The 454,254-nt window shown below is 71.2% G+C and carries 405 protein-coding genes, 1 tRNA gene, 8 pseudogenes and 2 CRISPR repeat arrays (2 of these 416 running past the window's edge); of the genes and pseudogenes, 165 read left to right on the forward strand and 249 right to left on the reverse strand.

Going from position 1 to position 454,254, the window contains the following annotated elements; genetic code table 11:
* A protein-coding gene (locus tag AB0E67_RS03210; protein WP_362020198.1) for a hypothetical protein crosses the window boundary here: on the forward strand, positions 1 to 37 show its final stretch. It extends 1,133 nt beyond the left edge of the window; only the last 37 of its 1,170 coding nucleotides appear in the window; its start codon lies off the left edge, out of view; its stop codon occupies positions 35 to 37.
* 859 nt (positions 38 to 896) lie between these two features.
* Here AB0E67_RS03210 and AB0E67_RS03215 read toward each other — a convergent pair.
* The 7 genes from AB0E67_RS03215 to ychF all read right to left on the reverse strand — a co-directional run bounded on the left by AB0E67_RS03215 (position 897) and on the right by ychF (position 12,563).
* Entirely contained in the window at positions 897 to 2,375 is a 1,479-nt protein-coding gene (locus AB0E67_RS03215; RefSeq protein ID WP_362020201.1) for an AAA family ATPase, read from the reverse strand.
* Positions 2,372 to 3,610 (reverse strand): DUF262 domain-containing protein, encoded by a 1,239-nt coding sequence (locus AB0E67_RS03220; RefSeq protein ID WP_362020204.1) that lies wholly within the window; start codon positions 3,608 to 3,610, stop codon positions 2,372 to 2,374. The genes AB0E67_RS03215 and AB0E67_RS03220 overlap by 4 nt, the downstream gene beginning before the upstream one ends.
* A 122-nt stretch (positions 3,611 to 3,732) precedes the next feature.
* Positions 3,733 to 6,684 carry an HsdR family type I site-specific deoxyribonuclease gene (locus AB0E67_RS03225; RefSeq protein WP_362020207.1) on the reverse strand — a complete coding sequence of 984 codons (2,952 nt, stop codon included), beginning with the start codon at positions 6,682 to 6,684 and terminating at the stop codon, positions 3,733 to 3,735.
* Positions 6,685 to 6,727: 43 nt separating this feature from the next.
* Positions 6,728 to 7,933, reverse strand: a complete 1,206-nt coding sequence (locus AB0E67_RS03230) for a restriction endonuclease subunit S (protein WP_362020210.1) — start codon at positions 7,931 to 7,933, stop codon at positions 6,728 to 6,730.
* The gene (locus AB0E67_RS03235) at positions 7,930 to 9,468 is read right to left on the reverse strand and encodes a class I SAM-dependent DNA methyltransferase (protein WP_362020213.1); all 1,539 of its coding nucleotides are present in this window, start codon (positions 9,466 to 9,468) and stop codon (positions 7,930 to 7,932) included. Before AB0E67_RS03235 ends, AB0E67_RS03230 begins: the two co-directional genes overlap by 4 nt.
* Positions 9,465 to 11,012 (reverse strand): class I SAM-dependent DNA methyltransferase, encoded by a 1,548-nt coding sequence (locus AB0E67_RS03240; RefSeq protein ID WP_362020216.1) that lies wholly within the window; start codon positions 11,010 to 11,012, stop codon positions 9,465 to 9,467. The genes AB0E67_RS03235 and AB0E67_RS03240 overlap by 4 nt, the downstream gene beginning before the upstream one ends.
* A 462-nt stretch (positions 11,013 to 11,474) precedes the next feature.
* Positions 11,475 to 12,563 (reverse strand): redox-regulated ATPase YchF, encoded by a 1,089-nt coding sequence (gene ychF, locus AB0E67_RS03245; RefSeq protein ID WP_362020219.1) that lies wholly within the window; start codon positions 12,561 to 12,563, stop codon positions 11,475 to 11,477.
* Between the two features lie 597 nt (positions 12,564 to 13,160).
* Between ychF and AB0E67_RS03250 the strand changes: the two genes are divergently transcribed.
* A complete protein-coding gene (locus tag AB0E67_RS03250; RefSeq protein ID WP_362020222.1) occupies positions 13,161 to 13,775 on the forward strand; it encodes a DUF6542 domain-containing protein in 615 nt (204 codons plus the stop codon).
* 331 nt (positions 13,776 to 14,106) lie between these two features.
* Here AB0E67_RS03250 and ppgK read toward each other — a convergent pair whose 3' ends face one another.
* Together ppgK and AB0E67_RS03260 are read right to left on the reverse strand one after the other, a co-directional pair.
* Positions 14,107 to 14,847 carry a polyphosphate--glucose phosphotransferase gene (gene ppgK / locus AB0E67_RS03255; protein WP_362020225.1) on the reverse strand — a complete coding sequence of 247 codons (741 nt, stop codon included), beginning with the start codon at positions 14,845 to 14,847 and terminating at the stop codon, positions 14,107 to 14,109.
* Positions 14,848 to 15,103: 256 nt separating this feature from the next.
* Complete coding sequence (locus AB0E67_RS03260) at positions 15,104 to 16,096, reverse strand: 4-hydroxy-3-methylbut-2-enyl diphosphate reductase (protein WP_362020228.1); 993 nt, start codon at positions 16,094 to 16,096, stop codon at positions 15,104 to 15,106.
* A gap of 90 nt (positions 16,097 to 16,186) precedes the next feature.
* Between AB0E67_RS03260 and AB0E67_RS03265 the strand changes: the two genes are divergently transcribed.
* The 4 genes from AB0E67_RS03265 to AB0E67_RS03280 all read left to right on the forward strand — a co-directional run bounded on the left by AB0E67_RS03265 (position 16,187) and on the right by AB0E67_RS03280 (position 20,266).
* Positions 16,187 to 17,590 (forward strand): APC family permease, encoded by a 1,404-nt coding sequence (locus AB0E67_RS03265; protein WP_362020231.1) that lies wholly within the window; start codon positions 16,187 to 16,189, stop codon positions 17,588 to 17,590.
* Between the two features lie 182 nt (positions 17,591 to 17,772).
* The gene (xseA, locus tag AB0E67_RS03270) at positions 17,773 to 18,984 is read left to right on the forward strand and encodes an exodeoxyribonuclease VII large subunit (RefSeq protein WP_362020234.1); all 1,212 of its coding nucleotides are present in this window, start codon (positions 17,773 to 17,775) and stop codon (positions 18,982 to 18,984) included.
* Positions 18,985 to 19,141: 157 nt separating this feature from the next.
* Positions 19,142 to 19,423, forward strand: a complete 282-nt coding sequence (locus tag AB0E67_RS03275) for an exodeoxyribonuclease VII small subunit (protein WP_362020237.1) — start codon at positions 19,142 to 19,144, stop codon at positions 19,421 to 19,423.
* A 252-nt stretch (positions 19,424 to 19,675) separates the two neighbouring features.
* The gene (locus tag AB0E67_RS03280) at positions 19,676 to 20,266 is read left to right on the forward strand and encodes a malonic semialdehyde reductase (RefSeq protein WP_362020240.1); all 591 of its coding nucleotides are present in this window, start codon (positions 19,676 to 19,678) and stop codon (positions 20,264 to 20,266) included.
* Positions 20,267 to 20,523: 257 nt separating this feature from the next.
* Here the strand turns inward: AB0E67_RS03280 and AB0E67_RS03285 are convergent, their stop codons facing one another.
* A complete protein-coding gene (locus AB0E67_RS03285; protein ID WP_362020243.1) occupies positions 20,524 to 21,042 on the reverse strand; it encodes a DUF4245 domain-containing protein in 519 nt (172 codons plus the stop codon).
* Between the two features lie 142 nt (positions 21,043 to 21,184).
* Here AB0E67_RS03285 and glpX point away from each other — a divergent pair, with 142 nt between their 5' ends.
* Positions 21,185 to 22,216, forward strand: coding sequence for a class II fructose-bisphosphatase (gene glpX / locus AB0E67_RS03290; protein ID WP_351518387.1), 1,032 nt, complete (start codon positions 21,185 to 21,187; stop codon positions 22,214 to 22,216).
* A gap of 184 nt (positions 22,217 to 22,400) precedes the next feature.
* Here glpX and AB0E67_RS03295 read toward each other — a convergent pair whose 3' ends face one another.
* Entirely contained in the window at positions 22,401 to 22,784 is a 384-nt protein-coding gene (locus tag AB0E67_RS03295) for a WhiB family transcriptional regulator (RefSeq protein WP_362020246.1), read from the reverse strand.
* Positions 22,785 to 23,185: 401 nt separating this feature from the next.
* Entirely contained in the window at positions 23,186 to 23,866 is a 681-nt protein-coding gene (locus tag AB0E67_RS03300) for a DUF1707 domain-containing protein (protein WP_073781738.1), read from the reverse strand.
* Positions 23,867 to 24,202: 336 nt separating this feature from the next.
* Here AB0E67_RS03300 and AB0E67_RS03305 point away from each other — a divergent pair, with 336 nt between their 5' ends.
* Positions 24,203 to 25,879 carry a fumarate hydratase gene (locus AB0E67_RS03305; protein ID WP_362020249.1) on the forward strand — a complete coding sequence of 559 codons (1,677 nt, stop codon included), beginning with the start codon at positions 24,203 to 24,205 and terminating at the stop codon, positions 25,877 to 25,879.
* Positions 25,880 to 26,781: 902 nt separating this feature from the next.
* Positions 26,782 to 28,083, forward strand: a complete 1,302-nt coding sequence (locus tag AB0E67_RS03310; RefSeq protein WP_362020252.1) for a M18 family aminopeptidase — start codon at positions 26,782 to 26,784, stop codon at positions 28,081 to 28,083.
* A gap of 145 nt (positions 28,084 to 28,228) precedes the next feature.
* Here AB0E67_RS03310 and AB0E67_RS03315 read toward each other — a convergent pair whose 3' ends face one another.
* Positions 28,229 to 29,728, reverse strand: a complete 1,500-nt coding sequence (locus tag AB0E67_RS03315; RefSeq protein WP_362020255.1) for a ricin-type beta-trefoil lectin domain protein — start codon at positions 29,726 to 29,728, stop codon at positions 28,229 to 28,231.
* A 136-nt stretch (positions 29,729 to 29,864) separates the two neighbouring features.
* Here AB0E67_RS03315 and AB0E67_RS03320 point away from each other — a divergent pair, with 136 nt between their 5' ends.
* The 4 genes from AB0E67_RS03320 (at position 29,865) to AB0E67_RS03335 (ending at position 36,050) form a co-directional block, all read left to right on the forward strand.
* Positions 29,865 to 31,337, forward strand: a complete 1,473-nt coding sequence (locus tag AB0E67_RS03320; protein WP_362020258.1) for a class II fumarate hydratase — start codon at positions 29,865 to 29,867, stop codon at positions 31,335 to 31,337.
* 71 nt (positions 31,338 to 31,408) lie between these two features.
* The gene (locus AB0E67_RS03325) at positions 31,409 to 32,119 is read left to right on the forward strand and encodes a DUF402 domain-containing protein (RefSeq protein ID WP_362020261.1); all 711 of its coding nucleotides are present in this window, start codon (positions 31,409 to 31,411) and stop codon (positions 32,117 to 32,119) included.
* Positions 32,120 to 32,490: 371 nt separating this feature from the next.
* Positions 32,491 to 34,410, forward strand: coding sequence for a SpoIIE family protein phosphatase (locus tag AB0E67_RS03330; RefSeq protein ID WP_362020264.1), 1,920 nt, complete (start codon positions 32,491 to 32,493; stop codon positions 34,408 to 34,410).
* 170 nt (positions 34,411 to 34,580) lie between these two features.
* On the forward strand, positions 34,581 to 36,050 hold the full coding sequence (locus AB0E67_RS03335; RefSeq protein WP_362020267.1) for a catalase: 1,470 nt from the start codon (positions 34,581 to 34,583) through the stop codon (positions 36,048 to 36,050).
* Between the two features lie 107 nt (positions 36,051 to 36,157).
* On the opposite strand, the gene AB0E67_RS03340 is transcribed toward AB0E67_RS03335, so the two are convergent.
* Positions 36,158 to 38,407: a transglycosylase domain-containing protein gene (locus AB0E67_RS03340; protein WP_362020269.1), complete on the reverse strand. Its 2,250-nt coding sequence runs from the start codon at positions 38,405 to 38,407 to the stop codon at positions 36,158 to 36,160.
* A gap of 220 nt (positions 38,408 to 38,627) precedes the next feature.
* Here AB0E67_RS03340 and AB0E67_RS03345 point away from each other — a divergent pair, with 220 nt between their 5' ends.
* The 5 genes from AB0E67_RS03345 (at position 38,628) to AB0E67_RS03365 (ending at position 43,703) form a co-directional block, all read left to right on the forward strand.
* Positions 38,628 to 39,599 (forward strand): SPFH domain-containing protein, encoded by a 972-nt coding sequence (locus tag AB0E67_RS03345; RefSeq protein WP_362020272.1) that lies wholly within the window; start codon positions 38,628 to 38,630, stop codon positions 39,597 to 39,599.
* Positions 39,596 to 39,940: a hypothetical protein gene (locus AB0E67_RS03350; RefSeq protein WP_362020274.1), complete on the forward strand. Its 345-nt coding sequence runs from the start codon at positions 39,596 to 39,598 to the stop codon at positions 39,938 to 39,940. Before AB0E67_RS03345 ends, AB0E67_RS03350 begins: the two co-directional genes overlap by 4 nt.
* 153 nt (positions 39,941 to 40,093) lie before the next feature.
* Positions 40,094 to 40,618, forward strand: coding sequence for a PadR family transcriptional regulator (locus tag AB0E67_RS03355; RefSeq protein ID WP_351517502.1), 525 nt, complete (start codon positions 40,094 to 40,096; stop codon positions 40,616 to 40,618).
* Positions 40,615 to 41,301: an ABC transporter ATP-binding protein gene (locus AB0E67_RS03360; RefSeq protein ID WP_362020277.1), complete on the forward strand. Its 687-nt coding sequence runs from the start codon at positions 40,615 to 40,617 to the stop codon at positions 41,299 to 41,301. The genes AB0E67_RS03355 and AB0E67_RS03360 overlap by 4 nt, the downstream gene beginning before the upstream one ends.
* Positions 41,298 to 43,703, forward strand: a complete 2,406-nt coding sequence (locus tag AB0E67_RS03365) for an FtsX-like permease family protein (RefSeq protein WP_362020280.1) — start codon at positions 41,298 to 41,300, stop codon at positions 43,701 to 43,703. The genes AB0E67_RS03360 and AB0E67_RS03365 overlap by 4 nt, the downstream gene beginning before the upstream one ends.
* 183 nt (positions 43,704 to 43,886) lie before the next feature.
* Here the strand turns inward: AB0E67_RS03365 and AB0E67_RS03370 are convergent, their stop codons facing one another.
* Positions 43,887 to 44,855 carry a hydrogen peroxide-inducible genes activator gene (locus AB0E67_RS03370; protein WP_362020283.1) on the reverse strand — a complete coding sequence of 323 codons (969 nt, stop codon included), beginning with the start codon at positions 44,853 to 44,855 and terminating at the stop codon, positions 43,887 to 43,889.
* A gap of 131 nt (positions 44,856 to 44,986) precedes the next feature.
* On the opposite strand from AB0E67_RS03370, the gene AB0E67_RS03375 reads away from it, so the two are divergent.
* Both AB0E67_RS03375 and AB0E67_RS03380 read left to right on the forward strand, forming a co-directional pair.
* Entirely contained in the window at positions 44,987 to 45,541 is a 555-nt protein-coding gene (locus AB0E67_RS03375) for a peroxiredoxin (protein ID WP_073781724.1), read from the forward strand.
* Positions 45,542 to 45,553: 12 nt separating this feature from the next.
* Positions 45,554 to 46,087 carry an alkyl hydroperoxide reductase gene (locus AB0E67_RS03380; protein ID WP_351517498.1) on the forward strand — a complete coding sequence of 178 codons (534 nt, stop codon included), beginning with the start codon at positions 45,554 to 45,556 and terminating at the stop codon, positions 46,085 to 46,087.
* Between the two features lie 149 nt (positions 46,088 to 46,236).
* Here AB0E67_RS03380 and AB0E67_RS03385 read toward each other — a convergent pair whose 3' ends face one another.
* From AB0E67_RS03385 to AB0E67_RS03400, 4 genes are all read right to left on the reverse strand, one after another.
* Positions 46,237 to 47,664 carry an AI-2E family transporter gene (locus tag AB0E67_RS03385; protein WP_362020286.1) on the reverse strand — a complete coding sequence of 476 codons (1,428 nt, stop codon included), beginning with the start codon at positions 47,662 to 47,664 and terminating at the stop codon, positions 46,237 to 46,239.
* 148 nt (positions 47,665 to 47,812) lie between these two features.
* A complete protein-coding gene (locus AB0E67_RS03390) occupies positions 47,813 to 48,520 on the reverse strand; it encodes a lytic transglycosylase domain-containing protein (protein WP_351517494.1) in 708 nt (235 codons plus the stop codon).
* A gap of 389 nt (positions 48,521 to 48,909) precedes the next feature.
* Positions 48,910 to 50,232, reverse strand: coding sequence for a PhoH family protein (locus AB0E67_RS03395; RefSeq protein WP_362020289.1), 1,323 nt, complete (start codon positions 50,230 to 50,232; stop codon positions 48,910 to 48,912).
* A 476-nt stretch (positions 50,233 to 50,708) separates the two neighbouring features.
* Complete coding sequence (locus AB0E67_RS03400) at positions 50,709 to 51,470, reverse strand: isoprenyl transferase (RefSeq protein ID WP_351517511.1); 762 nt, start codon at positions 51,468 to 51,470, stop codon at positions 50,709 to 50,711.
* 201 nt (positions 51,471 to 51,671) lie between these two features.
* Between AB0E67_RS03400 and mgrA the strand changes: the two genes are divergently transcribed.
* Positions 51,672 to 52,712, forward strand: a complete 1,041-nt coding sequence (gene mgrA / locus AB0E67_RS03405) for an L-glyceraldehyde 3-phosphate reductase (RefSeq protein WP_362020292.1) — start codon at positions 51,672 to 51,674, stop codon at positions 52,710 to 52,712.
* Between the two features lie 459 nt (positions 52,713 to 53,171).
* On the opposite strand, the gene AB0E67_RS03410 is transcribed toward mgrA, so the two are convergent.
* The 3 genes from AB0E67_RS03410 to AB0E67_RS03420 all read right to left on the reverse strand — a co-directional run bounded on the left by AB0E67_RS03410 (position 53,172) and on the right by AB0E67_RS03420 (position 55,528).
* The gene (locus AB0E67_RS03410; protein WP_362020295.1) at positions 53,172 to 53,630 is read right to left on the reverse strand and encodes a hypothetical protein; all 459 of its coding nucleotides are present in this window, start codon (positions 53,628 to 53,630) and stop codon (positions 53,172 to 53,174) included.
* 66 nt (positions 53,631 to 53,696) lie between these two features.
* Positions 53,697 to 54,482 (reverse strand): class I SAM-dependent methyltransferase, encoded by a 786-nt coding sequence (locus AB0E67_RS03415; protein WP_362020298.1) that lies wholly within the window; start codon positions 54,480 to 54,482, stop codon positions 53,697 to 53,699.
* A gap of 140 nt (positions 54,483 to 54,622) precedes the next feature.
* Positions 54,623 to 55,528, reverse strand: coding sequence for an A24 family peptidase (locus AB0E67_RS03420; RefSeq protein ID WP_362020301.1), 906 nt, complete (start codon positions 55,526 to 55,528; stop codon positions 54,623 to 54,625).
* A gap of 103 nt (positions 55,529 to 55,631) precedes the next feature.
* Between AB0E67_RS03420 and AB0E67_RS03425 the strand changes: the two genes are divergently transcribed.
* Entirely contained in the window at positions 55,632 to 56,045 is a 414-nt protein-coding gene (locus tag AB0E67_RS03425) for a DUF192 domain-containing protein (RefSeq protein WP_362020304.1), read from the forward strand.
* Between the two features lie 82 nt (positions 56,046 to 56,127).
* Here the strand turns inward: AB0E67_RS03425 and AB0E67_RS03430 are convergent, their stop codons facing one another.
* Positions 56,128 to 56,712 (reverse strand): XRE family transcriptional regulator, encoded by a 585-nt coding sequence (locus tag AB0E67_RS03430; protein WP_351517484.1) that lies wholly within the window; start codon positions 56,710 to 56,712, stop codon positions 56,128 to 56,130.
* A 219-nt stretch (positions 56,713 to 56,931) separates the two neighbouring features.
* On the opposite strand from AB0E67_RS03430, the gene AB0E67_RS03435 reads away from it, so the two are divergent.
* The 4 genes from AB0E67_RS03435 to AB0E67_RS03450 all read left to right on the forward strand — a co-directional run bounded on the left by AB0E67_RS03435 (position 56,932) and on the right by AB0E67_RS03450 (position 62,576).
* Complete coding sequence (locus AB0E67_RS03435; RefSeq protein ID WP_362020308.1) at positions 56,932 to 58,095, forward strand: Zn-dependent alcohol dehydrogenase; 1,164 nt, start codon at positions 56,932 to 56,934, stop codon at positions 58,093 to 58,095.
* Positions 58,092 to 59,558 carry an APC family permease gene (locus tag AB0E67_RS03440; RefSeq protein WP_362020311.1) on the forward strand — a complete coding sequence of 489 codons (1,467 nt, stop codon included), beginning with the start codon at positions 58,092 to 58,094 and terminating at the stop codon, positions 59,556 to 59,558. The genes AB0E67_RS03435 and AB0E67_RS03440 overlap by 4 nt, the downstream gene beginning before the upstream one ends.
* Positions 59,559 to 59,779: 221 nt before the next feature.
* The gene (locus AB0E67_RS03445; RefSeq protein WP_362020314.1) at positions 59,780 to 61,780 is read left to right on the forward strand and encodes a hypothetical protein; all 2,001 of its coding nucleotides are present in this window, start codon (positions 59,780 to 59,782) and stop codon (positions 61,778 to 61,780) included.
* A gap of 211 nt (positions 61,781 to 61,991) precedes the next feature.
* A complete protein-coding gene (locus AB0E67_RS03450) occupies positions 61,992 to 62,576 on the forward strand; it encodes a hypothetical protein (RefSeq protein WP_362020317.1) in 585 nt (194 codons plus the stop codon).
* Positions 62,577 to 62,615: 39 nt separating this feature from the next.
* On the opposite strand, the pseudogene AB0E67_RS03455 reads toward AB0E67_RS03450, so the two are convergent.
* Positions 62,616 to 62,922, reverse strand: a pseudogene (locus tag AB0E67_RS03455) (transposase); the annotation flags it as partial.
* Here AB0E67_RS03455 and AB0E67_RS03460 point away from each other — a divergent pair.
* Together AB0E67_RS03460 and AB0E67_RS03465 are read left to right on the forward strand one after the other, a co-directional pair.
* Positions 62,860 to 63,201: a transposase gene (locus AB0E67_RS03460; RefSeq protein WP_362021425.1), complete on the forward strand. Its 342-nt coding sequence runs from the start codon at positions 62,860 to 62,862 to the stop codon at positions 63,199 to 63,201. The pseudogene AB0E67_RS03455 and the gene AB0E67_RS03460 overlap by 63 nt on opposite strands.
* A 183-nt stretch (positions 63,202 to 63,384) precedes the next feature.
* Positions 63,385 to 63,834, forward strand: coding sequence for a DUF3592 domain-containing protein (locus AB0E67_RS03465; RefSeq protein WP_362020319.1), 450 nt, complete (start codon positions 63,385 to 63,387; stop codon positions 63,832 to 63,834).
* Positions 63,835 to 63,849: 15 nt separating this feature from the next.
* On the opposite strand, the gene AB0E67_RS03470 is transcribed toward AB0E67_RS03465, so the two are convergent.
* Positions 63,850 to 64,443: a hypothetical protein gene (locus AB0E67_RS03470; protein WP_362020321.1), complete on the reverse strand. Its 594-nt coding sequence runs from the start codon at positions 64,441 to 64,443 to the stop codon at positions 63,850 to 63,852.
* A gap of 224 nt (positions 64,444 to 64,667) precedes the next feature.
* Between AB0E67_RS03470 and AB0E67_RS03475 the strand changes: the two genes are divergently transcribed.
* On the forward strand, positions 64,668 to 65,171 hold the full coding sequence (locus AB0E67_RS03475) for a DinB family protein (RefSeq protein ID WP_362020324.1): 504 nt from the start codon (positions 64,668 to 64,670) through the stop codon (positions 65,169 to 65,171).
* 254 nt (positions 65,172 to 65,425) lie between these two features.
* Here AB0E67_RS03475 and AB0E67_RS03480 read toward each other — a convergent pair whose 3' ends face one another.
* The 3 genes from AB0E67_RS03480 to AB0E67_RS03490 all read right to left on the reverse strand — a co-directional run bounded on the left by AB0E67_RS03480 (position 65,426) and on the right by AB0E67_RS03490 (position 67,487).
* Complete coding sequence (locus AB0E67_RS03480) at positions 65,426 to 66,292, reverse strand: LLM class F420-dependent oxidoreductase (protein WP_362020327.1); 867 nt, start codon at positions 66,290 to 66,292, stop codon at positions 65,426 to 65,428.
* A 228-nt stretch (positions 66,293 to 66,520) separates the two neighbouring features.
* Positions 66,521 to 66,814 carry a sulfurtransferase TusA family protein gene (locus AB0E67_RS03485; protein WP_362020330.1) on the reverse strand — a complete coding sequence of 98 codons (294 nt, stop codon included), beginning with the start codon at positions 66,812 to 66,814 and terminating at the stop codon, positions 66,521 to 66,523.
* Between the two features lie 7 nt (positions 66,815 to 66,821).
* Positions 66,822 to 67,487: a class I SAM-dependent methyltransferase gene (locus tag AB0E67_RS03490; RefSeq protein WP_362020333.1), complete on the reverse strand. Its 666-nt coding sequence runs from the start codon at positions 67,485 to 67,487 to the stop codon at positions 66,822 to 66,824.
* A gap of 536 nt (positions 67,488 to 68,023) precedes the next feature.
* Here AB0E67_RS03490 and AB0E67_RS03495 point away from each other — a divergent pair.
* Positions 68,024 to 68,590, forward strand: coding sequence for a dihydrofolate reductase family protein (locus AB0E67_RS03495; protein WP_362020336.1), 567 nt, complete (start codon positions 68,024 to 68,026; stop codon positions 68,588 to 68,590).
* A 400-nt stretch (positions 68,591 to 68,990) separates the two neighbouring features.
* Here the strand turns inward: AB0E67_RS03495 and AB0E67_RS03500 are convergent, their stop codons facing one another.
* From AB0E67_RS03500 to AB0E67_RS03565, 14 genes are all read right to left on the reverse strand, one after another.
* A complete protein-coding gene (locus tag AB0E67_RS03500; RefSeq protein WP_362020339.1) occupies positions 68,991 to 69,641 on the reverse strand; it encodes an OmpA family protein in 651 nt (216 codons plus the stop codon).
* 8 nt (positions 69,642 to 69,649) lie between these two features.
* Positions 69,650 to 70,273 carry a hypothetical protein gene (locus AB0E67_RS03505; RefSeq protein ID WP_362020342.1) on the reverse strand — a complete coding sequence of 208 codons (624 nt, stop codon included), beginning with the start codon at positions 70,271 to 70,273 and terminating at the stop codon, positions 69,650 to 69,652.
* 31 nt (positions 70,274 to 70,304) lie between these two features.
* Complete coding sequence (locus tag AB0E67_RS03510; RefSeq protein WP_362020345.1) at positions 70,305 to 70,913, reverse strand: pilus assembly protein TadG-related protein; 609 nt, start codon at positions 70,911 to 70,913, stop codon at positions 70,305 to 70,307.
* Positions 70,910 to 71,143, reverse strand: coding sequence for a hypothetical protein (locus AB0E67_RS03515; protein WP_362020348.1), 234 nt, complete (start codon positions 71,141 to 71,143; stop codon positions 70,910 to 70,912). The genes AB0E67_RS03510 and AB0E67_RS03515 overlap by 4 nt, the downstream gene beginning before the upstream one ends.
* A gap of 254 nt (positions 71,144 to 71,397) precedes the next feature.
* Complete coding sequence (locus tag AB0E67_RS03520; RefSeq protein ID WP_362020351.1) at positions 71,398 to 72,507, reverse strand: response regulator transcription factor; 1,110 nt, start codon at positions 72,505 to 72,507, stop codon at positions 71,398 to 71,400.
* Positions 72,508 to 72,603: 96 nt separating this feature from the next.
* Complete coding sequence (locus tag AB0E67_RS03525) at positions 72,604 to 73,920, reverse strand: histidine kinase (RefSeq protein WP_362020354.1); 1,317 nt, start codon at positions 73,918 to 73,920, stop codon at positions 72,604 to 72,606.
* Positions 73,921 to 73,968: 48 nt separating this feature from the next.
* Complete coding sequence (locus tag AB0E67_RS03530) at positions 73,969 to 74,859, reverse strand: DUF5936 domain-containing protein (RefSeq protein ID WP_362021428.1); 891 nt, start codon at positions 74,857 to 74,859, stop codon at positions 73,969 to 73,971.
* 14 nt (positions 74,860 to 74,873) lie between these two features.
* A complete protein-coding gene (locus tag AB0E67_RS03535) occupies positions 74,874 to 75,812 on the reverse strand; it encodes a type II secretion system F family protein (protein ID WP_362020357.1) in 939 nt (312 codons plus the stop codon).
* A gap of 10 nt (positions 75,813 to 75,822) precedes the next feature.
* Positions 75,823 to 77,160, reverse strand: coding sequence for a CpaF family protein (locus AB0E67_RS03540; RefSeq protein WP_362020360.1), 1,338 nt, complete (start codon positions 77,158 to 77,160; stop codon positions 75,823 to 75,825).
* A 68-nt stretch (positions 77,161 to 77,228) separates the two neighbouring features.
* Positions 77,229 to 77,627, reverse strand: a complete 399-nt coding sequence (locus AB0E67_RS03545; protein ID WP_362020363.1) for a TadE/TadG family type IV pilus assembly protein — start codon at positions 77,625 to 77,627, stop codon at positions 77,229 to 77,231.
* A gap of 3 nt (positions 77,628 to 77,630) precedes the next feature.
* Positions 77,631 to 78,005, reverse strand: a complete 375-nt coding sequence (locus AB0E67_RS03550; RefSeq protein WP_362020365.1) for a pilus assembly protein — start codon at positions 78,003 to 78,005, stop codon at positions 77,631 to 77,633.
* A gap of 162 nt (positions 78,006 to 78,167) precedes the next feature.
* Positions 78,168 to 79,472 carry an AAA family ATPase gene (locus tag AB0E67_RS03555; protein WP_351517456.1) on the reverse strand — a complete coding sequence of 435 codons (1,305 nt, stop codon included), beginning with the start codon at positions 79,470 to 79,472 and terminating at the stop codon, positions 78,168 to 78,170.
* Between the two features lie 7 nt (positions 79,473 to 79,479).
* A complete protein-coding gene (cpaB, locus tag AB0E67_RS03560; protein ID WP_073781699.1) occupies positions 79,480 to 80,187 on the reverse strand; it encodes a Flp pilus assembly protein CpaB in 708 nt (235 codons plus the stop codon).
* A gap of 75 nt (positions 80,188 to 80,262) precedes the next feature.
* Positions 80,263 to 81,129, reverse strand: coding sequence for a hypothetical protein (locus AB0E67_RS03565; RefSeq protein ID WP_362020369.1), 867 nt, complete (start codon positions 81,127 to 81,129; stop codon positions 80,263 to 80,265).
* 973 nt (positions 81,130 to 82,102) lie between these two features.
* Between AB0E67_RS03565 and AB0E67_RS03570 the strand changes: the two genes are divergently transcribed.
* Positions 82,103 to 83,767 carry a glycosyl hydrolase family 18 protein gene (locus tag AB0E67_RS03570; RefSeq protein WP_362021431.1) on the forward strand — a complete coding sequence of 555 codons (1,665 nt, stop codon included), beginning with the start codon at positions 82,103 to 82,105 and terminating at the stop codon, positions 83,765 to 83,767.
* Positions 83,768 to 83,773: 6 nt separating this feature from the next.
* On the opposite strand, the pseudogene AB0E67_RS03575 reads toward AB0E67_RS03570, so the two are convergent.
* Positions 83,774 to 85,403: pseudogene (locus AB0E67_RS03575) on the reverse strand (IS200/IS605 family accessory protein TnpB-related protein).
* Positions 85,404 to 85,795: 392 nt separating this feature from the next.
* Between AB0E67_RS03575 and AB0E67_RS03580 the strand changes: the two are divergent.
* The gene (locus AB0E67_RS03580; RefSeq protein ID WP_362020372.1) at positions 85,796 to 87,907 is read left to right on the forward strand and encodes a serine/threonine-protein kinase; all 2,112 of its coding nucleotides are present in this window, start codon (positions 85,796 to 85,798) and stop codon (positions 87,905 to 87,907) included.
* A 106-nt stretch (positions 87,908 to 88,013) separates the two neighbouring features.
* Here the strand turns inward: AB0E67_RS03580 and AB0E67_RS03585 are convergent, their stop codons facing one another.
* The 3 genes from AB0E67_RS03585 to AB0E67_RS03595 form a co-directional block, all read right to left on the reverse strand.
* Positions 88,014 to 88,424: a RidA family protein gene (locus AB0E67_RS03585; RefSeq protein WP_362020375.1), complete on the reverse strand. Its 411-nt coding sequence runs from the start codon at positions 88,422 to 88,424 to the stop codon at positions 88,014 to 88,016.
* Positions 88,425 to 88,430: 6 nt separating this feature from the next.
* Positions 88,431 to 89,189 carry an IclR family transcriptional regulator gene (locus AB0E67_RS03590; protein WP_362020377.1) on the reverse strand — a complete coding sequence of 253 codons (759 nt, stop codon included), beginning with the start codon at positions 89,187 to 89,189 and terminating at the stop codon, positions 88,431 to 88,433.
* 166 nt (positions 89,190 to 89,355) lie between these two features.
* Positions 89,356 to 90,432: a sugar kinase gene (locus AB0E67_RS03595; RefSeq protein ID WP_362021434.1), complete on the reverse strand. Its 1,077-nt coding sequence runs from the start codon at positions 90,430 to 90,432 to the stop codon at positions 89,356 to 89,358.
* A gap of 426 nt (positions 90,433 to 90,858) precedes the next feature.
* Here AB0E67_RS03595 and AB0E67_RS03600 point away from each other — a divergent pair, with 426 nt between their 5' ends.
* Both AB0E67_RS03600 and AB0E67_RS03605 read left to right on the forward strand, forming a co-directional pair.
* Positions 90,859 to 92,316 carry an alanine racemase gene (locus AB0E67_RS03600; RefSeq protein ID WP_362020379.1) on the forward strand — a complete coding sequence of 486 codons (1,458 nt, stop codon included), beginning with the start codon at positions 90,859 to 90,861 and terminating at the stop codon, positions 92,314 to 92,316.
* A 72-nt stretch (positions 92,317 to 92,388) separates the two neighbouring features.
* On the forward strand, positions 92,389 to 94,026 hold the full coding sequence (locus AB0E67_RS03605) for a D-aminoacylase (RefSeq protein ID WP_362020382.1): 1,638 nt from the start codon (positions 92,389 to 92,391) through the stop codon (positions 94,024 to 94,026).
* 108 nt (positions 94,027 to 94,134) lie between these two features.
* Here AB0E67_RS03605 and AB0E67_RS03610 read toward each other — a convergent pair whose 3' ends face one another.
* Positions 94,135 to 95,031 (reverse strand): siderophore-interacting protein, encoded by an 897-nt coding sequence (locus AB0E67_RS03610; protein WP_362020385.1) that lies wholly within the window; start codon positions 95,029 to 95,031, stop codon positions 94,135 to 94,137.
* A gap of 86 nt (positions 95,032 to 95,117) precedes the next feature.
* Here AB0E67_RS03610 and AB0E67_RS03615 point away from each other — a divergent pair, with 86 nt between their 5' ends.
* The gene (locus tag AB0E67_RS03615; RefSeq protein WP_362020388.1) at positions 95,118 to 96,089 is read left to right on the forward strand and encodes a TetR/AcrR family transcriptional regulator; all 972 of its coding nucleotides are present in this window, start codon (positions 95,118 to 95,120) and stop codon (positions 96,087 to 96,089) included.
* Positions 96,090 to 96,189: 100 nt separating this feature from the next.
* Here the strand turns inward: AB0E67_RS03615 and AB0E67_RS03620 are convergent, their stop codons facing one another.
* Complete coding sequence (locus AB0E67_RS03620) at positions 96,190 to 97,080, reverse strand: serine protease (protein ID WP_362020391.1); 891 nt, start codon at positions 97,078 to 97,080, stop codon at positions 96,190 to 96,192.
* 195 nt (positions 97,081 to 97,275) lie between these two features.
* Positions 97,276 to 98,142 carry an AraC family transcriptional regulator gene (locus AB0E67_RS03625; RefSeq protein ID WP_362020394.1) on the reverse strand — a complete coding sequence of 289 codons (867 nt, stop codon included), beginning with the start codon at positions 98,140 to 98,142 and terminating at the stop codon, positions 97,276 to 97,278.
* 479 nt (positions 98,143 to 98,621) lie between these two features.
* Here AB0E67_RS03625 and AB0E67_RS03630 point away from each other — a divergent pair, with 479 nt between their 5' ends.
* The 3 genes from AB0E67_RS03630 (at position 98,622) to AB0E67_RS03640 (ending at position 102,130) form a co-directional block, all read left to right on the forward strand.
* Positions 98,622 to 99,833 (forward strand): pyridoxal phosphate-dependent aminotransferase, encoded by a 1,212-nt coding sequence (locus AB0E67_RS03630; RefSeq protein ID WP_362020397.1) that lies wholly within the window; start codon positions 98,622 to 98,624, stop codon positions 99,831 to 99,833.
* Positions 99,834 to 99,994: 161 nt separating this feature from the next.
* Positions 99,995 to 100,405, forward strand: coding sequence for a hypothetical protein (locus AB0E67_RS03635; RefSeq protein WP_362020400.1), 411 nt, complete (start codon positions 99,995 to 99,997; stop codon positions 100,403 to 100,405).
* Between the two features lie 234 nt (positions 100,406 to 100,639).
* The gene (locus AB0E67_RS03640) at positions 100,640 to 102,130 is read left to right on the forward strand and encodes a glycosyltransferase (protein WP_362020403.1); all 1,491 of its coding nucleotides are present in this window, start codon (positions 100,640 to 100,642) and stop codon (positions 102,128 to 102,130) included.
* 136 nt (positions 102,131 to 102,266) lie between these two features.
* Here the strand turns inward: AB0E67_RS03640 and AB0E67_RS03645 are convergent, their stop codons facing one another.
* Together AB0E67_RS03645 and AB0E67_RS03650 are read right to left on the reverse strand one after the other, a co-directional pair.
* On the reverse strand, positions 102,267 to 102,410 hold the full coding sequence (locus AB0E67_RS03645) for a hypothetical protein (protein WP_362020406.1): 144 nt from the start codon (positions 102,408 to 102,410) through the stop codon (positions 102,267 to 102,269).
* A 385-nt stretch (positions 102,411 to 102,795) separates the two neighbouring features.
* Positions 102,796 to 104,646: a phosphoenolpyruvate carboxykinase (GTP) gene (locus tag AB0E67_RS03650; RefSeq protein ID WP_362020409.1), complete on the reverse strand. Its 1,851-nt coding sequence runs from the start codon at positions 104,644 to 104,646 to the stop codon at positions 102,796 to 102,798.
* 208 nt (positions 104,647 to 104,854) lie between these two features.
* On the opposite strand from AB0E67_RS03650, the gene AB0E67_RS03655 reads away from it, so the two are divergent.
* Both AB0E67_RS03655 and AB0E67_RS03660 read left to right on the forward strand, forming a co-directional pair.
* Complete coding sequence (locus AB0E67_RS03655; RefSeq protein WP_362020411.1) at positions 104,855 to 105,580, forward strand: hemolysin III family protein; 726 nt, start codon at positions 104,855 to 104,857, stop codon at positions 105,578 to 105,580.
* A gap of 259 nt (positions 105,581 to 105,839) precedes the next feature.
* Entirely contained in the window at positions 105,840 to 106,514 is a 675-nt protein-coding gene (locus tag AB0E67_RS03660; RefSeq protein ID WP_362020413.1) for a TetR family transcriptional regulator, read from the forward strand.
* Positions 106,515 to 106,628: 114 nt separating this feature from the next.
* On the opposite strand, the gene AB0E67_RS03665 is transcribed toward AB0E67_RS03660, so the two are convergent.
* The 4 genes from AB0E67_RS03665 to mca all read right to left on the reverse strand — a co-directional run bounded on the left by AB0E67_RS03665 (position 106,629) and on the right by mca (position 112,075).
* Complete coding sequence (locus AB0E67_RS03665; protein WP_362020416.1) at positions 106,629 to 108,737, reverse strand: thioredoxin domain-containing protein; 2,109 nt, start codon at positions 108,735 to 108,737, stop codon at positions 106,629 to 106,631.
* Positions 108,738 to 108,874: 137 nt separating this feature from the next.
* Positions 108,875 to 110,131: a mannosyltransferase family protein gene (locus AB0E67_RS03670; protein ID WP_362020419.1), complete on the reverse strand. Its 1,257-nt coding sequence runs from the start codon at positions 110,129 to 110,131 to the stop codon at positions 108,875 to 108,877.
* Positions 110,132 to 110,958: 827 nt separating this feature from the next.
* Complete coding sequence (locus AB0E67_RS03675) at positions 110,959 to 111,192, reverse strand: hypothetical protein (protein ID WP_362020422.1); 234 nt, start codon at positions 111,190 to 111,192, stop codon at positions 110,959 to 110,961.
* A gap of 1 nt (position 111,193) precedes the next feature.
* Positions 111,194 to 112,075 (reverse strand): mycothiol conjugate amidase Mca, encoded by an 882-nt coding sequence (gene mca / locus AB0E67_RS03680; protein ID WP_362020425.1) that lies wholly within the window; start codon positions 112,073 to 112,075, stop codon positions 111,194 to 111,196.
* Between the two features lie 205 nt (positions 112,076 to 112,280).
* Between mca and AB0E67_RS03685 the strand changes: the two genes are divergently transcribed.
* Positions 112,281 to 112,697, forward strand: a complete 417-nt coding sequence (locus tag AB0E67_RS03685; protein ID WP_362020428.1) for a DUF4307 domain-containing protein — start codon at positions 112,281 to 112,283, stop codon at positions 112,695 to 112,697.
* A gap of 184 nt (positions 112,698 to 112,881) precedes the next feature.
* Entirely contained in the window at positions 112,882 to 113,379 is a 498-nt protein-coding gene (gene greA / locus AB0E67_RS03690; RefSeq protein ID WP_362020431.1) for a transcription elongation factor GreA, read from the forward strand.
* A 177-nt stretch (positions 113,380 to 113,556) separates the two neighbouring features.
* Here the strand turns inward: greA and ilvA are convergent, their stop codons facing one another.
* Positions 113,557 to 114,786, reverse strand: coding sequence for a threonine ammonia-lyase (gene ilvA, locus AB0E67_RS03695; RefSeq protein ID WP_362020433.1), 1,230 nt, complete (start codon positions 114,784 to 114,786; stop codon positions 113,557 to 113,559).
* Between the two features lie 157 nt (positions 114,787 to 114,943).
* On the opposite strand from ilvA, the gene AB0E67_RS03700 reads away from it, so the two are divergent.
* The 3 genes from AB0E67_RS03700 to AB0E67_RS03710 all read left to right on the forward strand — a co-directional run bounded on the left by AB0E67_RS03700 (position 114,944) and on the right by AB0E67_RS03710 (position 116,362).
* The gene (locus AB0E67_RS03700; protein WP_351517417.1) at positions 114,944 to 115,474 is read left to right on the forward strand and encodes a MarR family transcriptional regulator; all 531 of its coding nucleotides are present in this window, start codon (positions 114,944 to 114,946) and stop codon (positions 115,472 to 115,474) included.
* Between the two features lie 109 nt (positions 115,475 to 115,583).
* Complete coding sequence (locus tag AB0E67_RS03705; protein ID WP_362020436.1) at positions 115,584 to 116,117, forward strand: RNA polymerase; 534 nt, start codon at positions 115,584 to 115,586, stop codon at positions 116,115 to 116,117.
* The gene (locus AB0E67_RS03710; protein WP_362020439.1) at positions 116,114 to 116,362 is read left to right on the forward strand and encodes a hypothetical protein; all 249 of its coding nucleotides are present in this window, start codon (positions 116,114 to 116,116) and stop codon (positions 116,360 to 116,362) included. Before AB0E67_RS03705 ends, AB0E67_RS03710 begins: the two co-directional genes overlap by 4 nt.
* Before the next feature lie 294 nt (positions 116,363 to 116,656).
* On the opposite strand, the gene AB0E67_RS03715 is transcribed toward AB0E67_RS03710, so the two are convergent.
* Positions 116,657 to 117,802 (reverse strand): cystathionine gamma-synthase, encoded by a 1,146-nt coding sequence (locus AB0E67_RS03715; protein WP_362020441.1) that lies wholly within the window; start codon positions 117,800 to 117,802, stop codon positions 116,657 to 116,659.
* Between the two features lie 68 nt (positions 117,803 to 117,870).
* On the opposite strand from AB0E67_RS03715, the gene AB0E67_RS03720 reads away from it, so the two are divergent.
* The 3 genes from AB0E67_RS03720 to msrA all read left to right on the forward strand — a co-directional run bounded on the left by AB0E67_RS03720 (position 117,871) and on the right by msrA (position 122,776).
* Complete coding sequence (locus tag AB0E67_RS03720) at positions 117,871 to 118,974, forward strand: hypothetical protein (RefSeq protein ID WP_362020443.1); 1,104 nt, start codon at positions 117,871 to 117,873, stop codon at positions 118,972 to 118,974.
* 258 nt (positions 118,975 to 119,232) lie between these two features.
* Complete coding sequence (locus tag AB0E67_RS03725) at positions 119,233 to 121,968, forward strand: M48 family metallopeptidase (protein ID WP_362020446.1); 2,736 nt, start codon at positions 119,233 to 119,235, stop codon at positions 121,966 to 121,968.
* A gap of 142 nt (positions 121,969 to 122,110) precedes the next feature.
* Positions 122,111 to 122,776 carry a peptide-methionine (S)-S-oxide reductase MsrA gene (msrA, locus tag AB0E67_RS03730; protein ID WP_362020449.1) on the forward strand — a complete coding sequence of 222 codons (666 nt, stop codon included), beginning with the start codon at positions 122,111 to 122,113 and terminating at the stop codon, positions 122,774 to 122,776.
* Between the two features lie 67 nt (positions 122,777 to 122,843).
* Here msrA and gdhA read toward each other — a convergent pair whose 3' ends face one another.
* The 6 genes from gdhA to AB0E67_RS03760 all read right to left on the reverse strand — a co-directional run bounded on the left by gdhA (position 122,844) and on the right by AB0E67_RS03760 (position 130,621).
* Complete coding sequence (gene gdhA / locus AB0E67_RS03735; RefSeq protein ID WP_362020451.1) at positions 122,844 to 124,223, reverse strand: NADP-specific glutamate dehydrogenase; 1,380 nt, start codon at positions 124,221 to 124,223, stop codon at positions 122,844 to 122,846.
* Between the two features lie 265 nt (positions 124,224 to 124,488).
* Positions 124,489 to 124,659: a hypothetical protein gene (locus AB0E67_RS03740; protein WP_362020454.1), complete on the reverse strand. Its 171-nt coding sequence runs from the start codon at positions 124,657 to 124,659 to the stop codon at positions 124,489 to 124,491.
* Between the two features lie 312 nt (positions 124,660 to 124,971).
* The gene (locus AB0E67_RS03745) at positions 124,972 to 126,504 is read right to left on the reverse strand and encodes a hypothetical protein (protein WP_362021437.1); all 1,533 of its coding nucleotides are present in this window, start codon (positions 126,502 to 126,504) and stop codon (positions 124,972 to 124,974) included.
* Positions 126,505 to 126,911: 407 nt separating this feature from the next.
* Positions 126,912 to 127,595, reverse strand: a complete 684-nt coding sequence (locus tag AB0E67_RS03750; RefSeq protein ID WP_362020457.1) for an ABC transporter ATP-binding protein — start codon at positions 127,593 to 127,595, stop codon at positions 126,912 to 126,914.
* 60 nt (positions 127,596 to 127,655) lie between these two features.
* Positions 127,656 to 129,134 (reverse strand): ABC transporter permease, encoded by a 1,479-nt coding sequence (locus AB0E67_RS03755; RefSeq protein WP_362020459.1) that lies wholly within the window; start codon positions 129,132 to 129,134, stop codon positions 127,656 to 127,658.
* 251 nt (positions 129,135 to 129,385) lie between these two features.
* Positions 129,386 to 130,621: an Ig-like domain-containing protein gene (locus AB0E67_RS03760; protein ID WP_360106251.1), complete on the reverse strand. Its 1,236-nt coding sequence runs from the start codon at positions 130,619 to 130,621 to the stop codon at positions 129,386 to 129,388.
* 666 nt (positions 130,622 to 131,287) lie between these two features.
* Here AB0E67_RS03760 and AB0E67_RS03765 point away from each other — a divergent pair.
* Complete coding sequence (locus AB0E67_RS03765) at positions 131,288 to 131,770, forward strand: hypothetical protein (protein ID WP_362020461.1); 483 nt, start codon at positions 131,288 to 131,290, stop codon at positions 131,768 to 131,770.
* Positions 131,771 to 131,868: 98 nt separating this feature from the next.
* Here the strand turns inward: AB0E67_RS03765 and hutH are convergent, their stop codons facing one another.
* The 5 genes from hutH to AB0E67_RS03790 all read right to left on the reverse strand — a co-directional run bounded on the left by hutH (position 131,869) and on the right by AB0E67_RS03790 (position 138,542).
* A complete protein-coding gene (gene hutH, locus AB0E67_RS03770; RefSeq protein ID WP_362020464.1) occupies positions 131,869 to 133,419 on the reverse strand; it encodes a histidine ammonia-lyase in 1,551 nt (516 codons plus the stop codon).
* Positions 133,420 to 133,678: 259 nt separating this feature from the next.
* A complete protein-coding gene (locus AB0E67_RS03775) occupies positions 133,679 to 134,842 on the reverse strand; it encodes a GGDEF domain-containing protein (RefSeq protein ID WP_362020467.1) in 1,164 nt (387 codons plus the stop codon).
* 196 nt (positions 134,843 to 135,038) lie between these two features.
* Positions 135,039 to 135,860, reverse strand: coding sequence for an enoyl-CoA hydratase-related protein (locus AB0E67_RS03780; RefSeq protein WP_362020470.1), 822 nt, complete (start codon positions 135,858 to 135,860; stop codon positions 135,039 to 135,041).
* Positions 135,861 to 136,139: 279 nt separating this feature from the next.
* Complete coding sequence (locus AB0E67_RS03785; RefSeq protein ID WP_362020473.1) at positions 136,140 to 137,312, reverse strand: adenylate/guanylate cyclase domain-containing protein; 1,173 nt, start codon at positions 137,310 to 137,312, stop codon at positions 136,140 to 136,142.
* 363 nt (positions 137,313 to 137,675) lie between these two features.
* Positions 137,676 to 138,542 (reverse strand): biotin--[acetyl-CoA-carboxylase] ligase, encoded by an 867-nt coding sequence (locus AB0E67_RS03790; protein WP_362020476.1) that lies wholly within the window; start codon positions 138,540 to 138,542, stop codon positions 137,676 to 137,678.
* Between the two features lie 172 nt (positions 138,543 to 138,714).
* Between AB0E67_RS03790 and AB0E67_RS03795 the strand changes: the two genes are divergently transcribed.
* The 4 genes from AB0E67_RS03795 to AB0E67_RS03810 all read left to right on the forward strand — a co-directional run bounded on the left by AB0E67_RS03795 (position 138,715) and on the right by AB0E67_RS03810 (position 141,672).
* On the forward strand, positions 138,715 to 140,307 hold the full coding sequence (locus AB0E67_RS03795) for an acyl-CoA carboxylase subunit beta (RefSeq protein ID WP_362020479.1): 1,593 nt from the start codon (positions 138,715 to 138,717) through the stop codon (positions 140,305 to 140,307).
* Between the two features lie 212 nt (positions 140,308 to 140,519).
* On the forward strand, positions 140,520 to 140,738 hold the full coding sequence (locus AB0E67_RS03800) for an acyl-CoA carboxylase epsilon subunit (RefSeq protein WP_362020482.1): 219 nt from the start codon (positions 140,520 to 140,522) through the stop codon (positions 140,736 to 140,738).
* 90 nt (positions 140,739 to 140,828) lie between these two features.
* Positions 140,829 to 140,957 (forward strand): hypothetical protein, encoded by a 129-nt coding sequence (locus tag AB0E67_RS03805; protein WP_274535408.1) that lies wholly within the window; start codon positions 140,829 to 140,831, stop codon positions 140,955 to 140,957.
* 103 nt (positions 140,958 to 141,060) lie between these two features.
* Positions 141,061 to 141,672 carry a nucleoside triphosphate pyrophosphatase gene (locus AB0E67_RS03810; RefSeq protein WP_073781661.1) on the forward strand — a complete coding sequence of 204 codons (612 nt, stop codon included), beginning with the start codon at positions 141,061 to 141,063 and terminating at the stop codon, positions 141,670 to 141,672.
* Positions 141,673 to 141,839: 167 nt separating this feature from the next.
* Here the strand turns inward: AB0E67_RS03810 and AB0E67_RS03815 are convergent, their stop codons facing one another.
* Positions 141,840 to 142,325, reverse strand: coding sequence for a hypothetical protein (locus tag AB0E67_RS03815; protein ID WP_362021440.1), 486 nt, complete (start codon positions 142,323 to 142,325; stop codon positions 141,840 to 141,842).
* A gap of 440 nt (positions 142,326 to 142,765) precedes the next feature.
* Here AB0E67_RS03815 and AB0E67_RS03820 point away from each other — a divergent pair, with 440 nt between their 5' ends.
* Both AB0E67_RS03820 and AB0E67_RS03825 read left to right on the forward strand, forming a co-directional pair.
* Positions 142,766 to 144,529 carry a biotin carboxylase N-terminal domain-containing protein gene (locus AB0E67_RS03820; protein WP_351518491.1) on the forward strand — a complete coding sequence of 588 codons (1,764 nt, stop codon included), beginning with the start codon at positions 142,766 to 142,768 and terminating at the stop codon, positions 144,527 to 144,529.
* Positions 144,530 to 144,757: 228 nt separating this feature from the next.
* A complete protein-coding gene (locus AB0E67_RS03825; RefSeq protein WP_362020487.1) occupies positions 144,758 to 145,369 on the forward strand; it encodes a helix-turn-helix domain-containing protein in 612 nt (203 codons plus the stop codon).
* A 223-nt stretch (positions 145,370 to 145,592) separates the two neighbouring features.
* On the opposite strand, the gene AB0E67_RS03830 is transcribed toward AB0E67_RS03825, so the two are convergent.
* Entirely contained in the window at positions 145,593 to 146,579 is a 987-nt protein-coding gene (locus tag AB0E67_RS03830) for a DeoR/GlpR family DNA-binding transcription regulator (RefSeq protein WP_362020489.1), read from the reverse strand.
* A 195-nt stretch (positions 146,580 to 146,774) separates the two neighbouring features.
* Positions 146,775 to 148,214 carry an NAD(P)H-quinone dehydrogenase gene (locus tag AB0E67_RS03835; RefSeq protein ID WP_362020491.1) on the reverse strand — a complete coding sequence of 480 codons (1,440 nt, stop codon included), beginning with the start codon at positions 148,212 to 148,214 and terminating at the stop codon, positions 146,775 to 146,777.
* A gap of 274 nt (positions 148,215 to 148,488) precedes the next feature.
* On the opposite strand from AB0E67_RS03835, the gene AB0E67_RS03840 reads away from it, so the two are divergent.
* From AB0E67_RS03840 to AB0E67_RS03880, 9 genes and pseudogenes are all read left to right on the forward strand, one after another.
* Complete coding sequence (locus tag AB0E67_RS03840; RefSeq protein WP_362020493.1) at positions 148,489 to 148,926, forward strand: gamma-glutamylcyclotransferase; 438 nt, start codon at positions 148,489 to 148,491, stop codon at positions 148,924 to 148,926.
* Positions 148,927 to 149,211: 285 nt separating this feature from the next.
* Positions 149,212 to 150,036 carry a purine-nucleoside phosphorylase gene (locus AB0E67_RS03845; protein WP_362020495.1) on the forward strand — a complete coding sequence of 275 codons (825 nt, stop codon included), beginning with the start codon at positions 149,212 to 149,214 and terminating at the stop codon, positions 150,034 to 150,036.
* 130 nt (positions 150,037 to 150,166) lie between these two features.
* Positions 150,167 to 151,816, forward strand: coding sequence for a phospho-sugar mutase (locus tag AB0E67_RS03850; RefSeq protein ID WP_362020497.1), 1,650 nt, complete (start codon positions 150,167 to 150,169; stop codon positions 151,814 to 151,816).
* Positions 151,817 to 152,169: 353 nt separating this feature from the next.
* Positions 152,170 to 152,916, forward strand: a complete 747-nt coding sequence (locus AB0E67_RS03855; protein WP_362020500.1) for a hypothetical protein — start codon at positions 152,170 to 152,172, stop codon at positions 152,914 to 152,916.
* A gap of 134 nt (positions 152,917 to 153,050) precedes the next feature.
* Positions 153,051 to 153,662 (forward strand): TetR/AcrR family transcriptional regulator, encoded by a 612-nt coding sequence (locus AB0E67_RS03860; RefSeq protein ID WP_362020503.1) that lies wholly within the window; start codon positions 153,051 to 153,053, stop codon positions 153,660 to 153,662.
* 59 nt (positions 153,663 to 153,721) lie between these two features.
* Positions 153,722 to 154,705 (forward strand): DMT family transporter, encoded by a 984-nt coding sequence (locus AB0E67_RS03865; protein WP_362021443.1) that lies wholly within the window; start codon positions 153,722 to 153,724, stop codon positions 154,703 to 154,705.
* Positions 154,706 to 154,744: 39 nt separating this feature from the next.
* Positions 154,745 to 154,951: pseudogene (locus tag AB0E67_RS03870) on the forward strand (transcriptional regulator); the annotation flags it as partial.
* A gap of 143 nt (positions 154,952 to 155,094) precedes the next feature.
* A complete protein-coding gene (locus AB0E67_RS03875; RefSeq protein WP_362020506.1) occupies positions 155,095 to 155,697 on the forward strand; it encodes a dihydrofolate reductase family protein in 603 nt (200 codons plus the stop codon).
* Between the two features lie 116 nt (positions 155,698 to 155,813).
* Positions 155,814 to 156,587 carry a GNAT family N-acetyltransferase gene (locus AB0E67_RS03880; RefSeq protein WP_362020509.1) on the forward strand — a complete coding sequence of 258 codons (774 nt, stop codon included), beginning with the start codon at positions 155,814 to 155,816 and terminating at the stop codon, positions 156,585 to 156,587.
* 94 nt (positions 156,588 to 156,681) lie between these two features.
* Here the strand turns inward: AB0E67_RS03880 and AB0E67_RS03885 are convergent, their stop codons facing one another.
* Positions 156,682 to 157,335, reverse strand: a complete 654-nt coding sequence (locus tag AB0E67_RS03885) for a PH domain-containing protein (protein ID WP_362020512.1) — start codon at positions 157,333 to 157,335, stop codon at positions 156,682 to 156,684.
* A gap of 209 nt (positions 157,336 to 157,544) precedes the next feature.
* Between AB0E67_RS03885 and deoC the strand changes: the two genes are divergently transcribed.
* Genes deoC through AB0E67_RS03900 form a run of 3 tightly spaced genes read left to right on the forward strand, consistent with a single transcriptional unit; the run spans position 157,545 to position 160,925 of the window.
* A complete protein-coding gene (gene deoC / locus AB0E67_RS03890) occupies positions 157,545 to 158,546 on the forward strand; it encodes a deoxyribose-phosphate aldolase (RefSeq protein WP_362021446.1) in 1,002 nt (333 codons plus the stop codon).
* A 5-nt stretch (positions 158,547 to 158,551) separates the two neighbouring features.
* Positions 158,552 to 160,021, forward strand: a complete 1,470-nt coding sequence (locus tag AB0E67_RS03895) for an aldehyde dehydrogenase family protein (protein ID WP_362020514.1) — start codon at positions 158,552 to 158,554, stop codon at positions 160,019 to 160,021.
* Entirely contained in the window at positions 160,011 to 160,925 is a 915-nt protein-coding gene (locus AB0E67_RS03900; protein ID WP_362020516.1) for an aldehyde dehydrogenase family protein, read from the forward strand. The genes AB0E67_RS03895 and AB0E67_RS03900 overlap by 11 nt, the downstream gene beginning before the upstream one ends.
* Before the next feature lie 108 nt (positions 160,926 to 161,033).
* On the opposite strand, the gene AB0E67_RS03905 is transcribed toward AB0E67_RS03900, so the two are convergent.
* The gene (locus AB0E67_RS03905) at positions 161,034 to 161,438 is read right to left on the reverse strand and encodes a hypothetical protein (RefSeq protein WP_362020519.1); all 405 of its coding nucleotides are present in this window, start codon (positions 161,436 to 161,438) and stop codon (positions 161,034 to 161,036) included.
* A 62-nt stretch (positions 161,439 to 161,500) separates the two neighbouring features.
* Between AB0E67_RS03905 and AB0E67_RS03910 the strand changes: the two genes are divergently transcribed.
* Complete coding sequence (locus AB0E67_RS03910; protein ID WP_362020522.1) at positions 161,501 to 162,208, forward strand: uridine kinase; 708 nt, start codon at positions 161,501 to 161,503, stop codon at positions 162,206 to 162,208.
* A 225-nt stretch (positions 162,209 to 162,433) separates the two neighbouring features.
* On the opposite strand, the gene AB0E67_RS03915 is transcribed toward AB0E67_RS03910, so the two are convergent.
* Positions 162,434 to 163,258 (reverse strand): SigE family RNA polymerase sigma factor, encoded by an 825-nt coding sequence (locus AB0E67_RS03915; protein ID WP_362020525.1) that lies wholly within the window; start codon positions 163,256 to 163,258, stop codon positions 162,434 to 162,436.
* Between the two features lie 192 nt (positions 163,259 to 163,450).
* Between AB0E67_RS03915 and afsQ1 the strand changes: the two genes are divergently transcribed.
* The 5 genes from afsQ1 (at position 163,451) to AB0E67_RS03940 (ending at position 167,270) form a co-directional block, all read left to right on the forward strand.
* A complete protein-coding gene (gene afsQ1 / locus AB0E67_RS03920; RefSeq protein ID WP_199883123.1) occupies positions 163,451 to 164,128 on the forward strand; it encodes a two-component system response regulator AfsQ1 in 678 nt (225 codons plus the stop codon).
* A complete protein-coding gene (locus tag AB0E67_RS03925) occupies positions 164,125 to 165,681 on the forward strand; it encodes a HAMP domain-containing sensor histidine kinase (RefSeq protein ID WP_362020528.1) in 1,557 nt (518 codons plus the stop codon). Before afsQ1 ends, AB0E67_RS03925 begins: the two co-directional genes overlap by 4 nt.
* Entirely contained in the window at positions 165,681 to 166,379 is a 699-nt protein-coding gene (locus AB0E67_RS03930; RefSeq protein ID WP_362020531.1) for a GerMN domain-containing protein, read from the forward strand. Before AB0E67_RS03925 ends, AB0E67_RS03930 begins: the two co-directional genes overlap by 1 nt.
* 46 nt (positions 166,380 to 166,425) lie before the next feature.
* Complete coding sequence (locus AB0E67_RS03935) at positions 166,426 to 166,974, forward strand: VanZ family protein (RefSeq protein WP_362020534.1); 549 nt, start codon at positions 166,426 to 166,428, stop codon at positions 166,972 to 166,974.
* 92 nt (positions 166,975 to 167,066) lie between these two features.
* Positions 167,067 to 167,270, forward strand: a complete 204-nt coding sequence (locus AB0E67_RS03940) for a PspC domain-containing protein (protein ID WP_073781639.1) — start codon at positions 167,067 to 167,069, stop codon at positions 167,268 to 167,270.
* Positions 167,271 to 167,419: 149 nt separating this feature from the next.
* Here the strand turns inward: AB0E67_RS03940 and AB0E67_RS03945 are convergent, their stop codons facing one another.
* Both AB0E67_RS03945 and AB0E67_RS03950 read right to left on the reverse strand, forming a co-directional pair.
* Complete coding sequence (locus AB0E67_RS03945) at positions 167,420 to 167,734, reverse strand: hypothetical protein (protein WP_362020537.1); 315 nt, start codon at positions 167,732 to 167,734, stop codon at positions 167,420 to 167,422.
* Positions 167,735 to 167,893: 159 nt separating this feature from the next.
* A complete protein-coding gene (locus AB0E67_RS03950) occupies positions 167,894 to 169,048 on the reverse strand; it encodes an adenosine deaminase (RefSeq protein ID WP_362020540.1) in 1,155 nt (384 codons plus the stop codon).
* Positions 169,049 to 169,151: 103 nt separating this feature from the next.
* Here AB0E67_RS03950 and AB0E67_RS03955 point away from each other — a divergent pair, with 103 nt between their 5' ends.
* From AB0E67_RS03955 to AB0E67_RS03965, 3 genes are all read left to right on the forward strand, one after another.
* Complete coding sequence (locus tag AB0E67_RS03955; protein ID WP_362020543.1) at positions 169,152 to 169,925, forward strand: alpha/beta hydrolase; 774 nt, start codon at positions 169,152 to 169,154, stop codon at positions 169,923 to 169,925.
* 233 nt (positions 169,926 to 170,158) lie between these two features.
* A complete protein-coding gene (locus AB0E67_RS03960) occupies positions 170,159 to 170,656 on the forward strand; it encodes a hypothetical protein (RefSeq protein ID WP_362020546.1) in 498 nt (165 codons plus the stop codon).
* A gap of 11 nt (positions 170,657 to 170,667) precedes the next feature.
* Positions 170,668 to 171,153: a hypothetical protein gene (locus AB0E67_RS03965; RefSeq protein ID WP_362020548.1), complete on the forward strand. Its 486-nt coding sequence runs from the start codon at positions 170,668 to 170,670 to the stop codon at positions 171,151 to 171,153.
* A 41-nt stretch (positions 171,154 to 171,194) separates the two neighbouring features.
* Positions 171,195 to 172,321: a CRISPR direct-repeat array (repeat unit 29 nt; unit sequence GGGACCACCCCCGCACGCGCGGGGAGCAC).
* Positions 172,322 to 173,279: 958 nt separating this feature from the next.
* On the opposite strand, the gene AB0E67_RS03970 is transcribed toward AB0E67_RS03965, so the two are convergent.
* Complete coding sequence (locus tag AB0E67_RS03970) at positions 173,280 to 173,672, reverse strand: hypothetical protein (RefSeq protein WP_362020551.1); 393 nt, start codon at positions 173,670 to 173,672, stop codon at positions 173,280 to 173,282.
* Positions 173,669 to 173,959, reverse strand: coding sequence for a hypothetical protein (locus AB0E67_RS03975; protein ID WP_362021448.1), 291 nt, complete (start codon positions 173,957 to 173,959; stop codon positions 173,669 to 173,671). Before AB0E67_RS03975 ends, AB0E67_RS03970 begins: the two co-directional genes overlap by 4 nt.
* Positions 173,960 to 174,024: 65 nt before the next feature.
* Between AB0E67_RS03975 and AB0E67_RS03980 the strand changes: the two are divergent.
* Both AB0E67_RS03980 and AB0E67_RS03985 read left to right on the forward strand, forming a co-directional pair.
* Positions 174,025 to 174,863, forward strand: a pseudogene (locus AB0E67_RS03980) (helix-turn-helix transcriptional regulator).
* Positions 174,860 to 175,075, forward strand: coding sequence for a DUF397 domain-containing protein (locus tag AB0E67_RS03985; protein WP_362020553.1), 216 nt, complete (start codon positions 174,860 to 174,862; stop codon positions 175,073 to 175,075). The pseudogene AB0E67_RS03980 and the gene AB0E67_RS03985 overlap by 4 nt, the downstream one beginning before the upstream one ends.
* 89 nt (positions 175,076 to 175,164) lie before the next feature.
* Here the strand turns inward: AB0E67_RS03985 and AB0E67_RS03990 are convergent, their stop codons facing one another.
* Positions 175,165 to 176,118 carry a LysR family transcriptional regulator gene (locus AB0E67_RS03990; RefSeq protein ID WP_362020555.1) on the reverse strand — a complete coding sequence of 318 codons (954 nt, stop codon included), beginning with the start codon at positions 176,116 to 176,118 and terminating at the stop codon, positions 175,165 to 175,167.
* 62 nt (positions 176,119 to 176,180) lie between these two features.
* Between AB0E67_RS03990 and AB0E67_RS03995 the strand changes: the two genes are divergently transcribed.
* The 3 genes from AB0E67_RS03995 (at position 176,181) to AB0E67_RS04005 (ending at position 179,964) form a co-directional block, all read left to right on the forward strand.
* Complete coding sequence (locus tag AB0E67_RS03995; protein ID WP_362020557.1) at positions 176,181 to 177,515, forward strand: MFS transporter; 1,335 nt, start codon at positions 176,181 to 176,183, stop codon at positions 177,513 to 177,515.
* A 454-nt stretch (positions 177,516 to 177,969) separates the two neighbouring features.
* On the forward strand, positions 177,970 to 178,686 hold the full coding sequence (locus AB0E67_RS04000) for a L,D-transpeptidase family protein (RefSeq protein ID WP_362020559.1): 717 nt from the start codon (positions 177,970 to 177,972) through the stop codon (positions 178,684 to 178,686).
* Between the two features lie 279 nt (positions 178,687 to 178,965).
* Positions 178,966 to 179,964: a sigma-70 family RNA polymerase sigma factor gene (locus tag AB0E67_RS04005; RefSeq protein ID WP_362020562.1), complete on the forward strand. Its 999-nt coding sequence runs from the start codon at positions 178,966 to 178,968 to the stop codon at positions 179,962 to 179,964.
* 348 nt (positions 179,965 to 180,312) lie between these two features.
* On the opposite strand, the gene AB0E67_RS04010 is transcribed toward AB0E67_RS04005, so the two are convergent.
* Positions 180,313 to 180,714 (reverse strand): STAS domain-containing protein, encoded by a 402-nt coding sequence (locus AB0E67_RS04010; protein ID WP_362020565.1) that lies wholly within the window; start codon positions 180,712 to 180,714, stop codon positions 180,313 to 180,315.
* A 445-nt stretch (positions 180,715 to 181,159) separates the two neighbouring features.
* On the opposite strand from AB0E67_RS04010, the gene AB0E67_RS04015 reads away from it, so the two are divergent.
* Positions 181,160 to 184,435 (forward strand): S8 family serine peptidase, encoded by a 3,276-nt coding sequence (locus AB0E67_RS04015; protein WP_362021451.1) that lies wholly within the window; start codon positions 181,160 to 181,162, stop codon positions 184,433 to 184,435.
* Between the two features lie 137 nt (positions 184,436 to 184,572).
* On the opposite strand, the gene AB0E67_RS04020 is transcribed toward AB0E67_RS04015, so the two are convergent.
* The 6 genes from AB0E67_RS04020 to AB0E67_RS04045 all read right to left on the reverse strand — a co-directional run bounded on the left by AB0E67_RS04020 (position 184,573) and on the right by AB0E67_RS04045 (position 191,895).
* The gene (locus AB0E67_RS04020) at positions 184,573 to 185,850 is read right to left on the reverse strand and encodes a thymidine phosphorylase (protein ID WP_362020567.1); all 1,278 of its coding nucleotides are present in this window, start codon (positions 185,848 to 185,850) and stop codon (positions 184,573 to 184,575) included.
* Positions 185,851 to 186,055: 205 nt separating this feature from the next.
* A complete protein-coding gene (locus AB0E67_RS04025) occupies positions 186,056 to 186,457 on the reverse strand; it encodes a cytidine deaminase (RefSeq protein ID WP_073781624.1) in 402 nt (133 codons plus the stop codon).
* Positions 186,454 to 187,743 carry an ABC transporter permease gene (locus tag AB0E67_RS04030; RefSeq protein WP_362020570.1) on the reverse strand — a complete coding sequence of 430 codons (1,290 nt, stop codon included), beginning with the start codon at positions 187,741 to 187,743 and terminating at the stop codon, positions 186,454 to 186,456. Before AB0E67_RS04030 ends, AB0E67_RS04025 begins: the two co-directional genes overlap by 4 nt.
* Positions 187,740 to 188,879 carry an ABC transporter permease gene (locus AB0E67_RS04035; protein WP_362020572.1) on the reverse strand — a complete coding sequence of 380 codons (1,140 nt, stop codon included), beginning with the start codon at positions 188,877 to 188,879 and terminating at the stop codon, positions 187,740 to 187,742. The genes AB0E67_RS04030 and AB0E67_RS04035 overlap by 4 nt, the downstream gene beginning before the upstream one ends.
* On the reverse strand, positions 188,876 to 190,483 hold the full coding sequence (locus tag AB0E67_RS04040) for an ABC transporter ATP-binding protein (protein WP_362020575.1): 1,608 nt from the start codon (positions 190,481 to 190,483) through the stop codon (positions 188,876 to 188,878). The genes AB0E67_RS04035 and AB0E67_RS04040 overlap by 4 nt, the downstream gene beginning before the upstream one ends.
* A gap of 371 nt (positions 190,484 to 190,854) precedes the next feature.
* The gene (locus AB0E67_RS04045) at positions 190,855 to 191,895 is read right to left on the reverse strand and encodes a BMP family ABC transporter substrate-binding protein (RefSeq protein ID WP_362020578.1); all 1,041 of its coding nucleotides are present in this window, start codon (positions 191,893 to 191,895) and stop codon (positions 190,855 to 190,857) included.
* 597 nt (positions 191,896 to 192,492) lie between these two features.
* Here AB0E67_RS04045 and AB0E67_RS04050 point away from each other — a divergent pair.
* Positions 192,493 to 192,660 carry a hypothetical protein gene (locus tag AB0E67_RS04050; RefSeq protein WP_362020580.1) on the forward strand — a complete coding sequence of 56 codons (168 nt, stop codon included), beginning with the start codon at positions 192,493 to 192,495 and terminating at the stop codon, positions 192,658 to 192,660.
* 131 nt (positions 192,661 to 192,791) lie between these two features.
* Positions 192,792 to 193,094 carry a hypothetical protein gene (locus AB0E67_RS04055; protein WP_362020583.1) on the forward strand — a complete coding sequence of 101 codons (303 nt, stop codon included), beginning with the start codon at positions 192,792 to 192,794 and terminating at the stop codon, positions 193,092 to 193,094.
* 504 nt (positions 193,095 to 193,598) lie between these two features.
* On the opposite strand, the gene AB0E67_RS04060 is transcribed toward AB0E67_RS04055, so the two are convergent.
* Positions 193,599 to 194,825 carry an amidohydrolase gene (locus AB0E67_RS04060; RefSeq protein ID WP_362021453.1) on the reverse strand — a complete coding sequence of 409 codons (1,227 nt, stop codon included), beginning with the start codon at positions 194,823 to 194,825 and terminating at the stop codon, positions 193,599 to 193,601.
* 215 nt (positions 194,826 to 195,040) lie between these two features.
* Positions 195,041 to 195,685: a hypothetical protein gene (locus AB0E67_RS04065; RefSeq protein ID WP_362020586.1), complete on the reverse strand. Its 645-nt coding sequence runs from the start codon at positions 195,683 to 195,685 to the stop codon at positions 195,041 to 195,043.
* Positions 195,686 to 196,300: 615 nt separating this feature from the next.
* On the opposite strand from AB0E67_RS04065, the gene AB0E67_RS04070 reads away from it, so the two are divergent.
* Positions 196,301 to 197,680, forward strand: coding sequence for a N,N-dimethylformamidase beta subunit family domain-containing protein (locus AB0E67_RS04070; protein WP_362020589.1), 1,380 nt, complete (start codon positions 196,301 to 196,303; stop codon positions 197,678 to 197,680).
* 126 nt (positions 197,681 to 197,806) lie between these two features.
* Here the strand turns inward: AB0E67_RS04070 and AB0E67_RS04075 are convergent, their stop codons facing one another.
* The 4 genes from AB0E67_RS04075 to AB0E67_RS04090 form a co-directional block, all read right to left on the reverse strand.
* Positions 197,807 to 198,862 (reverse strand): hypothetical protein, encoded by a 1,056-nt coding sequence (locus tag AB0E67_RS04075; RefSeq protein WP_362020592.1) that lies wholly within the window; start codon positions 198,860 to 198,862, stop codon positions 197,807 to 197,809.
* Positions 198,863 to 198,873: 11 nt separating this feature from the next.
* A complete protein-coding gene (locus AB0E67_RS04080) occupies positions 198,874 to 199,806 on the reverse strand; it encodes an N-acetylneuraminate synthase family protein (RefSeq protein WP_362020595.1) in 933 nt (310 codons plus the stop codon).
* Positions 199,807 to 199,853: 47 nt separating this feature from the next.
* A complete protein-coding gene (locus AB0E67_RS04085; protein ID WP_362020598.1) occupies positions 199,854 to 201,080 on the reverse strand; it encodes an acylneuraminate cytidylyltransferase in 1,227 nt (408 codons plus the stop codon).
* A 142-nt stretch (positions 201,081 to 201,222) separates the two neighbouring features.
* A complete protein-coding gene (locus AB0E67_RS04090; protein ID WP_362020601.1) occupies positions 201,223 to 202,572 on the reverse strand; it encodes a DUF6716 putative glycosyltransferase in 1,350 nt (449 codons plus the stop codon).
* Positions 202,573 to 202,781: 209 nt separating this feature from the next.
* Between AB0E67_RS04090 and AB0E67_RS04095 the strand changes: the two genes are divergently transcribed.
* A complete protein-coding gene (locus AB0E67_RS04095; RefSeq protein WP_362020603.1) occupies positions 202,782 to 203,759 on the forward strand; it encodes a glycosyltransferase family 2 protein in 978 nt (325 codons plus the stop codon).
* On the forward strand, positions 203,759 to 205,180 hold the full coding sequence (locus AB0E67_RS04100; protein WP_362020606.1) for a polysialyltransferase family glycosyltransferase: 1,422 nt from the start codon (positions 203,759 to 203,761) through the stop codon (positions 205,178 to 205,180). Before AB0E67_RS04095 ends, AB0E67_RS04100 begins: the two co-directional genes overlap by 1 nt.
* A 146-nt stretch (positions 205,181 to 205,326) precedes the next feature.
* On the opposite strand, the gene AB0E67_RS04105 is transcribed toward AB0E67_RS04100, so the two are convergent.
* Both AB0E67_RS04105 and AB0E67_RS04110 read right to left on the reverse strand, forming a co-directional pair.
* Entirely contained in the window at positions 205,327 to 205,668 is a 342-nt protein-coding gene (locus tag AB0E67_RS04105) for a DUF397 domain-containing protein (RefSeq protein ID WP_362020609.1), read from the reverse strand.
* Positions 205,649 to 206,500 (reverse strand): helix-turn-helix transcriptional regulator, encoded by an 852-nt coding sequence (locus tag AB0E67_RS04110; protein ID WP_362020612.1) that lies wholly within the window; start codon positions 206,498 to 206,500, stop codon positions 205,649 to 205,651. The genes AB0E67_RS04105 and AB0E67_RS04110 overlap by 20 nt, the downstream gene beginning before the upstream one ends.
* A 942-nt stretch (positions 206,501 to 207,442) precedes the next feature.
* Between AB0E67_RS04110 and AB0E67_RS04115 the strand changes: the two genes are divergently transcribed.
* Positions 207,443 to 207,910, forward strand: a complete 468-nt coding sequence (locus AB0E67_RS04115) for a hypothetical protein (protein ID WP_362020615.1) — start codon at positions 207,443 to 207,445, stop codon at positions 207,908 to 207,910.
* 108 nt (positions 207,911 to 208,018) lie between these two features.
* Here the strand turns inward: AB0E67_RS04115 and leuE are convergent, their stop codons facing one another.
* Entirely contained in the window at positions 208,019 to 208,684 is a 666-nt protein-coding gene (leuE, locus tag AB0E67_RS04120; RefSeq protein WP_362020617.1) for a leucine efflux protein LeuE, read from the reverse strand.
* An 89-nt stretch (positions 208,685 to 208,773) separates the two neighbouring features.
* Positions 208,774 to 210,354 carry a methylmalonyl-CoA mutase family protein gene (locus tag AB0E67_RS04125; RefSeq protein WP_362021456.1) on the reverse strand — a complete coding sequence of 527 codons (1,581 nt, stop codon included), beginning with the start codon at positions 210,352 to 210,354 and terminating at the stop codon, positions 208,774 to 208,776.
* Between the two features lie 286 nt (positions 210,355 to 210,640).
* Here AB0E67_RS04125 and AB0E67_RS04130 point away from each other — a divergent pair, with 286 nt between their 5' ends.
* Positions 210,641 to 211,663, forward strand: coding sequence for a L,D-transpeptidase family protein (locus AB0E67_RS04130; RefSeq protein ID WP_362020620.1), 1,023 nt, complete (start codon positions 210,641 to 210,643; stop codon positions 211,661 to 211,663).
* Between the two features lie 422 nt (positions 211,664 to 212,085).
* Here AB0E67_RS04130 and AB0E67_RS04135 read toward each other — a convergent pair whose 3' ends face one another.
* The 3 genes from AB0E67_RS04135 to AB0E67_RS04145 all read right to left on the reverse strand — a co-directional run bounded on the left by AB0E67_RS04135 (position 212,086) and on the right by AB0E67_RS04145 (position 216,064).
* Positions 212,086 to 213,378: a hypothetical protein gene (locus AB0E67_RS04135; protein WP_362020623.1), complete on the reverse strand. Its 1,293-nt coding sequence runs from the start codon at positions 213,376 to 213,378 to the stop codon at positions 212,086 to 212,088.
* Complete coding sequence (locus AB0E67_RS04140; protein ID WP_362020626.1) at positions 213,378 to 214,154, reverse strand: RNA polymerase sigma factor; 777 nt, start codon at positions 214,152 to 214,154, stop codon at positions 213,378 to 213,380. Before AB0E67_RS04140 ends, AB0E67_RS04135 begins: the two co-directional genes overlap by 1 nt.
* Positions 214,155 to 214,462: 308 nt before the next feature.
* On the reverse strand, positions 214,463 to 216,064 hold the full coding sequence (locus AB0E67_RS04145) for a glycoside hydrolase family 20 protein (protein WP_362020629.1): 1,602 nt from the start codon (positions 216,062 to 216,064) through the stop codon (positions 214,463 to 214,465).
* A gap of 474 nt (positions 216,065 to 216,538) precedes the next feature.
* Here AB0E67_RS04145 and AB0E67_RS04150 point away from each other — a divergent pair, with 474 nt between their 5' ends.
* The 10 genes from AB0E67_RS04150 to AB0E67_RS04195 all read left to right on the forward strand — a co-directional run bounded on the left by AB0E67_RS04150 (position 216,539) and on the right by AB0E67_RS04195 (position 224,348).
* Positions 216,539 to 217,069: a 2-oxo-4-hydroxy-4-carboxy-5-ureidoimidazoline decarboxylase gene (locus AB0E67_RS04150; protein WP_362021459.1), complete on the forward strand. Its 531-nt coding sequence runs from the start codon at positions 216,539 to 216,541 to the stop codon at positions 217,067 to 217,069.
* Positions 217,070 to 217,277: 208 nt separating this feature from the next.
* Entirely contained in the window at positions 217,278 to 217,658 is a 381-nt protein-coding gene (gene sdhC / locus AB0E67_RS04155; RefSeq protein WP_073781590.1) for a succinate dehydrogenase, cytochrome b556 subunit, read from the forward strand.
* Positions 217,659 to 217,663: 5 nt separating this feature from the next.
* Entirely contained in the window at positions 217,664 to 218,140 is a 477-nt protein-coding gene (locus tag AB0E67_RS04160) for a succinate dehydrogenase hydrophobic membrane anchor subunit (protein WP_351524346.1), read from the forward strand.
* A gap of 31 nt (positions 218,141 to 218,171) precedes the next feature.
* Positions 218,172 to 219,926, forward strand: a complete 1,755-nt coding sequence (sdhA, locus tag AB0E67_RS04165; RefSeq protein ID WP_362020632.1) for a succinate dehydrogenase flavoprotein subunit — start codon at positions 218,172 to 218,174, stop codon at positions 219,924 to 219,926.
* Positions 219,926 to 220,684: a succinate dehydrogenase iron-sulfur subunit gene (locus AB0E67_RS04170; protein ID WP_362020635.1), complete on the forward strand. Its 759-nt coding sequence runs from the start codon at positions 219,926 to 219,928 to the stop codon at positions 220,682 to 220,684. The genes sdhA and AB0E67_RS04170 overlap by 1 nt, the downstream gene beginning before the upstream one ends.
* Before the next feature lie 283 nt (positions 220,685 to 220,967).
* Positions 220,968 to 221,636 carry an FxLYD domain-containing protein gene (locus AB0E67_RS04175; protein WP_362020638.1) on the forward strand — a complete coding sequence of 223 codons (669 nt, stop codon included), beginning with the start codon at positions 220,968 to 220,970 and terminating at the stop codon, positions 221,634 to 221,636.
* Between the two features lie 190 nt (positions 221,637 to 221,826).
* Positions 221,827 to 222,399 (forward strand): hypothetical protein, encoded by a 573-nt coding sequence (locus AB0E67_RS04180; RefSeq protein WP_362020641.1) that lies wholly within the window; start codon positions 221,827 to 221,829, stop codon positions 222,397 to 222,399.
* 302 nt (positions 222,400 to 222,701) lie between these two features.
* Positions 222,702 to 223,133 carry a hypothetical protein gene (locus AB0E67_RS04185; protein ID WP_362020644.1) on the forward strand — a complete coding sequence of 144 codons (432 nt, stop codon included), beginning with the start codon at positions 222,702 to 222,704 and terminating at the stop codon, positions 223,131 to 223,133.
* A 7-nt stretch (positions 223,134 to 223,140) separates the two neighbouring features.
* Complete coding sequence (locus AB0E67_RS04190) at positions 223,141 to 223,620, forward strand: DCC1-like thiol-disulfide oxidoreductase family protein (RefSeq protein WP_362020647.1); 480 nt, start codon at positions 223,141 to 223,143, stop codon at positions 223,618 to 223,620.
* Positions 223,614 to 224,348, forward strand: a complete 735-nt coding sequence (locus AB0E67_RS04195) for a TetR family transcriptional regulator (protein ID WP_362020650.1) — start codon at positions 223,614 to 223,616, stop codon at positions 224,346 to 224,348. Before AB0E67_RS04190 ends, AB0E67_RS04195 begins: the two co-directional genes overlap by 7 nt.
* 82 nt (positions 224,349 to 224,430) lie before the next feature.
* Here AB0E67_RS04195 and AB0E67_RS04200 read toward each other — a convergent pair whose 3' ends face one another.
* Positions 224,431 to 225,012 carry a hypothetical protein gene (locus AB0E67_RS04200; RefSeq protein ID WP_362020652.1) on the reverse strand — a complete coding sequence of 194 codons (582 nt, stop codon included), beginning with the start codon at positions 225,010 to 225,012 and terminating at the stop codon, positions 224,431 to 224,433.
* On the opposite strand from AB0E67_RS04200, the gene AB0E67_RS04205 reads away from it, so the two are divergent.
* Positions 225,002 to 225,172, forward strand: coding sequence for a hypothetical protein (locus AB0E67_RS04205; protein WP_362020654.1), 171 nt, complete (start codon positions 225,002 to 225,004; stop codon positions 225,170 to 225,172). The two genes, AB0E67_RS04200 and AB0E67_RS04205, sit on opposite strands and share 11 nt — an antisense overlap.
* Positions 225,173 to 225,202: 30 nt before the next feature.
* On the opposite strand, the gene AB0E67_RS04210 is transcribed toward AB0E67_RS04205, so the two are convergent.
* The 4 genes from AB0E67_RS04210 to AB0E67_RS04225 form a co-directional block, all read right to left on the reverse strand.
* The gene (locus tag AB0E67_RS04210) at positions 225,203 to 227,794 is read right to left on the reverse strand and encodes an MFS transporter (RefSeq protein WP_362020656.1); all 2,592 of its coding nucleotides are present in this window, start codon (positions 227,792 to 227,794) and stop codon (positions 225,203 to 225,205) included.
* 136 nt (positions 227,795 to 227,930) lie between these two features.
* Entirely contained in the window at positions 227,931 to 229,487 is a 1,557-nt protein-coding gene (locus tag AB0E67_RS04215; RefSeq protein ID WP_362020659.1) for an ABC transporter substrate-binding protein, read from the reverse strand.
* Between the two features lie 190 nt (positions 229,488 to 229,677).
* Positions 229,678 to 231,138 (reverse strand): metallophosphoesterase, encoded by a 1,461-nt coding sequence (locus tag AB0E67_RS04220; RefSeq protein ID WP_362020662.1) that lies wholly within the window; start codon positions 231,136 to 231,138, stop codon positions 229,678 to 229,680.
* Positions 231,139 to 231,168: 30 nt separating this feature from the next.
* Positions 231,169 to 231,414, reverse strand: a complete 246-nt coding sequence (locus tag AB0E67_RS04225) for an SCO4848 family membrane protein (protein ID WP_079185888.1) — start codon at positions 231,412 to 231,414, stop codon at positions 231,169 to 231,171.
* A 121-nt stretch (positions 231,415 to 231,535) separates the two neighbouring features.
* On the opposite strand from AB0E67_RS04225, the gene AB0E67_RS04230 reads away from it, so the two are divergent.
* Positions 231,536 to 232,810 carry a D-alanyl-D-alanine carboxypeptidase gene (locus AB0E67_RS04230; RefSeq protein ID WP_362020664.1) on the forward strand — a complete coding sequence of 425 codons (1,275 nt, stop codon included), beginning with the start codon at positions 231,536 to 231,538 and terminating at the stop codon, positions 232,808 to 232,810.
* Here the strand turns inward: AB0E67_RS04230 and AB0E67_RS04235 are convergent.
* Complete coding sequence (locus AB0E67_RS04235) at positions 232,758 to 233,726, reverse strand: YihY/virulence factor BrkB family protein (RefSeq protein ID WP_362020667.1); 969 nt, start codon at positions 233,724 to 233,726, stop codon at positions 232,758 to 232,760. The two genes, AB0E67_RS04230 and AB0E67_RS04235, sit on opposite strands and share 53 nt — an antisense overlap.
* Positions 233,727 to 233,877: 151 nt before the next feature.
* On the opposite strand from AB0E67_RS04235, the gene AB0E67_RS04240 reads away from it, so the two are divergent.
* Entirely contained in the window at positions 233,878 to 235,326 is a 1,449-nt protein-coding gene (locus AB0E67_RS04240; protein WP_362020670.1) for an FAD-binding oxidoreductase, read from the forward strand.
* A 143-nt stretch (positions 235,327 to 235,469) separates the two neighbouring features.
* Positions 235,470 to 236,396 carry an SDR family NAD(P)-dependent oxidoreductase gene (locus AB0E67_RS04245; protein ID WP_362020673.1) on the forward strand — a complete coding sequence of 309 codons (927 nt, stop codon included), beginning with the start codon at positions 235,470 to 235,472 and terminating at the stop codon, positions 236,394 to 236,396.
* A 75-nt stretch (positions 236,397 to 236,471) separates the two neighbouring features.
* Here the strand turns inward: AB0E67_RS04245 and AB0E67_RS04250 are convergent, their stop codons facing one another.
* A complete protein-coding gene (locus AB0E67_RS04250; protein WP_362020676.1) occupies positions 236,472 to 237,062 on the reverse strand; it encodes a 2'-5' RNA ligase family protein in 591 nt (196 codons plus the stop codon).
* Between the two features lie 129 nt (positions 237,063 to 237,191).
* Positions 237,192 to 238,205 (reverse strand): tryptophan--tRNA ligase, encoded by a 1,014-nt coding sequence (trpS, locus tag AB0E67_RS04255; protein WP_360106512.1) that lies wholly within the window; start codon positions 238,203 to 238,205, stop codon positions 237,192 to 237,194.
* 419 nt (positions 238,206 to 238,624) lie between these two features.
* Between trpS and rocD the strand changes: the two genes are divergently transcribed.
* Positions 238,625 to 239,830 (forward strand): ornithine--oxo-acid transaminase, encoded by a 1,206-nt coding sequence (gene rocD / locus AB0E67_RS04260; protein ID WP_362020679.1) that lies wholly within the window; start codon positions 238,625 to 238,627, stop codon positions 239,828 to 239,830.
* Positions 239,831 to 240,009: 179 nt separating this feature from the next.
* Here the strand turns inward: rocD and AB0E67_RS04265 are convergent, their stop codons facing one another.
* The 5 genes from AB0E67_RS04265 to AB0E67_RS04285 all read right to left on the reverse strand — a co-directional run bounded on the left by AB0E67_RS04265 (position 240,010) and on the right by AB0E67_RS04285 (position 244,578).
* Positions 240,010 to 241,206 (reverse strand): glutathionylspermidine synthase family protein, encoded by a 1,197-nt coding sequence (locus tag AB0E67_RS04265; RefSeq protein ID WP_362020682.1) that lies wholly within the window; start codon positions 241,204 to 241,206, stop codon positions 240,010 to 240,012.
* 6 nt (positions 241,207 to 241,212) lie between these two features.
* Positions 241,213 to 241,530: a hypothetical protein gene (locus AB0E67_RS04270; protein WP_362020685.1), complete on the reverse strand. Its 318-nt coding sequence runs from the start codon at positions 241,528 to 241,530 to the stop codon at positions 241,213 to 241,215.
* 446 nt (positions 241,531 to 241,976) lie between these two features.
* A CRISPR array of direct repeats spans positions 241,977 to 243,103; the repeat unit is 29 nt; unit sequence CTGGTCCCCGCGCACGCGGGGGTGGTCCC.
* 69 nt (positions 243,104 to 243,172) lie between these two features.
* Positions 243,173 to 243,382, reverse strand: coding sequence for a DUF397 domain-containing protein (locus AB0E67_RS04275; protein ID WP_362020687.1), 210 nt, complete (start codon positions 243,380 to 243,382; stop codon positions 243,173 to 243,175).
* Positions 243,383 to 243,532: 150 nt separating this feature from the next.
* Positions 243,533 to 243,742, reverse strand: coding sequence for a DUF397 domain-containing protein (locus tag AB0E67_RS04280; protein WP_362020690.1), 210 nt, complete (start codon positions 243,740 to 243,742; stop codon positions 243,533 to 243,535).
* Entirely contained in the window at positions 243,739 to 244,578 is an 840-nt protein-coding gene (locus tag AB0E67_RS04285; protein WP_362020693.1) for a helix-turn-helix transcriptional regulator, read from the reverse strand. Before AB0E67_RS04285 ends, AB0E67_RS04280 begins: the two co-directional genes overlap by 4 nt.
* Before the next feature lie 194 nt (positions 244,579 to 244,772).
* On the opposite strand from AB0E67_RS04285, the gene AB0E67_RS04290 reads away from it, so the two are divergent.
* From AB0E67_RS04290 to AB0E67_RS04305, 4 genes are all read left to right on the forward strand, one after another.
* Positions 244,773 to 244,964, forward strand: coding sequence for a hypothetical protein (locus AB0E67_RS04290; protein WP_362021462.1), 192 nt, complete (start codon positions 244,773 to 244,775; stop codon positions 244,962 to 244,964).
* Positions 244,961 to 245,437: a hypothetical protein gene (locus tag AB0E67_RS04295; RefSeq protein ID WP_362020696.1), complete on the forward strand. Its 477-nt coding sequence runs from the start codon at positions 244,961 to 244,963 to the stop codon at positions 245,435 to 245,437. Before AB0E67_RS04290 ends, AB0E67_RS04295 begins: the two co-directional genes overlap by 4 nt.
* A gap of 100 nt (positions 245,438 to 245,537) precedes the next feature.
* The gene (locus AB0E67_RS04300; RefSeq protein ID WP_362020699.1) at positions 245,538 to 246,143 is read left to right on the forward strand and encodes a hypothetical protein; all 606 of its coding nucleotides are present in this window, start codon (positions 245,538 to 245,540) and stop codon (positions 246,141 to 246,143) included.
* 99 nt (positions 246,144 to 246,242) lie between these two features.
* Entirely contained in the window at positions 246,243 to 246,749 is a 507-nt protein-coding gene (locus AB0E67_RS04305; RefSeq protein WP_362020701.1) for a hypothetical protein, read from the forward strand.
* Between the two features lie 248 nt (positions 246,750 to 246,997).
* On the opposite strand, the gene AB0E67_RS04310 is transcribed toward AB0E67_RS04305, so the two are convergent.
* Positions 246,998 to 247,798, reverse strand: a complete 801-nt coding sequence (locus AB0E67_RS04310) for a DUF6585 family protein (RefSeq protein ID WP_362020704.1) — start codon at positions 247,796 to 247,798, stop codon at positions 246,998 to 247,000.
* Positions 247,799 to 248,177: 379 nt separating this feature from the next.
* On the opposite strand from AB0E67_RS04310, the gene AB0E67_RS04315 reads away from it, so the two are divergent.
* On the forward strand, positions 248,178 to 248,741 hold the full coding sequence (locus AB0E67_RS04315) for a hypothetical protein (protein ID WP_362020707.1): 564 nt from the start codon (positions 248,178 to 248,180) through the stop codon (positions 248,739 to 248,741).
* Here the strand turns inward: AB0E67_RS04315 and AB0E67_RS04320 are convergent.
* Entirely contained in the window at positions 248,675 to 250,078 is a 1,404-nt protein-coding gene (locus tag AB0E67_RS04320; protein ID WP_362020710.1) for a PLP-dependent aminotransferase family protein, read from the reverse strand. The genes AB0E67_RS04315 and AB0E67_RS04320 overlap by 67 nt on opposite strands.
* 46 nt (positions 250,079 to 250,124) lie before the next feature.
* Here AB0E67_RS04320 and AB0E67_RS04325 point away from each other — a divergent pair, with 46 nt between their 5' ends.
* A complete protein-coding gene (locus tag AB0E67_RS04325; protein ID WP_362020713.1) occupies positions 250,125 to 250,637 on the forward strand; it encodes a carboxymuconolactone decarboxylase family protein in 513 nt (170 codons plus the stop codon).
* 594 nt (positions 250,638 to 251,231) lie between these two features.
* Entirely contained in the window at positions 251,232 to 251,966 is a 735-nt protein-coding gene (locus AB0E67_RS04330; RefSeq protein WP_362020716.1) for an isocitrate lyase/phosphoenolpyruvate mutase family protein, read from the forward strand.
* A 165-nt stretch (positions 251,967 to 252,131) separates the two neighbouring features.
* On the opposite strand, the gene AB0E67_RS04335 is transcribed toward AB0E67_RS04330, so the two are convergent.
* The 3 genes from AB0E67_RS04335 to AB0E67_RS04345 all read right to left on the reverse strand — a co-directional run bounded on the left by AB0E67_RS04335 (position 252,132) and on the right by AB0E67_RS04345 (position 255,284).
* The gene (locus AB0E67_RS04335) at positions 252,132 to 253,121 is read right to left on the reverse strand and encodes a malate dehydrogenase (RefSeq protein WP_362020718.1); all 990 of its coding nucleotides are present in this window, start codon (positions 253,119 to 253,121) and stop codon (positions 252,132 to 252,134) included.
* 657 nt (positions 253,122 to 253,778) lie between these two features.
* The gene (locus tag AB0E67_RS04340) at positions 253,779 to 254,393 is read right to left on the reverse strand and encodes a DUF3017 domain-containing protein (RefSeq protein ID WP_362020720.1); all 615 of its coding nucleotides are present in this window, start codon (positions 254,391 to 254,393) and stop codon (positions 253,779 to 253,781) included.
* Between the two features lie 30 nt (positions 254,394 to 254,423).
* Positions 254,424 to 255,284, reverse strand: coding sequence for a bifunctional methylenetetrahydrofolate dehydrogenase/methenyltetrahydrofolate cyclohydrolase (locus AB0E67_RS04345; RefSeq protein WP_362020723.1), 861 nt, complete (start codon positions 255,282 to 255,284; stop codon positions 254,424 to 254,426).
* A 229-nt stretch (positions 255,285 to 255,513) separates the two neighbouring features.
* On the opposite strand from AB0E67_RS04345, the gene AB0E67_RS04350 reads away from it, so the two are divergent.
* The gene (locus AB0E67_RS04350) at positions 255,514 to 256,239 is read left to right on the forward strand and encodes an RDD family protein (RefSeq protein WP_362020725.1); all 726 of its coding nucleotides are present in this window, start codon (positions 255,514 to 255,516) and stop codon (positions 256,237 to 256,239) included.
* Positions 256,240 to 256,316: 77 nt separating this feature from the next.
* Here the strand turns inward: AB0E67_RS04350 and purH are convergent, their stop codons facing one another.
* Together purH and purN are read right to left on the reverse strand one after the other, a co-directional pair.
* On the reverse strand, positions 256,317 to 257,870 hold the full coding sequence (purH, locus tag AB0E67_RS04355; protein ID WP_362020728.1) for a bifunctional phosphoribosylaminoimidazolecarboxamide formyltransferase/IMP cyclohydrolase: 1,554 nt from the start codon (positions 257,868 to 257,870) through the stop codon (positions 256,317 to 256,319).
* Positions 257,857 to 258,513, reverse strand: coding sequence for a phosphoribosylglycinamide formyltransferase (gene purN / locus AB0E67_RS04360; RefSeq protein WP_362020730.1), 657 nt, complete (start codon positions 258,511 to 258,513; stop codon positions 257,857 to 257,859). Before purN ends, purH begins: the two co-directional genes overlap by 14 nt.
* A 371-nt stretch (positions 258,514 to 258,884) precedes the next feature.
* Between purN and AB0E67_RS04365 the strand changes: the two genes are divergently transcribed.
* The gene (locus AB0E67_RS04365; protein ID WP_362020732.1) at positions 258,885 to 259,931 is read left to right on the forward strand and encodes a hypothetical protein; all 1,047 of its coding nucleotides are present in this window, start codon (positions 258,885 to 258,887) and stop codon (positions 259,929 to 259,931) included.
* 69 nt (positions 259,932 to 260,000) lie between these two features.
* Here the strand turns inward: AB0E67_RS04365 and AB0E67_RS04370 are convergent, their stop codons facing one another.
* Positions 260,001 to 261,797, reverse strand: coding sequence for a DUF6350 family protein (locus tag AB0E67_RS04370; RefSeq protein ID WP_362020734.1), 1,797 nt, complete (start codon positions 261,795 to 261,797; stop codon positions 260,001 to 260,003).
* Between the two features lie 116 nt (positions 261,798 to 261,913).
* On the opposite strand from AB0E67_RS04370, the gene AB0E67_RS04375 reads away from it, so the two are divergent.
* A complete protein-coding gene (locus AB0E67_RS04375) occupies positions 261,914 to 262,960 on the forward strand; it encodes a sigma factor-like helix-turn-helix DNA-binding protein (RefSeq protein WP_362020737.1) in 1,047 nt (348 codons plus the stop codon).
* A 197-nt stretch (positions 262,961 to 263,157) separates the two neighbouring features.
* Here the strand turns inward: AB0E67_RS04375 and sucD are convergent, their stop codons facing one another.
* The 6 genes and pseudogenes from sucD to AB0E67_RS04405 form a co-directional block, all read right to left on the reverse strand.
* Positions 263,158 to 264,042 (reverse strand): succinate--CoA ligase subunit alpha, encoded by an 885-nt coding sequence (gene sucD / locus AB0E67_RS04380; RefSeq protein WP_351524964.1) that lies wholly within the window; start codon positions 264,040 to 264,042, stop codon positions 263,158 to 263,160.
* A 21-nt stretch (positions 264,043 to 264,063) separates the two neighbouring features.
* Positions 264,064 to 265,248, reverse strand: a complete 1,185-nt coding sequence (sucC, locus tag AB0E67_RS04385) for an ADP-forming succinate--CoA ligase subunit beta (RefSeq protein WP_362020740.1) — start codon at positions 265,246 to 265,248, stop codon at positions 264,064 to 264,066.
* 266 nt (positions 265,249 to 265,514) lie between these two features.
* Positions 265,515 to 266,780, reverse strand: coding sequence for a VWA domain-containing protein (locus tag AB0E67_RS04390; RefSeq protein WP_362020743.1), 1,266 nt, complete (start codon positions 266,778 to 266,780; stop codon positions 265,515 to 265,517).
* Entirely contained in the window at positions 266,777 to 269,377 is a 2,601-nt protein-coding gene (locus tag AB0E67_RS04395) for a DUF5682 family protein (protein ID WP_362020746.1), read from the reverse strand. The genes AB0E67_RS04390 and AB0E67_RS04395 overlap by 4 nt, the downstream gene beginning before the upstream one ends.
* The gene (locus tag AB0E67_RS04400) at positions 269,374 to 270,510 is read right to left on the reverse strand and encodes an AAA family ATPase (RefSeq protein ID WP_362020749.1); all 1,137 of its coding nucleotides are present in this window, start codon (positions 270,508 to 270,510) and stop codon (positions 269,374 to 269,376) included. The genes AB0E67_RS04395 and AB0E67_RS04400 overlap by 4 nt, the downstream gene beginning before the upstream one ends.
* A gap of 297 nt (positions 270,511 to 270,807) precedes the next feature.
* Positions 270,808 to 271,083 (reverse strand): annotated as a pseudogene (locus tag AB0E67_RS04405) (hypothetical protein); the annotation flags it as partial.
* Positions 271,084 to 271,192: 109 nt separating this feature from the next.
* Between AB0E67_RS04405 and AB0E67_RS04410 the strand changes: the two are divergent.
* On the forward strand, positions 271,193 to 272,731 hold the full coding sequence (locus AB0E67_RS04410; protein WP_362020751.1) for an SWIM zinc finger family protein: 1,539 nt from the start codon (positions 271,193 to 271,195) through the stop codon (positions 272,729 to 272,731).
* Positions 272,732 to 272,799: 68 nt separating this feature from the next.
* Positions 272,800 to 274,413 carry a DUF5691 domain-containing protein gene (locus AB0E67_RS04415; RefSeq protein ID WP_362020754.1) on the forward strand — a complete coding sequence of 538 codons (1,614 nt, stop codon included), beginning with the start codon at positions 272,800 to 272,802 and terminating at the stop codon, positions 274,411 to 274,413.
* A gap of 446 nt (positions 274,414 to 274,859) precedes the next feature.
* On the opposite strand, the gene AB0E67_RS04420 is transcribed toward AB0E67_RS04415, so the two are convergent.
* Positions 274,860 to 275,273, reverse strand: coding sequence for a cobalamin B12-binding domain-containing protein (locus AB0E67_RS04420; protein WP_073786948.1), 414 nt, complete (start codon positions 275,271 to 275,273; stop codon positions 274,860 to 274,862).
* 352 nt (positions 275,274 to 275,625) lie between these two features.
* Between AB0E67_RS04420 and AB0E67_RS04425 the strand changes: the two genes are divergently transcribed.
* A complete protein-coding gene (locus AB0E67_RS04425; RefSeq protein WP_362020757.1) occupies positions 275,626 to 276,447 on the forward strand; it encodes an alpha/beta fold hydrolase in 822 nt (273 codons plus the stop codon).
* 242 nt (positions 276,448 to 276,689) lie between these two features.
* The gene (locus AB0E67_RS04430; RefSeq protein WP_362020760.1) at positions 276,690 to 278,243 is read left to right on the forward strand and encodes a M23 family metallopeptidase; all 1,554 of its coding nucleotides are present in this window, start codon (positions 276,690 to 276,692) and stop codon (positions 278,241 to 278,243) included.
* Positions 278,244 to 278,330: 87 nt separating this feature from the next.
* Here the strand turns inward: AB0E67_RS04430 and pcrA are convergent, their stop codons facing one another.
* Positions 278,331 to 280,787: a DNA helicase PcrA gene (gene pcrA, locus AB0E67_RS04435; RefSeq protein ID WP_362020763.1), complete on the reverse strand. Its 2,457-nt coding sequence runs from the start codon at positions 280,785 to 280,787 to the stop codon at positions 278,331 to 278,333.
* A gap of 583 nt (positions 280,788 to 281,370) precedes the next feature.
* Here pcrA and AB0E67_RS04440 point away from each other — a divergent pair.
* Positions 281,371 to 282,540 carry an NlpC/P60 family protein gene (locus AB0E67_RS04440; protein WP_362020766.1) on the forward strand — a complete coding sequence of 390 codons (1,170 nt, stop codon included), beginning with the start codon at positions 281,371 to 281,373 and terminating at the stop codon, positions 282,538 to 282,540.
* A gap of 144 nt (positions 282,541 to 282,684) precedes the next feature.
* On the opposite strand, the gene AB0E67_RS04445 is transcribed toward AB0E67_RS04440, so the two are convergent.
* Positions 282,685 to 283,038: a hypothetical protein gene (locus AB0E67_RS04445; protein ID WP_362020769.1), complete on the reverse strand. Its 354-nt coding sequence runs from the start codon at positions 283,036 to 283,038 to the stop codon at positions 282,685 to 282,687.
* Between the two features lie 355 nt (positions 283,039 to 283,393).
* Between AB0E67_RS04445 and AB0E67_RS04450 the strand changes: the two genes are divergently transcribed.
* Together AB0E67_RS04450 and AB0E67_RS04455 are read left to right on the forward strand one after the other, a co-directional pair.
* On the forward strand, positions 283,394 to 284,434 hold the full coding sequence (locus AB0E67_RS04450; protein ID WP_362020772.1) for an NlpC/P60 family protein: 1,041 nt from the start codon (positions 283,394 to 283,396) through the stop codon (positions 284,432 to 284,434).
* A 93-nt stretch (positions 284,435 to 284,527) separates the two neighbouring features.
* Positions 284,528 to 285,343, forward strand: a complete 816-nt coding sequence (locus AB0E67_RS04455; RefSeq protein WP_362020775.1) for a GNAT family N-acetyltransferase — start codon at positions 284,528 to 284,530, stop codon at positions 285,341 to 285,343.
* Between the two features lie 164 nt (positions 285,344 to 285,507).
* Here AB0E67_RS04455 and AB0E67_RS04460 read toward each other — a convergent pair whose 3' ends face one another.
* Both AB0E67_RS04460 and AB0E67_RS04465 read right to left on the reverse strand, forming a co-directional pair.
* A complete protein-coding gene (locus AB0E67_RS04460) occupies positions 285,508 to 286,209 on the reverse strand; it encodes a response regulator transcription factor (RefSeq protein WP_362020777.1) in 702 nt (233 codons plus the stop codon).
* Positions 286,193 to 287,491 carry a PspC domain-containing protein gene (locus AB0E67_RS04465; RefSeq protein ID WP_362020780.1) on the reverse strand — a complete coding sequence of 433 codons (1,299 nt, stop codon included), beginning with the start codon at positions 287,489 to 287,491 and terminating at the stop codon, positions 286,193 to 286,195. The genes AB0E67_RS04460 and AB0E67_RS04465 overlap by 17 nt, the downstream gene beginning before the upstream one ends.
* Positions 287,492 to 287,881: 390 nt before the next feature.
* Between AB0E67_RS04465 and AB0E67_RS04470 the strand changes: the two genes are divergently transcribed.
* Together AB0E67_RS04470 and AB0E67_RS04475 are read left to right on the forward strand one after the other, a co-directional pair.
* On the forward strand, positions 287,882 to 289,219 hold the full coding sequence (locus AB0E67_RS04470; RefSeq protein WP_362020783.1) for a PspC domain-containing protein: 1,338 nt from the start codon (positions 287,882 to 287,884) through the stop codon (positions 289,217 to 289,219).
* Positions 289,206 to 289,469, forward strand: coding sequence for a hypothetical protein (locus AB0E67_RS04475; RefSeq protein ID WP_362020786.1), 264 nt, complete (start codon positions 289,206 to 289,208; stop codon positions 289,467 to 289,469). Before AB0E67_RS04470 ends, AB0E67_RS04475 begins: the two co-directional genes overlap by 14 nt.
* Here the strand turns inward: AB0E67_RS04475 and AB0E67_RS04480 are convergent.
* The 5 genes from AB0E67_RS04480 to guaA all read right to left on the reverse strand — a co-directional run bounded on the left by AB0E67_RS04480 (position 289,376) and on the right by guaA (position 294,812).
* Positions 289,376 to 289,864: a DoxX family protein gene (locus AB0E67_RS04480; protein WP_362021465.1), complete on the reverse strand. Its 489-nt coding sequence runs from the start codon at positions 289,862 to 289,864 to the stop codon at positions 289,376 to 289,378. The genes AB0E67_RS04475 and AB0E67_RS04480 overlap by 94 nt on opposite strands.
* Before the next feature lie 224 nt (positions 289,865 to 290,088).
* Positions 290,089 to 291,357, reverse strand: coding sequence for a hypothetical protein (locus tag AB0E67_RS04485; protein WP_362021466.1), 1,269 nt, complete (start codon positions 291,355 to 291,357; stop codon positions 290,089 to 290,091).
* Positions 291,358 to 291,551: 194 nt separating this feature from the next.
* The gene (locus AB0E67_RS04490; protein ID WP_362021469.1) at positions 291,552 to 292,322 is read right to left on the reverse strand and encodes a class II aldolase/adducin family protein; all 771 of its coding nucleotides are present in this window, start codon (positions 292,320 to 292,322) and stop codon (positions 291,552 to 291,554) included.
* 142 nt (positions 292,323 to 292,464) lie between these two features.
* Complete coding sequence (locus AB0E67_RS04495) at positions 292,465 to 293,079, reverse strand: Uma2 family endonuclease (protein WP_362021471.1); 615 nt, start codon at positions 293,077 to 293,079, stop codon at positions 292,465 to 292,467.
* 137 nt (positions 293,080 to 293,216) lie between these two features.
* A complete protein-coding gene (gene guaA / locus AB0E67_RS04500; protein ID WP_362020789.1) occupies positions 293,217 to 294,812 on the reverse strand; it encodes a glutamine-hydrolyzing GMP synthase in 1,596 nt (531 codons plus the stop codon).
* 451 nt (positions 294,813 to 295,263) lie between these two features.
* Here guaA and AB0E67_RS04505 point away from each other — a divergent pair, with 451 nt between their 5' ends.
* Positions 295,264 to 295,611: a chorismate mutase gene (locus AB0E67_RS04505; protein ID WP_362020792.1), complete on the forward strand. Its 348-nt coding sequence runs from the start codon at positions 295,264 to 295,266 to the stop codon at positions 295,609 to 295,611.
* 783 nt (positions 295,612 to 296,394) lie between these two features.
* Here the strand turns inward: AB0E67_RS04505 and AB0E67_RS04510 are convergent.
* The 5 genes from AB0E67_RS04510 to AB0E67_RS04530 form a co-directional block, all read right to left on the reverse strand.
* The gene (locus tag AB0E67_RS04510) at positions 296,395 to 298,209 is read right to left on the reverse strand and encodes a GMC family oxidoreductase (RefSeq protein ID WP_362020793.1); all 1,815 of its coding nucleotides are present in this window, start codon (positions 298,207 to 298,209) and stop codon (positions 296,395 to 296,397) included.
* A 162-nt stretch (positions 298,210 to 298,371) separates the two neighbouring features.
* Positions 298,372 to 300,024, reverse strand: coding sequence for a succinic semialdehyde dehydrogenase (locus tag AB0E67_RS04515; RefSeq protein WP_362020796.1), 1,653 nt, complete (start codon positions 300,022 to 300,024; stop codon positions 298,372 to 298,374).
* Between the two features lie 203 nt (positions 300,025 to 300,227).
* A complete protein-coding gene (locus tag AB0E67_RS04520) occupies positions 300,228 to 301,943 on the reverse strand; it encodes a serine/threonine-protein kinase (RefSeq protein ID WP_362020799.1) in 1,716 nt (571 codons plus the stop codon).
* Positions 301,944 to 302,078: 135 nt separating this feature from the next.
* Positions 302,079 to 305,075 (reverse strand): serine/threonine protein kinase, encoded by a 2,997-nt coding sequence (locus AB0E67_RS04525; RefSeq protein WP_362020802.1) that lies wholly within the window; start codon positions 305,073 to 305,075, stop codon positions 302,079 to 302,081.
* Between the two features lie 179 nt (positions 305,076 to 305,254).
* Positions 305,255 to 307,270, reverse strand: coding sequence for a serine/threonine-protein kinase (locus AB0E67_RS04530; protein ID WP_362020804.1), 2,016 nt, complete (start codon positions 307,268 to 307,270; stop codon positions 305,255 to 305,257).
* Between the two features lie 219 nt (positions 307,271 to 307,489).
* On the opposite strand from AB0E67_RS04530, the gene AB0E67_RS04535 reads away from it, so the two are divergent.
* On the forward strand, positions 307,490 to 308,596 hold the full coding sequence (locus AB0E67_RS04535; protein WP_362020807.1) for a serine hydrolase domain-containing protein: 1,107 nt from the start codon (positions 307,490 to 307,492) through the stop codon (positions 308,594 to 308,596).
* Positions 308,597 to 308,863: 267 nt separating this feature from the next.
* Here the strand turns inward: AB0E67_RS04535 and AB0E67_RS04540 are convergent, their stop codons facing one another.
* A complete protein-coding gene (locus tag AB0E67_RS04540) occupies positions 308,864 to 310,570 on the reverse strand; it encodes a glycerol-3-phosphate dehydrogenase/oxidase (protein ID WP_362020810.1) in 1,707 nt (568 codons plus the stop codon).
* A gap of 319 nt (positions 310,571 to 310,889) precedes the next feature.
* Here AB0E67_RS04540 and AB0E67_RS04545 point away from each other — a divergent pair, with 319 nt between their 5' ends.
* Positions 310,890 to 312,152 carry a nucleotide sugar dehydrogenase gene (locus AB0E67_RS04545; protein ID WP_362020813.1) on the forward strand — a complete coding sequence of 421 codons (1,263 nt, stop codon included), beginning with the start codon at positions 310,890 to 310,892 and terminating at the stop codon, positions 312,150 to 312,152.
* 132 nt (positions 312,153 to 312,284) lie between these two features.
* Positions 312,285 to 312,917, forward strand: coding sequence for a hypothetical protein (locus AB0E67_RS04550; protein ID WP_362020816.1), 633 nt, complete (start codon positions 312,285 to 312,287; stop codon positions 312,915 to 312,917).
* Positions 312,918 to 313,066: 149 nt separating this feature from the next.
* On the opposite strand, the gene AB0E67_RS04555 is transcribed toward AB0E67_RS04550, so the two are convergent.
* From AB0E67_RS04555 to AB0E67_RS04570, 4 genes are all read right to left on the reverse strand, one after another.
* Complete coding sequence (locus AB0E67_RS04555; protein WP_360116307.1) at positions 313,067 to 314,191, reverse strand: GuaB3 family IMP dehydrogenase-related protein; 1,125 nt, start codon at positions 314,189 to 314,191, stop codon at positions 313,067 to 313,069.
* A gap of 145 nt (positions 314,192 to 314,336) precedes the next feature.
* Positions 314,337 to 315,842: an IMP dehydrogenase gene (gene guaB / locus AB0E67_RS04560; protein ID WP_362020819.1), complete on the reverse strand. Its 1,506-nt coding sequence runs from the start codon at positions 315,840 to 315,842 to the stop codon at positions 314,337 to 314,339.
* A 224-nt stretch (positions 315,843 to 316,066) separates the two neighbouring features.
* On the reverse strand, positions 316,067 to 316,642 hold the full coding sequence (locus tag AB0E67_RS04565; RefSeq protein WP_073786900.1) for a sigma-70 family RNA polymerase sigma factor: 576 nt from the start codon (positions 316,640 to 316,642) through the stop codon (positions 316,067 to 316,069).
* Positions 316,643 to 316,957: 315 nt separating this feature from the next.
* Positions 316,958 to 317,569, reverse strand: coding sequence for a response regulator transcription factor (locus AB0E67_RS04570; protein ID WP_003948568.1), 612 nt, complete (start codon positions 317,567 to 317,569; stop codon positions 316,958 to 316,960).
* 422 nt (positions 317,570 to 317,991) lie between these two features.
* Between AB0E67_RS04570 and AB0E67_RS04575 the strand changes: the two genes are divergently transcribed.
* Positions 317,992 to 318,330 carry a WhiB family transcriptional regulator gene (locus AB0E67_RS04575; RefSeq protein WP_073786897.1) on the forward strand — a complete coding sequence of 113 codons (339 nt, stop codon included), beginning with the start codon at positions 317,992 to 317,994 and terminating at the stop codon, positions 318,328 to 318,330.
* Positions 318,331 to 318,536: 206 nt separating this feature from the next.
* Here the strand turns inward: AB0E67_RS04575 and AB0E67_RS04580 are convergent, their stop codons facing one another.
* Positions 318,537 to 319,427, reverse strand: coding sequence for a LysR family transcriptional regulator (locus AB0E67_RS04580; RefSeq protein ID WP_362020823.1), 891 nt, complete (start codon positions 319,425 to 319,427; stop codon positions 318,537 to 318,539).
* A gap of 219 nt (positions 319,428 to 319,646) precedes the next feature.
* Between AB0E67_RS04580 and AB0E67_RS04585 the strand changes: the two genes are divergently transcribed.
* On the forward strand, positions 319,647 to 320,336 hold the full coding sequence (locus AB0E67_RS04585) for an MOSC domain-containing protein (RefSeq protein ID WP_362020826.1): 690 nt from the start codon (positions 319,647 to 319,649) through the stop codon (positions 320,334 to 320,336).
* 142 nt (positions 320,337 to 320,478) lie between these two features.
* Positions 320,479 to 321,252: an SDR family oxidoreductase gene (locus AB0E67_RS04590; protein WP_362020829.1), complete on the forward strand. Its 774-nt coding sequence runs from the start codon at positions 320,479 to 320,481 to the stop codon at positions 321,250 to 321,252.
* Between the two features lie 279 nt (positions 321,253 to 321,531).
* Here the strand turns inward: AB0E67_RS04590 and AB0E67_RS04595 are convergent, their stop codons facing one another.
* Positions 321,532 to 323,058: a right-handed parallel beta-helix repeat-containing protein gene (locus AB0E67_RS04595; RefSeq protein WP_362020832.1), complete on the reverse strand. Its 1,527-nt coding sequence runs from the start codon at positions 323,056 to 323,058 to the stop codon at positions 321,532 to 321,534.
* Positions 323,059 to 323,505: 447 nt separating this feature from the next.
* On the opposite strand from AB0E67_RS04595, the gene AB0E67_RS04600 reads away from it, so the two are divergent.
* The 5 genes from AB0E67_RS04600 (at position 323,506) to AB0E67_RS04620 (ending at position 329,019) form a co-directional block, all read left to right on the forward strand.
* Positions 323,506 to 324,597: a substrate-binding domain-containing protein gene (locus tag AB0E67_RS04600; RefSeq protein ID WP_362020835.1), complete on the forward strand. Its 1,092-nt coding sequence runs from the start codon at positions 323,506 to 323,508 to the stop codon at positions 324,595 to 324,597.
* Positions 324,598 to 324,870: 273 nt separating this feature from the next.
* Complete coding sequence (locus AB0E67_RS04605) at positions 324,871 to 326,199, forward strand: sugar ABC transporter substrate-binding protein (RefSeq protein ID WP_362020838.1); 1,329 nt, start codon at positions 324,871 to 324,873, stop codon at positions 326,197 to 326,199.
* Positions 326,199 to 327,092 carry a sugar ABC transporter permease gene (locus AB0E67_RS04610; protein WP_351519243.1) on the forward strand — a complete coding sequence of 298 codons (894 nt, stop codon included), beginning with the start codon at positions 326,199 to 326,201 and terminating at the stop codon, positions 327,090 to 327,092. Before AB0E67_RS04605 ends, AB0E67_RS04610 begins: the two co-directional genes overlap by 1 nt.
* Positions 327,089 to 327,943 carry a carbohydrate ABC transporter permease gene (locus AB0E67_RS04615; RefSeq protein WP_362020841.1) on the forward strand — a complete coding sequence of 285 codons (855 nt, stop codon included), beginning with the start codon at positions 327,089 to 327,091 and terminating at the stop codon, positions 327,941 to 327,943. Before AB0E67_RS04610 ends, AB0E67_RS04615 begins: the two co-directional genes overlap by 4 nt.
* Before the next feature lie 47 nt (positions 327,944 to 327,990).
* The gene (locus tag AB0E67_RS04620; RefSeq protein WP_362020843.1) at positions 327,991 to 329,019 is read left to right on the forward strand and encodes a hydroxyacid dehydrogenase; all 1,029 of its coding nucleotides are present in this window, start codon (positions 327,991 to 327,993) and stop codon (positions 329,017 to 329,019) included.
* Positions 329,020 to 329,256: 237 nt separating this feature from the next.
* Here AB0E67_RS04620 and groL read toward each other — a convergent pair whose 3' ends face one another.
* The 3 genes from groL to AB0E67_RS04635 form a co-directional block, all read right to left on the reverse strand.
* Positions 329,257 to 330,882, reverse strand: a complete 1,626-nt coding sequence (gene groL, locus AB0E67_RS04625) for a chaperonin GroEL (RefSeq protein WP_073786879.1) — start codon at positions 330,880 to 330,882, stop codon at positions 329,257 to 329,259.
* Between the two features lie 100 nt (positions 330,883 to 330,982).
* Complete coding sequence (groES, locus tag AB0E67_RS04630; RefSeq protein WP_073786877.1) at positions 330,983 to 331,291, reverse strand: co-chaperone GroES; 309 nt, start codon at positions 331,289 to 331,291, stop codon at positions 330,983 to 330,985.
* Between the two features lie 530 nt (positions 331,292 to 331,821).
* Positions 331,822 to 332,838, reverse strand: coding sequence for a polysaccharide deacetylase family protein (locus tag AB0E67_RS04635; RefSeq protein ID WP_362020846.1), 1,017 nt, complete (start codon positions 332,836 to 332,838; stop codon positions 331,822 to 331,824).
* A gap of 366 nt (positions 332,839 to 333,204) precedes the next feature.
* Here AB0E67_RS04635 and AB0E67_RS04640 point away from each other — a divergent pair, with 366 nt between their 5' ends.
* Entirely contained in the window at positions 333,205 to 334,362 is a 1,158-nt protein-coding gene (locus AB0E67_RS04640) for a methyltransferase domain-containing protein (protein ID WP_362021474.1), read from the forward strand.
* 165 nt (positions 334,363 to 334,527) lie between these two features.
* Here the strand turns inward: AB0E67_RS04640 and AB0E67_RS04645 are convergent, their stop codons facing one another.
* Positions 334,528 to 335,193, reverse strand: a complete 666-nt coding sequence (locus AB0E67_RS04645) for a hypothetical protein (RefSeq protein ID WP_362020849.1) — start codon at positions 335,191 to 335,193, stop codon at positions 334,528 to 334,530.
* Between the two features lie 71 nt (positions 335,194 to 335,264).
* Here AB0E67_RS04645 and AB0E67_RS04650 point away from each other — a divergent pair, with 71 nt between their 5' ends.
* Complete coding sequence (locus tag AB0E67_RS04650; RefSeq protein ID WP_362020851.1) at positions 335,265 to 335,915, forward strand: class I SAM-dependent methyltransferase; 651 nt, start codon at positions 335,265 to 335,267, stop codon at positions 335,913 to 335,915.
* Between the two features lie 133 nt (positions 335,916 to 336,048).
* Here the strand turns inward: AB0E67_RS04650 and AB0E67_RS04655 are convergent, their stop codons facing one another.
* The 3 genes from AB0E67_RS04655 to AB0E67_RS04665 all read right to left on the reverse strand — a co-directional run bounded on the left by AB0E67_RS04655 (position 336,049) and on the right by AB0E67_RS04665 (position 339,334).
* On the reverse strand, positions 336,049 to 337,308 hold the full coding sequence (locus tag AB0E67_RS04655; protein ID WP_362020854.1) for a sigma-70 family RNA polymerase sigma factor: 1,260 nt from the start codon (positions 337,306 to 337,308) through the stop codon (positions 336,049 to 336,051).
* A 145-nt stretch (positions 337,309 to 337,453) separates the two neighbouring features.
* Positions 337,454 to 337,819 (reverse strand): YciI family protein, encoded by a 366-nt coding sequence (locus AB0E67_RS04660; RefSeq protein ID WP_362020856.1) that lies wholly within the window; start codon positions 337,817 to 337,819, stop codon positions 337,454 to 337,456.
* Between the two features lie 42 nt (positions 337,820 to 337,861).
* Positions 337,862 to 339,334 carry an MFS transporter gene (locus AB0E67_RS04665; RefSeq protein WP_362020859.1) on the reverse strand — a complete coding sequence of 491 codons (1,473 nt, stop codon included), beginning with the start codon at positions 339,332 to 339,334 and terminating at the stop codon, positions 337,862 to 337,864.
* A gap of 153 nt (positions 339,335 to 339,487) precedes the next feature.
* On the opposite strand from AB0E67_RS04665, the gene AB0E67_RS04670 reads away from it, so the two are divergent.
* Together AB0E67_RS04670 and AB0E67_RS04675 are read left to right on the forward strand one after the other, a co-directional pair.
* The gene (locus AB0E67_RS04670) at positions 339,488 to 340,369 is read left to right on the forward strand and encodes a TetR/AcrR family transcriptional regulator (RefSeq protein WP_362020862.1); all 882 of its coding nucleotides are present in this window, start codon (positions 339,488 to 339,490) and stop codon (positions 340,367 to 340,369) included.
* 134 nt (positions 340,370 to 340,503) lie between these two features.
* A pseudogene (locus AB0E67_RS04675) lies at positions 340,504 to 341,021 on the forward strand (DUF1203 domain-containing protein).
* Between the two features lie 29 nt (positions 341,022 to 341,050).
* On the opposite strand, the gene AB0E67_RS04680 reads toward AB0E67_RS04675, so the two are convergent.
* Genes AB0E67_RS04680 through tsaB form a run of 4 tightly spaced genes read right to left on the reverse strand, consistent with a single transcriptional unit; the run spans position 341,051 to position 343,657 of the window.
* Positions 341,051 to 341,350 carry a hypothetical protein gene (locus AB0E67_RS04680; RefSeq protein ID WP_362020865.1) on the reverse strand — a complete coding sequence of 100 codons (300 nt, stop codon included), beginning with the start codon at positions 341,348 to 341,350 and terminating at the stop codon, positions 341,051 to 341,053.
* Entirely contained in the window at positions 341,347 to 342,453 is a 1,107-nt protein-coding gene (gene tsaD, locus AB0E67_RS04685; RefSeq protein ID WP_362020867.1) for a tRNA (adenosine(37)-N6)-threonylcarbamoyltransferase complex transferase subunit TsaD, read from the reverse strand. The genes AB0E67_RS04680 and tsaD overlap by 4 nt, the downstream gene beginning before the upstream one ends.
* Positions 342,453 to 342,962, reverse strand: a complete 510-nt coding sequence (rimI, locus tag AB0E67_RS04690) for a ribosomal protein S18-alanine N-acetyltransferase (RefSeq protein WP_362021477.1) — start codon at positions 342,960 to 342,962, stop codon at positions 342,453 to 342,455. The genes tsaD and rimI overlap by 1 nt, the downstream gene beginning before the upstream one ends.
* Positions 342,963 to 342,994: 32 nt before the next feature.
* On the reverse strand, positions 342,995 to 343,657 hold the full coding sequence (gene tsaB / locus AB0E67_RS04695; RefSeq protein ID WP_362020869.1) for a tRNA (adenosine(37)-N6)-threonylcarbamoyltransferase complex dimerization subunit type 1 TsaB: 663 nt from the start codon (positions 343,655 to 343,657) through the stop codon (positions 342,995 to 342,997).
* Positions 343,658 to 343,836: 179 nt separating this feature from the next.
* Between tsaB and AB0E67_RS04700 the strand changes: the two genes are divergently transcribed.
* The gene (locus AB0E67_RS04700; RefSeq protein WP_362020872.1) at positions 343,837 to 344,397 is read left to right on the forward strand and encodes a hypothetical protein; all 561 of its coding nucleotides are present in this window, start codon (positions 343,837 to 343,839) and stop codon (positions 344,395 to 344,397) included.
* 99 nt (positions 344,398 to 344,496) lie between these two features.
* Here the strand turns inward: AB0E67_RS04700 and AB0E67_RS04705 are convergent, their stop codons facing one another.
* The 13 genes and pseudogenes from AB0E67_RS04705 to AB0E67_RS04765 all read right to left on the reverse strand — a co-directional run bounded on the left by AB0E67_RS04705 (position 344,497) and on the right by AB0E67_RS04765 (position 357,281).
* Positions 344,497 to 345,237 carry a hypothetical protein gene (locus AB0E67_RS04705; protein WP_362020875.1) on the reverse strand — a complete coding sequence of 247 codons (741 nt, stop codon included), beginning with the start codon at positions 345,235 to 345,237 and terminating at the stop codon, positions 344,497 to 344,499.
* 120 nt (positions 345,238 to 345,357) lie between these two features.
* Complete coding sequence (locus AB0E67_RS04710) at positions 345,358 to 345,609, reverse strand: hypothetical protein (RefSeq protein WP_362020878.1); 252 nt, start codon at positions 345,607 to 345,609, stop codon at positions 345,358 to 345,360.
* Positions 345,610 to 345,832: 223 nt separating this feature from the next.
* On the reverse strand, positions 345,833 to 346,450 hold the full coding sequence (gene tsaE, locus AB0E67_RS04715) for a tRNA (adenosine(37)-N6)-threonylcarbamoyltransferase complex ATPase subunit type 1 TsaE (RefSeq protein ID WP_362020881.1): 618 nt from the start codon (positions 346,448 to 346,450) through the stop codon (positions 345,833 to 345,835).
* A pseudogene (locus AB0E67_RS04720) lies at positions 346,416 to 347,754 on the reverse strand (alpha/beta hydrolase); the annotation flags it as partial. The pseudogene AB0E67_RS04720 and the gene tsaE, both read right to left, overlap by 35 nt.
* A gap of 145 nt (positions 347,755 to 347,899) precedes the next feature.
* On the reverse strand, positions 347,900 to 349,054 hold the full coding sequence (gene alr, locus AB0E67_RS04725; RefSeq protein ID WP_362020884.1) for an alanine racemase: 1,155 nt from the start codon (positions 349,052 to 349,054) through the stop codon (positions 347,900 to 347,902).
* 106 nt (positions 349,055 to 349,160) lie between these two features.
* Complete coding sequence (locus tag AB0E67_RS04730; protein WP_362020887.1) at positions 349,161 to 349,559, reverse strand: DUF488 family protein; 399 nt, start codon at positions 349,557 to 349,559, stop codon at positions 349,161 to 349,163.
* A 113-nt stretch (positions 349,560 to 349,672) separates the two neighbouring features.
* The gene (locus AB0E67_RS04735; RefSeq protein WP_362020890.1) at positions 349,673 to 351,169 is read right to left on the reverse strand and encodes an NAD(P)H-hydrate dehydratase; all 1,497 of its coding nucleotides are present in this window, start codon (positions 351,167 to 351,169) and stop codon (positions 349,673 to 349,675) included.
* 3 nt (positions 351,170 to 351,172) lie between these two features.
* A complete protein-coding gene (locus AB0E67_RS04740) occupies positions 351,173 to 351,541 on the reverse strand; it encodes a holo-ACP synthase (RefSeq protein WP_073786857.1) in 369 nt (122 codons plus the stop codon).
* A 56-nt stretch (positions 351,542 to 351,597) separates the two neighbouring features.
* A complete protein-coding gene (gene glmS, locus AB0E67_RS04745; RefSeq protein WP_362020893.1) occupies positions 351,598 to 353,445 on the reverse strand; it encodes a glutamine--fructose-6-phosphate transaminase (isomerizing) in 1,848 nt (615 codons plus the stop codon).
* A 297-nt stretch (positions 353,446 to 353,742) separates the two neighbouring features.
* Positions 353,743 to 354,570, reverse strand: coding sequence for an alpha/beta hydrolase (locus tag AB0E67_RS04750; protein ID WP_362020895.1), 828 nt, complete (start codon positions 354,568 to 354,570; stop codon positions 353,743 to 353,745).
* 223 nt (positions 354,571 to 354,793) lie between these two features.
* Positions 354,794 to 356,062 carry a GDSL-type esterase/lipase family protein gene (locus tag AB0E67_RS04755; RefSeq protein ID WP_362020897.1) on the reverse strand — a complete coding sequence of 423 codons (1,269 nt, stop codon included), beginning with the start codon at positions 356,060 to 356,062 and terminating at the stop codon, positions 354,794 to 354,796.
* Between the two features lie 158 nt (positions 356,063 to 356,220).
* Positions 356,221 to 356,427 carry a DUF397 domain-containing protein gene (locus AB0E67_RS04760; protein ID WP_362020900.1) on the reverse strand — a complete coding sequence of 69 codons (207 nt, stop codon included), beginning with the start codon at positions 356,425 to 356,427 and terminating at the stop codon, positions 356,221 to 356,223.
* Positions 356,424 to 357,281, reverse strand: a complete 858-nt coding sequence (locus AB0E67_RS04765) for a helix-turn-helix transcriptional regulator (protein WP_362021479.1) — start codon at positions 357,279 to 357,281, stop codon at positions 356,424 to 356,426. The genes AB0E67_RS04760 and AB0E67_RS04765 overlap by 4 nt, the downstream gene beginning before the upstream one ends.
* A gap of 185 nt (positions 357,282 to 357,466) precedes the next feature.
* On the opposite strand from AB0E67_RS04765, the gene AB0E67_RS04770 reads away from it, so the two are divergent.
* Positions 357,467 to 357,895, forward strand: coding sequence for an ATP-binding protein (locus tag AB0E67_RS04770; RefSeq protein WP_362020903.1), 429 nt, complete (start codon positions 357,467 to 357,469; stop codon positions 357,893 to 357,895).
* Here the strand turns inward: AB0E67_RS04770 and hemC are convergent.
* The 8 genes from hemC to AB0E67_RS04810 all read right to left on the reverse strand — a co-directional run bounded on the left by hemC (position 357,892) and on the right by AB0E67_RS04810 (position 365,581).
* Positions 357,892 to 358,824 (reverse strand): hydroxymethylbilane synthase, encoded by a 933-nt coding sequence (hemC, locus tag AB0E67_RS04775; protein WP_362020906.1) that lies wholly within the window; start codon positions 358,822 to 358,824, stop codon positions 357,892 to 357,894. The two genes, AB0E67_RS04770 and hemC, sit on opposite strands and share 4 nt — an antisense overlap.
* A 17-nt stretch (positions 358,825 to 358,841) precedes the next feature.
* On the reverse strand, positions 358,842 to 359,420 hold the full coding sequence (locus tag AB0E67_RS04780; protein WP_362020909.1) for a class I SAM-dependent methyltransferase: 579 nt from the start codon (positions 359,418 to 359,420) through the stop codon (positions 358,842 to 358,844).
* Positions 359,413 to 360,387 (reverse strand): hypothetical protein, encoded by a 975-nt coding sequence (locus AB0E67_RS04785; protein WP_362020912.1) that lies wholly within the window; start codon positions 360,385 to 360,387, stop codon positions 359,413 to 359,415. Before AB0E67_RS04785 ends, AB0E67_RS04780 begins: the two co-directional genes overlap by 8 nt.
* A 364-nt stretch (positions 360,388 to 360,751) precedes the next feature.
* Positions 360,752 to 362,089, reverse strand: coding sequence for a UDP-glucose/GDP-mannose dehydrogenase family protein (locus AB0E67_RS04790; RefSeq protein ID WP_362020914.1), 1,338 nt, complete (start codon positions 362,087 to 362,089; stop codon positions 360,752 to 360,754).
* A 37-nt stretch (positions 362,090 to 362,126) separates the two neighbouring features.
* On the reverse strand, positions 362,127 to 362,357 hold the full coding sequence (locus AB0E67_RS04795) for a hypothetical protein (protein ID WP_073786841.1): 231 nt from the start codon (positions 362,355 to 362,357) through the stop codon (positions 362,127 to 362,129).
* A 292-nt stretch (positions 362,358 to 362,649) separates the two neighbouring features.
* Positions 362,650 to 364,764, reverse strand: coding sequence for a BTAD domain-containing putative transcriptional regulator (locus AB0E67_RS04800; RefSeq protein WP_362020916.1), 2,115 nt, complete (start codon positions 364,762 to 364,764; stop codon positions 362,650 to 362,652).
* Positions 364,765 to 364,768: 4 nt separating this feature from the next.
* Positions 364,769 to 364,903, reverse strand: coding sequence for a hypothetical protein (locus tag AB0E67_RS04805; RefSeq protein WP_362020919.1), 135 nt, complete (start codon positions 364,901 to 364,903; stop codon positions 364,769 to 364,771).
* Between the two features lie 330 nt (positions 364,904 to 365,233).
* Positions 365,234 to 365,581: a hypothetical protein gene (locus tag AB0E67_RS04810; RefSeq protein WP_362020922.1), complete on the reverse strand. Its 348-nt coding sequence runs from the start codon at positions 365,579 to 365,581 to the stop codon at positions 365,234 to 365,236.
* 92 nt (positions 365,582 to 365,673) lie between these two features.
* On the opposite strand from AB0E67_RS04810, the gene AB0E67_RS04815 reads away from it, so the two are divergent.
* Complete coding sequence (locus AB0E67_RS04815; protein WP_362020925.1) at positions 365,674 to 366,660, forward strand: LuxR C-terminal-related transcriptional regulator; 987 nt, start codon at positions 365,674 to 365,676, stop codon at positions 366,658 to 366,660.
* 345 nt (positions 366,661 to 367,005) lie between these two features.
* Here the strand turns inward: AB0E67_RS04815 and AB0E67_RS04820 are convergent, their stop codons facing one another.
* Positions 367,006 to 367,989, reverse strand: coding sequence for a UDP-glucuronic acid decarboxylase family protein (locus tag AB0E67_RS04820; protein ID WP_362020928.1), 984 nt, complete (start codon positions 367,987 to 367,989; stop codon positions 367,006 to 367,008).
* A gap of 375 nt (positions 367,990 to 368,364) precedes the next feature.
* Between AB0E67_RS04820 and AB0E67_RS04825 the strand changes: the two genes are divergently transcribed.
* From AB0E67_RS04825 to AB0E67_RS04860, 8 genes are all read left to right on the forward strand, one after another.
* On the forward strand, positions 368,365 to 369,120 hold the full coding sequence (locus AB0E67_RS04825; protein ID WP_351519282.1) for an ArpA protein: 756 nt from the start codon (positions 368,365 to 368,367) through the stop codon (positions 369,118 to 369,120).
* Between the two features lie 44 nt (positions 369,121 to 369,164).
* Positions 369,165 to 370,163 carry a glycosyltransferase family 2 protein gene (locus AB0E67_RS04830; RefSeq protein ID WP_362020931.1) on the forward strand — a complete coding sequence of 333 codons (999 nt, stop codon included), beginning with the start codon at positions 369,165 to 369,167 and terminating at the stop codon, positions 370,161 to 370,163.
* A complete protein-coding gene (locus tag AB0E67_RS04835) occupies positions 370,160 to 371,449 on the forward strand; it encodes an ATP-grasp domain-containing protein (protein ID WP_362020934.1) in 1,290 nt (429 codons plus the stop codon). Before AB0E67_RS04830 ends, AB0E67_RS04835 begins: the two co-directional genes overlap by 4 nt.
* The gene (locus AB0E67_RS04840) at positions 371,446 to 372,198 is read left to right on the forward strand and encodes a hypothetical protein (protein WP_362020937.1); all 753 of its coding nucleotides are present in this window, start codon (positions 371,446 to 371,448) and stop codon (positions 372,196 to 372,198) included. Before AB0E67_RS04835 ends, AB0E67_RS04840 begins: the two co-directional genes overlap by 4 nt.
* A gap of 40 nt (positions 372,199 to 372,238) precedes the next feature.
* Complete coding sequence (locus AB0E67_RS04845) at positions 372,239 to 373,546, forward strand: phenylacetate--CoA ligase family protein (protein ID WP_362020938.1); 1,308 nt, start codon at positions 372,239 to 372,241, stop codon at positions 373,544 to 373,546.
* Complete coding sequence (locus AB0E67_RS04850) at positions 373,543 to 374,904, forward strand: hypothetical protein (RefSeq protein ID WP_362020940.1); 1,362 nt, start codon at positions 373,543 to 373,545, stop codon at positions 374,902 to 374,904. Before AB0E67_RS04845 ends, AB0E67_RS04850 begins: the two co-directional genes overlap by 4 nt.
* Before the next feature lie 87 nt (positions 374,905 to 374,991).
* On the forward strand, positions 374,992 to 376,509 hold the full coding sequence (locus AB0E67_RS04855) for a cation:proton antiporter (RefSeq protein WP_362020943.1): 1,518 nt from the start codon (positions 374,992 to 374,994) through the stop codon (positions 376,507 to 376,509).
* Positions 376,506 to 377,561, forward strand: a complete 1,056-nt coding sequence (locus tag AB0E67_RS04860) for an NAD-dependent epimerase/dehydratase family protein (protein WP_362020946.1) — start codon at positions 376,506 to 376,508, stop codon at positions 377,559 to 377,561. The genes AB0E67_RS04855 and AB0E67_RS04860 overlap by 4 nt, the downstream gene beginning before the upstream one ends.
* A 251-nt stretch (positions 377,562 to 377,812) precedes the next feature.
* Here the strand turns inward: AB0E67_RS04860 and AB0E67_RS04865 are convergent, their stop codons facing one another.
* The 6 genes from AB0E67_RS04865 to AB0E67_RS04890 form a co-directional block, all read right to left on the reverse strand.
* Entirely contained in the window at positions 377,813 to 379,123 is a 1,311-nt protein-coding gene (locus AB0E67_RS04865; protein WP_362020949.1) for a phenylacetate--CoA ligase family protein, read from the reverse strand.
* Entirely contained in the window at positions 379,120 to 379,899 is a 780-nt protein-coding gene (locus AB0E67_RS04870) for a hypothetical protein (RefSeq protein WP_362020952.1), read from the reverse strand. Before AB0E67_RS04870 ends, AB0E67_RS04865 begins: the two co-directional genes overlap by 4 nt.
* A gap of 1 nt (position 379,900) precedes the next feature.
* On the reverse strand, positions 379,901 to 380,263 hold the full coding sequence (locus AB0E67_RS04875; RefSeq protein ID WP_362020955.1) for a nuclear transport factor 2 family protein: 363 nt from the start codon (positions 380,261 to 380,263) through the stop codon (positions 379,901 to 379,903).
* Between the two features lie 105 nt (positions 380,264 to 380,368).
* Entirely contained in the window at positions 380,369 to 381,358 is a 990-nt protein-coding gene (locus AB0E67_RS04880) for a hypothetical protein (RefSeq protein ID WP_362020957.1), read from the reverse strand.
* Positions 381,348 to 383,027: a lysine--tRNA ligase gene (locus AB0E67_RS04885; RefSeq protein WP_362020960.1), complete on the reverse strand. Its 1,680-nt coding sequence runs from the start codon at positions 383,025 to 383,027 to the stop codon at positions 381,348 to 381,350. Before AB0E67_RS04885 ends, AB0E67_RS04880 begins: the two co-directional genes overlap by 11 nt.
* 128 nt (positions 383,028 to 383,155) lie before the next feature.
* Positions 383,156 to 383,764: a response regulator transcription factor gene (locus tag AB0E67_RS04890; protein ID WP_362020962.1), complete on the reverse strand. Its 609-nt coding sequence runs from the start codon at positions 383,762 to 383,764 to the stop codon at positions 383,156 to 383,158.
* Between the two features lie 154 nt (positions 383,765 to 383,918).
* Here AB0E67_RS04890 and AB0E67_RS04895 point away from each other — a divergent pair, with 154 nt between their 5' ends.
* The 3 genes from AB0E67_RS04895 to AB0E67_RS04905 are packed head-to-tail and all read left to right on the forward strand — an operon-like array spanning position 383,919 to position 386,736.
* On the forward strand, positions 383,919 to 384,662 hold the full coding sequence (locus tag AB0E67_RS04895) for a histidine kinase (RefSeq protein WP_362020965.1): 744 nt from the start codon (positions 383,919 to 383,921) through the stop codon (positions 384,660 to 384,662).
* A gap of 46 nt (positions 384,663 to 384,708) precedes the next feature.
* Entirely contained in the window at positions 384,709 to 385,704 is a 996-nt protein-coding gene (gene coaA, locus AB0E67_RS04900) for a type I pantothenate kinase (RefSeq protein ID WP_362020968.1), read from the forward strand.
* A 60-nt stretch (positions 385,705 to 385,764) separates the two neighbouring features.
* Positions 385,765 to 386,736, forward strand: coding sequence for a DUF389 domain-containing protein (locus AB0E67_RS04905; RefSeq protein WP_362020971.1), 972 nt, complete (start codon positions 385,765 to 385,767; stop codon positions 386,734 to 386,736).
* Between the two features lie 205 nt (positions 386,737 to 386,941).
* On the opposite strand, the gene glmM is transcribed toward AB0E67_RS04905, so the two are convergent.
* From glmM to AB0E67_RS04925, 4 genes are all read right to left on the reverse strand, one after another.
* A complete protein-coding gene (gene glmM, locus AB0E67_RS04910; RefSeq protein WP_362020974.1) occupies positions 386,942 to 388,300 on the reverse strand; it encodes a phosphoglucosamine mutase in 1,359 nt (452 codons plus the stop codon).
* A gap of 303 nt (positions 388,301 to 388,603) precedes the next feature.
* The gene (gene rpsI, locus AB0E67_RS04915) at positions 388,604 to 389,122 is read right to left on the reverse strand and encodes a 30S ribosomal protein S9 (RefSeq protein ID WP_073786812.1); all 519 of its coding nucleotides are present in this window, start codon (positions 389,120 to 389,122) and stop codon (positions 388,604 to 388,606) included.
* Positions 389,123 to 389,166: 44 nt separating this feature from the next.
* Complete coding sequence (rplM, locus tag AB0E67_RS04920) at positions 389,167 to 389,610, reverse strand: 50S ribosomal protein L13 (RefSeq protein WP_073786810.1); 444 nt, start codon at positions 389,608 to 389,610, stop codon at positions 389,167 to 389,169.
* A gap of 272 nt (positions 389,611 to 389,882) precedes the next feature.
* Entirely contained in the window at positions 389,883 to 390,521 is a 639-nt protein-coding gene (locus AB0E67_RS04925; RefSeq protein WP_362020977.1) for a TetR family transcriptional regulator, read from the reverse strand.
* A gap of 118 nt (positions 390,522 to 390,639) precedes the next feature.
* Here AB0E67_RS04925 and AB0E67_RS04930 point away from each other — a divergent pair, with 118 nt between their 5' ends.
* Positions 390,640 to 393,885, forward strand: a complete 3,246-nt coding sequence (locus AB0E67_RS04930) for a cytochrome P450 (protein ID WP_362020979.1) — start codon at positions 390,640 to 390,642, stop codon at positions 393,883 to 393,885.
* Between the two features lie 154 nt (positions 393,886 to 394,039).
* Here the strand turns inward: AB0E67_RS04930 and AB0E67_RS04935 are convergent, their stop codons facing one another.
* Positions 394,040 to 395,659 (reverse strand): ATP-binding cassette domain-containing protein, encoded by a 1,620-nt coding sequence (locus AB0E67_RS04935; protein ID WP_362020981.1) that lies wholly within the window; start codon positions 395,657 to 395,659, stop codon positions 394,040 to 394,042.
* 89 nt (positions 395,660 to 395,748) lie between these two features.
* Here AB0E67_RS04935 and AB0E67_RS04940 point away from each other — a divergent pair, with 89 nt between their 5' ends.
* Complete coding sequence (locus AB0E67_RS04940; protein WP_362020983.1) at positions 395,749 to 396,603, forward strand: hypothetical protein; 855 nt, start codon at positions 395,749 to 395,751, stop codon at positions 396,601 to 396,603.
* A gap of 95 nt (positions 396,604 to 396,698) precedes the next feature.
* On the opposite strand, the gene truA is transcribed toward AB0E67_RS04940, so the two are convergent.
* The 31 genes from truA to rpsJ all read right to left on the reverse strand — a co-directional run bounded on the left by truA (position 396,699) and on the right by rpsJ (position 414,300).
* Positions 396,699 to 397,589 (reverse strand): tRNA pseudouridine(38-40) synthase TruA, encoded by an 891-nt coding sequence (truA, locus tag AB0E67_RS04945; protein ID WP_362020986.1) that lies wholly within the window; start codon positions 397,587 to 397,589, stop codon positions 396,699 to 396,701.
* Between the two features lie 297 nt (positions 397,590 to 397,886).
* Positions 397,887 to 398,384 carry a 50S ribosomal protein L17 gene (gene rplQ, locus AB0E67_RS04950; protein ID WP_362020989.1) on the reverse strand — a complete coding sequence of 166 codons (498 nt, stop codon included), beginning with the start codon at positions 398,382 to 398,384 and terminating at the stop codon, positions 397,887 to 397,889.
* A gap of 167 nt (positions 398,385 to 398,551) precedes the next feature.
* Positions 398,552 to 399,574: a DNA-directed RNA polymerase subunit alpha gene (locus tag AB0E67_RS04955; protein WP_073786804.1), complete on the reverse strand. Its 1,023-nt coding sequence runs from the start codon at positions 399,572 to 399,574 to the stop codon at positions 398,552 to 398,554.
* A 124-nt stretch (positions 399,575 to 399,698) separates the two neighbouring features.
* Complete coding sequence (gene rpsK / locus AB0E67_RS04960) at positions 399,699 to 400,103, reverse strand: 30S ribosomal protein S11 (protein WP_125496499.1); 405 nt, start codon at positions 400,101 to 400,103, stop codon at positions 399,699 to 399,701.
* Positions 400,104 to 400,207: 104 nt separating this feature from the next.
* Positions 400,208 to 400,588, reverse strand: a complete 381-nt coding sequence (gene rpsM / locus AB0E67_RS04965) for a 30S ribosomal protein S13 (protein WP_148838713.1) — start codon at positions 400,586 to 400,588, stop codon at positions 400,208 to 400,210.
* Positions 400,589 to 400,782: 194 nt separating this feature from the next.
* Entirely contained in the window at positions 400,783 to 400,896 is a 114-nt protein-coding gene (gene rpmJ / locus AB0E67_RS04970; RefSeq protein ID WP_003956441.1) for a 50S ribosomal protein L36, read from the reverse strand.
* Positions 400,897 to 400,956: 60 nt separating this feature from the next.
* A complete protein-coding gene (gene infA, locus AB0E67_RS04975) occupies positions 400,957 to 401,178 on the reverse strand; it encodes a translation initiation factor IF-1 (RefSeq protein WP_003956442.1) in 222 nt (73 codons plus the stop codon).
* Between the two features lie 287 nt (positions 401,179 to 401,465).
* Entirely contained in the window at positions 401,466 to 402,302 is an 837-nt protein-coding gene (gene map, locus AB0E67_RS04980) for a type I methionyl aminopeptidase (protein WP_362020993.1), read from the reverse strand.
* A 123-nt stretch (positions 402,303 to 402,425) separates the two neighbouring features.
* On the reverse strand, positions 402,426 to 403,082 hold the full coding sequence (locus AB0E67_RS04985; protein ID WP_362020996.1) for an adenylate kinase: 657 nt from the start codon (positions 403,080 to 403,082) through the stop codon (positions 402,426 to 402,428).
* Positions 403,082 to 404,401 carry a preprotein translocase subunit SecY gene (gene secY, locus AB0E67_RS04990; protein WP_351525706.1) on the reverse strand — a complete coding sequence of 440 codons (1,320 nt, stop codon included), beginning with the start codon at positions 404,399 to 404,401 and terminating at the stop codon, positions 403,082 to 403,084. Before secY ends, AB0E67_RS04985 begins: the two co-directional genes overlap by 1 nt.
* Before the next feature lie 215 nt (positions 404,402 to 404,616).
* The gene (gene rplO, locus AB0E67_RS04995; protein WP_073786794.1) at positions 404,617 to 405,072 is read right to left on the reverse strand and encodes a 50S ribosomal protein L15; all 456 of its coding nucleotides are present in this window, start codon (positions 405,070 to 405,072) and stop codon (positions 404,617 to 404,619) included.
* Between the two features lies 1 nt (position 405,073).
* On the reverse strand, positions 405,074 to 405,256 hold the full coding sequence (gene rpmD / locus AB0E67_RS05000) for a 50S ribosomal protein L30 (protein WP_005313525.1): 183 nt from the start codon (positions 405,254 to 405,256) through the stop codon (positions 405,074 to 405,076).
* Positions 405,256 to 405,861: a 30S ribosomal protein S5 gene (rpsE, locus tag AB0E67_RS05005; protein ID WP_335934427.1), complete on the reverse strand. Its 606-nt coding sequence runs from the start codon at positions 405,859 to 405,861 to the stop codon at positions 405,256 to 405,258. Before rpsE ends, rpmD begins: the two co-directional genes overlap by 1 nt.
* A gap of 47 nt (positions 405,862 to 405,908) precedes the next feature.
* Entirely contained in the window at positions 405,909 to 406,292 is a 384-nt protein-coding gene (rplR, locus tag AB0E67_RS05010; RefSeq protein ID WP_335934428.1) for a 50S ribosomal protein L18, read from the reverse strand.
* A gap of 2 nt (positions 406,293 to 406,294) precedes the next feature.
* Entirely contained in the window at positions 406,295 to 406,834 is a 540-nt protein-coding gene (gene rplF, locus AB0E67_RS05015; protein WP_362020999.1) for a 50S ribosomal protein L6, read from the reverse strand.
* Positions 406,835 to 406,855: 21 nt separating this feature from the next.
* Positions 406,856 to 407,254 carry a 30S ribosomal protein S8 gene (gene rpsH / locus AB0E67_RS05020; protein WP_019888762.1) on the reverse strand — a complete coding sequence of 133 codons (399 nt, stop codon included), beginning with the start codon at positions 407,252 to 407,254 and terminating at the stop codon, positions 406,856 to 406,858.
* Positions 407,255 to 407,478: 224 nt separating this feature from the next.
* On the reverse strand, positions 407,479 to 407,664 hold the full coding sequence (locus AB0E67_RS05025) for a type Z 30S ribosomal protein S14 (RefSeq protein ID WP_003956452.1): 186 nt from the start codon (positions 407,662 to 407,664) through the stop codon (positions 407,479 to 407,481).
* Positions 407,665 to 407,666: 2 nt separating this feature from the next.
* Positions 407,667 to 408,224, reverse strand: coding sequence for a 50S ribosomal protein L5 (gene rplE, locus AB0E67_RS05030; RefSeq protein ID WP_362021003.1), 558 nt, complete (start codon positions 408,222 to 408,224; stop codon positions 407,667 to 407,669).
* Positions 408,224 to 408,547, reverse strand: a complete 324-nt coding sequence (gene rplX / locus AB0E67_RS05035; protein WP_073786786.1) for a 50S ribosomal protein L24 — start codon at positions 408,545 to 408,547, stop codon at positions 408,224 to 408,226. The genes rplE and rplX overlap by 1 nt, the downstream gene beginning before the upstream one ends.
* Positions 408,548 to 408,549: 2 nt before the next feature.
* Positions 408,550 to 408,918, reverse strand: coding sequence for a 50S ribosomal protein L14 (gene rplN, locus AB0E67_RS05040; protein WP_003966950.1), 369 nt, complete (start codon positions 408,916 to 408,918; stop codon positions 408,550 to 408,552).
* A 106-nt stretch (positions 408,919 to 409,024) separates the two neighbouring features.
* Positions 409,025 to 409,309 carry a 30S ribosomal protein S17 gene (rpsQ, locus tag AB0E67_RS05045; RefSeq protein WP_030977953.1) on the reverse strand — a complete coding sequence of 95 codons (285 nt, stop codon included), beginning with the start codon at positions 409,307 to 409,309 and terminating at the stop codon, positions 409,025 to 409,027.
* Positions 409,309 to 409,533, reverse strand: a complete 225-nt coding sequence (gene rpmC, locus AB0E67_RS05050) for a 50S ribosomal protein L29 (RefSeq protein ID WP_015035581.1) — start codon at positions 409,531 to 409,533, stop codon at positions 409,309 to 409,311. The genes rpsQ and rpmC overlap by 1 nt, the downstream gene beginning before the upstream one ends.
* Positions 409,533 to 409,952 (reverse strand): 50S ribosomal protein L16, encoded by a 420-nt coding sequence (gene rplP, locus AB0E67_RS05055; protein ID WP_072485538.1) that lies wholly within the window; start codon positions 409,950 to 409,952, stop codon positions 409,533 to 409,535. Before rplP ends, rpmC begins: the two co-directional genes overlap by 1 nt.
* 5 nt (positions 409,953 to 409,957) lie before the next feature.
* On the reverse strand, positions 409,958 to 410,794 hold the full coding sequence (gene rpsC, locus AB0E67_RS05060) for a 30S ribosomal protein S3 (RefSeq protein WP_073786782.1): 837 nt from the start codon (positions 410,792 to 410,794) through the stop codon (positions 409,958 to 409,960).
* Positions 410,794 to 411,141 (reverse strand): 50S ribosomal protein L22, encoded by a 348-nt coding sequence (rplV, locus tag AB0E67_RS05065; RefSeq protein ID WP_009997296.1) that lies wholly within the window; start codon positions 411,139 to 411,141, stop codon positions 410,794 to 410,796. The genes rpsC and rplV overlap by 1 nt, the downstream gene beginning before the upstream one ends.
* A gap of 41 nt (positions 411,142 to 411,182) precedes the next feature.
* A complete protein-coding gene (gene rpsS, locus AB0E67_RS05070; RefSeq protein ID WP_283853425.1) occupies positions 411,183 to 411,464 on the reverse strand; it encodes a 30S ribosomal protein S19 in 282 nt (93 codons plus the stop codon).
* Between the two features lie 12 nt (positions 411,465 to 411,476).
* A complete protein-coding gene (gene rplB, locus AB0E67_RS05075) occupies positions 411,477 to 412,313 on the reverse strand; it encodes a 50S ribosomal protein L2 (protein WP_362021008.1) in 837 nt (278 codons plus the stop codon).
* Positions 412,314 to 412,352: 39 nt separating this feature from the next.
* Entirely contained in the window at positions 412,353 to 412,676 is a 324-nt protein-coding gene (gene rplW, locus AB0E67_RS05080) for a 50S ribosomal protein L23 (protein WP_073786776.1), read from the reverse strand.
* A complete protein-coding gene (gene rplD / locus AB0E67_RS05085; protein ID WP_335934457.1) occupies positions 412,676 to 413,326 on the reverse strand; it encodes a 50S ribosomal protein L4 in 651 nt (216 codons plus the stop codon). The genes rplW and rplD overlap by 1 nt, the downstream gene beginning before the upstream one ends.
* A 7-nt stretch (positions 413,327 to 413,333) precedes the next feature.
* The gene (rplC, locus tag AB0E67_RS05090; protein WP_362021011.1) at positions 413,334 to 413,978 is read right to left on the reverse strand and encodes a 50S ribosomal protein L3; all 645 of its coding nucleotides are present in this window, start codon (positions 413,976 to 413,978) and stop codon (positions 413,334 to 413,336) included.
* Between the two features lie 13 nt (positions 413,979 to 413,991).
* Positions 413,992 to 414,300 carry a 30S ribosomal protein S10 gene (rpsJ, locus tag AB0E67_RS05095; protein ID WP_003948644.1) on the reverse strand — a complete coding sequence of 103 codons (309 nt, stop codon included), beginning with the start codon at positions 414,298 to 414,300 and terminating at the stop codon, positions 413,992 to 413,994.
* A gap of 618 nt (positions 414,301 to 414,918) precedes the next feature.
* Between rpsJ and AB0E67_RS05100 the strand changes: the two genes are divergently transcribed.
* The 3 genes from AB0E67_RS05100 (at position 414,919) to AB0E67_RS05110 (ending at position 420,523) form a co-directional block, all read left to right on the forward strand.
* Positions 414,919 to 416,589, forward strand: coding sequence for an RNA ligase family protein (locus AB0E67_RS05100; RefSeq protein ID WP_362021014.1), 1,671 nt, complete (start codon positions 414,919 to 414,921; stop codon positions 416,587 to 416,589).
* A 54-nt stretch (positions 416,590 to 416,643) separates the two neighbouring features.
* Entirely contained in the window at positions 416,644 to 419,073 is a 2,430-nt protein-coding gene (locus tag AB0E67_RS05105) for a poly(A) polymerase (RefSeq protein WP_362021017.1), read from the forward strand.
* Between the two features lie 244 nt (positions 419,074 to 419,317).
* Complete coding sequence (locus AB0E67_RS05110; RefSeq protein ID WP_362021019.1) at positions 419,318 to 420,523, forward strand: hypothetical protein; 1,206 nt, start codon at positions 419,318 to 419,320, stop codon at positions 420,521 to 420,523.
* Between the two features lie 53 nt (positions 420,524 to 420,576).
* On the opposite strand, the gene AB0E67_RS05115 is transcribed toward AB0E67_RS05110, so the two are convergent.
* The 4 genes from AB0E67_RS05115 to AB0E67_RS05130 form a co-directional block, all read right to left on the reverse strand.
* Positions 420,577 to 420,867, reverse strand: a complete 291-nt coding sequence (locus tag AB0E67_RS05115) for a hypothetical protein (RefSeq protein WP_362021022.1) — start codon at positions 420,865 to 420,867, stop codon at positions 420,577 to 420,579.
* 261 nt (positions 420,868 to 421,128) lie between these two features.
* Positions 421,129 to 421,590 (reverse strand): hypothetical protein, encoded by a 462-nt coding sequence (locus tag AB0E67_RS05120; RefSeq protein ID WP_362021024.1) that lies wholly within the window; start codon positions 421,588 to 421,590, stop codon positions 421,129 to 421,131.
* Positions 421,591 to 421,772: 182 nt separating this feature from the next.
* Complete coding sequence (locus AB0E67_RS05125; RefSeq protein WP_362021026.1) at positions 421,773 to 421,982, reverse strand: DUF397 domain-containing protein; 210 nt, start codon at positions 421,980 to 421,982, stop codon at positions 421,773 to 421,775.
* Positions 421,979 to 422,857, reverse strand: a complete 879-nt coding sequence (locus AB0E67_RS05130) for a helix-turn-helix transcriptional regulator (protein WP_362021028.1) — start codon at positions 422,855 to 422,857, stop codon at positions 421,979 to 421,981. The genes AB0E67_RS05125 and AB0E67_RS05130 overlap by 4 nt, the downstream gene beginning before the upstream one ends.
* A gap of 657 nt (positions 422,858 to 423,514) precedes the next feature.
* Between AB0E67_RS05130 and AB0E67_RS05135 the strand changes: the two genes are divergently transcribed.
* Positions 423,515 to 425,473, forward strand: a complete 1,959-nt coding sequence (locus tag AB0E67_RS05135) for a PIG-L family deacetylase (protein WP_362021482.1) — start codon at positions 423,515 to 423,517, stop codon at positions 425,471 to 425,473.
* A 62-nt stretch (positions 425,474 to 425,535) separates the two neighbouring features.
* The gene (locus AB0E67_RS05140) at positions 425,536 to 426,141 is read left to right on the forward strand and encodes a response regulator transcription factor (RefSeq protein ID WP_362021030.1); all 606 of its coding nucleotides are present in this window, start codon (positions 425,536 to 425,538) and stop codon (positions 426,139 to 426,141) included.
* Between the two features lie 194 nt (positions 426,142 to 426,335).
* Here AB0E67_RS05140 and AB0E67_RS05145 read toward each other — a convergent pair whose 3' ends face one another.
* Both AB0E67_RS05145 and AB0E67_RS05150 read right to left on the reverse strand, forming a co-directional pair.
* Complete coding sequence (locus AB0E67_RS05145) at positions 426,336 to 426,545, reverse strand: hypothetical protein (protein WP_362021032.1); 210 nt, start codon at positions 426,543 to 426,545, stop codon at positions 426,336 to 426,338.
* Between the two features lie 31 nt (positions 426,546 to 426,576).
* Positions 426,577 to 427,476 (reverse strand): annotated as a pseudogene (locus AB0E67_RS05150) (RHS repeat-associated core domain-containing protein); the annotation flags it as partial.
* Here AB0E67_RS05150 and AB0E67_RS05155 point away from each other — a divergent pair.
* Positions 427,405 to 427,665 carry a helix-turn-helix transcriptional regulator gene (locus tag AB0E67_RS05155; RefSeq protein ID WP_362021485.1) on the forward strand — a complete coding sequence of 87 codons (261 nt, stop codon included), beginning with the start codon at positions 427,405 to 427,407 and terminating at the stop codon, positions 427,663 to 427,665. The pseudogene AB0E67_RS05150 and the gene AB0E67_RS05155 overlap by 72 nt on opposite strands.
* Before the next feature lie 191 nt (positions 427,666 to 427,856).
* Here AB0E67_RS05155 and AB0E67_RS05160 read toward each other — a convergent pair whose 3' ends face one another.
* From AB0E67_RS05160 to AB0E67_RS05175, 4 genes are all read right to left on the reverse strand, one after another.
* Positions 427,857 to 428,297, reverse strand: coding sequence for a hypothetical protein (locus AB0E67_RS05160; RefSeq protein ID WP_362021035.1), 441 nt, complete (start codon positions 428,295 to 428,297; stop codon positions 427,857 to 427,859).
* 386 nt (positions 428,298 to 428,683) lie between these two features.
* A complete protein-coding gene (locus AB0E67_RS05165) occupies positions 428,684 to 429,199 on the reverse strand; it encodes a hypothetical protein (protein WP_362021038.1) in 516 nt (171 codons plus the stop codon).
* Entirely contained in the window at positions 429,193 to 429,978 is a 786-nt protein-coding gene (locus tag AB0E67_RS05170; protein WP_362021040.1) for an RHS repeat-associated core domain-containing protein, read from the reverse strand. The genes AB0E67_RS05165 and AB0E67_RS05170 overlap by 7 nt, the downstream gene beginning before the upstream one ends.
* Positions 429,979 to 430,010: 32 nt before the next feature.
* Entirely contained in the window at positions 430,011 to 431,069 is a 1,059-nt protein-coding gene (locus AB0E67_RS05175; RefSeq protein ID WP_362021043.1) for a DNRLRE domain-containing protein, read from the reverse strand.
* A gap of 1 nt (position 431,070) precedes the next feature.
* On the opposite strand from AB0E67_RS05175, the gene AB0E67_RS05180 reads away from it, so the two are divergent.
* Positions 431,071 to 431,922: a histidine kinase gene (locus AB0E67_RS05180; RefSeq protein ID WP_362021046.1), complete on the forward strand. Its 852-nt coding sequence runs from the start codon at positions 431,071 to 431,073 to the stop codon at positions 431,920 to 431,922.
* Between the two features lie 197 nt (positions 431,923 to 432,119).
* Here the strand turns inward: AB0E67_RS05180 and tuf are convergent, their stop codons facing one another.
* The 16 genes from tuf to AB0E67_RS05260 all read right to left on the reverse strand — a co-directional run bounded on the left by tuf (position 432,120) and on the right by AB0E67_RS05260 (position 451,461).
* Positions 432,120 to 433,313 carry an elongation factor Tu gene (gene tuf / locus AB0E67_RS05185; RefSeq protein ID WP_362021049.1) on the reverse strand — a complete coding sequence of 398 codons (1,194 nt, stop codon included), beginning with the start codon at positions 433,311 to 433,313 and terminating at the stop codon, positions 432,120 to 432,122.
* 161 nt (positions 433,314 to 433,474) lie between these two features.
* Positions 433,475 to 435,601, reverse strand: coding sequence for an elongation factor G (gene fusA, locus AB0E67_RS05190; protein ID WP_362021051.1), 2,127 nt, complete (start codon positions 435,599 to 435,601; stop codon positions 433,475 to 433,477).
* 38 nt (positions 435,602 to 435,639) lie between these two features.
* A complete protein-coding gene (gene rpsG, locus AB0E67_RS05195; protein WP_072485550.1) occupies positions 435,640 to 436,110 on the reverse strand; it encodes a 30S ribosomal protein S7 in 471 nt (156 codons plus the stop codon).
* A 2-nt stretch (positions 436,111 to 436,112) separates the two neighbouring features.
* The gene (gene rpsL, locus AB0E67_RS05200) at positions 436,113 to 436,484 is read right to left on the reverse strand and encodes a 30S ribosomal protein S12 (protein ID WP_003948652.1); all 372 of its coding nucleotides are present in this window, start codon (positions 436,482 to 436,484) and stop codon (positions 436,113 to 436,115) included.
* Between the two features lie 301 nt (positions 436,485 to 436,785).
* Positions 436,786 to 437,235: a hypothetical protein gene (locus tag AB0E67_RS05205; RefSeq protein WP_362021055.1), complete on the reverse strand. Its 450-nt coding sequence runs from the start codon at positions 437,233 to 437,235 to the stop codon at positions 436,786 to 436,788.
* Positions 437,236 to 437,247: 12 nt separating this feature from the next.
* On the reverse strand, positions 437,248 to 437,961 hold the full coding sequence (locus AB0E67_RS05210; protein WP_362021058.1) for a hypothetical protein: 714 nt from the start codon (positions 437,959 to 437,961) through the stop codon (positions 437,248 to 437,250).
* 212 nt (positions 437,962 to 438,173) lie between these two features.
* Positions 438,174 to 442,088: a DNA-directed RNA polymerase subunit beta' gene (locus AB0E67_RS05215; RefSeq protein WP_362021061.1), complete on the reverse strand. Its 3,915-nt coding sequence runs from the start codon at positions 442,086 to 442,088 to the stop codon at positions 438,174 to 438,176.
* Between the two features lie 130 nt (positions 442,089 to 442,218).
* Positions 442,219 to 445,704, reverse strand: a complete 3,486-nt coding sequence (rpoB, locus tag AB0E67_RS05220; RefSeq protein WP_362021064.1) for a DNA-directed RNA polymerase subunit beta — start codon at positions 445,702 to 445,704, stop codon at positions 442,219 to 442,221.
* A 602-nt stretch (positions 445,705 to 446,306) separates the two neighbouring features.
* Positions 446,307 to 446,693, reverse strand: a complete 387-nt coding sequence (gene rplL / locus AB0E67_RS05225) for a 50S ribosomal protein L7/L12 (protein WP_073786756.1) — start codon at positions 446,691 to 446,693, stop codon at positions 446,307 to 446,309.
* Positions 446,694 to 446,803: 110 nt separating this feature from the next.
* On the reverse strand, positions 446,804 to 447,334 hold the full coding sequence (rplJ, locus tag AB0E67_RS05230) for a 50S ribosomal protein L10 (RefSeq protein ID WP_360112075.1): 531 nt from the start codon (positions 447,332 to 447,334) through the stop codon (positions 446,804 to 446,806).
* 274 nt (positions 447,335 to 447,608) lie between these two features.
* Positions 447,609 to 448,475: a hypothetical protein gene (locus tag AB0E67_RS05235; RefSeq protein WP_362021067.1), complete on the reverse strand. Its 867-nt coding sequence runs from the start codon at positions 448,473 to 448,475 to the stop codon at positions 447,609 to 447,611.
* A gap of 179 nt (positions 448,476 to 448,654) precedes the next feature.
* Positions 448,655 to 449,377 carry a 50S ribosomal protein L1 gene (gene rplA / locus AB0E67_RS05240; protein ID WP_351521130.1) on the reverse strand — a complete coding sequence of 241 codons (723 nt, stop codon included), beginning with the start codon at positions 449,375 to 449,377 and terminating at the stop codon, positions 448,655 to 448,657.
* Positions 449,378 to 449,458: 81 nt separating this feature from the next.
* Entirely contained in the window at positions 449,459 to 449,893 is a 435-nt protein-coding gene (gene rplK, locus AB0E67_RS05245; protein ID WP_073786749.1) for a 50S ribosomal protein L11, read from the reverse strand.
* 176 nt (positions 449,894 to 450,069) lie between these two features.
* Positions 450,070 to 450,921, reverse strand: a complete 852-nt coding sequence (gene nusG, locus AB0E67_RS05250; RefSeq protein ID WP_073786748.1) for a transcription termination/antitermination protein NusG — start codon at positions 450,919 to 450,921, stop codon at positions 450,070 to 450,072.
* A gap of 73 nt (positions 450,922 to 450,994) precedes the next feature.
* Complete coding sequence (secE, locus tag AB0E67_RS05255; RefSeq protein WP_073786747.1) at positions 450,995 to 451,282, reverse strand: preprotein translocase subunit SecE; 288 nt, start codon at positions 451,280 to 451,282, stop codon at positions 450,995 to 450,997.
* A gap of 106 nt (positions 451,283 to 451,388) precedes the next feature.
* A tRNA-Trp gene (locus AB0E67_RS05260) sits at positions 451,389 to 451,461 on the reverse strand.
* Between the two features lie 235 nt (positions 451,462 to 451,696).
* Here AB0E67_RS05260 and AB0E67_RS05265 point away from each other — a divergent pair.
* The 3 genes from AB0E67_RS05265 to AB0E67_RS05275 all read left to right on the forward strand — a co-directional run.
* Positions 451,697 to 452,923, forward strand: a complete 1,227-nt coding sequence (locus AB0E67_RS05265; RefSeq protein WP_362021072.1) for a pyridoxal phosphate-dependent aminotransferase — start codon at positions 451,697 to 451,699, stop codon at positions 452,921 to 452,923.
* Between the two features lie 121 nt (positions 452,924 to 453,044).
* Positions 453,045 to 454,067, forward strand: a complete 1,023-nt coding sequence (locus AB0E67_RS05270; protein WP_362021074.1) for an adenosine deaminase — start codon at positions 453,045 to 453,047, stop codon at positions 454,065 to 454,067.
* Between the two features lie 87 nt (positions 454,068 to 454,154).
* Positions 454,155 to 454,254, forward strand: partial view of an NAD(P)H-binding protein gene (locus AB0E67_RS05275; RefSeq protein ID WP_362021076.1) — the beginning only. Its footprint extends 536 nt past the window's final position; the window shows 100 of its 636 coding nt (coding positions 1-100); it begins with the start codon at positions 454,155 to 454,157; its stop codon lies beyond the right edge, outside the window.

Genomic DNA, 454,254 nt, shown 5'->3' on the forward strand with positions numbered 1-454,254 from the left:
CTCCTTCCAACCGATGCTCGAACCACTTGCCGACTAGGGTCTCGGAGACCTTACGACCTGGGGACCGATAGGGAGCGGGCTCGCGCCGCCCTGCGACTCCGCTTGCGGCGTTGTCGTCGGTTGTCGATGCGCCGCATCGACCCCCTCCTCCGCCTTGCGATCGAAGCCGCATGACGACGCTCCCTGATCCACTCCCCATCGCTCCCCAGGTCGTCATGGAGAGCGCCGACACACCGGAGCGGTTCCGCGTACGCGTCCCGTCAGCCGCCAACGCCTCTCGGCGCCGCCTTCCAGCCCATGCCCAGGTGACCAGGCGTCATGGAAATCCAGCACCCGCCCGGCACGCAAACCGGCGAGGGGCCGGCTCCCTAAAGAGTCGACCCCTATCTGACCTGCATGTTTGCCAGGCCAGCCCATGTGGTGTCACTTCATCCGCTCATACGTTGAAGCGGAACTCCACGACAAGGCTCTGACCTGCGGGTATGTGGGCGCATCCCAGCACCATCCCAGCACGGGATTCACGACAACGCACGAGAGGGCCCAGAATCGCCAACGCTACATGCCAGCGGCAGCGATGTGCGATGTCCGAGGACTTCTCCGCGACGTCTGGGCAGCCTGATCGCTCTCCTCAATTCCCCTGCTGTGCCTGCCATCCGCACTCCTAACCAGAGATGTCAAGGCTTGCCTCACTGCGCAGCAACATGGGCCGGCCGGACGAACTCCACACCACTCACCGGAGAGTAAGGGGGAGATCCGGTGTTGCTACCTCAGTTGGCCGAAGTGCAGGCCGACGAGGGTCGTGGGCGCAACATACTGTGCTGCCAGTGCGTGCCTGAAAGTCCTGTACGCCATACGTCTGGGCCTTCGTGGTCCGTGCTGCTCATGGCTGGCCGGGCTCAAGGTGAAGGCGTCAAGAGAGTGCGAATGCGTTCTATGAGCCGGTCAGTATCCTTGCGGAAGGCTGGCACAGAGCGGATCCTCCGCACCGCGAAGGAAATCAGCCGTACCTCGTCCACACCTGTGTGTTCGCTCACGACTGCAGGTTGGTCGTGAATGTTGGAGACGTGTGCTTCTTCCAGGGCGTACTTCAGGGTGTTCTCTGTCACGCCCAGCTCTTTCGCCGCTGCCCCCGTACGTGTCTGGAGCAACTGGATGACGACCGCCTCGGGATCGTGATGGCCCGGCAGGTACTCCAACCACTCTCCCTGACGGCCTGGTTCGGAACGTGTGTCTCCGTCCAGCACGCCGAGAAAGGCCACGGCCGGTCTGGTCGGTCCGAGGACGCGAGCGACGGTTGCGACGGTGTCGGCGCCGCGCACGTCCTGCACGCACAGATGCGGGGCCAGCTCCGGTAGGTGGCATCGGAGCAGTTCCTCCAGCATCAGCCGGGCGAAACGGTCCTCGACCAGCAGCACTGCCTCGGTCCGCGGAGCCATGCCCAGCTTCCGGCTGACCTGAGCAGGAATGGCGCCAGCGGAGATGGTCGCCTGAGCCGCGGCGCCCGCACCGCGCTCGAGTGTGCGGAGGGAAGTGCTGGGCAGGCGGTAGGCGAACTCCGGAGAGTGCGAGGCGAGGACGACCGACAGCTCCATTTTGACCGCACGAGCGACGATGATGTCGAGCAGCCGTTCGCGAGCGCGGGGCGAGAGAAAGTTCTCGGGCTCGTCGAGCAGCACGATGCTGCCCCGCCCCACCCCACGCAAGGCACGCAGGATGACGCAGGAAGCGAGCTCCCCGAGGCTCATCTGTTCAGGCCCGTAGGTGCCCCCGTGACGGCCGAGCTCGTAGTAGAACCACGTGGGTGACTCGCCGGAGGCAGGGGAGCGGCGATCCAGCTCCTGGTGGGTGACCAGGTCGTAGGGGCGTCCCATGATGGTGCCCAGTGCATGGTCGAACCAGGCGCTGCGGGGGGCCTTCTCGGCCGTGGCGCGCTCGCTTTCGAGCTCGTGTGCCGGAACTCGGCTCACTTGGGTCAGCACATCGAAGCACTCCCGTGCAGTGTCGATGTACACACACGGGGCTTTGGCGTCGGCGAGTTCCACGTCGCCCGTCGCCGGTTCGTTGCGGTCGCTCTTCTGGTGCCGTGACTGGCCTGTCAGCCGTACGGCAGTGGGGTGCGGCGCGCTGTCCGACGGGGCTTGCGGCCGCAGATGGCGTGCAAGCGTTCGCAGGAACTGCGTCTTGCCGGCGCCACTCACCCCGCACAGGAGGGTGATGCCCGGCGCCATCTCAGCAGTGAGCGAGCCGAGGTGCGCGTGCCCGTCGATCTCGACCCTGCGCAGGGGTGAACGCACCTGGCCACTGGCCAGTTTGCGGTAGTGGTTGTTGATCTGGGCCCGGCGGAGGACCTCCTCATCCTCTGCGTCCCGGCTCAACTCCACTCCCCCCAGGACTTCAGCACCCCGTCTTCCCACAGCACTTGATCGATCCTGTCTTCTGTGAACGGTGCGTCATCTGCGCCGGTCAGCGCCGCGTACATGCGCAGCACGTCCGGCACGGGGGAAGTCCGGCGCGACGGGGCGCCGCCTGTCGCTACAAGAAACAGCCAGCCGATGGCATCCCGCAACACCGTCGACTCGGGTGTGTGCGCGCCCACCGCGGCCACTTCGTTGAACCGCTCTAGCAAGGCATCGTACGGCAGTTCACGGAAGTCGGTCCTGAGTGGTGGAGTAGCTCCTGGCCCGAGCTCCGCGGCTCGCCTCCGACGTTCCGGCTCCAGCCATTCGAGGAGAAACCCGAGGTGATGTTCGGCGCCAGGGCCGAACGCACGCCGGGCCCGGACCATCACCAGCATCCAGCTCAGTAGAGTCGGTTTGGTGAACCGAACGGCCGGCATGTCGAGTGCGGGCAGAGACAACAGTCCCTTGAGTGCGTCAGCCACCGCGTCTCGGGTGCGGTCGGCCACCGCGTCACCGGAGCGCAGCCGGTGATTCAGTTGTTCGCTGCCGACTGCCGCAGCCCGGATGCTGCCTGCCTCTACGGCGACCAGCACTCTGCTGATCACGTCCTCGTAGGCCAGGCCAACGTTCCCGAAGCCGATGCGTTCTTCCCCCAGGCCCCAGTCAGCCGCCGAGGCCACGAGGACCCGGACTTGCTCGCCGAACGAACCCGATTCGACGAGTTTGCGTCCTGCTGCGGTCAGTCCGGCTTCGGAATTGAGCCGCAGCACCGCGGTTCGCAACTCGGCAGGTGGCAGTTCGTCGAGCTCCAGGAGCACCAAGGGGTAGTCGTCGATGGCAGTGCGCAGCCCCTGCGGCAGAGCGTTGTATGTCTTTCCGTCGGATTCCCGCAAGGCACGAGCCGGAGGGGTGAGTCGGCCGTCGACCAGTAGGTCACCGCGTACGAATTCCTCTAGCGCTGCCAGGCGTCGCTGACCGTCGAGCAGGACTCGTGATCCGTCCGCTTCACGCGCGACGAGTAGCGTGCCGATGGGCCAGCCGCGCAGCACGGAGTCGAGGAGCACGTGCTTACGGTGGTCAGACCACTCTGCGCTACTGGACGGCTCGGAGGGCTGGCGCAGACTTCCGTCGCGGAGCTGGGCGAGCGCCTCGCGCACAGTCACGACGGTTGGCCGGGTTGCCGACACGCGCAGGTCGTGAGCTGGGGTCATGACGGTCGCCTCCTCTCGCGTCTGGGCTGGGTGCCGGCCTGGAAGGCGCGGGTGAAGTCCATGCCTGATGGCACGATACGGCCGAGCACTGACATCCGGTGGGTCATGATCCGAGGGCCGCCTCAGTAGTACTGCCGGATGTAGTCGTACGCCTTCTGGAACAGCTCTTCGTCCCGTTGCAGCTGGTAGCGGACCAGTGTGCGGCGCAGAGCTTTCTTCACCTCGCGCTCACCGCCCGCAGTGTGCTGCCACCCCGGGAACCTCACCGCGTCGACGATGCTGTCGATCTCCTCCACGAGCTTCGCCACCGCCACAGGTGTGCCCTCCGGACGGGACGATTCAAACAGCCGAGTGAGAGCGTGCTTGCCCTGTTCCCTAGGATTCTGCTCCTTCTCATCAGCCTCTGTCTGAGCCTCTGCCCGCGCGGTCTGTTCCGCCAGGCCCAGCAACTGATAGAGATACTCACGGCTCACAAGCTGACCCGCCTCGTACTGCTGACGCAGTCGCTCCAGCTTCTGCGCCAGGGAGTCGAAGCGCGGTTCACCACGGCGACGGCCAAGCCTGTCCTGAAGCTGGGGCTCAAGCTGCCGGATCCCCCGGTCGGGGACGCGCTGCAGGTACTCGGCCATTTTGGCGTCGATGACGAGCGTCTCGAGCCGTTGGGGTGGCACGTCCGCGTGGATGTGGGCGTTGACCAGCTCGCGCGTTTTAGGGCCGAGCACCCGCCACAGCAGAGGGCTCGTGGCGTTGCTGGGCCGTACGGAGTGGTGCACCTTCGCAAGCCAGCGGTAGTCAGCGACGTGCTCGCTCAGCCGCTCATCCGGGGCTAGCGCCTCCCACAGCCGGGACAATCGGGCGAACGCCTCTGCGAACGCCTGTCGTGTCCCGTCGTCGGGCAGCTTGTCCTGAGCCGCGAAGAGGGCCTCGTAACCGTCCTCGGCACGGTCAACGCCAGGGAAGAAGTCCAGGCACTTACGAAGGGCACCGGGGAACTGATCCCACAGCTCCTTGATGCTGGTAACCGCACGCTCGACAGCCCGCTCATCGAATCGCATTGCCTGCCCGAGGCGGGCGAAGACACCGAGGTAGTCCACGATCAGACCGTGCGACTTCGCCTGATCGCTCCCCGGCCGACGGTACGGGCGGTTCACCCGGCAGACGGCCTGGAGCAACGTGTGGTCATGCATGACCTTGTCCAGGTACATCGTCTGGGCGATTGGGGCGTCGAAACCGGTGAGGAGTTTCGCCGTCACGATGAGGATCTTCAGCGGATCGTCCGGGGCGCGAAAGCGATCCAGCAGCGCCGCCTCCTCGTCCTTGTCCCGCCCGAAGCGCTCCTGGGTCTCCTCAGGTTGCCCCTGGGTGGACATCACGACCTCGCTGGTCTCCGGTCCCAGCAGCGCGTCCAGTTCCTTCTTGTACAGGACGCACGCTTCCTGGTCGAAGACGACAACCTGCGCCTTGAAGCCCTCGGGCTCCACCTTCTCCCTGAAGTGACGTGCGATGTCCTCGCACACCATGCGAATGCGCCCGTCGGCCTTGATCAACCACCCCATACGAGCGGCCCGATGGGTCACAGCGGCCTTCTCGCGTGGGGACAGACGCTCGGCGAGCTTCTTGAACTCGGCATCAATGACATCGCCGTCGATCTGGAAGCGCGCGTCACGCGGCTCGAAATGCAGCGGGAGCGTCGTCCCGTCACGCAGTGAATCTGCCTGAGTGTACTGCGAGAGATAGCGGCCCTCGTCCTCCTCGTTACCGAACGTCTTGAAGGTGTTGACGTCGGTTCGGTTGATTGGGGTGCCGGTCAGACCGAAGAAGACCGCGTTGGGCAGGGCTTCGCGCATTCGCTGCCCCAGATCCCGGTCCTGGGTGCGATGCGCTTCATCGACGAGGCAGACGATGTCACGTCGTGCGGACAGGACGCGGTCCAGGTTCTTGAACTTCTGGACCGTGGTGACAATGATCTTCCGCTGGCCCGTCGCGAGCATCTCCCCGAGATTGTCACCGGAGCCCGCCGTGACCACGTTCGGGATGTCCGAGGCACCGAAGGTGGAAGTGATCTGGGTGTCGAGGTCCAGCCGGTCCACCACTATCAGCACCGTGGGCGCACCAGTGCGCGGATCGGTGCGCAGCGCCTGAGCTGTGAACACCATCAGCAGAGACTTGCCAGAACCCTGGAAGTGCCACACGAGTCCCTGCCGGGGCGCGTCCGGGTCGTGCGCCGCGGCGGCGGCACGGTCGGCCATCCGCCTGCCGGCCTCGTACTGCTGATAGCGGCAGATGTTCTTGATCTTCCGGTGACGGTCGTCAGTGCTGTAGACCGTGAAGTTCCGGATGATGTCCAGAACCGTCGACGGACTCAGCAGACCGTCCACGGCCTGACGGAGGTAGTCGGGGCCGGGCTCGGGATGCTGCTTCCGCAACCCCGGGGACCACCACGGGCTCCACAGGTGAAGGGGTAGCCGGAGGCTGCCGTAGCGCAGATCGCGTCCGTCGATGGCGAAACACAGGGCGTTGGGGACGAAGAACTCCGGTACATCGTCCTGGTAACCGTCGAGTTGGAGCGCCCCGTCGGCCCAGGTTATGCCAGCACGTGTGGCGGACTTCGCCTCACCCACGACCAGGGGAATCCCGTTGACCCACAGCACATGATCGAAACGGCGCCGGGTGGCACCTCGGCAGAAGGCAACCTCTGTGCTGAGGTGGTAGCGGTTGCGGGTGGGGTCATCGAAGTCGACTAGCTGGACGGATACATACTCGTGGTCCGGCCCGAAGGGCATCGACTTCTCGCCGAGCAACCAGGAGCGGAAGTTCTCGTTGGCCTTGACCACGCCTTCACCACGCGCCGACCGGATCAGCGCGGTGAGCTGGTACAGCACCTCGTCGGCGAGCTCGGGATCGGCCGAAATGGCCGGGTTGAGACGGACCAGGGCGTCGCGCAGCTCGGACTCGACGAGGACATCCTGCTCGACCCGGTCCGGCTGAGTGTCCTGCTGAACCCACGCGAGCTCCGGCAGGGCAGTGAGCCGGTCGGTTACGAATGCCTGAGCCGTGGCCTTCTCGCTGAACATCCCCCGCCCCTCGCTCACCCTCAGTCGTCCCTCACTCCACATCTCACGCGCTGCAGCCGAGCGCCGCCGCCGTCGTTGTTTCCGCCGACGCGCCAGGGCCCTGCAACAGCACGTTCAAGGTGCGTTGCATCAGATTACGCGTCTGTGTCAGGTCCTCGGCGAGGGTGGTGCGCAGTGCGCGGGCGGCTTCGAGCCGCTCGACCACACGTTGTTGGATGGAGAGAGGGGGGACGGGGATCGGCTGGGCCGAGAGAAGGCCGGCAGGGAGGTGGGCCATCGACGTGGTGCGCTTAGCCACCCGGGCAAATGCCCCCAGGCGCTGGCAGCGGCGGAACCAGCCGAGAGCGAACTCTGGTAGCACATCAACGCCCGCACGAAAACGCAGCAGCGTCATCTGGAAACAGCAGTCCTCGATCTCCCCGCGGTACATCGCTGCGCGGCCTACATACTCAAGGCTTTGCCCTTCGTTGAGCAGCACGTCCTTCGGCCGGAGCGCATACTTGGCGAAAGCGGGGGGGGCGAAGTTCATCTCCAGCACGTCATCCAGGAACAGCTCATCGTCCCCGACGTTTGCGACACGGAGGTAGGGACGCAGATCCGTACCCTGGTGCACCTTGGGCTCACGCTTCATGCCCAGCTGTACTTCCCCCGCCTCGCCAACTCGGCGCACCGGCCACCCCGGCTCGTCGTACAGCTCCGCCAGTGCCGTGAGCTCAGCCTGCCGTGCGGCCTCCAGCGCGGTGGCCTTCGCCTGCGCGGTGCGCTCGAACGACCAGATGAGATCAGCGATTTTTCGTTGCTCCGAGAGCGGCGGGAGGGAGAATTCCTGCCGCGCGAGAGTTTTCCAGTTGATCGTCGGTGACAAAGAGCCGACAGAGATTGCCACGGCTCGGTCGACGAACGTGTCCGAGTGCAGGAAGGCTGGCAAAAACTCCGGGGCCACATACTCCCTCCGTGCTCGCAGGACCAACGCGTGCGCGGAGCAAATCCCGTCGAACTCGGCCACTGCCGCCTTACGCTGATACACGCGACGTCTGCCGAAGATGACGTCTCCCGCCAGGAACCGCAGCTTCGTGGCCGTCACCACACTGGGATCAGACCACCTAGTCACCGTCAATTCACCACTATCCACGTGTTCCAAGCCCACATAGCGGGATGCGCCGGACGTACTAGGGTCATCTACCCTTTCACCTGAATTGTCTGCAATGTCAGAAAATCTGACGGTCTGCCAATCGCTGTGTGTAGTCACGGCGTTCCCCCAAGGATCTTGAGCAGAGCGGCGGCACGTACCCTTGCCTCCTGGGAGCGGGATCCCCAGCTTTCAAGATCGATGGCAAGCTCCTCCCGGGTCTCCCGGCCTTCGCCCCTCGCTTCCCGGCCGAAGTAGAGGCCCAGGGACAGGCTGGTCCTGTGTTGCTCAATCTCGTCCGCTGTCACCCAGCGCGAGAGCCCGTCGATCGCTTCGTCGCTCGTGTAGGCCCGGAGAATCTGCGCGATGTGCTCCTCGCTCAGGAATGACTGACCTCGCACCCGGTCCAGCAGGTGCGCCGCGTTGACGAAGAGGACCTTCCCCTCACGCTCAGGCCGCTTCCGGGTGCGCAGCACCACCACGCACGCCTCCATCGGCGAGTTATAGAAGAGCCCCGGCCCGAGTCCCAGCACACACTCCAGGAGATCGGACTCGATCAGTTTCTCCCGCATAGCCCGCTCGTCCTCCCGGAAGAGCACGCCGTGAGGGAACAAGATGGCGCACCGGCCCGTGTCGGAGTTCAGCGAGGCGGCGATGTGCTGGAAGAACGCGTAGTCCGCTCTCCCCTGGGGAGGCACACCCCACATATTGCGCTGGTAGGGGTCCTTGGCAAAGAGCGGGCGGTTCCACTGCTTGATCGAATACGGGGGGTTGGCGAGCACCACGTCGAAGCGTTTCAGCTGGTCGCCTTCGAAGAACAAGGGTACGGCGAGTGTGTCACCGCGCTCGATGCGGAAGTTCTCAATGCCATGCAGATAGAGGTTCATGCGGGCGATCGAGGAGGTCATCACGTTGAACTCCTGCCCGTACAGGGTGAGCTGGCGATGGTCCTTCCCCTGGCGCTTCAACTCAGCCGCCGCAGTGACCAGCATGCCGCCCGTGCCGCACGTAGGATCGTAGACCGTCTCCCCGGGCTCTGGTTCGAGCATCCGGGTCATGAGCCGGACCAGCGTCCGGTTCGTGTAGAACTCTTGAGCCGTATGCCCGGAGTCGTCCGCAAACTTCTTGATTAGGTACTCATACCCTCGGCCGAGTTCGTCCTCCGGGACCCGGGCCAGGGAGAGCACCTGGGTGGAGAAGTGTTCCAGAAGGTCACGAAGTGTGGCGTCCGAGAGTCGTTCAGTGTTCGTCCACTGAGCATCCCCAAAGACTCCCCAGAGCTGCTCCGGGTTGGCCTTCTCGATGGCCTTCATGGCCTGAGCGAGCGCCGAGCCGAGCCCGGAACGGGCCTCCCGGACGTCTGCCCAGTGGTGACCGTCAGGAATCTGGAACTGGTAGTTCTCCTCCTTCGCCACCAGCTCCGCGTCCCCGTCGTAATCGCCGAGGGCCTGCTCGCGCTCCTCGTCGTGCACGTCACAGATCCGCTTGAAGAAGAGCAGCGGGAAGATGAACTGCTTGTAGTCACCCGCGTCGATGAGTCCCCGCAGCCGGACCGCCGCTCCCCACAGATAGTTCTCCAGCTCCCGCTGGTCCAACTGCCCCGCTGCTACATCCGTACCGTGCAGCACATCCGCAGCACCTCTGACGCCGCTCATCCGAGGAGCCTCCATTCCTTGAGCCGGCTACGCAGTTCGTTCTCCGCCACCGCAGCGTCCATCAGGGCGCTTTCCAGGGCGGTGACGGCCTCGCTCAACGGGGGCAATTCGGCCGCGCGGTCCTTTCCGACGTAGAGCGGGATGTTGAGGCTGCCGTCGTTCCTCTCGATCTCCGGGAGGTCGACCAGGCGGCTGCGCTCCTTGATGTCCGCGAAGGCGCGATACCAGCCCAGGATGCGGGAGACGTGCTCGGCCTCCAGCACGTTCTGGTTGCGCCCCTTGCGCAGCTGGTCGGAAGCGTCGATGAAGAGGATCTTCCCTCGTCGCTCCTTCGGCTTCTGCGCGCGCAGCACGAGGACACAGGCGGCCAGGGGCGCGCCGTAGAAGAGGCGTTCCCCCAGTCCAATGACTGCCTCGATCGCATCCGACTCGATGATCTTCCTGCGGATACGGGCTTCGGTGCCATCCCGGAAGAGGATGCCCTGCGGCAGGACGACAACCGCCCGGCCGGTGTCGGGCTGGATTGAGGCGAGCATGTGCTGGACCCAGGCCCAGTCGGCCGTGCTGCGCGGGGGCACTCCAGTCGCACCGCGCCCGTAGGGGTCCCTAGCCCATCCCGTCTCGCCCCACGCGGCCAGCGAGAACGGCGGGTTCGCGATCACGCAGTCAAAAGTCCGCAGACCTCCATCCGAGGCAAAGAAGCGGGGCTCGCGCAAGGTGTCCCCGCGCTCCACCCGGAAATCATCGATCCCGTGCAGGATGAGGTTCATGCGGGCAATGCCCGAAGTCGTGAGGTTCTTCTCCTGGCCGAAGATCTTGCCCCACAGCAGCTGGGGAGCCACTCCCTTTCGAGCGAAGTGGTGGGTGACCTCGATCAACATCCCCCCGGTGCCGCATGCCGGGTCGTACACGGTCTCGCCCGGTTCCGGGGCGAGGATGTTGACCAGCAGCTCGACCACGGCGCGAGGCGTATAGAACTCGCCGGCCTTCTTGTTAGACAGATCCGCGAACTTCTTGATCAGGTACTCGTACGCCTGCCCAAGAAGATCCGCGTCTGCATGCGCGTCGCCGAGGAAACGTGCGGAGAAGTGGTTGAGGAGCGCCCGCAGTACGTGGGGCGGGATGCGGTCACGATTGGTCCACGGTGTGTCACCGAAGATTCCATCGAGTGTGTCCGGGTTGGCCTTCTCGATCGCGCGGAGCGCGTCAAGCAGCGCACAGCCGAGCTTCGTATCAGGTGCCGCTACGACATCGTCCCAGCGATGCCCCTCCGGGATGACGAAACGGTGCTGATCCGCCTTGGCCGCGAAGTCACGGTCGCCATCGGAATGCGCGAGAGCGTCGTCGAACTCCTCGCCATATACATCGCACAGACGCTTATAGAAGAGCAGCGGGAAGATGTAGCTCTTGAAATCTGCCTGATCGACCAGCCCCCGCAAGAGATGGGCAGCGCCAAGCAAATGCGACTCCAGCTCACTGAGCGTGAGCCCTCCGGCCGCATCCGGCAGCAGTTCCAGCTGCTCAGACGCTTCCTGCTGGGCCACAGTGAGACTCCATTCTGCACGTATCGGGCGAAGATGCCCGAAGCGTAGCGCTTGACTACCGCAAGTCCGACCGCCCGTCAGGGTATCCCGGGAGCTTCAGCGGTAACTGGCTTTCAAGATCAGGGCCTACCAGAGCCGCACAGACTCACCGTCCGGACTCGGACGCCACCCGTTGCCCTTGCCTCTGCCCTTGCCTGAGGTAAGACCCAGGGCAAGGGCCCACGTGGTGGACGAGTCGGGTCGGGCGGAGGGATATGGATGCAGTCCCAGCACCGTAGTCGACCCGTGTCCCAGCACGATCCCAGCACAGTAAGGATGACCAGGGATGACGACAGGTGACGAGGGGTTAGCTATCCCAGCACCATCCCAGCACGGGAAGAAACGAAGGGCCCGACTCCGGAGAACCGAACCCTCCATGACCTGCATGTTTGCCAGATCAGCGACGTGGTGTTATGTCAGCCGCTACACGTTGAAGCGGAACTCCACCACATCGCCGTCCTGCATCACGTAGTCCTTGCCCTCCATGCGGGCCTTGCCCTTGGCGCGGGCCTCGGCGACCGAGCCGGTTTCGACGAGGTCCTCGAAGGAGACGATCTCCGCCTTGATGAAGCCCTTCTGGAAGTCGGTGTGGATCACACCGGCCGCCTCGGGGGCGGTGGCGCCCTTCTTGATCGTCCAGGCCCTGGCCTCCTTGGGGCCCGCCGTCAGGTAGGTCTGGAGCCCCAGGGTGTCGAAGCCGACGCGGCCGAGGGTGGCGAGGCCGGGCTCGTCCTGGCCCATGGACTGGAGGAGTTCCAGGGCCTCGTCGTCGTCGAGCTCGATCAGCTCGGACTCGATCTTGGCGTTGAGGAAGATCGCCTCGGCGGGGGCGACCAGGGCGCGCTGCTCGTTCTTGAAGTCCTCGTCGACCAGCTCCTCCTCGTCGACGTTGAAGACGTAGAGGAAGGGCTTGGTCGTGAGCAGGTGCAGCTCGTGGAGGAGCCTGCCCTTCTCGGTGCCCGCCGTGATGCCCTCGGCGAACAGGGTCTGGCCGGACTCCAGGATCTTCTGGGCCTCCTCGACCGCGGCGAGGACCGCGACCTTGTCCTTCTGGAGGCGGGACTCCTTCGTGAGGCGCGGCACGGCCTTCTCGATGGACTGGAGGTCGGCGAGGATCAGCTCGGTGTTGATCGTCTCGATGTCGTCCTTCGGCGAGACCTTGCCGTCGACGTGGACGACGTTCTCGTCCTTGAAGGCGCGGATGACCTGGCAGATCGCGTCAGACTCACGGATGTTCGCGAGGAACTTGTTGCCCAGGCCCTCGCCCTCCGAGGCGCCGCGGACGATGCCGGCGATGTCGACGAAGTCGACCGTCGCGGGCAGCAGCCGCTGGGAGCCGAAGATCTCCGCCAGCTTGTTCAGACGCGCGTCGGGGACGCCGACGACACCGACGTTGGGCTCGATCGTGGCGAACGGGTAGTTGGCCGCCAGCACGTCGTTCTTGGTCAGGGCGTTGAACAGGGTCGACTTGCCGACATTCGGCAGACCGACGATTCCGATCGTGAGCGACACGTTGGCGACTTCCTGAAGGATGGGAGGGCGGGGTGGCCTCGGCCCGGGTGGGCCGATTCTCCAGTTTACGGGCGGGGGCGAGCGGCCGGTCCGGCAACCGGGCTCCGGCAGGCACGGCCCGAGGCTCCTGCGGGCCCAGCCCGGTCTCCGGGGCCCGTCGGTCACGGGTCGGCGTCTCGGCGGGTACGGACGGCCGGGCGGCCCCGGGGGCCCTGCGGGCACAGACGGCCGGGCTCCGACGGGCACAACCCAAGGGTCCCGGCGGGTACGGACGGCCGGGCGGCGCCGGGGCCCTGCGGGCACAGACGGCCGGGCTCCGGTGGGCACGGTCCAGGGGCCCCGGCAGCGGTCCCCCGCAGGCACCGACCGCCCAGGACCTCCCGTAGGCGCGGCCCCGCGTTCCGAGGGCCGTGGAATCCGATGCGAAACCGGCGGGAAGCCGGCGCGAAGCCGGCCGTTCGGGCCGGGAGCGGGCCCGGTTCGGTCAAGAGCGGCCCGGTTCCCGTTCGGCCGTGTGGCATCGAACTCACCCCCGACGTCACCCAAAGCGCGTGTCCCGCACCCGCTTCCTGCCGTCCGGCGACCTACGTTGTCACGGTGGAGCAGCCCAGAACACGTCCCCCGCAGCGCCCGCAGCGCGGCCGGTCCCAGCAGGCCCCGCTGTCCCCGCAGGGCACCATCGACGAAGCCGAATCCGTCTACCGGGTGGTGGACGCGAAGCCGGGTGGCCGGTCCCGGCCGGTGCCGCCCGTCGTTCTCGCGCTCCGCAGGCTGCCCAATCCCCGGCTGACCGGCATCGGCGCGGGTCTCTTCGCCGCCGCCGTCATGTTCGTGCTGGCGTGCCTCGACTCGCTGCTGTTCGACGGCTCGGCGACCGTGTACGGCGTGCTGTTCCTGCCGGTCAGCGCGCTGACCGCGCTGTGGGTGCGGCCCGCCGACCTGGTGACCGCCCCGATCATCGTGCCGATCGCGTTCGCCGTCGGGATCATCCCGATCTCCGGCGGTGACGGAGGTTTCGCCGGTCAGACCATGGCGCTCGTCACCGCCCTCGCCGTGCACGCGGGCTGGTTGTACGGCGGCACGCTCGTCGCCGGGCTCATCGCGACCGTGCGGAAGGTACGGATGATGCGCCTGCGGCAACGGCAGCGCCGGGAGATGTCCGCCGCGCAGGCGCCCCGCGACCCGAGGGAGACGCGCCGCCCCCGGCGCTGACCACGCCCCTGGCCGGTGCGGAGTCCCTCAGGCCGTTGCCGGGGCCGGGACCTCGGGCCCCCGAGGCCGGGGCGGAGCTCCCGAGCCGGGCTCGGGGGGCGCGCTCGGAGGTCGGTGCGCGCTCCTCGCCGGGGCGTATGCACACAGGGTGTACGCCTGCGGGGGCGCTTGCGTACGGCTCACGGCTCGTGCACGGCCGCCCGGCGGGCGGGCACCGTACGCCCGGCCCCTCGCCCGCCCCCCGCTGCCCTTCCGGCTTCCGCGCCTCTACGCCCTGTCCGACATATGCCCTGTCCGATCTACGCCCAGCCCGATCTACGCCCAGCCCAATCTACGTCCTGTCCGACGCCGCCATCGCCGCGCCCACGATGCCCGCGTTGTTCTGCAGCTCCGCCGGCACCATCTCGGCCCGGACGTGTTCGACCAGCGGCAGGAACTTGTCGGCCTTGCGGCTGACCCCGCCGCCGATGATGAAGAGCTCGGGCGAGAACAGCATCTCCACGTGCATCAGGTACTTCTGCACCCTGCGCGCCCAGTGGTGCCAGCCGAGGTCCTCGTCCTCCTTGGCCTTGGTGGAGGCGTGCGTCTCCGCGTCGCGGCCCTCCAGCTCCAAGTGGCCCAGCTCCGTGTTGGGGACGAGCCTGCCGTCGGTGAACAGGGCGCTGCCGATCCCCGTACCGAACGTCAGCATGATCACGGTTCCCCTGCGGCCCCGCCCCGCGCCGAACGCCATCTCCGCGATGCCCGCGGCGTCGGCGTCGTTCAGGAGGGTGACGGGCAGGCCGAGCCGGTCGCTCAGGATCCGGCGGGCCTCCGCGTCGATCCAGCTCTTGTCGACGTTGGCCGCAGAGCGGGTGCACCCGTCGGTGACGACGCCGGGGAACGTGATGCCCACCGGCCCCGACCAGTCGAAGTGGCCGACCACCTCGGCCACGTGGTCGGCCACGTCCTTGGGCGTGGCCGGGTGCGGTGTGAGTACTTTGTAGCGCTCCTGCGCCAGGTCTCCGCGCTCCAGGTCAACGGGAGCGCCCTTGATCCCGGATCCGCCGATGTCCACGCCGAAGATCTCCATGGAATCCACGGTACGGGCAGGCGGCCCGGCCCACTTCCCGGAGCGCGGAACCGCCGGAGCCGCTACAGACGCAGGGCGGCTGTAGCGGCTCCGGCGGTTCCGGCGGTTCCGAGCGCTTCTGCGAACCCGTCCTCGTCGGTGGCTCCAGCGCTTCGGTGGCTCCAGCGCTTCGGTGGCTCCAGCGCTTCGGCGGGTCCGACCGCATCGGTCGTTCCGCCGCTTCGGTGGCTTCGCCGGCTCCCGGCTCCGGTCGGAGCTACTTCCCCTCGACCAGCTCGGCGGCCTCGGCCCGCAGGTCGCGGCGGAGTTCCTTCGGCAGCGAGAACGTGATGGACTCCTCGGCCGCCTTCACGATCTCCACGTCCTCGAAGCCGCGCCGCGACAGCCACTCCAGGACGCCGTCGACCAGCACCTCGGGAACGGACGCGCCCGAGGTGACGCCGACCGTGGAGACGCCCTCCAGCCACGCCTCGTCGATCTCGTCGGCGAAGTCGACCAGGTGGGCGTCGCCGGCACCGGCGCCGAGGGCGACCTCGACTAGGCGGACCGAGTTCGAGGAGTTCTTGGAGCCGACGACGATCACGAGGTCGGCGTCCGCGCCCATCTGCTTCACCGCGGTCTGCCGGTTCTGCGTGGCGTAGCAGATGTCGTCGCTGGGCGGCGAGATCAGGAGCGGGAACTTCTCCTTGAGCGCGCCGACCGTCTCCATCGTCTCGTCGACGGACAGCGTGGTCTGGGAGAGCCACACGACCTTCGACGGGTCGCGCACCTCGACGTTCGCGACGTCCTCGGGGCCGTCGACCAGCGTGATGTGGTCGGGGGCCTCGCCGGAGGTGCCGATGACCTCCTCGTGGCCCTCGTGGCCGATCAGGAGGATGTCGAAGTCCTGCTGCGCGAAGCGGACGGCCTCCTTGTGGACCTTGGTGACCAGGGGGCAGGTCGCGTCGATCGTGGCGAGCTTCCGCTCGGCCGCCTCCTGGTGCACGGTCGGCGCGACACCGTGCGCGGAGAACATCACGATCGAGCCCTCGGGGACCTCCGCCGTCTCCTCGACGAAGATCGCGCCCTTCTTCTCCAGGGTCTGTACGACGTACTTGTTGTGGACGATCTCGTGGCGTACGTAGACCGGGGAGCCGTACTGCTCCAGGGCCTTCTCCACGGCGATCACGGCACGGTCCACGCCCGCGCAGTAGCCACGGGGAGCGGCGAGCAGGACGCGGCGGGGTGTCGGAGCAGTCATGGGCCCCATCGTAAGGCCGCGCCGGACGGGCGGAAGATCGACGGGGTCGCCAGACTGATGCGTACGCGATCTGGTGCGTACGCGATCGACGGAGGGCTCATGTCGGGGACCGGAGGCGGCAGCGGCGACGGCGGGGGCAGCGGCGGCGTCGGCACTGAGGTGAAGGGCGCGCACCAGGAGCCGGGCCGACTGCGGCGGACGCTCGGATTCCGGGATCTGGTGGTCTACGGGCTCCTCTTCATCGCGCCGATGGCGCCCGTCGGGGTGTTCGGGACGCTCGACGCGAAATCGGGCGGCGCGGTCGCGCTGGTCTACGTCGCGGCGACGGTCGTGATGGCGTTCACGGCCTTCAGCTACGCCCAGATGGTGCGCGTCGCCCCGCTGGCGGGTTCGGTCTTCGCCTACGCGCGCAAGGGGCTCGGGGAGGGAGCGGGGTTCGTCGCGGGGTGGATGGCGATGCTCGACTACCTCCTGATCCCGGCCGTCGCCTACCTCTTCTCCGGGATCGCGCTGAACGCGCTCGTGCCGTCGGTGTCGCGATGGGTGTGGACGGCGCTCGCCGTCGTCGTGACCACGCTGCTCAATCTGTGGGGCGTACGGGCCGCCGCCCGGGTCGGGTTCGCGGTCCTGATGATGGAGATCTCGGTACTGCTGGTGTTCCTGGTGTCGGCGGTGGCGGTGCTCCTGCGGAGCGGGGCGCAGCGCGGGTGGCTGACCCCGTTCACGGGCGACTCCGGTTTCGCCCTGTCGGCGGTGCTGGGCGCGGTGTCGGTCGCGGTGCTGTCGTACCTGGGCTTCGACGCGATCGCCTCGTTCGCCGAGGAGGTGACGGGCGGCTCGGCGAAGGTGGCGCGGGCGGTGCTGTTCTGCCTGGTGCTCGCGGGCACGCTGTTCGTGGCGCAGGGGTACCTGGCGGCGCTGCTGGAGCCGATGACGTCGGCGGAACTGGCCAGCGATCCGGCCGCGCAGGGATCGGCGTTCTACGACACGGTGGACGCGTCGGTCGGGACCTGGCTGCACGATCTGGTGGCGATCAGCAAGGCGGTCGGAGCGGCCTTCGCGGCGCTGGCGGGGCAGGCGGCCGCGGGACGTCTGGTGTTCGCGATGGCCAGGGAGCGGCGGCTGCCGTCGCTGCTGTCCAGGGTCGATCCGCGGTCGGGAGTACCGCGGTTCGCGATCCTGCTGGCGGCTGCGATCACGCTGGTGGCCGCCGTGTGGGCGGCCCGGCGCCCCGACGGTCTCGACCATCTGGTGTCGGTCGTCGACATCGGGGCGCTGACGGCGTTCGTCCTGCTGCACGCGTCGGTGGTCGGCTGGTTCGCCGTACGCCGGATGGCGGGGCCGCCGAGCTGGTGGCGGCATGTGCTGGTGCCGGTGGTGGGTGCGGGGGTGCTGCTCGCGGTGATCAGGGCGGCGACCGCGAGCGCCCAGGTGGTGGGGGTGTGCTGGCTGGGAGTGGGGTTGGTGGTGCTGGCGGTGCAGTGGGGGCGGCGACCGGCGTGACGGAGCCGTACGCCCCGCTCCCAACGCCTGTACGTCCCGGCGGATGTGCGCCCCCACGGCTGTGCGTTCCGGCGGACGCGCGGTGCGGCACCCGGGCGGAGCGGGGGCGAGGTGGGGGACGGTGACGGCGTGGCCGGTTCGCGGGCGGCCGATTGTCGGCGCCGGCGGATACGCTCACTCGCATGGCTCTCCAAACGTCCGCCGAAGCTCCGCTGCCCGTCGGCGAGGTGTCGCGGCTCATCGGTGGCTGGATCGACCGGCTCGGGGCGGTCTGGGTCGAAGGACAGATCACCCAGCTGTCACGGCGGCCCGGCGCCGGTGTGGTCTTCCTGACGCTGCGCGACCCCTCGCGGGACGTCTCGGTGGGCGTGACGTGCTTCCGCCAGGTCTTCGACCGGATCGCCGACGTGGTGACGGAGGGGGCGCGGGTCGTCGTCCTCGCGAAGCCCGAGTGGTACGCGCCCCGTGGGCAGCTGTCGCTGCGGGCCACGGAGATACGGCCGGTCGGCGTCGGTGAGCTGCTGGTCAGGCTCGAACAGCTGAGGAAGTCGCTGGCCGCCGAGGGGATCTTCGCGCTCGACCGGAAGAAGCCGCTGCCGTTCCTGCCCCAGCTGATCGGGCTGGTCTGCGGGCGGGCCTCCGCTGCCGAGCGCGATGTGCTGGAGAACGCCCGCCGTCGTTGGCCCGCTGTGCGGTTCGAGGTACGGAACACGGCGGTGCAGGGGGTGCACGCGGTCAATCAGGTGGTCCAGGCCGTGAAGGAGCTGGACGACCTCCCGGATGTCGACGTGATCGTCGTGGCCCGGGGCGGCGGCAGCGTGGAGGACCTGTTGCCGTTCTCGGACGAGCAGCTGATCCGTACGGTCGCCGCGTGCCGTACGCCGGTGGTGTCCGCGATCGGTCATGAGCCGGATTCCCCGCTGCTCGACCTGGTCGCGGACCTGCGCGCCTCGACGCCGACGGACGCGGCGAAGAAGATCGTGCCCGATGTGGGCGAGGAGCTGGACCGGGTGCGGCAGCTGCGGGACCGGGCGTTGCGGTCGGTCCGGGGGCTGCTGGACCGGGAGGAGCGGGGGCTGGCGTACGCGCTGGCCAGACCGTCGATGGAGCACCCGCAGCGGATGGTGGACGAACGGGAGTCGGAGATCGACGCCCTGGCCGGACGGAGCCGACGGGTGCTGGGGCATCTGCTGGACCGGGCGGACTCGGAGCTCGCCCACACCCGGGCGCGTGTGGTCGCGCTGTCCCCCGCGGCGACCCTGGAGCGCGGATACGCGGTGCTGCAGCGTGCGGACGGCCACGTGGTGCGGGCCCCCGAGGACGCGGGACCGGTGGGTGAGGTGCTCCGGGCGCGGGTGTCGGGAGGCGAGTTCGCGGTGCGGGTGGCCGAGTGAGCCCCGGCCGTGCCACGCCACGAGGGACCACGCCACGCGGGCCCGCACCACGACGGGCGGGAGAGCGCCGCACGCCCTCGGCACGGTGCGCGGACGGCGGCGATGACGGACGACGAGGTCGAAGGCCCGAGGCGGGCCGGAACGTAGGGTGGGGCATATGACGGACGACGGGGCCGCGACGGCCGGTGCCACGGGCACGCTCGGATACGAGCAGGCCCGTGACGAGCTGATCGAGGTGGTACGCCGCCTGGAGGCGGGCGGTACGACGCTGGAGGAGTCCCTCGCTCTCTGGGAGCGGGGCGAGGAGCTGGCGAAGGTGTGCCGGCACTGGCTGGAGGGCGCACGCGCGCGACTGGACGCGGCCCTGGCCGGGCCGACCGGCCCTCAGCAGACCGACGACACGCCCCTACGGGACGGCGCGGCGGGCGACGACGACTGAGCTCCGGTGTCCGACGACGGCCGAGGACATCCGGGGCCGACCGAGGATGTCCGGGCCGCCACGGACCCCCGGATGCCCGCACCGACGCCGCCCTGCCCGGCCCGGACACCGTGACCCGTCCCACGGACGTTGCCTGTGTCCTGTGGAACGGATCACTCCCCTCCGGGTTTAGTTGAAAGTTAATGCACTTCTGCCCTACGGTGTTCCGCGTTGCACGAACCACGCGCACAACCCGGAAGGCATTACCGCACCATGTCCCTCGTTCTCGACCCCGCCGCGCAGGACCTCCTCTTCCGTGAGGCCCGTACCGCCAACACCTTCACCGACGAGCCGGTCACCGATGAGCAGGTCCAGGCGATCTACGACCTGGTCAAGTACGGCCCCACCGCGTTCAACCAGTCGCCGCTGCGCGTCGTCCTGGTCCGCTCCGACGACGCCCGCGCGCGCCTCGTGAAGCACATGGCCGAGGGCAACCAGCCGAAGACCTCCACCGCCCCGCTGGTCGCGATCCTGGCCACGGACAACGAGTTCCACGAGGAGCTTCCGGCCCTGCTGCCGCACTTCCCGCAGGCCAAGGACGCCTTCTTCTCCGAGCGCCCAGTCCGCGAGTCGTCCGCCGCGCTCAACGGCTCGCTGCAGGCCGCGTACTTCATCCTGGGCGTCCGCGCCGCCGGTCTGGCCGCCGGCCCGATGACCGGCTACGACGCCGCGGGCATCGAGAAGGAGTTCCTGGACGGCGACCACAACGTGCTGATGGTCGTCAACATCGGCAAGCCGGGCGAGGACGCCTGGTTCCCGCGTCTGCCGCGCCTCTCCTACGACGAGGTCGTCACGACCGTCTGATCGCGCGACGCGGACAGGAAGAAGGCCCCGGAGCAGCGCCGCTCGCTGCCGATCCGGGGCCTCTTCCATGCGCCGCAACGCGCCCCGGGGCCCCCTGAGCGCCCCGTGGGCCGGGAGCGCGGCCCGGGCGCGCCCCGAGCACTCCGTGCGCCGGGATGCCCGGGGGCGACGCGCCGGAAATCCCGGCAGGTGCGAAATCCTGACCGATCAGGGAGCCGGCGGGTCGGGAATCCGGCGGGTCAGGGGATCGCGGCGAGTCAGGACTCCTTGAGCGCGGCGGCCATCTCCGCCAGCCGCTCCGTCGGGGCGGACCCCGTCACCACCGTGGTCGCGTCCTTGCCCCGGAGCACGAGGGCGTCGTACTTGTCGCCCTTCCAGTGCTGCCACGTCTCACCGGCGACCTGCCGGGTGCGTCCGGTGTTCCTGGCGTTCTGGCTGACCTCGGTCACGTACTTCTCCGCCAGGGAGGTGGACTGCTCCACCGCGACGTACTTACCGTCCGGGTCGAGGAAACCCAGGTGCCAGCTGTCGCCGTTCTCGCGGTCGTAGCTGACCGAGGTCGGCTTCCAGTCCTTGGCGAGCCCGTCCGGGGCGGCCACCGGGTACGGCGCCGCACGCCGCGCCGTCACCAGCTCCACCCGGTAGTCGATCGCCTTGACCGGGTTGGCGTTCTCGTCATGCGGAACGAAGATGTAAACGAGCGCTGCCGTGCCGGTGGCCACCGCCATCGACAGGAACATCCCCCGCACCGTCTGCTTGCCTCGCTTGCTAGCCACGGGTCCATGGTCGCATCAGAGACGACGGGCTCGTCGCTCGGGTCGAGCGCTCAAAAGTGACCCGGTCTGCTCATTTTATCGACCTGACGATAGAGTCATTGCACCCTCTTCCGGTCGTCGCCGTACAGAAAGGTGCGCTCCGATGTCCGAGCATCATCTGCCGTCCCAGCTCGAGGTCTCCCCGGAGGCCCCCGACCGCAACCTCGCCCTGGAGCTGGTCCGGGTCACCGAGGCCGCCGCCATGGCGGCGGGGCGCTGGGTCGGCCGCGGGGACAAGATCGGCGCCGACGGGGCCGCCGTGAAGGCCATGCGAACCCTCGTTTCCACCGTGTCGATGAACGGCGTCGTCGTCATCGGCGAGGGCGAGAAGGACGAAGCCCCCATGCTGTTCAACGGGGAGCGCGTCGGTGACGGCACGGGCCCCGAGGTCGACATCGCGGTGGACCCGATCGACGGCACGACGCTCAACGCCAAGGGCATGCCGAACGCGATCGCCGTGCTGGCCGCCGCCGACCGCGGCACCATGTTCGACCCGTCCGCGGTCTTCTACATGGACAAGCTGGTCACGGGACCCGAGGCCGCCGACTTCGTCGACATCAACGCGCCCGTCTCGGTGAACATCCGCCGTGTCGCGAAGGCGAAGAACTCCTCCCCCGAGGACGTCACCGTCGTCGTTCTCGACCGCCCGCGCCACGAGGGCATCGTCAAGGAGATCCGGGAGACCGGCGCCCGCATCAAGTTCATCTCCGACGGCGACGTCGCGGGCTCGATCATGGCCGCCCGCGAGGGGACCGGCGTGGACCTGCTGATGGGCATCGGCGGCACGCCGGAGGGCATCATCTCGGCGTGCGCCATAAAGTGCCTCGGCGGTGTCATCCAGGGCAAGCTCTGGCCGAAGGACGAGGCCGAGCGGCAGCGCGCCCTGGACGCCGGGCACGACCTGGACCGGGTGCTGTCCACCGACGACCTGGTCAGCGGCGACAACGTGTTCTTCGTCGCGACCGGCATCACGGACGGCGAGCTGATGCGCGGCGTGCGGTACCGCGCGGAGACGGCGACCACCGAGTCGATCGTCATGCGGTCCAAGTCCGGCACCATCCGGAAGATCGACTCGACGCACCGGCTCTCGAAGCTCCGCGCCTACAGCGCGATCGACTTCGACCGCGCGAAGTAACCCCCTTCCCCGCGGACCCGGTGGGTCCGGCCCGTGGGCTCGTTCCCGAACGCAGGGGACGTACGCGAAGAGGCGCCCCTACTGTGCGGTGGGGCGCCTCTTCGCGTGCACGAGGGTGCCCGCGCGCGTGGACGGGCTCGCTCCCCGGCCGTCCGCTCGCCGGCGTTGCACGGCCGTGTGCCCGTCAGCCCGCCGCGGCGACGCGGTTCGGCGTCCCGGTGGACGCCGCCGACGCCTTCAGCTCCATCTCGCGCCGCCTGCGCCGGGCGAGCACCACGCGGCGCTCGGCGGCGGTGAGACCGCCCCACACGCCGTACGGCTCCGGCTGTATCAGCGCGTGCTCCTGGCACTCGACCATCACCGGGCAGCGCGCGCAGACCCGCTTCGCGGACTCCTCCCGCGCGAGTCTGGCGGCGGTCGGCTCCTTCGACGGAGCGAAGAACAGCCCGGCCTCGTCGCGGCGGCACACCGCCTCCGAGTGCCAGGGGCCGGCCTGGTCCTCCCGAGCGGGAATGCGCTGGGGAGGAACGGCGGCGACCTGCAGGGGCTGATGCGGCAGTTGCAGCACGGTCTACTCCTGACGACGGCTTCGGAGCGAGAAGACGATGCAGCAGTCCCTACCCGCTGTGCGTGCGCCTATGCACTGAGTGGCCCTCGGTTCCGGGCCTCACAAGTGCCTCTGGTCAGGGATTTGGCTGAATCTCGAAGGCGATTCCAAGGCGATAGGAAGGCGATTCCGAGGCGCTTCGAGGACGATCCGAACCTCGGTTCCGGAGCGCCGCCGAAACGGCCCGGAAGCGGCTCGAAGGCGACCCGGAACCGGTTCGGAGGCGCCTTGGAAACGCCTTGCGAGCCGCTCGGATGCGCCTTGGAGGCAGCCTGCGGTGGTTCGGAGGCGGCCGCACCGGGGCCCGGGAGGAGTTCCGGGCATTCCGAACGGGCCCCTCCCGCACGGCCCACGCCGCCGCCTCAGCCCAGGTGTTTGCGCATCTGCTTGCGCAGCCGGTCCTGGAGGTCCTCGATGAACTTCCCGCGCTTGGGCTTGGCGTCGACGCTGCCGAACACCGAATATCCGTTGACGACGACCACGGGCGCCTCGGGATCGGCGGATTCCAGCGTGGAGACCTCGAAACTGCCGAAGACACCGGTGCCGCCGCCGCGCAGCGAGATGTTCTCGGGGACCCTGATGTCGACGCTGCCGAAGACGGAGGTCGCGTTGATCACCGTGAGCCTCTGGCCGAAAAGCGCCTCCGTCAGATCGATCTCCACACTGCCGAAGAAGGCGAAGGCGTTCGTACGGCCGCCGACCCGCCAGCGCCCCCTGCGGGTGGAACTGCTGAAGATCGCCACGAGGCTCTCCGCCGGGCCGCCCGGACCCGCCGCGTCCTCCTGGCCCTGGACGCCGGGGGCGACGGTCGGGCGGGCACCGCCGGGCGCGGGCAGATCCCGCACCAGCGGTTCGAGTTCACCCACGGTCTTGGCGCGGTACACCGCGTCGACCCGCTCGGAGTGTTCCTCGGCGGTGAGCCGGCCCTCGGCCATGGCCTCGCGCAGGATGTCCGCGATCCGGTCACGGTCCGCGTCGGAGGCGCGGATACCGGCCGGCTCGGCCGGGGCTACGGGCTTCTGGGGGTGCTTTTCGAGGTCCACCGCCCCAGCGTACCGAAACGCGATAGATCGCGACTACCCCTTGCTCCGCCCCGCCGTGTCGCGTCCATGCCCACATCCATGAAACCCCTGGTCGGCCACAGCGCGTGCGCGCCGTCCGCGACGTCCCCGCCGACAGCCGTTTCACCCACGCCGCGTCCGCGCCGGCCCCCTCCCGGACGGACACCCGCACGAGCCCTCTCGGGCAGGCGTCCGGACGAACCCCCTCGGGCGGATGCCCGGACTGAGCCTTACCTCACAGCTTCGGTGCCCGTACGGGGTTCTACCCTGGTGGATGCGCTGCCCGAGGGAGGCCAGCCGCCGTCTGCCGAGTGAGGAATGGCCGTAATGCCAGAGTTCGCGTACTCCGATCTGCTCCCCCTGGGAGAGGACACCACGCCCTATCGTCTGGTGACCTCCGAGGGTGTCTCCACCTTCGAGGCCGACGGCCGTACGTTCCTCAAGGTCTCCCCGGAGGCGCTGCGCACCCTGGCCGCCGAGGCCATGCACGACATCTCGCACTACCTGCGCCCCGCCCACCTCGCGCAGCTGCGGCGGATCGTGGACGACCCCGAGGCGTCGTCGAACGACAAGTTCGTCGCGCTCGACCTGCTGAAGAACGCGAACATCGCCGCCGCGGGCGTCCTGCCGATGTGCCAGGACACCGGCACCGCGATCGTCATGGGCAAGCGCGGGCAGAACGTGCTCACCGAGGGCGGTGACGAGGAGGCGCTGTCGCGCGGCGTCTTCGACGCCTACACCAAGCTCAACCTCCGCTATTCGCAGATGGCTCCGCTCACCATGTGGGAGGAGAAGAACACCGGCTCCAACCTGCCCGCGCAGATCGAGCTGTACGCCACCGACGGCGGCGCGTACAAGTTCCTCTTCATGGCGAAGGGCGGCGGCTCGGCCAACAAGTCGTTCCTGTTCCAGGAGACGAAGGCCGTACTGAACGAGACCTCCATGATGAAGTTCCTGGAGGAGAAGATCCGTTCACTGGGCACGGCCGCCTGCCCGCCCTACCACCTGGCGATCGTCGTCGGCGGCACGTCGGCCGAGTTCGCGCTGAAGACCGCGAAGTACGCCTCCGCGCACTACCTGGACGAGCTGCCCACCGAGGGCTCCCCCACCGGCCACGGCTTCCGGGACAAGGAGCTGGAGGAGAAGGTCTTCGAGCTGACGCAGAAGATCGGCATCGGCGCCCAGTTCGGCGGCAAGTACTTCTGCCACGACGTACGCGTCGTCCGCCTCCCCCGCCACGGCGCGTCGCTGCCGGTCGCGATCGCCGTGTCCTGCTCGGCGGACCGCCAGGCCGTCGCGAAGATCACCGCCGAGGGGGTCTTCCTGGAGCAGCTGGAGAAGGACCCGGCGCGCTTCCTGCCGGACACCACCGACGAGCACCTGGAAGAGTCCGGGGACGTCGTGAAGATCGACCTCAACCGGCCGATGGACGAGGTCCTCGCCGAGCTGACCAAGTACCCGGTCAAGACCCGGCTTTCGCTGACCGGTCCGCTGGTCGTGGCCCGCGACATCGCGCACGCCAAGATCAAGGAGCGGCTGGACGCGGGCGAGGAGATGCCGCAGTACCTGAAGGACCACCCGGTCTACTACGCGGGCCCGGCGAAGACCCCCGAGGGGTACGCGTCCGGCTCCTTCGGCCCGACCACGGCCGGCCGCATGGACAGCTACGTCGCGCAGTTCCAGGCGGCGGGCGGCTCCAAGGTGATGCTCGCCAAGGGCAACCGCTCCAAGCAGGTCACCGACGCCTGCGAGGCGCACGGCGGCTTCTACCTCGGCTCGATCGGCGGCCCGGCGGCACGCCTCGCGCAGGACTGCATCAAGAAGGTCGAGGTCGTCGAGTACGAGGAACTCGGCATGGAGGCGGTGTGGCGGATCGAGGTCGAGGACTTCCCCGCGTTCATCGTCGTCGACGACAAGGGCAACGACTTCTTCACCGAGCCGGCCGCCGCGCCGACGTTCACCAGCATTCCGGTGCGAGGCCCCGGCCTCGCCTGACGCCCCGGGAAGAACACGCGCCCGGACGCGGAGGAGCACGCCCCTGTCGCGCGAACGCGACACCACGAGCCCGAGTGCCACGTTCGCGCGACAGGGGCCGTCCCCACGTGCGGGCACGGAACCACGAAGGTACGGAAGTACGGCAGCACGACCGCCGCGTACCCCGGTCATGAGCGCGCACGCCCCCACGACCGGGGGCGCGGCGGCGCGCTTTCCGGGGTGCGCGGCTGCATGCGTTCCGGCATGCGCGTTCCGGCGTACGCGTTCGGCGTGCGTACGGCCCTCCGCGGGCCCGGAGGATCCCGGGGCCGACCCGTGGGCCCCGGTCGCGGCCGGAACACGGCCCATGTGACGAGGGCCCGACGGCGGGACGCCGTCCCGTGCCACCCCCCGAACCGGCCATGACGGGTGGGCGTCACCAGCGATTACGTACGGCAAGTTTCAGCCAATTTCGCGGCGGTCCACGCGGGACCGGTCCCCCGGCCCGGCACCGGGGCGCGCGTCCGGTACGCGCGCCCCCCGCCGACCTTCGGGACCCCCCTCGAACCCCCTCCGTACGGGCGCCGCGCGCCCTCGCACGCCCCGGTCCCGGGCTCCCCTGCGGCCGGTCCGGCACCGCCGCTTTCACGCAGCGGGGCGTGCCGGGGACTTGCGCCGTACCGGGCCCCTGCGGTGGGTTGTCGAGGGCCCCGACGTGCTCGGCGCTCCGCGGTCGCGGGGAACCGGGAGCCCTCGCCGGGAACCCGTAGCCGGAAGAAGTCCCGGAAACGGAAGAAGTCCCGGAAAACAGCAGCCCAGCCGCCACCCCCCACACCCCGGACCGCACCCGACCCGCACCGAGCGGCCGGACGCGGCCCGGGCACTGTCACCTCACCGTCGAACACCGGAAAGGCGGACGCCGTATGACGCCGCTTCCCCACCGCAGCCACGCCGACGACCTGCTGTCCTTCATCAAGGCCAGCCCCTCCCCGTATCACGCGGTGGCCTGCGCCGCCCAGCGCCTGGAGAAGGCCGGCTTCCGAGAGCTGCGCGGCACGGACGACTGGACGGGCACGACCGGCGGCTGCTTCGTCACCCGCGGCGGTGCCCTGATCGCGTGGTACGTCCCCGAGGGCGCCCCCGCCCACACCCCCTTCCGGATCGTCGGCACGCACACCGACTCGCCCAACCTGCGGGTCAAGCCCACTCCCGACACCGGGACGGCGGGCTGGCGGCAGGTCGCCGTGGAGGTGTACGGCGGCGTCCCGTTGAACACCTGGCTCGACCGCGATCTCGGCATCTCGGGGCGGCTGGCGCTGCGCGGGCCCGGCGGCACGGTCGAGTCCCGGCTCGTCCAGATCGACGAACCGCTGCTGCGGGTGCCCCAGCTGGCCATCCACCTGGACCGCACGGTCAACGAGGGTCTGGCCCTCGACCGGCAGCGCCATCTCGCCCCGCTGTGGGCGCTCGGGGCGCCCGAGGAGGGTGCGCTGCTGCGCCGGGTCGCGCGGACCGTGGAGGCGGACCGGGAGGACGTGCTCGGCTGGGACCTGATGCTCCACGACGTCCAGCCGCCCGGATACCTGGGCGCGGACCGGGAGTTCGTGGTGTCGGCGCGGCTGGACAACCTGGTGTCCGTGCACGCCGGTGTGACGGCGCTGGCGGCCGCGGCGACCGCGCCCGACGAGCCCGTGTACATCCCCGTCCTGGCCGCGTTCGACCACGAGGAGGTCGGCAGCGGTTCGGAGACGGGCGCGCAGAGCCCGCTTCTGGAGCGGGTGCTCAACCGTTCGGTCACCGCGCGCGGCGGCGGCTCGGAGGACTGGGCCAGGGCCCTGTCCGGCGCGTTCTGCGTGTCCTCCGACATGGCGCACGCCGTACACCCCAACTACGCGGAACGGCACGATCCGGGTCATCAGCCGCTGCCCAACGGCGGCCCGACGGTGAAGGTCAACGTCAACCAGCGGTACGCGACCGACAGCACGGGCATGGCGGTGTTCGCGGCGGCGTGCGAGCGGGCGGGCGCGCCGTGGCAGCCGTTCGTCTCCAACAACGCGATGCCGTGCGGTACGTCCATCGGCCCGCTCACCGCGGCCCGGCTGGGCGTCACGACGGTCGACGTCGGAGTACCCGGGCTGTCCATGCATTCGGCGCGCGAACTGTGCGGGGCCGCCGATCCCGGTCATCTGGCCGCCGTCCTGGGCGCGTTCATGGCATCCGACTGACATCCGGCGGTCGACCGCGCGGCCCCCGGCCGGCGCGGAGGCCCGGGACGGGCCCGAAGGGCCTGCGGCGCCCGGTCGGCACACGGGAGGGGTGGGACGGTCCGGACCGCCCCACCCCTCCCGCCGCTGTCATCGCGTCACGGCGTCACGCGAACCGCTGGTTCGCGCTCCCGTCGCAGTTCTGCAGCCGCAGCGTGTCCCTGGCCGACGCGAGCGTCAGGCAGAGCCCCGTCGCGGCGGCCGGGCGCAGGGTGCCCGCCTCCTCGACGAACCGCTGGTTGGCCGTGCCCGAGCAGTTCCACAGGATGAGCCGGGCGCCCGCCTTGTAGTCGGCGGCCGGCACGTCCAGGCAGCGGTCGTGGCTCAGCTCCGTGCGCAGGGTCTTCGTGCCGGAGTCGTACCACCAGCCCTGGTTGCGGCCGCCGTGGCACTCCCAGCCCGCGATCGTGGTGTCGTTGCGGGTCACCGAGGCGGGGACGTCCACGCAGGTCCCCGTGGCCCGGTTCTTGAGGGGCTCGAAGGCGTCGTCCCACGCCACCGGCTGGAGCGCCGGCTTCCCGGTGCTGGCCGGATCGGCGCAGCTCGCCTCGCGCAGGCCCGAGTCGTAGAGCTGGGTCAGGCAGGAGGCGAAGGCGGCGTGGCCGCGCGCGTTCGGGTGGAAGGACTGCCGGACGGAGTTGGCGTCCGGCGGGAAGTGCCCCAGGTCGATGTACAGACCGCGGGCCCAGGTGTCCTCGCTGCACACCTCGTGGCCGTGGAACAGCCGCGAGTTGTCGAGGTAGACGGCCCCGGTGTCGGCCGCGACCTTCCGCATGCCGCGCTCGAAGGCGGGCACGGCGACGTTGCGGCCCCAGGCGGCGTCGGAGTCGTAACCCGCGCAGCCGCCGGGCAGCTTGCCGGGGAAGTTCGGGTTGTCGTAGAAGTCGGGACCGATCGGGCTCGGGTATCCCATGACCACGAGCTTGTAGTCGTTGTCGCGGTACCCGGCACCGGACATGACGGTCCGCAGGTCGCGCACCGTCTTCTCGACCTTGGGGACGAGTCCGTCGACGCGCTGCTGCCAGCCGCCCTCGTACGTCGGCTGGCAGGTGCCCTTGGAGAGGATCCAGCGCTCGACGCAGTCGGTCATGACCGGGCCGAACTGGAGGTCGTCGTTGGCCCCGGCGACCAGCAGGATCATCTTGATACGGGTGTTGCGGGCCTTGACGGCGAGGTTGTCGCTCTGCACGAGTTCGTCGGCGTACTGCTTCGACCCGCCGATGACGATGTTGCCCGTGTACGCGCCCGAGCAGGCGACGTTGTAGGTGACGTCGGCCGCGATGCCGGTGCGGTGGATGGCGGAGTCGGGCGAGCGGTGACACCAGTTGTCGGGGCCGTTGGTGCCCGACTCGTACGTGCCGACGCCCTCGCCGGAGATCTCGCTGTCGCCGAGCGAGATCAGTCCGGTCTTGCGCTCGGCGAGGGGGCGCTCGGCCGGGTCGCCGTACAGCTTGACGGCCTCGGCGGCCCGGACGGCCTCCAGTTCCGGGGAGAGGGGGGTGGATGCGGTGGTGCCGGCGGCGGACCGGTCCGCCGCGCCCGCCGGCCCCGCCGCGACGGCCAGGCCGCCGAAAGCCGCCGCCATGGCCGCGGCGGTCGCGACCATGCGGCGGAGTGTGTGTCTGGTGCGCTGCACTGCGCCTCCCGGGGGTTGTTGTTACCCCGGGTATTTACTGGTCGGTAGCCGTCTTGGGAATAGACGGAACAAGATAAGTGCTCACCTTCTTCAGGAGGTTGCATTCATGGACGACGCACAGACCCCGGCACCGGACCCCGCGCGGGCGCCCGCGCAAAGCCCCTCGGGGAGGGCCGCGCAGGCCCCCGCCGACGGCACCGACTTCCGCGTCGAGCACGACTCGATGGGCGAGGTGAGGGTGCCCGCGGACGCCAAGTGGCGGGCCCAGACGCAGCGCGCGGTGGAGAACTTCCCGGTCTCCGGGCAACGCCTGGAACGGGCCCACATCGAGGCCCTGGCCCGGATCAAGGCGGCCGCCGCCGAGGTCAACGCCGAGCTGGGCGTGCTCGACCCGGACATCGCCCGGGCCGTCCGGGAGGCCGCCGAGGAGGTCGCCGAGGGGCGCTGGGACGCGCATTTCCCGGTCGACGTCTTCCAGACCGGGTCCGGCACCTCGTCCAACATGAACACCAACGAGGTCGTGGCCACCCTCGCCACCGAGCGCCTGGGCCGCCCGGTCCATCCGAACGACCACGTCAACGCCTCGCAGTCGTCCAACGACGTCTTCCCCTCCTCCATCCACATCGCCGCGACCGCCGCCGTCACGCACGACCTCGTCCCGGCCCTGGACCACCTCGCCACCGCGCTGGAGCGCAAGGCCGCCGAGTTCGCGACGGTCGTGAAGTCGGGGCGCACCCATCTCATGGACGCCACGCCCGTCACCCTGGGACAGGAGTTCGGCGGCTACGCGGCACAGATCCGGTACGGGATCGAACGGCTGCGCGCCTCCCTTCCCCGCCTCGCCGAGCTGCCGCTGGGTGGCACGGCCGTCGGCACCGGCATCAACACCCCGCCCGGCTTCTCCGCCGCCGTCATCGCCGAGGTCGCCCGTGTCACCGGGCTGCCGCTCACCGAGGCCCGCAACCACTTCGAGGCGCAGGGGGCGCGGGACGCCCTCGTGGAGACCTCGGGCCAGCTGCGCACCATCGCCGTCTCGCTCACCAAGATCTCCAACGACCTGCGCTGGATGTCCTCCGGGCCGCGCACCGGCCTCGCCGAGATCGCCCTGCCCGATCTCCAGCCGGGTTCGTCGATCATGCCGGGGAAGGTGAATCCGGTCGTCCCCGAGGCCGTCCTGATGGTCGCCGCCCAGGTGACGGGGAACGACACGACGGTCGCCGTCGCGGGCGCGGCGGGCAACTTCGAGCTGAACGTCATGCTCCCGGTCATCGCGAAGAACCTGCTGGAATCGGTCCGGCTGCTGGCCAACGCCTCGCGGCTGCTCGCGGACCGCACGGTCGACGGGATCACCGCGAACGTGGAGCGGGCCAGGGAGTACGCCGAGTCCTCGCCGTCCGTCGTCACCCCGCTCAACAAGTACATCGGCTACGAGGAGGCGGCGAAGGTCGCCAAGAAGTCCCTGGCCGAGCGCCGGACGATCCGCGAGGTGGTGCTGGAGTCGGGCTACGTCGAGCGGGGCGACCTGACGGTGGAGCAGCTCGACGAGGCCCTGGACGTACTGCGCATGACCCGTCCGTGAGGTCCGCGGCAAAGGGGTCCGTCGCGTCTTCGAGAAGGGCCGGCGACGGGCGGCACCTCTAAGATCTGCCCATGGCAGGCACCGGATACAACGAGCACTGGGCGCCGGGGGACCAGATCCTGTGGCGCTACCGCGGCAACGTCCCACCGCCGCGGGACGGGAACGGGGACGGCGCAACGGACCGCGTTCCCGGGCCGGTCCACATCTGCCGCCCCGTCACCGTCGTGCAGGACACCGACGAACTGCTGGCGGTGTGGGTGGCACCCGGCACCGAGTGCGTGAAGCCGGTCCTGACGGACGGCACCGACGTGCACGACGAACCGCTCGCCACCCGCTACACCGCCCCGCGCACCACCGCGCGCTCGCCCTGGCTCGGCAATGGTGTGCTGAAACTCGCCCGTCCGGGTGAACCCTGGTCGATCTGGCTGTTCTGGGAGGGCGGCTGGCAGTTCCGCAGCTGGTACGTGAACCTGGAGGAGCCGCGCACCCGCTGGGCGGGCGGCATCGACTCCGAGGACCACTTTCTCGACATCTCCGTCTACCCGGACCGCAGCTGGGTCTGGCGCGACGAGGACGAGTTCGCCCAGGCGCAGCGGGTCGGGCTGCTGGCCCCCGGGACCGCGCGACGGGTGCGGGAGGCGGGTCTGGCCGCCGTCGAGGTGATCCGGGACTGGGGCACGCCGTTCCGTGACGGCTGGGAACACTGGCGGCCGGATCCGGGCTGGCGGGTTCCGGCCCTCCCGGATGACTGGGACCGTACCCCCACGCACATGGCGTCATGAGACCCTTGTCGCACCCCAGGGGGGCAACCGTAGGATCGTCCTCCGAAGTGCCGCACGGCTCCAACCGGAGCGCGCGGCACCGGACCTGACCACAAGTCACCGCACGGGCATCACGCACTGCATGAGCTGTATGGGCCACATCAGTCGTATGAATCGTATGAGCCACTACGAGGGGGTGGAGACGTGCCCGGTGTCGCCCGCCCCGTCGCCGGAAACGTTGTCACCGGACCACTCCACGGGTATCCGGTTTCGGCCCCTCGTTCGGGGGCATCCGGTGACAGCCGTTGTTTTCGCCGCTCTTGCCGGGGCAAAGTAGCGCCCCACGAGGTGATTGCCTCATACAACCGGCCCGGACGGACGGAATCCCACGCGTGACGGAGCATCCCACCTCCCACGAAGGCCGGCAGCCTCTCGCCGCGCGGCCGCAGGAACGCACCCGGCCGCGGCAGCAGGACGCCGCGCCGGCCGCCTCCCATGCCTCCGCCGCGATCCCCGGCCCGGCCGCCGCACCGGGCTCGGCCGGGAATCCGGTGGCCGCCGCGGCGGCCGGACCCGACCCGCAGGCCGCCGCCCGCCGCGAGGGCGACCGGCTGCGTTTCGTCGGGGCCGCCACCCGGCGGATCGCCCGCGGCATCGACCTCGACGAGATCGTGCTGGGGCTGTGCCGGGCCAGCGTGCCGACGTTCTCCGACGCCATACTGGTCTATCTCCGCGACCCGCTGCCGGTCGGTGACGAGCGGCCGGTCTCCCCGTTCGTGCTGCGGCTGCGCCGCTCGGACCGGCTGCGGCTGCACGAGGACGAGACCGACACCCCGTCCGAGATCGAGCGGCTGCGCCTGCCGGTCGTCGACCCGCACGGCGATCTGCCGCCCGCGGCCGAGCTGTGCGAGGTCCGCTCGGGCGGCGCGCTGGCCGAGGTGCTGCGCGGGGTGCGGCCGGTCTTCGGGGACTCCGCGGCGGCCCGCGCGGCGCTTCCCGAGCTGCTGGGCGCCGACCGGTCCGTTCCCACCGGGCATCGTGCGATCCTGGCCCCGCTGCGCGGCCGACGGCGGGTGATCGGCGCCGCCGTCTTCCTGCGCGGCGCGGAACGGCCGGCCTTCGAGTCCAACGACCTGCTGGTCGCGGCCCAGCTCGCCACGCACACCGCGCTCGGCATCGACAAGGCCGTGCTGTACGGGCGCGAGGCGTACATCGCCGACGAGCTCCAGCGCACCATGCTGCCCGACTCGCTGCCGCAGCCGACCGGCGTCCGCCTCGCCTCCCGCTATCTCCCGGCCGCCGAGACGGCCCGGGTCGGCGGCGACTGGTACGACGCGATCCCGCTGCCCGGCAGCAGGGTCGCCCTGGTCGTCGGCGACGTCATGGGCCATTCCATGACCTCCGCGGCGATCATGGGGCAGCTGCGCACCACCGCGCAGACCCTGGCCCAGCTCGACCTGCCGCCGCAGGAGGTGCTGCACCACCTCGACGAACAGGCGCAGCGCCTCGGCAGCGACCGCATGGCCACCTGCATGTACGCGGTGTACGACCCCGTCGCGCACCGCATCACCATCGCCAACGCCGGGCATCCGCCGCCCGTCCTGCTGCACCTGGGCGGCCGCGCCGAGGTGCTGAAGGTGCCGCCCGGCGCCCCGATCGGCGTCGGAGGGGTGGACTTCGAGGCGGTCGAACTGGACGCGCCGGCGGGTGCCACCTTGCTCCTGTACACGGACGGTCTGGTGGAGTCCCGGCTGCGGGACGTCTGGACCGGCATCGAGATGCTGCGCGAACGGCTCGCCGCCACCGCCCGGCTGACCGGCCCGGACCACTCGCCGCCGCTGGAGGCGCTGTGCGACGACGTCCTGGACATGCTCGGTCCAGGTGACCGGGACGACGACATCGCGCTGCTCGCCGCCCGGTTCGACGGCATCGCGCCCAGCGACGTCGCCTACTGGCACCTGGAACCGGAGGAGACCGCCCCGGGACGGGCCCGCAGGCTGGCCCGGCGGGCGCTGAGCCGGTGGGGGCTCGATGAGCTGTCCGAGTCGGTGGAGCTGCTGGTCAGCGAGGTGGTCACCAACGCGGTCCGTTACGCGGAGCGACCGGTGACGCTGCGGCTGCTGCGCACCGACTTCCTGCGCTGCGAGGTCGGGGACGACGCCCCGCAGTTGCCCCGGCAGCGCCGGGCCCGGGACATGGACGAGGGCGGGCGCGGCCTGTTCCTGGTGAACCGACTGGCCAGACGGTGGGGAGCGACACGGCTGTCGACCGGCAAGGTGGTCTGGTTCGAGATGCCGGCCCGGAACCCGTAGGACGCGATCCGGAACTGCGGGCCGCGCGGCCCGCGGTTCCGGGCGGACGGCCGGGCGCGGAGAGCCCTGCACGGACGGTAGCGAAATGTTGCCGACCTCCTGTCGGCAGAGTTGACTTCAGTCGTGGACAAGGCGACCTGAACGAAGCCCCCACCGACGGGAGGACGCTCGTGTCCGACGAAACGAAGACCAGGAACACCCCCTACACCACGAACAACGCCGGAATCCCGGTGGAGAGCGACGAGCATTCGCTCACCGTGGGCTCCGACGGTCCGATCCTGCTGCAGGACCACTACCTCATCGAGAAGATGGCCCAGTTCAACCGGGAACGGGTCCCCGAGCGGGTGGTCCACGCCAAGGGCTCGGGCGCCTACGGCTTCTTCGAGGTGACCAACGACATCAGCCAGTTCACCAAGGCCGACCTCTTCCAACCGGGCAAGCGGACCGCGATGCTCGCCCGCTTCTCCACGGTCGCCGGTGAGCAGGGCTCCCCCGACACCTGGCGAGACCCGCGCGGGTTCGCCCTGAAGTTCTACACGGAGCATGGCAACTACGACATGGTCGGCAACAACACGCCGATCTTCTTCGTACGCGATCCGATGAAGTTCCAGGACTTCATCCGCTCGCAGAAGCGCCGCCCGGACAGCGCGGTGCGCGACCACGACATGCAGTGGGACTTCTGGACGCTCTCCCCCGAGTCCGCGCACATGGTGACGTGGCTGATGGGCGACCGGGGCATCCCGAAGACCTACCGCCAGATGAACGGCTACAGCTCGCACACCTATATGTGGGTGAACGCGGGCGGCGAGCGGTTCTGGGTCAAGTACCGCTTCAAGACCGACCAGGGCATCGACTTCTACACGCAGGACGAGGCCGACCGGATGGCCGGGGTCGACGGCGACGTCCACCGCCGCGACCTGTACGAGTCGATCAAGCGCGGTGACCACCCGAGCTGGACGCTGTACGTCCAGATCATGCCGTTCGACGACGCCCCGGACTACCGGTTCAACCCGTTCGACCTCACGAAGGTCTGGCCGCACGCCGACTACCCGGAGATCGAGGTCGGCCGGATGACGCTGAACGAGAACCCGGAGGATTTCTTCGTCCACATCGAGCAGGCGTCCTTCGAGCCGTCGAACCTGGTGCCGGGCATCGGTCCGTCGCCCGACAAGATGCTGCTCGGCCGGCTGTTCTCGTACCCGGACACGCACCGCTACCGGATCGGCCCGAACTACGCGCAACTGCCCCCGAACCGCCCCCGGTTCGGCCGCAACTCCTACGCGAAGGACGGCCCCATGCGGTACGAGCCCGCGCGCACCGGAGCGGTCTACGCGCCGAACTCGTACGGCGGTCCGGCCGCGGACACCGAGCGCTTCGGCGACCCGGCGGGCTGGGCCACGGCGGGCGAGATGGTGCACGAGGCGTACAAGCTGCACAGCGAGGACGACGACTGGGGCCAGGCGGGCACGATGGTGCGCAAGGTCCTGGACGACGCCGCCCGCGACCGGCTGGTGTCCAACATCTCCGGCCATCTGCTGGAGGGCGTGAGCGCCCCGGTCCTGGAGCGCGCGCTCCAGTACTGGCGCAACGTGGACAAGGACCTCGGCGACCGGGTCGCCAAGAAGGTCGACGACGGCTGATTCCCCCGTCCGCCGGACGAAGGAGCACGGCACGAGAAAGGCATGGGGCGGGGGCGGCACCCGATGGCGCCGCCCCCGCCCCGTGCCGTCACGGCCGGTTCACCCGCTCATCGGGCGGGCGGGTTGTTGCCGACGACGTTGTTGGCGCCGTTGTCACCCGGCCGGCCCGGGTCCGGGCCCTCACCGCCCGGCAGGCCCGGGGTCTCGCTCGGCGGCACCTCCGGCGACTGGCTCGGCGGCGGCACGTCGGGCGTCTCGGCCGGCGGCGGCTCCGTGGTGCGGCTCGGGTCCTGCTCCGGCGGGTTCGGATCCCGGGTCGGCGACTGTGTCGGACTCTCCGGCGCCGACGGCGTGTTCGACGGGGTCTGCCGCACGGTCGACTCGCCGCGTTCGACGTCCTCCAGGTCGAACTTCGCGTCGGAGCCGCCGTTCAGCGCGGCCAGCGTGTAGTCCGCCCAGATCTGCGCCGGGAAGCCGCCACCGTTGGCCCGGCCGGCGTTGGCGGTGCCGGTGAGGCTGACCTGGGCACCGCCCTGCGGGTTCTCGCCGAACAGCGCGACGACCGTGGTGAGCTCGGGGGTGTAGCCCGCGAACAGGGCGGCCTTGTTCTCCTCCGCGGTACCCGTCTTGCCCGCCGCGTCGTAGGCCGTGGTGTTGGCCTCGTGACCGGAGCCCTCGTCCACGACGCCCCGCAGGACCGAGGTCACGGTGTCGGCGGACTTGCGGCTGATCGCCTGCTCGCCGATGCCCTGGACCGGCTCGTACGTCCGGCTGCTGTGCTTGGCGGACTTCACGATGAAGGGGTTGACCTTCTTGCCGTGGTTGTCGAGCGTGGCGTAGACGCCCGCCATGTCCCAGGTGGAGGCGTTCATCGTGCCGAGCGTGATGGCGGGGCGCTCGGGGAAGTTCTTGTCGGGCACACCGAGCGCCAGCGCGGTCTTCTTCGCCTCCGCCGGGCCGACGTCCACGACCATCTGCGCGAAGACCGAGTTGATCGACTTGTTCATGGCCTTCTGCACGGTGACGTCGCCGTAGCTGACGTCGTCCTCGTTCTGCGGGGCGAACGGGGTGCTGCTGCCCACGACGGGCCGCTTGCTGGTGCCGTCGTACCGGGTGTTGACGCCGATCAGGTCGCCGTTCTGGGTCTTCGCCCCGTTCTCCAGCGCGGAGGCGAACACCAGCGGCTTGAACGTGGAGGCGGGCTGGTAGTCCTGGCGGGTGGCGTTGGACCGGTAGTGCTTGACGTAGTCCACCCCACCGTAGAGGGCGACGACCGCGCCGGACTTCGGGTCGACGGAGGTCGCGCCCGCCTGGACGGTCGCGTCGACCTTGTTGCCCTTGCGGTCGAGCTTGGACTCCAGCCGCTGGTCGACGGCCTTCTCCAGCTCCTTCTGACGCTTCTTGTCGATGCTGAGGGTGAACGTCCAGCCGCCGGCCTGCCGCACCTCCTCCGTGATGCCCTGCTTGTCGAGCTCCTGGTTGGCGGCCTCGACCAGGTAACCGGTCTGGCCCTCCATGCCGGGGGCGGGCTTGGGCTTCATCGGGACGGGGAACTTCAGGGTGTCGCGCTTCGCCTTGTCGAGCCAGTGCATCTCGACCATGTTGTCGAGCGTGTAGTCCCAGCGCTCCCGGACGAGCTTCTTGCCGGTCGGCGTGGCGGTCGCCCAGTCGTACTGGCTGGGGGCCTGGAGCAGCGAGGCCAGATAGGCACCCTGGGCGACGTTCAGGTCCTTGGCGTCGACCCCGTAGTACGCCTGGGCCGCGGCCTGGATGCCGCTGGCGCCGCGCCCGTAGAAGGCGGTGTTGATGTACCCGGCGAGGATGTCCTTCTTGTCCATCTTCTGGTCGATCTTGAGAGCGATCACCAGTTCCTGGAGCTTGCGGCTGACCGTCGGCTCCTGCGACAGGTAGTAGTTCTTCACGTACTGCTGGGTGATGGTCGAGCCGCCCTGCTTGCCCTTGCCCATGAGCGTGTTCAGGATGCCGCGCGTGGTGCCCTTCAGGTCGATGCCCTGGTCGTCGTAGAACGTCTTGTTCTCGGCGGCGACGAAGGTGTACTGCACGTCCTTGGGGACCTCGGAGAGGTCCACGTTCTGACGGTTGACCCCGTCGCCGGTACGGGTCAGCAGGCTGCCGTCGCTGTAGCGGTAGACGTTGCTCTGCCGCTCCGCCAGCGCGTTGGCCTTGGGTATGTCCACGTACAGGTAGAGCCCCACGCAGGCGCCCATGACCAGCAGGCAGAGCCCGAAGAAGGCGCCCAGCATCTTCCGCCAGGTGAAGAGTCCGCGTATGCCGCTCCTCTTCGGCGCCCGCCGCGCTCCGCGCCGCTGGGCTCGTCGCGCATCCGCTCGACCCATCGCTGTTCCGCTCCTGTTTCTCCGCTCGACCGGACGGTCGGCTCGACTCAGCTAACACCGTCCACACGGACGGAAAGCAAGCGATGCGGACTTTTCCGGACGTGACAATCAGCACGCGCTCTCTAGGGAACCGACTCACGAGAGGCTCCCAGGGTTGCGAAAGCAGAAAATGTGTTATCACATTGATCACACATTGAATGCCTAGACACGGGGGGATCCCATGACCGACCGAAGCACCGGACACACGGTGTCCGCGCCGGCCACCGACCTCGCGCCGGACGCTCCGCAGCTGCCCGATCCGCAGGTGAGGGAGGTGACGGCGCACAGCATCCCCGGTGGACTCGGTCTGCTGCTGACCGTGCTGGGGGTGTTCGCCGGTATCGCCCTCGTGATCGTCGGCGTCGTCGTCGGCTCGAACGGGAGCGACGCCGCGGGGGCCCTGATCATCGTCCTCGGACTCCTGCTCGCCATCGCCTCGTTCTTCTGCATGACGGGCGTGAAGATGGTCGCACCGGGCGAGGCAAGGGTCATCCAGCTGTTCGGCCGGTACGTCGGCACGATCCGCACCGACGGACTGCGCTGGATCAACCCGCTCACCAGCAGCCAGAAGATCTCCACCCGAGTGCGCAACCACGAGACCGCGGTCCTGAAGGTCAACGACGCCTACGGCAATCCGATCGAGCTCGCCGCGATCGTCGTCTGGAAGGTCGAGGACACCGCGCAGGCGCTGTTCGAGGTCGACGACTTCCTGGAGTTCGTCGCCACCCAGACCGAGGCGGCCGTGCGGCACATCGCGATCGAGTACCCGTACGACGCGCACGAGGAGGACGGCCTCTCGCTGCGGGGCAACGCCGAGGAGATCACCGAGAAGCTGGCCGCGGAGCTCACCGCCCGGGTGCGGGCCGCCGGCGTGCGGATCATCGAGTCGCGCTTCAGCCATCTCGCGTACGCACCCGAGATCGCCTCCGCGATGCTCCAGCGCCAGCAGGCGGGCGCGGTCGTCGCGGCCCGGCAGCAGATCGTGGAGGGCGCCGTCGGCATGGTCGAGATGGCGCTGACCCGCATCGCCGAACAGGACATCGTCGAGCTGGACTCGGAGCGGAATGCGGCCATGGTCAGCAATCTGATGGTGGTGCTGTGCGGCGACCGGGCCGCACAGCCGGTCCTCAACACGGGCACCCTCTACCAGTGACGGACGAGACCCCCGGACCTCCGGAGCCCTCGGAGCCGCCCGGCCCCCCGGGACCGGCCGGCTCCCCCGGGCCTCCGGAGCGGTCTTCGAACCCGTCCGGGCCCTCCGGCTCCCCGGCACGCCGGACACCGCCGCGGCGCAAGCAGACGCTGCTGCGGCTGGACCCCGCGGTGCACGACGCGCTGGCCCGCTGGGCCTCCGACGAACTGCGCAGCGCCAACGCCCAGATCGAGTTCCTGCTGCGCAAGGCGCTGGCGGAGGCGGGCCGTTTGCCGGGCACGGCCCGCCCGATCCCGCGCCGGGGACGCCCGCCCAAGCCCCCGGAGCGGGAGCGGGAGTAGGGAGTAGGGGCATCGCACCCCATCGACGGCGGGGCCCGGAGCGGACGGAACCCGCTCCGGGCCCCGCCGTCGGCCGTCCCCCGTCTTCGCCCTCCGCCCTCGCCTCCACCCGCATATAAACCCGATGTATACACAGCGTGTACAGTGCTCCGCATGTCTATCGGCCACACCCTGCTCGGACTCCTGGAGTCCGGCCCCCGCCACGGCTACGACCTCAAGCGCACGTTCGACGAGAAGTTCGGCCACGACCGGCCCCTGCACTACGGCCAGGTCTACTCGACCATGTCCCGGCTGCTGAAGAACGGCCTCGTGGAGGTCGACGGCATCGAGAGCGGCAGCGGACCCGAGCGCAAGCGCTACGCCATCACCGAGGCCGGGATCACCGACGTCGACGCCTGGCTCGCCCGGCCGGAGCAGCCCGAGCCGTACCTCCAGTCGACGCTCTACACCAAGGTCGTCCTGGCCCTGCTCACCGGCCGCAGCGCCGAGGCCCTGCTGGACACCCAGCGGACCGAGCACCTGCGGCTCATGCGCGCCCTCACCGACCGCAAGCGCCGCGGCGACCTCGCCGACCAGCTGATCTGCGACCACGCACTCTTCCACCTGGAAGCCGATCTGCGCTGGCTCGAACTGACCGCCGTCCGGCTGGACCGGCTGGCCGAGGAGGTCCGGCCATGACCCCCGACGGTTCCCTGCTCGCCGCCGACGGCCTGTACAAGTCCTACGGCTCCACCCCGGCGCTCGACGGCGCCTCGTTCTCCATCCACCCCGGCGAGGTCGTCGCCGTGATGGGCCCCTCCGGCTCCGGCAAGTCCACCCTGCTGCACTGCCTCGCCGGCATCGTCACCCCCGACCGGGGCACGATCACCTACGCGGGCCGCGCGCTCACCGCGATGTCCGACGCCGAACGCAGCGCCCTGCGCCGCACCGAGTTCGGCTTCGTCTTCCAGTTCGGCCAGCTCGTCCCGGAGCTGACCTGTGTGGAGAACGTCGCCCTGCCGCTCCGGCTGGCCGGCGCCGGGCGCAAGGAGGCCGAGCGCACCGCCCTCCACTGGCTGGAACGCCTGGAGGTGGACACGGTCGGCGCCAAGCGCCCCGGCGAGGTCTCCGGCGGTCAGGGCCAACGCGTCGCCGTGGCCCGCGCACTGGCCGCCTCCCCCAAGGTGATCTTCGCCGACGAGCCGACCGGCGCCCTGGACTCGCTCAACGGCGAACGGGTCATGGAACTGCTCACCGAGGCCGCCCGGTCCACCAATGCCGCCGTGGTCCTGGTGACCCACGAGGCCCGCGTCGCCGCGTACTCCGACCGCGACGTCACCGTGCGCGACGGGCGGACCCGCGATCTGGAGCACGCCGCATGACCCTGCCCGACCGCGGGAAGGCACCGGCCGCGGCCCCGCCCCGGCCCGCCACGACCGCGCCCACCGGCATCGCCGCACTGCTGCGCGACCTCGGCCTCGGCATCCGGTTCGCCGTCGGCGGCGGGCGGGAGGGCTGGGCCCGCACCGTACTGACCGCGGTCGGCGTCGGTCTCGGGGTGGCCCTGCTCCTGACCGCCGCCTCCGCACCGCACCTGCTCCAGGAACGCCACACGCGCAGCGCCGCCCGCGCCGAGAGCGTCGCCGCCGGCGGCCCCGGCGTCCCGGCCGAGAAGTCGGACACCTCGGTCCTGCGGATCGGCACGGAGACCGAGTTCCGCGGCCACGTCGTCGAGGGCTACCTGATGCGCGCGGACGGCGCGCACCCGGTGCTCCCGCCGGGCGTCGCGCGCTTCCCCGGCGCGGACGAGATGGTGGCCTCCCCCGCGCTGAAGAAACTGCTGGACTCCCCGGAGGGCGCCCTCCTCAAGGAACGGCTGCCGTACCGGATCACCGGCACGATCGCCGACCCCGGCCTGGTCTCGCCGGGAGACCTGTTCTACTACGCGGGCAGCGACACCCTGACCGCCGCCGACGGCGGTCACCGGATCGCCGGTTACGGCGACCCGGGGCTGGGCGAGAACATGCCGCCCGTCCTCATCGTGCTGGTCGTCATGATCTACGTGGTGCTGCTGGTGCCGGTCGCGATCTTCATCGCGACGGCGGTGCGGTTCGGCGGCGACCGCCGCGACCGCCGGCTCGCCGCGCTCCGCCTGGTCGGCACGGACATCCGGATGACCCGCCGGATCGCGGCCGGCGAGGCCCTGTTCGGGGCGCTGCTCGGCCTGTTGACCGGTGCGGCGATCTTCCTGACGGGGCGCCGGCTCGCCGGGCACGTGGAAGTGTGGGACGTCAGCGCCTTCCCGGCCGACCTGGTGCCCGATCCGTTGCTGACGGCGCTGGTCGTCGTCGCCGTTCCGGTGGCGGCCGTACTGGTCACGCTGGCCGCCCTGCGCTCGGTGGTGATCGAACCGCTCGGTGTCGTGCGCAACGGCCGCGGCCGCGGGCGCCGGCTCTGGTGGCGGCTGCTGGTGCCGGTCGCGGGTCTGGCGGTGCTCGGGCTGACCGGCAAGGTCGACCCGTACTCCCCGGTCGATCCGTACCCGATCGCGGGCGGTGCCGTGCTGGTCCTGGTCGGGCTCGCGCTGCTGCTGCCCTGGCTGGTCGGGGCGTGCGTGAACCGGTTGCACGGCGGCCCGGTGCCCTGGCAGCTCGCCACCCGCAGGCTCCAGCTGAGCAGCGGGGCCGCCGCCCGCGCGGTCAGCGGCATCACGGTCGCGGTCGCGGGCGCGGTGGCGCTGCAGATGCTGTTCGCCGCGGTGGGCGACGAGTTCACCAGGATGACCGGACAGGACCCGTCACGGGCCCAGTTCTACACGTTCTCCGAGAAGGTCGGTCCTCAGGCGGCCACCCGGACCATCGAGGAGTTCAGGGCCACCAAGGGAGTCGAGGCCGTCATCGGCAAGGTCGAGGTGTACGTCACCCGGCCCGGCAGGTACGCCGACGACGACGTCCAGCCGACCACCGGTCTCGTCGTCGGCGACTGCGGGACCCTGCGCGAACTGGCCCGGATCGACTCCTGCGAGGACGGCGACACCTTCGTGGTCCACCCCCGGAACGACAAGAAGATGTCCGACTGGGTCGACCGGACGGCCCGCAAGGGCAAGGAGGTCGAGATCGGCACGGAGCTCGGCCGGAAGGCGACGCGGTGGACCCTGCCCGCCGACTCCCGGACGGTCGTCGCCCGCCGCAGCCCGCTGGGGGAGGACTCCACGGGCATCATGGCCACCACCGGCGCGCTCGACCCGAGCAAGCTGCCGGGCGCGACGACCACCGCGCAGATCCGGGTGGACGAGAGCGTCGAGGACGTCGCGGAGCACGTACGGAACACGGCGGCCAGGATCGACCCCGCGATGAGGGTCACGACCCTGACGTCGGTGGCCCGCGACAAGAAGTACGCCAGTGTGCAGCGCGGTCTCCAGGTCGGCGCGACCGTGACCCTGCTGCTGATCGCCGCCGCGATGCTGGTCTCGCAGCTGGAGCAGCTGCGGGAGCGCAAGCGCCTGCTGTCGGTGCTGGTCGCCTTCGGCACCCGCCGCACGACGCTCGCCTGGTCGGTCCTCTGGCAGACGGCCGTTCCCGTGCTCATCGGCGTCACGGTCGCGGTCGCGGGCGGCGTCGGCCTGGGCGCCGTGCTGGTCCGCATGATCGGCATGCGAGTGACCGACTGGTGGCTGTTCCTGCCGCTGGCGGGGGCGGGCGCGGGACTCGTCCTGCTCGTCACCCTGCTGTCGCTGCCGCCACTGTGGCGCATGATGCGGCCGGACGGCCTGCGTACGGAGTGACGGCGTCCGCGCGGCGCCGTGAAGGGTGCGGCCGCCCGGCCGCCGGGGCGCGGTTCCCGGTCCGCCGGGGAGCCGCGCCCCTTCTCCGTACGGCCGTCCCCGCACGACAGCTCCGCCGTACACTGCTCTCCCGCACGACCGCCCCGTACGGCAGCTCTCTCGTGACGACCGCTCTCCGTACGGCTACGTCCCCGCCGTCACCCGCACCGGAAGCGTCCGCATCGCCTCGCGCAGCGCGACCGCGAACTCCTCGAACTCCTCGTGCCGCGCGGCGCCCGTACGCATCCCCAGCGCCACCCGGCGCGAGGGCGCGGGCTCCGCGAAGTACCCGGTGGCCAGCGCGTCGTTGCGGCCGGTCTCGACCGTCACCGCGGTACGCGGCAGCAGCGTCACCCCGAGGCCGCCGGCCACCAGCTGCACCAGCGTGGAGAGCCCGGCCGCGGACGTGGTGACCGCCGCGCCCTCCGCGCGCCCCGCCTCCCGGCATATGTCGAGCGCCTGGTCACGCAGGCAGTGCCCCTCGTCGAGCAGCAGCAGCGGCAGCTCGCGCAGTGCCTCGCGCGGAATGTCGGCGCGTCCGCCCAGCGAGTGGTCCCGCTCCGTGACCAGCACGAAGTCCTCGTCGAAGAGCGGGAGTTCGCTCACCCCCGGCACCCCGAGCGGCACGGCGAGCAGCAGCAGATCCAGCCGTCCGGCGGCCAGCCCCTCCAACAGCGAGGAGGTCTGCTCCTCGTGCACCTGGAGGTCGAGCTCTGGATAGCGGTCGTGGACCAGGCGCAGCACGGTCGGCAGCAGATACGGGGCGACGGTGGGGATCACGCCGAGTCTGAGCACTCCGGTGAAGGGGGCCCGGACCGCCTCGGCCTCCTCCATCAGTTCGCCGACCGCGTCCAGCACCGCCCGCGCCCGGACCGCGAGCCGCTCCCCCGCCGACGAGAGCAGTACCTTGCGCGTCGTACGCTCGATGAGCTGCACGCCCAGCGCGTCCTCCAGCGCCGACACGGCCCCGGAGAGGGCCGGCTGGCTCATCCCGATGGCCGCCGCGGCGTCCCTGAAGTGCAGATGCTCCGCGACGGCCGCGAAGGCCCGCAGCTGCGACAGGCTGGGCTGTTTCGTCCGGTGCCCCTGGCCGCCGTGATTACTTCGCGCCACTGATAGGCACCTCCGATCATCACGACCGATTGTAGCTATTTCCACTATCAATGCACTCTGTGCCAAGGTGGTGATCGTCCAACCCTCAGGAACTCCCCTGACCCGGGAGTTCCACGCTGCAAGGAGAGCGCGTGCTCACTGTCGGTGACAAGTTCCCCGAGTTCGACCTGACCGCCTGTGTCTCGCTGGAGAAGGGCAAGGAGTTCGAGCAGATCAACCACAAGACCTACGAGGGCAAGTGGAAGATCGTCTTCGCGTGGCCGAAGGACTTCACCTTCGTGTGCCCCACCGAGATCGCCGCCTTCGGCAAGCTGAACGACGAGTTCGCCGACCGTGACGCCCAGGTCCTCGGCTTCTCCGGTGACTCCGAGTTCGTGCACCACGCCTGGCGCAAGGACCACCCGGACCTGACCGACCTGCCCTTCCCGATGCTGGCCGACTCGAAGCACGAGCTCATGCGCGCGCTCGGCATCGAGGGCGAGGACGGCTTCGCCCAGCGCGCCGTCTTCATCGTCGACCAGAACAACGAGATCCAGTTCACGATGGTGACCGCCGGTTCCGTGGGCCGTAACCCCAAGGAGGTCCTGCGGGTCCTCGACGCCCTGCAGACCGACGAGCTGTGCCCGTGCAACTGGTCCAAGGGCGACGACACCCTCGACCCGGTCGCGCTCCTCGCGGGCGAGTGAGCTGACAGCGCCATGGCACTCGACGAACTGAAGGCCGCCGTCCCTGACTTCGCCAAGGACCTGAAGCTGAACCTCGGTTCGGTCATCGGGAACAGCGGTCTCCCGCAGCAGCAGCTGTGGGGCACCGTCCTCGCCTGCGCGATCGCCTCGCGCTCGCCGAGGGTGCTGCGCGAGCTGGAGCCGGAGGCGAAGGCCAACCTCTCCGCGGAGGCGTACTCCGCCGCGAAGTCGGCCGCCGCCATCATGGCGATGAACAACGTCTTCTACCGGACCCGGCACCTGCTGTCGGACCCCGAGTACGGGACGCTGCGCGCGGGTCTGCGGATGAACGTCATCGGCAACCCCGGTGTGGAGAAGACCGACTTCGAACTGTGGTCGCTCGCCGTCTCCGCGATCAACGGCTGTGGCCAGTGCCTGGACTCCCACGAGCAGGTGCTGCGCAAGGCCGGCGTGGACCGTGAGACGATCCAGGAAGCCTTCAAGATCGCTGCGGTGATCCAGGCGGTCGGCGTGACCCTCGATGCCGAGGCCGTGCTCGCCGAGTAGGACCGGCACCGCCCCTGGCACGGGAAGAGCCCCGAGGACGACCGACCGTCCCCGGGGCTCTTCCCGTGCGTCCCGCGCCGCTCCTCCTGCTGCCTCGCTTCCCGCTTCGCATTTCCCGCAGGAGGTTCCCCGGCACCGGTCGCCGCCGCTCACGGCCCGTCGGCGCCGTGCTTCCCGCCACCGCCGTTCCCGGCGTCGCCGTCCCGGCCCTCGGGCGGTGGGCCCGGCGCGGGTGTGGGAGCGATGTCCAGCGCGGTCGCCCCGCGCGGCGGCGGGGAGTGCCGCAGTGCCTCCTCCTGCCCGTAGGCGCGCAGATAGCCGACCACCGTGTTGGTGACCGCGACCAGCGGCACCGCGACGACCGCTCCCCCGATGCCCGCGACCATGCCGCCGGCCGCGACGGACAGGACGACGGCGAGCGGATGCACGCGCACCGCGCGCCCCAGGATGAACGGCTGCAGTACGTGGCCCTCGATCTGTTGCACCGCGAGCACCACGGCCAGCACCATCAGCGCCGTGAACACGCCCTCGGTGACCAGCGCCACGACCACCGCGAGCGCCCCGGAGATCACCGCGCCGACCAGCGGGATGAAGGCGAAGAGGAAGATGAACACGGCGATCGGCACAGCCATCGGCACATTGAGGAACCAGATCCCCAGCCCGATGAAGATCGCGTCGATCATCGCCACTATGACCGTGCCCCGCACATAGGCGGTCAGCGTCCGCCAGGCCCGCGGCCCGGCCCCGGCGAAGCCCGGACGGGCCTGGGCGGGCACCAGCTTGAGCACCCACTGCCAGATGCGCTTCCCGTCGTACAGCAGGAAGAGCGTCGAGAACATCGCCAGCAGCGTCCCGGTCAGGAACTCCACCATCACGGTGACGCCCTGCAGCCCGGCGGAGGTGATCTCCTCGGTGTTGGTGCCGATGGTGTCGCTGAGGTTCTTCGCGACATCGTTGATCTGCTGCTCGGTGACGTGGAACGGACTGTCGAGCAGCCAGTGCTTCAGTTCCTCGATCCCCGCCCGCACCTTGTCGGAGAGGGTGTCGAGGTTGTCCATCACCTGCCAGACCACGAACCAGCCGACCAGGCCGATGATGACGAAGCCCAGGACCGCGGTGACCGCGGTGGCGAGACCACGCGGCAGCCCGCGCCGCTTCAGCCAGGCGACGGTGGGCTGGAGCATCGCGGTGACGAGCAGTGCGGCGACGAACGCCAGCACCACCAGCTGCACGGTGCTGATGACCTTCGCCAGCACCCAGAGTGTGCCCGCCAGGACGAGCAGCCGCCAGCCCGCCTCGGCGGCGACCCGCATGCTCCAGGGGATCGCCGCGACCGGATCGGGCCGGGCGGCGACCGACGGGGCGTACGTGGGCGGGGGCGGCACATGGTCGGCGGGTTCACGCCGGACCGCGTCGTCCGGTACGAACGCACTCGTCATCGGCGGCCCGACCGGCGCGCCCTCGTCAGCCATGGCGACCTCGCCCCCCTCGGCCCCGGCCGTGCGCCGTTCCAGCCGCTCGCCCAGTGCGGTCAGTTCCGTGCCAAGGCGGCCGAGCCACCCCGGAAGTCTCGACATGATCGTTTCTCTTCCCCCCGCTCCCTCTCCCCGCCACGCGCCGCGCTCCCGCGCCCGCCCGGCCGTCCGGACCCGACCGTACACGCGCGAAGCCCCTCACCGTAGGACGGTGAGGGGCTTCGGAAGGTTGAGATCCCGGTACCGGAACTCAGTACCAGTGGTTGGCCTGCCAGAACGACCAGGCGCCGCAGGGACTGCCGTAACGGCCGTCCATGTAGCTGAGACCCCACTTGATCTGGGTGGCCGGGTTGGTCTGCCAGTCGGCGCCGGCGGAGGACATCTTCGAGCCGGGCAGCGCCTGCACGAGACCGTAGGCACCGGAGGACGGGTTGCTCGCCCGGTAGTTCCAGGTGGACTCGTGGTTCACGATGTTGCTGAAGCACTGGAACTGGTCGGCGGGCACGATCTGCCGCGCGATCGCCTGGACCTGGGCCACGGTGTACGAGCTCTGCTGGGCGAACGTGGCCGTGCTGCGCACCTCGGAACGGCTGGCGCGCTCGGCTTCCTTCGCCTTCTTCGCCTGGCGTTCCTGCTCCAGCTTCGCCTCGGCCGCCTGCTTCTTCGTCTTGGCGTCCTTGGCGGCCTGGATACGGGCCGCTTCCTCTGCGGACTTCTTCGCCGCCGCGTCGGCCGCGGACGCCTGGGCGTCGGCCTGCTGCGTGAGCGAGGCGGTCTGCACCTGGGCCTGCTGACCGGCGGGGATGTCTGCGAGCAGCGTGGTGTCGGCTGCGGTCGCCTCGAAGTTGTTGTCGTCGGCAGCGGGAGTGCTGCCCGAGGCAACGCCTACGACGGCGCCGACGGTGGTGACCGCGGTGGCCGATGCCACTGCGAACCCCCGGACCGAGATCCGGCTCACACGGTTTCCTTCCAGCATCGCCCGCTTAGGTGACCTCGCGGGCGCAATCGTGCCCCTGGCACTGGCCTCCCTACTGCTTGGGTCACGGGAGGCACGGGCCCGGTGGGCGCCCCGGAGCGGGAGCGCCGCGTGGTACTCGCGGGCGGCATACGGCTGACGGTTGTTGAGTTGTGTGGTGCATGGCACCTCTGGAGGTGCGGGTGTGCCGTATGCGGGGCCTGACGGAAGCAAGACTTTGCCGGAACGTCACGCCAGGAAGCAATTCTCCGTTGCGTGGGAAAGCTCACACCTCGTTTGGAGCAAGTGATTTACGGAAAAGCCACCGCAGCACGATGCCGCCCGGCTAAGCTGCTGCGCTCGCCGGGCGGCACCAACTGTTGTATCCCGTATCAGATCTGGCCTTCCTCCAGCATTTCGGTCACCAGTGCGGCGATCGGGGAACGCTCGGAACGGCTGAGCGTGACATGCGCGAAGAGCGGATGTCCCTTCAGCTTCTCGACCACGGCGACGACTCCGTCGTACCGGCCGACCCTCAGGTTGTCCCGCTGGGCCACGTCATGTGTGAGGACCACGCGGGAATTAGCCCCGATCCGCGACAACACGGTCAGAAGGACGTTTCGTTCCAGGGACTGCGCCTCGTCGACGATCACGAAGGAGTCGTGCAGCGAGCGGCCCCGGATGTGGGTGAGCGGCAGGATCTCCAGCATCCCCCGCCCCAGCACCTCCTCGATCACCTCGCGCCCGGCGACCGCGGACAGGGTGTCGAAGACGGCCTGCGCCCAGGGACTCATCTTCTCGGCCTCGGTGCCGGGGAGATAGCCCAGCTCCTGCCCGCCGACCGCGTACAGCGGGCGGAAGACCATCACCTTCTGGTGCTGCCTGCGTTCCAGCACGGCTTCGAGACCGGCGCAGAGCGCCAGCGCCGACTTGCCGGTGCCGGCCCGGCCACCCAGCGACACGATGCCGACGTCCTGGTCGAGGAGGAGGTCGAGCGCGATGCGCTGCTCGGCGCTGCGGCCGTGGATGCCGAAGACCTCGCGGTCGCCGCGCACCAGGCGGATGTTCCCGTCGGCGGTGACCCGGCCGAGGGCCTTGCCGCGCTCGGACTGGAGAACCAGCCCGGTGTGCACCGGCAGGTCCGCCACCTCGGGGACGTACAGCGTCTCCTCCCCGTAGAGCAGGTCCACCTGGTCGGCGGCCAGGGGCAGTTCCGACATGCCCGTCCAGCCCGAGTCGGTGATGGCCAGCTCGGCACGGTACTCCTCGGCGAGGAGCCCGACCGAGGACGCCTTGATGCGCAGCGGCAGGTCCTTCGACACGACCGTGACGTCGTATCCCTCGGCCTGGAGGTTGCGCGCGACCGCCAGGATCCGTGAGTCGTTGTCACCCAACCGGTAGCCGGCGGGCAGCACGCCGGGGTCGGAGTGGTTGAGCTCGACGCGCAGCGTCCCGCCCAGGTCCCCCAGCGGGATGGGGTCGTCCAGGCGGCCGTACCTGGTCCGCAGGTCGTCCAGCCGGCGCAGGGCCTGCCGGGCGAAGTACCCCAGCTCCGGGTGGTGCCTCTTGGCCTCCAGTTCCGTGACCACCACGATCGGGAGCACGACCTCGTGCTCGTCGAACCGGGCCATGGCGTTGGGATCGGCCAGCAGGACGCTGGTGTCGAGAACGTAGGTGCGCCTGTCGGACATGCGGCGCTTTGTGCTGGTCACCACGGAAGGACGTACCCCCTCGGACGAGGTTGGGGTGGACGGCGTCGCGGAACATCCCTATGGGAGAGGACGGACCGGGCTGCGGCCCCGATGCACGGGCCGAGCACCGGCCCTCCGCGTCGGACGCACTGTGTACGGTCCTTCGTGTGCAAAGGGCCTCCCGGGCGAGCGGACTCCATGCCGCTCACTTGGACACGACGTCCGCCTTGCCTGCGACCGGACGTCGACCTGCCAGAGGTATTCCCTCGAACACGCGAAGCCATGCCGCGCCGTGGGCGCGGGCGGGCCGGGTGAGGTGTCCCGGGCATGTGACGGCCCGGCTGTGCGGTGCCGCTGTCCGGGGCATATGACATCCCGGCAGGTGGTGTCTCGGCGAATGCCGTCCCCGCAGATGGCGTCCCCCGCGGGTGACGTCTTTGCGGGGTGCCGTCCCCCGCTGGCGGTGTTCCGGGCGCGGCGGTGCCCCGCGCCGTGCGGGGTCAGCCGCCGAAGCGGCGGTGGCGGGCCGCGTAGTCGCGCAGGGCGCGCAGGAAGTCGACGCGGCGGAAGGCCGGCCAGAAGACCTCGCAGAAGTAGTACTCGGAGTGGGCGCTCTGCCAGAGCATGAAGCCGGACAGCCGCTGCTCGCCGCTGGTGCGGATGACCAGGTCGGGGTCGGGCTGGCCCCGGGTGTAGAGGTGCTCGGAGATCAGGTCGGTGGAGACGATCTCCGCGAGCTCCTCGAAGGAGGTGCCCTTGTCCGAGTGCTCCAGCAGCAGCGAGCGGACCGCGTCCGCGATCTCCTGGCGCCCGCCGTAGCCGACGGCGACGTTGACCAGTATTCCGTCGACGCCGAGGGTGGCCTGTTCGGCCTCCTTGAGGACGGTCTGGGTGTGCGCGGGCAGCAGGTCGAGCGTGCCGACGTGGTGGACGCGCCAGCGGCCGTCCGCGGCGAGGTCGCGCACGGTGTTCTCGATGATGCGAAGGAGCGGGGTCAGCTCGGACTCGGGCCGGTCGAAGTTGTCCGTGGACAGGAGCCAGAGAGTGACGACCTCCACATCGGTCTCGCTGCACCAGCCGAGCAGTTCCTGGATCTTGTCGGCCCCGGCCTGGTGCCCCTGCGCGGCCGTGCCGCCGGACGCCTTCGCCCAGCGCCGGTTGCCGTCGAGGATGACGCCGATGTGCTTGGGCACCTGGGTGTGGTCGAGGCGGGCCTCCACCCGGCGCGCATAGAGCCTGTACACCAGGTCGCGCAAGTTCACTGAGTTCACCTCTCGGTTCCATGCGGGCCCGCCCGCCCCGTCGACCGGGGTCCGGGGTCGCCTCTCTGGGGATCGCCGCACCGCCCCGCAAAGTCCATCGCTCCGCGCGTGCCCTCGCTGTCCCCGGGACCGCAACATTACTGCGCGGGCGGCAGACCGGCCCAACCCGGCCTGTCACAAGTCCGTGATAAGGAGGGAAACGTGACTGATTCTCCTCTCTTCTACCGGGCTGCCGGTTCGCGCTACGACTCCATGGAATACCGCCGTACCGGACGCAGCGGGCTCAAGCTCCCCGCCGTCTCCCTCGGCCTCTGGCACAACTTCGGCGACGACCGCACGCTCGACTCCCAGCGTGCGATCCTGCGCCGCGCCTTCGATCTCGGTGTGACCCACTTCGACCTGGCGAACAACTACGGGCCTCCGCCGGGCTCCGCCGAGCTCAATTTCGGCAAGATCTTCCGGCAGGACTTCGCTCCGTACCGGGACGAGCTGCTCGTCTCCACCAAGGCCGGTTACGAGATGCACCCCGGCCCGTACGGGGAGTGGGGCTCCCGCAAGTACCTGCTGTCGTCGCTGGACGCCTCACTGCGGCGGACGGGGCTCGACTACGTCGACATCTTCTACTCGCACCGCTTCGACCCGGACACCCCGCTGGAGGAGACGATGGGGGCGCTGGCCTCCGCGGTCCAGCAGGGCAAGGCCCTGTACGTGGGTGTGTCCTCGTACGACGCGGAGCAGACCGCCGAGGCCGCCCGACTGCTGAGGGAGATGGGCGTACCGGCCCTGATCCATCAGCCGTCCTACTCGATGATCAACCGCTGGATCGAGGAAGACGGGCTGCTCGACACCCTGGAGGCGGCCGGCATGGGCTGCATCTCCTTCGTGCCGCTGGCCCAGGGCCTGCTCACGAACAAGTACCTGGCGGGCATCCCGGAGGGCTCGCGCGCCACCCAGGGCAAGTCGCTGGACCCCGGGCTGCTCTCCCAGGAGGTGGTCCGCCGGTTGAACGGGCTGAACGACATAGCGGCCCGGCGCGGCCAGTCGCTGGCCCAGCTGGCGCTGAACTGGGTACTGCGGGACGGCCGCATGACCTCGGCGCTGATCGGCGCGTCGAACGTGCGGCAGCTGGAGGAGAATGTCGCGGCGCTCGCCGGTCCACCGCTGTCCGTCGAGGAGCTGCGGGAGATCGACGCCTTCGCCGTGGACACCGAGGGCACCAACATCTGGGCCGGACGCGGCTGACGGAAGGGGCCGGGGACCGGGGGAACGGAGACGCCCGGGCCCGGTCCCGCGCGGGCGGGGCCGGAGCCGGGGACGGGACGGAGTTCGGGAGGCGGATGGCCTTCGGGGCGCTGCCTTGACGATCCGCGTTGACGGCCCCGTCCGGCCGGGGCGCCCTCCCCCACCGGCGAGCGGTCTTCCCCCCGGGCAGGCGGACGGTCTTCCCCCGTACGGGGCGGCGCGGAGGGCCGTGGCACAGGGCTCGGCGCGGATGCGGCGCCAGGACACCGGGCCCGGATCCGGCGCACAAAAAACGGGCCGGTCCGTGGGGGGGGTTACGGACCGGCCCGAGGGGGGGTTTCCACCATAACCCTTCGTAAGTGGTGCTGCGTGCCACGCCACTCCACAATTACTCTGCGAACTTGCAGGACTCCGGTGCGCTCCCGGCCCCGGAGCGGCGCGTCACGAAACCGGGAGGGCTCAGGCGGTGGCCGGTGCGCCGCGGTGGTCGCGGGTGAAGCGGACCGCCAGGGTCTCGCCGCCGATGACGACGAAACGCCCGTCCTCGCACCGGATGACGGCCTCGCACACCTCGCCCCGCTCGTCCCTGCGTTCCTCGGTACGGGTGACGGTCCAGCCGCCCTCGGGGGGCCGCGGCAGGTTCGGCACGGCGGCGAACTCCCACTGCCCGGACGGCACGCACCAGGTGGGCAGCCGCGGCCACGAACCGGGGCCGACCCGCAGGGTCCAGTCGGAGGCGCAGGTCAGCAGCACCGATTGCCCGTCTGCCAGCAGGAACTCGACGGCCTCGGGCTCCCCCATCAGACCCTCCGGCCGGTAGCGGACGCCGTACACCCCGACGATGCGCGCACCCCTGAGCCAGTCCGCCCTGCCCTGCCGCGGTACCCGCGGCGCTCCTCGTCCGTCGCCCGTCCTCATGGCCAGTTCCCTCCCACGTACTCTCCGTACAGGGTCGCACCCCTGTCCGTGAGCAGAGGCCGCGGCCTACCCGGGTTTGCGTGCCTCGATCAGGAACCGCGTGGTGTGGGCGACGAACGGACCCTCGGTCTCGATCCGGTGGTGCAGTTCGGCGAGTCGCGGGCGGTACTCCTCGACGGTGAAGCCCGGCACCATCCAGATCACCTTCCGCAGGAAGTAGACGACGGCGCCGATGTCGAAGAACTCGGTACGCAGCTTCTCCATCCGCAGATCGACGACGTCGAGCCCGGCCGCCTCGGCCTCGGCCCGGGCCCGTTCCGGGTCGCGGGCGCCGCGCACCTCGGGCGGCTGCGGGCCGAGGAAGTACTCGACCAGTTCGAAGACGCTGGCCGGGCCGACCTGCTGCGAGAAGTACGTGCCCCCGGGCGCGAGCACCCGTGCGATCTCCGGCCACCAGGTGATCACCGGATGCCGGCTGACCACCAGGTCGAAGGCGCCGTCCCCGAACGGCAGCGGCGGCTCGTCCGTGTCGGCGACCACGGCCACGCCGAGCGGGTGCAGCAGGGCGGTGGCGCGGGCGACGTTCGGCGGCCACGCCTCGGTGGCCACGACGAGGGGCGGCAGCCTCGGTACGGAGGCGAGGACCTCGCCCCCGCCGGTCTGGATGTCGAGCGCCGCCCCGGCGCGGCCCATCCGGTCGGCCATGGCGCGGGCGTAGCCCCAGGAGGGGCGCTGTTCGGTGGCCCGGCCGTCGAGCCAGGAGAAGTCCCAGCCCTCGACGGGGACGGCGGCCGCCTCGGCGACGAGGACGTCGAAACGCGCGCGTTCCGCCGCCGTTCGCGCCCCTGTCACCCCTGTCGCCGTTGCCGCCGCTCGTGTCGCTTCTGCTCCCGGTCCTGGCTCTGGTCGTGGTGCTTCTGCGGGTGTCCCGGACATACGGGGATCGTGCCAGCCGGGGCGCGGCGGGCGCCACCGCGTTTCGGCGGGCCGGATCAGGCGGCCAGGCCGCCGAGGAGGATGCCGATCAGCGCGCCCGTGATCATGAAGGGGCCGAACGGGATGCCCGTCTTGCGCCCGGCCCGCTTCAGGACCATCAGCCCGAACCCGTACACCGCGCCGAGCAGGAAGCCCGCGAACCCGCCGGCGAACAGGACCGTCCAGCCGTACCAGCCGAGGGCCACGCCCAGGGACAGGGCGAGCTTGACGTCCCCGAAGCCCATTCCGTTGGGGTTGATCAGGAAGAGCAGGAAGTAGAAGCCGCCGAGAGCCGCCCCGCCGAGGAGGCCGGACACCCAGTTCCCGGCGTGTGCTGGAAGCAGCGCGGCGACGCCGAGCAACGCGGTGACAGCTCCGGCGGCGGGCAGGGTCAGCTGGTCGGGGAGCCGGTGGACCCGTCGGTCGATGGCCGCGAGGAGCGCGCCGACGGGAGCCAGCAGCAGCCACACGGCGAGCTCGGGGCGGGGGCCGACGGCCGCCGCGAGGACGGCGCAGGCGAGGGCGGTGACCACGGGCACGAGCACACCGGGCGCGTAACGGGCCCCGGCCCGCACGACGTCCGCGTCACCCGGCGCGTCGCCCGGGTCCGGGGCCGGGTCCGGACCCGCGCCCTTCGGCCCGGCGGCCGTGCCCCCCGCAGCGCCGACCGGCTCGCCCGTACCGCCGCCCTCGGCTCCGGACCCGGTGGCCGTGGCGGTCGTCACCGGCACCGCCTCCGCGCAGGCGGCACACCGCGCGGAGCCGAGCCAGCCGCCGAGGGCCCCGGTCAGGGCGTGGCCCTCGGGGCAGGTGTCGCGCCAGGTCTCCTCCGGTTCGACGGAGAACCGGTAGGCGGCGCGCGGGACCAGCAGCCCCGACGCCGCTCCCCAGAGTGCGGCGAGCGCTGTCAGCATGGCGTACACGTTGCCGACCCTAGGCGGGCACCGGACACGGGTCATGGGTCCTGGGGCCCACCTCGTACCGTTCCGGACCCAGCGGCCGTCACCGGACGCTACCGTCGTGGCCATGGCTCAATGGCGCAATGGCAACGGCACGTTGACGGTCACCGACGCACGGGAGGGGCAGGGGCCAGGAGCACCGGAGACACCGGAGGCAGCGGCGATACCGCTGCGGATCGCGGCCACGTACCGGACCAGGAGCCGGGGACTGCTCGGACAGGACGGGATCGACGGCGCCCTGCTGATCACCCCGTGCGGGAGCGTGCACACCTTCGGGATGCGGTTCACCATCGATGTGGCGTACGTGGACCGGAAGTTCAACGTGATCGCCGTCCGCACGATGAAGCCGGGCCGGCTCGGGCTGCCCCGGCTGCGGGCCCGGCACGTGATCGAGTCGGAGGCGGGGGCGATGGAGACGTGGGGGCTGCGGCCGGGGACGCGGGTGAGCATCGTCCAGGAGGAGACGGACCGGGTGCGCTAGTGCTGTGGCCGGAAAGGTTTGCCGGGCACGCGCCGGGGCGCGGCAGCCGCGCGCGGATGGGGCGGGTACGCGTCCGGCCGCCCTATGACCGCAGCTTGGTACGGGAGCGCGGCAGCGCCGGGGCGATCGACCACAGGACCTCGGCCTCGTCCCCGCCCGGGTTGTCCCAGGCGTGGGCGGCCCGCGCCGAGAACGTCGTCGAGTCCCCCGCCTCCAGGAACCTGGGCTCGCCGTCCACCGTCAGCCGCAGCGTGCCCCGTACCAGATAGGCGAAGACCGTCTCGGCCTCCAGGCTGTACGCGCCGCCCGAGCCGCCGCCGGGGCTCAGGATCGTCCGCATGACCTGGACGTGCCGTTCCTCGGCGGGGGTGAGGAGGAACTCCTCGATGCCGTGCCCGCCCATCTCCAGCCTGGCGCCCCGGCCGCTCTTGACGACGTCCTGGTCCGGATAGTCGAAGAGCGTGGCGATGCCCGTGCCCAGCGCCTCGCAGATGCGGATCAGGGTGGGCACGGAGACCGAGGTCTTGCCGCGCTCGGCGAGGCTGACGAAGCCCTTGGTGACGCCCGCCGCCTCGGCGATCTGAGCGAGCGTCAGCCGCTGCGCCAGGCGGAGCTCGCGCAGCCGCGGACCGATCGTGGACATGTGGCTGTCAGGGGCTGCGGACATGGCGGACACGCTACCTGGCGGTGGGGTCACGGGGAGTGGCCGGGGACGAACACATATCGGAGCACATGTCGGAAGGGTCTTTACCCGTCGAGTTTAGTGCTGTAAAACTCTGACGAAAGTTTAATGGCGCTAAACAAGGCGCCCCGGTGGCCGTCCCGTCCCCGTGACGCCCGCCCTCCCCCTCCCCCTGCTTGTCCCGCACCACCCGAGGAGTAGCCCATGAGCTCCCCGTCCTCCCAGAAGAGCACCGCACGCACCGTGCGCGGCGCAATCTTCCGCTCACCCGGGCAGGAGGTGACCGTCACCGACGTCACCCTGGCCCCGCCCGGCCCCGGAGAGGTCGAGGTCGCCGTCGCCGCGGCCGGCGTCTGCCACTCCGATCTGCACGTCATCCGCGGCGAGTGGGACCACCCCGTCCCCGTCGTGCTGGGGCACGAGGGCTCGGGCGTGGTCACCTCGGTCGGCGAGGGCGTCACCGGCCTCGGACCGGGCGACCACGTCGTGCTCTCCTGGGTCCCGTCCTGCGGCACCTGCCGATTCTGCGTCTCCGGACGCCCGGCCGCGTGCAGCCTGGTCGCCGAGCTCGTCGCGCCCGGCGGGGTGCTGTACGACGGCACCAGTCGGCTCTCGATCGACGGCGAACCGGCCCACCACTACCTCGGCGTCTCCTCGTTCGCCGAGCGGGTCGTCGTCCCCGCCTCCGGTGCGATCAAGGTGCGCGAGGACGCGCCGCTCGACGTGATCGCGCTGGTCGGCTGCGCCATCGCCACCGGTGTCGGCGCGGTGCGCAACACCGCGGGCGTCGGGCCGGGGGCCACGGTCGCCGTCATCGGGTGCGGCGGTGTCGGGCTGTCCTGCGTGCAGGGCGCCCGGCTGGCGAAGGCCGGCCGGATCGTAGCCGTCGACGTCGTACCGGAAAAACTGGAGCTGGCACGTAGGCTCGGTGCGACGGACGCGGTCGACGCGCGGGACGGCGGTGTCGTCGAGGCACTGCGGGCCCTGGTCCCGGAGGGCCTGGACTACGTGTTCGACGCCATCGGCAAGATCGAGACCACCGAGCAGTCCATCGCGGCGCTCGGGCAGGGCGGCGCCGCCGTGATCGTCGGCCTGCCGCCGGCCGGCCGCACCGCGCGCTTCGACCCGCTCGCGCTCGCCGAGGCCGACCAGCGCATCCTCGGTTCCAACTACGGCTCGGTCGACGCCGCCCGTGACATCCCGGCCCTGGTGGACCTCGTGGTGTCCGGCGACCTCGACGTGGAGTCGATGATCTCGGCCCGCCGTCCGCTGGACGAGGCGGGCGACGCCCTGGCCGACCTCGCCTCGGGCCACGCCCTGCGCCAGCTGCTGATGATGGAGACGGAGAAGGAGGAGAACCGCACATGAGCACCGCCGAAAAGCAGACCGGGCAGCAGCCCGGTCCCCGGACCGGATCGCGGGGCGCCGCGCACCAGCAGGCCGACGGGCTGGCCCACCGCTCCGTCTCCACGTTCGAGGTCGGCGCGCAGAGCGTCGCGAACGTCGCGCCCAGCGCCGTCATCGCGTTCGCGCCCGCCAGCATGGCGGCGTCCGCCGGCAACGGCGCCTGGTTCTCGTTCTTCCTGGCCATGGCCGCCGTCCTGGCCATCGCGTACTGCATCTGCGTCTTCGCCCGCAGGCGCGCCGGGGTGGGTTCGCTGTACGCGTTCTCCCGGCTCTCGCTCGGGGCGCCCGGATCCTTCGTGACCGGATGGGCGCTGCTCATCGGGGCGGTGTGCATCGGCTCGGGCTCCCTCGCGGGCGCCGGGTACTACACGGCGCGCGCCCTCGACCAGATCGGCATCGGTCTGTTCACCGGGGTCACCGGCCAGATCCTGCTCGACGTGCTGCTGGCCGCGGTCGCCGTGCGGCTGACGATCGCCAGTGTGCGGACGGCGGCGCGGGTCGCCTCCGTGCTGGAGGTCGTGTCGATCGTCCTCATCGTCGTCGTCCTGCTCCCCGCCTTCTTCAAGAGCGGGAACGTCATCGACACCGACCAGCTGAGCCTGAGCGGCTCCACCCTCGACGGGATCGTCTTCGCCGTGGTGCTGGGCGTGCTCGGCTTCGTCGGCTTCGAGGGCGCCGCCTCGCTCGGCGCCGAGGCCACCGACCCGTACAAGGCGATCCCCCGCTCGGTGATGGGCAGCGCGGTGCTGGCCGGTGTGCTCTACATGTTCGCGACGTACGCGCAGGTCGCCGGGTTCGGCGGCGCGGACGCGCTGGGGAAGAGCTCCGACCCGATGGACGAGCTGGCGGAGATGTCCGGTCTCGGCTTCCTGAAGTTCTTCCTGCACGCGGGCTTCGCCGCGTCGTTCGTGGCCGTGGTCATGGCCTGTGTCACCGTCGCCGCCCGGCTGCTGTTCGGCATGGCGAACGAGGGCGTGATGCCGGCCCGGCTCGGTGTCGCCCACCCGCGCCACCGGACCCCGTCCGCGGCGATCTGGGCCGTCACCCCGTTCATCGCCCTCCCGGCGGTGCTCGTGGTCGGCGCCGGGACCGCGCCGCTGGACGCGACGACGTACATCGACACCATCGGCGTCTTCGGCTACATGCTGAGCTACACCCTGGTGTGTCTGGCCGCGCCCCTGTTCGTGCGCCGGATCGGGGCCCGCGGTCTGCTTCTCACCTGGGGTCTGGGGCTGATCGGCGCCGCCGCGATGATCTACGTCTTCTACCGCAACCTGTGGCCCGTGCCGGAGTGGCCGCTGAACGTGCTGCCGTACGTGTTCGTCGGCGCGCTGGTCCTCGGAGTCGTCGGCTTCGCGGTGCTGCGGGTGCGGAAGCCGGAAGTGGCGGAGCGGGCGGGAACGTTCGCGGACGACCTGGACTGACCTCCACCACCCGTCCCGTACCTCCCGCCCCGGGCCTCCCCGCGCCGCTGCCCCGCTCTCCCCCGCATCCCTCGCGGGCGGTGCGGGGCATCGGCCGTTGGGCCCGACTTTGGGGCCAAGGGCCCAGGTCACCCGGCTCGTACGTCCGTACGCTCACGTCCACACCCGCATGCACAACGGCGGGTACGGGCAGGGCACGTGGGCGTCGGAGAGGAAGAACCGTGACGGGTGGCGGGGGCTGGGGAAGCGGAAACGCGGGCCACATACCACCGGGGGGCGGAGGTGGTGCCTCCGGTGCGGGCAGCGGCGTCTTCTTCGCCCTGACCCGCAGTTGGGCCGCCGGTGCCCTGGTCTACATCGCCGCCGGATACCTGGTGTCGCGCGGGCTCGTCGAGCTGCTCGCCACCGAGGAGCGACTCGCCTCGTTCGGCTGGCGTCTCGGCCTGCTGCACGTGCCGAACGTCATCACCACGGTGCTCACGGTCCTCGCCTCGGTCCGTGTGCTCCCGTACGAGCGGCGCGAGTCCCGGGTGCTGACGCTGCTCGCCGCGCTGGGTGTCCCGGTGGCCGCGGTCGTCTACGGACTCGCCGTCTCCTGGCATCTCGTGGGCTTCGAGGGCACGTTGATGCCGGTCGTCACACTGGCGACCGGCTCCGCAGCGGGACTGGCCGTGCACCGGCTGCTGGAGGACCGCGAGGACCAGGAGTCGCCCACGTCCTACCCGTACTCCTGGCGGGACAGCGGGGCCACCGCGATGGAGTACCTCGGGGTGATCGTCCTTGTCGTCACGATGATCGGCGCGATGGCCGTGGCGGGCATCGGCGGGCAGATCGGCGAGCGCATCCTCTGCGTGATCAGCTCGATGGGCGGCGGCGGTGGCAGCTGCTCCTCGGGCGGCGGCGGCGACACCACCGCGAAGCCGAAGACGGACGCCGACTACGAGCCCAAGATGTGCCAGGTCTCCAGCATCTCCGACACCGTCGGCGGCAAGGTCAAGATCGGCTGGTTCGAGTGGGGCAACGAGTACGGCTTCCAGCAGAAGGTCAGCCAGGCCAACACGGACGTGAACGGCGACGGCAAGGTCGACGACAACGACAAGCTGGTCTACATGACGTTCACGGACGCCGCGTCCGCCGGGGCCACCGCCAGCACCCCCGGCGTCAAGCTCGGCAAGCTGGGCAAGGCGGACGTCGACGTCGGTGGCGGCATCAAGATCACCAATGGTGACACCTGGGTCTTCAAGAGCGAGGAAGAGGCCCAGAAGATGCGCGACGACATCGAAGAGATGAAGATGTGGGAGACCTCCACCAAGTACAGCGGTGGCTACGGCGGTGGCTGGTACTCCGGCATGAAGTGGGCCGACAAGAAGAAGGACGTCGAGAAGAAGATCGGCGACAAGAAGATCTCGTACTCGACGATCGGTCTCAACGCGTACGCCGACGGCGGTCTCTCCATCAGCTCGGGCGACGAGTCCAAGCTGGGCGCCAAGCTCGGTGGCAAGGCCAAGTTCTCCCCCGAGGTGACCATCACCAAGGACGACGTGAACGGCAACGAGTCGTACACGTACACCGCCAAGCTCGAACTGGAGGGCAAGGTCAGCGGCACGGCCGGCCCGTACGGCGGCGCCGCCTCCGCGAAGGACAGCCGGACCGGGGCGATCACCGTCACCCGCGACCAGAAGACCGGCAAGATCGTCCGCATCGACATGACCCAGACCCATGAGGGCGGTTCGACCGCCAACAAGGGCGACATCAGCGGCGACAACGGCAAGAAGGACGGCGACAAGCGCGGCGGCAAGGTCAGTGGCACCGACTCCTCCGGCGACACCGGCATCGAGGTGACGACGAACTCGATCATCTTCGGCAAGGACACCGACCAGGCCACCGAGGACAAGCGGGCCGTCGCGGAGCAGTGGCTGAACGGCTCCGGCAACAACACCGCTCCGTTCGAGTACATGTTCGGCGACCGCTCCATGCAGCAGAAGCCGACCGGAACCGACCCGTTCGAGCAGCTGATGTTCCAGGACGGCCTGTCGAGCACCATGAAGTACCACGGTCAGACGGACGCCCAGGAGTTCGGCTTCGAGGTCTCGCTCGGCATGAGCCTCGGGTTCTCGATCTCGGACGAACACAAGAAGGAGACCCTGACGGACGCGGAGTTCCTCGGGGCCCCGAACGGCGACAAGCGCTCCTACCTCCCGTACAGCTACTGCGCGAAGTAGCGCGGAGCCGCTGGACGAGGGAGCACGGCCGTGCCGGCGCGGGTCGTCGGCACGGGTAGCCAAAGGGGCGGCCGTACCTGTAGCTGTAGTGCCGGGAAGGGCGCGGGTGCCGTGAGAGGCATCGGCGCCGGAAAGGGCACCGGCCACGGGTACGGCCGCCCGTTTCGACGACGGCGCACGGAAATCACGCACGACGAAGAGGCGATGGACGATGACGACGACGATGAAGATGTCCCGGGCAATCGGCGCGGTCACCGCCGCCGCCATCGGTCTCACCCTGCTCACGGGCTGCGGCGACGAGGCCGCTTCCGTCCCGGAGGGCTGGGGCACGCTGGACACGAAGAGCCTGTCCGTCGGGTACCCCGAGAAGAAGGGGTACAAGGAGCAGCCCGCCGCCGAGCGCGCGAAGGCGAACGCCGCCGTGGCGCTCAAGGAGGAGGACGGGCTGCGCACCGGCATGGTCTCCGTGCAGCTCGACTTCGCCACGGGCGTGGACGACGCCGGTGAGGCGGCGGCCGCCGCAGGTGCGGGCATCGGCCTCGGAGCGACCCGCAAGGAGACCTCGGACGTGCGGCTCACGGGGCCGGAGAGCGCCCGGGACGCCCGAAGGATCGACTACGAGTTCACGTCGAGCGGCAAGGACCGGACCCCGGCGCAGGGCACGCCGATGACGGGCGTCGTGGTCGCGGGCGTCGATTCGAAGCACGTGCCGTTCGCCGTACGGATCAACGCGGTCAAGGGCTCGCTGAGCCGGCAGGACCTCGACGCGTTCGTCGAGTCGATCACGGTCAATTGACTTCCGCTCCCCTCCCTGAAGGGTGGGGATTCCTGCCACGGTCGGCTGACCGTCTCGGTGGGTTCCTGGTTCTTTGCGCTGTGCCGGGACGGGTCCCGGTCCTACCAGCGCTCCGCAGGCTGACACGGCCAGTCCGACCATCCGGCGTCGTGCACGGACTTCGCGAGGCGGGTACGGGCGAGACCCTTGACCATCAGGTCTTCCACCGCAACCGCTTGGTTCTCGCGGATGATCTCTGTGGAGAGCTGGTGTGGAACTCGCGCCGCGCATCGGCGGTCCGGGCATGGGCGCGGGCAACCTTGATCCGGGCCCTGGCCCGGTTCTTCGACCCCGTGGCCTTGCGGGACGTACGCACCGACTTCGCGACCGAACTGGCCGAGTTCAACAGCGAGGCCGACCACGCCCACCTCCTGGTGAGCGTCCCGCCCAAGGCGCCGTCTCCAAGCCGGTCAACAGCCTGAAGGGCGTCAGCTCCCGCAGACTGCGCCAGAAGTTCCCCGACCTGGTGCAGCACTACTGGCGAACCGACAACCTGTGGTCGAGGTCCTACCTCGCCGGATCAGCCGACGGGGCTCCACTGCCGATCGTCCACCCGTACATCGAACAGCACAATCGCCCGCTGTGACCAGCGGGCCGGAAGTTCCGAGAACCGCTTCACCACTGCCCTGAAGGCGGTGTACTGCGATCAATCCCGGTAGCGTCGGGCGGACACGCGGCGGCGCGTCCGTGGAGCAGTCCGGCCACGCATCGGCGCACTCAGCAGCAGCGCACTCACGGAGTCGAGTCGACGGATCAGGAGCACTCGTTCATGCAGATCCTGCCCGGGGGCACGGCCACCTTCCTGCTTCTGTTCGGCCTGCTCCTCGGCGCGTTCGCCGTCCGGTCCGCGCTGCGGCTGCGCCGGGTGCTGCGGCTGATCCGGCACGGCGAGCACGTCGAGGGGCGGTGCGCGGACCGCCGGACGGTCGACCGGGGCCCGGGCTCGGACCGCGGCTACGCCGTCGAGTACGTCTTCGCGTTCCGGACCCGCGACGGCCGCGAGATCGAGTTCACCGACCACGCCCCGGGGCCGTTCGGCTTCGAGGTCGGGGCGCCCGTCCGGGTCAGCTACGACCCGGCCGACCCGGCGAAGCACGCCACGGTGGCCGGGCCGGGGGCATGGGGCCCGGTGGTGATGCCCGCGCTGTTCGCGCTCATGCTGGGGGTGTTCGCGGTGGGGCTGCTGGCGGGCTTCGCGGCGATGCGGGGCTGGCTCTGAGGACCGCCCCGCCGCCTATCGGCTGGGGACCTCGCTCCCGAACAGCATCCACGGCGACTGGTCGAAAGACGCCACCCCGGACAACTGCGGCTGCATCGCGGCGATCTCGTGCCGCACGGCGAGCGTGTCGGGCCAACTGTCGAAGAACGTCGTCCCGTTGACGACGACCCCGTTCCAGTCGGTCGCGGCGGAGGCGCCCTCCCGGTCGACGACGAACCCGATGCAGAGCACCGATGCCCGCCCTATCGCCTCCCGGATGGCCCGCGCGGCGAGTTCCTGCTCGTCCCGCGTCAGCTGTCCGAGGCCGAATTCGAGCGCGACGACGCCGTCGCCCGTCTTCCTGACCCGTGCCGGAACGTCGGTCCCGCCGTCCGTCCAGAGCAGGAAGTCGACGCTGTCGATCCGTTGCAGACCGGCCAGCAGCACGAGTTGTTCCCGGGTCACCCACGACAGGGTGCCCCACGGGTCGGGCCCCGGCCCGATCAGTGTGACCCGCCTGGTGACGGGGTGGTTGAGCCGGAGTCCCGCCGCGTCGAGGTCGCCGAGAAGCGACTCGGCATCGGGGCGGCTCCAGCCGAGGTGGTACGAGTAGAAGAAACCATCACTCATCGACACATCACCCCATGAAACGGAATCAGGTGGAGCGTGCAGATCAAGGTGCGCGTGGACACGCCGGACGGGCGCTCGTGGCGGCGCCGCCCAGGGGCTCACGATTGGTCGGTACGAGCGTAATGAGCCACGCCCGCCCGGGCGTGGGCCCACGGACCCAGCCACGGGCCCCATTGGGACAATGCGGTGGACAGGGGTCCCCGGATGCCAGATCGTGTACGCCGATGACACGCACCGATTCGCCTCCCGCTTGGGACGAGCGCACCCAGCTGGCCACCTTCCTCGACTACGCACGCGACACGGCGCGCGCCAAATGCGAGGGGATCTCGCCGGAGGACGCCCGCCGGGCCCCGCTCCCCGGCTCCCCCCTGATGACGATCGCCGGGCTGATCAACCACCTCAGCTGGGTCGAGTACTACTGGTTCGAGGTGGCGTTCCTCGGCGGTGAGGACGAGGGGCCCTGGACGGAGGAGGACCCCGACCGCGAGATGCGCATCGCGGTGGACATGCCACTCGCGGACGTGCTGTCGGCGTACGAGGCACGGACCGCCCGCTACCGCGAACTGGTCGCGTCCCACGACCTGGACACGCCCGCCAAGCGTCCGCGCGCGGACGGCAGACATCCCGACCTGCGCTGGATCGTTCTGCATCTGATCGAGGAGACCGCCCGGCACAACGGCCATCTCGACCTGATCCGGGAGATCGTCGACGGCACCACCGGGGTCTGAGCAACGGGCCGGGGCCCTGCCCGGGACGCCCGGGCCCCGGCCGGACACACAAACCCCGGCCTGTCCGTCCGGCCCCTCGGGGCCTGCCCCGGACGCATGGGTCCCGGCCCGGACGCGTGGGCCCTGGCCTGTCCGCCTCCGTGCCCCTGCCCAGCCGGCCCCTCGGCCCCCTGTCCACCCGGGGCCCTGCTCGTCCGGGGCCCGTCCGCCCTGTGGCGTGGCCCCGCTTGAACCCCGCACCGGGGTGGGACCGGTCAGATCGTCGCCACCCGGGGCGCGATGTGCTCGGCGATCTGGTGGGTGAAGCTGACCGGATGGCGGTCCGGGAGGACCTGGATCTCCCCGATGCCCAGACGCGCGTACGCCTCCGCGTCGGCGAGGAACCTGTCCGGTCTCTCCAGTACCGGCCCGTTGTACATCACGGTCTTCTCGACGGCGTCGTAGTCACGGCCCTCCGCCGCGCAGTGCGCGCGCAGCACCCCTAGCTTCTGGGCGACCTCCTCCGGGCCGGTGGCGAACAGGTTGCAGGCGTCCGCGTACCGGGCGACCAGACGCAGCGTCTTCCGCTCGCCTCCGCCGCCGATCATGATCGGCGGGCGTTCGCCGATGGGTTCGGGTACGCACAGGGTCTCGGCGAGCTGGTAGTGACGGCCGCGGAACGGGCCGTTGTCGTCGCTCCACATCTGGAGGCAGATGAGGATCGTCTCCTCCAGCCGTTCGAACCGTTCGGCGACCGGGACGACCGGCACGCCGAGCCCGTACTGCTCCCGCTCGTACCAGGAGGCCCCGATGCCGAGCCTGGCCCGGCCGCCGGACAGTACGTCGAGCGTGGTGACGATCTTCGCCAGCAGGCCGGGGTGCCGGTACATCACGCCCGTGACCATCAGGCCGAGCGTCATCCGTTCGCTCAGCGCCGCCGCGTAGCCGAGGGTGGTGTACCCCTCCAGCATCGGATCGTCGGCGACGGTCTGCCCGGTCTCCATCTGGAAGTAGTGGTCCATCACGGTGAACGAGGCGATGTCCGCCTGTTCGGCGACGCGTACGGACTCCGCGAGGGTCGGCGCGATGAGGGCGGGGTCGGCCGGGGTCGAGTAGTTCCAGTAGTGCAAGCCGAGCTTCATGTGCGGCCTCCGCGGGTCGGGGAGGGCGGCCGGGGACGGAGGCCGGCCAGCAGGCCACCCGCACGTCGGTCGACTGCTCCGGGTGCCCGATGGTTCACGCTATGCGAGGCCGCGCGCCCGCCGCCGCCCGGCCGAAGCAAACGGGTCAGGGGCGGTGGCCGGGGAGGCGGGCACCTGCCGGTCCGGAGAACCCATGCCCGGAGAGCCCGTGCCCACAGCGCGTACGGGTCAGTCCCCGGCCCGGTGCCACGGCCGGTCGGGCCGGGTGGGGCGGGCGTCCGCGGACAGCCGCAAGGCGTACACCGGCTGCTCGCCGGGGAGGGGGCCGAGGTACTCGTGACCGGTCATGTGGCACCAGGCTGGCAGGTCGAGCGGAGCGGCCGGGTCGGTGGCGATCACATGCACGACGGTGCCCGCCTCCGCGCCGTCGATCGCCTTTCTCAGGCGGAGCAGGAGCGTGACGCAGAGCAGTCCGGTGCCGTCGACGGTGAGACCCGCGGGCGGGGTGGGAGCGGTGGTCATCCGGACCTCACCGGGCCAGGGACTGGGTGACGCGCCACAGGCGACGAGGGAGCTCGCCCTCTTCGAAGGCGTGGACCTCGTTCAGGGTCCAGCCCTCGGCGAGGGCGTCGACCAGGCCCCGGGAGAAGAAGTGCACCGCGAAACCGCCGTGCTCGTGGATGTCGTCGCCAAGGGCCTCGCCGGAACCGTAGTGGGCGTCACCGGTGTGCCTCACCGTGTAGACGAAGACGCCCCCGGGCCTCAGCACGCGCCGGACCTCCCCGGCCACGGCGTGGATCTCCTCGGTGGACAGGGCCATGCACAGCAGCATGTGCGCGAACACGGCGTCCACCGACGCGTCCGCCAGCGGCAGGGGATCGCGCACGTCGTGCACCGCGGTGGTCACCCGCCCGCCCACTCCCCGGCGGTCGGCGTCGACGCGCAACCGCTCCAGCCCGGTGGCCGAGAAGTCCAGGGCCCGTACGGTGAAGCCCTCCCGCGCGAAGTACAGCGCGTCGCGGCCGTGTCCCGCGCCCAGCTCCAGCACGTCCGCGACCCCCGCCTCCCGGAAGACCCCGGCGGCGTACCTCGCGGGCAGTGAGGGCTCCTGCCCGTACATGCCCGGGTGCGAGCCGTAGGTCCGCTGCCAGTGCTCGCGCCGGGCCTCGCCCAGCTCCCGCCCGTCGCCGCTCACGCTCCGCGCCCTCCTCTCGCTCCCCGGCCGGTGCCGTGGCCTCCACCGGCCACCCTAAAGCGCCCGTATCCATGCCGTACCGGCCCCCGTCGGCCCTCGCCCCGGTCCGGGTCGGCCGACCCGGCAACTCGCCCGCGGCAAACCGAACGACGCCGAAGGCGGCCCGGCACGGCCGACCCGGCCTCCTGGCACGACACGACATGACACGGCATGACATGACACGGCAGGGCCCGGTCCCATGGGGTGCGTCCCCACGAGACCGGGCCCTGTAGGGTCTCGCCGCTCGTGACATATCGATCTTGCGTGACCTGGGCGTTCTTGGCTGTCCCACGGCCTTGTCACCCGTGATCAGTCTCAAATCCGTGGCATTTCCTCGCGAGGGCGAGGTCGAGATCAGGCGGCTTGCCCGAGTCGGCCGAGTACACCACGCTGAGCCCCGAGCACGAGGACTACCGGCGAGCCCAGATCGCGCACCGATGAGTTTCCCGCGCCGCGCTGGTCTATACGCCGGACACCCACGGACGGAAGGCTGCGCCTTGCGGAAACTGATCTACGGCATGAACCTGACCCTGGACGGCTACATCGCCGCGGCCGGCGACGACATCGGCTGGAGCGGACCGCCGAGCGACGAGCTGTTCCAGTGGTGGCTCGACCACGAGCAGGCGAGTGGCCTGTCGCTGTATGGGCGCAAGCTGTGGGAGACGATGAGCTCCTACTGGCCGACCGGCGACCAGCAGCCCAACGCCACCCCGGCGGAGATCGAGTTCGCGCGGAACTGGCGGGACACGCCGAAGGTGGTGTTCTCCTCGACGATCGACAAGGTCGACTGGAACACCCGCCTGGTCACCGGCGACGCGATCGCCGAGATCACCCGGCTCAAGGCCGAGGACGGCGGCCCAATGAACATCGGCGGCGCAACGCTCGCCGGGGCGGCCATGCGCGCCGGGCTGATCGACGAGTACGCGATCGCCGCCCATCCGGTCCTGGTGGGCAGCGGCACGCCGTTCTTCACCGCGCTGGACAGCTGGGTGAACCTGAACCTGGTGGAGACGCGGACGTTTCCCGGCGGCGTGGTCCTGACCAGGTACGAGACGAGGCACTGAGCAGCAGCACGCACGCGCTAGTCTCACGGTGATGTCGTATGCGACATCGGTACGACACGGCCTGTGAGATTACGACATCAGCGGCGAGAGGCTACAGGACACCTCGCTCCAGGCCCGGTCCTCCACCACCGCGCGCCCCTCAGGACGGACGCTCACGGACGCGGCGAATTGCCCCCACCGCACACCCCCAGCCGCAGATCAACTTCCTGTGCAGCCAAGGTGCCAGCGCAGCGAACGCAGCGAACGCAGGCGGGACGGATCACTATTCTCGCCACCCAAATGGATGACGCCCCGACCTGCGAGTCTCACGGCGGCGGCATGAGTGCCGCCGCCGTGCAGTTCTCGCTGAGATCATGCAGCGAGTTTTGAGACCCAACACCCTGCCGTCGGCGCGGATGTCTCAGGAAGAGCTGCCGCGCGGGAAGGAGACCTCCACGCGACGGTTCTTCTTGCGGCCTTCCTCCGTGCTGTTGCTCGCGACCGGGTACTGCTCCCCGTACCCCCGGATGTCGAAGGCGACGGTCGAGCCCAGGTCCTTGACCAGCACCGACTGCACCGCGTTGGCGCGCTGCTTGGACAGCACGTCACCGTGGGCCGCCGAGCCGAGGTTGTCGGTGAAGCCGAACACCCGCACCTTCGTGGCGTTCTGCTTCTTGATCTCGGCCGCGATGGCCGCGATGCGGGAGTGGGCCGCGGGGCTCAGCTTCGCGCTGTCCTTGCCGAAGAGGACCTCGGCCTGGAGCGCGAACTTGACGTTCGCGTTGCTGTCCTCGCGACGCTCCTCACCGCCCTCGTCCTCGATCACCTGGACGATGTCGAGGACCTTCGCGGGTGCGAGCGTGCCACCCTCGGGCATCTTCAGGTCGGGATCGTCGGGGTCGATGTGGACGGGAGGCACGGAATTGGCCTCCATGCCGGGCGGCACGCTCGGGTCGTCGTCGGCGACCGCGTTCGACGCCCCCAGGACCATGGAACTCGCCACGAGCAAAGCGACCGCGACGACATGGCCCGCGAGCCGCGTTTGCCTGCGGCGGGTCAAGGTGTGGGTCATGTCGGCCATCACCCAGAGATCTTCAGCGAGGCTGTGCCGAACGTCGGCAGCGTGAAGTCGACTTCAGTGGTGGTTCCCGGCGGAGCCGGGAACTGCATGAAGACGGAGACCGACTTCCCTGGCTGAATAGCCGTCAGCCCGGTGGTGCAGAGACACCGCCCTTCCGTGTCCCGCAGGACGTAGTAGCGCTTCTTGCCGATCTTGTCCACGAGTGTCGCACCCGCTACGGAGTTCGGGTTCTTGGCCACGATGACGCTCTCGTTGCCCGCCCACTGTCCGGCGCTGCGAATGCCGTCCCCGTCGTTCTTGATCAGGCCGCTAACCGTGACGAATCCGCCGGTGTCCCGCTTCACCTCGTTGACGACGAGGGTCAGCCCGTCTCGCCCATTGACCTGGGCGAGTTTCACATTCGGGTCCACATTGTCATCAGCCGCCGTGTCCTCCTGCTTGGCGGCCTTGTCGCCATCGGAGGAGCCGGTGGCGGCGGAAGGCACGGTGGACGACTGCGAGCCGGTGTTCTCCGACTTTCCGCCGTCATCCGTACCGCAACCGGCCACGGCGAGAGCCAGGGCCGCCGTCAGCGAGACGGCCGCCACGGCCCTTCTGGACCTGGTGGAGCACCGAATGCTCATGGATTCTGATTCCTTTACTCGTCGTTCGCTGTCAGTTTTCGACCAGACGCACGTCAAAGAGGATCTTGCTCACGCGGTCCCACGGAGGCGGACTGCTCGGCTGGATCTCCAGGAAGTCCCCTCCCTTGCAGGAGAAGAAGTAGATGTCCTGGACGCCGTCGTCGTCGAAGTCCACGGACTCCCAATCAGGGCAGCGCCACTCGATCAGGGCCGTAGCCTTGGCCTGCGCCCGCTTCTTCTTCGAGTCGGGAATCACCGACGAGTCAACCGAATCACGACCCTTGACCTTGACCTCGATCAGGTCTCGATAGCCTCCGGGCATCGCGCGACAAGCTTTGACATCTGCTTTGTTCGCAGATGCGAGCCCCTGAGCGGCGGGGCAGCCGAGCACTGCGTGCCCCTGAAGGAACGCGTCCAGCATCTTTCCGGGAAGCGAAGCAAGGAAAGGCCCCTCAAACTGCTTACGGGACTCGGATGCGGCGGCCAGCGCTGCTGCGTCTGCCGCGCCCTGAGCCCCGTTACGCAAAGCCGCAGCCTTGCCAACAGCGAAGAACGCAAACGCGAGCAAGAGCAGGAATGCCACCATCATCATGTAGATGGGGAAAACCTGCCCTGCATCGCGGCGTTTTCTACCGATCACGAGCCCGCAGTGATGGAGTCCACCAGGCCGGAGATCCGGCTCGAGATCGCGCCACCGATACCCGTGGCCATGATCGCACCGATGATCGCCACGACCACCAGGATGATGCCCAGGTACTCGAACGCCGTCTGGCCGCGGTCCTTGGCCTCGCAGCGCTTCTGGATGGCGCTGACCGCCGTGTTGGCCCAACCGTTGACGCGGACGGCGGTCTTCAGGGTGATGTTCGACATGGGGTTCCCCTCCGGGTTCGGCCGACCGGTGGACGGCCGACTCGCACGTTTCGTGGGCGTCGCCCGCAGATCCGGCTTCCTCCTGGCCGGAGCCGCCGGCGACATGAGAAACATACGGCGAAGCACTCTGTCCGCCGGAGGGTCCCAGGGCCCATTCCCGGGCCCAAAGCGTCAGTTGGGTCTCGGTCGGCGCGTGCTGGGCCCCACGCCCCGCGCATACGCCGGCGATCCGATTGCCGTTCGCGCTCGCACGATCAGCCACGGCGACCACCGGACCGACGCGCCCCGGGCACCGTCGCGGGAGCCGTGCCGAGCCAGCGGGCGATGGCCTCGCTGCGGCTTGCACTGTGCAACTTGGTGAAGATGCGGTTGATGTGGTTCTTGACCGTCTTCTCGCTGATGAAGCAGGTGGCGGCGATCTGCTGATTGCTCATGCCGGACGCGATCAGCTCCATGACCTCCACCTCCCGTGAACTCAGCCCGTACTGCTGCCTGTTGAGGGATGTGCTCGCTCCCCCGGCCATGGAAGACTGTGCCACAACCGGTTGCAGATGCGAAAGACCCTGCGGCGGTCGAGCTTCTCGCGTCGCAGGTGGGGCGGCTTCGGGCTCGGGGGCGTATGCAGGCGCATCGTGGTGCTTGGCGAGGCCCGGGCCGTGGCCGTCGGCGCCCATGCCCTGGTAAGGAACGGCCGTGGTCAGGGCCGTTCCGAGCCCCTCCGGAAGGGGCCGTCCCTGCGGCCCCGGGCCCTGACGCATGTGGGCGAGGAGGGCGTTGGCTGCGGTGGCGGTGAAATGGGCGCGCCCGTTCTTCGTGTCGCGTACGGCCTGCACCAGTTGGTCGGCCGTGAATTCGCCGTGGACCAGATAGCCGCTCGCGCCCAGACGCAGCGCCTCGTGGACTATCTCGTTCTCGCGGCTGTAGGTCAGCATCATGACCGGTGCGACCTGCACGAGGTGCGGCAGCGCGGATATGCCGTCGACGCCGGGCATCCGGACGTCGAGCAGAACGACGTCCGGGCGGTGCCGGACGGCCATGTCGTAGGCCTGCCGTCCGTCCACGGCCTCGGCGACGACGTCGATGTCGTCCCGGCCGGACAGCAGGACGCCCAGGCCGGCCCGGACCACGGGGTTGTCGTCCGCGACGACGACCCGAAGGGCGCCGACGGCCGGTGGGGCCGGCGGCGCGGGGAAGGGGGGCAGGGACTCGGATGCCGCGGACTGCTGGGTGACGGGTACGGGGACCGGGAACGCTTGGGCACCGGTCTCCGAGGTGAGCGGGGTGACGTGCTGGGACATGTGCTGGGAGGCGTGGTTCCGCGCCGTCCAGTCCTGGTCCGACGCGCGGGAGACGTCGTCCGGCATCTGCGACCTCCTCTCAGGGTTCTATGGGGGGTGAGGGTGGATTTCGATCGGATGGGTCTGGCCGCTGTTCGGGTTCAGTGCCCGGTCGATGGCCGGTCATCCGGGTTGCTTCGCTTCTGCCGTGGTGCTGAGAGCGGCGATCGGAAGTTCCAGGCGGACCTCGGTGCCCTTGGCCGCCTGCCCCTTTCCGATGCGTATGCGGGCACCGATGGTCGCGGCCCGTTCGACCATGCCGACGAGGCCGAAGTGTCCGGCGTGCCGCAGGTCGTCGAGGGTGATGCCCGCGGGCAGGCCGCAGCCGTCGTCGTACACGCTGACACGCAGGACGTCGCCCTTCACGCCCGCGAGCACGACGAGGTAGGTGGGGCAGGCGTGGCGGTGGGCGTTCTCCATCGCCTCGGAGGCGACGGTGAGCAGCTGACGAGCGACCGCCTGGGGGACCGTCGGCACGGGGATGTCGTTGTACAGGCGGAAGGTGGCCGTGAGGCCGTGACGACGACTGAAGTCCTCGGTCCGGGCCTGGAGTTCGCGTACGACGTCCACGCCTCCATCGAGTCCGGACTCGCGGCGGAGATCGGAGAGGAGCTCCCGGGATTCGGCGGCGGCGCGCCGGGCGGCGCGGGCGACCAGTTCGGCCTGGTGCTTGATGGTGGACGGGTCCATACGGTCGGACGATCCGGCCAGACCGTCGGCGGCCAGAGCCAGGCCGTGCAGGGTCTTGGCGACCGAGTCGTGCATCTCGCGGGCGAGGCGGGTGCGCTCGCCCTCCACTGCCTCGTTCACTGCGAGACGAGCCCTGGTCTCGGTCAGGGCCTGGCTGGCCGTTCCGAAGCGGAGGAGCAGATTGCGCAGGGCGACGCCGAGGGCGCCCGCGATCACACAGAAGCCGGGGAGGAGAACTGCCGTGGCATCGGCAGGATGCAGCTTGTGGTCCGTGACGTACAGGCCGAGGACGATGACGGTCTGCAGTGCGGCGAAGACCGCCGCCCCGCGCCAACCGGAGACGAGCCCGGCCAGCAGCGGGGTGCACACGGTGACATAGGCGAGCGTGGACTCGGGAGTGGCCGTGACCAGCAGCAGGGCGCCGAAGAAGGCGTCGATGCCGAGCAGCCAGGAATGGCGCAGCAGGACGGGGCCGAAGCGTTCCCAGTCGCGGAACAGGGCGTAGGAGCCCATGAACGTGACGAGGATGGCAGAGCCGATCAGCCAGGACGCCGGGCCGGCCGCGGTGCGGGCGATCGCGAACGGGGTGGCCATGGCGATCATCGCGAGCCGGAAGCCGAAGACCTGTCGGCACATCGCCTGGAGCGCGTTGAGCTGGATCGCGAACGCCGGGCGCGAACCGGGATCGGCTATCGCCTGGCGCACCTCCGCGTCCAGCCCGCTCTGAGTACCGCCGAGTTGGAACGCCATGTGTCCTCACCTCCCTCCGGCCGACCGGCCACCGCTCGACCGGTCATGTCATCCGCCGCCGGTGAGGAAGCCGAAGTCGATGTTGGCTCCGTAGACGAAGCCCACCGTCAGCAGCACCAGCGTTCCGGGGAGCAGGAAGGTCGTGACCGCGAAGGTCGCCTTGGGCACCGCCCTGGCGGCCTTGCGGCGCGCGTTCTGGGCGTCGGTGCGCCGCATGTCGTTGGCGATCTGGATCAACGTCTCGACGATCGGGGCACCGAGTTCCTCGCCCTGCTGGAGCGTCGTCACGAACATGGCGACTTGCTCCGAGTCGTTGCGCTTGCGGAGCTGGTCGAATGCCTCGCGGCGGCTGACGCCCATGTCCATCTGACGCAGGGTGATGCTGAGCTCGTCGGCCCAGGGGCCCTCGTACTTCTCGGCGACGCGGGCCAGGGCCTGGCGGAAGCCGAGGCCGGCCGACACCACGACGGCCAGCACGTCGAGGAAGTCGGGGAGGGTGCGGTCGATGTGGTCACGGCGTACGCGCACCGCGGACCAGATGCCGACCTCGACCCAGAACATGCCGAACGCGATCAGCACCAGGGCCAGGAAGAGCTGGCCGCGCATGAGCATGACGAGGGCGCCGAACGCGCCGAGGCCGCCGTAGACGGCGCGGCGGGCGGCGTAGCGATCGATGGTCAGACCGCCGGGATTGCCCGCGAGGTCGATCTGGCGGCGCTTCTTGTTGACGGCCTTGGGGCCCATCATCCGCAGCACCGCGGGCGCCCAGCGCATGCCGAGCCGGTCGATGCCGGAGCCGACGGCGCTGGTACGGGTGGCGCCGACCTCCAGGGCGATCGCGAGGTCGCCCGGGAGCTTCGCATCGCGCCGGTACATACGGATACCGGCGGTGATTCCGTACACCGCGAGGCCCATCAGGCCGGCGAGCAGCAGGTCCATGTTTCCCCCGCCCATCAGACGTCGATCCGGGACATACGGCGGATCACGATGAATCCGATCGTGTAGAGGGCGATGGAGATGACCACCGCGACCTGGCCGATGAAGGCGCCGGTCATGCGGTCGAGCGCGCCGGGCATCACCGCGTTCATCAGGAGCATGGCGCCGAGGCCGAATATCGGGACGGCGTAGGCGGTGACGGTCACCTGCGACAGCTGGGTCTTGACCTCGCGCCGGGTCTCCTTGCGCTCCTCCAGCGTCTCCGTGAGGTTGCGCAGGGAGCTGACGACCGTACCGCCGGCCCGGTTGGACAGGACGAGGGTGGTGACGAGCACGACGAGTTCGCGGGAGGGCAGCCGGTCGGTCATCTCGCTCAGCGCGTCCTCGAGTGGTTCGCCGACGGCGAGACGGCGGGCGACCCTGGCCAGTTCCTCGCCCGCCGGGTTCTCCATCTCGTCGGCGGCCATGCCGATGGACGTGCGCAGGGCGAGGCCGGCCTGGGTGGCGTTGGCCAGGATGCGGGCGAGTTCGGGCAGCTGGTTGATGAAGCGTTCGGTGCGCTTGGTCCGCTGCCAGTTCAGGAAGGCGTTGGTGCCCCAGAGGCCGATGAGGGCGGCGACCGGGCCGAAGAAGCTGGCGAGCATGGACGAGGCGATCATCCACAGCGCGGCCATGGCGAGGATCGCGTAGACGAGGAACTCGCCGGGGGTGATCTCCAGGCCGGTGGCGGCCAGCTTCAGTTCGAGCTTCTCGCCGAGGGCGGTCTTGCGCAGCCTCCTGTCGATGGCCCGGAAGCGGCGGTGGCGCCCGCCCTCCGTGACCGGGCCGGTGCGCGAGAGCCGGTCCACCAGGGCGTCGCTGTCGGCCTTGCCGCCGGAGTAGGCGTGCAGGCCGGCGACGCCCGTGACACCGGCCAGCAGGGTGACGCCGATCGTGAGAAGAGGGAGATTGGTCATGGCTCGGTACCTAGTTGGCCTCTCGGGTGGCGAGCTGTTCGGCGGAATCGGCGACCCCGAAGGCCTGCGGGATGGGCTGGCTGGCCATGTAGAGGCGCTGGGCGATCCTGCGCGGGATCGGGAGGTACTGGAAGTCGCCGTCGATCCGCCCCTCGGAGTCCATCGGCCGGGCGTTGAAGCGGGCGACGGAGACGATGCGGTACGGGTCGCGGCCGTGCGAGTCCAGGACGGCGATCTCGGTGATCTTTCGGGAACCGTCGGCGTGCCGGGTGAGCTGGACGATGACGTCGACGGCGCTGTTGATCTGGTCGTGCAGCGCCTCGAACGGGACGTCGATCTCGGACATCGACGCCAGGGTCTGCAGACGCATCAGCGCGTCCTCGGCGTTGTTGGCGTGGACGGTGGCGAGCGAACCGTCGTGACCGGTCGACATGGCCTGGAGCATGTCGAGCGACTCGCCGCCTCGGACCTCACCGACGACGATGCGGTCGGGGCGCATACGCAGGGAGTTGCGGACCAGGTCGCGGATGGTGATCTGGCCCTTGCCCTCGACGTTGGCCGGTCGGGACTCCAGTCGGATCACATGGCTCTGCTGGAGCTGGAGTTCGGCGGAGTCCTCGATGGTGACGATGCGCTCGCTGTTCGGGATGAGTCCGGAGAGCGCGTTGAGCAGGGTCGTCTTGCCGGTACCGGTGGCGCCGGAGACGATGACGTTGAGCTTGGCCTGGACGAAGCCGGACAGCAGGATCAGCATCTGCTCGTCGAGCGAGCCGATGCTGATCATCTCCTGGAGCGTGAAGGCCCTGGGGAACCGTCGGATGGTGAGCGTCGCGCCGGTCAGCGACAGCGGCGGGATGATCACGTTGACACGCTCACCACTGGGCAGACGCGCGTCAACCATCGGATTCGACTCGTCGACGCGGCGGTTGACGGTCGACACGATGCGCTCGATGGTCTGCATCAGCTGCTCGTGCGAGCTGAAGCGCATCGGGAGCTGTTCGACCCTGCCGCTGCGTTCGACGAAGATCTGGTCCGGCCCGTTCACCATGATCTCGGTGATGGACGCGTCCTCCAGGAGCGGTTCCAGGATGCCGAGACCGAGCGCCTCGTCGACGACCCGGCGGATCAGTTGCGTGCGTTCGACGGTCGAGAGGACCGGACCTTCGCGGCTGATGATGTGGCTGAGGACGCGCTCCAGCCTCGCCCGCCGGTCTGCGGCGGCGAGCGAGGACATCTCGGCCAGGTCGATCTCTTCGAGCAGCTTGGCACGGTAGGCCGCCACCATGTGGCTGTCCTCCCGCCCCCCGCCGTTCTTCTCGGGGGCGTTCATGCGTGCCCGCAGACTCATTGCGTCACTCCTCGTTCCGACTTGCTTGTTGAACCGCCTACGGGACGGCCGTGCCGTACGGCCCGGGGTCAGGTGCGGGGCATCGTGGAACTGCGTTCGGCCTTGCCCCAGATGTTGACGCCGGGGATGATGTCGGGCACCTCGACGCTGACCGTGCAGGTGACCTCGTCGAAGGAGGAGCCGTCCGGGCGGACTTCGGCCCGGGCGGCGGTCCAGCCGCTCATCGCGTCCCTGGCCGCTCCGTCGTCGCAGCCGCCCATGGACATGCTGGCCGCACGGGCCGCCGCACGGGCCCCGGTGCCCGCCTGGTTGGCGGCGTACGCGGCGATGCCGGTCTGGATCGTGAGGAGGCCGACCAGGAGCAGCAGAGGCAGGAAGCCCAGGTACTCGATGGCGACCTGTCCGCGGTCGTGGCGGGTGGCCTCAGTGGGGTTCGGGGCCGTGCCGTCGAGTGTGCTCACGCTCATCGCTCAGCCCTCCATCGGGTACGCGCCGTGACCCGTGACGGTGAACGGCCAGTTGAGCACTCCGGGCGCCAGCACCGGCACCTTGAGCCTCACCTGGGCCGTGTACATGCCCGACGAGTTCCGCCTGCACGTCGTCCTCATCGTCTCCTCCCAGGCGTCCGGGAGGTCCTCCCTGGCCGCCTCCTGGCATTCCACCCCACGGATCCCCTCCGTGATGGCGCCCTGGTGCGCGGCCTGGTCGGCGGCGTTGCCCGCGAGGGAGAAGGTGTAGCCGATCAGGGCGCACTGCCAGAGCGCGATGCCGAGCAGGATGATCAGCGGGGTCATGCCCAGGCCCTCGATCGCGGTCTGGCCCCGGTCGCGCTCGCGCCCGGACATCCGCTCCCGCAGCCGCGACCGCCCATGCGCCCGCTCGCGTCCGTTCAGCCCGTCACGCGACCGGCCGCGCGCCCGGGAGGACCCGTGGGCGCCCGGCCGGGAAGGATCGGCGCGATGCCTTCCCGGTATCCCCGTGTCTGTCGTCTCGGTGAGTGCCATTGGTCAACTTGCCCCCTTGGTCGTCGCCCGGTTCCGGGAGTCGCCGTCGCGCCGGCCGCCGCGGGGGCGGCCGATCGAGCCCCGGTCGTTCTTGAACTTCGCGCCGCTCCTCGCGCCGTTCTTCTCCGCCTTCTCAGGAACCTTGACGATGCCGAGCTCGCCCGCAAGGGCCCAGAGGGCCTGTTTGACCGTGCTCTTGGAGTCGAGTTCGTGGAGTCGGCCGGCATCGACGACGGCCTGGAGTTCCTTGAAGTTGGCGGGAACGGCCGTCTCGGCCATCCGCGTTCCGGTGATCTTCTCGACGAGGGGCGGCTGGATCTCGGTGTTGCGGGTGAAACGGTTGACGAGGGTGACCGTCTCCTCCGCCTTGCGGATCTGGAGCCGGTCCCACATCCGTACGAGGCGCTTGGCACCGCGCACCGCGATGACGTCCGGGGTGGTGACCAGCAGGGCCGTGTCGGCCATCTCGATGGCCGCCGCGTTCGCGCCCTGGAGCTGGCTGCCGCAGTCGATCACCACGACCTCGTAGCGCGTGCGCAGCGCGCTCACGATCTGCCGGGCCGAGCGGTCGCTGACCTCCTCGGCGCTCTCGCCCTCACCCGGTGCCAGGAGCAGGGAAAGTCCGGTGTTGTGGGTGAAGACGACGTCGGACAGGACGCGCGGCGTGATGTCGGTGATCGTGGAGAGGTCGACGACGGACCGCCGGAACTGCACGTCGAGGTACGAGCCGACGTCGCCCGCCTGGAGGTCCATGTCGACCAGGGCGACATTGCGCCCGGACGCCTGGGCCGCCAGGGCGAGTTGTACGGCGGTGACGGTGGTCCCGACGCCGCCCTTGGCGCCGCTGACCGTGACGACGGCGCCGCCGGGGCCGGTGAAGACCTCGGCGCCGGTGCTCAGGTGGCGGCGGACGCCCGCGGACCACTGGGCCGCGGACTGGACGCGGTTGACGAGTTCCTCGTAGCTCAGGGGCAGGGTGACGACGCCTCGCGCACCCGATTCCATCGCGGACGAGAACAGGCCGGGGGTGACGTCGGCGGTGATCAGCACGACCCCGATCGCGGGGAAGCGCAGCGAGACCTCCCGGATCAGTTCCAGTGCCGGCACCGGACCGATCCGCTCGTGGACCAGCACGACCTCGGGCAGCTCGTCGAGCGACTCGCCGGCCAGCCGGGCGAGGGTGTCGATGAGCTGCGTCGAGTCGCCGACCGGGGCGGCCGGTTCGGCGTCGGGGAGCTGGCTGAGCAGGGTGGTGACGGATCTGGCCGCGTCGACGTCACCGACGGCCGGGAGGATCCTCGTGGTCATCCGATCCTCACTTGTCCTTGTCGAGCGTGTAGGTGCGGTCGCCCGGACGGATGGTGCTGTCGCTTCCGGAGGCCAGGAGCGCGAGGCGTACGTGCTGCGCGAAGGACTCGGCGTAGGCGATGCGCTGGGTGTCGAGCGTGTTCAGGGCGAAGGTGATCGGGACGGCCTCGGTGCCCATGTTGGACTTGCCGTCGCGGCTGGGCTCCAGGGCCGTCAGCTTGCCGACGTCCAGCACCTTGGCGTTGGAGACGATGACCTTCGACTGGGAGGGATCCCCGTCGCGCTCACCGGCGAACGTGGCGTAGATGTTGACGGTGGCACCGGGCGTGATCTTGCCGGCGACGCCGGTCGCGGCGTCGATCATGATGGCGATCTCCTGCTCCCCGGGCTGCAGTTCGGGGCGCTTCTGCATCATGTCGGACTGGAGCAGGGAGCCCTTGCGCAGCTGGGTGACGGCGATCTTGCCGTTCACCTCGGAGAGGTCGGTCACGGCGTTCGTGGAGAGCCAGCGCTTGGGCATCGAGATCTTCTCGAACTGCCCGGACGACAGGGCGGTGTAGGGGGCGACGTCGGACTTGAGCTGGTAGGCCGAAACCTCGGGGCCCACCTTGGAGTTGACGTCGCTGATCACCGAGAGCACGCCGGCGAAGGCGCCGAAGGCGCACAGAACCGACAGGAGCAGGAGTATCACGCCGCGGCGCTGGCGGGAGTTCATGGGCCGGACAACCTCGTTCGATTCGGATGCGTGGGGCAGCGGACAGGAGGGCGTCCACGGAGGTAAGCGGAAGCGCTAGGACCGTGGTGGTGCGGGCGCTCCGTGGCTGAGGACACCGGCGTGGTGGATTCGGTTCTCCGCCGCGGGCAGCGGCGAGGAGCAGAACCCGCAGAGGTCACCTATGAGTTCCATTCCGCACCAGTGGCAGATGTCCCGACGCACGGAGCACACCAGTTGGTACAGGACGGAGATGTCTGGCAGATAGGCGGCGAATTCCACCAGCTTTCCGGTTCCCCACCAGCCAGGGGAGCCGGAGGGAAGCGCGGCCTCGTGAACGGTCTGGACCTTCCACGCGGGCGCGAGGGTCTGTTTGACCCACTCGGACTGCGACTGCCCCTTGGCCGTCATCAGTTCGGTGGGGAATTCCGGGCCGGTCGGCGGTTCCGCCTTCGGGCCGATCGTGACGAGCTGTGGCTCCGGACTCGCGACCACCGCGAACTGGGAGCCTGGTACCCAGGACTTGGCATGGGTGCGGAGGTCGACCGGCACCCTGTCGAACTTGGTGACGGAGTGCAGCAGCGCGCCCGCATGGATGTAGTGGGACAGCAGCCGGGCGGCGGAGGCGACCACTCCCGGGCTGAAGTCGCAGATGGACAACTGGCGCAGTTGCCGCACGAGCACGGCGACGCCCAGTGGAGGAAGGTCCACCTTGAGCAGAGCGATGCGATCGCTCTCCAGAACGGAACGCACGGAGTATAGCCGACGTTCATGGGCGGGAGCGATGCTACTCGGGTAGACAACGACGACGTAGCCGTGCTGCTCCAGCAGCACGTGCATGTCCCCGATGGCCATCTCCAGCGGCTGGGCATCCGGAGCCTGCAGCAGCGCGGCGGTCGGCGTCTGCTGGTCGGCCGGAGGCAGTACCAGATCAGCACTTGTCACTGCTATTGCGGTCGGCACACCGTTCCCCGTTTCAACTCCGGCCAAACATCGGTCATGACGTCGGCCGCAATTACTTCTGATCCGCGCTCTGCCTCAGCACTTTATCCACGTCTTACCTGGCAGAGAACACTTTCCGGAGGCCAGTACGACAACGCGAGGAAGACGCCGGGTCAACGCTCGCGCGCCAAATCGGATCAAATCGAAAATCGTTAACTTCTATACCACTGCGGAGAGTTACGGATCGGCCTTCCGGCGGCCGTGACCCCGAATTCGTCTCCGCATGTCAGGCCGGATGCGGAACCGGGGCGCCCGGCGACCCGACGACGGGCGGGCGGTCACTGTCCGAGCACCTGGACCACGTCACCCGCACGGGGCGGGACGGGGTCAACAAAACGTCAATTCATGGAGGCCCGGCGGTGATCGTGAAGGGTTCGCGGGGTGTTCACGGGACGTTCGCGAACGACCGGCGGGGCGACCGGGAAGCCGGCCCGGCGACCGGGTACCCGACCGCGGTCGCTGCCAGAGGTCTTGACAACTCGATTGGTCTGGACCAGCTTTAGCGGCCAGCGGCGACCGCCGCCGTCCGGCTCCCCCGCCCCGCCATCCCCCGCAACTCCCCGGACAGCGGCGGTACCGCCGACCGACACGGTCGAACACGCCCCCGTTCTCCCCTACTTCCCCCGCCAGTCGTCCCCCACCCCCGGCCCCGTCCCCGAACCTCACCCCCATCTCCGTGCTCCGGGGACGCACCGCCGCAGCACCAACGCCCCGTCAACCCGCCCCGCACGCTCCCCGGTCCACCCCGGACACCGGCCCGTGAGCCGCGTCCGCCTTCCCCACCCGCCGGTCCCCACCCGTCGGCCCTCACCGTCCGATCCCCCGACTCCCCCACGGAGGCAGCAAAGTGGAACTCTCCCCCGCCCACGGGCCCAGAGCCCGGATGCGCCACACCCGGCCGCTGCTCGGCACCGCGATGGCCGTCCTCGCGGCCGGCGCGCTCACGGCCACCGCCCTCGTCGGCAGCGCCCAGGCCGCCGACGTCAACGTCGCCAAGAACCCGGGCTTCGAGGCGGGGCTGGCCGACTGGACGTGTTCCGGCGGCACCGGCGAGGTGGTCTCCTCCCCCGTGCACGGCGGCACCGGCGCCCTCAAGGCCACCCCGGCCGGACAGGACAACGCGCGCTGCTCCCAGACCGTCAAGGTGAAGCCGGACTCGACCTACACGCTCAGCTCCTGGGTGCAGGGCGGGTACGCGTACCTCGGCGCCACCGGCACCGGGACCACCGACGTCTCCACCTGGTCGCCCGGCTCCACCGGCTGGACCCAGCTGACGACCACGTTCAAGACCGGCCCGAGCACCACCTCGGTCACGGTGTACACGCACGGCTGGTACGGGCAGGCCGCCTACCTGGTCGACGACGTCTCGGTCAGCGGCCCCGACGGCGGCGACGGTGGCGGCGAGACGCCGCAGGTTCCCGGCGCGCCCTCCGGTCTCGCGGTCGGCACGACCACGACCTCCTCCGTGTCGCTCTCCTGGAACGCGGTGTCCGGCGCGACCGGCTACACGGTCTACAAGGACGGCGCCAAGGCCACCACGACCACCGGGACCTCCGCCACCGTCACGGGCCTGGCCGCCGACACGGCGTACCAGTTCGCCGTGACCGCCACCAACGCGGCCGGCGAGTCCGTCAAGTCCGCGGCCATCAGCGCACGTACGGCCAAGGACGGCGGCACCCCCAACCCGAACCCCTCCGTGCCCAAGCACGCGGTGACCGGCTACTGGCAGAACTTCAACAACGGCGCGACCGTGCAGAAGCTCAGCGACGTGCCCGCGAACTACGACATCATCGCGGTCTCCTTCGCCGACGCCACGACCACGCCGGGCGCCGTCACCTTCAACCTGGACACGGCCGGGCTGAACGGTTACACCGTCGACCAGTTCAAGGCCGACATCAAGGCCAAGCAGGCCGCCGGGAAGAACGTCATCATCTCGGTCGGCGGCGAGAAGGGGACCATCTCGGTCAACAGCGACGCCTCGGCCACCAACTTCGCGAACTCGATCCACACCCTGATCCAGGAGTACGGCTTCAACGGCGTCGACATCGACCTGGAGAACGGCCTCAACTCCACGTACATGACGAAGGCGCTGCGCCAGCTGTCGCAGAAGGTGGGCTCCGGCCTCGTCATCACGATGGCCCCGCAGACCATCGACATGCAGTCGACCTCGGGCGAGTACTTCAAGACGGCGCTCAACGTCAAGGACATCCTGACCGTCGTCAACACGCAGTACTACAACAGCGGTTCGATGCTCGGCTGCGACGGCAAGGTGTACTCGCAGGGCACGATCGACTTCCTCACCGCGCTCGCCTGCGTCCAGCTGGAGGGCGGCCTCGACGCCTCGCAGGTCGGCCTCGGTCTCCCCGCCTCCACCAGCGGTGCGGGCGGCGGCTACGTCTCCCCGTCGGTCGTGAACGCGGCCCTGGACTGCCTGGCCTCGGGCACCAACTGCGGCAGCTTCAAGCCCTCGAAGAAGTACCCGGGCATCCGCGGCGCGATGACCTGGTCGACCAACTGGGACGCCAAGTCGGGCAACGCCTGGTCGAACGCGGTGGCCCCGCACGTCCACGGACTGCCGTAACCGTTCCTAACCAGTACGCATGAGTGAGTCCTGGACCCACTGCCGCGTGCTGGGCGCATCCCGAACGGTTTTGGATGCACTCGGTCCCCGCTTTCGCTTCCCGTTCGGTGACGGCCCTCCGGGGAGCCGGTCCGTTGCGGGTGGGCGGTTTCCGTCACGTCCTCGGGTGCCTGGTGGGGCCTGGGCGGTCCGATGCCCCCGCACGATCACTCCGGTCGTGTGGGGGCGGTACCGTTCGACGCCGGACCGGGTGCCCGAGGGCGCGTCGTCCGATCGCGATGCCGGCGGCATCGTGACGGGTCATGGTGCGGTGCGGGGTGGCCAGTGGCTTCTGCCAGTGCTGGGCACCCCACACCGAGGTGTAGGCGGGGTCGACCGCGACAATGCTCAGGCCCTGTTCGGCTGCCATGGAGACCAGCCGGGCCTTGAGTCTGCCGGTCGGGATGCCGGAGATCAGCTGCCGGAACCGTTTTCGGCGGCCGTGTTTCTCGCGGGTCTTCTCGGTGGTGAAGTCGAGGTCTTCGATGCCGATCGCGACGACACCGACTCGCTTGGCCCAGTGGATCAGGCAGGTCAGGGCGTGGCGGAGTTGTGCGTCGCGGTGAGCAGTGGTGCCGGTCAGGTCATAGAAGAAGTGGTGCGGGTCGCCGACGGGGTTGCCGTGCCGGTCGAGGTGGTAGGCGGCGAAGTGGTCGGCGTTGGTGTCGACGCCGACCATGCCCCGGGCGCGGGCAGTCTCCAACGGGATGGTCCGCCGGCGGGGCGTTGCCAGGACGCGGTGAGGTACCAGCTGCGGCGGTCGGTGTCGAGGTGGATGCGGTAAGCGACGGCCCGGTTGGCGGTGATGCGGTCGGCCCACTCCGCGCCCCGGTGCGCGAAGCCGATGCGGGCGGTGAGGGTGTAGCGGCCGTGGCGGGTGTTGGCCAGGTGTGCGAGCGGGGCGGGCAGCTTGATGGACACTTCGCCGGCCAGGGTGATGCGGATGGTCTCGTTCCCGAACCGTTTGCCCGACTCACCGTCGGCGGCGATGAACCAGCGTTCCGCCTCCCAGCGCTCCCGCCACCGCTCCTTGGTGAGCCGGGCCTGGGGTGAGGTGGTGGCGGGTGTTGAGGAGACGTCTGCCGCCCCGCACCACCCGCACCCGTCCGGCCTGCCGGTCGGCGACAACGGCCGCATGCCGTGCCTCCAGCGCGGCCAGGCGCCGGGACTTGCGAAACCACTCGCCCTTGGAGCGGTAGCCGCCCGCGGCCTGCTTCGTCCCGGGTTCCCCGATCGGGAGGGACAGGCGGTGACGCAGCGTCCTGATCCAGGCTTCCAGCGTCTGGATGTGTGCCGCCTGGCAGCGACGGGCCAGTGCCCACTGGCCGTGCGTGGCCTTGGTGATCGCTCCCGCGATCCGTGGCGAAGACAGTGCGGTCAGGTTCCGCTTGCGCGACGCCCAGGTGTCCGCGCTGTGCTCCAGGCCATCCGCACAGCGAGCTTTGAGATCACGCGAAGCGAGGCGGCCCTGATGCTCACCGACCGCGCGCAGAACACTCTCGTCCTGGGGCGTGAGGTGCTTCAGACGGTCCCGGACCGCCACCCCGCAAGGCCCGGACACCACGAAGGACCCGGCCAACTCCCGCACACCACCCACCACATCACCCCCTCCCCCGACTGGACACCTGCCACCCAGCCCAACGAGCAACCACCGCCGAGGTCACCCATTCGGCTCCAGAACCTCCGTTCCCACCCCGCGAACCCACCGCAAGGACTCGCTCCCGCTCACCACAACTCACCTCAGTGGAAACCGGCAGCAGCTCGCAACCCCGCCACGGCGTCGACCGCCACGCAGCATCCCCGACCAGCAGCGCCGCCGCTCCCCCGGCGGCGCTGCTGCGCGTGTCAGAGGGCTTCCGCCGCGCAGTGCTTCCACACCTCCCGTCCTGAACGAACCCGTCATGGACGTCGCGCCGTCGCGGCACGGGACGGCCGCGGGGTTCCCGTGGGACCCTGTTCGGCACACCATGCGGCGACGGGGGGAGCGACATGGCGGGGCCACGGCTGGAGGCACTGGGCGAGAGCGATCCGGCGACGCTCGGGGCGTACCGGCTGCTCGGGCGGCTGGCCTCCGGCGGGATGGGACGGATCTACCTCGCTCAGGCCGCGGACGGACAACTCGTGGCGGTCAAGACGCTGTTGGCGGAAGGGGAGGTCAGCCCCGTCGACCGGCGCAGGTTCGCCCGCGAGGTGAAGGTGGCGCAACGGATCGACAGCGCGTTCACGGCGCGCGTGCGGGAGGCCGATCCGGACGCCGGAGTCCCCTGGATGGCCATCGACTACATACCCGCCCCCTCCCTGTCCGAACTGGTGCGTTCCGCAGGGGTGTTACCCGCATCCGCGGTGCGGTGGCTGGCGGCCGGGACGGCCGAGGCGCTCGTCGTGCTGCATCGCGGGAACATCGTCCACCGGGACGTGAAGCCGCAGAACATCCTGTTGCCGTTGACCGGCCCCCGCCTGATCGACTTCGGCATCTCGCACGCCAACGACCTCACCCTGACCGGCCTCACCCTCGGCACGATCGCCTTCACCTCGCCCGAGCAGGCTCGCGGCGAGGGCTCGACGACGGCCTCCGACGTGTACTCACTGGGCGCGACCCTCTTCCATCTGGCCACGGGACGGCCTCCGTACCGGGCCGACGGCGACACGCTCGCGCTGCTCGCGCGGGTGCAGCGCGGTGAACTGCACCTCGACGGGCTGCCGAAGGACCTCGTCCCGCTGATCCGTCCCTGTCTGGCGGTGCGGCCGGCGGACCGTCCCGCACCGGCGGACGTGCTGCGCGAGTTCCGGCGGTCGATGGCCGGGCTGCCGCTCTCGCAGAGCGGGAGTCGCTGGCTGCCGCCGCGCTGGACGGCACTGATCGAGGAGTACGAGCGACGAGGCCACGAACTGCGCCGCTCCGCGACGGCCGGCCCCGACGAGCCGACCGTGGACCAGCGCACGTCGGCGGTGCCGCCTCCGCCCCGGACCCGTGTGTACACCGGGGACGTCGCGGCGGAGGAGAGGGCACGTGCGGAACGGGAGAAGGCCCAGGAACGGGAGCGCGAACGGGAGCGGCAGCGGGAGGAGGAACGGAAGCGGGAGGAGGAGGAACGCAAGCGGGCACGGGAACGGGAGCGGGCGGCCCGTGAGCACGAACGCGCGGAACGGGAGCGGGCCGAGAAGCGGGCCGCTCGCGAGCGGGCCGCCCGGCTCGACGCCGAACGGGCCGAGAAGCGGCGACGCGAGGAACGGCTCCGTCAGGAGCGGGCCCGCACCAGGGCCTCGTCGTCCTCGCGCCCGTCCGCCTCCTCGGCCTCCTCCTCCGGCGCGGGCTCCGGCTCGGCCGCCGGCTCCGGCTCGCGTGCCGCCGCCCCGGCCACCGGGAACGGCTCCTCCGGCGGCTGGTGGCTCCTGCCGGTGGTCCTCGTCGTGCTGCTGATCTGGCAGCCGTGGAAACCTGGCTCCGACGGCAGCACCGGTGGCGGCACCAGCACGTCCACCAGCTCGTCCGGCGGTGGGTACACCTCGTCCTCCGGTGGCGGCAGCGGAACCGGAAGCGGCTCCCGTTCGTCCGCCTCCACCACCGTCGACGACCCCGCACCCACGCCCGACGCCGCCGACACCGCCTTCCGCAACGTTTCGACCGGGGACTGCCTCACCGCGTACGACGACGGGTACGAGGACTGGTCCACGTCCGTGCCGCGCACGGTGTCCTGCGGCGCCGCCGACGCCTACACGCGGGTGACGTCCGCGCGGAAGGGGATCCGCTTCGGCGACTGCCCGGTGGGCAACGGCCGTACGTACTGGTACCACTCGGGCTCGGTGCCGGACTTCGGCGTGTCGTTGTGCGTGGAGCGCCAGTTCCGCACGGGCCAGTGCTTCGTGGCCAGGATCAGCGGCACGAAGGTCACCGAGTCACGCCTCATGAACGTCTGGAGCTGCGACGCGGAGAAGGTTCCCGCAGGCTTCAACGCGACCCTGCGGATCACCGGGTACCACCGGGCGCAGAAGACCTATCCGCAGGGCTACTGCTCCCGGAGCCGGGACGACCGGAACTACTACTGGATCTACGACGTGGACGGCGGCAAGAACGTCCTGTGCACGACGTACAGCCGCTGAGGCCCGAGCGGTACGGCCGCCGACGCGACGGGCGGTTTCCCGGGGGCCGGGGCCGCAGGGGCGCGGCGCGGTGCTCCGCGGCCCTGCGGTCCCGTACGGGGTCGGATCAGCCGAGGACCGCGAGCGCGTCGATCTCGATGAGCAGGCCCTTGGGAAGCCCGACGTAGACCGTGGTGCGGGCGGCGGGCGGGGCCTTCAGGTCCTGCTCGGCGAAGTAGGCGTTGTAGATCTCGTTCATCTCGGCGAAGTGGTCCACGTCCGTGAGGTAGACGCGCGTCATCATCACGTCGTCCCAGGTCGCGCCGCCCTCCTCCAGGATCGCCTTGACGTTGGCGAAGGTCTGGAGGGTCTGCTCCCGCAGCGTCGGACCGGCCGGGGTCGGTGCCTGGCCCTCGACGGCGGGGAGGAAACCGACCTGGCCGGCGACCTGGAGGATGTTCCCCTTCTTCACCCCGTGCGAGAACTTCGCCGGCGGCGTGGTGTGGGTGCTCGGGGTGAGGGCGATCTTCTCGGTCATGGCTGTTCAGGCTCTCCTGGGTTGGTTGGTGCCGGAGTAGTCCCGGCTGATGGCGTCGGCGGTGCGGCGCACCAGCGGGAGCAGGGTGAGGAGTTCCTCGGCCGTGACGACCACGTTGGGCGCGGAGACCGACATCGCGGCGACCACGCGTCCGTCCGCGCCCCGGACGGGGGCGGCGACACAGTTGATGGACTCCTCGTGGCCGCCGAGGTCGGTGGCCCAGCCCTGTTCGCGGACGACGGCGAGTTCCTTGAGGAAGGCACCGGCGTTCGGGGTCGAACGGGGCGTGTACATGGGGTAGTCGAGCCTCTCGGCGACGGCGCGCCGCTCGGGTTCGGGAAGGTCGGCGAGGAGCAGTTTCGCCACGGCGGCGACGGTGATCGCGACGGGCTTGCCGATCCGGGAGTACATGCGGACCGGGTAGCGGCTCTCGACCTTGTCGATGTAGAGGACCTCGTTCTCCTCGTACACCGCGAGGTGCACGGTGTGGCCGCAGCTCTCGTTGAGTTCGACGAGGTGGGAGTGGGCGATCTCGCGTACGTCGAGGTTCTCCACGGCTTCCTGCGCGAGGGCGAAGAGGCGGGCACCGAGGCGGTAGCGCTGGTCCTGCTGGCGGTAGACGAGGCCGTGTTCGTGGAGCGTACGGAGCAGGCGCAGCGCGGTGGACTTGTGGACGCCGAGCCGCTCGGCCACCTGTCCGAGGTCGGCGGGCCCCTGGGCGAGCAAGGGCAGGATGCTCAGCGCGCGGTCGACGGTCTGGCTCATGCGCGCGCCTCGCTGTCCCCGCGGCCCTCGCCGCTCATGCGGTCCTCGCCGCCCCTGGCCGGATGCCTGGACCGGCGCTCGGCCGAAGGCCCGGAGGGGCACTCGGCCGGATGCTCGCTCGGGGCGCCGGGCCGGCCCGTCCCGCCCGTTCGCTGGTCGCGGTCGCTCACGTCGTACGTACCTCCTGTTCCTCCCCCGTCCACCCGGGGCCGAGACGAAGTCTCCCCCAGGCGTCGTCGTCCAGCGCGGCGAGGGCGTCGGCGCGGTCGCGGGACGGCGGGGCCGTGAGGTCCCCGGGGACGGTGAGCACGGCGGCGGCCATGAGGTGGCCGTGCCGGACCCGGTCGCGTGCGCCCAGGCCCCGCAGGGTGGCGGAGAGGAACCCGGCGGCGAAGGCGTCACCGGCGCCGACGGGTGCGACGACATCGACGCCGAGGGCGGGGACGCCGGTGACGGTGTCCGTCCGCCCGGTGTCGGTCCCTCCGGAGTCCGCTGCTCCGGCATCCGCTGCTCCGTCGCCCGCCTCTCCGACGACGGCGCCTCCCGTACGCGCGAAGACCGTGGCCCCCTCGGCCCCGCGCTTCACGACCAGGACCGCCGGCCCCGGGAGCGCCGCGCGGATCGCCTCGGCCCCGTTCAGCCCCCACGCCTCCTCCGCCTCGTCCTCGCCGACGAAGACCAGGTCGCAGCCGCGGGCCAGGTCCAGCAGTACTCCGGGGTCCGCGGCGGCGTCGCGCCACAGGCCCGGCCGGTGGTTGACGTCGAAGGAGACCAGCGGGCGGCCGGGGCGGGGCGAGGTCAGGTCGCGGAGCAGGGCCAGGCAGTCGGCGGAGAGCGCCGCCGTGATGCCGGACAGGTGCAGGACGCGGGCCGCGAACAGCGCCTCGTACGGGACGTTGTCCGGGGACATCGCGGAGGCGGCGGAACCGGCCCGGTAGTAGGCGACCTCGTGCACGTCGGTCCCCCGGTCCGTCGCGGTACGGAAGTAGATGCCGGTGGGCCGCGTCGGGTCGCGCCGCACTGCGGAGATGTCGACCCCGTACCCCGCGACGGCCTCGACGAGATGGTCCCCGAACCCGTCCGCGCCGACCCTGCTGACCCAGGCCGTCCGGTGGCCGGCCGCGGCGAGCGCGCAGGCGACGTTGGACTCGGCGCCGCCGATGCCGCGGCTGAAGGAGGGCACGTCGGCGAGACGGCCGGGCCGCGACGGCAGGAACGTCACCATGGACTCGCCGAGGCACACGACGTCGACGGGCGGTACGGAGCCGCCGGTCTCACCGGTGCGCGTGCGCGTCCCGACGGACGCGCCGACGGGCGCCTCCGTACCGGCGGGCGCGTCGAAGGGCGGGACGGAGCCGGTGTCGGCGGTCCTGGCCGGGGTTCCGGGCACTCGGGGCTCCTCGCGTGATCGGTGGTGCGGTCGTTCGGGGCGGCTGACATGGCGGTGGGCGGCCGGTGAGCGGCCCGTGCGGTGGTCGGGGCAGTGGTCGGGGCGATTGTCGGGGTGGTGCGACGGCCAGGATGGTGCGACGGATCCCGGAGAGTGGCGCCCGGTCTCGCAGCTGCCCCGGCGCCGTGCTGCCATTGACCCGGTGTCGGCTCGGATGTTAGACACCGACAAGCGATATACGCAACGGACGTTGCATATGATGCAACAACGGCTTCCGCCGTGACGACCACTTCGACCGAGGAGGCACCCTTGGCCGCCGACCGCCCCGTGGCCGGACTCGCCGACGAGCTGATCGACCACCGCTTCAAGGCGCTCCCGCCCGACGCCGAGGGCCTGACCGTCGGCGCCCTCGCCGCCGAACGGCGCGATCTCTTCACGGGCGGCTTCACCACCCCGGTGCTCGCCCTGTCCGCCGAGTCGGTCGAACACAACCTCGCCCTGCTGGAGTCGTACGCGGAGCGCCACGGGCTGGCCTTCGCCCCGCACGGCAAGACGTCCATGTCCCCGCAGCTCTTCGCCCGCCAGCTGGAGCACGGCGCCTGGGGCATCACGGCGGCCGTGCCGCACCAGGCGCGGGTCTACCGGGCGTACGGGATCCGGCGGATCTTCCTCGCCAACGAACTCGTCGACGCCGCGGCCCTGCGCTGGCTCGCCGGCGAGCTGGACCGCGACCCGGAGTTCCGCTTCGTCTGCTACATCGACTCGGTGCGCGGCGTGGAGCTGATGGACGAGGCGTTGCGGGCGGCGGGCGCGTCCCGCCCCGTGGACGTCGTCGTGGAACTGGGTGCGGGCGAGGGCGCGCGCACCGGCGCACGCACCGAGGCGGAGTGCGCTGCGGTCGCCGACGCGGTGGCCGCGACCGGGACCCTGCGGCTGGTGGGCGTGGCCGGGTACGAGGGCGAGGTGCCGGAGGCGTCGGACGAGCGGGTCCGCGACTGGCTGCGGCGGCTCGTCGCGCTGGCCGTCGCCTTCGACCGGGAGGGCAGGTTCGGCCGGAAGGACCGGGGAGGCCGGCTCGCGGCAGCGGAAACGACACCGGAAACGGCACCGGAAGAAGCCGGGGAAGCCGGAGCAGCCGGGAAAGCAGCCGAACCGGCCGCGGGAGGGGCCGGAGCGGCCGCGCGGCGCGTGGCGGACGCCACCGACGACGGCATCGTGATCAGTGCGGGCGGCAGTGCGTGGTTCGACGCGGTGGCGGACGTCTTCGCGCAGCTCCCCGAACTCTCCCGCCCCGTACTGAAGCTGCTGCGCTCGGGGGCGTACGTCTCGCACGACGACGGCCACTACCGCCACCTCACCCCGTTCAACCGCGTCCCCGAGGAGGGGGCCCTGCGGCCCGCCTTCCGGCTCTGGGCCCAGGTCGTCTCCCGGCCCTCCCCCGGGCAGGCGTTCCTCAACGCGGGCAAGCGGGACGCGGCGTACGACCTCGACCTGCCGCAGGCCCAGGTCGTACGCTCCGGGCGCGACGGCACGATCCGGCCCGCGACGGGCATCACGGTCGGCGGGCTCTCCGACCAGCACACCTGGCTGCGCACCGAGCCCGGTGCCGAGCTGGAGGTCGGCGACTGGGTCGGCATGGGTCTGTCGCATCCGTGCACCAGCTTCGACAAGTGGCAGCTGATCCCGCTGGTCGAGGCGGACGGCACCGTCACCGACTACATCCGCACCTTCTTCTGATCCCCGATCGCTCCCGATCCCCCATCGGCCCCGATCCCCGATCAGTCGCTCGATCCACAGACAGGCGATCCCATGGACCTGGTCATCCGCGACGCGTACGTCATCGACGGCACCGGCTCTCCCGGCCGGCGCGCCGACGTGGCGGTCGACGGCGGCCGGATCACCGCGATCCACCCCGAGGAGGCGCCCGGCCCGCGCCCCTCGGGCCGCCGCGTGCTCGACGCCGACGGGCTCGCCCTCTCCCCCGGCTTCATCGACATGCACGCGCACAGCGACCTGGCCCTGCTGCGCGACCCCGACCACAGCGCCAAGGCCGCACAGGGCGTCACGCTCGAAGTCCTCGGCCAGGACGGCCTGTCGTACGCCCCGGCCGACGACCGGACGCTCGCCGAGGTGCGCCGCACCATCGCCGGCTGGAACGGGGGCGGACCCGAGGACCCCGGCGTCGACTTCGACTGGCGCACGGTCGGCGAGTACCTGGACCGTCTGGACCACGGTTTCGACGGCCGGGGCATCGCCGTCAACGCCGCCTATCTCGTCCCGCAGGGCACGGTCAGGATGCACGCGATGGGCTGGGTGGACCGCCCGCCCACCGAGGCCGAGCTGAACCGCATGAGGGAACTCGTCGCCCAGGGCATGGCGGAGGGCGCGGTCGGCATGTCCTCCGGCCTCACCTACACGCCCGGCATGTACGCGGACGACGCCGAACTCACCGAACTGTGCCGGGTGGTGGCCCGGTACGGCGGCTACTACTGCCCCCATCACCGCTCGTACGGGGCGGGTGCGCTGGCCGCGTACGAGGAGATGGTGCGGCTGACCAGGAACGCGGGCTGCGCGCTCCATCTCGCCCACGCCACCATGAACTTCGGGGTGAACGAGGGGCGGGCCCCGGAGCTGCTGGCCCTGCTCGACGCGGCGCTGGACGCGGGCGCCGACATCACCCTCGACAGCTACCCGTACACCCCCGGCAGCACCACCCTCGTCGCGATGCTGCCGAGCTGGGCGGGCGAGGGCGGCCCCGACGCGGTGCTGGCCCGCCTCGCCGACGCCACCGTCGCGGAACGGATACGGCACGCCATGGAGGTGGTCGGTTCGGACGGCTGCCACGGCGTGCCGATCGAGTGGGACACGATCGAGATCTCGGGAGTCACCGCGCCGGGCCTCGGCGAGTACGTCGGCCGTACGGTGGCCGAGTCGGCCCGGCTGCGCGGCGAGGCACCCTGGGCGACCGCCCGCCGGCTGCTCGTCGAGGACCGGCTCGGCTCCACGATCCTCCAGCACGTGGGCCACGAGGAGAACGTCCGGCGGATCATGCGGCACCCGGTGCACACCGGGGGCAGCGACGGCATCCTCCAGGGCGACAAGCCGCACCCCCGCGCCTATGGCACCTTCCCGCGGTATCTCGGCCGGTACGTAAGGGAGTTGGGCATCCTGTCGCTGGAGGAGTGCGTCGCCCACCTCACCTCCCGCCCCGCACGCCGGCTGCGCCTGACCGACCGCGGGTACGTCCGCGAGGGCCACCGCGCCGATCTGGTCCTGTTCGATCCGGCGACGGTGGCGGCGGGTTCGACGTTCGAGAAGCCGCGCACGCTTCCGACCGGCATCCCGCACGTACTGATCGACGGCCGCTTCGTCATCGAGGACGGCCGCCGGACCCAGGTACTGGCGGGCCGCGCCGTACGCGGCGAGGGACGGACCGTACGGGGGTGAGGGGCGGGGCGAGGGCTGGGCCCTCGCATGAAGGCCGCAGCGACCCCCGGGCCCCGACGGAGCCCATGAGGGCCATGAGACCCATGAGGGCCATAAGGCATATGGGGGCTACGAGGTCTCCGTCACCTCCGCTGCCTTCGCCGCCTCTGCCAACTCCGCCGCCCGTTCCCTGGCCCAGACCAGGTCCTCCTCGGTCGGCGCGTCGTCCTGGGTCAGGTTCGCCCGCCAGTAGCCGCTGAACTCCACGGCGTTCCGGGGCAGTCCGCGTTCCCCGACCAGGTGACGGCGCAGCGCCCGTACCGCCCCGGCCTCACCGGCCAGCCAGGCGGCCCCCGGCCCGGCGGGCAGTTCGGCCGCCCGTACCGCGTCCACCAACGCCCCGCCCCGGTCCCGGTCCACCCAGTGGACGGACACCTCGCCCGGCGAGTGCAGCATCCGGTGCTCCGCCGCGTCGGCGACCTCGGCGTACACGACCGCGCGCGACCCGGTCGGCAGGGACTCCAGGAGCGTCCCGATCGCCGGGAGCGCCGTCTCGTCACCGGCCAGCAGCAACCAGTCGGCCGCGGGCAGCGGCCGGGCGTACGCCGCCGACGGGCCGACCATGCCGAGCACGTCCCCCGGGCGCGCGCCCCGGCCCCAGCGGGCGGCGGGGCCGTCGTCACCGTGCAGGACGAAGTCGACCGTCATCACACCGCTCACGCGGTCGTACCCGCGCACGGTGAAGCCGCGCATGAGCGGACGTTCGGGCTCGGGGATCGCGAGGTACGCCTCGTACCACCGCATGCCGTGCGCGTCGTCGGCGTCGGGCACCGGGAGCCGGGGCACGTCCTGCCCCTCCCGGGGGAAGCACAGTTTCATCTGCTGATCGGGGCGGTCCTCCAGGATCTCCGCGAGACTCCGCACGTCCGCGCCCACGTCCGCGGCGAAGGAGACGCGCGCGACCCGTGGAGTGATCCGCTCCACGCCCACGACCCGTACGTACGACACAGGCAACGCGTGACCCATCCCGACACCGACCTCTCCTGATACTTTACGTCATAAGGAATTGAAATCGCCTCGGCGAAATTACTTTATGGCGTAAGGAGTTGCAAGTGGTGGTCTATGCCGGACAGGGCGACGCCCGGCGTTCGATGTCCCTGTTGTGGCGCGCGGAGCGGCCGGAGCAGCCGCGCCGCACACCCGGTCCGGGCCCCCGGCCGGGGCTGAGCGTGGACGCCGTCGTGACCGCCGCGATCTCCGTCGCCGACGAGGAGGGCATGGCCGCGCTCTCGATGCGCGCGGTGGGCGAGCGGCTGGGCCGCACGGCGATGGCGCTGTACACGTACGTCCCCAGCAAGGGCGAGCTGCTGGACCTCATGTACGACGCGGTCCACGCCGAACTGCCCCGGGACTACGCGGCCTTCACCGAGGCACACGCACCGGAGGGCGGCAGGCACCCGAGCGCCGAAGGGGAGCGGCCGGGCGACGACGACTGGCGGGCCGGGCTGACCACATGGGCGCGGGACACGCTCGAATTCCTTCTGCGCCACCCCTGGGTGCTCCAGGTCTCCCAGGCCCGTCCGGTCCTCGGCCCGCACGAGTACGCCGCACTGGACACCCTCGTACGCCTGCTGACCGGAACCGGGCTCGAAGCGCGGCTGGTGCGGCGACTGGTGGGCACGCTGACCCACTTCGTGCGGGGCTGCGCCGGAACGGTCGCCGAGGCACGGGAGGCGGCGGTGGCGACGGGCGAGCCGGACGAGGAGTGGTGGTTCGCCCGCTCGGCGCTGCTGGGCGAAGTGGCTCCGGACTTCGCGGACCGTTATCCGAGCCTGAGCGCGATGGAACGCGCCGGCGCGCCGCGACCGCCGTCCGCCACGGACGAGGACACGGGCGAGGGCGAGGGCGAGGGCGAGGGCGACGGCGGAGGCGAGTACGGCGAGGAGGCGGGCGGAGGCTCGGCCGAGGGCGACGAGGAGACGATGCCGTTCCTGGAGCGCGAGGCACGGGAGACGTTCGCCGTCGGCCTCGACGTACTGCTCGACGGGATCGAGGCAGCGATCACGCGCACGGGCAGGGCCTGAACCCGCAAGCCCTGAGCCCGCGACCCCCGGGCCCGACGCACGGCGTCGCCGCGGCCGCCCGGTCGGCACGGGCGGTCACGGCGACGGAGGGCTCAGCGGCTCACGGCCTGGGCAGGGCGCATCCCGCCCGGTTGAGGTCGAACTCGTTGCCCGGGCCGATGCACGGCACGATGCCGTAGGTCTGCTGGGCGTAGTTGATTCCCTCACGCACCGTCACATTGCCGCTCTCGTCCACCTCGCACGGGTTGTTGTCCGTGCAGCTCTGGCCGTCCTCGTTGCCGGTGTTGTTGACCGCGACGACCTTGCCGGTGGCGTTGTCGATCACCGGGGAGCCGGACGTGCCGCCGATGGTCTGGCAGGCGGAGGTGTAGCGGACCGAGTCCTTCCAGGTCCACTGGCCTTCCTTGAGCCGGTAGACGAACCCGTCCACGTTGCAGGAGTACGTGCGCTTCCAGTAGCCGGAGACCACCGTGATCGCGGTGCCCTGGACGGGGTGCGCGGTGTTGAGCTCCAGCGCCTTGATGCCGTAGTTGCTCTCGATCTGCGCGTAGGTGCTGGTGAGTTGGTACACCGAGATATCGGTGTCCGTCATCGTCCCGTACGCGATCTTGCTGGCCCGCAGCGTGGCGACGCCGTTGCCGGAGGCGTTCAGCAGGGTGAAGCTACGGCTGGACGACCGGTTGAACACCACCTGACCGGGGCCCGGGAAGCCCGTCTCCATGCAGTGCCCGTTGGAGAGCACCAGCGCGGGGTCGGAGGGCTGGGAGTCGGGCGTGCGGACGACGGAGCCGGAACAGTTGCTGAGCGCCACGGTCCCGGCGAAGTTGACCGCCTGGGGCGTGACCTTCGCCTTGACCGTGTCGGCCGCGGCCGTGCCGACCGCCGCCGTGCCGGCCGTCGCCGCTTCCTGGCCGGTGGCCGCGACGGCGGGTGCGGTTCCCGCCCCGAGGAGCAGAACGGCGAAGAGCGCACCGACGAGAGGCTTTTTCATGTGGGGGTCCCCTCCAGCGACATGCGCGGGGCCTCGACGACCCCGGCTACCGAAGTTCCTTCGGCTTGACATGCGCATGCTTGCGTACGGAGGGGACCCTCAACAAGGGGCGGTTTCCGGCCACGCCCGGGCCCGGCCCTCGACGGGCCGGCCCAGAGCCGCCATGTGCCCCGCCCGGACCCGGCGCCGAGCGCCTCAGCCGGTCACGTGCTCCACCGGGATCCAAAGTTCGGCGTCGGCCCGGCCACCGTCCTCCGACAGCCGGGTGCCCAGGATCTCGGGCCCCGGCCGGCTCCGGTACGGATTGGACGGGAACCACTGGGTGAAGACGTCCCGCCACAGGTACTGGAGCGCCTGCGGGAAGGGCCCCGAACTCCCGAAGACGGCCCAGGTGCCCGCCGGGACCTCCAGCGCGTCCAGGTCCTCGGGCACGGCCGCGCCCGTCACCACGCCGTGGTAGTAGTCGAGTTCGGTCCCCTCCGCCCTGCTCGCGGCGAGATCGTCGCTCACCCCGACGATTCCGCGCGGTTCCTGATCGGACAGTTCCCCGATGCGCCGTACGGTGTCCTCGCCGATGCCCCGGACGAACGTGACGATGGCCGGGTTCGCCCCCTCGTGCACCAGCGGAACCCGCGCCTTCCTGCCGACCACGCGGAACGCTTCCTTCTCCACGATCCGGTATCGCATGCTCCCGCTCCCTTCGACCACGAGCCGGAAGGACATCCGGGGCTGGGAGCGCAGAACCGCACCGGTCCGCCTGGCCTCGCCCGGACCGACGCCGTGCATCGCCCGGAACGCCCGCGCGAACGCCTCCCCCGAGCCGTAGCCGTAGCGCACCGCGATCTCCAGCAGCGTCCGCTCCCCCGCCAGCACCTCGGCCCCCGCGAGCGTGAGCCGCCTGCGCCGGACGTACTCGGACAGCGGGATCCCGGCCAGCGCCGAGAACATCCGCCGGAAGTGGTACTCAGACGTCATCGCGATCCGCGCCAGCTCGGCCGCCTCGATCCGCTGACCGAGGCGGCCCTCGATGTGCTCCATGGCCTGATTCAGCCGCTCCAGCACCCCGGACTCCTTCCCTAACGAACAGTCACGCTAGGGAATGCGACTCCCCGCGGACCCGACAGTCCGTGCCCGGTCCGGTCGGGTCCCCGGCTCGGCGCGTGCCGGGTTCGGTCGGGTCCCCGGCTCGGCGCGCGCCGGACCGAACCGTGAGGATGCGCTTCCGCCCCCAGGCACCCGGGCACCACACCCGACCCGGCCCCGGGGGCGCCCGCCCCTGCTCGGACCGGGGCCCTCGGGGACGCCCCGCCCACGCGAGCGTCCGGCACCCGCACGTGTCCCATCTCACCCGTCCGTGTGCGTCACGTCCCCGTTCCGGCCCATTCCAAGCCCCGCCCCCGTCCCCGACCGGCGATCCCACGGTCCGGGGACGGGGGACGCATGGCTATGGAAGACACGGTGACGGCGGCCCGATGCGCCGGGCGGGGCAACCGGCGACGAAAGCCCGGCGCCCCCGGAGGCCCGGCCGTAAGCTCCGGGACATGCAGGTCATCCAGTCCACGAAGCTCGCCAACGTCTGTTACGAAATCCGGGGCCCCGTGCTGGAGGAGGCGATGCGCCTGGAGGCGGCCGGTCATCGCATCCTCAAGCTCAACACCGGCAACCCCGCCGCGTTCGGGTTCGAGTGCCCGCCCGAGATCCTCGAGGACATACTGCGCAACCTCTCCGGGGCGCACGGCTACGGCGACGCGAAAGGACTGCTGTCCGCGCGGCGGGCGGTGGTGCAGCACTACCAGACCAAGGGCATCGACCTCGATGTCGAGGACGTCTATCTGGGCAACGGCGTCTCCGAGCTGATCCAGATGTCGATGCAGGCGCTGCTCGACGACGGCGACGAGGTGCTGGTACCCGCTCCGGACTACCCGCTGTGGACGGCGTCGGTCTCGCTGGCGGGCGGCACGGCGGTGCACTACCGCTGCGACGAGCAGTCCGACTGGATGCCGGACCTCGCCGACATCGAGCGGAGGATCACCGACCGCACCAAGGCGCTCGTGATCATCAACCCGAACAATCCGACGGGCGCGGTCTACGACGACGCGATGCTGCGCGGGCTCACGGAGATCGCCCGGCGGCACAACCTGGTCGTCTGCTCGGACGAGATCTACGACCGGATCCTGTACGACGGCGCCACCCACACCCCCACCGCGACCATCGCCCCCGACCTGCTGGTGCTCACCTTCAACGGGCTCTCCAAGAACTACCGGGTGGCCGGATACCGGTCGGGCTGGCTGGCGGTGTGCGGCCCGAAGGCGCACGCCGCCTCGTACATCGAGGGTCTGACGATCCTCGCCAACATGCGGCTCTGCGCCAACATGCCGTCCCAGCACGCCGTGGCCACCGCCCTCGGCGGACGGCAGTCGATCGACGAGCTGGTGCTGCCGGGCGGTCGGATGCGGGAGCAGCGGGACGTGGCGTACGACCTGCTGACCCGGATCCCGGGCGTGACCTGTGTGAAGCCGAAGGGGGCGCTGTACCTCTTCCCGCGCCTCGATCCCAAGGTCTACAAGATCAAGGACGACCGGCAGATGGTGCTCGACCTGCTGCGGGCCGAGAAGATCATGGTCGTGCACGGCACCGGATTCAACTGGCCGGAGCCCGATCACTTCCGCGTCGTGACCCTGCCCTCGGCCGAGGACCTGACGGACGCGGTGACCAGGATCGCGCACTTCCTGGACGGATACGGCCAGCCTTGACGGGGCGATGCCCGCCCCGTCGAACGGGCCCGGCCACGACGTCCGGCCACGACGCGGCGTCCGGCCCCGCCGCGGCCGGACGCCACCCGCACCTCGATCAGGGACAACTTTAGACTAAATCTAATGTAGGATGGTCTCACAGCGACACCAGGAGGCCATCCATGTACGAACCGATCCGCACCAAATCGGTCCACACACCGGCCGACCACGCCGGCGACTTCCCGCACCGCTCCCGCGAGGAGGAGCTGGACATCCAGCTCGCCGGACACCTGGCCGCACTGCTCGCGGTCACCGACGAACTGGGGCTGGACGCGGCGGGCGACCGTATCGCCGAACAGGTCGCCCGGCTGCGCGGTACGCCGCCGGCCCGGCACGCCGGCCGGAGCGAAGCACCCGCACCCGCCCTCCACCGCCGCGCACACGCCCTCGCGGGCCGGGCTCTGGTGGTGGCCGCGTCCCGCGCCGACACCGTCGTCGCGATCCTCGCGGCCGAGCGCATGGACGCCCACACGGCGGCGATGGCCTCGCCCATCGCGTCCGGCACCCCGTCACGACTGGTCGGCGCCCGCTGACGGCCCCGGTCCACGGGCCGCGGAGGCGCGTGGGCCGGGCGCCATTCAACTATCGGAGAAATACCCCTTTCGCCGCTTTTTTCGAACGCCCCGGTGAATGGCCGCGGACGGACAGATGTCGCGCGCGCCATCGTTGGGATCCGCTGTCCGCAGCGGGCAACCCTCCCCGCACAACGTCGGTCTGGACGGTGTCACGCCCGTCCGGAGCGTGAGAGCAACTGCGGAGAGGTCGACATGAGTGACGTAGCGGTCACCGTGATCATCCCGGTCTACAACGCCGCCGATTTCCTGGACGAATGCCTGGAGTCGATCGCGCGGCAGAGCCTGGGATTCGAGCGCGTCGAGGTCGTGGCCGTGAACGACGGTTCCACCGACGCAAGCGGTGCGGTACTGGACGGGTGGGCCGAGCGGCACCCCAACGTCAGGGTCGTGCACCAGAGCAACTCCGGGGCTCCCGGCGGTCCTCGCAACCGGGGTGTCGACATGGCGAGGGGCGAGTTCCTGTTCTTCGCCGACCCTGACGACTACCTGGGCCCGGACGCGCTGCGGCGGATGGTGGAGATCGCCGAGCGCAACGACTCGGACGTGGTGCTGGGCCGGATCCGGGGCGTGGGCCGGGGCGCCCCGACCGAGCCGTTCGCCGCGACCGTCGAACGCGGCGACGTGTGGTCGACCAGGGCGATGTTCAGCCTGACCCCGCAGAAACTCTTCAGGCGCTCGCTCGTGGTCGAACACGGTCTGCGCTTCGCCGAAGGGGTGCGGCTGGCGGAGGAGCAGCCGTTCATCGTCCCCGCCTATCTGCGGGCGCGGGCGATCTCGGTGGTCGCCGACTACGACTGCTACTACCTCGTCGACCGCGAGGGATTCGCCCATCTGACGAAGCAGCAGCCACCGGCCGAGTCGTTCTACTCGGCGGTGCGCGCGGCCCTGGGCTCGATCGTGGAACTGACCGAGCCCGGCGAGCGGCGCAACGAGTTGCTCGTGCGGTTCGCCAAGGTGGAGCTGATGGCGAAGTTCGGCCCGAACTACCATCGTTGGACCTCAGCCGAGCGCCAGGAGTCGTACGCCCGCATCGCGGGCGAGGTGCTGCGCGAGTTCATTCCGCAGGAGGTCATGACCGGTTTCTCACCACTCGTCCAGCTGCGCGCCCGGCTGCTGCGCGAGGGCGGGCGGATCGATGAACTGCTCTCCCTGTCCCGTCACGACAGCCTCGCCTGGGCCGAGCTCGAACCCGGCCCCGACGCCCTGGAGTGGCTCGACGGCGGACGGCGGGCGGCCCTGCTGGTGCGCAGCTCGCACTACCGCGGCACCGGTTCGCGACGGGTCCGGCACAGCGTCGTGCTGCGCCACGCCGACGGCTACGAGGTGCTGATTCCCGTGGGGAGGGCCACGCCCACCGACGCCCCGCTGACCGCCCGTGTCGTCCTGGACCCGCTCGGCCTCCACCGGTACGCCCACCGCCCCGGCCGGTGGGAAATCCTGCTTCGTGTGACGGCGGACAACGGCCGGGGCAGCCACGACGTGCCACTGCTGCTCCCGGCACCGGACGGGGGCGGGGAGCGACGCCCCCTCCCGGACCGCGCACGCGCCAAGCGGCTGTACGCGCACGGGGTCCGGCCGATGGCGGCATGGACGGCACAGCGGCCGGACGGGCGTGTGGTGCTGGTCGCCGTGGACTGGCGCACGGTCGCGCGGAAGGTCCGCAAGCGGCTGCGTCGCCGCTGATCCGTGTGCGGGCCGCTTCCCTCCGCCTCCCGCACACGATCACGGCGCACCTGGCGGACGGCGTACCCAGGGCACTGCGTACGCGACCGGGCCATGGGCGAACCACGGCCAGGTCACAACTCCACTGCAACCAGGATCAGTTGCGCACCCGCACCGTCACCGAAGCCGTCGACGCCGCGCGGGCGGCGGTGGGCGGGGTGAGGGCGGTGAGCCCCGCGGCGGTGAGTGTCAGCGCGGCCAGTGCCGCCGCGATGCGTCCATGGTGCCGGATCTTGTTCAACCGAGTCCCCCACAGGCCCTGTCGACCTCCGGCCGGCATGACCGGAGAAGAGAGGGAGGAACATCGAAGCGTTGTGGAGGTCCTGTGCGCAAGCATGCGGCGTTGCCCGGACGTTCTGCGCGAAAAAGGGCGCCCGAAGACCGGCCCGCACCTGCGTACGCGCGCCGCCCGTACTCCCACCCCGGGCGCGGGACCGTACACCCGTCACCCCCGTACGCCGTTGTACGGGGGTGACGGACGGGCAAGGGCGGTCCCCGGAACCGTGAGGGGGTTCCGGGGACCGGACCGCGGCGGGCCGTCGACCCCACAGGTCAGGGCGGATGTCCAATGGCCCGGCCACGGGGCGTGCGAGGACGCGCCCGCGCACGGGGCGCGCCCCGAGGGGTCAGCCCAGGCGCTGGACCAGGGCGCGGTACTCGTCCCACAGCTCCTTGGGGGCGTGGTCGCCGAAGGTGTTGAGGTGCTCGGGGACCAGGCCCGCCTCCTCGCGCCAGACGTCCTTGTCGACCGTGAGCAGGAAGTCCAGGTCGGCGTCGGAGAGGTCCAGGCCCTCGGTGTCCAGGGCGTCCTTGGTGGGCAGGATGCCGATCGGCGTCTCGACGCCCTCGGCCTTGCCCTCCAGGCGCTCGACGATCCACTTCAGGACGCGGCTGTTCTCGCCGAAGCCGGGCCACACGAACTTGCCCGCGTCGTTCTTGCGGAACCAGTTCACGTAGTAGATCCTCGGGAGCTTCGACTGGTCCGGCTTGTCCGCGCCGACCTTCAGCCAGTGCGCCATGTAGTCGCCCATGTTGTAGCCGCAGAACGGCAGCATGGCGAACGGGTCGCGGCGCAGCTCGCCGACCTTGCCCTCGGCGGCGGCGGTCTTCTCGGAGGCCACGTTGGCGCCGAGGAAGACGCCGTGCTGCCAGGTGAAGGACTCGGTGACCAGCGGAACGGCCGAGGCGCGGCGGCCACCGAAGAGGATCGCGGAGATCGGCACGCCCTTGGGGTCCTCCCACTCGGGCGCGATGATCGGGCACTGGCCGGCCGGGACGGTGAAGCGGGCGTTGGGGTGGGCGGCCGGGGTGTCGGACGCGGGAGTCCAGTCGTTGCCCCGCCAGTCGGTGAGGTGGGCCGGAGCGGTCTCCGTCATGCCCTCCCACCAGACGTCGCCGTCGTCGGTGAGCGCGACGTTGGTGAAGACGGAGTTGCCCCACATGGTCTTCATGGCGTTGGCGTTGGTGTGCTCGCCGGTGCCGGGCGCGACGCCGAAGAAGCCGGCCTCGGGGTTGATGGCGTAGAGGCGGCCGTCCTCGCCGAAGCGCATCCAGGCGATGTCGTCGCCGATGGTCTCGACGGTCCAGCCGGGAACGGTCGGCTCCAGCATGGCGAGGTTGGTCTTGCCGCAGGCGGACGGGAACGCCGCGGCGATGTACTTCGCCTCGCCCTGCGGCGGGGTGAGCTTGAGGATCAGCATGTGCTCGGCGAGCCAGCCCTCGTCACGCGCCATGACGGAGGCGATGCGCAGCGCGTAGCACTTCTTGCCGAGCAGGGCGTTGCCGCCGTAGCCGGAGCCGTACGACCAGATCTCGCGGTCCTCGGGGAAGTGCGAGATGTACTTGGTGGTGTTGCACGGCCAGGGGACGTCCTCCTGGCCCTCCTCCAGGGGCGCGCCGACGCTGTGGACGGCCTTGACGAAGAAGCCGTCGGTGCCCAGCTCGTCGAGGACGGCCCGACCCATGCGCGTCATGGTGCGCATGGAGACGGCGACGTACGCGGAGTCGGTGATCTCGACGCCGATCGCGGAGAGCGGGGACCCGACGGGGCCCATGCAGAAAGGCACGACGTACATCGTGCGCCCGCGCATGGAGCCGTGGAAGATCCCCTTCTCACCGGTGAAGCCGTTTCCCTCTTCCCCGGTGAAGATGGCCCGCATCTCGGCGGGAGCCTTCCAGTGGTTCGTCGGACCGGCGTCCTCCTCCTTCTCGGAGCAGATGAACGTACGGTCCTCGACTCGGGCGACGTCGCTGGGGTCGGAGGCGGCGTAGTACGAGTTCGGACGCTTGGTCTCGTCCAGCTTCTTGAACGTTCCCTTGGCCACGAGCTCCCCGCACAGGCGCTCGTACTCGGCCTCGGAACCGTCGCACCAGACCACCCGGTCCGGCTGGGTGAGGGCAGCGATCTCGTTCACCCAGGAGACGAGGACCTGGTGATTGGTGGGGGCAGTGAGGGGAGCCGCGATGTCGCGCGCCACGATCGCTCCTTGTCGAGGGTATTTGCTGTTCGGCCCCGTGGGGGCTGCGACCCGGACGCTTCGTCCCCTTCGAATTCGTTGGCGCTCATCCGGTGCCGACCGCACTCATTTGATCATCCGACCCCTGCGCCCATATGTCCAGAGGGCCGCACACGTGAGCATGGCCACTTCTGTCCGTTACCTACGGTCCCGTAGGTACGATGCGGGAATGACTGCCGCCACAGCCGCGCCCGAGCCGGCCGGACCGGACACGGCCGCACCCGACGCCGTTTCGACCACCCCGACCGCACCGACCGTCCCGCTGAAGCCACGGCTGCGTGGCTGGCTGCACGCCGGGATGTTCCCCGCCGTGATCGTCGCGGGGGTCGCGCTGATCGCGCTGACCGACAGTGCCCGGGGGCGCATCGCCTGTGCCGTGTACACCCTGACCGCGTGCCTGCTGTTCGGGGTGAGCGCGCTCTACCACCGCGGTACCTGGGGCCCGCGCGGCGAGGCGGTGCTGCGCCGCCTCGACCACGCCAACATCTTCCTGATCATCGCGGGCACCTACACCCCGCTGACCCTGCTCCTGCTGCCCGAGTCGACCGGGCGGCCGCTGCTGTGGGCGGTGTGGGTGGCGGCGGCCGCGGGAATCGCCTTCCGGGTGTTCTGGGTGGGCGCCCCGCGCTGGCTCTACACGCCCTGCTACATAGCCATGGGCTGGGCCGCGGTGTTCTTCCTGCCGGACTTCCTGCGCACCGGGGGGATCGCGGTGCTGGTGCTGGTCGTCGTCGGCGGGCTGCTCTACAGCGCCGGCGGCGTCATCTACGGCATCAAGCGGCCGAACCCGTCACCGCGCTGGTTCGGCTTCCACGAGGTGTTCCACTCGCTGACGCTGGCGGCCTTCATCGTGCACTACGTCGGCATCTCGCTGGTGGCCTACAACCACTCCTGAGCCGCCCCGCCTCACCCGGCTGCGCACGCACACCTTCCCGAGCCGCCCACGTACTCCCACGTCGGCCCGCTCCCCCGCTTCCCGGCCCTCGTGGCCCCGCCGACCTGCCCGGCCCGCTCCCCGGTCTTCCGTTTCCCGCCGTTACCCGTCGTCCTCGCCCAGTGGCCGTGGCTCCCCGAGCCGCGGCCGTGCCTCGTTCGGGGCCGTGTTCATGGCCGTCCATGGCCCCCGGACCCGTGGATGGCCGACAATGACGACCATGGCCGTCACCTCCCGTACCCCTTCCGTTTCCGCCTCCGGGGCGCCGTCCGCCGCGTCCGGGGGACCGTCCGCCGCGCCCGGGATCCCGTCGCAGCCGGGGCTGCGCGAGCGGAAGAAGCTCAAGACCCGGACGGCGATCCGCCGGGCGGCGTACCGGCTGATCGCCGAGCAGGGGTACGAGACGACGACGATCGAGCAGATCGCGGAGGCGGCCGAGGTGTCGCCGAGCACGGTGTGCCGCTACTTCGCGACCAAGGAGGACATCGTCCTCACCGACGCCTACGGCCCGGTCCTGGAGGCCGGGCTGCGCGAGCGGCCGGCCGGTGAACCGCCGCTGGAGTCGCTGCGGATCGTCATGACCGAGATGCTGCCGACATTCCTCGTGAGCGACGAGGAGGAGGTGCGCCGGCGCACCCGACTGGTGGTGGAGGTCCCCGCCGTCCGGGCACGGATGACGGAGACCATGTCGGACACGGCGAGGATGCTGGCCCTGGTGCTGGCCGAGCGCAGCGGGCGCGGCGCCGACGACCTGGTGGTCCGGGTGTTCGTCGCGGCGGCGCTGGGCGTGCTGCGCGAGGTGACCCTGTACTGGGGCGAGCACGGCCAGAAGGACGATCTGCCGGCCCTCATCCGGCAGGCGCTGGACGCGCTCGGAGACGGCCTGACGCTGTAACCGGTCCCCGATGCCGCGGCCCGACGACGCCGTGGTGCTCCTCCCGGCCCCGGCCGGGAGCGCGTCCGGGGCCCCGGGCCCGTGTCCGGCCGGTGGCGTACCGCCGCCCGCCTCTCAGGACGAGCGGCGGCCCGCCTCGGAAGGGCCGGACGGGCCTGACGGGCCGGATCCCAGGCGCCGGGCCAGCTCCTCCGGATCCGTCGTCGGGGCGTCGCACACGAAGTGCCGGCACACGTACGCCGTCGGCGCGCCGCCCACCATCGGCCGGTCGGCCAGCAGCGGGAACTCCGCTCCGCCCGTCTCCCCGGCCGCCACCACCGCGCCGGGCGCCCGTCCCAGCAGTGCCGTACGGTGCAGTTCGCCCCCGACCGGACCGGCGACCGCCACCTCGCGCGGCCCGTCGAGCAGCGCCTCGGCGGCGGCGAGCCCCCAGCCGATGAACCGGGGCACCCGCGGGCCGAGCGTCCTCACCACGCCCAACGCCCCTTCCGCGGCGGCGCGATGGGCCTGCGAACCGGTGTGTGCGGCGTACGAGAGGAGCGCGCCGGCCGCCGCCGTCCAGCCCGCCGGGGCCGCGTTGTCGGTGGGGTCCTGCGGGCGGCGGATCAGCTGCTCGGCGTCGTCCGCCGTGTCGTACAACTGCCCGCCCCCGCCGGTGAAGTGCTGGAGCACGATGTCGAGGAGGAAACCGGCGAACTCCAGCCAGACTCCCTCGCCGGTGACCGCGGCCAGGGCGAGGAAGCCCTCCGCCACGTCTCCGTAGTCCTCCAGGACCCCGGCGTGCCCGCCCGCCCGGCCGTCCTTGGAGGTACGGGCCAGCCGGGCGGTGTCCCCCATGTGGACCCGGACCAGCAGATCCGCCGCCTCGGTGGCCCGTTCGACCAGATCGGGCCGGTCGAAGCAGGTGCCCGTCTCGGCGAGCGCGGCGATCGCCAGGCCGTTCCAGGCGGCGACCACCTTGTCGTCCCGCCCGGGGCAGGGGCGCTCCTCACGGGCGGCCAGCAGCCGGGCCCGTACGTCGGCGACCCGCTCCCCGTCCGCGTCGGACTCCGCACCGGCCGACCGGAGGACGGAGGCGCCCCCCTCGAAGGTGCCCTCCTCCGTCACGTCGAAGTACGCGGCGGCGAAGGCCGCGTCCTGCTCCCCGAGGACATCGCGGAGCTGCTCGGGAGTCCACACGTAGTACGCGCCCTCGACATGGCGACCGGACCCGACCGCGTTCTCGGCCTTCCCGGCGCCGTTGGTGTCCTCGACGCTGTCGGCGTCGAGCGCGGAGGCGAAACCGCCCTCGGCGGTGCGCAGTTCGCGCACCATGAAGTCGGCGGTCTCCAGGGCGACCCGGCGGGCCTCCTCCGAGCCCGTCGCCCGCCACAGGTGCGTGTACACCCGGCAGAGCTGCGCGTTGTCGTAGAGCATCTTCTCGAAGTGCGGTACCAGGGGTCCACCGGGGCGCTGGCGCAGTACGTACCGGTGGAAGCCGCCCCCGACCTGGTCGAACAGGCTCGACCCGGCCATCGCCCGGCACAGCCCCTCGGCCATGTCGAGGGCTCCATGGGACTCGGTCCGGGCGTGGTGGCGGAGCAGGAACTCCACGACCATGCCCGCCGGGAACTTCGTGTCCCCGCCGAACCAGCCGGTCTCCGGGTCGTACGCACGGGTGAGTTCGAGCAGCGCGCGGGCGAGCTCCGCCTCGCCGGGCGGTCCGGCCTGGGCGAGGTCCAGCTGCCGCCCGGCCAGGTCCCGCGCGATCCTCCCCGCCACCTCGGTCACCTCGTCGGGCCGCTCGGCCCAGGCCGCCCGCACCCCCTCCAGCACCTGCTTGAACGACGGCATGCCGTGCCGCGGCTCGGGCGGGAAGTACGTGCCGAAGTAGAACGGCCGGCCCTCGGAGGTCATGAACACCGACATCGGCCAGCCGCCCTGCCCCGTCGCCGCCTGGAGCGCCTCCATGTAGACGGCGTCGACATCGGGGCGCTCCTCGCGGTCCACCTTCACGGACACGAAGTGCGCGTTCATGAAGGCGGCCGTCTCCTCGTCCTCGAAGCTCTCGTGGGCGAGGACATGGCACCAGTGGCAGGAGCTGTACCCGACGCTCAGGAACACGGGCACGCCGCGCCGACGTGCCTCCTCGAACGCGGCGGGCTCCCACGGCCACCAGTCGACGGGATTGTCCGCGTGCTGGAGCAGGTACGGGGACGTGGCGTGCGCGAGTCGGTTGGCCATGTCCCCATCCTGTCGCACACGAGGGAACGACGCGCCCACGCCACGGGGCGCGGCGTACGCCTCGGGCCTCCACGGCCCGGACGGGCCCGCCCTCCACCGCGCTCCGTCCCGGTCGACCTGCCGCGCTCCGTCCCGGCTCAGCCCGCCCAGCGCCCGGAGAGGAAGGTGACGGCGACGACGGTCATCAGGGGGGCGGCGACGGCGAGATAGGCGGTCTTGACGAGGGGCCTGCGCAGGCTCCACACGGCGAGCCCGACCCACAGGGGCCACCACAGGAGGGTCGCCCGGGGGATGGACGTGTACCAGTAGGAGGTGCCCAGGGCCCACAGGCTCAGCCCGATGTACGCGGCCTCCGGCCAGCGCCTGCGCCACAGCAGCAGGCCGCACAGGGCGACACCGACCAGCATGGCGAGCAGCTCGGCCTGGCTCATCAGGGCGTACCCGGTGGCCTGGGAGTGGCCGAAGGCGGCGTGCCAGGTGTTCGCCCAGGCTTCCCAGGGGGCGTGGAAGTCGCGGTACCAGCCGCGCTCCTCGGCGTGCTTCCAGGCCATCCAGTCGCCGGTGTGCGCGTGCAGGTACCAGCTGTACAGGAGCGGGGCGAGGGCGGGCAGGAACAGCCAGGGAAGGCGGCGCCAGTGGGCGGCGGTGCGGGCGGTGACCAGGAAGTGGACGGCGAGGGCCGCGGCGAGGAAGAGGCCGCTGACCCGGACGGTGGTGGCCAGGGCCGTCAGCACGGCCGCGAGCGGCCAGTTGAGGCGCTGGGCGGCCAGCCAGGCGGGCAGGGCCAGGGCGAGGAAGAGCGCCTCGGTGTAACCGGCGGCCAGGAAGACCGCGCACGGGGAGAGCAGGAAGAACAGGGCCGCCCGGGGCCCGGCCTCGTCCTGCGGCAGGTACAGCCGGGCGATCCGGGCGAGGGCCACCACGGCGACGCCCCCGGCGACGAACGAGATCAGGGCACCGGCCGCGGGCCAGCTCGGGACGACCACATGGACGGCCCGCAGCAGGAAGGGGAAGCCCGGGAAGAACGCCTCCCTGTTGTCCCACTCGGACATCCAGGGCCCCTGCCCGTTCGGGAAGTAGCCCTCCTGGGCTATGTGCAGGTAGTGCCACCAGTCCCACCGCTGCCACGACGAGAAGAACTCACCGGCGTGCCGGCTCCGGCCGTCGTCGGCGAACAGCCAGCGGGTGCAGTACGCGACGGTCCAGATGCCCACCCGGGTCAGCAGGTACAGCCACAGCACCTCGCGGTCGGCCGGCGCGAGCCACCGCAGCGGCCGCGGCGACCGGCCGAGGTCGCCCTTGTCCGGCGCCGGGGCGGTGACGGACGGGTTCGGGACGGTCCCGGTCCGGGCTGGCCGGTGCTCGTGCTGCCGGCTGGGGGGAGGGAGGGTCACTTCGGGTTCTCCGGGGTCGGGGTGGGCGGGCCGGACGGGCCGGACGGTTCGGGTGCTTCGGACGGGCCGGCGGGCCGGACGGGCGCCGGCCCGCGGACGGACCGGAGGCGGACGAGGACGGGAGGGCGGACAGCAGAGGGAAGGGGGCAGTCGGACAGGAAGGAGAAAAAAAGAGAAACAGGAGGCGGACAGGAGCGGCGGACGCGAGGTGCGCGCGGCTGCCCCGGTCAGGGGCCGGAGGACGACGGGGACGGCGGATGCGACGGGGTCGACGGGGAGGACGGTGGCGGGCTGGTGCTCCGGCTCGGCGCGACCGGTCCGTCGCTCCGCGCGTAGAACTCTTCGAACTCCTCGACGGTCAACAAACAGCTCCTGGATCTCCTCGGTCTCACCAGGCATACGCCCGGCACCCCGCGTCCGGACGACATCGCCCCGGAAGAAGTCGTGTGACGGTAGCCACATCGGCCGGTGCGGCCCGGAGTCGCCGAGGGCACCGCGACGGCGGACCGGAGGAGCGCATGGAGGTGTTCACGGCCGTACGCGAGTGCGCGGGATCACGCGGTGGTTCACGGCCGCGCGGCATCGCGGGACCGCGGAACGCGGCCGGACGCCGGGTACGGCCGACGGGCAGGACGCCCGGCACCATGAGGCCCGGGCGCAACGCGCGGGCATGAGGCCGTCCCGGGGCATGAGGCTGTGCCCGCCACGCCCGGGAGGTCATGGGCATGGCGGGCACGGCGGTACAAGGGCGCGGCGGGCGGCGCGCCCACTCCACCCGCTTCCGCGCGTGCGCCGCTTCCGCCTCCGCGCTCGCGCTTCCGTCGGCCCTACTTGCGCTTCGCGGCGCCCGCTCCCGCGGTGGCGTCGGCCGTCACCGCGGGATCCGGGGCCTCCTCGAAGTCGACCCTGTCCATGTGCCGGTTCATGGACTTCATCAGCATCCACACGCCGACGGCGAGCGCCGCGAAGACGATGAAGCCGAGGACGCCGGGGGTCACCTTGTTCTTGTCGAACGAGTCGGCAAGCGTGACGAGGTCGGTCAGTGCCTGAGTCGCGTACATATCAGGCATTGTCGCGGATGCCCGCGAAGAGGTCGCTCTCGGGGAGGGAGGTATCGACGAGAGACCTCGCCAGCTCGTACTCCTCGGTCGGCCAGACCTCCTTCTGGAGGTCCATCGGGACGCGGAACCAGCCGCCGTCGGGGTCGATCTGCGTCGCGTGCGCGATCAGCGCCTTGTCGCGGATCTCGAAGAAGTCCGCGCACGGGATGTGCGTGGTGAGGGTCCGCTCCTCCTGCCCGAACTCCTTCCAGCGCTTGAGCCACTCGCCGTACGGGGACTCCAGCCCCCGGGCCAGCAGGGCCTCGTGGAGCGCCACCGTGCGCGGCCGGTTGAAGCCCTGGTTGTAGTAGAGCTTCTGCGGCTGCCAGGCCGGCCCGAACTCCGACTCCGGGAAGGTCTCGGTGTCCGTCGCTCCCTCGAACGCGATCATCGTGATCTTGTGGGTCATGATGTGGTCGGGGTGCGGGTACCCGCCGTTCTCGTCGTACGTCGTGATGACCTGCGGCCGGAACGCGCGGATGCTGCGGACGAGCCGTCCCGCGGCCTTCTCCTCGTCCTCCAGCGCGAAGCAGCCCTCGGGCAGCGGCGGCAGCGGGTCGCCCTCGGGCAGCCCCGAGTCGACGAAGCCGAGCCACTCCTGCGTGACACCCAGGATCTCCCGGGCCTCGTCCATTTCCTTTCTGCGCACCTCGTGGATGTGTTCCTCGATGTACGCGTCCCCCTGGAGCTTCGGGTTGAGGATGGAGCCGCGCTCGCCTCCCGTGCAGGTCACGACCAGCACGTCCACCCCCTCGGACACATACTTGGCCATCGTCGCCGCGCCCTTGCTCGATTCGTCGTCGGGGTGGGCATGAACGGCCATCAAACGCAGCTGCTCAGTCAATCTGGGTCCTCAGTGATCGGTCGCGATCCGGTCGCGATTACGCGGTGTCGTCAACGCCGACGTCGTGTGTCGTCGACGTCGACGTGGTGTGTCGTCCCCGCGGGACGTGGGCGCGGGGTGGTGGTCGGGTGGCGGTCCGGGGCTTCTATAGTGACCGAACCGGGGGGCGGAAAATTCCTCGGTCCCCGGCACGGGAGGAACGATCATGACGGCGGTGCGCGACGCGCTTCCGGAGAACCGCTACGGCCGCTCCGCGGACGAGCGCGCCGACCGCGGGCTCAGGATCATCGGCTCGGTGCTCGGCGTCGCCTTCCTCGGTGTGATCGGGTGGTTCGGCTACGACTACGTCTCCGGCCAGCAGATCAGCGCCGAGATGATCAAGCGCAAGGTCGTCTCCGACGAGCGGGTCGACGTGCACCTGGAGGTGCGCAAGGACGCGGATGCCAAGGGCTACTGCACCCTCCGCGCCCAGCACGAGGACGGCAGCGAAGTGGCCCGCAAGGACTTCCGCTTCGACGACCGCACCGGCCGCGTGGACCGCATCGTGTCGTTGCGTACGACCGCGCGGGCGACCAGCGTCGAACTGATCGGCTGCACCGCCGACGGCGGCCCGGCGAACTGACCCGCCGCACAGCGACACCCGGCGGCTCCAACAGCCGCTGACCTGCACATACGCAGTCCTGATGATTTACCTCCTCCCCCTTTTCCCGGTGAATTGTTAGGCTCGTGGTTTCGCCCACCCGTAGAGGCTCATGCTTACGGGTAGGGCGATGCTTTGTATTCCCAGTACCGACGAGGAGCACCCTGTGACCCAGACCAGCGAAAACGTCACCTGGCTCACGCAGGAGGCGTACAACCAGCTCAAGGCCGAGCTGGAGTACCTGTCTGGTCCCGCGCGCACGGAAATCTCCGTAAAGATCGCGGCGGCCCGTGAGGAGGGTGACCTCCGGGAGAATGGCGGGTATCACGCGGCCAAGGAGGAGCAGGGCAAGATGGAGCTGCGCGTGCGCCAGCTCACCCAGCTCCTGGAGCACGCGAAGGTCGGCGAGGCACCCGCCGACGACGGCGTGGTCGAGCCCGGCATGGTCGTCACCATCGCGTTCGACGGCGACCCGGACGACACCCTGACCTTCCTGCTCGCCTCCCGCGAGTACGCGAGCTCGGACATCGAGACGTACTCCCCGCAGTCGCCGCTCGGCACCGGCGTCAACGGCAAGCGCACGGGCGACGTGGCCGAGTACGAGCTGCCGAACGGCAAGATGGCGAGCGTGAAGATCCTCGCGGCGAAGCCCTACACCGGCTGATCCGCAGGCATCGACGACGCGGGGTGCCGCCGACCCGGAAGGGACCGGCGGCACCCGCGCGTTCACGGGGCGAAGCGCCGCGTAGGTGAACACGTGAAGCGCCACGCACGGGACCACGCACGGGACCACGCACGGCAAACGCGGCCCGGGCCGGCCCGGTACAGCCCGGCCCGGACCTCAGCCCATCACCAGATAACCGGCCTCGCGCAGCGCCGCCGAGACCTCCTCGCAGTGCTCCGGCCCCTTCGTCTCCAGTTGGAGCTCCACCTCGACCTCGGTCAGCCCGAGCCGGGGATCGGTGCGGACGTGACCGATGTCGAGCACGTTGGCGTCGACCACCGAGAGCACGCCGAGCAGCGTGGCCAGCGCCCCCGGCCGGTCGGACAGCCGCAGCCGCAGGCTCAGGTAGCGCCCGGCCGCCACCATGCCGTGGGTCAGGACGCGCTGCATCAGCAACGGGTCCACGTTGCCGCCCGACAGCAGCGCCACCACCGGTCCGCGGAACGACTCCGGATCGCTCAGCAGCGCCGCGACCGGGCTCGCGCCCGCCGGTTCGACCACCAGCTTCGCCCGCTCCAGGCAGAGCAGCAGCGCGCTGGACAGCTCGTCCTCGGAGACCGTGCGGACCTCGTCGACCAGCTCCCGGACGATCCCGAACGGCACGTCGCCGGGCCGCCCCACCTTGATGCCGTCGGCCATCGTGTTCAGCGAGCCGATCGACACCGGGTGTCCCGCGGCCAGCGAGGGCGGGTAGCCGGCCGCGCCCGCCGCCTGCACGCCCACGACCCGTACGTCGGGCCGCAGCGCCTTCACCGCCAGCGCGACGCCCGCGACGAGCCCGCCGCCGCCGACCCCGACGACGATCGTGCGCACCTCGGGGCACTGTTCGAGGATCTCCAGGCCGACCGTGCCCTGCCCGGCGATGATGTCGGGGTGGTCGAAGGGGTGGATGAAGACCGCGCCGGTCTCCCGCGCGTACTCCTGCGCGGCGGCCAGCGCCTCGTCGACGACATGGCCGTGGAGCCGGACCTCCGCCCCGTACTGGCGGGTGGCGGCCACCTTCGGCAGCGGCGCCCCGACCGGCATGAAGACCGTCGAGCGCACGCCGAGCAGCGAGGACGCGAGCGCGACGCCCTGCGCGTGGTTCCCGGCGCTCGCCGCGACGACCCCGGCCGCCCGCTCCACCGGGGACAGGCCGGCGATCCGCACATAGGCGCCGCGCAGCTTGAACGAACCCGTGCGCTGGAGGTTCTCGCACTTGAGGTGGACCGGCGCCCCGACGAGGCCCGACAGGTGACGGCTGCCTTCCATGGGCGTCACCCTGGCCACGCCGGAGAGCATCTTCTGCGCCCCGCGGACGTCGTCGAGGATGAGCGGGGGATGATGGCCGGGAGTGCGGAAGTCCATACGGCAAGTCTCGCAGCCCGAGGGAGATCCGCCGCGTCGCCCGCGGTCCCGTCCTGCGCCGGTGTTCACGGGTTTGTGCAGCACTGGTACGCGTTGCCCCGGGGCCGCGTACTCTGTCCCCCACCCATCCGACACCGTACGAAGAGAGCTCCCGGCCATGCCCCCTCAGGACATGACGACAGCTGCGTCTCCTTCCGGGGGCGCGGCCCCCGAGCCCACGGAAACCGAGCACGTCCTGGACGCGCTCCAGCACCAGGTCGCGGTGTTCGCCCGCCGTGCCGAGCAGACCCGCCTCGGCGGCGTCGGCCAGGTGCGCAATTCCATGGACCGGGCCGCCTATCTGCTGCTGAACCGGCTGGACCGGGAGGGGCCGATGGGCGTCAAGGCCCTGGCCGCGGGCATGGGGATCGACTCCTCGACCGTGACCCGGCAGGTCGCGCCGCTCGTCGACACGGGCCTGGTCAAGCGCACCTCGCACCCGGAGGACGGCCGGGCCGTGGTGCTCCAGCTGTCCCCGCGCGGCCAGGCACGGCTGGACGAGGTGCGCGACTCCCGGCGCGAGCTCATGACGCAGGTCACGGACGGCTGGACGGCCGAGGAACGCGAGACGTTCTGCACGCTGCTCACCCGGTTCAACGCGGCGCTCGCCGCCCGGCAGACCGCGCACCAGACGCCCCCGTCGGGCTGACCGCTCCCCGAAGGACCGGACGCACCGGCCGACGCGCCGGGCGACCGGGTGAGCCCGGTCGGCGCACGCCTCTTGACCAGGGGCCCCGGCAGCCGCTCGGATGTGCCGTGTGCGAGAGCGCCGAGCGGACCACGAACGGCACCGCGCCCGGGACTTCGAGTCCTTCGTGGCGGGCGCGGCGGGCCGGCTGCTGCACACGGCCACGCTGCTCACCACCGAACCCCTGCGCCCGCCCGGCGCCAACCCGCGGGCCCAGCGACTGCTCACCGCCGCGCTGGCCCGCACGTACGCGCGGTGGGAACGGCTGCGCGGCGAGGACCCGTACGACCGCGCCCGGCGGGAACTGGTCGTCCGGTTCGCCCACGAGGTCTGGCGCCACCACCGGCCGCGCGGCGGGCCGCTGGACCCGCTGACCCCGCAGGAGCGCCTGGTACTGGTGCTGCGTCTGTACGAAGGGGTCGCGGAGGAGCAGGCGGCGGCGCTGCTGGGGCTTCCGGTGGACCGGCTCCGGGCGGTCTGCCACCGCTCGGTGGCCACGTTGCGCGGCGCCCGCCGCCCGGCGTCCCGGTGGCTGCCGCGGCGACCGCGTCGGAGCCCCGGGGGAACCCGACAGCCACGACGGCCGATGCGGGCGGCGCCGTGAGCCGCCGCGGCGACAAGGAGGACGAGGTCCGGCGCATGCTGGACGGCCCGCACCCGCAGGTGCCCGCCGACCTGGCGCGACGGGCCGTGACGCGCGGCGGCAGGCTGCTGCGCCGACGGCGGCTCGCCCGCAGGGTGCTGCTGCTGGTGGCGTTCGCCGCGGTGGTCGCGTTCACGGTGTGGGCGGCCACGGTACAGCCGTGGCGGACGCCGCCCGCCGCGACGACCCCGGCGGACGGCTGGTGAGCGCGGATACGCGGCGGAGCCGGGGCGACGTCTCCGCCGGTCTCCCGGACGGATGTTCCGGTCGTGCCGGCCGGGCGGGCCTCCCGGGCGACTTGCCGACCAGGCGTCCCGGGCAGGTGTCCCGGGCGGACGCCCCGGGCTCACGTCCCGGGCCCGTCCTGACAGGGATCCCTGTGCCCCCGGCAGGGATCCCGATACCGGCCCCGGGACACCCGCCCCGACGCCCGGCCCGCCCCTGGGCACCCACTCGATGCCCGCCCGGCCCGGAACACACCCGGTCCCGGGCCGGGTCCGTCAGCCGAGCGCCTGCGTCAGATCGGCGATCAGGTCGTCGGCGGACTCGATGCCGACGGAGAGCCGGACGAGGTCGGCCGGAACCTCCAGCGGGGAGCCCGCCGCCGAGGCGTGCGTCATCCGTCCCGGGTGCTCCACCAGGGACTCGACACCGCCCAGCGACTCGCCGAGGGTGAACAGCTCGGCCCGGTCGCAGACCTGGACCGCCGCCTCCTCGCCGCCCGCGACGCGGAACGACACCATGCCGCCGAACGCCTTCATCTGCTTGGCGGCGACCTCGTGCCCCGCGTGCTCGGGCAGACCCGGGTAGAGGACCTGGGTGACCTTGGGGTGACGGGTCAGCAGATCGGCGATCTTCGTGGCGTTCTCGCTGTGCCGGTCCATGCGGACCGCGAGCGTCTTGATGCCGCGCAGCACCAGCCACGCGTCGAACGGTCCGGCCACCGCCCCCATCGCGTTCTGGTGGTACGCCAACTCCTCTGCCAGACCGGGGTCGTTGACGATCAGCGCGCCGCCGACGACGTCCGAGTGGCCGCCCATGTACTTGGTGGTGGAGTGCACCACCACGTCGGCCCCCAGGGCGAGGGGCTGCTGGAGGTAGGGGCTGGCGAAGGTGTTGTCGACGACCAGCCGCGCCCCTGCCGAGCGGGCCACATCGGCGATCGCGGCGATGTCGGTGATGCCGAGCAGCGGGTTGGACGGGGTCTCCACCCAGATCGCCTTGGTGCGCGGGGTGATCGCTTCCCGTACCGCCGACACGTCCGAGGTGTCGGCGACCGAGAACTCCACGCCCCACCGCGAGACGACCTTCGCGAACAGCCGGAACGTGCCGCCGTACGCGTCGTTCGGGATGACCACGTGGTCGCCGGGGGTCAGCAGGGTGCGGAGCAGGCAGTCCTCGGCGGCGAGACCGGAGGCGAAGGCCAGACCCCGACGGCCGCCCTCCAGGGCCGCGAGGTTGTCCTCCAGGGCGGTACGGGTCGGGTTGGCGCTGCGGCTGTACTCGTAGCCGCCGCGCAGCCCGCCCACACCGTCCTGCTTGTACGTGGACACCTGGTAGATGGGCGGGACGACGGCGCCGGTGAGGGGATCGGCGGTGTTTCCCGCGTGGATCGCGAGGGTTTCGAAGCTGTGCTGGTCGCTCATGGGGCCCGAGCGTAGTTCGTCACGAGGTCCCCCACCCCGCTTCCGGGCCGTCCGGTGACAATGGGGGCATGGAGATTCTCTGGTTCCTGATCGCGCTGTGCATGCTCACCGCGGTCATCGGCCCCTTCGTGCTGCGCCGCCGCGGCGGAATCCGCCAGGTCGCGCCCGGTTCACCGGACGCCGCCGACCCGGACGCCTACGGCTTCGCACGCCAGGAGGAGCTGGACATCCGGCTGCCGGGTCCGGACCAGGATCTCCTCGACGTGCTCGAAGTGGTCCAGCGTTCCCAGGACTGGCGTGCGGCCTCCCAGCTGCTGGCCGGCACGCCCAAGGAGGGCGAGGCGCGCTGGCAGCGGGTGCAGGCGTTCGCCGGTGCGGCCTCGCTGGAACTGGCGGAGCGGCCCGGCGTCGGTGGGGCGTGGCTGCGCACGTGGCGGGCCGAGGCGCCGAAGGACGCCGGAGGAGCGGCGGTGCACGCCGAGTTCCTGGTGCAGCAGGCGTGGCGTTCGTCGACCGCGGGTACGGACGACTTCCGGATCATCCTGGAGGAGGCCCGTACGGTCTGCGGCGAGGCGGCGCCGCTGGCGCCCGGCGACCCCGTTCCGTATCTCGTCGAGCTGGCCGTGGCGCGCGGACTCGGTTACTCCCACGAGGAGTTCGACCAGCTGTGGGCGAAGGTGATCGACCGCGCCCCGGCCCACATGGGCGCGCACCTCGCCGCGCTGCACTACTGGTGCGAGAAGTGGCACGGCTCCCGCGAGGAGGCCGACCGCTTCGCCACCTCGGCCGCCGCCCGCGCCCCGCAGGGCTCGCTGCTGGCGGCGCTGCCGCTCTTCGCGGTGTACGAGCACCTGCCGGAGGTCAACCTCGTCCAGGGCTTCTACCGGAGCGCGGTGGTGACCAAGGCGGTCGAGGGCGCCCTGTTCACGGTGCACGCGGCCCGGCAGGACGATCCGATGCTCGCCCACGTGCGCCATCTGCTGGTCTTCTTCCTGGTCCGGATGGAGCGCTGGTCGGAGGCGATGAACCAGATCGTCCGCGTCGACGGCCACGTGGGCGCGCTGCCGTGGACCCACAGCCCCGACCCGGCCGCCGCGTACACGGTCCACCGCGCGCTGGCGGTCGCGGGTTACGAGGCGAACGGCGGGAACCCGGCGACGCTGCCGCGGTAGCCGCGCGCTCCGGCGACGCCGCCCGACGGCCGCGTGCCGCAGCGGCGTCGCCCGGGTATTCGCACACCCCGGCGCCCAACTCCCGCTCTGCGTACGAGAGATGTCCCGGGGTGGCGCGAGTCCGCCCCGGGCCCGGCCGCGCGCATATCGCATTGCCGGGCCCGCCCGCGGGACGGCATACTCCGATTCCCCGCACACACCGCGAGCACCACCGTCGTCGCCACCGCCAGCCGCCCTCCCCTTGGGGGAATCCACCCGATGACCCCAGCTCTGCGCGCCGCCCGCGCCGTGGCCCTGCTCGCCGGTTTCCATCTGCTGGGCATCCTCCTGCTCGCCGCCCTCTGCGTCGCCGGCTGGGCCGTGTTCCGCTGGACATGGCTTCCCGTCGCCGTGATGTTCCTCGCCCGCACCTCGGTTCCCGCGCTCTCGATCGTGCGCAGCATGACCCTGCCTCGCGCTCCGGAACGCGACGACGTACGCGGGTTGCGCGTCGACGACTCCCGGCAGCCCCGGCTCTGGGCCATGGTCCGCGACCTCGCCGACCGGGCCGGCACCCGCGCGCCCGACGACCTCGTACTCACCGCCGAGGTGAGCGCCTCGGCCGTGGAGCACACCAGGTTCCTCGGCCTGGTCACCGGCCGACGCCGACTCCTCGTCGGAATACCGCTGCTGGCCGGAATGTCCGAGGCCCAGCTGCGTTTCGTACTCGCGTACGAGATGAGCCGCTACGCCGATGGCGACACCCGCCTCGCCGCGGTCGTCACGCGTGGCCGGGACCGGACCGCCCGCGCCGTCGCCCACTTCCGGGAACAGGCGGAGAAGGCCGTCGCCAGGGAGCGGGAACACCAGGAGCGGAAGGCCGAGAAGGCACGCGCCAAGGGCCGGAAGTCCAAGAAGATCGACCCGGGCCACGCCGGCGCCTCGTACCGCCTGCTGGCGGCGCGGTACGAGAGGTACGAGCGTTTCTGCGCGCGCGTCACGATCTCCGACACCGACCGCGCGAAGGCCGCGGCCGATGTCGCCGCCGCGCGGATCGCGGGTCGTGACGTGAGCGCGTGCGCGCTGCGCGAGCTCCAGATCCTCCGACTCACGCACGAGGAGTACATGGACTCGTACGCCCTGTTCGGCGTGAAGGCCGGGCTGCTGCCCCCGCCCGGCCAGATCCTCGGCGGCCTCCGGCACGTGCTGGCCGCGCGCAGGGACGCGCTGGACGAGTGGCGCGACTCCCTGCCGCCCGGAGCGGGCGCCTCTCGCACGCACGGGTCGCTCGCGGAGCGCATCGCCCGGATCGAGGCGCTGCCGGACGACGGGCGCGCGCCGGCGCCCGTGGCACCGGCCCTGGACCTGCTCGTCGACACCGAGCGCACGCTGGCCGCTGTCGAGGAGCAGGTGCTGGCACCGGAGCTGCTGCGACTGCGCCGGGTCGACTGGCCGGATCTGCTGCACGAGTCGGCGGCGGTGCACGAGGAGTCGGCGGCGCGGTACATGGTCAGGGCGGTCGCCGCGGTGACCGGCGGCGACGGCTCGGTGGCCGAGGCGCTCGACGCCGTGGACACGGGCGCGCAGTGGCAGATCGCCGACTACCTCCACACGTCCGCCAGGGCCCGGCAGGCGACCGGTCGCGTGGCCCGCGAGTTCGCCAGGCACGGACTTCGCTTCGGGCTCCGAAAACTGGCCGAGGCCGAGTACGTACGGCAGGGGCGCGCCCGCTGGCGGCTGCCATGGACCGACGACGACGCGTCCCTGGAGCTGCCGCCGGGCCACGCGGAGCTGCTTTTGGCGGCGCTGGACGCGGCGGTGGCGGATGTCCCGGACACGACGCCGCTGCGCGCCCTGCTCGACCCCGACCTCCACCCCCTTCCCCGCACCGAACCGGAGCTCTCCACGACGACGCCTCGGCTGCTCCCGTCGGCCACCGCTCTGCGCGAGTCCCTCCACATGCGCGAGTACCTCTGGACGAAGGTCCGGAAGAAGGTACGCAAGACGCTGCCATGGACCACCCCGGAGAACTCCTCCGCCCCGCCCGGCAAGAAGATCCTCGATAAGAAGATCCCCGACGAGGAGGTCCGCGACGAGGAGGTCCGCACCGCCCTCCGCTCCGGCGACTGGCGGGCAGGCGCCGTCTTCCTCCGCGAAGCGGGCCGGGACCGGCAGGAGCGATACCGGCGCGCCGCCGTCCTCCAGGACGAGGCCGCGGCCGACGACGCCTGGCTGCTGGTCTGGCGCGCCGAACGCCCCGAGGACGCGGGCGCGGCCCTCGTACACGCTGGCGCGCTGGTGGCCGTCGCGGCACAGGCGCACGGTACGCGCCCGAGGCAGAGCCCCACCTGGGAGCAGTCCTCCGTCTTCCGCCAGGTGATGGCCAGGGCCCGCGAAGCGTGCCACGAGGCCCAGGCGCTGGGGGGCGACGACCCGTGTCCGTACGTCGCCGAGATCCCCTGCGCCCTCGCCCTCGGCTACGACCGGGCCGAGTGCCGTGCCTTGTGGGCGAAGATCGTCGTGCGCGACGGGCCCCACCTCGCGGCCCACGACACGGCGCTCCGGTACTGGTGCCACCACTGGGCCGGCTCGTATCGGCAGGCCGGGTACTTCGCGCACGAGGCGGCGAGGCTGAGCAGCCCCGGCCGGCTGCTCTCGCTGCTCCCGCTGTACGCCGCATTCAAGGAGGAACGGAGCAGCTCGGAAACGGACCCGGACGAGTACTACAAGGGACCGGAGCTGATCGCCGCGGCCGATGCCTGCCTGGCCGACGTGGCTGCCGCCGCGGCCGGCCCCGAGGACGGGCGGATGGTCCGGGCCCGCCACATGCTCGCCTGGACGCTGTACTGGCAGGACCGGTACGAGGAGGCGGTGGAGCAGTTCCGCCTGATCGACTGCCCCGTCGCCGACAACGTCCCGTCGCCGTACGCACCGTGGTCGTACTGCAGGTCCCCGAAGAGTTTCTTCACCAGGTGCCACGAGTACAGCGCCCTGAAGGTCGCGGAGGACGACTGACCGCGGCCGACCGCCACGGCCGCGGCGGGACGGCGGGGACGGCAGAGGCGGCGCCGGGCACCGAGAAGGTCGGTGCGCCGGAATCTCCGACGCCCCCGGCGCGTTGTACGGACCGGAAATTCCAGGCCCGGAGGAGCCCCGCATGTTCTCGTACCGCCGCCCCCCGCAGCTCCCCACCCCCGAGGAGGCCCTGAAGGGCCGCCCCGAGCCCGTGTTCGCCGTCCCGTCCCGCCACACGGTCCTCGGTAACCCGCTGCTGGGCCCGTACCCGGAGGGCCTGGAGATCGCGGACTTCGCACTGGGCTGCTTCTGGGGCGCCGAGCGCAAGTTCTGGCAGACGGAGGGCGTCTGGACGACGCTCGTCGGCTACCAGGGCGGATACACGCAGAACCCCACGTACGAGGAGGTCTGCTCGGGACTGACCGGTCACACGGAGGCGGTCCGCGTCGTCTTCGACCCGAGCACCGTCTCCTACGCCGAGCTGCTGAAGCTGTTCTGGGAGTCCCACGACCCGACCCAGGGCTTCCGCCAGGGCAACGACGTCGGTACGCAGTACCGCTCGGCGATCCACACCCACTCCCCCGAGCAGGCGGTGGCCGCCGAGTCCTCCCGCGAGGCGTACCAGAAGGTGCTCACGGGTTCCGGCCACGGCACGATCACCACGGAGATCCTCCCGACCGAGGACCGCACGTTCTGGCCCGCCGAGGCGTACCACCAGCAGTACCTGGACAAGAACCCGGCCGGCTACTGCGGCATCGGCGGCACGGGCGTCTCCTGCCCGATCGGGGTCGCTCCCGCCGGGGAGTGACGAGCACCGAGCACCACGGGCCCCCACCCGGGAGGGTGGGGGCCCGTGGTGTCGCCGGGCGCAGGGATCAGATGAGGCCCTGCGCCAGCATCGCGTCCGCGACCAGTTCGAAGCCGGCGATGTTGGCACCGACCACGTAGTTGCCGGGGCTGCCGTAGCGCTCGGCGGTCTCGTAGCAGGAGTCGTGGATGTGGCGCATGATCTCCGCGAGGCGTTCCTCGGTGTGGGCGAAGGTCCACGAGTCGCGCGAGGCGTTCTGCTGCATCTCCAGGGCGCTGGTGGCCACGCCGCCCGCGTTCGCGGCCTTGCCGGGGGCGAAGGCGACGCCCGCCTCCTGGAGGACGCGCACGGCCTCCGGCGTGGTGGGCATGTTGGCGCCCTCGGCGACCGCCTTCACACCGTTGCGCACGAGGACGAGGGCGTCGGCCTCGTGCAGCTCGTTCTGGGTGGCGCAGGGCAGGGCCACGTCGCAGGGGACGTTCCAGACGCCGCTGCCGGGGACGTACGTGACGTGCTCGCCGCGGCGCGCGGCGTACTCGGAGATCCGGCCCCGGCCGGTCTCCTTGATCTCCTTGAGCAGGGCGAGGTCGATGCCCTTGTCGTCCACGACGTAGCCGTCGGAGTCGGAGCAGGTCACGACGGTCGCGCCGAGCTGCTGGGCCTTCTCGATGGCGTAGATCGCGACGTTGCCGGAGCCCGAGACGGCGATGCGCTGCCCGTCGAGGGACTCGCCGCGGCTGCGCAGCATCTCGGCGGTGAAGAGCACACAGCCGTAGCCGGTCGCCTCGGTGCGCGCCTGGGCGCCGCCCCAGCCGAGGCCCTTTCCGGTGAGGACGCCGGATTCGTAGCGGTTGGTGATCCGCTTGTACTGGCCGAACAGATAGCCGATCTCGCGGCCGCCGACACCGATGTCACCGGCGGGGACGTCGGTGTACTCCCCGAGGTGACGGTGGAGTTCGGTCATGAACGACTGGCAGAACCGCATGATCTCGGCGTCGGAGCGGCCCTTCGGGTCGAAGTCCGCGCCGCCCTTGCCGCCGCCGATGGGCATGCCGGTGAGCGCGTTCTTGAAGATCTGCTCGAAGCCGAGGAACTTCACGATGCCGAGGTTGACCGAGGGGTGGAAGCGCAGGCCGCCCTTGTACGGGCCGAGCGAGCTGTTGAACTCGACGCGGAAGCCGCGGTTGACGTGGATGTCCCCGGAGTCGTCCGACCACGGCACGCGGAAGATGAGCTGGCGCTCCGGTTCGCAGACCCGCTCGACGATCCGGGCGTCCACGAACTCCGGCCGCTTCACGAGGACCGGGCCGAGGGTCTCCAGGACCTCCCGCACCGCCTGGTGGAACTCCTTCTCGCCCTGGTTGCGGCGGAGGATCTCGGCGTACAGCGGCTCGATGACCCGGCTCTCGGTGGCGTGCGGGGTGACGGGTTCAGGGGTGGTCTGCATCTGATCAAGACCTTCCATGGGTCGGAGTCGCGCGCGAAGGTGCCCCGTCCCGGGGACACCAGCGGTCCCCCTCCCCATTGAGGGCGTCGCCCAGACATCGCACGCTTCGGCGGCTCACGAAGGCGACGTACAGAACCGTTGTGGCACTTCGATTGTCCCAGTGCGCCCCACGAGGTACACCACGGCATCCACATAGTGGTCCCGGCTCGACCGGAACCCACCCTCGGATTCACGACAAAAGCGACATATCGCTACGGCATCCGGCTCAGGCGTCCTTGCGGTCGCGCAGCATCCACAGCCCGGTACCGGATCCGATCACGATCAGGCCGGAGACGACGCTCAGCACTATCTGCGTGCTCTCCTTCGGCACGCCGAAGCTCGCGAAGACATTGGCGGCGAGCGCGGCGACGAGAACGATCCAGAGCAGGGACTTCATGGTGATTCCTCCGTGGTCGGGGGTCGGCGGGTGAGGTCTTCATCATCACCGGCCGGGCCGGTCCGCCACGAGGGACCACCCACCCGGAGTCATGGTGCAGCCGGCTACACCATGACGCGGCCGTACGGACCGTCCGCACGCACTCCGCCGTACGGACCGTCCGCACGCGCGATGTCCGGCGCGCGCACGACGACGTCCGGTACGAACCAGGGCGGCGCCGCGCACGAGCCATCGGGGCCGCGACGCCATCAGGACGGTGCGGCGGCGCCCGTTCAGGATGGTGCGGCGGCGCTCAGCAGGACGGGGCGGCGTTCAGCACTTCCCCTGCCGGGAGGGCAGGTACGAGGAACCGATCCGGTAGTCGCCGGCCCCCGGCACCCTCAGCCGGGTCCACTCACCCGCGCGCTCCAGACATCCGCCGTCCGCCCGCAGCCAGGGCGAGTAGGCGACGCGGACGGTCACCGACCCGCGCTCGCGAGCCCGCACGACGAGCCCGGCGCTGTCGCCACCGACGACGGACGCGCCGGCGCCCGAGACCATGGGTGTCGCCCGCTCGACCCGGTAGACGCGCCAGTGCGGGTCGCGCCAGACCAGCCGCAGCCAGTCCGGTTCGCCGCGCACGAGTGCGGCCTCCTCCTTCGCCGCCCAGTCCGGGGTGCCTTCCGGCAAGACGACGTACCCCACCGCCCAGTGGTCGAGCCAGGAGCGATAGCTCCCGGCGGAGAAGGATCCGTCGTAGAAGAGCGCTCCGCGCTCCACGTCGAGCTGACGGTTCCAGCCGCGGGCCAGATTGACGTGCGGGCCGAGGACGGTGGTCTCCCGGTGGTCGATGGCCGGTACGGCCTCGACGCGGGTGCGGTCGGCGCCGAGGCGATCGAGAGCGGCCACCACTCCCCTCGTCCCGGTGGCCCATGCCGGGACCGGCGTCGACATCTCCAGTACGTGGACGGCGTGCTGGGTGACCCATTGCAGGGACAGCGCCAGGGCGGCACCGAGGGCGACCTTCCGCCAGAGCCGCGCCCCGTGGGCCAGGAGCGCGGCGAGCAGGACCGGGGCCCCGAACAGCTCGGCCAGCCGGACGACGTTCGATCCCACCGGCGAAGGAACGAGAGCGGTCAGCACGACCCCCACGGCGTAGACCCCGGCGCCGAACCGCAGCACCCGCCACTCCCGCGGCGCCAGCACGACGAGCAGGACGCCGAAGAGGACCGGCTTCCAGACATCACTGGTGGCCATGGGCATCTCGCCGCTGAAGGGAAACAGCAGCGTGGTCAGTCCGACCACGGCCACGGCCGGGACACACAGCACGGCCGCCTTCCGCCACTCCCGGTTCAGCAGTCGGCCCGCGCCCACGACCAGCAGGAAGAGTCCGGCGACCGGACTCGCCATCGTCGCCAGGGCACTGAAGACGGCGGCCACGACCGGTCGGCACGCACCACCCGTCAGCACCAGGCACGAGACCAGGGCGAGCGCCACCCCCAGGGCGAACGTGGACCGCCCGGAGGCCACGTTGCACCAGAGCGTCAGCGTCGCCACCAGGGCGGGCCACAAGGGATTCCTCATCCCGCTGCGCACGAACAGGGCCGCCGCCAGCCAGGAGGCGGCCACCCCCGAGAGCGCGGTGACGGTCCGCACCCCGAGCAGGGCCATCAACTGCGGTGCGACGACGCTGTAGTTGCCGACGTGGATGCCGCCGTACCAGGAGAGGCTGTACGGAGCCCCCGGGTGCCGTGCCACGAAACCGGACCAGAACACCTGGGCCGCGAGGTCTCCGCCGCCGGTGGCGAGGAAGGCCGCCCAGAACGCGTACAGGGGCACGGACAGGAGGGTGGCCAGGAGCGGCACGCGGTATCGCCGCAGGAAGACGCCCCGCTCGGTCTCTCCTGGACGCACACGCCGGGCGGACGATCCGGCCGTCTCGACGGCGGGCTGCGCAGAGGGTCGCACGGATGGTTCCGTTCAGTAGTCGAGCAGGAGCGGCGATGAACACTAGTGCCTACAGGTGAGTTGAACGGGTGGACGGTTCGACGTCAGACAGTCCCAAAAGGCGGCGGCACCGCGGATCGGAGGATCCGGATGCCGCCGCCTTCGTGCGGGCGGGTGCGGGTCGGGCGAGTCGAGCGGGGTGTACGAGATGCCGGGAGGCCGGGGAGAGGACCGGCGGAGGGGGACGGAGAAGGGACCGTAGGAGGGCCCATCGGTCCAGGCCACCCGGGCGGTCAGGACACCGGACGGTCGGGCCGCCCGGACGGTCAGGCCGCCGCGTTCTCCGTGATGGAGACCCGGCCCTTGCGGATCGTGGCCAGCCGTGGCGCCCGTCGGGCGAGGGCGCTGTCGTGCGTGACCATGACGAAGGTCAGACCGTGTTCCTTCCACATGGTCTCCAGCACCTCCATGACCTCGTCGCGCATCGACTCGTCGAGGTTGCCGGTGGGTTCGTCGGCGAGCAGCACCTTCGGCCGCTTGACCAGGGCCCGGGCGATCGCCACGCGCTGCTGCTGGCCCCCGGACATCTCGCTGGGCAGGTGCCCGAGCCGTTCACCGAGTCCGACGGAGTCCAGTGCCTCGGCGGCCCGCCGGCGCCGCTCGGCCGCCCTGCCGCCGAGCGGTACGAGCGCCGTCTCGACGTTCTCCTGGGCGGTGAGCGTCGGGATGAGGTTGAAGCTCTGGAAGACGAAGCCGATGTTCTGTGCCCGCACCTTGGTGAGTCTGGCCTCGCCGAGCTTCGCGAGATCGACACCGTCGAGTTCGACGCTGCCGCTCGTGGGGCGGTCGAGTCCGCCGAGCATCTGGAGCAGTGTGGACTTGCCGCCGCCGGTGGGGCCCTGGATGACCAGTCGCCCGCCGTCCTCGATGGTCAGGTCGACACCGGCGAGGGCGTCGACGGTGGACTTGCCTCGCGTATAGCGCTTGGTGACGTCTGTGAGTGTGTACATGGGTCGACTCAGCTCCTGCTGGAATGTGGCACCCGGGGGTGGGGAAGAGGGACGGACGGACTACTCGACGCGGCGCAGGGCGTCGGCCGGGCGCAGCCGGGAGGCTCGCCAGCCGCCGAACGCGCCGGCGATCAGTCCGCCCGCCACGGCCAGCCCGACGGCGGCCAGGATCACGGTGAGCGAGACGGGGGCGGTCAGCGCGACGTCGAGCGTCCGGGACGCGCCCGGCCCACCGGGCCCGCCCGGTCCGCCCATGAACCGGCCGCCGCCCATGCCGCCACCCGAGGAACCGAGTTGTGCGGTGAGGGTGGGGCTGATGGCGGTCACCACGTACGCGCCCGCGAGACCGACGGCGATACCGAGCGCGCCACCCAGCAGTCCGTTCACGAGGGCCTCGCCGACGACCTGGCGGGTGACCCGGCCGCTCTTCCAGCCGAGCGCCTTGAGGGTGCCGAACTCCCGTACCCGTCGTCCGACCGCCGAGGAGGTGAGCAGGCCGGCCACCAGGAAGGCGGCGGCCAGGACCGCGACGGACAGCCACTTGCCGACGCCCGCCGCCAGGTCGGAGGCGGTGGAGAGGGAGCCGGAGACGGTGTCGGCCAGGTCGGCGGAGGTGGTGACGGTGGTGCCGGAGACGTTCTTCTGGATGGCGGACTTGACCTGGTCGATCCGCTGCGAGTCCGTCGCCCTCACATAGACGGTGGTGACCTCGTCCTTGGAGTCGGAGAGGGTCTGCGCCCGCTTCAGCGGGATGTAGAGGTCGGCGGCCGCGTCACCGCTGTCGGCGGTCGAGACCCCGATGATCGTGAACCCGGTGCCGTGGACGGTCACGGTCTTGCCGACCGCGAGCTTCTTCTCCTTGGCGTACGCCGAGTCCACGACGGCGACCGCGGCATCGGTCTCGGACGCCTTGAACGTACGGCCCTGGGTGATCTTCGAGGAGGTGAGCGGGCCGAGGGCCTGCTTGGTGACGTCGGTGCCGTACAGGGTCCAGGAGTCGACGCCGAAGGAGGCACCGCCTCCCCTGACCTCGCCCTGCGGCTGGGTGGTGCCGCCGGGTCCGTCCTGTCCGCCCGGACCGTTCCGGTCACCCTGGGCCGTGCCGCCCCGCTGCTCGAACTCGCCGCGCCGGAACTGGCCGTCGACCTTCATGACGGTCAGGCCGAGCCCGCCCGCGGCGTCCGCCACCCCGTCCTGCCCACCGATCGTGTCGACGGTGGAGGAGGCGAGCGTCTGGAAGCCCTGGACCATGACCCGGTCGCTGCTCTGCGTCGAGCCGTCGTCGTTGTCCTTGGCGTCGAAATCGAACCTCGGGCGCGCGTCGCCGCCGGAACCGGGTGCGGCGGGGGCCTTGGTGACCGTCATGTCCGTACCGAGGCCGTACAGCGATTGCAGGACCTTGTCCTGGGCCTTGCCCATCCCGGACGAGACCGAGCTGACGATGATGACCAGCGCGATACCGAGGGCCAGTCCCGAGGCGACGACCAGCGCCGCCTTTCTGCGGCGCCGCAGTTCGCGCCGGAGGTAGGTGAAAAACATGACGTGAGGCTAGGAACGGCTCGTGATGGCGGGTTGAGGCCGCGATGAGAGCCGGATGAGAATGCCGCGAAGACCCGGGAACGCCGAAGGCGGCGGCGCCGCGGATCGGAAGGATCCGGGTGCCGTCGCCTTCGTGCGTGCGGAAGAGGGGTTCCGTACGGACGCGGGGTCCGGCCGCGTCCGGTGCGACGGATACGCCTCCGGTGCCGCGTCCGGCGCCACGGAAAGGAGCGGAGGGAGCCGCGTGTCCGTCAGACCGCGGAGCCCGCCTTCCACTCCGCCCAGTTCATGTTCCAGCCGTTGAGACCGTTGTCGGGGGTGATGGTCTTGTCCGGGGAGTTCTTGACGATGACGAGGTCGCCGATGAGCGAGTTGTTGTAGAACCAGGCAGCGGGCTGGTTCGCGTCGCCCGCGCCCTTCACGTCGGCGAGGCCGACACAGCCGTGGCTGGTGTTGGCGCCGCCGAAGATCGACCGCGCGCCCCAGTAGTTGCCGTGGATGAAGGTGCCGGAGGTGGACAGCCGCATGGCGTGCGGGACGTCCTTGATGTCGTACTCGCCGCCGAAGCCGACGGTGTCACCGTTCATCCGGGTCTCCTTGTACTTCTCGGAGATCACCATCTGCCCGTTGTACGTGGGGTTGGCGGAGGAACCCGCGGAAATCGGGATGGTCTTGATCGTCTTGCCGTCCTGGGCGACGGTCATGGTGCGCGCGGCGACGTCGACCGTCGAGACCTGGTTGCGGCCGACCTTGAAGGTGACCGTCTTCTGCTGCACGCCGTAGACGCCGTCCGCGCCCTCGACACCGTCCAGGTCCAGCTTCAGCGTGACGGTGGAGCCGCCCTGCCAGTAGTTCTCGGGGCGCAGGTCGAGGCGCTGGTTGTTGAACCAGTGGCCGACGACCTCCTGGCCGCTGCTGGACGTCACGGTGATACCGGCCTGAACGGCCTTCCGGTCCGTGATCGGCTTGTTGAAGTTGATCGACACCGGCATGCCGACGCCGACGGTGGAGCCGTCCTCGGGGGTGAAGTTGCCGATGAAGCTGTTGTCGGGCGACACGGTGGTGAAGGAGGTGTTCTCGTGCGCCTCGCGGCCCTTGGAGTCCTTGGCCGTCGCGCTGATCTTGTACGTGGTCGAGCGCTCCAGCTGGGCGTCCGGCTGCCAGCTCTTGCCGTCGGCGGCGAGCGTGCCCTTGACCTCCGCACCGTCCTGCGTGGTCATGGCGACCTGCGTCAGCGTGCCCTTGGCCACGGTGACCCTGGCGGCGTTGTTGATGCTCGCGTTGGTCGCACCGTTCTTCGGCGCGATGGATATCTGCGCCTCCGACGCGTCCTTGGCGGCCGCCTTGTCGACCTCGGCCGCCTGCGACTTCTTCGAGCCCTCGGCGCCACCGTCCGCGTTGCCGCTGTCGCAGGCCGTGAGCGCCAGTACGCCACCGAGCAGTGCGGACGCGACCGTGAGGGCCCTGCGCCGCTTGCTGTCCGTCATCACACGCATCTCCATCGTTGCCGATTCCCCAAAAACCCCGAGCGGAGCCGCCGGTGACCGGCGAGACCCGTCAACACACCTAGAACCCATGGAATGGGCCCTCCGTTCCACATCCCCTGAAGATGTGGGGAACAACACTGACCGACGCGTCCCGGGCGGCGATGGTTCCCCGGCGCCCGCCATTGTTGCGGGCCCGGTACACAGCACGCTCCGGTACGGTCCGATCCGGTCGGTTCCGGTCCGGTCGGTTCCGGTCCGGTCGGTTCCGGTCCGGTCGGTTCCGGTCCCGGACTTGTGTCCGGGTCCCGATCCGTGTCCCGTCCCGTGCCGACCCGCGTCCCGCTCACCGGAGCCGGGCCGTCCGGGAGTCGGCCCCGGTCCGCGGCACGGCTCGCGTCGTCGTGTCCGTCGAGGTTTCTCCCATTGTGCGGGACGCCACCGACAACTCCCCCGCCACAGCCCCCTTCGCGGCGGCTTTCGAGGGCGGCGGGGGCCGTGATTTCCGACACCATGCCGCCCGGAGCCCGACGCGCCGTGATACCTCCGGAGCGAACGGCTCGTGCGCGGGGCGCGGGGGCCGCGAACATGCGACTTTCCCATGACCCGCTGGTTTCACTAGCATCGGTGCGCATGCCTGACTCACGGCTGTGACAAGGGGGTTCATCCGTGGCCGTCGCTCGCCGCCCGCTTCTGACCGCCACTGCCGCGGGCACGTTGCTGGCCGCTCTGTGGTTCGTCCCGTCCGCCAACGCGACGGACGAACGGACCGACGGGACGGGCGGAACCACGACGAGTGTGACGGGCCCGACAGGCCGGAGCGCGGGCTCGGCGCACCGGAGCACGGACCCGACGGTCGTCTCGGCCGCGTCCGACGCCTCGGCCCCTTCCGTCACCCCGGTGACGTCGAACGCCCCTGGTGCGTCGGGCTCCCCCGGCACCTCCGACGCCCCGGGCACCTCGGAAGCCCCGGACGCCCACGGCGATGGGGCGGGCACCGCCGTGAACGCGTCGTCGTCCGGCCTGGAGCTCGCCGACACCGGGAGCGGGGTCGACACCACCCCGTACCTGTTCGGCGGCGCCGCGTTCCTGGGGATCGGCGCGGCCTTCGTCACCTACTCGATCCGCCGCGCCGACACACAGTCGCTCTGAGCCCACTGGGCCCACTCGGCCCTGCCCCGAAGCCGCACAGAGCCTTCTCCCGCCCCCGAACGGCCGCGCCACCGACCGGGATCGCCCGCGAGGTCCGCTCAGGCCAGCGGCCCGGTGACCGGCTCGACCGCCGCGACCAGCGCCCCCCTGCGGACGAACGCGTCCGCCGCGGCCAGGTCCGGCGACAGGAAGCGGTCCGGCCCCGGCCCCTCGACGCCCGCCGCGCGCAGGGCTTCGACGGCGGCCCGTGAGGCGGGGGCGGGGGTGAGCCCCTCGGCGGCCCGCAGTTCGATGGCACGCGTCGCCGCATACAGCTCGACGGCGATGATCCGGGCGAGGTCGTCGACGGCGGTACGGAGCTTGCGCGCCGCCGACCAGCCCATGGAGACGTGGTCCTCCTGCATCGCGGAGGACGGGATCGAGTCGGCCGACGCGGGCACGGCGAGCCGCTTCATCTCGCTGACCAGGGCGGCCTGGGTGTACTGGGCGATCATCAGGCCCGAGTCCACGCCCGCGTCGTCGGCGAGGAACGGCGGCAGCCCGTGCGACCGGTTCTTGTCCAGCAGCCGGTCGGTGCGGCGCTCGGAGATCGAACCGAGGTCGGCGGCGGCGATCGCCAGGAAGTCGAGTACGTACGCGACGGGCGCGCCGTGGAAGTTCCCGTTCGACTCCACCCGTCCGTCGGGCAGGACGACGGGGTTGTCGACGGCGGCGGCCAGTTCGCGGTCCGCCACCGTCGCGGCGTGGGCGAGGGTGTCGCGCCCGGCGCCGTTGACCTGGGGCGCGCAGCGCACCGAGTAGGCGTCCTGCACTCGCGGGGCGTCGTCCTGGTGATGGCCCGTCAGGCCGGATCCGGCGAGGACCCGCAGCATGTTGTCGGCGCTGGCGCCCTGGCCCGGGTGGGGGCGTATGGCGTGCAGCTCGGGGGCGAGCACCTTGTCCGTGCCGAGCAGCGCCTCCAGGGAGAGGGCGGCGGTGATGTCGGCGGAGGTGTAGAGATTGCGCAGGTCGGCGAGGGCCATGACGAGCATGCCGAGCATGCCGTCGGTGCCGTTGAGAAGGGCGAGGCCCTCCTTCTCGTGCAGCTCCACCGGGGTGATGCCGTGGGCGGCGAGCAGTTCGCCCGCGGGGCGCACGACGCCGTCGGGGCCCTCCGCGTCACCCTCGCCCATCAGGGTCAGGGCACAGTGGGAGAGCGGAGCCAGGTCGCCGGAGCAGCCGAGCGAACCGTACTCGTGGACGACCGGGGTGATGCCCGCGTTGAGGACGTCGGCCATGGTCTGCGCGACCTCGGGGCGTACGCCGGTGCGCCCGGAGGCTACCGTCTTGAGCCGCAGGAACATCAGGGCGCGGACCACCTCGCGCTCGACCCGCGGGCCCATGCCGGCGGCGTGCGAACGGACGATGTTGCGCTGGAGCTGTGTGCGGAGTTCGTGGCCGATGTGCCGGGTGGCGAGTGCCCCGAATCCGGTGGAGACGCCGTAGACCGGCTCGGGCTTGGCGGCGAGCGCGTCCACGACCTCGCGAGCGGCGGCGAGCGCGTTCACGGCGGCCTCGGAGAGCTCGACGCGAGCGTTGTCGCGGGCCACGGCGATGACGTCCTGGGCCGTGGTTCCGGACGTCCCCACCACGACTGTGTGCATATCCATATTCAGCAGCGTACGGATTGAATCCCGCCATGTCACCAGTGGTCGTACGGTTGAGTCCTTACCGATCAGGTCACCCGGCCCGCCGCCCCGCCCGTGCCCCGTTCACACCGCCCGTACCCCGGTCCGCGCCGCCGCTGCCCTGTTCGCGCGGCCCGCACTCCGTGCACGCGGCCCGCGCCCCGCCCACGGATCGATGGACCACCGCCCGTGCGGACGCCGGGCCGGTCGCACGTCCGCCGTCGGCCGCGGGCGCGCCCGCTCAGCGGTGGCTGCCGCGCAGATGGCGTCGCTCGTGCGGGGACGGGGGCGGTGCGTCGGCCAGCCGCAGCACCTCGCCGTCGCGCCCCGCCACCACCGGCCCCGTGGAACGGGCCGCCTTCGCCCGGTACTGCGCCGCGTCCGCGAGCCGGAAGAGGCGCCGCGCCGAGATCACCGGGCCGACCGGGTCGCCGGTCGAGGCGATCCCGCACGCCACCCCGTCCCCCAGCTCCAACTCGGCCGCGCGCTCGCAGAGTTCGGTGGCCACCCGGACCACCTCGTCCGTCTCGGGGCCCACCGCGAGCAGGCAGAACTCATCGCCGCCGAGCCGTGCCGCGAGCGCACCGGGAAGCATGGCGCCGCAACGGGACAGCACCGAACCGAAACGTTCCAGCAGGCGATCGCCGACCGCATGGCCGTGCGTGTCGTTGACCCGCTTCAGGCCGTTGACGTCGCAGACGACCAGGCTGACCACCGCACCGTCCACGCGATGCCGCTCCACCGCCTCGTCGAGCCGCACGTCGACCGCGCGCCGGTTGGCCAGCCCGGTCAGCGGATCGGTGAACGCGAGCCTGCGGACCTCTTCGAGCCGTTCGGCCTGGGAGATCCCGGCGGCGACGACGGCGGCCAGCACGGTGGCGAAGTCCGCGTCCTCCCGCCCGAACACCGGCTCCCCCACCGGGCGCGCCACGTACAGTTCGCCCCAGGCCCGCCCGTGCAGGACGATCGGCGCGACCACGCAGGACCCGCGCCCGCGACGGCGCAGGGCGACCACCCGCTGGTGGCAGTAGCCGCGCCCGCGCCCGGGCGCTCCCCCGCCCGACGCGCCGTCCACCGGCCCGTCGGCGGTCTCCACCCAGGCGTCGGGCTCGCCACCGGCGGCCCACCGCTCGTGCAGGAACTCGGTGATCTCCGGGAACCGGTGCACCGGGTACGTCTCGTCCTCGGGGAACTCCTCCTCCCCCTCGCCCCGTTCACCCGCGTTCACCAGCACACGCAGCCGACCGCCCCCGCGCTCCCACACGGAGAGCGCGGCGAACGTGCCGCCCAGCGCCTCGCACGCCCCCAGCGCGGCCGCTCGCCACGACCCCCGAGGGGTGTGCGCCGCCGCCATCGCCTGCGCAAGCGCAACCACGGCCCGCAGCCGTGCATCTTCACCACCCATCACCACAGCTTATGTATTTTTGTGGTGATTTGATCAGCTTGGGGCGCGGAAGATATTCACTGCGTGTCTCTTTGAACACTTAACGTAACTCCGCTCGGCGCCGCGCGGCACCGCTCGACCGGTCCCCTCAGGGCGCCACCCGGTCCGCGCCACTCGCGTCACGTCGCCCGGCATCGCCCGCCTCACCACGCGCGCATCACTCGCCGGGCCAGTTCGGCTTCCGCTTCTCGTTGAACGCGGCCACGCCCTCGGCCCGGTCGCCCGAGAAGGCCACCGACCGCCACGCGGCGTCCTCGACCTCCAGGCCGGCCCGCAGATCGAGGCCGTGCCCGAGCCGCAGCGCCCGCTTCGCGGCCCGCAGCCCCACCGGGGAGTTGGCGGCGATCCGCCCGGCGAGCGCGAGCGCCGCCTCGCGGTCCCGGCCCGCCTCGACCAGTTCGTCGACCAGACCGGCCCCGTGCGCCTCGGCCGCCTCCACCCGCCGGGCCGTGAAGACCAGCTCGGCCGCGCGCGCCGCGCCGATCCGCCGCGGCAGCAGCTGCGTGCCGCCGCCGCCCGGGATGACGCCGACCGACACCTCGGGCAGGCCGACCACGGCCGTGCGGTCGGCGACGATCAGGTCGCAGGACAGGGCCAGCTCGAACCCGCCGCCGAGCGCGAAGCCGTGCACCGCCGCGATCGTCGGCATCGGCAGTTCGAGCACCCCGGTGTAGGCGGCGCGCGCGACGGGGCGCTGGCGCAGCAGTTCGGCGTCGGTGAAGGAGTTCCGCTCCTTCAGGTCGGCGCCCACGCAGAAGGCCCGCTCGTGGCTGGAGGTGAGGACGGTGACCCGGACGGCGGGGTCCGCGGCGAGCGCGGCGCAGGCGGCGGCGATCGAGCGGGCCATGTCCGTGGACACCGCGTTCATGGCCCTGGGCCGGTCGAGGACCAGCTCGGCGACGTGCTCCTGGCCCTCGTGGACCCGTACGACGACGAACTCCCCGAACCGTTGCTCGGACGTGACGGACGCGACGGTCATGACTTCACCCCTCCGGTTAACGAGCGTTACCGGAGGGATCCTATGGGGCGGCTCCGACAGCGGCCCGGCCGAGGCCGCACGGAGGCGCCGGGGCACCGACCCCCGCCCGAGGGCCCCACGGGGCCGCGCCGCGAGCAGTGGGTGCGCCCGGCGTCAGGACGCGCCGCGGTGACGCGGGCCGCGTCGGAACGCCCCACGGGCCTGCCACCACAAGGAGCCACGAGCAGCCGCAGGCGGCGGGCCGACTCCCAGGACGTGCGGCAAGGGCCGCGGACGGCGTCAGGACGTGCCGCGGCGGGCCAGCAGCCAGGGCTCGACGACTCCGAGGCCGCGCACCGGCCGCTGCCACATGGGCTGCAGTCCGTAGCGGTACGTGGGCAGGGCCGTCGGCTCCAGGCCCTCCTGGCGCTCCTTCTCGGCCGCCGCCGCCTGCTCGGCGGCCTGCGCCTCGGAGGCCGGGGCGTCGCCGGTGCGGGTCAGTTCCTCCGCGAACGCGCCGTCCACCAGCACGGCGTCCTTCGGCGCTATGGAGGTCAGCCGGCTGGCGAGGTTCACCGTCGTACCGAAGACATCGCCCATACGGGTGGTGACGGTGCCGAAGGCGATGCCGACGCGCAGCGCGGGCATCGTCTCGTCCTGGTTCATCGCCTCGATCAGGCGCAGCGCGATCTCGGCGGCGGTTCCGGCGTCGTCGGCGCAGTAGAGGACCTCGTCGCCGAGGGTCTTGATGAGCCGGCCGCCATGGGCGGCGACCAGGTCGGCGGCGGTGGTCTCGAACGCCTCGACCAGTTCGCCGAGTTCCTCCTCCTCCAGCCGCCTGGTCAGCCGGGTGAAGCCGACCAGGTCGGCGAAGCCCACGGCCAGACGCCGGTCGACCATCTCCTCGTCGTCGGCCGCCTGCACGACCCGGCCGGTGGCGGCGGCGAGCTGGCGCCGCCACACGTACACCAGGAACTCCTGCAGTTCCGGGAGGAGCAGTTCGACCAGCGGGTACGTGACCTCGGTACGGGTCATGCCGGGCTCGGGCGGCTCGGTCAGCCCTTCCAGGAACGAATCGATCTGCCATTCCGCCAGCCGGGCGGTGGTCTGCCCGGTGGACCGGGCGACCTGGATCGCCATCGGCTCGCTGAGCAGCCCGGCCTCGACGAGACCGGCGAGGCGGCGCAGCGCCAGCACGTCGGCCTCGGTGAGCGCCCTGGCCTGACCGATGTCGGCGAAGCCCATGGCCCGCCAGAACCGGGAGGCCAGGTCCATCGAGACGCCGGCGGTCCGGGCCGCCTGGAACGGCGTGTAACGGCGGTCGGCGCCCAGGATGAGCTGTTCCAGCCGGATCGCGAGGGGGTCGTCGGTCGGTTCCGCCGTATGGTCGACTTCGTGATGCGGCGTCGGGTGGACCGAGGGTTCCGACGGGGGCTCCTCGCCCGCGCCGGAGGTCGTGTCGTCGACGGTCACCAGCCGCCTCCTGCCCGTTCCCTGCGCACTTCCCTGCCGATCTGTCGGTGGATCGCCTCAACTTTACGGCAGGTGTGCCGTGGCTCACGTCCGTGAGCCGTACTCCGACGTCGCGGGGTGACCAGGCGGGACGTCCCCGGGGCGACCGGGCAGCAGCTCTCCCGACGACCGGACGGGACGTCCCGGGGGCGGCGTGCGGGCGGGCGGCGGCCGGGCGGAACCTCCCGGTCGCCGGGCGGACCGGTCCAGGACATGCCGGGGCGGCCGTGCGGGGCGTCCCGGACGTGCGAGTGGCCGGCCGGCCGTGCGGGATCTCCCGGGGCCCGGTGCGCGGGTGGGCCCGGTGGGACGTCCCGGGGCGCGTCAGGTCAGCTCGCCCCCGGCTCCCCGCAGGTGCACGATGTCGCCCGCGGACAGGGGTTCGCGCAGGCCCTCGTCCGTGGACAGGACCAGCCGGCCGTCGCCGTCGATCGCCACGGCCTCGCCGGTGAGCGTGCGGTCGCCGGGCAGCTCGGCGCGTACCGGCCGGCCGAGCGTCGCGCAGCCCGCCGCGTACGCCTCCTGGAGCCCGCTGGCCGCCGCGTCGCCGTCGGCCTCCCGCCAGCGGCCGTACCAGTGCTCCAGCGAGCGCAGTACGGCCCGCAGCAGGGTCTCCCGGTCGGTGGAGACGGCCCCGGCCAGGGCGAGCGATCCGGCGGTGGGGGCGGGCAGCTCGGCGGCGCGCAGGGTGACGTTGAGGCCGGTGCCGACGACGACGCCGTCCCCGGCCCGCTCGGCGAGGATGCCGCCCGTCTTGCGTTCCTCGCCCGCCACCGTGACGAGCAGATCGTTGGGCCACTTCAGGGCGGTGTCGACGCCCGCCGCGCGGGCCAGCCCGGTGGCCACGGCGACGCCGGTGAGCAGCGGCAGCCACCCCCACCGCGCGACCGGGATGTCGCCGGGCACGAGGAAGACGGAGAAGAACAGCCCCGAACGGGCCGGGGCCGTCCAGGTGCGGTCGAGCCGGCCGCGGCCCGCCGTCTGCTCCTCGGCGACCAGCACCGTGCCCTCGGCGAGCCCGGACGCCGCCCGCGCGGCCAGATCGGAGTTGGTGGACCCGGTGGTCTCCACGACGTCGAGCGAGGTCCACAGGCCGCCCGGCCGCAGCAGCCCGCGGCGCAGCGCGGGGACGTTCAGGGGCGGTCGGTCCAGGTCCGACCAGCGACTGTGAGGCGCATCCGAAGGTGTCATGCAAGCCAGACTAGGTGTGGTAAACGACGCACTGCTGAACCGTATCCACGCCGATACGCTACGGCTCAGTAGGTGTTCCAGAACCTGACAGAACCTGATCAGCCGGTGTCCAGCACCTGATCATGATCAGCACCACAGTCGTCCCCGTGACCAGGCAGGGAGCCGCCACCCGATGTCCGAGCCGGAAGAGATCGACATCCACACCACCGCGGGCAAGATCGCGGACCTGCAGCGCCGCATCGACGAGGCGACGAACGCGGGCTCCGCACGGGCGGTCGAGAAGCAGCACGCGAAGGGCAAGTTGACCGCGCGGGAGCGGATCGGCCTGCTGCTCGACGAGGGTTCCTTCGTGGAGCTCGACGAGTTCGCCCGGCACCGGTCGACCAACTTCGGCATCGAGAAGAACCGTCCGTACGGGGACGGCGTCGTCACCGGCTACGGCACGGTCGACGGCCGCCCCGTCTGCGTGTACTCCCAGGACTTCACGATCTTCGGCGGCTCGCTCGGCGAGGTCTACGGTGAGAAGATCGTCAAGGTGATGGACTTCGCGCTGAAGACCGGCTGCCCGGTCATCGGCATCAACGACGGAGGCGGCGCGCGCATCCAGGAGGGGGTCGTCGCGCTCGGTCTGTTCGCGGAGATCTTCCGCCGCAACGTGCACGCCTCGGGCGTCGTCCCGCAGATCTCGCTGATCGTCGGACCGTGCGCGGGCGGGGCGGTCTACTCCCCCGCGATCACCGACTTCACCGTCATGGTCGACCAGACCTCGCACATGTTCATCACCGGTCCCGACGTCATCAAGACCGTCACCGGCGAGGACGTCGGCTTCGAGCAGCTCGGCGGCGCCCGCACGCACAACACCGTCTCCGGTGTGGCGCACCACATGGCGGGCGACGAGAAGGACGCCATCGAGTACGTCAAGTCGCTGCTGTCGTACCTCCCTTCGAACAACCTCTCCGAGCCGCCGGTCTTCCCGGAGGAGGCGGACCTCACCACCAGCGACGAGGACCTCGAACTCGACACGCTCATCCCGGACTCCGCGAACCAGCCGTACGACATGCACACCGCCATCGAGCACGTGCTGGACGACGGCGAATTCCTGGAGACCCAGGCCCTGTTCGCGCCGAACATCATCACCGGCTTCGGACGGGTCGAGGGCGCTCCGGTCGGCATCGTCGCCAACCAGCCGATGCAGTTCGCGGGCTGCCTCGACATCAACGCGAGCGAGAAGGCGGCCCGGTTCGTCCGCACCTGCGACGCGTTCAACGTGCCCGTGCTGACCTTCGTCGACGTACCCGGCTTCCTGCCCGGCGTCGACCAGGAGTACGGCGGCATCATCCGCCGGGGCGCCAAGCTGATCTACGCCTACGCGGAGGCGACCGTCCCGCTGATCACGGTGATCACCCGCAAGGCGTTCGGCGGCGCGTACGACGTGATGGGCTCCAAGCACCTGGGCGCCGACATCAACCTGGCCTGGCCGACCGCCCAGATCGCCGTCATGGGCGCACAGGGCGCGGTGAACATCCTGCACCGCCGGACGATCGCCGCGGCCACGGATCCCCAGGAGGCGGAGGCGATCCGCGCCGAGCTCATCACCGACTACGAGGACACGCTGCTCAACCCGTACGTGGCGGCCGAGCGCGGCTACGTCGACGCGGTGATCATGCCGTCCGACACCCGCGCCCACATCGTGAAGGCGCTGCGCCAGCTGCGCACGAAGCGGGAATCCCTGCCCCCGAAGAAGCACGGCAACATCCCCCTCTGAGGGCTGTCCCGTAATCCCTGGTGGATCAGCGCGCGGCGTCGGATGCGGTGCATCGCAAGGCGGAGGGGCGTCCGCATACTGGATGTATGCGGACGTTCCGACAACGCGGCGAGATGCCATAGCTGTCGTCGCGCGCCCGCTGGGGGTTACGGGACAGCCCTTAGGAAGACACCCTGCTCCACACAACTCCCCCTCCGGAAAGGGTCATTGCCATGATCAAGGTCGTACGGGGCAACCCGACCCCCGAGGAGCTGGCCGCCGCGCTCGCGGTGGTCCGGGCGCGCGCCGCGGCGACGACGGCAGCGGCGTCCGCCGCGTCCTCCGGCGGGTCGGCGCTGCCCGGGCAGTGGGCCGACCCGGGGCGCATCGCACGCCGTGCGCGTCATGTGCCGGGGCCGCGCGCCTGGGCACGGACGTACTGGCCCGGGTGACGCTCCGGGCACGATCTGGCCCGTAGGCACCACGGCGCCTGAGTACGGGTACTCAGGCGCCGTGGTGCGCGGTCGCAGCAGGATCGGATCATGCTGTGGTCCGATCCCGAGAACAAGCCGCCGAAGGAACTGCGCGACGCCCAGGACATGATCCGGCGCGCGGGCCTGGTGCTCGCTCTCGCGATGCTCGTCGGGATGCTGGTGCTCGGAATCCGCTGAGAGCCGGAGCGGCCGGGATCCGCGACCGGCGGACCCCGGCACGGCCGGGCTTCGGCCCGGGTGGGCCGACCGGCGGGCCGGACGGCCTTCCGCCCCTTCTACGATGGCGCGTATGACAGATCAGCGCCGTCTCGTGCTCGCCTCCGCCTCCCCCGCCCGTCTCGGTCTGCTGCGACAGGCCGGATTCGCGCCCGAGGTGATCGTCAGCGGCGTGGACGAGGACGCGCTGAGCGCCCCGACCCCGGCCGAACTGGCGCTGGTGCTCGCCGAGGCGAAGGCCGCGGCCGTGGCCGGCCTGCCGGAGACGGCCGGCGCCCTGGTCATCGGGTGCGACTCGGTCCTCGAACTCGACGGTCAGGCGCTCGGCAAGCCCGCCGACGCCGAGGAGGCCACCGCCCGCTGGAAGTCCATGCGCGGCCGCGCCGGGGTGCTGCGCACCGGCCACAGCGTGGTCGACACCGCCACCGGACGCACGGCCTCGGCGACCGCGTCCACGACCGTCCGTTTCGGTGAACCGACGGACGCCGAGATCGCCGCCTACGTGGCCTCCGGCGAGCCGCTCCACGTGGCGGGCGCGTTCACCCTGGACGGCCGTTCGGCCCCGTTCGTCGACTCGATCGAGGGCGACCACGGCAACGTCATCGGGCTCTCGCTGCCGCTGCTGCGGCGGCTCCTGGGCGAACTGGGGATCTCCGTCACCGACCTGTGGGCCTGAGCCCTCCCCGTCGGCCCCCTCCAGCGGGCCACCCGATCGGGCCACTCCCGTCAGTCCCCTGGCGTCTTCCCCGTCGGCCGATCACGGCGGGGCCGGTCCTCGCCGGTCGTCCGGCCCCCACGGGCCGCACCGTCTCCGGTCGGCCCCCTTCCGTCGAACCCGTCCCGTCAGACCGCCGCCGGGGCACCCGGCCCGGTCCCGTCCGCGGATCCGTCGTCCGCGGGCCCCCGGACGGCGGACGGTTCGACGCCGACGGGCCGATCGTCCTCGGGGCCGTACACCACCAGCGTCAGCACGATCAGCCCGAGCACCGTCATCAGGAACGCGAACGCGATCCAGCCGAGCAGCCCCACCGCCAGCGCCCCCAGCACCCCGTGCGCCACGGCGCAGACGATGAGGGCGACGCGGCCGAGCCGGCCCGGGGCCCGGTCGCGCACGCCGGTCAGCAGCAGGACCAGCCCGCACAGCAGCAGGCAGAGCCCCGACACGCCGCCCATCGCCCAGGTGCCGCCGGACATGGCGCCGGGTTCGAGACCGGCCAGGGACATGTCCTGGTTCTCGACGACCGTCGCGAGGATGCCGTTGACGAGCACGACGCCCACGGCCTCCGCGAACAACGCGAGCGCGGCCACGAACGCCACCGGTCTGCGCATCACGGCGCACACCTCCTGTCACCCCTAGTACGTGTTACCTGCAGTACGTCCGACAGCGCGGACCCTACTAACCGGTAACGCCCGGGACAAGACCTCGCGCGGCCCGCATCCCTCCCGCACCCGCGCCGCTCCGTCTCCCACCCCGTGCGCACCCCGCACGGCTCGCACCCTTTCGTGCGCCGGGCAAAGAATCGTTCGTCCATTAGTGGGGACTCCACAAAGAAATGCCGGACGCGGCTGGTCGCATGAACAGAGACCCGGACCACACCTCGTGGCTACTGTGCGGTCATGAATCCCGGCGTACCGTGGTGCCACAAGGGATTTCGCGACTTGAGCAAGCCTCGAATCACACTCCGTGTGGGCAAGCTCACCAATGGGGACGGGTCGTAGCGCCGTGTCGGTAGTCCCTAAACTCAGCTTGTTTCAAGGAGGGAGCCATCGTGCGCAAGGTGCTCATCGCCAACCGTGGCGAAATCGCTGTCCGCGTAGCCCGGGCATGCCGGGATGCCGGGATCGGGAGCGTAGCCGTCTATGCCGACCCGGACCGTGACGCTCTGCACGTCCGCGCGGCCGACGAGGCGTTCGCCCTGGGCGGTGACACCCCCGCCACCAGCTACCTGGACATGGCCAAGGTGCTCCAGGCCGCCAAGGACTCGGAGGCGGACGCCATCCACCCGGGCTACGGCTTCCTGTCGGAGAACGCCGAGTTCGCCCAGGCCGTCATCGACGCGGGCCTGACGTGGATCGGCCCGCCGCCGCAGGCGATCCGGGACCTCGGTGACAAGGTCGCCGCCCGTCACATCGCGCAGCGCGCCGGTGCCCCGCTGGTGGCCGGCACGCCCGACCCGGTCGAGGGCTCCGCCGAGGTCGTGGCATTCGCCGAGCAGCACGGACTGCCGATCGCGATCAAGGCCGCCTTCGGTGGCGGCGGCCGCGGTCTGAAGGTGGCGCGCACGCTGGAGGAGATCCCGGAGCTGTACGACTCCGCCGTCCGCGAGGCCGTGGCCGCGTTCGGCCGCGGCGAGTGCTTCGTGGAGCGCTACCTGGACAAGCCGCGCCACGTGGAGACGCAGTGCCTGGCCGACAAGCACGGCAACGTGGTCGTGGTCTCCACCCGTGACTGCTCGCTCCAGCGCCGCCACCAGAAGCTGGTCGAGGAGGCCCCCGCGCCGTTCCTCTCCGAGAAGCAGAACGCCGAGCTGTACGCGGCGTCGAAGGCCATCCTCAAGGAGGCCGGTTACGTCGGCGCGGGCACGGTCGAGTTCCTGGTCGGCGCGGACGGCACCATCTCCTTCCTGGAGGTCAACACCCGCCTCCAGGTCGAGCACCCGGTCACCGAGGAGGTCACCGGTCTCGACCTCGTGCGCGAGATGTTCCGCATCGCCGACGGCGAGGAGCTCGGCTACGGCGACCCGGTCATAAGGGGTCACTCCTTCGAGTTCCGGATCAACGGCGAGGACCCGGGCCGGAACTTCCTGCCCGCCCCGGGCACGGTGACCGTCTTCGCCCCGCCGAGCGGCCCCGGGGTCCGTCTGGACGCGGGCGTGGAGTCCGGCAGCGTGATCGGCCCCGCCTGGGACTCGCTGCTGGCGAAGCTGATCGTGACCGGCGCGACCCGCGAGCAGGCCCTTCAGCGGGCGGCCCGCGCGCTGGCCGAGTTCAACGTCGAAGGCATGGCCACCGCCATCCCGTTCCACCGCGCGGTCGTCGCCGACCCGGCGTTCGCCCCGGCCGACGGCACCCCGTTCAAGGTCCACACCCGCTGGATCGAGACCGAGTTCGTCAACGACATCAAGCCCTTCGCCGCCCCCGCCGACGCGGAGGCCGAGGAGGAGGCGGGTCGGGAGACCGTCGTCGTCGAGGTCGGCGGCAAGCGCCTGGAGGTCTCGCTGCCGTCGTCGCTGGGCATGAGCCTGGCCCGCACCGGTCTCGCGGCGGGCGCCAAGCCCAAGCGCCGCGCGGCGAAGAAGTCCGGCTCCGCGGTCTCCGGCGACACCCTGGCGTCCCCGATGCAGGGCACCATCGTCAAGATCGCCGTGGAGGAGGGCCAGCAGGTGCAGGAGGGCGACCTCGTCGTCGTCCTGGAGGCCATGAAGATGGAGCAGCCGCTGAACGCCCACCGCGCCGGCACCATCAAGGGACTCGCCACCGAGGTCGGCAGCTCCATCTCCTCCGGCGCCGTGATCTGCGAGATCAAGGACTGACATCAGTCCGGGCGACCGGACCCCACCGGCCGCCCCGCACCGGACGTTCCCCGTCGGACGCTCCGTTCCGGACGTTCCGCGCCGGACGTCTCCCGTCGGACGTTGCGCACCGGGCCCCCGCGAAGCCGAAAGGCACCCGCGGGGGCCCGGTCGTTCGCGCGAGGAGTCCCCGGCCCGCCCGTCCGCGATGGCATCCTGGATCACGGGGCGGACGACGAGGGAGGCCCGATGGCGACGAGCACGGCGACGAGCACGGCACGGACGCCGTCCCGGCCCATGCGCGCGGACGCGCGCCGCAACTACGACCGGCTGCTGAGCGCGGCCCGTACCGCCTTCTCGGAGCACGGCACCGACGCGGCCCTGGAGGACATCGCACGCCGTGCGGGGGTCGGGATCGGCACGTTGTACCGGCACTTCCCGAACCGGCACGCGCTGATGAACGCCGTCTTCCAGGAGGCCCTGGCCGAGCTGATCGGCCGGTCCCGCGAACTCGCGGCGGCGGAGCAGCCGTGCCGGGGTCTGGTGGAGTGGCTGGGCGCGATCATCACCCACGCGGGCGCGTACCGGGGCCTGGCGCAGGCGCTCATGTCGACGTCGCGGGACGAGACTTCGGCCCTCGCGCAGTGCAACGTGCCGCTGCGCGAGGCGGGGGCGGCCCTGCTGGCGCGGGCTCAGGCGTGCGGGGCCGTACGGGCCGAGGTGTCCATCGACGACCTGATGCAGCTGACGAACGCGATCGCGCTGGCGTCGGAGCAGTCGCCGGACGACCCCGAACTGGCGGACCGGCTGCTGATGTTGACCCTGCGTGGGCTGAAGGGGCCCGGCGCGGAAGGCGGTTGAGGCCCGCTCACACCTCGCGGGAACCACCGGGCCCACCGGCCTCGTCGGCGCTGTCGGCACCATCGAGCCGTATCGGTGGCGACCCCGCGGGCCCGCACGGGGCCGGTACCGGCCCCGCATGCCCATCGGCCCGCATCAGGCGCGACCGGCCCGTACCGGCCATGCCGCGACCCGTACCAGCCGCTGCCGGACCCATGGGCCGCGCGGCTTCTCGGGCGCGTGCCTATCGGCGTCGCAGGTCCGCAACCCTCGCCCGGTCCTGCTGCCCCTGCGCCTGCCCCTGATCCGGCAGCACCGCGGCGCCGCGCAGCGGTGGCGCGCCCGGCTTCCCCGGGCCGCCGCGGGTACGGCGCTGGCCGGGCAGCGGCGTGTCGCGGCGCGCCTGCCGTCCCGACGGCGGCGCCTCGGCCGTGCCCGGGCTTCCGCTTCCCGCACCGGCCACCGCGATCTGCACGCCCTGGTCCGCCAGGGCCTGGAGTTCGGTGGCGGCGCGGTCGTCGTGGCCGGGCGGCTCGTCCGTCACGAGACGGGTGATGAGATCCGTCGGCACCGTCTGGAACATGGTGTCGGAACCGAGCTTGGTGTGGTCCGCCAGGACCACCACCTCCGCCGCGGCCTGCACCAAGGCCCGGTCCACGCTCGCCGAGAGCATGTTGGACGTGGAGAGGCCGCGCTCGGCGGTGAGCCCGCTCCCCGAGAGGAACGCCCGCGAGACCCGCAGCCCCTGGAGGGACTGCTCGGCCCCGCTGCCCACCAGCGCGTAGTTCGAACCGCGCAGCGTGCCGCCGGTCATCACCACCTCCACCCGGTTGGCATGGGCCAACGCCTGGGCGACCAGCAGGGAGTTGGTCACGACGGTCAGGCCGGGCACGCGCGCGAGCCTGCGGGCCAGCTCCTGCGTGGTCGTACCGGCCCCCACGACGATGGCCTCGCCCTCTTCGACGAGTCCGGCGGCCACATCGGCGATGGCGGTCTTCTCCGCTGTGGCGAGATGGGATTTCTGCGGGAAGCCGGACTCCCGCGTGAACCCGCCCGGCAGCACCGCACCACCGTGCCTGCGGTCGAGGAGCCCTTCCGCCTCCAACGCCCGCACGTCCCGCCGTACGGTCACTTCGGAGGTCTGGACGACACGGGCGAGCTCACGGAGCGATACCGCCCCGTTGGCGCGCACCATTTCGAGGATCAATTGGCGACGTTCTGCAGCGAACACGAAACTGACAGTAACGTGATCGCCCGAGCGTTTTCAGCACTTTGCACCGAATAGCAGAAGTTGCACATACAAGGGGTCGCCAAGTGGTATAAGCGGCCCTGTTGTTGTTCCGTACTGATCGTCCGACGGTCGTTCCACAGCCCGAGTTGCCGGGTGTCGTCGGCGACCGCCGGGTTCCCCGAGGTCCGGAGGGGCCTACGCGTCGCCCGCCCGCTTACGGGTGTGCAGCTGCCGCGCCACTTCAGCGATCGAACCCGACAGGGACGGGTACACGGTGAACGTGTTTGCGATCTGTTCCACCGTCAAATTGTTGTCGACCGCGATCGAGATCGGGTGGATCAGTTCACTCGCCCGTGGCGCGACGACACAGCCGCCGACCACGATGCCGGTGCCCGGGCGGCAGAAGATCTTGACGAAGCCGTCGCGGATGCCCTGCATCTTGGCGCGCGGGTTGCGCAGCAGCGGCAGCTTGACCACGCGGGCGTCGATCGCGCCGGAGTCGACGTCGGCCTGGGTGTAGCCGACGGTGGCGATCTCGGGGTCGGTGAAGACGTTGGAGGACACCGTCTTCAGGTCCAGCGGGGCCACCGCGTCGCCGAGGAAGTGGTACATCGCGATCCGGCCCTGCATGGCGGCGACCGAGGCGAGGGCGAAGACCCCGGTGACGTCACCGGCCGCGTAGACACCGGGGGCGGTGGTGCGGGAGACCTTGTCGGTCCAGATGTGGCCGGACTCCTTGAGCCTGACCCCGGCCTCCTCCAGGCCCATGCCCGCGCTGTTCGGGATCGCCCCGACGGCCATCAGGCAGTGCGTGCCGGAGATGACCCGTCCGTCGGCCAGGGTGACCTCCACGCGGTCGCCGACACGCTTGGCGGCCTGGGCGCGGGAGCGGGCCATCACGTTCATGCCGCGGCGCCGGAAGACGTCCTCCAGCACGGCGGCGGCGTCCGGGTCCTCGCCCGGCAGCACCCGGTCGCGGGACGAGACCAGGGTGACGCGCGAGCCGAGCGCCTGGTACGCGCCCGCGAACTCGGCGCCCGTCACGCCGGAGCCGACCACGATGAGCTCCTCGGGGAGTTCGTCGAGGTCGTAGACCTGGGTCCAGTTCAGGATGCGTTCGCCGTCGGGCTGCGCGTCCGGAATCTCCCGGGGGTGGCCGCCGGTCGCGATCAGCACGGCGTCGGCGGTGAGCCGCTCCTCCGTGCCGTCGGCGGCGGTCACGACGACCGTACGGGAGCCGTCCGCGGCCTGGAGGCCCTCCAGACGGCCCCGGCCGCGCAGCACGCGCGCGCCGGCGCGGGTGACGGAGGCGGTGATGTCGTGGGACTGGGCGAGCGCCAGGCGCTTCACACGCCGGTTGACCTTGCCGAGGTCGACGCCGACCACGCGGGCAGCCCGGTCGATGTGGGGGGTGTCGTCGGCGACGATGATGCCCAGTTCCTCGTACGAGGAGTCGAAGGTGGTCATCACCTCCGCCGTGGCGATCAGGGTCTTCGAGGGCACGCAGTCGGTGAGCACGGACGCTCCGCCGAGGCCGTCGCAGTCGACGACGGTCACCTCCGCACCGAGCTGGGCGCCCACCAGCGCCGCCTCGTAGCCGCCGGGTCCGCCGCCGATGATCACGATCCGGGTCACGAAAAGTCCGCCTCGTATGTGTCATCCCGCGGCCGTCCGCCACCCCGGCCGGGGGTCCGGGGGATCGCCCCGGGGGAATGCAGTACGTACTTCATTGTCCCGCACGCGCCAAGGTGCTTCGCCCCGGGGCCCTCCATCCGTGCGGGCGGGGCCCGTCACCCCGCGCGCCGACTGCCGCGAGCGGGTGGCCAGCCGGCGGCCCCGGCGACCCCCGTAAGGGGTCTTGCGCCCCGGAATCGACGATCCGGCCGCCGCCTCCCGTACCCTCGATCACATGTCGCTCTACGCCGCGTACGCCGGCAACCTCGACGCGCGGCTGATGACACGCCGCGCACCGCATTCCCCGCTGCGCGGCACCGGCTGGCTCAACGGCTGGCGGCTGACCTTCGGTGGCGAGCAGATGGGCTGGGAAGGCGCGCTCGCCACGGTGGTGGAGGCCCCCCGCTCCCAGGTCTTCGTGGCGCTGTACGACATCGCGCCGATGGACGAGGACTCCATGGACCGCTGGGAGGGTGTCGGCCTCGACGTCTACCGGCGGATGCGGGTGCGCGTGCACACCCTGGACGGTGAGGAACCGGCCTGGATGTACGTGCTGAACGGATACGAGGGCGGCCTGCCCTCCGCCCGCTACCTAGGCGAGATCGCGGACGCGGCGGAGTCCGCGGGCGCACCGCACGACTACGTGATGGAACTGCGCAAGCGCCCCTGCTGACCCGTGCCGGGCCTCCGCCGGCCCGTGCCGGACATCCGCTGGGCCGTGCCCGACCCGCTTCTGCGCCGGGCCCGGCCCCGGTGCCGATCCCGTACGGGCCCGGCCGCGGGCCGCGGGCCGCGGGCCGCGGGCCGCGGGCCGCGGGCCGCGGCAGCCTTTCCGGCCCGTGCGCGTCCGAAATTCCCCTCGCCACCGGCAATTTTGTGTGATTGCACGAGAAAGCCTGCGCAGTCTCTGCACGTGGGCATCTACGCGCGTAGGGAATCAGCGGTTACGCTCGTCCGCGTGAACGCATCAGTTATTCCGGACAACATCCAGGGCGACCCCCGGGCCGCCGCCGACGCCGCCGCCGCCCGCCTGCGCGAGCTGACCGGTACCGAGACCCACGACGTCGCGCTCGTGATGGGTTCCGGCTGGGCTCCGGCGGGCGACGCGCTCGGCATTCCGGAGGCCGAGTTCCCGGTGACCGAACTCCCCGGTTTCCCGGCGCCCGCCGTGCAGGGGCACGGCGGCACGATCCGTTCGTACCGGATCGGCGAGAAGCGGGCCCTGGTCTTCCTGGGCCGTACGCACTTCTACGAGGGCCGCGGCGTCGCCGCCGTCGCGCACGGGGTGCGCACCGCCGTCGCCGCGGGCTGCAAGACCGTCGTCCTGACCAACGGATGCGGCGGGCTGCGCGAGGGCATGCGTCCCGGCCAGCCGGTCCTGATCAGCGACCACATCAATCTGACCGCGGCGTCGCCCATCGTCGGCGCCAACTTCGTCGATCTGACCGACCTGTACTCGCCGCGGCTGCGCGCGCTGTGCAAGGAGATCGACGACACCCTCGAAGAGGGTGTGTACGTGCAGTTCCCCGGCCCGCACTACGAGACGCCCGCCGAGATCAACATGGTCCGGGTCATGGGCGGCGACCTGGTCGGCATGTCCACCGTGCTGGAGGCGATCGCCGCACGCGAGGCGGGGGCCGAGGTACTGGGCATCTCGCTGGTCACCAACCTGGCGGCCGGGCTGAGCGGCGAACCGCTCAACCACGAGGAGGTCCTCCAGGCGGGGCGGGACTCCGCCACGCGGATGGGCGCGCTGCTGGCCCGGGTGCTCGAACGCATCTGAGCCGGGCACCGGCCGCGGCGCGCGTGACGGACCCGACGCGACGGACCCCGGAACGGATTCCGCGCCCGGAACGTTCCGCGCCCGGACGGGCGTCGCCGCTCCCCAACCCACCCCGCAGAAAGGCGGACCCATGCAGCAGGACCTCATGGCCCGGGCCAGGACGTGGCTCGCCGAGGATCCCGACCCCGAGACCCGTGACGAGCTGGCCGTGCTCATCGAGGCCGATGACGCCGGGAGCGCCGCCGAGATCGCCGCGCGGTTCGCCGGCACGCTCCAGTTCGGCACGGCCGGGCTGCGCGGCGAGCTGGGGGCCGGGCCGATGCGGATGAACCGCGCCGTCGTCATCCGGGCCGCGGCCGGGCTCGCCGCGTACCTCAAGGCCGAGGGGCAGGGCGACGGGCTCGTCGTCATCGGGTACGACGCCCGGTACAAGTCGGCCGACTTCGCGCGCGACACCGCCGCCGTGATGACCGGCGCGGGTCTGCGCGCGGCCGTGCTCCCGCGCCCGCTGCCCACCCCCGTGCTCGCGTACGCCATACGGCATCTGGGGGCCGTCGCGGGCGTCGAGGTGACCGCCAGCCACAACCCGCCGCGCGACAACGGCTACAAGGTCTACCTCGGCGACGGCTCGCAGATCGTCCCCCCGGCGGACGCCCGGATCGCCGCCGAGATCGCCGCGGTCGGCCCGCTGGACACCGTGCCCCGCCCCGAAGACGGCTGGGAGGTCCTCGGCGACGAGGTCCTGGACGCGTACCTGGCCCGTACGGACGCCGTGCTCGCCGCCGGATCACCGCGCACCGCCCGGGTCGTGTACACGGCGATGCACGGCGTCGGCACCTCCGTGCTGACCGCCGCCTTCGCCCGCGCCGGGTTCCCGGAGCCGGTGCTCGTCGCCGAACAGGCCGAGCCCGACCCGGCCTTCCCCACTGTCGCCTTCCCCAACCCGGAGGAGCCCGGTGCGATGGATCTCGCCTTCGCGACCGCGCGCCGGGCCGGGCCCGATCTCGTCATCGCCAACGACCCGGACGCCGACCGCTGCGCCGTCGCCGTCCCGGACCCGGCGGCCGACGGCGGCTGGCGGATGCTGCGCGGCGACGAGGTCGGCGCGCTGCTCGCCGCCCATCTGGTGGACCGGGGCGCCGCGGGCGTGTTCGCCGAGTCGATCGTGTCCTCCTCGCTGCTCGGGAGGATCGCCGAGCGGGCGGGCCTCGGGTACGAGGAGACGCTGACCGGCTTCAAGTGGATCGCCCGGGTGGACGGCCTGCGGTACGGCTACGAGGAGGCGCTCGGCTACTGCGTCGACCCGGAGGGCGTGCGCGACAAGGACGGCATCACGGCGGCGCTGCTCGTCGCCGAACTCGCCTCCTTCCTCAAGGAGCGCGGGCGTACGCTCCTCGATCGCCTCGACGACCTGGCGGTCGAGCACGGGCTGCACGCGACCGACCAGTTGTCGGTGCGGGTGCAGGACCTGTCGGTCATCGCCGACGCCATGCGGCGTCTGCGCGAGCGTCCGCCCGCCGCGCTCGGCGGCCTCGACGTCGTCTCGGCCGAGGACCTGTCGCGGGGCAGCGCGCGGCTGCCGCCCACGGACGGGCTGCGCTACCACCTCCAGGGCGCCCGGGTGATCGTCCGCCCCAGCGGCACCGAGCCGAAGCTCAAGTGCTACCTGGAGGTCGTGGTGCCGGTCGGTTCGGCGGACGGCCTGCCCGAGGCCCGCGCGGAGGCGGCGCGACTGCTGGACGCGATCAAGCGGGATCTGGCGGTGGCCGCCGGGATCTGACGCCCTGCTGCCCGCCGGGCCGTGCCCTCGTACTGCCGCCTGCTGTGCGGCGACGGTACGAGGGCACGGCCCGGACCCGTTCCCGGGCCTGTTCCCGGGCCGGGGTCGGCGGCCTGCTCCGATTCCAGGCCCCCCGCGACCGGGGCGGGCCCTGCTGGGGCCGGAGCCGGCCGGGCAGCCCGGCAGCGGCGTCACGGGCCCCCGCGCCGCCGAGCCGAGCATGGTCCGTGGCCCCGGCAGCCCACCGACACCATCCGTTCGATATGCCCCGACATGACACGAATGGTAAGCAAAAGTACGTTCAGTCACGGGTCGGTTACTCAACCGACCGCTCCCAGACAGGAGAAAGTGACATGGCCACGCGTTCCACCATCATCACGGCCACCACCACCGTCGCCGTCGCCGCCGCGGCCGCGGCGGCCCTGGCCGCCACCGGCTCCGGCCTCACCTCGGCCGACGCCCCGGAGAAGCCCGAGAATCCCCCGGTAGCCGCCCGGCAGGCACCCGCCCCCGCCGCGCACGACGGGGCCACCGCACCGAAGGGAGGCAAGGACGCCACCGGAGCGGGCGGCGCCGAGAGCGGGGGCGACGAACAGGGGCGCGGAGGAGAAGAGGGCGGCGGGGGCCGCGGCGACGACGAGGGCGGCGGGGGCGGCGGCGACCGGGGCGACGACGAGGGCGGCGCGGGCCGCGGCGGCAACCGGGGCGACGACGAGGACGGCGAGGGCAGGGGCGGGGGCGACGACGAGGGTCGGGGCCGCGACGGAGGGCACGGCGGGGGCCATCACCACGTGGGCCGCATCCACTTCAACGAGCGCACGTACCCCGCCTACCCCGACGGCTGCATCACCGCGGCCAGCGGCCTCGGTTCCACCAGCTTCAACATCTTCAACGAGAGCCGGATGACCGTCGAGGTCTTCTCCGGGGCGACCTGCGACAACGGCGGCCCGATCGCGACCGTCGGCCCGTACGGCGACACCTCGGGCGTGATCCCGCAGCACGTCCAGGGAGGCGTGTCCGTGTTCAACGGCGTGGGCGCGAGCTTCCGGGTGGTCCGGCACGGCCACGGCGGCGGCTGGGGCGACGACTGGGACTACTGAGCCACCCGCCCCCTCACGACATGACACGGGCACCGGATCGCCGGAATCGAGCCGGGCCCCACCACATACCTCACCCACCCCGCCCCTCTCCGTATTAGATAGACTGGTCTACCTAATACGGAGAGGGGGCAGCCATGCCCGATACGGAAGCCACCGGGAAACGGCCGGTGACGCGCAGGCGCGGGGCAGCGCGGACCCGGATCCTCGATGCCGCGGCACGCCGGTTCTACGCCGACGGCGTGGCGGCGACGGGGATCGACACGATCACGGCCGAGGCCGGCGTGGCGAAGATGAGCCTCTACAACAACTTCGACTCCAAGGCCGATCTGGTCCGCGCCTACCTCCAGGCCCGGCACGAGGAATGGCTCGGCCTCTACCGGGAGCGCCTGGCCGGAGCGCGGGGCCCGCGCGAGGCCGTGCTCGCCGTCTTCGACGCCTACGCCGATCACGCCCGGCTCGCCTACGAGCACGGGTTCCGGGGATGCGGGCTGCTCAACGCCGCCGCCGAACTGCCCAACGGTCACGAGGGCCGGACGGTGGTGCGGCAGCACAAGGAGGAGGTGGAGGCCATCCTGGCCGGGCATCTGACGGAGCTGCTGCCCGGTCGGGAGGAGAAGGTCCGCGCCACGGCCGAGCACCTGGCGTTCCTGCTCGAAGGCGCCATCGTGCGCGCGGGCCTCGAAGGGGACGACGCGCGGATGCGGCACGCCCGCGACCTGGCGGCGCGCCTGGTGGACGACCTGTGACGCGGACCGCCGACCACTCCGTCGACACGGGCGCGGGAGCGGGGGCGGGCGCGCTCGCCGTGCTGGTGGCCTCGGTGCTGTGGGGCACCACGGGCACGGCGGCGACGTTCGCGCCACAGGTGGGACCGCTGGCGATCGGAGCCGCGGCGATGGGCCTGGGCGGGCTGCTCCAGGCGGCGGTGGCCGGGCGGAGCATCGCACGGTTCCGCACGGGCCTCCGGGCACGGTGGCGGGCCGTGCTCGTCGGCGGGGCGGGGGTGGCGCTGTACCCGCTGGCGTTCTACACCTCCATGCGTCTGGCCGGTGTCGCGGTGGGCACGGTCGTCTCCATCGGCTCCGCCCCGCTGGCCTCGGCGCTGATCGAACGGGTCATCGACCGACGGCGCCTGTCGCGGCGCTGGATGGCGGGCGCGGCGCTGGGAGTGGCCGGCACCGTGCTGCTGTGCGCGGCCGAGGCGGCAGGGGCCGGCTCGGGATCCGGGCCCGGTACGGGCTCCGCCGCCCGGACCGTCGTCGGCGTGGGCCTCGGGCTGCTCGCGGGTGTGACCTACGCCGTGTACGCGTGGGCGGCGCACCGCCTCATCACCCACGGCGTACCGTCGCGCGCGGCCATGGGCTCGGTGTTCGGGCTGGGCGGGCTGATGCTCGTGCCGGTGCTGCTCGCCACCGGGGCACCGCTGGTCGCCTCCTGGACGAACGCGGGCGTGGGCCTCTACATGGCGCTGGTACCGATGTTCACCGGGTACGTCCTGTTCGGCTTCGGCCTGGCCCGCGTGCCGGTCAGCACGGCGACCACCCTGTCCCTGCTGGAGCCCGCCGTGGCGGCGGTGTTCGCCGTGCTGGTCGTGGGCGAGCGGCTGCCCGTCCTCGGCTGGGCCGGGATCGTCCTCGTCGTCGCCTGTCTCGGGGTGCTGACGGTTCCCTCCCGGCGCACCCGCCCGCGCACGCCCCGCCGGGCCGGTTCCGGGCGGACGGCAGCGGTACCGGCGCCCTCGGACGGCGCCGGGGACGTGGTGGACCGCCGCGTGACCCCGCCCGCGTAACCTCGGCCGCCGCCCGCCGCCGCGACCGAGCACCGGACCGGCGAGGCGTACGCGGACCGCGTCGAGGCGGTCCTGACCGCGCCGCACACGCCGACCGGGATCACGGCGGAGTCGCTGACCGGGCTGCCCGTCGCGGACGCCCCGCTGCTCGCGCCGGCCGCGCTCGACGAGCCCCGCGCGGTCGGGTCCTCGCACCAGCTCACCGCGCTGCGTGAGCAGTTGCTGGACCCCGAGCGGCGCCCCTGACCGGCCCCGGGCACCTCACGGCTTCCCGACCGTCCGATGAGTTCCGGACGGCCGGGCAGTCTCCCTCAGGTACACATACACCGGCACTTACGTACGCCGGCATTCGCGCACACCGGCGATTCGAACGAGGAGCGGCGAGACCCATGCGACGCATCGTGATCAGTGAGTTCATGAGCCTGGACGGCATCGTGCAGGCGCCGGGGGGACCCGACGAGGACACCGACGGGAACTTCGCACACGGCGGGTGGTCGCACGCGTTCTTCGACCCGGAGGTGGTGGGCGGCTTCATCGGCGAGTCCATGAACCGGGCCGGAGCCCTGCTCTTCGGGCGCCGGACCTGGCAGACGATGGCAGCCGCCTGGCCCGAGCGGGCGGGCGACCCGTTCGCCGACCGGATGAACGACATCCCGAAGTACGTCGTGTCCGACACATTGGACGACGACGCGCTGGGCTGGAACAACACCACTCGCGTCCCCGGAGACCGAGCCATGGCCCGCATCCGGGAGCTGCGCGCGTCCGACGGCGACGACCTGCTGGTCATGGGCAGTCCCACGCTCGTGCGCGCGCTGCTCGGCGAGGGCCTGGTCGACGAACTCCGGCTCATGATCATGCCGGTGCTCCTCGGCGGCGGAAAGACGATCTTCCCCGACGACGGTGCACTGCGCACGCTGGAACTGGTCTCGACCGTCACCAGTGGCACAGGCGTGAACGTCTGCGTCTACCGCCCGGCCACCGAGGGGGCGTAGATCTGCCCCAGGAGTGCCACCCGCCGCCTGCCACTGTCAGACCACGGCAGGCGGCAGGCGGGCAGGCGGCAGTTCGATGACACAGGCATGACGGGACAGCCCTTAGGCTGCCGCGTATGCCTCCCCCGGAACTGCGACGGATCAACACCTTCCTGTCGGGCTTCGCCCGCCGCCAGGCCGCTCGAACCGTCGACGTCCCGGGCGGATTCGCCGTGCTCGACGACGCGTTCGCCCACTCCCGCGGGAACAACCAGCTCGTCATCGACCCGGCCGCCGACGGGACGGCCGGCCCCGAAGCGCTGCCCGCCGTCGCGGACGAGGTGCTGGGGCATCTGCCGTACCGGCTGGTCTCCGTGCTCGACGACGAGCTCGGAAGCGCATGCGCGGGACCGCTGGTCCGGGCCGGTTACTCCCACTCCGTCTGCCTGGTCATGCAGCACACGGGCCCGGTGCCGCAGGGCGGTGGCGCGGAGGTGGTGGACCTCGACGCGTTCCGGATCCCGCTCGCCCGGCGCTGGCGGGGCTTCCTCCCGGACGCCGACGACGAAGTGATACGTCACCTCGTCGACCGGCGCGGGGCCCGTCACCGCGGGGCCGACATCGTGCACTTCATCGGCGCCCGGGCGGAGGACGGAGAGGTCGCCTCCTGGGCCGACCTCTACCTGGATCCGGCGACGGGCACGGCCCAGATCGAGGACCTGATCACCTCGGAGGCCCATCTCGGGCGCGGCCACGCGGACGCCGTCCTGACCACCGCCCTGCGCCTGGCCGCCGACGCGGACTGCGGTACGAGGTTCCTCACCGCCGATGCCGCCGACTGGCCGCGCCACTGGTACGAACGCCGCGGCTTCTCGGTCGTCGGCCGTACGCACCACTTCGAACGCGCCTGACGGGAGCGCGCCCGGCGGGAGCGCGCCCGGCGGCAGAACGCCCCGTCCCGGGCCCGCTTCCCGGTCCTGCTTCCCGTTCCCGCCCCGGCGTGTCTCAGCCGGTCGCGAGCAGCACGACGAACAACACCACGCCCGCCACCGCCGGCGCGATCACCTCGTACGCCCACCGCACCGAGCCGGGGGTTTCCGGAGCCTCGGCCGTCGGGGCCGAAGCCACCGCCTTGGCCCGCTCCGCCATCTCCCGCAGATCCGCCATGGTCCGGTCGGCGGGCGCCATCCGGGACTTGGTGTCGTGGACGTCGGCGAGCCCCGAGGTCTGGCCGGTGGGGTCCTCCGCCGAGACCCGCATCCGGGACCGGGCCGCCCTCTTGCGCTGCCGCAGCGACACCGGCACCGACCACATCTGGTACTTGGTGCCGTCCTCGGTGAACAGCTCGCTCGAATATCCGGCGCGCAGATCCGCGACCTCGGTCCAGGGCAGGGTGATCGTCCGGAACGGGTTGCGGATCCGGATGCGCCGGTCGTTCGCGAAGACGGCGGGCCGCACGGAGAACGCGACGACGAGCGGCACCACGGCCAGCAGCCCGGCAAGGGCCAGCCAGGGCGTCCGGCCGTGCCCCCTGACCAGGGCATCCCCGCCGAGCCAGCAGAGGAACAGAAGCAGCAGGACACCGCCGGCGATCCCGGCGGACGACCGGAAGGTCCGGTCGGCGTAGGTCGGCTCTGCGGGCGGTGTGGGGCTCGTCATGCGCCCGATTCTGCCTGACGTCGCCCGCGTCCGGGAGGGCGGCCGGATCTCACCGGATCCCGCCCCGGCACCGACCCCGCAGCCCCCACGGGAACCGGAGCCCCACAGGCCCCCGGAAGGGCGGGACTCCGTCGTCCCCGCACGAGTTCCCGGAGGACCCCACCCCCTGTACACGCCGCTACGCGCGTAGATATGCTCATCTGGTGACCATGCCCACCACAGCTCCCTCCCCCAGGCTCTCGACTGCGTTCGAGCAGGGCGGCACCCCCCTCTCGGACGCGACCGCGTCCGACAGTGCGCTGCGCCGCTTCCTGCACGGGCTGCCCGGCGTCGACGCCGTCGGCCTCGAAGCGCGCGCCGCGTCCCTCGGAACCCGTTCGATCAAGACGACGGCCAAGGCGTACGCCATCGATCTGGCCATCTCGATGATCGACCTGACGACGCTGGAAGGCGCGGACACCCCGGGCAAGGTCCGGGCCCTCGCCGCCAAGGCCGTCCACCCCGACCCGACCGACCGCACGACCCCGCACACCGCGGCGGTCTGCGTCTACCCCGACATGGTGGAGACCGCCGTCGCCGCGCTCGACGGCTCCGGCGTGAACGTGGCGTCGGTGGCGACGGCCTTCCCGGCCGGGCGCGCCGCGCTCGACGTGAAGCTCGCGGACGTCCGCGAGGCCGTGGCCGCCGGGGCCGACGAGATCGACATGGTGATCGACCGCGGCGCCTTCCTCTCCGGCCGCTACCTCAAGGTGTACGAGGAGATCCTGGCCGTGAAGGCCGAGTGCGCGCGGGCCGACGGCCCCGACGCCCGACTGAAGGTGATCTTCGAGACCGGTGAGCTGTCCACGTACGACAACATCCGCCGCGCCTCCTGGCTCGGCATGATGGCGGGCGCCGACTTCATCAAGACGTCGACCGGCAAGGTCGGGACGAACGCCACGCCCGCGAACACCCTGCTGATGCTGGAGGCGGTGCGCGACTTCCGGGCGCAGACCGGGGTGCAGATCGGCGTGAAGCCGGCCGGCGGCATCCGCACGTCCAAGGACGCGATCAAGTTCCTGGTGCTGGTGAACGAGACCGTGGGCACGGACTGGCTGGACAACCACTGGTTCCGGTTCGGCGCCTCCAGCCTGCTGAACGACCTGCTGATGCAGCGTCAGAAGCTCAGCACCGGCCGTTACTCCGGCCCCGACTACGTGACGGTGGACTGATCCCCATGACATCCGCATCCGCTTCCGCAAGCGCATCCGCTTCCGCGTTCGAGTACGCGCCCGCGCCCGAGTCGCGCGCGGTCGTCGACATCGCGCCCTCGTACGGCCTGTTCATCGACGGCGAGTTCACCGACGCGGCCGACGGCCGGGTCTTCAAGACGGTCTCGCCGAGCACCGAGGAGGTGCTGTCCGAGGTCGCGCGGGCCGGCGCCGAGGACGTCGACCGGGCCGTGGGGGCGGCCCGCAAGGCGTTCGAGAAGTGGTCGGCGCTGCCCGGTTCCGAGCGCGCCAAGTACCTCTTCCGGATCGCCCGGATCATCCAGGAGCGCAGCCGCGAGCTCGCCGTCCTCGAAACCCTCGACAACGGCAAGCCGATCAAGGAGACCCGGGACGCGGACCTGCCCCTGGTCGCGGCGCACTTCTTCTACTACGCGGGCTGGGCCGACAAGCTGGATCACGCCGGTTTCGGCCCGGACCCGCGCCCTCTCGGCGTCGCGGGCCAGGTCATCCCGTGGAACTTCCCGCTGCTGATGCTGGCGTGGAAGGTCGCCCCTGCGCTCGCCACCGGCAACACGGTGGTGCTGAAGCCCGCCGAGACGACCCCGTTGTCCGCGCTGTTCTTCGCGGACATCTGCCGCCAGGCCGGCCTGCCCAAGGGCGTCGTGAACATCCTCACCGGTTACGGGGACGCGGGCGCGGCGCTCGTCGAGCACCAGGACGTCGACAAGGTGGCGTTCACCGGCTCCACGGCGGTCGGCAAGCGGATCGCCCGCTCGGTCGCCGGCACCTCCAAGAAGGTGACCCTCGAACTGGGCGGCAAGGGCGCCAACATCGTCTTCGACGACGCCCCGGTCGACCAGGCCGTCGAGGGCATCGTCACGGGCATCTTCTTCAACCAGGGCCAGGTCTGCTGCGCCGGCTCGCGGCTGCTCGTGCAGGAGTCGATCCAGGACGAGCTGCTGGACGCGCTCAAGCGGCGGCTGTCCACGCTCCGGCTCGGCGACCCGCTGGACAAGAACACCGACATCGGCGCGATCAACTCCGCCGAGCAGCTCGCCCGGATCACCGCGCTCACCGAGACGGGCGAGGCCGAGGGCGCCGAACGCTGGACCGCCCCCTGCGAACTGCCCACCGCCGGCTACTGGTTCGCGCCGACGCTGTTCACGAACGTCACCCAGGCGCACACCATCGCGCGCGACGAGATCTTCGGCCCGGTGCTGTCCGTGCTGACATTCCGCACCCCCGACGAGGCGGTCGCCAAGGCCAACAACAGCCAGTACGGCCTGTCGGCGGGCATCTGGACGGAGAAGGGCTCCCGCATCCTCGCGGTGGCGAACAAGCTCCGGGCGGGCGTCGTCTGGGCCAACACGTTCAACAAGTTCGACCCGACCTCGCCGTTCGGCGGCTACAAGGAGTCGGGCTTCGGCCGCGAGGGCGGTCGTCACGGCCTGGAGGCGTACCTCGATGTCCGATAACCGTCCGAACCGTCTGAGCGTGTTCAAGACCTACAAGCTGTACGTCGGGGGCAAGTTCCCCCGCTCCGAGAGCGGCCGGGTGTACGAGGTGACGGACTCGAAGGGCAAGTGGCTGGCGAACGCCCCCCAGTCCTCCCGCAAGGACGCGCGGGACGCGGTCGTGGCCGCCCGCAAGGCGTTCGGCGGCTGGTCGGGCGCGACCGCGTACAACCGCGGTCAGGTCCTCTACCGCGTCGCGGAGATGCTGGAGGGCCGCCGGGACCAGTTCGTGCGCGAAGTGGCGGAGGCGGAGGCCTTGTCGAAGTCCAAGGCGGCGGCGCTCGTGGACGCGACGGTCGACCGCTGGGTCTGGTACGCGGGCTGGACCGACAAGATCGGCCAGGTCGTGGGCGGGGCGAACCCGGTCGCGGGCCCGTTCTTCAACCTGTCGACGCCCGAACCGACCGGGGTGGTCGCGGTCCTGGCGCCGCAGGAGTCCTCGTTCCTGGGGCTGGTCTCGGTGCTCGCCCCGGTGATCGCGACCGGCAACACCGCGGTCGTCGTCGCCTCGGCCGCGTCCCCGCTGCCCGCCCTGTCCCTGGGCGAGGTGCTGGCCACCTCCGACGTGCCGGGCGGCGTGGTGAACATCCTGTCCGGGAGGACTGCGGAGATCGCGACGCCGCTCGCCTCCCACCAGGACGTCAACGCCATCGACCTCACGGGCGCGGACCCGGCCCTGGCGAAGGAGCTGGAGGTCGCGGCGGCGGACAACCTGAAGCGCGTGCTGCGTCCACAGCCTGTGGGCGGGGAGGGCGCCCTCGACTGGTCGGCCGATCCGGGCACCCACCGGCTGACGGCCTTCCTGGAGACCAAGACGGTCTGGCACCCGACGGGCGCGCTGGGCGTGTCGGGCTCCTCGTACTGAGCCGGAGCCGGGGCCCCGGCACTGCGCACCGCGGCGCTCCGGCAGCACGGCGGCGGCCCGCTCCCCGGACTTCCGGGAGCCGGCCGCCGCCTTGTCGGTGCGCCGACGTCAGCCGTTCAGGAGGCCCACCGCCTGCCCCGCCACCGGCAGGTCCTTCAGTGTGCCCCCGCTGGTCAGCGGGTCGGTGACGACGCCCGTGGTGACCGGCTTGAAGTCGGCGACCTGCGTGCCGACGGTGTTGTCCAGCGGGTCCGTGCCGGTCCCGGCCAGCGGGTCGAGTTTCAGCCGCGTGACCGGCGCGATGCCGCTCTGGAGCGGCTGCCCGACCGCCCCGGTCACCGCGCTGCCCGCCCCCTCGATGCCGGTGTCGGCACCCGTGGCCGGCACGAGGGGCAGCGGAGCCGCCTGGGCCGCCGCGCCTCCCGCGCCCAGCGCGGCGCCCACCGCGGTGATGGTCAGACCCGCCCTCAGCAGGGCGTGGCGCCGGGAGGTGTTCAGTGCGTGACGTGCCATGAGTTCCCACCTGATCGATGCGGTCGTGTAATCGATTGAGTGCGCAGCGTAGTTGAGGTGTGATGCTCGATACCAACGCGACCACCGGGGGATCCCCTGCCCGGGTCAATGCCTCACACTCGTGTCCTGTGAATTCCCAACCGATCCCGACCCGTGTCGTGCTGCTCGCCGGACCGTCCGGCTCCGGCAAGTCCCACCTCGCCGCCCGCACCGAACTGCCGGTGCTGCGGCTGGACGACTTCTACAAGGAGGGCGACGACCCCACGCTGCCGCTCGTTCCCGGCAGCACGGACATCGACTGGGACTCCGTACGGTCCTGGGACGCCGACGCGGCGGTCGCGGCGATCCAGGAGCTGTGCCGCACCGGGCGCACGGACGTCCCGGTGTACGACATCTCCACGAGCTCCCGGGTCGGCCGGGAGACCCTCCACATGGCGCGCACACCGCTGTTCGTGGCCGAGGGGATCTTCGCGGCGGACATAGTCGAGCGCTGTCAGGAGCTCGGTGTGCTCGCGGACGCGCTGTGCCTGCGCGGCCGTCCGACGACTACGTTCCGCCGCCGACTGATGCGGGACCTGCGGGAGAGCCGCAAGTCCGTGCCGTTCCTGCTGCGGCGCGGTTGGCGGCTGATGCGGGCGGAACGGCGGATCGTGGCCCGGCAGGCGGCACTGGGCGCCCACCCCTGCGGCAAGGAGGAGGCGCTGGGCCGACTGGCGGCCGCGGCAGCCGGCCGCTGCCGCCGCACCCCCACGGCACGCGGAACGGTGTGACGGCCGACGCCCCGCACGGTCGTACCCCACGCACACCCCCCAGGCCCACGCCCGCGCACACCGTCACGGGCGACGTGCCCCGCACACCCCCACGCGCGACAACCCACCCCTCACACACGCCGACGGGGGCGGACAGGCCCCCCAGCCCGTCCGCCCCCGCGGTGTTTCCCTTCCCCCTGTACTCCGCCGCCTCCCGCGAAGCGGCGCCCCCGTATCCCCCCGCCCTCAGGCCACCAACTCGCCGAAGGACTCCTGCTGGTCACGGCCGAAGCTGAGGACCTCGTCCTCGCGCAGCCGGCGGAGCGACCGCCAGATGCTGGACTTCACCGTGCCGACACTGATGTCGAGTATGGACGCGATCTCCGGGTCGGTGCGGCCCTCGTAGTAACGCAGGACCAGCATCGTGCGCTGGAGTTCGGGCAGCCGGGCCAGCGCCTGCCACAGCACGGCGCGCAGCTCCGTGCCGCGCATCGCGTCCGTGTCACCGGGCGTCTCCGGCAGCTCCTCGGTCGGGTACTCGTTGAGCTTGCGCCTGCGCCAGGCGCTGATGTGCAGATTGGTCATGGTGCGGCGCAGATAGCCACCGACCGCCGCCTTGTCGCTGATCCGGTCCCAGGCCCGGTACGTCGAGAAGAGGGCGCTCTGCAGCAGGTCCTCGGCCTCGAACCGGTCGCCGGTCAGGTGGTAGGCGGTCGCGTACAGGGAGGCGCGGCGCTCCCGGACGTAGGCCGTGAACGCCGTGTCGACGTCCTCGGCCCGCGCCGGTGCCTTCCGCTCCCCCGTGGCCTCCCCGTACGCGGTTTCCCCGTGCTTCCCCCCCACGGACGCGTCGACCACCGCCATCCAGGGCCGTCGGCCCTGGTCGGCGGACGCGGACGACGACGTGTGCGAACGCCCGGCGCCGCGGGCGCACCCCCGTGCTCCCCCGTGCTCCCGGCCCCGTTCCAGCAGGGCCGTACCCGCTCCGGCACCGGACTTCTCGGCGCTCCGGCCGACATCGTGGAGACGCGTGACAACTGCGCTTGCGGTGATGCTGTGAGTTGCGTTCATCTCGCGCCCCCCATCGGTGGAGTCCGGCCGTTCCGTGTGCCAACGAGCTTGCCGGGGCAGTTTCATCACGCTGTCCCCCGACTGTCACAGCCCTGTCACAGGGCCTGTCGTCGCCGCGTGGCCCGCCCGGCGGGTGTACGTGTGGGCGCCGACGGTCGAACTGAGGCTCCACCATGGGCCAGAATGACCATCGTGCCTTTCCTGTTGCTGATCGAGGACGACGATTCCATCCGCACGGCCCTCGAACTCTCGCTGTCACGCCAGGGCCACCGTGTGGCCACCGCGGCGACGGGAGAGGACGGCCTGAAACTGCTGCGCGAGCAGCGGCCCGACCTGATCGTGCTGGACGTGATGCTGCCCGGTATCGACGGCTTCGAGGTGTGCCGTCGAATCCGGCGCACCGACCAGCTGCCGATCATCCTGCTGACGGCGCGCAGCGACGACATCGACGTGGTGGTCGGGCTGGAGTCCGGCGCCGACGACTACGTGGTGAAGCCGGTGCAGGGCCGGGTGCTCGACGCCCGCATCCGGGCGGTGCTGCGCCGGGGCGAGCGCGAGTCCACCGACTCCGCGGTCTTCGGGAACCTGGTGATCGACCGGTCCGCGATGACCGTGACGAAGAACGGCGAGGACCTCCAGCTCACGCCGACCGAGCTGCGGCTCCTGCTGGAGCTGAGCCGGCGGCCGGGCCAGGCCCTGTCGCGGCAGCAGTTGCTGCGGCTGGTCTGGGAGCACGACTACCTGGGCGACTCCCGTCTGGTGGACGCCTGCGTGCAGCGGCTGCGTGCCAAGGTGGAGGACGTGCCGTCGTCGCCGACCCTGATCCGTACGGTTCGGGGCGTGGGCTACCGACTGGACTCGCCTCAGTGAGCGGTGTCGCCGAACGGAGCCTGCTCGCGGGGCTGCGCTGGACGAGCCTGCGTCTGCGCCTCGTCGTCGTGTTCGGACTGGTGGCGCTGACCGCCGCGGTGTCGGCCTCGGGCATCGCCTACTGGCTGAACCGCGAGGCGGTGCTGACGCGTACCCAGGACGCGGCGCTCGGGGACTTCCGGCAGGAGATGCAGAACCGGGCGGCGTCGCTGCCGCTGCGGCCGACCAAGGACGATCTGCAGAACGCCGCCGTCCAGATGGCGAGCAGTTCGCCCGGGTACAGCGTGCTGCTGGTCGACGAGCGCGACGCGGGCAAGCCCATCGTCGGCAACTCCGACCTGGACACGTTCACGCTCGACAACGTTCCGCCGTCGCTGCAGAAGGCGGTGACCGAGGAACAGAAGGTGGGCGCGGACAACACGTACGAGTACCACCTGTTCTGGCAGCGGACCAGCATCCGCGGCATGCCGTACCTGGTGGGCGGTACGAGGATCACCGGCGGCGGCCCGACCGGTTACATGCTGAAGTCGCTGGACCAGGAGCGGCAGGACCTGAACTCCCTCGCCTGGTCGCTGGGGATCGCCACCGCGCTCGCGCTGATCGGTTCGGCGCTGCTGGCGCAGGCGGCGGCGACGACCGTGCTGCGGCCCGTGCAGCGGCTCGGCGACGCCGCGCGCAAGCTCGGCGAGGGCAAGCTCGACACCCGGCTCGTGGTGTCCGGAACCGACGAACTCGCGGATCTCTCCCGGACGTTCAACAGAACCGCCGACGCGCTGGAGAAGCGGGTCGCGGACATGAGCGCGCGGGAGGAGGCCAGTCGACGGTTCGTCGCGGACATGTCGCACGAACTGCGTACCCCGCTCACGGCGCTGACCGCCGTCACCGAAGTGCTGGAGGACGAGGCGGACGGTCTCGACCCGATGATCGCGCCCGCGGTGCATCTGGTGGTGAGCGAGACGCGGCGCCTCAACGACCTGGTGGAGAACCTGATGGAGGTCACCCGCTTCGACGCGGGTACGGCCCGGCTCGTGCTCGACACGGTCGACGTCTCCGATCAGGTGACCGCCTGCGTCGACGCGCGTGCCTGGCTGGACGCGGTGGACCTGGACGCCGAGCGCGGCATCATGGCCCGTCTCGATCCGCGCCGGCTCGACGTGATCCTGGCGAACCTGATCGGCAACGCGCTCAAGCACGGCGGCTCGCCGGTAGGGGTCGCGGTGCGGACCGAGGGCGACGAACTCGTCATCGAGGTCCGCGACCACGGCCCCGGCATCCCCGAGGACGTCCTGCCGCACGTCTTCGACCGTTTCTACAAGGCCAGCGCCTCGCGCCCGCGCTCCGACGGCAGCGGTCTCGGTCTGTCGATCGCGATGGAGAACGCGCACATCCACGGCGGCGACATCACGGCCTCGAACTCGCCGGACGGCGACGGCGCGGTGTTCGTCCTGCGGCTGCCGCGCGACGCCGAGTCGCTCACCCGTTCCGGGACCGAGAGGGCCGACACCGGCGGGGACGGCACGAGGTGCCCGGACGAGGAGGACGACGCGACGTGATGGGCAGCAACCACCGGGCACGCCGTTCGGGGACGGCGCTGGCCGGGGCCGCGCTCACGGCGGTGCTGGCCGCGGGCTGCGGGATCAGGACCACGTCCGTTCCGGTGGACGCCGGTCCCGCACCGTCCCGCGTCCCGTGCTCGATGCCCGCGCAGGACGTGACCGCGCAGGCCCTCCAGGGCATACCCATGCAGATCCATCTGGTCTGCTCCTCGCAGCTGGCCACGGTGGACCGCACCGTCCAGGTCGACGAGTCGACCACGGACCGGACCCGCGTCGCGCGGGCGGTCCTGGAGGAGCTGCGGCGCAGACCGTCGGACGACGAGCGGCGGGCCGGGTTCACCACGGCCGTCCCGGAGAAGCTGCGGATAGGCGCGGCGCGCGTCGGCGACCCCCGGGCCACGCTGCGGCTGAGCGAACAGCCGGAGGACCTGCCGACCGAGGCACTCGCACAGATCGTGTGCACGTACGCGGAGAGCACGACACTCGCGCCGAACGGCACGGTGGTCCTGGGCGGCCCCGGGAAGTACCCGGCGCGCGGATACCTCTGCACCGCGGAGACGAAGGCCAGGCCGCAGACGGCGACGCCGCTGACGGCCCCCACGGACGAGGGCACCGGCCAGGGTCGCGGCCAGGGCACGGGCGCGAGCACGGAGACGGACACCGACGCGGGAACGGGGATGGGGACGGGCGACTGAGCCGGGGCCCGGAACCGATCCCACCGCCCGACGCGTCTAGGGGGGCGTGCGTCAAGGTTCGGACAGCCAGACTGTCATCCGTTTCCGCGCGGCCGGGATCCTTCTCCTCCTCGCGCATCTGCTGTTCGTCGGGTGGCTGACCCTGCGTCCACTCGATGTGCCGTGGATGACCGCTTCGAATCTGCGACCACTCGCCGGCATCAGAGCCGACCTCTCCCTCGGCCCGGTCGAGGCCGCCCGCCGGATCGGCGAGGGGCTGCTGCTGCTCGCCCCGCTCGGCGTCCTGCTGCCCATGGCCGGGGGTCGCCTGTTCGTCTCCCCGTGGGCCTCGATGGCCCGTACGGTCGCCGCCGGAGCGCTGATCTCGCTGGGCATCGAGCTGGCGCAGACCGGGGTGCCCGGACAGCGGGTCGACGTGGACTCGCTGCTGCTGAACACCATCGGCGTGGCGCTCGCCCACCTGCTGGTCGTGCCGATGTGCCGGGCCCGGCTGCGGCGCAGGAGGCGGCGGCGGACGAAGCCCGTTCCGCACCCGGCGGACGAGACGGCTCAGGGCTCGACCCCGACGATTCCCAGGGTCGGGATGGCACCGTAGAGCGACGTTTTGCCCCCGTTCGCCGAGCGACGATGGACACATCGGGAGCACGACGGAACTGCTCCCCACCAACGTTCGCGAAGGAGCCCACCATGGCCGCACTTGCCCGCCCCCGAGACGGACGCATGATCGGCGGAGTGTGCGCCGCGCTGGCACGGCGCTTCGGCACCTCCGCGGGAACCATGCGGGTGATCTTCCTGCTGTCCTGCCTGCTGCCGGGGCCGCAGTTCCTGCTGTACCTGGCGCTGTGGGTGCTGTTCCCGTCCGAGGAGGAGTCGTCGGCCACCGCCTGGTGACCTCGTAGCAGGACTCCGCAGTACGCGGGGGACCCGGGACAGTACGCACGACACGAACGACATACCTGTGACACGACACGCCTGTGGGGCGGGCGTCCGATTCCGGAAGCCCGCCCCACAGGCGTGTGCCACACGTGCCCGTTACGGGATCAGCCGAGCGGGATGCCGCTGGCCGAGAGGCCGCCGGTCTTCGCGCCACCCGCCGGCAGGCCACCGAGGAGGCCCTTGACCGGGGCGGTGACATTGCCGACGAGCTTCTGCTGGCCGGTGCCGAGGAGCTTGGTGGCGGCCCCCTCGACCGGTCCGGGCTTGGCGGCGGCACCGAGAGCGGAACCGGCGACCGGAAGCGCGGTGGCCGCGGCGTCGGTCGGCAGCACTGCGGCGGAGGCGGTCCCCGCGGCGACGGCGGCGAAAGCGGCACCGAGAGCGGCGGCACCGAGGGTCCTGGCAGCAGAATGCTTCATGGGGAGTTCATCCTTGGGGAAGGGGAATGGGCGGCTCTGGAACGAGCGGCTCTGAAAAGTAGTCAGCTCGCCACCCCTCCCGCAAACATCCCCCGCAGCGAAAACGGCCGGTGAATTCCGCGCGCCCGCGCGGACCGGCCGTCTTCAAATCCGCGTGTGTCACTCCCCCGGAGAGGAAGAAGCGCTGGTCGCGGCGGTCTGCTGGAAAAGCCACTCCGACTTGAGCTCGGCATAGCCGGGCTTGATCACATCATTGATCATCGCCAGACGTTCATCAAAAGGGATGAACGCAGACTTCATCGCGTTGACGGTGAACCATTGCATGTCGTCGAGCGTGTATCCGAAGACCTCGCTCAGCTTCTCGAATTCATGGCTCATGGTCGTGCCGCTCATCAGCCGGTTGTCCGTGTTCACGGTGGCACGGAAATGCAGCTTCCGGAGCAGCCCGATGGGGTGCTCGGCATACGAGGCGGCGGCCCCGGTCTGGAGGTTGGAGGTCGGGCACAGCTCCAGCGGGATGCGCTTGTCCCGTACGTACGAGGCGAGACGGCCGAGCGTCACACTGCCGTCCTCGGCGACCTGGATGTCGTCGATGATGCGGACGCCGTGGCCGAGCCGGTCGGCGCCGCACCACTGGATGGCCTGCCAGATCGACGGCAGACCGAACGCCTCGCCCGCGTGGATGGTGAAGTGGTTGTTCTCGCGCTTGAGGTACTCGAACGCGTCGAGGTGCCGGGTGGGCGGGAAGCCCGCCTCGGCTCCCGCGATGTCGAAGCCGACGACGCCCTGGTCGCGGTAGCGGTTGGCGAGTTCGGCGATCTCCAGGGAGCGGGCGGCGTGCCGCATCGCGGTGAGGAGCGCCCCGACGCGGATGCGTTGACCGTCCCGGCGAGCGCGCCGCTCGCCCTCGCGGAACCCCTCGTTGACCGCCTCGACGACCTCTTCGAGCGTCAGACCGGCCTCCAGGTGCTGCTCGGGGGCGTACCGCACCTCGGCGTACACCACACCGTCCGCGGCGAGGTCCTCGGCGCACTCGGCGGCCACCCGGACCAGCGCCTCGCGGGTCTGCATGACGGCGCAGGTGTGCGCGAACGTCTCCAGGTAGCGTTCCAGCGACCCGGAGTCCGCCGCCTCGCGGAACCAGACGCCGAGCTTGTCCGGCTCGGTCTCGGGCAGTCCGCCGTATCCGCTCGCGAGGGCGAGATCGACGATCGTTCCGGGGCGCAGGCCACCGTCGAGGTGGTCGTGGAGAAGGACCTTGGGGGCACGCCGGATCTGATCCCGGCCGGGCATGTGCGGGGTGGGACTCATCATTCGGGCACTCTAGCTCCTACGCGCGTAGAATGTCGCTCGTCGATACGCAACAGTGACCGCGTAGACGGGTGGAGTACACCCGTGCTTCTGACACTGTTCTGTCATGGCACAGCGCGCGCTCCCCCTACCCGCCGCGAGACTGGGACGGGCCGTCGGCACGGCCGGAGCACCGACCGCGGTCAGCGGCGTGGTCCTGCTGCTCCCGGACGGCGAACCCGCCTCGCACCGCCGCCCTTCCCTCTTCTCGTACGCCTTCCAGTTCCCCCTGGCCCGGACCCTGGCCCGCGCCGGCCGCACGGACGGCCTCGCCGTCCACGTGGTCCACTACCGCTGCCGTGGCTGGAACACGGCCGACGCCCAGCTCGCGGCGGACGCCGAATGGGCGGCGGACGAAGTCGTACGCCGCTACGGCGACGTCCCCGTCTGCCTCGCCGGCCACGGCATGGGCGGCCGGGCCGCCCTGCGCGCGGGCGGCCACACGGCGGTCAACTCCGTTCTGGCGATGGCCCCCTGGCTCCCCGCGAACACGACGGACGAACCGAATCCGGAACCAGAACCGGTCAAGCACCTGCTCGGCCGACGGGTCCTGCTCGTCCACGGCACGAACGACGCCCGCACCGACCCCGAACTCTCCTTCCACCTGGCCGCACGCGCGAAGAAGACCAACCGCGACACCTGCCGCTTCGAGGTCCACTCCGACGGCCACTCACTGCGCCAGCACCGTGCCGAAGTCACGGCCCTGGCCACGAACTTCATCTGCGGCTCGCTCCTCGGCCACCCCTATGCCCGCCCCGTCGCCGACGCCCTCGCGGCCCCGCCGCCACTGGGCCTGCGGATGCCCCTGGCGGCGGGATTCGGGAAGTCGCTGCGGGGGTGAGGGGACGAGGTGAGGTGGCGGGTTCGGGCGAGCGCGCGGGGAGCTTGCGCGAGGTAAAGGCCAGGCGGTTGCGGGTCGGGCGTTCAGCCTCATCGTGAGTTCAACGTACGGCGAGTCGCATTGATGAGGTTCTGCGCGTCGACGCCGTGCACGGCGGATTCCCGCGGGGGAAGACGATGACCTGCCGCCTCGGATCACGTTGCACGCAACGTCATAGGCCCCGTGTCCGAGCCATGCTCTACACCCGGGAGGCATGGGCATACGCGGCGCAGGGGCGGCATGCTGGGTTCCGACGGGACACGGCACGAGCAGAAGAGGCGCTGAGTGATGCGGCCGAGGGCGACGACGAGCCGTACTGGATCGCCTACTTCGGCGAAGCCGAGCTTGCGGGGGTGACCGGCGGGCGTCTGCTCGACCTTGCTCGCAGCGATCCACGTACGTATGCGGACCAGGCGGCCACCGAGATTCGGACGGCTTTGTCTCTGCGTGGTGCAGAGGCCGGCCGATCTCATGCTCTGGACCGAATCGGCCTCGCCGAGTGCAGCTTCCTGGCGAATGACGTGGTGGGCGGCGCGGCTGAAGCGGTCCGCGCGGTCGAGGCGGCCCGGGGCACCCAATCGGCGCGTGTCCGGTCGCAGCTCAAGCGCTTCTACCCGTACACGGTGGGCCACGGCGCCTCCAGCTCCGTGCGGGCGGCGCGGGATAGTATCCGCGACCTGCTGTCGACCTGAAGGAGAGCGACGTGACAACCCTTGCGGTGACCGGGCACATGGACCTGATCGAGGGCACCGTTCCCTTGGTCCGCGCAGCCCTGGCCGACCTGCTCACTCAGTACAGCTCTGATCTTGTCGGCGTCTCCTGCATCGCCAAGGGCGCTGACTCCTTGTTCGCGGAGGCCGTCCTTGCGGCTGGTGGGCGTCTGACTGCCGTCATCCCCTCCCAGGACTACCGACAGAGCAAGGTCAAGCCTGATCACGCGCCGGTCTTTGACCGCCTGGTGGGGGCCGCCGAGGACGTCTTCGTCCTCTCTCATGAGACCGCCCATCGGGGGGCGTACGAGGCTGCCAATGCCGAGCTGCTGCGGCGGGCTGATCGCCTTGTTGCTGTGTGGGACGGATGCCCTCCGTCAGGGAAGGGCGGGGGGACAGCCGACACAGTCGAGGCGGCTCGGGCCGCGGGGCTGCCCGTGGATGTGGTGTGGCCAGAGGGAGCAGCTCGTAAGGGCTGACCCCGAACGCACGAAACCGCCCCTCCCCGCGCTGCGGGAAGGGGCGAAACCCCGCACGCGCGGGGAGCACGTGCTGGATCGCATGCCCGAGCTGCTTGCCCCGGGACCACCCCCGCACGCGCGGGGAGCACGTTTACCGACAGCTCCGGGTCGGTGATGCCCAGGGACCACCCCCGCACGCGCGGGGAGCACGAGACGGCCCGCGCGTACAGCCTCGCGGGGGAGGGACCACCCCCGCACGCGCGGGGAGCACCGACGGTGGGCACGGTGGATGTGCGAGAGGAAGGGACCACCCCCGCACGCGCGGGGAGCACAGGGCCTTGACCAGCTTCGACACCGTGCCCTTGGGACCACCCCCGCACGCGCGGGGAGCACACGCGTTCGCGGACGCCCTGTCGGCCCGCTGGGGGACCACCCCCGCACGCGCGGGGAGCACCGCTTTGGCCTTGGCCAGACGGACAGGGGCCTGGGACCACCCCCGCACGCGCGGGGAGCACGGCGACTTCGGATCGCTCCTGCCGTTTTCGTAGGGACCACCCCCGCACGCGCGGGGAGCACGGTTTCCACGGCGATTCGCCCATCCGTGACCAGGGACCACCCCCGCACGCGCGGGGAGCACTTTCGTCGCCCTGTTCTCGCAGGTCGCAGGCGGGGACCACCCCCGCACGCGCGGGGAGCACTCCCACCCTGCCCCCGAGGACATCGCGCAAGAGGGACCACCCCCGCACGCGCGGGGAGCACGTAGCCGACCTTCCCAGTTCCGGGGCCGATGCGGGACCACCCCCGCACGCGCGGGGAGCACCGTGAGGCGTACTACTGGGCGGTGGTCGCGGGGGGACCACCCCCGCACGCGCGGGGAGCACCGCACCGGCTCCGGCGACCACCCCGAAGGAGAGGGACCACCCCCGCACGCGCGGGGAGCACATTGACGACCTGCGGGCCCGGGGTGTGCTCGGGGGACCACCCCCGCACGCGCGGGGAGCACGCGGCCTGGTCCTCGGGGGAGAGGGCGCCGGCGGGACCACCCCCGCACGCGCGGGGAGCACTCATCACTCCGGTGTTGGATGGGTTTTGCACTGGGACCACCCCCGCACGCGCGGGGAGCACTACTTATCCGAACTCCCCTTAGAAGGGCGAGAGGGACCACCCCCGCACGCGCGGGGAGCACAGTTCCTGACCTGCGGGTTCAGGAGGCAGGACGGCTGTTTTTACTCACTTCCTTGAATCGCGACATTGCGAGCAAAAGCCCCACCTGACGCACTGATCCGTCACTCCTTCGGCTTGCACGAAGCTCATGCCCGGCGAAGCGGTCAAGCTCCATGGAGACTACTCGGCAACCGTCAGTCCCTGGCAAGGTAAGACCCATGCGGAGCTGACTCCCGGGACACCGGCCATCCCGAAGGGCCCGCCCGTCGATGGCTGACGGATCCAGACGGCAGACAGCTCGTGCCGGGCACTTCGAAGAGTTGGCACGAACGTACCCTTCCTGTGGGTGTCTCGCGTAACGGGGAGGGGCACGGCGTGCCGGGGCAGCGCGGAGCCGCGCCCGATCGGGCGGGCGACCGGACGGGCCCTGTTCTGCGAAGGGGCTGATGGGCACGAGGGCCACGCGATCCGTATCAGTGGGGAATGCCCTCGATGATGTCCCTGGCGCCCTGCCGCAGTAGTTCGGCGCAGACCTGCGAGCCGAGTACGGCGGGATCGTTCATGGACTCGCCCCAGAAGTACGCGTGAACGGGTCCTCGGCTCCGCCCCTGTGGCGTCGCGCGGAGCCGAGCGACCGCCGTCGGATGGCTGCCGGTCGTGAGCGGCCCGGAGCCCTGGGAATTTCCCACCGACGACGGAAGCTATGCGGGGCTACGGCAGGTCGACGACCGGTCACTCCGCGCAACCTGCGGTGGAGGCGGGAGGCGAGCATGCCGGGAAGCCGGCGCTTGTCGTACGCGGAAAGCACGTCCAGTTCGGAGGTGTGCCATCCGGTGTCCGTGAGTTGGTAGACGGTGCCCGACACCCCGTAGAGCTGGGGTTTGCGTACTGCGGTCTGCGGTCTGCGGTCTGCGCGGTGGAGCCCGCCCGACTGCCGCCGTCTCCACGACATGGGGGCAGCCGGGCGGGGCTTTGAGGGGCTACACGCTGATCAGCGTGTCCGCCTTTTGGGTGAAATCCGGTATGCACAAGGGGCGGGCCGTAAGCCCGTACCAACACGCCCCGTCCCGGGCGATGAACTCGAACTCGGCCCCAGTAGCAAGCCGATGCAGCGCTTCGCCCTGGTGCTCGTCGTCGGCGGCCCAGGCGCGCAACTCGGCCGGGGCGTCGGGCCCGGACGAAGGCGCGGCTCGTAACGCCGCTCGGGAAATCCACGGGGTGCCGGGGTCCGGGTCCAGTCCGTTCGCGAGCCGTTCGGCCTGCCCCCGGAGCCACCGGAGGGCGAGCCGCGGGGACGCGACGAGCACTCCGCCGAGATAGAAGGTCGTCCGTGCGTCACCTGCGTATACCTCGGCAAGGACCCGCCCCGTCACAGCAGTTCGCCACGGCTGCGACGATTGGCGCGGGCGGTCTCGGCGCGCAGGCGCTCTATCGGGTCGGCGGTCCGGACGCGGGCGGGCTCGGCTTCCCACTCGGCGCCGCCACCGACCGGCCGCAACGACCAGTAGGGGCCGGCAACCCCTCGGAACTCCCCCACGCGCTTGCCCTGTGAGGTGTCCACCACGATCGTTCCGGGGGCCGGGAGTTGTGGGGGTTCCTGTCCACTGCTCGGGGGCCGCTCTTCGCAGGCACGTGCCGCTCCTCTCCGTAGTGACTCCACTACCAAGGGGGCCCAGCGTGACCTACAGTCAGCCCGTCTTCAACGTTCCGTAGCCGGAGGGCACATTGGTAAGCCTCAAGGAGTTAAACCCTGAAGCAAGCCCGCAGGCGGCCTTCGGCGCACGGGTACGTAGCGCACGCGAGGCACGTAGCTGGAAGCAAGACGATCTCGCCTCGTTGGTCGGCTACTCCGGCAGGCACATCTCAGGGTGGAAACTGGCCGCAAGCCGCCGACTCAGCGCTTTTCGCGGAGCTTGGACACGGCGCTCGGACTTACGGGCACCGCCGAGTCGTTCGAGCGTGCCTGGGGGGAGATCCGGAACGGCAGCCTGCTGGAAGGCTTCCCGGAGTACCTGGGGCAAGAGGAACGCGCAACGGAGATCCGCCTGTTCGAAGTGGGAGTGATCCCCGGGCTCCTCCAGACACCGGAGTATGCGAGAGCCATTGAAGAGGGGCATGTGAAGCGAGGCATGCTCACCCCCGAGCAAGCAGCCGAGCGGGTTCAGTCCCTGGCGGAACGCCAGGCTGCTCTGGTTCGCCGCAATCCACCCATCGTGATCGCGATCTTGGACGAGAGCTGCATCCGCCGACCGATCGGCGGAGCCAGGGTCATGGACCGCCAGTTGGCTCATCTCATCGAGTTCGCCGAGCTGCCGAACACCGTGCTCCAGGTGGCTCCCTTCACCATCGGTGAACGCCGCCCGTTCAACCGATTGGTGAATCTGCTGACTCTGCCCGACCGTTCCGTGATGTCCTACGTGGAGTCCCAGACCGACGGACACCTGGACAGGGAAATCACCTCTGTACTACCACTGGTGAGGGCCTACCATCAGCTACAGGCCGAAGCGCTGTCCCAAGCGGCATCGGTCGCCGTGATCGACGAGGTACGAAAGGGCGCCCCGTGACGACCGACTCTCCCTCCCTCCGCTGGGTCAAGTCCTCCTACAGCGGCAGTGGCGGTTCCTGCGTCGAATGGGCCCCGGCGCATGCGTCTGCCACTGGCATCGTCCCCGTTCGCGACTCCAAGAACCCGAACGGCCCGGTGCTGAACGCCTCCGCCGAGGCTTTCGCGTTCTTCGTGGCAAGCGTCAAGGCCGAAGGGTTCGGCACCATCTGACCCACCGCGCCACCCGCTACCGAGCGCGACGAAGCCTCGCCTCGCTCCCCGGATCGGGAGTGCGGCGGGGGCTTCGGTCATGCTGCCCGTCACTCCGGCAGCAGGTGCCCCCGGCGCGACAGCAGGAAGCGTTTGAACGCCGCCACCGGCGGGGTGTCCGGGTGGCCGTCGAGCCAGGCGACCCCGATCTCGCGGGCCGCCCTCGGGGCCGTCACCGTCAGTTCGACGACGCCGGGGCGAGCCACCGCGGGCGGGGGCAGCAGGGCGACGCCGAGGCCGGCGGCGACGAGGCCGCGCAGGGTCTCCGCCTCCTCGCCCTCGAAGGCGATCCTGGGCCTGAAGCCCGCCTGGGCGCACAGGTCGTCGGTGATCCGGCGCAGGCCGTAGCCCGGTTCGAGGGTTACGAACTTCTCGTCGGCGGCCTCCGCGAGGCGGATGCGGCGGCGGGTGGCGAGGCGGTGGTCCTCGGGGACGACGAGGCGCAGCCGCTGTTCGTCGAGGCGGCGGGCGACCAGGTCGGGGGCGTCCGGGACGGGTGAGGTGAGGCAGAGGTCGAGGCCGCCGGACCGGAGGCGTTCGATCATCGCCTCGCCGTAGTTCTGGACGAGCTGGAAGCGTACGCCGGGATGGTCGGCGCGGAAGGCGCGGAGCAGGGCGGGCACGGTCTCGGAGCCCATGGTGTGCAGGAAGCCGAAGGCGACCCTGCCGGTGGCCGGATCGGCGTCGGCCCGTACCGAGTCGGCGGCCTTCTCGACCTCGGACAGGGCCCGCTCGGCGGAGGCCAGGAAGGTGCGGCCCGCGGGAGTGAGCGAGACGGTACGGCCCTTGCGGGCGAACAGGGCGACCCCCAGGTCCTGTTCGAGCCTGACCATCGACCGCGAGAGCGTCGACTGCGGCACGCCCAGTTCGTGCGCGGCGCGGGTGACGTGCTCGTGGCGGGCCACCGCCGCGAAGTGGGCGAGGCGTGGTGCGAGGACGGCCCGAATGTCTTCTTCGTAACTGCTGGGTGACAGCCGCGGCTGTGAGCTGGGTTCATGCACCATGGGATTAATTATGTCCGTTTCATGCATTGGACGCATGAAACGGTGGGGCCTACGTTCGAAGCATGCCTCCTGCCAGTACCGGGGCGGCCACGATCACCGTGGTCGCCTCGCCCCAGCCGTCCCCCGTAGCCGACGCCCCCGTACCCGCCGCGACCGCCATTGCGGGGCCTGCCGCCGCGGTCGGTACCGCCGAGCCGGACCGCCTCGAACCCGGCCGCCCCGGCTACCGCCGGATGAGCTTCGCCCTCTTCGCCGCGGGTGTCGCGACCTTCGCGCTCCTCTACTCCACGCAGGCCCTGCTGCCCGCCGTCTCCGCCTCGCTGGGCGCCACGGCCGGACAGGCCAGCTGGACGGTCTCCGCCGCGACGGGCGCGCTGGCGCTGTGCGTGCTGCCGCTGAGCGCGCTCTCCGAGCGGTTCGGGCGGCGGCAGATGATGACCGCGTCGCTGACGGTCGCCGTACTGGTCGGGCTGCTCGTGCCCTTCGCCCCCTCGCTGGGCTGGCTCGTCGCGCTGCGCGCCGTACAGGGCGCGGCGCTGGCCGGGCTGCCCGCCTCCGCGATGGCGTACCTGGCGGAGGAGGTGCGGCCCAAGGCGCTGGTGGCCACGATCGGACTGTTCGTGGCGGGCAACAGCATCGGCGGTATGAGCGGCCGCGTCCTCACCGGCTGGATCGCCCAGCTGTGGGGCTGGCGGGCGGCGCTCGGCGCGGTCGGGCTGCTCGCCGCGGCCTGCGCGGTCGCGTTCCACTTCATGATCCCCAAGGCGCGGCACTTCGCCCCGGGTTCGCTGAACCCGAAGGCCGTGGCGCGGACGGTGTGCGGGCATCTCGCCGATCCGCTGCTGCGTCGGCTGTACGCGATCGGCGCGCTGTTCATGACGGTGTTCGGCGCGGTCTACACCGTGATCGGCTACCGGCTGGTGGCGGAGCCGTTCGGTCTTCCGCAGGGTGTCGTCGGCTCGATCTTCCTCGTCTACCTCGTCGGTACGGTCTCCTCCGCCGCGGCCGGAAAGCTGGTCGCCCGGCTCGGCCGCCGGGGCGCGCTGTACCTGGCCGTCTCCACGACCGCCGCCGGACTGCTGTTCTCGCTCGCCGACGACGTGGCCCTCGTGCTCCTCGGACTGGTGCTGATCACGGCGGGCTTCTTCGCCGGGCACGCGGTCGCCTCCTCGGCCGTGAGCCGTACGGCGACGAGGGGCCGGGCCCAGGCGTCGGCGCTCTACCAGTCCGCGTACTACCTGGGATCCAGCGCGGGCGGCACGCTCGGTGCGGTCGCCTTCCACGCCGCCGGCTGGTCCGGAACCGTTTCGCTGGGGCTGCTCGCGGTTCTCGGCGTCGTCACGGTCACGCTGTACGGCTCACGGGCCGCGCGGCGCGCGACGGCCCCGGCCCGGTGACGGCACCGATCCGCCCTTGACCGCGTGGGCGTCTCGCGGGACCGCACACGGTACCCACGCGAGGGTCGCCCCATCCGGAACGTCCGGACCATCGGAACAGCCCGAACATCCGCAGCGCCCGGAACGCCCGGAGCATCCGGGACGCAGGGGCGGCCCCCGCGGGCGCTCAGCTGGACCGGTCTCCGGTGCAGCGGTGGATGCTCCCTGCCGAGTTCGCGCCCCCGCACGCTCGTCCACGACCCCGCCGCTCACCGGAAGCTCCTTGCCTCACAAGGAGACCGGGAGGAGGGGCCGGTCGGCGACCGTGAGAAGGTCGACGGGCTGCCGCGGGGCCCGTCGACGGATACGGAGATCCGGGACAGAACCGAGACGTATGCGCACACAACCATCGGCTCCCCGACGCGCGTCTAGCAGGCAGGACCACGTCACCACTCAGGAAGGGAAGTCGGCGGAGATGAAATTGACGGCATCCATAGGGGGCGCCCGGTCACGGCGGGCACTCGCGCTGTCCGTCGCCGGGCTGACGGCGGCGCCCGCGCTCGTGCTCGGCACCAGTGGACCGGCGCAGGCCGCGAGCTGCACGGCGTCCACCGGGCCGTACCAGAAGCAGGTCGAGAAGTACCTGCACCGGCCGGTCGACGGCAAGCAGTCCGCCGCCGACTGCAAGGCGATCCGGTCGTTCCAGAACACCTACGGGGTCACCCCCGCGATCGGCTACGCCGGTACGGTCACCTGGCGGACGATGAAGACGCTCACGGCCCAGAAGGCGGCCGGCAAGAACCCGAACAAGGACAAGAAGTGCCCCACGAACAAGGGGCGCATCGCGTGTGTGGACCTGACCCGGCAGCTGAGCTGGATCCAGGACGGCGGGAAGCTGAAGTTCGGTCCGGTGCCGGTGCGGACCGGGCGGGACGGGTACGAGACCCGCACCGGTCTGAAGAAGGTCTACTGGCGGAACATCGACCACGTGTCGTCGATCTACCACGTGCGGATGCCGTACTCCCAGTTCTTCGACGGCGGGCAGGCGTTCCACTCGGTCGGCCTGAAGATGTGGAACAACCCGGGGTCGCACGGCTGCGTCAACATGCGGGACGCCGACGCGAAGGCGTACTGGAAGCTGCTGAAGAACGGCGACGACGTGTACGTGTACGGGCGCAAGCCCGGCACCTGAGCCGAGTCGGCGTCCGGGCCCGTCGGTGTCCGACCGCTTTCCGCGCCGGGACCTGCCGGCCGTGAGCCCGTCCGAACCCGGGTCCGTCGGCGCGTGACCGAGTCCGCATCCGGGTCCATCCGCACCCCGTCGTCCTCGCCCCGCGTCGTCCTCGCCGTCCCGTACGCGGTGTGCCGGGACGGGCACGGCTTGGCCGCTTCCCACCCCCGTTGTCAGTGGGCTCCGGTAGCGTCCGAAGGACCGAAGTGATCGGTGTCACAGGGCAACAGGGGTGGAGCGATGAGTGATCTGACGGTGCCGGCGGGGACGGCGGACATCGACAGCCGGCTGGAGGGGCACCGGGTCGAGCTGACCGGCTACTGCTACCGGATGCTCGGCTCGGCCTTCGAGGCGGAGGACGCCGTACAGGACACGTTGGTGCGCGCCTGGCGCAGCTTCGAGCAGTTCGAGGGGCGTTCGTCGCTGCGCTCCTGGCTGTACCGCATCGCCACCAACGTCTGCCTGGACATGCTGAAGGCGGGCAGCAAGCGCGCCCGGCCGGTCGACCTGTCGGGCCCGACACCGCTCGCCGACGCGGCGCTCAACCCGCTGCCGGAGAACACCTGGCTGGAGCCGATGCCGGGCGGGCGGATCCTGCCGTCGGTCGACGACCCGGCGGAGGCCGCGGTGGCGCGCGAGTCGGTGCGGCTCGCGTTCGTCGCGGCGTTGCAGCATCTGCCGCCCAAGCAGCGGGCCGTGCTGATCCTGCGCGAGGTGCTGGCCTGGAAGGCGAGCGAGGTCGCCGAGCTGCTCGACACCTCGGTCGCCTCGGTGAACAGCGCCCTCCAGCGGGCGCGTGCCACGCTCACGGAGCACGCGGGCAAGCCTGCCGACACCGCGAACCCGCTCGACGAGGAGCAGCGCAAACTCCTCGAACGGTACGTCGCCGCCTTCGAGGGATACGACATGGCGGCGCTGACCGCGCTGCTCCACGAGGACGCCGTGATGACCATGCCGCCGTTCGACCTCTGGCTCCGGGGGCACGCCGACATCACCGGCTTCATGCAGACCATCGGCGCGGCCTGCGCGGGCTCGCGACTGGTGGCGACGGAGGCCAACGGCACCCCGGCGTTCGCGCACTACAAGCCGGATCCGGACGGCCCGGGGTTCGTGCCGTGGGCGGTGCAGGTCATCGACGTCTCGGAGGGCTCCATCACGGGGATGCACTGCTTCCTGGACACGCCCCGCTGGTTCCCGCTGTTCGGGCTGCCGGACCGGCTCGACACCGACGCGGTGTGAGACCCGGCCGATATGACACTGAGCGCGGCCGACGCGGCCCGGCGGTGTCGCCGTCCCCCACGGAGACGGTGGTCCCGGAGGGCGGCACGGTCACGTTCTCGGTGCGGGTGTGCGCGCGGGCCGAGACGGAGGGCGAGGCGGTCCGGGACGGGGACTGAGGACGAGCGGGGCAGGCGGGCGTCGGGCGGCGCGCCTCCCCTGGAACGTTGTCCCTGGGGCGCCTCCCCTGGAACGTTGTCCCTGGGGCGTCGCCCTTGGAGAGTCGTCCCTGGGGCGTCGCCCCTCAGGCCTCGTCGCCTGCGGCCCCGCGCCGGCAGCGTCCCGGGTCCCGAACCTCGCCCCCATACCTCACGGCTCCGGCGCCCGGGCCCCCGGTCCGGAGCCGCGGCCTTCGGGGATCGGCCCGCCCGCCCCGGGCCCCGGCCCGCAGTCCCCACGTTCCGCCCCGTGGGTCACGTCCAGCACACCGGACAGCCCCAACAGGTCGAGCAGGGCGAGCAGTTCGGAGGGTGCGTTGCGCAGGCGCAGGCGCTTGCCGCCCGCCCGCCGGGCGACGAGTCCCAGCCGTGCCACGGCCTCGACCAGGGCCAGGTCCACCTGTGCGACGCCGCCCACGTCGCAGTCCACCCGGTCGTCCGGGACGCGTACGGTGCCCTCGGCGTCGTACAGCAGGGACTCCAGCTCGGCGCAGAGTCCCGGTACCGCGGCCCGCGTGACGCGGCCGGTGACGACGAACACGTTCGGGGTCATCGATTCCACGTCAGACAGACCGCTCCCGCGGCCGAAACTCATCGCTTCCGCTTTCCGTCCGCTCGGCGCAGTCCGGCCTCATCACCGCCCCGTGGCGGGCCGCACCCCGTCCTCCGGGTCCCGTTCGGTGCCCGCAAACGCTCCGTCAGCGAACAACTTGCGTCAACTACGTTCATCTGTACGCCACCTGTGAACCTGTGCGATCAATTCCCCCTCTAGCTACACGACCGGTCTGTACCAGCGGTCCGACGGTTCGGCCTTCGCCGCCCGGCTGTTCAGCCTTCAGCTGCTCGGTTGTCCGGCTACCACGACCGTGCCGTCGGACCGACTGACCAGTGGCCCTCGTGGGCCGCCTGATTCTCCAGGGGGAGAGTTGCGCAAACACGTGAGAAGCGCGTGTGTCTCGACCATCGCCGCGGCCGCCGCCGTGGCCCTCGCGGCGGGGATGACCACCCCGGCCGCGGCCCAGCCGACGCCCGCCCGGTCGGCGGGCACCGCCGCCGGGGCGACGCACGAGCTGACGCTCATCACCGGCGACCGCGTCACGGTGGACGCCAAGGGCCGGGTGCTGCGGTTCCTGCCCGCGAAGGGGCGTGAACACATACCCGTGCAGCGGCAGATGCGCGACGGGCACACCCTGCTCGTCCCCGCCGACGCCCACCGGCTGATCAACTCCGGGAAGCTCGACCGCCGGCTGTTCGACATCACCGAGCTGAACCGCGCGGAGATCCGCAGGGCCCAGAAGTCCGGCCTGAAGCTGATCGTCTCCTACCGGGGCGCGCGGGCGTCGGCCGCAAAGGCCGAGGTCCACGACGCGGGCGCCACCCGGGTCGGCCGGACCCTGAACTCGCTGAACGCCGAGTCGGTGACCACGCCGGTGGACGACGCCCAGGAGATCTGGCAGGCGCTCACCGACAAGTCGTCGCGCGGTGTCCAGCGCACCACGGCCGCGGGGATCGACCGGGTCTGGCTGGACGGCGTACGCAGGGCGAGCCTCGACAAGAGCGTCCCGCAGATCGGCACCCCCGCCGCCTGGAAGGCCGGCTACACCGGCAAGGGCGTCAAGATCGCCGTCCTGGACACCGGCGTGGACGACACCCACCCGGACCTCAAGGGCCAGGTCCTGGAGGCGAAGAACTTCTCCACCTCGTCCGACACCAAGGACCGGTTCGGCCACGGCACCCACGTGGCATCGATCGCCGCCGGTACGGGCACCAAGTCCGGCGGGAAGTTCAAGGGCGTGGCCCCGGACGCCAGGCTGCTCGCGGGCAAGGTGCTCGACGACGGCGGCTTCGGCGACGACTCCGGCATCCTGGCGGGCATGGAGTGGGCGGTCGCGCAGGGCGCGGACGTCGTCAACCTGAGCCTCGGCGGCACGGACAGCCCGGAGGTCGACCCGCTCGAAGCGGCCGTCAACAAGCTGTCGGCCGAGAAGGGCGTGCTGTTCGCCATCGCGGCGGGCAACGACGGTGACGCCCCCGGTACGGTCGGCTCCCCGGGCAGCGCGGACGCCGCGCTGACCGTCGGCGCGGTCGACGACAAGGACCAGCTGGCCGACTTCTCCAGCCGCGGCCCGCGCGTCGGCGACGGTGCGATCAAGCCCGACGTCACCGCCCCCGGCGTGGACATCACGGCGGCGGCCGCTCCCGGTTCCGTCATCGACCGGGAGGAGGGCCAGAACCCGCCCGGCTACCTGACGATCTCCGGTACGTCGATGGCGACCCCGCACGTCGCGGGCGCCGCGGCGCTCCTCAAGCAGCAGCACCCGGACTGGAAGTACACCGAGCTCAAGGGGGCCCTCACGGCCTCGACGAAGCCGGGTGAGTACACCCCGTTCCAGCAGGGTTCGGGCCGGATCGCCGTCGACCGGGCGATCGCCCAGACCGTCGTCGCCGACCCGGTGTCGCTGAACTTCGGTGTGCAGCAGTGGCCGCACACCGACGACACCCCGGTCACCAAGCAGATCACGTACCGCAACCTGGGGACGACGGACGTCACCCTCGACCTCGCGGTCACCGCCACCGGGCCGAAGGGCGCGCCCGCCCCGGCCGGCTTCTTCACCCTCGGCTCCGACAAGGTGACCGTCCCCGCGGGCGGCACCGTCGACGTGCCGCTGACCGTGGACACCCGGCTCGGCGGCAACGCCGACGGTGGCTACTCGGCGTACGTCGTCGGGACCGGCGGCGGCCAGACCGTCCGCACCGCCGCGGCGGTCGAGCGCGAGATCGAGTCGTACGACCTCACCCTCAAGGTCATCGGACGCGACGGCAAGCCCGCCACGTTCTACGAGAACGACCTGGCCGGACTCTCCGGCCTGGGACGCGGCATGTGGCTGCACCCGACGGGCGAGAACGGCACGGCGAAGCTGCGCGTGCCCAAGGGCGGCTACGTGCTCAACACGGCCGTGCACACCGACCCCGAGGACAGCACCGAGGGCACCGACTGGCTGACCCAGCCGAAGCTGGACATCAGCAAGAGCACCAGCGTGACCCTCGACGCGCGCACGACGAAGCCGGTGGAGTTCACCCTGCCCGCCACCGGCACGAAGGACCTGCTGGCCGCGCCCGAGATCCAGTTCGACACCAAGGGCATCGGCTACGGCTACGGCTGGTACCTGGAGTCGTACAAGGGTCTGCGCACCGCGCACCTGGGCCCGAAGGTGACGGACGGCTCGCTCTCCCAGCAGTGGATCGGTACGTGGACCAAGGGGGCCGCGACCCGGTACGACATCGCGGTCGGCGGGCCAGTGACCCAGGCCGCGACCGGGTACAAGCGGAAGTTCACCGCCGGTCAGATGGCCAAGGTGAACCTCGCTCTCGGCTCGTCCGTCAAGGGCAAGGCCGGTGCGGTCGGGGCATGGGGCCTGCTCCCCGGTTCGTCCGGCTCCTGGGGAGACTTGTCCACGCACAAGCTGCCCGGCACCGTCACCGCCTATGTGTCCACCGCCGACAAGGTGAAGTGGTCCTTCGACTTCCTGCAGGAAGGCGGGGTGGACCCGGACGGCTACCCGAACGTCGAGTCCGGCTACTCGCTCGGTGACCCGCGGACCTTCAAGGCGGGCGCCACGTACGCGAAGAAGATCAACACCGCGGTGTTCGGCCCCGCGCTCGGCACCGACCTGGGGCTCTTCCGCGACGGTAACGAAATCGACGGTCAGCTGATGCTGTCGGCCGACGGAAGCGGCAACCTCGGCGAACAGCCCTACAGTTCGGTCAAGACCGTGCTGTACCGCAACGGCAAGAAGCTCCTCCAGAGCGCGAACCCTCTGGACGGCGAGCCCCTCGGCGCCGTGCCGGCCGGCACGGCCGACTACCGGCTGACCACCTCCGTGCGGATCTCCCCCAAGGTGTCGGCCGTCTCCGGCCGGATCGACGCCAGTTGGACCTTCCGGTCGAAGAAGACCGGCACCCGGACCGCGCTGCCGGTCTCCACGGTCCGCTTCACGCCCAATGTGACGCTGGACGGCAAGGTCACCGCGGGCAGGACCGCGTCCGTGCCGGTGACGGTCCAGGGCGCGGCCGCCGGTAAGAACCTCAAGTCGCTGACGGTGTACGTCAGTTATGACGGCGGCAAGACCTGGAAGAAGACCGCGGTCAAGTCGGGCAAGCTCTCGGTGAAGAACCCGGCCAAGGGGAAGTCCGTCTCCTACAAGGCCGATGTCACCGACAAGAAGGGCAACAAGTCCTCGGTGGCGATCTACAACGCCTACTTCGGCAAGTAGGACCGACCGGTACACCGGAACGGCCCGTCCGGGCGGAGGAATCCGTCCGGACGGGCCGTTCCCGTTCCCCGGACGGGAGTGGGGTCCCGTCCGGTGGTCCGGGGCGCGACGCGCGCGCCTGCGCGGTCCCCAGGTCGTTAGGCGATGCGCTCGCGCACGACCGGCGTCGGGGTGAAGTCGGTGCCCTCGGGGGCGATGTCGTACGCGCCGGGCAGGGCCTTCAGTACGTACTCGAACTTCTCGGGCGTGTCGGTGTGCAGGGTCAGCAGCGGCTGCCCGGCCGTGACCGGGTCGCCGGGCTTGGCGTGCAGTTCGACGCCCGCGCCCGCCTGCACCACGTCCTCCTTGCGGGCCCGTCCGGCGCCGAGCCGCCAGGCGGCCACGCCGATGTCGTACGCGTCCAGCCGGGTCAGCACGCCGGTGGCCGGGGCCGTGACCACGTGCCGCTCGCGGGCGACCGGGAGCGCGGCGTCCGGGTCGCCGCCCTGGGCGGAGATCATCCGGCGCCAGACGTCCATCGCCGAGCCGTCGGCGAGGGCCTTCTCCGGGTCGGCGTCCCCCAGTCCGGCCGCGTCCAGCATCTCGCGGGCGAGGGCCAGGGTGAGGTCCACGACGTCCTTCGGGCCGCCGCCCGCCAGCACCTCGACGGACTCGCGCACCTCCAGGGCGTTGCCCGCGGTCAGGCCGAGCGGGGTGGCCATGTCGGTGAGCAGGGCGACCGTCCGCACGCCGCTGTCGGTGCCCAGCGCGACCATGGTGGAGGCCAGTTCGCGGGCGTCCTCGATGGTCTTCATGAACGCGCCGGAGCCCACCTTGACGTCCAGGACGAGTGCGCCGGTGCCCTCGGCGATCTTCTTGGACATGATCGAGCTGGCGATCAGCGGGATGGCCTCGACGGTGCCGGTGACGTCGCGCAGCGCGTACAGCTTCTTGTCGGCGGGGGCGAGCCCGTCGCCCGCGGCGCAGATGACGGCGCCGGTGGTGTCCAGGACGTGTCGCATCTCCTCGTTCGTGAGGTGCGCGCGCCAGCCGGGGACGGACTCCAGCTTGTCGAGCGTGCCCCCGGTGTGGCCGAGTCCCCGGCCGCTGAGCTGCGGCACGGCGGCGCCGCACGCGGCGACCAGCGGGGCGAGCGGCAGCGTGATCTTGTCGCCGACGCCGCCCGTGGAGTGCTTGTCGGTGGTGGGCCGGGAGAGCGACGCGAAGTCCATGCGCTCGCCGGAGGCGATCATCGCGGCGGTCCAGCGGGCGATCTCGGCGCGGTTCATGCCGTTCAGCAGGATCGCCATGGCCAGCGCGGACATCTGCTCGTCGGCGACCTCGCCGCGCGTGTACGCGTCGATGACCCAGTCGATCTGTTCGGGGGTCAGCTCGCCCCGGTCGCGCTTGGTGCGGATGACGGAGATGGCGTCCATGTCCTGGGAGTCCTTCCGGCCTGTACGTACGTGCGCAAGAGTCCCGTATGACTCTACGCGCATAGAGGGCGGCGGCGGGAACGGCCCGGTCCGTGGCCCTCCCGACGGGCGGGAGGGCCACGGTCGGCTCGGTGCCGCCGGTTACGGCCTCGCCCACGATTGTCAGCGGCGTCGCAGCGTCCACCGCCCATCGTGGGCGAGGTCGTCACGGCTTCAGATGCCCCGGTCCGAACGCCTGCGGCAGCATCTCGTCGAGCGTGCGCAGCCCGTCCGGCGTCTGAAGGACCAGCTCCGGCCCGCCGAACTCGTACAGCAACTGCCTGCACCTGCCGCACGGCACCAGGATCTCGCCCGCCCCGTCCACGCAGGTGAAGTGGGTCAGCCGCCCGCCGCCGGTGACGTGGAGCTGCGAGACCAGTCCGCACTCGGCGCACAGCCCGATGCCGTACGAGGCGTTCTCGACGTTGCAGCCGGACACGATCCGCCCGTCGTCGACGAGCGCGGCGGCCCCGACCGGGTAGTGCGAGTAGGGGACGTACGCACGCGTCATGGCGGACCGCGCGGCGCTGCGCAGCGCCGCCCAGTCGACCTCGGCGGGGACGGTCACTTGCCTTGGCCCTTCCGGTAGCGCATGCCGTCCGCCTTCGGCGTCCGCAGCCGCTGTGCGGAGAGCGAGAGGACGAGCAGCGTGACGATGTACGGGGTGGCGCTCACGAACTCGGTGGGCACGCTGTCCGTGGTGAGGTACCAGACCAGCACCGCGGCGGCGACCACGGCACTGACCGCGCCCTGGACGAAGCTCTTGCGATAGAGCTTCCAGGCGGCGAGCACCGCGAGGATGACAACGAGCAGCAGGAGCAGCGCGTGGACGGACTCGCCGCCGTTGCGCAGTTGGAGCGCGTCGGCGAAACCGAACAGCCCGGCGCCCATGGCGAGTCCGCCGGGCCGCCAGTTACCGAAAATCATCGCGGCGAGGCCGATGTAGCCGCGGCCGCCGGTCTGTCCCTCGTTGTAGATGTGCGAGGTGACGAGCGAGAGGAAGGCACCGCCGAGACCGGCCATGCCGCCGGAGACGATCACCGCGATGTACTTGTAGGTGTAGACGTTCACGCCGAGCGATTCCGCGGCGACCGGGTTCTCGCCGCACGAACGCAGCCGCAGCCCGAACGAGGTCTTCCACAGCACGAAGAACGTGAGGACGAAGAGAACCACGGCCAGGATCGTCAGCAGCGACACCTTGGTGACCAGGCCACCGAGCACACCCGCCAGGTCGGAGACGAAGAACCAGTGGTGCTTCTCTATGGAGTGCAGCCAGTCGGAGAGGCCCGGGACCGTCACCGAGGTGATGTCGTCGGCCGGCGGCGACTGCTTCGGGCTGCCGCCCTTGGCCGCCGCCTCACCCTCGTTGAACCAGAGCTTGGCGAAGTAGGTGGTGAAGCCGAGCGCCAGGATGTTGATGGCGATACCGGAGATGATGTGATCGACGCCGAAGGTGACGGTCGCGACGGCGTGCAACAGCCCGCCGAGCATCCCGCCGACGACACCGGCCAGGACGCCGAGCCAGGGGTTGGTCTGCCAACCGGCCCAGGCGCCGAAGAAGGTGCCCAGGATCATCATGCCTTCGAGGCCGATGTTGACCACGCCGGCCCGCTCGGCCCACAGCCCGCCGAGTCCGGCGAGCCCGATCGGCACGGCCATCGCGAGCGCCGCGCTGATCTGCCCGGCGGAGGTGACGTCCTGGGCGCCGGTGACGGCGCGTACGGCGGACAGCGCGAGCAGGGCGCCCGCGACGATCAGCAGGACGACGGGGAGGGAGAGGCGGGTGCGGCCGCCCTTGCCGCCGGAGACCTTGGGGGCCGCGGCGGGCGGAGTGGAAGTCGCCGTGGCGCTCACGCCGACACCTCCTGCTGGTCGTTGGTACGGGCGGCCTGGTCGTCGGCGCGGGCGGCGGCCTGTGCGGCGAGTTCCGCGCCGACCTTGCTCTGCTGGCGCTTGAGTCCATAGCGGCGGACGACTTCGTAGGCGATGACGACACACAGGACGATCACGCCCTGGATCACGCCGACGATCTCCTTGTCGTAGCCCTCGAATTCGAGCTTGCCGGTGCCACGCTCCAGGAAGCCCCAGAGCAGGGCGCCGAGCGCGATGCCGACGGGGTGGTTGCGGCCGAGGAGCGCGATGGCGATGCCGGTGAAGCCGATGCCCACCGGGAAGTCGCCGCTGTACTCGTAGCTGTCGTTGAGGAGGGTCGGCATGCCGACCAGACCGGCGACCGCGCCGGAGATCACCATCGAGGTGACGACCATCTTCTTGACGTCCACGCCACTGGCCTCGGCCGCCGAGCCGGACTGGCCGACGGTGCGCAGGTCGAAGCCGAACCGGGTCCGCGAGAGCGTGAACCAGTACAGGACGCCGGCGACGGCCGCCACGGCGATGAAGCCCCACACGGGGGTCGGCGTGGTCGGGAACTCGAAGAAGTGCGCGGACTCGGGGAGCGGCTTGGTCGAGATCTTCGTGCCGGCCTCGTCGAGGTGGCCGAGGCGGCCCTGCTGGAGCAGGTAGCCGATGACCGCCGTCGCGATGGCGTTCAGCATGATCGTCGCGACGACCTCGCTCACGCCCCGGGTGACCTTGAGGACACCGGCGATCCCGGCCCACATCGCGCCGACGATCATCGCGGTGAGAATGATCAGCGGGATCTGGAGGGCGCCCGGCAGGGTCAGCGCGCCGCCGACCGCGGCGGCGAAGAAGGCGGCGAGGCGGTACTGGCCGTCGACACCGATGTTGAAGAGGTTCATGCGGAAGCCGACGGCCACCGCGAGACCCGCGAGGTAGTACGTCGTCGCCTTGTTCAGGATGTAGACCTGGCTGTCCGACTTCAGACCGTAATCGAACATGATGCCGAAGGCGCTGAACGGCTCCTTGCCGGTGGCAGCCAGCACCAGCGCGGTCACCAGGAAGGCGACCACGACCGCGAGTACGGGGGCCGCGATCCCCAGGAGCAGCCGCTCCTTGTCGATCTTCTTCATCGGTCCTCTCCCCCGTCCCGGGGGTCGGTTTCGGGGCTGGTGACGCTGCCGGTGGCGTTGGCGGCGATACGCTCGGGGGCCGGGCCGTCCGTGGCTTCGAGGTGTCCGGTGGCCGCGCCCGTCATCGCCGAGCCGAGTTCCTCCGGGGTGATGGTCGCCGGGTCGGCGTCCGCGACCAGCCGGCCCCGGTACATGACGCGCAGGGTGTCGGAGAGCCCGATCAGCTCGTCGAGGTCGGCGGAGATCAGCAGCACCGCCAGCCCGTCGCGGCGCGCCTCGCGGATCTGGTCCCAGATCTGCGCCTGCGCGCCGACGTCGACGCCCCGGGTGGGGTGCGCGGCGATCAGCAGCTTGGGATGGTGGCTCATCTCGCGGCCGACGATCAGCTTCTGCTGGTTGCCGCCGGAGAGGGAGGCCGCGGTGACGTCGATGCCGGGGGTGCGGACGTCGTACTCGCGTACGATCCGCTCGGTGTCCACGCGAGCGCCCTTGAGGTCGAGGAACGCCCCCTTGCTGTTGGGGGGCTCGGTGACGTGCCCGAGGATGCGGTTCTCCCAGAGCGGGGCCTCCAGCAGCAGCCCGTGCCGGTGGCGGTCCTCGGGAATGACGCCCACGCCGCCCTCGCGGCGCCTGCGGGTCGGAGTGCGGGTGATGTCGGCGCCGTCGAGGATGACGGTCCCGGCGTCGAGGGGGCGCATCCCCATGATGGCGTCGACGAGTTCGGACTGGCCGTTGCCCTCGACGCCCGCGATGCCGAGGACCTCGCCCTTGTGGATGGTGAAGCCGATGCCGTCGAGCACCGAGCGCACCACGCCGTCCGGGTCGGTGGCGCTCAGCCGCAGCCCCTCGACGGTCAGCATCGGCACGTCCGTGACGGTCGACTCACGGGTCTCCGGCGACGGGAGTTCGCTGCCGACCATCAGCTCGGCGAGCTGCTTGCTCGTGGTGCTCCTCGGGTCGGCGGTGCCCACTGTCGTACCGCGCCGGATGACGGTGATGTCGTCGGCGACCGAGAGCACCTCGCCCAGCTTGTGCGAGATGAAGATGACGGTCAGGCCCTCGGCCTTCAGTTCGCGCAGGTTGTCGAACAGCGCGTCGACCTCCTGCGGCACGAGGACGGCGGTCGGTTCGTCCAGGATCAGGGTGCGGGCGCCGCGGTAGAGGACCTTGAGGATCTCCACGCGCTGCCGGTCGGCGACCCCGAGGTCCTCGACCATGGCGTCCGGGCGGACGCCGAGCCCGTAGGCGTCGGAGATCTCCTTGATTCTGGTGCGGGCCCGCTCGCCGATCCCGTACAGCTTCTCGGAGCCGAGGACGACGTTCTCCAGGACGGTGAGGTAGTCGGCGAGCATGAAGTGCTGGTGCACCATGCCGATGCCGCGCGCGATGGCGTCGCCGGGGTTGTGGAACGAGACCTGTTCGCCGTCCACCGCGATGGTGCCCTCGTCCGGCTTCTGCATGCCGTAAAGGATCTTCATCAGAGTGGACTTGCCGGCGCCGTTCTCGCCGACAAGGGCGTGGACGGTGCCGCGGCGCACGGTGATGTCGATGTCGTGGTTGGCCACGACCCCGGGAAACCGCTTGGTGATACCGCGGAGTTCCACGGCATGGGGACTGCTGGACGCGTTGATGGCGCACTCTCCTTGGACAGGAGCGGAGGGCGGAGGCGACGGGACGGGGACGGGGGACTCGGGACTCGGAGGGAGGCGGGACGAGGAGGACGGAGGGATGGACACGGCGGGAGGAAACCCGCAGGACGGAGGTGACAGGGAGCGTGAAAAGGTACCGCGCCCCGCGCGTGCTACGCGCGTAGCATCACCAAATCGTTGACCACCTGACAGCAAGTGGCGGTCCGTGCACATACGACTACGCGAACGAAGCGGAATCCCTACGCGTCGCGGGGCCCGAGCGAACAGCCGAAGCGGTTCACCGGGCCCCGTCCACGATCTGGTCCGAATCGGCCGGACCGGCCGGATCAGAGGGTGGACTTGACGGTGATGGCGCCGTCGACGATCTTCTTCTTCGCCTCGTCGAGCTTGGCCTGGATGTCCTTGAGGTGGTCGCCCGTGGTGGTCAGGCTGACGCCATCCTCGGCCAGGGAGTACGCCCGCGTGCCGGTCAGCGGCTTGCCGTCCTTGACGGACTTGGCCAGGTCGTAGACACCTCCGTCGACATTCTTGACGACGGAGGTGAGGATCGTGTCCTTGTACTTCGCCAGCGACGGGTCGAGGGCCTGGTCGGAGTCGACACCGATGGACCAGGCGCCCTCCTTGCCCGCGACGGCCTCGATGGAACCGGCACCCGAGCCGCCCGCGGCGGCGAAGATGACGTCGGCTCCCTTGTCGAGCATGCCCTTCGCGGCGGCGGCACCCTTGTCGGGGCTGCCGAAGCCGGACAGGTCCGATCCGGTGGACAGGTACTGGATCTGCACCTTGGCCTTCGGGTTGGTCTCCAGAACGCCCTGCTGGAAGCCCGCGGCGAACTTCTTGATCAGCGGCAGGTCCACGCCGCCGATGAAGCCGACCTGGCCGTCCTTCGACTTCAGCGCCGCCGCGACACCGGCGAGGTAGGAGCCCTGCTCCTCGGCGAAGACGATGCTGTCGACGTTCTTGGAGGTGGCAACGGAGTCGACCAGGCCGAAGTTGACCTTCGGGTACTTGGGGGCGATCTTGTCGACCGCGTCCTTGTACGCGAAGCCGACCGCGACCACCGGGTTGTAGCCGCCCTCGGCCAGCGACTGGAGGCGCTGCTCGCGGTCGGCGGGGGTCTCACCGGACTTGGCGGTGAGCTCCTTCGTCTCGGCGCCGAACTCGGACTTGGCCTTGTCCAGACCGCGCGCGGCGGAGTCGTTGAACGAGTTGTCGCCACGGCCGCCGACGTCGTAGGCCATGCCGATCTTCATCTTGCCCTTGTCGGAGCCGGAGCTCTCGGTGGACGACTCACCGCACGCGGAGGCGGTGAGCGCGAGGGTCGCGGTGACGGCACACGCAGCGGTGATCTTGGATACCCGGCGCAAGGGAAGGCTCCTTCAAACCTGACCGAAGCGCCTCTTCCGGCGCTGGTTTCGCGGCGATCGTAACGCGCGTAGATGTCACTTAAGCACCCGTTCACCAGTCGTTATCGGATCGTCGCGAACCACGACGGTGTCAACCCCCAGGCACCCCGGAGCAACTGTCTGGACACCCTCCGTAACCATCACCCAAAGTCGCGGAGTGGAGAACTCGCGCGAATCCGGAGCGGAATCCTCCATTCAGCGACCCTCACCTGCGCATTTTCCTATCCCATTGCCAAACCCGATCGTTCACTGATAAGAATTTATCGACCCCTTCGCTCACGCCAGTGCGGACCTTTCAAATGAGTTGCGCACTGCGATGGGGAAAATATCTCACCATCCGAAAACCGGGCGCTGCGCCGACCATCTGGCCCGGCTTTTCTGGAAAACGGAGGGGGAACCGCGAAAAAGAGGATCTCCGCCATCGCGGGAATCGCTCTCACTCTCGCTGCGGGAACACTCACGCTGGCGCCCGGCGCATCGGCCGGGATACGAGTCGGCGACTGCAACACCTGGGCGTCCAACAGTGCGCCATGGTCCGGTTCTGCCTACTGCGGCGGCATGGCAAAGTTCGACAAGTTCCGCGTGAAGGTCACCTGCGTCGACCCTCGCGGATCCCAGTGGATTGTCTACGGCCCCTGGAAAGAAAATGCCAAGACCTCGACCGCGAAATGCTCTGACAACCCAAATGTCGGCGTCCACAAAGTCAGCGTCTCCTTCGACCACTGAGAATCACTGATCCAGCAACTCTTCATCTTGCCCACACGACCAGAGAGTCACTTTCAAAGGGCAACTTGATTCCAGCATCACAAGGGGGGACAGAGATGAAAAGACGCTCAATCACTTCAGCGTTCGCTCTCGTGGCAGTAGCCGGCTCTCTATTGATCGCGCCGAGCGCCACAGCGGGCGAGGTCGGGGCCCAAAAGGCCGACTGCGACATGTGGAAGTCCAGCAAGGCGCCATGGACCGGCTACTCGAAATGTACGGGGATGCTGCCCTTGCTGGAGCGTCAGCAAGTGAAGGTCACCTGCATCGACCCTCGCGGGAAACAGTGGGTCGTGTACGGCCGGGGCCAGGGCAACGGAGACACTTCCAGCGCGAAGTGCTCGGACAGCCCCGATGTCGGTGTGTACAAGGTGGGCGTGAACGTCTACCGCATCTGACGACGGTGCCCAGGGCGCTGTCCGGCCTGTATCGGCAAGGACAGCGTCCTGCGCAATCCCACTCGGCCTGAGGGCGTCGGCCTGGTGGCAGACTCTGCCGGGAACGGCTACGGCCACCGCGCGATCACCGGACATTCCTGGGGACCGTGTGGTGGCCTTCCGCCATGGCATATGTCCTGTCCACTGACGGGCACTTTCGAGGCAGCCATGGCTCGGATCACGGCTGGCTCGTCGTCGCCCGGCCGTCTTCCCCCAGTGCCGGACAGCAGCACCGACAGCACTCCGTAGCCGGTGCGAGGGGCCTGCGCCTGCGCCAGACCGGATCCACATCGACAGCAGCGAACATCGCCACCGGCGCACCCGCTGTAACCGGGGCACGGGGGGACATCGCTCTGCTCCACTGGTCCGACTGGCGCCGCCGGCAGGCACCAGCCCGACGCGGCCACAGCCAAGAACGGTCCGCCGATGAACTCACCGGGCAGACCGTAAAGCCGCACCCGAGTGTCAAGCGGCCTTCTCGAGCAATGCTGCGGCAGTGAAGAGTTCCACGGCGACCGTGATGGCCCGTTCATCGGCGTCGAAATCGCCGCGATGCAGGTCGAGCCGGGCACTGTCGCCGGGGGTGCGGACACCGAGGCGGGCCATGGAGCCGGGGACGTGCTCCAGGTACCAGGAGAAGTCCTCGCCGCCCAGGCTCTGCTCGGTGCTCTCGATCGCGTCGGCACCGCGGCGCGCGGTCATCGCGGCGGCGAGCAGATCGGTGACGGAGGCGTCGTTCACGACGGGCGGGACGCCGCGGACATAGTTGATCAAGGTCTTGGCGCCGTACATCCCGGCGACCTCGTCGACCGCCGCGTGCACCAGGTCGGGTGCCTCGCGCCAGGCGGCCAGCTCCAGGCAGCGCACGGTGCCGGAGAGCTCGGCGTGCTGCGGGATCACGTTACAGGCGTGCCCGACGTGCAGCCGTCCCCAGGTGACGGCGAGTCCGGCGCGGGCGTCGACGCGGCGGGACAGCAGCGCGGGCACCTCGGTGGCGACCTTGGCGGCGGCGGTGACCAGGTCGGTGGTCAGGTGCGGCCGGGCGGTGTGCCCGCCGGGGCCGTCGAGGGCGATCTCCAGCCGGTCGCAGGCGGAGGTGATCGCGCCGACCTTCAGCCCGACCCGCCCCACGTCCACCCTCGGGTCGCAGTGCACGGCGATGATCCGGCCGACGCCCTCCAGCGCCCCGGACGCGATGGCGTCGGGCGCCCCGCCGGGCAGCACCTCCTCGGCCGGCTGGAAGATCAGGCGCACGGGGTTCGGGAGCAGCCCCTCGCGGTCGAGCTCGGCGAGCACGAGCCCGGCGCCGAGGACCGAGGTGGTGTGGACGTCGTGTCCGCAGGCGTGCGCCCGGTCGGGGACGGTGGAACGGTACGGGACCCCCGACTTGGTGTCCGGGATCGGCAGGGCGTCGATGTCCGCGCGCAGGGCGAGCATCGGCCGGGTGGAGTCGTCCCGCGTGCCCACGTCGCAGACGAGTCCGGTCCCGGTGGAGAGGACCCGGGGCCGCAGCCCGGCCTTCTCCAGCCGGGCCTTGATGGCCGCGGTGGTGCGGAACTCCTGGTTGCCCAGCTCGGGGTGCATGTGCAGGTCGCGCCGGAAGGCGATCAACTCGGCGCGCAGGGTGTCGGACAGAGTGCCGGGGAGGGGGTCGCCAGAGGTCGTGGGAACAGCATCGGACGCGCGGGACATCAAGTGGTTCACCCGGTGAAGGGTACGTCTCTTCCCCCTTCAACTGACCATGAAACAAGAAAAGTTCAGCCACACAGACGAATAAATGACCGGGTTGCCGCGTGTGAGCTGACGACGAGGTGGGTAAACTCGCGCATTTCGATCGCCCGGCGCACGCGGGGCGCAGAACGGGCCCGTTCGAGTGAACGGACCCGCACCCCCTCACCTCGTCCCCCTCACGCCCCTCCTCCGCCTCGCCTCCCTCGCCTCCGCGCGCCGGACAGCGCACGCCGCGCCGGCAGCAGAGCGAGCCCGAGGCACAGCCCGCCGACCGGGAGCAGGTCCAGGCCCACCGCCATCAGCACCGTCGCGACCAGCACCAGCGGCGGGGTCCACCCCGGCACCAGGTCCCGGCGGAAGAGGGCGAGCAGGGTGACGAGGGCCAGCAGGCCGAGCCAGAACAGCATCGGCACCACGGTGTAGACGAGCGGCACCACCCCGGGCACGTCCTGCACCCTCTCGAACAGTTCACTCATGGCGTCCTCGTCCGCCGCGAGGAACCCGACGACCAGGTCGATCCCCGCCTGCACCGCGACCGCCGCCGCACCGGCCAGCCCGATCAGGGCCGCCGCCCCGACCGCCGTCCCCCTGCCGCCCCGTACGCCCGCCGCCCTCCACAGCCCCGGGAAGACCGGCACGAACGCCAACACCCCGGCCAGGAACAGCAGATGGGCCGCCGACCACCACACCCCGGGCCCGTAGTCGTCGAGCCCCCGCCCGACGAGCCGCACCACCCCGTACGCCGCCATCAGGACGGGTCCGGCGATCAGGGCCGCACCGACGAAAGGAATATGACTGGTCGTCACTTCACTTTGCTTCATGGGCCGATACTCGCTCCGGCCCGCCCCCTTCCACCATCAGGGACGGACCCCAGCAAACCCTGAGCGCGGGCCGCTCCGAGCTCGGGGTGGCACCTTCCCGCCACCCCTCCGGCACAGGGTGCGCGGACACCGGCTCTCCCGCCCCGCTCCGGACCGGAGGCGGGAGCCGAAGGAGGGGGCCGACAAACGGGCCCTGACGGAAGGGAGGCCGACGGAAGGGCGACGAAAGGGAACCATCACCCCTCACACCGAACCGAATCAGCGAGAGGCATGCAATTTCGGACTAAAAATTACATTTCATTCACTCTGTTCATCGCGATGCCTTCCGCAGGCAACCAACCACATCTTCTCCCCATCATCCTTCACGATCGGCCACATTCACCAGGAGTGAGAACGGTCGCCGACGGGTAACGGCGCCGGGACTCCCGCGTCGGCCGGTCGCACATGTCCGCGCGCGGGGCACCAGGCCCGGCGTCCAGGTCTCGGAGCGTGTCTGTGTCGAAGGTGTCCCGTAGGGCGGCGTTGGCCGCGTTCGGAATCGGTGCTGCCGCTCTTGCCGGATGCCGGGTGCAGGACGGAACCACCCCGGCCACACACGTCAGCAACAGCCCCTCGGTGCCGCGGAGTCGTGCGGTCCCGAAGGAATGGAACAGGCTGCGGGGCGGCACGAAGAAGGTCTCCGACACCGTCGGCCAGATCCAGGGCTACGCGTCGAAGACCTCCGTCAGCCGCGGGGAGTCGATCGACTTCCACCTGTCGTCGCACCGCAGCCAGACGTGCACGGTGGCCGTCCACCGCGTGGGGCACTACGGCGGAACGGGCATCCGGCATCTGCTGACCAGCGACCCGGTGCCCGTGCACCCGCGGACCAGGCCGGCCGCCGAGGGCGACGCCCGGCTCATCGCCTGCGACTGGCCGGTCTCGTGGACGCTGCGCGTGCCGGGGTCGTGGGGGTCGGGGATCTACGTGGCGGTCTTCACGACCGAGGACGGGTACGGCAGTTGCACACCCTTCGTCGTACGCGACACCGAGCGCCGCTCCGACATCCTGATGGTCGTCCCGTTCACCACGTACCAGGCCTACAACCTCTGGCCCTACGACGGACGCACCGGAAAGAACCTGTACCGCGGCTACAGCCCCGAAGGCGTGTGGGGCGCACCCGGGGATCGCGCGTTCAAGGTCTCCTTCGACCGGCCCTACCCGCTGTCGGGTACGCCGCACTGGTTCGAGCTGGACACCAGCGCGGCGCGGTGGGCGGAGAGCGCCGGTTACGACATCACGTATGCCAGCAGCGTGGACCTGCACGAGGGCCGGGTCGACCCCTCGAAGCACCGCGTGATGATGTTCTCCGGACACGACGAGTACTGGTCGAGGGAGATGCGCGACTGCGCCGAGCGCGCCGTCTCCGCCGGAACCCATCTCGCGTTCCTCACCGCCAACAACATCTACTTCCAGATCCGCGTCGAGGACGCCGCCGACGGCGGTCCGAACCGTGTGGTGACCTGCTACAAGGAGACCACCGACCCCGAACCGGGGCCGAGCGGGCCCACGGTGCGGTGGCGCGAGCTGGGCACGAAGCACCGGCACGCGGAGCAGGGGCTGCTCGGCGTCCAGTACAACGGCATCCTCAAGACGCCCGCGCCCCTGGTCGTCCGGGAGAGCGGGCACTGGTTCTGGTCGGGCACCGGTCTGCGGGACGGCGACAGCATTCCGGACCTGATCGCCGTCGAGGCCGACGGCTTCGATCCGGCCATGCCACGGCCCGCGGGCACCACGCAGACGCTGCTCTCCGCGTCCCCCTACCACGACCGGCTGGGCCGGGGCCATACCGTGCAGAACACCAGCCTGTGCGTCGACGAGCGGGGCACGCAGGTCTTCGTCGCCGGAACGTTCTACTGGCCGCTGGCGCTCTACGAGCCCGGCTTCGTGAACCCGCACGTGCAGCGGGCCACCCGCAACCTGCTGTCCCGCATGCTGGAGCGCCGGAACGCCTGAGGGCACGGGCGCGCACCGCGTCCCCGACGAACCGTCCGGGGCACCCCTGGTGGTGCCCCGGAGGCACGGTCCGATCACGCGCGGCCTGCCCGCGCCGATTCCCGTCGGGCCCGCGTCAGGCCGCTCTCACGCCTCCCCGACCGCCGTCGCCCGCCAGGGCGCCAGGCGTTGGACGTCGCGGGCGGTCTCCGTGACCCCGGTCAGGAAGCCGTGGGCGCGGGGGGAGGCGGTGTCACGGAGCCATTCCGGGGCTATGTCGCAGACCGCGACCCTGGCCTCCGTGCCCGCCAGGGCGAGCGGCAGGGTGTGGACGACCGTGGAGGGGAAGCTCAGGACGGTGCGGCCGATGGGGCCGCGGCGGGCGATGAGTTCGAGGGGGAGGTCGGGGCGGACGATCTCCAGGCCGGTGGCCGCCTCCAGGGCGTGGAGCTTCTCGGTGGACTCGCGGCGGTGGGCGAAGTAGCGGGCGGCCTGGTGGGTGCGGGCCAGGGAGGAGACGGCCTCCAGGTAGCGGTCCTGGTCGACCACGCCGGTCTCGACGAGGGAGGTGCCGACCAGGTCGGCGCCCTTGGTGAGCCGCGGCGGGCCGAAGCGGGCGCGGGTCCAGGCGAAGGTGTTGGGGGTGACGGTGACGCCGGGCGGGGCCTCGACCGGCATCGCCGTGAAGACCTCGACGGTACGCGTCGCGGAGGGGGTGAAGCGGCTGCGGGCGCGGGCCGTGACCGGGGCCAGGACCAGTTCGCGCGGGCCCGAGCTGCCCTTGCGGTGCCAGCGCACCAGGCGTTCGCCGCGGGCGAGCTGGGCGACGAACTCCATGGTGGCCGTGCCGTCGTCGACCACCGTGATGCGGCGGGCGCGGACCATGGTCAGCAGGAGCTGGACGTAACGGGAGAACGGGTCCCCTATGACGATCCGGTCCGCGCCGCGCAGCAGTCCGGTCAGGGCGCGCAGGGTCTTCAGGGGCGCGCCCGCACCGCCGCGCGCCTCCTGCCATCGGACGTTGACGCCCTCGTCGCGGGCCAGCTCCGCCATCCGGCGCAGCTGGCCGCGCGACATCGGGTCGACCGGGGGGAGGACGACGACCGTGACGTCCGCCAGGACGTGGTCGTCGCCTCCCTCTGCGTAGGCCCACTCCAGGACGTTCAGGAGCTGGACCGGGCTCTCGACGAAGGCGAGGTTCACCGGTCGGCCCGTCAGACCGCGACCGGCTCGGCGGCCGGTGCGGCCTCGTTCTCGGCGACGACGCCCGCGACCCGGCGGAGCTTCTTCATCGGGCCGAGCTCGGACTCGTACACCTTCTTGACACCGTCGCCGAGCGACGCCTCGATGGTGCGGATGTCGCGCACCAGGCGGCTGAGGCCCTGCGGCTCGACGGAGGCGGCCTGGTCGGAGCCCCACATGGCGCGGTCGAGGGTGATGTGGCGCTCGACGAACACGGCGCCGAGGGCGACGGCGGCGAGGGTCGTCTGGAGGCCGGTCTCGTGGCCGCTGTAGCCGATCGGGACGTTGGGGTACTCCTGCTGGAGGGTGTTGATGACCCGCAGGTTCAGCTCCTCGGCCTTGGCCGGGTACGTCGAAGTGGCGTGGCAGAGAAGGATGTTGTCCGAGCCGAGGACCTCGACCGCGTGCCGGATCTGCTTCGGGGTCGACATGCCGGTGGAGAGGATGACGGTGCGGCCGGTGGCCCGCAGGGCGCGCAGCAGCTCGTCGTCGGTGAGCGAGGCCGAGGCCACCTTGTGGGCGGGCACGTCGAACTTCTCCAGGAACGCGACGGCCTCGGTGTCCCACGGAGAGGCGAACCAGTCGATGCCGCGCCGGGCGCAGTGCTCGGAGATGGCCCGGTACTCGTCCTCGCCGAACTCGACGCGGTGGCGGTAGTCGATGTACGTCATGCGGCCCCAGGGGGTGTCGCGCTCGATGTCCCACTGGTCGCGCGGGGTGCAGATCTCCGGGGTGCGCTTCTGGAACTTGACGGCGTCGCAGCCGGCGTCGGCGGCCACGTCGATCAGGGCGAGGGCGTTGTCGAGGTCACCGTTGTGGTTGATGCCGATCTCACCGGTGACGTAGACGGGGCGGCCGGGGCCCGCGGTGCGGGTGCCGAGGGTGCGCAGGAGGGAGGTGCTCATGAGGTGTGTTTCCTTAACTCGGGGTGTGGGTCTGGGGGGACCCGGGATCACTTGGGGGACTCGGTGGGGTTCGTGAGGGTGGGGCCCAGCAGCCAGGCGGCGATCTCGCGGATCGCGCCGGAGCCGCCCGGCGTGGTGGTGACGGCACGCGCCGCGGCGCGCACCGAGTCGTGGGCGCTCGCGACGGCGACGGGCCAGCCGGCGAGTGCGAAGCACGGCAGGTCGTTGACGTCGTTGCCCACGTAGAGGACACGTTCGGGGGCGATGGACTGTTCGTCGCACCACTGCTTGAGGGCCAGGTCCTTGCGGTCGATGCCGTGCAGGACCGGGATGCGGAGCTTGTGGGCGCGGGCCGCGACGACCGGGTTCTGTTCCGTGGAGAGGATCAGCAGCGGCAGCCCGGCCTTGCGCAGGGCTGCGATGCCCAGGCCGTCGCCGCGGTGGACGGCGACGATCTCGCGTCCGTCGGCGTCGATGAGGACCCGGTCGTCGGTCTGGGTGCCGTCGAAGTCGAGGACGACCGCGTCGACGTCGGCGAGGGTGGGCAGCGGGGAGGGGTCCAGCAGCGGCGCGAGCGCGCGGGCGCGGGCCAGGTCGTGCGGGTCGTCGATCTCCAGGACCCGCGCGGGGTCGGTGCGCACCAGGGCGGTGTGGCCGAAGAAGCGGTGGCGGTGGGCGCGGAACCCGGCGACGTCCATGGCGTACGCGGCGCCGGTCTCCAGCAGGTCCTCGGGGCGGTCCTGGCGCATCTGGCGGACGGACTTGTCGTGGTTGACGCCGTGGTTGCCCTCCTCCAGGGCGCTGCCGTCGCGCCAGAGGAAGCCGTGGAAGGGGGCGACCGTGACCGCCGTGTCGGCCCCCTCGCGGGCGACCGCGGCGGCGACGCCGTCGATGTCCTCCCGCGTGACGAAGGGGCTGGTGCACTGGACCAGCAGCACCACGTCGGCGGTGCGGTCGCGCATCGCCTCGTACGCGTCCAGGGCGTGCAGCACCGCGTCCTCGCTGCTCGCCCTGTCCCCCGCGATGGCCGCGGGGCGCCGCACGATGTGCAGCCGCTCCGGGGTGCCGGAGGTGTCACCGGCCGCGCGGGCGGCATCCGCGATGGCCGCGTCGTCGGTCGTCACGACGACGTCCGTGACCTCGTGGGAGGCCAGGCAGGCGCGTACCGCGCGGGCGACCAGCGGTACGCCGCCGACCTGGGCGAGGTTCTTGGCCGGGACGCCCTTGGATCCGCCGCGGGCGGGGATCACGGCGAGCACGGTGGGCGGCGTCATCGCTGCTCCTGGGGTCGGGGTCGGTGGGTGGTGGGGCCGGTGGTTACGGGGCCGGTGGGCCCGGGGGCGGTCGGCGAGGCGGCTCCGCGAGCGCCGGTGCCGGACGCGACGGTGGTGGGTCCGGGGACCCCGGGCGCGGCGGTCACAGCTCGCCCATCCGCCGGATGACGGGGGCGACTCGCTGGACGCCCTGTCGGTACGCGCCCCGCGCCGCCTCCCGTACCGCCTCGCGGACCGCGCCGCGCAGCCCACCGGTCTCGCGCGACCGCTGCGCGCCCGGCAGTGGGCGGCCGTCGGGGCCCAGGTGGTGGCGGGCGAGGATGCCGGGGAGGTAGCCGGGGGCGGTGGCGGGCGTGTAGTACGGGGCGATCCCGGGCAGCCGACCGGCGGCGAGCAGGTCCTTCACGCGGGCGCGGGCGGCGTCGTAGGCGGTGGCGTAGGTGCCGTCGGCGGCGACTCCCTGGCGGGCCAGCCATCCGGCGTCGGGCTCCGGGCGGTGGCCGCCGTCCAGGTGGTCCCAGGAGGTGAGCAGGCCCGAGCCGATGAAGTGGTGGTTGCCGAGGGCCTCGCGGACGCCGAGGTCGGTGAGGACCGCGGTCGGAACGCACCGGTGCAGGGACTCCAGGGCGGCCGTCGAGGAGACCGTGACCAGCAGGTCGGCGCCGTCCAGGACCTCGCCCATGTGCCCGTACACCAGACGGAGGTTGGGCGGCGGTCCGCCGGGAATCCGCTCCGCGAGCCGCTGGTACGGGATTTCCTCGATGTGCGTGGTGTGCTCGCCCGGCTTGGACCGCAGTTTCAGCAGCACCTCGCGGTCGGGGTGCAGCCGGGCGTGCTCGACGAGCCGGCGCAGCAGGTACGTGCGTTCGGCTCGGGAGGCCGGGACGGAGGGCTGGGCGGCGAAGACGACGGTGTCGCGGCCCTCCTTCGGGCGGTACGGCTCGCCGCCGAGGAACGGCAGGGCGGCCTCCGTGACGGCCGAGGCGTCGGCGCCGACCCCCTCGTACACCGCGCGGAAACGCTCCGCGTCGTGGCGGGAGTTGGCGAGCACGACGTCCGCGCCGTGCCGCAGCAGCAGCCCGTCGGCGAGCTTCTCGTAGACGACGCCGACATAGCCGGTGACGACCACCGGCCGGGCCGCCGGGCCCAGCGCGGCCAGTCCGTGCAGCATCGCCTGGACGGCTCCCCCGACGAGGGCGAGGACGAGGACGTCGTACCCCTCGTCCCGTACCGCGTGCAGGAACTCGACGGCCGTGACCTCGCGCACCCGGTCGGACGCTATGCCGACGTCTCCGACCTCGGCGAGCTGGCGCGGGGTCGGGGTGGCCCGGCCGCGCAGCAGCAGTCCGCTGATCTCGACGCGCTGCGCCGGACCACCTCGGTCGCCGGCGGTGAGTCGGCGCGCGGTGAGCGCGCCCCATTTCCACCGGGTGTCGGAGTCGGCGAGCACGGCTACCCGGAGGGCGGTCGTCTTATCGGTACGTGGAGCCACGCCCCAGAACTTAGGAAGGCATTTCGATTCGCGGCCCAACGCGACCACAACAGCTGGTTAACAGCCCGCCGACGATCGGCGAATCGCCCTCACAAGAACCACGCGCCGGGCAGGCTGGCGAACCGGTTCATCATTTCGACATTCTTCGTTCACCTGCCGTCCTTTCCGGGGCCAAGGCAAATGACGGCCCCGCGCCTAGCGTGTGGCACGTGGTCAAGCTCTCCGTCATCGTGCCGTTCTACAACGTGCAGGCATATGCTTCCGATACCTTGCGAAGCCTGCGGGCCAACGCCCGCGAGGATTTCGAATTCATCCTCGTCGACGACTGTTCGACCGACGGGACGCCGGAGATCCTCGCGCGCGCGGAGCGCGAGATCCCGGGTGCCGTCCTGGTCGGACACGAGACGAACGGGGGCCTGGCCACCGCCCGCAACACCGGGATCGACGCGGCGCGGGGCGAATACCTCACCTTCCTCGACGGCGACGACTGGGTGGTTCCCGGCTACTACGAGCGACTGCTCGCCGCCATCACCGGGCTGGACTGCGACTTCGTCCGTACGGACCATGTGCAGTTCACGAACCGGACGCGCACGGTCCACCAGGTCCCGCACGGCGTGCGCGACACCGTCATGCGGCCGCGCGACGTGATCCTGCCGGCCGACCGGTCGACGCCCGTGGACTACGCGTACGCCTGGGCCGGCGCCTATCACCGCCGGCTCGTCGAGTCGGGGCTGCTCCATTTCCGGGACGGGCTGCGCACCGCCGAGGACCGGCCCTGGATCTGGCGCCTGCACCGCGAGGCCGAGTCCTTCGCGGTGGTCGGGCTCCAGGGGGTCTTCTACCGGCGCGGGGTGGCGTCCTCGCTCACGCAGATCGGCGACGTGCGACAGCTCGACTTCATCCGGGCCTTCGACCAGGTGCTCGAAGAAACGGCACAGGATCCGGAGGCCGACCGGCTGCTGCCGAAGGCCGTACGGACCTATTGCGCGGTCATGGCACATCACCTGGAATCCATCGAAAGGTTCGAACCAGCAGTGGCACGGAAATTGCGCACCCTGAGCGCGGCCTCTCTGCGGCGCATGCCCCAGGACATTCTCTCGGACACGCTGAATTCGCTGGGCGACCGCCGTGCGGACCGGCTGCGCCGGGTACGCCGCCGCTCCGTTTCGCGGGAGGTCGCGGCCTGATGTCCGGCACGTACACGGCGCCGTTCGGCCGGTCCACCACTCAGATCTTCTCCGCGTGCACGCAGTACGCCGCCGCGACGGTCGTCGCCGCGTTGCGTGCGGGCCTGTTCGGTCCCCGGTCCGAACACCGTCGCATTCTCGTCGTGAGCGACACCTCCGCCTCTCCCGAACTGGGCACACCGCTCCACCGCAGGCCCGGTTTCGAGAAACTGGAGTCCGAATTCGACGACGTTTATTCCTGGAACGAATTCATCCGGCCGTTCCACCCCGCCGGATGGTCGCCCCGGGAGCAGGACGCCTCGCTGTGGCAGCGGGCCGTGCGCAGGGAGTGGCATCTCGGGGACGGGCCCGTCGAGATCGCCTGCGAATCCATCCAGGCCAACCCCGCCCAGGCCCTCGCCGTGGTCTTCGGCGACAGCCCCGTGCACGTCTACGCCGACGGCCTGATGAGCTACGGCCCGACCCGCAGCAGGCTCGACCAGTTGCTCGGCACCCGCATCCGCAGGCTGCTCCATCTGGACCTGGTGCCGGGCCTGCGACCGCTGCTGCTCACCGAGTTCGGCGTCGAGTCCGAGATCGTACCGACCGACGTCTTCCTGGAGGTGCTGGACGAACTGGCCGGATCTGCGGCCCTCGACGCCTCGCTGGATGCCACGTTCGGCGCTTCTCCCACCTCCTCCGGACCGGCATCGGCCCCGGCCCTGCTGCTCGGCCAGTACCTCTCCACGCTGGGCATCCTCACGCCCCAGCAGGAGGAGGAGCTGCACGCGCGGATGCTGCGCGGCGCCGTCGCCCTCGGCCACACCCGGGTCGTCTTCAAGCCACACCCCAGCGCACCGGCCCACTGGGCGCGGCTGCTGGAGCTGGAGGCGGAACGGCTCGGCGCCGACCTGACCGTCCTGGACAGCCCCGTCCTCGCCGAGACGCTGTTCGGGACCATGCGGCCGGCCCTGGTCGTCGGCTGCTTCTCCACCGCGCTGCTGACCGCCGCGTCGTTCTACGGGCTCCCGGTGGCCCGCGTCGGCACCGACACCGTGCTGGAACGGCTCGCCCCGTACCAGAACAGCAACCGCATCCCGCTGACGATCGTCGACGCGCTGCTGCCCGACCTGGAGGATCCGTCCGCCGTCACCGGCTGGTCGCCGCCCTCCGCCGACGAGGTCCGGGGGAAGCCGACCGGGCTGGTCAGCGCGGTCGGATACGCCATGCAGCCGCAGCTCCAGGCCGGGCTGCGGCCCGAGGCCGAGCGCTACCTGAGCCGGTACCGGGACGACATCCGGCGCTACTTCAAGCGGCGCCGGCTGACCGCGCTGGGCCTGCCGGGCGCCGTGCCCCGGCAGCTCGCGTTCATCCCGCGCAACGCGACGGTCCGCCGCCTCGCCCGCAAGGCCCGCACGCTGCGGCGAGCGGCGACGGGCTGACGGGGGCTGTCGCCGCAGGGCGGTGCGGGGACGGAGCAGGCCGCGCCGGGGTTCCCAGGGCCTGACCCCTGCCCAAGCCGCCGGCCGACTGACCCACGACGGGGCCCGGACCCGACCCGGGGTCCTGTTCCGTCGGTGTGCGGTGGTCAGGCCGCCTTGACCAACTCGACGAACGGCGTCCACGCGGACGCGGGGAGCACGAGCACCGGGCCGTCGGGGCGCTTGGAGTCGCGGACGGGGACGAGACCGAGGTGGCCGTCCGCGACTTCGAGGCAGTCACCACCGCTGCCGTTGCTGTGGGAGCTCTTGCGCCAGGACGCGAACTCATCGGCTACTTCGAGGCATTCACCGCCGTCGCCGTTGCTGTAACTGCTCTTGCGCCAGTGTGCGAACTCCTGTGCAACTTCGAGGCATTCACCGCCACTGCCGTTGCTGTAGCTGCTCTTGCGCCAAGTGGCGGTGCCGAGATTAAGACCGACGCTGGTCATTCCGGTACTCCTCAGCCGCCTCTTCGATCATGGCGAGGGACACCTCCGGCGGCAAGGCGGCGGCCCTCAGCCGATCGTATGCCTTGCGGTACTGCCTCACGAGCGCCGGATCATCGATGGTCTGACCGTGGTACGGACCCTCGGTGTAGAGGAGCGGCGGTTCTTCGTCGAAGTCCAAGAGAAAGAGCGGCAGCTCAGTAAGGGGGAGAGCAGGGCCGTTCCACTGAAGGATCTGTACAGCGATACGGCTCCGCCGCACCAAAGCGGCGATTTTGTCCAGCTGTTCGGCCATTTCCGCAGGTGGAAGAATTGAATGCTGCACCAGGGACTCGTGCAGCACCGCCCAATATTCAGGCTTCTTGGGGTCGTCGAAGAGTCGGGCTCGCTGCATCCGGGCATCAACTTTGGCCTCGGCCTCCTCCTGCGTACTCAGGGGATGCGTGGAGCGGATAACGGCGTGCGCGTACGAGCTGGTCTGAAGCAGCCCCGGAAGGAGAGTGCCGCACCAGTGGTCGATGGTCCGCGCCCGCGTCTCCGCTTCCACGACACCGGCGAAGGACGCAGCATGCCCCTTGCTCTTGGCCTTGCGCACGTCCTCGCAGCGCCGCTCGAAGAACCCGTCCGTTCCCAGCACCCGGTCCACGTGCTGGGCCAGGTCCGGGGGCATGCGGCGGTGACCGTGCTCGATCTCGCTCAGGTACGTGATGCCGTAGTAGCTTCCGTCGAGCAGTCTTTCGAGCGTCAGACCCGCCTGCTCCCGCTTGAAGCGGAGTTCGCTTCCGTAGAACTGCGGAACGCCCGCAGAGCCGTCGATCTCCTTGCGCGTAGCCATGGTCGACCACCTTTCGCGCTGTGCCGAGTGGGGCGGAAACCCCTTCACGGTAGAGGCCATCGCGGCAGCACGTGAGGAGTTCGTCACCATACGCAACGAAAGATGGACGGTATGCGGCTCGCTCCTCGGTACGGCGGCCGGACGTGAGCGACTTGGCCAGACCGGGCAACCGAACGTGGCGAGCGTGGTACGTTCTGTGACCTCGAAACTCAATAAGGTGACCCCGGCGGCGCGCCAACGCCCCGGGGTCTGGCACAAGGAGTAGGGCTCCTCATGCAGATTCATCGTAGCCGCCATGCGTGCGGTTTCACTGTTCTGCCCAACGCGTTGTTGCAGGACCGGCGGTTGTCGTACACCGCCCGTGGCCTTCTGGCCGATCTTCTTTCCCGTCCCGACGGCTGGTCCGAGGACGGCCGTCGGATGGCCGACACGAGTCCGCAGGGCCGGTTGGCGGTGGCGAAGGCGCTGCGGGAGCTGACGGCCTTCGGGTACTACCGGGTCCACAAAGTCCGTCGCGAGGACGGGACTTTCGTCAGCGAGGCACATGTCTACGACACCCCGCAGCAGCCCGTCCCGGGTTTGTGTATCAACCGCCAGGCCGTACCGGGTATCAACCGTCCGGGTTCCGGTGAGCCGCCCTCCGGTGGCCCAGGCACCAACCCCGTAAAGAACCGAAGGAAAGAACCCTCCCTCCCCGGTCGGCGTCGGCGAACGGGTACGGGCGACGCGGCCCCCGTGCCCACGACGAGTACGGGGGAGCCCCCGAAGACGTCCACGGCGTCGGAGCCGTCGGGGGCCAGGGACCTATGCGCGCCCAGGGACGTACGCACGGCTGGAGAGGTATCCGGGGCTGGAGCGGACGCCGGGGCCGGGCCCGATCGGGGCCTCGTCGCTCCGTCGTCCGCCGAGAGCCACGGCGCGGCCGTCGCCACGCTGCTGCGGGTGATCGGCCCGGAACCGCGCCTGCGGCTCGGCGCGGTCGAGGCGCTCGGCCTGGCGCCGCTGGTCTCCGCCTGGCTGGAACGCGGCTACGACCAACGCGACCTCGCCGGGGCCCTGTTGGGCGGGCTGCCCGCCCGTATCCACTCCGCCTCGGCGCTCCTGCGCAACCGCCTGACCCGGAAACTGCCCCCGCCGCCCGAGCCCTCGTTCCCCACGGACGCGATGCCCGAGCCACCGCCCGGCTCCGGCCTGCCCCGCTGGGCCGAGTGCGACGACTGCCGCCGCCCGGTCCCGGACAAGGGCCTCTGCCACGACTGCGCGGCCCCGGCCGACGGACCCGGCCACCCCCGACCCGACGACGACACCACCATCCGCGCCCGCACGGCCACCCGAGGCCGCGCACTGGTACGCGCCGCGCTACGGACGCCGGACCACGCGGAGCCGTCGCCCGCCGTCAGCGGTGCCTGACCGTCGCACACGGGCTCGCCGCCTGTCCGCCCCGGCTCGGCCTCGCCCCGGCCGTACCCCCACTCCGCTGAACCGGAGTCACCGTCACACACCGAAACAGGGATCCCGTCACACGCTGCTGAACGACAGCTTCGCCGCGAACCCGAGGAACAGCAGCCCCGCCGCCGAGGTCGCGCCCGCCGACAGCCTCCTGCGGCGGCGGAACGCGGCGGACAGGCGGGTGCCGCCGAATATCAGCATCGACAGGTAGAGGACGCTGGCTATCTGCAGCAGCGTGCCCAGCAGCAGGAACGACAGCGCCGGGTACGCGTATCCGGGGTCGACGAACTGCACGAAGAAGGAGACCAGGAACAGGATCGCCTTCGGGTTGAAGAGGCTGACCACCAGAGCCCGGCGGTAGGGCCGCTCCATCACCCCGGCGGCCTCCGCCCCGGCGCTCTCCTCCGTCAGCTCGGCCACCCGCCGGTGCCGTTCGCGCCACATCGCCACCGCCGACCGCAGCATGCCGATGGCCAGCCAGGTCAGATAGCCCGCACCGGCGAACTTGACGACGGCGAACAGCACCGGTGTGGTCCGCAGCAGCGACGAGGCACCCAGCGCGGACAGCGTCATCAGCACGGTGTCCCCGGTCCACACCCCGGCCGCCGCCACGTACCCGGTGCGCACCCCGCGCCGGGCGGCGACGGACAGCACGTACAACGAATTCGGTCCCGGCAGCAGCACGATCACTGCCAGACCGGCGAGATAGGTAGGAAGGTCGGTGACACCCAGCATGAACGGAGTTTCGCACGTGGGTACGACACTCCGTCCAGACGGAAGCGGTGGATTCCCGGAGAGGCGGTGAATTATCGGAGAGCCGGGCCTCAGAACGCGTCCGTCGGCACGTACGCCCCCCACACCTCCCGCAGCGCGTTGCAGACCTCGCCGACGGTGGCACGCGCCCTGAGCGCGTCCTTCATCGGGTACAGGACGTTGTCCGTGCCCGCCGCCGCCTTCCGCAGCTCGGTCAACGCCGCGTCCACCGCGCCCTGGTCGCGCTCCGCGCGGAGCTTCGCGAGGCGGGCCGCCTGCTCCGCCTCGATCGCCGGGTCGACGCGCAGCGGCTCGTACGGCTCCTCCTCGTCGAGCTGGAAGCGGTTGACACCGACCACCACGCGCTCGGCGCTGTCGGTCTCCTGAGCGATCCGGTACGCGTTGCGCTCGATCTCGTTCTTCTGGAAGCCGTGCTCGATCGCCTGCACCGCGCCGCCCAGGTCCTCGACCTTCCGCATCAGTTCCAGGGCCGCCGTCTCGACGTCGTCCGTCATCTTCTCCACGACGTACGAACCGGCGAACGGGTCGACGGTCGCGGTGACGTCCGTCTCGTACGCCAGGACCTGCTGGGTGCGCAGCGCGAGGCGGGCGGACTTGTCGGTCGGCAGCGCGATCGCCTCGTCGAAGGAGTTGGTGTGCAGCGACTGGGTGCCGCCGAGGACCGCCGCCAGGCCCTGGACCGCGACGCGCACCAGATTGACCTCGGGCTGCTGGGCCGTCAGCTGCACCCCGGCCGTCTGGGTGTGGAAGCGCAGCATCAGCGACTTGGGGTTCTTCGCGCCGAACTCCTCCTTCATCACCCGGGCCCAGATCCGGCGGGCGGCGCGGAACTTCGCGACCTCTTCGAGGATCGTCGTACGGGAGACGAAGAAGAAGGAGAGGCGCGGCGCGAAGTCGTCGACGTCCATGCCCGCGGCGACGGCGGTGCGGACGTACTCGATGCCGTCGGCGAGCGTGAACGCGATCTCCTGCGCGGGCGAGGCACCGGCCTCCGCCATGTGGTACCCGGAGATCGAGATGGTGTTCCACTTCGGGATCTCGGCCCGGCAGTACTTGAAGATGTCCGCGATCAGGCGGAGCGAGGGACCCGGCGGGAAGATGTACGTGCCGCGCGCGATGTACTCCTTGAGCACATCGTTCTGGATCGTGCCCGTCAGCTTCTCGGCGCCGACGCCCTGCTCCTCCGCGACCAGTTGGTACAGGAGCAGCAGCAGCGCGGCCGGGGCGTTGATCGTCATGGACGTGGAGACCTTGTCCAGCGGGATGCCGTCGAACAGGACCCGCATGTCGTCGACCGAGTCGATCGCGACCCCGACCTTGCCGACCTCGCCGGACGCGATGGGCGCGTCGGAGTCGTGGCCCATCTGGGTGGGGAGGTCGAAGGCGACGGAGAGACCCATGGTGCCGTTGGCGATCAGCTGCTTGTACCGGGCGTTGGACTCGGTGGCCGTGCCGAAGCCCGCGTACTGCCGCATCGTCCACGGCCGGCCGGTGTACATCGTCGGGTAGACCCCGCGCGTGAAGGGGTACGAGCCCGGCTCCCCCAGCTTCTCCGCAGGGTCCCAGCCGTCGAGTGCGTCCGGTCCGTACACCGGCTCGATCGGCAGTCCCGACTCCGACTCACGCGTCATCTGCTGTGCCTCCCGCTGAAGCTGCTTCACCAAGCCGCTTGTCGACCACAAGCTACTTACCGGTAATGATGGGGTTCCCGCGACGGACTGTATCGGCGGGCACGAGGCCGATGGAGGGGCGGACGCTGGGACCTTGCTCACAGCACCCGCCCGGCCCGGGGGTCGCCGTGACCGCTTCCCCCCATCATGCGCGGGTCGCCCCGCCATGTGCGGGCTTTGGCAACCGGGAAGGGCGGGAATCCGTTCCAAGGGAAACCGGAGCAACCCGGAGGAGCAGGGGACCGAGATGATACGCAGCACCACGGCAGACGCGTCGCGGGGCGGGGCACCGCTCGGGTCGCAGGACACCGCACCGCCCATCGCGCGGACGGGCGGCGGAGGCCGGGCGGGGCGCGGGAGACGGGGCTGGGCGGGGGCCACGGCCAAGGCGACGCTGGCCGTGCTCGCCGTGGCCGTCGCGACCGCCGGCTGCGAGGCCCCGGCCGCCGACGGCTCGGCGCCGCCACCGCCCGGGTCCACGCCGAGCGACGACGCCAGGCCCGTCGCGCGGCGGTCGGCGACGGCGGACGCGTCGGCCACGTCCCCGGAGGCCGCGCCCCCGTCGGCCTCCCCGACGGCCACCGCGACCGCCAAGCCGACCACCACGCCCGAGCCGTCGACGGAACCGGACCCGCAGGGCACGCCACTGATCGCCGGCGGCACCCAGGGGGACCGGGTGCGCGAGCTCCAGGCCCGGCTGCGGCAGATCGGTCACTTCGACCGCTCCCCCACCGGCTACTACGGCACGGTCACGGCCACCGCCGTACGGTCCTTCCAGACCAAGCGCGGCCTGGCCGCCACCGGCGAGACGGACACCGTCACCTGGCAGCGGCTGCTGGGCATGACGCGCCCGCCGACGGCGACCGAACTGCGCCCGCCGACCACCCTGCCGGCCACCAAGCCGGACAAGCGCTGCATGACGGGCCGGGTGCTGTGCATCAGCAAGAACAGCCGCACGCTGTCCTGGATGGTCGACGGCCGGGTCGTCTCGTCGATGGACGTCCGCTTCGGCTCCCAGTACACGCCGACCCGCGAGGGCACCTTCTCCGTCTTCTGGAAGTCCCGGCACCACGTGTCGACGATCTATCACACGGCCATGCCGTACGCGATGTTCTTCAGCGGCGGCCAGGCGGTGCACTACTCGGCGGACTTCGCGGCCCGCGGCTACGCCGGAGCCTCGCACGGCTGCGTCAACGTCCGCGACGAGCAGAAGATCGCCGCGTTGTTCGCCCAGGTGAAGGAGGGGGACAAGGTCGTCGTCTACGGCTGAGGGCCGTAACCCTCGGCCGGAAGCGGGGTGGCGCGGGCGGGACAGGGGGAACATGTCCCACCCGCGCCGATGCGCTGAGCCACAGGTACGGGGGGAACCCAGGCTCGTCGCGCTGCCGATGACCAGTCGGCATTCAGTACTGCGTCACGGCCTCGAAAAACGTCACACCTGGTGGTGGGCGGCGCCGGCGCAGCCCCGTGCGCACGGCTCGCCGCCCGAGGAGTCGGCCGCCGGACCGTCCGCCGCCCGGTACGCCCAGTGCTGTGGCCGGAAAGGTTTGCCGGGAAGCTCACGGCGTCCGGTGCGGTGCATCGCAAGGCGGAGTATCACCCGTGTACTGGACGTACTCGGGTGATGCGACAACGCGGCGAGGTGCCGTGCCGGACGCCGCGAGCCGGTGAACCGTGCCGGTCGCAGCACTACTAGGACGGGATCGGGAACGGGATCGTGGACGGCGAGGGGGGCGGTGCCACGTAGGGCGAGGCGGACGGTGACGCGTACGGGGGCGCGGGCCGCCGCGGAGTCGGGATCACGGACGGCGGCTTCGGGGCGATGGTGAACCGGGCCGCCGCGAAGGCCTGGTTCCGCCCGTTCCCCACGCTCCGCCCGTTCCCCACGCTCCGCTCGTTCGCGACACCCTCGCCCTGGCCGTCACCGTCGTCGTCGCCGTCCTCGGCAGTGCGGTCGCTGTCACCCGACCCGCCCTGCCCGTCCTGATCACCCTGCCCGTTCTGCCCGTTCTGCCCTTTCCCGTCCTTGGGGAGTATCCGGTCACAGAACCGCTCCAGGTTCCGGGCACCCTTCGCCATCGCTTCCAGAGCGCGTCTGCGTTCGTCGTCCAGGTCGCCGTCGCGGTAGTCCCGGCACGCCCGCTTCGCCTCGGCGTACCAGCGGCCGGAGGACCCTTTCCCCTGGTTCTCGGGCGCCTTGCCGTCCGGCCCGCGGCCGGTCGTCCGACCGTCGCCGTTCTCGGGGCCGTCGTCCTCGCCGCTCCTGTCGGCGTCCCGGTCGTCGGGGGCGGAGGAGCCGGTCCGGGGCGCGGAGGGCGGCGCGTCCGGGGAGACCGGCGGATCGGTGGGCGGGTGCGTGCCGGTGATGTCCTGCGAGCCGACCGCATCGGGAGACGCGTCGGCCGTCACGGAACTCGCGGGCGCGGGGGTGTGGCCGCCGAACGGCCCGGGGAGCATGCCCGCGCTCGCGGCCATCGCCACCCCGCCGAGCGCGCAGCCCGCGAAGGAGGCGACCAGACCGAACCGGACGGGTCTGTTCCGGCGCGGGGAACGGGTACGGGTGCGGTCACGGCCGCGGCCCGCCGCCTGGGAGCCCGCGGCCGACGGGGCGGTCGAAGCGGGCGCGCCGGTGGCGGGGTGGATGCGGACGGGGTCGAGCACGCCGACGGTGACCGGTTCGCCCGCCTCCTCCGCGTGCCCGGTGACCTCGGCGTGCTCCGATGGCTCCGCGCCCGTGGCGGGAGCGCCCGCGTTCGCGGGCACGGAAGGCGCGGAGTGCGCGGCGGCGCGGAAGGCGGCGAGCGCCGCGGCCTCGCCCGGCAGTTCGCCGACGGCCGGGCGGGCGGTCCGGGCGACGGCCTCCAGTGCCGCCGCCAGCTCCTGCACCTCCGTGACCTGGTGACCGTCGAGGGGAGCGACCGGTTCGCCGCGAAGCAGGTGCTCCGCCGCGTCCTCGTCAAGCCATTCGTACCGCTCGTCGGCCATCACATGTCCTTCTGCGTCCAAGGACGCGTATGCGTCACACCGGCCGGGGCCGCCAGTCCCTGGTGTGCGGGACGCTGGGCGGGCACGGCACCGAGCTCCGTCGTCCGGCCCGTCGCACCCTGGTCCGCCGGATCATCCGCGCGAACACGGTCCGCCTGTTCCGTTCCCTCCGCTCCTCCTGCTTCTCCGTCGCCCTCGACGCCCGCGCCGTTCACACCGCTCGCACCGTTCACACGCAGCAGCTCGGCCAGCCGCTTCAGCCCCCGGTGCGCGGCGGTGCGCACCGCCCCGGGCCGCTTGCCCAGCGTCTGCGCCGCGCTCTTGGCGTCCAGTCCGACGACCACGCGCAGCACCACGGCCTCGGCCTGGTCCTGCGGCAGCTGGGCGATGAGCGACATCGTGCTGCCGGTGGCCAGGGACTCCATTGCCTCGTCGGCGGTGTCGGACGCGGCCGGCCTGTCCGAGAGCTCCGATTCGTCGCCGCCTATGGCGGGACGCCTGCCGCGCATCCGCAGATGGTCCAGGGCGCGGTTGCGGGCTATGCGCGCCGCCCAGCCGCGGAACCGGTCCGCATCGCCACTGAAGCGGTCGAGGTCGCGGGCTATCTGCAGCCACGCCTCGGACGCCACGTCCTCGGCGTCCGACTCCCCCACGAGTGTCCGTATGTAGCCGAGCAATCGCGGCTGCACGGCGCGGTACACGGTACGGAAGGCATCTTCGTCCCCGCCCTGCGCCGCGAGTACGGCCGCAGTCAGCTCAGCGTCGTCCCCCAGCACTCCCTCAACCTGCCCTGCTGTCTTGAATAGCAGCTGGTCATCACTGCCGCGTCACCCTGCGCGAGTCAGCACGCTACGACCTTACGCGTGAGTACGTCCACGGCTTGTACAACCTGCAACATTCTTCGGACAGAGTGCGGTGTGACAGAAATCGCCGCGGCGGCGCTGAGTGGAATACGGGGTCGTCCTACGGCCCCGTGGAAGACGACCGGGGCCTCTCCTGTGGGGGGTGGCGGCCCCGGTCGTCCTCGTTCTCCGCCCCGCGCGGCAGGACGGAGGGCAGCGGCCGGCTGCCGGGTCCGACCCCGTCAGCGCGCCGTGTCGATCCGCTGCGCCAGCGCCTGGAAACGGTCCCAGCTCAGCGTCGGCCTGCCCGGGTGCCAGAGCTTCTGGGCGGTCGCCCGCAGCGGCATCCTGACCCCTGCCGCCACCTGCTCCGCGGTCTGGGCCTGCGGGAGGTCGCCCCAGACCGCGAACCGCCCGCCGAGGATCTGGCCGGACCAGCGCGACGCGACCGGCCGGGTGCCGCGCAGCACGAGCGGGGTCCACTGCTCGTAGATCCGCTTGCCCGTGGGATAGACGAATTTGTTGGGCTGGCCGAGCACGTAATAGAGGAACTCGTCGTTGAGGTTCACCACCTTCCGCCCCTCGCCCAGGTACTCCTCCGGCGGCCGGGCTCCGTACTCCCTGCCCGTCCAGTACTCGACCTCGATGTCCTTGTCGGCGTGGACGACGCCGCCCCGGAAGAATCCGTCGTTCCACGCCTTGGGCTGCTTGCCGTGCGGACGCACCACCGCCGCGCGGTCGTTGAGCCAGCCGGTGGCGAGGTCCTTGATACCGGCCTGCGGCCCGTACTTCTGCTGTGCGGCGCGTTGCAGCTGCGGGTAGGAGGCCGCCGGGTCCCGCGCCATCAGCGCGAGGTACTCGTCGGCGCCGAGATGCCAGTACCGGCCGGTGAACAGTTCGGTGAACTCGCCGAGGAGTTCGTCGACGAGCTTCGCCGCCCCCGGGTCGGAGATGTCGAGCGAACCGGGCGAGGGCACCCCCGACACGTTGCGCAGCTGGAGGCCGGGGTGGGCCTTCAGGACCGCGCCCAGGTGACCGGGCGAGTCGATCTCCGGGACGACCTGGATGTGCAGCCGGTTCGCGAGGGCGAGAATCCGCCGCACCTCGGCCTTGGTCAGGTGCTGCGGCGACACCACCTCGGGATGGGTCTCGGACTCGATGCGGAACGCCTGGTCGTCGGAGAAGTGCAGGCCGAACTGGTTGAGCTTGAGGTCGGCCATCTCGCGCAGCCGGTCCTCGATCCAGGAGACGGAGTAGTACTTGCGCGCGATGTCGAGGTTGAATCCGCGCTGCGGCCGGTCGGGGCGGTCGCGCACCTCGCCCTCGGGCATCACGCCGTCGGCGCGCACCGACTGCTTCAGGGTGCGGGTCCCGTAGAAGACACCGGCCTGGTCGGGTCCGCTGATCGTGACCCGTCCGTCGCGGGCCCTGAGGGTGTACGACTCCGGGGTGCCCTTGCCCGGGGTGAGGGCCAGCTCCACGTCGCCCGGGCGGGCGGGGACGTCACCCCGGTAGTGGATGCTCAGCTCCTGTGCGAGCAACCGGCCCTCGTCCGCGAGCGCGCCGCTGCCGCCCGCGAGGACGACCCCGGCGTCCGGTCCGGGCCGCCAGCCCGGACCGCGCGCCGCGATGTGCTCGCGCACGGCCGGAATGGTGCGGGGGGCGGTGGAGAGCGGATAGGTCCGGTTCGGCGAGGGGGTGGCCGGGGAGCCGATGGGGGTACGGGCCCCCGTCTCCCCCGGTCCGCTGCCCGAGCCTTCCGGCCAGACGACGACGGCGACCGTCACGGCAGCCGCCGCGGTGAGGACCGCCCCGGTCACGAGGGCGCCGCGTGAGGGCGACATCGGTCAGAAACCTCCGGTATGAGAAAGGAAATGGGGAAGCGGTCGGGGCGAACGGTGGGCCGCGCCCCTCCATGGCGCGGAGGGAGACACCGGTTCGGCCGGGTCGCCGCGGCGGACGAACGCCGGGCCGGACGACACGCCGGGCCGGACGACACGCCGTGACGGCGAAACGCCGACGAGCTCCTTGGAACACGGCCGCCGAGACGTTTGGATACATCCCAACGGTCCCTCAGGCGTTCCGAAACTCTCCCGTCCGGGTGACGTTCGCGTATCCGTCATACGACTGTTGCCCGGCCTCGCTAGCTTTGAGGCCCATTCGTCTCTCTCTTCACCCTGTCTCCGCCTGGTCTCACCCGTCCCACCGACTCCAGGTGCGCAGAACCCGTTGACCCGAGGAGCACCACGCTGTCCAGGTCCAGCGAGTCCCACGCCGGCCTCCCGGAGAGACCGCGGCAACCGGCCATCCGCACGGCCCTGCCCGTTCAGCACCCCGGCCAGGCGGCACCTGCCCCTACGTCCGCGCCCGGCGCCGACCCCCACCGCTTCCCCGGTCTCGCCCGCTTCAACGCGCTGCCGCCCGCCGACGCCGAAGCCGCCCTCCTCGCCTGCTGCGGCAGCCGTCGCTGGGCGCGGCGGCTGGCCGCCCACCGCCCGTACCCCGATCCGGGCGCGCTGCTGGCCGCCGCCGAGGAGGCGGGGTACGACATGCCCCCCGCGGACCTCGCCGAGGCGCTCGCCGCCGAGCCCGCGCCGGGGCTGCGCGAGAGCGCCCCGCACTCCGCCCATCTGGCGCTGCGGGCCGCCCACGCAGCGTACGAGAGCCGCTTCGGGCACGTCTTCGTGATCTGCCTGGACGCGTACGACCCCGCCGAGCATCCGGACCAGGTGCTCGCCGGGATCCGGGCCCGACTGGGCCACGACCCCGACCAGGAACGGGTCACCACGGCCGACGAGATGAGGCGACTCGCCCGGGGGCGCATCATCGGTCTGATATCGGATTCATAACGGAACGGGGCGGTCCGGCCGTGCCGACACGTCCCGTTCTAGCCCGTCCGTGGCTGTTTGATTGCCACTTTGATCACACCACAGGCCCCGGCGCGAACGAACCGACAAACCGTCGCTACGATGGCCGGGGCCGGTGGACCGTACCCGGCCGGGTCAGACCGACAGTCAAGCCGGCCGGCCCCGATCCCCGCTCCCGGAGGGTTTTTCCGTGCCGGCTGGAACGCTGTACCGCGGCCGGGAAGGCATGTGGTCCTGGGTGGCTCATCGAGTCACCGGTGTCCTCATCTTCTTCTTCCTGTTCGTACACGTCCTGGACACCGCTCTCGTCCGTGTGTCCCCCGAGGCGTACGACGACGTCGTGGCCACGTACAAGACGCCGATCGTCGCGCTGCTCGAATACGGCCTGGTGGCCGCCATTCTCTTCCACGCGCTCAACGGTCTGCGCATCGTCGCCGTGGACTTCTGGGCCAAGGGCCCGCGCTATCAGAAGCAGATGCTCTGGTCCGTCGTGGGCATCTGGATCGTGCTGATGGTCGGGGCCCTGTACCCGGTCCTCGGTCACGCCGTACGCGAAGTCTTCGGGAGCTGAGGCCCATGTCCACCGAGTCCTCCGCCGCGATCGGCTCCGTCGAGGGCGTCAGCCTCTACGACGTCGACAACCCGGCCCCGGTCATCGAGCCGCCGCGCAAGCGCACCGGCAAGACCCCCAAGGGTTCGCGCACCAACTTCGAGATGTACGCCTGGCTCTTCATGCGCCTGTCGGGCATCGTCCTGGTCGTCCTGGTCCTGGGCCACCTGCTGATCCAGCTGGTGCTGGACGGCGGCGTCACCAAGATCGGCTTCGCCTTCGTGGCAGGCCGCTGGGCCTCGCCGTTCTGGCAGATCTGGGACCTGGGGATGCTGTGGCTGGCCATGCTGCACGGCGCCAACGGCCTGCGTACGGTCATCAACGACTACGCCGAACGGGACAACACCCGCTTCTGGCTGAAGATGCTCCTGTACACCGCCACGGTGTTCACCGTCCTGCTGGGCACGCTGGTGATCTTCACCTTCGACCCGAACATCCGCTAGGCGCGCCGGGCCAGAGGGACCAGAGGAAATCATGCAGATCCACAAGTACGACACCGTCATCGTCGGCGCCGGCGGCGCCGGCATGCGCGCGGCCATCGAGTCCACGAAGCGCAGCCGTACCGCCGTGCTCACCAAGCTCTACCCCACCCGCTCCCACACGGGCGCCGCGCAGGGCGGCATGGCCGCCGCGCTGGCCAACGTGGAGGAGGACAACTGGGAGTGGCACACCTTCGACACGATCAAGGGCGGCGACTACCTGGTCGACCAGGACGCCGCCGAGATCCTGGCGAAGGAGGCCATCGACTCGGTCCTCGACCTGGAGAAGATGGGCCTGCCGTTCAACCGCACGCCCGAGGGCCGCATCGACCAGCGTCGCTTCGGCGGCCACAGCCGCAACCACGGCGAGGCCCCGGTCCGCCGGTCCTGCTACGCCTCGGACCGCACCGGCCACATGATCCTCCAGACGCTGTACCAGAACTGCGTCAAGGAGGGTGTGGAGTTCTTCAACGAGTTCTACGTCCTCGACCTGCTGCTCCAGGACGTCGACGGGGTCACGAAGTCCTCGGGCGTCGTCGCGTACGAGCTGGCGACCGGCGAGATCCACGTCTTCCAGGCGAAGTCGATCATCTTCGCCTCCGGCGGCACCGGCAAGTTCTTCAAGGTGACGTCGAACGCGCACACCCTGACCGGTGACGGCCAGGCCGCCGCGTGGCGCCGCGGTCTGCCGCTGGAGGACATGGAGTTCTTCCAGTTCCACCCGACGGGCATCTGGCGCATGGGCATCCTGCTGACGGAGGGCGCCCGCGGTGAGGGCGGCATCCTCCGCAACAAGGACGGCGAGCGCTTCATGGAGAAGTACGCGCCGGTCATGAAGGACCTCGCGTCCCGTGACGTCGTCTCCCGCTCCATCTACACGGAGATCCGTGAGGGCCGCGGCTGCGGTCCCGAGGGCGACCACGTCTACCTCGACCTCACGCACCTGCCGCCGGAGCAGCTGGACGCCAAGCTCCCGGACATCACCGAGTTCGCGCGTACGTACCTCGGGATCGAGCCCTACACGGACCCGATCCCGATCCAGCCGACCGCGCACTACGCCATGGGCGGCATCCCGACCAACGTCGAGGGCGAGGTGCTGGCCGACAACACCACCGTCGTCCCGGGCCTGTACGCCGCCGGCGAGGTCGCGTGCGTGTCCGTGCACGGCGCCAACCGCCTGGGCACCAACTCGCTGCTCGACATCAACGTGTTCGGCCGCCGCGCCGGCATCGGTGCCGCCGAGTACGCCGCCAAGAGCGACTTCGTGCCGCTCCCGGAGAACCCGGCGCAGCTGGTCGAGGAGCAGATCGAGCGGCTGCGCAACTCGACGGGCTCCGAGCGGGTCGCCGCGCTCCGTCAGGAGTTGCAGGAGTGCATGGACGCCAACGTGATGGTGTTCCGCACCGAGCAGACCATCAAGACGGCCGTCGACAAGATCGCCGAGCTGCGCAGGCGGTACCACGACGTGTCCATCCAGGACAAGGGCAAGCGGTTCAACACCGACCTCCTGGAGGCCATCGAGCTGGGCAACCTGCTCGACCTGGCCGAGGTCATGGCGGTCTCCGCGCTGGCCCGCAAGGAGTCGCGCGGCGGTCACTACCGCGAGGACTTCCCGAACCGCGACGACGTCAACTTCATGCGCCACACCATGGCGTACCGCGAGGTCGCCGACGACGGCACCGAGTCGATCCGGCTCGACTACAAGCCGGTCGTCCAGACCCGCTACCAGCCGATGGAGCGTAAGTACTGATGGCAACCCCGACTCTGGACAAGGTCGAGGCGCAGTCCGCCGCCTCGCCGTACATCACGGCGACCTTCCGGATCCGCCGTTTCAACCCCGAGGTCTCCGAAGAGGCCCAGTGGCAGGACTTCCAGATCACGATCGACCCGAAGGAGCGTGTGCTCGACGCGCTCCACAAGATCAAGTGGGATCTGGACGGCACGCTGACGTTCCGCCGCTCCTGTGCCCACGGCATCTGCGGCTCCGACGCGATGCGGATCAACGGCAAGAACAGGCTCGCCTGCAAGACGCTGATCAAGGACATCAGCCCTGAGAAGCCGATCACGATCGAGGCCATCAAGGGCCTCACGGTCCTCAAGGACCTCGTGGTCGACATGGAGCCGTTCTTCCAGGCGTACCGCGACGTCATGCCCTTCCTCATCACCAAGGGGAACGAGCCGACCCGCGAGCGCCTGCAGTCCGCCGAGGACCGCGAGCGCTTCGACGACACCACCAAGTGCATCCTGTGCGCCGCGTGCACGTCCTCGTGCCCGGTGTTCTGGAACGACGGCCAGTACTTCGGCCCGGCGGCGATCGTCAACGCGCACCGCTTCATCTTCGACTCGCGCGACGAGGGCGGCGAGCAGCGCCTGGAGATCCTCAACGACCGTGACGGCGTGTGGCGTTGCCGCACCACGTTCAACTGCACGGACGCCTGCCCGCGTGGCATCGAGGTCACCAAGGCGATCCAGGAGGTCAAGCGGGCGCTGATCACGCGCCGCTTCTGACCGGCCGCTCACGGCACCGCCGTCCCCCACGGCCCCGTCCCGCGCCTCGGCGCGGGACGGGGCCGTTCGCCGTACCGGCGGCAGGAACACGCAGGGAGCCGCCCGCCCCTTCCCCGGCCGCGCGAGAGGCAACCTCCGCGCGAGAGGCCTGCAAGGAGGCACGCCCTGTGCGAGAAACCACGACCTGCACAGTTCCGTCACGATTCCGACACTTGTGATGCGACACGTTCCGGCCAGGACGTACCGTGTCTCCTCACGCCAGCATCCTTTGGGGGGATCACGCATGTCTCAGGGCTTCCCGCCGCCCGGCCCTCAGCCGCAGCAACCGCAGCAGCCTCCGCAGTGGGGTGGCCCGTCCCCGCAGCAGCCGTACCAGCAGCAGCCCTACCCGCAGGGGCCGGGGTGGGGCGCGCCGGTGCCGCCGCCGAAGCAGCGCCGGACCGGGCTCATCATCACCCTGTCCGTGCTCGGCGGCCTGGTACTGCTCGGCGGGTGCGGGGCCCTGGTCGTGTCCGTGGTGAGCAACGGGGCCGTGCACGAGGGCAGTTCCTCGGGGGAGTCGTCGGTGGACGAGGCACCCGGGAAGGACGCACCGGCGAAGGACGACGCCTCCGGGGAGAAGCCCGCCGAGGAGAAGCCCGCCGAGAAGGAGAACGACGCCAAGGCCGACGCCGCGGCGGACGTGAAACTGTCCAAGTGCGAGGTCAACGATCTGACCAAGTGGCCGTCCGTGGACGTGGAGATCGTGAACCACAGCGACGTGAAGTCGAACTACATCGTGACCGTGGAGTTCGTGGACGGGTCCGGCACGCGGGTGGCCGAGGGAATGGCCGCGGCGAACAACCTGGCCCCGGGGCAGAAGTCGACGCAGAAGGCGCAGGGGCTGGGCGACTCCCCGGCGGACACGAAGTGCAAGGTGACGGATGTGACCCGGTACCCGTCGGCCGGGTGACGACGATCCGGCCGGTGTCCGGCCGGATGTTTCCGGCGGAACCGGTCGTGCCCGAACCGGTCCCGCCGGATGCGGGACCGCTTGCTGCGCGGTTCCGGTTCGGGCGGTACGGTCGTGCGGAACGGACACCGGTGTGCCGCCGCCGGCGCGACAGAGCCCGGGGCACAGGCTTGATCGAGAGCGGGGAACGTTGAGCGATCCGAATCCGCACGCGGACGACTCGTACCAGTGGGGCCCTCCCCAGCAGGGCGGGCAGGGGACCGGGCCCGCCGGTGCGGGGGCTCCGGCCTACGGGTACCCGCAGCCGCTGCCCGAATCCGCCGCGCAGCCCGGCCCCGCCTACGGCTACCCCCCGGGGCCCGCGGCCCAGCCGATGGTGCCCGGTCACGGCTATGCGCAGCCGGGCGCGCCGGTGGCCGGCGCCCCGTTGCTGGCACTCGGGGACATCACCGTCGTGAACGACCAGATCATCACGCCGGTCGGCACCATGCCGCTCAAGGGTGCCGTGTGGTCCGCCACCGACCTGTCGCACACCGAGGAGCGGATCCCCACGGTCGCGATCGTGCTGGCGATCGTCTTCGCCCTGCTCTGCCTGGTCGGTCTGCTCTTCCTCCTGATGAAGGAGAAGAAGACCACGGGCTTCATCCAGGTCTCGGTGACCAGCGACGGGAAGCATCACTCGACGATGATCCCGGCCACCGGTCCGGAGACCTTCCCGTGGGTGATGGCCCAGCTCAACTCGGCGCGTGCGATGAGCGCCTGATGTTCCTTCAGGGCGACGGCCGGTCCCGCGTGCCGCGCACCGCGCACCGTCGTCGCCCCTGCTCTCCTTCACGCTGCCGCCGTACGGCCTGAGACCGGGCCGTACGGCGCGCGGCGTCCGGCGGTCGGCCTTCCGGCGCGCGAGCGCGAGGCCGAGGGCCGCCCTCGCAGCCGGAGCCGGCCGACCGCCCTTCCCTCTTTCATGCCGACCGGCATCGGCCCACCCCCACGCTTGAACACGTTCAAAAATGGGTCTACAGTCCATGACAACACCTTTTGAACGTGTTCAAAGGAGGGTGGGGCATGGACCTCACTGTCATCGCGTACGTCATCTACCTTCTGATCAGCGTGGCGCTCACCGTCTGGGTCGCGCGCACGCTCAGCCGCAACGGCAAGGTGTTCCTCGCCGATGTGCTGCACGGGAACGAGAAGCTCGCCGATGCCGTCAACCACCTGCTGGTGGTCGGCTTCTACCTGGTCAACCTGGGCTTCGTCACGCTCTACCTCAGGAGCGGCGAAGGGGTCGCCGACGCCCGCGGGCTGTTCGAGGCGCTGTCGGTGAAGCTCGGCGTCGTACTCCTCGTCCTCGGCGCGCTGCACCTGGGGAACGTCTACGTGTTCAGCAGGATCCGCCGCCGCGGGCTGATGGAGCACGAGCAGGTCCCGCCGGTGCCTCCGCAGGGCTGGACCGGACCGGGCGGCGGCCCCTGGGCCGGTCCGACCGGTACGGTCTGAGCCCGCCGTGACGGCCGGTGCGGGCGTCCCACGGCCGGAACGGCTGCCCGTCGGACGCCTCACGGTGCTCTACGACGCGCACTGTCCGCTCTGTCTCCATCTGCGTCAGTGGCTGGTGGGGCAGCGTCAGTTGGTCCCGCTCGACCTCGTTCCGGCGGCGTCCGAGGAGGCACGCCGCCGCTTCCCCCGGCTCGACCACGCCGGAACGCTCGACGAGATCACGGTGGTCGGTGACCTGGGGCAGGTCTACCGGGGAACGTCGGCCTGGATCGTCTGCCTCTGGGCGCTGGCCGAGCACCGGCCCACGTCCCACTGGCTGACCACCCCGGCGGGCCGGCCGTTCGCCCGGGCGGCCGTGCTCGCCGCCGCGAAGTACCGTTCACTGACCGCGAGGCCGTGCGGCGACGGAAGCGGTGGCGGGGGCGCTGCCTGTACGGTCCGCGGGTCCGTGGACCGACCGGGGCGGATACGCTCGGGGCTGTGGTGAAGGAAGCGAAGGACGTGAAGGAAACCGGGGCATCCCAGGGGAAGGATGCCAGGGTCCCCAAGAGCGAGCAGACCCGCACACTCATCCTCGAAACCGCCCTCCGGCTCTTCCAGGAGCGCGGTTACGACAAGACGACGATGCGGGCCATCGCCCAGGAGGCCGGGGTCTCCGTCGGGAACGCCTACTACTACTTCACGAACAAGGAACACCTCGTCCAGGGCTTCTACGACCGGCTCGCCACCGAGCACGAGGCGGCGGTGCGGCCGGTCCTGGACGGCGACAAGGACCTCGCGGTGCGGGTGCGCGGGGTCCTGCTCACCTGGCTGGACGTGGCGGAGCCGTACCACCGTTTCGCCGCGCAGTTCTTCAAGAACGCCGCCGATCCGGAGAGTCCGCTCAGCCCGTTCTCGGCGGACTCGGTAGCGGCCCGGGAGGCCGCGATCTCCATCCACCGGCGCTGCCTGGCCGGTTCCGACACCAAGGCCGATCCCGAACTGGCCGAGCTGCTGCCGCAGTTGATGTGGCTGATGCAGATGGGCCTGGTGCTGTACTGGGTGTACGACCGCACGGAGCACGCCGAGCGCAGCCGCCGCCTGGTCGAGCGCGCCGCGCCGATCGCCGCACGCGCCATCGCCCTGTCCCGGTTCCGGGCGCTGAGGCCGCTGGTGCGACAGATCCACGAGGTGCTGGTGGAGTTCCTGCCGGGAGCCGCCGGACGCGTGTCCTAGTGCCGCATCAGGCAACGTTCGCCCCGTCGCGTGCCGTCGTTCGGCCGGAGGCCGGGCCGTGCGGCGTCTGGTGCTTGCGACGCTATCCGGCCACGGCCGCACGCCTCGTGGCCCGGAAGCGGTGGACGGCCCAGCCGGCACCGAGCACGGCGCCCGTCCAGACGATGACTTCGGCGAGAACGATCACCGGGGTCAAGGTGAGGTGCGGTCGGGGCGGTAGCACGACCATCTGCACGGCAGCACCCACCGGAACCGTCAACGCCGCGAGCAGGCCGATCAGTCCGGGCCGCCTGATGGCCGCACCCACCGCGCCCAGGATCAGCCCGAGCGGCAGTCCCGCCACCCACCACCTGACCAGGTCCGTGTCGGCCCCCGTGGCGAAGGCGTCCGTCACGTAGTACGCCCCCGTGGCGGCGAACAGCGCCAGGGCCCCGGCCGACGCGCCCCGGACCGGTGTCCCGGCCAGCCAGCCCACCGCCACCGCCAGCGCGGCCCAGGACCAACCCGCGTCCACCAGCAGGCTGAGAAGCTTGGCGGCGTCGGCCCAGACGGTGCCGACAAGAGGGGCGCCGAGCTCCGCGTACGGGGAGGAAAGCGCGTTGATGAGCGAGGTGGCCGCGCCGAATCCCACCCCAGCCGCAAGAGCACCCGCCATGATCTTCATACCGGGAGCGTATCCGGCGGACGGCTGCCCCGGCTGCGCGCGGGTGCTGTCGGTGCTCGCGCACACCCTCGCCTCGATCCGGGTGCTGCCCGGGGCGCTGCACGTCCGCTGCCCGCTCTCGTGGCCAGTGCCGGGCAAGGGACACGGCCGGGGCGGGTGACCGGCCCCGGCCGTGCGGACCGGCGGCGTGTCACCGCCCGGGGGCCTTGGCCGTGACCAGCAGCCCGGCGAGCAGGCTCGCGAGCAGGGTGAGCCCGGCCGCCCACCAGAGGACGACGGAGTACCCCTCCAGGACCGCCGCGTCCAGCTTCGCCACGGCGCCGGAGAGCTGCCCCGGAAGCGCCTGCCCGCGGAACAGGATCCCCTTCTCGGCCGCCTCGGCCAGGCCGTCCGGAAGGCCCGTCGCGTGGCCCATCCGCACGGAGACCACCCCCGCGACGAGGCTGCCGAACAGGGGCATGCCGGCCCAGCCGCCCAGTTGCTGGGCCGCGCAGACCGCCGCGGCCGTCGCGCCGGAGTCCTGCGGGGAGATCCCGCCGGTCGCGGTGGCGAGGAGCGGCATGAAGGCCAGGCCGATGCCGAAGCCGAAGAGGAGCATGCCGGGCAGCACCTGGGTGGCGTACGCGCCGTCGGCGTCGAGACCGGTCAGGAGCAGCAGGCCGATCGCCGCGGACACCAGCCCGGACACGATCAGGGCGCGGGGCGCCAGCCTGCGGTACAGCAGGGCGGAGACCAGGACGGAGCCGATCGCGACCGCACCGGCCATGGGCAGCACGGACACGCCGACCGCACCGGGGCTGTAACCGAGGGCGCCTTGGAGGTACATGCTCAGGATCAGGCACACGAGGAACACGCCCACACCGGCGAGTGCCAGGGCGAGAAGGGAGCCGACGCGGTCGCGGTCCTTGAAGACGTACGGCGGCAGGAGCGGCCCGGCCGCCCTGGTCTGCCACCACGCGAAGGCCGCCAGCAGCGCGACCCCGCCCACGAGGAGGACCACGACCAGGAAGTCGGTCCAGCCGCGCTCCCCGGCCTCGAGGAAGCCGTGGACGAGGGCGACGAGGCCGACGGCGCCGAGCAGCAGACCGGGGATGTCGGGACGGGCCGGGGTGCGGGCCGGATGGTCGCGCACGATCAGGGCCGTACCGATCGCGGCGACGACCGCCACCGGGACCGCGGCGTACAGGCACCAGCGCCAGGTCAGGATCTCGGTCAGCCACCCGCCGACGAACAGGCCGATCGCCGTGCCGCTGCCGATGACCACCGCGTAGATCCCGAAGGCCACGCCGCGTTCGCGGGGGGAGGTGAAGCCGCTGGACACCAGGGCCAGCACGGCCGACGAGAGCAGCGCGGCGAACGCGCCCTGCAGGATGTTCGCCCCGATGAGCGCACCGGCCGAGCCGGCCGAGCCGCCGACCGCGCAGGCCACCGCGAAACCGGCCAGGCCGACGATCACCGACCGCTTGCGGCCCAGGAGATCGCACAGGTGCCCACCGAGCAGCAGCAGCAAGCCGAAGGCCAGTGCCCTGCCCTCGGTCATCGAGCGCACGTCGTCGGGCGAGAGGCCCAGGTCGGCGTAGACGGCCGGCAGCGCCACGCTCGTGGTCGTCGCGCCGATCAGCACCAGCATCTGCGCCAGCACGGCCGTCACCAGCCCCCACCACCGTCCGGGGAGGGAGCCCGCGGCACCGGCCGGGACCGGGCCGTACCCCGCCCAGGCCGTCGGTGTGTACGCGGGCGGCGGCGGGACCGGCAGGGGCGGCTGCGCGGCGGGCCCCTGGGGCTGGGACCGAGGGGACGGAACCGTTGGCTCGGGCTGCGGGGAAGGGATGGCGGGCTCGGGCCCGGCCGGGATGCGCGGGTCCGGGCGCGTGGCTCGGGTCTCCGGCGCGAAGTCGAGCAACTGGGCCGCATGACGGCCGAGTTGGGCCAGCACGGAACCGGGCAGCCACTCCCCCGTCTCGTCCGCGGCCGTACGGGCGGCCACCTCGGCGGGTGTGGGCCGCCGCGCCGGGTCCTTGTGCAGGCACGCGCGTACGAGGTCGACGAGCGACTCCGGTACGCCGGTCAGGTCCGCCTCCTCCTCCGCGACCCGGAAGAGGTGCGCGTTCAGACCGGACTCCGCGGCGCCGAAGAGGAGGCGGCCGGTGGCGGCGTACACGAGGACCGCGCCCAGGCAGAACACATCGCTGGCCGCCGTGAGTTCGAGCCCTCGCACCTGTTCGGGAGACATGAAGCCGGGCGAGCCGATCAGCATTCCCGTGCGGGTGTGCAGACTGTCCGGGCCGAGGCTGTCCATGGCCCGCGCGATGCCGAAGTCGATCACGCGCGGCCCGTCCACGGTCACCAGTACGTTGGACGGCTTCAGGTCACGGTGGATCAGCCCCGCCTCGTGCACCGAACCCAGGGCCGTGGCAAGGCGGTTGGCGAGAACCCGGACGGAGTGCTCGGGCAGCGGGCCGAAGTCCTCGGCGACCACGGTGGTCAGGTCGGGGCCGGGGATGTACTGGGTCGCCACCCAGGGCACCGGCGCCTCGGTGTCGGCGTCGAGCACGGCCGCCGTCCAGGCCCCGCCCACCCGCCGGGCGGCAGCGACCTCCCGCGCGAACCGCTTGCGGAATTCGGGGTGTTGGGCGTGCTCGGCCTGCACCACCTTCACCGCCACGGTCCGGCCCGCTTCCGAACGGCCGAGATACACCAGGCCCATGCCGCCCGCGCCGAGGCGGGCTATCAGTCGGTACGGGCCTATGTACGCCGGGTCCTCGGTGATCAACTGGTCCACGTTCGTACGATAGTTCAGTCACCGGGAACTCGGTGCCCCATCCCGTGAACCGCCGAGGAACCGGCAGCGAGCCCGGCCGGGCGGCGGGCCCGGCGCGCACGCACCGCTCGGGCGGCGCGCACGCCCGCGCCGTCCGTCAGATCCGCCGCAGCTCCCACAGCCGCCAGATGCCGGTGCCGTTCGAGAGGTACTGCGAGCCGGAGACCGCGGTCTTGCTGAGGACGTAGTCCTTCTTCTGCCACAGCGGCACCAGCGGCACGTCCTCGCCGACCAGCGCCTGGAGCTGCTTGTAGTCCGACGAGGTGCGCCCGCGGTCGCTGTACTGGAGCGTGGACGTGATCAGGGAGTCCATCTTCTTGCTGGAGTAGCCGTTGTGGAGGCTGTTGCCGCTGCCGACGAGCGGCTGGCTGAACGTGTCGGGGTCCGGGTAGTCGGGGACCCAGCCGATGGTGTACGCGTCGTACTTGCCCGCCGCGTAGTCCTTCTGGAACTGCTGCCAGTCGACGGACTTGAGGCTGACCTTGAACAGCCCCTCCTTCTCCAGCTGGCGGCGGATCTCGGCGCTCTCCTTGACGTACGCCTCGTCACCCCGGCCGTAGGCGATGTCGATCGCCACCGGGGTCTGCGCACCGGCCTCCTGCAGCAGCTTCTTGGCGCGCTCGGAGTCGGGCGAGGGGTAGGCGTCGAAGAACGGCGTGCTGTGCCCGATGACGCCCTGCGGGATCAGCGAGTAGAGGGGCTCGACGGTGCCCTGGTAGATCTCGGTCACCAGCGGCCCGCGGTCGAGGACCGACGCGACCGCCTGCCGGACCTTCTTGTCGGCGAACGGGGAGCCGGGGCGGACGTTGAAGACGAGGTTGCGGATCTCGGCGCTGTCCGCCTCGGTGATGCGCAGGTCGGGGTCGCCGGGGTTCAGCGCGGCGAGCGTGGCCGGCGGCAGCTGCCGGTGCGTCACTTCGAGCTTGCCGGCCTTCCAGGCCGCCAGGAGTTCCTCCGACTCCTTGTAGTAATGCACGGTGACCGGCACGCCGGACTTCTTCACCACACCCTTGTAGTGCGGGTTGGGAACGAATTCGGCCACCTTGCCCGGCTGGTACGACTTCAGCAGGTACGGGCCGGAGCCGTCGACGGTGTTCCCGATCCGGAGCTTGTTCGCCGGGTACGACTCGCGGTCGACGATCGAACCGGCTCCGGTGGCCAGCTTCTGCGGGAACGTCGCGTCGCGCGAGGAGAGGTTGAAGGTGATGGTGCGGCCCTCGGTCACCACGTTCTTCAGGCTCGGGAACAGCACCCACGGACCGACATCCGTCTTGATCTTGATCATGCGCTCGATGGAGAACTTGACATCGGCGGCGGTGATCTGGCGCCCGTTCGAGAAGTGCAGGTCGTCCCGGAGCTTGCACTGGTACGTCTGGAGCTTCTGGCCGATGAACTGGCAGCTCTCGGCGGCGTCGGGCTCGGGAACGGTCCCGCCGGGCTTGAACGTCAGGAGGGACTGGTAGATGTTGCTGTACATCGCCCAGGAACCGACGTCGTACGCACCGGCCGGATCGAGCGAGGTCACCTCGTCCGTGGTGCCGACCAGGATCGGATCACGTTTCACCTCGTCGGAGGGGAGCAACTGCCAGGCGATGACGCCGGCGATGACCAAAACCGCGAAAATCGCGAGAATCCGTACCCGGATCGACCGCATGGACGTGCTCTCCCTATTACCAGCCCCACCTCGGTGTCGCGCGCAGACACGCAGGCCACCGCATGCTCGCGTTCACCCAATCACACGATTTTCACATCTGGAAGACCAAAACTGGGACTCATAGCCTTTTGTTCGGCACTTGAAACCTTGCCGGTTTCAACATGGTCTGTAACAAGACAACAACGGAGTGTCAGACCCGCAGCGAGGCCAGTTCCACGACGGTGATGTCGGAGGGCGCGCCCACCCGTACCGGCGGCCCCCAGGCTCCCGCCCCGCGCGTGACGTACAGCTGGGTGTCGCCGTAGCGGTCCAGTCCGGCGACGGTGGGATTGGCGAGTCCGGCGACCAGGTTGCCCGGCCAGAGCTGCCCGCCGTGGGTGTGTCCGGACAGCTGGAGATCCACGCCCCAGGCGACGGCGTCGTCGATGACGACGGGCTGGTGGGCGAGGAGGACGGATGCGCGCGCGGGGTCACGGTCGCCGAGCGCGGCCTCGAAGTCCGGGCCCCGCCCCTCGGTCTCCCCGGCGATGTCGTTGACACCGGCGAGGTCGAATCCGTCGATCTCGACCCGGGCGTTCTCCAGCGGATGGAGGCCCAATTCCCGTACGTGGTCCACCCATTGGGCGGCGCCGGAGTAGTACTCGTGGTTCCCGGTGACGAAGAAGCTCCCCTGACGGGCGTCCAGCCCGGCGAGCGGTTCCGCCGCCGGGCCGAGGTCGTCGACGGTGCCGTCCACCAGGTCGCCCACGACCGCGACCAGATCCGGCCGGGTCCGGTTGATCGTGTCGACGATCCGCTGGGTGTGGGAGCGGCCGAGGATCGGCCCGAGATGGATGTCGCTGACGACGGCGATCCGTAGGCCGTGCGCGGAGCGCGGCAGTCTGGCGAGCGGGACGGTGACCCGCTTGACCCGGGGCCCGCGCAGCACGTCGTACGTGCCGTGGCCGACCGTGCCGAGCCCGGCGACGGCGGCGGCGCCCCCGACCGCCCGCGCGACGAACAGGCGACGTGTGAGGGCGGAGGCGGCGACGGGCACGGCGGCAGGGGCGGAGGTGCCGCTGTCAGTGTCGGTCCCGGTGCCGGCAGTCCCGGAGTCGGTGCGCGCGGCTGCGGAGCCGCCGTCGCCGTCCCCCACCGTCACGGCCGAGGGAGCCTGCGCCGCCGGGGAAGCCGCGGCCGACGGCCCCTCCGCCGGGGAAGCCGCCACCGAGGCGGCCTGCGCCGCCGGGGCCCCTTCCGCGTCCGCGGCCCCGCCACGCGAGACCTCGTCCGCCGCACGCCCGTCCTGTCGCCCGCGTACGTCGTCCCCTCGTCCCCGTACGGCGTCCCGGCGCGCGAGCACCCGTCGCAGCACCGGCCGTACCGCCTCGCCCACCAGCAGCGCGAGGGTCAGGTACAGCACCGCCGCCAGCCACAGGTAGCCCGGCCAGGCCAGCGCCTGCTGGAGCGGGAAGGGAGCGCCGACGCGCCCGGCGACCAGGGCGCCGATGCTCAGCAGCGGAAGCAGGAACGCCGCGACCGTGCCGGCCCGGCGCGGGGTGCTGCCCCTGGTCGTCGTGTCGCCGACGAGGCGCTGCCAGAGGTAGCGGTGCACGCCCGCCAGCAGCGCGAGCACCACGAGCACCACCAGCGCGAAACCCGCCACGGTCATGTGCGTCTCCCCCGCCGCTCGTGCGTCCGGTTATCGACGCTCGCGGCGCAGGGCCCGCAGACCTCGGAACCCGATCACCCCGACTGCCGTCCCCAGGAGAAAGGACGTGACGGCGAGCAGCAGATGCACCCAGAAGTAGGCAGTCGGGTCACCCGCGTCGTCGAAGGCGAGCCCGCTGGCGTCCTTCGACAGGTTCTTGACGAAAGTGATCCAGATGACCCAGCTCCACACCCCGAAGGCGAGCAGGAACCAGGAGACGGGGCGGCTGAGCTTCATGGACCCAGTATCACCGCCGCGCTCCGGCGAGGTCGCCCGGGGTGGGCCGTCCTGGCGGAGCATACGGCGGGTCAAGCCATCCGCACCCGCGTTCATATCTTCGCCCTGTACGTTTCCGACCGTGTCCGCACTGAAAAAGATCGCTCTGGCGGTCGCATCTGCCGCCATGTTGTCCGCTTTTGTCGTCAATCCGGCATCGGCGGCCGACGAGGACTCCTCCGACAAGAAGCCGAAGCCGCCCTCGGACATGTCGCAGGTCGGCGGCGAGCTGCTGAGCCGGGCCGGTACGCAGGTCAAGTTGGGCGCCGGGGCGCCGGTCCTGCCCAAGGGCCTCACGGGCAGATCGTGGATCGTCGCCGACGCGGAGAACGGCGACGTGCTCGCCGCGCACAACGCGCACTGGCCGCTGCCGCCCGCCTCCACGCTGAAGATGCTCTTCGCGGACACCGTGCTGCCCAAGCTCCAGCCGAAGACCCGGACCTACACGGTGCGTCCCGAGGACCTCGCCGATCTCGGCGAGGGGAGCAGCCTGGTCGGGGTCAAGGAGAACCTCACCTACACGGTCCACGACCTGTGGCTCGGGGTGTTCCTGCGGTCGGGCAACGACGCCGTGCACGCGCTCTCCGCGATGTACGGGGGTGTCCCCCGGACGGTCACCGACATGCAGGCGCACGCCGAGGAGTTGCAGGCGCTCGACACGAAGGTGGTGTCGCCCGACGGGTACGACGCTCCCGAGCAGGTCTCCAGCGCGTACGACCTGACGCTGATCGCCCGCAGCGGGCTCCAGAAGGCGGACTTCCGGGAGTACTGCTCGACGGCCGAGGCGGAGTTCCCCGGCGAGAAGAAGAAGAACGGGGAGCGCGAGACCTTCGCGATCCAGAACACCAACCGGCTGCTCACCGGCGCGGACGGGGTCGCCCCGTACAAGGGCGTCGCGGGCGTCAAGAACGGCTACACCACGCACGCGGGCAACACCTTCACCGGGGTCGCCGAGCGCGACGGCAGGGTGCTGCTCGTCACCGTCATGAACCCGTCGTCCAAGGAGCACCACGCCGTCTACAAGGAGGCCGCGAGCCTCCTCGACTGGGGTTTCGAGGCGAGCGGCAAGGTGACCCCGGTCGGCGAGCTGGTGCCGCCGAGGTCCGCCGGGACCGGTACGGAGAACGACACCGGCAGTGGGACGGGGAAGGGCCCCACGGCCGCGAACGGGACGGGCGACGGCCGAGGCGGCTCCTCGCACGCCGCCGGGACCGCGGCCTCCGACGGCGGCGGGAGCGGTGCCGGGATCGCGCTGGGCATCGCCGCGGGTGTCGTGGCGCTGGTGGGCGGAGCGGCGTTCCTGATCAACCGGCGCTGGCCGCTGCCGGACCTGGTGCGTCGCCGCTCCCGTCACTGACGGGCCCGGCGCCCCCTCCGTCGTCCTCGCCACTGTCCTCGCCCTCGTCCTCACCGGCCTCCTCGCCGTTGCTCGGTGTCGCCGTCCAGGCGGCGCAGAACAGCAGCAGCCGCGCGGTGAAGTTGAGCCACAGCAGGAGCGCCACCGGCACCCCGAAGGCGCCGTACATGCTCTTCGAGGCGACGCCTCGCATATAACCGCCGAGCAGCAGCTTGAGGAGTTCGAAGCCGACCGCGCCGATCACACCGGCGACCAGCAGCCTGCGGCGCGGTGGCTCCACACCGGGCAGCAGCGTCAACAGGTAGAGCAGCAGCAGGAAGTCGGCGAGGACCGCCACGAGCAGGGCGGCCACCTGGAGCACCACGCCGCCCGCACCACGGTCCGGGATGTCCAGCAGTCGGGCGGTCCAGCCGACGGCGACGGAACCGGCCGAGGAGATCGCCAGCGTCGCCAGCGCGGCCCCGCCCAGCCCCAGCAGCAGCCCCGCGTCCTTGAGCTTGCGGACGACGGGGTTGCCCGTGTCCGCGTCGTCGATCCCCCACACGGCGCGCAGGCAGTCCCGCATGGCGCCGATCCAGCCGATGCCGGTGAACAGCAGTACCGCACCGGCGACCACCCCGACCGTCCCGGCGTGGGCCACCAGGTCCGCGATGCCGAGCTGGTCGGAGATGCCCGGCACCTGCTCGGCGAGCACGTTCTCGATCCGGTGGAGCTGCCCCTCGGTGAGCAGTGCGGCACCGATCGCCGCGCCGAGCGCGATCAGCGGGAACAGTGCCAGGAAGCTGATGAACGTGATCGCCGCCGCGAGCCTGGTCCAGTGGACCCGTTCCAGGGTCTCGTAGGAGCGCCAGGTGTGAGTCGCCATCAGCCGGGAGACGATCGGCCCGATGACGGGGAGGTTCTTCAGCCAGTCCATGACATACGACTACCTGTCCGGGCGCCGAATCCCGAAACTCTCCTCACCGGCGAACGAGTTGAAACGCATCGAAACATCTTGAATCGCCCATATAGGTGAGCACATTGATAAATCCCCCGAATGGGTTTTCTCAGGCGATACGGTCACCGTCATGTCCGTCGACACCGTGTCCCTGACCGGCTGGGGCCGTACCGCCCCGACGACCGCCCTGCGCTTTCGCCCGCGCACCTACGAGGAGGCGGCGGCGACGGTGCGCGGCTGCGGGCCGCGCGGCTCCATCGCCCGGGGGTTCGGCCGGTCCCACGGCGACGCGGCGCAGAACGGCGGCGGCTCCGTGCTCGACATGACCGCGCTGAACCGTATCCGCACCATCGACGCCGGGGCCGGTCTGGTGGTCTGCGACGCCGGGGTCAGCCTGCACCGGTTGATGGAGGTCCTGCTGCCGCTCGGCTGGTTCCCGCCGGTCACGCCGGCCACCCGTCGGATCACCGTCGGCGGCGCGATCGGCTCCGACGTCCACGGGGCGAACCACCACGTCTCCGGCTCCTTCAGCCGCCACGTTCGGGAGCTGGAGCTGCTGACCGCCGACGGCGAGATCCGTACGGTCCGGCCCGGCACCGCCCTCTTCGACGCGACCGCGGGCGGGCTGGGGCTGACCGGGGTGATCCTCTCGGCCACGCTGCGGCTGCACCGCGTCGGCAGCGCGTGGATGTCCGTCGACACCGAACGGGCCGTCGACCTGGACGACCTGCTCGCCCGGCTCTCCTCCGGGGACCACCGCTACCGCTACTCGTCCGCCTGGATCGACCTCCAGGCCCGGGGCCGGTCGACGGGACGTTCCGTACTCACCCGAGGAGAGCACGCGCCCCCGTACGCGCTCCCGCCGGGCGCCCGGCGCGCACCCCTCGCCCTCCGCCCGGCACGGCTGCCCGCCGCCCCGGCCCTGGTACCGGCGGGACCGCTCGGCCGCGCCTCCGTGGCCCTTCTCAACGAGCTCCGCCACCGCCGGGCACCGTCCTATCGGATCGGCGAACTCCAGCGGCTGTCCTCGTTCTTCCACCCCATGGACGGCCCCTCGCACGGCAGCCGCCCCGACCGCCCGCACGGCCCGGCACCTCATGGCCGCCCGCACCGCGCGGAACGTCCCGATCGCCTCGATCTCCTCGGCCTTCTCGACCGCTTCGACCGCCTGCACGGCCGCGCCGGATACGTCCGGTACCAGTTCGTCGTCGGGCACGGGCAGGAGGAGACGCTGCGCCGGATCGTGCGCCGGATCTCGGGGCGGCGCTGCGCCTCGCCCCTCGCGGTGCTGAAGCGGCTCGGCACGGGCGACCCGGGCTGGCTCTCGTTCCCGGTGCCCGGCTGGACGCTCGCCCTCGACCTGCCCGCCGCCCTGCCCGGTCTGGGCCGGTTCCTGGACTCGCTGGACGAGGAGGTGGCGGCGGCCGGTGGTCGGGTGTGCCTGGCGAAGGACGCGCGGCTGCGGCCGGAGATGCTCGCCGCCATGTACCCGCGGCTGGACGAGTTCCGGTCGCTGCGCGCGGAACTGGATCCGCACGGGGCGTTCCGCTCGGACCTGTCGCGACGCCTGTCGCTCTGACCGGGCCGTCCCGGGCCGTCCGGGGCCGGCCGCACCCCGCCGCGTCCCGTTCCTTCTCCGGTGCCGCCGGCCGCCCCGCCCGCATGCCCGTACGCACCCGCGTACGCGTCCCTGTCCGCATCCCCGTCCGCAAGGAGTGTTCCGTGAAGGACGCCTTCGGTGCTCCGCAGTCCCTGCTCGTGCTCGGCGGCACGTCGAGGATCGCCCTCGCCACCGCGCGCCGGCTGGTCGCCGCGCGCACCCGTACCGTCCGGCTGGCCGGGCGCCCCTCCCCCGCCCTCGAATCGGCCGCGGAGGAGCTGCGCGCGTACGGCGCCGACGTCAGCACGGTCGACTTCGACGCCCTCGCCCCCGAGACCCACGAAACGGTCCTCGGGAAGGTCTTCGCCGAGGGCGACATCGACGTCGTGCTCCTCGCCTTCGGCATCGCGGGCGACCAGGAACGGGACGAGGAGGAACCACTGGGCGCGGTCCGGGTCGCCCAGACCAACTACACGGGAGCCGTCTCCGCCGGGCTGGTGTGCGCCGGCAGACTCCAGGCGCAGGGGCACGGCTCGCTGGTGGTGCTGTCCTCGGTGGCCGGCGAGCGGGCCCGCCGCGCGGACTTCATCTACGGGTCCAGCAAGGCGGGCCTGGACACGTTCGCCCAGGGCCTGGGAGAGGCACTGCGCGGCACGGGGGTGCACGTGATGGTCGTGCGCCCCGGCGTCGTACGGCCGGAGACGGCGACGCCCGCCGGGCCCGCGGCACCGCGCCCCACGACGCCACGGCCCACGACCTCGCGGCCGATGCCGCCACGGTTCACGCCGTCACAGTCCGTGCCCTCATGGATCACGGCCGCACGGGGCACGGCCGCACGCCTCGCCCCGTACGGGGACGCCGCGTCCCGGATCGCCGCGGCACCGCTGGAGTCACCGCCTCTCGTGACGACGCCGGACGCGGTCGCGACGGCGATCGTGACGGGGCTGCGACGACGCTCGGGGACGGTGTGGGTGCCCGGCGCGCTGCGCGTGGTGATGTCGGCGCTGCGGCACGTGCCGCGCCCGCTGTTCCGACGCCTGCCGATGTGACGCACGAACGCCCCGGTCCGACATGCGTACGCGCCCGCCCCGGCGGGACCGGGACGGGCGCGTACGCGGGACGGGTCAGGACCGCAGGGAGGGCTCGTCCACGGAGGAACCGCCCTGCGCGGGCACGGCGGGCGTGCCGCCCCCGCCGCCGAACGGGAACTCGTTGATCTTGCGCCACACGCGGTCCGGGCCCTGCTCGTACAGCGCGAAGGAACCGCAGGTCCAGGCGGCCTCGTAGTCGCCCAGCTCCTCGTACGCCCGGTCCATCGCCTGCTCGGGGATGTCGTGCGCCACGGTCACGTGCGGGTGGTACGGGAACTGGAGCTCGCGCACCAGCGGCCCGGAGGCGTCCCTGACCCGCTTCTGGAGCCATGAGCAGGCCGAGGCTCCCTCGACGACCTGCACGAAGACGACCGGCGAGAGGGGCCGGAAGGTGCCCGTCCCGGACAGCCGCATCGGAAAGGGCCGGCCGGCCGTCGCGATCCGGGCGAGGTGCGCCTCGATCGCGGGCAGGTCGGCCGCGGCGGCCTCGGTCGGCGGAAGGAGGGTGACATGGGTGGGAATGCCGTACGCGGCAGGATCCCCGAAGCTCGCGCGCCGCTCCTGGAGCAGACTCCCGTAGGGCTCCGGGACCGCGATCGAAACGCCGAGCGTTACGGTCCCCACGTCGTTCTCCTCAATCCTCGAAGGTCGGTGGTCCTCAATGGTGAACAGCCCTTTTCCGGCCATCCGCCCGGTGGATTTCCCATCGTCAGTGTGACGCCTGGGGCGACAAAACCGCCAGGGTCCTTGGACTCAGTGCTTGGCGGGCAGAAAGCCCATCCGGTCGTACGTCCGGGCCAGGGTCTCGGCCGCCACGGCACGGGCCTTCTCGGCACCCTTGGCCAGGATCGAGTCCAGCGTCTCCGGGTCGTCCAGGTATTCCTGGGTGCGGGTGCGGAACGGTGTGACGAAGTCGACCATGACCTCGGCGAGGTCGGTCTTGAGCGCACCGTAGCCCTTGCCCTCGTACTTCTGCTCCAGATCCGCGATACCGGTGCCGGTGAGCGTGGAGTAGATGGTCAGCAGGTTGCTGACGCCGGGCTTCTCGGCCCGGTCGAAGCGGATGACGGTGTCGGTGTCGGTGACGGCGCTCTTGACCTTCTTGGCGGTGGCCTTCGGCTCGTCGAGGAGGTTGATCAGACCCTTCGGGGTGGCCGCCGACTTGCTCATCTTCGACGACGGGTCCTGGAGGTCGTAGATCTTCGCCGTCTCCTTGAGGATGTAAGGGTCCGGCACGGTGAACGTGTCGCCGTAGGTGCCGTTGAACCGCTCGGCGAGATCGCGGGTCAGCTCCAGGTGCTGGCGCTGGTCCTCACCGACCGGGACCTGGTCGGCCTGGTACAGCAGGATGTCGGCGACCATCAGCATCGGGTACGTGAAGAGGCCGACGGTGGTGCGGTCGGCGCCCTGCTTGGCGGACTTGTCTTTGAACTGCGTCATGCGGGACGCCTCGCCGAAGCCCGTCAGGCAGTTCATGACCCAGCCGAGCTGGGCGTGCTCGGGCACGTGGCTCTGGACGAAGAGCGTGCAGCGCTCGGGGTCGAGACCGGCGGCGAGGAGCTGGGCGACGGCGAGCCGGGTGTTCGCGCGCAGCTGCGCGGGGTCCTGCGGGACGGTGATCGCGTGCAGGTCCACCACCATGTAGAAGGCGTCGTGGGAGTCCTGCAGCGCCACCCACTGGCGCACCGCGCCGAGGTAGTTGCCGAGGTGGAACGAGCCTGCGGTGGGCTGGATTCCGGAGAGCACGCGGGGACGTTCAGAGGCCATGGCCCCATTGTCTCAGGTGCGGCACGCAGCTCCGGCAGCCGGTGGCGCGGCCGTGCGGCGCGGACGGCACGGGACCGGGGCGGCCGGTACGGCGGGCGGCGCCGGGCGGTACGGGCGTACGGGCAGGGGCGCCGGGCGGGCGCGTTGCGCGGCACGGGCAGGGACGCCGCGGCGGCCGGGCGGGCACGCCGCGCGGGGGTGCGGACTGCGATGGTCGCGGGGCCGGGCAGGCAAGCGGCGAGGGCACGAACAGCGGTGTGACAGGAGGTCCGGGCGGGCGCGCCGCAGGGACACGGACAGCGACGTCACGGAGACCGGGCGGGCGCGCCGTGGATCGCAGGTTTCCTCGCCCCGGTTGTGACCGACGATACAAAGTGGGCACCACCCTCCGCCCACGCCGCACGACGATCGGAGATCCCGTGTCGACCACGGACAACGCCATCGCCTCCGCCGAGGCCCACAGCGCGCACAACTACCACCCGCTGCCCGTCGTCGTCGCCTCGGCGGACGGCGCCTGGATGACCGATGTCGAGGGCCGGCGCTATCTCGACATGCTCGCCGGGTACTCGGCGCTCAACTTCGGCCACGGCAACCGGCGCCTGCTCGACGCGGCCAGGGACCAGCTGGAGCGGGTGACCCTCACTTCGCGCGCCTTCTACCACGACCGGTTCGCCGACTTCTGTACGCGGCTCGCCGAACTGTGCGGCATGGAGATGGTCCTGCCGATGAACACCGGGGCGGAGGCCGTGGAGACCGCGGTGAAGACCGCCCGCAAGTGGGGCTACCGGGTGAAGGGCGTCCCGGACGGCATGGCCAAGATCATCGTGGCCTCGAACAACTTCCACGGTCGTACGACGACGATCATCAGCTTCTCCACGGACCCGGAGGCGCGGGAGGACTTCGGCCCGTACACACCGGGGTTCGAGATCGTTCCGTACGGGGACCTGACCGCGCTCGCGGAGGCGATGACCGAGAACACGGTGGCGGTGCTGCTGGAGCCGATCCAGGGCGAGGCCGGGGTGCTGGTGCCGCCGCCCGGCTACCTTCCCCGGGTGCGCGAACTGACCCGGGAGCGGAACGTCCTGTTCATCGCGGACGAGATCCAGTCGGGCCTGGGCCGCACCGGGAAGACCTTCGCGTGCGAGCACGAGGGGGTCGTGCCGGACATGTACGTGCTCGGCAAGGCGTTGGGCGGTGGCGTGGTGCCGGTGTCGGCGGTGGTCTCCTCGCGGGACGTGCTCGGCGTGTACCGGCCGGGTGAGCACGGCTCGACGTTCGGCGGCAATCCGCTCGCCTGTGCGGTCGCCCTGGAGGTCATCGCCATGCTCCGCACCGGCGAGTACCAGCAGCGGGCGGCCGAACTCGGCGAACACCTCCACCAGGAGCTGAACCTGCTGGTGGGCGGCGGCGCGGTGGAGGAGGTACGAGGACGCGGCCTGTGGGCGGGCGTCGACATCGCCCCGCGCCACGGCACCGGCCGGCAGATCTCCGAGAAGCTGATGGACCGGGGGGTGCTGGTCAAGGACACCCACGGCTCGACGATCCGGATCGCCCCGCCGCTGGTGATCAGCAAGGAGGACCTGGACTGGGGCCTGGAGCAGATCCGCGGCGTGCTGCGCGGCTGAGCCGACGACTCCCGACGGGTCCCGACGGCCCCAGGAGCTCCTGAGGGTGCCGGGACCGTGGAACGGCCCCGGCACCCGGCGTCCGGCACCCGGCGCTCAGTCCCCCGGAGCCCGGCACCCGTTCAGAACCCCGGAACCCCGGGACCCGTTCACAGGATGACGTGGGGGGCGGGAAGGTCTCACAGGATGACATGGGGCAGGAATCGGGCGTACTCGTCCGTCACCAGCCCCTCCGACTCCCGGATGCCCAGACCCGCCGCCTCGCCCTCGACGACCCACGCCCCGAGCACGACCCGGTTGCCGTCGAAGTCCGGCAGGGGCGCCAACTCCTGGTAGCAGCACGGTTCGTCGCGCAGTACCTCGGGGCTTCCCGGCTCATGGATCGTGACCCCGGCGCCTTCCCGGCCCAGCAACGGCTTGGCGACGTAACCGGCCCCGGGGCCTGTAACGTGCGCGGCAAGTTCACGCGGACCGTCGAGGTAGGAGGCGAGCAGGTTCGGGTGGCCCGGATAGAGCTCCCAGAGGATCGCCATGAGCGCCTTGTTGGAGAGGAGCATCTTCCAGGCGGGCTCGATCCAGCAGGTGGCGCCGGTGCCTCCGCCATTGTCGAGGGTGTCCAGGACGTGCGGCCCGAACTTGTCGGTCACCAGCCACTCCCACGGGTACAGCTTGAAGCAACTTCGGATGAAGCCCAGGCGTTCGTCCACGAACCGGCCCGTCAGCCGGTCCCAGCCGATCTGTTCCACGGAGAGCGCCTCCGTGTCGAGACCGGCCTGCTCGGCGGTCTCCCGCAGATAGGCGACCGTCATCAGGTCCTCGCCGATCTCGTCGCCCTCGGAGTGCGCGAAGTGCACCGGCCCGGGCGGCAGCAGCCCGGCCTGACGACGCCACGCCTCGACGAGGCGTTCGTGCAGCGAGTTCCACTGGTCGGCGCCTGGGAAGCGGTCCTCCATCCAGAACCACTGGGCGCTCGCGGCCTCCACCAGCGAGGTGGGGGTGTCCGCGTTGTACTCCAGCATCTTGGCCGGCCCGGTCCCGTCGTAGCGGAGGTCGAACCGGCCGTAGATGGACGGGAGTTCGTCGCGGCGCCGCCAGGACTCCGCGATCAGGTCCGCCAACCTGCCGTCGGTGATGCCAAGTTCGACGAACCGGTCCCGCTCCACGATGTGCGCGGCGGCGACCAGGCACATCGCGTGCAGTTCCTCGACGACCTCCTCCAGCGCCTCGACCTCGGGCAGCGAGAAGACGTAGTAGGCGCTCTCGTCCCAATACGGCCGCAGCGACCCGTCGGGGTAACGGGTCAGCGGGTAGACGACGCCCTGGCTCTCGACCGTCTCCTGCCAGCCGGGGCGCGGTGGTGTGGTGCGGCGCTCCATGCCGGTTCAGCCGCCCCCGGTGCCCGAGCAGCCGAAGCCGCCGCGTTCGACGGCCGCCTTGTCGAAACTGCCGCCCTCCACCCGGCCGTTCTTGCTCTTGCCGCCGTAGTAGTACGAACCGCCGCCGCTGCCACTGCTGCTGCCACTGCCACTTCCGCTGCCGCTGCCGCTGCCGCTCTTGCACTTGTAGCTGGGCAGCTGCTTGTGGCTCAACGGATCGACGCACCGCTTGTCCGGCTCCGAACCGCAGGAGGTGATCACTGCGGCGAGCATCCCCATGCCGCCAAGCACCACGGTGCTCGACCTCAACTTGCGTACAGCCATGTTTCCGTCTCCCCCGTCGTATGAATCCGGCCAAGTACAACCGTTCGTCAGATTAAAGCTCAGCCTGTCCACACGGGAAGCGGGGCCCGCGAGACCCAAGCCGACGACCCCGCCCGGCCGCGCCCCGACCCCGCCCCGCCCCGCCCTCGCACTTCCCTGCCTCTCTCCCCTCCCGGAGAAGGCGGACGCAGCCAGTTCCGGCCACGCGATCGCCGGGACCGAGGGCCTATCGGGAGACGACTCCGTATCGACAACCCACGCCGGAGGAGAGCCGCCGCCGAGTAGTCTCCAAGCCGCACTGCTTTCAACGGCGGATGTGCGGGCAGCGACGAAGGGCGACGCAACTACGCCAGCACACCGGAAAGGGCACTTTGACCCGGATGTCGCAATTCAAGGAAGTAAGTAAAAACCGCCTTCCTGCCGCCTAAACCCGCAGGTCAGGAACTCTGGTCCCCGCGCACGCGGGGGTGGTCCCGCGCCGTAGCTCAGGGCGAATCCGACGGCGGCCTGGTCCCCGCGCACGCGGGGGTGGTCCCCCAACAAACATGACGCAGTGGGTATGCCAGGGCTGGTCCCCGCGCACGCGGGGGTGGTCCCGCCACACCGACGCCCGACCCGGAGCCCGCATCGCTGGTCCCCGCGCACGCGGGGGTGGTCCCTCGTACGTGTCCGGCACATTGGCCGGGAAGCCCTGGTCCCCGCGCACGCGGGGGTGGTCCCTCCCGGTGGGCCGACCAAGCAACAGGTCTCCGCTGGTCCCCGCGCACGCGGGGGTGGTCCCGGCAACGGGCTGCGCGGCGTCGACGTCCTGGTCTGGTCCCCGCGCACGCGGGGGTGGTCCCTGTTCTTCCCTGAGGCGTCGTACGCGACCGCGCTGGTCCCCGCGCACGCGGGGGTGGTCCCTCATCACGCGTGATCGTGACCCCGTCCGCCGCCTGGTCCCCGCGCACGCGGGGGTGGTCCCGAAAGTCATGCCTCCCCGGAACACCTTGACGTCTGGTCCCCGCGCACGCGGGGGTGGTCCCGGCGGGGGCGGCGGTGGACTTGAGCTTGAACACTGGTCCCCGCGCACGCGGGGGTGGTCCCGCGGCGGCCGGGTCAATGAACGTCCACTCGGGCTGGTCCCCGCGCACGCGGGGGTGGTCCCGGCAGCGGGTTCGCGCTGGAGATCTCGTTGCCCTGGTCCCCGCGCACGCGGGGGTGGTCCCGGGTTCTACACCGAGACGCGCATGGGCGGTCGCTGGTCCCCGCGCACGCGGGGGTGGTCCCGACCTTCCCGCCGTGGCCGACTACTTCGGGATCTGGTCCCCGCGTGCGCGGGGGTGGTCCCGGGGTCGTGCCCCAACAGGCCGAGGCCGCGCTCTGGTCCCCGCGTGCGCGGGGGTGGTCCCGTCGGGCACCGCGCGGGGGTTGCGGAGCTGGGCTGGTCCCCGCGTGCGCGGGGGTGGTCCCGCACCCCGGCCAGGCGCATCTCCCGGTACAGACTGGTCCCCGCGCACGCGGGGGTGTTCCTCGGGGCCGTCTCGTCGCTGCTGAGCGGTCCCCTGGTCCCCGCGCACGCGGGGGTGGTCCCGCGGGCGAGCAGCGAGATGCCCCATCGCCTACCGTGCGACGGGGCAGCTCGAAGTCAGCATTCAGCAAATCAATCAGCTGAGTCCCAGCCCGACTTGATGCCCGCCACGAAGGACGCGAACGCGTCGACAGAGGTCTTCAGCACCGGACCACTCAAATTCTTCGAGTCACGGACAGGAACCACGCCGCGCGAGGCGGCGAGGTTGACGGCGACCTCGACGCAGTCACCGCCGTTCGAGCTGTACGAAGACTTGAACCAACGGGGAGATTTGGTCGTCACGGGGTGCCCTTTCATAAATGGTTGATCACGTCACGGATTCCGCCTGGGGCAGCACCTCTGCTTGCAGCAGAACCAAGCCCGCTTCAAGTCGAGAAGCCCCACCATGCGACGCACGATGAGGCCACCTCAACCAGCACGCGAACCGGACGGTCAGACCGCGCCGAACCCTTCAACCTTGACGCCCGCCAAGAAGGACGCGAACGCGTCAACAGATGTGTTCAGCACCGGACCGCTCAAGTTCTTCGAGTCACGGACAGGAACCACGCCGTGGGAGACGGCAAGATTGACGGCTACCTCGACGCAGGCACCACCGTTCGAGCTGTACGAGGACTTGAACCAGCGGGGAGATTCGGTCGTCACGGGAGGCCCTTTCGCAACTGGTTGATCAACGCTACGGATTCCGCCTGGGACAACGCCTCGGCTTGTAGTTGATGGTATGCCGTCAGCAGCGGTACTACCGAGGCCGTTTCCCGTTCCAGGCGACCTTGCTGGGCGGACTCGGCGTAGGACATGACCGTGCGGTCCGACAGCGTCAGTAGGTACAGCGGCAGGTTGAACGAGCGCCGCGCCCCTATTCCGAAGGGTGACACCTGAAGCATCCAGTTAGGGAGGGCTGCCACCTCGACCAGCCGCTCAAGCTGAGCCGTCATGACCTCGGTCCCGCCAACGGCGTGATGGAGACAGCTCTCGTCCATCACCACCAGCACCATCGGCGGCCGAGGCCCCGCCAACGCCGCCTGCCGCCCCGCCAGGAACGCGACCCGCTCGTCTGCCTGTTCGGGCGTGATGGAACCCCGCCACACATCGCCGTCCGCCAAGGCCCGTGCGTACTCCGGCGTCTGAAGCAGCCCCGGGACGAGCCCAATCTCAAACAGCCGGATCTCCACTGCCCGGCCCTCGTACCCGACGTACTCCGGGAAACCCTCCAGCAGCACGCCGTGCCGCATCTCGCGCCACTCACGCTCGAACGAGTCGGCGGTGCCGGTAGTACCAAAGACGAGATCGGCTTTGCGAGCGAAGGGAAGGGTTGGCGGTTTCCTAGCAGTTTCAACAGCCGAAATATGCTGGCTGGAATATGCCACTCTTCCCGCCAGATCCTCTTGGCTCCAGCCGCGATCTTCCCGCAGCCTGCGCACACGCGCTCCGTAGGCCGCCTCCGGGCTTGATTCCGGGTTTAACTCCTTGCGGTTGACCACGTTGGGATCCTCTCTTCCTTCGATTCCAGCTAGTTGAAGGGACGCTGACAGTAAGTCACGCTGAGCCGCCTTGGTAGTGGAACCACTACGGAGAGGAGTGGCCCGTGTCTGCGAAGAACGGCGCCTCGAACCAACAGGAACCCCCACACACCACGGCCTCGGCCCCGACCCCACCCCCGGCTCTCGGCACGCTCATGGTTGACCTATCACAGGACCGGGTCGGTGAGTTCCGTGGCGAGTGGTGCGGGAAGTGGTCCCTGCGTCCCGTCGGTGGCGGGGTCGAGTGGACCGTCGCCCCGGAGGACGTACGGCCGGCCGAACCGATAGAGCGTCTGCGCGCCGAACTGGCCTGTGCCAACCGGCGCAGCCGTGGTGAGCTGCTGTGACGGGGCCGTACCTCGCCTCGGTGTACGCGGGTGACGGCCGCACGACCGTCCGGCTCGGCCGAACCGTCGCCCCGTCTCCCCGGCTCGCGTTGCGGTGGCTGCGGGGCCAGGCCGTGCGGATCGCGAACGGGCTGGATCCGGAGCCGGGCACCCCGTGGATTCCCCCATACGTGTTACGGCCCGCGCCCCTGCCCACGCCCGCCACTACGCCCGCACCCGCACCCGCACCCGCACCCGCACCCGCATGCGACGCACCCACCGAGCTGCGTGCCTGGGTTGCCGACGACGAGCGCCAGGCCGAAGCGCTGCACCGGCTCGCCAACAGCGGCCAGGTCTCGTTCCTCGCATGGGACGAGACGGGCTGGTACGGGCTCACCGCCTGCCCGCTGCTCACGCCGCAGCCCACACCCATACCCACGCCCATGCCCGCGCCCGCGTCTCCGGTCGCGCCCGGTGCGCTGATCGCCGCATAACCCCCCTCGCCTCACCTCACCGCACCTCGCCCCTCTCGTCGCGCACAGCCCGTGGTCCGCTGGGCCTCGCACGGCCTGCCGAAAAAGGGAAACAACCGTCATGCCTCTGCTGACGCCGTACGTCGCGTCACGTACCACCGAAGAACCCGTCCGCGAAGCGGAGTTGACTATCGAGTTCGCACCGGGCGGGCCCCGCCTCGCCTACCGCCACCCCCGCCCCGGGGACCGCGACCACCACGGCAACCTCTGGGTCCGCATGACCGAAACCACCACCGGACGCGTCCAGTACAACCGCATGCACGTCCACCGCCAACGCACCTGCATGCAACACATGCTCTGCCAGATCTGCGCCGCCCCCGCCGACCGCGACGAACAAGGCTGGCTCTTCCTCGACTGGCGCCGCCCCGACTCACCCCCCACCTGGCCCGAACGCTCCATCACCTCAATGCCGCCCCTGTGCACCACACACGCCCACGCCTCCCTCCACCAGTGTCCCTTCCTCCGCCACACCGAACACGCCGTACTCCGCGTACGCAAACCCCGCCTCCACGGCGTCTCCGGCACCCTCTACCAACTCACCGACACCGGATGGCACACCACCGACCACGACATCCTCGCTCCCTACGACCAACCCCGCCTCCCCGGCATGCTCGCCTCCCGCCTCCACCGCGAGCTACGCGACGTCACCATCACCCAACTCCCGTAGCCGCCCCACTCGCCCTGCCCCCACTCGCCCCGCCTCACGACCGGTCCGGATCAAGGCAGGGTCCGGCCTGCCCCGACACCGCCGTGGAGATGAGCAGACGTGCTGCAATGCACCGCCCTCACCGACATCCCCGAGATAGACACCCTCGTGGCACTCACGACCATGCCCGGCGGCCCCGTGAACCCGCCCGACACCTGTATGGACGGCTACGCGCTGTGCGAACTCGGCGTACACGACCGCCCACACGGTGAACAAACCGAGCACGCCGCACGCCTCTGGGCAGTCGACCCCCCGGCCACCCGCGACCTGTGGCTGTTCTGGACCGGCACCGATCACAACACCCGTGTCGGCTCCGGCGAACACCGTGCGTACCGTCTCGCCGAACTACCCCCATGTCCGGCCGTCCTGCGCAATCTCATCACCGGCTCCCGATGCCCGTGCGCGTTGTACGACCGCCACCCCGCCCCTCACTCCTGGCACATCACCGATCCCCTCCGCGACCTGCTGGTGCAACAGGTCCTGGACGGCGAACCGCACACCGGCGAGGACGCGTCCGGCCCGGACGGTGCGGACCGCCGCGACGAGGACAGCACAGGACAAGCGTGAACCCCCGGCACCGCCGCGCTTGCTTCACCGGACCGGCCCCGGACCTGCCCCGCCTCGGCCGGCCTGGCCGGGCCTACCCCGCCTGCCCGCCTGCTCGCCTGCCCCGCATGCCCAGATCACCCGACCAGGCACCCTGTTCGATCAAACCGCCCCGTGATTGAAGCCACGTACTCTGCCGGGCAGGTTCTGTTGCCGTTTCGGTTCGTTGATCCGGACCCACTGCCGGAGCGCCGCCGGCCTTCGCCGGATCAGGCCGGATCGTCTGATCGCGACCCTTCCCCTGCCGTCTCCTGGCACATCCTTGTGGCGAGGGCCAGGAAGACCGACAGATTCTGGACCATCTCCACGGGGAGCCTGGCCCACGGCTTTCCGCCGCCGTGCCGGTGGATCTCCAGCCAGCCGTGTCTCACCGTGACCCGGTCGACCTCGCGCCAGCCGATCCGCTGGTCGAGGTACCCGATGCCGGCGGGATCGAGGTGGGCCCCGAAGAAGCCGACCCGTTCGCCCGCCTTCAGCCGGTCGCTGTCCTGCGGCAGCCGTACACGCGTGAATGTCTTGTCCAGTTCGTCGGCGAACCGGGCGACCCCCTTGTACGCGTCGGTCACCGTGATCTCGGCACCCTCACGGGGACACACCCACAGCTCGTGTGTGGTGGCGCTGATGATCCCGTTCGTCACTTTGGCGCTGCGCCGCCGAATGCCGTCGATCTCGTCCCATGAGTACGCCTCCGGCACGTGCCCGGCGACCTCCCGGACGATGCCGTGCTGGTAGTGACCCACCCAGACCTGCGCCTGCCGTCTCGTGAGCCCAAGGAAGAGGAAGTACCCGGCTGCGGCGACCATGGCGGCCCCCAAAATGAGCAGCGGCAGCCCGTAGTACCAGCTGCCGTGGCTCCGCTGGCCCTCCACCGCGGCCGAAATCCCCAGCCAGAGCACCGGCAGCCCGACCAGCGTCGGCAGTAGCACCACGATCCACGGAAAACGCTTGGGCTCGGTCCACACCAGCCCCTTGCGCGACCCGAGTTCGAAGTCCCGCGCGACTCTGCTCATGGAGGGCGGAACAGGAGTGGAAGCACGATCCGACACAAGTCCCCCTCAAGGACAGACACTTGAGGGTCATTATCGGGGAGAGGAGCCCGTACGAGAAGAGCGCCCCGGCCCGGCGCATCGGTACGCGGATGGTCCGCGCCCTCGGGCCAAAACATTCCCCCGCCCGCGGAATACCTCATTCACGTCACTCGCCAACTGCCCCGCCGCTGGGAGTAGTAGACCATTGCGGGGAGCACAAGGCCCCGATCCTCCAGCGAGCTCGGCACCAGCAACGCGTCACGGATCCCCGCCCACCCGGAAGAGGCCCGGCCTTCATGCACGGACCACCGGGAGATCACCCGACCAGGAATCCAGCTCGATCGCCATGCCCCAAGGACAGTTGAACAACGTCCTGTCAGTGGGGATGTTCGTCGGAACGGCTAGGGGGCTGGTGACGTTCGAAGACGATTGGGCGCAGATCAAGTCGCAGGTGCGGGAACGTCATTCGGTGCGTATGCGGCTCAACTCCGCCGGGTCCGCGTCCGTCGGCTCCGGCGCTGGGAGCGAAGCCGACCTGGTGGTGCATCAGGACGACTTGGACGCGGTGGGCAACGAGGCGTTCCGCATCCATGGCGAGTTGCGCAAGCGCTCCGATGTCGCCGGTGCGGGCATGGACAAGAGCGGCGCCGGCACGACCGCACGGGCGGCGGCGGAGTTGCAGGCGCGGACCTTCAATACCGACGCGGAGTTGTACACGACACGCCGTGACGCCGCCTCCCGCAGCGAGCCCCGGGGCGTAGAAACGCGCTTGCCTCTGTCTCCTGCCCCTGCTCCCCCTGCTCCCTGCCCCACGTCCCCTGCCGACATGTCCGGAGCAAGCGCACCCCCGGTCGCACCTCACGCGAGAACGCGGACCAGCGCCTCCAGCGTGCCCGGCCAGGCGCTGTCGGTCGGCGTCCCGTAGCCGATGACCAGGGCGTCCCGGCCCGGCGCGGCCTCCGGGTGGCGGAAGCGTGAGAACGCCTCCAGTGCGAGCCCCTGCCACGCCGCCGCGCGCAGCGCCGACGCCTCGCCGCCCTCGGGGAGTTCGAGCACGGCGTGCAGACCGGCGGCGATGCCGCTGACCCGGACGTCGGGGGCCCGTTCCGCCAGGACCGCGACGAGCTGGTCGCGTCGGTGGCGGTAGCGCAGGCGCATCGCGCGTACGTGGCGGTCGTACGCGCCCGAGTCGATGAACTCCGCGAGCGTCAGCTGCTCCAGCGCGCTCGACGACCAGTCGCTGATCCCCTTCGCCTCGACCACCTCCCCCACCAGACGTTCCGGCAGCACCATCCACCCCAGCCGCAGCCCGGGTGCCAGGGACTTGCTCGCCGTGCCCAGGTACACGACATGTTCCGGATCGAGCCCTTGCAGGGCACCGACCGGCTGCCTGTCGTAACGGAACTCACCGTCGTAGTCGTCCTCCAGGATCAGCCCGCCCGTGCGACGCGCCCAGTCGACCGCAGCGGCCCGCCGGTCGGGGTGGAGGGGTACCCCTGTCGGGAACTGGTGGGCCGGTGTCAGCAGCACGGCCCCGATCCCAGGCATCCCGCCCAGGACATCGGTCCTGGCCCCGGATCCGTCCATCGGGAGGTGCGGGATGCGCAGACCGGCGTCCGTGAGCAGCCGCCAGTGCACATCCAGTCCGTACGACTCGACGGCCACCTCGCGCACCCGGCGCTTGCGCAGCACCGTCCCCATCAGTTTCAGGGCGTGCACGAAGCCCGCGGACACCACGATCCGTTCCGGGTCCGCGTACACACCGCGGGCGCGGGCCAGATAGCCGGCGAGCGCGGTGCGCAGTTCCACGCGCCCGCGCGGATCCCCGTAACCGAAGGCGTCGTTGGGCGCGGCGGTCAGGGCGCGCCGGGACGCCTTGAGCCACTCGGCGCGCGGGAAGGAGGAGACGTCCGGCGAACCGGGCTTCAGGTCGTGGGCGGGCCGGGAGCCCACCGGCCGGGACGGCACCGCCCGGGTGGCCGTCCGGCGGGGCTCGGCCCGCCGCGCCACCCGGGTGCCCGATCCCTGCCGGGCGGTGAGCCATCCTTCCGCGACCAGTTCCGCGTACGCGTCGGCGACGGTGTTACGGGCGATACCGAGGTCGGCGGCGAGGCTGCGGGAGGACGGCAACCGGGTGCCGGGGGCCAGCCGCCCCGTGCGCACGGCCTCGCGCAGGGCGTCCATGAGCCCCGCCCGCAGCCCGGTCGAACCCTTCGTCTCCAGGTGGAGGTCGGCTCCGAAAGTGGCCCAGGAATCCCTCATGGAAATGGACCATACCGCTGCGCCACCCTCCCGTAACGTCGTCCCCATGACAACGAACGAGAACGCCCGCACCGCCTCCGGGCTCAACCCCGAGCACACTCCCCGTACGGCCTGGGCCGAGCTGGCGCCCGATGTCTACAAGGCCATGGCCCGGCTCGACAGGGCGTCCTGCGGGGGTCTCGACCCGGTCGTGGGCGAACTGGTGAAGATCCGCGCCTCCCAGATCAACCACTGCGCCTTCTGCCTCGACATGCACTCCAAGGACGCCCTGGCCGCGGGCGAGTCCGTCCAGCGGATCATCCAGCTCAGCGCGTGGGAGGAGTCGCGGCACTTCTACACGCCCAAGGAGATCGCGGCCATCGAGCTGACCGAGGCGATGACCTTGCTGACCGAGGGGTTCGTGCCGGACGAGGTGTGGGAGAACGCCGCCAAGCACTTCGACGAGACCGAGCTCGCCCATCTCGTCGCCGCGATCACGACCATCAACGCCTGGAACCGGTTCGCCGTGACCACCCGCATGGTCCCGGGCCACTACCAGCCGGGCGACAACAAGCACTGACGGGCACCGACCGGTGCCGCACCGGGTCCGTGCACTCCCGTCGCACGGGCCACGTCCGTACGCGGCCTCCGCCGTACGGGCCTCGGCGCACGTACCGCACCGCACGGGGCCTCACCGCACGGGCCGTGCGTCGCGCGTCCTTGTCGTACGAGGCCGTGCCACGCGGTCCTACGAGGCCGTGCCACGCGGCTCACGGGGCACAGGTCACGAGGCATGGGCGCGCAAGTCCCGCGGGGCACGCGCAGTGTCGTGGGACATGGGGGCACAGGTCTCGCGGGACCCGGGGAAGAGGGGTCACGGGACATGGGAGCACTGGTCATGGGTCTTGAACCGCAGGTCTCACGGCTCACTCCGCTGGTCGCGCGCCTTTCGTGCCCCGCGCACTTCCGCATACCTCTGCGCGGATTGCGCGCCTCGTACGCCCTGCGCGTCCCGCCGTGCCCCGCGCGCCCGCTGACCTAGCATGCCGCCGCAAAGGCCCTGCGCGTCCCACACGCCTCCGGGCCCGCCCGCAGGCTCCGATCGCGCCACACGCCCCCGCTCACACTCCGCGCACCCGCCCCGCACATGGCCCTCTTCTCCCAGGAGTCCACGATGACCGCGTCAGTCCTTCGAGCCCTCCACCTCGACCGCGCCCCCGATGACCCGCTGATCCTCCCCGGTCCATGGGACGCGGCGAGCGCCCGTGTCCTCGTCGAGGCGGGCTTCCCCGCGCTCGCCACGCCCAGCGCCGGTATCGCCGCGTCGCTCGGCCACAGGGACGGGGAGACACCCGCCGACGAGATGTTCGCGGCCGTGACCAGGATCGTGCGCGCCGTCCCGTCGACCGTTCCCGTCTCGGCGGACATCGAGGCGGGGTACGGGCTGCCGGCCGCAGAGCTGGTGGAACGCCTTCTGGAGACCGGCGCCGTCGGCTGCAACCTGGAGGACTCGGTCGACGGCGTCCTCGTCGACGTCCAGCGGCAGGCGGACCGGCTGGCGGAGGTGCGCGCGGCGGCCGGTGACCGGCTCTTCGTCAACGCCCGCGTGGACACGTACGTCCGCGGCGTCCCCGACGGCACGGATCAGGAGGCGGAGACGATCCGCCGCGCCAAGGCGTACGTGGCGGCGGGCGCGGACTGCGTCTACCCGATCATGGCGCCGCCCGAGGCCCTGCCCCGGCTGGCCGCCGCCGTCCCGGGACCGCTCAACGCGGTCGCCCTGCCCGACGGGCCGCCGCCGCGCCGCCTGGGGGAGCTGGGCGCCACCCGGATCACGTTCGGCCCCGGGCTGCAGCACCTGGCCATGGCCGCCCTGCGCCAGACCGCCGACGAACTGCTCAAGGGCTGACCACCCACTGACCGCCCGCTGTCCGACCGCCCGCTGTCCGACCCGGTCGCACGGCCGGTCGGTCAGCGGGCGGGTACGCCACCGCCCCCGGCGACGACTGCGGATGCAGCGCCGCCGGGGGCGGTGGTGTCTGCGCGTGAAGACGTACGTCCCGGAAGGAACGGGTCAGATCAGGCCGAGCTCGCGAACCGCGTCGCGCTCCTCGGTGAGCTCCTGCACCGACGCGTCGATGCGGGTGCGGGAGAACTCGTTGATGTCCAGGCCCTGCACGATCTCGTACTTGCCGTCCTTCGTGGTGACGGGGAAGGACGAGATGAGGCCCTCGGGCACGCCGTAGGAGCCGTCCGACGGAACACCCATGGAGGTCCAGTCACCGGCGGCGGTGCCGTTGACCCAGGTGTGGACGTGGTCGATGGCGGCGTTGGCGGCGGAGGCGGCCGAGGACGCGCCACGGGCCTCGATGATCGCGGCGCCGCGCTTGGCGACGGTCGGGATGAAGGTGTCGGCCAGCCACGCCTGGTCGTTGACGAGCTCGGCGGCGTTCTTGCCGGCGATCTCCGCGTGGAAGATGTCCGGGTACTGGGTCGCCGAGTGGTTGCCCCAGATCGTCAGCTTCTTGATCTCGGAGACGGCGGCACCGGTCTTGGCGGCCAGCTGCGAGATCGCGCGGTTGTGGTCGAGGCGGGTCATCGCGGTGAAGCGCTCGGCCGGTACGTCCGGGGCGGCGGCCTGCGCGATGAGCGCGTTGGTGTTGGCCGGGTTGCCGACGACAAGGACCTTGATGTCGTCCGCGGCGTGGTCGTTGATCGCCTTGCCCTGCGGCTTGAAGATGCCGCCGTTGGCGGAGAGCAGGTCGCCGCGCTCCATGCCCTTGGTACGCGGGCGGGCGCCCACCAGCAGGGCGACGTTGGCGCCGTCGAACGCCTTGTTGGCGTCGTCGGTGATCTCGATGCCGCGCAGCAGCGGGAAGGCGCAGTCGTCGAGCTCCATCGCGGTGCCCTCGGCGGCCTTCAGGCCCTGCGGGATCTCCAGGAGACGCAGGTTGACCGGCACGTCCGGGCCGAGCAGGTGGCCGGAAGCGATGCGGAAGAGCAGTGCGTAGCCGATCTGGCCGGCTGCGCCGGTCACGGTGACATTCACGGGAGTGCGGGTCATGGCGATCTCCGTTAGACAGCTGGCGGTGGGGGTTCCTGGCCCCTGGAGCTGGACATCCCTGAATCTTGACGTGAAGAGATATCCAGCGGCCAGGCTATCCGACCCGGAACCTCCTGGCCGTCCGGCCCCCTGTGGGACCCCGTACGAGCCGTCCCGCTCTGCCCACCCGGTCGTACCCGCTTCCCTCTTCGCTCCCGCCCCCTTCGCCCCCTCCTCGGGGCTGTTTCCCGGCCACCTGTGCGCACGACGCGCCCGTTTCGCCCGTACGCATGCGGGTCCGTCTCGCTCGTACGCGTACGGGTCCGGGTACGGGCACTCGTACGTGCGCTCGCACGCGTATGAGCGCACGTCGTACGGCCTCGTCCGTCGTCCTGCGGGGGAGCCGTACGGAACGGGACCGACACCGTTGCGCGACGATCACACCGTGGCGGAATGGTCACTTCCGTGCCACAGGCCCCAGGGTTCCCTTGAACCGCCCTCCGCCGTCCACGAGGCTGAAGTCAGGACAGGGGCAAGGCCACGCAAGTCGCCACAATGCGGAACGCGAGTTCCGGTGGCTCCCCCGACCCCGGTGTCCGTCCCTCCTCGGGGGAAGGGACGGGCGCCACGACAACGGCGCCGCCCACAGGGGCGGCGCCGTTGTCGTACGGGCGGGAATCAGCGGATCGTGAAGTGGACCGCGTCCTCCAGGAGCGGGATGTCCAGCCACGGCTTGGGCTGGGCCACCAGCGCGAGCATCACGATGAGGAAGCCGAGGAGTCCGTACGTCACCAGGTCGGTGAAGCGGGAACGGACCGCCAGCATGCCGACCGACGGGACCACGAGCCGCAGCACCGCGCCGCCTATGAGGGAGGCACCGATCAGGATCGTGCCCACGCGGAACGCCTCGGCGAACGGGTCGACGGCCACGATCAGCAGCCCGAGGCCGGCCACGCAGAGCACCGCGAGCAGCGGCCACTGCCGGGCCGGTGCGGGTGCGTCCCCGGGCGCGGCCCGACCGCCGCCCTCGGGGCGCGCGGTGTCCCGGGTGAACAGGGGAGGCCGCCGCGACGAACCGGAACCGGCGTCACCGCCCTCGCCGGAAGCGACCTCGTTCGAAGCTGCCTCACCGGACGCGCCCTCGCCCGGAACGACCTCGCTCACCGCGGCCTCGCCGGACGCGTCGTCGTTCGACGCGGCCCGGCCCGGTGCGCCCTCGTCCGCCGTGGCGGCGTCCGCAGTGGCGGCGTCCACCTCGACGGCCGGGCGGGCCGGGCTCCTACCAGCACCCATGGGGTTCCTTCCGGATTCGGGTCCGCCGGGTCAGGCGGCGGACGCGGCGCGCTCGGCCGCCTCAACCACGTTGACGAGCAGCTGGGCGCGGGTCATCGGACCGACACCGCCGGGGTTCGGGGAGAGCCAGGCGGCGACCTCGGCCACGCCCGGGTGGACGTCCCCGATGATCTTGCCGTTCTCGTCCCGGCTGACGCCGACGTCGAGCACGGCCGCGCCCGGCTTCACGTCCTCGGGCTTGATGATGTGGGGCACTCCGGCGGCGGCGACGATGATGTCGGCGTGCTTGAGGTGCTTGGAGAGGTCACGCGTACCGGTGTGGCACTGGGTGACGGTGGCGTTCTCGGACCTGCGGGTCAGCAGCAGCGGCATGGGCCGGCCGATCGTGACGCCCCGGCCCACGACCACGACGTGCGCCCCGTTGATCTCCACACCGTGGTGACGGAGCAACTGGACGACGCCCTGCGGGGTGCACGGCAGCGGACCCGTCTCGTTCAGCACGAGCCGGCCCAGGTTCATCGGGTGGAGACCGTCGGCGTCCTTGGCGGGGTCCATCAGCTCCAGGACACGGTTGGTGTCGATCCCCTTGGGCAGGGGCAGCTGCACGATGTACCCCGTGCACTCGGGGTCGGCGTTGAGCTCCCGGACGACGTCCTCGATCTCCTCCTGGGTGGCGGTGTCGGGAAGTTCGCGCTGGATGGAGCCGATGCCGACCTCGGCGCAGTCGCGGTGCTTGCCGTTCACGTACCAACGGCTGCCCGGGTCGTCCCCGACGAGCAGTGTTCCGAGGCCAGGGTTGACGCCCCGTGCCTTGAGGGCCGCCACGCGGACGGTGAGATCGGACTTGATCGCGGCTGCGGTGGCCTTGCCATCGAGAATCTGGGCGCTCATGTCCCCATACTCGCGGATGACCCCGCCCGTATACCAATTCCGGGCGCCCGGGAACAGCCGTCATGTCTCGCTTGAGCAACATCCAGCCATCTCGACTGGACAAACTTACATTCTGTTTATAACGATTATGAGCGCTGTGCCGCAGTAGTACCGGGGGGCGGACCACAGACCTTCTCTTTCCTCCGTGCGGCCGCATCGTCCCCATGTGCACGTTGGAGGAACTCCCCAGATGAGCTTCGGCGACCCGAACAACCCGTACGAGCAGCAGCCCGGTCAGCCGCCGCAGGGCCAGCCGGGATACGGCTACCCGCAGCAGGGGCAGCCCGGTTACGGCTACCCGCAGCAGCCCGGTCAGCCGCCGCAGGGTCAGCCCGGTTACGGCTACCCGCAGCAGCCCCCGGCCCCGGGCACGCTCCAGGCCAACAACGGCTACATCAACGTGCCGAACCTGGGCACGGTCCAGATCGGCACCATGGGCCTGCGTCTCGGCGCGCGTCTGATCGACGGTCTGGCCATCGGCGTGCTGTACGGCATCATCAGCGCGATCGGCGTGGCCGGTGCCCTGGGCCTCGCGAAGAGCGCCGAGGACTGCACCTACGGGACCTCCGGCTACGACTCCTGCATGAACGACGCGAGCGCCGGCTTCATCGCCACCATGTTCAGCATGCTGGCCATACTCGCCCTGGTCACGCTGCTCTACGAGTGGCTGATGATCTCTCTGGTCGGCGCGACCCTGGGCAAGATGGCGCTCGGCCTGAAGGTCGTCAAGGAGAACACCGGTCAGAAGCCGGGCCTCGGCGCCGGTTTCATCCGCTACATCATCCCGATCGTCGGCGCGTTCCTCTGCTACATCGGCGCCATCCTCGTCTACCTGTCGCCGTTCTTCGACAACTCCGGCAAGCTGCAGGGCTGGCACGACCGTGCCGCCGGCACACTGGTGGTCAAGAAGAGCTGACGCAGACCTGACGTCGGTTCACGAAGGGCCGGAACTCCTCGCGGAGTTCCGGCCCTTCGTGCTCAGGTGCACGGCGCTCAGTGGAAGAAGTGGCGCGTGCCCGTGAAGTACATCGTCACGCCCGCCTTCTGCGCGGCCTCGACGACCAGCTCGTCACGGACCGAACCGCCCGGCTGGACCACGGCCTTCACACCGGCGACGGTCAGGATCTCCAGGCCGTCCGGGAACGGGAAGAACGCGTCGGAGGCCGCGTACGAGCCCCGTGCGCGCTCCTCGCCCGCCCGCTCCACGGCCAGCTTCGCGGAGTCGACCCGGTTGACCTGTCCCATGCCGACGCCCACCGAGGCGCCGTCCTTGGCGAGCAGGATCGCGTTGGACTTGACCGCGCGGCACGCCTTCCACGCGAAGGCGAGTTCCTTCAGCTCGTCCTCGGAAAGCGCCTCACCGGTGGCCAGGGTCCAGTTGGCCGGGTCGTCGCCCTCGGCCTGGAGGCGGTCGGTGACCTGGAGCAGCGCGCCGCCGTCGATCGGCTTGACCTCGACCGGGGCGGTCGGGGCATCGGGGCAGCGCAGCACGCGGATGTTCTTCTTGCGGGCCAGGACCTCGACCGCGCCGTCCTCGTACGCCGGGGCGACGATGACCTCGGTGAAGATCTCCGCGACCTGCTCGGCCATGGCCACGGTCACCGGACGGTTGACGGCGATGACCCCGCCGAAGGCCGACAGGGGGTCGCAGGCGTGTGCCTTGCGGTGCGCCTCGGCGACATCGTCGGCGATCGCGATACCGCACGGGTTGGCGTGCTTGATGATCGCGACGCACGGCTCGGCGTGGTCGTACGCGGCCCGGCGCGCGGCGTCGGTGTCCGTGTAGTTGTTGTACGACATCTCCTTGCCGTGCAGCTGCTCCGCCTCGGCCAGGCCACCGGTGCCGGAGGTGTAGAGCGCGGCGGGCTGGTGCGGGTTCTCGCCGTACCGCAGGACGTTCGCGCGCTCGTACGTCGTGCCGAAGAAGTCCGGGAAGCCCGAGTCGTCGGCGGCGGCGTAGTCGGCGGCGAACCAGGAGGCGACGGCGACGTCGTACGCGGCGGTGTGCTGGAACGCCTCGGCGGCCAGGCGCTTGCGGGCGGCGAGGTCGAAGCCGCCCGCCTTGACGGCGGCGAGGACGTCGGCGTACCGCTCGGGGCTGGTGACCACGGCGACCGACGGGTGGTTCTTGGCGGCGGCGCGGACCATGGACGGACCGCCGATGTCGATCTGCTCCACGCACTCGTCGGCGGAGGCGCCGGAGGCGACCGTCTCCTTGAACGGGTACAGGTTGACGACGACGAGATCGAACGGCTCCACGCCCAGCTCGGCGAGCTGCTCGCGGTGGGCGTCCAGACGCAGGTCCGCGAGGATGCCGGCGTGGACGCGCGGGTGCAGCGTCTTGACGCGGCCGTCGAGGCACTCGGGGAAGCCGGTCAGCTCCTCGACCTTGGTGACGGGCACCCCGGCGGCGGCGATCCGCCCGGCGGTGGAGCCGGTGGAGACGAGCTCGACACCCGCCTCGTGCAGACCGCGGGCGAGGTCTTCGAGCCCCGTCTTGTCGTAGACACTGACCAGGGCGCGGCGGATGGGCTTATTCACCGACATGACCGAGATGAACCTTTCGTCCCTCAATGCGATAGCCGTCGCGGGCGAGCCGCCGTACGGCCTCGACGAGCAGCTTGCGCTCGACTTTCTTGATGCGTTCGTGGAGGGCCGCTTCGCCCTCCGCCGTGTCCTCTTCGATCACCTCGACCACGCCCTGCGCGATGATCGGACCGGTGTCGACCCCGTCGTCGACGAAGTGGACGGTGCACCCGGTGACCCTCACGCCGTACGCGAGCGCGTCACGCACCCCGTGGGCACCGGGAAAGCTGGGGAGCAGGGCGGGGTGGGTGTTGATGAACCGGCCGCCGAACCGGGCGAGGAACTCCTTGCCCACGATCTTCATGAATCCCGCCGACACCACGAGATCCGGGTGGTGCTCGGCGGTCGCGGCGGCGAGCGCCGCGTCCCACTCCTCGCGCGTGGCGTGGTCCTTGACCCGGCACACGAAGGTCGGCAGCCCGGCGCGCTCCGCCCGCTCCAGACCGACGATGCCGTCGCGGTCGGCTCCGACGGCGACGACCCGCGCGCCGAAGCCCTCGGGGTCGTCACCGATGGCGTCGAGCAGTGCTTGGAGATTCGTTCCGGAGCCGGAGACCAGCACGACCAGGCGGGCCGGTCCGGCGGAAGGGGGCGGGGAGGCCACGGCTGGGCCCTTTCTCGCGTGATGAAGCAGGCGACGATGAATCAAGCGGCATGGAGCAAGTGACGCTGAATTTGTATGGTCGTACGAAAGAATCGCGCCCCTCGATACGGGGAACTCTACGAACGGTCGACCGTCAGCAACGATACCGGGAGCCGTGCGAGCCCCCTCGGGACGGGGTGAGGGACCGCGCATCCGTCGCATATCGGCCACCACGGGGCCCTGGGCGGGCCCCGTGGTGGGCCTGGGGTCGCGGTCCGGCCGCTCGGCGCGGCCACTCCCAGCTTTCGGCCGCTCCTGGCCGGGAGGTAGCGTCAAGGGACAGGGATCCGTCCGCAGGACGGAAATGACGAGATGGGGAAGACGTTCACCACATGACGGACCGACGCCGCCGCACCGCCTTCCACCACTCGTCGCAGCCGTTGCCCGGGCCGGCCTCACTGCTGCCGCAGCCGTCGTTCGGAGCGTCCTCGGTGTCGTTCGGAGCGTCGTCGCGGCCGCTGCCCGCGCCGGGCTCGCCGTTGCTGCGGGAGCACCGGTCCTCCGCCGACTCCTCCCCTTCCTCCCCGGACACCGCGGGCGCCCCCGGTTCCGCGCGTTCTCAAGGGTCCTCCGGTCCCGCCGACGACAATCCGTTCGCCGCACCGCCCGAGAACCGCCCCGACCGGCCCTGGCGGCCCCGCACCCCCTCGAACGCCGACGACGGCCGGGAGAACGGCGGCGACGGACGCGGCGGGAACGGGAGCGAGGGCGGCCGATCGCCCGAGGACGGCTCCTCCGGCGACCGGCCGGCCTGGGGCAGCCGGTGGAGCAATCGGCAGCCCGGCCGTCAGAGCGGCGGTTTCGGCGGACGGCCCGGGGGCTCGGGCGGCCCGAACGGTCCTGGCGGTCCCGAGAGCAACCCCGGCGGACTTCGCTGGGACCCGACCGACCCGGCCCAGCGCCGAGCACGCTACGCACTGCTCGGCGGCATGTGGGCGTTCTTCTTCGCGCTGTTCGACTTCCCGGAGATCGCCCTGCTGCTCGGCGCGCTCGCCGTGTACTGGTCGATCAGCGCGCTCCGTAACAAGCCGAAGGACCCCTCCGCACCGGGCGGCGCCGGAGCGTCCCGCCCGGCCGCGCCTTCCGGCGCACCGGCCACCGACCCCCTCCAGGGGTCCGGCACCGGGCACGTCCCGGCGGCCGGGGCCGCCCCCGGCTCCCCCGCCCCGAGCTACGGCCGCCAGCAGACCACGGCCGCGCTCAGCGGTCTGGTGACGGCCCTGCTCGCGCTCTCGGTCGTCGCGACGACGTTCACGGTGCAGCTGGTCTACCGCGACTACTACACCTGCGTGAACGACGCCCTGACCAAGTCCGGCCAGCTCGCCTGCAACGATCTGCTGCCCAAGCCGCTGGAGCCCATCTTCGGCATCAAGAACTGACCGTCCTTCACCGAGGACCGAACGTTCCTCGGACCGAGGGCGGGCCGCCTCCTCCGGCGGCGGCCCGCCTCACAACTTCCCCGACGGCCCGGCGTCTCCACCCGTACGCCGGGCCGTCCGCGCGTGCCAGGGGTCGGTCGGCAGGAAGTCGTACGGCTCCGCGTCGTCGTCCTCGAACCCCTCCGCCCCGCCGACGGTCACCGCCCCGCGTGGCGTGGACGCCCTCGCGGAGCCCCGTCCGGTCCGTGCCTTTCTCCGGCGCGTCGGCGGAACGGGTGCCTCGGCGGGTCCCTGACCGACGGGCCTACCTGCCGCTCCCTCCGCCCCCGCCGCCCGCTCCGTGCTTCGCGCCGTCCGGCCCGTTCGCGCCGTCTCCTCCGCCCCTCCGGCCGCGTTCCGGCGACGGCCCCGTTCCCCTCCGCCGTTCCGCCCGCGCAGCCGCCAGGCCCGCAGCAACAGCGCCCCGGGAACGGCCAGCGCCATCGTCCACGCCGCGGCCGCCGCACCCGTCAGCCACCACACCGGGCCGAACTCCGCGAGCGCGCGGGGGCCGAGCGGCCCGCCCGCGGCGGCGGCCAGCACGGCCATCAGCGACCCGCACCCCAGCGCCCCGAGCGCGGCCGTCAGCGCTGTCCCGCCCGCGCTCCACGCCTCCCCCGGCCCGCCCCTGTCCGTATCTCCGCCGCTTCCGCCTCCGCCTGCGTCTCCGCCTCCGTCTCCGTCCCCGCCGTCACCCGTGTCGTGGACGGGGGCGGCGCTTCGTACCGTGAACCGGGCGACCACCACCCCGGCGGCGACCGGCACCACCGCGGCCACCCAGTTCGGCCACGTCCCCTCCCCCCGCTCCGGCACCGCGGCCAGCAACGGGAAGACCGGCAGCGCCGGGGACCCCGAGAAGGCGAGCGGGGTGACCGTGGACGCCGTGCCGAGCGCGAAACCCGGGCCGAGCCCGTACGCGGCAGCCCACACCGCCGCGTTCGGCACCAGGACCAGCGCCACCAGCAGCACCGCGACCCGGTCCGCCCAGCCGCCCGCGAGCTGGACGAACGACTGCTGAGCCGCGTCGGCGTGCCAGACCAGCGCCACGGCGACGAGCAGCGCCCCGCCGCCCAGCAGCGTCATCACGCCCGCCGCGGCGGACCGCCACGCCGTCGCGGCGCGTTCCCGGGACCGGGAGCGCGCCAGCGCCGCACGGACGCGCATCGGCACCCGGGCCGGGAGCGGACCGAGCGGGTGCCCGTACGCCGTCCACACACCGGCCGCCGCGGCAGCAGCCACCACCACGGCCGCGGGAAAGAGCAGCGACACCACGCGCACGGACGGCGAACCGCCTCGCGCATAGAGCGCGACCGCCGCCATGACCACCGCGTACCCGCCCGTGACCAGGCCGAAAGCGGCCGGCGCCGAAGGCACCGCGCGCCCCTCCTCGGCCTCCAGGGCGTCCCGGGCCGCACGGTGCACCAGCCACAGCGGCAGCACGGCGGGCAACAGGGGGACGAGACCGACCGGGGCGGGGATCCCGTCGAGCGTGTCGGTCCTGATCAGCTCGGCGCCATGGGCGAGCAGCCAGAGCCCGGCCGCCGTGTGAAAGGCTCCGGAGGACCCGTCGTCGGGGCTCGGGGAACTGACCCACAGCACCATGACGAGCACGGTGAGCGCGCCGAGCCCCAGCCCGGCCGCGATCCCTCCGCGCAGGAAGGTGAAGACCAGTACGGCGGAGCGGCTGCGTCGTACGGATCGTTCCGCCGCCCGCACGCCGACCGGCCCCCCGGTCTTTCTCCCGGCCTGTTCCGCGGTCCGCCTCACGGCCTGTTCCGCGGCCTGTTCCGCCGACGACGGCGGGCTGCCTCCGGTCACTTGAATCACGCCATCATGCTGCCAACGACACGCGCCTGTTTCGTGTAACGGGAGAACAACCGTTGTGTCGCTCAATATATGTTTATGTACTCAATGACTCGGCGCAGGCCCACGAGGGTCTGTTCATGACGCCGACCGGGCACCCCCGCGACACCCCTGAACCAACCGCCCTGCCCACCGTGCCCGTGCCTGCCGGGGCCGTGCCCGCGCCCAGCGGGCCGGTGCCCACCGGCGGGGCCGGGCCTGCCGGCGCCAGCAGCGGCAGCGGCAGCGGCAGCGGCAGCGGCAGCGGCAGGTCCGGATCCGGGGAAGGGGATCGTGGTTCCGTCGAACCGCGCGATGTGTCCGAGGCGGCGGCCGCGGCGTTCGACGCCCTGTACGCGCACTCCTCGACCGCTCTCTTCCACCAGACGTTCCTGCTGACCGGACGCCGAGGACGCTCCCGCGAGTCCGTCGCACGGGCCTTCGCACTGGCCTGGGAGCGTTGGCCCGAGGTCGCGGTGGACCGCGACCCGGTCGGCTGGGTGCGGGCGGCGGCGTACGAGTACGCGCTGTCGCCGTGGCACCGGCTGCGCCTCACGCACCGCGCCGTCGACCCGCCGCCCGAGGAGTCCGGCGCACGGGCCCTGCTCGACGCGCTGCTCGCGCTGCCCCCGTCCTACCGGCGCACGCTCGTTCTCCACGACGCCGTCGGCCTGGCCCTGCCGGAGACCGCGGCGGAGACGGAGGCCAGCACCCCGGCGACGGCGAGCAGGCTGATGAACGCGCGTGCCGCGGTCGTCGAGCGGCTGCCCGAACTGGCGGAACCCTCGTCCACCGCCGAACGGTCGGCCCTCCTGCGTGAACGGATCGGCGTGCTCGTCCGGGGGCACCCCGAGGCGTCCGCCGCGCTCCCCGCGCCCGACGCGGTCCGTACCGGCAGCGAGCGCAGGGCGCGGCGGTGGGCCGGGGTGGTCTTCTCCCTCGCGGCGCTGCTGATCGGTCTGACGCTGTTCGCCCTGGTCACGCCCCCGGACCGGTACGAGCCCGCGGAGTCCCCGGCCCACCGGGTGGAGGAGGCGCCGCCGCGATTCGGTCCCCAGCCGCCGACCTCGCAGGAACTGAAGCTGCGCACGCGGCTGTACGGCGAACTCGTCCAGCGGCCCGCCCGCCTGATGCCCCGGGCCGGCTGACCGACTTCCCGGCTGTCACGGGGCCCTTCCCGACCGCCACGGAGACCGGGCACACGGGCTGTCACGCGGCCGGGCGCACGGGCGGTCCTGCGGCGGACCGAAAACGCGGCGCGGGCCCGCCCCCTGGTCAGGGGTGCGGGCCCGCGCCGTCTGTGCGGTGCCGCGGCCGGGGCGTGCCGCCCCGGTCGGAGCGACGGTCAGGCGCCGAGGATCTCGCGCGCCAGCTTGGCGGTCTCGGTCGGCGTCTTGCCGACCTTGACGCCGGCGGCCTCCAGGGCCTCCTTCTTCGCCTGCGCGGTGCCGGAGGAACCGGAGACGATGGCGCCGGCGTGGCCCATGGTCTTGCCCTCGGGGGCGGTGAAGCCCGCGACGTAACCGACGACCGGCTTGGTGACGTTGGCCTTGATGAAGTCGGCAGCGCGCTCCTCGGCGTCGCCGCCGATCTCGCCGATCATCACGATCAGGTCGGTGTCGGGGTCGGCCTCGAACGCGGCGAGGGCGTCGATGTGCGTCGTACCGATGACCGGGTCGCCACCGATGCCGACGGCGGACGAGAAGCCGATGTCACGGAGCTCGTACATCATCTGGTAGGTCAGCGTGCCGGACTTGGACACGAGGCCGATGCGGCCGGGCTTGGTGATGTCGCCCGGGATGATGCCGGCGTTGGACTGGCCGGGGGTGATCAGACCGGGGCAGTTCGGGCCGATGATCCGGGTCTTGTTGCCCTTCGAGCTCGCGTACGCCCAGAAGGCGGCGGAGTCGTGGACGGCGATGCCCTCGGTGATCACGACGGCGAGCGGGATCTCGGCGTCGATCGCCTCGACCACGGCGGCCTTGGCGAAGGCCGGCGGCACGAAGAGCACCGACACGTTCGCGCCGGTCTTCTCCATCGCCTCGGCGACCGTGCCGAACACGGGTACCTCGGTGCCGTCGAAGTCGACCGACGTGCCCGCCTTGCGCGGGTTCACGCCACCGACGATGTTCGTGCCGTCGCCGAGCATGAGCTTGGTGTGCTTCATACCGGTGGCACCGGTCATCCCCTGGACGATGACCTTGCTGTCCTTGGTGAGGAAGATTGCCATGGTGTTGGAGTCCCTCGTCCCTTACTTCGCAGCAGCCGCGGCGAGCTCGGCGGCCTTGTCGGCCGCGCCGTCCATGGTGTCCACGCGCTGCACGAGCGGGTGGTTGGCGTCGGAGAGGATCCTGCGACCCAGCTCCGCGTTGTTGCCGTCGAGGCGCACGACCAGCGGCTTGGTGACGTCCTCGCCCTTGGACTTGAGCAGTTCGAGCGCCTGGACGATGCCGTTGGCGACCTCGTCGCACGCGGTGATGCCACCGAAGACGTTGACGAAGACGGACTTGACGTCCGGGTCGCCGAGGATGATCTCCAGGCCGTTCGCCATGACCTCGGCGGAGGCGCCGCCACCGATGTCGAGGAAGTTGGCGGGCTTCACGTTGCCGTGCTTCTCACCGGCGTACGCGACGACGTCCAGGGTCGACATGACCAGACCGGCGCCGTTGCCGATGATGCCGACCTCGCCGTCGAGCTTGACGTAGTTGAGGTTCTTGGCCTTGGCGGCGGCCTCCAGCGGGTTGGCCGCGGCCTTGTCCTCCAGCGCCTCGTGCTCGGGCTGACGGAAGTCGGCGTTGTCGTCGAGCGAGACCTTGCCGTCCAGCGCCAGGATGTCGCCGGAGGCGACCTTGGCGAGCGGGTTGACCTCGACGAGGAGCGCGTCCTCGGCGACGAAGGTCTTCCACAGGGTCACCAGGACCTCGGCGACCTGCTCGGCGACCTCGGCCGGGAACTTCGCCTGGGCGACGATCTCGCGGGCCTTCTCGATGGTGACGCCGGTGTTGGAGTCGACCGGGACCTTCGCGAGGGCCTCGGGGGTCTTCTCCGCGACCTCCTCGATGTCCATGCCGCCCTGCACCGAGGCCATGGCCAGGAAGGTGCGGTTGGTGCGGTCGAGGAGGTAAGAGACGTAGTACTCCTCGACGATCTCGGGCGCGGTCTCGGCGATCATCACCTTGTGGACCGTGTGGCCCTTGATGTCCATGCCGAGGATGTCGGTCGCGCGGGCGACCGCCTCGTCGGGGGTGGAGGCCAGCTTGACGCCGCCGGCCTTGCCGCGGCCTCCGACCTTCACCTGCGCCTTGACGACCGACTTGCCGCCCAGCCGCTCGGTCGCCTCGCGGGCTGCCTCAGGCGTGTCGATGACTTCACCGGCCAGCACCGGTACACCGTGCTTGGCGAAGAGGTCCCTCGCCTGGTACTCGAACAGGTCCACGCGCGTCCGTCCCTTAATCAGTGGTCTCGCGGTTCGTTTTCTGCGTGGGCGTGCCGCGAGGGGCAAATGCGACTGCTCTGTCACGAGGGAGGCGCACAGGGTGACCCGGTGTACGCGGCATGTCCATCTCGCAGGTTATCTCCGCGCTCCGCGTGACCCTAAATCGCAGATCACACCTGAGCGGTGATTACGGTCACAGATCCGGCGGGTGGCCGGGGCGCGGTGGACGGAGTGGCGGCCGACGTGGCAGGGCTCCCGGGACGGGCTCAGGGTGCCGTCCGGAGGTCGCGGGCACGGGAGGCCTCCCTGTCCGGTACGGGTATCGGTCTCTTCTCGACCGCCGCGGCCATCACCTCGGGGAAGCGGTCCGGCGTGCAGGCGAACGCCGGTGCGCCCAGGGCCGCGAGGGCCGCCGCGTGGTCGTGGTCGTAGGCGGGCGCGCCCTCGTCCGACAGCGCCAGCAGGGCCACGAACTGCACCCCGGACGCCTTCATCGCGGCGACCCGTCTCAGCATCTCGTCGCGTATGCCGCCCTCGTAGAGATCGCTGATGAGCACGACGACGGTGTCGGCGGGGCGGGTGATCCTGGACTGGCAGTACGCGAGCGCGCGGTTGATGTCGGTACCGCCGCCGAGCCGCGTCCCGAACAGCACGTCGACGGGGTCGTCCAGCTGGTCGGTGAGGTCGACGACGGCCGTGTCGAAGACGACGAGCCTGGTGCGCAGCGTGCGCATGGAGGCGAGGACCGCGCCGAAGACGGCGGCGTGGACGACGGAGGCGGCCATCGACCCCGACTGGTCGACGCAGAGGACGACGTCCTTCCTCACGGACCGTGCGGCCCGCCCGTACCCGATGAGCCGTTCGGGGACGACGGTGCCGTACTCGGGAAGGTAGTTCTTGAGGTTGGCCCGGATCGTGCGGTCCCAGTCGATGTCGTGGTGCCGGGGGCGTTCGTTCCTCGTCGAGCGGTCCAGCGCGCCGGCGAGGGTGGCCCGGGTGCGGGTCGCGAGCCGTTTCTCCAGGTCGTCGACGACCTTGCGCACGACGGCCCGCGCGGTCTCCTTCGTCGTCTCGGGCATGGCCCTGCCGAGCGAGAGGAGCGTTCCGACGAGGTGGACGTCGGCCTCGACGGCCTCCAGCATCTCCGGTTCGAGGAGCAGCGCGGAGAGGCCGAGCCGGTCGATGGCGTCCCGCTGCATGAGCTGGACGACGGAGCTGGGGAAGTACGTGCGGATGTCGCCGAGCCAGCGGGCCACGGACGGGGCGGAGGCCCCGAGCCCGGCCGAGCGGCTGTTCCCGTCCCGGCCTCCCGCCCCGGCACCGCCGCCGTACAGCGCGGTCAGCGCCCCGTCCATCGCGGCGTCGCGGCCGGTGAGGCCGCGCCCGGTGCCCTCCTCGCCGTCCCCGCCCAACACCAGCCGCCAGCGGCGCAGTCGCTCGTCGGCCGTCGTGTCGGACCGGATGTCGTGGGGTGGGTGGGTCGTGGTGCCTGCCGTGTTCGTGGTCGTCCCGTCTGCCGTGTTCGTGGTCATCCCGTCGCCCCCAGGGGTTCCTCGGCCGGTGATTCCTCGACGGTTCGGGTCCTGTCGTCCGGGCCGCCGCCGCCCGGCCGCACGGCGGGGACCACGGCCGGGCCGGTGCGGGTACCGGTGTCGGCGGTCGTGCCGGTGCCGGTCGGGGCAGCGGTGCCGACGGTCGTGCCGGTGCCTGTATCGGCTTCGGCTCGGGCTTCGGGCTCGGCTTCGGCGGTCGCGTCGGTGGTGGTGCCGAGCAGGAGACGCAGAATTGGCTCCACGGCCTCGGCCCGCGCCGCGTCGAGTCCGGGCCCGAAGCCGGGGGCCACCGCCCCGGCGCCCGTACCGGCACCGGTGTCATCGGCAGCCGCCCCGCCCGCGGCCGGACCACGCCGCACGAGTTCGCCCAGCGTGCGCAGCACCCCGGCCTCGTAGGCCGAGAAGGTACGACGCAGCAGGGGCAGTACGTCGGCGAAGGAGTCGGCCGGGACGCCGGTGATCCAGGCGTCGACCAGCCCGAGCAGCCGTGCGTCGTGGACGAGGAGCATTCCGCCGCCCGCCCCGCCGACGAACCCCTCGATCCAGGCCGCCGCGTCGGCGGGCGGCGTGCCGGGCGAGAGCGCCAGACCCATCAGCCGTGCCGCGTCGTCCTCCGCGATCCGCCCCTCGTCGAGCAGCAGGCGGGCCGCGCGCCCCCTGATGATGCCCGCGACGGTGTCCCGGGCGGCGAGCCGGTGCAGTGCGGCGGTCCAGCGCCCGCGCAGCCCGTCCGCTTCGGAACGCGCGGCAACGGCCCCGCCGAGCAGTCCGATCGCGGTGTGGACGCCGTCCATCCGGCGGCGCATCTCGGCGGCGCCGTCGGCGTCGAGTCCGGTGCACGCCGTCGGCAGGCCGACGCAGACGCGCTCCGCCAGCCCGGCGGCGACCCCTCCGAGCGCCCCGGTGTCCGTGGACCGCACGTCGCCGTAGCGCAGGGTGCGGGCCAGTGCGGGCAGGGCGTCGGCGAGCCGGCCGACGTCGGCGTCGAGCGCGGCGCGGTCGGCGAGGGCCCGCATCACCACGGGCAGGGCGTCCGGCAGTTCCGCGAGCAGGCAGTGCTCGGCGAGAGCCGTGACGTCGGCGAGGGAGGCGGCGGAAGCGGCCCGGGACCCGGCCTTGGCCGTCGCGGCGGAGAGCACGGTGGTGCCCCACGTCCCGGCCTCGGCCACCCGCACGTACAGCTCGGGTTCCCAACGCAGCCGCCAGCTCTCGCGGAACGTGCCGGTGCTCGTCCGGCCGGTCGTGGGCTCGCCCCAGTCGACGGCGAGGATCCGCAGCCGGTGCAGCAGCCGGCTCCGTGCCGCGTCGGTGTTCCTGCGCAGGTCGAGCTCCAGCTCCCGCTCCTGCGCCTCCGGTTTGAGCCGGAGGGAACGCTGCTGACGGGCGAGGTCGCGTCGCAGCGGTACGGCGGGGGCGGTGTCGGGCACCTCGCCGAGGGCTTCACCGACGACCAGCCGGTCCCGTACGAGTGCCAGCGGGACGTCGGAGCCGTCGCACATCACGGCTCGGACCGCGTCCGTCGTCTCGTTCAGCCCGGCGAGCGGGCGGCCACGCACGGCGGCGAGGGACTCGGCGAGCCGGACGGCCTCGATGACATGGGCGGACGACACGAACCGGTCCTCGTCGCGCAGGAGTCCGGCGACCTTGGTCATCCACCGCTCGATCGGGCGGTCGGCCGCGTCGAAGAGGTGTCCGTACCAGCCGGGCGAGTCGATGCCCGCCCCGTATCCGCTGTTCCGGGCCAGCCTGCGATGCGACCAGGGCACCCAGGTCAGCTCGGTCCTGACCTTGGGCAGTCCCTTGAGCGCGGCCCTGTCGGCGGCGAGCGTGGTCCTCGTGGCGAGCGCGGGGACGTGCCAGGCGCCGCAGACGACCGCGATGTCGTCGCCGAACTCCTTTCGCGCCTTGCGCAGTTGGATGCGCATGTGTGCCTCGCGAACCGTGTCGCGGGGGTGGTCACCGTCCCCGTACACCTCGCGCAGGGCCGTCATCGCCTCGGCGAGTGCGGCGAAGGGGGCCATCGGGTCGGTGTCGCCGCCCTGGGTACGGTGCTCGACGACGTCCTCCCACCAGCGCTCCGGATCGTCGTGACCAGCGGTCTGCGCGAGCACGCGGACGGGGTGGACGGGGACGCGCCCGGACGGACCATCGGCACTCGGCCCTTCCTCCCCGCCTCGGTCCGGGTCTCCTCCCCCGGCCGCGTCCTCCCCGGCTGCCCGCTGCTCGGCCGCCCTCGCGATGGCCAGGGAGTTCGCGGCGGGAAGGTCGATGAAGCGGACGGGCACGTCGTGCGCCAGGGCCCAGCGGATCGCGACCCATTCGGGGGAGAACGCGGCCAGCGGCCAGAACGTCGCCTGCCCCGGGTCGTCGACGGCGTGGGCCAGCAACGCGACCGGCGGACGCATCCGTTCGTCTGCGGCCAGCGGAAGCAGCGGGTCGCCTTCCGGCGGCCCCTCGACCAGGACGGCCCGCGGACGCGCCGCCTCCAGGGCCGCGCGGACGGCGCGGGCCGAGCCCGGCCCGTGATGGCGCACCCCCAGCAGGAGGGGGCCGCCCGATTCCGCGGTCCGGGTCATGCGGACACCTCGCGGCAGGCGCGGTAGAAGTCCTTCCACCCGTCCCGCTCCCGCACCACCGTCTCCAGGTACTCCTGCCAGACCACGCGGTCGGCCGCCGGGTCGCGGACGACCGCGCCGAGGATGCCCGCCGCCACGTCGCCGGGGCGCAGCACCCCGTCGCCGAAGTGGGCGGCCAGCGCCAGTCCGTTGGTGACCACGGAGATCGCCTCGGCCGTCGACAGCGTCCCGGTCGGGGACTTGAGCTTGGTGCGTCCGTCGGTGGTGACTCCGTCGCGCAGCTCGCGGAAGACGGTGACGACGCGTCGGATCTCGGCCAGTCCGCCGGTTCCGGACGGCAGGTCGAGCGAGCGCCCGATCTGGTCGACCCGCCGGGACACGATGTCGACCTCCGCGTCCGGTGTGGCGGGCAACGGCAGGACGACCGTGTTGAACCGGCGGCGCAGGGCGCCGGACAGTTCGTTGACCCCTCGGTCGCGGTCGTTGGCCGTGGCGATGACGTTGAAGCCGCGGACCGCCTGGACCTCCTGTCCCAGTTCGGGGATGGGAAGGGTCTTCTCCGACAGGATCGTGATCAGCGAGTCCTGCACATCGGCGGGGATGCGGGTGAGCTCCTCGACGCGCGCGGTCATGCCCTCCGCCATGGCGCGCATCAGCGGACTCGGCACCAGCGCGTCCCTGCCGGGGCCGTGCGCGAGCAGTCGCGCGTAGTTCCAGCCGTAGCGAACGGCTTCCTCGGGGGTGCCCGCCGTGCCCTGGACGAGCAGCGTCGAGTCGCCGCTGACGGCGGCCGCGAGATGCTCGGAGACCCACGTCTTGGCGGTGCCGGGGACGCCGAGGAGCAGCAGGGCCCGGTCGGTGGCGAGTGTGGTCACGGCGACCTCGACCAGGCGACGCGGACCGACGTACTTGGGGGTGATCACGGTGCCGTCCGGCAGGGTGCCGCCGAGGAGATAGGTGGCGACGGCCCAGGGGGACAGCTGCCAACGGGCGGGCCTGGGACGGTCGTCGGCCGCGGCGAGGGCCTTCAGCTCATGGGCGAAGGCGTCCTCGGCGTGCGGTCGCAGGGCCTGTGTCCCGACATCGGCGGTAACAACGGCGGCGGAGGCAGCGGCGGTTTCGGACACGGTCATGGGTCCCCCTCCAGATCGGTCGACCTGTTGCGGTTCCCACCGTGCACCATGGCACTGACAATCGGCCCCCGTCGCAGGTCGGAGGCCGATCCGAGCATCCCGGCCGGTACGTCCGCGGCCGCGGGTCCGCCGACGGCCGCGGACGGCCGCGGACCGTTCGTACAGCACGTTCGTGCGTCGCGGCCGGTTCGCGTCGTCGCGGCGCGTTCGTGCGTCGCCGGGTCGCCCGTCGCCGCCGGTTCGCCCGTCGCGGCTGAGCACACCGCCCACGGCGGGTGGACGCCGCGGGCGGTGTGCTCAGCCGGCCACCGGCGAGACCGCGACGCAGCCGCCCGCTGTGAGGAGTCCCTCGCCCTCGGCCTTCTTGATCACCTTGCCCTTGTACGTGATCGCGCAGGTGCCCTCGGCGCCGTCCTCCTCCACCGCGATCGGCATGATGGCGGGCGGCATGATCCCGCGCAGCGTGACGGTCTTCCGCCACGGCAGCTGGGGCGACTTGACCGACTCGATCTCCGGTTCCATCGCCTTGCCCCCGCCTGCGTGGAACTGGATCTCGTCGACGCCGGTCCCGGTGCCCGGAACCCGCAGCCAATCGCGGAGAACGGCTCGGGCCAAGTGGTGTTCGTGCTACCGAATCAGCAGGTCAGGCCGCTTGTCAGTGGGGCGCTCTACCGTCGTTCCCATGCTGCTATCTCACGGGGGAGAACCTTCGCGCACGGCTGCCCCGTCCGTGCGGTGGACGGTGGAGCGGGTCCTGGCGCTGGCTCCTGACGCTCCGTCGCGCACGGCGGGGAGCGGACTCGGTTCGTCCGGGTCGTGGTCGGGGAGCGGACGTGACGATTCGGGTGCGGTGTGGGGGCTGTGCGCGGGAAGCGGGAGCGAGCCGTATCGAACGGTCGTCGACACCACCGGCCCGGCGTACGGATGCAGTTGCCCCAGTCGGAAGTTCCCGTGCGAGCACGCGCTGGGTCTGCTGCTGGTCTGGGTGGCCGACGAGTCGGCCCTGCCCGTGGGCGAGGCGCCCGGCTGGGCCGGTGAGTGGCTGACGGACCGCCGTGGGCGGGCGGCGGAAAAGGCGGGGGGCGCGAACGGGGCCGCGGCGGGCCCGGCCGATCCTGAGGCCGCGCGGCGGCGGGCCGAGCGGCGGGCGGAGCGGATCACCGGCGGGGCCCAGGAGTTGGAGCAGCGGTTGGCCGACCTGCTGCGGGGCGGCCTGGCCGCGGCCGACCAGTCGGGGTACGGGCTGTGGGAGGAGACGGCGGCGCGCATGGTCGACGCCCAGGCGCCCGGACTCGCCGCGCGGGTCCGGGAGTTGGGTGCCGTGCCGGCGTCGGGGCCGGGCTGGCCGGTGCGGCTGCTGGAGGAGTGCGCACTGCTGCATCTGCTGGACCGGGCCTGGCTGGGGATCGACCGGCTGCCGGAACCGCTGGCGGCCACGGTCCGTACGCGCGTGGGGCTGAACGTCCCCGCCTCGGGCCCACCGGTCCGGGACCGCTGGCTGGTCCTCGCCCAGTACGACACCCCGGACGGCAGACTCGTCACGCGCCGCGTCTGGCTGTACGGAAGGGAGTCGGGGCGGACGGCACTGCTGCTCTCCTTCGGGGCGGCCGGGCGTTCGCCCGAGCTCTCGCTGCCGGTGGGCACCACGGTCGACGTCGAGATCACGCCGTATCCCGGCGCCGGTCAGCTGCGGGCCGAGCCGGGGCAGCGGTTCGGCCTCCCGTCACCGGCCGGTACGCCGCCCGTGGGCGGTACGACCGGGGACGCGCTCGCCGCCTACGGAAGCGCCCTGCGGCACGATCCGTGGCTGGACGCCTGGCCGACGACCCTGCGCGAGGTGATACCGGTGCCGTCCGGTCCGGAGGGGTGGCAGCTGGTCGATGCGGCGGGCGACGGCGCCCTGCCCGTCGCTGCGTCGGCGCGGGCCCGGCCCGGGCTGTGGAAGCTGGTCGCGCTCTCCGGCGGCGCGCCGGTCACCGTCTTCGGCGAGTGCGGCCACCGCGGCTTCGACCCGCTGGCGGCCTGGGCCACGACCACGGGCGCGGACCGGGACGGGACGGCGGACCCGGACGCAACGGTGGGTATGGAGGGATCGGTGGGTACGCGTACGGGAGCGGCGCCTGGCGTGCCCCGGTCCGTCGGAGCCGACACCGGCGGCACGGAGCACCACGGTGTCGAAAGCGTCGGAAGTGGGGGTGTCGAGATCACTCCGCTCATCTGACACCCGATGGCTTCCAACAGCTTCCGACGACTTCCGATGGCATCCGATTCGACGTCCGAGGAGGACCAATGCCTCGTACCACCAGGCCCGAGCCGTGGGAGGAGCTCGTCACCTCGGCGTTGCTCGGCACCGACCGACGACCCGCGCGGCAGGGTGACGGACCGGCCGAGCTGCTGGCCGCCGCGGCGATCCTGACCGTACGGCGCCGAGCGGGGCTGCTGCCCGCCCCCGCGGCCGCCCGACCCGCCCCGTCCCCGGTCGATCCCCGGCCGCCGCTGCCCCCGGCCGCGCGGCGCAGACTGGCCCAGTTGCTCGCGGACCGGTCGGCACCGGGCGGCTCGGGCGGCCGACGCGGCACGGCGCCCGATCTCACCGAACTGATCCCCCAGTGGCTGGCCATCGCCAACCGGCGCGGCTTCCGCGCCCCTGCCGCGCTGCTCCCCCAACTGCTGGACGCGGCCAGGTCCCGTACCGATCTGCGGCCGCAGGCACTCGCCTTCGCCGGGCCGCGCGGGCTGTGGCTGGCCGGGCTGAACCCCGAGTGGAGGTTCGCGCTGCGCGGCTCCTCCGGCCGCTCGGCACTGCCCGACGTCACGGACCGGGACGCGGTCGCCCGGCTGTGGGAGGAAGGGCTGTTCGCCGAACGGGTCGCCCTGCTCGGGGCCGTACGGGCGCATGACCCGGCCGAGGCGCTCGCGCTGCTCTCCGGCACCTGGACCACCGAGCGGGCCGAGGACCGGCTGATGTTCCTCGACTCCCTGCGCACCGGGCTGTCCCCGGTGGACGAGCCCTTCCTGGAGCGGGCGCTCTCCGACCGCAGCCGGAACGTCCGCTCCACCGCCGCCGAACTGCTCTCCGCGCTGCCGGAATCGGCGTTCGCCGACCGGATGGCGGCCCGTGCGCTGTCCTTCGTGAGCCCGGACGTCACGGGTGACGACGCCCGCGTCGCCGTGGAGGCCCCGCACGAATGCGACGCCGCGATGGAGCGCGACGGTGTGGTGGCGGTTCCGCCGTCCGGTCGGGGCGAACGGTCGTGGTGGCTGGGGCAGTTGGTGGAGTCCGCCCCGCTGACCGCCTGGCCGGCCCGGTTCGGCGGGCGCACCGCGCGGGAGATCGTCGCCCTGCCGGTGGCCGACGGCTGGGCCGAGGAGCTGCACGCGGCGTGGTGCCGGGCGGCGGTGCGTCAGCGGGATCCGGTGTGGGCCCGCGCACTGCTCGGCGCCCCTTCCGTCCCTCCGTCGAACGGCCCCGGCACGGCGTCGCTCGCCGAGCGGTCGAAGCTCCTCGCCATCCTTCCGGCGGCCGAACGCAGCACGTGGGTCGCCGACTTCATCGCCGCGCACGGGCTGTCGGAGGCGTTCCAATTACTCGGGGCCTGCCCCGTACCCTGGGCCGAACCGCTCGGCCGGTCGGTCGTCGACGCCCTGGACATCGCGCGGGACGCGGGCAGCTATCCGTGGAGTTTCAGCGGCGTGATGGGACTCGCCGAACGCTGTCTGAACCCGGCCGAGGCGGACCGGCTGGAAGTCCTCACCACGCCCCAGGACGAACCGGAGGACGCGTCTCCGGGCGCCAACGGCTACTGGTCGGAGGCGTTCCAGCGCCTGGTCTCCACGCTTCGGCTGCGCGCGGCGATGGAGTCGGAGCTGCTGTCGGACTCAACGTCCGCACGGGGCTCCTGACCGGCGGTACGGCCACGACGTGTCCGGTCGCCCGCCCGGTCGGCAGGGCGACCGGGCGGATGACCGACCGGTTCCACCTGCCCGGTCGGCAGGTGGGCGGCCTGATGCCGACTGGTTCCGCTCGCCCCGACCGGCCCGACCTCCCCGGCCGCCTGGCCCGGACCGCCCGGACCGCCCGGGCAGGCCGGGCAGGCCGGGCAGGCCCGAAGCCGCACGCCCGCATGCCCATACCGGCCGTCGCCGAACCGGGTGTGCAGCCGCCGTCGTACCGGGTTACGGCCGTCGCCGAACCGAGGTGTGCGGCCGCACCGCCGTACCCGCCCGACCGTGCGGAGCCATCGCCGCAGGCCCGTACCGCGCCCCACGGGCGCACGTCGCGATGCCGTTCGGAGCAGGCGTTCCGTTCCGGGCGGGCGGGCCGTGCGGCCCGCCGCCTCGCGGCGTGCTCAGGCGTCCGCGGGGTGCCGGACGTTGGCGTTGACCCAGTCGACGATCGAGGCCGTCGTGGCGCCCGGGGTGAAGATCTCCGCGACGCCCTGTTCCTTCAGCGGCGCGATGTCCGCCTCCGGGATGATGCCGCCGCCGAAGACCTTGATGTCCTCCGCCTCGCGCTCCTTCAGCAGCTCGATCACTTTGGCGAAGAGCGTGTTGTGGGCGCCGGAGAGGATCGAGAGGCCGATCGCGTCGGCGTCCTCCTGGATCGCGGTGTCCACGATCTGTTCGGGCGTCTGGTGGAGCCCGGTGTAGATGACCTCCATACCGGCGTCGCGCAGCGCCCTCGCGATCACCTTGGCTCCACGGTCATGGCCGTCCAGGCCCGGCTTGGCCACCACCACACGGATCGGACCTGTCACACCCATCACTGCCTCCACATGCGTCTCCCGTGCCTGAAGGGCCGGGGATGTGAACGAACGTTATCGACAGCATCCCGCAACCCGTCGTTTCGCGGTGTACGGGGAGGGGGAAATCACACGTGGGACATGTTCGCCTGGCGCCGTTCCCACGTGATGCGGTACGCCTGCCGTCGCGGAAACGTCCGCCGGGGGAGCCGCTACGAGGTCGCCGTACCACCGCGCCCCCAGCCGCGCGGCACGGTGGTACGGCCCTCATCGGGTCCGGACCCGGGCACCGCTCCCCCACGACTTCCCATGAGGGCCCGCGGGGCCGCAGCCGCTTCCCCCCGCTCGCCGCAGCAGGAGGAGGAGGTCGGCCATGAAAGTCCTGCCCTTCCTCGCCGAAGACGGAGGCAGAGGCGAAAGCGGAGGCAGAAGCGAAGGCGGAAGCCGTGGCAGAAGCGGAAGCCGTGGCAGAAGCAGAAGCCGTGGCAGAAGCCGGAACGGAAACAGCGACGGCGCCGGGAGCGACGACCGGACTCCCGTCGTCCTCCTGCACGGCTTCATCGGCCACCGTTCGGTCTTCGTCCTCCTGCGCCGCACCCTCGCCCGGCACGGCCGGCGCCATCTGGAGTCGCTCAACTACTCGCTGCTGACCTGCGACCTCCGCACCGCCGCCGAACTGCTCGGCCGGCACGTCGAGGAGATCTGCGCCCGCACCGGACACCACGAGGTCGACATCGTCGGGCACGGCCTCGGTGGTCTGATCGCCCGCTACTACGTGCAATGCCTGGGCGGTGATCAGCGGGTCCGCACCCTGGTCACGCTCGGCACCCCGCACGGCGGGACCACCGTCGCCCCGCCCGCGAGTGCCCATCCCCTCGTGCGCCAGATGCGTACGGGCTCCGCGCCGATCGAGGAACTACGCGGACCGGCACCGGGCTGCCGCACCCGGTTCGTGAGCTTCTGGAGCGACATCGACCGGGTGATCGTTCCGGCGGAGTCGGCCCGTATCGATCATCCCGACCTCGACGCGCTGAACGTACGGGTCACCGGGGTCGGCCACCTCGCCCTCCCCGCGCACCCCACCGTCGCCACGGCCGTCCGGCAGGCGCTGGAGTCCGGCACCCCGGCGGCCGGAACGACCGACGGAACGGCCGGGGAAACGACGGAGGAGTCCGCAGAGGGGGCTACGGAGTAGGCGGAGGGGACCGCGGGGGCATCGGGCAGCTCCATAAATAGAACGATCTTCGAACATAGAGCCAAGGCTCTGTGGACGGCCCGTCGAAAGACGGCCGATTGCCCCTTTCCCGAGTCGTCCACACCCGCCGAAGATTGTCCGCGCCGCATACCGCCGGGTACAGTCGCGGCCACTGCTTCCCCCGGGATCCGCCTGCCGGACCCCGGAACACAGGTCCTGCTGCCGAGGCGAGAGAGAAGTTGGTGAACGACCAGCACCCCCACGCCGGGTATGCCGGACACGACAGCCAAGCCACCGGCAGCTTCGCCATCGATCCGCTCTTCGGCCCCATGTCCGGCGGCCACGACCGCGCGTACGCCGACGGCGGCTACGGCACCGGACAGGCCGGGCAGACCGAGCAGGCCGGATACAGCGGTCACTACGACTCCACGCAGTGGGACACGGGCGCGCACCCGACCGCCGCGTACGACGCCTACACCTCGTACGACACGCAGGCGCAGCAGATCTACGCCCCGGGGCAGACGTACGACACGACAGCCACGTGGACGTCCGCCGCCGCATACGGCACGGCTGCGACCACGACCATGACCGCCTTCGCCGACGTCCCGTCGCAGGCCGACGCCCCGGACGTCACCGGCCAGTGGGACACCGGCGGCTGGTACGAGACCGGCCAGTGGGCGACGACCGGCACCGCCGCGTACAGCACGGGCGCTTACGACACCGGCGCGTACGACGCCACCGCCTGGAACACCGGCGCCGCGCCCGACCCGGAGCACGAAGGGCTCGCCGCGCACACCACGCAGGCGCCGCACGAGGTGCCGACGGCAGCGGAACACGAACAGGCCGACGAGCCCGCCACGGCCCACCGGGACCCGGTCCACGACGCCACCACCGCCACGATGGCCGCGGTCACCACGTTCGACGACACGACCGGTGCGGCCGACGCGCCGACCGCCGACACGGAGAACGAGGCCGGGGGCGGCGGCGCCGCCGACACGGCCGACATCGTGCTCGACCCCCACCGCTCCCCCGGCCGCGCCGACGCGCGCGGCGGCCGGAGCCGACGGCGTTCCCCCGCGAAGCGCTCCGCGCTCCTCACGGTCGCCGTGCCCTCCGCCTGCGTGATGAGCGTGGCCGGTATCGCCGCGGCCTCGGTCAGCGGCCTGGGCGGCGAGGACAAGAAGGACGACGCGACCACGCTGGCGGCCGCGGCCCCCGGCTCCGTGAAGCCGGCCGTCGCCAACAGCAAGCTGGACACCCAGCTCGCCAACCTCAGCGCCGACGCCGAGAACTTCGCCGACCGCGCCAGCCGCACCCAGGAACGCATCGACCTGCGGGAACGCCAGGCCGCCGAGAAGAAGAAGCGCCTGGAGGAAGCCGCCCGCAAGGAGGCGCTGCGCCCCAAGTTCGTCATGCCGGTCGCGCAGCACGGCCTCAGCGCGTACTTCGGCCAGGGGGGCGTCAACTGGATGTCCGTGCACACGGGCATCGACTTCCCCGTCTTCACCGGCACGCCGGTGATGGCCGCGACCGACGGCACCGTGCGCACGCAGTGGAACAGCGCCTACGGGAACATGGCCATCGTCACCATGGCCGACGGCACCGAGACCTGGTACTGCCACCTCAGCACCACGAAGATCCGCTCGGGCCCGGTCAAGGCCGGTGACGTCATCGCGTACTCCGGGGACTCCGGCAACTCGACCGGCCCGCACCTGCACTTCGAGGTACGGCCCGGTGGCGGCACGCCGACGGACCCGCTCGCCTGGTTCCGCAGTCACGGCGTCGACCCGACCTGAGCCACCCGTCCCGCCCGGCCCCGGCAGAGCCGTGCCCCCAAGGCGTCCTGGCGGTCGGCCGCCCGGAGGAACCGGGCGGCCGACCGGCTACAGCTTCTCGACCGGGGCGTACCGCAGCAGCAGCTTCTTCGGGCGGTCGTCGCCGAAGTCGACCGTGGCCTTCGCCTGGTCGCCGACGCCCTCGACCGCCGTCACCGTGCCGAGCCCGAACTGGTCGTGCGTGACCCGGTCCCCGACGGCCAGCGAGACCGTCGGCTTGTCCGAGGTCCGCCGGGTCGCGAAGCCCGAGGGGCCGGAGCGCGAACGCGACGAGGACAGCGAGGAGGAGAGCGACGAGCCGATGCCGGACGTCGGCCCGGCCGGGGCGGCCATCGGCCCGGTCCGCTTCCACTCCAGGTGCTGGTCCGGGATCTCCTCCAGGAACCGCGACGGCGGGTTGTACGAGGGCTGCCCCCACGCGCTGCGCATCGCCGCCCGGGTCAGGTAGAGCCGCTCACGGGCCCGGGTGATGCCGACGTACGCGAGGCGCCGCTCCTCCTCCAGCTCCTTGGTCTGGCCCAGGGCCCGCATGTGCGGGAAGACGCCGTCCTCCATGCCGGTGAGGAAGACCACCGGGAATTCGAGGCCCTTCGCGGTGTGCAGCGTCATCAGCGTGATGACGCCGGAGCCCTCCTCGTCCTCGTCGGGGATCTGGTCGGAGTCGGCGACGAGCGCGACCCGTTCCAGGAACTCCGCGAGCGTGCCCGCGCCCTCCTCGCCCGCCTCGCCCCGTTCCTGCTCGAACTCGAGGGCTACGGCGGCGAGTTCCTGGAGGTTCTCGATGCGGGTCTCGTCCTGCGGGTCGGTGGACGCCTGGAGCTCGGCGAGATAGCCCGTACGCTCCAGAACGGCCTCCAGGACCACCGCCGGACCCACACCGGACTCGACGACCGTGCGCAGCTCCTCCATCAGCGTGTTGAACCGCTTGACGGCATTGGCCGACCGGGCCGCCATGCCGTACGCCTCGTCGACCCTGCGCAGCGCCTGCGGGAACGTGGTCTTCTCGCGCAGTGCCAGGGCTTCGATCATCGCCTCGGCACGCTCGCCGATGCCGCGCTTGGGCACGTTGAGGATGCGGCGCAGCGGGACGGCGTCCTCGGGGTTGGCGAGGACCCGGAGGTAGGCCAGGACGTCCCGGACCTCCTTGCGCTCGTAGAAGCGCACCCCGCCGACGACCTTGTAGGGCAGGCCGACGCGGATGAAGATCTCCTCGAAGACACGGGACTGCGCGTTGGTGCGGTAGAAGACCGCGACGTCGCCCGCCCTGGCGTCGCCCGTGTCGGTCAGCCGGTCGATCTCCTCGGCGACGAACTGCGCCTCGTCGTGCTCGGTGTCGGCGACGTAGCCGGTGATCCTGGCTCCCGTGCCCGCGTTCGTCCAGAGGTTCTTGGGACGGCGGCTCTCGTTGCGCTCGATGACCGCGTTGGCGGCGGACAGGATGGTCTGCGTGGAGCGGTAGTTCTGCTCCAGCAGGATCGTGGTCGCGTCCGGGTAGTCCTCCTCGAACTGGAGGATGTTGCGGATGGTCGCGCCCCGGAAGGCGTAGATCGACTGGTCCGCGTCACCGACGACGCACAGCTCGGCGGGGGCTTCGCCCTCGCCCGCCGGGCCGACCAGTTCGCGTACGAGGGTGTACTGGGCGTGGTTGGTGTCCTGGTACTCGTCGACGAGGACGTGCCGGAAGCGGCGGCGGTAGTGCTCGGCGACGTCGGGGAACGCCTGGAGCAGATGGACCGTCGTCATGATGATGTCGTCGAAGTCCAGCGCGTTGGCCTCGCGCAGCCGCGCCTGGTACATCGTGTACGCCTGGGCGAGGGTCTTCTCGAAACCGTCCGCGGCCTGGCCCGCGAAGGTCTCCTCGTCGATCAGCTCGTTCTTCAGGCTGGAGACCTTGGCCGTGAACGACTTCGGCGGGAAGCGCTTCGGATCGAGGTCCAGATCGCGGCAGACCAGGGCCATCAGCCGCTTGGAGTCGGCGGCGTCGTAGATCGAGAACGACGAGGTGAAGCCGAGCTTCTTCGACTCGCGGCGCAGGATGCGCACGCACGCGCTGTGGAACGTCATGACCCACATGGCGTGGGCGCGCGGGCCGACGAGCTGCTCGACGCGCTCCTTCATCTCGCCCGCGGCCTTGTTGGTGAAGGTGATCGCCAGGATCTGCCCGGGGTGCACCCCGCGCGTGGCCAGCAGGTGGGCGATCCGGTGGGTCAGTACGCGGGTCTTGCCGGAGCCGGCCCCGGCGACGATGAGCAGGGGCGAGCCCGCGTGGACCACGGCGGCGCGCTGCTGCTCGTTCAGCCCGTCGAGGAGCGCCGCGGGATCGACGACGGGGCGGGGCGCGCCGTCGCGGTAGAACGCGTCCCTGGGCGGCGGGGGCCCGTCGAACACGCCCGCGAAGAGGTCCTCCGGCACGTCTTCGGGCGCCGACTCCTCGGGGGGCGGCGGGGGCCCTTCCTCCGAGTGCTGGAGGCCGGCCAGGAAACTGTCGTCAAAGAGGCTGCTCATCGCTGAACGAGTCTAAGGGCTGTCCCGTAATCCCTGGCGAGCGCACGACGACAGCTGCGGCCCCTCGCCGCGTTGTCGGAACGCCCGAATACATCCAGTATGCGGGCGCCCCACCGCCTTGCGATGCACCGCATCCGACACCGTGCGCTGATCCACCAGGGATTGCGGGACAGCCCTTGGGCCGTTTCGTCGAAGTGCCGTCATCCGGCCGGAGACCGGGCCGTGCGGCGTCCGGTGCGCATACGGACCGCGCACGCACGGCTCCCCGTCGTGCGGAGGGCGCCGCCCGCGCCCAGGTCACGAAAATGTATCGGGCATATCGAACATCGACCTTCACAGCGGCGCCACGGATGGCTAGCGTGCTCGGACCGGGCGGCCCGTCCCCCCTGAGGCGAACCACGCCGAGCGGACGCCCCCGCCGAAGTCCGGGCTGCCCTCGTGGGAGTCCGGAGCCGGGACCCCATGCGCAGTACCGGGGCGAATCGGTCCGTCTCCCCCACACGGGCCGCAGGGCGGCCTTCCGTTCCGCCCGAACCCGGCAGCTGGTCCGACAGCTGACCCGGCAGGCGGTCCACGGAAGGAGATGCCCGCCTTGGCGTCGCATCGCAAACCGCGCCCCCGGGTGCGCACCACCACACCGGCCGTCGGGTTCACGACGGCGGCACTGGCGTCGGTGACACTGCTCTCGACGCAGAGCGCCACGGCCGCCCCCGGCCCCGACCCCAGACCCGGCATCGAGGACGTACGCAAGCAGGTCGACGAGCTCTACCGGCAGGCGGGCGCCGCGACCCAGCGGTACAACCAGGCGAAGGAGTCCGTCGACGCCCAGCGCACGAAGGTCGACTCCCTGCTGGACGAGGTGGCGAAGCGCGCCGACGAGCTCAACGAGGCCCGCACCACGCTCGGCGCCTACGCGACCGCGCAGTACCGCACCGGATCCATCGCCCCGAACGCCATCTTCTTCCTGTCCGACGACCCGCAGGCGTACTTCGACCAGAGCCAGTTGCTGGACCGGATGACCGGGCGGCAGCAGCAGGCGATAGCGGAGTTCCGTACGCGGCAGGCCAGGACGGCGAAGAAGCGCGCCGAGGCGGTGCAGAACCTGGAGAAGCTGACCGAGACGCAGAACACGCTGCGGGAGAGCAAGCGGAGCGTCCAGAAGCGGCTGGGCGAGGCGCGCGAGCTGCTGTCGGAGCTGACCGCCGAGGAGAAGGCGCGGCTCGCGGAGCTGGAGCGGAAGAAGGAGGCCGAGGCCAGACGCAAGGCGCGGGCACTGGCCGAACGGCAGGCCGCCGCCGAGGCGGAGCGCCGGGCAGCGGAGAAGGAGGCGAACGGCGAGGCGGGCACGGATTCCGGCACCGGAACCGGCACGAACACCGGAACCGGTTCGGACAGCGGCGCCACCACCAAGGCGGAGAAGGCGCTCGCCTTCGCCGCGGCCCAGATCGGCAAGCCGTACGTCTGGGGCGCGACCGGTCCGTCCTCGTACGACTGCTCCGGGCTGACCCAGGCGGCGTGGAAGGCCGCGGATGTCACCCTCCCCCGCACGACCTGGGACCAGGTCGAGGCGGGCACCCGGGTCGCCACCGAGGACCTGCGGCCGGGCGACCTCGTGTTCTTCTACGACGACATCAGCCACGTCGGCATCTACAAGGGCGACGGGATGATGATCCACGCCCCCAAGCCCGGGGCGAACGTGCGCGAGGAGTCGATCTACTACATGCCGATCCACAGCGCCGTGCGCCCGGCGTAGGGGTACGGCCGACGCGGGCCGTGCGCCCGGCGCGGACGTACAGCGGCGAGCCCCTGTGGGACGACTCGCAGGGGCTCGCACGGCAGGAAGGTCAGGGGCTTGCGCGCCGGAGCGGCCAGGGGGCTCGCGCGGCGGGACCGCGGCTCAGACCCAGAGCGTGGCGATGAAGATGTTGGCGAGCGTCAGCCCGCCCACCGCCGCGAAGGCGCCCTTGTCGACCTTCTCCTCGTCGCGCTTGATGTAGACGAGCGCCAGGACGACGACCAGGATCAGCAGCTTCACACCTATTTTGATGTTGTTCACCTCGTGCCCCTGGGCCTGGTGGAGGCCGACCAGCGCGACGCCGGTGACCAGCATCGTGAGCGCGCCGTGCAGCATCGCCGGGACGAACCGGGCCGTGCCCGCGCCCATGGCCTTCATCTGGGTCAGGAAACCGCCCAGCAGCGAGGCGATCCCGATGATGTGCAGGGCGACCAAGACATGAATGAGTACGTCCATGAGGCGCAGCCTAACCCTGCCCATATCACCACTCGACAGGCAGGTGCACGTTCCTGAACCCACACTCGTGTCTGCACCAATTGCCCGACTCTGATGCGCTTCCCCTGATCGATTGGCGACAACGGCACGCCAAATTAGAACAATAAGCGTCATTACGACTCTTTCCCGTGCCCTCGGATTAGCGTCCCTGACCAGGTGACCGGCCACACCCCGCTCCGCATCCGGACAGAGCGCCGGTCACCCCGCCGAGTGCTCCGGCGGCGGACCGCTCCCGTACCGGCGCCCCGCCGCCGGGCCTCGGGCGGGCCCGCCGGTAGTCCCCGACGGGCAGTCGCCAGGAAGGACGCACGCCCCCGTGGCAGCGCATCGGAAACCCAAGCAGCGCCCGTACACCGGCACCGCTGCCCGCACCGCGGCCGCCCTCGCCTTCGCCGGGGCCGCGACCGCTGCCGCTCTGCCGGGCACGGCGCACGCCGATCCCCGGCGGACCCCCGCCCGGGTCGAGGCCGAGGTGGACCGGCTCTACCGCGACGCGGAGGTCGCCACCGAGAAGTACAACGGCGCGAAGGAACGGACGAGGGCCGCCGCCGAGGACGTCGATGCCCTGCGCGACGAGGCCGCCCGCCGCACCGACCGGCTCAACACCGCGCGCAACGCCCTGGGCTCGCTCGCCACCGCGCAGTACCGCAGCGGGGTGCTGAACCCGTCCGTGCAGCTGGCCCTCTCGTCCGACCCCGACCAGTACCTGGAACGCGCTTCGTACGTGGACCGGATCGCCGACCGCCGGGCCGTCGAGGTCGACGCGGTGGAGCGGCAGGTCGCCCGGATCGCCCAGCTGCGCTCGGAGGCCGGGAAGAAACTGGCGGACCTGGAGGCGCGCCGGGCCGAGCTGAGGAAGCACCGGGCGACGATCCGGAGCAAGCTGGCCGAGGCGCGGCGGCTCCTTGCCTCCCTGTCCCCGGCCGACCGCGCCGCGTACGCGGACGGCGCGCGATCCGGTGCCCGCGCCGACCGCGACCTGGCGCGCGGCCCGGTCCTGGCGCCGAACGCCCGCGCCGCCGAGGCCGTGGCGTTCGCGTACGGCGCTCTCGGCAAGCCGTACGTCTGGGGCGCGACCGGCCCGTCCTCGTTCGACTGCTCCGGGCTCACCCAGGCCGCCTGGCGCGCCGCCGGTGTCTCGCTGCCCCGCACCACGTACACCCAGATCAACGCGGGGCAACGGGTGTCGCGCTCCGAACTGGCCCCGGGCGACCTGGTGTTCTTCTACCCGGGCGTCAGCCACGTCGGGCTGTACATCGGCAACGGCCGCATGATCCACGCCCCGCGCCCGGGAGCCCCCGTCCGGATCGCCCCCCTCGACCAGATGCCCTTCGCCGGGGCGACCCGGGTGGCGTAGGCTCCCGAATCCGATCACGCTCCCCGGCCGGCCCGCCACCGGGCCGTACGCACCGGGACGTCACCGGATCAACCGGCCGAAGGACACCCGCACATGACCATGGACGTCGACGTCCAGACCCATGCCCGTACGCTCGCGCTGCGCTCCCCCCACCATCTGCGGGTCGGGCCCTTCACCGTGCGGTACGACCCGGACTGGTCGCTCAAGCACGCCAATTACGCGATTCCCGACCGGGACGCCGAACCGACGGCGGCGGAGGTCGACGCCCTGGTCACGGCGTTCCGCGAGCGCGGGCGGCTGCCCCGGCTGGAGTTCCTGCCCGCTTGGGCTCCGGCGGTCGAACCCGCCCTGCTCGCCGCCGGTTTCACCGTCGAGAACCGCGCCCCGGTCCTGGCCTGCGCCCCGGACGGGCTGCTGCCGCCGAAACCGGTGGACGCCCTCGTGATCGCGGAGCCGGTCACCGACGCAGAGTTCGACGCCGCCGCCCTGGTCCAGCACCACGGCTACGGCGGGACCGGGGAGCCCGAGGGCGGCGAGGCGGCGTGGCTGCGCACGGCGGCCGAGGGCGGCGGGGCCGCCGCGCTCGCCCTGCTCGACGGGGTGCCGGCGGGTGCGGGCGGCTGCTCGGTCCCGGTCGACGGCCTCAGCGAACTGGCCGGGGTCGCGGTCGCCGCCCCGTTCCGCCGCCGCGGCATCGGCGCCGCGCTCTGCGCGCACCTGACGGCGACGGCCTTCGAGCGCGGCTGCCGGGTGGTGTGGCTGGAGCCCGCCGACGCGGACGTGGAACGGATCTACGCGGGCATCGGCTACCGCAGGGTCGGCGAGAAGCTGAACATCTCGCTCACCGGACCGGACACCGCACCCGACGAACCCGATGTCCCGATCGCCCACAACGGGGCGGACGGCTGAGCCACCGCAGCGCGGGAGGACGGAACGGTCCGGGCCACGGATGCGATGTGCCCGGGCCGGGCGCCCCGGGACATATCGCACCGGCCGGGCGTCGGGGCGGCCGGTCCGGGCGCCCCGGGGCCGGCGTTCCGGAGCGGTGTTCCGGTCGTCCCGGGTCGGCCGGTTCAGACCAGCCGTCGGGCCGTCGCCCAGCGGGTCAGTTCGTGACGGTTCGACAGCTGGAGCTTGCGCAGCACCGCCGAGACGTGCGACTCGACCGTCTTCACCGAGATGAACAGCTGCTTGGCGATCTCCTTGTACGCGTAGCCGCGGGCGATCAGCCGCAGCACCTCGCGCTCGCGCTGCGTCAGCCGGTCCAGGTCCTCGTCGACCGGCGGCGCGTCCGTGGAGGCGAACGCGTCGAGGACGAAGCCGGCCAGCCGGGGCGAGAACACCGCGTCGCCCTCCTGGACCCGGAAGACCGAGTCGATCAGGTCGGTGCCGGTGATCGTTTTGGTGACGTAGCCGCGGGCGCCGCCGCGGATGACGCCGATGACGTCCTCGGCGGCGTCCGAGACCGACAGTGCCAGGAACCGTACCGGGTTGTCGACGGCCCCCATCAGCGGGGCGCAGCGGCGCAGCACCTCGACGCCGCCGCCGCCCGGCAGGTGCACATCGAGGAGGACGACCTCGGGGCGGGTCGCCGTGATGACCGTGACCGCCTGATCGACGTCGGCGGCCTCGCCGACCACCTCGACGCCCGTCTCCTCGGTGCGGCCGATCTCGGCCTGGACGCCGGTACGGAACATCCGGTGGTCGTCGACGAGCACGACCCGCACCCGGCGGGCCGGCCCCTGGCTCCCGGCCGTCTCAGTGGTCTCCGTCATCGCTCGCCCTCTCCATCTCCAGCTCGACCTCCGTGCCCCCGCCGGGCACCGGACGCAGTCGCGCCGTGCCACCGTTGCGCTGCATCCGGCCGATGATCGACTCTCGTACGCCCATTCTGTCCCCCGGTACGGAGTCCAGGTCGAACCCCGGCCCCCGGTCGCGCACCGACACGAAGACCGTACGGCCCTCGACCTCCGCGTAGACCTGCACGGCACCGCCCTCGCCACCGTACTTGGCGGCGTTGACCATCGCCTCGCGCGCGGCCTGCATCTGTGCCCCCAGCTTCTCGTCCAGCGGGCAGTCCCCGACGACCACGACCTCCAGCGGGACGCCGTGCTTGTCCTCGACCTCGGCGGCGGCGCGCTTGACCGCCTCGGCGAGGGTCTCGGGTTCGTCGCCCTCCTCCTTGCCGGTGCCCTCGGGGTTGTAGAGCCAGTTGCGCAGTTCGCGTTCCTGGGCGCGGGCCAGTCGGCGGACCTCGCCCGCGTCCTCGGCGTTGCGCTGGATCAGGGTGAGGGTGTGCAGCACCGAGTCGTGGACGTGTGCGGCGACCTCGGCGCGTTCCTGGGCCCTGATGCGCATGGTGCGCTCCTCGGAGAGGTCCTGGGTCATGCGCACGAGGTACGGGCCGGCCAGCAGCGCTATGCCGGTGAGGACGGCGATCGCGGCGGTCAGGACGTTGCCGAGCTGGGCGGCGGAGCCACGTACCACCATGAAGACGGCCAGGCCCAGGCCGACCAGGGCGACCCCGGCGAGCCCCCGGGCCAGGTGCAGGACCCGGCGGCGGTTGCCGGTCTCCATCCAGCGGGCGCGGCGGGCGTTGTCGGCCTGCCGCCACACCAGCACGGAACCGGCACCGATCAGCAGCGCGGGCCAGATGTAACGGTCGGCCCCGCCGCCCATGTCGACGTTGCTGACGAAGATCATCGCGCCGATGAGCAGCGCGATGAGGGCGAAGACCTGTCCCCTGTCGGGTTTGCGGAGCCTGCGTCTGCCGTCCGGTCCGGTCTCGAAGAGGGGGCGCGGGGCCTCCACTCCACCGACACCGAGCGGGACGACGATCCAGAACACGGCGTAGAGCAGCGCGCCGAGTCCCTCGGCGAAGAACAGGCCGACGAATACGAAGCGCACCCAGGCGACGGGCAGCCCGAGGTGTCCGGCGAGACCGCGTGCGACGCCGCCGAGCAGTCGCCCGTCGGCGCTGCGGTACAGCTTGCGTGTCGGCGGCTCCTCCGGCTCGGTCCTGACGGAGCTCATGGCCCGGGGCGTGGCGGCTTGCATGACCCGATGGTCACATGCCTGGAAGGGACGCGGCATCAGGGTCCGTCCCGGACTCCACCCTGAGAGCCCGCCGGGTGGCCTCTGACCGGGCGGCCACGCCCTGGCACGCGCGCTTCCGGCGTTACCGGGATGCCCTCGTAGCTCCTTCCCCAAGCTCTCAAGGAGCAGGGGAGACCCCATCCGAAGACATCCCGGCGCCTTGGAATCGCACGCACCATGCCGCGTCCGCTTTCCGATCGAGGTCACCCGACAGGCTCTGAGGCGCCGCCCCGGCCGTGCGCCCCGTGCCGTCGGCGGCGGGCCTCCCCAGGGGTTCCGTCGGCGAATATCAGGGATCGGCCAGGGTGGGGGCGGGTCCCGGACGCGCGCCCGGCCCGTCACCATGGAGCCATGACCGTTCCCCAGGACACCTCCCCGGGTCTCGCGCCGCCCCCCGAACCGCGACCGCAACTGCGGCGCAGCCCGCGCCAGAAAGTCGTGGCCGGGGTCTGCGGCGGACTCGGCCGGTACTGCGACGTCGATCCGGTGCTCTTCCGGATCGTGCTCGGGGTGCTGTCCGTCACGGGCGGCATCGGGCTGATCTTCTACGGCTTCGCCTGGCTGCTGATCCCGCTGGACGGCGAGGAGGAGAACGAGGCGCGCAGGCTGCTGTCGGGCCGTGTCGAGGGCGCGTCGCTGATCGCGGTGCTGCTCGCGCTGATCGGGTGCGGGCTGTTCCTCTCCATGCTGGGCAACGGCGGCACGCTGGCGTTCTCCGCGATGCTGTCGCTGGCGGTCGTCGGCTTCGCCGTCTGGACGCAGAACCGCAAGGCGGTGGCGCCCCGGGATCCGTCGCACCCGGCGACCGCGCAGGCGGTGGCGGACGCGCCGCCCGAGGTGAAGGCGCCGCCGTCGCCGGGCAGCCCGTCGTGGTGGCGGGCCCCGATCGTCAAGGACGGCACGACGGGGCCGGTGGCGCACGGGTATCTGTGGGGTCCGGCCGACGCGTCGCCCGGCGGGCGCCCGCCGCGCACGCCGGGGTCGGCACCGCGGGATCCGTACCGTGCGCCGCGGCGGGAGCCCGGCACCATGGGCCCGGTCTCCATCGGTGGTCTCGTCTTCCTGCTGGCGCTGATCGCGGGCGGGCTCGGCACGGGACTGACCTGGGAGTCCCAGCCGCTCGGCACGAGCCTGCAGTTCGGTCTGGCCGGGGCGCTCGCGGTGTTCGGGCTCGGGATGCTGGTCAGCTCGTTCCTCGGCCGGACCGGGTTCGGCACGGTCATGCTGGCGATGATCACGGCGGTGCTGCTGGCGGGCGCGTCCGCGCTGCCGAAGGACATCACCACGCAGTGGATGCGCGAGGGCTGGCGGCCCGCCACGGCGGCGGCGGTCCGGTCGGAGTACGCGCTGGGCACCGGGCAGGCGCGACTGGACCTCACCGGGATCAGCGTTCCCGAGGGCGAGACCGTCGCGACGGCGGCAAGGGTCGGTGCGGGCCGTCTGGTCGTCGTCGTGCCGAAGGCGGTCACGGTGCGGCTGAACGCCCGGGCGGGCTTCGGCGACATCACGCTGCCCGTCGACCGCACGGGGGAGGCACCGTCCGGGCCGCCGGGCGACGTGGACGTCAGGCCGTCGCTCAACGAGCACAGGACGCTGCCGCCGGCCCCGGGGAGCAAGCCCGCGGGTACGGTCGAGCTCACTCTGGAGATCGGTATCGGACAGGTGGAGGTCACCCGTGCTGCTTCATGAGATCCGTCCGGGCCGGGCGGTGGCGGGCCTGGTGATGCTCGCCCTGGCGGCGGGCTACGCGGCGGACGCGGCGGGTGCCTGGGACGCCCCGTGGGTCTTCTTCTTCCCGCTGTTCTTCGGCGGCCTCTGGCTGGCCACCACCGTGACCTGGGTGAACTATGTGATCCGTCGCCGTCGTGACGCGCGGAGGGCGTCCACGGAGAACGCCGCGGCCCCGGCGAGCAGCAGCGGCAGCCAGGCCACGAGATAGGCCAGGTCGTTGCCGAAGTAGTACGGCTCGACCTGCCAGCTGACGGTCAGCCACAGGCTCAGCGAGATCAGTGCCCCGCCGAGCGCGGCGAGCCGTGCCCACAGTCCGATGAGGGTGCCGATCCCGACGGCGATCTCGCCGAAGGCGATGGTGTATCCGAAGGCCCCGGGGTTCTTCAGCGCGACGTCGACCAGGGCCGGGATCGCGGACGAGTCGCGCACTCCGCGCATCATCTCGCCGATGGAGCCCGAGCCGCTCGCGCGGAAGAATCCGTCGGTCATCAGCTTGTCGATCCCGGCGTAGACAAAGGTGGCGCCGAGGAAGATCCGCAGCGGCAGCAGTGCGTGCTCCCGTGCGAGTTCCTTGAGCCCCCGCGCCCCGCCCGGACTGCCCATCGTCACTCCGTAGCCGCGCAGACCCGGCAATTCCTGCAAACCTTGCATGTGACTGCCCATCCTTCCGTAATCCCGTCATCAGACGATACGTAGAAGGGGCAACACGGCGCTCCCCCCGATGGGCCGTCCGGCCGGAAGATCCGTCGGCGGGACCGCCATCGGTATGAAGCACCGTCAGCGGGAGGCCCCCGCGGCGCCGGGTCCGCAGGCCGCGCGGCCGGCGGTCAGTCCGTCACCTCGATCTCCACCGGGTTCGTCTCCACCCCGGCCGCGGTCACGACCTGCACCTCCACCCGGCCCGGCTCCACGTCCACCGGTACCGGAACGGTGAGCACGCCGTCCGTCGGGTTGGCGAAGCCGCCGGTGACCGGGACGAGCGGTACGTGCACATGGACCCGGCCGATCCGCACGACCATGCCCGCCAGCCGGTCCGGAGTCCCGGCGCCGGGCGGCACGAATCCGGCGCCCCGGATCTCGATGTCGTCACCGGTACGGATCGGCGCGTCCAGGTCCCCGGCCTCCCGGGACCGGACCACCGAGAGGACCACCGGGCGCCCGCCCTCCGTGTACTTCCCGGCGAAGTACACGACCGCCGAGACGGCGACCAGCAGCGCGAGCCCCCAGGGCAGGTCGGGCAGCTGCTCGGGCCTGCGGGCCAGCCGGATCGCGGCGAACAGCACCGCGACGGTGCTCACCAGCACGTACTGCACGTCCGTGAAGCTGCCCCGCCCCGAGTCGTCGGTGAGCAGATCGGCGGCGCGCGGCCGCTCGGCCCGCAGTTTCTGGAGCCGCCCGGAGAGGGCCCGTACGCCCACCACCCGGCGCACGATCACGGCGACGGCGCACACCAGCGCCAGCACGGTCACCACCCCGGCGCCCCTGGCCAGGTCCAGTCCCTCGATCAGCACGTCGCGCTCGGCGTGGTCGGAGGCGCCGGCCAGCTGGAGCGCCAGCACGAGCACGGAGAACACGGCGAGCAGCACCCAGGACGCCGCGACCGCCCGGGAGGTGGAGAGCCGGTTGTCCTCCCCTGTCACCGGGGCGAGCAGACCGCCGCGGGCCCGGTGGACGTGGGCGGCGCCGGTCAGCAGGGCCGCGGTGACCACTCCGGCGATCAGGCCGGCCGTACGGGCGTTGCTCCAGCCCGCGCCGATGGCGGTGGCGGTCTCGGCGACGACCAGCACGGCCACGCCTCCCCACACCGCGATCAGGGTGCGCCGCCATACCCGGTACAGCCAGGCGTCCCCCGCCTCCCGGCCCCGTTCGGCGACGGTCCTGGCCGACTGGGTCAGCTCGTCCGACACCCACTGCCGGGTCGCGGAGACGGACTGTGCGACCCCCGGCGGCACCCCCTGCCCCGCGGCGAATTCGTCCCGTTTGGCGAGGAAGGCCGCCACCGCGCGCCGATGGCCCTCGCGTGCCCCGTGCGGGCAGCCGCCGCACGTACAGCCGCCGCCGTGCGTGCCGCTCGCCCTCGCCTCGTCCAACGCCACGGAGAACGCCGCCCTTTCCAGCCCCGATCCAGCCACGGTCCAGTCAACTCGACTGTTATTGCTGCGAATTGTGCCGTACGGAAGAGCCTCGGGCTGCATCGGGGAGACGCACCGGCACACATCGCAAAAATGTGCGAGTGATCCGGCCGTCAGAAGTCGCCCGATGTCACCAGAAGATGCGACTTGCCGACGCGTCAGAAACCACGGCTGATCCGGCGCCAGAGCGGCTGGTAGTTGGTCCAGGCCACCAGGTCGCCGCCCAGATGCTCCCGTGTGGCGACGGCGTCCCGGTGGCCGATCGGCACCGGCTTCCCGGCGGCGCGCACGGCCAACTGCACCTGGCAGCAGCGTTCCAGGGAGATGAACCACCACGCGGCGGCGTCCACCGTGCCGCCGACGGTCAGCAGCCCGTGGTTGCGCAGCACGATCGCCTTGCGCCTGCCGAGCGCCGCCGCGATCCGGCGCCCCTCCTCCGCGTCGACGACGACCCCGGTGCAGGCGTCGTAGAGAGCATGGTCCTCGTAGAAGGCGCAGGCCTCCTGGGTGATCGGTTCGACGAGCTCACCGAGCGCGGACAGGGCCCGCCCGTGCACGGAGTGGGTGTGCGCGACGGCGACGACATCGGGGCGGGCCCGGTGCACCTGCGCATGGACGGCGAACGCGGCCTGGTTGACGTGGTGTTGCCCCTCGACGACCTGGCCGTCCCCGTTCACCAGGATCAACTCGTCCATGGTGATCCCGTCGAAAGGAACCCCGAAGGGATTGACCCAGAAGCAGTCGGCGAACTCCGGGTCACGCGCGGTGAGATGGCCCGAGACACCGTCCTCGTACCCGTACTCACCGAACAGCCGGAGCGCCCCGGCCAGCCGCTCCTTGCGGTGTGCACGCTCCTCCCGCACCGACTCGTGGACGGGCGGCATCGCGAAGTGGAGCCGGTCCACGGGTACGGGCGTGGGCTCCGGCATGTGCTCGGGCGTGGGCTCGGGCATGACGCCTCCTCGGCTCCCAGGACGTAGGGAGGCGGAAGCTACCGCTGGTCGCGACAAGTGGCCAGGGGTGCCGGGGAGCCGACCGCGCCGAGGACGGTACGGCGGGGCGGGGCGCCCCTCACAGCTCCCGTTGCCGCCGCTGGTTGATCGTGGTGAGATCGACGTCCAGCGGAAAGGGGACGTCCAGTTTCAGCCTGTTGCGGTGAATACCGGTCGCTGTGTACGCCCTCAGCGCAGGGTCGAGCTCGTAGACGTACACGAGGGGGAGACCGTCCGCCCCTTCCTCCACCCGCCAGAAGTGCGCAACTCCGACAGCGGCGTACTTCCGGGGCTTGACCTCGCGGTCCCGGTCCCTGGATTCGTCCGAGACGACCTCGACCGCCAGTACGACATCCTCCGGGCCGACCGATGTGTGCTGGGGTCCCGTATCCACTCCGAACGGGACCACCAACAGATCCGGCTCCGGCCTGTTGCGACCGTCGATCCTGACGCTGAACTCTCTGAAGACATCAAGATCGTCCGGTGCTTGATCAAGCAGGCAGTGTTCCAGCAGACGCGTGGTGCGCATGTGAAACCTGGTCTGCGGACTCATGAAGACGAGACTCCCGTCGATCAGCTCGGTGTGAGGCGGCAGGTCCGGAAGCCGGTCGAGGTCGTCCGCCGTCCACCCCTCGGGCGGAGGGACGGGGTAGTGGTACTTCTCGTTCAGCTCATGCTCGGGTGCGGCGCTCATGATTGCTCCCATGGGGCAGAGTCTCGTCTCCTCAGCCAGCGTACCCAGCACGAACGGCGATGCCGCCGCCCAACGAATGAGCGACGGCATCGGCGTTGACCCTGCTGAGGGGGCATCCCGGGCGCTGGGCGCGGGGATCACTCCCACTCGATGGTGCCCGGCGGCTTGCTCGTCACGTCGAGCACGACCCGGTTGACATCGGCCACCTCGTTGGTGATACGGGTCGAGATCTTGGCGAGGGTCTCGTACGGGAGGCGCGACCAGTCTGCGGTCATGGCGTCCTCGGAGGAGACCGGGCGCAGCACGATCGGGTGGCCGTAGGTGCGGCCGTCGCCCTGGACGCCGACGGAGCGGACGTCGGCGAGCAGGACCACCGGGCACTGCCAGATCTCGCGGTCCAGGCCGGCCTCCGTCAGCTCCTCGCGGGCGATGGCGTCGGCCTCGCGGAGCAGGTCGAGCCGCTCCCGGGTGACCTCGCCGACGATCCGGATGCCGAGCCCCGGGCCGGGGAACGGCTGGCGCTGGACGATCTCCTCGGGCAGGCCGAGCTCCTGTCCGACCATCCGGACCTCGTCCTTGAACAGCTTGCGCAGCGGCTCGACGAGCTGGAACTCGATGTCCTCGGGGAGACCGCCGACGTTGTGGTGGGACTTGATGTTGGCGGTGCCGGTGCCGCCGCCGGACTCGACGACGTCCGGGTAGAGCGTGCCCTGGACGAGGAACGCGACGTCCTCGCCGTCGGCGGCGCCCTCGGCGATGATCTCGGCCTGCGCCTGCTCGAAGACGCGGATGAACTCGCGGCCGATGATCTTCCGCTTCTGCTCGGGGTCGGAGACCCCGGCCAGCGCGCTCAGGAACCGCTCCGAGGCGTCGACGACCTTCAGCTGGACGCCGGTGGCGGCGACGAAGTCCTTCTCGACCTGCTCGGTCTCGCCCTTGCGCATCAGGCCGTGGTCGACGTACACGCAGGTCAGCTGGGAGCCGATGGCCTTCTGCACGAGGGCGGCGGCGACCGCGGAGTCCACCCCGCCGGACAGGCCGCAGATGGCGCGCTTGCTGCCGACCTGCTCGCGGATCACGGCGATCTGCTCCTCGACCACGTTGCTCGTGGTCCAGGTCGGCTCGATGCCTGCGCCGCGGTAGAGGAAGTGCTCCAGGACCTGCTGGCCGTGCGTGGAGTGCATGACCTCGGGGTGGTACTGGACGCCGTAGAGCTTCTTCTCGTCGTTCTCGAAGGCGGCGACCGGGACGACGTCCGTGGACGCGGTGACGGTGAAGCCCTCGGGGGCGGCGGAGCAGGCGTCGCCGTGCGACATCCAGACCGACTGCTCGGCGGGCGTGCCCTCGAACAGCGTGGAGCCGTTCTTGGTGACGGTGAGCGGGGTGCGGCCGTACTCGCGGGCGCCGTTGTCGTCGACGGTGCCGCCGAGCGTGGTCGCCATCAGCTGGAAGCCGTAGCACATGCCGAAGACCGGCACCCCGGCCTCGAACAGCGAACGGTCGAGCGTGGGCGCGCCTTCCGCGTACACCGACGAGGGGCCGCCGGACAGGATGATCGCCCGCGGGTTCTTGGCCAGCATCTCGGCCACCGGCATCGTGGACGGGACGATCTCGCTGTAGACCCGGGCCTCGCGGACGCGACGGGCGATGAGCTGGGCGTACTGGGCGCCGAAGTCGACAACGAGAACCACGTCGGTCGCGCTGTCGGGAGCGGCGGGGGGTGCTGCTGGCACGGGGGCGGCCTTCCGGCGGTGAACGGTGGAAAGGGGGTCGGTGCTGTCGATTCTACCGGGGGTGCGGAGTCGGCCGTCGTCCCCGTGGGCGAGCCCGCCCTCCCGTACCGGCGGAGGGGGCGGGTGCCGTGCCGTTCCCCCACGTACGGGACCGGGCGTCGCGCGGGTACGGGAGGACCGGTCGCGCGGGGCGGGGGCCGGAGGGACGGGTCTCAGCATCCGGTCGCGCTTGGACAGACCGCGCGGGCGGTCCATACTGAGCCCTATGCGTCAGCACACGACCTTCGTCTTTACCTATGGCATCCGGCCCGCCGGCTGCCATGGTCGTGCTGCTTGATCCACTGACAAGCAACGTCCCAGGCGCCCCGGGCCGAAAGGCCCGGGGCGCCTCGGCGTTTCCGGACCGGTCGGCTCCGGGGACCGCACCCGCACCCCACGAGGAGTCCCCGCCATGACCAGCACCGCCCCCGCCGCCACCGCCCAGGCCGACACGGACGCGAGGAGCGTCACGGACACGCAGAGCCCCGAGGAGAGGACCGGCGCGCGCACCCAGGAGGCCGCCGCGCTGATCGCCGAGGCACGGTCCCGGATCGACACCCTCGACGACCGCATCATCGGTCTCGTCCAGGAACGGATGGCCGTCTCGGCCGTCATCCAGGAGGCACGGATCACATCCGGCGGCCGTCGCGTCAACCTCTCCCGCGAGATGGAGGTCCTCGGCCAGTACCGGGACGCGCTCGGCAAGCCCGGCACCTCCCTCGCCATGACCCTGCTGGAGCTGTGCCGCGGCCGGGTCTGACGGCGCTGCCGCCCAGAGGGTGCGGGCGTATCCCAGTTCGGACCCGCTCTCACCCGTACGGCGCGTGACCGGGTCCGCGACGGCTTCGTTGGTCCCGGTGTCCGTGCCAGCCAGGGGCGGCTCTGGAAGGAAACCACGCGTGGCTCCGCCGGGACGTGAGGCGTACCGCAGGTACGCCGTGGGACCACGGCCCGGCGTGCGTGACCGGTCGGCAGGGGACAGCAGTCCGGTCACCCACGCGGTCGACTCCGGGGACGCCCGGAGCCGACCGCGTCCGGTCGGGAACGGTGCGTACCGCAAGGGCCCGTACGGCCCCGGCCCCGGCTCCCGGGCACCGACCCGATATCGATGCGCGAAGGGCCCCGCCAGCCGTGTCCGGCACGGCGGGGCCCTCGCTCATGCCCTCTCCACGCCGATGTGACGGCCAGGCCGGAGCGACGGGCCGGAACGATGTGACGGGCCGGGCCGGCGTGAGTGGCGTCATATCCGGGTTTTGTGAGTCTTCGGGCAACCATTGCGGCGAACCGCAGGTCAACCATGCGCAGGGCCGGTCACGCCCGGTGAGGGCGCGAGGTGCGTGGAAGGGCTGCGCTCGGAGGGGGTGCAGCCCTTTCGGCCCCTTCTGCCGCTTCCGCCCCAGAGGTCACGTGCGTCATTGCAGTCGCAGCGCACTCACTACACACCGTGTTCATCGCGACGCACTCGTCACGCTCACAGCACTCACAACGCTCACCGCACTCACGACGCGCACGACGCATGCAGCGCCCACGGCACTCACAGCGCTCACGGCTTCTTCTTCGGCGGGACCGTCGGCATGCCGAGAAAGGGCAGTCTGAGCGCGCCGAAGGCATCCTTCGGCACGGCGGGCGACCGGGGCTCGACCGGGGCCAGCCGTTCGTACGCCTCGCCCTGCGCCGGGCGCGGGTCCTCCTCGCCCTTGTTGGGCCAGAAGGACATCGCGCGTTCCGCCTGTGCCGTGATGGTGAGCGACGGGTTGACGCCGAGGTTCGCGGAGACCGCGGCACCGTCGACCACCGATATGCCGGGGTGTCCGTAGAGGCGGTGGTACGGGTCGATGACCCCTTCCTCGGCGCTCGCGCCGATCGGACAACCGCCGAGGAAGTGCGCGGTGAGCGGCATGCCCATCAGTTCGCCGACGTTCGAGCCGGCGAAGCCGTCGATCTCCTCGGCGAGCAGCGTGGCGCCGCGCGTGGCCTCCTCGATCTGCGTCGGGTTGGGGGCGCCGTGCCCCTGCCGCGCGGTGAGCAGTCCCTTGCCGATGCCTCCCGGCTTGCGGTACGTCGTCAGGGAGTTGTCCAGCGACTGCATGACGAGCCCGATGATGGTCCGCTCCGACCAGCGGCGGTTGGACAGCGAACGGACGGCGAGGGCGGGGTGCCGGGCGACGTTGGCGAGCCAGCCCAGCACCCGGCGGCCACCGTGCGGTGCCTGGCCGCCGTAGGGCACCTGGAGGATGGACAGCGCGCCCATCGCGTTGGAGCCCTTTCCGTAGCGGACCGGCTCGATGTGGGTGTTCTCGTCGGGGTGGATCGACGAGGTGATCGCGACGCCGCGGGTGAAGTCGGCGCGCGCGGCGCCGTGCTTCCTGCGGTAGCGCCGGTCGGTGGTCTGCGAGCCGACGATCGCCTCGGAGTTGGTACGGGTCAGCTCGCCGAGCCGGTCCGGGATCCGGGGCAGCAGCCCCCGGTCCTTCATGGTGTGCAGCAGGGTCTGGGTCCCGTACGTACCGGCCGCCACGACCACCTGGCGGGCGCGCAGCCGGGTGGGCCTCGCCCTGCGGCGGCGGTCGGTGGGGACGGTGAGGACGCGGTGGCCGCCCTCCGGATGGTCGCTGATCGCGACGACGGTGGTCATCGGGTGGATGACGGCCCCGGCCTTCTCGGCGAGGTGGAGGTAGTTCTCTTCGAGAGTGTTCTTCGCGCCGTGGCGGCAGCCCGTCATGCACTCGCCGCACTCGGTGCAGGCCCGGCGTGCGGGGCCCGCGCCGCCGAAGTACGGGTCGGCGACCGTGCCGCCGGGCTCCGCCCGCGCCGTGCCGTCGGAGTCCTCGCCGTCGCCGAAGAACACGCCGACCGGGGCGAGGTGGAAGGTGTCGCCGACGCCCATGGCCTGCGCCGCCGCCTTCAGATGGACGTCGGAGGGGGTCGTCGTCGGGTTGAGCCGGACCCCGAGCATCCGCCTGGCCTGGTCGTAGTACGGCTTCAGCTCGTCCTGCCAGTCGGTGATGGACGCCCACTGACGGTCCTCGAAGAACGCCGCCGGCGGCACGTACAGGGTGTTGGCATAGTTGAGCGAACCGCCGCCGACGCCCGCGCCGGCCAGCACCATCACGTTGCCGAGCAGGTGCACGCGCTGGATTCCGTAGAGGCCGAGGGACGGGGCCCACAGGTAGTTCTTGAGGTCCCAGGAGTTCTTGGGGAGGGTGCCCCGGGTGAAGCGGCGGCCCGCTTCCAGGACCCCGACGCGATACCCCTTCTCCGTCAGCCGGAGGGCCGACACCGCCCCGCCGAAGCCCGAACCGACGACGAGCACGTCGTAGTCGTACGCGGTGTCGTCGTCGGTCCCTTCCCCGGACATGGCCTCTTCCGGAGAGGCGGTCGCGTTCCGGGAAGCGGTCCGGTTCCGGGCAGGGCTGTCCTCGGGCATGGCTCTCCTCGGTACGAAAAGACTCAGAGCGAAAAGGCTCGGTACGGAAGGCTCGGTGCGGAAAGGGCGGAAAGCGGGGCGGCACGGAGGCCGTCAGCGCAGGCGGAACGCCTTCATCGCCTTCAGGCTGCGCGTCATGAACGCCGCGTACCCCGCGTCGTCCATGCCGAACGAGGGCGCGAGCGGGATCAGCCGCTGCTGGGCGACGGTCTGTGCCTCGGTGTACTTGAGGATGCCCTCGGAGCCGTGCCGACGGCCGAGACCGGAGTCCTTCATGCCGCCCATCGGCGACTGCACGCTGCCGTACGCGGGGGCGTACCCCTCGTTGATGTTGACCGTGCCGGTCCGCAGCCGGGCGGCGACCCGGTGGCCGCGCGCGGAGTTCCTGGTCCAGACGCTCGAGTTCAGGCCGTACGGCGTGGCGTTGGCGAGGGCCACGGCCTCGTCCTCGTCACGGAAGCGGTAGAGGGACACCACCGGTCCGAAGGTCTCCTCGGAGCAGACCGCCATCGGCGCCTCGACGCCGTCGAGGATGGTCGGCTCGTGGAACAGCGGGCCGATGTCGGGGCGGGCGACGCCGCCCGCGACGACCGTGGCACCCTTCTCGACGGCTTCGGCGACGTGCCTGGTCACGGTCTCCAGCTGACGTTCGCTCACCAGGGAGCCCATGTCGGCACCGTAGGCGAGGGCGCTGCCGAGTCGCATCGCCTTCGTGCGGGCGGCGAAGCGGGCCACGAACTCGTCGGCGACCGACTCGTGGACGTACAGCCGCTCGATGGAGATGCAGAGCTGACCCGCCGAGGAGAAGCAGGCACGGACGGCACCCGCGGCGGCCTTCTCCACGTCGGCGTCCTCCAGCACCAGCATCGCGTTCTTCCCGCCGAGCTCCAGCGAGACCCCGACCAGCCGCGCCGCCGCGCCCTGTGCGACCTCGCGGCCGGTGCGGGTGGAACCGGTGAACGAGACGTAGTCGGCGTGCTTGACGACCTCCGGGCCGACGACCGGTCCGTCACCGAGGACGACCTGGAAGACCTCGGCGGGCAGCCCGGCCTCGATCAGCAGGTCCCGGGCCCACAGGGCGGTGAGCGCGGTCTCCGTGTCGGGCTTCATCACGACGGCGTTGCCGGAGACGAACGCGGGCAGGGCGTCCCCGACGGACAGTTCGAGCGGATAGTTCCACGGCGCGATCTGGCCGACGACACCGCGCGGCTGGCGCAGTTCGGTCACCTTCGTGAGGGTCGGCACGACCCCGGTGTGCCGCTTCGGCCGCAGATACGCGCCGGCCCGGCGCCCGTAGTGCCGGGCCGCGACGGCGACGGCCTGCACCTCCTCGTGGGCGTGCAGCCTGGCCTTGCCGGTCTCCAGCTGGATGAGGTCGAGGACCTCGGCCTGGCGGCTGAGGACGAGGTCGTGGAAGCGGAGCAGGACGGCGGCACGGGCGCGGACGGGGGTCGCGGCCCAGGCGGGCTGGGCGGCACGGGCCCGTTCGAAGGCGCCCGCCACGTCCTCGGGCGTGGACTCGGGCAGATCGGCCAGCTTCTCCCCGGTGAAGGGGGTGTGGTTGGCGGTGCGGCCGGAGCCGGCCACGTCACGGGTCAGCCGGGCGACCAGGTCGGGCGTCACCACGTCGGCGGCGGTGCGTACGCCCGCCGGGGCTGCGGCCACGGGGTTGGTGCCGACCGGGGTCGCGGAAGTGCCGCCGGCCGGGGCCGCGGGGGTGGGCTGGGGGGCCTGCGAGTCCGTCATGAGGCCGAGAGTACGTCCACCCGACCACTTTGGGTACCCGTGGGTAACAGGTTTTCACACACCCCACAAAGACGCCAGCGATCACTGGCAACAAAGCCCCTGATCAGGCACCCTTCACCACCAGGAGACCCAACCCGGAGCCCGGTCGGGAGCCGTCCGACGGCCGTCGGACGACCATCCGGCAGTCGGTCACCCGGCAGCCGTCAGTCGGACTCGTCGGGCGCGCGCCAGCCGCGCAGGATCGTGTCGAACTGCGCCCGGGTCGTGTCCCAGTCCTCCGCCGGTCCCGTCATGTACAGCGCGTACTCGGGGCCGCCCGTCTCCCCGAAGTACATCTGGTCGATCGCGTGGCGCGGCCCCGGATGGTTCTTCGTCTCCGTCCAGGTGAACTCCCAGAGCGAGCCGGGCCGGTCCCGGTAGGTGTTGGAGTGCAGGGTCACGCGCTCGTACCCGGGGAGCCGTTCGGAGAGCTGCTTCTCCAGGTTCAGCATGTGCATGTACGAGTTCTCGTAGTCGGGCTCCGGGTCGACGCTGATCCGGATGTAGTGCAAGCCGTTGTCCGGGGTGTAGTCGATCTGATTGCCGTCCGCCCGGCGCTCCCAGCCGTCCGGCACGGTCAGGCTGAAGCCCTCGGGGTCGTCCACCCGGTGCCAGCCGTCGGGTATCTCCTTGGCCCCCGTCCTCTTGCGCGAGGGATCGGGCTTCTCCGAGGGGCTGTTCGCCGGCTCGGTGGGGGTACCGGGCGCGTGCCTGCCCGTACCGCCCTGCCGGGCCGTGGTGTCGTCGCCACGGTCCATGTACCTCATCGCGACGAGTCCCGCGCCGCCGCCGATCAGCGCGGCGGCGACGAGGACCAGCACCGCCGTACGCCACCGGCCGCGGCTGCGCCGGGTCACCGGGGCCGATGTCGGGCCGTTCACCGGGCCCGCGGCGGACTCACCGGGAGGGTGCGGCAGTTGGGCCGTGCCGGCCGCCCCCGTCTCGCCGGGTGCGGCGCCCGGGTCGGCGGTGACCGGGCCGAGCGTGCGCAGGACCTCGTCGGGGACGCGCTGCGTCGGCACGTACGCCTGTGCCGCCCGGGGCTCGCGGCCCTCCATGGCGTCGAGCAGCATCCGTTCCGTCTCCGCCGCCGACGGCCGGTCCTCGGGCTCCTTGCGGAGCAACGCGGTGATCACGGGGCCGAGCGGGCCCGCGCGCCCCGGCGGCGGCGGTTCCTCGGTGACGACGGCCTGCATGGTGGAGATCGGGGACGTGCGCCGGAACGGCGAGCGGCCCTCGACCGCGGTGTAGAGCGTGGCGCCGAGCGACCACAGGTCGGAGGCCGGGCCCGGATCGCCGCCCCGTACCCGCTCCGGCGCCAGGTAGTCGATGGAGCCGACGAGTTCACCGGTCCTGGTGATGGTCGAGTCGCCCTCGATGGCCGCGATCCCGAAGTCGGTGAGCAGTACCCGGCCGTCGGCGGCGAGGAGTACGTTGCCGGGCTTCACATCGCGGTGCAGGACCCCCGCGGCGTGTGCCGCGCGCAGGGCGCCCAGCACGTGCAGGCCGATCCGGGCGGCCTCGCGCGGCTCGATCTCGCCGGTCTTCTTGGCCGCGTCGGCGAGCGAAGGCCCGTCGACGTACTGCATGACGATCCACGGCCGGTTGTCGTACTCGATCACGTCATGGACGGTGACCACGCCCGGGTGGGTGATCCGGGCGGCGGCGCGCGCCTCCTTCTGCGTGCGCGCGTGCAGGACGATCCGGTCCGCCTCGGCGACGTACTGTCCGGCCGTCAGTTCCTTGACCGCGACCGTGCGGTGCAGCACCTCGTCGTGGGCGCGCCAGACCTTGCCCATGCCGCCGCGCCCGAGGACCTCGCCCAGCCGGTACCTCCCGGCCAGCACCAGTCCCGCGTCCGTACCCTGTGCTCGTTCCACGTGATCCCCGCCCCGTTCCCTCGGAGGCCAGATTACGGAGGGGCCCTCGGCCACGGAACCTCGCATCCCCGTGGTGACCGCACTGTGATGCTTGTCGCTCGCTCCGCCTTCTGCCGCGCGGCGGACCGGAAGGGCTCAGCGCGTCACCCGGTAGGAGCCGACGGCCTGTTGGTAGATGTCCGAGATCTCGTCGCGCCGGTTCTCCGGGCCGATGACCTGGACGACGTGGTACCGGCCGTCGACGATCATCGCGAGATTACGGGCGTACACCTCACGGCCGTTCGCGTCCTGCCAGGTGAACTGGCCCTCGGCCATGGTCTGCCGGCCGACGTCGATCCGGCGCAGCCCGCTCGACCCCGACCAGCCGGACTCGCGGAACGGTCGCAACTCCCGTTCCTTGTCCGCCTGGTACGCCAGGGGGTCGGCGCCCTCGGTCTCGACCGAGTCGCGCCCGGGGACGACGAGCAGGGTGAACCCGTCGCCTTCGTAACGGATCTGACGGTCCGCGTTGGCGGGGGTGCGCCGCCAGCTCTTGAGGACGCCGACCTCGAAGCCCTCCGGGTCCTCGCGCAGGGCGTATCCGGCGGCGAGGGCCACGGCGGAGCGGGTGGTCTGGGGCTGCTGGGCGCCGCCGGGCCGCGCGGAGGGCTGGTCGCCCGATGCTTCCGTGCCGCCCCGCGGCGCGCCGGACGCCGACGTGTCCGGGCCGCTGGTGCCGGGTTCGGCGCCGGTCCTGTCGTCCGCCTCGGGCATGAACAGCACGGCGTATCCGACGGCGGCGGCCAGGGCCAGCAGGATCAGCACCAGGAGGAGGCGTCCGAGCCGCCTCGGCGAGCGTGCCTCGCCGTACGGTGAACCGGGCGGCGGGGTGCGCAGCGCCTTGGGGCCCTTGGGTTCGCGCGGCGCCCGGGCCGTCCGGGGCGCCTTCTCCGGCCGGGGACCCTGCTCCTCGCGGGGCGGCCCGGTGCGCTCCGGCCGTTCGCGGGTGTGCCGGTGGCGGCCGTGGGCCGCGCCCCGGCCGAAGCGACGCCTGCGGACCAGTTCGCCGCGGCGGCGCACGACGGGGAGCCGGGTGGCGTCGGCGGACGGCAGCGGCACGACGTCCAGACCGGCCTCGGGTTCGGGCGCGGACCGCACGAGGGAACGCAGCCAGCCGCTCAGTTCCTCGACGTCCGGCCGGTCGGTGGGGTCCTGGCGCAGCAGCGACTCCACGACGGGGCGCAGCGGGCCGCACTCCTCGGCGAAGGCGGGCGGTTCCCCGCACACCATCTGGACCAGTTCGGCGGCGTTCTCCTCGGGGTACGGGGCGTGGCCCTGGACGGCGCGGTAGAGCAGCGCGCCGAGCGCCCAGAGATCGGTGGCGGGGCCGATCGGTGGGGCCAGCCGCCAGTTCTCGTGTATGGGACCGCCCTGTTCGGGCGCCCAGCGCTCGGTGACCGCGCCGACGACGGCGATGCGGGCCTGCCGGGCGCGCTCGGCGGCGAGCGGGGTGTCGGGGCCCCGGTACGGGGTGTCGTCGGCGTGCCCGCTCGTCACGAGGTCGTCCCAGCGGCCGGGGCGGTGCTCCTGCCCCGAGTGGTGTGCCGGGAGCACCGGGACCGGGCCCCAGGTGTCCGTGTGCGCGGCGGACTCGCCGGTGCCTCCGGCGGGGACGGGGCGGCCGTCCCCGGGGCCGTCGCTCCAGATGCCGGTGAGGTGCATCCGGCGGGCGGGGGGCAGGAGTCCGTCCTCGTCCCCGTCGTCGTGACCGGTGCCGTCGTGGTCGTCGTAGCCGTCGGCCTCGTCGCCGTACGCGTCACCGTAGGGGGCGTCGCCGTACGGGGCCTCGGCGCGCGGGTCCTCGGCGTACAGGGCGTTGGCGTACGCGTCGCGGTTGTACGGACCGTCAGTGTGCGGGGCCTCGGCGCGCGGGCCGTCGGCGTACGGGTCCGCGGTGTCCGGGTGGTCGTCCGGCCGGGCGGGACGCCCGACGGGGAGCGGAGCCGTGTCCGCCGCGTCACCGGAGGACTCCCCCGAACCGGCGCGGCGTCGCTCCTCGCTGATCCGTGCGGCGGCGCGGGCCCCCTCGCGGTAGGCGGCTATCGCCCCGGCTCGCTCGGCCCGCGACCGCTCGGTACCGTCCGCCTCGGGCGCGGGCGCCGGGAGCGCGGGGCCCACCGGCCGTCGCACGGCCTCCAGTTCACCGGCCGAGCCGCTCCACGCGTCCCGCCGGACCGCGTCTCCGCGCCCGGCGTCGTCGCCGTCCCGGCCCCCGTACGCATCGCCGTCTCCGTACGCATCGCCGTCTCCGTACGCGTACGTGTCGTGGTCACCATCGGCCTCGTGGGCCTCATGGACCTCGCGGGCCTCGTCGTCCGCGTCCCCGTGCGCGTCGTCGTCGGCGTCACCGTCCGTCCGGCCCTTCTCGACGGACACCGGTCCGGGCGAGGCCGGCAGCTCCGCCGGGGGCGGCGGCAGGGACGGCCGGGGCGGGGCGAACACCCCGGCCGGATCCGCCCCGCCCGCCGGGCGGCCGTAGGAGAGTTCCTCCTCGTCGTCCGGCCGGGGCGTCGACACGTACCCGCAGAGCGCCTCCTCCGCCGCCCCGGCAGCCAGGCCGGTCAGCACGACGCGTCCGTCGTCGCAGATCAGCACCGTGCGGACGGTGATGTTGCGATGGGTCCAGCCGTGGGCGTGCAGCACCCGCAGCGCGGTCAGCACGTCGGAGCCGATCTCGGCGGCGCGGAACGGGTCGAGCGGACGCTCCGCGAGCAGCGCCGCGAGCGGGCGGGCCGCGACGAACTCGCTCACGATCCAGAGCGATCCGGCCTCCGCGAACACGTCGAAGACCTGGTCGAGTCTGGGGTGGTCGGGGATCCGGGCCGCCGCCTGCGCCGCCTCGACGGCCCGCCGCACCGCCGGGTCCGCGGGACGTCGCACGGCCCGCCCGGCGACCTGCCGGACCGAGGGCACCGGGCCCTCCGCGTCGAGCACCTCGGCGTCCACCACCTCGGGCAGCGGCACCTGACGGATCAGCACCTCCTGCCCGCTGTAGGTGTCGAACGCCCGGGTCTCGACCAGTTCGTACTCATCGGACGGAGGCAGCGGAAGGCGGTAGCGGTCGGCGAGCACCCGACCCATGTAGTCGTTCATGACGCCTCCCCAGAGCGTGCCTACCCCCGGCCATGAAGACCACTCGCACACGTCAACCACGTGCGCTCGGCGTGCGGTTGACCGACTGTCCCATCGTGTACGGTCCCAGGTTCTCACGATACGTGGCGCGTGACAGCACCGCGCCGGGGGCGGCATCCCGGCGCTCCCCCGCCCGCGGGTCAGTCGGTGGGTTCGAAGGTGCCGAGCGCGGTGGCGCGCAGGGTCCGGCACTCCTCGTCGTCCCATTCGCTCGCCGGACAACTGATCATGATCGCGTAACCGTGCTTCGCGTCGACCTTGAATCCCCGGTTGAGCACGCGGACCCGCTCGCCCTGCTGGATGCGCTCGAACTGCCAGTCGGCGACCGTCGGATAGCCGTTGTAGTCGACCTTCTTCACGCCCAGGTGGCGGTAGCCCTTGCTGGTGGCCGCGACACCCGTCTTCGCGGCGTTCCAGGCCGCGGCCGCGTCACCGCCGGGCGAATCGGTGTAGTCGACCTGGAGGCGCGGGAAGCCGCCGTCGGTGTTGTAGATGGCACCCGAGTTGCTGCCGGCCGTGCGGTCGAACCGGAAGTCCTCGGGCATCGCGATGGAGAAGTGGAACTTCTTGTTGGCGACGGCCTTGTAGCCCTCGGGCAGCGCGTCGTCCGGCTTGTCGTCCTTCGAACCGTCCGTCCCCGTGTCCGGGCCGTCGCCCCGGCCCTTGTCCTGGCCCGCGCCCTTGTCCTGGTCCGGGGCGCCGCCGTCCGCGGGCTTGGCGCCGTCGCCGCTGTCGGCGTCCGGGGAGCTGCCGGAGGCCCCGGCCGAGGTGGCCTTGTCGTTCTTGCCGTTGCCGGCGCTCGCGTCCTTCTTGTCGTCGCCGTTGCCGAGCGTGAGTGCGAGGACCGTGGCGGCGACGGCTAGCACGATCACGGCCGCGATGACGGCCAGGGTGCGGCGCGGCACCACGTCCGTGAGGGACGCGCGGGGCGGGGCGGCCGGGGACGTGGCCTGGCGCTGCGGCGGTACGGCGGCGGCCGCGCCTCCTGCCGCGCCCGCCCCCTTCGCCGCTCCCGCCTGCGAGGGGGACGCGGCGGGCTTCGCGGACGGCCGGGCGCCGTTCGCCGGGGCGGCGGGCGGCGGCACCGAGGGCGTGGGCGGTGCGGTGGCCGGGGTCGCGGCGGCGGCCGGTGCCGCTTTCGCGCCGCGTACGGAACGCAGGGCGCCCCGCAGCCGGTCGCGGGTGCCCTCGCCCGGCTCACCGGACTTCGCTGCCGTCCGGCCGCCGCCCTCGGCGGACTTCCCGGGCAGCGCCATGATCCGGGTGGCCTCGGCGGGCGGCGGCACCACCGGTTCCGGCTTCTCGGGTGCGTGGATCACGTCGTCGAGCAGGGCGCGCGCCCCCGCGTCGTCGAGCCGCTGGTCGGGGTCCTTGGCCAGCAGGCCGTAGATGACCTCCTTGAGCGGACCGGCGTTCTTCGGCGGGTCGAGCGGCTCGGTCATCACCGCGGTCAGGGTGGCGATGGCCGACCCCTTGTCGTACGGCGGGGACCCCTCGACGCTCGCGTACAGCAGGCCGCCGAGCGACCACAGGTCGGCGGGCGGTCCCGGCTTGTGCCCCCGCGCGCGCTCCGGCGAGATGTACGAGGGCGCGCCGACGAGCATGCCGGTCGAGGTGACGGACGGGTCGCCCTCGACCTGCGCGATGCCGAAGTCGGTCAGCACGACCCGGCCGTCCTCGGCGATCAGTACGTTGGACGGCTTCACGTCGCGGTGCAGGATGCCCTCGCGGTGCGCCGAGCGCAGCACGTCGAGGATCGCGAGGCCGACCTCGGCGGCGCGCCTCGGAGTCAGTACACCGTCCTCACGGATGGCCTCGGCGAGGGACTTGCCCTCGATCAGCTCCATCACGATCCACGGCCGGTCGTCCTCGTCGACCACGTCGTAGACCGTCACCGCGCCGTTGTTGCGGATCCTGGCGATCGCCTTGGCCTCGCGCAGCGTGCGCGTGATCAGACGGCGCTTCTCGTCCTCGTCGATGGCCGAGGGAAACCGCAGTTCCTTGACCGCGACCGTGCGCCCCAGCGTCTCGTCGACGGCACGCCAGACCGTGCCCATCCCGCCCCGGCCGAGCACCGCCCCGAGCCGGTACCGCCCCGCGAGAAGACGTCCGTCCTTGTCCCGTTGGGGGTCTTGTGCCTGCTCCGCCTCCGACATGCGTCCCCTCTGCGATCAACCCGCCCTGGCAGAGCGTTCATTGTCCCTCACCCCGGGACCGGTCCTGGTGCCGGGTCCGCGGGCCCGGCCACGATGCCGGTCCACGGGCCCGGTCGTGGGCCCGGTCCACGGGCCGGTCATGGTGCCAGGTCAGCGCCCCGGTCGGGTGCCCGGTCCACGGACCCGTCATGATGTGCCCCGAGGAAGGGAATCCCCGCCATGCCGACACTCCGGGCGCTGTTCTCCGTCCCGTTGCTGCTGGCGCTGCTGGGACTGGGCACGACGCCCCTGCACAGGGAACCACACCTCACCCCCGCGGCTTCCCACCTTCCCCGGCTTGTCGCCGAGGGCGGCGCTCCCACGGCGGCATTGCTGGCCGGTCGTGCCTCCTCGGCACCGCACGGCACCTTCCGCTCGACGGGGCCCGGCATCCGCAGGGTGGACCGGTTCCGGGTCGGCAGCATCACCAAGACCTTCGTCGCCACGGTCGTGCTCCAACTCGCCCGGGAGAAGCGGCTGCGACTCTCGGACTCCGTCGACCGGCTGCTGCCCGGCCTGATCCGGGGCAACGGCAACGACGGCCGCCGCATCACCCTGCGGGCCCTGCTCAATCACACCAGTGGCCTCCCCGACTACACCGCCGACGCCCCGCCCCTGCCCGTCTCCGCCGGTTCCCCCGTCCGGCCGCCGTCCGCCGTCGACACGGTCCGCATCGCCCTGTCCCACCGGCCGGCGAACTCCCCCGGCCGCTACGCCTACTCCAACACCAACTACGTCGTCCTCGGACTCGTCGTCCGGCGCGTCACGGGGCACGACTACGCCGAGGAGATCCGCCGACGCATCATCACCCCCCTGCGTCTCACTGGCACATCCCTGCCGGGCCGCCGGACCTCGCTGCCCTCACCGCACGGCCGCGGCTTCACGCGCGACCCGGCCGACGGCTCCCTTCGCGACGTCACCGCACTGGACCCGCGCACCGCGGGCGCGGCCGGGGAACTGATCTCCACGCTCGACGACCTGAACCACTTCTACGCGGCCCTGCTCGGCGGCCGTCTCCTCCCTCCCGCCCAGCTCGCGGACCTGTTCGACACCACCGCCACGCGCGGCGTCTACGGCCTGGGCGTCTATCCGCAGAAGCTCTCCTGCGCCGTCACCGTCTGGGGCCACAACGGGCACATCCCGGGCAGCTACGTCCGGACCGCGGCCACCCCCGGGGGCCGCCACATCCTGACGTTCCGGGTCGACACGGACAGCCTGGCCGGCGCGCCGCAACTCGAACGGGCGCTGCTCGAAGCGGAATTCTGCCCCCGCGCGCACAGCGGCTGAGCCCGCCCCGCCGCGCACCGCCGCACCGCAGGCGGACGTGTGACGACAGGGCCTGGGGCGGGACAGCCCTCAGAGCCTGTCGGACGACCTTCGATCGGAAAGCGGACGCGGCATGGTGCGTGCGATTCCAAGGCGCCGGGATGTCTTCGGATGAGGTCTCCCCTGCTCCTTGAGAGCTTGGGGAAGGAGCTACGAGGGCATCCCGGTAACCCCGGAAGCGTGCGTGCCAGGGCGTGGCCGCCCGGTCAGAGGTCACCCGACAGGCTCTCAGAGGGGCACGATGTCCGGCGCGCCGAGCCGCGCAGCGTCCGCCGTGAGGTCGTCCGGCTGACGCTGCGACTCCCGTTCCGCCTGCACCCGCTTCTCGTAGTGCTCGACCTCCCGGTCGATCTGCCGCTCGTCCCAGCCCAGCACCGGCGCCATCAGCTCCGCGCAGAGCCGGGCGCTGCGCGTGCCCCGGTCGAAGGTCTCGATGGAGATCCGGGTGCGCCGGGTCAGGACGTCGTCGAGGTGCCGGGCGCCCTCGTGCGAGGCGGCGTAGACGATCTCGGCCTTCAAGTAGTCGTCGGCGGCGGGCAGCGGCTCGCCCAGGACCGGGTCGGCGGCGATCAGTTCCAGGATCTCCTCCGTCAGCGAGCCGTAGCGGTTGAGCAGATGCTCGACGCGGACGACGTGCAGCCCCGTCCGGACGGCGATCCGCGCGCGGGCGTTCCACAGCGCCCGGTACCCCTCCGCGCCCAGCAGCGGGACGTCCTCCGTGACGCATTCCGCCACCCGCTGGTCGAGACCGTGCACCGCCTCGTCCACGGCGTCCTTCGCCATCACCCGGTACGTGGTGTACTTGCCGCCCGCCACGACGACGAGGCCCGGCAGCGGATGCGCCACCGTGTGCTCGCGCGAGAGCTTGCTGGTCGCCTCCGACTCGCCGGCCAGCAGCGGGCGCAGCCCCGCGTAGACGCCCTGGACGTCGTCCCTGGTCAGCGGGGTGGCCAGCACGCTGTTGACGTGTTCGAGGAGATAGTCGATGTCGGCGCTGGACGCCGCCGGGTGCGCCTTGTCCAGGTCCCAGTCGGTGTCGGTCGTCCCGATGATCCAGTGCCGTCCCCACGGGATGACGAAGAGGACGGACTTCTCGGTCCGCAGGATCAGGCCGGTCGACGAGTGGACGCGGTCCTTCGGGACGACCAGGTGGATCCCCTTGGACGCCCGGACGTGGAACAGTCCGCGCTCCCCGATCAACGCCTGGGTGTCGTCCGTCCACACGCCGGTCGCGTTCACCACCTGCTTGGCCCTGACCTCGTACTCCCCTCCCGCCTCGACGTCCTGCACCCGGGCGCCGACGACCCGTTCGCCCTCCCGGAGGAAGCCGATCACCCGCGCCCGGTTCGCCACCCGGGCGCCGTACGCGGCGGCGGTGCGCACCAGCGTCGCCGTGTAGCGGGCGTCGTCCATCTGCGCGTCGTAGTACTGCAACGCCCCGACCAGGGCGTCCTTCCGCAGTGCCGGGGCGACCCGCAGCGCGTTGCGGCGGGAGAGGTGCCGGTGGACGGGCAGACCGCGGCCGTGTCCCGACGACACCGACATCGCGTCGTAGAGCGCCACGCCGGAGCCCGCGTAGAACCGCTCCCAGCCCTTGTGCCGCAGCGGGTAGAGGAACGGCACGGGCTTCACCAGATGCGGGGCCAGCCGCTGGAGGAGCAGTCCGCGCTCCTTCAACGCCTCCCGTACGAGCGCGAAGTCCAGCATCTCCAGATATCGCAGCCCGCCGTGGATCAGCTTGCTCGACCGGCTCGACGTGCCCGAGGCCCAGTCGCGCGCCTCGACCAGGCCGGTCGAGAGCCCTCTCGTCGCGGCGTCCAGCGCCGTACCGGCGCCAACCACGCCCGCCCCCACGACCAGCACGTCCAGTTCGCGCTCGGCCATGGCGGCGAGCGCCTCGGCGCGATCCGCGGGTCCCAGTGTCGCTGTCCTCACTGCTGCCTCCCGGGTGGCTCGGGCTGGTCCGGCACGGAACGCGACCCGACCGATCGGTCGGACGCCCCGGCCCACCCCTCGATTCTGTCCGCCGTCCACGACTTCGGCCACCGCCTGTGGACAACCGCGGACGACAGCGGGGGCGGCACGGGCCTCGCGACACCTTACAAATGCTTCATATAGGTCATATTTACGCCTAGTCTGACATCGCGCTGTCCCCAGCGGTTGCGCTTTCTGCTCTCATGGCCATGTACCGGCCGGTTACACGGAGGACGCCGACCTCCGTGCCCCGCCCGGTCCGAGGGAAGGACGGCCCCATATGCCCGCAGACCTCGCTGTCATCGGACTCGGCCACCTCGGCCTGCCCCTCGCACAGGCCGCCGTGGCCGCCGGCATCGAAACCGTCGGCTACGACACCGATCCGCGCGCCCACGCCGAACTCGCCGCCGGCCGCACCCCCGTCGAGGGCTCCCTCACCGCGTCGGACGTCCGCCGGATGCTCTCGGGGGGCTTCCGGCCCACCACCGACCCGGCCGAACTCGGCCGGGTCCGCACCGCGGTCATCTGCGCCCCCACCCCGCTCGGCGCCGACCGCACCCTCGACCTCGCCGCGCTCACCGACGCCACCCGCGCGCTCGCCGCCCGGCTGCGCCCCCACACCACTGTGCTGGTGGAGTCGGCCGTACAGCCCGGCACCACCGAGGGACACATCCGGCCGCTCCTCGAAGAGGGCTCGGGACTGCGCGCCGGACAGGACTTCCACCTCGCCCACGCGCCGAGCCGCCTCGACCCCGGCAACCGGACCCACGTCCACGCCAGCACCCCCAGGGTCATCGGCGGCCTCACCCCCGTCTGCACCGAGTCCGCCGCCGCCTTCTACGGCCGGCTCACCGACAAGGTGGTCCGCGCCCGCGGGCTGCGCGAGGCCGAGATGACGAAGGTGCTGGAGACCAACTTCCGGCACGTCAACATCGCCCTCGTGAACGAGATGGCGGTGCTCTGCCACGACCTCGGGGTCGACCTGTGGGACGTCATCCGGTGCGCCGAGACCAAGCCCTTCGGCTTCCAGGCGTTCCGCCCGGGGCCCGGCGTCGGCGGACACGGCGTCCCCGTCGACCCGGGACGCCTCCCGTACCACAGCCGCACCCCCGGCCACCCGCTGCGCATGGTCGCGCTCGCCCAGGAGATCAACGACCGGATGCCGCAGTACGTGATCCAGCGCTGCGCCACCCTGCTGAACGAGCACGGCAAGTCGGTGCGCGGCGCCCGCGTGCTGCTCCTCGGCGTCACCTACAAGCCCGACCTCGCGGACCAGGAGGCGTCCGCCGCCCGGGAGATCGCCTCCCGGCTGCTCGACATGGGCGCGCAGATCGGCTACCACGACCCGTACGTCCTGGACTGGCGGGTACGCGACCTCCCCGTCCCGCGCGCCGACTCGCTGTACGAGGCCGCGTCGAACGCCGACCTCACAGTGCTGCTCCAGCACCACCGCACGTACGACCTCCAGGGTCTCGCCGTGAAGGCCCAACTGCTCCTGGACACCCGGGGCGCGACCCCGGCGGGGGCCGCGCACCGGCTGTGAACCAGGCATTCCGGGGGCTGCGGAAGCTTCGGGGTCTTCGGGGATTCCGGTAGGCGATGTCATAGCCGACTGCTAGCCTGCGGCGTCACTTCTCGCACAATCGTGCGCTTCCGCTCCAAGGGGGATCCCACCATGAGCCAGCCCGTGCCGCCGCCGAACCAGCAGCCCGGCTCCCAGCCCGTCGACGGCAACCCGTACGCCGCCCAGCAGCCCGGCGCCCAGCCGGGAGACGGCAACCCGTACGCGGGCCAGCAGCCCGGCGCCCCGACCGGCAACCCGTTCGCCGGTCAGCAGCCCGGCGCCTACGGCCAGCCCGGCCAGCCCGCCCCCGCGTTCGGCGGCGCGCCCTTCGCCCCGCCGGCGCCGCCCCGCGACAAGGTGGCCCTCGGGCTGGTCGCGGCCGTGGTCGCCGCGCTCGTCGGTGCCTTCCTCTACGGCGTCATCGCCGGAGCGATCGAGCGCGAGGTCGGCTACATCGCCATCGGCGTCGGCTTCCTCGTCGGCTTCGCGGCGAGCAAGGTCGGCGGGCGCAACCCGATCCTGCCCGTCGTCAGCGCCGTCCTGTCCGTGGGCGCCGTCTACCTCGGCCAGCTGATCGGCATCTCGATCATCCTGTCCGACCTGGTCCACCAGTCCGCGTCCACACTCTTCATCGACCACTTCGACGTGCTGACGAAGGCGTGGAGCGAGGGCTCGGACTTCATGACCTACGTCTTCCTGCTGCTCGGCGCCGTGGCGGCCTTCGGTGGCGCCAAGAAGGCGTGACCGGGACGGCGCTCCCACGAAGGCCTGATCGAAAAGGCGTGATCGAAAAGGCGCGCCCCGCCGGACATGGGCGAAGGCCCCGGAACCCACATGCGGTTCCGGGGCCTTCGCCCATGTGTCGCCGGAGGCGCCCGGCGGACGCGAGACGGTCAGCGGCGGTGCTGCGAGTCCGCCACCGTCACCTCGACGCGCTGGAACTCCTTGAGTTCGCTGTACCCCGTCGTCGCCATCGCCCGGCGCAGTGCGCCGAAGATGTTCATCGAGCCGTCCGGCGAGTGCGAGGGACCGGTGAGGACCTCTTCGGTCGTGCCGACGGAACCGAGGTCCACCAGCTTGCCGCGCGGCACGTCCTCGTGGACGGCCTCCATGCCCCAGTGCCGGCCGCGGCCCGGCGCGTCCGTCGCACGGGCCAGCGGGGAGCCCATCATCACGGCGTCCGCACCGCAGGCGATGGCCTTCGGCAGGTCGCCGGACCAGCCGACGCCGCCGTCCGCGATCACGTGCACGTACCGGCCGCCCGACTCGTCCATGTAGTCGCGGCGGGCCCCGGCCACGTCGGCGACCGCCGTCGCCATCGGCACCTGGATGCCGAAGACGTTGCGCGTGGTGTGCGCGGCGCCCCCGCCGAAACCGACGAGCACACCGGCCGCACCGGTACGCATCAGGTGCAGGGCGGCGGTGTACGTGGCGCAGCCGCCGACGATCACCGGGACGTCCAGCTCGTAGATGAACTGCTTGAGGTTGAGCGGCTCGGCCGCGCCAGACACGTGCTCGGCGGAGACCGTCGTACCGCGGATGACGAAGATGTCCACACCCGCGTCGACGACCGCCTTGGAGAACTGGGCAGTGCGCTGCGGGGAGAGCGCCGCGGCGGTGACGACCCCGGCGTCGCGCACCTCCTTGATGCGCTGCCCGATCAGTTCCTCCTGGATCGGAGCGGCGTAGATCTCCTGGAGACGGCGGGTGGCGGACTCGGCCGGCATCTCGGCGATCTCGTCCAGCAGCGGCTGCGGGTCCTCGTACCGGGTCCACAGCCCTTCCAGGTTGAGGACACCGAGACCGCCCAGCTCACCGATGCGGATCGCGGTCTGCGGGGAGACCACCGAGTCCATGGGGGCGGCCAGGAACGGCAGCTCGAAGCGGTAGGCGTCGATCTGCCAGGCGATCGAGACCTCCTTCGGGTCGCGGGTTCGGCGGCTCGGAACGACGGCGATGTCGTCGAACGCGTATGCCCGGCGGCCGCGCTTGCCGCGCCCGATCTCGATCTCAGTCACGATGGTGTGGCCTTTCCCTCTATGTCTGCGCTGTCCAGTATCCCCGACACACGGCGGAGGGGCGGCCCCGGGAGTTGCCGGGCCCCGCTGGTCGCCCAGCGGGGCCGGAAAAGCCCGGGTCCGCCCCTCGGGGCGCCGGCGCGCGCTACTCCCTGCTGTAGTTGGGCGCCTCGACCGTCATCTGGATGTCGTGCGGGTGGCTCTCCTTGAGGCCCGCGGAGGTGATCCGGACGAACCGGCCGTTGGCCTGGAGCTCCGGCACGGTGCGGCCGCCGACGTAGAACATCGACTGGCGCAGACCGCCGGTGAGCTGGTGGACGACCGCGGAGAGCGGGCCGCGGTAGGGGACCTGGCCCTCGATGCCCTCGGGGACCAGCTTCTCGTCGGAGGCGACGCCCTCCTGGAAGTAGCGGTCCTTGGAGAACGACTTGCGGTCGCCGCGGGACTGCATCGCGCCGAGCGAACCCATGCCGCGGTACGACTTGAACTGCTTGCCGTTGATGAAGAGCAGCTCGCCCGGGGACTCCTCGCAGCCCGCGAGCAGCGAGCCGAGCATCACGGTGTCCGCGCCGGCCACCAGGGCCTTGGCGATGTCGCCGGAGTACTGCAGGCCGCCGTCGCCGATGACCGGCACGCCCGCCTCCTTCGCGGCGAGCGAAGCCTCGTAGATCGCGGTGACCTGCGGAACGCCGATACCGGCGACGACGCGGGTGGTGCAGATGGAACCGGGGCCGACGCCGACCTTGATGCCGTCGGCACCGGCGTCGATCAGTGCCTGGGCGCCGTCACGGGTGGCGATGTTGCCACCGATGACGTCGACGCCGGACGCGTTCGACTTGATCTTGGCGACCATGTCGCCGACCAGCCGGGAGTGGCCGTGGGCGGTGTCCACGACGATGAAGTCGACACCCGCCTCGATCAGCGCCTGGGCCCGCTCGAAGGCGTCCCCCGCGACACCGACGGCGGCGCCGACCAGCAGCCGGCCCTCCTTGTCCTTCGCGGCGTTCGGGTACTGCTCGGCCTTGACGAAGTCCTTGACGGTGATGAGGCCCTTGAGGACGCCCGCCTCGTCGACCAGCGGAAGCTTCTCGATCTTGTGACGGCGCAGCAGCTCCATGGCATCCACGCCGGAGATGCCGACCTTGCCCGTGACCAGCGGCATCGGCGTCATGACCTCGCGCACCTGGCGCGAGCGGTCCGGCTCGAACGCCATGTCGCGGTTGGTGACGATGCCGAGCAGCTTGCCGGCCGCGTCGGTGACCGGGACGCCGCTGATGCGGAACTTGGCGCACAGCTCGTCGGCGTCGTGCAGGGTCGCGTCCGGGTGCACCGTGATCGGGTCGGTGACCATGCCGGACTCGGAGCGCTTCACCAGGTCGACCTGGTTGGCCTGGTCGGCGATGGAGAGGTTGCGGTGGAGCACACCGGCGCCGCCCTGCCGGGCCATGGCGATCGCCATGCGGGCCTCGGTGACCTTGTCCATCGCGGCGGAGAGCAGCGGGATGTTCACCCGCACGTTCTTGGAGATGTACGAGGAGGTGTCGATCTGATCGGGCGCCATGTCGGACGCGCCGGGCAGCAGCAGCACGTCGTCGTATGTCAGCCCGAGCGTCGCGAATTTCTCGGGCACTCCGTCGACGTTTGCAGTCATGACACCTTCCCCAAATGGCCTTGATCGGTGCGGATGTCCATGCTAACGGCCTTCGCACGTGTCTCATTCCACGTGCAAGATCACCTACAGGTTCTGTAGGTTCGTACGAAACCGGAGCGGCACGGATCGTGCACGAACGGTACGCACGAGAGGCGAGGGACGTACCCGGAACCGTGACGGGAACGGGAGCCGGAGCCCGGGAAGCCCCGTCGGTCGGCCCCGATTCACTGCTCGGCGAGCGCCCGCAGCCTGCTCAGCGCACGGTGCTGGGCGACCCGGACGGCGCCCGGTGACATGCCCAGCATCTGCCCGGTCTCCTCGGCGGTCAGGCCGACCGCGACCCGGAGCACGAGCAGCTCGCGCTGGTTGTCGGGGAGGTTCGCCAGGAGCTTCTTGGCCCAGGCCGCGTCGCTGCTGAGCAGCGCGCGCTCCTCGGGGCCGAGCGAGTCGTCTGGCCGCTCGGGCATCTCGTCGGAGGGCACGGCCGTCGACCCCGGGTGCCGCATGGCGGCCCGCTGGAGATCGGCCACCTTGTGGCCCGCGATGGCGAAGACGAAGGCTTCGAAGGGTCTGCCGGTGTCCTTGTAGCGCGGCAGCGCCATGAGCACCGCGACGCACACCTCCTGCGCCAGGTCCTCGACGAAGTGGCGCGCGTCACCGGGCAGACGACTCAGCCGCGACCTGCAGTAACGCAGCGCGAGCGGGTGAACATGGGCCAACAGATCATGGGTGGCCTGCGCATCGCCCTCGACGGCGCGGTGCACCAGTGCACCGATCACCGTCGTCTCGTCGTCGCGCATCGGACCATGGTGCCTCGGAGTCTCGTCTTCCGCTCCGCCGCGTCCGTAGTTGTGCACCGAAGCGTTATGAGCGGGTGCGCCGGAAGTCATGTCCTGCGCCCTCCCCTTCCGCTCGACCGAATCGTTCCCGAGGAACTCCACGTCTCAAGGATGCGCCATCGGCCGTGAAGCGTCACATGCCGTCGGCCCGGCGGACGCGGCCGGCCCGGCGGACACCACCGGTGCGGCGGTGCCCGCCCCGCGCACGGCGGTCGCGGCACCCCGCCCGCCGGAGCGCGGACGGGGAGACGGTCGACCGCCGGTCACGACCGGCCCTCAGCGGACCAGGCCCCAGCGGAAGCCGAGAGCGACGGCATGGGCGCGGTCCGAGGCGCCGAGCTTCTTGAACAGACGCCTGGCATGCGTCTTCACCGTGTCCTCGGAGAGGAACAGCTCCCGGCCGATCTCGGCGTTCGAGCGACCGTGGCTCATCCCTTCGAGCACCTGGATCTCCCGCGCGGTGAGCGTGGGCGCGGCACCCATCTCGGCCGACCGCAGCCTGCGCGGAGCGAGCCGCCACGTCGGATCGGCCAGCGCCTGGGTGACGGTGGCCCGCAACTCGGCGCGGGAGGCGTCCTTGTGGAGATAGCCGCGGGCACCGGCGGCGACCGCGAGCGCGACGCCGTCCAGGTCCTCGGCGACGGTCAGCATGATGATCCTGGCGCCGGGGTCGGCGGAGAGCAGCCGCCGGACCGTCTCCACACCCCCGAGACCGGGCATGCGTACGTCCATCAGAATCAGATCCGAACGGTCGGCGCCCCAGCGGCGGAGGACTTCCTCGCCGTTGGCCGCCGTCGTCACACGCTCGACGCCGGGCACGGTCGCGACCGCGCGACGGAGCGCCTCTCGGGCAAGCGGGGAGTCGTCGCAGACGAGGACGGATGTCATGGCCGCCCTCCGCAGCTGATGCGCGTCACCTTGAGCCTCCAGGCTGTTCACAAGTCGTCACCTGAGCGGTTGACGCTCTCGGACATCTGCCCGATCGCTTTTTCTGTCAACCACTTCCGCCCTCTCAACGATGGTCACTCGAAAGAGTTACGGGTTCGACGACCGGGTTCGGCACTCTACGTGAGGAGGCGTGCACGGAGGAGAGCGACGCGGATCGTCCAGCCATCAACCGGTTTTCCATATGAAGATATGCCCCATTTAGCGGGTCTTCTTCCCTTTTCCCGGTGTCTGTGGCTAGATTCGCAATCAGTCATATTTACATCTACTTGCATCGTGGATGTAAGTGTCATGGGCACAATCAAAATAGACGACACCGGACGACAACGACGTTTCCGACTCAGCATGGTTTGAGGGGACAAGCAATGGCAGATTTCTCCCGCCTTCCCGGACCCAACGCCGATCTGTGGGACTGGCAACTGTTGGCGGCCTGCCGCGGGGTCGACAGCTCGCTGTTCTTCCACCCCGAGGGTGAGCGCGGGGCGGCACGCAGCGCCCGCGAGAACTCGGCGAAAGAGGTCTGCATGCGATGCCCGGTACGCGCCGAGTGCGCGGCACACGCGCTGGCCGTACGGGAGCCCTACGGCGTGTGGGGCGGACTCACCGAGGACGAGCGCGAGGAGCTCATGGGGCGGGCCCGCAACCGTCTGATCGCGGCATCGGCACCGTCGGGCGGCGTTCCGTCCCCGGCGGGGCACGGCTGATCCCGGCGGCCCGCGCGGTCCAGTAAGACGAAAAACGTTTCTTCATCACCCGACCACCGAGGGAGGCCGGGTCACAGGCAGGCCCCGAGCCGGGTCACGCACGCTTCCGAGCCGCCCGGGCCCCCGGCGCGGATCACACGCGCGGCCTCCCGCGCCGTGTCACGGGCAGCGACCGGCCGGCAGGCGGGTCACGGGCGGTCCCCCGGTCAGCGGGCGGCCGCCAGGGACAGCCGGTCCAGTGTGGCCGCCACGGCGGGCACCTGCGCCAGGTCGGGGAGGGTCAGGGCGACGATCTCGCGCTCGACGGCCGGTTCGACCGCGACGGTGCGGACCCCTTTGGTGCGTACCGACTCGATCGCCAGTTCCGGCAGCACCGCCACCCCGAGCCCGGCCCCCACCAGCCCGACGACCGCGGGGTAGTCGTCGGTGGCGAAATCGATCCGGGGCGTGAAGCCCGCCTCCTCGCAGACCTCCACCAACTGGCGCCGGCAGCGCGGACAGCCGGCGATCCACGACTCCTCGGCCAGCTCGGCGATGGTGACCGCCCCCGTACCGGACAGCCGGTGCCCCTCGGGGACCAGGCCGATCAGCCGGTCGGCGAGGAGCGGACGCACGACCAGGTCCTCCCATTCGGCGCCCGGAGCGCCGTAGCGGAATGCCAGCGCGATGTCGCAGTCGCCCTCGCGCAACATCTCGACCGAGCGCGGCGGCTCGGCCTCGACCAGGGAGACCCGGGTGCCGGGATGGGCCGCGCGCAGTGCCGCGAGGGCCCCGGGCACCAGGGTGGAACTGCCGCTGGGGAACGACACGAGCCGGACCCGGCCGGCTCGCAGCCCGGCGATCGCGGCGACCTCCTCCTCCGCGGCGGTGAGCCCGGCCAGGATGCCCGAGGCGTGCCGGACGAGGGCCTCGCCCGCCTGCGTGAGCCGCATCTCGCGTCCGGTGCGGATCAGCAGCGTGGTCCCGGCCGAGGACTCGAGGGCCTTCATCTGCTGGCTGACCGCGGGCTGTGTGCAGCCCAGTTCGCGGGCCGCGGCGGAGAACGAGCCGGTGGCGGCCACGGCGCGCAGAACACGGAGATGACGGGCTTCGATCACCCCTCAACCATAAGCATCTCTTGGGAGGGGCGCTAATTACCCGGATGCACCTTTGGGGCGGGACGGTTAGCGTTCTCCGTGCTCGCCCGGCCGCGCCCGGTGCGCATCCTGTGCGCGGCACCGGTGGGGCGGTACGGCGGGGAGCGAAGGCCCGGGGCGGAAGAGGTACCCCGGAGCCGAAGAGACATGAAGAGGCGGCGAAGGGGCGGTGGCGGGCCGATGAAGGTGCTGAGCGTGAACGTGGGACGGCCCAGGATCGTCGCCCACACCGACGCCCCGGGCGGAGCGACCGGCATCGGCAAGCGGCCGGTCGACGGTCCGGTGCGTGTCCTCGACCCCGGCCCCAAGGGCACCGGCGGCAGCGGCCTGGTCGGGGACGCGGTGTGCGACCTGCGCCATCACGGCGGCTCCGACCAGGCCGTGTACGCCTTCGGCCGCGAGGAGCTGGACGTCTGGGAACGGGAGACCGGCCGCCCGCTGCCCAACGGCTCGTTCGGCGAGAACCTCACGACCAGTGGGGTGGACGTGAACGGCGCGAGGATCGGGGAGCGCTGGAGGATAGGCCCCGATCTGGTGCTGGAGGTCGCGTCGAGCCGGATCCCGTGCCGCACGTTCGCCGGGCACCTGGGCGAGAAGGGCTGGGTCAAGCGGTTCACGCGGGCGGCCGCCCCGGGCGCGTACCTGCGGGTGATCGCGCCGGGCGAGATCCGCGCCGGGGACCCGGTCGAGATCGTGCACCGGCCCGGCCACGACGTCACCGTGCGGATGGAGTTCCAGGCGTCGACCACCCGGCGCGAACTGCTGCCCCGGCTGCTCGCGGCCCGCGACGCGCTGCATCCGGAGACCCTGCGCGCCGCCCTGAAGTACGTCGAACAGGGGCACGGGGAGCAGGGTTCGGCGGCCGGGTGAGCACGGCGCCCGGCCGGCGGGCCGGACATCGGTCCGGGCGCCGCTGCGGGCCGCGCTTCTGTGGGCGGCCCGACCCGGACCGAGGCGCCGTCCGGGTCACCGTCCGGCCGTGATCCGGCGGGCAGGCACTAACGTGCCGCCCATGACGACTGCACTGATTACGGGCGCGACCGCGGGTATCGGCGCCGCGTTCGCGCGGCGGCTGGCGGCCGACGGGCACAACCTGGTGCTGGTGGCGCGCGACGCCGAGCGACTGCGCGAGCAGGCGACGGAACTGCACGACCGGCACGGCATCGAGGCCGAGGTGCTGCGGGCCGACCTGTCCGAGGACAAGGGGATCGAGACGGTCGAGGACCGCTTGACGGACCGTCAGCATCCGGTTGACCTGCTGGTCAACAACGCCGGGTTCGGGAACAAGGGCCACTACCTGGAAGTGCCCATGGCCGACGAGCTGAACATGCTCAAGGTGCACTGCGAGGCGGTGCTGCGCCTGACCTCGGCCGCCGCGACCGGGATGCGGGAGCGCGGACGGGGCGGGGTCGTCAACGTGGCCTCGGTGGCGGCGTTCGTGCCGCGCGGGACGTACGGCGCGTCCAAGGCGTGGGTCGTGCAGTTCACCCAGGGCGCGGCGAAGGACCTGGCCGGTTCGGGAGTGCGGCTGATGGCGCTGTGCCCGGGTTTCGTGCGCACGGAGTTCCACCAGCGGGCCGGGATGGGGACCGGCAACATCCCCGGCTGGATGTGGCTGGACGCCGACAAGCTGGTGGCGGCGGCGCTGGCGGACCTGGCGCGCGGCAAGTCCCTGTCGGTGCCGGACCCGCGGTACAAGGCGCTGATGGGGGTCGTGAAGCTGACGCCGCGCGGCCTGCTCGGAGGGGTCACCTCCAAGACGGGCCGCAAGTACGGACCCCAGTGAGCGAACGGTCCCCCATGGGCCTGTTACCGGATCACCCGACGGCGGGGAGCCGACTGCGCGGTTCCCGGTCAGGGGCTTTCCGGGCACGGGCCTCCCGGTCACGGGCCTCCCGGGCGCGCGGTCGCCCGGGAGGGGGACTCCGCTTCCGGGGAGGGGACATGTCGGCCCGTCAGGCATCGGAGGGGCGGTGGCCTGACGGGCCGTGTCGTCGCGCTGCTGTCCACCGTGCGACGACGCGATCCGGTTCCGGGACGGCGGGATCCGGTTCCGGGAGGGGGTTCAGCGCACCCCGTGGCCCGCGTAGGCGCCGATGTTCGGGGCGCCGGGCTTCAGCTTGTTGCCGAAGTAGTCCTTGCCGCCGTTGTCCTCGATGACGGCTCCGGCGGCGAGGGCGGGCGATCCCGCGCCGAGGCGGAAGTCGGCCCGGAGCTTCGGGTCGGCCGTGATGCCGCCGGGGTTGGGGCGGGTCATGTCGATGCCGTAGAAGGCGTTGTGGTCGAAGGAGAGCCCGGGCGTCGGGTTCTTGAAGGCGTAGCCTCCGGTGCCCTCGCTCACGAAGACGTTGTTGCGGATGGACAGTTCGTGCTGGGTGGTGGCGGGGCTGCCGGCGTCGTCCTGGACGAGGTATCCGGGGATCTGCTCCTTGTTGTGGAAGGTGTTGTTGTAGATCTTCGTGTCGAGGATCGGGCCCCAGCAGTTCTGGATCAGGCGGGCACCGTCGTTCCGGCTGACGTTGTAGCGGGCGACCGTGCCGACCGTCTTGGCGCCGCTGTACGGGCAGATCAGCAGGAAGCCGCCCTTGTTGTCGTGGCTGTTGTTGTACTGGAAGACCGTGTTCCGCGAGGCGCCGTCGGCGTCGAAGGACATCCCGTCGTGGGTGTTCCCGCCGCCCGAGACCTCGTTGTACTCGATGAGCGTGTCGTCGGTGTTGAAGGTCCAGATGCCCGCGTTGGCCGAGGGCGAGCGCAGCTGGAAGCCGTCGATCCGGTTGTGGTCGACGCGGGCTCCGCTGGTGGTGTCGAGCTTCATGCCGTCACCGGCCAGGGACTTCAGCGTGTTGTGGTGGATGCGGACGCCGGTGCTGGGCGTCCACTCCCCGGGGTAGACGTTCGGGTCCTGCTGCTGGCCGACCAGATCGCGCTTGGAGAAGGTCGATTTGAAGTAGATGCCCTCGCGGTCGACGTCCTCGATGCGGTTGTGGGCGATGTCCAGGCCGTCGTACCAGCTGGCCTTCGCGGTTCCCTCGACGGCGATCTGGATCGCGCTGGAGCCCGTGAGCGTCTTGTAGTCGCCGCCGCGCACGTCGTGGATGTAGAGCCCGGAGACGACGAAGCCGCGGGCGACACCGTAGTCGGTGAGGCGCAGGCGGACGCCGTTGCGCTCGCTGCCGGGGTTGTCGGCGTTGGTGATCTCCAGCGCCTTGAGATGCACGTACTGCGTGTTGGCGAGCAGGACGACGTCGTGGGCGCCCGCTCCGTCGAGCTTGGCGCGGTCCGGGGCGTTGCCGTAGTCGGCGATGGTGAACGGGGCACGGGCGGAACCGGCGCCCTCGGGGGCGAGGGTGCCGGTGCAGGTGGTGCCGCGCTTGAAGAGCAGCCGGTCACCGGGGCCGTAGGTGTGCGCGTTGGCCTCGGCCAGCGTGGTCCACGGATGCTGCCTGCTGCCGGTGGCGCCGGCCGGATCGGCGGCGCAGTCGACGTGGTGGGTACGGCCGTTGGGCGCGGCCTGCGCGGCGCCCTGGCCGACGACGGTCAGGCCGGCGGCCGTCAGGGCCGCGAGCGCGGCAGCGGTGACGCGATGACTCACAATTCCTCCGTACGAACTGTCAAGATCGGACGATCGGTTGGAAACGGGCGATCGGTTGGGAACGGGGCCGGACGAACGGTCAGGTCGAACGAACAGTCGGGCTGAACGGTCGGGGTCGGGGCGAACGATCGAGGACGGACGATCGAGGACGGACGAATGATCAGGTCCGGGATCGAGACCGGGGCCGGGAACGGGAACGGAGCGGGTCGATGGTCGGAGGAATCCGGGCAGGACGAACCGGCGCCACCGGACGACCGGGCTCGGACCTGCCGGAACCCCGGACTCGGACTGCCCGGAATCCTGGACTCGGATTGATCGAACGTCAATGGATCGCGTTTGAATGATCGAAACTCCCATCGTTCGATCACGTTGGTCTAGGGTCGGACAACGGCTCCGGCACCGGCCGGTCCGGAGGTCGGGCCACAACACTGCGAGGGGACTGCCGCCGTGCGCGAAAGTGCTGCTGAACGTCATGACCGCCTGCTGGCCCTGGTCCGGGAACGGGGCTCGGCCCGGGTCTCGGACCTGGCCGCACAGCTGGGGGTCTCCCCCGTCACCGCGCGCCGGGACGTGGAAGAGCTGGCCGGCCGGGGCCTGCTCGACCGGGTGCACGGTTCGGTGTCCTGGCCGCGCGACGCCACCCCCGCCCCTGCCGCGGGGACCGGGGGCAACGGCCTCGTCCTGGGCATGCTCGCGCCCTCGTCGACGTACTACTTCGCCGAGGTGATCCGCGGCGCCCACGAGGCCGCCGCCCGGGCGGGCGCCCGGCTGATCCTGCGGATCTCCGACTACCGCCCGCAGGAGGACCAGGCCCGCACCGAGGGCCTGCTCGCCGCGGGCGCCGAGGGGCTGCTGATCGCGCCGGGCTGGCAGCACCCCGGCGACCCCGCGGCGTTCGGCGACTGGATCGCCTCGCTGCCGGTGCCGACCGTCCTGCTGGAGCGCAGGCCCGCCGCGGGCTCCCCGCTCGACGGCCTGGACCGGGTCTGCTCGGACCATGCGTACGGGGTGCTGCTCGCCATGCGCCACCTGGTGGGTCTCGGGCACGGGGCGCCGCTGCTGATGGCCCGCGCCGACTCCCCGACCGCCGTGGCGGTGCGGTCCGGGTACGCGGAGGCCCTCGACGTGCTCGGGCTGCGCCCGCCGCAGGACGTGATCGACTCCGTTCCCGCCGAACTCGCGCCGGAGGCGTTCGAGGAGGCCGTGCAGGCGCTGCGCGAAGCGGTGACCTCGGGAGTGGCGACGGCGGCGCTGGTCCACAACGACGTGGACGCGATCCAGGTGATGCAGCGCCTGGCCGAGCTTGACGTGCGGGTGCCGGACGACCTGGCGCTGATCGCCTACGACGACGAGGTCGCGGGGCTCGCGGACACCCCGCTCACGGCGGTGGCGCCGCCCAAGCGCGACGTGGGCCGCCACGCGACGGAACTGCTGGTGGAACGGCTCGGCCGGAGCTCGGGCACGCCCCGGCGGCACCTGACGCTGCTGCCGCAGCTGAGGGTCCGGGACTCCTGCGGGGCCTCGCTCTCGGAGACGTAGGAACGACGGCGTCGGAGACGCGGAAACGACGACACGACGGACACCGCGGACACGGCGGACACGGGCACGAGGCGGAAAGCCGAGGAGTGGGAGACGGCGGGCGGGTGTTCCCCCGCCCTTCACCCGTTCGTAGCACACGGCATTCCGCCCGCTTCGATACGTAATGTATCTGATCTTTTTTCGATCAATCGCTCTTTCGCTCTTGACTTCGGTCACGGCTGGTCGAAAGATCTCGGCCAACGCCAATGTCGTCGCCTGTTCAGGAGTCTCGCTGTGAGCCGCAGTTCGAGCAGAACGTCCCTCGCCGTCGTCGGCGCCGCCACCGCCCTCGCCGTTCTCACGGCCTGTGGCGGCAGCGGTGACGACAGTTCCGCCTCCGGAAGCGACGGGAAGCCCGTCAGCATCACCTTCTGGGGCTGGGCCAAGGGGTCGAAGGAGGTCGTTGACGCGTTCAACGCCTCGCACAAGAACATCAAGGTGGTCTACGAGGAGATCCCGTCCGGCAACGCCGGCGGCTACGCCAAGATCTCCAACGCGGTGAAGGCGGGCAACGCCCCCGACCTGGTCTCCATCGAGTACCCGCAGCTCCCGGAGTACGTCAGCCAGGGCGCGCTCCAGGACATCGGGAAGTACTTCACCGACGACATCAAGAAGAAGCTGCTCCCCCAGGCCGTGGAACTGACCACGCTGGGCGGGAAGAGCTGGGCCGTCCCGTTCGACGCGTCCCCGCAGGCCTTCTACTACCGCAAGGACCTGTTCGAGAAGTACGGCGTCGAGGTCCCCAAGACCTGGGACGACTTCCGCAAGGCCGCCGAGAAGATCAAGAAGGCCGACAAGAAGGCCCGGATCGGCACCTTCTTCCCCGACGACCCGACCACGTTCCAGGCGATGGCCTGGCAGGCCGGCGCCCAGTGGTACAAGCCCGAGGGCGACACCTGGAAGGTCAGCACGACCGACGCCGCCACCAACAAGGTCGCCGACTACTGGCAGGGCATGCTCGACGACGACCTGATCCGCTCGAACGCCTCGTTCAGCCCCGAGTGGACCAACTCGCTCAAGAGCGGCGGCACCGTCGGCTACCTCGGCGCGGCCTGGGGCGCGGGCGTCCTCAAGGGCACCCTGCCCGAGCAGAGCGGCAAGTGGGCCGTCGCCCCGATGCCCAGCTGGGACGGCAAGCCGGCCAGCGGCATGCTCGGCGGCTCCACCTTCGCGGTGACCAAGAACAGCAAGAAGGCCGAGGCCGCGGTCGAGTTCGCCACCTGGATGTCGACCACCGAGGAAGGCATCAAGGCCCGCATCGAGTCCGGCACCTCCAGCGCCTTCCCGGCCGCGTCGGAGCTGCGCCCGGTCGCGAAGAAGGCGTTCGACGCCGGTTACTACGGCGGCGAGGACATCTACCAGGTGTTCGAGGGCGCCGCGGCGTCGATCGGCCAGAACTGGAACTGGGGCCCGACGACCGGCACCACGAACACCACCATGAAGGACCAGTTCGGCAAGGTCGCCAGCGGCTCCACCACCATCAAGGACGCCGTGAAGGCCGGGCACGACGCCACGGTCGCCGAGCTGAAGAAGCGCGGTCTGAAGGTCGAGGACGCAGGCTGATGAAACACGCCCGGACGACCAGAGCCGCCGCCATCCTGCTGGGGCCCTTCTTCGTACTGTTCACCGTGGCCATGGTGCTGCCGATCGGATACGCGGTCTGGCTCAGCCTGTTCACCGAGAAGCAGTCCGGCCTGGGCTTCGGCGGCACCGAGACCGTCTTCAGCGGACTCGACAACTACACGGCGGCCCTGGGCGACCGGGCGTTCCGCGAGGGCTTCGGAGTACTCCTCGGATACTGCCTGTTCTACATTCCGCTGCTGCTCATCGGGGCCCTCGCCCTCGCCCTCCTGCTGGACTCCGCGCTGGCCCGCGCACGCCGCTTCTTCCAGCTCGCGCTCTTCCTGCCGCACGCCGTGCCCGGCATCATCGCCGCGCTGATCTGGGTCTACCTCTACACGCCCCAGCTCAGCCCGGTCGTCAGCGCGATGGAGTCCGGCGGACTCAGCTTCGACTTCTTCTCGCCCGAGGGCGCCCTCCCCTCCGTCGTGAACATCGCCCTGTGGGAGTGGCTCGGCTACAACATGGTGATCTTCTACGCCGCGCTGCAGGCCATCGACCGTTCCGTCCTCGAAGCGGCGACGGTCGACGGGGCCGGTGCCTGGCGCATCGCGGTCGGCATCAAGGTGCCGCTGATCCGCGCCTCGGTCGTGATGGTCGCCCTGTTCACGGTCATCGGCTCGCTCCAGCTGTTCACCGAGCCCCTGATCCTCAACAAGGGGACCGGCTCCGCCGTCACCTCCACCTGGACGCCGAACATGTACGCGTACACCGCGGCCTTCGAGCGCAACGACTACGGTCTCGCCGCGGCCGCGTCCATCCTGCTGGCGCTCACGGCCGCGCTGCTGTCCTTCGTCGTCACCCGCTTCACCGGCCGGAAGGGCAAGAAAGCATGAACTCCCCCGCCTCCCGCGGCCGCTGGATGTCGAAGACCGCGGTCAACGGCTTCCTCCTGCTCGCCGTCGTCTACATGCTCTTCCCCCTCGTCTGGCTGGTCACCGCCGCCACGAAGGACACCGGCGACCTGCTCGCGGGCAACGCGTTCTCCTTCCAGGGCTTCAATCTCGGCGAGAACCTGTCGAACCTGGCCTCCTACGGCGACGGCATCTACTTCCGCTGGTACCTCAACAGCCTCCTGTACGCGGGCGTCGGCGCGCTCGTCTGCTCGCTGATCTGCGTGGCCGCCGGATACGCCTTCGACAAGTACGAGTTCCGCGGCAAGGAGAAGCTGTTCGGACTCGTGCTGATGGGCGTGCTCGTCCCGACGACCGCGCTCGCCCTGCCGATGTACCTGCTGGCCTCCAAGACCGGCCTGGTCAACACCTACTGGTCGGTGCTGATCCCGGTGCTCGTCAACCCGTTCGGCGTGTACCTCGCCCGGGTGTTCAGCACCGGCTACATACCGAACGAGGCCCTGGAGGCCGCCCGTATCGACGGCGCCGGTGAGCTGCGCGTCTTCTGGTCCATCGGACTGCGCATGATCATGCCGGGCTTCGTGACCGTCTTCCTCTTCCAGTTCACCGCGATCTGGAACAACTTCTTCCTCCCCCTGGTGATGCTCTCGGACCGCAAGCTGTTCCCGCTGAGCCTCGGCCTGTACTCCTGGAACACCAACACCCACGGCGAGCCGAGCTTCTACCCGCTCGTCGTCACCGGTTCCCTCCTGGCCGTCATCCCCCTGATCGTCGCCTTCGTCTCGCTCCAACGGCACTGGAAGGCCGGAATGACCGCCGGCAGCGTCAAGTGACCCTTCCCACGAGCCCCCCACGAGCCCCGAGGAGTACGGGTACCACCATGACCCACGCCACTGACAACCGGCCGACGGCCCTGCTCGCGATGGGTCCGGGCATCGCCGACCGTCTGCTCGCCGACCGCCACCGCACCCGGCTGGCCGCCCTCACCCGCACCGACCCGTACCTGGTCGCCCACGACCTGACCGATCCGTCGCCCGAGGTGGCCGCCGCGTTCGCCGAGGCGGAGGTGCTGTTCACCTGCTGGGGCGCGACCCCGTTGACCGCCGAGGTACTGGCCGCGGCCCCCCGGCTGCGGGCCGTCGTGCACGCGGCCGGTTCCGTGAAGCACCACATCACCGACGCCTGCTGGGAACGCGGCATCGCCGTCACCTCCGCCGCCGGGGCCAACGCGCTGCCGGTCGCCGAGTTCACACTCGCCACGATCCTCTTCGCGAACAAGCGCGTCCTGCACTCCGCCGACCGCTACCGCGCCCTGCGCGCCGAGCACGACTGGCTCGCGGAGCTCGGCGGCTCCGGCAACTACCGCCGCACCGTCGGCGTCATCGGTGCCTCCCGCATCGGCCGGCGCGTCATCGAGCTGCTGCGCCCCTTCGACCTGGACGTCCTGCTGTACGACCCGTACGTGGACGAGGCGGAGGCGGCCCGGCTCGGCGTACGGCTCACCTCGCTCGACGAGCTGTGCGCGGGCAGTTCGGTGGTCTCGGTGCACGCACCGCAGCTCCCGGAGACGCATCACCTGATCGGCGCGGCGCAGCTGTCGGCCATGGCCACCGGGACCACGCTGATCAACACGGCGCGCGGTTCGCTGGTCGACGAGGAGGCGTTGCTGCCGGAGCTGGTGTCGGGGCGGCTGCACGCGGTGCTGGACGTGACGGATCCCGAACTCCCGCCCGCCGACTCGCCGTTGTACGAGCTGCCGAACGTCCTGCTCACCCCGCACGTGGCGGGTTCGCTCGGCGGTGAGCTGCACCGGATGGCCGACCAGGCGCTGGACGAGCTGGAACGGTACACGCAGGGGAAGCCGTTCGCGGACCCGGTCCGCGCGGGGGTGCTGACCCGGTCGGCGTGACCGCCCGCGGCGCGGCTCCGCCGCCCGCTCCTCCCACGGCCCGTGGCCCCTCGGCCACGGGCCGTCCGCGTGTCCACATGTCCGCGTGCCCACGTGTCCGGGGCCCACGTGTCCGGGGGCCGGGGTCCGGTGCCGACACGTCGTACGGCGCACGGCCGCCCGGACCCGCACACGGGCCGAGGCCCGGTATCCCGCGACGGGATACCGGGCCTCGGTGGCTGGTGCCGGGGTTACGCGTCAGTGCGCGTGGCCGTGGCCGCCGTGACCGGCCTCGGCCTCCTCCTCGGCCGGCTTCTCGACGACCAGGGTCTCGGTCGTGAGCAGCAGCGACGCGATGGACGCGGCGTTCTCCAGCGCGGAGCGGGTGACCTTGACCGGGTCGATGACGCCGGCCTTCACCAGGTCGCCGTACTCGCCGGTCGCGGCGTTGAAGCCCTGGCCCTTGTCGAGGTCGGCGACCTTGGAGGTGATGACGTAGCCCTCCAGGCCGGCGTTCTCGGCGATCCAGCGCAGCGGCTCGACGGCGGCGCGGCGCACGACCGCGACACCCGTGGCCTCGTCGCCGGTCTTGCCGAGGTTGCCCTCCAGGACCTTGACGGCGTGGACCAGAGCGGAGCCACCACCGGAGACGATGCCCTCCTCGACCGCGGCGCGGGTCGCGGAGATGGCGTCCTCCAGACGGTGCTTCTTCTCCTTGAGCTCCACCTCGGTGGCGGCACCGACGCGGATCACGCACACGCCGCCGGCCAGCTTCGCGAGGCGCTCCTGGAGCTTCTCGCGGTCCCAGTCGGAGTCCGTGGCCTCGATCTCGGCCTTGATCTGGTTGACCCGGCCCTTGACGTCGCCGGGCTCGCCGCCGCCGTCCACGATCGTGGTGTCGTCCTTGGTGACGGTGACGCGGCGGGCGGTGCCCAGCACGTCCAGACCGGCCTGGTCGAGCTTGAGGCCGACCTCCTCGGCGATGACGGTCGCACCGGTGAGGGTGGCGATGTCGCCGAGCATGGCCTTGCGGCGGTCACCGAAGCCGGGGGCCTTCACGGCGACGGCGTTGAAGGTGCCGCGGATCTTGTTGACGACGAGGGTCGACAGCGCCTCGCCCTCGACGTCCTCGGCGATGATCAGCAGCGGCTTGGAGCCACCGGCCTGGATGACCTTCTCCAGCAGCGGGAGCAGCTCCTGGATGGCGCCGATCTTGCCCTGGTGGATCAGGATGTACGGGTCGTCGAGGACGGCCTCCATACGCTCCTGGTCGGTCACCATGTACGGCGACAGGTAGCCCTTGTCGAAGGCCATGCCCTCGGTGAAGTCGAGGTCCAGACCGAAGGTGTTGGACTCCTCGACGGTGATGACACCGTCCTTGCCGACCTTGTCCATCGCGTCCGCGATGAGCTCGCCGACCTGCGGGTCCTGCGCGGAGAGCGCGGCCACGGCGGCGATGTCGGACTTGTCGTCGATCGGGCGGGCGGTCGCGAGGAGGTCCTCGGACACGGCCTTGACCGCGGCGTCGATGCCCTTCTTCAGGGCGGCCGGGGAGGCGCCGGCGGCGACGTTGCGCAGACCCTCGCGGACCAGCGCCTGGGCCAGCACGGTGGCGGTGGTCGTGCCGTCACCCGCGATGTCGTTGGTCTTGGTCGCGACCTCCTTCACCAGCTGGGCACCGAGGTTCTCGTACGGGTCCTCGATCTCGACCTCGCGCGCGATGGTGACACCGTCGTTGGTGATGGTGGGGGCACCGAACTTCTTGTCGATGACGACGTTGCGGCCCTTGGGGCCGATCGTCACCTTGACCGTGTCGGCAAGCTTGTTGACGCCGCGCTCGAGGGCGCGACGGGCGTCCTCGTCGAACTTCAGGATCTTCGCCATGGGAGCTGAGCTTTCCTCTCGAACGAACCGCGCCCCCGGCCGCCCGGCTGATCACAACGCACGGGGCCAGGGGCGCGGAACGGAAGCAGACGTGGGTGAATTACTTCTCGATGATCGCGAGCACGTCGCGAGCCGAGAGGACGAGGTACTCCTCGCTGTTGTACTTCACCTCGGTGCCGCCGTACTTGCTGTACAGCACGATGTCGCCGGTCTTGACGTCGAGCGGAAGGCGCTCGCCGTTCTCGAAGCGGCCCGGGCCCACGGCCAGGACGACGCCCTCCTGGGGCTTCTCCTTGGCGGTGTCCGGGATGACCAGGCCGGAGGCCGTGGTCTGCTCGGCGTCGAGCGGCTGGACCACAATGCGGTCTTCGAGCGGCTTGATCGCAACCTTGGTGCTGGCGGTCGACACGATCCGGTCTCCCCCTTCGGAGATCTCACGGGGTTAAGAGTCTGTGTGTGGCGACCAGGTGGATCCGTCGTCGCGGGTGCCGGACCTGCCAGTCGCACAGTACTGCTGGCACTCTCCATCGGTGAGTGCCAGCACCGAGACTATGACCGCGATTAGCACTCGGTCAAGCGGAGTGCCAATTCAGCCAGTCGTGGCGTCCGGACTCCCCGTCGGCCCGGGGTGCCGAGGCGCCTGGTGGCCCTGGGGGGTGATCTGCGCGGTCGCCGCCGTCCACGTCGCCTTCTCGCGCTGGAACGCCGACGGACGGGAGCCGACGACTCCGCCGCCGATGGATGGACGTCCGTCCTCGTCCGCGGCGGGCTCACGGCCCTGATCTGCCTGTCGGCCGTGCTGCCGATCCGGGGGAAGTGGCCCAGCGGCGCACCGGCCGCCGGCGCGCCCGCCCCGCCCGTCCGGCGCCTCTTGCGCGTCTCGTACGCTCGCACGTCTCGTACGCACCCCTCCCGCGCGTCTCGTGCGCGGCCCTCCGGTCATACGTAGTCCTCCAGCCGGGCCACCGCGTACCCCTGGTCCGTGATCGTCTTCATGACGGCGCGGACCAGTTCGGTCATGTCGGCGCCCCATTCGTTCCGGCCCCGGAAGTGCGTGAGGATGATGTCGCCGGGGCGCAGCTTCCCGTCCCCCTCGCGCCATTCCATGTGGTCCGGGAACGCCTCCGCGTTCCAGAGCGGCACGGCCTTGATCCCGCAGGACTTCGCGATGCGCAGCGTGTCCCTGTTGTAGTTGCCGTACGGCGGACGGAAGAGGGCGGGCCGCTTCCCGAAGCGCTTCTCGATGATGTCCTGCTGACCGCAGATCTCGCGCTTCTGCTCCTCGTACAAAAGTCCGGGGAGGTAGGGGTGGCTGAGGGTGTGGTTGTTGAGGCCGACGCCGAGCCGTTGTGCCTCGCCGAAGTACCCGTAGTCGCCGCGCACCTCCTGGTCGGTGAGGAACGCGCTGTACGGGATGTCCAGTTCGTCCATCATTCGCAGCAGTTCGGGGTCCTTCTCCGCGCCGTCGTCCATGGTCAGGAACACCACCCGATCCTTGGTCGGGACGGTGGTGAAGACCGGCGGCAGGGAGGCGTCGCCGCCCGTGACCTCGAAGCCCTTCCGGGTGGTGACGTGCGGCTTGGCGGCAGGCGGGGGTGCGATCAGGGGCGCGCGGGCCAGCCCCCATTTCTTGGCGAGGGCGGCCCGTACGGCCGGGGCGAGCTTCGCGTTCTCGCGCGCCCCGGCGGGGGCGCCGCGGTCGGCCGGGGCCCCGGCCCCTCCGTGGTACCCCGGTCCGCCGGGCTGCCCGGGTGGTTCGGTGGGCAGCGCGGGAAAGGGGCCCATGGACGCGCCGGTCCGGTGCCCGGGGCCGGTGTCCGCCCGTTCCGCGGTCCCGGAGGCGCACCCCGAACCGACCACGGCGACCAGGAGTGCGGCCAGGACCGCGCGGGTCGGCCGACGCCCTGCGGAGCCCGGCCCGCGGGACGCGCACGGGCCCGATTCACACGCTGCCATGGCTAATTCTTCCTTTTGTCGTATTAGTCGTATAAATGACGTGGCGTTGCATACTGCCAGCTCACGAGGGGCGCTCCGGCCCGACACCACCGTCGGCCCCGCCGGTCGACCCGACTGGCTCACCACCCCGACTGGCTCACAATGGGGCGGGTGAACGCTCTCGCCCCGAACGACCCGGCCGGTTCGCCCGACCCGGCAGGACCGAACAACTCGAATGCCCCATTCGGCGCCGACGCCGCATCCGGCGCGGACATCCCGGAAGGCACGGACGCCCCGTCCGGGGCCGACGCCACGTCCGGGACCGGTGACGCCTCCAAGGCCGGTGACGCCTCCGGGGCCGACGGTCCGCTCGCCGCCTTCCGGGCCCTGCGCACTCCCGGGGGAACGGCTCTGCTGGAGGAACTGCGCTCCTACGACCCCTCCCAGGAGCTGGCCACCGCCACCCGGCTGCGCCGCACGCACCCGCCCGCCCTGGTGTCGGCGGCGCTGGGGCAGGCGCGGCTGCGACAGCGGGCGGTGGCGAAGTTCGGTGCCGAGGACGCGTACCGGATGTTCTTCACGCCGAACGGTGTCGAGCAGGCGACCCGTACGTCGGTGGCCACGCACCGGGCCCGGCGGTTCGCCGAGGCGGGCGGGGTGCGGAGCCTCGCGGACCTCTGCTGCGGGATCGGCGGCGACGCGATCGCGTTCGCGCGGGCGGGCATCCGGGTCCTCGCCGTGGACCGCGACCCGCTGACCGCCGAGGTGGCCCGCGCCAACGCCGCCGCGCTCGGTCTGGCGGACCTGATCGAGGTGCGGTGCGCCGATGTGACCGAGGTCGACGCCTCGGGGTACGACGCGGTCTTCGTCGACCCGGCCCGGCGCGGCGGCCGGGGCCGGATCTTCGACCCCGAGGCGTACTCGCCGCCGCTCTCCTGGGCGACCGGTGCCGCGCTGCGGGCCCCCCGCGCCGCGCTGAAGATCGCCCCCGGCATCCCGCACGAGGCGATCCCGGAGCAGGCGGAGGCCGAGTGGATCTCGGACGGTGGCGACGTGAAGGAGGCGGTGCTCTGGTTCGGCGAGGGCTTCACGGCCGGTTCGTACCGCGCCACCGTGCTCCCGGCCGGGGCCGGTCTGTGGTCGGCGGCCCCGCCGCCCGCCCCGCCGGTCGGCCCGGTCGGGCGCTATCTGTACGAGCCGGACGGCGCCGTGATCCGCGCCCATCTGGTCGCCGACGTGGTGGCGCGGTGCGACGGGCGGCTGATCGACGAGACCATCGCGTACGTCACGAGCGACCGGCCGTACGCGTCCCCGTACACCTCCGGGTACGAGATCACCGATCGACTGCCCTTCAACATGAAGAAGCTGAAGGCGCTGCTGCGGGAGCGGGAGGTGGGCGTCCTGACGGTGAAGAAGCGCGGCTCGGCCGTCGAACCGGAGGAGCTGCGCCGCCGGATGAGGCTCCGGGGACCGAACGCCGCCACGGTGTTCCTGACCCGGGTGGCCGGGGCGCCGACCATGCTGATCGGCCGGCCGCTGGCCTGACCGACGCCGGCCGGCCCACCGGTCGGGGACCGGCCGCCGCCCGGCCGCTGACCCGTTCCCGGCCCGGGGCCCGCCCGGACCCGCCTCGGGTGGTCCGCCCCCGAAGGGGCCGGGCCCCGGACGCATCGAGCCGGGCGGGCCGGACCGCGGTCAGCGGTGCGCGGGTCAGCGGTGCGCGCCGCCGCCGGTGGAGAACAGCGGCTGCGGGGCGGGCGCCCCGGCCAGTACCCGCATCACCCAGCGGCGGTGGGCGAACGCCTTGACGAGGCCGATCAGCCCGGTGATCCAGGCGATCATCCCGAGCCCCATGACCAGGGCGACCAGCCCGTAGGACTCCTTGACCGCCTCCTCGGCCGCCGGGAACGCGAAGCACATGTACAGCCCGAGCGCGCACAGCGCGTAGGACAGCAGCAGCCACACCAGGGCCGTCCCCGGCATCCGCAGCCCCGCGTCCCGGGCCGGGTCGCGCCCCAACTCGCCCCAGGACACGAGCAGTCGGCGGATGTCACGGTCGCGGCGCAGCCCGACGGCGACGAGCACGACGGCGGGCACCACGCAGCAGACGCCCATGACCACGAGGATCAGCGCGAGCACGGCGCTGAAGAAGTCGGAGGTCTGCTCGAACGCGGTCATCGCCGCGCCCACCAGCGACCAGCCGAGCGCGCAGAGCACGGCCCACAGCCACAGCAGCGCCAGCCGCCCCAACGACATGTGCCGTCTCACCAGCTCCGCGAGCACCGCGGCCCGGTCGGCGAGCATCGCCTCCTGGCCGGGCCAGGCACGTATCTCCACGGGCGGCGGTGGCGGCGGCAGTTGGGTGCGCAATGACATGGACCCGACCCTATCGAGCGCGGACCACCCCTCCCGCGCGACGTGCGATGCGCGGGGACCGCCCCGGTGCCATGCTGGAGAGGGACACACGGAGGTTCCTGATGGGCTTCTACGCCGAACGGATCGTGCCCCGGATCGTCGACGTGGTCGGCGGGATGAAGACGACGGAACCGCTGCGGCGCCGGGTCTGCGAGGGCCTGTACGGCGAGATCGTCGAGATCGGCTTCGGCTCCGGGCGCAATGTGCCGTTCTACCCGGAGACCGTCACCGGCGTGGCCGCGATCGAGCCGTCCGACCTCGGCTGGCGCCTCGCCCGCGACCGCGTCCGCGCGGGACGCACCCCGGTGCGGCGCGCCGGGCTGGACAGCCAGTACCTGCCGTTCGACGACGAGACCTTCGACGGCGCCCTGTCCACCTGGACGCTGTGCACCGTCCCGGACGCCGACGCGGCGCTGCGCGAGGTGCGGCGGGTCCTGAAGCCCGGCGGAACCCTGCACTTCCTGGAGCACGGACTGGCGCCCGAGGAGGACGAGGACGTGCGCCGCCTGCAGCACCGCCTCGACCCGCTGGAGCGGCGGCTCTTCGGGGGCTGCCGTCTGACCCGGCCGATCGCCGGGATGGTGACGGCCGCGGGCTTCACGATCACCGACCTCGACGTGTTCTACGAGAAGGGCGCGCCGAGGACGATGGGCGCCGCCTCGCTGGGCGTGGCCGTGCGCTGATCGGGGGCCGCGCACCGAACGGACGCCGCCTGCCGAACGGGCCCGATCGTGCGCCGACCGGCCTGCCGGACCGGCACGAGCATGCACCGAACGGGCATGACGCCGCACCGAACGGGCGTCGCGGACAGGAGCGTCATCGGTCGAGCCGTGCCGCGCGGTCGAGCAGCAGCGCGCGTTCCCGTTCGTTGCGGGTCAGTCCGGCGGCCCGTACGAACTCCGCGCGTGCCTCGTCCGTACGGCCCGCGCCGGCCAGCAGGTCCCCGCGGACGCTCGGCAGCAGGTGGTAGTCCCGGAGCGCGCGGTCGCCGGCCAGGGCGTCGACGAGGGCGAGCCCGGCCTCCGGACCCCGTGCCCTCGACACCGCCACGGCCCGGTTCAGCTCGACGACCGGCGACGGCGCGATCGCGGCGAGGCGGTCGTAGAGGCCCGCGATGGTGGCCCAGTCCGTGTCCTCGTACCGTGTCGCCCCGGCATGGCACGCGGCGATCGCGGCCTGTACGGCGTACGGGCCGAGTCCGGTGCCCGCCGCCCGTGTCAGGGCCACGGACCGTTCCAGGGCGGCGATGCCGCGCCGGATCAGGAGTTGGTCCCAGCGGGCCCGGTTCTGGTCGGCGAGCAGCACCGGCGCGCCGTCGGGTCCGGTCCTCGCCGTCCCCCGCGACGCCTGGAGCTCCAGCAGCGCGACCAGGCCGTGGACCTCGGGCTCGTCCTCCGTCAGGGCCGCGAGCACCCGGGCCAGCCGCAGCGCGTCCTCGCACAGCGCCGGACGCAGCCAGTCGTCACCGGCCGTCGCCGCGTAGCCCTCGTTGAAGATCAGATAGATGACTTCGAGCACCGAGGCGAGGCGGGCGGCGCGGTCCGCCCCGTAGGGCACCTCGAACGGGACGCCCGCACGGCCCAGGGTCCGTTTCGCCCGGACGACGCGCTGGGCGACGGTCGCTTCGGGCACCAGGAACGCACGGGCGATCTCCTCGGTGGTGAGTCCTCCGAGCAGCCTCAGCGTGAGGGCGACACGGGCCGGCGTGGCGAGCACCGGATGGCAGGCGGTGAAGATCAGCCGGAGCAGGTCGTCGTCGATGTCGTCGGCTTCCGCGAGCCCGGGCGGCGGCACGTCCTCCAGGGCCCGCCCCACCTCGGCGAGCTTGCGCGCGTAGGTCTCCTTGCGGCGTACGAGATCGATGGCGCGGCGTTTCGCCGTGGTCATGAGCCAGGCGCCCGGCCGGTCCGGGACGCCCGAGTCCGGCCACTGCTCCAGGGCGGCCACCAGGGCGTCCTGTGCGATCTCCTCGGCGATGCCCACGTCCCGCACGATGCGGGTGACACCCGCGACGATCCGCGCTGACTCGATCCTGAAGACCGCTTCGATCGCCGTCGCCGTGCTCCCCACCGTCACGCTCAGCATTCGATCAGCCGTGGGGCCGGGCGGCAAGCCCGGCGGGCCGTCCCGGTCCCGGCGCCGACGCGGAGGTCGGCGACGGGGCCGGGGCCGGAACCCGCGCCTCGGCCGGCGCCGGTACCGGAACCGCCACCGGCGCCCGTCAGGCGCCCGGGGGCTCCTCGATCCGACGGACCTCGCAGGTGATGTTCCACTCCTCCGGGTGCACCTGCAGGAACCGCCGGGCCCATTCCAGGGCCTCCGCCTTGTCCTTGGCCTGGAGGATGGCGTAACCGCCCACGACCTCCTTGGCCTCGGTGAAGGGGCCGTCGGTGGCGCTGAGCCGGCCGCCGGACCAGGTGAGCCTGGTCCCCTCGGAGGTCGGCGTGAGCCCGGCCGTCTCCAGCATGACCCCGGCCTTGGTGATCTCCTCGAACAGGGCCTTCATCCGTTCCTGGACCTCCGGGCCCGGACGCCCGGACGGGGAGTTCTGCTCGTCGAGACGGATCAGCGACATGAAACGCGGCATGGTGGCTCCTCGGTCGGAAGGGGCGGGGCCGTTCCCCGCCTCTCACCCCTGCGTCGAACGGGAGACGGCCGGATCGACATCCGCTCCGGAATTCTTCCGAGAATTTTCTCCGGCGACGGCCGGAGCGGTCCGTTCCGGTCGCGGCAGCAGCAGGAGGGCGGCGAGCGCCGCCGCCGCGAGCAGCCCCGCGCAGGCCCAGAACGCCGCCGTGTAGCCGGCCGCCAGGTCGGCCGGGCGCCGCCCGTCGCCGGTGACCCGGGCGGCGACGGTGACCAGGACGGCGAGCCCCAGCGAGCCGCCCACCTGGCGGGAGCTGTTCAGCAGCCCGGAGGCCATGCCGGTCTCCTCGGGCGCGACGTCGGTCGTGGCGGCGGTGCCGAGCGGTACGAAGCACATGCCGATGCCGACGCTGCACACCAGGGACGGGACGAGGATCGAGAGGAGGAAGCCGCCGTCGGCGCGGGTGGTCGCGGCGAACGCGGCGAGACCGAGCGCGGCGAGGGCGCCGCCCGCCGCGAGCAGCCTCCCGGGGCCGAGCGCGGCGACCGCGCGGGTGGCGAGGAGCGAGCCCGCGACGATGCCCGCCGTGAACGGCAGGAACGCGGCACCGGCGGTGGTCGGTCCGTAGCCCAGCACGAACTGCACGTGGAGCGAGACGAAGTAGAACGCGGCGAACTGGCCCGAACTCAGCAGCAGGGCGAAGAGGTTCGCGGCCAGCACCGGCCGCCCCTTCAGCAGCCCGGGACGCAGCAGCGGGGTCGTGGTCCGCAGTTCGACGGCGACGAAGGCGGTCAGCAGCAGCACCGCGGCGCCGAGTGTGCCCAGCGTCGGAGCCGAGCCCCACGGGTGGGTCGAGGTGCGGACGAGCCCGAGGACGAGCAGCGTGGTGCCCGCGGTGGCCAGCAGCGCCCCGGCCACGTCGAGCCGGGCGCCGGTCCTGACGCTGCCGCCGCGCAGCCCGGTGCGCGCGGCCCCCACCAGGGCGAACAGCACGATCGGCACGTTCACCAGCATCACCGCGCGCCAGCCCGCGGCGTCGGTGAGCAGTCCCCCGGCGAGCACGCCGACCGCGCCGCCCGCCGCACCGGCCATGCCCCACAGCCCCAGCGCGCGGGAACGGGCGGGCCCGGCCGGGAAGGCCAGGGCGATCAGGGCGAGGCCGACCGGGGCGAGCGCGGCGGCGCCGATCCCCTGTGCCGCCCGTGCGGCGACCAGCGCGCCGGGCGAGGTCGCCAGTCCGCCGGCCAGGCTCGCGACACCGAACAGCACCAGGCCGGCCGTCAGCACCCGGCGGCTGCCGATCAGGTCCGCGAGCCGCCCGCCGAGCATCAGCAACCCGCCGAACGCCAGCGCGTAGGCGTTCACCACCCACAGGAGCCCTTCCGGGGTGAAGCCGAGCCCGCGCCGCATGTCCGGCAGCGCGACGTTCACCACGGACATGTCCAGCGCCACCAGGAACTGCACGGTGAGCGCCACCACCAGCAACCAGCGTGTGTGTCGTGACCGGTCGTCCACGACGTCCCCTCTCGTTCGTGCTCCCGTCCCGCCCCTCGGGCCGGATTAATTAATATACGCGTATAGAAAATAATCGCGGCACGGGCGGGAAGCCGGGCGGGGGCGGGCGGACACGCGCGGGCACGGCGGGCCCGGGCGGGAGACAATGCCGGGGTGCCAGGGACAGAAAAGACACCGGAGCCGGGAACGGCCCCCGGAACAGCGAAGAAGCGGACGGGCGGCGCACGGCGGAGGACCGGGAGGGGTCCGGCCGACGGGCAGGAGACGGAGAACGGCGGCGAGAGCTCGGCGAGCGGGCAGACCTCGGCCGGCGCGAGCGGCACGACGGGCGGGCAGGGCACCACGGGCGGGCAGCGGGCGGCGGGGAAACGGTCGGTCGGACGGCCCCGCAGGCTCGACCCGGACGCGATGGTCGCCACCGCGCGCCGCATCATCGAGGAAGAGGGCGTGGCCGCCCTGAGCATGCGGCGGGTGGCGAAGGAGCTCGGCTCCACCCCGATGGCGCTCTACCACTACGTGCGGGACAAGGACGAGCTGCTGATGCTCACCCTGTCGGGTGCCTCGGACACCTTCCCCCGCCCCGAGCTGCCCGAGGACCCGCGCGAGCGGCTGCTCGCCGTGGCGGTCCACATGCACGACATCCTGGCGCGCGTCCCCTGGGTGCTGGACGTCCTGGCACTGGGCGAACTCACCGACAAGAACGCGCTGTGGATGGTCGAGGAGATCATCGACTGCGCCATCGCGTGCGGCCTCTCCCCCGCCCGGTCGGTGCGTGCGTACCGGACGATCTGGTGCTACGTCTACGCCGACCTGGTCTTCCGCAGGGCGGCCGAGCGCCGTGCCGAACGCCGCGTCGAGAGTCCGTCGAGCATGCGGTACTTCCCCGAGATGATCAGCGAGGACGACGCCGCGACGCTGCCCCGGCTCACCGCGATCAAGGACCGCTGGCGGGACTACGCCGCGGACTACCGGGTGGCCGAGGAACTCGACGCGATCATCGAAGGGCTGCTCCACCACGAGCCCCGTACCGGCTGACCGGCCGCGAACCGGCCGACCCGGCCCGCGGCGCGGACCCGGTCCTCCGCCCGCGCGCCCGGCCGGCCCGCGAGGGGCCTCCGTGTCGCGATTCCGTCGGCGCCCCGGGGCGCGGCCCGCCAGGACTGGGTTCCATGACCGCGTACACAGCTGTCCCCATCCACCCCGACGCGCTCGGGGAACTCCGCGTCACCGACGACTCCGGTCGGCCGCCGCGCCCGTACACCGCGCGCGAGGACGGTGTTCCGATCGACTGCGTGGGAAGTCCGCTGCGCTGCTGCCTGCGGCCCGTCGAACCGGGCGAGCGGGTGGCGCTCGTCTCGTACGCGCCGCTGCGGCGCTGGGCCTCGGCGACGGGCGGCGAGCCCGGCGCGTACGACGAGGCGGGGCCGGTGTTCATCCACGCCGAGGCGTGCGAGGGACCGCGGACAGTCCCGGCTACCCGTTCACGCGGCCGGGCGCCCTGCGCACCATCCGCCGCTACGACACCGGGGGACACATCGTCGGGGGCCGTCCCATCGAGGTCCCCGAGGCCGCCGAGGAGGCGTTCGACCGCGCCTTCGACGAGGCGTTCGCCGACCCGGAGGTGGCGCTGGTGCACGTCCGCGCCGTCGAGTACGGCTGCTTCCGGTTCGAGGTGCGGCGGCCGTGAGCCACGCGGGCCGCCGCCCGCCGCTCCGCTCAGCCGGAACCCGCTCGGTCGGCGGACTCCACCGCCTCCAGCGACTCGAAGCGCCAGCGGTGCACCGGGCGGGTGACCAGATCGGCCTCCGGTGAGGGGAGTTCGGGCAGCGCGTCACCGTAGGCCGCGTCCCACCAGGTGATGACCAGGACCCGGTCCTGCGGGGCGCGCAGCACCTCGCGCCGCAGCGGCTCACGGGCCAGTTCGGCCGCGCGGGCGCGCGCCCACTCCAGCAGTTCGGGGCCCCGGCCGGTGACGGCGCGGGCCTCCCACATCAGCGCGACGGTCGTACCGGTCATGAGTAGAGGTTTTCCTTGCTGATCTCGTGCACGTGGTCGTGGCCGTGATGGTGCGCGTGGGCGCCCGGCACATGGGCGTCCGTCACCGGCAGCGACGAGTCCGCGGACAGCTCCAGGTCCGAGGCGGGCCGCCCCCGGGCCACCATCTCCGCGCCCAGCGCCGCGACCATCGCCCCGTTGTCCGTGCACAGCCCCGGCCGGGGCACCCGCAGCCGGACGCCGGCCCGTTCGCACCGCTCCTCGGCCAGCGCCCGCAGCCGCGAGTTGGCCGCGACGCCGCCGCCGATCATCAGATGGTCGACGCCCTCGTCCTTGCAGGCCCGGACGGCCTTGCGGGTGAGCACGTCCACCACGGCCTCCTGGAAGGACGCCGCCACGTCCCGTACCGGCACCTCCTCGCCCGCCGCCCGCTTGGCCTCGACCCAGCGGGCCACCGAGGTCTTCAGGCCGGAGAAGGAGAAGTCGTACGCGGCGTCGCGCGAACCGGTCAGTCCACGCGGGAACGCGATCGCCGCCGGGTCGCCCTCCCGCGCGAGCCGGTCGATGATCGGGCCGCCGGGGAAGCCGAGGTCCAGCACCCGGGCGATCTTGTCGAACGCCTCGCCCGCCGCGTCGTCGATGGTCGCGCCCAGCGGACGCACGTCGCTGGTGATGTCCGGGGCCAGGAGCAGCGAGGAGTGGCCGCCGCTGACCAGCAGCGCCATCGTCGGCTCGGGCAGCGGTCCGTGCTCCAGCTGGTCGACGCAGATGTGCGAGGCCAGGTGGTTCACCCCGTAGAGCGGCTTGCCCAGCGCGTACGCGTACGCCTTCGCCGCCGACACGCCGACCAGCAGCGCGCCCGCGAGTCCGGGACCCGCGGTCACGGAGATCCCGTCGAGGTCGCGGGCGCTGATCCCGGCCTCCTTCAGGGCGCGCTCGATGGTGGGGACCATCGCCTCCAGGTGCGCGCGGGACGCGATCTCCGGGACGACGCCGCCGAAGCGGGCGTGCGTGTCGACGCTGGAGGCCACGGCGTCGGCGAGCAGGGTCGTGCCCCGGACGATGCCGACACCGGTCTCGTCGCAGGAGGTCTCGATGCCGAGTACGAGCGGTTCGTCAGCCATCAGTCAGTTCCAGTTTCCGGTACGGGCTCTTGTACGTCTTCCTGTGCGTCCGCGTGCGCCTCCTCGTGCACGCGCAGGCGCATGACGAGCGCGTCGACGTTGCCCGGCTGGTAGTAGCCGCGGCGGAAGCCGATGGGCTCGAAGCCGAAGCGTTCGTACAGCTTCTGCGCCCGGGTGTTGTCGACGCGGACTTCGAGCAGCACCTCGGCGCACTCGAAGGCCGTGGCGTGTTTGAGCAGGTCGGTGAGGAGCGCGGAGCCGAGGCCGCCGCCCCAGTGGTCGCGGGTGACGCCGATGGTCTGCACGTCGGCGAGGTCTCCGGCCGCGGCGAGCCCGGCGTAGCCGACGATCCGGCCGGTGACCGGGTCCTCGGCGACGACGTAGCGGCGGGTGGCTCCGGGGCCTCGCGCGTGCGCCAGCTCGGACCAGAACATCCCGGCCGACCAGGCGTCGTCCGGGAACAGCTCGGCTTCCAGCTCCAGCGCCGGGCCGATGTCCCACCAGCGCATCTCGCGCAGCACGGCGGTCGTGCTCGTGCTCGTCACTTCGGGGTGACCACCTTGTAGTTCTTCGGCACCTGGGCGTCGGGCCTGCGCAGGTAGAGCGGCCGGGGCGGCAGCAGTTCCGCGCCCGAGGCGAGGCGCTCGGCGGCGAGGGCGGCCAGTGCGCCCGCGCCGACGTGCTCGGGGCCCCGGGCGTCCGGGAACGCCTCCGGGTAGAGGGCGGCGCCCGCGCCCACGACGGGAAGCCTGGCCAGCGCCCCGGCGATGTCGGCGGGACGGTCCACGGCGGGTTCCGTGACCCGCGTGCGGAAGTCCTCGTACCGCGCCCAGTAGACCTCCTTGCGGCGCGCGTCCGTCGCGACGGCGAACGGGCCCTCCAGACCGGCCCGCCCGGCGGCGTACGCGAGACCGTCCAGGGTGCACAGCCCGTGCACGGGGACGGAGAGGACGGAGCCGAAGGTCGCGGCCGTGACCAGGCCGACCCGCAGCCCGGTGTACGGGCCGGGGCCGACGCCCACGACGAGGTCCGTCACGGCGTCGAGTTTCGTACCGGCGTCGGCGAGGACCCGGTCGACGGCGGGCAGCAGCAGCTCCCCGTGCCTTCGGGCGTCTACCTGTCCGTACTCGGCGACGACGGAGGTCCCGTCGTGCAGGGCGACGGTGACGGCGGGGGTGGCGGTATCCAGGGCGAGCAAGAGCACGCAAACAGCCTACGGCTCCGCCGGACGGGGCACCGCGCCCCGGCCCGGCGTCCCGGCGGGACGGGCGGGGCCGGTCCCGGCTGCTACCGTCACCGTGCACACGCGAGTACGACCTAACGACGTAAACGCTTGTACGACAAACGCTTGTGCTGTGAACGAAGGCGAAAGGGGCGCGCACGGTGGCTAGGGGCAGCTCGGGAATCGTGGCCGGGCTCACCGCCGCGGCCCTCGCCGCGGTCGGTTTCCTGGCGTACCAGGCATCGGCGAACGCGCCCGGCTCCGTCGCGGTTCCGAAGCCGAAGGCGTCCGCCACGGCCACCGCCCCCGCGAAGCCGGAGAAGGAGAAGGAGGCCCCGCCCGTGGTCCCCGCCGGCTCCGGGACCGGCAAACGGACGGTGTACGCGCTGGCCGACCGCCGGGTGTGGCTCGTCGACGAGAACGACAAGGTGCTCAGGACCTTCGAGGTCGTACCGAGCGCGCTGAACCCCGCCCCGGGGACGTACCGGGTGACGAGCCGCAGCGAGCCCCCCACCAAGGGTTCGGACGGCGTGATGATCGAGCACGTGGTGCGCTTCGCGATGGTGGACGGGGTGACCGTCGGCTTCAGCGCGGCGGTGGACGGCTCGATGAAGAGCCCGGACCCGTCGCTGAAGACGGGCGGCGTGCGGATGTCCCGGGCCGACGGGGACGCGATGTGGAACTTCGCGTGGAACCGCACCTCGGTGGTCGTGGTCCCCTGAGCACCGCCGCCGCGGCGGCCGACGGCCCCTGAGCGCGCCGTACGGGCCCCCGCGCCCGGCGCGGGGGCGGTGACCGGCACCCGATCCGGTACCGGACGGTCAGGAGCCGAGCAGCCTCGCCTCGTACGCGTCCCGCAGGTCGTCCACGTCCTCCGGCAGGCCCAGGGCACGCGCCGCGGCGGCGAAGTCCCAGTCGGTGATCCGTTCGGCGACGTCGACCACGCCGAACGCGTTGTCCCGTTCGAAGTCGACGAGGGTCCCGCCCGCGCAGAGCGGCGCACGGCAGGAGTGGTCGCCGTGGGCGAGGTAGAGCGTCCCCGGGCAGCGGACGGCGCCCAGGGCCAGGACCTCGCCCGCCGAGACCCCGTCGCGGCAGACGACCTCGGCGGCGGCGACCATCGTGTAGTCCGGCAGGGCGACGAGGGACCCGGTGACGGTGAGCGTGCCGAGCACCAGCACCATCGCCTGGTCCTCCAGGACCAGGTCCCCGTCGACGCGCACGTCGCCGCGGGCGATCCTCATCGTCCCCTCGGGCACGACGACGCGCCCCGCCCGATGCTCGGTCCCGGAGGTGGCGTACGCCTCGGCGAGCACCCGCAGGCCCGCCCACCGGTACTGGTCGGCGCCGTTCAGCCAGCCCCAGAAGGTGTCGGCCGTGAGGTCCTGCGGCGGCGCGCTCATCCGCTTGTCGAGAGCGTCCACGCCCACGTCGTACGCGGCGGCGTCGGCGACGAGGAGCGGGTCGCGCACCAGGTCCGGTCTGACGCGCTCGTACGCCTCGGCGATCCGTCCCGCGTCGAGCCGCAGTCCGTCCGACGACCAGCCCTGCCCTGCGCCCATTCCCGGCCTCCCCCTCAGGGCCGCCACGGCGTGCGTACACACCCGTATGTGTGAGTTCCCGTGCGGCTCACGACACTTTAGGCGGGGGCGCCGCCGCGCGTCAGTCCCTTCCGGCCGCGCTCAGCCCGCCCGGCGTTCGGGCACGGGAGCGGCGCCGTTCCCGGTTCCTTCGCCGGTGCCGGAGTCCGCCTCGGCGTCGGTCCCGGAGTCCGGGGCGGTATCGGCGGAGGGCTCGGACGCGGGCGCGGCGGTGTCCGCGTCGCGGTCGTCGGACGGCGGGGGCGGCGTCGAGACCGCCGTCGCCGCCGCGCAGGCCGCCAGCAGGTCGCTCATCGACGGCGGCGGCACTTCGCGTTCGGCGGGCGTCGTCATGGATGCCTCCTGAGGCTCCGATGGCAGGCATGGTTAGGTAGACCTAACCCGCTCTCACCATCCATGTGACCACGCCTTCCCCGCCCGACGCAACAATTTGCCGACACGCTGTCGGAAAGTGTGCACGGGGCGGGGCACGGCCCCCGGAGTCCGTTCCCACCCGTCCGCGGGGCCTCGCGCGGCCCGGCTCCATCGGCCCGCCCGACCTCGCGCGGCCTGCCCGTCAGCCCTCCAGGGCCTCGCGCAGTCCGGCCCAGCGCGCTCCGACGCCGACCAGCGTCACCGAGCGCCGCTCGTCGTCCGTGTCGCCGACCGCGCGGTGGATGAGCACCCGCAGCCGGTCCTGCGACAGCTCCTCGACCTTGCCGTCGCCCCACTCCACGACCACCACCGACTCCGGCAGCGACACGTCGAGGTCCAGGTCCTCCATCTCGTCGAGCCCACCGCCCAGCCGGTACGCGTCGACGTGGACCAGCGCGGGGCCGCCGGTCAGGGACGGGTGGACGCGGGCGATCACGAAGGTGGGGGACGTGACGGCGCCGCGCACGCCGAGGCCCTCGCCGAGCCCCCGGGTCAGCGTCGTCTTCCCGGCGCCGAGCTCGCCGCTGAGCATCACGAGGTCGCCGGGGCGCAGCACACGGGCGAGCCGGCGGCCCAGGGCCTGCATCTGTTCGGGTGAGTCGACGGCCAGGCCGACCGTGACGGTGTCCGGGCCGGCGCCCTCGCCCGCCCCGGTCGCCGGGCCGCTGTGCGACGCCTCCGTCGCCGGGCCGCCCGGTGGCTCGTCCGTCACGGCGCCGCGCGGCGCGTCCGTCAGCGGGCTGTTGTGCGGTGCTTCCATGTCCGCCAACGTTAGCTCTTGCGGGCGACCGCGCCCACGCGCGCCAGCAGGTCGGCCAGCCGGTCCGTGACCGTCTCCGGGTGCTCCAGCATCACCAGATGGCCGCCGTCCGGCACGATGACCAGCTCCGCCTCCGGCAGCTGGTCGGCGATGGTCTCGCTGTGCGAACTGGGCGTCACCAGGTCCTTGTCGCCCGCCAGGACCAGCACCGGGACTTCGCGGAACGCGGGCAGGACGTGGCTCTTGTCGTGTTCGGTGAAGGCCGGGTAGAACTCGGCGACGACGTCGATCGGGGTGGACTCGATGAGCCGCTCGGCGAACCGTTCCACCGCGGGGTCGACGTCCCGCGAGCCGAACGAGTACCGCTTGATCAGCCCGGCGAACAGGTCGGCGGTCGCCCGACGGCCGCGCTCCACCAGCTCCGCCTGCGAGCCGAGCGCCCTGAGCACCCCGGGCAGCACCCGCCGCACCGCGTTCACGCCCGCGAGCGGCAGCCCGAAACTGACCTCGTCGAGCTTTCCGCTCGATGTGCCGACGAACGCGACGGCGGCCACCCGGTCCCGGACGAGCTGGGGGTACTGCTCGGCGAGCGCCATGATCGTCATGCCGCCCATCGAGTGCCCGACCAGCACCAGCCTGCCCTCGGGTGCGGCCGCGTCGATGACCGCCTTCAGGTCCCGCCCGAGCTGATCGATGCCGACCGTCACCCCGCCCGCCTGGGCCCGGCCCCGCTCCGAACGGCCGTGACTGCGCTGGTCCCAGTGGACGGTACGGACCAGCCCGCGCAACGCCGCCCGCTGGAAGTGCCAGGAGTCCTGGTTGAGGCAGTAGCCGTGGCTGAACACGATCGTGACGGGCGCGGGCTCCTTGCGGCCGAAGAGTCTGCGGCGACGGGGACCGTTTCCGGCGGTACGGGAACCGGTGGCGCGCGCGGTACCGGCGGCGCCGGTCTCGGTGCCGGCATCACCGGCGTCGGTGTCGGCGTCGGTCCCGTCGCTCTCGTGCCAGGGTGCCGCGCCGTCCGGATCGACCTCGTCGACCTCGTAGTACAGCTCGGTGCCGTCGTCGGCGACGGCCCGGCCCGGCAGCCCGCGCAGCGAGCCGTACGGGCCCGACGCGTCCAGCGCCAGCCGGGCCCTCCTGCGCATGCCGCGCCCCACGGTCAGCCGCTCGACCGCGACACCGGCCGCCGCGCCCGCCGCGAGCACGCCTATGGCGGCCCCGGCGATCCCGGCCCGTCGCCAGCCGACCGTCGTGACCGCGTCCGCCGCGGTCACCGCGTCCGCCGCGCTGATCTCGCTCACCGTGCCGCGCTCCTCGTCGGTCGTGTCCGTCGTGCCCGTCGTGCGGGTCGCCCGTCGGCTCCGGAGCGGACCGGACCGACCGCTCCGGGCCGCCGGACCGTTCCGGTCCTGGTCAGATCGTGCCCGGTCAGGGGCGCTCGACCGGTCAGGACCCGGCCGCGGCCCCCTGCAGGTGGACCCGGGGCACCCGGGACCCGATCCGGGTGACGATCTCGTACGCGATCGTGTCGGCGGCCCGGGCCCAGTCCTCGGCGGTCGGCTCGCCGCGGTCCCCCGGGCCGAAGAGCACCGCCTCGTCGCCCACCTCGACCACGTCCCCGTCGAGGTCGACGACGAACTGGTCCATCGCCACCCTGCCCGCGATCCGCCGCTGTACCCCGCCGACCAGAACGGGTCCGCGGCCGGAGGCGTGGCGCGGGATGCCGTCCGCGTAACCGAGCGGCACCAGGCCCAGGGTGGTCTCCCGCGAGGTCGTGTAGAGGTGCCCGTAGCTGATCCCGTGACCGGCCGGCACGTGCTTGACCAGGGCGACCGACGCGGCGAGCGTCATGACGGGACGCAGCCCGAAGTCGGCCGGGGTGCCCAGTTCGGGGCTGGGCGAGAGGCCGTACATCGCGATCCCGGGCCGGACGAGGTCGAAGTGGGTCTCGGGGAGGGTCAGCGTCGCCGGGGAGTTGGCGATGTGCCGGACCTCGGGGTCGATCCCCTCCTTCTCCGCGTACGCGACCATGTCCCGGAACGCGTTCAGCTGCCGGGCGACGGAGGGGTGGCCGGGTTCGTCGGCGCAGGCGAAGTGGGACCAGAGCCCGGTGACCCGGAGGGTGCCCGCCTCCTCGGCGGCACGGGCGGCGGAGACCAGCTCGGACCAGTCGGCGGGCTGGCAGCCGTTGCGGCCGAGCCCGGTGTCGGCCTTGAGCTGGACCCGGGCCGGAACCCCGGCCTCCGCGGCCGCGGCGACGACCTCGCGCAGCGCCCACATCCCGCTCACCGACACGTCGATGTCGGCCTCGATCGCCTCGCGCCAGGGCCCGCCCGGTGTCCACAGCCAGCACATCACCCGGCCGCCGAGCCCGGCAGCCCGCAGTTCCAGCGCCTCGCGCGGTGTCGCGGTGCCCAGCCAGGTCGCCCCGGCCTCCAGCGCGGCCCGGGCGCAGGGCACGGCCCCGTGCCCGTAAGCGTCGGCTTTCACGACCGCCATGAGGTGCGCTCCGCCCACCCGTGCGCGCAGTTCACGCACGTTCGCGCGCAGTGCGGCGAGGTCGATCTCGGCTCGGGCTCTCAAGGACGCTGTCTCGTTCATCGTGCCCCAGTCTCTCAGAGGCACGTGTCGTGCCTTTTCCGTGCACGGCCGGACGGGGCCCGGGACCGGCCCGCCCCGGGCCGTCCGGGCCGCCGGGGAGCCCGTCTCAGTGGTGGCGCAGTTCGTGCTCCAAGTGGTCGACGAGGACCGGGACGTGGCTGTGCGGTACGTCCTTGGCCGCCGTGACCAGGGTCACCGGGCCGCCCTCGCGGACCAGGTCCACCAGTTCGCCGACGGCCGCCGTGTGGACGGGGTCGGCCAGTTCGGCCCGGTAGCGGTCGACGAAGCCGTCGTAACGGGCGCCGGTGCGGTCCTCGTGGTACCAGGAGCGCAGTTCCTTCGACGGCGTGACGTCCTTGAACCACTTGTCGATCCCGGCCCGGTCCTTGGCCACGCCGCGTGGCCAGAGCCGGTCGACGAGGACGCGGGTGCCGTCGCCGTCCTCCGGCGGGTCGTACACCCGGCGTACACGTACATTGCCGCTTCCGTCGCTGCTCCTGCCCATGGCCGGCCCTCCTGATCGGCGCGTGCCGCCCCGTGCCCGCGCGCCCCGTCACGCTCCTGTGCCGCCGTCGTGGCCCGTGCCCGGGGTCCGTCGTGGCCTGTGCCCAGGATCACTCAGGCCCGTACGTCCCGCCACGCCGCCGGAATCGCCTCCGCGACGTCCTGGGCGGCGACCGGCGAACCGTCGGCGGCGTAGCGGGCGGCGAGACCGTGCAGGTAGGCACCGGCGGACGCGGCGTCGCGCGGGACGAGGCCCGCCGCCAGCAGGGAACCGGTCAGCCCGGAGAGGACGTCGCCGCTGCCGGCCGTGGCCAGCCAGGAGGTGCCGGTCGGATTGACCCGTACGGGGACAGTCCGGTCGGCGGTGGCGACCAGGGTCGTCGACCCCTTCAGCAGGACCGTGGCGCGGTGACGCCCGGCCAGTTCCCGTACGGCGGCGAGCCGGCCGGCCTCCACCTCCTCGCGGGGGACGCCGAGCAGGGCGGCGGCCTCGCCCGCGTGCGGGGTGAGGACGGTCGGCGCGGTGCGCGCCCGCACGGCGTCCCGGTCGAGCAGTCGCAGCCCGTCCGCGTCGACGAGCACCGGGACGTCCGCCGCCAGCACGTCGCCGACCGCCTCGGCGGCCTCCGCGCCGTCACCGAGCCCGGGTCCCACCACCCACGCCTGCACCTGCCCCGCCTTCGACGGCGGGCCCGCGTGGACCAGGGTCTCCGGGTGACGGGCGATCACCGCGCCGCTGCCCGGACCGACGTACCGCACCGCCCCGGCGCCACCGCGCAGCGCCCCCGAGACGGCCAGCACCGCGGCCCCCGGGTACCGGGCCGAACCCGCGACGATCCCGACGACGCCCCGCCGGTACTTGTCGCTCTCGTTCGCGGGCACCGGCAGCAGCGCGGCGAGGTCCGCGTACTGCAACGCCTCCAGGTCGGGCACGTCCGGCAGTTCGGGCCCGAGCCCGATGTCGACGAGGTGCAGCGCGCCCGCGCGTTCGGCGGCCGGGTCGACGAGGAGGCCCGGCTTGTACGTGCCGAAGGTCACGGTCGCGTCGGCGCGCACGGCGTCGCCGAGCACCTCGCCGGTGTCGGCCTCGACCCCGCTGGGCAGGTCGACGGCGACGACGGCCGCGCCGGTCGCCGTGAAGGCCCGGACCAGTGCGGCGGTGTCCGGTCGCAGACCGCCGCGTCCGCCGATGCCGGTGATCCCGTCCACGACGAGGTCGACGTGCCCGCCCCAGGCGGCGGCCGTCGGCGGGCCGTCCGGTCCCGTGCCCTCGCCCGGTGCCGTGCCCGGCTCCACCACGCGTCCGCCCGCCGCGAGCAGCGCGGCGGCTCCGCCCGCGTGCGCGCGGCCCGGCGAGGTGAGCACGGCGCGCACCCCGGCGCCCCGGCGGGCCAGCCGCGCACCGGCGTACAACGCGTCACCCCCGTTGTCCCCGCTGCCGACGAGCAGGACGACCCGCGCCCCGTACACCCGTCCGCGCCGTCGCAGCACATCGGCGCAGGCCGCCGCGAGCCCCGCCGCGGCGCGCTGCATCAGGGTGCCCTCGGGCAGTCGGTCCATCAGGGCGCGCTCGGCGGCCCGTACGGTCTCCACGCTGTAGGCGGTACGCATGGCTCAACCCTCCGCGATCACCACGGCCGACGCCACTCCCGCGTCGTGACTGAGCGACACGTGCCAGTGCCGCACGCCCAGCTCGGCGGCGCGCGCGGCGACCGTGCCGCGGACCCGCAGCCGGGGCTGCCCGCTGTCCTCGACATAGACCTCGGCGTCCGTCCACAGCAGTCCGGCAGGCGCGCCGAGCGCCTTGGCGATGGCCTCCTTGGCGGCGAACCGCGCGGCGAGCGAGGCGATGCCGCGCCGCTCGCCGCTGGGCAGCAGCCGTTCCCGTTCCAGGAAGAGCCGGTCGGCCAGGTGCGGCGTGCGCTTCAGTGCCGCGTCGAACCGTTCGATCTCGGCCACGTCGATCCCCACCCCGATGATCACAGGCGTTCCCTCATCACTCGCTCGCTGGTGTGCACGCGCGCCGGCGGGCCGGCGGGCTACTCCACGGTCACGGACTTCGCCAGATTGCGCGGCTGGTCCACGTCGTTGCCGCGGGCCGTCGCGAGTTCGCAGGCGAAGACCTGCAACGGCACGGTCGAGACCAGCGGCTGAAGCAGCGTAGGCGTTGCCGGGATCCTGATGAGGTGGTCGGCGTAGGGAACGACCGATTCGTCGCCCTCCTCGGCGATGACGACGGTGCGGGCGCCGCGGGCCCGGATCTCCTGGATGTTCGACACGATCTTGTCGTGCAGCACCGACCGGCCGCGGGGCGAGGGCACGACCACGACGACCGGCAGACCGTCCTCGACGAGCGCGATCGGCCCGTGCTTGAGCTCGCCCGCGGCGAAGCCCTCGGCGTGCATGTACGCGAGTTCCTTGAGCTTGAGCGCGCCTTCGAGGGCGACCGGGTAGCCGACGTGGCGGCCCAGGAAGAGGACGGTGTCGTGGTCGGAGAGGGACCGGGCCAGTGCCCGGACCGGTTCCATGGTCTCCAGGACGCGGGCCACCGCCCCGGACATCTCGGAGAGCTGACGGATCACGGTGCGGATCTCGTCGCCCCACTTGGTGCCGCAGTTCTGCCCCAGGTAGAGCGCGACGAGGTAGCAGGCGACGAGCTGGGTGAGGAACGCCTTCGTGGAGGCGACGGCGACCTCGGGTCCGGCGTGCGTGTAGAGCACGGCGTCGGACTCGCGGGGGATGGTGGAGCCGTTCGTGTTGCAGATGGCGAGGACCTTCGCGCCCTGCTCGCGGGCGTGGCGTACGGCCATCAGGGTGTCCATGGTCTCGCCGGACTGGGAGATCGCGATGACGAGGGTGCGGTGGTCGAGGATCGGGTCGCGATAGCGGAACTCGCTGGCCAGCTCGGTCTCGCAGGGGATCCGGGTCCAGTGCTCGACGGCGTACTTGGCGATCATCCCGGCGTGGAACGCGGTGCCGCAGGCGACGACCACGACCTTGTCGACCTCCCGCAGCTCGTGGGGCGCGATCCGCACCTCGTCGAGGCGGAGGGCGCCCGCGCCGTCGATCCGCCCGAGGAGCGTGTCGGCGACGGCCCGGGGCTGTTCGGCGATCTCCTTGAGCATGAAGGAGGCGTGACCGCCCTTCTCGGCGGCGGACACGTCCCAGTCCACGTGGTACTCGCGGACGGTCGCGGGCCTGCCGTCGAGACCGGTGACGGTGACGCCCTCGCGGCGCAGCTCCACCACCTGGTCCTGGCCCAGCTCGATCGCGGAACGGGTGTGCGCGATGAACGCGGCCACGTCGGAGGCCAGGAACGCCTCGTCCGCCCCCACCCCCACGACGAGCGGCGAGTTGCGCCGGGCCCCGACCACCGTGTCCGGCGCGTCCGCGTGCACGGCGACGAGGGTGAACGCGCCCTCCAGCCGCCGGCACACCTGCCGCATCGCCTCCGCCAGGTCCGCGCAGGACGAGAACTCCTCGGCCAGGAGGTGGGCGACGACCTCGGTGTCGGTCTCGGAGACCAGGTCGTGGCCGCGCTCGGCGAGTTCGGCGCGCAGCCGGGCGAAGTTCTCGATGATGCCGTTGTGCACGACCGCGACGCGGCCCGCGTTGTCCAGGTGCGGGTGCGCGTTCGCGTCGGTGGGCGCTCCATGGGTGGCCCAGCGGGTGTGCCCGATCCCGGTGGTACCGGCCGGGAGGGGCGCCTCGGCCAGGGCCTTCTCCAGGTTGACCAGCTTGCCCGCCCGCTTCGCCGCGGCCAGCCCGCCGTCCGCGAGCACGGCGATGCCCGCCGAGTCGTAGCCCCGGTACTCAAGACGCTTCAGCCCCGCGACGACGACGTCCTGCGCCGACTGCCCACCGACGTATCCGATGATCCCGCACATACCGTTCCCTTCCACGCGCCTTGCCGACTTTGCGCTTTGCCGCCTTCTGCGTCATTCACCACCTTTCTTCTCATCGTCCTTCGCATCGTCGCAGAAGCCGAAGAAGGCGGCAGGGAATGCCGTGGCGAGGACGAGAAGGCCCGACGGGAGAACGATCGAGCTCCTTGGGCGCCTGGCCCGTCGACGACGGACAGGCTCTGTTGTCCGTGGTGCCACGACGGTCGGCGGGTGCGGGGACGGCCGGGCACGGCGGCGTTCGACCGGAGTCCGTGGCGGGCGGCTCCGCGCTTCGACGCTTCAGCGCCTGAGGAACTCCAACAGGTCCTGGTTGAACCTCTCCTTGTCCCCGGGAACGAGCGCGAGGCCGTGGGAGCCGCCCTCGTAGACCTTGAGGGTCGCGTCCGGGACGAGTGCGGCGGTCTTGCGGCCCGTCGCGTCGATCGGGACGATCTGGTCGTCGTCGCCGTGCACGACGAGCGTCGGGATGTCGAAGCTCTTCAGGTCCTCGTGGAAGTCCGTGGCCGCGAACGCGTCGACGCAGGCGACACCGCCTTCGATGGTCTCGGCCATGGCCATGTACCAGAACGCGTCCAGGTTTCCCCCGGTGGCCCTGCTGCCCTCGCGGTTCGCGCCGAAGAAGCCGACGGCCGCGTCCTTCCAGAACTGCGAGCGCTCGGTGAGGATGCCCCGCTTGATGTCGTCGAAGACGGACTGCGGTACGCCCTCGGGGTTGCCGGGCCCCTTGAGCATCAGCGGCGGGATCGCGGAGAGCAGCACCGCGGACCTGATCCGGTCGGTGCCGTGCCGGCCGATGTAGCGGGCGAGTTCGCCGCCGCCCATCGAGTGCGCGACCAACGTGACGTCCCGCAGGTCCAGTTGGGTGATCAGGTCGTCGAGGTCGTCCGCGAAGGTGTCGAAGTCGTAGCCGTCCCAGACCGGGGTGGAACGGCCGTGACCGCGACGGTCGTGGGCGATGCCGCGGTACCCGTTGTCCGCGACCGCCTTGAGCTGGTCCTGCCAGGCGTCCCCGTTCAGGGGCCAGCCGTGGCAGAAGACGACGGGCCGGCCGCACCCCCAGTCCTTGTAGAAGATGTCGACACCGTCGCGCGTGGTCACCGTGGGCATGTGTGCGCTCTCCGTCCTCTCGGCCGTGCGGGGATGGGGCGGCGGGGGGGCGGATGACGGCCCCGGGCCTCCCCTGCCCAGCGTGCGGCCCGGCGCCGAAGACGCAATCCGGGCCGCGACGCACCGGCCGGGCGTTCCCGGGGCGGCCGACGGGTCCGATCGGGTGAGACGGGGCGGCATCGGGCCGGGATCGGCCGGAGCCGCCGGCCCGACCGTCGGTCGGTCAGCCCCGGTCTTCGGCCGCGGCGGCGAACACCCCACCGGAACCGAAGGCCAGGGCCGCGAACCGTTCACCGATACGACGGTGCGTGGCGGCGTCCGGGTGCAACCGGTCGGGCAGCGGCAGTTCCACGAAGTCCGCCTCGCCGTACAGTTCGCGACCGTCGAGGTAGTGCAGGTGCGGGTCGTCGGCCGCGCGCTGCGCCACGATGCGGGCCAGTTCGTCCCGGATGGCGTTGAGCGTCAGCTTCCCCATCACCCGTTCGGCGGGGTCGCCCCCGGCCCGGACGCTGAGCCGTCCCCCGTCGAACTCCGGGAGGCTGGGACCGGGGGTGTCCTCGTGGATGGGGCAGAGAAGGGCCGAGACGACCAGCAGCGGGGTGGTGGGATGTCCCTCGCGGATGGTGTCGAGGAAGCCGTGCACCGCCGCGGTGAAGGCGCGCAGCCGCATCAGGTCGGTGTTGACCAGGTTGATACCGATCTTGACGCTGATCAGGTCGGCGGCGGTGTCGCGCATGACGCGGGCGGTGAAGGCGTCCAGCAGGGCACCGCCGCCCAGCCCGAGGTTGACCAGTTCCACGCCTCCGAGGGACGCGGCCCTGGCCGGCCAGGTAGCGGTGGGGCTCGCCGCGTCCGAACCGTGGCTGATCGAGCTCCCGTGATGCAGCCACACCCGGCGGCCGTCCGCCGGCACGGGCTCGACCGGGGCATCGGTGCGCAGAGCGACCAGCTCGGTGATCTCGTTGTGCGGCAGCCAGATCTCGACCCGCTTCTCCCCCTCGGGCAGCGGCGGGAAGCGGACGGTGCCGACCGGTCCGGGCCGCGTCTCCACCGGCCCGTTGGCCAGATCCGCCACCAGGACGTTGCCGCCGGTCGTACTGGCCTGCGCCACGAGACGCCCGTCGACGACCAGGTCGTAGACCCCGTCCGGGCGGGGTGCGGCGCCCTGGTAGACCGGCCTGGTGCGGAGCGTGTCCAGCTCGACCTCGGTGGCCCGGGTACGGAACACCAGCCGTACGCCGGAGGGCTGCGCCTCGACCATCGCCAACTGCCCGTCCCCCTGCGCCCTGGCCCACGCGGGCAGCCGGTGCGGCAGCACCCCGTGCTCGGTGCGCTCCAGCTCGCACGCACCGCGTACGAGGTCGGCGGAAGGAGGTGTGGTGATCCGGTCCGCGCCCGGGGGTGCGGGGGCGGAGCCGGAAGCGGGGTCGGGGTCGGGGTCGGGGTCGGAGCCGTTGCCGGAAGCGGGGTCGGGATCACGCTGAGCACTCATGGCCTCAGCGTTTCAATCGATCCCCCGCACCGCATGCGGATTTCCGGCCATGGGGGGCGGACGGGAGCCTGTCCGAGGCTCCCCGAGAAAGTGCCCCACCCCGCCTCCCCGGCAATCGGGGCGAGGCGGGGCGGTACGGATGGAACGGACCGCGACGGTCAGCGCGCGGATGCGTACGCCACGAAGTCCGCCCATGCGGTGGCCGCAAAGCCAAGTTGCGGACCTCGCGCTACCTTCGAGTCACGCACGTGCACCGCGCCGGGGGCCACAGCGACCTCTACGCACGAGGGTCCATCGTTGGTGCTGTAGCTGCTCTTGAACCACGCCAGCTCGAAGGTGGTTCCGGACGAGGACTCCGCGCTCATGTCTCTCCCAGCAGTTTCTCGATGAAGATCCGTGACAACCGAGGTGTCAGCGCCTGGGCTCGGATCATGCCGTATCGCATCTCAAGGATCTGGACTTCCCTGGGGTCATTGATCAGCCGACTGGTGAGCTGAACTTCATTGAGCCCCACAGACGTACCGTCTCTCAGCTTAAGCACCCGATGCCCGCCGGCCAGCCCCGCGTGCTCCTCGGTCTCTGTTGGCATGACCTGCACTTCCACGTGCCTCAACGCGCTCAGTTCTAGCAGGTGTTCAAGCTGCCGCCGCAGTGCCGGCTTCCCTCCAGTGGGCCGCCTGAGTGTTGCCTCTTCCTGAACAAAGGTCAGAAGCGGTGCGGGGCTTCGCTTAAAGATGTCCTGGCGGGACATCCGCGCAGCCACCAAGCGATCCAGTTGGTCCTCGGTGTAGGCGGGACGTCGCTCCTTGTACAGGGCACGGGCATATTCCTCGGTCTGAAGCAGCCCGTCTACGACACCATTGGCATAAGCCCCGATCTCCACCGCAGCCCGCTCCAGGTTCGCCAGATCCCGGACCTTCTTCGGGTACCGCGCCTCCCTCAGGTCCTTCTTCATCGCGGCGATCTTGCCGCCCGCTCCCAGGACTCGGTCCGCCCTGTCCAGGAACTCCGGCTTCGGGATGCGTTTGCCGCCTTCCACCTTGTACACCTGGTTCTCGCCGTAACCGATCGCGTCGCCCAGGTCCTTGGCCCGCAGGCCCGCCGACTCCCGCCAGAGGCGGATCTGTCGGCCCACCGCCGCGACCACCGCGCCCGAGTCGTCCTCCAGGTCGACGCGCTGGTCGGCGTCGTCCGTCCCGTCCGCTGTGAGGAACCCCATGCCCTCGATGCCGCCGCTGTCCCTGTGCTCGTCCGTCATACGACACTCCGCCTTCGTTCCGCGCCCACGCGGTTCCGCGCTCGGCGCCGTACTGGATGGACAGCCCCGTACCACCACTGGACAGTCACCGTCCGTACCCATGTCATCGCTTTTCAGCGTAGGCAGCGTCGGCCACGCTGAGTGACGTGAATCAAGAAATCACCCAACCGCGTGTACGTGCCGGGAAGTTCGCCGTGCAGCTCTCCGCCACCCGTCGAGGCGCCCGGCTCGGCAGGCTTCTCGCGACCGAACAGCTCCGTTCCTGGGGGTTGCCGCTGGAAGACGCCGGGCTGGTCGTTGCCGAGCTGGCGGCCAACGCCGCGCTGCATGGCCACGTACCGGGCAGGGACTTCCGCGTCTCGCTGACCGTCGACGGGGACACGCTCCGTATCGAGGTCACGGACGCGCGCGGGGACGCGCTGCCCCGGCTGCCCGGCCCGGACGATGAATCCGTCACGGGCCGGGGGCTGTTGATCGTCGAGGCGCTCTCGGTCCGGTGGGGTGTGCAGGTGGGCCCCTTCCCTCGCAAGACCGTCTGGGCCGACGTCGCGCTCGCGGGTGGTGTGCGCGGTTAGTGCGCGATGCTGTCGATCACGTCGCGTGCGCCCTGTCGGAGCAGGGCGACGGCGACGGATGTGCCGAGCGTGGCCGGGTCGAGGCGGCCCGCCCACTCATGGGCATTGAGTACGGTCTTGCCGTCCGGGGAGAACACGCAGGCTCGCAGGGAAAGTTCACCGCCACCCTCGGCGCGGGCGTATCCGGCGATCGGGCTATTGCAGTGGCCTTGAAGGACGTGCAGGAGCATCCGCTCGGCCTGCGTCTCCCGGTAGGCGTCGCAGTCACCGAGCGGGCTGATCACGTCGATGAGTTCCGTGTCGCCCTCGCGGCACTGGAGCGCGAGGACCCCGGCGCCGATCGGGGGCATCATCGTCTCGGTCGAGAGAATCTCGGTGATGACATCGGTTCGGCCGATCCGCTCGAGCCCGGCGACGGCCAGGAGGAGCGCTTCTACCTCGCCTGCTTCCAGCTCGGCAAGGCGGCTGTTCGCGTTACCGCGGATCGGAACGCACTCAAGGTGCGGATACGAGGCGGAGAGCTGCGCGATCCGGCGCACCGAAGAGGTGCCGATCCGGGTACCGGCCCGAAGCTCGTCGAGAGTGAGCCCGCCGGGGTGGATGAGCGCGTCCCTGATGTCGTCGCGCTTGAGGAAGGCGGCGAACGTCGTGCCGGCCGGGAGGGGACGATCGGCGGGTACGTCCTTGAGGCAGTGGACGGCGAGGTCGGCCTCTCCGACGAGGAGGGCGGCGTCGACCTCCTTGGTGAAGGCGCCCTTGCCCTCGACCTGGGAGAGGTCGCCCATCCACTTGTCGCCGGTCGTCTTCACCGGGAGCACGCTGGTCTTGATGCCGGGATGGACCGCGGCCAGTTCGGCGCGGACGCGTTCCACCTGGGCGAGTGCCATCGGAGAGTCTCGGGAAACGATGCGAATCAGATCGACCGACATGAGGGCACGATAGACCCTCAGATGCGGGCAGCCACCACCAACCCGGAGGCCCAGCTCATCGGCGTGGCACGCAAGTTGTGGACATCGGGCAGTCGTTCGAGGAAGCCGTCGGCCCTCGGCTGGTGGTCCTCGGGCCATGTGACCTGCGGAAGCATGTCGTCGACGACGTAGAGCGCGCCGGGCTTGAGCAGGGCGAGGAGGTCGGGCAGGCGCAGGTACTTCCCGGGCCTGCAATCGACGTAGACGAAATCGAACCGCTCCCCCGGCTCCTGCTCGGTGAGCCACGTGTCCGCATCAGCGGTGACGAGCTCGATGCGGGGATCGTCGCCGAGGTGCCGCCGTGCGATGGCCTGCACGTCGTCGTCCTGCTCGACGGTGATGAGGCGGGCGGTGGCGTCCATTCCAGACGTGAGCCACGCGGCCCCCGCGCCGACGCCGGTACCGAGCTCGACGAACAGGCCGCCCGGCTTGGACGCGGCGAGGGTGGCGAGGAGGGAGCCGGTGCGGTCCTCGCAGGACATCGCGAAGTTGGCGCGGGCGGCGTCGGCGAGGATTCCGTCGAGCTGCGGCGGGCGCTGGTAGAGGGTGTCACGCACGGGATGCTTCCAGGTGCCGGGCGACAGTACCGGCGGCGAAGGTCAGGATCTGGTCCGCGCCCGCGCGCTTGAGCATGGCCAGGTACTCGACCATGCCGGCCGGGCCGAGGGCTTGGAGCGCGCCCCACTCGCCGGACGTGGAGTAGGCGACGATCGGCACCTTCTGGTCGTCGCGGAGCCGTACGAGGACGTCGACGGCCGTCATGACGGGCTGGAGGGTGAGGGACTCCGCGCCTTCGGTGATCCAGCGGCGGGCCTGGACGATCGTGTCCCGCTCGGCGCGGCCCGGCTCGAGCTGGAAGCCCCGGCGGTGCCCGGCCCGGGGGTCGGTGTTCATGAGGGACTTGAAGGGACCGTAGAGCGTCGTGTGGATGGCGAGGTTCGGGTTCACGCCGACATCGCGGTGCCCGGCCTCGTCGAGTGCCGTACGGACGACGCGGATCGACCCGTCGAGCATCGCCGTTGGAGACACGACGTCAGCGCCCGCATCGGCGTGCTGGACTGCCATGGTCGCCATGAGCCGGTAGGTGGCTTCGAGGTCGATGCCGCCGTCCCTGGTGCGCAGGACGCATTCGCCGTGGTCAGTCCAGGAGCAGCCGCAGACCTCGGTGGTGACGGCGGTGTCCGGGGCGGTCGCCTTCGCTGCGCCGATCGCGCGGATCATGCGGTTGTTGGGGGCCGTGGCGCCGGAAGCGCGGCCGTCGCGGTCGTGGCCGTACGAAAAGACCTTGACGCCGTGGATACCGAGTTCGGCCCAGCGGGCGACGGTCTCCGGGATGCCTTCCAGGGTAACGGCCCCGGGCAGCGAGTCGCCCTGGAGGGTGCTGCCGGGGAGGACTAGGAGTGGGGCGCTCAGGTCGGCGGCGGTGAGGGCCGGGCCGGTGTAGAGGGCCCGCACGGCGCGGCGTGCGCGCGCGGGGTTGATGCCATCAGGGGTCGGCGCTTCGCGCTCGGTGAGGATGGTCATGTGGAGATTAGATGCCGACACTCTGTCGGCATCTAGAGGCGCGAGGAGGCTCAAGAGGGCGCGCACGCGTGGAAGGCCCGCCGGGGGCGGTTTCCAGGGGCCTTTTCCGCACAAGACCATCTGGGCCGACCCCGCGCTCGCGCGAACGTGGCAGCCGTACCCCGCTGGTCGCGTACGGATCGGCGCGTTCAGGACCGGGAACAGTCGCTGTTTCGTCGTCGATGCCGGGTACTGGCCTCCACGCTCTTCGCGTGCACCCCACGCACACGCGTTCGCCCGACCGCTTCCTTTCCGTCCCACCCACGCGCCCGTGCGCGCCCGAAACTTCGAGCCCGTGCGGCCGGTCGTACCGTGCCGCGCCTCCTTACCGCGTGGCCCGGCCGTACCGCGTCGCCCGGCCCACGCTCATGTACGTGAAGCCCGCGTCCAGCAGCGCCTCGGGGTCCAGCAGGTTGCGGCCGTCAAGGATCAGCGGGGTACGCATGCGGCGGGCCGCGGCATGCCAGTCGACGTCGGCCAGTTCGGGCCACTCGGTGACGAGTACGGCCGCGTCGGCGTCCGTCACGGCGTCCGCCACGCCTTGGTGACGGGTCGTCGAGATCCAGGGCTCGGCCTCGCCGGGGCGGGCCATCGGGTCCCAGCAGGTCACCTCCGCGCCCTCGGCCAGGAGGCGGGAGGCGATGACGGTGCTGGGGGCCTCGCGCATGTCGTCCGTACCGGGCTTGAACGTCAGGCCGAGGAGGGCGACGCGGCGCCCCCGCAGCCCGCCCAGTTCGGACTTCAGGCGCTGGATGGCGCGCCGGGGCTGGAGCTCGTTGACCTCGATGACGGCGTTGAGCAGTTGGAAGGGATAGCCGGAGTTGCTGGCCATCGCGCGCAGCGCCCGGGAGTCCTTCGGGAAGCACGAACCCCCGTAGCCGAGCCCGGCGTTGAGGAAGTGCGGGCCGAGGCGGTGGTCGCGGCCGACCGCGCGGGCCACCTGTGTGATGTCCGCCCCGGTGGCCTCGCACACGGTCGCGATCTCGTTGATGAAGGTGATCTTCGTGGCGAGCAGCGCGTTGGACGCGAGCTTCACCATCTCGGCCGACGCGACGTCCATGGTCTCCACCGGTCCTTCGATGCCGGTGTACAGCCCCTCCACCCAGTGGGCGGTGGCCTCGTCGAAGGCTCCGATCACCACCCGGTCGGGGTGCAGGAAGTCGGCGACCGCGCTTCCCTCGGCGGTGAACTCGGGGTTCGAGGCGTAGCCGACGCCGCTCAGGCCCGCCTCGTCGAGGGCGGCCCGCACCCGGCTGCCGGTGCCGACCGGCACCGTGCTCTTCACCACGATCGCGACCAGGTGCGACGCGGTGTTCTTCAGCGCCTCGACGACGGCCCACACCCGGGAGAGGTCGGCGTCGCCGGACGCCGTGGGCGGGGTGTCGACGCAGACGAACACGGCTTCGGCGTCCCGTACGGCCTCGTCCGCGTCGAGGGTGAACGACAGCCGTTCCTTGTTCCGGATGATCAGGTCGCCGAGGCCCGGTTCGAAGAACGGGACGTCTCCGGAGCGCAGCAGGGCGACCCGCTCCGGCTGGATATCCCGTACCACCACCCGGTGACCGAGTTCGGCGAAGCAGGCCCCGGTCACCAGGCCGATGTAGCCCGCGCCGAACACGGCGATCCGGCGGGGTGCGGGAGAGAGGGTCGTGGTGTCAGTCAAGGGTGGCAGGTGTCCTTCGGGTCGGGCGGCGCGCGTGTCAGCCACGCCGCCGTTGGTTTCTCGGATGGTTGCGGGCGGTGCGTTCGTTGCCGAACTTGTAGGAGCCGGTCCAGCGGGCCATGACGGCCTGTTCGTCGCCGGATTCGATCTCGGCGACGAACTGCGCGGCGCGGGGGCCGCGCAGGGTGGTGGCCTTGCGGCCGCGGTGGGTGATGACGACCGTGCCGTCGGCGCGGGTCTCGTAACTGAATCCAGAAGGTGCGGGCATGTGCGGACTGTGCCTCATCTCCGTCGGTGCCGCCAGGTGGAGACCGGCGGCGGTGTGCCGCGGGGCGAGTCGTACGAGCGGCGGGCGGCGGCCCCCACGGCCCGCCCCGGGCCGACTCCGCTCGCCTCGGGCCCGCCCGGGGTCGGAATCCGCTCGGCTCGGGCCCGCCCGGGGTCGACACGGTCCGCCCGGGTCAGCACGGCCGGTGCGGGCGCGCAGGGGCGACACGGGCCCGCACCGGCCGGGCTCGCCCGATGGGTGCGGGGCGCGGCCCCGGTCCTCGCCGTACGGGTCAGTTCGCCCGACCGGCACGGAGGCGGACCGGGACCGGTCCCGGCGACAGCGCGAGCGGGACGCCGACCGCGCACCGCACCGGCGGCACGGGTCCGGCCGCCGCCCCCACCGGGAGCACGGGTCCGGCCGCGGACCGCACGGGCGGCGACAGCGGGACACCGCCGCCGGACCGTACCGGCAGGGGCAGCGGTACGCCGCCCTCCTCGCGGGCCAGCAACTCCCCGGCGAACAGCCGGACCAACGGGTGCAGCCGGTGGCCTGGGCCGCCGCCGAGGTCGACCCGCTCGGTCCAGTGCTCCTCGGCGAGCCCGTCGAGCAGGTCCTCGGCCCGGTCGCGCCCGACGCCGAGCGCGCGGGCGGCGGTCTCCGGCGGCACGGGGTGCGGGCCCAGCGCCGACAGGAACCGCAGGGCGCGTCGGCCCGGCGGGGCGAGTCTGCGGTACCCGCCCATCAGGCCCTCCCGCACCGACAGGTCGCCCAGGACGAGTTCGTCCAGGGCCCGGTGCGGTGCGGTCAGCCGCCGGGCGAGCGTCGCCAGCGGACGCAGCGGCCGGGCGGCGGCCCGCAGGCCGGCGATGCGCAGCGCCAGCGGCAGCCCCGCGCACGCCTCGACGACGGCATCGGCCGCCCGTGGTTCGGCGGCGGTACGGGCCGGGCCCGCCAGCGCGTCGAACAGCCCGCGGGCGTCCGCCGCGGGGAGCGGGCGCAGCGCGATCCGGCCCACGCCGTCGAGGGCGGGCAGCGCGCAGCGGCTCGTGATCAGGGCCGCGCAGCCTTCGGTCACCGGCAGCAGCGGGCGCAGCCGGCGCTCGTCGGCCGCGTCGTCGAGGACGAGCAGCAGCCGCCGGTCCGCGATCCGGGTGCGATAGGCCCGTACCCGGTCGTCGGAACCGGCCGGAATCCGGTCGGGGGCCACACCGAGCAGCCGCAGCAGCTCGGCGAGCGCGTCCGCCGGGTCGAGCGGGTCCGGGCCGGAGCCGCGCAGGTCGAGGTGGATCTGACCGTCCGGGTAGCGGTGCCGGACCCGGTGCGCGGTCCGGAGCACCACGGCCGTCTTTCCGACGCCGATCATGCCGGTCACGACGTGCACGGCCGGTTCGCCGCCGCGCGGGCGGTGGTCGCTCAGGGCCGTGCTCAGCCGCAGCACCTCCTGGTCGCGGCCGGTGAAGCGGACGGGTGCGGGCGGCAGTTCGGCGGGCACGGGAAGCGGGGCGGGGACGGGGGCCGCGGCGGCCGGCGCGGTGGTGGCCGGTACGGCGGCGGTGGGGACGGGGCGCGGCTGGAGCAGGGACGGGTGGCCGGTGAGCAGGGCCTGGTGCAGTCGCTGGAGTTCGGCGCAGGGGTCCAGTCCCAGCTCCTCGGCCAGCGTGGCGCGGGCGGCCCGGTAGGCGGCGAGCGCGTCGGCCTGCCGGCCCGCCCGGTACAGCGCGGTCATCAGCTTCGCGCGCAGCCCCTCGCGCAGCGGGTGGGAGGCGATCTCGGCGATGAGCTCGGGGATCAGTTCGCCGTGCCGTCCCAGTTCCAGGTCGGCGTCCATACGCCGTTCGAGGGCGACCAGGCGCTCCTCCTCCAGCCGGTCGCGCCCGGCGACGACGAGCGGGTCGCAGACGCCGCCCAGCGCCTCGCCCCGCCAGCAGGCGAGGGCGTCGCGCAGGGTGTCGGCCGCGGTCCGCGCGTCACCCGCGGCGAGCGCGGCGGCACCGCGCGCCGCCCGCTCCTGGAAGGCGAGCAGGTCGACGTGGACGCCGTGCTCCGGCAGCCGGATGAGGTAGCCGGGGCGGCGGCGCTCCACGTCGATGCCGGAGCCGAGCAGTCGGCGCACCCGGGAGGCGTACGTGTGGATCTGGGCGGTGCAGGTGGCGGGCGGGCGGTCGCCCCACAGCAGTGCGGTGAGCTCGGTGTCGGCGACGACCCGGCCGCGGGCCATCAGCAGGGCCGCCAGGACCGTGCGGGGTTTGGCGCCGCCGAGGTTGAGCGGGGTGGCGCCACGGTGGGCCTCCACCGGCCCGAGCAGATTCAGGTACAGGGTTTCCGTCGTGTCCGGACGCGCGGCTCGCGCCATGTCCGGGTGCGGGGCTCGCGTGTCCGGGTACGGGGTCTGCTTCGCGGCCACGGGGTCACGGGCCCCAGATGTTGCCGGGCTCGCCCGTGCGGTACTCGTGGAAGCCCGTGCGGTACTCGTGGAAGTGAGGGCCGGACGTCTCGGCGGCGACTGTCCGGGTGCGGGTGGTTCCGTACGAAAAGTGCATCATGTCCCCCTGTTGTGCGCACGGGGCCGGGTCCGGTCACGTGCGGCGGTCTCCCCTTGGAGCCTGTCGGGGGTGACCTCTGACCGGGCGCGGCCGCCCTGTCAGAGGTCACCCGACAGGCTCTTACCGGTACGGGCGGGCCTCGTGTGGTCGTACGAAGATCTGCCGTGAGGCTTCGCCGTTCTGGCGAGGCGTCCTGACCGGTGGTATCAACTCTGCGCAATGGCCAGAACTTTGCACAGGGTTCATCTCTGTCAGGGAGCTGCAATGGCAGGACACGGACAAGATCGTGGACCGCGCGGCGGTGCGGCGCCCGCTCGTGGCGACGGCTCGTCACCAGGAATTGCTCTCGTGGGCCAGCAGCTCGACCAGCATGGTCAGCGGCACGACCGACCCCCTCGTGAAGCGCGCCGGACACCGCGCCAGGACGTCGTCGGCGGCGCGTTCGGCGTCCGCCAGGGTGGGCTGGCACAGAAAGAGCACCGCGGCCCCCGAGGGCGCCGGCTGGGCGTAGATGTGCTCCACCCCGTGGCCGGGACGGACCGCCCCCCACAGCGCCGCGCCGACGTCACCGGCCCAGCGAACGTGGGCCGGATCGGGGTGAAGGTTCACGACGTACATGACGACCGCCTTCCACTCGCCATAGCCGATTCCGTGGAACTCCTGTGAACTTTCGGCCATCGAATAAGGTGTTGGCTCACATCGGCCGCACCCGCCACCCAGGTGGGTGTCGCGTGCGGACTGTGGGGCTTCTGCCTTTGGGGGAGGGATAGATGCTGCGTCAACTGGGCCTCGGGCCGGACGAGGAAGCGGTGTACCGCGCGATGCTCGCCGGCGGTACAGGGGGCATTTCCGGTCTCGTAAGTCAATTGGGCTGGACGGAGGAGCGCTTTCGTGCAGCGCTGGACCGGCTGGCCGCGCTCTCGCTCGTGCGTCCGTCGGCGGACGGCGGTCCGGGACGGCCCGTCGACCCCGAACTGGGACTGACCGCGCTCCTGATGAGCCAGGAGGAGGAGGTCCTCGAACGCCAGCGCCAGATCAGCGCGAGCCGGCTCGCCATGACCCGGATGCTGGCCGATATCCGCGCCTCGGGCGGCCAGACCGCCAACGAGGTGCAGAAGCTCAGGACGATGGACCAGATCCAGTCCAAGATCGAGCATCTCGCGAGCACCTGCACCACCGAGGTGGCGGCGTTCGTACCGGGCGGCGCGCAGAGCGCGGAGAACCTGGACGCCGCCCGGCCGCTCGACCGGGCGGCCGTCGACCGGGGCGTCCAGCTGCGGTACCTGTTCCTCGACAGCGCCGCGAACTCGCCGGCCACCCGGGAGTACGTGAACTGGCTCGGGGCGCGCGGCGGCCAGGTACGGACCGTGCCCCGGCTGCCGTCGCGGATGCTCATCTACGACCGGGACACGGCGATCGTCCCGGTGGACCCGACCGCCGCGGATCTGGGCGCCCTGGTGCTGCACGGCACCGGCGCCGTGGCCGCGCTGCTGGCCTTCTTCGAACACACCTGGCAGCAGGCGCGCCCGCTGGGCGAGACCGCGTCCCGTACCGGCGAGGACCCGCTCTCGCCGCCGGAACGGGCGGTGCTCGAACTGCTCGGCCAGGGCATGACGGACGACGCGATCGCCCGTCAGCTGGGGGTGTCGGTGCGCACGACCCGGCGCATCACGGCCGATCTGATGCAACGGCTGGGCGCCCGCAGCCGGTTCGAGGCGGGCGTCCTCGCCGCCGGCCGGGGCTGGCTCTGCGTCTGAAACCCGCCCTCGCCGTCCGCGCGGACCGGTGAGCAGCCCTCGCGGACCGGCGAGGCTCCCTCCCGGGCCGACGTCGGGCGCCGGACGTGGCGCATCGCCTGGTGTCCGGTGCGGTGTACCGTCCGGCGCCCGACGCGTGTGCGGACACTCCCGGCGGAGCTCCAGGCATCTGCGGCGGGACCCCGGGCAGCCCCGGGGCGCGTCCGGGCGCCCCCGGCCGGACGGCGGACGCGCCCGACGGCCCTCCGGGCCACCCCGGCCGGACGGGACCCTCGAGAAACTGCCCAGGGCCGACACGTCGATCCCCCTCGTCGCACAACTGCCCGAACAGGATGCCGGTCGTGCCTACAAATCCTCTGCACCCGTCAACTGCAGGGCCCCGCGCTCGCCCCGGGACAGGCTCCGGAACCACGCGACGGTCTCCGCCAGGCCCCGCGCGGTGCTGAACGTCGGCCGCCAGTCGAGGTCCTCGCGGGCCCGGGTGGTGTCCGGGCGGCGCACCGACGGGTCGTCCACCGGCCGCGGCACCCGCACGATGGCGGACCGGGACGCGGTGAGTTCGCGGATCCACTCGGCGAGCCGGAGCATCGAGATCTCCTCCTGGTTGCCGAGGTTGACCGGGCCGGCCAGCGTGTGCCCGGCCATCCGCGCCAGGCCGTCGACCAGGTCGGACACGTAGCACAGCGACCGGGTCTGCGACCCGTCACCGGCCACCGTGATCGGCTCCCCGGCGAGTGCCTGCCGGATGAACGTGGGCACGGCACGGCCGTCGTGGGCGCGCATGCGGGGCCCGTACGTGTTGAAGATGCGGACGATGCCGGTGTCGACGCCGTACGTGCGCCGGTAGGCCATGGTCAGCGCCTCGGCGTACCGCTTCGCCTCGTCGTACACGGACCGCGGCCCGACCGGGTTGACGTTGCCCCAGTAGCTCTCGGGCTGCGGATGCACCAGCGGGTCGCCGTACGTCTCCGACGTGGAGGCGAGCACGAACCGGGCGTTCTTCTCCCGGGCGAGGTCCAGCAGATGGCGGGTACCCTCGGCCCCCACCCGAAGGGTCTCCAGCGGCAGTTCGAGGTAGTCGACGGGGGACGCGGGCGAGGCGAGGTTCAGTACGGCCGTGACCTCGCCCTCGACGGCGAGCGGCCCCTCGCACACATCGGCCTCGATCAGCCGGAACCCGTGCTCGTCGGCCAAGTGGGCCACGTTCTGCGGATCGCCGGTGCTGAAGTTGTCGACGCAGACGACGCCCCAGCCGTCCGCGAGCAGCCGTTCGCACAGATGCGAGCCGAGGAATCCCGCCCCGCCGGCCACTACAGCTTTCCTGGCCATTCTCATACCCTCCCTGGAATCGCGTCCCCCGGATTCGCGTCCCCGGAATCACGTCCCTGGAATCGCATGGCGTACCCGTACGGGAATCGCAGGATTGATCCCCGGGGCGCATTGGAATGTGACAGGAAGATACCGGCCACCGCAAGCGTGCATTTCTCATCGAATGCCCAGGAATGAAGATCTCACATGCGATGTGGGTTCCTCATGCGGGGTGGCCGGCGAAGGTTGTTCACGCGTAATCGGTGAACGGGACACTACCGGCGCCGACGGGCCTCCCAGCAGAATCGAGCCGTCAACAGCGACCGGGCACGGGGAGCGCGGGGAAACCCGAACCGTGAATTCCGGCAGCCGCAATGCGTAAGGAGTCGTACCCCCATGTCGCAGAACGCCATCACCGCGGCCAATGTGGAAGAGCTGATCTCGAAGAACATCACGGAGCGCTTCAGCAGCGACCACGAAGTCCTCAAGCTCTCCCAGCACTTCCGCCGCGAGGGCTACGTCAAGCTTCCCGGTCTGGTCTCCGAGGAGGTCTTCGCCGCGGTCGCCGACGAGACGCACCAGCTGATCGACACCCACCAGAAGCGCATCGACATCCGCCTCAAGGAGACCGGCGACTCGCCGCGCTACATGTCGACGGTCGGCCAGAAGGCGATCGCCTCGGACGGCTCGCTCATCCCCGCCGTCTACGAGTCCCCCGCGCTCAAGGGCTTCCTGTCCCGCCTGGCCAAGGAAGAGGTGATGGACTGCCCGTGGGACGAGGAGAAGTACATCATCACCCGCCAGCACCAGAAGGGTGACACCCACGGCTGGCACTGGGGCGACTTCAGCTTCACCGTCATCTGGCTGATCGAGGCGCCGGCCCTGGAGTTCGGCGGCATGCTCCAGGCCATCCCGCACACGGACTGGAACAAGGACGACCCGCGCGTCGAGGAGTACCTCCAGGAGCACCCGATCCGCTCCTACGGGCACGCCAAGGGCGACCTGTACTTCCTGCGCTCCGACACCACGCTGCACCGCACGGTCCCGCTGAACGCGGACAAGACCCGCATCATCCTGAACACCTGCTGGGCCAGCGGCGCCGACCTGTCGAAGACCGCCACGCACGAGACCATGACGGCGATGTTCGACTAGGAATCAGAATTCCGGAGGGGCGGAACAAGAGAGAGCTGCGAATGATGGCCAGGTTGCCTGCCACGCTTTCGATCACCGCGATGGTGCCCTGTTACAACGAGGAGGAGTGCATAGAGCAGGCATACCTGGAAATCAAGAAGGAGATATACCGGTACGAGGATTCCGAGATCCTCTTCATCGACGACGGAAGCACCGACCGCACCCTTGAGATCATCAAGCGAATAGCCGCGTCGGACCCGCGCGTCGCCTATCTCTCGTTCGCCCGCAACTTCGGCCTCGAATCGGCCTTCACCGCCGGGTTCGCCTACGCCTCGAAGGAATGGACGGTCCAGCTCGACGCCGACCTCCAGTCCCCGCCCGCCGAACTCCACCGGCTGGCGGGGCGGGCCGTGGAGGGCGACTACGACGCGGTCTTCGCGGTCCGCAGGGCCCGCCAGGACCCCTGGTACCGCCGGCTCGGCACCCGGGGCCACCAGGCCATCGCCACCCGGATCCTCGGGATCGAACTGCCCGTGCACGCCTCGGTGTTCCGGGTGGTGCGCACCGCGGTGGCCCGCAAGGTCGCCGACTGCGAGGTCAGCACCCCGTACTTCATCGCCACCCTGCCGCTGATCGGCGCGCGGTACACCACGGTGGAGACCGCGCACTCCGCGCGCAGCGCGGGCCGGGGCAAGTGGTCGCTGGGCAAGCTGTTCCGGCACGCGATCGACCTGTTCGTCGGCTTCTCCTACCGGCCCCTCGCCCTCGTCTACGTCGCGGCGGCGGCAGCCGCCGCCGCTGCCGCGGCGCTCGCGATCGGCCACGGCGGCGTCCCCCTCCTCGCCACCGCGTCCGTGGTCCTGCACGCCGCCGGTCTCGGCGCGCTCGCGCTGCTCGCCCGCTACCTGGTGCGCATCATGCGCGGCAGCGCCGGGCTGCCGCGCTACCAGATCCGCGAGGCCAACATCCCCGTACGGCCGCGCGACGACCTCTACGCGTACCAGAACGAGCCCACCGGCCGGGCGACCCCCGGACCGATGCTGCAGACAGGGAATCTGCCATGACCAAGTCCCACATCCTCGTGCTCGGCGGGGGCGAGGACCAGCTGCCCGCCTACCACGAGGCCCGCCGCCTCGGCCACGGCGTCATCGGCGTCGACCAGCGCCCCGAGGCGCTCGGCGCCGCCGCCGCCGACCTGTTCCTGTGCATGACGACCCGCGATCCGCAGCGGATCGCGGCCAGGGTCGGGCACCTCGACGTCGCGGCGGTCGTCTCGCCCGCCAGCGACGCGGCCCAGGAATCGGTCGCCGAACTGAGCAGACTCCTGAAGACCCCGCACCAGCCGTCCCCGGACGCCGTACGGGCCTCCGTCGACAAGGGCTATTTCCACTCCGTCCTCGCCCGGCTCGGCCTGCCCACCTACCGGCACGTCCAGTCCGACGATCCCGCCGAACTGCGCCGGGCCGCAGCCGAGTTGCCGATGCCCGTCATCGTCAAGCCGAGCGACTCCTCCGGCAGCAAGGGCGTCCAGGTCGTCGCCGACCCCGAGGCGCTGCCCGCGGCCCTCGACGAGGCGCGGCGCTACTCCTTCTCCGGGCAGGTGATCGTCGAGGAGATGCTGCTCGGCCGGCACCTGTCCGCCGAGGCGTTCCTGCGGGGCGCCCGGCTCGGCACCGTCGCCGTGACCGAACGCACCACCACCGGCGCCCCCCGGATGATCACCACCGGCCACACGGTGCCGGCCGAACTGGCGCCCGCCACCGAGATCCGGCTCCGCTCCCTGATCATGGATGTCTGCGGGGAGCTCGGACACGTCGACGGCCCGGTCAACTTCGACTTCGTCGTCGACGAGCACACCGAGGAGATCCGCTTCATCGAGATGGGCGCCCGGCTCGGCGGCAACGGCATGCCGCTCCTGGTCAAGCACGCCTACGGCATCAACACCTACGAGGCCGCGCTGCGCCTCGCGCTGGGCGAGGACTTCGACCTGACGCCCCGCCACAACAAGAAGACGGCCCTGCGGATCCTCACCAGCGACACCGACGGCGTCCTGCGCGCCGTCGAGGGGGCCGACGCCGTCCGCGCCCTGCCGCAGACCGCCGAACTCCAGATCTTCGCGAGCCCCGGCGGCCGGGTCCACCGCTACACCCAGGCGGGCCACAAGCTCGGCTACCTCCTGCTCGTCGCCGACAGCCACGCCGAACTCCGCGAGGCGCGCGCCCGCGCCGACGCCCTGATGCGCTTCGACGTGGAACCCGACCCGGACCGCGCCCCCCGCATCCCGCCCGCCACCGACGCCGCTCCCGGCCCCGGCTCCGACACCCGACTCCTTACGGAGAAGACCCCTTGAACACCGTCCGGCGCAACGCGCCCTTCCTGATCCTCTTCGTACTCGCCGGTGTCTTCGCGGGCATCGTGTGGTTCGTCATGCCCCACGACCGCGAGGTCAAGAGCCTCGGCATCCTGCTGTTCAAGCTGGTGCCGTTCGTCCTGGCCACCGAGGCGGTCGCCCAGCTCGACCCGGCATGGGCCAGGAGGATCCACCTCCACCTGGCGATACCGCTCTGCTTCCTCGTCTACTTCATCTACTTCGTGCCGAAGATCTTCTTCGTCGCCGAGGACCACCCCGAGCTCTACTACTACATCCTGACGCTGACGCCGTTCGTCGTGCTGAGCCTCGTCTTCTCGTTCCGCGTCGGCGGCGGCGCCTCCCACCTGGTGCGCCGGCTGTCCTACGCGATGATCCTGCTGATGCTCTCCGGCGTCGAGGACTTCGCCTACCTCACCGTCAACGACCACACCGACCCGCAGTGGCAGACCATTCCCGAGGTGTGGACCTGGGCCTCGCACATGACGGTCTTCCTCGGCCACGCCGCCAGCAAGTACGAGGCGTACGCGTTCATCATCACCCACCTCGTGCTCGTCGTGTTCGTGCTGTTCGCGCCCACCCGCTGGTTCACCCCGGTCGCCCGGCTGCTGCGCCGCTCGAACCGTCCCGGCTCCGAGGTCCGCGGCTCCGGGGCGGGCGACGCCACGACCCGTGACGCCGCCGACCGCGACACCAGGACCCCCGACGCCGGGGCCCGCACGGCCGGCTGACGACCGCCCGCGCCCAGGAGACGACGAGGAGACGACGACGATGTTCCTCCGAGAGGCCGTGTACGTGCCCGTCACGTACGCCCGCCAGTACGGCACCCGGGGCTCGCTGCGCCGACGCCAGCTGAGCCAGCTCAACCGGATGCTGGCGCACGCCCGCGCCCGGGTGCCGTACTACCGCGACGACCCGGCCTACCGCACCGGGCCGCTGCGCACCCTCGCCGGGGCGGCCCGGCTCCCGGTCCTGAACAAGGAGGTCCTGCGCGCCAGGCCCCTGGAGGACTTCCTCGCCGACGGCGTGACCCCCGGCACCCTGCCGACGTTCCGGACCAGCGGATCCACCGGCCGCCGGGTGACCGTGGTGCACGACCAGCGCAGCCACGACTACCACATGGCCGCGTGCGTACGCCGGTTCCTGGCGACCCGCCGGTACCTGCCGACCGACCGGCTCTCGCACATCCGGCCCTTCGCACCGCCCTCGCGCGGCTTCGAGAAGGCCGGGCTGTTCCGCCGTCACGTCCTGCTCACCGACCGGCCCATGGAGGACATCAAGGCCGAACTCCTCGCCGAACGGCCCCAGGTCGTCATCGGGTACCCGGTGCACCTGCGGGCCCTGCTCCGGGCCCTGACACCGGCCGAACTGGCCGCCCTGCGCCGGACCCTGCGCCTTGTCATGACCGAGTCCGAACTCCTCGTCGACGCCCACCGCGCCCTGTTCGAGAAGGAGTTCGGGGTGCCGGTGCGCGACGAGTACTCGGCGTTCGAGGTCCTCAACGTCGCGTACGACTGCCGGTACGGCCGGGCCCACCTCGCGGAGGACCGCCTCCTGGTGGAGATCCTGGACGAGGAGGACCGGCCGCTGCCCGACGGCGCCGGGGGCCGGGTCGTGGTGACCGCGTTCATGGAACGCGCGATGCCGCTGATCCGCTACGACCTCGGCGACGTCGGCCGGATCGAGACGCGGCCCTGCCCGTGCGGGCGGCGCTTTCGCACCCTGCGCCTGACCGCCGGCCGGGTCAACGACTCGGTCCTGCTGCCCACCGGCCGCCAGCTGTACCCGGACACCTTCCTGCACCTGGCGGCGACCTTCCCGGGCATCGCCGAGTGCGCCGTCCACCAGGACCGCGAGGGCGCGGTGCGGCTCGACGTCGTCCCGGCCGAGGCCATGGACGACGACGCCTGGGACGCGCTGTGCGCGGGGGTGACCGAGCGACTGCACACCGTGGCCGAGTGCGTGTTCCCGCTGCGGGTCGTCCGGGCCGACCGGATCGAGATCACGGCGGGCGGCAAGGGCCGCTTCGTCACCTCCGAGGCGGTGGCACCCCGGCCGGTGCCGGCCGACACACCATGACGGCCGCCGCCCCGGCCCCGGCACCGGACCGGGGGACGAACGGGTCCACCCCGAAGGACCGGAAGACGGCCGGGACCGTCCCACCGGACCAGGACCGGGATCCGAGGACGGGCGGGGCGGCCGCCTCGCGGCGGCCCACCGTCGGCCTGCTGACCTCGCTGCTCGCCGGACGCGCCGCCTTCCGGCTCGCCCTGGTCGGGGCGAACGCCGCCCTCCTCGCCAGCTGGGGCCAGGGGCCGTACGCCCACTACGCCGGCGCCATGGGCACCGCCCAGGTCCTCACCACCATCACCTCGCTCGGCATCGAGAAGTCCGCCCTGAAGCTGGTGCCGCGGGCCCGCCGCACCGGCGGCCAGCTGATCACCGTCTTCCTGACCTGTGCCCTGGCCCTCACCGGTGCCGTCGTGCTGTGGCTGGGCTGCGCGGTGGTGTTCGTCCCGTCCGGCGACCACCGGATGGCGGCGCTGCTCGCCGGGCTGTACGCCGCCCTCCTCGGCCTGAACACGGTCCTCGTCGGGCTGTGCCGGGCGCTCGGCCGCAACCGGGCCGACATCGCCAACTTCGCGGCCCTGTCACTGATCATCGTCGCCGGAACCGCCCTCACGGCCCTGCTCGACTGGGGGCCGGTGGCCTTCATCGGCTGGATCCTCGGCGGGACCGCCCTGCTCGACCTGGCCCATCTGCCCGCGCTGTACCGGGCCGCCGCCCGGCCGGTGCGCCGCCGGCTGGTCGCGCCCGCGGTCGGCACCTCCCTGCTCATGGCGTCCGGGGACGTGGCGGCCTCCGGCACGCTCAGCCTGCTCTTCGCCCTGCTCGGCGCCTCCGGCCACCACGAACAGAGCGGCCACCTCTATCTGATGGTGCTCGCCTCGTCCGTGCTGCTGAACGGTTTCGGCTACCTGCTGCGGCTGTTCCAGCCCCATGTGTCGCTGACCCTGCGCGGCGTGACGGACACCCGGCTGGACCGCCGGATCGTCCGGCGGCTGCCGCAGGTCGCGGTGGCCGGGATCCTGTGGACCCCCGCCGCGCTGCTGCTCACCCGGCACGCCGAACAGAGCGGCCTGGTGTCGCCCCCGGTCGCCGTACTGCTCCTGTACGTCCTGTGCGTACCGCTGTTCTTCGCGGTCGGCAGCCTCAACTACCTGCTGGAGAACGCCACCACGCGCACCCTGCGGGTCACCGCCGCCGGTTCGGTGGCCGGGCTGGTCTGCGCGGTCCTGCTCGGACTGGTGCTGGTGCCCGCGCTCGGCGCGCTCGGGGCGGTCACCGCGCTCGTGGCCGGGGAGATCGCCCACGTCCTGGCCGCCCGGCTCCTGCTGCGGACCGCCCCGGGGCCCGCCGCCGCACCGGTCCCGTGACCGCACCCGTCACCACCGCACCGTGACCACCGTGCCCGTGACCACCGTGCCCCGAGCGCGGACCCGACCACCTGAGGAGCTCACCCGATGAATCGTCCTCGGACCACCCGCAGACCCGCCGAGGAAGAAACCGACGGCGACATCCCGGCGGACACCGACGCGGCGGGCGGCCGCCCGGCCTGGCGCGGCATCGTCTACCCCCTGCTGATCTCCGTCCTCGCCCTGGGCGCGCTCTTCGCCGTGCTCGGCCTCGGCCTCGGCGTGCCCGACGACCTCCCCTCGGGCATCACCGCGACGCCTCCCGCCGAGGCCACCCAGGCCAGCGAGACGCTGCTGCGCATAGTGGGCGCGCTGGCCGCGGTCGCCGCCGTCGCCGCGGCGGGCGGCGCGCTCGCCCGCAGGCTCGGCCAGCCGCCGGTCGTCGGCGAGATCGCGGCCGGTCTGCTGCTCGGCCCCTCCTGCCTGGGGGCGTTCCTCCCGGTCTCGAAGGAACTGTTCTTCCCCGACGCCGCCCAGCCGGTCCTCGGGCTGCTCGCCCAGGTCGGCCTCATCCTCTTCATGTTCTCCGTGGGCTCCGAGTTCGATCCCTCCCAGCTCCGCCGCAGCGGGCGGGTGGTGGGCGCGGTCAGCCAGGGCAGCATGATCATCCCGTTCGTGCTCGGCGTGCTGTCGTCCGGGCTCGTGTACCACGAGTTCGCCGCCGGGCGCGTGGGCTTCCTGCCCTTCGCGATCTTCCTCGGCACGGCGATGAGCATCACCGCGTTCCCGGTGCTGGCCCGGATCGTCCAGGAGTCGGGCCTGTCCCGGCACCCGCTCGGCACGATGGCGATGACCTGCGCGGCGGCCTGCGACGTCATCGCCTGGGGCGCGCTGGCCACCGCCATGGCCGTGGCCGGGGCGGGCAGCGTCTGGGGGGCCGGCGGCACGGTGCTGCTGGCCGCCGCGGTCGCGGCCGTGGTGCTGCTGCTGGGCCGCCCCCTGGTCCGGGCCGCCGAGCGGTGGGCGGACCAGGCCGGGCTGCCCGCCGCCGCCCGGCTGGTCTTCCTGCTGCTGCTCGTGTTCTCGCTGGCCCGGCTCACCGACCTGATCGGCGTCCACTCCATCTTCGGCGCGTTCCTCGCCGGGCTGCTGCTGCCGCACCGCGCGGGCAGCGCCCTGACCGCCGTGCAGGTCCGGGTCGACTCCCTCAACCGCCGGCTGCTGCTGCCCCTGTTCTTCCTGTCCGTCGGCATGACCGTCGACCTCACCCAGGTCACCGGGCACGCCGGGCTGCTGCTGGCCGCGGCGGTCGCGGTCGTCACCGCGGTGGCCGGCAAGCTCGCCGGAACCGCCGTCACCGCCCGTACCGCGGGGCTGTCCTGGCGGTACTCGCTCGGACTCGGTGTGCTCCTCAACGCCCGCGGCGTCACCGAGATCGTCGTGCTCAGGGCCGGACTCGACGCCGGGCTCATCAATCAGAACGCGTTCACCGTCCTGGTCGTCATGGCCGTGCTCACCACGGTGATGACCGGCCCGGCACTCGGTCTGCTGGGCCTCGGCAGCCGGTCCGCGACCGGCACTCCCCCGCACTCCGCCCCCGTCCCCAGAGAGAAGGAATCCGTATGAACACCGGCAGCACCACCGGCCAGGACACCGCCCCCGTCTCCCTCGTCACCGGCGGCGCCGGCTTCATCGGCTCCCACGTGGCGCGCGAACTCCTCGCCGCGGGCCACCAGGTGATCGTCCTCGACGACCTCAGCGGCGGCGCCCGCGGCAACGTCCCGGCGGGCGCCGAGTTCCGGCACGGCAGCGTCTGCGACCCCGAGGTGGTCGACGCCGTGTTCGCCGCGCACCGCGTCGACTACGTCTTCCACCTCGCCGCGTACGCCGCCGAGGGACTGAGCCACTTCATCAAGCGCTTCAACTACATGAACAACGTGGTCGGCAGCGTCAACCTGATCAACGCCGCCGTCAACGCGGGCTCGGTCAAGTGCTTCGTGTTCACCTCGTCCATCGCCGTCTACGGCGCGGGGCAGCTCCCGATGCGCGAGGACCTCGTACCGGCGCCCGAGGACCCGTACGGCATCGCGAAGTTCTCCGTCGAGCAGGAACTCCACGTCACCCACCGGATGTTCGGCCTGCCGTACATCATCTTCCGGCCGCACAACGTCTACGGCGAGTACCAGAACATCGGCGACCGGTACCGCAACGTCATCGGCATCTTCATGAACCAGGCGCTGCGCGGCGAGGAGTTCACCGTCTTCGGCGACGGCGAGCAGACCCGCGCGTTCAGCTACATCAAGGACGTGGCTCCGGCCATCGCCCGCTCGGTCCACGTCCCCGAGGCGTACAACGAGATCTTCAACGTCGGCGGCGACCGGGTCTACACCGTCAACCGGATCGCGGCGGCGGTCTGCGAGGCGATGGACGTGGAGCTGCGCGTCAACCACCTTCCCGAGCGCGACGAGGTGCGCGACGCCTACGCCACCCACGAGAAGGCCCACAAGGTGTTCGGCGCCCCCGCGGCCCCGGTCGAGCTGGAGGACGGCATCGGCCGCATGGCCCGCTGGGTGAAGGAGGTCGGCCCGCAGGAGCCGTCCGTCTTCTCCGGCATCGAGGTCGTCCGCAACCTCCCGCCGTCCTGGCGGGCCGCCCTGGAGGCGCGGCGCTCGATCTGAGCCGAACGACCTGAGGGGCGGGCGCGGACGCGAAGACGGCCGTGTCCGGTACGGGGGGCCGTACCGGACACGGCCGTCGTCCTACGTCTAAGGACTGTCCCGTAATCCCTGGCGGGCGCACGACGACAGCTACGGCACCTCGCCGCGTTGTCGGAACGCCCGCATACATCCAGTATGCGGGCGCCCCTCCGCCTCGCGATGCACCGCATCCGACGCCGCGCGCCGACCCACCAGGGATTACGGGACAGCCCTTACGCCTGCGCCTCCGTCTCCCTCACCACCTTCACGATCTTGATCTTCCCGTTGCGCTCCGGCGCGATGAACGGCACCCGCTCGACCGTCACGTCGAACTCCGGCACCGCCTCCCGCACCGACTCCGCGATCCGGTCGACCACCGACGCCTCCGCGTCCGGCGACAGCACCACCGAGACGGTGACCTGGGCGGGCCGCCGCTGCACCAGCTGCATCCGGGCCACCTCCGGGAAGCCCTGCACCTTGAACGTGAGGAAGTCGGCGTAGAACTCCCGCCCGTCCGCACCCCGGAAACGGTCCTCGCTGCGCCCCTGCACCCGCAGCACCACCGGGGTCGCCCGCCCGCAGCCGCAGTCGGCCGGGCCGACCGTCACCCGGTCGCCGAGCCGGTAGCGGATCAGCGGCATCGCCTCGCTGTGCAGCCGGGTCACCAGGATCTCGCCCTCCACCACCCGGCTGCCGTCGGCCAGGACGGTCGAACCGTCGTCCCGCTCCACCTCGACCACCACGTCCGCGCTCCGCAGGTGCAGCGCGCCGCGCCGGCAGGTACGGGCCACCGTGAACACCTCCACCGAGGCGTACACCTCGTCGCAGCGCGCCCCCAGATGCCCCAGCACCCGGGCCCGCGCGGTCGGCGTCAGCCGCTCACCGCCGAACAGCACCCGGCGCGCGCCGGTGTACCGCACCCCGCGCCGCTCCAGCTCGTCCACGATCGAGGCGATCACATGGGGGAAGCCGACCAGGAACGTCGGCCGGGCCGCCAGGAACGCCTCCACCTGCTCGTCCAGGGTGGCGCTGGTGTCGATGTGGAACGTGCGCAGCACCCCGAACCGCTCCAGCGGGTGCCTCAGGAACGGATTGACCCGGAAGTACGCCATCCGGTCCCACGGCCGCAGCCCCGACGCCAGCATGTCGTACAGGTACGAGGCCCGCAGATACCCCAGGTCCCGCTCGGAGTTGCGGATGGTGATGGGGATGCCGGACGAGCCGCTGGTGGTGCCCGGCTTGGTGGAGGCGACGGTGAACCCGGCCGCGAGCAGCTCCTCGGCCGGTACGGCATGAAGGTCCGTACGGTCCAGGACCGGCAGGGCCGGCAGGTCCTCCGGGCCCCGGAACGCGGCGGCCGTCGCCGGGTCGATCAGCTCGCGGTAGCGCGGCACCCGCGCCTGCGCGTGCCGCACCAGGCGGACCAGCAGCCGCCGCTGCTCCTCGGCCAGCCGCTCCGGCCCGGCCCGGTCCAGGCGCACGGTCCGCACGAGGTTGCGCAGCACGGGGCCGAGCTTCATGACGGGCGAGAGACCCGGGGTCATGGCGTTCTCCGCACGATCGGGGTGCCGTGCACGGGACAGCGCTCCGGCCGGAACCGTTCCGCCGCCTCCGGGCACACGTGCACGAACGTGGGGCGGCGTCTGCGCAGCAGGGTCAGCACGGTCGTGTCGCCGAGCAGCCGCGCGTGCACCCGCCCGGTGTTGAGGTGCAGTTCCCCGCAGGAGGGGGGCACCGCGCCGAGATGGCCGAGCCACGGCTCGTACCAGAGCGAGCCGCGAGGCGGCCGGGAGCCCGCCGCCTCGGCCAGACTCGTCCGCGCCACCCGCACCAGGTCCCGGCCACCCGGCGTCCCGGGGTCCCCGACCACCAGGGCGGGACCCTCGGGCAGCGCGCCGGGCCGGACGCCCGGCTCCGCGTACGGGTCGGTGTGCGCGGTGGCGTCGAGCAGGACCCGCCAGGTGGAGCCGTGGGCCCGCACCGGGTCGCGCAGCGACCGCGCCACCTCGTACACATCCAGACCCCTGGTGCGGTGACCGGCCAGCCGCAGCGCCTCGTACAGCTCGGCGGTGCGCTCGGCCACCGGCAGGCCGGGATCGCGGCGGGCGGGCGACGCCTCGCCCAACGGCATCAGCAGGTGGCGCCGCTCGTCCGCCTCCGCGCGGGTCAGCGGCGGCAGCGCACCGGTGGCGGCGTACCGCTCCCGGTAGTGCGGGACCGTGCGCAGGGCGCGCCGCACGGTCCGCGCGTAGGTGGGACGCGGATACGCGTGCCGGGGACGCGTGCGCGGCGGGCGCGCGGGCTGGGATGTTCCGACCATGTCAGCAGTGGGTGTTCTGGTCGTGGACGAGCAGCCAGCGGCCGTCCGAGCGGGCGAAGACCAGGCTGAGCAGGTAGTTCAGCTGGTAGGGCTTGCCCTCCGGGTCGAGGTCGCGGTAGTCGACGCGGAGCACGGCGACGGCGGTGTCCTGGTGCACCCGGGTGCTGGTGACCTCCGTCTCCATCGTCCAGTCGGGGTCCTGGAACCAGCTCTGGTGGAAGGCCCGGACGTCCTCGGCGCCGGTCACGGTCCTCCCGTTGGGCAGGATGTACGTCGCCTCGTCGTGGACCGTGTCCATGTACGTGTCCAGGTCGCGGGCGCCGATGGCGGCCAGGTGGCGGTCGAGGGCGGCGGTGAACTCCATGCGGTTCTCATCTCTCTCGGTCTCTCGGCGATGTGCCGTGTTCGGGTTCCTTCCGGGGGCGGCCGCGTCACGAACCGGTTCCCCCTCGGGACGAGTTCTCCGGGGTCAGAAGGGGACGGCGACCGCGTTCCGCGGGACGGCGACGGCGCCGAAGGACTCCTTGAGTTCGCGCATGCCGGGCCCCAGTTCCACCGCGGGCACCCCGGCGCCGATCATCCGGTCGATCTCGCGCAGGTACAGGTCCAGGTACAGGTCGCGGGTCCCGTCCGAACCGGTCACGGTGGTGGCCCAGCCGGCCGGCACGTCCAGCACCAGGTCCAGGGAGAGCAGCCGGCCCGACGCGCGCTCCCGGTGGGCGAAGTAGGCGGCCCCGGGATGGGAGTTGAGCCGCTCGAAGTAGACGGGCAGCAGCGGCGCGGTCGCGCCGGGGCGGCGGGTGTGCTTCATCCGGGTCAGCTGGTCGAGACGGCTGGCCCGCACCGGGTCGACGGCCGTCACCCGTCCGGTCGTCAGTCCGGGGTCGCCGTCAATCCGCTCGTACAGGGCGGCCAGCCTGCGCCGCCGGGTGCGCGGCAGCCCGGCGAAGTAGGCGTCCATCGAGTCCCACCGGTTGTGCAGCACCGAGCAGGGCGCGGTCGCCCGGCGCACCGTGAACGTGCCGGAGATCTCGGCGAGTTCGTCGCGCTCCACGTCCAGGTGCAGGACGCCCAGGCAGCGGACGCCCAGCCGTCGGCGCAGCGCGCGTTCGAAGGTGCGCAGCGCGGCGGTGCGGGCGGCGGGGCCGAGTTCCGCGGCGTACATCCGGCCCCGGCTGAAGCTGTTCGGCAGATGCGTCTGGAACCAGGCCGGCGGGCGGGGCCTGCCGGGCACGGCGAACCGTCGGGTCGGGGGCAGCAGTCCGAGGAGCCCGCAGAACGCGGCCACCGGTTCGCCCGCGTCGCGGACCAGGCCCGCGCGCAGCGGCCGCGGGCTGCCCCACGCGGCGGCCTCCAGCAGGGACTCCTCCCACAGGGCGCAGCCCTTCCGGGCGCGGACGAAGGCGTCCCAGCCGTCGGGGGCGGGTTCCTCGCCGGGGGTGAAGATCTCAGCCCGCATGCGGTACGGCCTCCTGGAGCACGGGTTCGGGGCGGGCGGACGGCTTCCCCAGCAGGGGGCGCCGTCCGTGGTCGCGGTAGGCGGCCAGGGCGTCGGCGAGCACGGCGGGGCCCAGGGCGTCGGCGAGGGTGTCGAGCCGAGGCCCGTGCGCCGTGCCGAACAGCGCCCCGTAGATCTCCCGGAAGTCCTCCCGGGTGCGGGCGGCACGGGGCGCGCCTGGGCCGTCGTGCGTGCGCAGCCCGTCGATGAGCGTAGCGACGGCAGGTCCCGTACGGGCGGCTTCCGCGGCTCCGGCGGTGTCCGTGCGCCCCCGTCCCCCGGCGGCGTCGGGCTCGCCCCAGTAGCGCCGGTGTCCGTGCGTGCTCAGCCAGTTGCGCGCGTGCCGCACCCGTTCGGCCAGCAGCTCGCCCGCCGCCTCCGGGTGGCGGCGTTCCAGGTGACGCAGGGCCGGGGCGGTCCGGCCGCCGTGGGAGTAGAGCGCGCCGACCACCGAGCGCATGCGGGGCAGCGCGGCGCGTCCGGCCCGGGCCTCGTCGCCGAGCAACTCCCAGAGCACACGGGCCCGTTCCCGGTGCTCCGCCGCGCGCACGAACCGGTCGAAGGCGTCGTACGCGCCGAAGAACGCGCCGGGGCCGAAGCCGAGCCGGAAGTCGGACAGGCAGTTGCCGCGGGCGTACAGCCACAGCACCAGGACCGGCGGGTACACCGTCAGCAGGTCCCGGACGTACGGGCCGCCGCCGCGCGAGCCGGACACCTTGCCGCCGCCCCGCTCGCCGCGCACCAGACCGTACGGCACGATGACCGGCTGCGGGCGGCGCAGATAGCGGTCGTACACGGGGCGGGTGCGGTCCATCGTGCTGCCCGCGCTGCAGTGGTCCTGTCCCGCGGGCTCGCAGTCGATGTGTTCGTGGGCGACCCGCAGGGCCCAGTCCACCGCCCAGGACGGCTTGACGACGGCGGGGTCGCGCGCGGTGAGTTCGGCGCCGCACGACAGACAGCGGTACCGGGCCGCCGCCGCGCCCAGTTCGTGGATCTCGGTGTCGTTGCGGCCGCACTGGAGGCAGTACACGGCGAACAGGTCGCGCTCGTCGTCCTTGCCGAGCAGGTCGGCCAGCCGCCCCGCGTCGCGCTGGAACCGTCGCTGCCGCTCGCGGTACTCGCCCGCGCGGTAGCGCTCGAACTGGTAGTGGGTCTCCCACGCGGAGCCCGGCGGTGTCCGGCCGTCCTCGTCGGCGTCGGCCGGAAGGATGCCCACGGCCCTCAGTTCCGCGAGGTACGCGCGGCAGATCCGGGTGGCCCGCTCCCGGTGCGCGGCCAGCGGCCGTCCCCCGTACCCGGCGAGTTCCGGGTCGCGGGCGGCCTGGCTCTCGCGCACCGGGTCGTAGTCGTCGAAGCTCAGCAGGATCGCCGACCGGCGGCCCATCCCGGTCAGCGCCCGGTGCACCAGGTGCGCGCAGACCGTGTCCCGGAAGTTCCCGATGTGGAAGTAGCCGGTCGGGGACATGCTGGTCTGGATCAGGATGCGGTGGTGCGCGGGGTGCCGGTCGGCGAGCCGCCGGGCGTAGTCGAGCGCCCAGTGCGCGGCGGACCGGTCCTGTGCGTGCAGACCGCCGCCGGGCGCGCCCGCAGCGGCCCCCGCCCGCGCCCGCGCGCGTCGTGTCGTTGGCATGGTGGCAGTACAGCGTGATCCCCGATGAAGGCCCTATAACGACCTGGGAGAGTCCCGCCGGCGGGACACGGTGCTCGTGAACGGACCGGTGCCGGCCGACCGCTCCCGCTCCCGCGCTCCGTCGGCGTTCACGCCAGCCAGCCGTTCTCGCGGGCGATCCGCAGGGCGTCGACGCGGTTGCGCGCGCCGAGCTTGTTCACGATGGTCGTGAGGTAGTTGCGCACCGTGCCCACCGAGAGGTTCGTGGCGGTGGCGATCTGGGCGGCCTCCGCGCCCCCGGCGACCCGTCCGAGCACCTCGATCTCCCTCGGGGTGAGCGGGTTGTCCCCGATCTCCCAGGCGGCCATGGCCAGTTCGGGATCGATGATGCGCCGTCCGGCCCCGACCTTGCGGACCGCGTCGATCAGCTGCTCGGGCGAGGAGTCCTTCGGCAGGAATCCGCCGACCTGGGCCTCCAGGGCCCGCCACAGCCGGCCGGGCTGCGGCATCCCGGTCAGGATCAGCGTCCGGCACTCCGGCACCGCCTCCCGGAGCCTGGCCGCGGCGGCGATCCCGTCCATGCCCGGCATCCCGATGTCGAGCAGCGCGGTGTCGGCGCCCGTACGGATCACGGCGGGCACCACCTCGTCGCCCCGGCCGACCTGGGCCACCACCTCCAGGTCCGGCTCCAGGTCGAGCAGCGCGGCCAGCGCCACCCGTACCACGTGCATGTCCTCGGCCAGCACGATCCGCTGCATGCGTCCCCCTGTCTCCCCCTCGGTACCGCGGCGGTCCGCCGTTCTGTGTACCAGGGAACGGAGCACGTCCGCCCGGTTCGTATAGTGCAGTGATAGCGGCCCCGGCGAAACTCCCCGCAGCAGGAGCAGTCGACGACAGCAGAGCGGGGATGCCGTGCCACAACCGCTGACCACACCGCCCGCGCCCGCCCTCGCGGGTTCCGCCCTTCCCGCTTCCGGCCCTTCCGCCGAAGCCGCCGCGGGAGCACCCGCCGGTCTCTCCGCCACCGAGCGGCGCCGGATCGTCGTGGGCGAACGGGTGCGCTTCGCGCGCGATCTGCACGACCTGGTCGGCCCGCGGATGTCGGCGGTCATCCTCCAGTGCGAGCTGGCGGACCGGCTGCTCGACGGCAGGCCGGAGACCGCCCACGACCAACTGGCCGAGGCGCTGCGGGGGATGCGCCAGATCCTCGACGACGTGCGCACGGTCGCCCACGGCTACCACTGCCTGTCCCTGGAGACGGAGATCGAGTCCGCCCGGACGCTCCTGGAGTCGGCGGGCGTCCGCACCGAGACCGTTCTGCCGCGCGCGGCGCTCCCCGCACCGCTCCAGACCGTGCTGGCCACGGTGGTGCGCGAGGCGGCGGCCAACGTCCTCAGGCACAGCGACGCCCGGTCGTGCGCGCTGCTGGTCCGGGTGGGTCCGGAGTCGGTCCGGCTGACCGTCACCAACGACGGCGTACCGGCCCCGGACGCCACCGCTCCCTCCCCCGGCATCGGTCTGCGCAGCCTCGCCGAGCGGGTCGCCGCGGTCGGCGGCCGGCTCACCTGCGCCACCGACCGCCCCGGTCACCACACCCTGGACGCCCGCCTCCCCCTGGGGCCCGCCCGCGCGGCGGGCGACGTGCACCCCACGTGACCGAGCGCACCCCCCGCTCCGTTCGAACTCCCGCGACAATGAACGTGTGATCACCTCGCCGCCACGGAGCACCCAGCGACGCGCCGAACACGCGTCGACGCCGTACGTCGACCTGTCACGCGCCGAATGGAGCGCCCTGCGCGACAGGACTCCACTGCCGCTGACCGCCGACGAGGTGGAGCGGCTGCGCGGGCTCGGCGACGTCATCGACCTCGACGAGGTCCGGGACGTCTACCTGCCGCTCTCCCGGCTGCTCAACCTCTACGTCCAGGCCACCTCCGGCCTGCGCGGCGCCCTGAACACCTTCCTCGGGGAGGCGGTGGGCGGCCACGGCGAGCAGCACGGCACCCCGTTCGTCATAGGGGTGGCGGGCAGTGTCGCGGTCGGCAAGTCCACCACGGCCCGCATCCTCCAGGCGCTGCTGGCCCGCTGGCCCGAGCACCCCCGGGTGGAACTCGTCACCACGGACGGCTTCCTGCTGCCGATGAAGGAGTTGAAGGCGCGCGGGCTGATGTCGCGCAAGGGGTTCCCCGAGTCGTACGACCGCCGGGCGCTGACCCGGTTCGTCGCCGACATCAAGGCGGGCAAGGACGAGGTGACGGCGCCCGTCTACTCGCACCTGATCTACGACATCGTGCCGGGCGAACGGCTCACCGTGCGCCGCCCCGACATCCTGATCGTGGAGGGGCTGAACGTGCTCCAGCCCGCGCTGCCCGGCAAGGACGGACGGACCAGGGTCGGGCTCGCCGACTACTTCGACTTCAGCGTGTACGTGGACGCGCGCACCGAGGACATCGAGACCTGGTACCTCGACCGGTTCCGCAAACTGCGCGCGACGGCGTTCCAGGACCCGTCCTCGTACTTCCGCAGGTACACCCAGGTCTCCGAGGAGGAGGCCATGGCGTACGCGGCGACGACGTGGCGGACCATCAACCGGCCGAATCTCGTGGAGAACGTCGCCCCCACCAGGGGCCGTGCCACCCTGGTGCTGCGCAAGGGACCGGACCACAAGGTCAGGCGGCTGTCGTTGCGCAAGCTCTGACGGCCCGCGTCCCCGTCCGTCGTTCCCCTCACCCGTCCCCCTCGTCGAGGAGCCCGTCGCGTGCTGCATCTGCGCCTGATCGTCCCGGCCGACCGTACGGACGAGGTGGTGCGCCTGGTGGAGGGCACCGCCGGTACGGCACACCTGGTGGTGATGCCCGGGGTGGCCCGCGACCCGGCCGGTGACATGGTGCTGTGCGACGTGGCGCGCGAGGCGGGCGACGACCTGATCGGCGCGCTGCGCGGGCTCGGGATCGACGAGCAGGGGTCGATCAGCCTGGAGAACCTCGACCTCACGCTCTCCGCGCACGCCGACCGGGCGGAGCGGGAGGCGCCGGGCGAGGGCGCGGACGCGGTGCTGTGGGAGGAGCTGACGGAGGCGACCCACGAGGAGTCCACGTTCAGCGTGACGTACGTGGCGTTCCTCGCGGTCGCGACGATGCTCGCGGCCTGCGGTGTGATGCTCGACAACGCGATCCTGATCGTGGGCGCGATGGCGGTCGGCCCGGAGTTCGGGCCGCTGGCCGGGATCTCGACGGCCATGGTGCAGCGCGCCCCGCGGCTCGCGCTGCGCTCGCTGTACGCGCTGATCGGCGGCTTCGCCGTCGCGATGGTGCTGACCGCCGGGTTCATCTGGCTGATGGACGCCCTCGGGCAGTTCTCCTACGCGATGATCGAGGCGGACCGGCCCAACACCTCGTTCATCTGGAAGCCGGACCCGTTGTCGTTCGTGGTGGCGTTCCTGGCCGGGATCGCCGGGACGCTCTCGCTCACGTCGGCGAAGTCCGGGGCGCTGATCGGGGTCGCCATCTCCGTGACGACGGTACCGGCCGCCGCCAACGCGGCGGCGGCGTTCAGCTACGGCGACTACGCCCAGATGTCGGGCTCGGTGTCCCAGCTGCTGGCGAACCTCGGCGGGATCGTGGTCGCGGGAACCCTGACGCTGCTGGTCCAGAAGGCCCTGTGGGCTGCCCGCCGCCGCCGGGCGGGTCGCAGGGCCCGCCCGGCCGGCGGCCGAGAGCCCGTCGGGTGACCTTCGGCCGGAAAGCGGACGCGGCACGGTCCGTACGATCCCGAGGCGCCGGGTGTCCTCGTAGTGGAGCTACGTGGGCATTCCGGCAACGCCGGAGGCATGTGTGCCGGGGGGCGTGGCCCCCCGGTCAGAGGTCACCCGACAGGCTCTGAGGGCTGTCGCGGCGGCCGGCCGCCCGCACCTCGGCGGGCCGTGCCGCCTCCAATCATCCGAGCGCCGACTTCACCACGTCGGCCAGCCGCTCGGCGACCGCCCGCGCCTGCTCGATGTCGGCGGCCTCGACCATGACCCGTACCAGCGGCTCCGTGCCCGACTGGCGCAGCAGTACGCGACCGGTGGAGCCCAGCTCGGCCTCGGCCTCGGCGACGGCGGCGGCGATCTCCGGGGCGGTGTCCACCCGGGACTTGTCCACGTCGGGAACGTTGATCAGCAGCTGCGGCAGCCGCTGCATCACGCCCGCCAGGTCGGCCAGCGCGCGGCCGGTCGCGGCCACCCGGGCCGCCAGCAGCAGGCCGGTCAGCGTGCCGTCGCCGGTCGTCGCGTGGTCCAGGACGATGACGTGGCCGGACTGCTCGCCGCCCAGGGCGTACCCCTCGGCCTTCATCGACTCCAGCACGTAGCGGTCGCCGACGGCGGTCTGGACGAGTTCGATGCCCTCCCGCTCCATGGCCATCTTGAAGCCGAGGTTGGACATGACCGTGCCGACCACGGTGTCCTTGCGCAGCTTGCCGGCCTCGCGCAGGGCGAGTGCGAGCACGGCCAGGATCTGGTCGCCGTCGACCTCCTCGCCCGCGCCGTCCACGGCGAGGCAGCGGTCGGCGTCGCCGTCGTGCGCGATACCGAAGTCGGCGCCGTGCTCGACGACGGCGGCCTTCAGCAGGTCCAGGTGGGTGGATCCGCAGTTGTCGTTGATGTTCAGGCCGTCCGGGTCGGCTCCGATCGTGACGACCTCGGCGCCGGCCCGCGCGAACGCCTCGGGCGAGACCCGGGAGGCGGCGCCGTGCGCCTCGTCGAGGACGACCTTCAGCCCGTCGAGCCGGTTCGGGAGGACGCCGACGAGGTGGTTCACGTACCGGTCGAAGCCCTCGGTGTAGTCGGTGACCCGGCCCACCCCGGCACCCGTCGGACGCGTCCACGGCTCGCCGGTGCGGTGCTGCTCGTAGACCGTCTCGATCCGGTCCTCCAGCTCGTCGGCGAGCTTGTGACCGCCGCGGGCGAAGAACTTGATGCCGTTGTCCGGCATGGCGTTGTGGCTGGCGGAGAGCATCACACCGAGGTCGGCGCCGAGCGCGCCGGTCAGATGCGCCACCGCGGGGGTCGGCAGCACCCCGACCCGCAGCACGTCCACGCCCGCGCTGGCGAGCCCGGCGACGACGGCGGCCTCCAGGAACTCCCCGGACGCACGCGGGTCACGCCCCACCACGGCGGTCGGCCGATGCCCCTCGAAGGTGCCCGCCTCGGCGAGCACATGCGCCGCAGCGACCGACAGTCCGAGCGCGAGCTCGGCCGTCAGGTCCGCGTTGGCGACACCGCGCACACCGTCCGTGCCGAAGAGTCGTCCCACTGGTGTCCTCCGAAGATGCTTCGAAACCGCACAACAAACCAAGACAAACCAAAGCAAAGCAATGCAGCCGCCCCCTGCGCACCACACGGTGCCGGACGCCGAGCACCACCCGGGGCCGGCATCCGGAGCACCGCGCAGAAACGGCACACGGAGCACACGGGTCGCAACAGCACCACACCCGTGCGCTTAAAAGCGTATGAACGCCTCATGCCGTTATACGCCCGGGGGTGCCAATAGACGAACGCCCCGGCCAGCACGAGGTGTGCCGCCGGGGCGAACGTGTAAAGCAGGCGAGCAGGCGGATTAGCGCTTGCTGTACTGCGGCGCCTTGCGGGCCTTCTTGAGACCGGCCTTCTTGCGCTCGACCGCACGGTCGTCGCGGGAGAGGAAGCCGGCCTTCTTCAGCGTCGGGCGGTTGTTGTCGACGTCCGCCTCGTTCAGCGCACGGGCCACGCCGAGGCGCAGGGCACCGGCCTGACCCGAGACGCCGCCGCCCGAGATGCGGGCGATGACGTCGTAGCGGTCGTCGAGCTCGAGCACCTTGAAGGGCTCGTTGACTTCCTGCTGGTGCACCTTGTTGGGGAAGTAGTCCTCAAGGGTGCGACCGTTGATCTTCCACTTGCCGGTGCCCGGAACGATCCGGACGCGGGCAATGGCGTTCTTCCGACGGCCGAGGCCGGCGGCGGGCTGCGGGTCGCCGAAGCGCGACGCCAGCGACTCGCTGGTGTACTCGCCCTCGACGGGAACCTCCGACTCGAAGGTGGTCACCTCGGCGAAAACCTCTTCGCCCTCGACCGGGTTCTCAACAGTGGTCTCGGCCACGATTCTCCTCAGATCTTTCTCTTGGTCTTAGGGGGAGGCCGGAACTACTGCGCGACCTGGCTGATCTCGTACGGGACCGGCTGCTGAGCAGCGTGCGGGTGCTGGTCGCCCGCGTAGACCTTGAGCTTCGAGAGAACCTGTCGGCCCAGGCTGTTCTTGGGGATCATGCCCTTGATGGCCTTCTCGACGGCCTTCTCGGGGTTCTTGGCGAGCAGCTCGTCGTAACGGACGGAGCGGAGACCCCCCGGGAACCCGGAGTGGCGGTACGCCATCTTCTGGGTCTTCTTGTTGCCGGACAGGTGGACCTTGTCGGCGTTGATGATGATGACGAAGTCGCCCATGTCCATGTGGGGGGCGTAGATCGCCTTGTGCTTGCCGCGGAGGAGATTCGCGGCCGTGGTGGCCAGACGGCCCAGGACGACGTCCTGGGCGTCGATGACGTGCCACTGGCGCGTCACATCTCCGGGCTTGGGGCTGTACGTACGCACGGTCGTAGCCTTCGCTTCTTCAGTGAGTGGGTCCTGACAAGGCCACCCGGCCGATCGCACCAGCCCTGGCGGCTCCACGGGGACGCAACCCGAGTGCCTGCCGCTGGTCATCGGCCCGGTGGACCGGCGTAAGGGCCCCTCGCGTGAGAACGACCAAGCCAATACGCATAACAAAGCAGCAGACTACCGTCGCCCCCTGTGCGGGTCAAAATCGTCCCCGGCCCACGCCCACCGGGAAGCCCGCGGGGCGCACCGGCGGCGCCCGGCGGACCTCAGCCCACCGTCGGCGGCGACGGAGCCGGTGGCCCGCCCGGTACCGCGAGGGCCACCGTCGCCGCCGTCAGCTGTTCCATCGAGCGTTCCATGTCCGCCTCGGGACGGCCGCCGCGCACCAGGAGCTCCAGCGAGAGGCCCTCGAACCCGGAGAGAAAGAAACGCGCCAATTCCATCGGCGGCACGGCGGGCACCCGCCCGGCCCGTTCCGCGGCCTCGGCGATGATCCCCGCCGCCGTCTCCTGGATGTCGCGGTAGTAGCGCTCGACGACGCCCCTGAGCTCCGCGCTGCGCAGGGCGAAGGTGACGAGTTCGTGCATCAGGAGATGCCGCTCCGGGCGCTCGCAGAGCTGACGCCACAGCGCGCCCCCGATGGCGCGGAACGCCTCTTCGAACGTCTCGGAGCTGCGCCCCGACGCCTCCCGGACCCCGGCCACCATCTCGGCGGACAGGCTCTCCAGGACGGCCCGGTACAGATCCGCCTTGGCCCCGAAGGTGTAGTGCACGGTGGCCTGGGCGACCCCCAGTTCCGAGGCGATGGCCCGCGTACTGCCCGCCGCGACCCCCTCCCGCCCCATGAGATCGATGGCCGCCGCGATGAGCTGGGGGCGGCGGTCGGCGGCGCTTACGTGAGCCATGCGACCGATCCTAACAAGGTGATCGGCTGAACATGTCACCCGACTTTGTCACTCGACCAAGTCGATCGTACAGTGGCGACGGACGGCATCACGCGACGCACCAGCGAAGGGCGGAAAGATGGCGATCACGAGCTTGCTGCCGGGCAGGAAATCGGGCAGGGGCAGGCCGCCGACACCGGGCAAGGCACCGGAGAGGGGCTCACTGCCCTTCGTCGGGCACGCGCTGACCATGCCCTCGGACGGCTTCCTCCTGTACTCGATGCGGGAGGCGCGCGCCCTGGGGCCCATATACACGCTGCGCATCTTCGATCAGGAAATGCTGATCGTCTCCTCGCTGGACCTGGTGGCCGAGCTGTGCGACGAGTCGCGCTTCCGCAAGACGGTGACCGACGCCCTGGAGGCGGTGCGCGACTTCACCGGCGACGGCCTGTTCACCGCGTACGGCGAGGAGCCGAACTGGCGCAGGGCGCACAACATCCTGCTGCCCGCCTTCGCGTCGAACGCGCTGCGCGACTACCACCCCGCGATGCTGAAGGTGGCGCGCAAGCTGATCGCCCACTGGGACCGGCAGGCGGGCCGCCCGGTGGACGTGCCCGGTGACATGACCCGGCTCACCCTCGACACCATCGGCCTGTGCGGCTTCGGCTACGACTTCGACTCCTTCGGCCGCGACACCCCGCACCCCTTCATCGGCTCGATGGTGCGGGCGCTGGCCCACGCCCAGGCCAAACCGCAGTTCATCCCGGGCCTCGACTTCCTCTACCGCTCCCGCAACGCGCGCAACGCGGCCGACATCGCGGCCATGAACGACCTCGTCGACGAGGTCGTCCGGCGCCGCCGGGCCGCCGGCCCCGACCGCACCGACGGCGCGGACGACCTGCTGGGGCTGATGCTGCACGCCCGCGACAAGGACACCGGCGAACCGCTCGACGACGTCAACATCCGCCACCAGGTGATCACCTTCCTGATCGCCGGGCACGAGACCACCAGCGGCGCCCTCTCCTTCGCGCTGTACTACCTGCTCAAGCACCCCGCGGTGCTGGCCAGAGCCCAGGAGGAGACGGCCGCCCTGTGGGGCGAGGACGCCGGCCCCGATCCCACCTACGAGGACGTCGGCCGGCTGCGCTACATCCGCCAGGTCCTCAACGAGGGGCTGCGGCTGTGGCCGACCGCCCCCGCCTTCTCCCTGGAACCCCTGGAGGACACCGTGCTCGGCGGGCGCTACCCGCTGCGCCGGGGCCAGAGCGCCGTCGTCCTCACGCCGATGCTCCACCGCGACCCCGGCTGGGGCGACAACCCCGAACTGTTCGACCCGTCGCGCTTCGACCCGGAGCGGGTGGCCGAGCGCGACCCGCACCTGTTCAAGCCGTTCGGCAACGGTGAACGCTCCTGCATCGGGCGGCAGTTCGCCCTGCACGAGGCCACGCTGCTGCTCGGCCTGCTCATCCACCGCTACCGGCTGGTGGACCACTCCCACTACCGGCTGCGGATCAAGGAGACCCTGACGCTCAAGCCGGACGGCTTCACCCTCACCCCGATACGCAGGACGGACGCCGACCGCGCCCGCGTCCGCCCGCCCGCCGTCGCCGTCGCCGCCCCGCCCGAGGAGACCGCCCCCGCACTGCGCGCCCCCGGCACCGCGCTCACCGTGCTCTACGGCTCCAACCTCGGCGCCTGCCGGTCGCTCGCCCACGACCTCGCCGACCGGGCGACCCGGCACGGCTTCACCCCCGAGGTCGGCCGGCTCGACGACGCCGTGGACACCCTGGCCCCCGGCCGCCCCGTGGTGATCGTCACCGCCTCCTACAACGGACGCCCGACCGACGACGCCGCCCGCTTCGTGTCCTGGCTCTCGGACGACATCGAGGACACGCGCCTCGCCGGGGTCCCGTACGCCGTCCTCGGCCTCGGCGACCGCAACTGGGCCGCCACCTACCAGAGGATCCCCACCCTGATCGACGAGCGACTGTCCGCCGCCGGGGCCGAGCCCGTGGTGGAGCGTGCGGCGATCGACATGGGCGCCGACGGCATCGACGAGACCGCACGCTGGGGCACCGGCCTGTGGTCGGCCCTGCTCGACCGCTACGGAGAGCCCACCGACGGCACGGAGCCCGAGGAGACCGCCCCCCGCTACACGGTGGAGGACACCGACGACGCCCCGGACGCCGACGGGCTCGGCATGTCGCCGGAGGGCGACGAGCTGCTCCCCCTGGAGGTGCTGTCCAACGAGGACCTGTGCGACACCACCAGCCCGCTGGCCCGCTCCAAGCGCCACATCCGGCTGCGGCTCCCGGCCGGCGCCGACTACCGCACCGGCGACCACCTGCTCGTCCGGCCGGCCAACCCGGCCGCGCTGGTGGAGAGCACCGCCGCGCTCCTCGGCCTCGACCTCGACCGGGTGGTCCGGCTGCGGACGACGACGGCGGGCCGCGACCCGCTGCCGGTGGACCGGCCGCTGAGCGTGCGCGCGCTGCTGACGCACTTCGTGGAACTGGCCCAGCCCGTCACCGCGCGGGGCGCCGAACTCCTCGCGTCCGTCGCCCCCTGCCCGCCGGACCGGATCGCGCTGGAGGAACTGGCCACCGCCCCGCGATCCGCGACCGACGAGGCCCTGCCCACCGTGCCGCTCCTGCTGGAGCGCTACCCGTCCCTGCGGCCGTCGCTGGCGCTCCTGCTGGAGGCCCTGCCCCCGATGCGGCCGCGCTACTACTCGATCTCCTCGTCGCCCGCGACCTCGCCCGACACCGTCGACCTGATGGTCGCGGCGGCACCGGCGCCCCACCGCAGCGGCAAGGGCACCTTCCTGGGCGCGGGCCCGGCGTACCTGAGCACGGTCGGGCCCGGCGACACCGTGTACGCCCGGAGCGCCCCCTGCCGGGACGTGTTCCGGCTCCCCGAGGACCCGTCCGTGCCCGTCATCACCGTGAGCGCGGGCACCGGGCTCGCCCCGTTCCGCGCCGCGGTCATCGAGCGGGCCGCCGATCCGCGGCCCGACCGGGCCACCCTCGTCTGCTACTTCGGCTGCGACCACCCGGACGTGGACTACCTGCACCGCGCCGAGCTGGAGAAGGCCGAGGAGGCCGGGGCGGCCGACCTGCGCCCGGTGTTCTCCCGGGCCCCAGAGAACGGCGACCGCTTCGTCCAGCACCGCATCGCCCGCGAGGCGGACCGGATCTGGGAACTGCTGGAGGCCGGTGCCCACGTCCGCGTCTGCGGCGACGGCCGCGCGATGGCCCCCGCGGTGCGCGAGGCGTTCCAGCGGATCCATCGCGACCACGCGAAGGACGACGCACGGAGCGCCGAGGACTGGCTGGCCGCGCTCATGGACGAGAACCGCTACGTGGAGGACGTCTGGGCGGGCTGAGGCCGCTCCCCCACACCGTCGCCGCCTCCCGGCCCCCGTACAGGAGGCGGCGACACCCCTGCCACACACCGCTCACCGCGCGGACGCGCGGGCGGAACCGGACCGCCCGCCCGCGCGGCAGCCCCCGTGCCGCCGTCGCACGAGCGGCCCCGGCTCACCGCGCCCGCTCGACCCTCCGCTCGTCCCAGACCGGCTCCTTCGACTCCCGTACGACACCGTCCGAGCCGAACACCAGGTACCGGTCGAAGGACTTCGCGAACCACCGGTCGTGCGTGACGGCCAGCACCGTCCCCTCATACACCTCCAGACCGTCCTGCAGGGCCTCGGCCGACTCCAGGTCCAGGTTGTCCGTCGGCTCGTCCAGCAGCAGCGCGGTCGTCCCGGCCAGCTCCAGCAACAGGATCTGGAACCGGGCCTGCTGCCCGCCGGACAGCTTCTCGAACGGCTGGTCGCCCTGCCGCTCCAGCTCGTAGCGGCGCAGCACCGACATCGCCCCGCCCCGGTCCTTGGCGTACTCCTTCCACAGGATCTCGACGAGCGTGTGCCCCAGCAGCTCCGGGTGGGCGTGCGTCTGCGCGAAGTGCCCCGGCACGACCCGGGCCCCCAGCTTCCACGTCCCCGTGTGCGCCACCGGCTCGCCCGCGAGCAGCCGCAGGAAGTGCGACTTCCCGGAACCGTTCGAACCGAGGACGGCGACCCGTTCCCCGTAGAAGACCTCCAGGTCGAACGGCTTCATCAGCCCGGTGAGCTCCAGCCCCTCGCAGGTCACCGCCCGCACGCCGGTCCGCCCGCCGCGCAGCCGCATCCTGATGTCCTGCTCGCGCGGCGGCTCCGGCGGCGGACCCGCCTCCTCGAACTTCTTGAACCGGGTCTGCATGGCCCGGTAGCGGGACGCCATGTCCGGGCTGTTCGCCGCCTGCTGCCGCAGCCGCAGGACCAGCGCCTTCAGTCGGGCGTGCTCCTCCTCCCAGCGCCGCATCAGCTCCTCGAACCGGGCGAACCGGTCCCTGCGGGCCTGGTGGTACGTGTCGAAGCCGCCGCCGTGCACCCACACGTCGCTGCCCGCCGGGCTCGGCTCCACGCTGACGATCTTCTCGGCGGCGCGGGCGAGCAGTTCGCGGTCGTGGGAGACGAAGAGAACCGTCTTGCGGGTCTCCTTCAGCTTCTCCTCCAGCCAGCGCTTGCCGGGGACGTCGAGGTAGTTGTCCGGCTCGTCGAGCAGCAGCACCTCGTCCGGCCCGCGCAGCAGCGCCTCCAGCACCAGCCGCTTCTGCTCCCCGCCGGACAGCGTGCGCACCTCGCGCCACTGCGCCTTCTCGTACGGGATGCCGAGCGCGGCCGTGGTGCACATGTCCCAGACCGTCTCGGCCTCGTAGCCGCGCGCCTCCGCCCAGTCGCTGAGGGCCTGCGCGTACGCCATCTGCGCGGCCTCGTCGTCGACCGTGAGGATCAGCTCCTCGGCCCGGTCCACGGCCAGCGCGGCCTCCCGGATACGGGGCTGGGCCACGGAGACCAGCAGGTCCCGGACCGTGCGCTCGTCCCGGACCGACCCCACGAACTGCGGCATCACGCCGAGGCCGCCGCTCACCGAGACCGAGCCGCCGTGCGGCTGGAGCTCCCCGGAGAGCAGCTTCAGCAGCGTGGTCTTCCCGGCGCCGTTGGCCCCGACCAGGGCGACCACGGCACCGTCCGCCACCCGGAACGAGGCATCACCGAGCAGCACCCGTCCGTCCGGTAGGTAGTACTCCAGGTGGCCCGCTTCGAGATGTCCCATACGCAGCATTGTCACGGTCGCGCGATACCGGCCCAAACGGATTAACTTCCGCCCCGCCGACCAGGGCGCACGGCATTAGGATGCGCCGCATGAGCTTTGGGCAAGGGGGGCCCTCCTGGGGGCCGGGAGGCGCGCCGACTCCGGACTGGGCGGCGCTCGCCGACGCGTCCGCGGCGCGGGGGCGCCGCAAGAAGTGGCTGCTGATCGGCGGCGGGGTGCTCGCCACCGCCGCGGTGGGCGCCATCGTGGCCACGGCGGTCGTCACGACGGGCAAGGGCGACAACGGCACCAGCGCCGGCAAGAACGCCGGTCATCTCCCCGAACCGGCCGACCTGCCCGACGAGACCGCCGGCCCCGAGCCGTCCTTCTCCTCGGTGGCCCCACCGCCCCCGCCGGACCCGAAGGACTACATATCCGACGCCAGGAAGGACAAGGCGCCGATCACGGTCGACGCGTTCTTCCCCGGCAAGAAGCTCACGATGGGCGACCGTGTCTACGTCAAGGGCGCGACCCATCGCACGGAGAACTGCGCCGCCCCCACCAAGAGCGGACTGGGCCAGGTCCTCACCGCCAACGGCTGCGAGCAGGTCGTCCGGGCCACCTACGCCAAGGACGGCGTCGCCGTCACCGTCGGCATCGCCGTCTTCCCCACCGAGGCCCGTGCCCGGCGGGCGGCCCAGCAGTCCACCGGCGGCATCGCCGCGCTCGGCGGCGCCGGCGTACCGGCCTTCTGCCCCGCCGGAACGGTCTGCCGCCGCACCGCCAACTCCTACGGCCGCTACGCCTACTTCTCCATCAGCGGCTTCACCGAAGGCAAGAACGTCACCACGGACGACAAGAACGTCTACGCCACCGGCAACGACCTGACGAACTTCACCTTCCGTCAGATCCACCACCGCGGGGAGCTCCAGGCGTCCGCCGCCGCCACCGCCCAGACCGGCTGACGGGCCGTCCGGGGCCGCGGACCGATCCGCGGCCCCGATCCCGCTCCCCCGTCGTCCTGCCGTCCCGAGCCCAGGGCCCCGCGCCCGGCGGACGCTCAGCAGCAGTTCTCGTCGTCCCGGTCGCCACCGGCAGCGATGCCGCCCGCCCCGGGCAGCGTGCGTACATTGCGCGCCTGCTCGGCGCGGGCGGCCAGCAACCCGTCGGCCGGGTAGGCGACTTCCTCCAGCGTCAGGCCGTGCGGGCGCACCACGTGCACCCCCGGGTTCCGTACCCGCGCCGCCAGCACCCGGGCGGGCCACTCGGGCTCACGTCGCCCGTCCCCGACGAACAGCGCCGCGCCGATCAGCGCCCGCACCATGTTGTGGCAGAACGCGTCGGCCTGCACGGTCGCCGTCAGGATGCCCGACGTCTCGTCCCGCACCCAACTCAGCTTCTGGAGCGTGCGGATGGTCGTGGCGCCGTCGCGCTTCTTGCAGTACGCCGCGAAGTCGTGCTCGCCGGTCATCCGCGCCGCCGCCTCGTTCATGGCGTCGACGTCCAGCGGCCGGTCGTGCCACAGGACATGACCGCGCAACAGCGGATCCACGCCGCCGGGACGGTCGCAGACCCGGTACGCGTAACGACGCCACAGCGCCGAGAAGCGGGCGTTGAACCCGGTCGGGGCCTCGGCGATCCGCCAGATCCGCACATCGGGCGCCATCCGTCCGGCCATCCGCCGCAGCAGCTTGTCGCCGTGCTCGGCCCACACCTCGGCCGGCAGGTCCACATGGGCGACCTGCCCCCGCGCGTGCACCCCCGCGTCCGTGCGTCCGGCCACGGTCAGGTCGTACGTCCGCGCCGAACGGGTCACGGTCCGCAGCGCGTCCTCGATCTCGCCCTGCACGGTCCGCCGCCCGGTCTGTTTCGCCCAGCCGGAGAAGTCCTTGCCGTCGTACGCCAGGTCCAGCCGCAGCCGTACGGACCCGGGCTCCACCTCGTCAGCCACCGTCACTCACCCACAGATCTCTTTCTGCCCGTGCCTACGGAACGGGCCCGCACCGCCCCGAAGGGTGATGCGGGCCCGTCCAGCGGTCTCGGAACGCTCAGAGCCTGTCGGGTTGATCTCTGGCCGGGCGGCCACGCCCTGGTACGCACGCTTCCGGCGTTGCCGGGATGTCCTGGTAGCGGCGCTACCAGGACATCCCGGCGCCTTGGAATCGCACGCACCGTACCGCGTCCGCTTTCCGGCCGAAGGTCACCCGACAGGCTCTCAGGCGTCCTCGGACTCAGGTAGTCCCAGGACTCAGGCGTCCTTGGACTCCGCCTCGGCCTCGGCCGGCTTGGCGTCCTCGACGGCCTCGGCGGCGTCCTTCTTCAGGGCGTCCTCCTTGACCGCGCGCTTCGTGGCGGCCTCGGCCTCACCGGTGGCCTGCTGGGCCACGGTCAGCGCCTCGACCAGCTCGATCACGGCCATCGGGGCGTTGTCGCCACGACGGTTGCCGATCTTGGTGATGCGGGTGTAACCACCGGGGCGGTTCTCGTACCGCGGGGCGATCTCGGTGAAGAGCGTGTGGACGACGCCCTTGTCCGTGATCGACTGCAGCACCAGGCGACGGTTGTGGATGTCGCCCTTCTTCGCCTTGGTGATGAAGCGCTCGGCGACCGGACGCAGGCGGCGGGCCTTGGCCTCGGTCGTCGTGATGCGGCCGTGCTCGAACAGCGACTTCGCGAGGTTGTTCAGAAGCAGCTTCTCGTGCGCGGCGCTGCCGCCCAGACGGGCACCCTTGGCGGGCTTCGGCATGGTTCTTCTCCTTGTGTGCTGCACCGGCCGTGTCAGGTACCGGTGTCAGTTCCCGCGCGGCGGACGCCACGCGGGAGATCCAGGTCGGGCCCGTCCCCCGGGGAGGACAGGGCCCGAACCCCGGTCCGGGGCGCCCGGGAATCCCGGGCGCCCCGGCCGGAGGCGGTTCAGTACTGCTCGGTCTCCGCGAAACCGGCGTCCGCGTCGTCGTCGGCGCCGAAGGCGTCGGCGGCGGCGGTCGGGTCGAATCCGGGCGGGCTGTCCTTGAGCGCCAGGCCCATGCCGGCCAGCTTCGCCTTGACCTCGTCGATCGACTTCGCACCGAAGTTGCGGATGTCGAGCAGGTCGGCCTCGGAACGGGCCACCAGCTCGCCCACCGAGTGGATGCCCTCGCGCTTGAGGCAGTTGTACGAGCGGACCGTGAGCTCCAGCTCCTCGATCGGCAGCGCCAGATCGGCGGCGAGCGCGGCGTCCGTCGGGGACGGGCCCATGTCGATGCCCTCGGCGTCGATGTTGAGCTCGCGCGCCAGACCGAACAGCTCGACCAGGGTCTTGCCCGCCGACGCCATGGCGTCACGCGGCCGCATGGCCTGCTTGGTCTCGACGTCGACGATCAGCTTGTCGAAGTCGGTGCGCTGCTCGACACGGGTCGCCTCGACCTTGTAGGTGACCTTGAGCACCGGCGAGTAGATGGAGTCGACCGGGATACGGCCGATCTCCTGGCCCACCTGCTTGTTCTGGACGGCGGAGACGTAGCCGCGACCGCGCTCGACGGTCAGCTCCATCTCCAGCTTGCCCTTGCCGTTCAGCGTGGCCAGGACCAGGTCCGGGTTGTGCACCTCGACACCGGCCGGCGGGGCGATGTCCGCGGCGGTGACCAGGCCGGGGCCCTGCTTGCGCAGGTACATCACGACCGGCTCGTCGTGCTCCGAGGAGACGACCAGCTGCTTGATGTTGAGGATGAGGTCGGTCACGTCCTCCTTGACGCCCGGCACGGTGGTGAACTCGTGCAGGACACCGTCGATCCGGATGCTGGTGACGGCGGCACCGGGGATCGAGGAGAGGAGCGTGCGGCGGAGGGAGTTGCCGAGGGTGTAGCCGAAGCCCGGCTCCAGCGGCTCGATCACGAACCGGGAGCGGAACTCGTCAACGACCTCTTCGGTCAGCGACGGACGCTGAGCGATAAGCATGGTGGAGATCCTTCAGTCGTGGGCGCCCACTATTTGACGCCCCCAGGTACTGACAAGGGTACGGGCGGCACGACCCGAAGAGGGGCCGTACCGCCCGGACCCGCGGTGCTTTACCGCGCGAAGATCAGACGCGACGGCGCTTGGGCGGCCGGCATCCGTTGTGCGGGGTGGGGGTGACGTCCTGGATCGAGCCGACCTCCAGGCCGGTGGCCTGGAGCGAACGGATCGCGGTCTCGCGGCCGGAGCCCGGACCCTTCACGAAGACGTCGACCTTGCGCATGCCGTGCTCCTGCGCGCGGCGGGCGGCCGACTCGGCGGCCATCTGCGCGGCGAAGGGGGTGGACTTGCGCGAGCCCTTGAAGCCGACGTGGCCGGCCGAGGCCCAGGAGATCACGTTGCCCGAGGGGTCCGTGATCGAGACGATCGTGTTGTTGAACGTGCTCTTGATGTGCGCGTGGCCGTGAGCAACGTTCTTCTTTTCCTTGCGACGCACCTTCTTGGTTGCGCCCTGACGTCCCTTGGGGGGCATGTCTTGACTCCAGATGGAGAGGGGAGGTGATCGGTCCTACAGCGAAGACCGCTGGTTGCTGCGGGTTCCGGTGGCCCGGACAGCCGCAGTGCGTCCGCTGAGGACTACTTCTTGCCCGGCTTCTTCTTACCGGCGATCGCGCGACGCGGGCCCTTGCGGGTACGAGCGTTCGTGCTGGTGCGCTGGCCGTGGACCGGCAGGCCGCGGCGGTGACGCAGACCCTGGTAGCAGCCGATCTCGACCTTGCGGCGGATGTCGGCCTGGATCTCGCGGCGGAGGTCACCCTCGGTGCGGAGGTTGGCGTCCACGTACTCGCGGATCTTGACCAGGTCCTCTTCGGCCAGGTCGCGAACGCGGGTGTTCGGGTTCACGTCGGTGGCGGCGAGGATCTCCTTGGACCGGGTGCGCCCGATGCCGAAGACGTAGGTGAGGGCGACCTCCACGCGCTTTTCGCGCGGGATGTCAACACCTGAAACGCGTGCCATGAAATGGCTCCAGTTGTCGTGTCGGGGGTCTTCCGCAGAGCCGCTCCCGACCGCCGACCCCTCGTCCGAGAGGTGGTACGTCCGGGTCCCCGGCCCCCGCCGGAGGTGCCGTCAGCCGAAGCTTGGACGGACTCTGCGTATGTACGTTGTTGCGTGCGTCGCGCGAAGTGCTGCGAGATGCAGGTGGTCGTGCGTCAGCCCTGGCGCTGCTTGTGGCGCAGGTTGTCGCAGATGACCATGACCCGGCCGTGGCGGCGGATCACCTTGCACTTGTCGCAGATCTTCTTGACGCTCGGCTTGACCTTCATGGGATGTCAGGTTCTCCGGGTCAGTGCCACCACCGCGACGGAGCGCGGTGCGGGCAAGATCTACTTGTAGCGGTAGACGATCCGGCCACGCGTCAGGTCGTACGGAGAGAGCTCCACGACGACCCGGTCATCCGGGAGGATCCGGATGTAGTGCATCCGCATCTTGCCGCTGATGTGCGCGAGGACCTTGTGACCGTTCTGGAGCTCCACCTTGAACATAGCGTTCGGGAGGGACTCGATCACGGTGCCCTCAATTTCGATGGCACCTTGCTTCTTGGCCACGCTTCGCCCTTCGAATCGGCTACCTTGATCGGCTTCCGGCATCGGATGTGGACATGTGGACACACGGATGCACGAGAGCCGACGCGTCAGTCTACGTCAGCGGACTCCAAAAGACGAATCCGTCAAGTTTGCCCGGCGGAGTAGATCCTTAGACCTCCACAAGGGGGTCGAATCGCCCCGCCCGCCCGGAGGTCCCGCGCAAGCGGCTCCGGCCGTACGGCACCGTATCGGCCGAACGGGGTCGGCCAATGGGGGTCTCCTCTGGTCCTCAAGACCTCGGGGAAGGGTCAGCCGAGGGGGTCCGGCGCCGCCTCGATGCCGTACTGCGCCAGCTTCGCCCGCCCGCAGTCGGGGGCGGTCAGGACCAGCGGGCCCTGCTCGGTCAGGGCGATCGAGTGCTCCCAGTGCGAGGACCAGGTGCCGTCCGTCGTGATCACGGTCCAGTCGTCCTGGAGCACCTCGGTCTTCGCCGTACCGAGCGAGACCATCGGCTCGATCGCCAGGCAGACGCCGGGCACCAGCCGGATGCCCTTGCCGCGCCCCCGCGAGACGTAGTTCAGCAGGTGCGGGTCCATGTGCATCTCGGTGCCGATGCCGTGGCCGCCGTAGTCCTCGATGATCCCGTACTTGCCGGTCGCCGGACGGGGCTGGCGGCGGATGTAGGACTCGATCGCCTTCGAGATGTCGACGAGGCGGTTGTTCGCCTTCATCGCGGCGATACCGGCCCACATGGACTCCTCGGTCACCCGGGAGAGCTCGACCAGCTCCGGCGCGTGACCAGTGCCCACGAACGCGGTGTACGCGGCGTCGCCGTGCCAGCCGTCCACGATCGCGCCGGCGTCGATGGAGATGATGTCGCCGTCCTTGAGGACGGTCTTGTCGTCCGGGATGCCGTGGACGACGACCTCGTTGACCGACGTGCAGATCGTCGCGGGAAAACCGCCGTACCCCAGGAAGTTCGACTTCGCGCCGTGGTCGGCGATGACCTTCCGGGCGACCCGGTCCAGGTCCGCCGTCGTGGCGCCGGGAACCGCCGCCTCCCGGGTGGCCGCGTGAATGGCAGCGACCACCAGGCCCGCCTCACGCATCTTGGCGATCTGCTCGGGGGTCTTGATCTGCACCATGGTGCGGCGCCTCTCTGCATCGAAGGGTGACGGGTGCGGCGTACTCAACGATACGGCGCACGCAGTCGGCCGCGGCGCCCGAGGACGCCGCGGCCGACTGTACGAGTACTGCGAAGGTCCCGCTCAGTCCTCGTCGGACTTCAGGGCCTCCATCGCCCGCTCGGTCACGTCCGTGACCTTGCCGAGCGCGGAGATGGTGACCACCAGGTTCTGCGCCCGGTAGTAGTCGATGATCGGCTCGGTCTGCGTGTGGTAGACCTCCAGCCGGGTGCGCACCGTCTCCTCGCTGTCGTCGTCGCGCTGGTACAGCTCGCCGCCGCAGACGTCGCAAACGCCCTCGGTCTTCGGCGGGTTGTACGCGACGTGGAAGACGTGCGAGCCGTCGTTGCGGCAGATCCGGCGGCCGGCGATGCGCTTGACCACCTCGTCCTCGGGGACCTCCAGGTCCAGGACCGCGTCCAGCTTCGTGCCCTCGTCCTTGAGCATGGCGTCGAGAGCCTCGGCCTGGCCCACGTTGCGCGGGAAGCCGTCCAGCAGGAACCCGTTCTCGGCGTCCGGCTGGGACATGCGGTCCTTGGCCATCCCGATGGTGACCTCGTCCGGAACCAACTGCCCCGCGTCCATGTAGGCACGGGCCCGCTTGCCAAGGTCCGTGCCCTGGCTGATGTTGGCGCGGAAGAGATCGCCCGTGGAGATCTGCGGAATCGACAGGTTCTTGGCAAGGTACGCAGCCTGCGTTCCCTTGCCGGCACCGGGCGGCCCGACGAGGACGATTCGCATCAGCGGAGGAACCCTTCGTAATTGCGCTGCTGGAGCTGACTCTCGATCTGCTTCACGGTCTCCAGACCCACACCCACGATGATCAGGATGCTCGTCCCGCCGAACGGGAAGTTCTGATTGGCACCACCGAAGCCTGCCAACGCCATTGTCGGCACCAGAGCGATCAGGCCCAGATACAGCGAGCCCGGCCAAGTGATCCTGTTGAGCACATAGCTCAGGTACTCGGCAGTAGGTCGACCAGCCCGGATACCCGGGATGAACCCACCATACTTCTTCATGTTGTCGGCGACTTCCTCGGGGTTGAACGAAATCGCCACGTAGAAGAAGGCGAAGAAGACGATCAGGAGGAAGTACGCGGTGATGTAGTACGGGTGGTCGCCCTTGACGAAGTTGTCCCGGATCCAGGTCGCCCAGCCCGCGTTCGAGTTGGAGAACTGCACGATCAGGGCGGGGATGTAGAGCAGCGAAGAAGCGAAGATGACGGGGATCACACCCGCCTGGTTCACCTTCAGCGGGATGTACGTCGAGGTGCCGCCGTACGACCTGCGGCCGATCATCCGCTTCGCGTACTGCACCGGGATGCGGCGCTGGGCCTGCTCGACGAAGACGACGAGCCCGACCATCACGAAGCCGATCAGGATGACGGTGCCGAACTCGATCCAGCCGTCGGCCAGCTTGCCGCTGGTCTTGATGGCCCACAGGGCGCCCGGGAAGCTGGCGGCGATCGAGATGAACATCAGGATCGACATGCCGTTGCCGATGCCGCGGTCGGTGATGAGCTCACCGAGCCACATCACGGTCGCGGTGCCCGCGGTCATCGTGATCACCATGACGATGGTGGTGAAGATCGACTGGTTCGGCACGATCTGGTCGGCGACCGGGCAGCCGCTGAACAGCGCGCCGCTGGTGGCGGTGGCCACCAGACCGGTGCCCTGGAGGATGGCGAGCGCGACGGTCAGATAACGCGTGTACTGCGTGATCTTGGCCTGGCCGCTCTGCCCCTCCTTCTTGAGAGCCTCGAGTCGGGGAATCACCACGGTCAGCAGCTGGAGAATGATGCTGGCCGTGATGTACGGCATGATGCCGAGCGCGAAGATCGTGATCTGCAGCAGCGCGCCGCCACTGAACATGTTCACCAGGCCGAAGAGGCTGTTGTTGCCCTTACTGGCCTGATCCACACAGATCTGGACGTTCTCGTAGCTCACTCCCGGAACCGGGATGTGCGCCCCGAGCCGATAGATCACGATGATGCCGAGCGTGAACAGCAGCTTCTTGCGCAGGTCGGGCGTCTTGAACGCCCGGGCGAACGCGGTGAGCACGGTGCCTCCTGCGACCCCCGCGCAATGCGAAGAGGTGACGGTCTTGAGGTTCGACAAATACGAAACAAATCAGCGGCTCCCCGGGCCGGGGCCAGGGGTTACCACACAACAACGCACGCCACCTTACCGGCGACCATGCCCCCCTAGGAACGACCAACCGGGGATGCCCCAAATGAGAGGCATCCCCGGTCGGATGTTCAGGCCATCGAGTCGTCTCAGACGAGCTCGGTGACGGTACCGCCGGCGGCGGTGATCTTCTCCTTGGCGGAGCCGGAGACGGCGTCGACCGTCACCTGCAGCGCCACGGAGATCTCGCCCTGTCCGAGGACCTTGACGAGGTGGTTGTTGCGCACGGCACCCTTGGCGACCAGGTCGGCCACGGTGACCTCGCCACCCTCGGGGTAGAGGGCCGCGAGACGGTCCAGGTTCACGACCTGGTACTCAGTGCGGAACGGGTTCTTGAAGCCCTTGAGCTTCGGGAGACGCATGTGGAGGGGCATCTGCCCACCCTCGAAGCGCTCCGGAACCTGGTAGCGGGCCTTGGTGCCCTTGGTGCCACGACCGGCGGTCTTACCCTTGGACGCCTCACCACGACCCACACGGGTCTTGGCGGTCTTGGCGCCCGGGGCGGGCCGGAGGTCATGGGCCTTCAGCGGCTTGTTCTCCGCCATGTCAGTCGACCTCCTCGACCGTCACGAGGTGGCGGACGGTGTGCACCATGCCGCGGAACTCGGGGCGGTCCTCCTTGACGACCACGTCGTTCAGGCGCTTGAGCCCGAGCGAACGCAGGGTGTCGCGGTGGTTCTGCTTGCTGCCGATGTACGACTTCGTCTGCGTGATCTTGAGGCGGGCCATCACACACCCGCCCCAGCACGCGCACGGAGCAGGGCCGCAGGGGCGACGTCCTCGAGCGGCAGACCGCGGCGGGCCGCGATCTCCTCGGGACGCTGCAGGCCCTTGAGGGCCGCCACGGTCGCGTGCACGATGTTGATCGCGTTGTCGGAGCCGAGCGACTTCGACAGGATGTCGTGAACGCCGGCGCACTCCAGGACGGCGCGCACCGGGCCACCGGCGATAACACCGGTACCGGGGGAAGCCGGCTTGAGCAGGACGACGCCCGCGGCCTTCTCGCCCTGGATCGGGTGCGGGATGGTGCCCTGGATGCGGGGGACCTTGAAGAAGTTCTTCTTGGCCTCCTCGACGCCCTTGGCGATGGCCGCGGGAACTTCCTTGGCCTTGCCGTAGCCGACACCGACGGTGCCGTCACCGTCGCCCACCACGACCAGCGCGGTGAAGCTGAAGCGACGACCACCCTTCACAACCTTGGCGACACGGTTGATCGCGACGACGCGCTCGACGTACGCGGTCTTCTCGGCGGCAGCTGCGCCGCCGTCACGGCCCTTCCGGTCCCGCCGCTCGCCGCCACCGGCACCGCTGCCGCGGCGCTGGGGTCCAGCCATTGGATTTACCTCTCTCTGTTACGTCCGCTGTGCGTAGGAACCGGGGCTCAGAACTTCAGCCCGGCTTCACGGGCGGCGTCAGCCAGAGCGGCAATCCGCCCGGCGTACTGGTTGCCGCCGCGGTCGAACACGACGGCCTCGACGCCTGCGGCCTTGGCGCGCTCAGCGACCAGTGCGCCGACCTGCTTGGCCTGGGTGCTCTTGTCGCCCTCGCCACCACGGATGGAGACGTCCAGGGTGGACGCGGACGCGAGCGTGTGACCCGCGACGTCGTCGATGACCTGGGCCACCATGTGGCGGTTGGACCGCGTGACGACCAGACGGGGACGCTCCGGCGTACCCGAGACGTACTTGCGGACACGGATGTGGCGACGCTTGCGGGCGGCGCGCTTGTAGGCGTCGCCCTTGGCGATCTTCACGCCGTATGCCATGGCTACTTACCAGCCTTTCCGACCTTGCGGCGGATGACCTCGCCGGCGTACTTGACGCCCTTCGCCTTGTACGGGTCGGGCTTCCGCAGCTTGCGGATGTTGGCCGCCACCTCGCCGACCTTCTGCTTGTCGATGCCCTCGACCGACAGCTTGGTCGGGGACTCGACCTTGAAGGTGATGCCTTCCGGCGCCTCGACGACGATCGGGTGGCTGTAGCCCAGGGCGAACTCCAGGTTGGAGCCCTTCGCCTGGACGCGGTAACCGACACCGCTGATCTCGAGCGCCTTGCTGTAACCCTGGGTCACACCGGTGATCATGTTCGCCACCAGCGTGCGGGACAGGCCGTGCAGGGCCTTGTTCTGACGCTCGTCGTTCGGGCGGGAGACGTTCAGGACGCCGTCCTCACCCTTGGTGACCTCGATCGGCGACGCGACGGTGTGCGTGAGGGTGCCCTTGGGGCCCTTCACGGCGACCGTGCGGCCGTCGATGGTGACGTCCACACCGGCGGGAACCTGGATGGGGAGCTTGCCGATTCGCGACATGAGCTTTTCCTCCGTTCCCGACTACCAGACGTAGGCGAGGACTTCCCCACCTACGCCCTTCTTCTGCGCCTGCTGGCCGGTCAGGAGACCGTGGGACGTGGAGATGATCGCCACGCCCAGGCCGCCGAGGACCTTCGGCAGGTTGGTGGACTTTGCGTAGACACGCAGACCCGGCTTGGAGATGCGCTTGATGCCGGCGATCGAACGCTCGCGGTTCGGGCCGAACTTCAGCTCCAGGACGAGGTTCTTGCCGACCTCGGCGTCCTCGACCTTCCAGCCGGTGATGAAGCCCTCCTGCTGGAGGATCTCCGCGATGTGCGACTTGATCTTGCTGTGCGGCATCGACACCGAGTCGTGGTAAGCCGAGTTCGCGTTACGCAGACGCGTGAGCATGTCTGCGATCGGATCAGTCATGGTCATGAATTGGCCTTCGGCCTCTCTCGCCGGGGTTTCCTGTATGCGCCATCCCTCTCCCCGCTCAGAGGCGGGACGGGTGCGGTGCGGGGACCTACGGCGTAGTAAGTCGGTCATGGGCGGCGGGCGCCCAACCCCGCAAGCCTACGGCATGCGAGGCGGGGCTCCCGCCGACCAGATGCTTACCGAGAGCTTCCGGTGATTCCCAACGCCCAGGGGGCGGAGGGGAATTACCAGGAGCTCTTGGTCACGCCCGGCAGCTCGCCGCGGTGAGCCATCTCACGAAGGCACACGCGGCACAGGCCGAACTTGCGGTAGACGGAGTGGGGCCGGCCGCAGCGCTGGCACCGCGTGTACGCGCGGACGCCGAACTTCGGCTTGCGGGCGGCCTTAGCGATCAGAGCCTTCTTCGCCACGGTCAGTTCTCCTTGAACGGGAAGCCGAGGTGACGAAGGAGGGCACGACCCTCGTCGTCGTTGGTCGCCGTGGTCACCACGGTGATGTCCATGCCCCGGGCCCGGTCGATCTTGTCCTGGTCGATCTCGTGGAACATGACCTGCTCCGTGAGACCGAAGGTGTAGTTGCCACGGCCGTCGAACTGCTTCGGCGACAGACCGCGGAAGTCACGGATACGCGGCAGCGCGAGCGACAGCGTACGGTCCAGGAACTCCCACATCCGGTCACCGCGGAGGGTGACGTGGCAGCCGATCGGCTGACCCTCGCGCAGCTTGAACTGCGCGATGGACTTGCGGGCCTTGGTGACGGCCGGCTTCTGGCCGGTGATCGTGGTGAGGTCGCGCACGGCGCCGTCGATCAGCTTGGAGTCGCGGGCGGCGTCGCCCACACCCATGTTGACCACGATCTTGACCAGGCCGGGGACCTGCATGACGTTCTCGTAGGAGAACTCCTCACGCAGCTTGCCGGCGATTTCCTCGCGGTAGCGCGTCTTGAGACGCGGCGCAGTGGTGGCAGTCATCAGATGTCCTCACCGGTCCGCTTGGCAACGCGGATCTTGTTGCCCTCGTCGTCGAAGCGGTAGCCGACGCGAGTGACGACCTTCTTGCCGTCCTTCTCCACGACCAGCTGCACGTTGCTGACGTGAATCGGGGCCTCGGTGGTGACGATGCCGCCGGTCTGCGAACCGCGAGCCGTCTGACCGGCCTTGGTGTGCTTCTTGACCCGGTTGACACCCTCGACGAGGACACGGTCCTGAGCCGGGTAGGCCACGATGACCTTGCCCTGCTTGCCCTTGTCCTTACCGGTGATGACCTGTACCAGGTCGCCCTTCTTGATCTTCATGCTTACAGCACCTCCGGCGCGAGCGAGATGATCTTCATGAACTTCTTCTCGCGCAGCTCCCGGCCCACCGGGCCGAAGATGCGGGTGCCGCGGGGGTCGCCGTCGTTCTTCAGAATGACGGCGGCGTTCTCGTCGAAGCGGATGTACGAGCCATCCTGACGACGACGCTCCTTGACGGTGCGAACGATGACGGCCTTGACGACGTCACCCTTCTTCACGTTGCCACCGGGGATCGCGTCCTTGACGGTGGCGACGATGACGTCACCGATGCCCGCGTAGCGGCGACCCGAACCACCGAGAACACGGATGGTGAGGATTTCCTTCGCACCCGTGTTGTCGGCGACGCGAAGTCGCGACTCCTGCTGGATCACGTCTATCTCCTGATCGTCTGCCGGTTCCCGGTGGGGGCCGCCCCGTGTCCGGAGCGGACCCCACCGAGCCTGGCGGAACTTGCCTGAGGGGGATGCCCCTCAGGAATTACTTGGCCTTCTCGAGGATCTCGACGACGCGCCAGCGCTTCGTCGCAGACAGCGGCCGGGTCTCCATGAGGAGGACGCGGTCGCCGACGCCCGCGGCGTTCTGCTCGTCGTGGGCCTTCAGCTTGTTCGTACGGCGGATGACCTTGCCGTACAGCGCGTGCTTCACACGGTCCTCGACGGCGACGACGACGGTCTTGTCCATCTTGTCGCTGACGACCAGACCCTCACGGGTCTTGCGGAAACCGCGGTCGGTGTTCGTCTCAGTCACAGTCTTCTCGCTCATCAGGCGCTCTCCACCGTCTCGATGCCCAGCTCACGCTCGCGCATCAGGGTGTAGATCCGGGCGATGTCCTTACGGACGGACTTGAGCCGGCCGTGGTTCTCGAGCTGTCCGGTCGCCGCCTGGAAGCGGAGGTTGAACAGCTCTTCCTTGGCCTCGCGGAGCTTGTTGAGCAGCTCCTCGTTGCCCAGCTCGCGCAGCTCGGACGCCTTGGTTCCGGCCGACATCACGCCTCACCTGCCTCGCGCCGAACGATGCGGCACTTCATCGGAAGCTTGTGAGCAGCGCGGGTGAGCGCCTCACGAGCAATCTTCTCGTTCGGGTAGGACAGCTCGAACATCACCCGACCCGGCTTGACGTTCGCGATCCACCACTCGGGAGAACCCTTACCGGAACCCATGCGGGTCTCGGCCGGCTTCTTCGTCAGGGGACGGTCCGGGTAGATGTTGATCCAGACCTTGCCGCCACGCTTGATGTGACGGGTCATCGCGATACGAGCCGCCTCGATCTGGCGGTTCGTCACGTACGCCGGGGTCAGCGCCTGGATGCCGTACTCGCCGAACGCAACCTGCGTGCCACCCTTGGACATACCGCTGCGCTTCGGGTGGTGCTGCTTGCGGTGCTTGACCCTACGGGGGATCAGCATTTCGGTCAGGCCTCCGTTCCGGTGCTCTCAGCAGCCGGAGCGGCAGCGGCGGGAGCCTCGGCCTTGGGGGCCTCGGCCGGAGCCGACTGCTGCTGCGGCTTGCGGCCGCGGCCGCCACGCTCGCCACCGCGGCCGCGGCCGGCCGGGCGGTCGGCGCCACCACGGGCCGGGCGGTTGCCGGCACGGGCGGCGGCGTTCTCGGCGCGGACCTCGGCGATGTTCTTGACGTCGCCCTTGTAGATCCAGACCTTCACACCGATGCGGCCGAAGGTCGTCTTGGCCTCGAAGAAGCCGTAGTCGACGTTCGCGCGGAGCGTGTGCAGGGGCACACGGCCCTCGCGGTAGAACTCCGAGCGGGACATCTCGGCGCCGCCGAGGCGGCCACCGCACTGGATCTTGATGCCCTTGGCGCCGGCCTTCATCGAGCTCTGCATGCTCTTGCGCATGGCACGACGGAAGGAGACGCGGGAGGACAGCTGCTCGGCGACGGCCTGGGCCACCAGCTGAGCGTCCACCTCGGGGTTCTTGACCTCGAGGATGTTCAGCTGGACCTGCTTGCCGGTGAGCTTCTCCAGCTCGCCGCGGATGCGGTCGGCCTCGGCGCCGCGGCGGCCGATGACGATGCCCGGGCGAGCGGTGTGGATGTCAACGCGGACGCGGTCGCGGGTGCGCTCGATCTCCACCTTGGAGATGCCGGCCCGCTCCATGCCCTTCGTCATCATGCGACGAATGGCGACGTCTTCCTTGACGTAGTCCTTGTACAGCTTGTCGGCGTACCAGCGGGACTTGAAGTCCGTGGTAATGCCGAGTCGGAACCCGTGCGGGTTTACCTTCTGGCCCATTACCGGGTTCCTTCCTTGCTGCTGACGACCACGGTGATGTGGCTGGTCCGCTTACGGATCCGGTAGGCACGACCCTGGGCGCGCGGCCGGAACCGCTTCAGGGTCGGGCCCTCGTCCACGTACGCCTCGCTGATGACCAGCGTGGAGGCGTCGGTGTGGTCGTAGTTGTGTGCGGCGTTGGCGATGGCGCTGTCCAGCACCTTGCCAACCGGCACGCTCGCGGCCTGCGGGGCGAAACGCAGGACCGCCTGAGCCTCCGTGGCGTCCATGCCACGGATGAGGTCCACCACGCGGCGGGCCTTCATGGGCGTGACGCGGATGTACCGCGCCTGGGCCCTGGCTTCCATGGTTGTCCCTTCGGTGTAAGTCATGAGTCGTTCCACCCCGCTTAGCGGCGCTTCGACTTCCGGTCGTCCTTGACGTGGCCGCGGAAGGTGCGAGTCGGCGAGAACTCGCCGAGCTTGTGGCCGACCATCGACTCGGTGACGAACACCGGTACGTGGATCTTGCCGTTGTGCACCGCGATGGTGTGACCCAGCATCGCCGGGACGATCATCGAGCGACGGGACCAGGTCTTGATGACGTTCTTGGTGCCTGCCTCGTTCTGCGCGTCCACCTTCTTGATGAGGTGGCCGTCGACGAAGGGCCCCTTCTTGAGACTGCGCGGCATCTAAACCCGCTCCTAGCGCTTCTTGTTCGTCTTGCGGCGGCGGACGATGTACTTGTTGCTCGCCTTCTTGGGAGAACGAGTACGACCCTCCTTCTGACCCCACGGCGAGACCGGGTGGCGACCACCGGAGGTCTTGCCCTCACCACCACCGTGCGGGTGGTCAACCGGGTTCATCGCGACACCGCGGACGGTCGGGCGCACGCCCTTCCAGCGCATGCGGCCGGCCTTGCCCCAGTTGATGTTCGACTGCTCGGCGTTGCCGACCTCGCCGATCGTGGCGCGGCAGCGGGCGTCGACCAGGCGGATCTCACCCGACGGCATGCGCAGGTGGGCCATGGAGCCCTCCTTCGCCAGCAGCTGCACGGAGGCACCCGCGGAGCGGGCGAACTTCGCGCCGCCGCCGGGCCGCAGCTCGATGGCGTGGATGGTCGTACCGACCGGGATGTTGCGCAGCGCCAGGTTGTTGCCCGGCTTGATGTCGGCGGTGGGGCCGTTCTCGACGCGGTCACCCTGCGACAGGCCGCGCGGCGCGATGATGTAGCGCTTCTCGCCGTCCGCGTAGTGCAGGAGCGCGATGCGCGCGGTGCGGTTGGGGTCGTACTCGATGTGCGCGACCTTGGCCGGCACGCCGTCCTTGTCGTGACGACGGAAGTCGATCACGCGGTAGGCGCGCTTGTGGCCACCACCCTGGTGGCGAACGGTCACACGACCGGCGTTGTTACGGCCGCCCTTGCTGTGCAGGGGGCGGACCAGCGACTTCTCCGGCGTGGACCGCGTGATCTCGACAAAGTCGGCGACGCTGGAGCCACGACGGCCCGGGGTCGTCGGCTTGTACTTGCGGATACCCATTTCTCAGTCCTCGTCCGATTCCGGACGGTCGGACCGCCCTCAGGCGGTCGGACCGCCGAAGATGTCGATACGGTCGCCCTCGGCGAGGGTCACGATGGCGCGCTTGGTGTCGGCGCGCTTGCCGAAACCGGTGCGGGTGCGCTTGCGCTTGCCCTGCCGGTTGATCGTGTTGACCCCGGTGACCTTGACCGAGAAGACCGCCTCGACGGCCTGCTTGATCTGGGTCTTGTTGGAGCCCGGCGCGACGATGAACGTGTACTTGTTCTCGTCGAGCAGCGCGTAGCTCTTCTCCGACACGACCGGCTTGACGAGGACGTCGCGCGGGTCCGTGTAGGTCTTGCTGGTAACGGTCGCCTCGCTCATCAGGCGGCGCTCCCTTCGGTCTCAGCGGTCTGGGGGCCAGACACGAAGGACTCGAAAGCGGCCTGGGTGAAGACCACGTCGTCGGAGACGATCACGTCGTACGTGTTCAGCTGGCCCGGCTCCAGGATGTGCACCTGGGGCAGGTTGCGGGCGGACAGCCACGCGGCCTCGTCGGCGCGGTCGACGACCAGGAGCAGGTTCTTGCGCTCCGTGATCTTGCCGAACAGCGTCTTGGCGGCCTTGGTGGAGACGGCACCCTCGACCACGCCGGTGACGACGTGGATGCGGGAGTGACGGGCCCGGTCCGAGAGGGCACCGCGCAGGGCGGCGGCCTTCATCTTCTTCGGGGTCCGCTGCGAGTAGTCACGCGGCTGCGGGCCGTGGACGACGCCACCGCCGGCGAACTGCGGCGCGCGGGTCGAACCCTGGCGGGCGCGGCCGGTGCCCTTCTGGCGGTACGGCTTCTTGCCACCGCCGCGGACCTCGCCGCGAGTCTTGGTCTTGTGCGTGCCCTGACGGGCAGCTGCCAGCTGTGCGACGACGACCTGGTGGATCAGCGGAACGCTGGTCTTCGCGTCGAAGATCTCCGCGGGGAGCTCGACGGTCCCGGCCTTGTCGCCTGCCGGCGAAAGGATGTCAATGGTGCTCATCGGTTCCTCAAGCCCCCTTGGCCGCGGTACGGACCAGGACGAGGCCGCCGTTCGGACCCGGGACGGCTCCCTTGATGAGGAGCAGACCCTTCTCCGCGTCAACGGCGTGAACGGTCAGGTTCTGGGTGGTGACCCGCTCGTTGCCCATGCGGCCCGCCATGCGGAGGCCCTTGAACACACGGCCCGGGGTGGCGCAGCCACCGATGGAGCCGGGCGAGCGGTGCTTGCGCTGGGTGCCGTGACCGGCGCCGAGGCCACCGAAGTTGTGGCGCTTCATGACACCGGCGAAGCCCTTGCCCTTGCTCTTGCCCGTGACGTCGACCTTGACGCCGGACTCGAACACCTCGGCGGTGATCTCCTGTCCGAGCGTGTACTCGGCGGCGTCGGCGGTGCGGAGCTCCACCAGGTGGCGGCGCGGGGTCACGTCGGCCTTGGCGAAGTGGCCCTTGAGGGGCTTGTTCACCTTGCGGGGGTCGATCTCGCCGAAGGCGATCTGGACTGCCTCGTAGCCGTCGGTGTCGTTGGTGCGGACCTGGGTGACGACGCAGGGCCCGGCCTTGACGACGGTCACCGGGACGACCCGGTTGTTCTCGTCCCAGACCTGGGTCATGCCGAGCTTCTCGCCCAGGACGCCCTTAATGTTCTTAGCCATCTCGCGCGTCACCTCAGAGCTTGATCTCGATGTCGACGCCCGCCGGCAGGTCGAGACGCATCAGCGAGTCAACCGTCTTCGGCGTGGGGTCGAGGATGTCGATGAGGCGCTTGTGCGTGCGCATCTCGAAGTGCTCGCGCGAGTCCTTGTACTTGTGCGGCGACTTGATGACGCAGTACACGTTCTTCTCAGTGGGCAGCGGCACCGGGCCCGCGACCGACGCACCCGTGCGGGTCACCGTCTCGACGATCTTCTTCGCCGAGGAGTCGATGACCTCGTGGTCGTAGGCCTTGAGCCGGATGCGGATCTTCTGTCCCGCCATGGCTACTAGTAGTCCTGTCTCTCGCTAACGCTCTGGAACCCGGCGGTTCTGCCTCCGCCTCCGACCCACGCGGTCGGGCGTGTCGCAACCCCTCCACGTGGAATTCCCTGAGGAATCTCCCGTACCGAGGGGGTGCGGACCCGAGGACCGCGTCGTGCTCCGCGAGGAGCGTCGGGGGTGAATACCCGCCGGGTGCCTGGCCGGGGCCCCGCTGACGCTTCCCGGAAGATTCCCGTACGTCCGACCCGCAGGGGGTCGACGAGTACTGTGGGACTCGCTTCCGGTCCTCCCGGCGGGAGGCGCGCAGCATTGACACTCAACCGAGCAACCTGAGCAGTGTGCCATACGGGCCACGGGCCTGGCCAATCGGGCCGGAGATAGTACCCCCCGCACCCGACCGGTCAAACGCGGGCGGGCGTCGGAGTGGTTCCGGGAGGCTGTACGGGGCACGTCGGGGCCCGCACGACGCGCCGACCACGCGTGCGCGGCGGGCGCGCCGCACCGGGCCGTCGCCCCGTAAACCGGTCGAACCCGACCTCTCCCCACCCCTACAGTGACCGGCCGGACGTCTGTTCCCACCAGCGCCGTACCGTTTCTCCACCACCAGGGGCCCTTGTCATGCGTACGCACTATCCGCGCACCCCGCACCTGCCCTGGTCCCCCGGGGCCACCTCGGACGACGTGCGGATCGCGGACCTGTCCGGGCTGGCGGGCCGCGAGGTGGTCGTGACCGAGAAGCTGGACGGCGAGAACACCACGCTCTACGCCGACGGTCTGCACGCCCGCTCCCTCGACTCCGCCCACCACCCCTCGCGGGGCTGGGTGAAGGCGCTCCAGGGCCGGATCGGCTCCCGGATCGCCCCGGGACGGCGGGTGTGCGGCGAGAACGTGTTCGCCCGCCACTCCATCCCGTACGACGGCCTGGAGAGCTGGTTCTACGGTTTCTCCGTCTGGGACGGGGAGCGCTGCCTGGACTGGGACCGGACGGTGGCCTTCCTGCGCGGTCTGGGGATACCGGTGCCGCCGGTGCTGTGGCGCGGAGTGCTCGACGCCCGCGCCGAGAAGGCCCTGCGGGCGCTGCGGCCGGACACCGGCCGGCAGGAGGGGTACGTCGTCCGCCCCGCCGACGGCTTCGGCGCGGCGGACTTCGGGCGCCTGGTGGCGAAGTGGGTGCGGCCCGGCCACGTACGGACGGACACGCACTGGATGCACGCCGCCGTGGTGGAGAACGGCCTCGGTCCTGCGGCGGCGCTCTGGGCCGTACGGTCCGGCGCGCCCGTGGACGGGGCGGCGCTGGCCGAGGCGTCGGGGGCGTCCGTGTGGGACGCCGGGGCCGCCGTCGCGATGTCCGACGGGCTCGACGCGCTGGGCCGTACCGGCGACGACCGGCTGACCGGCGTCCTGGCCGCGCTGCTGCACCGGGGGCGGCGCACGGAGCTGGCGCCCGCGCTGGCAGGGACCGTCGGCATGCCGGTGGCCCGCCGCGTCGCCGACCTCGTCGGACTGCACCCGTCGCTACACCGCCCGTACCCGGACGAGGAACGGCGCACCGGCCTGGCCCGGATGTCGCTCGCCGCCGACCTGGAGGTGCTGCACGCGCTGGCCGCGGCCGTCGCGGGGAGCGACGAGGAGCGCGAGCAGGTGGAGTGGTCGGCACTGCACGCGCAGGACGTACGGGAGCCGGCCGGGCTGGACGAGGCGTTCGCCGACCTGGAGCCGACGGCCGCGGACCGCTGCCGCGCGCAGGCCCGCGAGGCGTACGCGCTGGGCCGGATCAGCACCGTCGGCGAGGCGGTCGCCGCGACCTGGCGGTGGCGCGGCGGGGACTTCCCGTGCCTGATCCAGCTGGTCGGCCCGTCGGGCGGCGGCAAGAGCACCTTCGCCCGGGGCCTGCCGGACGTGGACGCGTACGTGTCCCTCGACGACCTGCGCGGGGCCCGGGGCTCGCGCGCCGACCAGCGGGCCAACGGGGAGGTGCTGCGCGAGGGCCTGGACCGGCTGGACGCCGCGCTCGCGGCGGGCGGCACGGTCGTCTGGGACGCCACCTCGCTCAACGCGCACCAGCGTTCCCTGGTGCACGCGGTGGCCCGGCGGCGGGACGCGCTGGTCACCCACGCCGTGACGGTGGTCGAGGAGGCGGAGCTGGTCCGCCGAAACGGGCGGCGCGCCCACCCGGTGCCGCCGGAGGTGCTGACCTCGCAGCTGCGCCGGTACGCGCCCCCGTACCCGGGTCAGGCGCACCGCACCTGGTACGTCGGCGCGAGCGGGACGGTGGAGGACCGGGCGTAGCGGCGTAGCGGCGGACGCGCGGACGGCGGGGAAAAGGAAGGGGACGGAGCACGGATGCGTACCAGCGAGGAGATCTACCACCGGGTCCGCTGGGACGCCCGGTTCGATCCGGCGCGCTTCGTGATGGGCGTGGCACAGCGCGGGAGGGCGCCGAAGCGGGTGCCGCTCCCCCGGTTCACGCCGGGCGGCGAGATCCCCTGGCACCGGGTGCTGTTCATCGAGGCGGACGGCGAGGTGGTGTGGGACCGGGCGACGGGGGTGGACCGGCTGGACGCGACGGAGGCCGGGCGGGTACGCGCCCCGCGGCGACTGCCGTCCCCGTACTTCACCTCGCGGACCCCGCACGCGTTCTGCGCGTCCCGGGGCACCTGGGCGCCGGTGGAGGAAGGCGTGCAGCCCCGGGGTACCCGGGCGGCTGGCGAGGAAGGCGTGCAGCCCCGGGGCGGCTGGACGCCGCCGGAGGGCGACGGGACGCCGCTCCCCGCGTCCGCCGGCCCCCTGACGGTGCTGACCTGGAACACCCTCTGGGACCGTTACGACAGCGACCGCATCGACACCGCCCGGCGCAGGCCATTGCTGCTGGAGGCCCTGCGCGCGGCGGACGCGGACGTCATCGCGCTCCAGGAGGCCGAACCCGCCCTGCTCGCCCTGCTGTTGGAGGCGCCCTGGGTCCGCGAGCACTGCACGCTCGGGACCGATCCGGGCGGCCGGGACGTCGCCGACTGCGGTCTGCTGCTGCTCAGCAGGCTCCCCGTGCGGGAGGCGGGGCTGCACGAGCTGGGTCCGCACAAGGCGGTCGCCGCCGTCGTGGTGGAGAGCGGGGCGGGGCCGGTCACGGTCGCGGTCACCCATCTCAGCAGCGACCACTCGCCGAACGGCGCGGACCGGCGGGACGCCGAACTGACCGACCTGGCAACGGGGTTGGCGGCCGTCGAGGGCGAGGTGCTGCTGCTCGGCGACTTCAACGACGGCGGGGACACCCCGCAGCAGCGGCTGGGGATGGCGGACGCCTGGAGCCGGGTGCACGGCGCGGCGGACCGCACGCCGACCTTCGACCCGTCGGTCAACCCGCTGGCCGCCGTCTCCTCCCTGTCGGGTCGGGCGTCCCGGCTGGACCGGGTGCTGGTCCGCTCGGAGCGGTGGCGGCCGGTGTCGGCGGTGCTGCTGGGCGACGTACCGGCGCCGGACGGACCGTACGTCTCGGACCACTTCGGGGTGCGGGTGGAGCTGACGCCCCGGACCGTGCGGGACGACGCGCGTTCACCGGCTGACGAGGCCGACGAGCCGGCCGACGAGGAACGGCCGACCGACGAGGCGTCGGCGGCCGACGAAGCGCGGGCGGCCGAGTTGGTCCGCCGGGTGACGGCCGCCCTGCCGGAGGCCCGGGTCCACCTGGTGGGCTCGCGACGGATGGGCTGCGCGCTCCCCGGCGCGGACGTGGACCTGGTGGCATCCCTGCCGGGTGGCGGGGAGGCGGCGCGCGACGGGAACACGGCGGGGGACGGCGGCCTGCCGGGTGTCGCCGTACGGGAACGGCTGGCAGCCGCGCTGCCGGACGCCGTCGACGTACGCGAGGTGACCGGCGCCCGGGTGCCCGGTCTGCGCTTCGGCGTCGGCGGTCTGCGGGTGGACCTGGTGACCGTCCCGGCCGGGGCCCTGCCCCCGGCCGAGGCGGTGGGCCGCCGCACCGAACTGGGCGAGGCGGCGGCCAGGGCGCTCAGCGCGGTGAGCGACGCGGACGCGGTGCTCGCGGCGGCGGACCCGCACCGGACCGCGTTCGCCGGGCTGGCCCGCGAGGTCAAGGCGTGGGCACGGGCCCGCGGCCTGGACTCCGCCCCGTGCGGCGGGCTGCCGGGCCTGGCCTGGTCGGTCCTCGCGGCCCGTACCGCGCACGGGTCGGGCGACCTGCCGCCACTCCCCCTGCTCCGGCACTTCTTCGCCACCTGGGCGATGTGGGACTGGGACGTACCGGTCTGCGTCGGGGAGATCGAGGAGCGCCCAGGCCCTGTTCAGCAGCCGCTGACCGTGCTGACGCCGACCGCCCCCGTGCGTTCCTGCACCACGCAGGTCTCGGCGGCGGCCCGCGACCTGGTCGTCGAGGAGCTGTTCCGCGCCTGGGAGATCCTGGAGTCCGTCCCCGACACCGCCCCCGTGCCCCGCGCCCTGCTCCGCGCCCGGCCGCCCCTGCGCCGACGGCACGCCGCCTGGGCGCTCGTCTCCGTGCGGCAGGGCGAGGACGAGGGCCGCTTCCGGGGCCGGATCCTGGCCCTGCTCGCCGCCCTCGCGGAGGCCGGCGCGCCGGACGCCCACGCCTGGCCCCGCCCGTACGCCGCCGACGCGTCCCATGTCCGGTACGCGATCGGCCTCGGCCGCACCCCGCCCGACGCGGCACGGCTGGCGGAGATCGGCGGCGAACTGCTGCGCGGCCTGTCGGGGGCCCGGCTCACGTACGCGGACGGCGCCGACGCGCCGGAGCCGCGGTAAGCCCGGGCCCGTCCGGAGCCGCGGTAGCCCCCGCCTCCCCGTCCGGGCCCGGGCGCGCTGGACACCACCGCCGCCCAAAAGGTAGAACTCCTGTTCGTCATCCCGGGCACAGCAGTGGTCACGGCACCACCCCCACCAACCCTCGCCTCACCCGCCCCACCGCTCCCCCACCAGCCCGTCGGCCGAGCGACGCCGAGGGCCGTAGCCCGCCGGAGCTGTCACCACCACCAGGGAACGGGACTTCATGAGCAGCACAGCGGCACCGCCTCCCGAGGACGGCGCTTCGCCCTCCGACGAGGAGTGGGCGGAGTTCCTGCGGCAGGCGGAGAGCGGGGCGGGGCGGGACAAGGCGCCCAAGGAGCCCTCCGCGCGGGCCCGCATGGTCACCGCCCGCCTGCGGGACCTGGACGAGGAGGCCGTCTCCCGGTCTCGCGGCAGGAGGCTGCCGTGGCGGAGGAAGAAGCCCCCGGTGGCAGGCGCCTGGCAGCCGGAGGGCTGGCGGACCGGGCCCGAGTGGCAGAAGCGGGGCGGCGGGCGGAAGCGCAGCGGCTTCGTATCGTTCCTGGTCATCGCTCTCGTGGCGGCCCTGGCCTTGGTGGCGATACGACCGAGCCTGCTGACGGACCATCTGCCATGGCGGGACTCCGGCAGCGCCGCGCCTCTGCCCCCGCTGCCCCCGGAGACCGCCCGTCCCACGTCGGGGCCCGCCGACGACCCCGCGCCCGACCGTCCCACGCTCGACGAACCGTTCCGGGGCTCGCCCGCGCTCCGCTGGGCCGACGGCGCGGACGGCATCGGGACGCCCCCGGCGAAGGCGGTCGGCGGGATGAGCGAGCAGCAGGTGGCACACGCCCTGGCGACGATGAAGAAGCTGTTGGTGGCGGCGAACCTGGACCCGGCCGCCCTGCGCGGCGAACGGCCCGAGGCGGCGCTGGGCCTGCTCGACCCCGATCAGAAGGACATCCAGGACGAGTTCAGGCAGGCTCTGGCCCACCCCTCCGAGAAACACGACCCGCTGAACCTGTTCACCCGCTTCGATCCCCGGGAGGTCCGGCTGGTGGGCGACGTGGTCAAGACCCGGGGCCGGATGACCTTCAAGGCGGGGAAGCCCGGATCGGTCGAGGTGCACGCCGACTACACCTTCGTGTACCCGGTGCGGAAGGCGGTCTCCGGCCCGCCGCGGCTCGAACGCTCGCTGGTGCGCCGGGAGCTGACGCTGGTGCTGTACGACCCCGCGAAGTACCGGGTGACCGCGGGCAAGCCGGTCCTGACGGAGCTCGGCCACCAGCTCTACAACTCCGCCTGTGACGTGTACGACGGTTACGTGCACCCGGAGTTCCCCGACGTCGACCCCGTCCCGGAGGCCACGGGCCCGGCGTCGGACCCGTACGACCGCAGCGCGCCGCTGTCCGGCGGGGCGAAGGGCTGCGGCACGGTCACCCGTACCTGACCCGCGCCCCCACTCCGAACGAGCGCGTACCGGGTCCGGAGGAGGGACATGGGTCAGGTGGCCGGAACGGCGGGGCCCGAGGCCGGAGGGCGCACCCCGGTCAGTTCCTCCGCGCGCTGCCGCAGGAGCGGAGCCGGTTCGACGTACCAGCCTCTGCCGACGGCCTGGAGCATCTCCGCGAGCGCGATCCGCTCGCCGATCCGGCCGGCGGGGGTGTCGAGGACGTGGGCGAACTCGGCACGGATGCGGGCGGCGACGGCGGGGACGCGGAGGCTGTTGACGTAGAGCATGGCCGGGTCGTACCCCACGGGCACAGCTCCCCAGCGCTCCCGGTCCAGGATCACGAGGGGATCGTGGGTGAGGTTGGCCCACTGGAGAGATCAGCGTGCCCGGTGACACGCTCGGTGATCGTCGGCGCGGGGATGCCCAGGAACTCGGGGAAGACCCGGTCCGCCCACGACTGCCGGATCGTCTCGCGGGGCGGTTCGGCGGTACTGAGGGCGTCCAGACTCCTCCGCAGCGTCGCCCACCAGGTGTCCGGCAGCCCCGGATCCTCGGTGAGGTCGGGGTGGATGGGGAGATGACCGGCTGGGCGGTATAGTCGATCAGCTCCGCCTCGAAGACGTGGACGCGGCAGAGCGCGCCGCCTCCAACTCGGCCACCAGCCGCACGACCCGCCTGTTCCGGGCCCGGCCAAAGCTGTGGCCCGACAGCATGTGCAGCTGGTCCGTCCCACCGGACGCCAGCACCAGCTCCGGGACGTCGGACGAGTAGACCGTGCTCGGCAGGACGGCCACCCGCACTTCCCGGATATCTGCCCACGCGTAGGAGCGCGCATTGAGCAGCCCGGAGTACCGCAGCCCGTCCGGCCCGTAATGGACACCGAACACCGGCGCACGGCACGTCAGCACCACACCCGGCACACCCAGGACAACGACCGGGAGCAGACCGACTACCCCCCTCACTCCCATCGTCATCACGCCCATCGCCATCACGACGGCGAGTGGCAGGCACACACAGCCCATCAGGAAGTACACGAGCGACCAGAGACTGCGCCTCTTCCGCATGTCTGCCCCCCGTTCCGCAGCGCGCGGCGTCGTCCGAGGTCCGGGGGCGCCGCCACCGTTCGTGGACAAGCATACGAACGGTGGCCGCGCAGCCGGGGGCAGGCACCGGCGAGATCCGCAACGCCCGGGCCGACCGCGGCTTCAGGCATCAGCCCAGGGCGGGGGCACGGGTACGTGTGGGATCAGCACCCGGCGGCGTACGACACGAAGCCCGCCCACGCATCCTCGCCGAAGGCAAGCCGCGGCCCCGGCAGGTTCTTCGAGTCGCGGACGTGCACCGCACAGGACTCAGTCGCCACCTCGACGCAAGAGTCTCCTTCGCTGCCGCTGCTGTAACTGCTCTTGAACCACTCCAGCTCGGAAGTGTCCCCGGCAGAGGTCTTGCGGATCATGTCTCTCCCAGCAGTTTTTCGATGAAGGCCAACGACTCCCGTGGCGTGAGAGCCTGGGCCCGGATCATCCCATAACGCAGCTCAAGGATCCTGAGCTGCTTGGGATCGGAGACCGGCCGCCCGGCAAAGGCGCCGTCCGACCGCCCCACCGCGGTGCCGTCCTCGAACTTCAATACTTCGACTCCGCCGCCCATTCCTGCGTGATCCTCACGATCGGTCGGCATCACCTGAATCTCGACGTTCCTCAACTGCCCGATCTCCAGAAGCCGTTCGAGCTGTCGATGCAGCACCATTGTGCCCCCGATGGGGCGGAGCAGCGTCACCTCTTCCTGCACAAAACTGAGCGCAGGGGCGGGTGACCTCTCGAAGACCGCTTGCCTGGCCATGCGCGCGGCCAGCACCCGCTCCACTTCGTCCTGTGAGTATGCGGGCCGCCTCATTTCGAACAACGCCCGCGCATACTCCGATGTCTGCAACAGGCCGTGGATGTTGTGGTTGCTGTACAACCCCATCTCAACCGCTCGCTTCTCCATCTTCGTCAGATCCCGGATCTTCTTCGGGTACCGGACCTCCGCCACATCCGCCTTCATCGCGGCGATCTTCCCGCCCGCCCCCAGCACCTCGTCAGACTTGTCCAGGAACTCCGGCCGGGGGATGCGACGGCCGCCCTCCACCTTGTAGACGAGGTCCTCCCCGTACCCGATGGCTGTCCCGAACTCGCCGGCCCGCAGCCCCGCCGCCTCCCGCCACGCCTTGATCTGGCGGCCCACCGCCGCGACCACGACCGCCCCCGAATCGTCGTCGGCATCGACGTCCCAGCCCGGCTCGTCCGCCCCGGTGTCCCCGCGTTCCGTACCGGCCTCATCCACGCTCATCCGTGCCCCACTTCCGACGCGCTTACCGTTCTCGACCCAACCCCTGACGCCCCCGACACGTCACCCCGGACGGCCGGGACAACACTGGATGAGCCCCGGACAACACCCGTACGCATGAGGCTCATTGGGCCACTTCACGGTACGCACGCCCGGCCCCGCCGAGAGACGTGTCCCAAGAAGTCACCCGAACCGAACATTCCGCTCCCACCCGTCCGGATGCCCCAGGCCCCCACCTGTACCCATTCGATGGCGCGGACCAGGCAACCCTCCCCCGTCGATCTCCGTCTATCCCTCCGCAGCAGCGGTGGCACCCGCCGCGACCTGCGCGTACCAGTACGCAGCACCGGCCCGTGGACCGGTCGGCCGCTGCGCGTGAGGCGGACGGAGCACGGCGTGGCGGATCGACTCGTACCGGATCGACGTGCGGCGGACCGGCCCGCGGCACGCGCGGTGCCTGTGGGCGCCACCTCTCCCCCGGACCGGTCCCGGCCCAGCGCCTCCCCCGCGCTCCCACGCCGCGCCCTCCTGACGGTCGCGACCGTCGCCACAAGCACGGCGGCGCTCGGCGCGTGTACCGCCCCCGCACCGCCCCGCCGCCGCGACCCCGCCGCGAACCCACTGCCCGGACTGCCGATCAGCGCCTCGCGACCGGCGCTGATGATGCAGGTCCTCGCCCATCCCGACGACGACCTGTACTTCATGAACCCCGACACCCAGCAGGCGTTCCGCGGCGGAACGCCCCTGGTGTGCGTGTACCTGACCGGTGGCGAGGCCAATGGTGTCAACCGGGTGCCCGGCCGCCCGGCGTCCGCACCCGACAAGGCCGCGTACTCCTCCGCCCGGCACCAGGGACTGCGCCAGGCGTACGCGACCCTGCTCGGCGTCGACCGGTTCACGCACTGGCAGGAGTCCGTCATCGACCTGCCCGGCGGCCACCGCGCCGAGATCAACCGGCTCGCGCACGACGGCCGCAGGATCGAGCTGATCCACCTCAACACGGCCATGCACACCACCTACGGACGGCTCGGGCTGCCCAGCCTCTGGCAGGACCGGCGGCTCGTGCTGCCCACCGTCGTCGCCGACGGCTCACCGCTGCGGCAGGCCGGTTCGTACACGTACGACGGTCTGGTCGACGTCCTGGCGGGGCTGTTCGACCGGTACCGGCCGACCGTCGTGCACACCCTGGACCCGGACCCCGACATCCAGCACAGCAGCGAGGCCGAGCGGCGCCGGGACAGCGAGCAGCAGGGCTACTCCGACCACCCCGACCACACCGCGGCCGCGCTGTTCACCTGGACGGCGCTGATCCGCTGGGTGGCGCGGACCACCCGGGGCGGCGGCGAGGTGCCGGGCTTCGTCACCACCGCGTACCGCGCCTACTACAACCGGCACTGGCCCAAGAACCTGCCGGCCGCCGTCCTCGCGGAGAAGGCCGCGCTCCTGGTGCCGTACGGGGGTTCGCCCGACTGGGACTGCGGCAACCCGGCCGGCTGCGGCGACTACAACGTGGGCGGCGACCGGCCGCTCACCAACCGGAAGGGCTGGGTACGGTCCACCCACCACCGCTACCCGGGCCCCCAACCCGTCCTCGGCGCCGAACCGGACGGCCGACTCGTCGCGTACGGGGTACTGGCGCTGCGCGCGGTCCGCTGGCGCGAGACCGCGCCGGGCGGCGGGACGTGGGGCGCGCCGGACGACCTCGGCGGCGGCCCGCTCGCCCCGGTGCTCGGCGGCGCGGCCCTCTCCGACGGGCGGCAGCTCTTGTTCGGCCTGCGGTTCGCCGCGCTCGGCGGGCACGGGACGGACAACGCGCGCGAGATCGCCGTACTCGAACAGCGCTCCCCCGGCGGCGCCTTCCGCGCCTGGGAGGGGCTGGGCAATCCGGAGCACGGCCAGGACGCGGGCCGCCGGATCGGCGTCCCGGTCGCGGTCACCGCCCCCGACGGGCGGGTCCATCTCTTCGTACGGAACGCGGAGAAAGGGCTCAGCACCCGGGTACGGGGCACGGACGGCCGCTGGAACGACTGGCGGGACATGGGCGGCGGCGAGGTCCAGGACGGGCTGAACACCATGGTGGACGCCGCCGGACGGGTCCACGTCTTCGCGGCGGGCCGGTTCGCGGTGCACCACTGGACGCAGGACACCCCCGAGGACCCGGTCACCGCGCGCACCCAGATCGGCGGGGTGCCGGTCCCGGGCAACGGCCCGGCCGCCCTGCCGTCCCCGGACGGGACCATCGACCTCTTCTACCACGCGGCGGCGAAGGCCGCGCTGACCACCGTGCGGACCGGCGAGACGCCGGACGGGAACGTACTCGACGGCCGGGGCCCGGCCACCGGCGACTACACCGGCCTCGAAGGCCGCGGCCGGATCCTCGGCGACCGCCCCGGCCTCACCGGCTACGGCCCCGTCGCCGCGGCCGGCCCGGCACACTCCCCCGTGCTGCTCGGCCGCACCGAGAAGGGCCTGGTCCAGGTGCGCACGCCCCGCGGCCTCTCCGTACGGCGGCAGGGCCCGGTGCCCCTCGACTCCCCGGCCCTGCACCTGGCCCAGGACGGCCGCCCGGCGGTCGCGGCCCTGGGCGTCGACGCCCACCCCTGGCTCTGGCGCCCCTGACCCGTCGGAACTACGACACAGGCGGGCCGACGCCGAAAAACCGCAGGTGGCATCCTCTCATCATGATCAAGGTGCTGATAGCCGAAGATCTCACGGTGGTACGAGAAGGGCTGGTCTCCGTGCTGGGCCGGGAGCCGGGCATCGAGGTCGTGGCCCACACCGCCCGCGGCGACGAGGTGCTCCCAGCCGCCCTGGCAACTCGGCCCGACGTGGCGGTGCTGGATGTGGCCATGCCCGGTCAGGACGGCATCGCCACGGCCCGTCAGCTCACCGAACGGCTGCCGTCGTGCCGCACCCTCGTCCTGACCGTGCTCGACCTCCCGGGCCACCTGCGCGCGGCCCGGGAGGCGGGTGCGGCCGGCTATCTGTTGAAGTCGGCCTCGGCCAGGCAGGTCCTGACCGCGATCCGCACCGTGGCGGCGGGCGGCCGGGCGTACGACCCGGATCTGCTCGCCGAGGAACACGATGCCGGGGTCTCCCCGCTCACCCCGCGCGAAACCGAGATCCTGCGGCTGGCCGCCCAGGGCATGGGCGCTGCGGAGACAGCGGCCGAACTGTTCCTCTCCGTACGCACCGTCCGCAACCACCTGTCCCTCGCCACAGGCAAACTCCACGCACGCACCCTCGTGGACGCGGTACGCATCGCGAAACGGCACGGATGGATATGACGTCCGTACCCTGCTGTCGCCCTGACGACGGCACCCGGATGCCCCTTCGCGGTAATTCGGCCCCGCACCTCGTCGACGGAGAACGAACTGAGAAAGGCACTGGATGGTCCCGACGGCCCCTGGCTGTCGGGACCATCCAGTGCCCCTTCAACTACGAACGCGCGCTCCTGTCAAGGGCGCTGACAGAGGCCGGATCAGGTTCCGTCCCTGCTGTCCGTCTCCTCCCGCCTCCTCTTCAGCCCCTGCCGGATCTCACCGGCCGCGCCCACCGAAATCGCGACGCCGAGGGATATCTCCAGCACCCCCCATATCAGGGACCATCCGGAGTCACCGAACCTACTGATCCCGCTTCCCAGCATGAAGGGAACGAAGACCAGAAGAAAAGTCAACTTGTATCGATGCATCGATCCTTCTCCCTCACAGGCCGAACTGATGTCACCGGCAACTGGACTTTCCCGTGTATTTTCTGCAGACCGCGCGGCGACCGTCGTTGGTCAACGCATCGTTCCAGTCATCCTTGAATCGCCGATTTGTTTTCCAGTTCCGGAAATCGCCCACCACAGTCTGCGCACCCCAGCCTGCCCCGGCACAGTGGATGAAGTTACTGCCGGACTTAAAGCATCTCCGAACCGTTGAGCGAGGACTCTTCGCGGCGCGCCACATATTACGGACCGTCTTCACCCGACCGAACGGAGAGACGAGACCCGCCACGCCGATCGCGAACTTTCCGGAGTGGTAAACCGACCGCCAATTCGGGTTGCGACCGATTCGGTGCATCTTGTTGGTGAATCGCTTCCACTGCTTTTTCGCCCAACTCCACCTGCCGTCGAGGTCGAACCGGTTCACCGGGTCGCCATGTGTGTACTCGTAGGCGTTCGCATTGCCCCCGTACACCGGGTCCACCGAGAGGAACCGCCCGGTGACCGGGATGTAGAGACGCACTCCCATCAGCGTCAGCCCGGTCGGCGTCTCGGCCGAGCGCTGCTTGCCGCCGAGCCAGCCGTAGCGGACCGGTGACTGGCCGGCGCGCGGATTGCCGTACTCGTCGCTGTCGAGGGCGACGATGTCGCCCCCTGCCGTGAGCGGGAGAGCGAGCATCACATCGCCGTGGACATTGGCGAGTTGCAGAACGGCGTCACCCGCCGCCCCCGTCGTCGCGGCCAGGTCACCCGACGCGGACTCGACATTACGGCTCACCGCGCCACTCGTTCCCGCAGCCGTGTCCTCCTCCGTCCAGCGGGGACTGTCCCCATCGCCGTCATAGTGGTTGAGCTTGGATACCGACCGGGTCCAGGTGCCGTCGACGTCCGTCTCGACGGTCCAGGCACGGAAACGGCGTCTCCCCTGACCCCATGCGAATCCGAGATCCTGCGGCTGGCGGCCCAGGGCATGAGCGCCGCGGAGACGGCGGCCGACCTCTCCGTGCGCACCGTCCGCAACCACCTCTCCCTCGCCACGGGCAAACTGCACGCACGCACCCTCGTGGACGCGGTACGCATCGCGGAACGGCACGGATGGATATGACATACGTGTCCCGGACCGCGACTCGACCTCTGGTCTCGGAGAGCGACTCCACCAGGGCTTCCAGTGCGGCCCGGGAACAGATCCGGCGCGATGCCCGCGCGAGGGAATCCGCTTCACGGCACTTCCTGGAGCTGATGAGGGGGTGTGCCGGCATGACGAGCACGTAGCCGACACACCCACTCAAGCACCTGTCACATCCGCGATGCCCCGTCGTCCGCACTTCCGTCCGCCCCGCTGGAATCCCGGGGGCGGTCGACGAAGTACGCAGGCGTGTCGAGGAAGTGCGCGAGAACCCGGTCCCTCGTCTCCTCGTCCGTCACTCGCCGAAGTACGGCGATCTTTTCGACAGGTATCGACATCTGCTTCACGGCCGGGTCGTCGTCCTGCGATTCGATCATCACGATCGACTTCACGAACCCGCCACGCGGTTTCTTGGTCGCGAGCACATACCGGATGCCCGGGGGAGCGAGATGGGCAGGGAGGACGTGAGCGATGTCCGAGGCATTTTCCGGGGCGATCTCATAGAGTTCACCGGCCCGTTCAGCCCTCTCGTCCATGTCCGTCTTCCCGTGCTGGCCTCCTACGAGCCTCCGGCAGAAGATCCCGGCCACGACGGAGAGAACCGCGACCAAGGCCGTGGCCCATCCGCTGCCCAGGCCGACGACAACAGCCGTCGCGACCAGTCCGCAGACGACGCCTCCGCAGACCAGCGTCCAGCTACGACGTGGTTTTCCCACGCTCTTCCCATCCTTTCCTCGTCCGCTCGCAGAGTTCTTCCGGTGCAGCGTTCCTCAAGGGGTTTCGGCTCAACGGAGCTTTCGCCACTTCCAGTTCATGCGCCATTTCGCGACCCGCACCTTCGCGTTCAGCCGCCACATGGCCGTCTTGGTGCCGAACGACGTACCCCGGCTGATCCTCGCGGCAAGACCGCCGCCGACTGCTCCTCCCCCGCCCGCCAAGGCGAACTGCCCCCAGCGCCAGTTCCGCGTACCGGCAAATCAGACGGAGGGAGCGCCGTTCACTCGACACACGACCGGCTGTCGATCTCCTCGGGGGACATCGGACCGTCAGCCGTCCAGAAATGTCCCTCGGAAAGCCGGGCCATGGTGACTTCGGAGAGAGAGAAAGCGACTTCCGGTCCACCGGAAGCTCCGGCCAGTGTGAAGGAAACCGCCAGTTCCTCCGGCAGGTTCCGCGGCTGTGCCCCAAGCCCCGGTTTCAGAAACGCCGCGGCTTCCCAGAGCCTCACTTCGCCACGTCGGCCTGCCTCGGCCCTAGGCGCGGACGCCTGCCACAGCAGTCGCTCGGCTTCGTTGTCGAAGACTTCGACCTTCTCCACACTCTCGTCCGGACAGACCGGAGCTTTCACCGTGATAAGCGCGCCGTCGATCCTGACGCCCACAGGCCGAGGTCCCGGGTCAGACATCATGAAGACACCGGCGACCCACACCCCGGCGGCCGCCAAGCACGCCACAGCGACCACACCGAACAGCACGAACGGCCACCAAGACCGCCTTGAGGGCTGCTTCAGCACGAGTACCCCCCATCGGCCCATCCAGCACGCCGCTCCCACTTGTTGCGGCACGGATTGACCCCCGCCCTGAAGTACATATAGCCGAAGCGAAGGCCATAGCGCTGCCATTGCTTCTTGTGGCGGCGTTCATGCTTCATGAGCCGAGGCGTGACCCTGCTGCTCGTAAAGAATGTCGTACCGAGCGTCGTTCCTCCGCGGCTGTGCAGGCCACGAGAGCCCGAGCAGACTCTCATGCCGTAGCTGTACCGACATCTGTAGCCGAGATACCGGGTCCCCACATACGCCGTGGTAACACCGAGCATGCTTGCTTGCTGACGGTTCCACTGGCCCCTGACCCGACTATGACCGCGCTTCAGGTAGTACCAGCCGAGTCGTACGGCTGGGCTGATCCGCGGCTTCCACCACTTTCCATCGAGATCGAACTGATTGACCGGATCTGCCGGGTAGCCGTACCGGTTGTCGCCTCCCCCGTACACCGGGTCCACCGAGAGGAACCGTCCGGTGACCGGGTTGTAGAGACGCACTCCCATCAGCGTCAGCCCGGTCGGCGTCTCGGCCGAGCGCTGCTTGCCGCCGAGCCAGCCGTAGCGGACCGGTGACTGGCCGGCGCGCGGATTGCCGTACTCGTCGCTGTCGAGGGCGACGATGTCGCCCCCTGCCGTGAGCGGGAGAGCGAGCATCACATCGCCGTGGACATTGGCGAGTTGCAGAACGGCGTCACCCGCCGCCCCCGTCGTCGCGGCCAGGTCACCCGACGCGGACTCGACATTACGGCTCACCGCGCCACTCGTTCCCGCAGCCGTGTCCTCCTCTATCCAGCGGGGGCTGTCCCCGTCGCCGTCGTAGTGGTTGCGCTTGGCCGCGACAGGTTCGCCGAGAGAATCTTCTGTCCGCCGAACTTGGCGACGTCGAACTTCAGGTACGACCGTGCCTTCGTCGTACCACCGTCGTACGTCCCGGACTTCAGTTCCTTGGACGAGGACTGCGAGTCCGGATAGTTGGTCGCCACCCAGGTGTCGGTGGACGCCGCCAGGGTCGAGGTGGGGTCGACGGTCACGGGGTAGGTGAGCCCGGACGTCCGGAAGTACTCCGGGGCGGGCCTGAGCACCAGCGTCGAGCCGTCCTTCGCCGTCTCGACGCTGGTGTCCACCTGAGCGAGATGCCGGGACTCACCGGACGCGGGATCGACCGAGGAGTCCCACATCACCGGCGCCGGCGCCTCGGCGGTCAGCTTTCCCGCCGCGTCCTTCAGCAACAGCCGTCCGGTCTCGTCGTCCCGGGACAGCGTGAGGCCCTTCAGCCGCATCGGGACGCGGTAGACGAGCGGCCGGTCCGGTGCCTTGTCCAGGACGACGTTCTGCTCGAACCCGTCGGCCAGCGCCCGTACCGTCAGCGTCTGGTCGCCGCCCAGGTCGTAGGAGGCGAGGTCTCCGTCGATCTCTGCCTTGGGAAGCGCGTCCTGCCAGCCCATGCCGAACGACTTCGCCCCACGCTCGACGGATGCCAGCGGGCCCGGCCCGGTGGTTCCTCCGCCGGACACCGTGATGTCGGCGAGTGCCGTACGCGGTTCGTAGTCCCCGTCGACCCGTTCCAGTTCGGTGTCGATGTCGGCCCACGCGCCGTTGTCCTCACGCATGCGCACCGGCGCCGCGAACACCTCGGCCGACAGACTCCCGTCCGGCTCCGCGTACGTGGTCGAGGTCTCCGTCCGTTCGGAAAGGGCCTCCACGCGATAGCCCGAGAGCCGGGCCGCGACCCGCGCCGCGTTCACGTCCGCGGCCTCGGTGACCTTCTTCGCGGGCGCGGGCGCGGTACGGGCCGGGGCCGCCCGGTCGGCCTGCAGGGCGATGGCCTCGCCGGTCGTCGCCACGGTGACAGCCCCCTCCGCGACCATCAGACCGGCCAACACCAGCGCGATCCGGGGCAGGGCCCGTCTTCTTCTGCCCGAGTTCGACAACCGCAGCGGCCTCGGCGTCCTGCTCGCCACCCTGATCACCGCGGGCAGCGTCTACGGCATCGCCCAGCTCTCCCTGTTCGTCGCTCGGCTGCACGCCGCCCAGAACCATGCCGCCCGGGTGGCCGTGCAGACCGAACGTGACCGGGTCGCCCGCGACCTGCACGACGTCCTCGGTTCGGCACTCGCTCTGATCGCCGTCCGCGCCGCCGCGGGCGCGGGCGGCGACGAACCCGCCGCCGCCCTCGACGAGATCGCCGGTATCGCCCGGCACACCCTCGCCGAAGTCCGAGCCGTCTCCCGCGACGGCGTCACACTCTCGCTGTCCACGGAACTGACCCAGGTGGCCCATGTGCTCGGCACCGCCGGCATCACCGTGCACAGCGACACCGCACCGATCAGTGCCGAAGAGCTGCCGCGGGCCGTCGACCACTGTCTCGCCGTCGTCGCACGGGAGGCCGTCGCCAATGTCCTGCGCCATTCCTCCGCGGACCATTGCGCGCTTTCCCTGAGCATCGACCGGCCGACGTCCGACGACCGGTTCGTCGAACTCTCGGTGGGCAACGACCACGCCGCCCCGCCCGGCACGAACACGCCGGGCACCGGTCTCACCGGCCTCACCGCGCGTGCCGCGGCACTCGGCGGAACCGTCACCACCGAACGGCCGTCACCAGGGCATTTCGTCCTGCGGGCGCGGCTGCCCCTGCCGAGCGGCGGCTGTCCGCCCCGGTCGCCGGGCCCGGCAGCCGCGCACCGCGCACACCACTGACCCCGTCTCCGGACGAGACGCCGCTCCATGACACCGGCCCGCAGGTGCCGCTCCGGTCCTGAGCGGCACCGTCGGCCCCCTGCGAGGCGCCCCCGCACACATCGAAGGGCCCCGGTCCACCGCGAACGCGGCGGGCCGGGGCCCTTCTTGGTGCTCTGTGCGGAGCAACCAGGTCAGACGGTCAAGTACACAGGTACTTACTTGACGATCTTGGTGACCTGGCCGGCGCCCACGGTCCGGCCACCCTCACGGATGGCGAACTTCAGGCCCTCCTCCATGGCGACCGGCTGGATCAGCTGGACCGACATGACGGTGTTGTCGCCCGGCATGACCATCTCGGTGCCCTCGGGAAGGGTCACGACGCCGGTCACGTCCGTGGTACGGAAGTAGAACTGCGGGCGGTAGTTGTTGAAGAACGGGGTGTGGCGGCCACCCTCGTCCTTCGACAGGATGTAGGCCTGGGCCTCGAACTCGGTGTGCGGCGTGACCGAACCGGGCTTGATGATGACCTGGCCGCGCTCGACGTCCTCGCGCTTGATGCCACGGAGGAGCAGACCGACGTTCTCACCGGCCTGGCCCTCGTCGAGCAGCTTGCGGAACATCTCGATGCCGGTGACCGTGGTGGTGGTCTTCTCCGGACGGATACCGACGATGTCGACGGTCTCGTTGACCTTGAGGACACCGCGCTCGATACGACCGGTGACGACGGTGCCACGACCGGTGATCGTGAACACGTCCTCGATCGGCATCAGGAACGGCTTGTCGACGTCACGCTCGGGCTGCGGGATGGCCTCGTCGACGGCCTTCATCAGCTCGAGGACGGACTGGCCCCACTCCTTGTCGCCCTCAAGGGCCTTCAGAGCGGAGACCTTGACGACCGGAACGTCGTCGCCCGGGAACTCGTACTCGGAGAGGAGCTCACGAACCTCGAGCTCGACGAGCTCCAGGATCTCCTCGTCGTCCACCATGTCGGCCTTGTTCAGGGCGACGACGATGTACGGAACGCCGACCTGGCGGGCCAGGAGCACGTGCTCCTTGGTCTGCGGCATCGGGCCGTCGGTGGCGGCGACCACGAGGATGGCGCCGTCCATCTGCGCGGCACCGGTGATCATGTTCTTGATGTAGTCGGCGTGACCCGGGCAGTCGACGTGCGCGTAGTGACGCTGCTCCGTCTGGTACTCGACGTGCGCGATGGAGATGGTGATACCGCGCTGGCGCTCCTCAGGAGCCTTGTCGATCTGGTCGAAGGCCGAGGCCTCGTTCAGGTCCGGGTACGCGTCGTGCAGCACCTTGGTAATGGCGGCCGTGAGGGTCGTCTTACCGTGGTCGATGTGACCGATGGTGCCGATGTTGACGTGCGGCTTAGTCCGCTCGAACTTCGCCTTCGCCACTGGGTCCTCCTGTGGAGTGGTTCTGTACGCCTTGCTTCATCGGCGCCAGGGTGATCTTTGCTGGGATGCCGGGGCCGGGGGCGTCCGACGCGTCGCTGGTGCTCCGCGTCGGACGCCCCACCAGGCTCCGGTGACAAGCCTAAAGCGTGAGCTCGGGAGAGTTACTCGCCCTTGGCCTTCGCGATGATCTCCTCGGCGACGTTCCGCGGAACCTCGGCGTAGGAGTCGAACTGCATCGAGTAGCTTGCGCGACCCGAGGTCTTGCTGCGGAGGTCTCCGACGTAGCCGAACATCTCCGAAAGGGGCACGAGGCCCTTCACGACGCGAGCGCCGCTGCGCTCCTCCATGGCCTGGATCTGGCCACGGCGGGAGTTGATGTCACCGATGACATCGCCCATGTAGTCCTCGGGCGTGGTGACCTCGACGGCCATCATCGGCTCGAGGAGCACGGGGGACGCCTTGCGCGCGGCCTCCTTGAAGGCCTGCGAACCGGCGATCTTGAAGGCCAGCTCGGAGGAGTCGACCTCGTGGTAGCCACCGTCGAGAAGAATGACGCGGACGCCCGTCATCTCGTAGCCGGCCAGGATGCCGAACTGCATGGCCTCCTGCGCACCCGCGTCCACCGAGGGGATGTATTCCTTGGGGATGCGGCCACCGGTGACCTTGTTGACGAACTCGTACGAGGCCTCGCCGCCCTCGATGGGCTCGATCGCGATCTGCACCTTGGCGAACTGACCGGTGCCACCGGTCTGCTTCTTGTGGGTGTAGTCGACGCGCTCGACGGCCTTGCGGATCGTCTCACGGTACGCGACCTGCGGCTTGCCGACGTTCGCCTCGACGCGGAACTCGCGCTTCATGCGGTCGACGAGCACTTCGAGGTGCAGCTCGCCCATACCACCGATGATGGTCTGGCCGGTCTCCTCGTCGGAGTGCACCTGGAAGGACGGGTCCTCCTCGGAGAGGCGCTGGATGGCGACACCCAGCTTCTCCTGGTCACCCTTGGACTTGGGCTCGATGGCGACCTGGATGACCGGTGCCGGGAAGTCCATGGACTCCAGGATCACCGGCGCCTTGTCGTCGCAGAGCGTCTCACCGGTGGTGGTCTGCTTCAGGCCCATGACGGCGATGATGTCGCCGGCGCCCACCGAGTCGATCTCCTCACGCTTGTTCGCGTGCATGCGGTAGATCTTCCCGATGCGCTCCTTCTTGCCCTTGACGGAGTTCAGCACCGAGGTGCCGGAATCCAGGCGGCCCGAGTAGACCCGGACGAAGGTGAGCTTGCCGAGGTGCGGGTCGCTCATGATCTTGAACGCCAGCGCCGCGAGCGGCTCGTCGTCGGACGGCTTGCGCTTGACGACGACCTCGGGGTCCTTGACGTCGTGGCCCTCGATGGCCTCGACGTCCAGGGGGGAGGGCAGGAAGCGCACGACGGCGTCGAGCAGGGGCTGGACGCCCTTGTTCTTGAACGCGGTGCCGCAGAACACCGGGGTGACGGTCGTCTCGCCGCCCTTGCCGGAGTTGATCGTGATGCGACGGATCGCGGCGTAGAGCTGCTCCGCGGTGGGCTCCTGGCCCTCCAGGTACAGCTCCATGATCTCTTCGTCGTTCTCCGCGACCGACTCGAGCAGCTTGCCGCGCCACTCGTCGGCGGCCTCGGCCAGCTCGGCCGGGATGTCGACGATGTTGTACGCCTCGCCCTTGGTCGCTTCCACGGGGTAGACGAACGCCTTCATGGTCACGAGGTCGACGACACCCGTGAAGTCGGCCTCGGCACCGATCGGCAGCTGCATCACGATCGGGGTCGCGCCGAGGCGGTCCGTGATCATGCCGACGCAGCGCAGGAAGTCGGCGCCGGTGCGGTCGAGCTTGTTGACGAAGCAGATGCGCGGAACGCCGTAGCGGTCCGCCTGACGCCATACGGTCTCGGACTGCGGCTCGACGCCCGCGACACCGTCGAACACGGTGACGGCGCCGTCGAGGACGCGGAGCGAACGCTCCACCTCGACGGTGAAGTCGACGTGGCCCGGGGTGTCGATGATGTTGATCGTGTGGTCAACATCATCGAGCGGCCAGTGGCAGGTCGTCGCGGCGGACGTGATGGTGATGCCGCGCTCCTGCTCCTGCTCCATCCAGTCCATCGTGGCGGAACCCTCGTGGGTCTCGCCGATCTTGTACGAAACGCCGGTGTAGAACAGGATCCGCTCGGTGGTGGTCGTCTTGCCCGCGTCGATGTGGGCCATGATCCCGATGTTGCGGACCTTGGCCAGGTCAAGCGAAGTGGTGGCCATAAGGCTCAGTCTTCTCTCGGTCTCGATGTGGGTAGCGACTACCAGCGGTAGTGCGCGAAGGCCTTGTTGGACTCGGCCATCTTGTGGGTGTCCTCACGCTTCTTGACGGCAGCGCCAAGACCGTTGGACGCGTCGAGCAGCTCGTTCATGAGGCGCTCGGTCATGGTCTTCTCGCGGCGGGCGCGGGAGTAACCCACGAGCCAGCGCAGCGCGAGCGTGGACGCACGGCCGGGCTTGACCTCGATCGGCACCTGGTAGGTGGCACCACCGACGCGGCGGGACTTGACCTCCAGCGACGGCTTGACGTTCTCGAGCGCGCGCTTCAGCGTGATGACCGGGTCGTTGCCGGTCTTCTCGCGGAGGCCCTCCATGGCGCCGTACACGATCCGCTCAGCGGTGGAACGCTTGCCGTCGAGCAGGATCTTGTTGATCAGCGAGGTGACAAGAGGAGAGTTGTAGACCGGGTCGATGATGACCGGGCGCTTCGGGGCGGGGCCCTTACGAGGCATTCTTACTTCTCCTTCTTGGCGCCGTAGCGGCTGCGGGCCTGCTTGCGGTTCTTGACACCCTGGGTGTCGAGCGAGCCGCGGATGATCTTGTAGCGAACACCCGGCAGGTCCTTCACACGGCCACCACGCACGAGCACGATGGAGTGCTCCTGCAGGTTGTGTCCCTCACCCGGGATGTAGGCCGTGACCTCGATACCGGAGGTCAGACGCACACGCGCGACCTTACGGAGCGCCGAGTTCGGCTTCTTCGGGGTGGTCGTGAACACACGCGTGCAGACGCCGCGGCGCTGGGGCGAACCCTCGAGTGCGGGCGTCTTGTTCTTTTCGACCTTGTCCTGCCGGCCCTTGCGGACCAGCTGCTGGATCGTAGGCACTACTTCTCCGGTTTCTGTGTGCCGTTCGTCAAACTAACCTGGAACGTCACCGACCCACGCGGTCGGGTGTGTCGAATCCTGCAGGCCACTGCCGCAAGGCAGGACTGGCGCAGATTGCGGCGGCCGTAGAGGAACTCGCCATGCGGCTGAAGACACGCACACGAGCCCAGGCACACCCCAGGCACAAGGTCTGAGCGTACCTACCTCGTCGACTCCGGTCAAAACAAATGCGTCTCACACCGACACGCCGGGGTTCTTCAGCCGACCGAACCGGGGCCACGCATTCCTCGAAAGGCGCCGATCAGCCGGCCCGACCGCCTTGCGTCTGGTTCAGCCCATTCCGCTCGAGGTGGTTCCGAATCAGCAGAAGATCGTCCCGATCCTTCTGCCGAGTGGATCTTCCCTTCCATGCGAGTACCTCCAGAAGGGGGCAGAACGGTATCCCGCAGATGAATTCCGCTCTCTCGATGAGGGAGTCCGGACTCGATGATCCGGGCAGCCAGGAGTCGAAGAATTCCAGGGATCCGTCGAAGAGCCGCACCATACGTCCGTGCCCGGAGGGCGCCGGAACCGGTTCGGCCAGATCGGCGACGGCCTTCCAGGCCGCCCCTCTTGCCACGATGTCCAGGTCGCCCACGTTCTCCCTGATCCCATGGGCCAGGAGCGGTCCGCTCCCCGCTACCACGTAATCCTTGTGGGCCAGGCCGAGGGACAGCAGTCTCCGGACGAGTGGGTGCTTGGTGAGGTCCAAGTGCCTCTCCTTCTAGAGGACGGACAGTCCCACTGCTGAACGAGCGGCCATTCCCATCACCAAGGACGCGATGACACTCGCCAGTGTACCGATGAGGAAATACTCGGAGGCGTGTTTGCCGTGGTCGTTCGTAGGGACCCTGGCCAGCGACTTGGCGGCCAGCACAAGAGCTGCGGCTTCGGGCTGACCGGCGGCGATGAAGACGAAGAGAAGCCCGCGCTCCAGCAAGCCGATGTTCTTGCTTCCGCTCATGAAATCCAGTGCCTTGGTCTTCTCCGGGCCGTCCGGCATCGACTCGACCTCCGCGCACACCGGTGCCGTGGCCGCCTTGCTCAGAGCCCCACCGCCGAACACCGCCAGGAGAAGTGCGGACAGAAAGATCGCCGCTCGGTCGCTGAGCAGGAACTCCCCGCTCAACGTGGCCGTCTTTCTCCCGGCCGTCCACAGCGCCAGAACCGCCGCGAGGGCCATGAGGACCACGCCGGCCCGCCTCGCCGCCATCGAGGCGCCACTGCTCAGGGGCAGGGTCAGTGAGAAGCCCGGCGACCACGCCCCGGCCGAGTGGTGCATGAGGGCCGATCCGCCCGCGAGCAGTACGGCGATCGCGAAGGCCCACCACGCCTTCGCCTCGTCCATGTACGGAGCGATGACGTACACGCCGTACAACGTCACGAAGGAGACGGCCAGCCACGGCCGGGTGCGTTGCCAGCCCGTCCCCCACGGCATCGATAAGGCCGCCGACAATCCGAAGAACACCCGTGTCGTTTCCACGCCCGCCCCCAAGGTCTGCCCACAGGATCTCGTCGAGAGAATCCCGGACTTTATCGCGATGCCCGCGCCCCGATCACCGTTTCACCGAACCCCCACGACACGCCGGAGGGCGGCCACCCCCACGGGGTGACCGCCCTCCGGATCAGGCATCGGATCAGACGTACGCCTTACTGGTTGTACGGACCGTAGTCGTAGTCCTCCAGCGGAACGGCCTGGCCGGAGCCCGTGCCGAACGGCGAGTAGTCGATGTCGTCGTAGCCGACGGCCGAGTACATCGCGGCCTTGGCCTCCTCGGTCGGCTCGACCCGGATGTTGCGGTAGCGGGACAGGCCCGTACCGGCCGGGATGAGCTTACCGATGATGACGTTCTCCTTGAGGCCGATGAGGCTGTCGGACTTGGCGTTGATCGCCGCGTCCGTCAGGACTCGGGTCGTCTCCTGGAAGGAGGCGGCCGACAGCCAGGACTCCGTCGCCAGCGAGGCCTTGGTGATACCCATCAGCTGCGGACGGCCGGAGGCGGGGTGACCGCCCTCGGTGACCACACGACGGTTCTCGGTCTCGAACTTCGAGCGCTCGACGAGCTCGCCCGGCAGCAGCTCCGCGTCGCCGGACTCGATGATCGTCACGCGGCGCAGCATCTGCCGGATGATGATCTCGATGTGCTTGTCGTGGATCGACACACCCTGCGAGTTGTAGACCTTCTGGACCTCGCCGACCAGGTGGACCTGGACCGCGCGCTGGCCGAGGATGCGCAGCACGTCGTGCGGGTTGGTGGCACCCACGGTGAGCTTCTGGCCCACCTCGACGTGGTCGCCCTCGCCCACCAGCAGACGGGCGCGCTTCGAGATCGGGTAGGCCGTCTCGTCGCTGCCGTCGTCCGGGGTGACGACGATCTTCTTGGTCTTCTCGGTCTCCTCGATGCGGACGCGGCCGGCCGCCTCCGAGATCGGGGCGACGCCCTTGGGCGTACGGGCCTCGAAGAGCTCGACGACACGGGGCAGACCCTGGGTGATGTCGTCACCGGCCACACCACCGGTGTGGAAGGTACGCATCGTCAGCTGGGTACCGGGCTCACCGATGGACTGGGCGGCGATGATGCCGACCGCCTCACCGATGTCGACCAGCTTGCCGGTGGCGAGCGAGCGTCCGTAGCAGAAGGCACAGGTGCCGACCGCGGACTCGCAGGTCAGGACCGAGCGGGTCTTGACCGTCTCGACGCCGGCGGCGACCAGCGCGTCGATCAGGACGTCACCGAGGTCGACGTTGGCCGGTGCGATGACCTTGCCGTCGACGACGACGTCCTCGGCGAGCATGCGGGCGTAGACCGAGGTCTCGACGTCCTCCGCCTTGCGGAGCACGCCGTCGGCGCCCTTCTCGGCGATCCGCAGCTTCAGGCCGCGGTCGGTGCCGCAGTCCTCCTCGCGGATGATCACGTCCTGCGAGACGTCCACCAGACGACGGGTCAGGTAACCCGAGTCGGCGGTACGCAGGGCGGTGTCCGCCAGACCCTTACGGGCACCGTGCGTGGAGATGAAGTACTCCAGCACGGACAGGCCCTCGCGGAAGGACGCCTTGATGGGACGCGGGATCGTCTCGTTCTTCGCGTTCGACACCAGACCACGCATACCGGCGATCTGCCTCATCTGCATCATGTTTCCTCGGGCACCCGAGTCGACCATCATGAAGATGGGGTTGGTCTTGGGGAAGTTCTCGTTCATGGCCTCGGCAACCTCGTTGGTCGCCTTGGTCCAGATCGCGATGAGCTCCTGAGTGCGCTCGTCCTTGGTGATCAGACCGCGCTCGTACTGCTTCTGGACCTTCTCGTCCTGCGCCTCGTAGCCCGCGACGATCGCCTTCTTGGCCTCGGGGACCACGACGTCGGAGATGGCCACGGTGACACCGGAACGGGTCGCCCAGTAGAAGCCCGCCGCCTTCAGGTTGTCGAGCGTCGCCGCCACGATGACCTTGGGGTAGCGCTCGGCGAGGTCGTTGACGATCTCGGAGAGCTGCTTCTTGCCGACCGAGTAGTCGACGAACGGGTAGTCCTCGGGCAGCAGCTCGTTGAAGAGCGCGCGGCCCAGGGACGTACGCAGCCGGAACGAGTCGCCCTGCTGGTACTCACGCTCCCCGACGCCGTCGTCCCCTGCCTCGGCGACCGGCGGCACCCAGCCGCGCGGCGGGATGGTGCCCACCGGGAAGCGGATGTCGACCTTCGCCTGGAGCGACAGCTCGCGGGCGTCGAAGGCCATGATCGCCTCGGCCGTGGAGCCGAAGGAACGGCCCTGTCCGACGACGTTGCGCTCCTCCTCGTCCGTGGTGAGGAAGAACAGGCCCAGCACCATGTCCTGGGTCGGCATGGTGACGGGACGGCCGTCGGCCGGCTTCAGGATGTTGTTCGAGGACAGCATCAGGATGCGGGCCTCGGCCTGCGCCTCCGCGGAGAGCGGCAGGTGGACGGCCATCTGGTCACCGTCGAAGTCCGCGTTGAACGCGGTGCAGACGAGCGGGTGGATCTGGATGGCCTTGCCCTCGACCAGCTGCGGCTCGAAGGCCTGGATGCCGAGGCGGTGCAGCGTGGGCGCACGGTTCAGCAGCACCGGGTGCTCGGCGATGACCTCTTCGAGGACGTCGTACACCACGGTGCGACCGCGCTCGACCATGCGCTTGGCCGACTTGATGTTCTGCGCGTGGTTCAGGTCGACCAGGCGCTTCATCACGAACGGCTTGAACAGCTCCAGCGCCATGGCCTTCGGCAGACCGCACTGGTGCAGCTTCAGCTGCGGGCCGACGACGATCACGGAACGCGCCGAGTAGTCGACACGCTTGCCGAGCAGGTTCTGACGGAAACGACCCTGCTTGCCCTTCAGCATGTCGCTGAGGGACTTCAGCGGGCGGTTGCCGGGACCCGTCACCGGGCGGCCGCGACGACCGTTGTCGAAGAGGGCGTCAACGGCCTCCTGAAGCATGCGCTTCTCGTTGTTGACGATGATCTCCGGGGCACCGAGGTCCAGGAGCCGCTTCAGACGGTTGTTGCGGTTGATCACACGGCGGTACAGGTCGTTCAGGTCGGAGGTCGCGAAGCGGCCACCGTCCAGCTGCACCATCGGACGCAGGTCCGGCGGGATGACCGGCACGCAGTCGAGCACCATGCCCTTGGGCTTGTTGCTGGTCTGCAGGAACGCGGAGACGACCTTGAGGCGCTTGAGCGCGCGGGTCTTCTTCTGGCCCTTGCCGGTGCGGATGATCTCGCGGAGCTTCTCGGCCTCCTCCTCCAGGTCGAAGGACTCCAGCCGCTTCTGCAGGGCGGCGGCGCCCATGCAGCCGTCGAAGTACGTGCCGAAGCGGTCACGCAGCTCGCGGTAGAGCAGCTCGTCGCCCTCCAGGTCCTGGACCTTGAGGTTCTTGAAGCGATTCCACACCTCGTCGAGGCGGTCGATCTCGCGCTGCGCGCGGTCGCGCAGCTGCTTCATCTCGCGCTCGGCGCCCTCGCGCACCTTGCGGCGCACATCGGCCTTGGCGCCCTCGGCCTCCAGCTCGGCCAGGTCGGTCTCGAGCTTCTTGGCGCGGGCCTCCAGGTCGGCGTCGCGGCGGTTCTCGATCTGCTGGCGCTCGACGGAGACGTGCGCCTCCAGCGAGGGCAGGTCGCGGGTACGCCGCTCCTCGTCCACGTACGTGATCATGTACGCGGCGAAGTAGATGACCTTCTCCAGGTCCTTCGGCGCCAGGTCGAGCAGGTAGCCCAGGCGCGACGGGACGCCCTTGAAGTACCAGATGTGGGTGACGGGAGCGGCGAGCTCGATGTGGCCCATGCGCTCACGGCGCACCTTGGCGCGCGTGACCTCGACGCCACAGCGCTCACAGATGATGCCCTTGAAGCGGACACGCTTGTACTTGCCGCAGTAGCACTCCCAGTCCCGGGTCGGACCGAAGATCTTCTCGCAGAAGAGTCCGTCCTTTTCGGGCTTGAGCGTGCGGTAGTTGATGGTCTCCGGCTTCTTCACTTCGCCGTGCGACCAGGTCCGGATGTCGTCCGCGGTGGCGAGGCCGATCCGCAGCTCGTCGAAGAAGTTGACGTCGAGCACTTGTCGTCAATCCCTCTTTCGGGGGTTCGAGCCCCCTCGCGTCAGGCGAGAAATATGGGGCACTTCAGCAATGGTCTGAACGGGTCCGGGGAGAGCCGGCCGGATCACGAGGATCCGGCCGGCCAACCCGTCAGACCTCTTCGACGCTGCTCGGCTCGCGCCGGGACAGGTCGATACCGAGCTCCTCCGCCGCGCGGAAGACGTCCTCGTCCGTGTCGCGCATCTCGATGGACATGCCGTCCGAGGACAGCACCTCCACGTTGAGGCAGAGCGACTGCATTTCCTTGATGAGCACCTTGAAGGACTCGGGGATGCCGGGCTCGGGGATGTTCTCGCCCTTGACGATGGCCTCGTAGACCTTCACGCGACCGGTCACGTCGTCGGACTTGATCGTCAGGAGCTCCTGGAGGGCGTATGCGGCGCCGTATGCCTCAAGGGCCCACACCTCCATCTCACCGAAGCGCTGACCACCGAACTGCGCCTTACCACCCAGCGGCTGCTGCGTGATCATCGAGTACGGACCCGTCGAACGCGCGTGCAGCTTGTCGTCGACGAGGTGGTGCAGCTTGAGGATGTACATGTAGCCGACCGAGACCGGGTCCGGGAACGGCTCGCCGGAGCGGCCGTCGAACAGCTTGGCCTTGCCGGAGGGCTGCACCAGGCGGTCGCCGTCGCGGTTCGGGATCGTGGCCTCGAAGAGACCGGAGATCTCGTCCTCGCGCGCACCGTCGAAGACGGGGGTGGCGACATTGGTGCCGGGGGCGACCTGGTCGGCGCCGATCGTCTGGAGGCGCTTGGCCCAGTCGTCGGCGAGGCCGGAGACGTCCCAGCCGCGGCTGGCGAGCCAGCCGAGGTGGATCTCCAGGACCTGTCCCGGGTTCATTCGGGACGGGACACCCAGCGGGTTGAGGATGATGTCGACGGGGGTGCCGTCCTCCAGGAACGGCATGTCCTCGATCGGCAGGATCTTCGAGATGACGCCCTTGTTGCCGTGACGGCCGGCGAGCTTGTCACCGTCGGTGATCTTGCGCTTCTGCGCGACGTAGACGCGGACCAGCTGGTTCACGCCGGGCGGCAGCTCGTCGCCCTCCTCGCGGTCGAAGACGCGGACGCCGATGACCTTGCCGATCTCGCCGTGCGGGACCTTCAGCGAGGTGTCGCGGACCTCGCGCGCCTTCTCACCGAAGATCGCGCGGAGCAGGCGCTCCTCGGGGGTCAGCTCGGTCTCGCCCTTGGGCGTGACCTTGCCGACGAGGATGTCACCGGCGACGACCTCGGCACCGATGCGGATGATGCCGCGCTCGTCGAGGTCGGCGAGGACCTCCTCGGAGACGTTCGGGATGTCCCGGGTGATCTCCTCGGGGCCGAGCTTGGTGTCACGGGCGTCGACCTCGTGCTCCTCGATGTGGATCGAGGAGAGGACGTCGTCCTGCACGAGGCGCTGCGACAGGATGATCGCGTCCTCGTAGTTGTGACCCTCCCACGGCATGAACGCCACGAGCAGGTTCTTGCCCAGGGCCATCTCGCCGTTCTCGGTGGCCGGACCGTCGGCGAGGACCTGGTCGGCGACGACCCGGTCGCCCTCGGAGACGATGACCTTCTGGTTGACCGAGGTGCCCTGGTTGGAGCGCATGAACTTGGCGATGCGGTACGTGGTGTACGTGCCGTCGTCGTTCGTCACGGTGATGTAGTCCGCGGAGACCTCCTGGACCACACCGTCCTTCTCGGCCTTCAGCACGTCACCGGCGTCGGTGGCGCAGCGGTACTCCATGCCGGTGCCGACGAGCGGCGCCTCGGACTTGATCAGCGGCACCGCCTGCCGCATCATGTTCGCCCCCATGAGGGCGCGGTTGGCGTCGTCGTGCTCCAGGAAGGGGATCATCGCGGTGGCGACGGACACCATCTGGCGCGGGGAGACGTCCATGTAGTCGACGTCCGCGGCGGACACGTAGTCGACCTCGCCGCCGCGGCGGCGGACCAGGACGCGGGGCTCGACGAAGCGCAGCTCCTCGGAGAGGGGCGCGTTCGCCTGGGCGATGACGAAGCGGTCCTCCTCGTCGGCGGTGATGTAGTCGACCTCGTCGGTGACCTGGCCGTCGACGACCTTGCGGTACGGCGTCTCGATGAAGCCGAACGCGTTGACGCGGCCGTACGAGGCGAGCGAACCGATCAGACCGATGTTCGGGCCTTCGGGGGTCTCGATCGGGCACATGCGTCCGTAGTGGGACGGGTGCACGTCACGGACCTCGAAGCCGGCCCGCTCACGGGAGAGACCACCCGGGCCGAGCGCGGACAGACGACGCTTGTGCGTCAGCCCGGACAGCGGGTTGTTCTGGTCCATGAACTGGGACAGCTGGCTGGTGCCGAAGAACTCCTTGATGGAGGCGACGACCGGCCGGATGTTGATCAGGGTCTGGGGCGTGATCGCCTCGACGTCCTGGGTCGTCATGCGCTCCCGCACGACGCGCTCCATACGGGCGAGACCCGTACGGACCTGGTTCTGGATGAGCTCGCCGACGTTGCGCAGGCGGCGGTTGCCGAAGTGGTCGATGTCGTCGGTCTCGACGACGATCGTGCGGCCGGACTCGCCGACCGTCTCGGTCTCACCGGCGTGCAGCTTGACCAGGTACTTGATGGTCGCGATGACGTCGTCGGTGGTGAGCACGCCGGCGTCCAGCGGCTCGTCGGCGCCGAGCTTCTTGTTGACCTTGTAGCGGCCGACCTTCGCGAGGTCGTAGCGCTTCGGGTTGAAGTAGAGGTTCTCCAGCAGCGTCTGGGCGGCCTCGCGCGTCGGCGGCTCGCCCGGACGGAGCTTGCGGTAGATGTCGAGCAGCGCGTCGTCCTGGCCCTGGGTGTGGTCCTTCTCCAGGGTGGCGCGCATGGACTCGTACTCGCCGAACTCCTGCAGGATCTGCTCGGTGGTCCAGCCGAGCGCCTTCAGCAGGACGGTGACGGACTGCTTGCGCTTGCGGTCGATACGGACACCGACCATGTCGCGCTTGTCGATCTCCATCTCCAGCCAGGCACCCCGGGACGGGATGATCTTGGCGGAGAAGATGTCCTTGTCGGACGTCTTGTCGATGGAGGAGTCGAAGTAGACACCCGGCGAACGGACCAGCTGCGACACGACGACACGCTCGGTGCCGTTGATGACGAAGGTGCCCTTGTTCGTCATGAGCGGGAAGTCGCCCATGAAGACCGTCTGGGACTTGATCTCACCGGTCTCGTTGTTGGTGAACTCCGCCGTGACGAAGAGCGGGGCGGCGTACGTGAAGTCGCGCTCCTTGCACTCGTCGATCGAGTTCTTCGGGGGCTCGAAGCGGTGGTCGCGGAACGTGAGCGACATCGACCCGGAGAAGTCCTCGATCGGGGAGATCTCCTCGAAGATTTCCTCCAGTCCGGACTTGGTGGGGACGTCTTGTCCACTGTCCAGAGCAGCCTCGACGCGAGCCTTCCAGGCGGCATTGCCGAGGAGCCAGTCGAAGCTCTCGGTCTGCAGCGCGAGGAGGTTCGGAACCTCGAGGGGCTCCTTGATCTTTGCAAAGGAGATGCGCAGCGGGGCGGTGCTGGCACCGTTGTTCGTATTCGCGGTCGAGGCGTTGCGCGAGGCGGCCAAGAGGGGGTCCTTCCGAGGGCTCGGACTCACTACGCGCGTACCGGTCCCAAGCTGGACGCCGCGACGGTCGGTTCCTGGCTCCGGCCGGAAAAGGCCAGGTCAGAGACGTGTGATCGTCGGTGCTCAAGCGTGGGCATGCCCCTGGTGACGGGCAGGGGGCAGCTAACAGGCAGCGCAAAGGGACAGTGTAGCCAAACGGCACACTGATGTCCAGTGAGGGTTCTCAGAGACCCACGTTGCTCGCACCAGTTGTTCTCAACACCTATTGGTCCTGCGCGTGCTGCGCTCTTCTTTACTGCCCACTTCGGCCACGATCCATGCCTCGGATTCGGATCGATGTGCTGACGCGTCCTGAGAATCGCGCGCCGCGTCCGGTTCGTCAAGGCCCCCTGCCAGGGGCCGCGCCCCGGCAGCAGCCGACGCCGGACGGCCGTCCCCCGAGAGGCAACGGCGATGATCACCATACTCGTCGCCGCAGGAAGAGCAAGGCAGCGGCCCCGGGTACGCCGAAGGGCGACCACCCCGATGGGTGATCGCCCTTCGTCACGCGACCTCCGTGCCGTACGGCACGGGCGGCGGAAGGAGTCGGCCGACTCCTGAGATCACTTGACCTCGACAGCGGCGCCCGCGCCCTTGAGGGCCTCGGCGGCCTTGTCGGCGGCCTCCTTGTTGACCTTCTCGAGGACCGGCTTCGGGGTGCCGTCGACGAGGTCCTTGGCCTCCTTCAGACCCAGCGAGGTCAGCTCACGCACGACCTTGATGACCTGGATCTTCTTGTCGCCGGCGCCGGTGAGGATGACGTCGAACTCGTCCTTCTCCTCGGCGGCCTCGGCCGGGGCACCCGGGGCGCCCGGGGCGGCGACGGCGGCCACGGCGGCAGCGGCGGTGACGTCGAACTTCTCCTCGAAGGCCTTCACGAACTCGGAGAGCTCGATGAGGGTCATCTCCTCGAACTGCGCGAGCAGGTCTTCCTGGCTGAGCTTCGCCATGATGGCGTCCTTCCACTAATTCGGCTGGTGCCGGATGTACATGTGAGGCGGGCGTACAGGCCCGCTACGATCGCCGCTCCACCGGAGCCGCGATCACTGCGCGAGCCGAATTACTCGGCACCGCCCTGCTCGGCCTGCTTGGCGCGCAGCGCGTCCACGGTGCGGACGAGCTTCGACGGCAGAGCCTGGAAGAGCGAGGCAGCCTGGGACTGCTTGCCCTTGAAGGCACCGGCCAGCTTGCTGAGCAGAACCTCGCGGGACTCGAGGTCCGCGAGCTTCTTGATCTCATCGGCGGACAGCGCCTTGCCGTCAAGGACACCGCCCTTGATGACGAGGTTGGGGTTGTCCTTGGCGAAGTCACGAAGACCCTTCGCCGACTCCACCGGGTCACCGGTGATGAAGGCAACCGCCGTCGGACCCGCGAAAAGGTCGTCGAGCGAGTCGATCCCGGCCTCGTTGGCCGCAATCTTGGTCAGCGTGTTCTTCACCACGGCGTACTGGGCGTTCTCACCGAGCGAACGGCGCAGCTGCTTGAGCTGGGCCACGGTGAGACCCCGGTACTCGGTCAGCACGGCGGCGTTCGAGCTGCGGAACTGGTCCGTCAGCTCGGCTACCGCGGCAGCCTTGTCGGGCCTTGCCATGAGCGTCGGCCTCCTTCCGGGTGATGAGGACCGCTCAGAAGGGGCCGGGAAAGACGAACGCCCCGGCGCAGGCGCCAGGGCGTAGCTCGACCGAAAGGAATCCGGGAGCTCTCCACAGTCACCTGCGCGGGTCGCCCGTACTCGACGGATCCTTCGGTCGCCGTTCCCTTCTACGAGGGCACGGCGACGACCAGCGGTCTTTGGCTTCTGTGTGAGAATACGCGACCGGTGTCGCGTCGGGCAAATCCGTCCGCTCCCGCGACGGCACGCGGCCTCAGCCGGTGGGGGCGCCGGTCTTCTGCTGCTGTTTCATGAGGTCGGTGAACTTGACCGTGTCGCCGGCCGACGGCTTCTCCACGGAGACCTTCGTGCCGTAGTCGCTGTAGTAGACGGTCGAGTTCATCTCGCCGGTCTTCATCTTGGCGCGCTCGGTCTTCTTGACCAGCAGGTCGTTCTCGTCGACCCAGATGTCGACCTGCTCCGTGGTTATCCCTACCTCGTCCAGCTGCTTCTTCAGCTCGGTGAGCTGGGCGGCGTCGAGGGCGGAGTTCTTCTCGGTCAGCCCGGCGACGTCGAGGGTGCCGGCGTAGTGCGTGGTGCGGACCCCGCGCACGTCCTCCTCGCCGACCTTCTTCACGTCGCCGGAGGCCAGCAGGGACTGCACGCCCTGGTTGGGCGTGGCGTTCTGCATCTGCTGCTTCATCGCCTCGCCGGAGGCGCCCGCGAGCTTGGCGAGGTCGGCGTAGTCGTAGCTGATCCAGCGCTTGCCGCCGGACTGCTGGGCGAAGCCGTCGCCCATGTTCACGGCGTAGCCGTCCTTGTAGTAGCGGGCCTCCATCGCGCCGCTGCCACCGCTCTGCTTCATGGCGTCCGCCATGCTGCCGCCGGTGTAGGTGATCTGCATGGTGCCCGTCAGACCGTCGGACCAGTCGACGACGCCGGTCTGCTTCATGGACATGAGGGTGCCCATCTCGGTGGTTCCCTCGACCTTCGCCGAGTTGACCCCACCCGTCTTCTTCTGCACCTGACGCAGCGCGGCGATCGGGTCGAACTTCTCGGCACCGCTGCAGGACGTGACGGACGTCAGCGCCGCCGCCACCGCCACCGCCAGGCCCACCCGTCGCGCAGTACTGGTCCTCATGACCGTTTCCACCCCTCGTTCGACTCTCGGACCCTCACGCTAACGCACAGGTCTGACACAGCCCGCTCATGCGTACGGACATCTCGTGCGTACGGATACGGGGACGGGCCCCGCACCTGAAAAGGTTGCGGGGCCCGTCGATGTCACACGTGACGCGGCGTACGGCCGAGCGCGGGGGCTCAGACGGCGGCCGGGTCCTCCTCGACGAGGAGGTTGCGGGTGCGGTTGGCGTCCAGCGGGATGCCGGGGCCCATCGTGGTGGCCAGGGTGGCCTTCTTGATGTAGCGGCCCTTGGCGGCGGACGGCTTCAGACGGAGGACCTCCTCCAGCGCCGCACCGTAGTTCTCCACCAGCTTGGTCTCGTCGAAGGAGACCTTGCCGATGATGAAGTGGAGGTTCGCGTGCTTGTCGACACGGAACTCGATCTTGCCGCCCTTGATGTCGGTGACGGCCTTGGCGACGTCGGGGGTGACGGTGCCGGTCTTCGGGTTCGGCATCAGACCACGCGGACCGAGCACGCGGCCGAGGCGGCCGACCTTGCCCATGAGGTCCGGGGTGGCGACGACGGCGTCGAAGTCCAGACGGCCCTTCGACACCTCGTCGATGAGCTCGTCGGCGCCGACGATGTCGGCGCCCGCGGCTTCCGCGGCCGCAGCACGGTCACCGGTCGCGAAGACCAGGACCCGGGCGGTCTTGCCGGTGCCGTGCGGGAGGTTCACGGTGCCGCGGACCATCTGATCGGCCTTGCGCGGGTCGACGCCCAGGCGAAGGGCGACCTCGACGGTGCCGTCGAACTTGGTGGAGGCGGTCTCCTTGGCGAGACGGACGGCCTCGAGCGGCGCGTAGTTGCGCGACCGGTCGACCTTGGCGTCCGCAGCGCGGAGGTTCTTGCTGCGCTTCACTTCTGCTCCTGTGTTCTCAGGGTGTGGAGTCGTGGTGCGGGCCAGCGCTCGGCCCTACCACTGCGTACGAAAGGGGCTGGGTCAGCCTTCGACCGTGATGCCCATGGAACGGGCGGTGCCTTCGATGATCTTCGACGCGGCGTCGAGGTCGTTGGCGTTCAGGTCGGGGAGCTTCGTCGTGGCGATCTCGCGGACCTGGGCGGCCGTCAGCTTGGCGACCTTGGTCTTGTGCGGCTCGCCGGAGCCCTTCTCCACACCCGCGGCCTTGAGGATCAGCTTCGCGGCCGGCGGAGTCTTGGTGACGAAGGTGAAGGAACGGTCCTCGTAGACCGTGATCTCCACCGGCACGACCATGCCACGCTGCGACTCGGTCGCGGCGTTGTAGGCCTTGCAGAACTCCATGATGTTGACGCCGTGCTGGCCGAGCGCGGGGCCGACCGGCGGGGCCGGGTTGGCCGCACCGGCGTTGATCTGGAGCTTGATAAGCCCCGTGACCTTCTTCTTCTTGGGAGGCATTGCTCTCTCCGGGTCCTAGTGAGAGTGTTCCGCCACCATCCGGTCATCCGGATGGAGGCATACCGCGCAACGATAACGGGTATGGCTGCGCGACCAAAAACCGAGCAGGTCAGACCGGCGACGAAACCGGCCCGACCTGCTCGGTAGGCGTGCGTCCAGAAATCCGCGGAAGACCGTCAGTTCTTCTGGATCTGGTCGAAGCTGAGCTCGACCGGGGTCTCGCGACCGAAGATCTCGACGAGACCCTTGACCTTCTTCGAGTCGGCGTTGATCTCGTTGATCGTCGCCTGGAGCGTGGCGAACGGGCCGTCGGTGACGGTGACCGAGTCGCCCACCTCGAAGTCGAGCACCTGCACCTCGACCTTGCGGGCCGGCGCCGGCTTGCCCTCGGCCTCCGCTGCCTCGCGGGCGGCCTTCTCCTCCGCCTCCGGGGCGAGCATCTTGACGATCTCGTCCAGGGTCAGCGGGTACGGGTCGTAGGCGTTGCCCACGAAGCCGGTGACACCGGGGGTGTTGCGTACGACGCCCCAGGACTCGTTCGTCAGGTCCATGCGGACCAGGACGTAGCCCGGGAGCTTGTTCTGGCGGACGTTCTTGCGCTCGCCGTTCTTGATCTGGACGATCTCTTCCTCGGGCACCTCGGCCTGGTAGATGAAGTCCTCGACGTTCAGCGAGACGGCGCGCTGCTCCAGGTTGGCCTTCACGCGCTTCTCGTAACCGGCGTACGTGTGGATGACGTACCACTCGCCGGGCAGGCCGCGGAGTTCCTCGCGCAGGGCTGCGACGGGGTCGACCGGAGCGGCCTCCTCGGCATCGCTCTCGTCGTCGTCGGAATCCGCGTCGGCTGCGGCGTCGTCCTCGATGTGCAGGGCGGCCTGCTCGGCAGGCTCCCCTGCGGCGGCGTCGGCAGCTTCGGCCTGGTCCGGCTCCTCGGCGTCCGCCGCCTCGACGATGTCGAGCTCGTCCTCGGCGGACTCGAAGGCGCCCGCCGTCGGCTCGACGGCGTCGTTCAGGTTCGGGTCAGACACGGTGGCTGCTTCTTCCTGGCTACATATGGGTGGAACATGCGAAAGGGGCGCCCATGAGGCGCCCTCCGCGGGATCAGCCGAAGACGTACTTGATGACCCGCTGGAATCCGAAGTCAATCACGGTCACGAGGCCGATCATGACGACGACGAAAGCGATCACCACAGTGGTGTACGTCGTCAACTGGGAACGAGTCGGCCAGACGACCTTGCGCAACTCGGCGATGATCTGGCGGTAGAACAGCGCGAGGCGCCCCAGGGGGCCCTTCTTTCCGCGCTTGCCGCCCTTCCGGGTCTTCTTCTTCGACTCGGGTACTTCATCCTCGGCATCAGGCATGTCGATGGAGCCCACGGCGTCCGTCACGCTTCTCACCTGATTCCGGGTCGTGGCCGTGCCGCGCCCGGTGGAGCCGCACGGCGGTGCATTGAAGTACGTACATGCGCACACTTCCTGGCGAAGGAGTGTGTAGCAGGGCCGGAGGGACTTGAACCCCCAACCGCTGGTTTTGGAGACCAGTGCTCTACCAATTGAGCTACGACCCTTTGTGGTTTCCACCAACCTACCGCATCTTCCCGGGTGCTCCGGGAGGGGAAGCGATTCGGCCGGTGAAGGCCAACGACAGGTGAGTGTACGTGTTCGGCGGCCCGGCGTCGAACAGATAGCTCGCGGCCTCCCCCGCCGCATGTCGTGCGCGGGCCGTGCGGATGCCCTCGGGATCCTGTCCGCTCCCCGAAACCCTCGCGCCGCCGGGCCCGGCGGTCTGGGACCATGGAGGCCATGAGCGCTGCAACCTCTCCGTCCGAGCGCCGGGTCTCCGCGCGCGTCGGCGCGATCTCCGAGTCCGCCACCCTCGCCGTCGACGCCAAGGCCAAGGCCCTCAAGGCCGCCGGCCGCCCGGTGATCGGCTTCGGCGCCGGCGAGCCCGACTTCCCGACCCCCGGCTACATCGTCGAGGCGGCCGTCGAGGCCTGCCGCAACCCGAAGTACCACCGCTACACCCCGGCGGGCGGGCTCCCCGAGCTCAAGGCCGCGATCGCGGAGAAGACGCTGCGCGACTCCGGCTACGAGGTCGACGCCTCCCAGATCCTCGTGACCAACGGCGGCAAGCAGGCCATCTACGAGGCGTTCGCCGCGATCCTCGACCCGGGCGACGAGGTCATCGTCCCGGCCCCGTACTGGACCACCTACCCCGAGTCGATCCGGCTGGCCGGCGGCGTCCCGGTGGAGGTCGTGGCCGACGAGACCACCGGCTACCGGGTCTCCGTGGAGCAGCTGGAGGCGGCCCGCACGGAGAAGACCAAGGTGGTCCTCTTCGTCTCGCCCTCCAACCCGACCGGCGCCGTGTACGCCGAGGCCGAGGCCGAGGCGATCGGCCGCTGGGCCGTCGAGCACGGCCTGTGGGTGCTGACCGACGAGATCTACGAGCACCTGGTCTACGGCGACGCGAAGTTCACCTCGCTGCCGGCGATCGTGCCCGAGCTGCGCGACAAGTGCGTCGTGGTCAACGGCGTCGCCAAGACGTACGCGATGACCGGCTGGCGGGTGGGCTGGCTCATCGGCCCGAAGGACGTCGTCAAGGCCGCGACCAACCTCCAGTCGCACGCCACGTCCAACGTCTCCAACGTCGCCCAGGTGGCCGCGCTGGCCGCCGTCTCCGGGGACCTGGACGCGGTCGCCGAGATGCGCACCGCCTTCGACCGGCGCCGCCGGACCATCGTCCGGATGCTCGACGAGATCGACGGCGTGCTGTGCCCGGAGCCCGAGGGCGCGTTCTACGCGTACCCCTCGGTGAAGGGGCTGCTCGGCAAGGAGATCCGCGGCAGGCGCCCGGCCACCTCGGTCGAGCTGGCGGCGCTCATCCTGGACGAGGCCGAGGTCGCGGTCGTACCCGGCGAGGCGTTCGGCACGCCGGGTTACCTGCGCCTCTCGTACGCCCTGGGCGACGACGACCTCGTCGAGGGCGTCTCGCGGCTCCAGAAGCTCCTGGCGGAGGCCAAGGCGTAGCGGCGCCGGAATTCCGTCACCGACCCTCGGCCCCGGCCGGGGGTCGCTTGTTTGTTCGTACGCAACCCCTGATTGGCAAAGCGGCTACCGCCGGACCCCGCGCGTGCGGCAAGATCCTGGGATGGAGCGTGATGTACGGCTGTTGCCCAAGGCCCACCTGCACCTGCATTTCACCGGGTCGATGCGGCCCACGACCCTGCTCGAACTCGCCGACAAGTACGGCGTGCGCCTGCCCGAGGCCCTGACCGGTGGAGAACCGCCCCGGCTGCGGGCCACGGACGAACGGGGCTGGTTCCGCTTCCAGCGGCTCTACGACATCGCCCGCTCCTGCCTGAGGGCCCCCGAGGACATCCAGCGGCTGGTGCGCGAGACGGCCCAGGAGGACGTCGTCGACGGTTCCGGCTGGCTGGAGATACAGGTCGACCCCACCTCGTACGCCCCGCTGCTGGGCGGACTGATCCCGGCGATCGAGATCATCCTGGACGCGGTGGACGCCGCCTCGCGCGAGACCGGTCTGCCGATCCGGGTGGTGATCGCGGCGAACCGGATGAAGCACCCGTTGGACGCCCGGACGCTGGCCAGGCTCGCGGTGCGGTACGCGGACCGGGGCGTGGTCGGCTTCGGGCTCTCCAACGACGAGCGCCGGGGCATGGCCCGGGACTTCGACCGGGCCTTCGCCATCGCCCGGGACGGCGGTCTGCTGGCCGCCCCGCACGGCGGCGAGCTGTCGGGCCCCGCCAGCGTGCGGGACTGCCTGGACGACCTGGACGCCTCCCGGATCGGGCACGGTGTCCGGGCCGCCGAGGACCCCCGGCTGCTGCGCCGGCTGGCGGAGAGCGGGGTGACCTGCGAGGTGTGCCCGGCGTCGAACGTGGCGCTGGGCGTCTACGAGAAGCCCGCCGATGTCCCCCTGCGCACTTTGTTCGACGCCGGGGTGCCGATGGCGCTGGGCGCGGACGACCCGCTGCTCTTCGGCTCCCGGCTGGCCGCCCAGTACGACCTCGTACGGCACCATCACGCGTTCACCGACGAGGAACTGGCGGAGCTGGCCCGGCAGTCGGTACGCGGCTCCGCCGCGCCGGCCCCGGTGCGCACGGAGCTGCTGACGGGCATCGACGACTGGCTGGCGGAGCCCGTCGGCTGAACCGCGGGCGCCGCGCGGATCCGTCCGGCCGCGCGCCCGGCTCGCGGATGCGCGCGAGCGAGTGTTCACTCCCCGGGGAGGTGCGTCATGAGGATCACGGTGTTCGGTGCGACGGGCGGTGTCGGCCGGGAGATCGTCCGCCAGGCGGTGGCGGCGGGCCACGAGGTGACGGCGGTGGTGCGCGATC

It is taken from the genome of Streptomyces sp. NPDC032161 (assembly GCF_040636995.1).
Classification (GTDB): domain Bacteria; phylum Actinomycetota; class Actinomycetes; order Streptomycetales; family Streptomycetaceae; genus Streptomyces.

What these genes read in the sequence shown, in the direction of transcription:
- ilvA (WP_362020433.1), bottom strand. Translation starts at nt 114,786, where the DNA reads ATGGACTTCCGCACTCCCGGCCATCATCCCCCGCTCATCCTCGACGAC.
- rpmJ (WP_003956441.1), bottom strand. Translation starts at nt 400,896, where the DNA reads ATGAAGGTCAAGCCGAGCGTCAAGAAGATCTGCGACAAGTGCAAGGTG.
- rplF (WP_362020999.1), bottom strand. Translation starts at nt 406,834, where the DNA reads ATGTCGCGAATCGGCAAGCTCCCCATCCAGGTTCCCGCCGGTGTGGAC.
- rpsQ (WP_030977953.1), bottom strand. Translation starts at nt 409,309, where the DNA reads ATGAGCGAGAAGACTGTGACTGAGACGAACACCGACCGCGGTTTCCGC.
- trpS (WP_360106512.1), bottom strand. Translation starts at nt 238,205, where the DNA reads ATGGCCTCTGAACGTCCCCGCGTGCTCTCCGGAATCCAGCCCACCGCA.
- AB0E67_RS03505 (WP_362020342.1), bottom strand. Translation starts at nt 70,273, where the DNA reads ATGAGCATTCGGTGCTCCACCAGGTCCAGAAGGGCCGTGGCGGCCGTC.
- AB0E67_RS03860 (WP_362020503.1), top strand. Translation starts at nt 153,051, where the DNA reads ATGCCCGATACGGAAGCCACCGGGAAACGGCCGGTGACGCGCAGGCGC.
- rplX (WP_073786786.1), bottom strand. Translation starts at nt 408,547, where the DNA reads ATGAAGATCAAGAAGGGCGACCTGGTACAGGTCATCACCGGTAAGGAC.
- AB0E67_RS03465 (WP_362020319.1), top strand. Translation starts at nt 63,385, where the DNA reads ATGCAGATCCTGCCCGGGGGCACGGCCACCTTCCTGCTTCTGTTCGGC.
- AB0E67_RS03360 (WP_362020277.1), top strand. Translation starts at nt 40,615, where the DNA reads ATGACCCCCGACGGTTCCCTGCTCGCCGCCGACGGCCTGTACAAGTCC.
- AB0E67_RS04650 (WP_362020851.1), top strand. Translation starts at nt 335,265, where the DNA reads ATGCTGGAGAGGGACACACGGAGGTTCCTGATGGGCTTCTACGCCGAA.
- AB0E67_RS04590 (WP_362020829.1), top strand. Translation starts at nt 320,479, where the DNA reads ATGACGACTGCACTGATTACGGGCGCGACCGCGGGTATCGGCGCCGCG.
- hutH (WP_362020464.1), bottom strand. Translation starts at nt 133,419, where the DNA reads ATGGATATGCACACAGTCGTGGTGGGGACGTCCGGAACCACGGCCCAG.
- AB0E67_RS04550 (WP_362020816.1), top strand. Translation starts at nt 312,285, where the DNA reads ATGAGCCAGCCCGTGCCGCCGCCGAACCAGCAGCCCGGCTCCCAGCCC.
- AB0E67_RS03795 (WP_362020479.1), top strand. Translation starts at nt 138,715, where the DNA reads ATGTCCGAGCCGGAAGAGATCGACATCCACACCACCGCGGGCAAGATC.
- AB0E67_RS03880 (WP_362020509.1), top strand. Translation starts at nt 155,814, where the DNA reads ATGCCTCCCCCGGAACTGCGACGGATCAACACCTTCCTGTCGGGCTTC.
- AB0E67_RS03280 (WP_362020240.1), top strand. Translation starts at nt 19,676, where the DNA reads ATGTCCCTCGTTCTCGACCCCGCCGCGCAGGACCTCCTCTTCCGTGAG.
- pcrA (WP_362020763.1), bottom strand. Translation starts at nt 280,787, where the DNA reads ATGAGCAGCCTCTTTGACGACAGTTTCCTGGCCGGCCTCCAGCACTCG.
- AB0E67_RS05130 (WP_362021028.1), bottom strand. Translation starts at nt 422,857, where the DNA reads ATGAGCGTGGATGAGGCCGGTACGGAACGCGGGGACACCGGGGCGGAC.
- AB0E67_RS04240 (WP_362020670.1), top strand. Translation starts at nt 233,878, where the DNA reads ATGTCCGTCGACACCGTGTCCCTGACCGGCTGGGGCCGTACCGCCCCG.
- rplO (WP_073786794.1), bottom strand. Translation starts at nt 405,072, where the DNA reads ATGGCGGAGAACAAGCCGCTGAAGGCCCATGACCTCCGGCCCGCCCCG.
- AB0E67_RS04705 (WP_362020875.1), bottom strand. Translation starts at nt 345,237, where the DNA reads ATGGGCGCAGGGCAGGGCTGGTCGTCGGACGGACTGCGGCTCGACGCG.
- AB0E67_RS03635 (WP_362020400.1), top strand. Translation starts at nt 99,995, where the DNA reads ATGTACGAACCGATCCGCACCAAATCGGTCCACACACCGGCCGACCAC.
- AB0E67_RS03630 (WP_362020397.1), top strand. Translation starts at nt 98,622, where the DNA reads ATGCAGGTCATCCAGTCCACGAAGCTCGCCAACGTCTGTTACGAAATC.
- AB0E67_RS04760 (WP_362020900.1), bottom strand. Translation starts at nt 356,427, where the DNA reads ATGAGCGCGGAGTCCTCGTCCGGAACCACCTTCGAGCTGGCGTGGTTC.
- purH (WP_362020728.1), bottom strand. Translation starts at nt 257,870, where the DNA reads ATGTCGGTGAATAAGCCCATCCGCCGCGCCCTGGTCAGTGTCTACGAC.
- rpsK (WP_125496499.1), bottom strand. Translation starts at nt 400,103, where the DNA reads ATGCCCCCCAAGGGACGTCAGGGCGCAACCAAGAAGGTGCGTCGCAAG.
- AB0E67_RS03655 (WP_362020411.1), top strand. Translation starts at nt 104,855, where the DNA reads ATGACTGCCGCCACAGCCGCGCCCGAGCCGGCCGGACCGGACACGGCC.
- AB0E67_RS04390 (WP_362020743.1), bottom strand. Translation starts at nt 266,780, where the DNA reads ATGACCACGAACACGGCAGACGGGACGACCACGAACACGGCAGGCACC.
- rplD (WP_335934457.1), bottom strand. Translation starts at nt 413,326, where the DNA reads ATGAGCACCATTGACATCCTTTCGCCGGCAGGCGACAAGGCCGGGACC.
- groL (WP_073786879.1), bottom strand. Translation starts at nt 330,882, where the DNA reads ATGGCGAAGATCCTGAAGTTCGACGAGGACGCCCGTCGCGCCCTCGAG.
- AB0E67_RS04130 (WP_362020620.1), top strand. Translation starts at nt 210,641, where the DNA reads ATGATACGCAGCACCACGGCAGACGCGTCGCGGGGCGGGGCACCGCTC.
- rplP (WP_072485538.1), bottom strand. Translation starts at nt 409,952, where the DNA reads ATGCTGATCCCCCGTAGGGTCAAGCACCGCAAGCAGCACCACCCGAAG.
- AB0E67_RS03275 (WP_362020237.1), top strand. Translation starts at nt 19,142, where the DNA reads ATGACGGACGACGGGGCCGCGACGGCCGGTGCCACGGGCACGCTCGGA.
- AB0E67_RS04635 (WP_362020846.1), bottom strand. Translation starts at nt 332,838, where the DNA reads ATGGCAGCGTGTGAATCGGGCCCGTGCGCGTCCCGCGGGCCGGGCTCC.
- AB0E67_RS03345 (WP_362020272.1), top strand. Translation starts at nt 38,628, where the DNA reads ATGACCGACCGAAGCACCGGACACACGGTGTCCGCGCCGGCCACCGAC.
- AB0E67_RS04495 (WP_362021471.1), bottom strand. Translation starts at nt 293,079, where the DNA reads ATGAGCGCCGCACCCGAGCATGAGCTGAACGAGAAGTACCACTACCCC.
- AB0E67_RS04350 (WP_362020725.1), top strand. Translation starts at nt 255,514, where the DNA reads ATGAGCTTCGGCGACCCGAACAACCCGTACGAGCAGCAGCCCGGTCAG.
- AB0E67_RS04465 (WP_362020780.1), bottom strand. Translation starts at nt 287,491, where the DNA reads ATGCAAGCCGCCACGCCCCGGGCCATGAGCTCCGTCAGGACCGAGCCG.
- AB0E67_RS03305 (WP_362020249.1), top strand. Translation starts at nt 24,203, where the DNA reads ATGGCCGTAATGCCAGAGTTCGCGTACTCCGATCTGCTCCCCCTGGGA.
- AB0E67_RS03585 (WP_362020375.1), bottom strand. Translation starts at nt 88,424, where the DNA reads ATGACCGAGAAGATCGCCCTCACCCCGAGCACCCACACCACGCCGCCG.
- rpsE (WP_335934427.1), bottom strand. Translation starts at nt 405,861, where the DNA reads ATGGCTGGACCCCAGCGCCGCGGCAGCGGTGCCGGTGGCGGCGAGCGG.
- rplQ (WP_362020989.1), bottom strand. Translation starts at nt 398,384, where the DNA reads ATGCCGAAGCCCGCCAAGGGTGCCCGTCTGGGCGGCAGCGCCGCGCAC.
- AB0E67_RS04525 (WP_362020802.1), bottom strand. Translation starts at nt 305,075, where the DNA reads ATGAACGACTACATGGGTCGGGTGCTCGCCGACCGCTACCGCCTTCCG.
- AB0E67_RS04955 (WP_073786804.1), bottom strand. Translation starts at nt 399,574, where the DNA reads ATGCTTATCGCTCAGCGTCCGTCGCTGACCGAAGAGGTCGTTGACGAG.
- AB0E67_RS04320 (WP_362020710.1), bottom strand. Translation starts at nt 250,078, where the DNA reads ATGAGGGATTCCTGGGCCACTTTCGGAGCCGACCTCCACCTGGAGACG.
- AB0E67_RS04050 (WP_362020580.1), top strand. Translation starts at nt 192,493, where the DNA reads ATGGCAAAGTTCGACAAGTTCCGCGTGAAGGTCACCTGCGTCGACCCT.
- AB0E67_RS03715 (WP_362020441.1), bottom strand. Translation starts at nt 117,802, where the DNA reads ATGAGCGACCAGCACAGCTTCGAAACCCTCGCGATCCACGCGGGAAAC.
- AB0E67_RS03590 (WP_362020377.1), bottom strand. Translation starts at nt 89,189, where the DNA reads ATGAGCCAGACCGTCGACCGCGCGCTGAGCATCCTGCCCTTGCTCGCC.
- hemC (WP_362020906.1), bottom strand. Translation starts at nt 358,824, where the DNA reads ATGTCGGTCGATCTGATTCGCATCGTTTCCCGAGACTCTCCGATGGCA.
- AB0E67_RS04850 (WP_362020940.1), top strand. Translation starts at nt 373,543, where the DNA reads ATGACGGCCGCCGCCCCGGCCCCGGCACCGGACCGGGGGACGAACGGG.
- AB0E67_RS03260 (WP_362020228.1), bottom strand. Translation starts at nt 16,096, where the DNA reads ATGGGGCCCATGACTGCTCCGACACCCCGCCGCGTCCTGCTCGCCGCT.
- AB0E67_RS03325 (WP_362020261.1), top strand. Translation starts at nt 31,409, where the DNA reads ATGGCAGGCACCGGATACAACGAGCACTGGGCGCCGGGGGACCAGATC.
- AB0E67_RS04830 (WP_362020931.1), top strand. Translation starts at nt 369,165, where the DNA reads ATGGCCAGGTTGCCTGCCACGCTTTCGATCACCGCGATGGTGCCCTGT.
- AB0E67_RS05135 (WP_362021482.1), top strand. Translation starts at nt 423,515, where the DNA reads ATGATGCAGGTCCTCGCCCATCCCGACGACGACCTGTACTTCATGAAC.
- AB0E67_RS03410 (WP_362020295.1), bottom strand. Translation starts at nt 53,630, where the DNA reads ATGAGGACGGGCGACGGACGAGGAGCGCCGCGGGTACCGCGGCAGGGC.
- AB0E67_RS04940 (WP_362020983.1), top strand. Translation starts at nt 395,749, where the DNA reads ATGAGCTTTGGGCAAGGGGGGCCCTCCTGGGGGCCGGGAGGCGCGCCG.
- AB0E67_RS04235 (WP_362020667.1), bottom strand. Translation starts at nt 233,726, where the DNA reads ATGGACTGGCTGAAGAACCTCCCCGTCATCGGGCCGATCGTCTCCCGG.
- AB0E67_RS04805 (WP_362020919.1), bottom strand. Translation starts at nt 364,903, where the DNA reads ATGATGCACTTTTCGTACGGAACCACCCGCACCCGGACAGTCGCCGCC.
- AB0E67_RS04575 (WP_073786897.1), top strand. Translation starts at nt 317,992, where the DNA reads ATGGCAGATTTCTCCCGCCTTCCCGGACCCAACGCCGATCTGTGGGAC.
- AB0E67_RS04785 (WP_362020912.1), bottom strand. Translation starts at nt 360,387, where the DNA reads ATGACCATCCTCACCGAGCGCGAAGCGCCGACCCCTGATGGCATCAAC.
- AB0E67_RS03780 (WP_362020470.1), bottom strand. Translation starts at nt 135,860, where the DNA reads ATGACCGTCGCGTCCGTCACGTCCGAGCAACGGTTCGGGGAGTTCGTC.
- rpmD (WP_005313525.1), bottom strand. Translation starts at nt 405,256, where the DNA reads ATGGCCCGCCTCAAGATCACGCAGACGAAGTCGTACATCGGCAGCAAG.
- rpsG (WP_072485550.1), bottom strand. Translation starts at nt 436,110, where the DNA reads ATGCCTCGTAAGGGCCCCGCCCCGAAGCGCCCGGTCATCATCGACCCG.
- AB0E67_RS03945 (WP_362020537.1), bottom strand. Translation starts at nt 167,734, where the DNA reads ATGAAGCATTCTGCTGCCAGGACCCTCGGTGCCGCCGCTCTCGGTGCC.
- AB0E67_RS03385 (WP_362020286.1), bottom strand. Translation starts at nt 47,664, where the DNA reads ATGTCGAGACTTCCGGGGTGGCTCGGCCGCCTTGGCACGGAACTGACC.
- AB0E67_RS04110 (WP_362020612.1), bottom strand. Translation starts at nt 206,500, where the DNA reads ATGGCTACGCGCAAGGAGATCGACGGCTCTGCGGGCGTTCCGCAGTTC.
- rplC (WP_362021011.1), bottom strand. Translation starts at nt 413,978, where the DNA reads ATGGCTAAGAACATTAAGGGCGTCCTGGGCGAGAAGCTCGGCATGACC.
- AB0E67_RS04925 (WP_362020977.1), bottom strand. Translation starts at nt 390,521, where the DNA reads ATGGCTCACGTAAGCGCCGCCGACCGCCGCCCCCAGCTCATCGCGGCG.
- AB0E67_RS03265 (WP_362020231.1), top strand. Translation starts at nt 16,187, where the DNA reads ATGTCGGGGACCGGAGGCGGCAGCGGCGACGGCGGGGGCAGCGGCGGC.
- AB0E67_RS04750 (WP_362020895.1), bottom strand. Translation starts at nt 354,570, where the DNA reads ATGCCCACGGTGACCACGCGCGACGGTGTCGACATCTTCTACAAGGAC.
- AB0E67_RS04145 (WP_362020629.1), bottom strand. Translation starts at nt 216,064, where the DNA reads ATGTCGCCCTCACGCGGCGCCCTCGTGACCGGGGCGGTCCTCACCGCG.
- rimI (WP_362021477.1), bottom strand. Translation starts at nt 342,962, where the DNA reads ATGCGCTGGTGGGACATCGGCCCGGCGCTGGAGCTGGAAGCCGAGCTG.
- AB0E67_RS04035 (WP_362020572.1), bottom strand. Translation starts at nt 188,879, where the DNA reads ATGAAGAAGATCGACAAGGAGCGGCTGCTCCTGGGGATCGCGGCCCCC.
- AB0E67_RS03850 (WP_362020497.1), top strand. Translation starts at nt 150,167, where the DNA reads ATGCAGCAGGACCTCATGGCCCGGGCCAGGACGTGGCTCGCCGAGGAT.
- AB0E67_RS04490 (WP_362021469.1), bottom strand. Translation starts at nt 292,322, where the DNA reads ATGCCGGAGCCCACGCCCGTACCCGTGGACCGGCTCCACTTCGCGATG.
- AB0E67_RS04730 (WP_362020887.1), bottom strand. Translation starts at nt 349,559, where the DNA reads ATGGGCAGGAGCAGCGACGGAAGCGGCAATGTACGTGTACGCCGGGTG.
- xseA (WP_362020234.1), top strand. Translation starts at nt 17,773, where the DNA reads ATGGCTCTCCAAACGTCCGCCGAAGCTCCGCTGCCCGTCGGCGAGGTG.
- AB0E67_RS03665 (WP_362020416.1), bottom strand. Translation starts at nt 108,737, where the DNA reads ATGGCCAACCGACTCGCGCACGCCACGTCCCCGTACCTGCTCCAGCAC.
- AB0E67_RS04225 (WP_079185888.1), bottom strand. Translation starts at nt 231,414, where the DNA reads ATGAAGCTCAGCCGCCCCGTCTCCTGGTTCCTGCTCGCCTTCGGGGTG.
- rpsH (WP_019888762.1), bottom strand. Translation starts at nt 407,254, where the DNA reads ATGACCATGACTGATCCGATCGCAGACATGCTCACGCGTCTGCGTAAC.
- AB0E67_RS03660 (WP_362020413.1), top strand. Translation starts at nt 105,840, where the DNA reads ATGGCCGTCACCTCCCGTACCCCTTCCGTTTCCGCCTCCGGGGCGCCG.
- AB0E67_RS04480 (WP_362021465.1), bottom strand. Translation starts at nt 289,864, where the DNA reads ATGGGCAGTCCGGGCGGGGCGCGGGGGCTCAAGGAACTCGCACGGGAG.
- AB0E67_RS04425 (WP_362020757.1), top strand. Translation starts at nt 275,626, where the DNA reads ATGAAAGTCCTGCCCTTCCTCGCCGAAGACGGAGGCAGAGGCGAAAGC.
- glpX (WP_351518387.1), top strand. Translation starts at nt 21,185, where the DNA reads ATGTCCGAGCATCATCTGCCGTCCCAGCTCGAGGTCTCCCCGGAGGCC.
- rplB (WP_362021008.1), bottom strand. Translation starts at nt 412,313, where the DNA reads ATGGGTATCCGCAAGTACAAGCCGACGACCCCGGGCCGTCGTGGCTCC.
- AB0E67_RS04530 (WP_362020804.1), bottom strand. Translation starts at nt 307,270, where the DNA reads ATGTCGGAGGCGGAGCAGGCACAAGACCCCCAACGGGACAAGGACGGA.
- AB0E67_RS03815 (WP_362021440.1), bottom strand. Translation starts at nt 142,325, where the DNA reads ATGCGCAGACCGGTGGCGTTCGTGGCCGCGCTCGCGTTGTTCGCGGAG.
- rpsJ (WP_003948644.1), bottom strand. Translation starts at nt 414,300, where the DNA reads ATGGCGGGACAGAAGATCCGCATCCGGCTCAAGGCCTACGACCACGAG.
- AB0E67_RS04375 (WP_362020737.1), top strand. Translation starts at nt 261,914, where the DNA reads ATGACGCCGACCGGGCACCCCCGCGACACCCCTGAACCAACCGCCCTG.
- AB0E67_RS03990 (WP_362020555.1), bottom strand. Translation starts at nt 176,118, where the DNA reads ATGGTGCATGAACCCAGCTCACAGCCGCGGCTGTCACCCAGCAGTTAC.
- AB0E67_RS04545 (WP_362020813.1), top strand. Translation starts at nt 310,890, where the DNA reads ATGCCCGCAGACCTCGCTGTCATCGGACTCGGCCACCTCGGCCTGCCC.
- AB0E67_RS04825 (WP_351519282.1), top strand. Translation starts at nt 368,365, where the DNA reads ATGTCGCAGAACGCCATCACCGCGGCCAATGTGGAAGAGCTGATCTCG.
- AB0E67_RS03960 (WP_362020546.1), top strand. Translation starts at nt 170,159, where the DNA reads ATGCTCTACACCCGGGAGGCATGGGCATACGCGGCGCAGGGGCGGCAT.
- tsaD (WP_362020867.1), bottom strand. Translation starts at nt 342,453, where the DNA reads ATGGCTGACGAACCGCTCGTACTCGGCATCGAGACCTCCTGCGACGAG.
- AB0E67_RS04440 (WP_362020766.1), top strand. Translation starts at nt 281,371, where the DNA reads ATGCCCGCCTTGGCGTCGCATCGCAAACCGCGCCCCCGGGTGCGCACC.
- AB0E67_RS04710 (WP_362020878.1), bottom strand. Translation starts at nt 345,609, where the DNA reads ATGACGACGCCCGCCGAACGCGAAGTGCCGCCGCCGTCGATGAGCGAC.
- AB0E67_RS03875 (WP_362020506.1), top strand. Translation starts at nt 155,095, where the DNA reads ATGCGACGCATCGTGATCAGTGAGTTCATGAGCCTGGACGGCATCGTG.
- AB0E67_RS05125 (WP_362021026.1), bottom strand. Translation starts at nt 421,982, where the DNA reads ATGATCCGCAAGACCTCTGCCGGGGACACTTCCGAGCTGGAGTGGTTC.
- rplJ (WP_360112075.1), bottom strand. Translation starts at nt 447,334, where the DNA reads ATGGCAAGGCCCGACAAGGCTGCCGCGGTAGCCGAGCTGACGGACCAG.
- AB0E67_RS04820 (WP_362020928.1), bottom strand. Translation starts at nt 367,989, where the DNA reads ATGGCCAGGAAAGCTGTAGTGGCCGGCGGGGCGGGATTCCTCGGCTCG.
- AB0E67_RS04400 (WP_362020749.1), bottom strand. Translation starts at nt 270,510, where the DNA reads ATGACCGTGTCCGAAACCGCCGCTGCCTCCGCCGCCGTTGTTACCGCC.
- guaB (WP_362020819.1), bottom strand. Translation starts at nt 315,842, where the DNA reads ATGACTGCAAACGTCGACGGAGTGCCCGAGAAATTCGCGACGCTCGGG.
- AB0E67_RS03955 (WP_362020543.1), top strand. Translation starts at nt 169,152, where the DNA reads ATGGCACAGCGCGCGCTCCCCCTACCCGCCGCGAGACTGGGACGGGCC.
- AB0E67_RS04875 (WP_362020955.1), bottom strand. Translation starts at nt 380,263, where the DNA reads ATGGAGTTCACCGCCGCCCTCGACCGCCACCTGGCCGCCATCGGCGCC.
- AB0E67_RS04065 (WP_362020586.1), bottom strand. Translation starts at nt 195,685, where the DNA reads ATGAAGCAAAGTGAAGTGACGACCAGTCATATTCCTTTCGTCGGTGCG.
- AB0E67_RS03570 (WP_362021431.1), top strand. Translation starts at nt 82,103, where the DNA reads ATGGCCGTCCTCGCGGCCGGCGCGCTCACGGCCACCGCCCTCGTCGGC.
- AB0E67_RS03900 (WP_362020516.1), top strand. Translation starts at nt 160,011, where the DNA reads ATGTCCGATAACCGTCCGAACCGTCTGAGCGTGTTCAAGACCTACAAG.
- AB0E67_RS03435 (WP_362020308.1), top strand. Translation starts at nt 56,932, where the DNA reads ATGAGCTCCCCGTCCTCCCAGAAGAGCACCGCACGCACCGTGCGCGGC.
- AB0E67_RS03475 (WP_362020324.1), top strand. Translation starts at nt 64,668, where the DNA reads ATGACACGCACCGATTCGCCTCCCGCTTGGGACGAGCGCACCCAGCTG.
- AB0E67_RS03500 (WP_362020339.1), bottom strand. Translation starts at nt 69,641, where the DNA reads ATGACCCACACCTTGACCCGCCGCAGGCAAACGCGGCTCGCGGGCCAT.
- sdhA (WP_362020632.1), top strand. Translation starts at nt 218,172, where the DNA reads ATGCAGATCCACAAGTACGACACCGTCATCGTCGGCGCCGGCGGCGCC.
- AB0E67_RS04835 (WP_362020934.1), top strand. Translation starts at nt 370,160, where the DNA reads ATGACCAAGTCCCACATCCTCGTGCTCGGCGGGGGCGAGGACCAGCTG.
- AB0E67_RS03810 (WP_073781661.1), top strand. Translation starts at nt 141,061, where the DNA reads ATGGCGCGTATGACAGATCAGCGCCGTCTCGTGCTCGCCTCCGCCTCC.
- AB0E67_RS04755 (WP_362020897.1), bottom strand. Translation starts at nt 356,062, where the DNA reads ATGAGTGCTCAGCGTGATCCCGACCCCGCTTCCGGCAACGGCTCCGAC.
- AB0E67_RS03915 (WP_362020525.1), bottom strand. Translation starts at nt 163,258, where the DNA reads ATGAACGCAACTCACAGCATCACCGCAAGCGCAGTTGTCACGCGTCTC.
- AB0E67_RS04855 (WP_362020943.1), top strand. Translation starts at nt 374,992, where the DNA reads ATGAATCGTCCTCGGACCACCCGCAGACCCGCCGAGGAAGAAACCGAC.
- AB0E67_RS05140 (WP_362021030.1), top strand. Translation starts at nt 425,536, where the DNA reads ATGATCAAGGTGCTGATAGCCGAAGATCTCACGGTGGTACGAGAAGGG.
- AB0E67_RS04105 (WP_362020609.1), bottom strand. Translation starts at nt 205,668, where the DNA reads ATGACCAGCGTCGGTCTTAATCTCGGCACCGCCACTTGGCGCAAGAGC.
- tsaE (WP_362020881.1), bottom strand. Translation starts at nt 346,450, where the DNA reads ATGGAAGCACCGCACAACAGCCCGCTGACGGACGCGCCGCGCGGCGCC.
- AB0E67_RS03760 (WP_360106251.1), bottom strand. Translation starts at nt 130,621, where the DNA reads ATGACGGACAGCAAGCGGCGCAGGGCCCTCACGGTCGCGTCCGCACTG.
- AB0E67_RS04515 (WP_362020796.1), bottom strand. Translation starts at nt 300,024, where the DNA reads ATGACGGACTCGCAGGCCCCCCAGCCCACCCCCGCGGCCCCGGCCGGC.
- AB0E67_RS03460 (WP_362021425.1), top strand. Translation starts at nt 62,860, where the DNA reads ATGGGCGCGGGCAACCTTGATCCGGGCCCTGGCCCGGTTCTTCGACCC.
- AB0E67_RS04020 (WP_362020567.1), bottom strand. Translation starts at nt 185,850, where the DNA reads ATGGACGCCATCTCCGTCATCCGCACCAAGCGCGACCGGGGCGAGCTG.
- AB0E67_RS03580 (WP_362020372.1), top strand. Translation starts at nt 85,796, where the DNA reads ATGGCGGGGCCACGGCTGGAGGCACTGGGCGAGAGCGATCCGGCGACG.
- AB0E67_RS04205 (WP_362020654.1), top strand. Translation starts at nt 225,002, where the DNA reads ATGATCTTCATACCGGGAGCGTATCCGGCGGACGGCTGCCCCGGCTGC.
- msrA (WP_362020449.1), top strand. Translation starts at nt 122,111, where the DNA reads ATGTTCTCGTACCGCCGCCCCCCGCAGCTCCCCACCCCCGAGGAGGCC.
- AB0E67_RS03950 (WP_362020540.1), bottom strand. Translation starts at nt 169,048, where the DNA reads ATGATGAGTCCCACCCCGCACATGCCCGGCCGGGATCAGATCCGGCGT.
- AB0E67_RS04175 (WP_362020638.1), top strand. Translation starts at nt 220,968, where the DNA reads ATGTCTCAGGGCTTCCCGCCGCCCGGCCCTCAGCCGCAGCAACCGCAG.
- alr (WP_362020884.1), bottom strand. Translation starts at nt 349,054, where the DNA reads ATGAACGAGACAGCGTCCTTGAGAGCCCGAGCCGAGATCGACCTCGCC.
- AB0E67_RS04125 (WP_362021456.1), bottom strand. Translation starts at nt 210,354, where the DNA reads ATGACGCGTGAGTCGGAGTCGGGACTGCCGATCGAGCCGGTGTACGGA.
- AB0E67_RS03930 (WP_362020531.1), top strand. Translation starts at nt 165,681, where the DNA reads ATGGGCAGCAACCACCGGGCACGCCGTTCGGGGACGGCGCTGGCCGGG.
- AB0E67_RS03720 (WP_362020443.1), top strand. Translation starts at nt 117,871, where the DNA reads ATGGAGATTCTCTGGTTCCTGATCGCGCTGTGCATGCTCACCGCGGTC.
- AB0E67_RS04010 (WP_362020565.1), bottom strand. Translation starts at nt 180,714, where the DNA reads ATGACCCCGAACGTGTTCGTCGTCACCGGCCGCGTCACGCGGGCCGCG.
- AB0E67_RS03470 (WP_362020321.1), bottom strand. Translation starts at nt 64,443, where the DNA reads ATGAGTGATGGTTTCTTCTACTCGTACCACCTCGGCTGGAGCCGCCCC.
- AB0E67_RS03840 (WP_362020493.1), top strand. Translation starts at nt 148,489, where the DNA reads ATGTCGCTCTACGCCGCGTACGCCGGCAACCTCGACGCGCGGCTGATG.
- AB0E67_RS03800 (WP_362020482.1), top strand. Translation starts at nt 140,520, where the DNA reads ATGATCAAGGTCGTACGGGGCAACCCGACCCCCGAGGAGCTGGCCGCC.
- AB0E67_RS04570 (WP_003948568.1), bottom strand. Translation starts at nt 317,569, where the DNA reads ATGACATCCGTCCTCGTCTGCGACGACTCCCCGCTTGCCCGAGAGGCG.
- AB0E67_RS03790 (WP_362020476.1), bottom strand. Translation starts at nt 138,542, where the DNA reads ATGACACCTTCGGATGCGCCTCACAGTCGCTGGTCGGACCTGGACCGA.
- AB0E67_RS03805 (WP_274535408.1), top strand. Translation starts at nt 140,829, where the DNA reads ATGCTGTGGTCCGATCCCGAGAACAAGCCGCCGAAGGAACTGCGCGAC.
- AB0E67_RS04060 (WP_362021453.1), bottom strand. Translation starts at nt 194,825, where the DNA reads ATGTCCCGCGCGTCCGATGCTGTTCCCACGACCTCTGGCGACCCCCTC.
- AB0E67_RS04100 (WP_362020606.1), top strand. Translation starts at nt 203,759, where the DNA reads ATGTCCGGCACGTACACGGCGCCGTTCGGCCGGTCCACCACTCAGATC.
- rplW (WP_073786776.1), bottom strand. Translation starts at nt 412,676, where the DNA reads ATGAGCGAGGCGACCGTTACCAGCAAGACCTACACGGACCCGCGCGAC.
- rplK (WP_073786749.1), bottom strand. Translation starts at nt 449,893, where the DNA reads ATGCCTCCCAAGAAGAAGAAGGTCACGGGGCTTATCAAGCTCCAGATC.
- AB0E67_RS04645 (WP_362020849.1), bottom strand. Translation starts at nt 335,193, where the DNA reads ATGTCATTGCGCACCCAACTGCCGCCGCCACCGCCGCCCGTGGAGATA.
- AB0E67_RS03515 (WP_362020348.1), bottom strand. Translation starts at nt 71,143, where the DNA reads ATGTCGAACATCACCCTGAAGACCGCCGTCCGCGTCAACGGTTGGGCC.
- AB0E67_RS04885 (WP_362020960.1), bottom strand. Translation starts at nt 383,027, where the DNA reads ATGCCAACGACACGACGCGCGCGGGCGCGGGCGGGGGCCGCTGCGGGC.
- AB0E67_RS03530 (WP_362021428.1), bottom strand. Translation starts at nt 74,859, where the DNA reads ATGGACCTGCTGCTCGCCGGCCTGATGGGCCTCGCGGTGTACGGAATC.
- AB0E67_RS03905 (WP_362020519.1), bottom strand. Translation starts at nt 161,438, where the DNA reads ATGGCACGTCACGCACTGAACACCTCCCGGCGCCACGCCCTGCTGAGG.
- AB0E67_RS04420 (WP_073786948.1), bottom strand. Translation starts at nt 275,273, where the DNA reads ATGGGTGTGACAGGTCCGATCCGTGTGGTGGTGGCCAAGCCGGGCCTG.
- AB0E67_RS03525 (WP_362020354.1), bottom strand. Translation starts at nt 73,920, where the DNA reads ATGGCGTTCCAACTCGGCGGTACTCAGAGCGGGCTGGACGCGGAGGTG.
- AB0E67_RS04445 (WP_362020769.1), bottom strand. Translation starts at nt 283,038, where the DNA reads ATGGACGTACTCATTCATGTCTTGGTCGCCCTGCACATCATCGGGATC.
- AB0E67_RS04365 (WP_362020732.1), top strand. Translation starts at nt 258,885, where the DNA reads ATGACGGACCGACGCCGCCGCACCGCCTTCCACCACTCGTCGCAGCCG.
- AB0E67_RS04505 (WP_362020792.1), top strand. Translation starts at nt 295,264, where the DNA reads ATGACCAGCACCGCCCCCGCCGCCACCGCCCAGGCCGACACGGACGCG.
- AB0E67_RS04335 (WP_362020718.1), bottom strand. Translation starts at nt 253,121, where the DNA reads ATGACCCGCACTCCCGTGAATGTCACCGTGACCGGCGCAGCCGGCCAG.
- deoC (WP_362021446.1), top strand. Translation starts at nt 157,545, where the DNA reads ATGCCCACCACAGCTCCCTCCCCCAGGCTCTCGACTGCGTTCGAGCAG.
- AB0E67_RS03545 (WP_362020363.1), bottom strand. Translation starts at nt 77,627, where the DNA reads ATGAGCGTGAGCACACTCGACGGCACGGCCCCGAACCCCACTGAGGCC.
- AB0E67_RS04170 (WP_362020635.1), top strand. Translation starts at nt 219,926, where the DNA reads ATGGCAACCCCGACTCTGGACAAGGTCGAGGCGCAGTCCGCCGCCTCG.
- AB0E67_RS03235 (WP_362020213.1), bottom strand. Translation starts at nt 9,468, where the DNA reads ATGAGCGGCGTCAGAGGTGCTGCGGATGTGCTGCACGGTACGGATGTA.
- cpaB (WP_073781699.1), bottom strand. Translation starts at nt 80,187, where the DNA reads ATGAACTCCCGCCAGCGCCGCGGCGTGATACTCCTGCTCCTGTCGGTT.
- AB0E67_RS03220 (WP_362020204.1), bottom strand. Translation starts at nt 3,610, where the DNA reads ATGACCCCAGCTCACGACCTGCGCGTGTCGGCAACCCGGCCAACCGTC.
- AB0E67_RS04080 (WP_362020595.1), bottom strand. Translation starts at nt 199,806, where the DNA reads ATGAGCACCTCCCTCCTGCGCACCCTCGGCACCCGCACCGCGGGCCCC.
- AB0E67_RS04345 (WP_362020723.1), bottom strand. Translation starts at nt 255,284, where the DNA reads ATGAGCGCCCAGATTCTCGATGGCAAGGCCACCGCAGCCGCGATCAAG.
- AB0E67_RS03485 (WP_362020330.1), bottom strand. Translation starts at nt 66,814, where the DNA reads ATGACCACCGCTCCCACCCCGCCCGCGGGTCTCACCGTCGACGGCACC.
- AB0E67_RS04765 (WP_362021479.1), bottom strand. Translation starts at nt 357,281, where the DNA reads ATGGGGTTCCTCACAGCGGACGGGACGGACGACGCCGACCAGCGCGTC.
- AB0E67_RS03540 (WP_362020360.1), bottom strand. Translation starts at nt 77,160, where the DNA reads ATGAGTCTGCGGGCACGCATGAACGCCCCCGAGAAGAACGGCGGGGGG.
- AB0E67_RS03365 (WP_362020280.1), top strand. Translation starts at nt 41,298, where the DNA reads ATGACCCTGCCCGACCGCGGGAAGGCACCGGCCGCGGCCCCGCCCCGG.
- AB0E67_RS03425 (WP_362020304.1), top strand. Translation starts at nt 55,632, where the DNA reads ATGGCTCAATGGCGCAATGGCAACGGCACGTTGACGGTCACCGACGCA.
- AB0E67_RS04340 (WP_362020720.1), bottom strand. Translation starts at nt 254,393, where the DNA reads ATGGGTGCTGGTAGGAGCCCGGCCCGCCCGGCCGTCGAGGTGGACGCC.
- AB0E67_RS03755 (WP_362020459.1), bottom strand. Translation starts at nt 129,134, where the DNA reads ATGTTTTTCACCTACCTCCGGCGCGAACTGCGGCGCCGCAGAAAGGCG.
- AB0E67_RS04585 (WP_362020826.1), top strand. Translation starts at nt 319,647, where the DNA reads ATGAAGGTGCTGAGCGTGAACGTGGGACGGCCCAGGATCGTCGCCCAC.
- AB0E67_RS05235 (WP_362021067.1), bottom strand. Translation starts at nt 448,475, where the DNA reads ATGAGGACCAGTACTGCGCGACGGGTGGGCCTGGCGGTGGCGGTGGCG.
- AB0E67_RS03725 (WP_362020446.1), top strand. Translation starts at nt 119,233, where the DNA reads ATGACCCCAGCTCTGCGCGCCGCCCGCGCCGTGGCCCTGCTCGCCGGT.
- AB0E67_RS03380 (WP_351517498.1), top strand. Translation starts at nt 45,554, where the DNA reads ATGGCACTCGACGAACTGAAGGCCGCCGTCCCTGACTTCGCCAAGGAC.
- AB0E67_RS05270 (WP_362021074.1), top strand. Translation starts at nt 453,045, where the DNA reads ATGGAGCGTGATGTACGGCTGTTGCCCAAGGCCCACCTGCACCTGCAT.
- AB0E67_RS03895 (WP_362020514.1), top strand. Translation starts at nt 158,552, where the DNA reads ATGACATCCGCATCCGCTTCCGCAAGCGCATCCGCTTCCGCGTTCGAG.
- AB0E67_RS04865 (WP_362020949.1), bottom strand. Translation starts at nt 379,123, where the DNA reads ATGACCCCGGGTCTCTCGCCCGTCATGAAGCTCGGCCCCGTGCTGCGC.
- AB0E67_RS05105 (WP_362021017.1), top strand. Translation starts at nt 416,644, where the DNA reads ATGCGTACCAGCGAGGAGATCTACCACCGGGTCCGCTGGGACGCCCGG.
- rplR (WP_335934428.1), bottom strand. Translation starts at nt 406,292, where the DNA reads ATGGCATACGGCGTGAAGATCGCCAAGGGCGACGCCTACAAGCGCGCC.
- fusA (WP_362021051.1), bottom strand. Translation starts at nt 435,601, where the DNA reads ATGGCCACCACTTCGCTTGACCTGGCCAAGGTCCGCAACATCGGGATC.
- AB0E67_RS03605 (WP_362020382.1), top strand. Translation starts at nt 92,389, where the DNA reads ATGGACCTGGTCATCCGCGACGCGTACGTCATCGACGGCACCGGCTCT.
- AB0E67_RS04735 (WP_362020890.1), bottom strand. Translation starts at nt 351,169, where the DNA reads ATGCGTACCGCCTACAGCGTGGAGACCGTACGGGCCGCCGAGCGCGCC.
- AB0E67_RS03430 (WP_351517484.1), bottom strand. Translation starts at nt 56,712, where the DNA reads ATGTCCGCAGCCCCTGACAGCCACATGTCCACGATCGGTCCGCGGCTG.
- AB0E67_RS04935 (WP_362020981.1), bottom strand. Translation starts at nt 395,659, where the DNA reads ATGGGACATCTCGAAGCGGGCCACCTGGAGTACTACCTACCGGACGGA.
- AB0E67_RS05265 (WP_362021072.1), top strand. Translation starts at nt 451,697, where the DNA reads ATGAGCGCTGCAACCTCTCCGTCCGAGCGCCGGGTCTCCGCGCGCGTC.
- AB0E67_RS04325 (WP_362020713.1), top strand. Translation starts at nt 250,125, where the DNA reads ATGACAACGAACGAGAACGCCCGCACCGCCTCCGGGCTCAACCCCGAG.
- AB0E67_RS04660 (WP_362020856.1), bottom strand. Translation starts at nt 337,819, where the DNA reads ATGCCGCGTTTCATGTCGCTGATCCGTCTCGACGAGCAGAACTCCCCG.
- AB0E67_RS04985 (WP_362020996.1), bottom strand. Translation starts at nt 403,082, where the DNA reads ATGCGAATCGTCCTCGTCGGGCCGCCCGGTGCCGGCAAGGGAACGCAG.
- AB0E67_RS03535 (WP_362020357.1), bottom strand. Translation starts at nt 75,812, where the DNA reads ATGACCAATCTCCCTCTTCTCACGATCGGCGTCACCCTGCTGGCCGGT.
- AB0E67_RS04890 (WP_362020962.1), bottom strand. Translation starts at nt 383,764, where the DNA reads ATGCAGCGGATCGTGCTGGCCGAGGACATGCACGTGGTACGGGTGGCG.
- AB0E67_RS04810 (WP_362020922.1), bottom strand. Translation starts at nt 365,581, where the DNA reads ATGGCCGAAAGTTCACAGGAGTTCCACGGAATCGGCTATGGCGAGTGG.
- AB0E67_RS04680 (WP_362020865.1), bottom strand. Translation starts at nt 341,350, where the DNA reads ATGACCGGTACGACCGTCGCGCTGATGTGGGAGGCCCGCGCCGTCACC.
- AB0E67_RS03750 (WP_362020457.1), bottom strand. Translation starts at nt 127,595, where the DNA reads ATGTACACACTCACAGACGTCACCAAGCGCTATACGCGAGGCAAGTCC.
- AB0E67_RS04620 (WP_362020843.1), top strand. Translation starts at nt 327,991, where the DNA reads ATGACCCACGCCACTGACAACCGGCCGACGGCCCTGCTCGCGATGGGT.
- AB0E67_RS05120 (WP_362021024.1), bottom strand. Translation starts at nt 421,590, where the DNA reads ATGCGGAAGAGGCGCAGTCTCTGGTCGCTCGTGTACTTCCTGATGGGC.
- AB0E67_RS03440 (WP_362020311.1), top strand. Translation starts at nt 58,092, where the DNA reads ATGAGCACCGCCGAAAAGCAGACCGGGCAGCAGCCCGGTCCCCGGACC.
- AB0E67_RS04000 (WP_362020559.1), top strand. Translation starts at nt 177,970, where the DNA reads ATGAAATTGACGGCATCCATAGGGGGCGCCCGGTCACGGCGGGCACTC.
- AB0E67_RS04160 (WP_351524346.1), top strand. Translation starts at nt 217,664, where the DNA reads ATGTCCACCGAGTCCTCCGCCGCGATCGGCTCCGTCGAGGGCGTCAGC.
- ppgK (WP_362020225.1), bottom strand. Translation starts at nt 14,847, where the DNA reads ATGGAGATCTTCGGCGTGGACATCGGCGGATCCGGGATCAAGGGCGCT.
- AB0E67_RS03355 (WP_351517502.1), top strand. Translation starts at nt 40,094, where the DNA reads ATGTCTATCGGCCACACCCTGCTCGGACTCCTGGAGTCCGGCCCCCGC.
- AB0E67_RS03620 (WP_362020391.1), bottom strand. Translation starts at nt 97,080, where the DNA reads ATGAAAAAGCCTCTCGTCGGTGCGCTCTTCGCCGTTCTGCTCCTCGGG.
- AB0E67_RS04535 (WP_362020807.1), top strand. Translation starts at nt 307,490, where the DNA reads ATGCCGACACTCCGGGCGCTGTTCTCCGTCCCGTTGCTGCTGGCGCTG.
- AB0E67_RS04215 (WP_362020659.1), bottom strand. Translation starts at nt 229,487, where the DNA reads ATGCGGTCGATCCGGGTACGGATTCTCGCGATTTTCGCGGTTTTGGTC.
- AB0E67_RS03825 (WP_362020487.1), top strand. Translation starts at nt 144,758, where the DNA reads ATGGCGACGAGCACGGCGACGAGCACGGCACGGACGCCGTCCCGGCCC.
- AB0E67_RS03940 (WP_073781639.1), top strand. Translation starts at nt 167,067, where the DNA reads ATGGCCGCACTTGCCCGCCCCCGAGACGGACGCATGATCGGCGGAGTG.
- AB0E67_RS04415 (WP_362020754.1), top strand. Translation starts at nt 272,800, where the DNA reads ATGCCTCGTACCACCAGGCCCGAGCCGTGGGAGGAGCTCGTCACCTCG.
- AB0E67_RS04930 (WP_362020979.1), top strand. Translation starts at nt 390,640, where the DNA reads ATGGCGATCACGAGCTTGCTGCCGGGCAGGAAATCGGGCAGGGGCAGG.
- AB0E67_RS04510 (WP_362020793.1), bottom strand. Translation starts at nt 298,209, where the DNA reads ATGTCCGGGGAAGGGACCGACGACGACACCGCGTACGACTACGACGTG.
- AB0E67_RS04470 (WP_362020783.1), top strand. Translation starts at nt 287,882, where the DNA reads ATGACCGTTCCCCAGGACACCTCCCCGGGTCTCGCGCCGCCCCCCGAA.
- AB0E67_RS04290 (WP_362021462.1), top strand. Translation starts at nt 244,773, where the DNA reads ATGGTTGACCTATCACAGGACCGGGTCGGTGAGTTCCGTGGCGAGTGG.
- AB0E67_RS04565 (WP_073786900.1), bottom strand. Translation starts at nt 316,642, where the DNA reads ATGCGCGACGACGAGACGACGGTGATCGGTGCACTGGTGCACCGCGCC.
- AB0E67_RS03740 (WP_362020454.1), bottom strand. Translation starts at nt 124,659, where the DNA reads ATGAAGTCCCTGCTCTGGATCGTTCTCGTCGCCGCGCTCGCCGCCAAT.
- sucD (WP_351524964.1), bottom strand. Translation starts at nt 264,042, where the DNA reads ATGGCAATCTTCCTCACCAAGGACAGCAAGGTCATCGTCCAGGGGATG.
- AB0E67_RS04610 (WP_351519243.1), top strand. Translation starts at nt 326,199, where the DNA reads ATGAAACACGCCCGGACGACCAGAGCCGCCGCCATCCTGCTGGGGCCC.
- rpsC (WP_073786782.1), bottom strand. Translation starts at nt 410,794, where the DNA reads ATGGGCCAGAAGGTAAACCCGCACGGGTTCCGACTCGGCATTACCACG.
- AB0E67_RS04220 (WP_362020662.1), bottom strand. Translation starts at nt 231,138, where the DNA reads ATGACCGTGGCGGGTTTCGCGCTGGTGGTGCTCGTGGTGCTCGCGCTG.
- AB0E67_RS04795 (WP_073786841.1), bottom strand. Translation starts at nt 362,357, where the DNA reads ATGCCCGCACCTTCTGGATTCAGTTACGAGACCCGCGCCGACGGCACG.
- AB0E67_RS03685 (WP_362020428.1), top strand. Translation starts at nt 112,281, where the DNA reads ATGACGGCGGTGCGCGACGCGCTTCCGGAGAACCGCTACGGCCGCTCC.
- AB0E67_RS03480 (WP_362020327.1), bottom strand. Translation starts at nt 66,292, where the DNA reads ATGAAGCTCGGCTTGCACTACTGGAACTACTCGACCCCGGCCGACCCC.
- AB0E67_RS04880 (WP_362020957.1), bottom strand. Translation starts at nt 381,358, where the DNA reads ATGCGGGCTGAGATCTTCACCCCCGGCGAGGAACCCGCCCCCGACGGC.
- AB0E67_RS04870 (WP_362020952.1), bottom strand. Translation starts at nt 379,899, where the DNA reads ATGGTCGGAACATCCCAGCCCGCGCGCCCGCCGCGCACGCGTCCCCGG.
- AB0E67_RS03450 (WP_362020317.1), top strand. Translation starts at nt 61,992, where the DNA reads ATGACGACGACGATGAAGATGTCCCGGGCAATCGGCGCGGTCACCGCC.
- rplV (WP_009997296.1), bottom strand. Translation starts at nt 411,141, where the DNA reads ATGGAAGCCAGGGCCCAGGCGCGGTACATCCGCGTCACGCCCATGAAG.
- AB0E67_RS03700 (WP_351517417.1), top strand. Translation starts at nt 114,944, where the DNA reads ATGCCCCCTCAGGACATGACGACAGCTGCGTCTCCTTCCGGGGGCGCG.
- AB0E67_RS04310 (WP_362020704.1), bottom strand. Translation starts at nt 247,798, where the DNA reads ATGAGCAGAGTCGCGCGGGACTTCGAACTCGGGTCGCGCAAGGGGCTG.
- map (WP_362020993.1), bottom strand. Translation starts at nt 402,302, where the DNA reads ATGGTGCAGATCAAGACCCCCGAGCAGATCGCCAAGATGCGTGAGGCG.
- AB0E67_RS03310 (WP_362020252.1), top strand. Translation starts at nt 26,782, where the DNA reads ATGACGCCGCTTCCCCACCGCAGCCACGCCGACGACCTGCTGTCCTTC.
- AB0E67_RS04860 (WP_362020946.1), top strand. Translation starts at nt 376,506, where the DNA reads ATGAACACCGGCAGCACCACCGGCCAGGACACCGCCCCCGTCTCCCTC.
- AB0E67_RS03775 (WP_362020467.1), bottom strand. Translation starts at nt 134,842, where the DNA reads ATGGGTGGTGAAGATGCACGGCTGCGGGCCGTGGTTGCGCTTGCGCAG.
- AB0E67_RS04615 (WP_362020841.1), top strand. Translation starts at nt 327,089, where the DNA reads ATGAACTCCCCCGCCTCCCGCGGCCGCTGGATGTCGAAGACCGCGGTC.
- rpsM (WP_148838713.1), bottom strand. Translation starts at nt 400,588, where the DNA reads ATGGCACGCGTTTCAGGTGTTGACATCCCGCGCGAAAAGCGCGTGGAG.
- AB0E67_RS04395 (WP_362020746.1), bottom strand. Translation starts at nt 269,377, where the DNA reads ATGACCCGGACCGCGGAATCGGGCGGCCCCCTCCTGCTGGGGGTGCGC.
- AB0E67_RS04185 (WP_362020644.1), top strand. Translation starts at nt 222,702, where the DNA reads ATGGACCTCACTGTCATCGCGTACGTCATCTACCTTCTGATCAGCGTG.
- AB0E67_RS03885 (WP_362020512.1), bottom strand. Translation starts at nt 157,335, where the DNA reads ATGACGAGCCCCACACCGCCCGCAGAGCCGACCTACGCCGACCGGACC.
- glmS (WP_362020893.1), bottom strand. Translation starts at nt 353,445, where the DNA reads ATGTGCGGGATCATCGGATACGTCGGTGGGCAGTCGGCGCAGGACGTC.
- leuE (WP_362020617.1), bottom strand. Translation starts at nt 208,684, where the DNA reads ATGCTGGGTGTCACCGACCTTCCTACCTATCTCGCCGGTCTGGCAGTG.
- AB0E67_RS04845 (WP_362020938.1), top strand. Translation starts at nt 372,239, where the DNA reads ATGTTCCTCCGAGAGGCCGTGTACGTGCCCGTCACGTACGCCCGCCAG.
- AB0E67_RS03225 (WP_362020207.1), bottom strand. Translation starts at nt 6,684, where the DNA reads ATGTTCAGCGAGAAGGCCACGGCTCAGGCATTCGTAACCGACCGGCTC.
- rplE (WP_362021003.1), bottom strand. Translation starts at nt 408,224, where the DNA reads ATGACTGCCACCACTGCGCCGCGTCTCAAGACGCGCTACCGCGAGGAA.
- AB0E67_RS04015 (WP_362021451.1), top strand. Translation starts at nt 181,160, where the DNA reads ATGACCACCCCGGCCGCGGCCCAGCCGACGCCCGCCCGGTCGGCGGGC.
- AB0E67_RS04330 (WP_362020716.1), top strand. Translation starts at nt 251,232, where the DNA reads ATGACCGCGTCAGTCCTTCGAGCCCTCCACCTCGACCGCGCCCCCGAT.
- AB0E67_RS03640 (WP_362020403.1), top strand. Translation starts at nt 100,640, where the DNA reads ATGAGTGACGTAGCGGTCACCGTGATCATCCCGGTCTACAACGCCGCC.
- AB0E67_RS03855 (WP_362020500.1), top strand. Translation starts at nt 152,170, where the DNA reads ATGGCCACGCGTTCCACCATCATCACGGCCACCACCACCGTCGCCGTC.
- AB0E67_RS03995 (WP_362020557.1), top strand. Translation starts at nt 176,181, where the DNA reads ATGCCTCCTGCCAGTACCGGGGCGGCCACGATCACCGTGGTCGCCTCG.
- AB0E67_RS03675 (WP_362020422.1), bottom strand. Translation starts at nt 111,192, where the DNA reads ATGTACGCGACTCAGGCACTGACCGACCTCGTCACGCTTGCCGACTCG.
- AB0E67_RS03555 (WP_351517456.1), bottom strand. Translation starts at nt 79,472, where the DNA reads ATGACCACGAGGATCCTCCCGGCCGTCGGTGACGTCGACGCGGCCAGA.
- rpmC (WP_015035581.1), bottom strand. Translation starts at nt 409,533, where the DNA reads ATGTCGGCCGGAACCAAGGCGTCCGAGCTGCGCGAGCTGGGCAACGAG.
- AB0E67_RS04410 (WP_362020751.1), top strand. Translation starts at nt 271,193, where the DNA reads ATGCTGCTATCTCACGGGGGAGAACCTTCGCGCACGGCTGCCCCGTCC.
- AB0E67_RS05210 (WP_362021058.1), bottom strand. Translation starts at nt 437,961, where the DNA reads ATGCCGTGGGGGACGGGCTGGCAACGCACCCGGCCGTGGCTGGCCGTC.
- AB0E67_RS03610 (WP_362020385.1), bottom strand. Translation starts at nt 95,031, where the DNA reads ATGGGTCACGCGTTGCCTGTGTCGTACGTACGGGTCGTGGGCGTGGAG.
- AB0E67_RS03910 (WP_362020522.1), top strand. Translation starts at nt 161,501, where the DNA reads ATGCTCGATACCAACGCGACCACCGGGGGATCCCCTGCCCGGGTCAAT.
- AB0E67_RS04135 (WP_362020623.1), bottom strand. Translation starts at nt 213,378, where the DNA reads ATGGCCGACGAGCGGTACGAATGGCTTGACGAGGACGCGGCGGAGCAC.
- AB0E67_RS03340 (WP_362020269.1), bottom strand. Translation starts at nt 38,407, where the DNA reads ATGGGTCGAGCGGATGCGCGACGAGCCCAGCGGCGCGGAGCGCGGCGG.
- AB0E67_RS04270 (WP_362020685.1), bottom strand. Translation starts at nt 241,530, where the DNA reads ATGGCTGTACGCAAGTTGAGGTCGAGCACCGTGGTGCTTGGCGGCATG.
- AB0E67_RS04085 (WP_362020598.1), bottom strand. Translation starts at nt 201,080, where the DNA reads ATGACGCCGCCCACCGTGCTCGCCGTGATCCCCGCCCGCGGCGGATCC.
- AB0E67_RS05110 (WP_362021019.1), top strand. Translation starts at nt 419,318, where the DNA reads ATGAGCAGCACAGCGGCACCGCCTCCCGAGGACGGCGCTTCGCCCTCC.
- AB0E67_RS05145 (WP_362021032.1), bottom strand. Translation starts at nt 426,545, where the DNA reads ATGCATCGATACAAGTTGACTTTTCTTCTGGTCTTCGTTCCCTTCATG.
- AB0E67_RS03320 (WP_362020258.1), top strand. Translation starts at nt 29,865, where the DNA reads ATGGACGACGCACAGACCCCGGCACCGGACCCCGCGCGGGCGCCCGCG.
- AB0E67_RS04005 (WP_362020562.1), top strand. Translation starts at nt 178,966, where the DNA reads ATGAGTGATCTGACGGTGCCGGCGGGGACGGCGGACATCGACAGCCGG.
- AB0E67_RS04815 (WP_362020925.1), top strand. Translation starts at nt 365,674, where the DNA reads ATGCTGCGTCAACTGGGCCTCGGGCCGGACGAGGAAGCGGTGTACCGC.
- gdhA (WP_362020451.1), bottom strand. Translation starts at nt 124,223, where the DNA reads ATGCAGACCACCCCTGAACCCGTCACCCCGCACGCCACCGAGAGCCGG.
- rpsS (WP_283853425.1), bottom strand. Translation starts at nt 411,464, where the DNA reads ATGCCGCGCAGTCTCAAGAAGGGGCCCTTCGTCGACGGCCACCTCATC.
- rplL (WP_073786756.1), bottom strand. Translation starts at nt 446,693, where the DNA reads ATGGCGAAGCTCAGCCAGGAAGACCTGCTCGCGCAGTTCGAGGAGATG.
- AB0E67_RS03520 (WP_362020351.1), bottom strand. Translation starts at nt 72,507, where the DNA reads ATGCCGGACGACGTCTCCCGCGCGTCGGACCAGGACTGGACGGCGCGG.
- AB0E67_RS03550 (WP_362020365.1), bottom strand. Translation starts at nt 78,005, where the DNA reads ATGTCCGGGCGCGAGCGCGACCGGGGCCAGACCGCGATCGAGGGCCTG.
- AB0E67_RS05100 (WP_362021014.1), top strand. Translation starts at nt 414,919, where the DNA reads ATGCGTACGCACTATCCGCGCACCCCGCACCTGCCCTGGTCCCCCGGG.
- AB0E67_RS04265 (WP_362020682.1), bottom strand. Translation starts at nt 241,206, where the DNA reads ATGGAGCGCCGCACCACACCACCGCGCCCCGGCTGGCAGGAGACGGTC.
- AB0E67_RS03315 (WP_362020255.1), bottom strand. Translation starts at nt 29,728, where the DNA reads ATGGTCGCGACCGCCGCGGCCATGGCGGCGGCTTTCGGCGGCCTGGCC.
- AB0E67_RS04455 (WP_362020775.1), top strand. Translation starts at nt 284,528, where the DNA reads ATGACCATGGACGTCGACGTCCAGACCCATGCCCGTACGCTCGCGCTG.
- AB0E67_RS04460 (WP_362020777.1), bottom strand. Translation starts at nt 286,209, where the DNA reads ATGACGGAGACCACTGAGACGGCCGGGAGCCAGGGGCCGGCCCGCCGG.
- AB0E67_RS04200 (WP_362020652.1), bottom strand. Translation starts at nt 225,012, where the DNA reads ATGAAGATCATGGCGGGTGCTCTTGCGGCTGGGGTGGGATTCGGCGCG.
- AB0E67_RS04300 (WP_362020699.1), top strand. Translation starts at nt 245,538, where the DNA reads ATGCCTCTGCTGACGCCGTACGTCGCGTCACGTACCACCGAAGAACCC.